A 457368-nucleotide genomic window follows, 5' to 3' on the forward strand; every position below is an offset into this window, starting at 1 on the left:
AGACCAGGGCGCGCATCAGGCGCTGGCCCTGGGCGTCTTCGCCGAAGTAACCCACGGACCACGGTTCGAAGCAGACCAGCCCAAGATCGGTCAGGCCGCGGGCGGCGAGGGCCTTGATGACGTCCGGGTCTTGCCGGCAGGCTTCCTCGCACTCGGCGAACTCATCGAGCATGAACGGCGGCTGAACGCCGGTCGCCAGCTGCGTCCAGCCCGTGACGATCCCGGCATCAAGGTTAACGATGGCTTCGTAGGCGTTTCCCGTGCCGCGGTCGATCAGGACCGAGTCGGCTTCGCGTTCGGTTTCGCTGCCTTCACGCAGGGCCACCTTGGACGGCTCACGCAACTCAACACTGATGAAGCGGAACGTCTCCGCCGCGGCCTGGCCCTCCTTCAAAATCCCGACCGCACGGGAAATCTCGGCCCGGGACAGCGGATCCAGAGGATGCGCCCCTACAACGGTTTCGATATCAGTTTCGATAGACATGGTTGCTCCTTAGTTGATGCTTTGTTCAAAATGAGGATCCCTGCGCCCTGGCAACCGACGTGCTACGAGAGATGAGTCGGGGCCAGGAGCGGGTGGAACGAGGGCTGCGCTGATTAGCCGGCCAGCAACCAATCAGATGCAGTTTTGCGGTAGCGGCTGATGCCTTTGTACTCAGCCATGTCCTCCGGGAGTTCGGCCAGCACACGGCCCATGCGTTCACGCCAGACGGGTACCCGGGCGATGTCCGAGAGCGGCAGAAGATAGGTCCGGACCAGGAACAGAATTGCCCCCGAATGGGGAAGGCGGATCAAATGCTGAACTTCCACCCGCAGGTGGACCCTGTCCGGCAAGGCCGGGTCTTCTGCTATGGTGCCGCGGTCCTGGGCCCAGTTAGGGTAGGTTTCGGTCGAGGTGTCCAGTCGCCTGTCGATGGTCATCGTCCAGTTGGTCCTGCGGTATTTTTCCCCGGGCTGGAGGCGCATGAGGAATTGCTCGGCCCGGGACACGATCTGTTCTTCCTTCACCCGTGGGACGGGGCCATGGATTTCGTGGAATTTCATGCCGACGTCGAATTTGAGGGACCAGTCTGCAGCAAATGTGACCAGGGCCTGCATCGAGCCAGAGCGCGTCTTCGCGCTGGTCAAGAAAAACCATGTCGTCTTGGATCTGGCTGCCCAGGAACCGCAACGGACCCATGGGCAGCGAACTGTCGTCCCCGATGGTGAACTCCACGTCCAGGTTCTGCAAAGTGTTCTGCCAGCGGCAGTTGTTTCCTTCCCGGCGGAAGGACATCGTGCCCGGGTTTTCCTCCGCCATGGCGGGCAGCAGAGTGGCGATGGCGTCCCATACGGCAGGGCGCATGTGGGGGAGGACCTGCAGGCGTGAGGGATCCCTGTCCAGCACCCCCTCGCGTTCCTTCACGTCCGGAAGGTAGTACTCGTCGATGTCCAGCAACCGGTCGCCCCACGCGCCGGCTTCTGTCGTCACAGTTTTGCCAGCCGGTTCGACGTTGGCGCTGTAGCGGTAGCTGTCACCGGAATAGGGAAAGGGAAACCCTCTGATCCGTTCCGGGAGGACGGCGGTGTCAGGATCTTTGTGGATGGTAGTAATACTCAAAGGTCCAACTCCAATTCTTGGTCTTGGCTGCGTGAAACGCAGCACATCATGGTGGTGTTCGCGGCCTTTTCCTGGTCGGACAGGTACAGATCCCGGTGCAGAGGCGCCCCTCGCAGTACTGACAGGGAGCATTCTCCGCAGATGCCTTTGCGGCACATGTTGGGGATGCTTTTTCCTGCTTTTTCGAGGGTCTCCAGCAACGAAACGCCAGCCGGAACTTCCAATTTGATGCCGCTGCGAGCCAGGTTCACCGAGAATGGTTGGCCCTCGTCCAGGTCAGCTGCGCCAAAGGCTTCTGAATGCAGCAGGCCCTTTGGCCAGCCAAGATCCCGGGGCCTGCTCGAGGACTGAGTCCATGAAGGCAGTCGGACCGCAGACGTAGAGGTGAGTTCCCAGTTTCTGGGTTGTGAGCTTTTCGGTCAGAACCTTCTGGAAACCGACCCGATCAGAACATTCCGTCAGCCCCGGTCCCAGCAGTTCCCTCGCTTCGGCCACGTGTGCCCCTGCCCCGGGCCGGTGGACGTAGATCAGGGAGGCTTCCGCTCCCCATTCGGCAGCGTACCTGGCGTGCGAAAGCACCGGCGTGATCCCGATTCCTGCGGCAACAAGCAGATGATGCGTAGCTGTTGCCGCAGGAGCGAAGGCACTGCGGGGACGCGAAACATGAACACGGTCACCGACAGCGAGTCGATGCATGGCCTGCGAGCCGCCAGCGCCGTCTTCGATCTGGAGGACCGAGATAGTGTATTCGGATGGGGCGCTCCCTGAACCAGTGAGCGAATAGGCGTTGGCCCCGTCCCCGTACTGGACCACGAGGTGGCTCCCCGGGACATAAGAAGGCAGCGGTTCCCCGGACGGATCACCAAACGTGATGCTGACAATTGAGTCCGTCTGAGCACTGACGTTTGTCACCTCCAGCCGGAGGCCACCTTCCACCGCCGGGTGGACATTGGTCTGGAGCGCCATTGCGGTCATGCTGCCTCCTCGGCATGGGCTGAGAATCCCAGGTACCCGCCAAGACGGCGGGAAAAGTGGTCAGTGATGGCCAGGGTGGTGGCGCATCCCTGACAGTCCACCTCTGCGCCGGGCGCCTGTACGGTTGTGGTCGCGGTGCGGCAGTGTCCGCAGAAAACAACACGGGGTCCGACGTCGTCACACAGGAGGGTTATCTCCTCTTCCAGCAGCCCACATTCCGCGGCGGCGGCTGCGGCTGCATGGATGTCCGCCGGGGGACCGGCGAGTACGAGACGGACCCCGACGCATGAACGTCCGAGCTCAGATCTCAGGTCCGAGAGGGTTCCCGGGTTTGCAGATGCGAAACAGAGATCATGCCTGGGCCGGCCACCCGTGTTGTGATTCGCGAGGGCATCTGTTGCGCCAATTGACACACAGATGACGCCTCGGAAACCGGGTTCGCAGCCGGCGCCTGTTGCCGGCAGCATGGGTGCGGGACGCATGGGTCTTAGGGTGCGAAGGAGCGGTGGCCGGTGAAGAACCCCAGGGCGTAGTCCGGGGTCTCAAACTTCACGGTTGTTCCCTTGGGGAAGAACAGCACGTCGCGCTCCTTCGCGCGCGTCACCTCTCCTGTTGTCTGGTCTGTGAGGATGAATTCACCCTGGACGACGACCTTCATTTCGTCGTAGGTGTACGTGTACACCAGGGGTTCGGAGGCCTTGAGTTCGAAGAAGCCGGCGCTCATGACCGACCCGTCAGGGTTGGAGAGGGAGTCGCCGATGGCGGCATCACAGCCGGGTTCGTTCATCGACGGCAGCCCGATGTAGCCGTTCTCGACCTTGTAGATGGATCCGGCCCTTGCTGATTGTTCCTGTGAGAGTTTCCATGATTTCTCCTGTGAATAGAGTCGCGACAAATTTGTCGGAATCGTTCGTCTCTGGTGGATTTGGGACTTCGCTGGTCATCTCAGGAACCTGGTTGGGGCTCCGGGAGGGATGGTCTGCACACCCGACATCCTCTAATTTGGTGAGGATCAACCGAGTCCTGCGGGTGTGATGCTAGTCACTTGTTTTCGTCCCATACGTAAAGCTACGCCATCTAATTCATCTAGTCCAGTCTTTTTTACGATCATTCTGGAGGAAGTTGAAAGTTAATTTTTACTACTGCAGCAAGACGGCCCATCGGAGGGAAAGCAGCTGACGGGAGCCGGCCCGCGCTGCGGGAGCCGGCCCGCGCTGCGGCGGCCGGCTGCCGATTCTGTTTGTCGGTTGTTCCGCCCGGCCATGTGCGCCATGTGCGCCTTGGGCGCCGGGACCGGGACGGGGACGGTGAATTGCATGCCCAAGGAGGCCAGGGAGGCCGGGGAGGCCGGGGGGTACAGGAAAGCCCACAGGCGGCCACCATCATGAGAGCCGCGGGCTAGCTCAAGGTCACGCACGCAACCGGGTAGCGCCGAGAGCCAGGCACACAAGGCCAACGAAATGCGTACGGTGGAACAAGCACGGGCCCATAGATGCCCGGGCGCAGAGACAGGAAGGCAGACCGATCCTTGACCGGTCTGCCTTCCTGTTTTTGAGAGATTGCATCATTACGGGTACAAGCTGAACGTCCGCTTCAGCGTCAGCAGTACCCGAATCGACTGCGGCGTGTTCTTCCAGCGCACCTGTGCAGTGCCGGTACGCAGGTGCCGGTTCCGTCCCCGATCACGCAGAAGCATCTACCAGATCTGCATCGTCGTGATCTGCAGGACGGGCAGCGGCTGCTTTGGAGTTGAAACGACGCGTTTCATGCTGGGAATACAACCAGATGGGTATGTAAAGCGACAATACGAAGAATCCCACCCAGGTTGAGGTCCAGCCGATTTCCAGGCTGTTCAGGTAGACCACGCCGACCAGACACAGGGGCACATTGAACAGGCCAAAGGTCATGGCGACATTCTTCCAACCCTTGGGCGCCTTGAAGGGTCGCTCCAGATCAGCAAAGGCCGGGTGTTTTTTAGCTCTCACATAGGCGAACAGGCTGATGCCGTTGGCGCAGGTGTAGCCAATCGCCGAGGCCGCAAGAATTGCCGCGGCGTTTCCCATGGAAATCAGCACCAGGTTGAAGAGTCCGATGACCACCATGGCAACAAACGGAGTTCCCTGGCGATTCGTTTTGCCGAAGATTCTGGGAAGATTGCCTTCCGTTGCCATGGAGTGCATGGCGCGGGATGAACCCAGATATGCCGTTTGGATGATCAATATCATGGCGAAGATCAACATGATGATCGTGATCATGGAACCGGCTTCGCCAAAGACAGCCTGGGCGACCGGGATCAGGGGCGACACAGGCTCGGCCATTACACCGTCGACGCCAAGAACACCGATGACGGCAGATTGCACCAGTATGTACAGGACGAAGCAGATGATGCCGCAGGCAAACAGTGCTTTGGGGACATCTTTGGACGGGTTTTTGTATTCAGGGCCGTAGATGGCCGCCGTTTCCCAGGCACAGGCACTCCACTGTGCGATTGCAAAGACACCAAAGAGAATCAGAATATGGTGCATATCCCAGGCCCAGTCGGTCGGCCACCAGCTGTCGGTGATGTTGGCCAGCTGGACGTGTCCGGTAGCAAAAGGCGCCACGGCCAGGATGACCAGCGGTATCAGAGAAACGGCCGCCAGGATGTAACCCAGGATGGCGCCGTCCTTGAGGCCGAACCAGTTCACCACGAACAATCCGGTGAAAATTACCAGACCTGAGATCAATGAGAGCTGATACTCGGTAAAGGTCTCGCCCAGCGCCGGAAAGAGCCCGTGCAGGTAACCGCCGACCATGATGGCGAAGATCGCCAGAATTGGGCTCCAGCCAAACCAGTAGCTCCAGGCGGTGAAGCCGCCGATCAGCTTGCCCTTGTCGTACTTGCCCTTGTAGTTTTCGGTGCGGAATACATGCTGCGCGAAACCCGGCAGACCAGAGGCCTTCGGAAAGGTGGTGGCCATTTCAGCATACGCGGTGCTCTGCATGAAACCCTGAATAACCGAGAATCCCCAGATAAGAATTGCTGCGGCAGATACATACATCGGTAGATAGCCCAAAGAGGGCAGAATCAGCAAGGGCACACCCAGCGCAATGGCCATGCCCTGCTTCCAGTTGATCGACCTTTTCAGGTTATCGTCTCCGGTCGAACGGTCTTCACTCATAACAATCTCCCTTGAAAATTTAGAGTCGTCTGATTCTTTTAGTTGTGAAGCTAGCTTCTTGAATCTCTAAAGTTGCGATGCAGACCACCACAACACTCCTGCCGGCAGTGATAGCGGTGTGACTTGCCCGCTCAAGAGCGATTGCCTGAAGCCAAGGTCGCTGAGGCCGCTCGAATCCTCTTTGTTTGAGGTGAGACATGCCGGGAGTTGGCGGTGTAATCCGGATGGCTTGTTAGCCGCCGATTGCGCCGTCGGGGTCGATCTGGCGGTGGACCAGGTCGAAGGTGTGTCGTATGCGGGGGAAGTGCTTCTTCATCCGGTCCGCCATCCAATGTAGGATCCGGGACCGATCCCGAGGCTCATCCTGTGAAACAGATCACTTTAGAGATTACAACCTTAAAGCTCTAGTGCGATAGCTTTTACCCTTGACAGTTTTGCTACGTTGTTGACTTCTTGCCACAAGTGCAGTCATCCGCCAGCCTTGCGAGGGGGCGAAGGTAGTGGGCTCGCTCATTCAGCCAGCGTACGGGACGAGCCGCGTCAGAAGCCTACCCTAAAGGGTAGTTAAAACCATCCCTAATGAGCGTTTCCCCTACCCGCGAATGACAGGACCATGGCTGATAGGCCCATCTCTGGAGAGGGAGAAGTGGATTCCACCGCCATGAACGCATCCTTTCCAGTGACGATTGAAGGTTCAATCGCTGCTTAATCGAGCCGCGGCCATCACCACAGCCCGCCGGAAACGATGCCGGCGAGTAGCAGCAGAAGGGAAAACCAAATGAGCATAACTTTTCGGCCCAGCGAGCTCTTCGAAGAGGACCTAGAAAAATCCGTACTCGGCCCCCCCTACGCCGAGGTGCTAAGCGACGAGATTGCAGTGAGAATGTCCGTTCCCTTCTCCAGCGACGACTCCCGCATCGTCTCTGGCGTCTGGGAAGCCGAACCAGGCCTCTCGCGGTGGGAATTTTTGGAGCGCGGTGAGGTGATTCACGTCCTTGCAGGCCGCATGGTGGTCACTGAGGATGACGGTAAAGCAGTCACTCTGGAGGCCGGAAGTGCCGCCGTCTTCCCAATTGGGTGGCGGGGTACTTGGGAGATTCAAGAACGGATTAGGAAGTTCTTTGTGATCTTCGCGTCCTGACCGCAGGATCTGTGCCAAGTCAGGCCCGGGGGGAACCCCGGGCCCTGACTTGTGCTGGTTGTGAGTGGTGTGCCAGGCAGGAATGAGCCGGCTAAAACGATCACACTGGCCGAAGGTTACCGCCGGGCGAAAGTTTGTGGCTAGTCGGTGTAAATCAAGGCGAGCCCCAGATGGGGAATATCCAGAGCCATTCGTTGCTGGTCTGCAGATCCGGATTTGATTCGCTCGCCAACCAGGTACATTCCGGAGTTGCCGAGAATTACGCGGTTGCTGGCGTTGATGAGGGCGGCATTGCCTGGGATGAGGCGCAGGCTGGGCATGATGAGAGGTTCCAGATCCTTGATACGAATGTCGCATCCCGCCACGCCAGTAAAGTTTCCATGGACGGAAAACGGTGCCGCGAACGTAAGGATGTACTCCTCGAAGCCGAGAAAGTCTACATACGGGCCCCAAAGGGTCTGCTCACCTGTGGCAGCGGCGGTCGAGAAGAACGGCAACTTCTCATAGTCGTAATATCGATGGCTACCGGGTGTCACGTCAAAATCGAGCCGGCCGATGGCGCCGGATTCTTTGCGGGTCCACCACTCCAAAGCCCGGCTGCCCTCAACGGCTTCCGCGGCGAAGAAGGTCCCGGCACCTACAGCAAAAGTGTTCCTCGTCAGGAACTCCCGTGGGAATTCGTCCAAGCCGGCCAGCGCAGCCCTATCGACCTTGGACTTGCCGACGAGATTTCGTTCAAGCCGCGAGGCAACGTCTCGGGAGAGCTTCTCGATCTCGGTGGAAACGCCGCTAATCCACGAAGTAAGGGCATTGGCAGCATGTACGACTTCAGTTGTGGGGTTCATTGGCCATCCTGAACTGATTCGGCGTAACCGAGGGTGAGTTTCGTGTCAATCAGGTGGAAAATATTACGCCTGATGTGCTCAAGTACTAGTTTCTGGGCCCGCTCGGGTTGGTCCTGGGCCACGGCCCGGACCAATTCCAAGTGTTCAGCGGTTGCCGATTCGGGGTCAAATGCAACGCCGAGGGGGGCCCATAACTGTTGGACTGTTTCTTCCTGAAGCCGGATTTCGGCATCGGTAAGCCTCGGTGATTGCGCGGATACTGCCAACTCGATGTGGAAGCGGCTGTCAGCAGGTGCACGCACTTCGGGGCTCGTGGCCAGGACCAGGGCTCGCGCAAGTTCCTGAAGGCGGTCGATGTCGTGTGCTTCCGCGCGCTCACATGCCAGACGGACGGTCGCGGCGGATATCGCGGAATGCTCATCACCGATGTCGCGTATCTCCGAAATAGACGTCGAGAGAAACCAACTCCGGATGGCGTCAGTTCTGGTTGGAGGCTGATTGACGACAAAGGTTCCCCCGCTCCGGCCTCTGCGAGTCTCGACGACCCCCTGCTCGCGCAGTTCCGCCAAAGCGTCGCGAAGGGTCGCGCCGCCGACCCCGAACATATCCGAGAGTGCCGCTTCAGGGGGAAGTCGTTCACCTACTTTGAGCAGCCCGAGGGCGATGGCCTTGGAAATTCTGTCGACAATCGCATCGGCTCTCTCGATTTCTGGCAGGGACCGATATATCTGCGACTGGAATGAGGGCGGCGAGGCCAAAAGTCTGCGCTCCGAAAATGGGCTACGGGTCGGGTCAATACTAACTAGTCCGGGCAGTGCTTGAAGGAAGCTGGCCGGTATCTAGAGTCTATGCAAATAAATCCGTCAATACTCCGGCTCCCGGCCGGACTGGCCTCCGCCCTCCAGACAGAATCCACGGCGGGCTTCTCGGCTTCGTCGGTCTCCTGCCCGCCGGCAACCAGCCCGTCGCCATGGATGCTGCTTGCTGCGCCAATGCTGGCTGCAGCGACATCTGCTGCATCCAAACGGCAGTTCTGCCGACGATTTCCAATAACCACCAATCCTAAAGTGTAGTCAGAACCGTCAGAAAACAGTGTTACCCCCACCCGGTTGCTTCGGGATCATGGATATCAACCAGAAAGCATCCATTCGCCCCAACCGGCGGATGACCGAACCGAAGGGGACAAATCATGAGTTTGACAGCAAATGAGGTGCGTACCGTGTACAGCACCACAGATGACATCGTCCGCAACCTGTCCCTCGTCAGGGATGAGATCGCGGATACCGCGGCCAAAATCGACGAGCAGGAGATGGCAGGCCTGGCCGGTCACCTCAGCCAGACAGGCCGGGTGTTCGTCGCCGGAGCAGGCCGCAGCGGTCTGGTGCTGAGAATGGCTGCCATGCGGCTGATGCACCTGGGCATGACCGTCCACGTCGCCGGTGATACCACCACTCCCGCAATCAGTTCCGGCGACCTGCTCCTGGTGGCCTCCGGATCGGGAACGACGTCGGGAGTGGTCAAGTCAGCGGAAACCGCAGCGAAGGCCGGAGCGCGCATTGCCGCGTTCACCACGAACCCGGATTCACCGCTCGCTGGACTCGCCGACGCGCTGGTGATCATTCCCGCCGCCCAGAAGACCGATCACGGCTCCAGCGTTTCCCGCCAGTACTCAGGGTCGTTGTTCGAGCAGGTACTTTTCCTCGCCACCGAGACCATCTTCCAGTCGCTGTGGGACATCACCGACGCACCGGCCGAAGACCTTTGGCTGCGGCACGCCAACCTCGAATAGCCGAGGCCTCCACTTTTCACACCAACTGCAATTCCCTATAGAAAGAGACAAAAATCATGAAACTTCAGGTTGCTATGGATGTCCTCACGGTCGAAGACGCTCTCGAACTGGCCGCCAAGGTCGCCGAGTACGTTGACATCATTGAGCTCGGCACCCCCCTGATCAAGGCTGCCGGTCTCTCGGCCGTCACCGCTGTCAAGAACGCGCACCCGGACAAGATTGTCTTCGCTGATATGAAGACCATGGATGCCGGCGAGCTTGAAGCCGACATCGCTTTCAAGGCCGGCGCTGACCTGGTCACCGTGCTCGGCACCGCTGACGATTCCACTATCGCCGGTGCGGTCAAGGCAGCCCAGGCGCACAACAAGGGCATCGTCGTTGACCTTATCGGTGTGGCGGACAAGGTCTCCCGCGCCAAGGAAGCCCGCGCCCTGGGTGCGAAGTTCGTTGAGATGCACGCTGGCCTGGACGAGCAGGCCCAGCCCGGTTTTGACCTGAACGGGCTGCTCCGCGCCGGTGAAGAGGCCCGCGTTCCGTTCTCCGTCGCCGGCGGCGTGAAGCTCGCCACCATCAAAGCCGTCCAGCAGGCCGGCGCCGATGTCGCCGTCGCCGGCGGCGCCATCTACGGCGCAGCCGACCCGGCTCTGGCAGCCAAGGAACTCCGCGCAGCCATCAGCTAACCCTCCGATTGACGGTGGCGTCCCGTGCTCTTGCAAGAGCGCGGGACGCCACCTCCGTCGCAGCCCCCTGCAACATCAGGGGCCCGAAGTCGTGGAAATTCATGACTGGGACCCGTCGGAGGGATGCCGCCGCCGGCAGTGGTTGGGCGGAAACAATAAGGCTTGATTCAAGAAACCCCGGGGAAGTCGCAGATTCCCGGACCAGCAGTTCTAAGACACACACGACACCCCACCGATGAGGTGTTGACACATTGGGGATCCACATCTCTGGGAAGGAAGCTGTTCATCATGCATAGTCAGGCCACCAAGCAGTTGGAAGTTGTCGTTACCGACCCCGGTCGGCTTTACGGGTTGCTCGACGATGCAGAAGCAGCGCTCAGGCAGATAGCGATGCCCCAACGGTCCGCCGGCATCCTGGTCACCCGCCATGATCCCGGCCGATACACGCTCGCGCTAAGCGGCACGGTTCCCTTTGGGGAGACCCGCGAGCAGATACTCTCCTGACCGCCAATCGACGACCGCACTGCCTGCCGAAAGTTAGAAGGCAAGAATGTCTGTTATTCACGCTGAACCGAAAGTCAGATCCGGGCGTAATCCGTTGCGGGATCCGCGGGATCGTCGTCTGAATCGTATTGCCGGGCCGTCCTCGCTTGTCCTTTTTGGGGTGACGGGTGATCTTGCCCGGAAGAAGCTGATGCCGGCGGTTTATGACCTTTCGAACCGGGGGTTGTTGCCGCCGAGTTTTGCGCTGGTCGGGTTTGCCCGGCGGGAGTGGGATAACGAGGATTTCGCCGCTGAGGTGAAGGAATCGGTGAAGGCCTACGCCCGGACCCCGTTTGATGAGGCGGTCTGGGAGCAGCTCTCGGAGGGTATCCGTTTTGTGCAGGGCGAGTTCGACGATGACGACGCGTTTAAGCGGCTTTCGGAGACGATCGATGAGCTCGATGAGCAGCGCGGGACGCGCGGGAACCACGCGTTTTATTTGTCCGTCCCGCCCAAGGCCTTTGAACTGGTCTGCCGTCAGCTTTCCAGGCACGGCCTGGCCCAGGCCGAGGGTGATAAGTGGCGGCGGGTGGTGATTGAGAAGCCGTTCGGGCATGACCTGGCCTCGGCCCGGCAGCTGAATGGGATTGTTGAGTCGGTGTTCCCGCCGGATGCGGTGTTCCGGATCGACCATTATCTGGGTAAGGAGACGGTCCAGAATATTTTGGCGCTGCGCTTCGCGAACCAGCTTTTCGAACCGCTGTGGAACGCGAATTACGTCGACCATGTTCAGATCACGATGGCCGAGGACATTGGTACCGGCGGCCGGGCGGGCTATTACGACGGGGTGGGCGCGGCCCGGGATGTCATCCAGAACCACCTGCTCCAGCTCCTGGCGCTGACCGCGATGGAGGAGCCCATCTCCTTTAACGCCGATGATCTGCGGGCGGAGAAGGAAAAGGTCCTGGCCGCGGTCCGGCTTCCGGAGGACCTCTCGACCCACTCCGCGCGGGGGCAGTTCACCGGCGGCTGGCAGGGTGGGGAAAAGGTGGTCGGGTACCTGGATGAGGACGGGATCCCGGCTGATTCCCGGACCGAGACGTTCGCCGCGATCCGGGTCGATATCAATACCCGGCGCTGGTCCGGGGTGCCGTTTTACCTGCGGGCCGGCAAACGGCTGGGCCGGCGCGTGACGGAGATCGCCGTGGTGTTCAAACGCGCCCCGAACCTGCTCTTCACCGACCACGGCGAGGATGACTTCGGCCAGAACGCCGTCGTGATCCGGGTCCAGCCCGATGAGGGCGCGACGATCCGGTTCGGGTCCAAGGTCCCTGGCACGCAGATGGAAGTCCGTGATGTGACGATGGACTTCGGCTACGGGCATTCCTTTACCGAATCCAGCCCCGAAGCGTATGAGCGGCTGATCCTCGATGTGCTCCTGGGCGAGCCGCCGCTGTTTCCCCGGCACGCCGAAGTCGAGCTGTCCTGGAAGATCCTGGACCCGTTCGAGGACTACTGGGCGTCCTTGAACGAACAGCCCGAACCCTACGCGCCCGGCAGCTGGGGTCCTGCCTCCGCCGATGAACTCCTTGCCCGTGACGGACGAACCTGGAGAAGGCCATGATCGTAGATCTTCCCGATACAACCACCTCGAAGATTTCCAAGAAAATCATGTCCCTGCGCGAGCAAGGCGGCGTGATTGCCCTGGGCCGGGTGCTGACCCTGGTGGTCATCACCCGGTCCGGGTTCGAAGAGGACGCCATCGAGGCCGCGAACGAAGCCAGCCGCGAACACCCGTGCCGGATCATTGTCCTGGCCGACGCCGGGGCGGAGGCCCCGACCCGGCTCGATGCCCAGATCCGGGTCGGCGGGGACGCCGGCGCCTCCGAAGTGATCGTGCTCCGCGGCTCCGGTGAACTCGCGGGGGAAAGCGAATCCCTGGTCGCGGCCCTGCTGCTGCCGGACGCCCCGATTGTCGCCTGGTGGCCGCACGATGCCCCGAACAACGCCTACCAGTCCTCCATCGGCCGGATCGCGCACCGACGGATCACCGACTCCGGCAGCGAGGCGGAACCGCTGGCCGCGCTGGAGAACATCCGCCGCACCTACAAAGCCGGCGACACGGACCTCGCCTGGACCCGGCTGACGAACTGGCGGATCCAGCTCGCCGCCGTCCTGGACCAGGCCGACGACTCCCCCGTGACCGCCGTCGAAGTCGAAGGCGCCTCCGACTCTCCCAGCACCGCGCTCCTCGCGGCCTGGCTCACCCTGGCCCTGGACGTCCCCGTCACGATCGTCGCGGACCCCGCCGGGACCGGGATCCGCCGGGTCCGCCTGCGCCGGCGCAGCGGCGACATCCAACTGCTCCGCCCGGGCCAGACCGTCGCGGAACTCACCCAGCCCGGACAACCCGCCCAGCGGATCTCCCTGCCACGCCGCAGCCTCAAAGCCTGCCTCGCCGAAGAACTCCGCCGCCTCGACCCCGACGAAGTATTCGGCGAAACGGTTCGTAGTCTTGATATTTCCAAGATGCACCAGGAAGGCCGCATGATGTTGACAGGCAGTGCGGAGCCAGAACGCAACCGGGACCGGCTGTCACTGATCGCTGTCTGATGTGACCGCAACGCACTAACGGTTCCGTTCCGAGCGATACCTCGAGGGGCTCCACCCGACTACGGCAACCTGTCCGCGATTCGTCCGCCGTCCCCAGGTGCCGTCGCGCCTGGACGGAGCACAGATCGTCCCGGTGCTGCCGGGTCCTTAAACTGTCACCGGAGTCCGTGACTGTGGGCCAGGGCGATGGCCTCTGTGCGGGATCCGACGTCGAGCTTCCTGAACAGGTTCCGCACGTGGAACTTGACCGTATTCTCGCTGATGCCCAGCGTTACGGCGATAGTGCGGTTGCGTTCTCCAGCGGCCAGGCGCTGAAGCACTTCGAGTTCCCGGGCTGCAAGGTTCCATCCGGCGACATCCCCGGCCGGGCGCGACGGCGGATCCAAGGGGAGTGTGACGAAGACGTCTGCGCCCCAGCCTGGCATGACGTCGACCCGCAGGCGTCCGGTGAGCGCCTGGACCCGGCGGTCCAGGCGGCCGATGCTCGGCGCGTCGGCGGAGAGTTCACCGCCGCCGTCGTCGCGTACGTTGATCAGCAGGTTTTCGCCGTCGCAGTCCCACTGCGTCCGGATTCTGCTGACTTTGGGCTGTTCCATCATGGCCAGCACAAGTCCGCGGACAATAGCCCGTGCTGCGTGGGCAACTTCGCCGGGGAGGGCCCTGCCATTGAGCGGCGGTTCGATGAACTCGACATCAATGCCGCTGAAGCGCGTGAGCGGTCGCAGGTCCTCCCGCAGGCGTTCGAAAGACGTGGCGACGGGCTCTTCCACCAAGTCGGTAGTGCGGTCGCTGAGGGTGCGGAGCCCCACCAGGGCCTTGGCGGTGAGGTCAGTGACGGCTGAGCGGGCCGCTGCATCGTCCAAGGAGGATGAGCGCAGGGCTGCCAGGAGGGTCTCGAGGGTCGTGGAGTGCAGATCGGTCAGTTCCGCCGTCACGCGGATCCGTTCAGCTGACGCTGCCCGCGATTCCAGCAGGTACGACGGCGGCGCGTCGGCGACTTTCTCCTGGATGCGCCGGGCAACAATGCTCCACAGATACGTCACCCAGTCCAGCCCGGTGTTGTTCTCTGCATCGGCCGGGCGAGGATCCGTGAGGACGAGGAGGGCCCGGCTGGAGGCGTGTTTCAGTGCGAGTACGGAGCGGGTCCGGCCGGCGAGCTCGGCTTCCCCGTACCAGGGTGAATCATCCGAAAGGGTGGCGCGAAGCGTGTCCAGCTCGGCGATGGAAACCCGCGAAATAATTTCCTCAGCGCCCGCCTTCTTCTGCGGCCGCCCGGTGCAGTCTTCGGTGAAGATGACCAGCGCGCTGCTTGCCTGATAGGGGAGCGTTGCCTGACGTAACCGCTCTGCTATCTGGGTCAGGGGAGCATCTGCCAATGCTGCCACGCTCTGCAACAGCGGCCACGGCAGGTCTGGAAGTGGCACGGTGGATTCTTTCAGTGGCTGGTTGGTAGCTGTGCTCATCCGGATAGTCTACCGAGTACTGAAACGCCTGACCAGTCATAAAGGGTAGTAAGAACCGTCAGAAAACAGTGTTACCCCTACCCATTTGTTTCGAGACGATGGATATCAACCACAAATCATCCATTCGGCCGCTACCGGCCGATGACCGAATCGAAGGGGACAAATCGTGAATCCGACAGCAACTGCGATGTCTACCGCACACAGCACCACAGGTACTGAAGCAGCAACTCTCACCTGGACGGCCGTTGACCAGCGCGCCGTGGACACGAGCCGCGTTTTGGCCGCTGACGCCGTCGAGAAGGTCGGCAACGGCCACCCCGGCACGGCCATGAGTCTTGCACCGGCCGCCTACCTTCTCTTCCAGAAGCTCATGCGTCACGACCCGAAGAACCCGGACTGGCTGGGACGTGACCGTTTCATCCTGTCACCCGGTCACTCCTCGCTGACCCTTTACATCCAGTTGTTCCTCTCCGGCTATGGCCTGGAACTGAAGGACCTGCAGGCCCTGCGCACCTGGGATTCCCTGACCCCGGGCCACCCGGAATACAAGCACACCGCCGGTGTGGAAATCACCACTGGCCCGCTGGGTCAGGGTCTGGCCTCCTCGGTGGGCTTCGCCTACTCGCAGCGCCGGATGCGCGGCCTGTTCGACGCCGATGCTCCGGCCGGCGAGAGCCCGTTCGACCACACCATCTGGGTCATTGCCTCCGACGGCGACATCCAGGAAGGCGTGACCTCCGAGGCTTCATCCCTGGCCGGGCACCAGGAACTGGGTAACCTCGTTGTTATCTACGATGAGAACCACATCTCCATCGAAGACGACACGGACATCGCCTTCACCGAAGACGTTCTCAAGCGCTACGAGTCTTACGGCTGGCACACCCAGCGCGTGGATTGGACCGAAACGGGCGAATACGTCGAAGACGTCCAGGAGCTCTATTCCGCGCTCCTGGCTGCGAAGGCCGAGACCTCCAAGCCCTCCATCATCTCGCTGCGCACCATCATCGGTTACCCGGCGCCCAAGAAGCAGAACACCGGCAAGATCCACGGTTCGGCCCTGGGTGCTGAGGAAGTTGCCGGCCTCAAGCAGGTCCTGGGCTTCGATCCGGCCAAGTCCTTTGAAGTTGACCAGGACGTCCTGGCCCACGCCCGCTCCGTCGTGGACCGCGGTGCCGCTGCCCACCAGGAATGGGAAGAGTCCTTCAACGCCTGGCAGGCAGCCAACCCCGAAAATGCGGCCTTGTTGGAGCGCATCGAGTCCAAGAAGCTTCCGGTCGAACTTGACGCCGTCCTGCCGGTCTTCGAAGCCGGCAAGGACGTCTCCACCCGCGCCGCGTCCGGCAAGGTTTTGAGCGCCATCGGCCCGGTAATGCCCGAACTCTGGGGCGGTTCGGCCGACCTCGCCGAGTCCAACAACACCACCATCGAAGGCTCGCCGTCGTTCATCCCGGCCTCCCGCTCCACGGAATCGTGGAAGGGAAACCCGTACGGCCGGGTGCTGCACTTCGGCATCCGAGAGCACGCCGCCGCGTCGATCGTGAACGGCATCGTCCTGCACGGACCCACCCGCGCGTTCTCCGGCACGTTCCTGATCTTCAGTGACTACCAGCGCCCGGCCATCCGGCTCGGCGCCCTCATGGGAGTCCCGTCCATCTATGTGTGGTCCCACGACTCCATCGGCCTGGGCGAAGACGGACCCACCCACCAGCCGGTCGAACAGCTCTCCACCCTGCGTGCAGTTCCGGGCCTGGACGTCGTTCGTCCAGGCGACGCCAACGAAGTGGGGGTCGCCTGGAAGACCGTGCTGGAGAACCACGAGAACCCGGCAGGCCTGATCCTGACCCGTCAGAACATCCCGACCTATGCCCGCGGCACCGGCGCAGCCGCGGGTGACACCTTCGGTTCCTCCGCCGGGGTGGCCAAGGGCGGCTACGTGCTGGCCGAGGCATCCAAGGACGGCGCAACCGTCCCGGCTCAGGTGCTGCTGATCGCCACCGGCTCCGAGGTCCAGCTGGCCGTCCAGGCCCGCGAAGCCCTCCAGGCCGAAGGCATCGCAACCCGCGTCATCTCCATGCCGTGCGTCGAGTGGTTCAACAAACAGGACGCCGCCTACCGCGAGTCCGTTCTTCCCGTCGCCGTCAAGGCCCGCGTCTCCGTCGAGGCCGGCCTGGCCCTGGGCTGGAAGGAATTCGTCGGCGACGCCGGCCGTTCCATCAGCCTTGAGCACTTTGGCGCCTCAGCAGACTACAAGCGTCTGTTCCAGGAGTTCGGCATCACGGCAGAAGCGGTCGCTGCCGCCGCCAAGGACTCCTTCGCCGCCGCAGGAAACTAACCCGCGCAACAGCTTGCGGCCGGCGCCGCGGCACCGCCCCACCCGGGGCTCCCGAGGCGCCGCCGCAAGCTGTCAGCCGTCCATCATTTTCGAAGGAAGAAGCAGAAACCATGACCAACGCAACACCCACCGCCCAGCTTTCCGCCGCCGGTGTGTCCATCTGGTTGGACGACCTCTCCCGCGAACGGCTCTCCAGCGGCAGCCTCCAGAAGCTCATCGACGAAAAGAACGTCGTTGGCGTGACCACCAATCCGTCCATCTTCCAGGCCGCGATTACCTCCGGCACGGACTATGACGCAAAGATCGCAGCGCAGGCCGCGGCCGGTGCCAGCGTCGAAGAGACGATTTTCGAGATCACCACCGCCGACGTCGCTGACGCCTGCGACCTCTTCGCTCCGGTCGCCGCCGCCACCAAGGGCGTCGACGGCCGTGTCTCCATCGAGGTCGACCCCCGCCTGGCGTGGGACACCGAAGGCACAATTGCTGAGGCCAAACACCTCTACAAGAAGGTCGACAAGGACAACGTCCTTATTAAGATCCCGGCCACGCTCGAAGGCCTCCCGGCCATCACTGCAACCCTGGGCGAAGGCATCAGCGTCAACGTCACCCTGATCTTCTCCTTGAAGCGCTACCGGGCAGTCATCAACGCATTCCAGTCCGGCCTGGAACTGGCCAAGGAAAACGGCCACGATCTCTCCACGATCCACTCGGTGGCATCGTTCTTCGTCTCCCGGGTGGACTCCGAGATCGACAAGCGCCTCGATGCCCTCGGTACCGAGGAAGCCAAGGCACTCAAGGGCAAGGCAGGCGTTGCCAATGCCCGCCTCGCCTACCAGGTCTACGAAGATCTTTTCTCCACCGGGCGCTGGGCAGTCCTGGCGGAAGCCGGCGCACTCCCGCAGCGTCCCCTGTGGGCCTCCACCGGCGTCAAGGATCCGGCTTACCCCGACACCCTGTACGTCACCGGACTGGTTGCTGCCGACGTCGTGAACACCATGCCCGAAAAGACCCTCGACGCCACCTTCGACCACGGAGTAGTCACCGGTGACAGCATCACCGGCACCTACAAGGAAGCAAAGAGCGTACTCACCGCCCTCGAAGGCCTCGGCGTCTCCTACAACGAGGTAGTCGCCCTGCTGGAATCCGAAGGCCTGGACAAGTTCGTGGCCAGCTGGAAGGAACTCCTGGCCGACGTCGAAGGCGCCCTCGCCACCGCACGGACGGCCTCCTAACCCACCAAGCACTCTCGGTTGCGTGGAGACCCACCGGGTCTCCACGCCCCGGTGCTGATCCGAAAGCTCTGACCGCCACCGAAAGGCAGACATCATGTCCGTTTCACCCCTGCAGTGCTGCATCAACCCCAGCATCCTCTCGGCCGACTTCGTCAATCTCGAGGCAGAGCTGGCCCGCATCAGCAACGCCGATGCCGTGCACGTGGATGTCATGGACAACCACTTCGTGCCGAACCTGACCATCGGCCTGCCCGTCGTGGAACGGCTGCAAAAGGTCAGCCCCGTGCCATTGGACGCCCACCTGATGATTTCCAACGTGGACCGCTGGGCGCCGCAGTTCGCCGACGCCGGCCTGTCCTCGGTGACATTCCACGTCGAGGCCTCCGACGCCCCGATCAAACTCGCCCGCGAACTTCGCGCGCGCGGGGCCAAAGCGGGCATGGCACTGCGCCCGGCCACCCCGGTCGAACCGTACCTGGACATGCTCCCCGAACTGGACATGCTGTTGATCATGACGGTGGAGCCAGGCTTTGGCGGCCAGGCCTTCCTGGACGTCATGTTGCCCAAGATCCGCCGTGCCCGCGCGGCAATCGACGGTTCGGGCGTGAACGTGGCCATCCAGGTCGACGGCGGCATCACGGAGGAAACCATCACCCGGGCCGCGGAGGCCGGCGCCAACGTCTTCGTGGCCGGTTCAGCCGTGTACGGCAGGCCCTCGCCTGCGGACGCCATCGAGTCACTGCGCGCGAACGGCCAGCTCGCCTTCGGCTAAGCCGTGATCCACCGATGCAGTGTGGAGTTCACTCCCGTGAATGCGGCAACTTTTCACCTGACCAGCGTTTTTTAACTGACCGGCGACGGCAACTTTGATCGACCGTCGCATCCCACCAAGCCTGAAGGATCACTCATGCGCGTTCACATCGCAACCGACCACGCCGGCATGGAGCTCAGCTCCCACCTCATCACCGCGCTGTCAGCCAACGGCTACGAGATGGTGGACCACGGGCCTGCGGCCTACGACGCCGAGGACGACTACCCCGCGTTCTGCATCAAAGCCGCGACCGCCGTCGCGGCCGACCGCGCCGCGGGCGTGGACGCACTCGGGATAGTGCTGGGCGGCTCCGGAAATGGCGAGCAGATCGCCGCGAACAAGGTCAAGGGCGTGCGCGCTGCCCTGGCGTGGAACCTCGACACGGCCAAGCTGGCCCGCGAACACAACGACGCCAACGTCGTGGCAGTGGGCGGGCGCCAGCACACCGTTGAGGAGGCCACCGAACTGATCGAGGCATTCCTGGCGGAACCATTTAGCAATGCCGAGCGCCACGTGCGCCGCATCGGAAAGATCGGCACCTACGAGACCACCGGCGAGGTCTCCGAGTAGCTCGGCGCTTCACCACGAGGTTCGGCCCGGGTTTCGCCAAAAGGGGAGTGGGTTTCGGAGAGCCTGGCAGAATCGCATTGCGGCAAGGCCGGGAAAGCTCGCCGCCAAGATGATGCCACGGGCCGCGGAAACAAGGCCGCAGCGCACTGGAGAACTCGGCAGCGGCCTGGCAGAGCATGAACGAAACCGTGACAGAAATTCGCGCACCTGGACCGCGACAATCATGGGCTACGCACGAGACCTGGCTCTCAACCTGTGCTTCCGCGGGCTCCCGGAGGATGAGATCGCGGGATCCTGGACGAGATCCGGGCCCACGAGAGCGCCACCGGGACGCCAGCGGTAGATGAGTTCGGAACTGCCCAGGACTACGCCAAGCAGTCTGCCAGGCAAAAAATACGCTCACCGGGCTCCGTCGTGGTGATGATCGCAGTGGTGCTGGCAATCAACTTCGTGGCCGTGTCCATGCTGCTGCTGCCGTTCCGAGGGGTCGTTGTCCGTGACATCGTTGGCCCCATAAGGCTGTGGCACGCGCTGGGGCTGAGTCTTGCCGGTACGTTCGCCGGCTGCCTGACCGGTTACTTTCGCCCGCTCCCGCACTCTAGGGTCGCCCGCTGAGGAACCTTACTGGGGCTGACCGGCCCGGAAGTCCCGGAGTATGTCTTCTCTGATCCATTTTCTGGTCAGGGCGGTGCCCAGAACGCGGGACCCAGCGAAGGTCGCCCAGAAAATCCATAGAGGTGCGAGGCCCGCGAAAACCGCTGCCATGACTGCAAGGATCACGGCAGCAGAGACAACGTTATAGATACGTCGCCCAGGAGTAGCGTTTAGCGCTTCCTGCCTTTCGCTAAAATAATTCAGCATTGCGCCCCCCAAGAATCCAGCAGCAACAGGTCAGTCAGCTTAGCCTGAACCGGCCCTTGTTCAAGGCTGCCGGGCTAGTAGAGTGACGAAGTTGGGCAAGGAACGGGGGTGTCGCCAGTGAACATCAACGACCCGGCAGTTGCGCATTCGTCTGCATCGAAAGCTCCCCCGCTGCCGCCGGCCCGTCCGCAGCATCATACGCAGTAGGGCTGGAATCAAGTCTGCAGGCTGGTGGCGGCGAACATCAGCGACATCGTCAGTGCAGCCCCGGCCTCGTAGGTTCGCTCGAGGATGGCGTGGCGATGCCGGGAGGGCCGGCTCATGCTGGGCGCTTTTCTGAACCGCAGCTTTGCTGCGACACGGTCCATCGGCAAGAGCCATGCCAGGACGGCGGCGGCAAAAAGAACGGCCAGGACTTGAGCGGCTGGCTGAATCCACAGCGCGCTGACTTCAGACGCTGCGGGAGGAGCGACTGTCAGTGCCTGGCCGGTATGGGACGCATGCCCGTTGTGTTGAACAGGCGCGGCCGCACGTCCCTGGAGGACCGCCGAATGAGGCAGGGCAAGCATAAAGACCATCGCGGCCAGCATGGCGGCGTGGTAGAGGCAAGTGAGTCGTTCGGAACGGACGTGGCATACGAGATTAAATTCATGCCGCGATACGGCCTGCAAGAGGAACCAAAAGGACGCTGTGCTAAACAACAGCAACTGCGGCAGAAGTGGCAGATCGATGTTGTGCCAGACCATCCCCAGCATCCCTAAAGCCATGAGCGCATGAACGCCGTAGTTCAACCGGGGTACCCATGAGCTGCCCTGGAGTGCCTTGGTGAGACAAAAAACTGTGCCGGCCGCGAGGATCAGGCTGACTGGAAAGCTGAGCAAAGGTGCCAGCATGGGAGTCTCCTTCGAGTGGCGCGGCCGATGAGGCACCTGGACGGATGTTGCGGGTCGACAAAACGGGACGGACAGAGGCGTGGCCGGCAGCCAAAATATCTGCCGGCCGGCCACGCCCGCCGGTCAGGCTCTGGAGTCGACGGAGTCCAGGGAGCTGACGGACTCGAGTTCGTCCTCGGCATCCTCGATAGCGGCGAATTCTTCCTCCGGCGCCTGTGCAACCAGCCGGTGGCGGCTATAGAAGGCAAAGTAGGCGATCATGACCGCGTAGGCTGCTGCGGCGTACAGAATCACCGAGGGATCCACGACGAAACCTGCGGTCAGGGCAGCCACGGCGAGGACGAGCGCTGTGGCAGAGGTGAAGATTCCTCCGGGCGTGCGGTAAGGACGCTCCAGCTTTGGCTCCCGAACCCTGAGGATGATGTGCGAGAGCATCATCAGAATGTAGGAGAGCGTGGCTCCGAAGACGGAGACGAGGATCAGCAGGTCGCCGGACCCGACGAGTGTGAGCAGGAAGCCAATGATCCCTGGAACGATCAGAGCCAGGAAGGGCACCTTTCGGCCGTTTGTCAGGGACAATACCCGCGGGAGGTAGCCTGCCCGGGACAGTGCGAACGTTTGCCTGGAGTAGGCGTAGATCATACAGAAGAAGCTGGACACCAGCCCTACGAGTCCGATGACGTTGACGAACCAGCTCAAAGCCGGGGCCGCGTCGCCGAGGGCGTCGATGAGCGGGTTGCCGGATTCCTGAAGGGCAGCTGAACCGATGGCGCCTGGTCCCAGCACCAGGATCGCTGCGGACAGGACGGTCAGAATAAGCACCGCCCCGATGAGTCCCCTGGGAATATCGCGCACCGGGTTACGGGCTTCCTCTGCAGCGAGCGGAACTCCTTCAACTGCAAGGAAGAACCACATCGCGTATGGCAGGGCTGCCCAGACTCCCACGATGCCGAACGGCAGGAAGGCACTGGCGCCCACCGCATCTGTGGGCTCGATGTCGAGGAGGAGGCTGGCATCAAAATACGGGATGATCCCGACGTACCAGGCGGCCAAACCAAATACGGCAACCACCGCGATGCCGAAAACCAGCTTGAGGACATGCTTGACCCCATAGAGGTGGAGCGTGATGAAGGCCGCGTAGAAGACCAAGTAGACGAGCGGACCGCTAATGCCCACCAGGGTCTCAAGATAGGCTCCGATAAACGTGACGACTGCTGCCGGGGCGAGGACAAATTCCAGCAAGACAGCGGTGCCCGTAAGGAATCCTCCCCAGGGACCCATGGCGCGGCGGGCGAAGCCGTAGCCGCCGCCGGCTGTCGGAATAATGGACGACATTTCCGCGAGGGACAGACACATGGCTGTGTACATGGTTCCCATCAATACCAGGGCGATCAGGAGGCCCCCCCAGCCGGCCTGGGCCAGGCCGAAGTTCCAGCCGGCATATTGACCGGCAATGACGTAGCCGACGCCGAGTCCGACCAGCAGTACTGGACCGGCGCTGCCGCGACGTAGCTGCCGGTTTTTCATATAGTCGTCGCTGACGTTCTGATACTCGACCCCGCCCTTTACATGCCTGGTCGCATGCTGTGTTGGGGGTGGCAGCTGTTGTTCTTTTGACATCGTTGTCTCCTGGGTCAATGGCCCCAACATGGCTTGATTATTCGGATCACGTGGTCACGTCGTCGTGAGCTAAACGGGACGGAGTTTGTTGCTTGGGCCTGAGGGTGGTGCGAAGTGGGTCCGGCGGGCTGGACATAGTCGGGCCCGCCCGGAGAGTGGGCCGCCCTCTCTCGATGAGTCAAAGGCGGAAAGCTCGCGGGGATGAGATCCCGGCGAGTGGAGTTAAAGGATGATTCTTGGGATGAGGTGACGGGAGCGCCGTGGGCGGATAACCGCTCAGGCGCTCCCGTGACCCTAACTAAGGACTGTCAGTTTCCGGTGCAGCACTGTGTGGTGTTGGTGGTGGGTGTGGTGTCGTTGCTGGGGAGGTTGAGGGTGGGGTTTTGGTTGAAGAAGCCGTGGGGTTCGAGCATGAAGCCGATGTTCTGGCGGGGCATGACGGGCCAGTCTTCGAGGCGGACGACGTGGTGCATGCCGAAGGTGTACCAGACGACGAGGTCTTCATCGACGATGTTCCGGTCTGCTTGGGTCCAGATGTGCAGGCCGTCATCGGCGCCGGTGGACTGGTTCGGGAATTCCCCGGCTGCGAAGCGTTCGGTGCGGTCGTAGGCGGTGACCCAGAGGTTTTTCCGGGCGAATGGTGCGCGCTGGCTGACGAAGGATTCGTCGCCGGCGGCGAGGGTGATGGCGTTGGTGGGGATGAGGCGGTAGGCGACGGGTTCGTCCACGATGTTCTTGCTGTCGTGGTTGACGACTTTCCAGAAGCGGTGTTTGGAGCTGTCTGCCTTGCGGATGGCTGCTTGTTCGGTTTCGAGGAGCCGGTCCACTGCCTTGAAGGCGGTGTGGGTGGGGTTGTCTTCGGGGATTTCCATGTCGACTTCGTAGACGGAGTTCTTCGGGCCGTCGAGTTCGAAGTCCATCCGGACGTTGAACATGTGCTGGTGGATGGGTCCGTAGAGTCCGTCGTTGTTCAGTGCCTGGCCGTACGGGGTTTTCTCGCCGGGGTGCTGGGCTGCGGTGGAGAGGATGCCGGTGGCCTTGACGAGGAACTCGATGCTGCCGTCCAGGAACAGGTGCCAGTAGAAGGCGTATTCGTAGTTCGCGACGGTGGCGATGAAGGAGATCACGAGTTTGCGGCTGCGTCGGGTTTCGGCGGTGCCTTCGCGGAAATCGAAGTGCTTCCAGAGGATGGAATCGTCTTCTTCGTGCATGCAGATCGCGTTTTCGATCGTCCACGGGTTGCCGTGGCTGTCCACGCTGTGGCCGTCGAAGTACTTGATCTCGCCGAGGCAGTCGCAGCCGAGTGTGAGGGAGTTGGCCATGTTGCCGATGTTGTATTCGCCGGAGTCGAAGGCGTTCTTTTTGGCCTGGACGGGGGCCGGGTCACCGTAGGGGACGACCATTTCGGACAGGGAGGCGCGGTTGATGACCGGACGCTCCACGCCCTGGTCGCGGAACTTCAGCTGGTGCAGGACCAGGCCTTCGCGGGGGGTGAAACCGACCCGGAAGGACCAGTCGGCCCACTGGACGTGGTTTCCGGTGACCTGGAAGGAAGCACCTTCGGGCTGGGTGATGGAGATGGGTTTGAGGTCGGTGCGGGCCGGGCCGACGTACTCGGGCAGGTAGTTACCGGAGGCGCTGGGGACCGGGATGGACTCGTTGTCCTCGACCTTGACGACCTTGCCGGAGCTGAGGTCGTAGAAGACGACGAAGTTCTCGATCGGGTGGGCATAGGGGCTGTCGGTAGGGTTCTCGCGGACGAAGACCAGGGCGCGCATCAGGCGCTGGCCCTGGGCGTCTTCGCCGAAGTAACCCACGGACCACGGTTCGAAGCAGACCAGCCCAAGATCGGTCAGGCCGCGGGCGGCGAGGGCCTTGATGACGTCCGGGTCTTGCCGGCAGGCTTCCTCGCACTCGGCGAACTCATCGAGCATGAACGGCGGCTGAACGCCGGTCGCCAGCTGCGTCCAGCCCGTGACGATCCCGGCATCAAGGTTAACGATGGCTTCGTAGGCGTTTCCCGTGCCGCGGTCGATCAGGACCGAGTCGGCTTCGCGTTCGGTTTCGCTGCCTTCACGCAGGGCCACCTTGGACGGCTCACGCAACTCAACACTGATGAAGCGGAACGTCTCCGCCGCGGCCTGGCCCTCCTTCAAAATCCCGACCGCACGGGAAATCTCGGCCCGGGACAGCGGATCCAGAGGATGCGCCCCTACAACGGTTTCGATATCAGTTTCGATAGACATGTTTTTCTCCTTGGATTTCAGAACTGTTCGTCTTTGTCAGAACTATTCATCTTTGGGTGCATATGAGACTGCGCTTTAGGTCACGCCAGAACGCCGGTTGAGGCTTTGGGAGGATATCGAATGCAAATTCGACATCTTCTATTTATCGAGGGCTAACCGAGCTCTGCTGGCGTGATGCCGGTCACGCACGTTCCCTGCACATAGCCAAACTACGTCGGGTAAATCATCTAGTCGAGACTTTTTAGGAAATTTACGTGAGAAATTCCAGGCTGTATTTTCTCATTGCAGTTAACATGTTGGAAACATTCGAAACATGCTCGCGACTGTCGTTGCCTCGCCCGGGAATGCTAGTGTTTTGCACCTCGGGTCGATGGCTTACGTCCCTCATGAGCAAGGCGGGGCCGGCCCGTCGGAGGGAAAGTTGGTCCCAGTGTCTGCCCGCGGCAATCGCTTCATCACCCCCCGCTCTCCCGTGGAGGGCCTGAACCGCCGGAAACTTTCGTTCCTGCCGGTTTTCGCGCAAGCAGTGGCCGCCGTGGCGCCGGCGGGTGCCATGGCCGTCATTCCGGCGCTCGTCTTCCCCGCTCTTGTCTTTGGAACCACTGGACCGAACCTTGTGCTGACTTTTGGCGCAGCTATGGCGGTCATGGTCCTGGTCGCCCTCTGTCTGCGACCGATGGCAAAGCGCATGGCTGCTGTCAGCGGCCTCTATAGCTATACGGCGAAGGGACTGGGCCAGCGGACGGCCGTTACCGTCGGCTGGTCGGCCATGTTCGGATACGGACTCGTGGCCATGGCCAGTCTTCTGGTTGTCGGAACATATGTCGTTCAGCTGTTTATTCATCTTGGGATTCCCGTAGCGGATCCCAAGTTTTCCGCGGTGCTGGTCGTTCTTGCTGCAGCGGGTGCCGCCTGTTTTCTTATGGTCAAAGGGATTCAGATATCCGCATGGTCCACGGTATTGATGGAATCCATTTCAATTGGCGTCCTCGCCGTTCTCCTGATTGTCTACTTCGCCTTCAACGCGCCGAAAGTGAGTGTCGAGAATGTCATTGTTTGGAACGGAAATTTTGATTCATTATCGATCGGAATTGTCGTAGCAATAAGTGCCTTTGTCGGCTTCGAAAGCCCGACCACTCTGGGAGGCGAGGCGCGCAAACCCTTCATCAGCGTCCCGCGGGCCATCACGTGGACCCCCATTGTGACGGGCGTGCTTTATCTTCTTGCCGTGACCGCCCAGGACGTAGCCCTCAACGCGGCACCGGCAAACATTACAGCCAGCTCCACTCCGTTGTCTGACCTGTTTTTCCAGACTTCCCCTGTGTTCGCCGCAGTCCTTGACTTGGGAATCGCAGCATCGTGGTTTGCGTGCGCGATCGCATCCGTGAACGCCCTTGCCCGGATATTTTTCTGTATGGGCAGAGAAGGTGTTGCGCCACGAATAGTCGGCCGGGCCCATCCCGTCTTTCGTACCCCCTCGATGGCAATCATGGTCGTAATGCCGGTAGTTGCCATCGTCCCCATCGCGATCATCATCTCCGGCGCCAGTCCTGAGCGGGGCCTCGTGAACCTCTTCACGCTGGGCGCCTTCGGATACCTCGGGACTTACATCCTTGCCAGCGCGTCCCTGCCCTTCTTCCTGCGCCGGATAGGGGAGAACACTTACGCCAGCTGGATACTGGCGGCAGCAACTTGCCTGGCGCTCGGGTGGGTGCTCTGGACGGCTGCGGCGGTATCGATTCGCACAGGCAACCTGCAGATCTTCATCTACGGCGGTGTCCTCCTCGCCAGCGTCATTTACGCCTTGTTCCTTCATCTCCGGTTTCCGGAGCGTCTGGCGTCCGTGGGCATCTACGACGAGACCCGGGAATCAGACCTGTTTCATGGAAGTCCCATCCCATGAGCTACAGGCCCGGAAACCGGGGGCCCAGCACGGCGTCAAACTCGCTCAGGATCTTGGAAATCGTGGCACGGTTCGGCACCGGGACAACGGCGAAAGAGATCACCGACACTTTGCAGATGCCGCCGGCGACCGCCTACCGGACGCTCAATGCGCTCGTCGGGGACGAATATCTGGCCCGCACATCGGACCTCCGCGGATTCGCACTCGGACACGCGCTTTCAGGACTGATTACGGCTGCGACCCCGCCAACCGTTCCTACCGCAGCCCACACTGCATTGGAAGAGTTCCGGAGTGGATACCGTTTCGCCGTGCACCTCATCATGTTCCGGAACGCATCCCTCCGAATTGCCGATGAAGATCCGGATCATCCGCTCCAATCATCATTCGAAATGCTCCGGTATCCACACGCGTCTGCCGCAGGGAAACTGATGCTTGCGGAACTTAGTGATTCGGCCTCCGCTCTCCCGAGGGGGCCGTTGATGAAGCTGACACAGCACACCATCACGGACAGGGGACAACTGGAAGAGCAATTCGCGGAAATTCGGTCAAAAGGCGAGGCCTCGGAAATCAACGAATTAGAACAAGGATCCGCCAGACTGGCACTTCCAATACGACTGCCAAATGGGCCTGTCGGCGCTGCCCTGTGCCTCTCCGGTCCCTCAGAACGGTTCGCCGCTATTTGTGAGCACGCGGAAGCGGCCCATCGTTTGACGTCACGACTAGCACCTCTCCTGTTCTGACTGAAAAATCGAAGCTGATCGACAGTGGCACTCCGGTCACGCCGGCTCAAGACCATTCCCGGCGGCCGAAGGCGCCGTGCGGTGTGACCAGCCTGGGGCATGGACATTTTCGTCATATTTCCGGCAGACGACGACGTCGGGGCACCCGCGCAGCAGGCGACGACGGCTGGAACCCGGTTGGGTATCCGCCGGCGTCGCCTGCTGTGTTGTTCGCGGCTGAGGCAGCCGTGTGAGCCGCAGCCGTGGCTGTCGGCTCAGATGGTGCGCGGCGCCTCGGCCAGCTTTTCGGTGAGCCCGGCCGCCGTCAGCCGCGGTCCGTAGCCGGGCCGGTCGCGCTCGATCCGCCAGCTTTCGGACAGGGCACCGATGTTCACGGTGTCGAAGCCGAACTCGTTATAGAGCCGGGTGACCAGGTTGCTGGCCTCGGTGTGGTCGCTCGCGGTGGCGAGGGCACGGCGGTTTTCCGTGCCGGCCGGGGTGCCGTGCGTGGTGATCTCGGCGGAGTAGATGTGGTTGAAAGCCTTCGCTACCTTTGACTCGGGCAGCCGCTCCTGCAGCATCTCCGACGTCGTCGTTTCACCGTTGTCCAGGGCGGGGATGTGGCCGTCGCGTTCCCAGTAGTAGTTGTTGGTGTCGACCACGATCTTGCCGGCCAGCGGCGCCGCGGGGAGATCGCAGATGTTCTTCAGCGGGACGGTCACGACGGCGAAATCGCCGGCGGCCGCCGCTTCCGCCGCCGTGGCGGCCCGGGCGCGGGGGCCGAGCTCCGCGACCAGGTCCGTGAGCGTTTCCGGCCCGCGCGAGTTGCTGATCACGACGTCGTAGCCGAGTTCCACAGACTTACGGGCGATCTGGCTGCCGATGTTTCCTGCACCAATGATTCCAATAGTTGTCATGATGACGGCAACGCCGGGCGGGTCAGTAAAATTTCGCCGCACGCTGCTGCGGGCCCGACACTGGCTACTTGGCAGCAAATGGCGGAGGAAAAAATATTATTTGCTGGCAGTCATCCAAAGCGTGGCTGGCTCCGAATGCTGGACGTGACGGGCTTGGCTCGTCCGCCACCTGACGGGGCATTCCGCGGGAGGAGTCAGAGAGTTGAGCAGGATTGGGAGGGATCGGTCATGACGATGTCAGACTATTCGCGTTTCATTTCGGACTGTATCGCTGCGGACGCCGGGGAGGACCACGGGCTGACCGACGATGAGCTGTACGGGGTGTATATCAGCTGGTGCGCGCTGCGCCGGCAAATACCCGAGCCCTGTAAAGCGTTCTGGGCTGCGATGGCGAAGCTGGGCTTTGACGAGCGGCGCCGAATCAACCGCCGCTACGTGCGGCCCGGACTTCGGATGACGGGCCCCGCGGCGGTTGATTACATTCTTGCCAGCCGCGCCAGTCTGGCGTAGCCGGAAGGCCCGGCGGCGGGAGGCTGGCGCATCCCGTAGCCGGGCCTGGGCGCTGCTAGCGGGAAAGCAGGTCCCCGCCGGAAATCTGGGGTGTGCGGCGGTTCAGGCTGAGGGTAAAGGTGTTGGGTCCGCTGCAGTTCACCGAGATGCTGCTCTTGGAGGTGTTGTGCCGGACCGAGAGATCGTGCACAAGGGTGTCAAGGGTGTGGTGCATCGTTGCCCGGTCCCAAATCTTCAGGGTTACAGAGTCGGCAGTGTCAAACGTCATTGTTTAGTGCTTCCATTTCATAAATCCGGAGGTCCGGCTGCCGCACCATCGCGGAGCCGCGGTAACAACCAATCCGCAAACGCCCTGAGACCTGGGCGGCTCGACGAGCTCACCGGCTTGGCCTCGTTGCGTCCACCAGATTGGGTAAATCTCTGCCGCCGATCCACGCCGCACGCCTGGTGCGGGCCGATGGTCGGGGCTGCGCGGGCGGAAGTTTCGGTCCCGCTCACGTATTCCCATACTGCACAGCCCTGCCGCCACGTCTCAAGCGGAATGCGTATTATTGCACGTGAGTCTCATCACATCGGTCCGGCGGAGTCGCCGGCAGGGAGTCAGGATGCCAGGCCCAGTCGGGTCCTAAAGATTTGCCACGACATCCTAGACATTGGACGTCCCATGTCCGGTATACTTAATAGTAGCCGATGACAACAGTCTGCGGCCCCGGAGGAGAATGACGTGAGCCCAGAATCCCGAGTAGTGCCGCCGCCCCGCTTGAGCGCGCAAATCAGATCCCAGGCGCTGCAGACGCAGATTATGGACCTGATTCTCGATGAGGGGCTGGACGTCGGCGATGCACTACCCACCGAAAGCGAGTTGTCCGCAGTGCTGGGCGTGGGGCGCAACACCGTGAGGGAATCCCTTAAGGTCCTCCAGGCACTGGGCGTCATCGAGATCCGGCACGGATTTGGGATGTTCGTGGCCCCGAACAACTTCACCGCCTTGACCGACGGGCTGGCCTTCCGCGGAAGACTGTCTTTGCGCCACCGCGGCGGCGAGGCCATGGAACTCATTGACGTCCGGCAGGCGCTGGAATCGGGTTTGATCGGCTCGGCCATCGACCTTATGACGCGGGAGCGGCTGAAGGACCTCCGCAACACGATGGAGGCAATGGAAGCCGCCGCGTCCGCCGGTTCGCCCCTGGCAGAGCTCGACGCCGAGTTTCACCGCCGCCTGTACGCGCCGCTGGACAACGACCTGCTGATCAACCTCATGGATGTCTTCTGGAAGGTCTACCGCCAGATCCATGACGCATTGGGATCCGGCCCGGTGGACCTCGGCGAGCAGGTCAGTGACCACTGGGCCATCTTCGAGGCTGTAGCGGCCGGAGATAAGGCGTTGGCCTCCGAACGGTTGCAGCGGCACTTCGACGGTATCCGCCAGAAACTTACGGACGTCCTGTCCCGCTAGCGTCACCGCTGCCGGCTCAACAGCACCCAAAGCTGCGCACTGCCGCGGCACCATCTTCAGAAAGTTCCGATTGATATGGAAATCTTCGTTTCTCCCGATGCCGCAGGCGCAGGCGCCGTGGCGGCGGGAATCCTCGCCGCCGTGATCCGCAGCAAGCCCGACGCCGTCCTGGGCGTCGCCACCGGCGGATCTCCGCTGCCGGTCTACCGGGCGCTCGCCGGACACGAAATGGACATGTCCGGCGTGCGCGCTTTTGCGCTGGACGAGTACGTCGGCCTTCCTGCGGGGCACCCGCAAAGCTATGCGGCAGTGGTGGCACACGAAATTACCGAACGCCTGGGCCTGGATCCCGCTAAAGTGGCTGTTCCGGACGGTGCCGCAGCTGACCCGGAGCAGGCGGCCCGCGAGTACGATGCCGCCATCGGCGTGGCCGGCGGCATCGACGTCCAGATCCTTGGCATCGGCCACAACGGTCATCTGGCTTTCAACGAACCGGGATCGGACCTGGATTCCCGCACCCGCGTGGAGGTTCTTGCGGCCCGTACCCGCCAAGCCAACGCCCGCTATTTCAGTTCTCCGGATGATGTCCCCGAAAGGTGCATCACGCAAGGACTCGGCACCATTATGGAAGCCCGGCAGCTGCTTCTTGTCGTGGCCGGTGCGGACAAAGCGGCCGTGCTGCACGAGGCCCTGAACGGTCCGGTAACTTCGCAGTGCCCCGCCTCGGTGCTTCAGCTGCACCCGCACGTGACGGTGGTGGCCGACGCAGCCGCAGCATCACTGCTGTCGGCACCGATCCCGGTTACGTCAGTGGTGGCCTAGCCGGTCAGGGCGGCCAGGATCCGCCCGGACCGGAGCACGGCGGTCTGCCGGAAATCCCGGTCCACAACCACGATGTCCGCCCGCAGCCCGGATTTCAGGCTGCCGATTTCTGATTCCAGGCCCAGCACCTGGGCCGGTACTGCCGTCGCTGCCAGCACGGCATCCGCTGGGGAAACCCCGGCCGCGATGGTCCGCCGCACCACCTCCAGTAACGTGGCAGTCCCGCCGGCCAACGCTCCATTGGACGCCAGCGTTGCTGTGCCACCACGGACCGTCACCGCGCACGGCCCGAGTTCATAGTCGCCGTCCGGCAGGCCTGTAGCGGCCATGGAATCGGTGACGAGGACGACGTTTGCCGCCCCGGCCAGCTCAAAAACCATCCGCACCGTTTCCGGATCCAGGTGGACGCCGTCGCCGATGAGTTCAACGGCCGCAATGCCCGCCGCGGCCAGACGCAGGCACGCCGCCACCGGCCCCGGGCCCCGATGATGCATCTGCGGCATCCCGTTGAACAGGTGGGTGACCGTGGGCCGCGCAGCGGCCCCGAAAGCCCCGGAATCCGCCGCGGACAGCAGCCCGGCAGCAAGTTCCAGCGACGCGGCAGCGGTTGCGGAATCCGCGTCGCTGTGTCCCAGGGATGGTGTCACGCCATGGGCGGCGAGTGCGCTGACGAGATCGCCGGCGCCCGGCAACTCCGGCGCGTAGGTCATGGTCCGAAGCGTTCCGCCGGCTGCTGTCAGCACCCGCCGGAGCAGTTCCGGATCGGGGTCCCGGAGCCACTCCGGGTCCTGGGCGCCGCAGCGGTGGTGGGACAGGAAGGGGCCCTCGGAATGGATGCCCGCGATGGTTCCGTCGGCCACGAGTGGTCTAAGGACTTCGATTTGCTGCTCCAGGTCCTCGATCGAGGCCGTGACCAGGCTGGCCAGCAGGGTCGTTGTGCCGTTGCGGTGCAGGAAGTCCGCTGCGGCGCGGCACGCTTCCGCGCCGTCGTTAGGGAATCCTCCGCCGGCCGCGCCATGGCAGTGCATGTCGACGAGGCCCGGCAGGATCGTGCCGCCCTCGGGGACGTCGAGGATCCGGGCCGCGGGGAAGGCTCCGGAATCAAAACCTGCCCTCGGCCCGGCAAAGGCAATGACGCCGCCCGCCACGGCCACGGCGCCGTCGCTCAGGACGACGCCGTCGGTCATGATGGTCCCAAACAGGACAAAGGCGGAAGACAGCGGTTCCGGACCGCTCACGGCCTGCACCTTCAGCTTGTCAGAGCGGTGGAAAACCACCCGGTGATGGTGGCGGGATGCGTGATGGCGGTGCCAACAACGACGGCGAACGCTCCGGCGTCGAGCGCCATCCGGGCCTGGACCGGAGTATGGATGCGGCCTTCGGCGATCAGCGGACGGCCAAGATCTGCTGCCGCGATTTGCTCCAGCAATTCCAGGTCCGGGCCCGTGGTCTTCTCCCGCTCGCCGGTATAGCCGGCGAGCGTGGTCCCGATCAGGTCGGCTCCGGCATCCACCGCGGCGACGGCATCCTCGTAGGAACCGCAGTCAGCCATCACGAGAGCATGGGATCCGGCATGGATTCCTGCTACGGTCGCGGCCAGGTCCAACCCGTCAGGCCGGGCGCGGCGGGTGCCGTCGATGGCCACGATGTGTGCGCCGGCGTTGGCCACCGCCAGGGCGTGGCGGAGCGTGGGCGTGATAAAAACGCCGTCGTGGCCGTCCTTCCAGAGACCGATAACGGGTACCTCGACGGCGCCGCGCGTGTGCTGGATATCTGCCAGGCCCTGGACCCTTACCGCTGCGGCTCCGCCGGTCACGGATGAGGCCGCCAGCTGGGCGATGGTCCGCGGATCGCGCATGGGTTCGCCGGGGTAGGCCTGGCAGGACACTATAAGCCGGGACCGGAGGCCTTGGAGGTCGTCGGGGCGCAGAATCATGGCTGTCTCCTCAGAGGATCGGGGGCTGCTTCAGGACAAGGTGCGCCGCGCCCACGATGGCGGCCGTATTCCCCAGCTTGGCGCGGTGCACCGGGATGCCGGCCAGGGGAGCCAGCAGCTCACGGCGTGCGGCCGCCACCATCGGATCCCACCAGGCGGCTCCGGCGTCCGCGAGGCCGCCGGAAACCACAATCACTTCCGGGTCAAGGATATTGGCCAGCCCGCCCACAGCCTGGCCGGCGGCGGCTGCGCCGGCGGCAATGGCCTGGTGCGCGGCCGAGTCGCCAACCCGGGCCAGGTCAAAGACGGCGCGGGTATCCGGGACGGACGAAGGACCGCCAAAGCGACGGAAGCTGGCGTGGATTGCGGGGCCCGAAGCGATGGCTTCGACGTGCCCGGCGTGGCCGCAGGAACACGCCAGCGCGGCACCGTCGTGGTACGCATAGGGTGAGGCGATGTGGCCGACGTGGCCGCCCACGAAACGGTGCCCCAGGACGGGGTGGCCGTCGAGGATAAAGCTTCCGCCGACGCCGGTACCGAACGCCACCATCAGCGAAGACTTGCTACCGGCGGCGGCCCCCAGCCACGCCTCGCCGATGGCGTGGGCGTGGACATCGTTGACCACGGACACGGCCAGCCCGGTGAGGTCACCCAGCCGGTGGCGGATATCCGTACCGGTCCAGCCAAGGATGGCGTCGGTGGCTGAGACGACGGTCCCGGTCCCGGCATTGATCACCCCGGCGGCCCCGATGCCCACGGCCGTTACGTCGATCCCGTCGGCGGCCGCCTGCGCCCGCAGGGAGCGGATTAATCCGGCGGTGGCGGCAAGGATGGCCTCGCCGCCGTCGCGGTTGCGCGTGGGTGTCTGGGCCGGGTACAGGACGGTGCCGTCCGCGGCGACGACTGCGGCCGCCGTCTTGGTTCCGCCAAGGTCAATGCCTATTACGTGCTGCATGCCATTCCTCAAATTCATTCACCGGCTAAGGGCCCATTCCCGTTTGGGCGCCAAGGGACGCCCAAACGGGAAAAGACCCTTAGATCAGGCCGTTGCGCGCCAGAATGACCTTGACCGCAGCGGTCTCGTCCTCGTCCAGGGACAGCATCGGGGCGCTCATGACATTGGTCTTGATGATGCCCATCAGCTGGAGCGCGGTCTTGAAGGCGCCCAGGCCGGCGGCGTTGCCGGACATGCGGCCCGCCTTCGGCGTGTAGACGATTTCGAAGACATCGGCCATCCGGTCCTGTTCGGCGGCGGCCTTGGCCCAGTCGCCGGCGACCGCGGCGTCGTAGATGCGGCGGTAGCCGGCCGGATCAACGTTGCCCAGACCCGGGACGACACCCTGGGCGCCGCCCAGCAGCGCGCCGTCGACCACTACTTCGTGGCCGGTGAAGATATCGAAGTTGGGGATGTTCCGGGCGGCCAGCAGCAGCTGGCGGAAGGAGACGTCGTCGCCGGAGGAGTCCTTGACGCCAGCGATAATGCCGTCCCGGCCGAGCTCGACCAGGAGGTCCGTGGGCAGCTTGAAGTGGGTACGGACCGGGACGTCGTAGGCGAACATGGGGACGTCCACGGCCGCGTGGATGCTGCGGAAGTGCGTGTTGTTCTCCTGGGCGTTTGAGATCGCGTAGTACAGGCTCGTGGCCACGATCGCGTCGGCACCGAGGGAGATCACGCGACGGGCCTCCTCGATGACGCGGTTGGTGGTCTGTTCGACGGCGCCCACGATCACAGGTACCTGGCCGGCGTTCACGCCGGCGACAGTCGTCACCACGGTGTCGCGCTCAGCGTTGGTCATGTGGGTGACCTCCCCGGAGGATCCGAGCACGAACAGGCCGGACACGCCGCCGTCGAGCAGGTGCCGCGTTACGTTCTCCAGCGACGGGACGTCGATGGCTCCATCTGCAGTGCGGGGGGTGACAACGGGAGGGATGATTCCCTGGTAACGGGTAGCGACGGTAGTCACAGTGTTCTCCAAAAGTGTGATCAGGTGGTGGCGGAAAAATCTAAGGGTGAAGCAGCGACGGGGCGGCGCCCAGCAGCTTCTTCGTGTAGTCGTTGGCAGGGTTGTCGAAGACCTGCGCGGCAGGGCCTTCTTCGACGATCCGGCCGAAATACATCACGCAAATGCGGTCGGAAACATAGCGGACGGTCTGGATGTCGTGCGAGATGAACACCATGCCGAGGTTCAATTGCGTCTTCAGATCAGAGAGCAGGTTCAGCACTTGCGCCCGGACGGAAACGTCCAGAGCCGATGTCGGTTCGTCCGCCACGATGATGTCCGGATCCAGGGCCAGGGGCCCGGGCAATCGCCACGCGCTGGCGCTGACCGCCGGACACCTGTGACGGCGTCACCTCGGACGCCGACTGCGGCAGGCCGACCAGGGCCAGGAGCTCCTTGACCGTGGCCGTGCGCGACGCCGCAGTGCCGATGCCGTGAACCTGGAGCGGATCCGTGAGAATATCCTGGATCCGCATCCTCGGATTCAGCGCGGTGGCCGGGTCCTGGAACACGACCGACACGGCACGACCAAAATCCTTGCGCATGGCGGCATTGCGCTTGATGGCCGGCTGGCCGTGGAACAGGACCTGGCCCGACGTCGGCGCCTGGAGCCCCACGAGGACGGAGGCGAGGGTGGATTTGCCGCAGCCGGACTCGCCGACGATGCCCACGGTTTCCCCGCGGCTGATGGTGAAGTCAATGCCATCAACGGCTTTGACGATATTGGGCCGGAACAGGCTCCCGGTGCGTGCCCGGTGATAGACCTTGACGTCCTTGAGCTCAATGACCGGTTTTCCGGTTGAAACACTCACTTCGAGTCCTCCTTCAAATGGCTCGCCCAATAGTGGTCGGTATCGCCGCCGACAGCGGTGAGGACCAACGGCTGATCAGGATTGGCGTCGGCCCGCAGGGAGCGGGATGCGAAGCGGTCGCCCGTGGCGAAGTCGGCGGGCGACGGCACAGTGCCGGGGATCTGGTGCAGGCGCTCGGCGTCGGCCTCGATGGAAAGGACGGCGCCCAGGAGGCCCCGGGTGTACTCGTGCCTGGGGTTCTGCAGGAGCTCCGAAGCCTGTGCCGATTCGACGACCTGGCCGGCGTACATCACGGTCACACGGTGTGCCAGGGACGCCACGAGTGCGAGGTCATGGCTGACGAAGACCATGGCGAAGCCGAGCTGTTCACGTAGTTCGTTGAGCAGGTCAACCACCTGCTTCTGGACGGTGACGTCCAGGGCTGTGGTCGGCTCATCGGCCACTACGATCTTGGGCGACCGGGACAGTGCCATCGCTATCAGGACGCGCTGGCGCTGTCCGCCGGAGAGCTCATGCGGGTAGCTGGCCAGCGTCCGGACGGGATCGAGTTTGACCATCTCCAGCAGCTCGGCCGGTGTCTTGCGGCCGCCGCGCCGGGTGAGCTGGAGCATCTGCTCCTTGATCTTCATGGACGGGTTCAGGGAGCTCAGCGCGTCCTGGTAGACCATCGCGATCTGTTCCCCGCGGAGGCCTTCGTACGCCTTCGCACTGCTGTGGCCCGTCGCGGAATCCAACAGTTCCTTGCCGTCGAACAGGATGGAGCCGGAAATGCGGGCGGTTTTGGGCAGCAGCCCCATGATGGCCAGCGAGCTGATGGATTTGCCGCAGCCGGACTCTCCCACAAGGCCCATGGTCTCGCCTTCCCGGACGGTGAAGGAGACGTTGTCCACGATGGCGGTTTCGCCGAAGCGGGTGGGGAAGTGAATGGAGAGGTTCTTGACTTCCAGGACCGTGCGGGCGCCGGCCGGGACCTGGGGCAGGCGGTCCGTGCGCCCGGCCTCGACGGCAGCGAGAAGCCGGAGCTCCTGGTCCAGCAGGGCATGCGGGTCGGTCGAGTTCTGCGGATCACCGGAGGCCGCGGATTCGTAGTCCCCACCGGTTCCGTTCCCGGAACCGGTCCGCGAACGGCGGCCGGCGGCCCGGACGCCGTCGAGTTCGTGCACCTCGACGAAGGAAGGCTGGGCGACCGATGTGCCGATTTCGGCGTCGACGGCGGTAACGGCGACAGCGGCGGACGAGCCGTCGTCGTCCTTGACCGACGGCGCCCTGCGCAGTTTGGGGTTCACCATGGCGTCGGTGAGGCCCTCGGCGAGGATGTTCAGTGCGAGGACGGTCAGCAGGATGGTCAGGCCAGCGAAGGTGGTGGCCCACCAGCCGCCGGAGAGGACCAGGTTGCGGCCGTAGGAGATGACGTTGCCCCACGACGGGGCGGGGTCCTGCACACCGGCGCCCAGGAACGACAGCGACGCTTCGAGGATGATGGCGTCGGCCACCATCACGGTGGCGAAGACGAGGACCGGCGCGGCCGTGTTGCGGACAATGTGCTTGCCCAGGATGTAGAAACGGCCGGCTCCCATCACGCGTTCGGCGCGGACGTAGTCCTCGCCGTACTGGGCGAGGACGTTGGCGCGGACCACGCGGGCCAGTTGCGGGGTGTAGATGATGGCGATGGCCACGATGATGGTGGGCACCGAGTTGCCGAAAGCGGCCAGCAGGACAGCGGCCAGCGCGATCCCGGGAAACGCCATCAGGATGTCCATGAGACGCATGATGAGCTCATTGACGGCCTTGCTGGAGGTCGCCGCGAAGGCACCGAGCAGGGCGCCCGCCAGGATCGCGAGGGCGACGGCGCCCAAGCCAATCATGAGCGATGACTGCGCCCCAAAGAGGATGCGGGAGAGAATGTCGCGGCCGAGCCGGTCCGTGCCGAACAGGTGTTCGGCGCCCGGTGCCTGCGCCGGAATAAAGGTCTCCAGGGGATCGTGCGGTGCGATGACCGGGGCGAAGACGGCCGCAAGAACAATGGCGATGAGGAACAGCAGGGCGAACCGGGAAGCCCAGGGCAGTGATTTGAAGCGGAGGCCCGGGGCACTCAGCCGCTCGGCGAGCTTGCTACGCATGGGCTATACCGTCCTGATTCGGGGGTTGATGAGCAGGTAGAGAAGGTCCACCACGATGTTGACCAGGACGAAGGTGACGGAGATGGTCAATACGACGCCCTGGACGAGGTTGACGTCGAGGCTGGTGATGCCGTTGAGGATCAGCTGGCCCATGCCGGGCAGAGCGAAGATCATTTCGATGACGACGGCGCCGCCCAACAGGTAGCCCACGCGCAGGCCGAGGACGGTCACGGGCGTGACAAGGGCGTTGCGCAGTACATTCCTGGCGACAACTTCGCGGTAGGGCACGCCGTTGCCGATGGCGGTGCGGACGTAGTCGCGGTCCAGTTCTTCCACCATCGAGGTCCGCACGACGCGGATCAGCGACGCGGACACCGGGATGGCCAGCGCGAGGGCGGGGAGGGCCATCGAGTTTAGCCACCCGCCGAAGCCGGCTTCCGGCGCTGCAAGGCCACCGGAGGGGAACATCGGATTGGCGCCAAGCGCGAACCACTGGATGAGCAGAATACCGAGCCAGAACGACGGCGTAGCGATCGCGGCGATGGAGAAGACCCGGATCGCCTGGTCCTGCCACTTGTCCCGGTACAGGGCGCCCAGGACTCCGAAGACCAGGGAGAGCACGACGGCGATCATAACGCCCAGGAAGGTGAGCTGGAGGGTCAGTGGGAAGGCGGAGCCGATCATCGACGCCACGGACTTCGCCGGCGGCGTCGTGACCCCGAGGTCGAACTGCAGCAGCTTCCCGAGGAACCTGACGTACTGCACGAACAGGGGGTCGTTGAGGCCGTTTTCCTGTCGGTACTGCTCTTTGGCTTCGTTACTGGCGCCCTCGCCGAGGGCCGAGTCTGCCTGATCGCCGGGAGCGGCCTGCAGGACGAAAAAGACGAGCAGGGTAATGCCCAGGATCATCAATGGCAGTGCCGCGAGCCTGCGTCCGAGCAAACGCAATATCATAACCAATTTGTTCTCCGGTTGTGTCGGGTGTGCCGCAGGATTACTGCGTCACGGTGTGGTGCCACAATGCAGGGGGTTGTGGCGGGCTGGCCGCAACCCCCTGCAGCGTCGGGTCGGCGTACCGTCCCTCATTCTTGGGCGAGGTGTCCCTAGGACGTGCGGCCGACTCCGATGAACGACATCCCCGTGGTGGGCAGCGGCTGGAATCCTGTCAGGTTCTTCTCTTTCCAGGCTGTGGGGAGCCTGCGGTGGAAGATCGGGTACAGCGGCAGTTCCTCGGAGACCAGGTCCACGATCTCACCGACGATCTTCTTCGATTCGTCCTTGGTGGCCTGCGTTCCCTCCACCATCAGGCCCTGGAGTGTGGCGCGTTCCGGGGTGGTCCAGTAGGCGCGCTTGCCCATCCAGGTCTCGCTTGCGTAGAACCAGCTCAGGAGCAGGTCAGCGTCGTTGCCGAAGACCGAGGGGTCGCCCGGGGCCGCGGCAACGGTGTAGTTGCCGGTGCCGATGCGGTCGCTGTACATCGCGCCGGACTGCAGGCTCGCGACCGTGACCTTCACTCCTGGGAGCTTGTTCCAGGATTCCAGGATCAGCGGTGCCACGTCCTTGACCCAGGCCGTATCGGTGGTTACCAGCTCGAATTCAAGGCTGGTCACACCGGCCTCCTTGAGCAGGTCTGCAGCCTTCTGCGCGTCGTAGCCGTAGACGTTCTTGGCCTTGACGTAATCCGGGTGGCCTTCCTGGAAATAGGAGCTGGCCGCAGTGGCGTTGCCGAACAGCGCCTTCTTGATGATGGAGTCCTTGTCCAGGCCGTAGTGCAGGGCCTGTCGGACCAGCTTGTTGTCGAACGGCGCCTTGGCGCAGTTAAACATCATAAACAGCATGCCGAAGGACTGAACGGATTCGACCTGGACCTTGGACTTGAGTCCGTCCACGTCCAGGTACGGGACGTCCTCGATGGCCTGGACACGGCCGGACTGAACGGCGGTGACGCGGGCCGCTGCGTCCGAAAGCAGGAGCCAGTTCATGCCCTTCGCGAGCGGGGGCTTGGGGCCGTTGTAGTCCGCGAACGCCTCGAAGACGATCTTGTCGTCCTTGACGGCAGAGACCAGCTTGTACGGTCCTGAACCGACGGGCGCGGCGTCGAAGGCCTTCTGATCCGCGGAGGCCAGGGCCTGGGGAACGATCTTGACCACAGAGATCCGCGGACCGAAGCCCGGGAACGGGTACTTCAGGGAGAACTCGACCGTCGTGGCGTCAAGAGCCTTGACATCGGCGATGAAGGGGATGAACTGGGAAAACAACGAGTTGTTGGCCGGGTCCATTACGCGGGTGAAGGAGTACACAACGTCGTCCGTGGTGACGGGGGAACCATTGTGGAACTTGGCCCCTTCGCGGATGGTCACCTGGTAGGTGGTGTCGTTGACCTTCTTGGGGTCAGCTGCGGCCAGGGCGTTGTAGGGCTCGCGGGTGGCCGGGTGCAGCTCGACGAGGCCTTCGAAGATATGCAGGTTCGCTGCCAGCGGTGTGGCACCGGAGGCGGTCATCGGATCGAATCCGGTGGACAAAGCGTAGGAGATGCCAGCCTCAATGATGAGGTCCTTGTTGGCAGCCGCGGTGTTTGCTGCAGTGCTTCCCGACGTTGTGGCAGCGCCGCCACAAGCCGAGAGGGTAGCGGTGAAGGCAGCGGCGGCACCGGCAGCGCCGGCCAGTTTAAGGAAGCTCCGGCGGCTGGCGTCATTGACCAGCGGCAGGTTCTTGAGGGTTTTGCTCATGTGAGACCTCATCATTCAAGTAGTTAATCGGATGTAGGACGTCCGATGCTTGTACGATTGACTGTAAGGGCCGTCACAGGTTCCCGTCAAGCTCTGTTTTTCGCGTCAGGCCATGTCGCCACGGCCTGTTTACGGCTGCGGTCCACCAACCCCACCAGTACCAAGGAGATCCAGATGTCGCTGATCGTCGGCGCCTATCCCGCCCAGCCCACGGGTGCCGCACAACGGTTGTTCTTTGACGAGCTGGCCCGGGTGCGGTCCATCCGCGGATTGGAGCTTCCGTACCGGGCAGCCGGCGGCGAGGCCTGGCCTTCCGGGGCGGCAGAGGCCTGGACGGCTGTGGTGACCGCAATTCCCGGCACTATGCAGCGTCTGGGGGAGGATGGCCGGTTCGGACTGGCCTCGAACGACCCGGACGGGAGGCGGTCCGCGCTGCACTTCGTGGCCGGGATCCGGAGTTACGTGGCCTCACTCGTCGACGCGGGCCACCCGGTGGAGGCAGTGGAACTCCATTCGGCGCCAGCCCTTAACGCCTCAGCAACAGCCCTGGCGGAGTCGCTCAAAGAGGTGCTGGACTGGGACTGGTGCGGCAGCGCGATCGTCATTGAACACTGCGACAAGCCGCGGCGCGGGCAAGACCCGGAGAAGGGATTCCTGCCCTTTAGCGCGGAAGTCGAGGTTGTGGAGTCTTTGCGGGCACAGGGTCTGGGCAATCTGGGAATGCTTGTGAACTGGGGCCGGTCGGTTATTGAAACGGGAGAGAGCCGCACGGCGGCGGACCACGTCCGCCAGGCCAGGGAAGCCGGCGTGCTCATGGGCCTGATGTTCTCTGGCTGCTCACCGGCGCAGACCGAGTTCGGGTATCCGTGGATTGACGCGCACCTGCCCGCCGTGGAGGTCGACGGCGCCCCGGCCAGCTCACTGCTGAACGCTCACGAAATCGCCCGCTGCCTGGCCGCGGCCGGACAGATTCCCATCACCGGCTTCAAGATCGGCGTGCCGCTCGACGCCGTATCCGCCGTCGAGCGGGCGGGGCGCCTCCAGCAGATGTGCGATCTGATAACCGGGATCATGCGCCCTTAGGATCCTGGTTGGGTCCCCTTGCGCGCCACCGGGCACCGGGTTACCGGTGGGTCACCGGCGCGCCAGGCCGGTGCCTGCCGGGGAATGCCGGTGTGCCGGTCACTTGTCAGGATCCGGTCCCGTCCTGACCTGCCCCGTCGCCGTGTCAAAGTGGAACGTCCGGGTGCGGCACACGGTGGCTGCCCCGTACTGGCCCTGCACCGAATAGGTGACTTCCGCCGCACCCCGGGCCACGTCCGCAGCCGTCACGGTGTACGTCGGTGTGAAGTACAGGGCCTCGTCTCCGGGAAGCAGGTCCGCCGGCGGAAACGCCCCGGTGCCTGGTCCGTCCAGCCGGACCGCCGAGGCCGGGAGGCTCCCCTCATTGCGGGCCCGGCCGGTGAATGCCAGCATGTCACCTGCTTTGTAGCCCGGGGACACCGGACCGTAGTTCAGGTCCTGGGCCTCCCGGGTTCCGATGATCTGGGCCGTTTCCGGGGAGTAGCCCTGGCCGATTTCTTTCCATGTCTGGACATCCCAGTCGCCGGCATCCGGGGCCATAACGTGGAATTCCCCGACGTTCTGCCACACCGTGGGGCGGCCTGGCGTGATGGAGCGTAGTTCCATGTGGAACACCAGCCCGGTGCCGGAGTTGGATGAACCCGGCGCCTGGGACGTTAGTTGATTCGTCAGTTGATCCGTCAGTTGGCTTGTCAGCTGCCCGGCGGGGATGGAGGCGAACACTATTTCCCGATAGCCCTGGCGCTCGTAGAGGACCCCGATGTTGCCGTCCGGCAGCCGCGCCGCGGTGGAATATGCGGAACTGCCCGGGCAGAGGACCAGTTTGGCAGGCCACGTCAGCCCGTTGTCAGGGGAGAGGCTGAGGACGGTGTTGCGCCGGAGCCGGGTGTCATTGTTGTTTGTGGCCAGGAGCCAGTCGTCGCTGGATCGGGAGGCATAAGAAACGACCGTCGGCATGCCGTCAAACCGCACCAGGGATCCGTTGTCGCTGGGATCCGGCAAGTCCTCGACCGGGCGCAGCGGGCCCCAACTATGCCCGCCGTCCGTCGAGACCGCCGCGAGACGGCGGGGTGTGGCCCTGCTGTGCAGGAGCAGCCGGCCGTCAGCCAAAACGGCAACTTTGTTTTCGTTCGGCCCCTGGCCGTCCGGGCCTGGACCGATGAGTTCGCCGAGAGTCCAGGTATCGCCGTGATCATCGCTGTAGGCAGAGGCGGCCATAATCCCGCCCCTGACCAGGACCACGAACTGCTGCACCAGCCTGCCCCGGAACGGCCCGGCGTGGACTTGGACGCCTTGACCCGACGCGGCGAAAATCCCTGTAATCCCGGCGGCCGCGTGCTCCTTGAGCTGTCCGGTGATGCGCCTGTGTTGCCAAGTCAACCCGTCATCGTCGGAAATGCTGATGTCACAATGCTGCACGGCGTCGTCCGGGCTCAGTCCCGCCACGGCTTCAAAGAAGCCGGCCTGCGTCCCGGCCGCGTGGAACATAAAGATCCGTCCGGTTTCGGCATCAACGAGGAGGCTCGGGTCGCCGTATCCGTTAAGGCCGGAGCCGGTGCGGACAACCTGTTGGCTGCCCCAGGTCCGGCCGCTGTCGGTGCTGCGGCGCAGTAAAAGGTCTATCGGGTTGGGGAGGTCGTCCAGGTTGGGACGGCCGTCGTAGGCAGCCAGCACTGTGCCCTGGACCGAGACGGCCAGGGCGGGAATGCGATACTGCCGGTAACCGTCAAGGCCGCGGACAGCGAGGACATGTTCTAAGCAGGGTTCGGCGGCAGGTACCGGGGCGGTGTCACTATTCGGGACATGGGATGTCATACCTACACTCTAGAACGGCGAAGTGCCCGGGGTCACGTCGCCGGCCGCAGTGACGTAATCATCTTCTTGATATTCCGGTATTCGGCGGTTTCCGCATAAGCCTGGGGCGTGTCCACGTGCATTTCCAAGCCTGGCCGCGCCGCGAGGGGGTTGTAGGCGCCGCTGAACTGGGCGCCGCTGGGCGGCCAGGTGAAGAAGTGGAAAATCGGGCACGCCGTAGGCCCGTCAGGAGCCGGGGCCGAGGTGATTCCGTATGCCGCGACATTCACCTTCGCCGGGTCCGGGTGGTTGACATCGGTCCTGGTCTCGAAGACGAACCGCGGCACACTGCCCTTCTGCTCCAGCGCGGGCAGCGGCACTGAATCGAGCGCGGAATACGGGAGCTTGTCCAGACACTCGGATCCAGCGGCTATGTTCGTCCGCAGGCTCGCCAGCAGGGTTTCGTTCTCATCAACGACCTTCACGAAGACGCCTTGGCCTGTTTGTTCAGTCTCGGAAATGACGTTCCACGACTGTGGGTGATCGAACAGAAACTTGCCGTCCGCCGTCTTATAGCTGGTCCAACTCGACTCCGGTGCAGAAGCGGTGGCCGTTGGGGCGTCTGATGTCGCCGCCGGGACGCTCACCGGGGCGCTGCTGGCGGTGCCAGGTGCTGATCCGGGACCGCCTCCCGAGCCGCAGGCGCCCAGCAGGAAAGCCAGACCCAGGATCCCGGCGGCGGACGGTGCTCCTCGACGCATGGCAACCTCCGATGAAGGAAACTATCCACCAATTGTGCCCCCGCGTGGCGTGGCTTGGAAGAGCCGCGGGCGCAGCCGACCGGCAGCCGACCGGCCGCCGGCTGCGACGCTACCTGGAAGCGTCCTCGGCATCATGCGGGTCCACAAACTCGCAGGAGCCGTCGTGGCGTTCCGTCAGTGTGCAGGTGCGGCCGGAGGGGAGATGGATATTGCCGCAGCGGCCGGACATCGCGACGGCTTCAGAGACGTGAGAGCTGGGCAGATCCGGGCGTTCCTCGCGCCGCTCGTGCCGGTGCGGGCTGATCGGGATGATGGGGTCGGAATTGGTCACGGCTGCTCCTCAAAGGCTGCAGTGCAGGGATGGGTGGGCAGGGTGCTTGACGTCCGCGCGGCCACGCTGACATGGCTGCGTCAACACCAGACTAGTCGGGTTTTGCCCCCATCGGACCACTGGTCCGCATACTAAAATTCAGCACAGTGGAGCCGGTGCGCAAGGACGGGGAGGATCCATGGCAGAAGAGACAGGCAACGGCGGGACCAGCGCCTTCCGGCGGCGGGTGGAACGCGCCGCCCGATTCCGCGCTGCCCGGACCCCCGGTGCGACGGCTGAGGAAGACGCGGAACTGGCCGCAGCCGACGATGAAGTCCGGCAGCGGCGGGCGAAGGTCGATGACGAAGCCAGGGCCGAGTACCTGGTCCGCGACGCCATGGCACAGGGGAAGTTCGACAACCTCAAGTACGCTGGGAAACCGATCCCCGGACTGGGGGAGGGCTACGATCCCGACTGGTGGGTCAGGGGCCTGATCCAGCGCGAGAATCTCACGGGGATGGGCCCGAAAGCCATCCTGCTCCGAACGGAGGACGCCGGTCTCGACGTGCGGCTGGACGGGCAGCACAGCGAGAAGCAGGTGCGGGACATCCTGGCGGACTTCAACACCCGGGTGATCGACGCCCGCCGGCAGCTGCAGGGTGGCCCGCCGGTGGTGACGAAAATTCGCGACCTCGACGCCGAAGTGGAGCACTGGCGCGCGCGAAAGGCGGCCGCGGCCGCCGCGGCCGCGTCAGCTGTCCCAGTGCCGGAGCAGGCGCAACCGAAGATGCGGCGTCGCTGGTGGCGGCGGTTGAGGGACGGTGCGGGCTAGGGCCGGGCGGCGCGCCGCAGCCGCAGCGCAGCCGCAGGAAGCGCGAAGCCCCCGGGAGATCAGCCGGAGGGCCAGAACTGGCCGGGATTCCCGCCTCAGCCCAGCAGCTCATCCTCGTAGCACCAGCGCCAGTCCTCGACCGGTTCGATGCTGCGCATGACCGGGTGGCCGGTGGCAAGGTGATGCCGTGACGCATGCATCCCGGGCGAGGAATCGCAACAGCCTACGTAGCCGCAGTCAAGGCACATGCGCAGGTGAACGCTCAGTGTTCCCTCCCGGACGCAGTCCGCGCAGACCGCGTCGTCCGGGACGTCACGGTCCGTCGACGATGCAAGATGGGTGCAGGCGCCGGCCGGCCGGTCGGTGCCCGCACCGCCGGACAGGTCCGGTGCACTCTCAAAGGCGTCCAGCATCGATTCTTCAACATCGAGCCCGTCCAGTACATCGCTCAGAACCTCGTGGGCGTAGCCGCCGCCGCGCCGGAGTTCAAGCACTTTTGCGCGCTCCGCCTCCAGCATGGCCAGCCGGAGCCGGGCGTAGCGCCGGCTGGGCGTAACGGCATCCGAGCCCGGCCGGCCCAGCCGCTCCCACGCCGCGAGCCCGCGTTCCTGCGTCCGACGCTTGAGCATGGATACAACCTCCGGCGGGTCATCATCACTCCGCAACTCCTCCAGCCGTATCACCCCGGCCGCTGTGGCCAGTTGCACGAGGGCGGCCTGATTCAGGGCGTCCTCGTGCCGGTCCGGTCCCTCGACATTCAGCAGCCGGACGAGCACCGGCAGGGTGAACCCCTGCAGTGCGAGGGTGCCGCCCACCACCACCATGGCGGCCAGGATCAGCACATTCCGGTGTTCCAGGTCGGGCGGGAGTACCAGCACGGCGGCCAGCGTGACGACGCCGCGCATACCGGCCCAGGAGACGATCGCGGGGTACTGCCACGGCGGAGAGGGATCGTTGCGGCGGACGGCCGGGATCAGCCGGGGAAGATACGTAGCCGGGAAGACCCACACGGGCCTCAGCGACAGGACCGCGAGAAGAATCACCGCGCAGCCCGCCCAGATCCTGCCCGCCCCGAGGGAGTCGCCCTGGACGCCCTCGATGATGGTCCGGACCTGCAGGCCGATGAGCAGGAACACCGAGTTCTCCAGCAGGAACTGAACCGTGGCCCAATTGCTGCGCTGGCTTAGGCGCGCGGCGCCGTTGGGCATTGACGGGGCCTTGGTGCCCATGACCAGGCCGGCGACAACGACGGCGAGAACCCCCGAGGCGTGGATGTGCTCCGCCGGAAGGTAGGCCACAAACGGTGCCATCAGCGACGTCGTGGTATTGATGGCGACGTTGTGGATTCGCTTCCGCAGCTCTGTCAGTACATAGGCGGCGGCAAGTCCCACTGCTATGCCGCCGCCTGCGGCGAGCAGGAAACCGGCCCCGATCTCCGCGGCGGACACGGTCCCGGCGATGGCGGCGATGGCGGCGCGGAGGCAGACCAGGGCGGTGGCGTCGTTGACCAGTGATTCGCCTTCAAGGATGCTGACGATCCGGCGCGGCATGCCCACTTTCCGGGCGATGGCGGTCGCGGCGACGGCATCCGGCGGGGCAACGACGGCGCCCAGGGCGATCGCTGCGGCCAGCGGAATTTCGGGAAAGAGCCACCAGACGACAGCACCCACAGCAAGGGTCCCGAAAATGACGTATCCGACGGAGAGGAGGCCGATTGAACGGCGGTTGGCCCTGAAATCGAAGACCGAAGTCCGGAGAGCCGCCGCGTACAGCAGCGGCGGGAGCAGTCCCACCAGGACCAGTTCGGGGTTAAGTTCAACCGTCGGGACGAATGGCAGGAACGATCCTGCGACGCCGGCCAGCACCAGCAGCAAAGGAACCGAGACGTTGATCTTCCGGCCGAGTGCGCTGCCGGCACACACCACGGCAACGAGCACAAGCAATCCTAAGGCGACGTCCATCCTGCCATTCTGTCAGCCGGGCGGCCCGGCAGGAGCGTACGCCGTCGTCTTGTCAGTGCCGGATACTACTCGTCGTCGTCGAAGTCGTCGAAGTCGTCGCCTTCAGCGGCCGTCTGCGAATGCGCGCGGGAATCCAGCGGCTCCGCGCCCTCATCGCCCTCGGCGGCCTCGCTGTGATGGCGTTCGGCCGGCTGTTGTTTTACATTCATGTCCGCTCCTTTGCCGCAGACGCCCGGCGGAAAGACCCGAGGGCGTCTTCTTCACATCTAGCTCCTGCCCGCACCGGGCTGTCAAGGAACAGGGTTGGCTATATGGAGCCCGGGCCTGCTTCTGCACCGCCAAACCGGCACAATCTCTGCCGCGTGTGACGACGCCGGTGCCTATGGCAGGTCAGAACGGCGTCCGGCCGCCGGGCCTGGATGAATCCCGTTTGGGTTCTTTGTGTGCGCGCAGGGCATAGGTGCGGGCCCGGTCGCTCGAGAGCGCCAGAACAAGCAGGATGTCGATGGTCAGCCCGGGCAGGTTTGAGCGCAGGGTGATCCCCGGGCCGCCGTTGAGCACCGCCGCGGCCTGCAGGCCGATCGCGACGGTGCTTAGGACCATCGTGAGAGTCCTGGCCCGGCCCCGGCCAAGGAAAACCAGCCACGCGAGCATCAATTCCGTCCCGGCGAAAAGCACAACCGCCACAACCGTCGCGGTGAAGATCAGCCCGGCCTGCCCGGACGTGAGGCCGCCATTGGACTCCCTGGCGCCACCGGAGAGAAGTAACGCATCTATATGCTCCTGCGGGAATATAACCAGTGACAGTGCGAGGAGACCGGCCGCTGCCGCTCGTGCTGCTGCCAGCGCAGCGCCGACGACAATCGCGGCGGGGCGCTTGTCCCGGCTGTCGCTCGGCGGCCCAGACGGCGTGGGCGGCGCCGCAGTCCGTCGGAGGTCAACGATGGGAAGGTCACCATCTGTGGCGATGCTGTCTCCGCCGCCGTTGCGGGTGTGATAACCGGCGGAAAAGTCGCGGATGATCCTGACTTCGGCGGCGGTGTCGGCTTGGGCAATGCTGCCGATGATGTGATCGCGTTCCCCGTCAGTGTGTCCGTCAATCTTGTGGGTGATCTGCAGTGTGAACAGGGACAATCCCACTCTGCGGTCGTACGTCCCGGCAGCCAGCCAGTCTGCTGCCAGTCCGCCCGGAAGCAGCCACCCCGGCGGGCAGCGCCAGAAGCGGACGTGATGACGTTTCCCCGGGGTCCCGTCAATCTCCTGCTGGTAGGCGAAATCCTGTTGGCGTCCGAACAGGAACATCGGGCTGACCGGCGCTTGCAGATAGCTGCGGCGCAGGATGGTGGAGACGACGATCCGGCGGCTGCTGGTCAGCGTCACGTCGTCGGCCAGTGTCCATCCACCGGCCTGCATCACGGCGTGGAGCTGGGGTTCGGATCCCAACAGGGCGACGTTGACGGGATCGCCCAGTAGCCCGTCGCTTGTGCGTGCCCGGCCGATGAAGTAGTCCGGGACGTAGACGTGGGTCAGGATCCGGTGCAGCCGGGGGAGGACCAGATACGCGAGCAGCGCCCAAAAGACTACCAGGAACCAGAGCTGCGCCCAGCCCCATTGGAAGCTCTCCTGCAGCAGCAGGGAGGACAACCACACGGCAGAGACACCGCCCACCACGAAAAACACGCGGTCCAGCACAGGATACGGAACCGTACTGCCGGGCGCCGCAACACGGGTTTCAGGCCTTGTCATGAGTGCCGTCCTGCCGCGGTGCCGGACGTCCGCGCTGCCGGAGCACCCGGATCGTTCGTCCCCGGACCCCTGGAGCGCCAGCCGTCAGAACTTGGCTATCTGGGTCAGGTAGCCAAAGTACCGGCCGCTGCCCACCGGATGCTGCGGGTCGCCGTCGAAGCCGAAGTCGTGGTTTTCCTTGTTGTAGTCCCGGGTCAGCTTCAAAAAATCTTCCATCGCGTCATCGCCTGAGCCGCGGCAGGCCTTGTGGCTGATGCACAAAGCGACCGAGCCTGCGACGGCCGGGCTCGCGAAGCTGGTCCCGTTGGTGACGGTGTAACCGCCGGGGGCGGTGGACAACATGCAGACTCCGGGGCCGGCGACGGTGTGGGCTTTGTCCCTGGAGGTTGTGGCGAAGTTCGAAAAGACGGCCGGGCCGTCATCCTGTTGTCCGATCTTCGCCCAGTCATCCGCTCCGCACGTTGTGGCCCCGAATCCGCCGGGCCGGCCGTCGAAGTCCGCCATGGCGGTCACCGTCAGCACTTCGTCGTAGGTCGCCGGGACCGTGTCGGCGAAATCGGAGCCGGCATTACCGGCGGCGACGACGTAGGTCACGCCCTTGCGCACCGAACGGCAGATCGCGTAGTGCATCGGGTCGGTGCCCTTGCCGCAGTTGGCCGTGTCGGTGCCTTGCCCTCCGATGCTGATGTTGGCCACCTCGATGTCGTTGCTCTTGTCCTCGTCCTTATGGGTAGACGTCACCCAGTCGATGGCGCAGATCAGGCTGTCCTCCGTGATCAGGCCGGCGTCGTCCATCACCCGGACGGACCACAGCGGGGTCCCCGGCGCCGTCCCGACGATCCCGAGCCCGTTGTTCCTTGCGCCAATCACTCCCGCGACGGACGTGCCATGACCGTGCTGGTCCACCGGGGTTACGGGAACAGGGGAGCCGGAGGTGCAGTCGACGCCGCCGCGGACATTGAGGTCCGGGTGGGCGGCATCGACTCCAGTGTCGATCACAGCCACGTTGACGCCAACGGCGGCTCGCCGGTCGTCGTCGTCACTGCTGCCGCCGCTGCTGGTGCTGACACCGCCGCCATCGCTGGTCCGAAGGTCGGCGGGGGCTCCACCTACCCGCAGCCACCAGAAAGGCGCCACCTGGGTGGTGGGGCTGACGGGGTCTTGCGGTTCGTGGAAGGTCCGGCTCGCGGTGACGAAGTCGACGCCGGGATCGGCCGCGACCTGCGCCGCCTGGGCGGGCGTCATTTCCGCCGCGTACCCGTTCACCGCATCGCGGTAGACGCGGGCTGCGGCGAAACCGAAGGTGCTTTGATGCGCGGCAGCCGTGGCGCCCGCATCCGCCACGGAGTCCTGCAGCACCACGATGTAGCTTTGTGCAGGCCCAGCGGTCCCGGGAATGGCAGCCGGGGCGGATCCGGCGCCTGCGCTCAGCGCACCGGCGGTCAGCAGGAGCGCGGCGGCCGAGGCGAGCGCGGCTCTGAAGCGCGAAGGAACCCTCCCGCGTGCATGACGCTGCGGCGGCCGCGGAAAACCGGCCGCCGCAGATGCGCGCTGATGATCTGATCCGGCACGAATGATCATCGCGGCCTCCCACTAAGCGTCGTCGCTATCGAGTGCCCCCCGCTCATTATTAAGCCCGTGTAACGGCCAAAAGGGAAGAAGCAATGCGGGATCACCGGCAGGAATCTGTAGCCGGCGGCTCCTGCGGGGCCGGCTACGCCCGGTTCTCCTGGCCATCGTGCGCGGCCGGCTGGCCGCGGTCAGCGAGTTGGGCGCTGAGCTGGTCGATCTGGCGCGAGAGCCGGGCCACCTCACGCGTCAAGGCAGGGTCATTCCCGGCTGCGTCAGTGTCTCGATCGGCCACGTTTTCCACCAGCCACGATGCCACGGATGCGGTGACGACGCCGATGACGGCCACACCGCCGACCATCAGACCCGCGGCGACCAGCCGGCCGAGACCGGTCACCGGGTAATGGTCGCCGTAGCCCACCGTGGTGATGGTCGTCATGGCCCACCACAGTGCGTCTCCGAAGGTAGTGAGGTTGGACCCCTCCGCGTTCTGTTCGACGTCGAGGACCGCCAGCGCGCCGGCGTAGATCAGCAGGGCAGCCGAGGCCATGACGTAGGCGACGATGCGGCCGCGGAGCGCGTTGCCGCCGGCCCGGTGAAAGAACTGCATCAGGGTGATGAGCCGCAGCAGTTGTAAGGGCCGCAGGACCGGGAGGATTAGGAGCGCCAGTTCGTGCAGGTTCTTCAGGAACCACCGCTTGCGGCGGGGAGCCAGCCACAGGTGTATCGCGTAGTCGAAGGCGAAGACCGCCCAAGTCACCCAGAACACCGCTTCCAAGGCCGAGTGCTGCGCCGGACGCAGACTCGCTATCACTTGCGCCGAGTAGGCCGCCAGGAACAGCACGGCCACACCAAGCATGGGCCACTCCGAATATTTGCTCCAAGTCGCTAAAGTCATGGATTCAAGGCTATGCCAGGCCGGTAGCCGCACACCCCGTCCTCTGCCTGTCCTTTCCTGTCCCCGCCGGGACCTGAATCGGGGCCGGGCCGCAGCAGGATTCCGTTTTCGCGGTCGGTTCCGCCTGGCGGGTAGCCCGGCGGAACCGACCGCGGAGGCAAGGAATGATGCCGTTCGGCGCGGCGTTGGTCCGGATATGAAGCGTATTGGTTTCCTTTCTTTCGGCCATTGGTCCCCCGCCCCGGGCTCCCGGACCCGGACAGCGCAGGACATGCTCCTGCAGAGCATCGAACTCGCCGCCGCTGCTGAAGAACTCGGCATCGACGGCGCGTTCTTCCGCGTCCATCACTTCGCGCGCCAGCAGGCCTCGCCGTTCCCGCTGCTCGCCGCGGTCGCCGCACGCACCCGCCGGATTGAGATCGGCACCGGCGTGATCGACATGCGCTACGAAAATCCCCTCTACATGGCCGAAGAGGCCGCTGCCACCGACCTCATCAGCGGCAGTCGGCTGCAGCTGGGAATCAGCCGCGGCTCACCTGAGCCGGCCCGCAACGGTGCTGCGGCGTTCGGCTATGTCCCGGCCGAGGGGGAGACCGACGCTGACATGGCGCGCCGGCACACCGGGGATTTCCGCCGGTCCATCAGCGGCGCCGAAATGGTGGAGGCGGATCCGCGCTACGCCGGCGGCGCCACCGGCCGGCTGCCGGTGCAGCCGCAATCCCCGGGACTCTCCGAACGGGTCTGGTGGGGTGCCGGGACGCGGAAGACCGCGGTGTGGGCTGCCGAAATGGGCATGAACCTGATGAGCTCCACCTTGTTGACCGAGGACACGGGGGTGCCCTTCGACGAACTCCAGGCCGAGCAGATCGGGCTCTTCCGCCAGGCCTGGGCGGATGCCGGCCATGAGCGCCCGCCGCGGATTTCGGTCAGCCGCAGCGTCCTGCCCATCACCGACGAGGAAGACCAGAGCTACTTCGGTCTTTCCGCCCTCCGCGGAGGCCGTGACCAGGTGGGCCGGCTGGACGGCACCCTGGCGCGCTTCGGCAAGAGCTACGTCGGCGCGCCGGACGTCCTGGCCGGGCAACTGGCGGCAGACGCAGCGGTCCAGGCCGCCGATACCCTCTTGCTGACCATCCCGAACCAATTGGGCGTCGAGTACAACGCCAAGCTCCTCGACAACGTTCTCCAACATGTCGCGCCGGCGATCGGCTGGTCGCCGGCGGACTCCGGGCTGCGGAACTGACGCCGGCGCCCGGACCGGGTGAGGAGAGTGTGCCTGGCGGGAGAAGGCTGCGCTAAACGAGGACGTCCTGCTCCTGCCGCTCTTGTGCGTGGGACGCTGGGGTGGGAAGTCGCTCTGGCGTCCCACCGTGACCGGCGGGCTGTCCGTGACCGGTGTGCTGGGTCTCGCGGACACCGGTGTGGGCATGGTGGCCGAAGGGGGTGAAGCGGCTCAGCGCGAGTTCGGCAAAGGCGTAGGCGGTCTCGGCGTGCTCGGAGCGGTCGACGCCGGCGACCTCGTCTTCGTGGCTAACGCGGAATCCCACGGTCTTGTGGATCGCCAGGCCGATTACTGCGGTGCCGAAAGCGGACACTGCCATGGTGATGAGGACGGCCACCGTCTGGGCGATGAGCTGCTGGGGGCCGCCGCCGTAGAGGAGGCCGCCGCCTTCGCCGTTGACGGGGAGAGCGATGAAACCGAGCGCCAGGGTGCCGATGAGGCCGCCGCCGAGGTGGACACCGACGACGTCGAGCGAATCATCGAAGCCGAACTTGAACTTCAGGTCCACAAATACGGCGCAGGCGGCGCCGGCGAGCAGGCCTAGTCCCAGGGCAGCGAGCGGGCTGATGTTCGCGCAGGACGGGGTGATTGCGACCAGGCCGGCGACGGCGCCTGAGGCTGCGCCGAGCGACGTCGGGTGGCCGTGGCGGATCTTTTCCGTCGCGAGCCAACTGATTACGGCTGCTGCCGGGGCTGCCAGCGTGTTGATCCAGATGAGGCCGGCCTGTTCCACGGTGGTGGCGGCGCCGGCGTTGAAGCCGAACCAGCCGAACCACAGGATACCGGCGCCGAGCATGATGAAGGGGATGTTGTGCGGGCGGTGGGCCGGGTCCTTGCCGAAGCCGTGGCGGTTGCCCAGGATCAGGACCAGGACCAGCGCCGCGGTGCCCGAGGCGATTTCGACGACCGTGCCGCCGGCGAAGTCGATGACCTGGCCGAAGACATTACTGACGGCTCCTCCGGCGCTCATCAGGCCGCCTCCCCACACCATGTAGGCGATGGGGCAGTAGACCGCGGTGATCCAGACGGGGACAAAAACGATCCAGGCAGTGAATTTGGTCCGGTCGGCGATGGCGCCACTGATCAGGGCCACGGTGATGATCGCGAAGGTTGCGCTGTAGCCGGCCTTGATCAGGTCCGGCGAGCCGATGATGTTGCTCAGCCCGAAGCTGGTCAACGGGCTGCCGACGATGCCGAGGACGCCGTCGCCGGTGCTCATCGAGTATCCCCACAGGACCCAGACGACCCCGACGATGCCGACGGAGACGAAGCTCATCATCATCATGTTCAGGGCCGCCTTGGCCCGGGTCATGCCGCCGTAAAAGAGGCCCAGTGCCGGGGTCATCAGCAGCACCATGGCCGCCGACACCATCATCCAGACGCTTCCCGCAGTGAGTTCCACCTGCGTGTCCCTTCGTATCAATCCGCCGCACCGGGGGCGGACCGCCGCCGGCTCCCCCGATCCAGGTTCAATCCTCGCCGGGCTGTGTTTCCGGTGATGAGGCGGCAAGTTGCGGGCACGTTACAGGAATGGCACCGCGCGTGAAGATCGCGTGACCGTGGTGTTTCGGGAATGTTAGCGGGGACTCTTCCCGGCCGTATCCGGTGCGCCCCGTTGGCGCTCCGCCGGAGAACTGCTGCCGAACGGGCAGTATCCTGCCGTGACTTCAGCCCTTGTAGTTCCGGACCTGATTCACCGGGCGGACCTCCGCCTCGTCCGGGTTTTCGCCATATTGTTTCTTCGCACGCCGTTGCCTCAGCAGGTCCCAGGCCTGGTCGAGGTCCTCTTCAATGCGCTTCACCCGCTGGCGCTCCGGGGTCTCCTCCTCTCCGGCCGCCGCGGTCCGCTCGCGAAGGTCGCGCTCCTCCTCCACCAGCGACTGGATGCGCCGGAGGATGTCCTGTTCGTCCACGGTGTCCTGCTTCCTGGAGTGGCGTCTACCGTCAGGGTAGTAATCGGCGCCACCTTTGGCCAGACCGCTCTACGGCACGCCGGGGCGCAGGGATCTCAGCCGTTTCGACGATCGGGTGCCCCGCTCGACGTTCCCGCGCATCGGGCGGGCACCGGACCGTCGATTCGTTGCGACTCCTGGCTGTCAGAAACGCCGGTCCGCGGTATCCTGAATCCTGGCCGGCATATTGCATAAATCGATCCTTCCTGCCCGGCCAGGAGAGGAAACGTCATGCCAGGGAAGCTGCACCTCACTCCGGACGATGAATTCCCGGAGGACCTCAGCGCGGTCGACACCACGGCACTGCAGATCCTGGACAGCCAGGTCCAGCGCCAGCTCGACTACGAGTACGTCGCGGAGGGTGAACCCCATCCGGAAACTGAGTTCCGGCACTACGACCTGGACGAGGAATTCAGCGAAAGGGACACGCGGAGCGCCTAGCCAGCCGCGGCCCGGACAGTAGACTCCCACATCATGGCTGACGAAAAGAAACTCTCCCTGGCAGGATCTGTCTCTCTCGGCACCGGCGTGATGATCGGGGCGGGGATCTTTGCGCTGGTGGGCCAGGTCGCGGGCTTGGCCGGAGGCCTCGTGCCCGCAGCATTCCTGGCCGGGGCCGTCGTCGTGGCGTTCAGCGCGTATTCGTACGTGAAGTACTCCGGCTCCAACCCATCCTCCGGCGGCATCGCGATGCTGCTCAAGGATGCCTACGGCCCCGGAGTTATCGCAGGGTCCTTCTCCTTGTTTATGTACGTGTCCATGGTGATCGCGGAAAGCCTCCTCGCCAGGACGTTCGGTACCTACCTCCTGCGCCCCTTTGGGCTTCAGGGATCGCCGGTCCTGGTGCCGGTGCTGGGCGTCGCCGCCATAGCGCTCGCCGCCGTCGTCAATCTCGTGGGCAACCGGCTCGTGGAGAAGTCTGCGACCGTGACCGCGGCAGTGAAAATCCTCGGCATCGCCGCCCTGGCCATCGCGGGCCTTGTGGCTGCCGGCCCGTCCTCCTTGGGAAAAGTGCTCAGCGGGGGAGCCGGGCAGGCTCCCGACCAGGGCATTCTGGGCTTCCTGGCTGGTACCACGCTGTGCATCCTGGCTTACAAGGGGTTCACGACGATCACCAACCAGGGCGGCGACATCCAGGAGCCCAAAAAGAACATCGGCCGCTCCATCATCATTGCCCTTGCGCTCTGCACCGTCATCTACCTATTGCTCACGGTCTCCGTGACGGGCAGCCTCACTGTCCCGGAGATCGTCGAGGCCAGGGACTACGCGCTCGCCGAAGCTGCCGAACCCCTGTTCGGTGCTTGGGGCGTCGGGCTGACGATCGCGCTGGCCGTAGTGGCCACGCTGTCCGGGCTCCTGGCGAGCATCTATTCGGTGTCCAGGCTCTACGCCATGCTCCAGGACATGAAACAGGCGCCAGGGCTACCCGGCGACATCAAACACGAGCCGCTGCTGATCACGGCCGGCCTGGCCATCATCGTGACCGTATTCTTCGACCTGAGCCAGATTGCGTCGCTCGGTGCGCTGCTCTACATCGCCATGGATATTGCCATTCATGTGGGAGTCATCCGGCATCTCAGCGGCGACATCGGGGCCAAGCGCTGGATCCCCGCCGTGGCGATTCTTCTGGACGTCGCCGTCGTGGTGCCGTTTGTCCTCATCAAGGCGGGGCAGGATCCGTTGACAGTCGGTATTGCGGCCGCTGTCGCCCTGGTGATCTTCGTGGCCCAATGGTGGGCCGTAAGCCGCCGGGACCACACGTTCGAAACAACTGGTCAGGAGGCCGGATCGTGAGAGGCAGATTCCGTGTGATCCGGGAGGCGTTCCGTTCCTTACTGTGGCCGATCCCCGCAGTGGCGGTCGCCCTGGCAGTGGTGCTGGGCTTTTGGCTCCCCAGCCTCGACAGCGTCTACGACGAAAACGTCCCGACGGTGTTCAGGGCCTATCTCTTCGGCGGTGGTCCTGACGCGGCACGGGCAGTCCTGCAAGCGGTGTCCGGCTCCCTCATTACGGTGACGTCCCTGACCTTCTCGCTGACAGTAGTCACCCTGCAGTTGGCCAGCAGCCAGTTTTCGCCGCGGCTGCTGCGAACATTCACGAGCGACAGCTTCGTGCACTGGACGCTCGCGCTCTTTCTCGGCACCTTTGCCTATTCCCTGACAGTGCTCCGGACAGTCCGCACCGCCGCCGACCAGCAGAGCGAGTTTGTCCCGGACATTGCGGTGACCATGGCGTTCGTCTTCGCCATCGCCAGCGTGGTTGGACTCGTCCTGTTCCTGGCGCACCTCACCCGGGAGATCCGGGTGGAAACCATGATGCGGAAGGTCCAGGGAGAAACTCTCGAAACCATCAATGTCGTTTATCCCGAAGACCCGGCCGGCCGGCTGCCCGAGCCCCGGGCGCCCAGCAACGCCGTCAGCATCGAGGCTGCCTCCTCCGGGTTCCTGACTTCCGTCGACCCTAAGATACTGGTCGGGGCCGCCAAGCAGTCACGGGCTGTTATCCGCATCGATGTAGACCCCGGAAGCTCACTGATTGCCGGGGTCCCGTTCGCCACGGTCTGGCCCGACGATGCGCGGGATCACCTGAACGAGGAAGAAACCGAGACTCTGACGGCCGCCGTCCATAGCGCCGCCGGAACCGGTTTTGAACGGACAGCGGCCCAGGACCCGGCATTCGGATTCCGGCAGCTCGCCGACGTCGCCGCGCGGGCGTTGTCGCCCGGGATCAATGACCCGACGACGGCAGTCCACGTCCTGGCGCATCTCTCCAGTCTGTTGTGCTTCCTGGTCGAGCGGGACATGCGCGACCGCGTCGTGGCCGATGACGACGGAAAGGCAAGGGTGGTCCTGGCACTCCCCGGGTTCGCGTCCCTGCTGGAGCTGTCCTTGGCGCAGGCCCGCCGCTACGGGCTACAGGATCCCGAGGTAGGCGAACGCATCATCACACTGCTGCAGGAGGTGGCCTGGCGCGACAACGGCGGCCGCCATCGGGAGGCCCTTGCCATGCAACTCAGCGAGCTGAGGGCCACCATCGACGCCCAAGAGTACACCGACGCCGAGCGGGACCGTCTCCTGACCCGGTGCCAAGACGTCGAAGCAGCCTTGGCCAGCAGCATTCCGCCGCACCGCAGGGCCCGCCGCTAGCCACCGCGGGACGCGCCGGTCCCGGTACGCAAAACAGGCACAAAGGCCCTCAACAGTGCCCGGTGAGTGACGGATAGTGGGAGGACCGGACGCGGGCTCAGGACCCCGGCGGCGTCCGTGGGCCATCCTGAACGCAGGGCCCAACGAGGCTGGCATCCGGGGTTCAACTGGAAAGCCGTACTGATGAGCATCTTTGAGGACAGGGTCGACGCCGGTCGGCGGCTGGGCCGGCGGGTGGCGGAACTGCGCGGCCAGGACGTCGTAGTCCTGGGCCTTCCGCGGGGCGGTGTTCCTGTCGCCTACGAGGTCGCGGCGGCCTTGGACGCACCCCTGGACGTGATCGTGGTGCGAAAGCTGGGACTCCCTTACCAGCCGGAGCTTGCCATGGGGGCTATCGGCGAAGGCGGGGGCCCGGGTCCTGGAGGATCAGGTGCTCGCCCACTCGAGGGTGGACGGCGCCGAGCTTCGGGCCGTCGAGGACCATGAGCGCGCCATACTGGAATCCCGGGTGATCCGCTTCCGAAAAGGCCGGAGCCGCCTGGATCTCACCGGCCGCATTGCGTTGATTGTCGACGACGGGATCGCCACCGGCTCCACCGCCCGGGTGGCCTGCCGGATCGCCCGGCAACAGGGTGCAGCACGGGTGATTCTCGCCGTTCCCGTCGCCCCGGCGGAGACCCTGGCGGCCCTGACGGAGCCGGACGAGGTCGTCTGCTTGGCCACACCCCCGCAGTTCACCGCCGTCGGCTACCATTACCGGGATTTCTCTCCGACAGAGGATGACGAAGTCGTGAAGCTGCTGGACCTCGCAGCCCAACGGCTCAAGGATCCCCCACCCGCCGCCCGGAACGCCGTGGCGGGGCGCGCCGACACCGATGAGGAAGTCCGGATCGAGGCCGGTGGCGTGCTGCTCGAAGGGCACCTGCACCTGCCCGTTCCCGCCCACGGCGTCGTGCTGTTCGCGCACGGCAGCGGCAGCAGCCGGCACAGCCCGCGCAACCGGTACGTGGCCGGCGTCCTCCAGCAGGCGGGGCTCGGCACGCTGCTGCTGGATTTGCTGACCCCGGCGGAGGAGCGCAACCGCGCCAACGTCTTCGACATTCCACTCCTGGCCCGCAGGCTGGCCTCGGCCACGGCCTGGCTGGCAGGCCGGGCGGACACCGCCACCAGCTCCATCGGCTATTTTGGTGCGAGCACCGGTGCGGCAGCGGCGCTGTGGGCGGCGTCCGGGCCCTCCGCCCGGGTGGCTGCCATCGTGTCCCGCGGCGGGCGGCCGGAACTGGCCGGTCCGCGGCTGTCCGACGTGAGCGCGCCGACGCTGCTGATTGTGGGCAGCTTCGACTATGAGGTCGTGGAGCTCAACCGCCGGGCCAAAGCGATGCTGCATTGCCCCAACCAGCTTGCCGTGGTTCAGGGAGCCACCCACCTGTTTGAGGAAACCGGTACGCTGGCCGCGGCGGCCATTCTCGCGAGGGACTGGTTCGTCCGGTACCTGATGCCAACAGCCACGACCTACCCCGAGGAGTAACTAATGAGCTACACCTACACCACCGTCGTCCCGCTGAGCTGGGAGGACGCCGTGGAAAAGACCCGCGAAGCGCTGGCGGCCCAGGGCTTCGGAATTCTTTCGGAGATCAACGTGCGGTCCACGTTCGCTGCCAAGCTCGGCGATGATGCCGCCGAAGAAGTAGGGGACTACCTCATTCTCGGGGCATGCAATCCGACCCTCGCACGCCAGGCACTGGCCAGCGAACCGGACCTCGGGGCGCTCCTGCCCTGCAATGTGGTGGTACGGCGCGCCACCGGTGCTACGGAAACAACCGTGCAGGCCATTGACCCGCAGACCATGGTCAAACTCAGTGACAACCCGGCAGTACGTGAAGTCGCTGATGACGCCGGAACCCGGCTGCGCGCCGCCCTGGCGGATGTTGCCGGCGAAAAGGCCGGCGCGAACTGACCCGGAGGGCCTGGACGAACAGCCGGTTACACCGGCTGCCCGTTGGGGTCCTGGCCCACCACGAGGACCGGGCAGTGGGCATGTGCCGCGCAGGCGCCGCTGACCGAACCGATCACCTGTGACACGAAACCGCCTCGGCCGCGTCGGCCGACCACCAGCATCTGCGCATCCTGGCTCTCCTCGATCAGTACCTTGGCGGGAGCCCCGAACTTCACGTCACGGGTCAGCCGCTCGGGGCGTGCATCGCCGAACGCCCGATCCAGGGCCTGCTCGACCTGTACTTTGGCAGTCTCTTCCAACTCTGTGGCGCTGGCGGAGCTGTCCTCCGGAAGATGGGAGGCCAGGAAGAAGTCCGAGGAGCCCAGGCAGGTGACGAGGTGCAGCGGGGCGTCCAGGCTAGTGGCCATGCGGCCGGCGAGCCGAAGCGCCGCCGTCGAATACTCGGAGCCGTCCACGCCCACGACAATCCGTTGATCGTTCATGTCATCCAGCGTGCTCTCCGCATTCGGCAGCCGCCTAGGGCCGAAAGTCACCGGCAGCCCTGCTGATGCACGCCCCCCGCCACCGGATGCGGGATGTACCTGGGACTCAAAGGGCCAGCCATGGGGGCTGCGCCGCAGCCCTTGCCGCCCCTAGGGTGGGAAGACGAACACCAAAGGAGATCCTTGATGAGAATTGCAGTTACCGGCGGAAGCGGAAAGCTGGGCAGGAGCGTCGTCCGCAGGCTGGGCGAGGACGGCCACACGGTCACCAACCTGGACCGCACCGGCACGCGCGAACGAGGCTTCACCGAGGTGGACCTGCGCAACTACGGCCAGGTCGCGGACGTTTTCCAGGGACTGGAAGACCGGCACTCCGGCTTCGACGCCGTGGTGCATCTGGCCGCCATCCCGGCCCCGGGGCCTGGCTCCCGACGCCGCCACGTTCGAGAACAACATGCTGTCCACCTACAACGTCTTCCAGGCCGCACGCCGGGCCGGGATCAAAAAGATCGTTTACGCCTCCAGCGAGACGGTGCTGGGGCTGCCGTTCGACACCGACCCGCCCTACATCCCTGTCGACGAGGAATATCCCGCCCGCCCCGAGAGCACGTATTCCCTCGTTAAGCACCTTGAGGAACAGATGGCCATCGAGCTGACCCGCTGGGACCCGGAGCTGAGCATCACAGGGCTCCGGTTCTCCAACGTGATGGATCCGGAGGACTATGAGGAGTTCCCCGCCTTCGACGCCGATCCGAGGCTGCGCAAGTGGAACCTCTGGGGCTACATCGATGGCCGCGACGGCGCGCAGGCGGTGGCCCGGGCGTTGGAGAACGGCAAGCCGGGCTTCGAGGCCTTCATCATCGCCAATGCGGACTCCGTGATGAGCCGCTCCAGCGCGAGCCTGGCCGCGGAGGTATTTCCCGACGTCAAGGTGGTCAAGGATCTCGGCGAGCACGAGACCCTGCTGTCAATCGATAAGGCCAAGCGCCTTCTGGGTTTCGCACCGGAGCACAGCTGGCGCAACTACCACTCGAACCGCACCACCCCCACGGAAGACTGATCCACCGAAGACTTACCAACCGACAGAGGAGTTCTATGCAATACCGCACCCTGGGCACCAGCGGCGCCGTCGTCTCCAACTACGCGCTGGGCACCATGACGTTCGGCGCCGAGGCCACCGAGGATCAGTCCCGCGCGATCCTGGACGACTATTTCGCGGCAGGCGGCAATTTCATCGATACCGCCGATGTTTACAGCACCGGCGTCTCGGAGGAAATCATCGGCCGGTGGCTGGCAGACCGGCCGGATGTCAGGGACCGGGCCGTCGTCGCCACGAAGGGTCGCTTCCCGATGGGGGAGGCCCCGAACGACGTCGGCACGTCCCGTCGGCACCTCACCCGTGCACTGGACGACTCGCTGCGCCGGCTGGGCGTGGAACAAATCGATCTCTACCAGCTGCATGCCTGGGACCCGATCACACCGCTGGAGGAAACCCTGCGCTTCCTGCACGACGCCGTGAGCCGCGGAAAAATCGCCTACTACGGGTTCTCCAACTTCCTTGGCTGGCAGCTGACCAAGGCCGTCCATCTGGCGAAGGCCCACGGCTGGAGCGCCCCCGTGACGCTGCAGCCGCAGTACAGCCTGCTGGTCCGTGAAATAGAGTCAGAGATCGTCCCCGCCTCGCTCGATGCCGGCATCGGGCTGTTGCCGTGGTCGCCGCTGGGAGGCGGCTGGCTTTCCGGCAAGTACAAGCGCGACCAGGCGCCGACGGGCGCCACCCGCCTGGGCGAAAATCCCGAACGGGGGATGGAAGCCTGGAAGGCACGGAACGCCGACTCCCGGACCTGGGACGTGATCGACGAAGTCGAGGAGATTGCCGGGCGGCACAGCGTGAGCCCATCCCAGGTGGCGCTTGCGTGGCTGGCGAACCGCCCGGCTGTCACCTCGGTGATCCTCGGCGCACGCACCACCAAGCAGCTCGCGGACAACCTCGCCGCAACTGACCTGCGGCTCACGGCGGAGGAGACAGAGCGACTGACCGGGGTGAGCCGGCCGCGCGTCGGCGTCTATCCGTACGGGCCGATGGCGCAGGAACAGCGGAGCCGGAAAGTTCAGGGCGGCCGCTAGCAAAAATCAACGCGGGGCCACTTCCCGCCCGTCCGGGCGGGCCGCTGATCGGCGACGCGGCCTCGGGCGGGGATCTCGCCGCGCTCCGGGAGCGGGCTCGCGCCTTCGTGGCCCTCGCGGCGGAACATGTTGGCGACCGCGCGGAAGCAAACCTCGCAAACGTGGGGCTGTTGTGAGCGCGGCTCTGGACCTGTTGACTTTCGGCGAGTCCATGGTCTCCCTGCGGTCCGCCGGGCCGTTATCCGCTGGCGGGAGCCTGGGCATGCACGTCGCCGGGGCAGAATCCAACGTCGCCGTCGGCGTCGCAAGGCTGGGTCACCGCGTGGCGTGGGCAGGAGTCGAGGGTGCCGACCCGCTCGGCCAGTTTATCCTCCGGCAACTGCGCTCCGAGAGTATCCGGCTGCACCCCGGCGACAAGCCCGGCATCGGCGTTGACTTCAATGAAGAAGCCGCCGCGGCCTTCCCCTACCAGCAGGCCTACCTGCCCTACAACCGCCTCGTCGACGGCACCGTCCACGACTGGTGGCGGTGGCGGAAACCGAAGAGGTCCCGGACGGAGGCTCCGCGCCTTGCCGTCCGGGACCGCCCGGGTTTTCCTGAGGATCGTCTCAGCGTCTCCGGGTCAGTGGACTCCGGTTACTGAACGAGTTCGCGGGTCATGCCGAAGGGCACCTGCTCAGAAAGGGCCGCGGTGTAGTGACCGGGCTTGTGCCGCGTGAGCAGGATTCCGTGGGTTCCCCCGGCCATGGCGACTTCCTGGAGCCCCAGGACAGCTTCGGTGAGGCGCTCGTCGAGCGCCCCGCGGTTGTCTACGTGAATTTCGATGCAGTCGGAACTTGTTGACATGGCAGTATCTTCCTTGGAGTTATTAACTTCGGCCCCAATACCTGCTGGACACTAGTGGTCTGTCTTCAATCCCGTCAAATTGCAGGGGGAGCGCCCGGCACGCCCGGTGGACGGTCATATGACCGGCCGCAAGGATGACCTGCGGAAATGTCATACAAATGATTTGATCATGTGATATATCTCAATTTGCCGGGCGACGACGCGGGTGGCCGCGGCTCCCCTAGTGGCGGAGTGCCCCGCAGGGACGGAAATGGACGCAGTGGATGGCCCCTCCCAGGGTCCGGCCGGTCGACAGGAGTGCCGTGAATCCGGGCGCCACGATATTCTTCAGCAGGGATTCCCAGTACGGTCACGGTCACAGTCACAAAGGCGGATGCGGAAAATGGCACAAGGTCAAGCTCGGAAGTCAGAAGGATGGTGGCGGGCGTTCCACGAGAAGTTCATTGTGGAGGAGCGCTACATGGCCGGTACCGCGCGGCGGAACCTCTACCGGATAGCCGTGGGTCTGATGATCGTCGGCGCCGCCCTCTTCGTCGTCATCCTTGCGGGGGTACTGCAGCGGGGCGGTGTCTCGGATATCGATGCGCCGGTCCGTTCCTGGCTTTTGAATCTGCGGGGTGAGCCCATGACGACCCTCATGATTTTTCTGGCGATCGTGTTCGGGCCGGTAGCACTGCCAATCATCATCCTGGTGGTCACCGTGGTCTGGGGCTTTATGGCCAGGCACGCCTGGCGGCCCATTCTGCTCGCCAGCGCCATGCTGACCGGCGTTATCCTGGCCCAAATCATCGGGCGCAGCGTCGGCCGGGAGCGTCCCCCGGTGGATTTGATGCTCTTCGGCGAGGACTTCACTTTCTCCTTCCCCTCCGGGCATGTCCTGGGCGCCAGTGACTTCCTGCTCGTCTCGACGTTCCTCATCTTCTCGCGACGGCGCAATACCGGGTCCGCGGTGCTGGTCTTCGTCGCGGCCGGCATCGGTGTGGTCTTCGCCGCGCTCAGCCGTCTCTATCTGGGCTATCACTGGATGACCGATGCCATGGCGTCGGTCTCGATATCGCTGGTCGTGCTGGGGGCGGTCATTGCGCTGGACACGTGGCGCACGGCGCGGATACCTGGTGAGCAGATCACGGGAACGCTCTCCACCGAAGACTCCAGCCAGGGCTGAGGCCGCACGCAGTTCGGCGACGCCCCGGTCTCATCGCGCCCGGGACCGTTGCAGCTCGGCGCGCAGCCGATCATTGTCTGCTTCGAGATCCAATACCCTGGCAACCCCCGCCAGGTTCAGGCCTTCCTCCAGCAGTTCGGCGATCCGGCGAAGGACCACCAGATCCGCCTCGCTGTACTGCCGCGTGCCGCCTGAAGTCCGGACCGGCGTAAGCAGGCCCCGCCTTTCGTAGAGCCGGATGTTCTGTTGCCCGGTGCCCACGATTTGTGCCGCGACGGAGATCGCGTAGACGCCCACGGCCGCTCTTCGCCCTGCCAATCTGGCCTCCTGTCTCCGAAGTCGGATCTTGCATCAGATTCTGACCGGTGCTATAAAAAATCTGTATCCAATGCCATAGATAATCACACTGGCGGGATATAGAAAACAATACTAGCCACGGTGAAGGAGTGGACAATGATGTTGATGCGTACGGACCCGTTCCGCGAATTCGATCGGCTGGCCCAGCAGGTCTTTGGAACAACGGCACGGCCCGCGGCCATGCCGATGGACGCGTGGCAGGAAGACGGCGAATTCGTCGTCGCATTTGATCTGCCGGGAGTAAATGTGGATTCGGTCAACCTCGATGTTGAGCGGAATGTGCTGACCGTCAGGGCCGAGCGTAGGGACCCGACTCAACCCAACGTTGAGCTGATCGCGTCAGAGCGCCCACGCGGCGTCTTCAGCCGTCAGTTGATCCTCGGCGATACCCTGGACACGGAGAACGTCAAGGCACACTACGCAGACGGCGTGCTGACCCTTCGCATTCCTGTGGCCGAGAAAGCCAAGCCGCGGAAGATAGAAATTTCCCTCTCGCAGGACAGGATGCAGGAGATCAACCAGTAGAAGCAGGCTGCGGGCGCCCTGAATGACGGGGCGCCCGCAGCCTGCACTGCCCGGCTGATCCATGGTCCGCTGGATTCGCGGGCCAATTGTCGTGAATAGGCTTCAGCACCAAGGAGAACGACGATGAGCACATGGCGCCGGTACGAATCGCATTTGATTCCGGCATTCCACGAGCGGTTCGAACAACGCTGGGGCCGAGGTTCTGCGCCCTTCCTCGACCCGGAGGCACACGAGTCCCCGCTGCCCAGGGCCCAATGGATCAACGTCGATACGGGCGCCGCGCTGGCCGTTGTTCCCATCTGGACCGAGGAAGACAGCCAACTACGGTCGTTCGGGGTGTTCTATCTGCCTCCGGCAGGCGACATCTGGATGCTGCGGCCAGGGTTCACCGAGTACCTGGAGCCCGCTGCTGCGGACACGGAGCAACTCGTGGCGCTGCGGAACGATGCCTTCAGGAAGGCTGTGGCGCATGCCAAGGACTTCCTTTTCGGCCCCGAGACATCGATGTTCTGAGCGGCCGGCGCTAAGCCGCGGTCGGTCCAGAGCAGACGCACGTCAGTTGTACGCCGCGGCGTACAGGTTCAGGCTGGACGAGAATACAAGCCAGGATACGTAGGGCAGCATCAGCAATCCGGCCGTGCGGCTGATGACGCCGAACCGGACCACCGTGGCGGCAGCCGCTACGACGTGGACAACGATCAGCCCCAGAGCCAGCCAGAGCGCAGCGGCACCAATCGCCGGATACATGCCAAAAAACAGCGGGGCCCAGGACAGGTTGACCAGCAACAAAACGCCGTAGATCGTCATCGCACTGCGGCGCGGTTCGGACCGCTGCCGCCACACCAGCCATGCGGCGACGGCCATGGCGGTGTAGAGCATCCCCCAGGCTGTCGCAAACGCCCAGCCGGCCGGGGTCCACGGTGCCTTGCTTGCGGTGGCGTACCAACCGACGGAATGGCTGGTGATCACCCGTGAGGACAGGAAGGAAATGGTATAGGCGACGGCCAGGAATCCGGCCAGCGCCGCGGCTTGACGGCCGGCCCCGGGCACGTCGAGGGCAGGATTGATTGTATCTTCACGTTTTGCGGGCACGACTCAACCATGCGCAGTCGAGCGGCGTCCGTCAAACTGTGTGGCGTGGCGTGCCGGGCTGCAAGGTTCTAAAATCAGTGGACTGCCTGCGAACTACTTAAGGGGACCCCAAAATGTCTGCTTCCGCCCGAGACCTGGCCGCACTGCTCCCGGCCGGCTTCACCCTTGGCGTGGCGACGTCAGCTTTCCAGATCGAGGGCGCCCTGACCGCGGACGGCCGCGGGCCCACCGGGTGGGACATCTTTGCCGCCAGGCCCGGTGCGATCGTTGACGACCACAGCCCGGCCGTTTCGTGCGACCACTATTATCGGATGCCCGAAGACGTTGAACTGATGAAGAAGCTGGGAATCGATTCCTACCGGTTCTCGCTGTCCTGGGCCCGCATCCAACCCGGCGGCAGCGGCCCCGTCAATCCAGCAGGGCTGGACTTCTACGACCGGCTGATCGACCTGTTACTGGCCAACGGGATCTCCCCGATGGCGACTCTTTACCACTGGGACACTCCGTTGCCCCTGGACGAGGCCGGTGGCTGGATGAACCGGGACACGGCCTACCGGCTCGGGGAATTCGCCACCATTGCAGCTGCCGCCTTCGGCGACAGGGTGGCCCGGTGGGTGACGGTGAACGAGCCAGCCACGGTCACCACGAACGGCTACGCCCTCGGCCTGCATGCGCCCGGCGAATCCCTCATGCTGAGGGCGCTTCCGACGGTTCATCACCAGTTGCTCGGCCACGGCCTTGCGGTCCAGGCGCTCCGTGCTGCCAAGGTGCCCGGCGAAATCGGCATCACCAACGTCTACTCACCCATGGTCCCGGCCTCGGCCAACCCGCTCGACGCCGTCAGTGCCGGGTTGATGGACGTGGCCCAGAACCGGCTTTTCGCCGACCCGGTCCTCCTGGGAAAGTACCCGGACGTGATTCGCGCGGCCACCTTCTTTTCGTCCTCGTTCAACCCCTCTAGCGAGGACATGGAGCTGATCTCCCAGCCTCTGGACTTCTATGGACTGAACTACTACATGCCAACCCGGGTGGCGTCCGGTCCGGGGGACGGTGCGGTGCCCCCGGGGATGGCTGAGGCGATGGGGGATGACCTCAGCGGGACGGCGCCTGGGGCTCCGTTCCATATTGCCCCGTTCCCGGACACGGAGATCACCGGCTACGGCTGGCCGATCAAGCCGGAATACCTGTCGGTCGCCCTGGCCGAGATGGCTGAACGGTACCCGGATCTGCCGCCTATTTATATCACCGAAGGCGGGGCGAGCTTCGAGGACGTGGCGGTCAAGGATCCGGATATGGGCCGGCTGATCATTCCAGATGAGCGGCGCCTGCGCTATCTGTCGGACCATATCGCGACTGCCATTAAAGCCACGGCTCCCGGCGGCGCAGCCGAGTCGGTGGACCTCCGCGGTTACTTCGTATGGTCGCTGATGGATAACTTCGAATGGTCCGGCGGCTACAAACAGCCGTTCGGACTGTTGCATGTCGATTTCGACACCCAGATCCGGACACCAAAAGCGTCCTACTACTGGCTCCAGGAACTACTCTCGGCCCGCACCAAAGCGGCCGCGAGTGCAGCCGGCGCGGACAAAGCCGCGGAACCTGACGACGTCGAGCCAGCGGCAGAACCTGTTGGTGCCAAACGCTCCAGCCCGATGGGCTGACACCAGCCTCTCGGCCCGGGCGCACCCTAGAGGATTTTCAGGTCCCGCAGGCTTTTAGCCATTCCGGCGCCGTCGGGCGAGTAAATCCACGGCACCGTGGATTCAGTGTGGTCCCCGTCGTTGGAATGGCCGCCGGCGAGGACGGCTTCGCCGGCCGAGAGCTGACGGATCGCGATGGCGGCCACGTTGTCCGGGTGGTGGTGGGCGAACTCAGAGTAGATGGCTTCGTCGTGCTGGCCGTTGTCTCCAAAGAGGACCCAGCGCATGGTGGGGAACTCCTGGGCCAGCAGTTCCAGGTTCCGGAGCTTGTGGTTCTGGCCGCTCCGGAACCAGCGGTCGTGGGTCAGGCCCCAGTCCGTGAGCAGCAACGCACCGGAGGGGTACAGGTTGCGGGTGATGAACCGGGCCAGTGTGGGGGCCGCGTTCCACGGCCCCGTCGACAGATAGAGCACCGGGATATTTGGGTGTTCCACTGTCAACCGGTCCATCAGGACGGCCATGCCGGGCGTCGCCATCCGGGCGCGCTCGTTCAGGACGAAGGTGTTCCAGATCGCCAGGAAGGGGCGGGGGAGCGCTGTCACCATGATCGTGTCATCAATGTCAGAGACAATCCCGAGAGGGGTGTCGGGGGAGATCACAAAGATCGGGCCCGTAACGGGTTCGGTTCCCTCGGCCCGCAACACGGCAGTGTGCCAACCGGGCGCCAGCGTGACGGGAATGACGGTGTCCACGAGGCCGCCTCGGTCTGCGTGCACCCGTGTGGTGAACCCGCCAATCCGGATTTCGACCTCCGTGGACGGGATCGGAACGGCCGTAAAGGCGCGCCAGCCGCGGAGGTTCTGGTTGCCGTTCACCGCCACCTGCTCCGCTTTGCTCCCTGGAGCGGGTTTCGACGTCAGGACCACCCGGCCGAGCACCCGGACCCATGCGGTGGAGCCGTAGCCCTGGTAGGCGATCGTCTGCGGGATGAAGTGCCAGCGCCTGGCAATTTTCAGCCGCAGCCGGTTGACAGCGTCCGATACCCAGTGGGCCAGATGGAAGACCTTGCTTCCGGACACGGCTTGCTGTTGGGGTTGCTGCGGCGCCAATTCCATGGCTCCACTCTCCCACAGCGGCAGCGGCCCTGCGCAGCGTGACGGCCCCGGCGTCTTGTTACCGTCCAGGGCCCCCGGGTGCAGAGCTTCCTCCCGCGGGCGGCAGGCCGCCCCGCGGCATCCCGGGCGCTCGTCTGCCGCGGCCCTGTGTGGCAGTGTATGGACATGGCACGCATCGAGGATTATGCAATGGTCGGGGATTTGCACACGGCAGCGCTGATCAGCACCGAGGGCTCCATCGACTGGCTCTGTCTGCCGCGGTTCGATTCTCCCGCCTGCTTCAACGCGCTGGTCGACACTCCCAAGGCCGGGCGCTGGCTCCTGGCGCCGGAGAGCGGCGGGGAATGCACGCGGCGGCGGTACCGGCCGGGGACGCTGATACTCGAAACCGAATGGGCGACCCCTGACGGGACCGTCCGGATTATCGACTTTATGCCGCCACGCGACGGCGTGGCGGACATCGTGCGGATCGTCGTCGGGGTCAGCGGCACTGTACGGATGCGCGGCGAGTTGGTGCTGCGTTTTGACTACGGGCACATTGTCCCCTGGGTCCGGCATGACGAGTATGGGATCCATGCGGTGGCCGGTCCGGACGCCGCGTATCTGGTGACGGACGCCCCGTTGCAGGGCCAGCGGATGCGCACGATCAGCGACTTCACCGTCACGGCCGGGGAGCGTGTCCCATTTGTCCTGACCTGGAGCCCGAGCCATCTGAGCCGCCCGCGTATTGCCGATCCGGAGGCGGCCCTGGAATCCACCGACGCCTTCTGGCAGCACTGGTCCGGGAAGTGCACGATCACCGGCCCGCACCGCGACGCGGTCATGCGGTCCCTCATCACCCTCAAAGCCCTCACTTTCGCCCCCACCGGCGGCATCGTGGCGGCGGTGACGACCTCCCTGCCCGAGGAGATCGGCGGGACGCGCAATTGGGACTACCGTTTTTGCTGGCTCCGCGATGCAACCCTCACACTGCAGGCCCTGCTCGCTGCCGGATACACCGACGAGGCGGGCGCCTGGCGCGACTGGCTGCTGCGCGCCGTCGCCGGGGATCCCGCGGACCTGCAAATCATGTACGGAATCCACGGTGAACGCCGGCTGCCGGAAATAGAGCTTCCCTGGCTGCAGGGCTATGAAGAATCTGCGCCGGTGCGGATCGGCAACGGTGCGGCAGGGCAGCTGCAACTGGATGTCTGGGGTGAGGTGCTGGACTGCCTGGCTCTGACACGGAATGCGCTCCTGAAACAGCCGGACGACGCCTGGGATGTGCAGGTGGCCCTCATGGAACATCTGGAGACGGTATGGCATCGGCCGGACAACGGGCTATGGGAAATGCGGGGGCCTCGGCGGCATTTCACCCACTCCAAGGTGATGGCGTGGGTGGCGGCGGACCGCATGGTCAAGGGCATCCGGAACTTCGGGCTGCCGGGTCCTGCAGACCGCTGGGAGGCCCTGCGGGACACCATCCACGCCGACGTGATGGCCAAAGGCTTCGACGTAGGACGCAACACCTTCGTCCAGGCCTACGGGCGTCCTGCACTCGACGCCAGCCTCTTGCTTATCCCGCGGGTGGGGTTCCTGCCGCCGGATGACCCGCGCGTGATCGGAACCATTGAGGCCATTGAGCGTGAGCTGATGCACGACGGATTCCTCCTCCGCTACCGGCCCGAGGAAAGCGACGACGGCCTGCCGGGCGGCGAGGGCGTGTTTCTGGCCTGCTCGTTTTGGCTCGTGGAGGCGCTCCTGGGTGCAGGGCGGCGGCGTGAGGCCCGGGAACTCTTCGAGCGGCTGCTGGCCTTGCGGAACGACGTCGGGCTGCTGAGTGAGGAATGGAGCGTCGAGGCGGGCCGGCAACTGGGCAACACGCCCCAGGCGTTCAGCCATTTCGCGCTCGTGTTGAGCGCTTTGGAACTGCACGAAGACGCGGTCCACAGCAGCGACACGCCGCCGCACACGGCCCCGGAGGACGCCCCGGAGGACGCCGCGGCGGAGGCCGCGGCGGATTCGGCAGTAGGGAACTGACCGGTTGCCGGCGCCGGGCCTGCGCGTTGCGGAATCCGCGAGTGGCAGACCGCTCGTTCAATAAGTACACTTACTAATACCCGCACGCGGGGTACCCAGGGTAAGGAGTGTGCAATGGCTGGATACTTTGAGCTCGTGGACGCGTCCGACGGCGGCTACCGTATTCGGATGGTCGACGCCGCCGGGACTTTAATGGCCGTATCAGTAAGGTTTCCCACCAAGAAGGCGGCCGTGGCCGGAGTGGCCGAAGCCCGCGAGATCGCAGGGACGGGCCTGATCCGGGACCGCAGCACGGCGCAGAATATCCGCGCCGGCTCCGACTTTGGCTGACAGGAGCCGTCCGGCCGCCGACGGAAGTTCATCGGATGGCAGGGAACTTCTTCCAGGCCTGGATGAATGTCGCCTCCGTCCGGGCTGCGAGTTGATCTTCGAGGGCATGCAGCCGGCCGAGCGTGAAGCCGTCTGTTCCGTCCCTGCCCGGGGCGACGGCGAGATCGCGCAACAGCGAGCGTGCCACCACGCTGTCCTGATACTGGCCCAGGATTGTCTGGATCCCACGCGCAGCCGCGGCGGTGCGCTTGGCCCGTGCGATTCTTTTGCCCCAATTCTGGCCGCCGCTGGGGCCGTATTCGACCACAAACTCCGCTGCGTACCGCAGGCGTTTTGCTGCCTTGCGGACCTCGTGGAGGCCCTCGCCCCGGGCCGCGGAACTGGCTGTGGATCCGGTTGGCGATTCCGTGTACGGCCCGGCGGCAGCGCCCTGACCCGGGAGCGACCGTACGGCACGCCGGAGCCGCGCCTCATCCCGGGCGATCAATTTCCGGAGCGTCTTGTGTGGTTTTCGGACTGCCTTCGCCGTGAATGGCGGAGCGGCGCAAAGCCGGGTCATCCGGGCGAGGAGCTCTGTGTAGCGCTCGCTGTCCAGCGCCGTGCGGGCCGTGGCGAGACCTGCTGCGGTCAGCGTCTCCAGCTCCGTGCCGATCAGGCCGGCGGACGGCCGGGGGGTCAGGTTTCGGGGTTCAGCCGCTATCAGTTCTGCGAGCCGGGCCGTCGCGACCCACGGGTCGCGGGCGGCACCCAGTTCCATCGAGAGCCAGCGCAGTTCACGGCGGAGGTCCTGGATAGCGCCGTCGTCGAACAGTGACCGCGTAGTGGCCAACAGGGATCGAAAGCGCCGGACAGCCGCCCTGGCCTGGTGGATCGATTCCGGGTTGCCGTCCCGGACACCCGGAGCATGACGGAGCAGTTCGTGGTGTTGTTCGCGGAGATACGCCAGCAGCGCATCGCCGGCCGTGGTTGCCATGTCAGAGCGGCAGCAGGCCGGACAGGTCCGCACGGAGCCCGGAAGCGGCAACCTTGCCAGCGTCGACGGCGTCGGCCCAGCTCAGGTGCCCGCTGACTATTGCCAGCCAGGTGGCGGCGTCGCACTCAATGACGTTCGGAGGTGTGCCGCGCGTGTGCCGGGGTCCCTCGACGCACTGGGTCACGCCGAACGGCGGAACACGGACCTCCACGGAGTTGCCGGGCGCCCGTGCAGTGACTTCCTCCAGCGCGTACCGCACCGCCGTCGCCAGCGTCGCGCGGGGCACCGCGTCTGATCCGGCGCCGGGTGCGGGGGAATTCGCGGCCAGCCAGGCGGCCAGCGCGGCGCGGCCCTCCTCGACGTCGATCCGGCGCCGGGCGACGGCCACGGTCAGACCAGCAGCGCCGAGATGGCGCGTCCGAGTCGAATCTTGCCTACCGGCCTGCCGCCGCCCAGCACGGGTTCAACAACCTTCTCCAGCACGGAAGAGACTTCCGGGATGTCAACGGCGCCGGAGGCTGCGAGGAGTGTCAGCCCAACCAGCGACGCCGCCCGGGTGTTGCCGTCGAGGATCTTAAGGGCGAGGGAGACGCCCTGCCGGGTGGCCATCACCAGCACGCCTTCGGCGCCGATTTTGGCGAGGATCCCCAGCTCTTCCATCACGATGGTATTGGCCTGTCCGTGCCCTTGGACGGCCCACGGGTAGTCCAGCATGGAGGTGGCGATGGTGGCGGCGCGGGCGTTGGAGTTTTTGTCCCCCGGTGCCTTCGCGAGTTTCGAGTACGCCCGGGCGAGCCCCGAGAGGGAGACCGCCGCGACGGGGGCGCCGCATCCGTCGATGGCGATATGCGCAATTCCTTCGCCGGTGTACTCCTCGATCGTGGCACGGATGCGCTGCTGCAACGGATGGTTCGGCTCGAGGTAGCTGCGGGTGTCCCAGCCGTTCTCGGTGCAGGCCCAGAGGAAGGCCGCGTGCTTGCCGGAGCAGTTGAAAGCCAGTTTGGACTGCGGCCGGCCTGCCCGGACGAGCCAGTTCCGCGCCGTCTCATCTTCGGGCCATGCCGTCGGGCAGTGGAGATGTTCCTCTTTGACACCGGCCGCCTTCAGCATCCCCTCCACGACATCCATGTGATCGAGCGAACCGACATGGCTGCCGCACGCGATGGCCACCTGGGCCCCGCGCAGCGGCACGCCCGCCTGCATGGATGCGAGCGCCTGCAAAGGCTTGAGGGTGGAGCGGGCAAACACCGGGGCAGTGATGTCGCCCAATTCCGTGACGACCGTGCCGTCCGCGGCCATAACGACGGCGGAGCCGATATGGCGGGATTCAACGAATCCATTGCGTTCCACGACTGCCAGCTCGACGGCGGAATCGACGGTGAAGGTCGCATGTGAATTCAGGGGCATGCTGCCAGTGTATGGTGCCCGGGGGCGATAGCCCGGTTATTCCACGGTCACCGCTACAGACTGCCAGCCCGAGGCGCCGTCGGGGACGGGGTCCGCGCGCTTGTCGGTCTGTACTTCGCCGGTGCCATCGGTGGCGCGGACCTTGATGTAATGCGGGCCCGGAGTGGCGTCCCATTCATAGGACCACTGCCGCCAGGTGATGACCGAGGCCTCCGCGGCAAGGACCGCCTCGGTCCACGGGCCATTGTCGATCTGCACCTCGACCTTGTCGATGCCGCGCGTCTGGGCCCACGCGGTGCCGCCGATCGCGACCGTGCCGGCAGCCACCTTGGCGAAGGATTTAGGCACTTCGACCCGTGCCATGGTCTTAATTGGGCCGCGTTCGGACCAGCTGCGCTGGGTCCAGTAGGCCTGCTTGTCCTCGAAACGGGTGACTTCCAGGTCCACGACCCATTTGGTGGCCGACACGAAGCCGTAGAGCCCGGGCACCACCATCCGCACCGGGTAGCCGTGTTCCAGCGGCAGTGGTTCCCCGTTCATGCCGATGGCCAGCATGGCGTCGCGGTCGTCCTGCAACACTTCCAGCGGGGTAGAGGCACTGAACCCGTCAATGGAGGTGGACAAGACCATGTCCGCACCCTCCTTGGGTCGGGCCATCTTCAGCACATCGCGGATGGGCATGCCCAGCCATTTGGCGTTGCCGGCCAGATTGCCGCCCACCGGGTTGGACACGCAGGTCAGAGTCACGTGGGACTCAATCAGCTGGGCGTCGAGGAGATCCTGGAAAGTGATCGTGACTTCTTGCTCCACCATGCCGTGGATACGCAGTTCCCAGTCCTGGGCGTTAATTTCCGGGACGCTGAGGGCTGTGTCAATCCGGTAGAAGTCCTTGTTCGGCGTGATCCACGGGGCGACCCCGGGGGTCGGCGATTGGACACCGGCGGGCACGGCCGCGGCGGTCTTCACCGGCGAGGGCAGTTTGAGGGTGTCTCGGGCCTGGGTAACGCCGCTGCGGGCGGCGCTTAGCATCCGTCCGCCGGTGGCGGCGACAACCGAGGCGAGGGCCGTCACCCCGCTCACGGCGAAGAAGGCCCGGCGGCTGCTGGCGGGGCGTTCCGGCTCCTTCGCGGCGACGTCGGCGGCCGAATCCGGCCACACCGCCATCCGCCACAGCCGGGAGATGAGCAGCCGCAGAACGATCAGACCCGCCAGGGTGCCGACCAGGGACGGGATGGCGTCGATCGGTTTCACGCTGGCCCGAGTGACGACACTTGTGACGATAATGGCGCCCATCAGCAGCACGCCGGCAGCGCCGAGTGCCCACTTGCGGTAGGCGACAATGCCCAGCACGCAGGCGAGCAGCAGGATGGTCACGCCCATGCCCACGAACAACGCCAGCTTGTCGTTGGTGCCGAAAGTGGCGATCGCGAAGTCTTTCATCCACGGCGGCGTGAAGTCGATGAAAGTTGAACCAAGGGCGATTACCGGCGTCGCCCGCGCCGTGAAGAAAGCGCCGATCAGTTCGGCTACGGACAAAACGACGGAGGCGGCCACTACGCCGGCCACCGCCGCCAGCGCGGTGGTAGCTGCGGGCCGCTTGGCGTTCTTTGTGCTGGGCTTCTTCATATCAAGTGTTCGGAGACCGGGGCCCCGCGGATTGCTCCCTCCCACGGGACATGCGCTCCGCTCAGGCCGTGGAATGGGCATGATGGCATTAAGTCCAGTGTGCGTGGCGGGGGCGGGGCATGTCCCTTGATGTGTGTGGCGGGACGGTCACAGCTTAGGAGCCTGCGGGGTGCACCCCGTACCCTTGGAAACTGTGAAGGTACTTGTCATCGGCCCCGGCGGCCGCGAACACGCCATTGTCCGATCCCTGCTTGCAGACCCCAACGTTTCCGCGGTGCACGCAGCCCCCGGCAACGCCGGTATCAGCCAACTGGTTCCCGTCCACGCCATTGACGCGAGCGACCCAGACGCCGTCGCAGCCCTGGCCGCCCGGCTCGCCGTTGACCTGGTTGTCGTTGGCCCCGAGGCGCCCCTCGCCGCGGGCGTCTCCGACGCCGTGCGTGCCGCCGGCATCCCGGTCTTTGGGCCCAGCAAGGCCGCGGCCCAGCTGGAAGCCTCCAAGGCCTTCGCCAAGGAAGTCATGGCAGAAGCCGGCGTGCCCACCGCGATGGCCCGCGTGGCGTCCAACGCCGACGAAGCGGCCGACGCCCTCGACACGTTCGGTGCCCCCTACGTCGTCAAAGACGACGGCCTCGCCGCCGGTAAGGGCGTTGTGGTCACAAAGGACCGCGACGAGGCGCTCGCACACGCGCAGACCTGCTTCGACGCCGGCGGGACTGTCGTGATCGAGGAATTCCTGGACGGCCCCGAGGTTTCCGTCTTTGTTCTTTGCGACGGCGTCAACACGGTGGCGCTGTCCCCGGCGCAGGACTTCAAGCGCATCTTTGACAATGATGAAGGTCCGAACACCGGCGGCATGGGCGCCTACACTCCGCTGGAATGGGTACCTGAAGGCCTGGTCCAGGAGGTCATTGACCGGGTTGCCCAGCCCACGATCGCCCAGATGGCGCACCGTGGAACACCGTTTGTTGGCGTGCTGTTCGTTGGCCTGGCGCTGACCTCCCGCGGTACCCGTGTCATCGAATTCAACGTCCGCTTCGGCGACCCGGAAACGCAGGCCGTACTGGCCCGGCTCAAGACGCCCCTGGGCGGGCTGCTCCTGGCCGCCGCCAAGGGTGAACTGGACACGGCAGAGCCGCTGCGCTGGTCCCCGGACACGGCGGTCGCCGTCGTCGTCGCCGCAGAAAACTACCCCGGGACCCCCCGTACGGGTGACCGTATCCGCGGCCTCAAGAAGGCTGAAGCCCTGCAGGATGTGCATGTGATCCACGCCGGCACGGGACTCGATGACGACGGCAAGGTGATCTCCGCCGGCGGACGCGTCCTCGCCGTGGTGGCGCTGGGAAGTGATCTGGTCGAAGCCCGGGAACGGGCATACGACGGCGTCGAACTGGTGCAGCTGGACGGCGGCCAGTTCCGCACCGACATCGGACGCAAAGCGGCCCGCGGTGAAATTAAGGTAACGGCCCCCGGTACCGCGCACGCGACGAAAGCAAAGGCATGAGCATGACCGATCACGTTCCCGCGATGCCGGCCGGCGGCCTGGACATCCCCGCCCTCGATCTGCCGGGCTGGACGCACGTCTACTCCGGCAAGGTCCGCGATCTCTACGTCCCCGTCGATGAATCCATTACGGAGCGCTATGGCCGGGACTGCGTCCTGGTCGTGGCGAGCGACCGCATCAGCGCCTATGACCATGTGCTGGAAAGCGAGATCCCGGACAAGGGCCGGATCCTCACCCAACTGAGCCTCTGGTGGTTCGAGCAACTCGGGGTGGAGCACCATGTGCTCGCGGCCACGGTAGACGGCGGTGTTCCCGCCGCGGTCGCCGGCCGGGCCATGATCTGCAAAAAGCTGGACATGTTCCCGGTGGAGTGCATTGCCCGCGGTTACCTGACGGGCTCCGGCCTCGTCGAATACGGGCAGTCGCGGACCGTCTGCAGCATCCCGCTGCCCGAGGGCCTCGTGGACGGTTCCCGCCTCGCCGGGGCCATCTTCACCCCGTCGGCCAAGGCTGAGGTGGGCGAGCACGACGAGAACATCAGCTATGACGCCGTCGTCGGCGTCGTCGGTGAAGACATTGCGGCCAGGCTGCGCGAGTTGACCCTGGAGATCTACACCAAGGCCGAAGAAATCGCCCGCGCCCGGGGCATCATCCTGGCCGACACCAAGGTGGAATTCGGCATCGACGCCGCCACCGGCGTCATCACCCTGGGCGACGAAGTGCTCACCCCCGACTCCTCACGGTTCTGGGATGCCGCAACCTACGAACCCGGGAAGGCCCAGCCCTCCTACGACAAGCAGTACGTCCGGGACTGGCTGACGTCCGCCGAATCCGGCTGGGACAAGTCCTCGGACACCCCGCCGCCGGCCCTCCCCGCCGACGTTGTCACCCGCACCCGCAGCCGTTACGTCGAGGCCTACGAGAAGCTCACCGGCCGGACGTTCGCCTAACCGGGGGTTCCGGCCGGGACGGGTTCGGCACGAGCCTGGACCTGGCCGGGCGCGCGGCTAAGCGCCTGCGGCCGCATCGGCGGCCGCAGCCCGGCGCTGGGCCAGCCGGATCTCCAGCACGGCGTCCATGGCCTGCTGGACCCGGTCGGAGGCGCCGGCCGAGCTGAATTCCTGCTGCGCTTCCTCGAGGTAGACAAGGGCTTCGAGGGATTCCCCGGCGGCTTTCAGGGCTTTTCCGAGCAGCAACGAGACCTCGCCGGCGGTATGCCGGGCCAGCACCTCGCGCTCGGCGTGGATCTCATGCAGCTTCTGGACGGCGGCCATGACGTCGCCGGTGAGGTAAAGCCAGCGGGCCCGGATGAACGCCACCTCGAGCTCGTCGGCCCTGTTGCCGCCCACGATGGAGAGCGCCAGTTCGGCACGTTCGATCGAGGACAGGGTTTCGGGTTCAACGATGCCTGAGGACAACCGGACAGCGGCCGAGGCCTTGTTGAACCGGGCCCACAGGTCGATGTCGTTGGCCGGGGAGAGCAGTCTGGCGGCGCGCTCGTGGTGTGTGACGCCTTCAGGGTAGTCATGGCGCATAAAGGCGACGTTGCCGATCACCCAGGCCACCTCGCCGGCGAGCTGGGGCATGGAATGGTCATCCATCTGCTCGTTCATGGCCTGGCAGTATTCCCAGGCCTCATCCAGCCGTCCGCTCTCCGCCAGGGCGCCGATCAGGGCGCGGAGTGCGCCGATGATCATGGTGGAGCCCCGGGGCAGCGCCGCGCCGAGACGCACCGCTTCCTGCGCATACTCGACGGCGGCCGTCAGCTGGCCCTGTCCCTGCGACGCGGCGGCAAGCATCTGCCGGGCACGCACGCCCAGACCCGCCGACTCGGCGGCCATGGGGTGCGCGAGGAGGTGCTGGATGACGTCCTTGCACTCCTGCCAGAGCGCCAGTTTGATCAGGCACTCGGCCTGCATGTATGTCATGTTCCACCACGCGCTGGTATTTCTGGCCTCCAGCGCGATTTTGGCTGCGGTGGCGGCATGCGCGGCCGCCACCGCATAGTCGCGGAGGTCCCAGGCCTGGCGGGCGTACAGGCCCGCCAGGACGTATTCAGCGTCGCTGGCTGAGACTGGCTGGCTCCAGGCCTCGAGCGCCTTCGGGGCGAGCTCCAGCCGGTGGGCGAGCTCCTCGATGACATCTGCGGTGGGTTCGCGGCGGCCGGTTTCCAACAGCGAGATGTAGCTGGGCGAGTACAAATCGCGGCCGAGTTCCGCCTGGGTCAGTCCCCGTTCAAGCCGTTCCGCGCGGAGCTTCTCCCCAAAACCGTTCCCCACGGGCCCTCCTAATTCCGGACAATCTTTGTACTAAATGCTTGACAGCCTCTGTGGAAACCATTTTACAATGTATGTCAACAAGGGTAGTGCTAACTTGGTAAGGATCTACGCATATTGAGGACTTATATGTTGAAGAAGATTGCAGCCGGCACCGTTCTTGCGGCACTACTGGCGTTCGGGGCTGCGGCACCGGCTGTTCTTTCCGCGGTAGCGGCCAACGACGGGACCGGCATGACCGCGGTCGGAAATTGGCCGGACCCGATGCTGGCCCCCCAAGCGGTCGGCAACTGGCCGGATCCCATGATGATGGCACTGCGGGTCGGCAACTGGCCGGATCCCATGTAGCCACCACCAATCAGGATTGGTGGCCCCGAGGCGTTAGGCCCCGGGGCCTTTTCCGGTGGCCACGCAGGCTGATGCACAAAAAGAGGGCCTTCCAGCTGGAAGGCCCTCTTTTTCTTTGGTCGGGATGACAGGATTTGAACCTGCGACCTCGTCGTCCCGAACGACGCGCGCTACCAAGCTGCGCCACATCCCGATCCGTTGCCGTAAAAGCAACTTCACAAGAGTATCTGAGAAAGGTCTGGAAGTGAAATCGGTGCCCGGCGAACTCAGACGAGGGAGTCTTTCCACGCGCCGTGCAGCCGGGCGAAACGCCCGCCGTCGCCGATCAGCTGCGCTGGGGTGCCGTCCTCGACGATGCGCCCGTCGTGCACCACGATAACCCGGTCGGCCGTTTCCACGGTGGAAAGGCGGTGCGCAATAATCAACGCCGTCCGGCCGGTGCTTCCGCGCCGGTCCTGGCCGGGGGGTTCCTCCGGTGCGCCCCGCAGGAGAGCGGCCAGGCCGTTCTGGACCAGCCGTTCCGAGGGGATGTCCAGCGACGAAGTTGCCTCGTCCAGGATCAGCACCGACGGCCGGGCCAGGAAGGCGCGGGCGAAGCTGATGAGCTGGCGCTGGCCCGCGGAGACCCGGCCGCCGCGTTTGTTGACGTCGGTGTCGTAGCCTTCGGGCAGGTCCGTAATGAAAGCGTGCGCGCCCACGGCCCGGCCGGCGTCTTCAATCTCGGGCCGGGATGCCCCGGGCCGGCCGAGTGCGATGTTATCCGCGACCGAACCGCTGAACAGAAACGCCTCCTGGGTGACCATCACGACGTTGCGGCGCAGGTCGTCCGTGCTGAGGCGGCGCAGGTCCACGCCGTCGAGGGAGACCGAACCGGAGCTGACATCGTAAAAGCGGGCGATCAGCTTCGCCAGCGTTGACTTGCCGGCACCGGTCTGGCCCACAAGGGCCACGGTCTGCCCCGCGGGGATATGCAGGTCCAGGGCGGGAATGATGACCGGGCCGTCGCCGTAGCGGAACTCGACGGCGTTGAAGTCGATGGTCCCCGCGGCGTCCGCGAGGGCCACCGGAGTGGCGGGCGGCCGGACCGTGGGCACCTCCTCCAACAGCCCGGACACCTTCTCCAGGGCCGCCTGCGCGCTTTGGAAGGAGTTGTAGAACATGGCCATCTGGTCCACCGGCTGGAAGAAGCGCTTGGTGAACAGCATCAGGGCGAGCAGGACGCCCACTTCGAGTCCGCCGCTGAGCACCCGGAAGCCGCCGGCGAGCAGGACGACGGCGACGCAGACGTTGCCGATCAGGACCAGGCCGGGCTGAAAAATGCCGCTGAGGTTGATCGACCGGACCGTGACGGTGCGGTACTCCTCGGCGAGTTCGGTATAACGGGCGGCGTTCTCAGGCTCCTTGCGGAACGCTTTGACCGCCCGGATTCCGGTCATGGTCTCGATGAAGTGCACGATCAGCCGGGCCGAGACCACCCGGGACTCGCGAAAGACGATCTGGGAGTGCTTTTGGTACCAGCGGGCCAGAAAATACATGGGCACAGCCGCGGCGAGTACCAGCAGCCCGCTGCGCCAGTCGAGGATAAAGACCGCCGTAGCCGTGAACACCATAAACAGCAGTCCCGACGCGAGCGAGCTCACGCCGGAGTCGAGGAGTTCGCGCAGGGCCTCAAGATCCGAGGTCTGCCGGGCGATGATCCGGCCGGAAGTGTACTTCTCGTGGAATTCCAGGCTCAGCCGCTGGGTATGCCGGAAAACCCGGACCCTGAGGTCCAACAGCATGGCCTGGGACAAGTTCGCAGTGGACGTCACGTACAGGGCGGTCAGGCCGGCTGTGGCGAGCGCCGCGGCGAGGTACGCGGCGCCCGTCAGGGCGAGCGGGAGGCTGTCGCCGGCGCGCTGGGCCGGCAGGGCGCCGTCGATCCCGAACGCGATCAGCACCGGACCCGACACGCGCGCGGCCTGGGACAGCACAACGGCGGCGATGGTCAGCCAGAAGCGGCGCCGGACGGGCCGGATCAGGGAGCCCAGCAAGGCGAGCGAGCGCCTCCGGACGGTTTTGCTCTCGGCCCTGCTCAGGTGCGCGTTGTCCTCGTCGGCGGTTCCGAAGGTGGTGCTCATTGGGAAATCCCTTCGGTCCGTTCCTCAAGTGCCGAGAGCTCGGAATCAAGGTCCCGCGGCTCCTGGTCGAGGCTGGCAATCACGTGGCGGTAGTGGCTGTTTTCCGCCAGCAGGCGGGTGTGTGTTCCGACGGCAGTGATCCGGCCGTCCTCGAGCAGGGCCACCCGGTCCGCCAGCCCCACCGTGGAGGGCCGGTGGGCAACAATCAAAGTCGTGGTGTCTGCCAGGACTTCGCGCAGCCGCGCCTCGACCCGTTCCTCCGTGTGGACGTCCAGGGCGGACAGCGGGTCATCCAGGACCAATATTTTGGGCCGGGCCGCGATGGCGCGGGCGAGGGCAATTCGCTGCCGCTGGCCGCCGGAGAGACTGAGCCCTTCCTCGCCGATCAGGGTGTCCAGGCCCGCCGGCAGGGAGTACGCGAACTGGGCCTGGGCGACGTCGAGGGCCTCGGCCAGCGCTTCTTCGCTGCGTTCCGGGGCGCCCAGCAGGACGTTGTCCCGCACCGAGCTGGAAAACAGGGTGGTGTCTTCGAAAGCAACGGCGACGATTCCGCGGAGCTCTTCGAGGGCGAACTGGCGCAGGTCCACGCCGTCGATGGTGATGGAACCGTCCGTGACGTCGTACAGTCGGGGAATTAATTGCAGCAGGGTGCTTTTGCCGCTGCCGGTGATGCCGACCAGGGCCATGGTTTCGCCGGCCCTGATGTCCAGTGAGATGTCTTTCAGGACGGGCCGGTCCGGGGCGTCCTCAAAGGCAAAGGCGGCGTTGCGGAAGCTCAGCGCTCCGGTGAGCCGCCCGGGCCGCTGCGGTTCCGCCGGGCCGGCGACGGTATTGACCGCGGCCATCACCTCGAAGTGCCGGTCTACGGCGGCCTTGGCCGTGAGCGCCATGGCCAGCAGCATGCCGGAGAACTCGACGGGTGCCGCGATGACGGCCGCCGTAGCGAAGAACGCGACGAGGGATCCGACGTCGAGGTCGCCGCTGGCGGCCAGGAGAACGCCGACGACGAGCCCGCCCCCGAGAGCCAGTTCCGGGAGCAGGGTGACGACGAGGCTGAAGGCCGCGAGGTGCCGGGCCTTAGCGATCTCGGTCTGGCGGAGTTCCTTGGCCTGTTCATTAAAGTTTTCAAGCGCCTCGCGGCTGCGGCCGAAGGCCTTCAGGACGCGGATGCCGTGAACAGATTCCTCCACCGTGGTGGCGAGGTCGCCGGCCTGATCCTGGCTGCGGCGGGCGACTTTGCTGAATCGGGTGCGGAAGCGGAAACCGTAGATCATGATCGGGACGGCGGCGGCGAGGAAAATCAGGGCCAGCTGCCAGCTCATGGCGAACATCACCGTGACGCCGATCAGCACGGTGAGGGTGGTTACCACGAGCATGATGGCGCCGAAGGCCATCCAGCGGCGCAGGAAATTCAGGTCCGTCATGGCCCGGGAGAGCAGTTGCCCGGAGCCCCAGCGATCGTGGAAGGACACCGTGAGATCCTGCAGGTGGCCGTAGAGGGACACCCGCATCCGGGTTTCCACCGTGGTGGCGGGATTGATGACGAACTGTCGCCGCAACGCCACGAGTCCGGCCTCGGTGACCCCGAGTCCCAGGACCACAAGCGAGGCGGTCCAAACCGCCCGTACGTTGGCTCCGGGCCGGAGGGATTCGTTGATGAGCACGCGCAGCACCTGGGGGATTGCCAGTGCCACCAGGCTCGCCAGCAGGGCAGAAAGCAGTCCCAGGAAGAGCCGGGGGAGGATCGGCCTGACGTGGGGGTAGAGCCGGCTGATCGATGTGAAGAACGGAGTCTGCTTGGCCATGCCTGCTTCTTGGACGCACCTGCGGGAGCGGGAACCGCCAAAGGTGGTGTCCCATAGCAACTACCCTAGGCCATCGGGTGATCCGTTTCACAGGGCCGGGGGGACATGCTCATTCTTGGCTGCTCTTCCCCGCGGGACATGCTCATTCTTGGTGCCACGGGGTGGGCATGTGGCCACTATGTCCACTGGCGCAAGATAGGGGAGGGCATGTCCAGTGGTGGGAGCCAGGGGAGGGCATGTCCACCGGGAGAGCGGGGCAGGATTAGCCGCGGGGCGTCAGGGTGAGCAGGACGGCCTCGGGCTTGCACGCGATCCGGATCGGGGCGAAACGGGACGTGCCGATGCCGCCGGAGACGTTGACCGGCGTCGTCAGGCCCTTGCTGCTCCAGTCATGGAGTCCCTTCGCGCGCCACGTGGGCAGATCGCAATTGGTGACCAGTGCGCCGTAGCCCGGGACGCAGATCTGGCCGCCATGGGTGTGGCCGGCGAGCAGGAGGTCGGCGCCGTCTTCGGTGAAATGGTCCAGCACCCGCTGGTAGGGGGCGTGGGCGACGGCAATCCGCAGATGCGGATCCGCGTCCCTGCCCTTCGTGCCGCGGGGCCAGCCGGCGTACCGTTCCAGGCCCAGATGCGGATCGTCGACGCCGGAGAAGTCCAGGCGCAGGCCGTTGAGCACGATTGACTGGCACCGGTTGGTCAGGTCCACCCAGCCGGACATGCCGAAGCCCGACCGCAGCCGCGGCCAGTCCAGCTTTACTGCATCCCGGCGTTTTCCGGAGGGCCCGAGAAGATAGGACGCGGGGTTCTTCGGGCGCGGGCCGAAGTAGTCGTTGGAGCCTGGCACGAACACGCCCGGCAACTCCATCAGCGGGCGCAGCGCCGCCAGCAAGGGGTCTATGGCCTTGGCGTGGCTGAGGTTGTCACCGGTGTTCACCACCAGATCCGGCTCCAGCCCGGCCAGTGAGGCCAGCCATTCGGCCTTGCGGCGCTGGCCCGGGACGAAGTGGATGTCGGACAGGTGCAGGATCCGGAACGGTGCCGACCGGGCCGGCAGGATGGCGAGGGATTCCCGTCGCAGAACGAACTGGTTCTTCTCCCACAATCCGTATCCCGTGGCGGCAGCCCCCGCTGCGGTTCCGAGAGCCGCAGTCACGGCTGCGCCGCGTCCAAAGCTCCGGAGCCGGTCTGCCACGGTACCTGCCGTGTCCATTGGCTACTTCTTCTTCTCGTCCGGGGCCACCGTCGGCTGCGGTGCCGGCTCATTGCCGGACCCGTTTCCGGTGTCCTTCGCCGGTGCTTGCGCCGGTGCCGAGCTTTCCGCCGTCGGGGTTGTCTTGCGCGGCGGCGTGTACGGGGCGTTGACCATGCTCGACGGCGGCGCCGGGAACGGATTGGTGCCGTAGGACGGCGCGATCGCGGACATGAAGTTCGAGAACTGCGGCCCGGCGATCATGTAGCCGTCGACGCCGCGGTAAAAATTCCCGTTGATGGTGACGTTCTGGCCGAGCCTGCCCTGATTGCCGAGAGGATCGCCGAACCAGGACGCGGTGGCCAGGCCGCTGGTGTAGCCCACAACCCACGTGGAGCCGTTGGTGTCATTTGTGCCGGTCTTGGCGGCAATCGGGAACGTGGTCCGGGTCGAGATCCGCGGCTGGATCAGTGCGCCGGAACCGCGGTTGAGCACTTCCTGCATAGCGTAGGCGACGCCCCGGGCGACCTCGGGCTTGATGGCGTCCTTGCAGGTGACGGTCTGGGCCGGGAGTTGGTTGCCGGTATGGTCCGTGACCGACTCGATGGCGATCGGCTCGCAGTAGCGGCCGTCGTTGGCGAAGGTGGCGAATGCGCTGGCCATCGTCAGCGGCGACGTCTGGTATGAGCCGATGAGGTTGCCCAGCGTGGTCATCGGCACCTGCGGATTGGGGGACTCGGCTGTCGGCAGGCCGCCATGGATGCCGACGGCATCGACAATCTTCTGGATCCCGCAGAGGTCCACCTGTGCCGCGGTGGCGAAGGTGATCGTGTTGATGGAGTTCGCCAGACCATCCAGCACGGTCATGTACTTGTAGTAGCCTTCTTCGGCGTTCTGCAGGTCCTTGGTGCCGGCGCTGGCGTCGTACGCGCCGATCGTCGGCGCCTGGCAGGTGTTCCGCCACGGGAAGTTCTGCGGGTACCGGCGCACGGCACCATTCAGCAGGGTGTTCATTGATTTGCCCTCGTTGAGCCACTGCGCGAACGTAAAGGGCTTCATCGTGGACCCTGGCTGGAACCCGCCGAGCCCGTTGAGGTCGTTACCCCGGGCGTCCTGGCTGTCGACATTGAAGTTCTGGGTCTGGTTGAACTTGCCTTCTTCAGGAAGCCAGACGGTGTTCTGCGCCATGGCGACGATCTTGCCGCTCCCCGGCTGCACTGATACGAGCGCTGCACCCCACTTGTCCGGGTTTTCTCCCGCCGAGCCGTTGACCTGTTCCCGGGCGACCGTCTGGGCGTTGGGGTCCAGGGTGGTCTTGATGGTCAAGCCGCCGCGGAAGATCTTACGCTCACGCTCCGCGGCGTCCTCGCCGTAGGCGGGATCATTGAGGAGCAGGTGGAGGACGTAGTCGCAGAAGTACGGCGCCGTCGGCGAATACGCGCAACCCTGGCGGGCCGGGGTGACGTTGGTTTCCACCGGGGTCGCCACGGCCGCGTCGTACTCGGCTTGCGTAATCTTGCCCTGGCCGACCATCGCTCCAAGCACCAGGTCACGCCGGTTCTTGGCATTCTCCGGATTCGTGATCGGGTCATAGAACGAGGGGCTGTTCACGACGCCGGCCAGCAAAGCGGCCTGCGGCAGGGTCAGGTCTTTCGCGGTGGTGCTGAAGAAGAATTTGGACGCTGCCTCGATGCCGTAGGCGTCCCGGTTGAAGAACACGATGTTCAGGTAGCCCTCAAGGATTTGCTCCTTGCTGAACTTTTTCTCCAGGGCGATGGCCAACTTCATTTCGCGGAGTTTGTCTCCGACGCCCTTGTTGACTCCGTTGAGCAGGACCTGGTCGCTCTTGCCTTCGGCTTCGAGGGAGGAGTTGATGACGTTATTCACATACTGCTGCGTGATCGTCGACGCGCCCTGCTTATTGCCCCGTGCGGTGCTGATCAGGGCACGCAGGATGCCGGTGGTGTCCACCCCGCCGTGCTCGTAGAAACGGGTGTCCTCGATCGCGATGACCGCGTCCTTGATGTATGGCGACATCTGATCGAGCGAAACCCGCGTGCGGTTCTCGGCATACAAGTTGGCGATGACACTGCCGTCAGAAGCCAGGATCGTTGTCGACTGGCTGGGCGGCTCGACCTTCAGCTCCGCCGGCAGGGTGTCAAAAAATTGGATTGATCCGCTCGCGGCGCTGCCGGAAACAGCAGCCGCCGGGACCAGGAGTCCCGCTACGAGGACACCACAAATACTGCTCACGCCAAGGAAAAGTATGAGCTTTCCGAGAGTGGTGGCAGTGTCGAATAAAGGGTTCTTGCCAGTCGCCATGTTTTCCACTTTACCGGCAAGGACTAGTCTTTAGCTCATGACCAAATGGGAGTACGCCACGATTCCGCTCATCATCCACGCCACCAAGCAGATCCTGGATCAGTGGGGCGAAGACGGTTGGGAGCTTGTACAAGTAATTACGGGACCGGATGGAAACGGTCTGGTCGCCTACCTGAAGCGGGAGAAGCAGTAGCCATGAGCACCCCAGCAGAAGCGCCGGCAGGCCCCGAAAACTCCTCCGGCGCCGATGGCGCCGCGAACACCGGTACGGCGGTGGGACCGTCCGCCGTCGAACAGCGACTGGCCGAACTCGGCCTGGCCCTGCCCGACGTCGCGGCCCCGGTGGCTGCCTATGTTCCCGCAATGATCTCCGGAAACCACGTCTACACCTCCGGGCAGCTGCCGTTCATCGGCGGCAAGCTCGAGGCTACGGGGAAAGTCTCCGCCGGCACGGAGGGCGCTTCCGACGAGCCCACAGTGTCGCCGGAAGCGGCCAAGGAATACGCCGCGGTGTGCGCCGTGAACGCCCTGGCTGCGGTCAAGAGTGTCATCGGCGACCTGGACCGCATCACCCGGATCGTCAAGGTCGTCGGCTTCGTCGCCTCCGATCCGTCCTTCACCGGCCAGCCCGGCGTCATCAACGGTGCCTCTGAACTCCTCGGAAAAGTCCTTGGCGACGCCGGCCAGCATGCCCGCTCGGCCGTCGGCGTCGCAGTCCTTCCGCTCGACTCTCCCGTAGAAGTCGAACTGATCGCCGAATTCACGTAAGGTCCGGTTAGTTCTTTGCCTCAGTTAGCACGCCGATTGTTCGCCCTACCCGAAGACCTCGAGGGGGCGGCGCGCAGTTGGCTCGAACATGGGGAACGCACACCGCGCGCCCCCCGGTTTGCCTCGTCCGTAGTCCTGCTGCGGGATTCACCGACAGGTCTGGAGACCTGGCTCGGCTACCGGCCGGGGTCATCGCCGCTGGGCGTGCTCGCCTTCCCGGGCGGGTCGCTGGAGGCCTCGGATGACGACGCCGTCGGCTGGCTTGGCCCGTCGCCCCAGCACTGGGCCGAGCAGATGGGGACGGACGACATCGGGCTGGTCCGGCGCCACGTGATCGGCGCCATCCGCGAACTGTTTGAGGAGACCGGCATCCTGCTGGCAGGCCCGGACGTGTCCACCACGGTGGAAGGGACGTCCGGCGCCGAATGGATGCGGGCCAGGGTGGCCGTTGCGGAGCAGGAAAAGACCTTCACCGAGATCCTGGCCAAGCGCGGGCTCTCGGTACGCACCGACCTGCTCAGGCCGCTGGTGAATTGGCTGAGCCCGGACTTCGCGCACCGCCGGTTTAATACCCGCTATTTCGCGGCCACGCAGCCGGTAAACCAGCAGCCGACGCTGCTCGCGAGCAAGGGGGTGTGGGGCCGGTGGGTGTGTGCCGGCAACGTCATCAATGAACGCGACACCACGGCCCTCGGCGATGAGGTCGGCCAGGAGAACACGGCCGGACGGACGCTCGGCGAGCTGCTCGTCCCGGGATCGGAAATCATGCTCGAGAAGATGGCATCGGCAAACGGCTGTATCGCCTACCTCAGCTACAAGCGCAAGGCCCATGTCTATAAGCCCCTGCTGGTCGAGGAAGACGGCCGGCTTATGCTCGAAGTCGAGGCGGCCACGAGGGTAGTGGGCGAACCCCAGCGCGAACGCTGAGCCCTGGGCGCCTCGTCAGCCCACTTCTCCCGTTCGCTTCGCCAGCAACCGGACATGCTCCGTCCTGCGACCGGCGGACGGACATGACAGCAATATGCTCATTCCCCGGCCGCAAGACTGGGCATGTCCGCCGGGGCGACGGCGACAAAATACCGAAGGCCGGCTCCCAGAATGAACGGGGCCGGCCTTCGGTAGGTGAGGCTGCTGCCTTGGTCTAGCGGGAGCGCTGACGCAATCGCTGCATGTCGAGAATGACGACGGCGCGGGCCTCGAGCCGCAGCCAGCCGCGCTGGACGAACTCGGCGAGGGCCTTGTTGACGGTTTCGCGCGAAGCGCCGACCAGCTGGGCCAGTTCTTCCTGCGTGAGCTCGTGGGCGACCAGGACGCCGTCTGTCGCGGGACGGCCGAACCGGTCGGCCAGATCCAGAAGCGCCTTGGCCACACGGCCGGGGACGTCCGAGAAGACAAGATCCGAGAGGGAGTCGTTGGTACGGCGCAGGCGGCGGGCCAGGGCCTGAAGCAACTGGGCCGAGACCTCCGGACGCGTGCGCAGCAGACCGTTCAGGCTCTCGTTCTTCAAACCTGCCAGGCGGGTCTCCGAGACGGCGGTTGCGGTGGCCGTGCGCGGGCTCGGGTCAAACAGCGCCATCTCGCCGAAAAGCTCACCCGGGCCGAGGATGGCCAGCAGCGACTCGCGGCCGTCCGGTGATGTGCGGCCGAGCTTTACCTTGCCGGAGACAATGAAGTAGAGCTGGTCGCCCTGGTCGCCTTCCCGGAATACCGAGGCTCCGCGTGAGAGGTCCACCTCGGTGAGTTCGTCCGTCAGCAGACGGAATGCCTCGTCGTCGAGCGTGGCGAACAACGGTGCGCGGCGCAATACCTCGATATCCATGAAATCTCCTGACTAACTGTTTCGGCTGGGGCGCTTCCGTCATTGTTTCAGAATTTTGGCGCTTCTGTGACGCGATTGGCATACAAGCGCCCCCTCGGCGGCCGAACCATGGGACCGGGCCGGGGAAACTGTCAGCCTGCACCGGTAGAATCGGGGACTAATACTCTATAAGGAGCACGGTGTTCGGCTTGACCATTTTGGACCTGGTGTTGATCGCGATGCTCGTGTCCTACCTGATCCACGGATTGCGCAACGGCTTCCTGGTGACGGTGGGCGGCGTTGCCGGATTCGCCGCGGGCGCGGTGGCGGCCTTCGTCTCCGTCCCCATCGTCAGTGGACTCGTCAGCGACAGCGGCTGGCGGCTGACGGCGATCCTGGGTACCGCCGTCGTGCTGATGATGCTCGGGCACGGTCTGGGCACCATGATCGGACGTTCAATCCGGGGTGCCGTGCGGATCCGGCACCTGCGCCGGGCAGACCGTTTGGCCGGTGGCGGCGTCAACGTGGTGGTGTCAGCCCTCGTCATGTCGATGCTGGCGTTCAGTATCGGTAGCCTCGGCGTTCCGGTTGTGTCCCGGCAACTCGCCGAATCGAAGGTCATCCGGCTCATCGACGGGATGACCCCGACGCCGGTCAAGACGTCCATGGCCCAGTTGCGGTCGGCAGTAATCGGTGAAGGCATCCCGACACTCCTGGATGGGTTCGGCCAGGACTTGCCGGTTGCCATCCCAAATACCAGCACGAATACGCCGGCGCTCAATGCCGCGGCCGCATCGGTGCTGAAGATTGCCGGGACGGCCTACCAGTGCGGTCAGAACCAGACCGGCACCGGTTTCGTCGTCTCACCGGGGCGCGTTGTGACGAATGCCCATGTGGTCGCCGGAGTCACGGAACCTGTGGTGGAAATGCCCGGCGGCGGAGCGCTCCCGGGCCAGGTGGTGTACTTCGATACCCGCCACGACCTTGCCGTCCTCGCGGTGAACGGTCTCCCGACAGCGCCGCTGGCGCTCAGTGCCGACCTGCCCTCCGGCAGCCCGGCCGCGTTCGCCGGATATCCGCACGGCGGTCCCTTCCAGTCCAAGCCAGCCACGGTGCAGGACATCGCGTCGGTTCTGGTGCCTGATATCTACGGTGAGAACCCCTCACCGGCGGACGTTTACCGGCTGGCCGGTGACGTCCAGCCCGGTAACTCCGGCGGGCCGCTGCTGACAATGGACGGGCAGGTGGCCGGCGTGATCTTCGCGAAGGCTACGACCGGATCCGCCCAGGGCTTTGCGATCACTATGCAGGACCTTGGGCCGGTGGTTGCCCAGGCCCCGGGATTGGGGAACGCCGTCTCCTCCGGGCAGTGCATTAGCAAATAGTGCCGCTAGAGCCATTCCAGGCTCTGGCCGTGCGGGCCGGTGATGGCCGTGGGGCGGCTGTTGTGCAGCAGCAGGAACCGGCCGCGGAGACGGTCGGCGTCCATTTCCTCGACCACGGCGGAGCCGTCCGCCTGCATCATCACCCCGTGGCCTTCGTTGGACAGCCAGTGACAGCCGCGGCCGGAGGCGAGCCGCGCGACGGTGCTGCGGAACAGCGAACGGCCTCCGGCATCCAGATAGGGCATGACCGCGCTGTGGAACACCACCAGGGCCGCGTCCGCCGGCGCCTGTGCGGCGAGCGCCTCAAGCTGGACATTGAGGTCGCCGGCCACGAGCAGTGGCGGATGTTCCCTCGCGATGCTGATCGCCTGGCGCAGCCGCTCGCGCCGGAAGTCCTGCTCCGGCCAGATCAGAGCCTCCAGCCAGGCGACGTCGTCGGCGTCGCGGACGTCCAATGGATGCAGGTCTATGCCGGCCCGCCACACGACCCGGGGCAGCCCGGCCGGGACCGGGACCGGACCGGTCACCGCGCAGCGCAGGACGGGGAAGCCTCCCGGCGGGGCGCCGTCAGGGTCGATCCTTGTCATCTGGCTCCCGCCGGCGTCGAACGCATAGCCGTAGTGGTCCGGGAACAGGTTCAGCCCTGCGGAGGCGCCCACCTCGAGGAGGGCCAGCGGTCTGCCTTCGGCTGCGGCAATCTGGGCGAGGGACGGCAGCAGGGTGGCGCAGCGCCCGGCCTCGTTGGTCTGGGTGGCCCGCGAGAGCACGATCCGTGACACATCGTCCCAATGAGCGTCCAGGAAAGCCCGGAACTCGGGGTATGGGCTGATCTCCGCGCCGAGGAACCGGGCCGCCGCGAGCATCAGCAGCGGCTGCCGCTTGTGGTGCGGCCACTGCTCGATCCGCAGGATCAGCTCCGGGTCCCCGGCGACGCCCACAGACCATTCCGCGTAGCAGGCCGAGGATCCGGGGGCATCCACGGTGCCGAAGTGCCGGTACCAGTCCGCGGTTCCCGCGCCGGTCCCGTGACCGGCGGCGGTCTCTGTGGGGGACATGCTCAGCCCTGGTGCGTGTGCAGCCCGGCGAGGTACTCCACCGCGAAGCGGTAGCCCATAATTCCGGCCCCGGCGATTACGGCCTTGCTGACGCCGGCAAGATAGGAATGGTGGCGGAACTCCTCCCGGGCATGGACGTTGGTGATGTGAACCTCGACGGCGGGAAGCTGGACGGCGGAAATGGCGTCCCGGAGGGCTATCGACGTGTGCGTGTAGGCCCCCGCGTTGAGCACGATCCCGATGGCCTTATCCCGCGCAGCGTGGATGGCGTCCACGAGGGCTCCTTCATGGTTGGACTGGAAGCACTCCACCTCCAGGCCATGCGCGGCGCCGGTGTCTTTGGCGAGCTGTTCGACGTCGGCCAGCGTCGCGGTGCCATACTTCTCGGGTTCGCGCGTGCCGAGCAGGTTCAGGTTGGGTCCGTTGAGAACCAGGATGGTGCCGCGGCCGGAGCCGGCAGGTGTGGCTTCACTCATGCCAGCCAATGTATCGCGTTTGGCTGCCTGGCTGGCCGTTCACCGTCCGCGGCCGCTGTTTCAACGACGCAGGCCGGAACTTCTGCCTGGCCGTGCTACGCCGCGAGCAATCTGGCAAGGCGCCGCAGCGCCAGGCAGCAAACAGCCAGGTAGGCAGGCGCCCACCACGGCACGGTAAACGTCACGCGGCAGCCACCGGCCTCCGGCGTGACGCGGTGGCCGGTGGCCGCCACCCCGGCAACGGACCACGCCCAATAGCGGCCCGGCTCGAACGACGTCACCCGGAACGGCAGCCGGAGGCCCAAAGCGGTGCCCACCGTGCCGGAACTGTCGGGCCCGAGCGGGGCTGCAGACAGCACCGCGGACCGGACGGAGGGCCCCCAGACCGGCCAGTACCCGACGTCGGCCAGCACTGCCCACGCCTGTTCGGCCGGAACGCCGAAGTGCCGCGAGACGGAGAATGTCACGTGCGCGGACCAAGGATCTCGCGTGCGGCCCGGTGGCCGCTTTCGAGCGCACCCTGGATGGAGGCCGTGTCCCGGTGGTCGCCGCAAACAACGAGCCCGGCGGAGAGCCGGAGCGGCTTCCGCGCGGCCAACGGCGGCGGCTGAGCGGGCAGGGCATCACGGATCTCGTGCCGGGCCAGCAAATCCCATTCCGCTGCGGAGGAACCAAAGATTTCTGCGGCGTGCCGTCGGATATCCTCCTCACCCGGTACCGCACGGCCGGGGCCAACCACCGCCGATGCCTGGATGAGGTGCCGTCCCGCCGGCGCGTAGCTGGGGGCAGCGTTGGAGATGACGGCGGCGTTGACCAGCGGGCCGTGCCGTGACGGCCGTCCGTCGACGCACAGCATGGTGAGCCGGCTGGGCGGGGTGTCCGCGGCATACCAATGCGTCACCACGCCTTTCATCATCGGCGCGGCGATACCGGTCAGACCGGCTGCTCCGGCGGGGTCGGTTGCCACCACCACGTGCTCGGCACTGAGGGTCTGGTCCCCGGACCGGACCACGCTGGTATTGCCAGTCCGGGTCACGGAGTCCGCCCGGGTCCTGGTCTGCACCGGGACGTTCAGGGCATCCGCCAGTTGCTGCGGCAGTGCCCGCATGCCGTCGTGCGGCAGCCCGGGGACCCCGAGGGCAAAGGTCCGCAGCAGGGCCAGGGCGAAGTCATTGGATGTGCTGCCGTCTTCTTCCAACAGCACGCCGGCGAGGAACTGGTCCAGCACGCGGCGCAAATCGCCAGTCAGCCCGGCGCCGTCCATCGCCGCCGCGAGCGTCCTGTCCCGGCGGTGGCTGCGCCGGAGCGGGCAGAGGGCGGCCGGGGCCGCCCAGCGGATGGCCGCCAGGACAGTGGCCGGGGTGAGGACGCCGCTGCGCAGGGTGGCGGCGATCAGGGCCGGTTCACGCAGCGGGTGGGCAAGCACTGCCAGCCCGGTGTCGCGGCGTACCCCGACGCCGGCCCCGAGCGGCTGCATTCGCAGTGCTGCGGTGTCAACATAACTGCGGACGGCCGGGTACGCCGGATTGAGCACCTGAAAGCCGCGGTCCACCAGGAACCCGTCGACTTCCTCCGTGCGGATGCGGCCCCCGACGTCGTCGGAGGACTCCCAGACGCGCACATCCCGGCCGGCGGCTTCCAGCTCGCGGGCGCACTGCAGCCCGGCGAGCCCCGCCCCTATTACCACTACGTCACATGACTCGGCCATGGCTCATCCTTTCACGCCCGCCGGACCTGTTTCCGGATGAACGCGGTCCACCGCCAGCAGGTCGTGCCGGTGAAACGCGCCCGGTTCGCGGCCCCGGAAACACAAAGGCGGGACGGTCCATCCAGGATGGGCCGCCCCGCCGGTCTTCTTACCGTCCGGCAGCTATTTCTTCAACGACTGCGCGATCTGGGTCATCACCGTGTTGTCGGCCAGCGTGGAGGCGTCACCGACCTCGCGGCCTTCGGCGACGTCTTTGAGCAGGCGGCGCATGATCTTGCCGGAACGGGTTTTGGGGAGTTCCGGCACGACCAGGATGGTCTTGGGTTTGGCGATCGGGCCGATTTCCTTACCCACGTGATTGCGTAGTTCCTGGACGGTCGCGTCGCCGGAATCGACGGCATCGCCGCGCAGGATCACGAACGCGACGATGGCCTGGCCGGTGGTCTCGTCCGCGGCGCCCACAACGGCGGCTTCGGCCACGGCAGGGTGGGACACAAGGGCGGATTCAATTTCGGCGGTGGAGAGCCGGTGCCCGGAAATGTTCATCACGTCATCGACCCGGCCGAGGAGCCAGATGTCGCCGTCGTCGTCTTTCTTGGCGCCGTCGCCGGCGAAGTACATGGTTTCGAACCGGGACCAGTAGGTCTCCTTGAACCGCTCCGGATCGTTCCAGATGCCGCGCAGCATGGCCGGCCACGGCTCGCGGATCACGAGGAAACCGCCGTGGCCGTTGGGCACGGATTCGCCGAGTTCGTCAACGACGTCCACGGCGATACCGGGCAGCGGGACCTGCGCCGAGCCGGGCTTGGCCGCCGTGACACCGGGCAGCGGCGCGATCATCTGCGCCCCGGTTTCGGTCTGCCACCAGGTGTCCACGATCGGCGCCGGGGTCTCCTTTTTCTCCCCGTTCTTACCTGCGTTGCCGCCGATCACCTCGCGGTACCACATCCAGGCTTCGGGGTTGATGGGTTCCCCGACGGAGCCCAGGACCCTAATTGAGGACAGGTCGTAGCCGGCCGGGATCTCCTTGCCCCACTTCATGAAGGTCCGGATGGCCGTCGGGGCGGTGTAGAGGATGGAAACCTTGTACTTCTGAACGATTTCCCACCAGCGGCCCTGATGCGGGGAATCCGGCGTGCCCTCGTAGATGACCTGGGTGGCGCCGTTAATAAGCGGGGCATAGGCGACGTAGGAGTGGCCGGTGATCCACCCGACGTCGGCGGTGCACCAGTACACATCGGTTTCCGGGTGCAGGTCAAAGACCGCTTTGTGCGTGTAGGCGGTCTGGGTCAGGTAGCCGCCGGTGGTGTGCAGGATGCCCTTGGGCCTGCCGGTAGTCCCGGAGGTGTAGAGGATGAACAGCGGGTGTTCGGCGTCGTGGCCGACGGCGGTGTGCTCGGTAGAGGCGGCGTCCACGGTGTCCGCCCACCAGCGGTCGCGGCCCTCGGTCCAGGCCACGTCCTGGCCGTTGCGCTTGACCACGATGACGTTCTGCACGGTGTGGCCGGGCTGGACCAGGGCCTCGTCAACGGCGGGCTTGAGGGCGCTGGGTTTGCCGCGGCGGAACGTGCCGTCGGCCGTGACGACGAGCTTGGCTTCGGCGTCGTCGATCCGGGACCGGAGCGCGTCCGCGGAGAAGCCGCCAAAGACCACGGAGTGGATGGCACCGATCCGCGCGCAGGCGAGCAGCGTGATCACGGCCTCGGGGATCATGGGCAGATAGACCGCCACACGGTCACCCTTGGCGACGCCGAGGGCCTCGAACGCGTTCGCGGCCTTCTTGACCTCTTCGGTGAGTTGCGCGTAGGTGTAGGTGCGGGTGTCGCCGGGTTCGCCTTCGAAATAAATGGCGACCCGGTCACCACGGCCGGCCTCGACGTGGCGGTCCAGCGCGTTGTATGCGGCGTTGACCTCCCCGCCGACGAACCACTTCGCGAACGGCGGCTCGGACCAGTCAAGGGTCTGCGTGAAGTCCTTGGACCAGCTCAGCAGCCCGCGGGGCCTGCGTGGCCCAGAACGCGGGGCGGTCGGCGTCGGCCTCGGTGTATTCCTCGGCCGTGACCACGGCGTTGGCGGAGAATTCTTCGGAGGGGGCGAACCTGCGGTTTTCGTGCGACAGGTTTTCGAATGCGTCGCCCTGGCCGGATGGTGTGGCGGACAACGCGGTAGCGGGCTCGTGGGCGGTGGCGGTGCCGGGCGTCTGCTGGGACATGGTTAACCTCATCTTCATTGATTCGTGCTCGGGGCTTCCGTGCTCCTCAGTGCCCCTCCGGCCGCGCGGCGTTGGCAACGGCAGGGGGCAGCGGATGGTCACGGCAGGGCCACGAAAGCTGTTCCGCGATAACCCTATACCCGGGCTGCGGGTGATGTGCGGCGCATCACAAGCGCCTCCGCCGGCGGTGCCTTATATGCGCCGAGCGGCGCCGCAGTACTGTTCCGGGAGCCAGTTGCCGACCTGCAGGTCAGGCCGTAAATCCCGCTCCGCCCCGCACGGCTTGTCACCTAGTGATCGGTCCGGCACATGACTAGGCTGAGAGTAAGTTGCCAGATCCGATGGAGGCGACAGGACCGCTCGCGGTCCTGCGTGTTCCTGCCATCAGGCGGCACCGTCCGCGGTGCGGCCACGCTAAGGAGAACAGAATGAACGAGCAGACAGACCGGCAGCTACACACCGATGACCGGCCGACTAAAGATCCGGCCGGCAACCGGCCGGACGGCTTCGGTGACGCGCCCCGTTTCACGGTGGATAAAGAGGCCGGCAAGAAAAACGAAGCCGTTCTGGGCCCTTTTACGGTCCGCGATCTCACAGTCTTCGGCTCGACATTCCTGCTCTTTGTCGCCTCGCTCATTCCCATGTTTGCCGGTGGCTACAACCTCTGGAATCTGGGGAGCCTGTTTTTCCTGGGGCTGGGGATTGTCCTGCCGCTGGTCGTGTCCACGTTGTTCACGGCACGCAGGGTTACACCCGAAACGAGGATCCGCTTCGGCTCGCTGTCGATGGACCAGTTCGCCTCCGTGGTGGCTTCTTTCTCGCTGGCCTTCTTCTTCCTGTCCGTCGCCGGGGCATTCGTGCCGAGCATGCTGGTGGGTCTCGTGGGCGCGCTTGGCCTTTTCGCCGCCACCGTTCTGGGGCGGTGGATCCCGTTCTTCGCGGGTGATTTTATGGGCCGCGCGGAGATTCCCGCCCACGTTGTTGCGCGGGAAACGGCGGTCCCGGTCCGCAAGCCCCGGGCCCCCAAACCGCCCAAGGAAGCCAAAGAATCCGGAACCGGCACAGTGGCGGGTTGGGCCCACCGCATTATGCCCGGCAGCCGCGGCGCTACGCCGCAGAAAGAAACGCCGGGTGCCCCCGGGAAGGACGCGGCGGCCCCTGCCACCAGGAATAATCCCGAAAAGCCGGCTGCCTCGTCGGCTCCGGCTCCGGCTGCCTCTGCTGCCGCCTCTGCTGCCGCGGCAGGAGCAGGCCAAACATCATCATCCGGCAGTCCCGAAACCCGGGTCTCCGGCGTTGTGCCGCCGGCATCGTCCGGTTCGTCGCGCCCGACGACGCAGTCTGCCGAAGCTTCCGGTACCGGGCCCAAGGAACCGTCCAAGTCACCCGAGCCGTCGGCCGCCGAGAAGACCCAGGTCGCCGGTGCCCCTGCCGCCGGCGGCAGCGCCCCCACCACCGTCAATCCACAGGTCCGCGCCGCCGGGCCGATCGGGGCCACCGTGGACCCCGCCAGCCGTCCCAGCGGGGATACGGACGGGCCGGCTCACGAGGCCTTCTGGTTCGCCGTCGCGCAGCCCCGCACCGCCGTCGACGAGCAGACCGGGGCTCCGGCGTTCGACATCGAACCCGGCGGCTGGGTGCTCGCGCTCGAAGACCGCGGCCAAGAATTCCTGGTCCAGAATACCGACGGCCGGCTCGGTGTATTGCGCGACCTCAGCAACATCGAACGCGGTTAGCCCTGCCGGTGGCAACCGAATCAGGCAGCGTCGGCAGCCGCCCCCCGGGAATATCAGGGGAGTCCGTACTGGCACTCAAACGACGCGCACGGCGGATCAACAGGGCTCTTGCGGAGCAGTACCCGTACGCTCACGCGGAGCTTGATTTCCGCAGTCCGTTTGAACTCGTGGTCGCCACGGTGCTTTCGGCCCAGACAACGGACGTGCTGGTCAACCAGATCACTCCGCTATTGTTTTCCCGCTACCCGGACGCCCGGAGCATGGCGGAGGCAGAGGCTGCCGAGCTGGAAGCGATCATCAAACCGACGGGGTTCTTTCGCGCAAAAACCAGAAATCTGTTGGCGTTGTGCAACCGGCTCGTGGATGAGTTCGACGGCGTGGTGCCCGGACGGCTGGAAGACCTTGTGACGCTGCCCGGCGTCGGACGGAAGACCGCGAACGTGGTGCTCGGGAACGCTTTCGGGATTCCGGGGATCACCGTTGACACCCACTTCGGCCGCCTCGCCCGGCGTTTCGGGTGGACGGTGTCGGAGGATCCGGTGCGGATCGAATCCGAGGTAGCGGAGCTGTTCGAGCCCAAGGACTGGACGATGCTCTCACACCGCGTCGTGTTCCACGGGCGGCGGGTCTGCCATGCCCGCAAGCCCGCCTGCGGTGCCTGCCCGGTAGCCAACTGGTGTCCAAGCTACGGCGCCGGGGAAACCGATCCGGCGAGGGCGGCGAAGCTGCTGAAGTACGAGCTCGCCCCGGGGCAGGAAGCGCTGCTCGCGCGGTTGCTGGCCGAAACGCACCGTGCGGCCGAAATTCGGATGGAATCGCAGAGGAAGCAGGAATGACAGCACGCCAGGAGCTGATTGATCTTGTCGGCAGGATTCAGGCGGGCACTGCGTCCGCCCCGGATCCGCGCTGGCGTGAACTCGTTGTTGAGCCCGGCGTACGCGTCCGCAAAGCCGCGGTGCTGATGCTTTTCGGTGCTCTGGACACCGTCCCGGCGTCTTCGGACAAGCTGCTGGCCCCGGCTGATCTTGACGTTCTGCTGCTGCAGCGCGCCGATACCCTTGACGATCACCCGGGCCAGGTGGCGTTCCCCGGTGGAGGAATTGACCCGGGCGAAGCCGTGGTTGACGCCGCCCTTCGCGAGGCGGAAGAGGAAACCGGGCTGGACCCTTCGGGCGTGGAGATCCTCGGAGTTATGCCCGAGCTGAACCTGCCACGCGGAAATTTCCTCGTCACGCCGGTCCTGGCCTGGTGGGCCGCCCAATCACCCGTCCGCGTGGTGGACTATGGCGAGTCGGCCCAAGTGTTCCGGGTCCCGGTCCGGGACCTGCTGGATCCGGATAACCGGGTCATGGCCACGGTGAGCCGCGCCGGCCAGTCCTTTGACAGTCCTGCCTTCACCGTGAACGGCGTGGTGGTCTGGGGTTTCACCGGGATGATCCTCAACCAGCTCTTTGAACAGCTGGGCTGGGCCGTTCCGTGGGACCGGACCCGGCGGTTTGGTATTAATATCTGAGATTGTTAGCTGAGCCCGTGCGGTTGCGGGCCCGTTAGGGGGCTTTCTGCAGTTCGACGGGACCAGCCGTTGCGGGTCTGGCACCGTCGGCGGCCGGCTCGGGTGCGACGTCGGATTGATCCACAATAAGACCCGCCGCAGCGTTCTCACGCACTGCTGTGATTCCCGCCGCCGCGCCTCTGATGGTGCTAAACAGCGGCGACACAGCCACCACCGCTCCATCCGCGGCCTTGAGCGTGAAGAAGTAGGACTCTTGTCCCGTTTCGTTGATTTCGAAAACGCCGGCCATATCCTGCGATCCCCCAATTACCTGCTTCAATGCACTCGCCGGCGGATCGAATCCGGCCGGGCCTGATGACAGGCTAGCCCGTCAGATCAGCGGCGGACAACCCTACTGCCGGGTAGGTTACTGCGCGTGAACGTGCCTGCCTATTTGGCGTGGTCGTACGAGTCCACGACCGCGACGCTGACAGGGAATTCCACCGGGATGCGGCCGAAAAGCAGCACCTTAGCTGCGTTCGCCGCTTCTTCGATGGCGCGGACGCAGTCCTCCACCGCATTCTCCGGGCAGTGGACCATCACCTCGTCGTGGAGGAAGAAGACAAGTTCGCCCGTAGGGGCACCCTCGGCGCGCCTGGCACGCAGCCGGCGCCGCAATTCGGCGAGCCAGCATGCCGCCCAATCGGCGGCTGAGCCCTGCACCACGAAGTTGCGGGTGAATCTGCCCCGCGATCGCGCGATCGCATCGGCGCGGCGCTGTTCGTCGGCTGTGGCAGATTGTTGGCTCCGGAGCCACCCGTCCGGCGTCGGCGGGCTGCTGCGGCCGAGCCGAGTGGTGACGGTCTTCCCGGTTTCCCCGTCACGGGCCGCCTGCTCCACGAACCCCACCGCACGGGGATAGGTACGTGTCAGCTGCGGCATCAGCCGCCCGGACTCGCCCGTCGTGGCACCGTAGATCGCACCGAGCAGCGCGATTTTCGCCTGGGCACGGTCGCCGCCGAAGCCCTGCGCTGCGATGCCGGCGTAGAGGTCCTGGTCCCGGGCGGCCTCCGCCATTTTCGAATCCCGGGCCAGCGCAACCAGCACCCGCGGCTCCAGCTGCGACGCATCCGCCACGATCAGCTTGTATCCCGGATCGGCATGAACGGCGCCCCGGATCTGGCGTGGAATCTGCAATGCCCCGCCGCCCCGGGATGCCCATCGGCCGGAGACAACGCCGCCCACCACATACTCCGGTTGGAACCGGCCGTCATTGACCCAGGCGTCCAGCCAGGCCCAGCCGTTGGCGGCATGCAGACGGGCAAGCTTTTTGTAGGCGAGCAGCGGTTCGATCGCCGGGTGGGAGGATTCCTGCAACTCCCACTGCCGGGTGGACTTCACCTCAATGCCGTTCCGGTGCAGCGCACGCATCAGCTCCTGTGGGGAATCCGGATTCAGGGCCGGGGATTTCAGCAGTTGCCGAAGGGTTGAAGTGAGCTCTTCGAGTCTCGCCGGCCGGTGGCCGAAGGCCGGACGCGGGCCCAGGTAACCGGCGAGGATTTGTTCGTGGAGGTCCTCCCGCCACGGGACGCCGGTATGCTGCATTTCGGCGGCGATCATGGCTCCGGCGGATTCCGCGGCCAGCAGCAGTTGAAGCCGCTGCCTCCGGTCCGGGTCGTTCTCTCGGGCGGCAGTTCCGCTTTCGGGGGGCCCTGCAAGCACCCCGCCCGTGCTCCCGGCCGGGGTGCTGGCAGGGCCCCCGGCTTCGCGGAGTGCTTCCTGCTGGGCCGCGTATTCGGCCCGGAGAGCTTCTTGGGTGGCGCCGTCCGCCGGGCCCGCGGCCGGGGTTTCAAAGAGCGCGTCCTGATCGGCCGGTGGGGGCGCCGGCTGGAGCGACCGCGGCGGCGGCAACGCCTCGGCCTGGCCCCGACGCTCCGCGTTCCGGGCGTACTCGGTGTGCACGGTGAACTCCGAGTGGGCCAGGATGGCCCCGCACAACGTCAGGTCGTAGCAGCGCTCCAGCTCCACCCCTGCCCGCAGCAGCGCCGGGTACCAGTCCTGGGTCCGGTGCCAGATCCACCGCGGGCGCCGTCCTTCCAGCTGGCGGACGACGCCGGGAAGATCCGCCCTGCTGACCAGCCACGGTTCCGAAGCGCCCGGACTGGGTGCGCCCTCCGCCGTGAGTTCCTGGAGGGCTGCGCCGTCGGCGTGGGCGGAGAGCAGCAGGTACATAGCCTCAATTCTGCCCTGCGCCGGGCAGGGACGGCGCCGTCGGCGCAGGGGGCCGGGCCGCACCTGCGCCGTGGCCGTGCGTCCGGGACTGGTTGCCCGTCCCGGACGCGCACGCGGCCGGTGGTTGTCCACATAGTGCGGTGCCTTGGTTACCGTGTCGTGCCTGGCCGGGCAAAGTTGCCGTATGAGCAGGCACCCGTCCCGCAGTTCCAAGCCACGTCACCCCGGTGGCACCGCACCGTGGGTTCCGGCCGAGGCGCGGGAGACGCTGCTGGTGACCGGGCTTGACGTACTTCGCGGCGAGGTCGAGCGTATCGTCGCCGCGGCCGGTGGCACGTTGCGGACTGTACCGGATGTCCGGGAGGCGGCCCGGTTCTGGGATATGGCGTCGACAGTCCTGGTTGGCAGTGACATCCGGGAACTGCCGCCCCGGAGGCGGGCGCCGGCGGTCCTCGTCGGCATGGACAGTGATGGAGACGCACTGTGGCATCTTGCGGCCACCATCGGGGCCGAACGGGTCGCCGTGCTGCCCGAGGCATCGGCCTGGCTGGCCGAGTACTTGAGCCGGTCCGGCGCGCCCGAAGCCGGTGGTCTCATCCTCGGTATTGCGGGCGGCTGCGGCGGGGCCGGGGCGACCACTGCGGCCATCTGGGTTGCCCAGGCCGCCGCGCGGCTTGGCGCCAGGACCCTCCTGGTCGACGGAGACCCCTGGGGCGGTGGTCTCGAGCTGGCGATTGCCGCCGAAGACGCCCCCGGGCTTCGCTGGCCCGACCTCGCAGGCGTGAGTGGAAGCCTCGATCCTGATCAGCTCTCCCAGGCACTGCCGACGGCGGATGGGTTCTCGTTCCTGTCCTGGCCGGGCGGCCGGGACGTGTCAACCGAAGTGGACGCAGCCACGGTGGCCGGAGTTCTTGACGCCGCCCGGCGTGGCTATGAACTCGTCGTGGTGGATATCGGCAGGGGACGCGACGCACTTCGGGCCTTCGCCTGGGAGTGCGACCGGATCATGGTGGTGGCGCCCGCGCAGTTGCGGGCGGCCGTAGCAGCTGCCCGGATGCTCCGGGAACTCCCGCCGGTTGAAACAGCACTCGTGGTCCGCGGAACGCCCAGCGCCGCGCTTGATGCGCCCCTGATTGCGGATGCCATCGGCCTTCCGCTCTGCGGACTCCTGCCTCATATCAAAGGCATTGCGGTGGCCATGGAAAACGGGCGGCTCCTGGCGGCAGGCCGCCAGCGCCGCGTCCAGCGGTTCGCCGCAAGAGTTCTGAACCTTGCCGCCGGCGAGGCGTCATGAGCGCGCATGCAGCCCCGGGCCCGCACGTCCCTGACCGGAGCTCTCTGCCTTACCAGCGTGGCCGGCCGGTCGCTTTCCTCGATCAGGGGCTGCTGGAGTCAGTGCGTGAGTCGGTGATGGCCGAGGCCGGTCCGGTAACGCCTGCCCGGGTCGCAGCAGCCGTGCAGGCGAGCGGGCGTCTGCTGGGAACGGCGGGTGCCCTGGCCGCCGTCGAAAGTATCAGCGCCGAACTGAACGGTCTCGGCCCGCTGCAGAAGCTCGCCCGCGATCCGGCCGTCACGGACATCTTCGTTAACGGCCCGGACTCGGTCTGGTTGGACCGGGGCGACGGACTGGAACGGGCGCCGGTCGTCTTCTCCGGTGAGCAACAGGTCCGGTCCCTCGCCGCCCGGCTGGTGGCGGCCGGCGGCCGGAGGCTGGATGACGGATGCCCCTGCGTTGATGTCAAGCTCGACGGCGGTTACCGGGTGCACGCTGTCCTGCCGCCGATCTCCACGGCAGGGACACTCCTCAGCGTGAGAATCCGGCGGTCAACCGTGTTCTCCATGGACGAGCTGCGGCGGGACGGGATGTTCGACGCGTTCCTCCAAACGGTGCTGGAACGCATGGTGCAGCGGTGGCTGAGCTTCCTGATCAGCGGTTCCACCGGATCCGGCAAGACGACGCTCCTTGCGACGATGCTGGGACTGTGCGACCCGGGCGAGCGGCTGGTCCTGATCGAGGATGCGGCGGAGCTGAACCCGGTCCACCCCCATGTCGTTTCGCTGCAATCCCGGCACGGAAATTTGGAGGGCGGCGGCGTCGTAGACCTCGGCGAACTGGTCCGCCAGGCCATGAGGATGCGGCCGGACCGGCTTGTTGTCGGCGAGTGCCGGGGCGCGGAGGTCCGGGAATTGCTGACGGCCATGAACACGGGCCATACAGGAGCCGGAGGAACGATCCATGCCAACTCCGCGGCGGCAATTCCGGCGCGCCTGATGGCGCTTGGAGCTTTGGCGGGGATGGGCGAGGATGCTGTTCGACTCCAAGCAGCCAGCGCCCTCGACGTCGTTGTCCACGTCGCCCGCACCGCAGCAGGGCGGCGGGTTGCCGGCATCGGAGTTGTGGAGGCCAACGAAACCGGTCTGGCGGTCGTCGCAGCTGTGGACGCAGCCGCCGGCCACGTCCGCTTTGGCCCTGCGTGGCCCCGTCTGTCGGCCGCCGTCGGCCTCGATCCCGCCCCGGGATACGCCGCGCCCGTCGATACGGGAACTTCCCAGCCCGCCGCGTCGATGCCGCCGCTCGCTGAATCACCCTCAACGCCGGAGCCAGCCCCGCCGAGGAGCCCGCAGTGGCAGCCGTAGTGATCTGCGTGCTGGCACTTGCGGCCTGGCTGTTCGTGTGGACGGCCGGGGCATCGAACCGCCGCCTCTGCAGGGCGCTGGCAGACCAGGACCGCCGAAGCTATCCGAATCCGGGGAGCCGGCCGGTGGGCAGGGGAGGCCTGACGGCCATAAGACGTGACCGTTCACGCCGTGAGGTCATCCCGATGTCCGTGCTCGTCCAGCAATTGGCTGCATTGTTGAAGGGAGGCCGCGCCCCTGCCCGGTTGTGGGACGAACTCTGGGTGCTCTATGCGGACGGCGCCGGGCAGGTACCTCCGCCAGCCGGAGCCAAGCCGTCGTCCGGGTTGCTCGGCGCTGACTCACTTGCGTTTCTGACCGCGGCCCGCGCCGCAGCCCTTCGCGGATCATCGGTGGCCGAAGCGATCCGCACGTGTGTCCCGGCCGGGACAGGCATGACCGGGCAGGCGGGTCGTGCCGACCCATCGCGCCGCAATGGCAGGGCATGGGGTGAGCTCGCGGCGTGCTTCGACGTCGCCGAAGTCAGCGGCTGCCCGCTCGCGGACGTCTTGACGCGGTTCGCCGCTCAACTCGAAGCTGAGAACGACGCGGAAGCGGCGCGTCAGACCGCCTTGGCCGGGCCGAAGGCGACGGTCCGCCTCCTGACGTGGTTGCCGGTGATCGGGCTTGGGCTCGGAACTCTGCTGGGCGTTGATCCGGTTAAGTCCATGTTGGGGACGCCCCCCGGTGTGGCCGCGCTCGCGGCGGGTCTCGCACTCGCCACGGCGGGGCGAATCTGGTCCTCGCGGCTGGTCAGGGCAGCGGCCGCGGCGCCGCCGTGAGCGCGGAAATGGCTGGAGCGACCGTGGCAGCGGTTCTGGCCCTCGCCGCTTTTCTGGTCTTCGCGGATCAAGCCGGTATCCGCTCGACGCTGAAGCGTCGTGTGCTGCCCTGGCCGGACGGGGCGCGCCGTCGAGATGAGACGGGTCGGAGGCCTCCCACCGTGCCAGCCGGCCCCGGCGGTCTGGGGGATATCGCCATGATCCTTGAACTCATCGGGGCCATGCTGGACGCCGGAGCCGGGCTCGGGCGGGCCCTGGAACTGATCGTCACACTGGCCGCCCCCGAGCTGGGGCGCCCGCTTCGACCCGTGGTCTCCGCGCTCGCAATCGGCGCGGACTGGGACACAGCGTGGCGCAGTTCCGGGGTCAGGTCGACTCAACTCCTTGCCCTCCGGGATGCCCTGAGCTTCGCCGCACGTACGGGCGCGCCGTCCTCAGCCCTCCTGTACGCGCAGGCAGCCCGTCTCCGACGCGAACAATTCCGGGCTGCCGAGAAGCGGGCGGCGGCGCTGGGCGTGAAGCTGGTGATCCCCCTGGGTCTGTGTTCCCTGCCGGCCTTCGTATGTCTGGGTGTCGTGCCGGTACTACTGGCGATGCTGCCGGCTTAATCTGCCGGGGATCGGGGCGGTGACGACGCCGGCAGGACGGCTTTCCAAGGTTTACTCAAGTTACCCGGAGGTACTTTGGAACCGGCACCATCGGAGTTCGAACGGTCTCAGGGTCGGGCCTCACAGAGCGCTCTTCAGCGTGCCGGGGATCCGGGAACTTCCGGGTCTTACAACCAAGTGAGTTGATCCCAGGCAGGGGGGCAGATGAATGATTCGACTGCAACGGGCGGCTGCATTCGCGGCGCTGAACATCTTAGTGGTGGCGGGGCTGACCGTCGGCGCCGGACCGGCTGCGGCCGCCGTGAGCTGTCAGGCATCGACGCCGGCACCATCGAACAACTATCCGGGGACGACGGTGGTCGCAACAAGCTTTGAAACAGGCAGCATCACCGAAGCCGGCTTCAACGCCCCCACGACAAAGGGAACCGGCAAGGCGGGGATTTCTGACGTAAAGGCACATTCCGGAAAATGCGCGGCGAGAATCCAAGTGACAACGGCCGCGGGGTCGGTGGCAAATTTCCAGGCCCCGCTACCCTCCGGCACCAACGACGTCTACGCGGACGGCTGGTTCAACGTCGCAAAGAAGGGAGCGACCGACAACAACGTTCCGATGTTCCGGTTCTTCAACGGCAACACGCGTGTGCTCGATGTTTTTCGTTCCAACAGCAACGGCGAACTGTGGCTGCGCATAACAGCGCCGGACGGCACGTATTCCTACGAGCGCCTGAACCCCCCGGTTGAACTCGGCACCTGGCATCACCTTGTTGTTCACGTCGTTCCCAATGGCAGCAAGACCACCGTCGAGATCTGGTTTGACGACAAGTCGGTGTTTTCGAGCAAGAACGTGAACGTAAAGTACAGCGACTTGACGGCGGTTCAGTTGGGTGCAGAACATCCCCGGCAGGCCGGCGAGAGCTACATCGATGACGTCATCATCAAGGCCGGCGCGCCCCGGGAGTCCGGCACCTTTACGCCCATCGACCCCGTCCGTATCCTCGATACCCGCGGCTCATCTGCTGTCGGGGCCAAATCCGCCGTGACCTTCACAGCCGAAGGCGTCAGCGGAATCCCGTCCAAGGTCTCGGCCGTTGTGTTCAACCTGACCGTCACTCAGCCAACGAAGCCCGGATTCGTCACCGCTTACCCCAACGGCACCACACGGCCCAACGCGTCAAACCTGAACTTTGGGCCAGGACAGACCGTTCCGAACCTGGTCACAGTACCCGTTGGCTCCGACGGAAAGGTCGCACTGTACAACGAGTCCACGGGAACATCGCACCTTATTGCCGATGTCACCGGCTATTACACCGATGGCAAAGCCAGCGTGCCCGGTTCCTTCCAGACGGTGGACCCATCGCGGATCCTCGATACCAGGCCCTCGGCTGTCGCAAAGGACTCCTCGGTGAGCTTCCAGGTGGGCGGCGTCAAAGGCATCCCGTCCAAGGTCGCCGCGGTCGTCTTCAACCTGACCGTGACTGAGGCAACGTCGAACGGCTTTGCCACGGCCTACGCCTCGGGAGGCAACAAGCCCAACGCCTCCAACTTGAACTTCGCCGCCGGGCAGACGGTGCCGAACCTGGTCACGGTTCCCGTTGGTTCCGACGGAAAAGTCACCATCTTCAACAGTTCGGGCGGATCGGCCCAGTTTGTTGCCGATATCGCTGGCTACTACCTCCCCGGCACACCGAAAGCCTCGGGGACCTTCAAGGCCGTTGGGCCGGACCGGATCCTCGATACCCGGAAGTCCAGCGCAGTGGGAGCTGGTTCGACGGTTTCGTTCTCGGTTCCGGGCGGCAATGGCACACCGCTGGCCGCTGTTTTCAACCTGACAGTGACCGAGGCCACGTCCAACGGGTTCGCGACCGCCTACGCTTCAGGTGCATCGAAGCCCGAATCGTCCAACCTGAACTTCGCGAAAGGTCAGACCATACCGAACCTGGTCGCAGTGCGGGTCGGTAGCGATGGAAAAGTCACGGTGCTCAACGCGTCCTCTGGCAAGTCGCAGTTCATCGCCGACCTCGCGGGGTACTTCCTCCGCTAGGCAAGGGCACGCCAGCAGAACGACAAAGTCCCCGGGCCGGCAATCACCAACGTGGTTGACGGCCCGGGGACTTTTCTGTGGACGCCGTGCGAACCCTGCATCCGTGACGTCGGTGGGACAGGGCCTGTCCCGGGCATCTTGCAGATGTGTTTGCCTCCTGAGCTGTCCTCCACAGCCCCGGTACAGGGGTGTTATCCACTTGGGCCGCCGCCGGTCTTTTGCGGTCGGGTCGGAGCAGGAAGAGTCGAAGGAGCCGGTGATTCCGCCGGAGACCAGTGGAAGGAAAAGCCATGTCGACCCATCAAGACATTCCCGTCGTGAAGTGCCCAGGCCGGGAGGAAGGCACTGCGGAGGTGCACGACCTCTGTGCGGGCGCCGGTCCGACCGGCCGGTGGGCGCACGTCGGCAGCAGACGCACGGGGGCATCGGAAGCGGGCATGGCGACTGCCGAGTACGCGATCGCCACCCTGGCTGCTGTTGGTTTTGCCGGTGTCCTGGTGTTCATCATGCGAAGTGACGAAGTCCGGGGCTTCCTGCTCAACCTCATCCGTGCGGCCCTCGCACTGCCATGAGCGCGGTCCGGCCGCTACGGCAACGGGGCCTCCAACCGGTATCGGCCCCGCCGGACACGGACGGCCAATCGGGCCGGAGGTGTGCACACGGCTGCTCGTCCCGGGGCACCGTAACGGCCGAGTTCGCGGTGACGCTGCCGGCAGTCGTCCTGTTGCTCACTTTCCTGTTGGCCGGCTCCGCCGCGGGAGTGACACAGCTCCGTTTGGAGGAAGCCGCAAGGGGCGGCGCCCGGGTTCTGGCCCGGGGCGGAAGCGCCGTGGAGGTCACCGGGGCCGTTCGGCGGCTTGCTGGCGGGTCTGCGGTGACAGCCGTGGCCGCCGACGGCGGATGGCTCAGTGTGACGGTTTCGGACCGGGTCCCCGGCGCCGTCGGCAAACTGATTCCGTGGACCCTCAGCGCCCGTTCATGGACCCGAAACGAGGCCTCGGGCGAGGCCGGCGCGCCGGTCCGGGACGGGATCGTGGGGCTGTCTCCGTGGTTTGGCGCATGATCTGGCCGCAGCGTGCCGGGGCGCAGTATGGGCCCGGGCCCAGGGCCCGGCCCGGGATTGGTTCGGACCCTGGGCGCGTGCTGGACATCGCGCACAGCTGCCAGAGACGGCATCGGGAGTGCGGTGCCGGGACAGTCCTGGGGCTGGGGATTGGGATCGTCGTGATCATGGCCACGATGTCGCTCCTGCTGCTGTCACAGGCGGCGGTTGCCGCGTCCCGGGCCGCTGCGGCCGCCGACCTAGCGGCGCTCGCAGCGGCGGATGCTGCCCGGGGAATCACTGCCGGCGAGCCGTGCGCCGTCGCGAGGGACGTGGCGGCCAGGAACAACGCAAGGCTCACCAGCTGTCTCAAGGGTGCGGGGGAGACGGTCCAAGTCGGGACTGAGGTGACGACTGTTCCCCTGCTTGGTCCGGCCCGCGGTCTTGCCCGGGCCGGACCGCCGCCGGCACTGGACGGGGGTCCGGCGCCGGCACGGGACGGGGGTCCGGCGCCGTGAGCGGGGTCCCGCCAGGACAGCCGGCCTAACCGGTTACGGCTGGGCCTCCGGTGGCCGACAGCTCGGCCGGCTGGCCGGTCTCCATCCAATCGGTGGCGTCCTTGAGCAGGACATCGATCAGCGTGACGGCGGCGTCCTTGTCCAGGGGGTTGTTCTTGTTTCCGCATTTGGGCGACTGTACGCAGGATGGGCAGCCTGACTCGCATTCGCAGGCCTTGATGGCATCCCGGGTGGCGGAGAGCCAGACCCTGGCCTTGTCGTAGCCGCGTTCGGCGAAGCCGGCCCCGCCAGGATGGCCGTCATAGACGAAGATCGTCGGGACTCCGGTGTCGGCATGGATAGCCGTTGACACCCCGCCGATATCCCACCGGTCGCTGGACGCCACGAGGGGCAGCAACCCGATGGCGGCGTGCTCGGCGGCGTGCAGGGCGCCGGGAAACTGCGCTTCAATCAGCCCGGCACCGGTCAGCGAACGGTTCTCGACGACAAACCAGACGGCCTTGGTAAACAGGTCCCGGGCGCCGAGCTGCAGCGGTTCTTCGCCCAGGATCTCGTTGGAAATAAGCGCCTTCCGCTGGAAGGAGACCACCTGCGTTGTCACTTTTACGTCGCCAAAGTGCACGGCGATATCACCCCACCGCGTAGTGCGCTGTGTTTCAAGGACCTCGATCTGGGTGACGTCCCGGGCCGTGGTGTAGTAGTCCGGATTCGCCCGGCGGACCACAACACAGTGATCGTCCTCATTCAAATCCTCGACCACATAGCTCTCACCCTGATGGACGTAGATCGCGCCGGTGTGCGCCTGGTAATGCGTCTGCGGCGAATCCATCGTCCCAAGCAGCGAACCGGTGTCGGCATCCACGATGCTGACCGGGGCCGCCGCCGTCGGCTCTCAGATTGACCATCCCCGCGGCGCTTTGCGGGTGGGTCCAGAACCATCCGGCGGGCCGCTTGCGGAGGTAGCCCTGTACTACCAGCCGGTCCAGGAGCTTCTCCGCCGTGCCGCCGAAGAGGTCCAGTTCGGCATACCCGAGCGGCAGCTCGGCCGCTGCGGCACACAGATGCGGGCCGAGGACATAGGGGTTGGCCGGATCGAAGACCGTAGCCTCCACCGACACATCGAAAATCGCCTCGGGGTGGTTCACGAGGTAGGTGTCGAGCGGGTCATCGCTCGCGACGAACGCGGCAATGGCGTCCTGGCCGGCCCGGCCGGCCCGCCCGATCTGCTGGAATAACGACGCGCGTGTACCCGGCCAGCCCGCGACCAGCACGGCGTCGAGTCCGGAAATATCGATGCCGAGCTCCAGGGCCGACGTGCTGGACACCCCGAGCAGTTCGCCGGACCGCAGCGCCTTCTCCAGGGCCCGGCGCTCCTCCGGGAGATAACCCGAGCGGTAGGCAGCAACGCGCTGCGGCAGGCTCGGGTCCACCTCGTCGAGTAGGCGTTTGGTGATCGACGCGATGGTTTCCGCCCCCCGCCGCGATTTGATGAAGGCGATGGTCCGCACCCTGGAGGACACCAGGTTGGCGAGCAGATCCGAGGTTTCGGCCACGGCCGTCCGGCGTTCCTTGGCGCCGTTTTCGCCCCGGATGTCGGTCAGAGCCGGCTCCCAGAAAGCCACCGTGGTGGAACCGTGCGGCGAGGAGTCCTCACTCACGGCGCGCACGGGCGCCCCAATGAGCCGGCCGAACGAGGTTCCAGGCTCGGAAGCGGTGGCGGACGCGGCGATGAACACCGGGCCCGGGTGTGAGCTGCCCGGGCTGTAGTGGGCACAGATGCGACGTAACCGGCGCATGAGATTGGCGACGTGGGATCCGAACACTCCACGGTAGCTGTGCGCCTCGTCCACAATCACGTACCTCAGCCGACGGAAGAACCGGGCCCACCACGCGTGGTTAGGGAGGATCCCGAAGTGCAACATGTCCGGGTTGGCCAGAATGAAGTTGGCGTGGTCGCGGATCCAGCGCCGGGAGGCGGGATCCGTATCGCCGTCGTAAGTTTCTGCCCTGACGGTCGGAAGCTTGAGCGCACGGATTGCTGACAGCTGGTCAGCGGCCAGGGCCTTGGTGGGGGACAGGTACAGAGTCACTGCGCCGTCGTCGTGGATCTTGCCGGGGTTGGCCAGGACCGCGAGCTCGGACCGGTGGATCGCGTCCAGGGCCGGGAGTTGGTAGGCCAGTGATTTTCCCGAGGCCGTGCCGGTGGCGATTACCACATGTTCACCGGCGTGGGCCAGCTCGGCCGCCTGGATCTGGTGGCGGTAGGGCTCGTGGATCCCGAGAGACCCGTACGCCGACACCAGATCGGCGTGGGCCCAGTCCGGCCACGGCGCGTGGATGGCCTGGCGGGCGGGAATGGTGCGCACATGACGCAGCTGTTCCGGGTCCGGGCCGCGGCCCAGCAACGGAATCAGGGATTCATGTGGGTTCACCTGTCCATTGTTTCATCCGGCCTCAAATCAGAGCCGCGGCGGCAGGCTGAACAGGCACGGCAGATATCCAGGCGCTATCCCACGGACAGGTCGGACCCTTCCTCCGAAGCGGAGAGCATCAGCACCTGGCACACAGTGCGCCAGCCGAGATGCGAATACAGCTGCTGGCCGTCCAGCGAGGCCAGCAGCAGGCCGGAGTCGACGTCGTGTTCGAAGGCCTGGGCAGCCAGGGCCTTCATGATGAAGCTTCCCAAACCCCGTCGCTGAAAATTCGGTTCCGTGACGATCTTGTCGAAAATGGCCGTGGGGCCCACCACGAACACCCGTCCGCTGGCGGCGACCTCGTCGCCTGCGTACACGATGGCGTGGTGCACCCCATACACCGTGGACGTCTCCAGCGTCAGGTCGTCGTCCGAAAGCCACGGGTCTTCGGCATCCTGGGTTTCCATGTCCACGATCATCATCGTCTGGGTGGCGGACGTGACGTTGAGTCCGTGTTTCTGGGCGAGATCCGTGTAACGGTAGACATCGTTGGAGAGGATCGTCAGGATTCTGGCGGGCACCTCCGCCGTTTTTCCGGCCAGTTCCGCGAATTCGGAGTCGGAGGGGTCGTGGGCGAAATATTCCCACTCGTGGGTGGTGTCCGCCCTCAGTGCCGCCGGGAAACGTCCCTCGCGGCGTGTCTCGTAACCCCGGCAGCCGGCCCAACCGGCAACCCAGATTTCCAGCAGATGAGTGGTGTCTTCAACCATCGCCTCAAGACTCATGTGACGAGCGTATTCCAGCCCTGCCACAAGCGACAGGGGTTGAGCTGCGGGAACGGCGGTTACTTACCCAATTGTGACAGAGCCCGGCGGCCACCCGCCGGCGCCCGGCGTTAACTGCCACCAAGGACGCTCAAGTACGCTTAAAAGCGTGGCTTTAAACAGGATCGTTCTCTTTTATGGTTTTACCCCGCTCCCCGACCCGGACGCCGTCCGACTCTGGCAGCGCGCCCTCTGCGAAAAGCTCGGGCTGACCGGCCGCATCATCATTTCCAAGGACGGCATCAATGCGACCGTCGGTGGGGAGCTCCAGGCCATTAAGCAGTATGTAAAGACCACGCGCCAGTACAAGGGCTTCCACGGCATCGACGTGAAATTCTCTGATGGCGGCGCGGCGGACTTTCCCCGGCTGAGCGTGAAGGTCCGGGATGAGATTGTGTCCTTCGGCGCTCCCGGCGAGCTGAGGGTCGACGACGGCGGTGTCGTTGGCGGCGGCACGCACCTCACCCCCGAAGAACTCCATCGGCTGGTGGAGGCCAAAAAGCAGGCCGGGGACGACGTGGTTTTTTTCGACGGACGTAACGGATTCGAGGCCCAGATCGGCAAGTTCAAGGACGCCGTCGTCCCTGATGTCGCCACGACACACGATTTCATCAAGGAACTTGACTCCGGCAAGTACGACTCGCTTAAGGACAAGCCGGTTGTCACCTACTGCACCGGCGGGATCCGTTGCGAGGTGCTCTCAAGCCTGATGGTGAACCGCGGTTTCAAAGAGGTCTACCAGCTCGACGGCGGCATCGTCCGCTACGGCGAGGCCTTCAAGGATCAGGGCCTCTGGGAGGGATCCCTCTACGTCTTCGACAAGCGGATGCACCTTGAATTCAGCGACGACGCCAAGACCATCGGCACCTGTACCCGGTGTGCGGCGCCGACGAGCAAGTTCGAGAATTGTTCCAACCCGAGCTGCCGGGTCCTAACGCTGTATTGCGCGGAATGTGCCGCCAGCCCGGAGACCCTGCGCTGCCCCGAGGGCTGCGCCGCCTGAAGCGCCCGCCCGCCAGCCCGGAGGCTATGCGCTTCCGGGGACGCCGAGAGCCGGCTAGCCCGGAGGGCGTGCCCTGGTCAGGCTCGGTCCACCATGTACGCGTAGTTCGCCGGGGCCTGTCCGGCGATCTGAATCGTGAGGACTTCCTCCGTGGGCAGAAAGACAATGTTGACCGCGGACGTCCCGCACCGCAGGCTCAGATCGAGGAGCACCATATCCGCGCCGCGGACGGTAAAAAACACCCGGTCAGCACTCCTGCACGCGAGCGTCACGGAGTAGCTTCCACCAGGCAGCGCGGTGGTGGTTTCGCTCCGGGGATCGCTCGCATCCACTGAACCGGAACTGGTGTGGAGGACGTCGTGGTCGGTATCGGGGAGGACATCGTCCACCCAGTCGTCAAGTTCGTCGCCGGAGAGGGGCTGGTTCAGCCCGGCCTGCTGCGGTAGGACCGGCGGGATCGCCGCGCCCGTGGCAGCCGGAGCGGCCGCCGCGGGAAAGTCGTCGTCCCAGGGGCCGTCGTCGTATTCATACTCGCAACCGGACAGGACCGTTCCCAGCAGCACGGAGGCGGAGAGCGCGGCAGCGCCAGCCATGGCCCGCAAACGCGGGACCCTCGGTGCCGGAACAGTGGGCATATCCAGACTCTAGGCCCGGCCCCGGGCCCCTGACCAGAGTATTGGCCGCTCCTGCAACCCCGGCAGGAGCCAAGTAGTCCGGGCCGGACTACTTGGTTTGAACGAGCTGGTAGGCGTAGAGAAGCGGGGCATCGACGCTCGAGATGCTGAGCCGCGCCTTCCCGGTCGCAGAAATCGTGGTCTTCACCGTTTCGCGGCTCCCGTTACAGGCCGCTCCTGCCTCGGCTACCTGTGCGCCGTCGACGGTGACGGCCACGAAGGCCTTCCCGCCGCCATCGCAGCTCAACGTCAGCAGATAGTTACCGGCCGGCACGGCCGACGCATCTTTCACGAGCGGTTCGCGATTGAGGATCTTGCCCGCGTCCTCCAGCACGACGCCGACGGCCGTGGGCAGCACCGTGGCCTTCCACTCCATAACATCGGCAGATTCGACCGATGCGGTGGGGGTGCACGCGGCCGCCGTGAGGACGACAACGGCAGTTGCCGCACCCGCGGCCAGCCGCCGGATTACCCGGGAGCCCGGCGGGCGGAGGAAAGAGAAGACCATGGCTCCAATTTACCGTCTAGCCAGACTGTCGAAACCGACCCGTCGGGCCGGTGACGGCGAGGGATACCTGACGGGCCTCGGCGCGATGTATGTGGCCGATCCCCGGTGCGCCCGGAACCACAACAGCACGGTCGGGGCAGGTTTTGCCTGGATGCCCTCCGGATCCATGCGGAGGCACACGTGAAGGCCCGGGACTAAACTTGACCGGTGACTTCCCCCGCGCAGACCCCCACCCCGCAATTCACCGCCGGCAACACCCCGGATGCCCCCCGGAGCGACCTCGCCGGGCTGCTCACGGAACTGGCGGCCGGATTGCTCGGCATCGGCTACACCGTGGACGGCGTCGCGGAATTGCTCGGCGAGGCCGCGCACTCGGCGCTCAGCCGGGACCAGCTCATCCCGGCCCTGATCGCGACGGGGCCAGCCATCCAGGCCGACCCGGCAACTGCCGCGCTCGCCGCCGTCGTTCGCCTGTGGCTGCTCGCTGAGCCGCAACCGGCGGCCGCACTCGACGCAGCCCTGCCCGGCGTCGGCGCCGGGGGTCTGCAGGAACTGGGCCTCGTTGAGGATTCCACCGATGGATTGCTGCAGGCAAAGGTGGACCTGCGTCCTTACGGCTGGGACCCCATCTACAGCGAAGACGGAGACAGCAGTGGCGGGGCGGATCTGTGGGTCGCAAGCGATCTCGCGGCCCACCAGCGTCCGGGCGTCCTCCGGCACGACCATGTGCTGGGTATCGGACAGGCGTCCACCACGCTGGTGCAGGTCACGGCCCGCCGGCATGCAGCCCGCGCCCTGGACCTCGGAACCGGTTGCGGCATCCAGACCTTTCACCTCCTGCACCATTGCGACCATGTGACGGCGACCGATATTTCGGCACGGGCACTGGCCTTCACCCGCTTCAACCTGTTGCTCAATGCCGCAGCGCTGCACCTGGACCCGGCCGATCTGGAGAGCCGGGTCAGCCTCCGGCTCGGATCCCTGCTGGAACCCGTCGCGGGGGAGGAATTCGACCTCGTCGTCTCGAATCCGCCGTTTGTGATCACGCCCCGTAACCCGGGCGAAGCGGCCGCGCAGCAGTTCACCTACCGCGACGGCGGGTTGCCGGGGGACGAAATCGTCGCGTCCCTCGTCCAGGCCCTGCCCTCGGTCCTCGCCCCTGCCGGAACCGCCCAGCTGCTGGGCAACTGGGAGATTACGGCGGGAACATCCTGGACCACACGGCCGCAAAGCTGGGCCGGTCCGGACGCCGATGTCTGGTTCATCCAGCGTGAACAGGTGGGCCCGGAACAATACGCCGAAACCTGGCTGCAGGATGCCTCCGAGTCCCGCGACCGCCAGCTCTACCAGGACTCCTATGCGGCGTATCTGAACGATTTTGCCTCCCGGAACGTAACGGGAATCGGTTTTGGAATGATCTGGCTGCGCCGGCCGGCTGGCGGCACCGTACCCGTGATGTCCCGTTTTGAGGAGATCACCTACCCGATCGAGCAGCCCGTCGGTCCGCACCTGGGGGCCTCCGTCGAACGGACCGACTGGGTTGCCTCCCACGATCTGGCTGCATCCCACCTGGTCGTTGCAGACGACGTGACCGAGGAACGGCACCAGCGTCCCGGTGCCGAACACCCGGGGGTCATCCTGCTTCGTCAGGGCGCCGGTCTGCGCCGCACCAATCTGCTCAGCACCGAACTGGCCGGGCTGGTCTCGGCGTGCGACGGCGACCTCGCCGTCGGGCAGATCATCGGCGCCCTTGAGGCGCTGCTGGGCGGCTATGACGGCTTCGACGCCGGGTCGTTCCGCGAGGGTCTGCTCGCTGACGTGGCCAACCTGGTCCGCGACGGCTTCCTGATCCCTGCCTAGGGTCCGGGGCGGGTCCGCCGGGCGGCTGCCAAGTGTCAAACATTTATTTCACAGCCCGGCGCGGCTGGCTAGAATGGTGGAGTGAATGCAGAACGACCGGGCCCCGCCGGAGCCGGAGTCCCCGGACCCGCTGGTGACCGCGGACGCCAAACGCCGGCCGCGCCCGGAGCACAAAGTTGAAATCACCGACCCGTTGGCCATCCGGGCGCTGGCCCACGCCGCACGGCTCGAAGTCATTTCCGAGCTGTATTCAACACAAGTGAGCCGGACAGCCACCGAACTCGCCGCCCAGACGGGCCTAACGCCCAGCGCCATGAGCTACCATCTCCGGGCCCTCAAAAAATGGGGCATCGTCCTGCCGGCCGATACCACCGGTGATGCCCGGGAACGCCGCTGGAAAGCCGCCGGCACGGAAGTCAGCATTAATTCGGGCGGGGGAGTGGCCGGTCCAGAATTCGCCGTCCTCGACCTGGAACTGGATGCATTCCGCCGCCGCGTCAACGCCTACGCCTCAGCTCGTGACGGGCGGCGCCGCCGGGGCGAGCCGGCCGACACCTCCGCAGTCGTCCTGGCCAGCAACGTGCTCTACTTAACGCAGTCCCAGCGGACCGAGCTCTCCGGGCGGCTCTTTGACCTGCTGAAAGACTATGAGCCGAAGGACCCGGATCGCGTCCCCGAGGACGCGCAGCGGACCGCGACCCTGTGGTCGATGATTCCGGATGACCGGGGACCGGCCGCCAGCGAATCCGCCGTCGGCCGTTCCTGAGGACCGACTCCGTCCAACACCTGCCAGGGCCCTGCCCGGGCGGCCGTTGTGAGACCTGAATACCCACGCCGGGCGGCCGTCATTTCCATCCGAATGCGCAGGATTCTGCAAAATATGGTGAACTAGGCGGGTATGGGCGCATCTGCCCGAGCCACCTTTTTCTGTAGGAGCACCGTGCCAAGTAAGGCCAAAACCGGCAAGAAACTCGTGATTGTGGAGTCTCCCGCCAAGAGCAAGACCATCGCCAAGTACCTGGGCGAGGGCTTTATCGTTGAGGCCTCGATCGGGCACATCCGCGATCTTCCACAGCCTTCCGAGCTCCCCGCGGAACTGAAGAAGACCCCGCTGGGCAAGTTTGCCGTCGACATCGAGAACGACTTCAAGCCCTATTACGTGGTGTCCCCGGACAAGAAGAAAAAGGTCGCCGAGCTCAAGGCACAGCTCAAGGACGCCGACGCCCTCTATCTCGCAACCGATGGGGACCGCGAGGGCGAGGCCATCGCGTGGCACCTGCTGGAAGTGCTCAAGCCCAAAGTGCCCGTCTACCGGATGACGTTCGGCGAAATTACCAAGGAAGCCATCCACCGCGCCATGGACCAGCTCCGCGACGTGGACCAGGACCTCGTCGACGCGCAGGAAACCCGCCGCGTGCTGGACCGTCTCTACGGCTACGAAATCTCCCCGGTGCTCTGGCGCAAGGTGGCCCGAGGCCTGTCTGCCGGACGCGTGCAGTCGGTCGTCACCCGAATGGTGGTGGACCGGGAACGCGAGCGCATGGCCTTCAAATCCGCCTCCTACTGGGACCTCACCGGCCAGTTCGGCGCCGGAACGGCGTCGTTCAAGGCAAAGCTGGCGGCCGTCGACGGCGCCAAGGTCGCCAGCGGCCGTGACTTCAACGACGACGGCGTCCTGACCAGCCGTAACGCCGTCCACCTCAACGAGGACCTCGCCACCTCCCTGGCGGCAGGGCTGCAGGCCGCTGACTTCCGTGTCCGTTCCGTGGATACCAAGCCCTATACCCGCCGCCCGGCGGCTCCGTTCACCACCTCCACGCTGCAGCAGGAGGCAGGCCGCAAGCTGCGCTTCTCCTCCAAAAGCACGATGCAGGTGGCCCAGCGGCTTTACGAAAACGGCTACATCACCTATATGCGTACGGATTCCTCCGCGCTGAGCGACGAGGCTGTTACGGCAGCCCGGCGACAGGCCTCGGAACTGTACGGCCCGGAATACATTCCGCAGTCCCCGCGGGTTTACACCAGCAAGGCCGCCAACGCGCAGGAAGCCCACGAGGCCGTCCGCCCCGCCGGCGACTCGTTCCGCACGCCGGCCCAGGTTGCCAAGCTGCTCTCCGGCGACGAATTTCGGCTCTACGAACTCATCTGGAAGCGGACCGTCGCTTCGCAGATGGGTGACGCCAAGGGCTCCACCGCCACCATCCGGCTCGGTGCCGTAACTGTTGGTGCCCCGGGCGAGAGCCGCGACGCCGAATTCTCCGCGTCCGGAACCGTCATCACCTTCCCCGGCTTCCTGGCGGCGTACGAAGAGGGCAAGGACGAAAGCCGCGGTGACGACGATTCGGACGAGGCACGCCGGCTCCCGAATGTTGCCAAGGACGACGCCCTGACGGCGTCGGAGATCGTTGCGATCGGTCACGACACGTCCCCGCCGCCGCGCTTCACCGAAGCGTCGCTCACGGCTGAACTGGAAAAGAAGGGCATCGGCCGTCCGTCGACCTATGCCTCGACCATTTCGACGATCCAGGACCGCGGCTACGTCCGCAAGCAGGGCTCCGCCCTGGTGCCCAGCTGGATCGCGTTCTCCGTTATCAGGCTCCTGGAACAGCACTTCAAGGACTATGTGGACTACGAGTTCACGGCCGACATGGAAGCGGACCTGGACAAGATTGCAAATGGCCAGGCGGCCGGCCCGGCCTGGCTGAAGCACTTCTACTTCGGTGAGGACAGCGACCCCGGTCTGCTGAGCATCGTCAACAACCTTGGCGAGATCGACGCCCGCGAGATCAACTCCGTGCCCATCACGGAGGGGATCACCCTGCGTGTGGGCAAGTTCGGCCCGTACCTGGAAAGCTCCATCCCCACGGTGGATCCCAAGACCGGCGAGGTCGTCGAAGCCGCCCGCGCCAACGTCCCCGAGGATCTGGCGCCGGATGAGCTCACGGCCGCCAAAGCGATCGAGTTGATGGAGACCGCGGCCCCCGAAGAGCGTGCCCTCGGCGCGGATCCGCACACCGGACACGCCGTGGTGGCAAAGAACGGCCGCTACGGCGCCTACGTCACCGAGGTCATCCCGGAACCTACGGCCGAGCAGTTGGCCAACGCCCCGGTGGAGTATTACAAAAACGGCAAGCCCAAACCGCCGAAGAAGCCCGTGAAGGCCAAACCGCGCACCGGATCGCTCTTTGCCTCCATGAGCGTGGACACGGTCACGCTGGACGAGGCCCTGCAGCTCATGAGCCTGCCCCGGGTCCTCGGCCAGGACGTCGAAGGCAACCCGATCACGGTCCAGAACGGCCGGTTTGGCCCATACCTGAAAAAGGGTACTGACTCAAGGTCGATCGGCTCCGAGGAGGAAATCTTCACCATCACGCTTGAGCAGGCGCTGGAGATCTACTCGCAGCCCAAGCAGCGGGGCGCCCGCGCAGCCGTGCCGCCGCTGGCGGAGTTCGGCCCGGACCCGGTGTCGGAGAAGAACATCGTGGTGAAGGAAGGCCGCTTCGGCCCGTACATCACCGACGGCGTCACGAACATCACCGTGCCGCGCAGCACCTCGCTGGAGGAGCTCACCAGGGAACAAGCGATCGAACTGCTCGCCGAGAAGCGCGCCAAGGGCCCGGTCAAGCGCACGACCACGGCCCGCAAGGCCCCCACGAAGAAAAAGGCAGTAGCCAAGAAGTAGCCCTGCCGAAGTCGCCGGAAACGTTCCGGTTCGCCGGAAGAACCGGCGAAACGGAACGTTCCGGCGATTTCGCGTTTGCGGACCCGGCCGGGACATGATCGAGTAGGAACATGACTGAACAGCCCACGCCCCTGGATCTCCAGCCGTTGAACGACCTCGAAGAGAAGCTTGCCCGCGGTGAGCAGCCTGATGCAAACCCCGTCGATGTCATACTGGCGTTCCTCAATAACGAGGTTTACGTGGTCAGCACCGACGTCCTGGAAGGCCCCGACTCCCGGGTCGAGCCTCTCGTGCTCGCGAACGCATCCGGTCAGCCGGTCCTCGCCGTTTTCTCCCACCCGAGCCGGGTCGCCGAGCAGTTCCTGACTGCCGCTCCGAACGTGCTGGGTACCCAAGGGTCGGCAATTATCGGAAACCTGGGGGATGAACTGGGTATGGTCATCAACCCCGGTGCGGCTTTCGGCTTCGAAATCGATCCGGAAGGTGTTGCCAACATCCGCCGGGACTTCAAACCGGCAGACGACGCTGCGGATACGGTCGACGACTCCCGCGACGACACCACCGACGGCGCCGGCCCCCGCCTGACGTGCGGCCGCCCGCTTCGGGACAGGCCTCCCTGCGGCCGCCCGTTAAACGGCGTGAGGAGAGAGCGGGGCCGCCACCGTTAGGTCACGCGGTGCGTGGCGCGGAATAATGAGGGCATGCGACTAGGCGTCCTCGACATTGGCTCGAACACTGTTCACCTGCTCCTCGTGGATGCCCATCCCGGCGCCCGTCCGGTGCCATTTGCTTCGCACAAGCGGCCGCTGTCGCTCGTGCAGTTCCTGGACAAGGCCGGCAACATCAATGACGCCGGCCAGCATGAGCTGACCGAGTTCGTCCTGGAGGCGTGGGAGTTTGCTGCCCGGCACAAGGCTGACGACCTCCTGGCCTTTTGCACGTCGGCCATCCGTGAGGCCACAAACGGCCCGGACGTGCTGGCACGGGTCGAGCATGAGACCACCGTCGCCCTCCGCGAGCTCACGGGCCGGGAAGAAGCGTCAATGACGTTCTTTGCGGTCCGGCGCTGGTACGGCTGGGGTGCGGGGCCGATCCTTGACCTGGACATTGGCGGCGGATCGTTCGAGATGGCGTTGGGGCAAGACGAACTCCCCGAGCTGGCGCTCTCCGTTCCGCTGGGCGCGAGCCGGCTGACCCGCGACTGGCTGCCGGAAGACCCGCCGTCGGCCAGGAGTGTGAAGGAACTGCGACGCTACATCCGCGCCACGCTCAAGCCCGCTGTCCGCAGCTTCGGCGAGCTTGGCCGGGCCAACCTCGTGGCAGGAACCTCTAAAACGTTCCGATCCCTGGCCCGGATCGCGGGGGCAGCACCCAGCGGCGCCGGCCCGTACGTCAAGCGCGAGCTGTTCACTTCGGACCTGGGGCTGTGGGCGCAGCGCATCTCGGCGATGAGCAATGAAGACCGTCTGCATCTGCCGGGGGTATCGGAGGCCCGCGCCCCGCAACTGCTGGCCGGTGCCCTGGTGGCGGAAGCCGCCCTGGAAATGTTCGAGTTTCCGAGCATGGAAATCTGCCCGTGGGCGTTGCGCGAAGGGCTCATCCTGCGCCGTCTCGACCAACTTGTTTTTGAGGGGCCCGCCGATCCTGCCGGCCATATCGGTCCGGCCGCGCCACGGGAGCTCGAGCGGCCGGGCGACGCAGACTCTTTAACGGAGTAGGCACCGGCGTCCAGAAGCGGGAAAATGGGGGGAAACCCGCTGCAGTCCACCGGTGCCAGGCCAACATCCGCATGTTCGCCGTATCACTCGCACCCTCAATGAGGTGATATCCACGATAGGGGGCGAGCTTGGGAGTAACCTGCACTGAAGTTGTGAGCTGGCTGTGAATCGGGACGGCCTGCCATGATGGTGTTATGAGCAACCGAATCGCATTTCTGGGCTGTGGATCCATGAACGAGGCAATCCTTGGCGGGCTGATCGACGGCGGCACCAATCCCGCCGACATCGTCGCCACTGTGCGCCGCGCTGAGCGGGCAACAGAGTTGGCTGAACGGCACCACGGAATAACTGCCATCGCCGGCGAGGAAGAGCCGGATAACAACAGGCAGGCGGTCGTGGGCTCGGGCGTTGTGATCCTGGGGGTCAAGCCTGTGGGCATCGCAGCCCTGGCCAGGGAGATCAGCGGGTCGCTCGCGCCGGCGACGATTGTCATCAGCGTCGCGGCGGCGGTCTCGATCGAGCAGCTTGAAGCGGCGCTGCCGGCCGGACAGCCGGTAATCCGGACCATGCCAAATACCCCGGCGAAGTTGGGCCGGGGCGTTGTCTCGGTGTCGCCGGGAACGAACTGCTCTGCCGCGCAACTGCAGCAAGCCAAGGCCGTCCTGTCCGCCGTCGGAACTGTTGTGGAGATCCAGGAGGGGCAGGTGGATGCCCTGTCCGCGATCAGCGGCTCCGGCCCGGCGTACGCGTTCTACCTGGCTGAGTCGATGGCCGCGGCCGGTGTCGAGCTGGGCCTGGACCCGGAGCTGGCGCTGCTGCTGGCCCGTGAAACGGTGGCGGGGGCCGGCTACATGCTGGCTGAGCCGGGCGCCGATCCGGCCGGGCTGCGCCGGGCCGTGACAAGCCCCAGCGGGACCACTGAACGCGCGATCGCCACGTTTGACGAGCGGGGGCTGCCGGCCATCATCGCAGCCGGAGCCCGGGCAGCCGCCGTCCGGGCAGCGGAAATCACCCGCCAGCTGGCCTGAGCCGGCGCGCCGGGCTGCTAGGGACGCGCGGCGAACCGTTCCAGCAGATCCACGTGTCCCGAAACAATGAGCATGTCCCGTGAGGAGACTTTGGTTTCGGGCCGGGCATAGGTGAAGTCTTCGCCGGGGGACTTCACCCCCACAATCGTGACACCGTACTTGGAGCGCACCTTGGACTCGTCCAAGGTGAAGCCCACGGTTTCGCGCGGCGGATACATTTTGACGATGGCGAAGTCGTCGTCGAATTCGATGAAGTCCAGCATCCGGCCGGACACGAGGTGCGCGGCCCGGACACCGGCGTCTGCTTCCGGATAGATCACGTGGTTGGCGCCGATCCGGGTCAGGATCTTGCCGTGCGACGGCGTGATGGCCTTGACCCAGAGGTGCTCTATCCCGAGGTCCACGAGGTTTACCGTGATCAGTACCGAGGATTCAATGGAGGTACCGACGCCGACGACGGCGGAGCTGAACTCCTGGGCGCCGAGCTGGCGGAGGGCGTCCATGTTGGTGGCGTCGGCCTCGACGACGTGGGTCAGGACCCCCGACCACTTCTGCACGAGGTTCCTGTCACGCTCAATCGCGAGCACTTCACGGCCCTGCTTGACCAGCTGTTCAGCGGTGGAGGCACCGAAACGGCCCAGCCCGATCACCAGGACGGGTGCGTTGTGTGCGGGGCGGTGGGAGGCGCCTGATGAACTAGCCAATGATGGGTCTCTCTTCCGGGTAGTGGTACAGCTGGCGGCGCTGGCGCAGGGCCAGTGCCGCCGCGAGGGTGACAGTTCCAACGCGGCCGGCAAACATCAGGGCGGTGAGGATATAGACCCCCGCCGGCGGGAGTTCGGCGCTGAGATTGGTACTCAGCCCGCACGTGGCAAACGCGGAAATCGCCTCGAACAGCACCCGGTCCAGCGTAGCCCCGCTGATTTGTAACAACAGCAGGGAAGAGACGGAGACCAGGGTGGCGCCGGCGACGATGACCGAGATGGCCACCCGCATGGTGCCCTCGGGGATCGTCCGGCCATAGATCTTCACGTCGGCGTCGCCGCGGGCTTCGGCTACGATCGCCAGGAACATCACGGCGATGGTGGTGACCTTGATGCCGCCTGCCGTTGATGCGGAGCCGCCGCCAGCGAACATCAGGGCGTCGGTCAGCAGCATGGTCGCGGTGTCCATCTGGTTTTGGTCCACCAGGTTGAAACCGCCGGACCGGGTCATTACGGAGGCGAACAGCGAATGCGTGACCTTGTCGCCAAGGCTCATCGTGCCGATGGTCCGCACATTGTTCCACTCCAGCAGCCCCCACAGCACCGTCCCTGCGGCGAGCAGGATGAGGGAGACCTGGATGGTGAGTTTGGTGTGCAGGCTCCAGGTTTTCCACCGCAGCCCGCTCTGGTGCAGCCCCATCACGACCGGGAACCCCAGGCTCCCTAAGAAGACGCCGACCATCAGCGGGATGAGGATCCACAGATCGGTCTCATACGGGACGATGCCATCCGAATGCGGCGTGAAGCCGGCATTGTTAAAGGCTGAGATCGCGTAGAAGACGCCATGCCAGGCCGCCAGCCCGAAGCCCTCATTAAGGGCAAGGAAGCGCGGCACCAGGAAGACCGCGAGGACCCCCTCGATAGTGATGGAGGTCAGGATCACGATCCGCAGCAGGGTGCCGACTTCGCCGAGCCGGCCCGCGTTGTTCATCGCCTCCTGGGCGATGAGCTTGCCGCGCACGCCGAGTTTCTTGCTGACCATCAACGCCAGCAACGACGCGAGCGTCAGGGTGCCCAGGCCGCCAACGAAAATAGCGATCAGGATGATGAGTTGCCCGAAAAAAGACCAGTGAACTGCGGTGGAGACGACGGTCAGGCCCGTCACGCACACCGCCGACACCGCAGTGAAGAGTGCCTGGTGGATGGGCGTGACGTCGCCGGTGGCGGAGGAAGCCGGGAGCGAGAGCAGAGCCGTGAAGATCAAGATGACCACGCCGAAGGTCGTCAGCGCCAAACGGGCCGGTGAACTGTTGGCAATGCCGTCCACAACGTCGCGGATCCGGGTGAAAATCCAGAGGCCTTCACGCTCCGTTGCACCGGGGTGCCAGCTTGCCGGGTTCGATGACCTCGACGGACTCTGCGTCATGTGTGGCTTTTCCTCGCTTGAAACTGCTTCCTTCAGTAGTAAACCACTAAAACCCCGGACATGACGGGGGCAGGGCCCTGGCCCCGGCGCCCTCGGGTAGCCTGTCCTTGATGACATTCCTGCCCGGGCTCGCTGAGACCCCGCTGCCAACGACGGTAGTGTGGGATCCCGCCATGACCGCTTACAACTTCGGTCACGGCCACCCGATGGCTCCGGAGCGGATGGAACTCACGGCGCGGTTAGCCGGCAGCCTGGGGTTGCTGGACCTGGCCGGCGTATCAGTGGCGGCCCCGGACGTCGCAACGGACGAGGACCTGTGCGCGGTCCACACCCCCGAGTATGTGGCGGCTGTCCGGCGCGTCAGCGACGACCCCGGCATCCCGGACCTGGTCCGGGGGCTGGGCACCGAGGACGACCCTGCCTTTGCGGGCATGCACGAGGCAAGCGCCCGGCTGGCGGGCGGCTCGCTACTGGCTGCCGCGGCGATTCTTGACGGCAGCGCGGTGCGGGCCGTCAATTTCGGTGGCGGGATGCATCATGCCGCCGCCGACCACGCCAGCGGCTTCTGCATCTATAACGACTCCGCCCTCGCGATTCAGCGGCTGCTCGACGGCGGCGTGGCACGGGTGGCGTATATCGACATCGACGCCCACCACGGCGACGGGACACAGAACATCTTCTGGGACGATCCGCGGGTGCTGACCATTTCCCTGCACGAGTCGGGGATGACATTATTCCCCGGGACCGGGTTCGCCAATGAGATCGGCGGTCCGAATGCGCTCGGCAGCGCGGTGAACGTCGCGCTTCCGGCCGGTACCGGGGATGCGGGCTGGCTGCGGGCGTTCCATGCCGTCGTCCCGCAACTCGTGGGCGCCTTTCTGCCGGAGGTTATAGTCAGCCAGCACGGCTGCGACTCGCACCGGCTTGATCCGCTCACCCATCTGAACATCAGTGTCGACGGTCAGCGCGAGGCTGCCACCGTGATCGGCAATCTCGCCGCCCGTTATTGCGACAACCGTTGGCTTTCCACCGGCGGCGGAGGGTACAACGTCATCAGCGTGGTTCCGCGGTCCTGGTGCCACCTGATCGCTATTGCCGCTGGCCGCCCGGTCCCGCTCCGCACCCCGGTGCCGGAAGAATGGCGTGCGTACGTGCACGAGAAATACAGCGTCACCCACGGTGCGGAGGCCCCCCGTCTGATGGGAGACGACGTCGATCTTTGGTGGCGCTCCTGGGAAGTGGGGTTTGATCCCAACGACGGGGTGGACCGTACTGTGATGGCAACCCGCAAGGAAATCTTCCCGCTCTACGGTCTGGATCCCTGGTTCGACTAGTCCGGTTCGGCTAGTCCGGTTCGGTCGCGGCGGCCTGTGGCCGGTCGGCCCTGTTGCGCGGGGCGCCGGACCTCTCCGTCTGGAACACAACTCCGGCGGCGCCGATGATCCAGCCAAGAATGGAGAGCGAAAAGGCGTTGACCAGATCGGTGGACGCCGTGCCCTTGGCCAGCCAGACGGCGAGGACCAGGAGCCCGATGACGAGATAGACCATGACTGCCGCGACGATGCGCCCGGACAGCCGGGCGGTAATCTCTCCGGTATTCAGGGCCGTGGGCTTGTCCTTGTTCTTGTCGGAGGATCCGCCGGTGCCGCTGCTGCCCTGTTGTTCCCGGCGCACCTCAGCGACGGTGAAACCCAGGGCCGACGCGGTGAGCGAACTCAGCGACGTGGACAGCACTCCGGCCGCGCACACGACGGCGTTGTTGAGCTTTGGAGCAGCGCTCGTGCCGTCGGGTACCCAGAACCCCACCTGCAGCAGCACTGCAGCCCAGACGATGACAAAAAGCGCGAGAAAAACCATGGCAATGATGTTGAACAGTTGCTCCCGGAAGAAATCCCCCACGCCGATGCACCCCTCGGAATCTGTGGGCTGCAGCCGGACTATTATCACGGCTGTGAGTCCGTTTTAGCACCCCGCCACGCGCAGGGCAATGTCCTGCGGGCAGGTAGGCCGGCGCGGAAATAATTGATGCCCTCCGGCGTATATGTCGCTACTGTGGAGGGCATGATGACAGACGACGTATTTGCCGTCATTGCTGAGGCGACCCGGCGTGACATTCTGGTATCCCTCCGCGAGGGGGACAAAGCAGTGGGGGAGCTGGTCCGGGAACTTGAGGCCAGCCAGCCCACCATTTCCAAACATCTCAAGGTCCTGCGGGAGGCCGATCTGGTGAGTATGCGCGCCCAGGGCCAGAAGCGTTACTACGCACTGAACCCGAAACCCCTTAAGGGGATCGCCGCGTGGCTGGAGACGTTCGACGTTGGTCCCGCGGAGCCTCTTTCAGCGGCCAGGACCCTTTCCGGAGGTGCCGGTCCAGACCCTATCCCCGGCCATACCGGGGCGCCTGCGCCGGCAGGGCAGTTCCCGGCCCCCGCAGGCCCCACCCCTGACATCCGCCGCGCCGGAGTCCGCCGCCACCCGGGCCGCACGTCCGGCGGGAAGCCGGATGAGTCCTGCCGTCCTTGGCCCGGCGGGTACGGCAGGCGAGGACAAGATGCCGCAGCAGATTGGCCGGACGGTAGGCCGTGCCGCGACCAAAGCCGCGGACCTGCTGGCCAACTTGCCGAAGTTCGGCCGAAAGAAATAACGCAGCGGGGCAGCGAAGCACGGGTGAGACGGGTGAGGCGGGCCGGCGCCCTGCTCCGCTCCGGCATCTCGCCCCCGGGGCCGCTGGCCCGCGCCGTCCGCGGACCGGGACGATTACCGCCCGGTTTGCCCCGGGTCCGGCTTCGGGGCTATGGTCCTTTCATGACAAACCGTTGGTATGCGTATTTTTCGTTGGCTCTGGAGGGGCCCGCGTCTAACTGACACGCATCCAACCTTCCTTCAGAGCCAACAGGGCAGAGATCATTCTCTGCCCTTCGCCATTTCTCCGGCGGGTTCTGATCAGGGCCCGCTCCGCACCCGGAACAGGACCCGAACATGAGCATTGAAGCAGCCCCCGAAACCCAGCAGTCCACCTCGAACCTGCGTGTCAGCGAGTTCACTCCGCTGCCCACACCGCAGGACATGATCGCGGAACTGCCGCTGGATACCCGGGCTGTTGACGTCGTCGGCCGGGGCAGGGGCGAGGTGCGTGCCATCATGGACGGCGTCGATGACCGGCTTCTTGTCATCGTGGGGCCCGTGCTCCATTCATGACCCCAAAGCCGGCCTCGAGTACGCCAGGCGGCTGGTCAGCCAGGCTGAAAAGCACCGTGCTGACCTCCTGATCGTGATGCGGACCTACTTCGAGAAGCCCCGCACCACGGTGGGCTGGAAGGGCCTCATTAACGATCCCCGCCTCGACGGTAGCCATGACATCCCCGCCGGGCTCCGTGCCGCCCGCCAGTTCCTGCGTCAGGTCACCGCGCTCGGGTTGCCCACCGCCACCGAGTTCCTCGAACCGATCAGCCCGCAGTACATGGCAGATCTGGTCTCCTGGGGCGCCATCGGCGCCCGCACCACAGAAAGCCAGATCCACCGCCAGCTGGCGTCCGGCTTGTCCATGCCGATCGGGTTCAAAAACGGCACGGACGGCGATTTGCAGGTGGCGCTGGACGCCTGCAGCGCCGCCGCGGCGGCCCAGGCATTCCTCGGCATCGACGACGACGGCAGGGCAGCGCTCGTGGCCACCGCGGGCAACCCGGACACCCACATCATCCTCCGCGGTGGACGCACGGGACCCAACTACTCCGCGGCCAATGTCGAGGCGGCCTCAGCAAAGCTCTCCGCCGGTCGGCTGAACCCGCGGCTGATTGTGGACGCGAGCCATGCCAACAGCGGAAAAAACCACCACCGTCAGGCCGAAGTGGCCCTCGAAATCGGCGCCCAGCTAGAGGACGGGGGAGCCGCTTCAGCTGCCATCGCAGGCGTTATGCTGGAAAGCTTCCTGGCCGGCGGGGCGCAGAATCTCGACGTTGCTGCCCACGCCGTGGGAGCTGATGATCTGGTGTACGGCCAGAGCGTCACGGATGCCTGCATGGATTGGGATATGACGGCCTCCGTGCTGGGCCAGCTGGCGTCCTCGGTGCGTGCACGCCGCACCCGCGACTAGCGTGCACCTGCCCGGCCTGCACGCCAGTAGGGGCCGGGAACTCTAGTTTTTGGGGATTCCTGCGGGAAGTATGTGGGCATTCCTGCGGAAGCCATTCACATTGGTATCAGGAGCCACTAGTGTTACTGCCACGTGGTTGTCTGATGGCTCAGCATTGGCACGCCGCCCAGATTTCAGGTGGTTGCTGTTCGCTCGAGCAAAGGAATAAGAAAATGTCTGTGGAGGAAAACTTCTCCAGGGCCCGCTTCCTGACCGTGGCCGAAGTCGCTGAGGTCATGCGGGTGTCCAAGATGACCGTGTACCGACTCGTGCACTCCGGAGAGATGCCTGCCGTGCGTTTTGGCCGCTCCTATCGGGTCCCCGAAAACGCCGTCGAACAGTATCTCAAGAGTGCGGTTGTCGAAGGAGAGCACGGCCACTCGGAAACCGGCTGAGCCATCATCCGTGACGCGGATCCGCCCCCGCAGGCATAGTTTGGGGTCGCGGTCGTAGGGCGGCCCTGATAAGCGGTACCCTGTTAAGGAACGTTTTACGTCATTGTTAGAACCTGTCAGTTGTACAGTCCGTTGCACAGTTCACGGGCGGCTTCCAGCAGACAGGTACTGCATCTAGTTTGTGAGGAACTTTCGTGGGTTCAGTTATTAAGAAGCGTCGCAAGCGTATGGCCAAGAAGAAGCACCGCAAGCTGCTTCGCAAGACGCGCCACCAGCGCCGCAATAAGAAGTAGCAATACTTCTCACTGCGTGAAATGCCCGTTGCCTTTCGGCGACGGGCATTTTCTTTGCGTCGTGGGGTGTTGCCTGCTGCTGCGCCGGGCAGGATCCCTAGCGGGGCCGGTCCGCGGAAGCGGGAAAAGCCACGCCAGAGGCCATAAACGGCCCCTCCCACAGTGGCGGCCTTCAGCCCCAAAGTGGCGGCACGACGACCGGAACGGAAGTCGTAGATCGGCCAATTGTTGTCCCGGGCGTGCCGGCGCAATTTGCTGTCAGGGTTGATCGCCACCGGATGGCCCACCGTGCTCAGCAGCGGGATGTCGTTGTGTGAGTCGCTGTAGGCCCAGCAGCGGTCCAGATCGAGACCTTCCGCCTCGGCAACCCGGCGGACGGCCACGGCTTTGGCCGGGCCGTGGAGAATTTCGCCCACCAGCCGCCCGGTGTAGGAACCGTCCAGGCTTTCGCCGACGGTGCCGAGGGCGCCGGTCAGTCCGAGCCGGGTGGCGATCACGGTAGCTACCTCGATCGGGGTCGCCGTCACCAGCCAGACTTTGCGCCCCACCCGCAGATGCTGCTCGGCCAGTGCCTTGGCGCCCGGCCAGATGCGGGATTCGATCATTTCGTCATAGACCTCCTCGCCCAGAACCTCCACGTCCTTGACCAGGATCCCGGCGGCGAGGGCCAGAGCTGCATCGCGCACGGCGTGGACATCCTTGATGTTCTCGCCGCGCAGCAAAAACATAAACTGTTTCCAGGCGATGCCGCTGGCCTGCGGCACGGTGAAGGCGCCGCGCTGGTACATCTTCCGTGCCACATGGAAGAGACTGGCCCCACGCATGAGGGTGTTGTCGACGTCGAAGAAGGCCGCCTCGCCCCGCTGCGGTGATGCGGCAGGTTCGGTGACCACAGCGACGTACTTGTCCTCGGGCATGCCACGAGTCTAGTCAATGCCCGGCAGCGAACCCGCCGCGCCGCGCGTCGACGCCTGCCCCGCCGTCGGGCTACCGTTGGACCATGGCAACGCCAGAGATCATCCTCATCACCAAAGCTGACTGCCACCTCTGCGCGGACGCGCGCTCCTCCGTGCACCGGGTTGCCCAGACCTTGGGCCTGGACTGGAAAGAGCGGTCGATAGACGACGACGCTGCGCTGCGCGAACGTTACGCGGAGGAGATCCCGGTGGTGCTGGTGGATGGCATCCAGCGTGACTTCTGGAAAATTGACGAAGCCCGGCTGGAGCGGACGCTGAGACGGGCCCTCGAACAGCCGTCCTGAGCCGCTGCGGCCCTCGCGGCCTGCAGCGGCTGGCGGCACGCCGCGTCATGGTGCCGCCGGCGACTGCTTTGTTGGGGGCAGCCCGGGGGACCTAGAGTGGAAGGCACAACGCGACTCAATGGAGCAGATAGTGACCTCGCTGGAATCATCCCCGCACGCAGTGCCCGGGGGAGCAGGACCTGCCAAGCAGATTCCGCCCGCGGCCGTAGCCCGGCTGACCATCTATTTGCGCGCCCTGACCGCGCTGCTGGCGGAAGGCGTGGACAGGGTCTCCTCTGAGTCGCTCGCCGAGGCTTCCGGAGTCAGCCCGTCCACCCTTCGGAAAGACCTGTCCCACGTGGGTTCTTACGGGACCCGAGGGGTGGGCTATGACGTCCAGTACCTCAACCGTCACATCGCCGCGGCCCTGGGGCTGACCCACGACTGGAAGGTCGCCATCGTCGGCGCAGGCAACCTCGGCCGTGCCCTGGCGCGGTACGGAGGCTTCGAATCCCGGGGGTTTGAAGTCGTGGCCATTTTTGACGCCGACCAGATGGTGGTGGGCAGTGAAGTGGGCTGGCTGCGGGTCAGCGACGCCGCAAACCTTGAGCCTGTGCTGCAGCGGACCGGCGCGAACATGGCCGTTCTGGCGCTGCCCGCCGCTGTGGCGCAGGATGTCTGCGACCGGGTGATTGCGGCCGGGGTCCGGAGTATCCTCAGCTTTGCGCCGGTTGTTCTTCAAGTGCCGCCGGGCGTGAACCTCCGCAAGGTGGACATGGCGACGGAACTCCAGATCCTCGCCTACCACGCCCAAAGGGCGCAGGACCCGGCTGGCACGGACTGAAGGGTGTCAGCAGCCGGGGTTCCCACGCCCTGCGCGGCGTTGAATCAGTTGCCGTAGGGGTTTCCCGGCCGGAAGGGATTCGCGAAGGGCTGCTTCTGGAAATACGGTGACGTCGCCGGCAGGTAGAGCATGGCAATGCCGGCGATACCAGCCACAACCGCGATGCTTCCAATGCCAAGCGGCGCAATATTGAGTAGGGACAAGGCGGCAAATACCGTACCGAGGATTCGTGCCCAGTTCTTCCCCTTACGGACGTTGAACGCAACGAGCGCGTAAAGGGCCGGCACTGATCACGGCGAATGCCACGATTGTCCACACTATGAAGTCCTTGACCGTATCGAAATCGATGGCGGCGCCGCCTGCTGCCATCTGCTGCTCGAAGACGCTCCGGAACTCGGCGTTGTCGAGTGAGCCGAGGGACAGCAGGAGGGAGATCACCCAGACTGCACCCGCCCCGATGATCAGCCAGAACGCAGTGTTGACCATCTTGGGCATCCCGCCTGGACCCTGCGGCTGGCCCGGCGGGACGTTGGCATAGGGGGACTGCCCGTAGCCCGGTGCCTGCTGGCCGTACTGCGGGGGCTGGCCGTACTGTGGGGGCTGGCCGTAGCCCGGTGCCTGCTGGCCGTACTGTGGGGGCTGGGGTGCCTGCTGGCCGTACTGCGGGGGCTGGCCGTAGCCAGGTGTCTTCTGATCGCGGGGCTCAGGGCTGTCAGGAGCCGGGGGCTGGACTGGGGGGTTGCTCATTCTGTGGCCCTTCGTATGTCGGTCGGCGGTTCGGTTGCCGGGATCAGTGAGCCTGCCCTGCTCCCGGCATGGCTTACTTCCACCGTATCGCGGGCAGGCCGCGGCGAGGATCATTCCCGCGCGGGAATCCCGCCCCGCCGACAGTGCTGCCCTGCCCGAGCCGCGAGCCGTCCGCGCCCATCAACCGGCCATGCCGCAGGGCTGGCAGTCAGTCCTAAACCCTGCCGCGGTGGGCGGCGAACCACGCCTGCGCGTTCGGGAGCCACATCAGCACGGTCGCCGCGAGGCTGATGAAGAAGCTCAGCCAGTTGCCGCCACCGCGGCCACCGACGGCCCCGGAGTTGACGATGACCAGGACGAGCGAGATGCCGGCCACAATAGTCAGCGCAAAGCGCGCCCACTCCCGGCCCTCCTTCATCTTCATGGCCAGCACGATCTGGGCTGCCGCGATGGCCAGAGCCGCGAGGACCAGGAGGAGCACGACGAAACCCACGGCCGGGGCGAAGGCAAAAAGAACGAAGGAACCGAAAATACCGACGACGCCGGCGAGGAGCCCCAGGAGCCCGCCGATCAGCCAGATCCAGTAGGACACCTTCAACTCGGTTGGCATGTCGGTCACGCTGAACATGCTTGAGAAGCCGCCCGTGGGCATGACATCGTTGAAGCTCCGTGGCCGGTCCGTGGGCATTTCGAAGCGGATCCCGCCCGCCGGGGCCGGCTGACCGGGCTGATACGGGGGCTGCTGACCGGGCAAGGGATAGCTCGGCGGCTGCTGGTAGCCCGGGGGCTGCTGGCCGGCCGCCGGTTGGCTCGGCGGCTGCTGGTAGCTCGGCGGTTGCTGGTAGCCTGGCGGCGGAGCGTCGTAGCCCTCGGGAACCGGCGGAACCTTGGGGGGTTCGGAACTGGCGGACGGACCGGTGCTGCCGGACTCATCGTGGGCATCCGGCTGCTGCCGCGGCGGTACATCCTTAGGGTCGCTCATGGCACTCACTGTAGACCGGCCGCTGCGCGTTATCTAGGGAATTTGGACCCGGGCGCTCCCGAGTCGGCAATGCCGGATGCAGCATCCGGCCGCCGCCACAGGCTCGCGAAAGAAAGCAGAAACCCCGCGTCACGGCGTCGAAGTAGACGCGCGTGAAGCGGGGTTCTGGGCTGCGTAGCGGGTAGCCGGGTCAGCTCTGCCTAGGCAGCGGGAGCGATGAACGCAAGCTCCAGGTTGACAGCGACCTTGTCGCTGATCAGGACGCCGCCGGCCTCGAGCATGGCGTTCCACGTCAGGCCAAATTCCTTGCGGCTGATGGTGGTCACGGCGCTGACGCCCGCGCGGGTCTGGCCGAAGGGATCCACGGCCACGCCATTGAACTCGGTGTCGAGGGCGATGGGGAGGCTTACTCCCTTGATCGTGAGTTCGCCCTGGAGCTCGTATGCGTCGCCCTTCGGAACGAGGCTGCTGGAGACGAAGGAGATCTCCGGGAAGTTCTCGACGTCGAAGAAGTCCTCGCCGCGGACGTGACCGTCACGATTCGCGTCGCCGGAGTCGAAGCTGGCGGTCTGGATCCTGGCGCTGACCGTGGAGCCGGCGACATCGTCGGTCAGGTCCAGGGTGGCTGCGGCGTCCTTAAACTGGCCGCGGACTTTGCTGATGCCGGCATGGCGGACGGTGAAGGCGATCTCGCTGTGTGAGTTGTCGAGGGTCCAGGTGCCGGTTGTGACGTTGGCGGGAAGTGCCATGGTGGTTCTCCTTGTGTCGGGTGAAGTGGTGCGTGTTTTGGTGTGGTCGTTGGTTGAAACTTCATTAGTTGAAATCTCAACCAACTGCTGCATCCAGTATAAACATGCGTTTGCATCTTTTATTCCGCCCCTGGGGAACATTTCGTCAAACTTCCCAGTTCTACTTCCTGTAGAAGATTTCGTCATTGACCCTGCCCTTTGAGAAACTGGTACACATGCCCCAAGCAACCGTTCATCTGCTCCGCCACGGCGAGGTCCATAATCCCGATCGCGTCCTGTATGGCAGGCTGCCGGATTTTCACCTCTCCGAACTCGGTCAGGAGATGGCCGGAGTCCTGGCAGGCCACTTCAGCGACCGTGCCGCTCAGGGAGCGAAACTCGTGCACCTTGTGGCATCCCCGCTGACCCGGGCCCAGGAGACCGCACAGCCGATCGCCGACGCGCTCAACCTTGAGATCGTGACCGAGGCCCGGATCATTGAGGCGGCCAACTACTTCGAAGGGCTCAAGGTTTCCAAAGCTGAGCTCCTGAAGCCCAAGCATTGGGTCCATCTCCGGAACCCCCTCCGCCCGTCCTGGGGCGAGCCGTACAAGGAGCAGTCCGCCCGAGTCCTGGCAGCCGTGCAGGATGCGCGCCTCAAAGCCATCGAGCTCGGCGGCGACGGGGCCGAAGCCATTCTCGTCAGCCACCAGCTCCCCATCTGGGCTACCCGCCTGAGCGCCGAAAATAAGCCCCTGTGGCACGACCCGCGCAAGCGCGAGTGCACACTGACGTCCCTCACCTCCCTCGTGTTCGACGACGCCGGAACGATCGTCCGTGTTGACTACAGCGAGCCCGCTGCCGCACTTCTCCCCGGTGCCGCCAGCACGCCAGGAGCCTGAGCATGCCACGCAGCTACGCCGCTCAAGCCCCGTCACGCCGCTCCGTCCTGACCGCCGGTGGATCGGCCCTGGCTGTGGTGCTGGGCCTGTCCGGCTGCGCCCAGGAAGACGCCCTCGCCAAACAGGCCAAAGCCGGAGACAACAAAAACTACGTTGCCGGCGACGGATCGGTGACGGAATTCGCTGTTGCCGACCGAAAAAATCCGGTTGTTATCGAGGGAACACTGTTCGATGGAACGGCTGTGACGCCGGACGCTTTTCAGGGCAAGGTCACCGTCCTGAACTTCTGGTTCGCGGCCTGCGCCCCCTGCCGGGTGGAAGCGCCCGCGCTGGAGGCCCTGCATCAGGAATTCAAAAGCCAGGGTGTTCAGTTTTTCGGCGTGAACCTTCGCGATGAGAAAGCCACCGCCGAAGCGTTCGACAAAACGTTTAACCTCACGTACCCGAGCTTCAACGACAAAGACGGCGCGGTGCTCCTGGCCGTTTCCGGTCTGGTACCGCCGGGCGCCGTGCCCACCACTCTCGTACTGGACAAGCAGGGCAGAGTCGCCTCCCGCGTCCTCGGTGAAATCCAGCCGGGCACGCTCAAGTCCCTCATCGCCGCCGCCGTGGCAGAGTAGGGATCCCCGACGTGAACAGCCCCTTCGCCGAGGCCATTCTTAGCGGCTCGCTATTGCTGGCTGTCCCGGTAGCCCTGCTCGCCGGCCTGGTCTCGTTCCTTTCGCCGTGCGTGCTGCCGCTCGTGCCCGGTTACCTGGGCTACGTGACGGGGCTGACCGGCGTTGACCTCCAACAGCAAAAACGCGGCCGTATGCTGGCCGGTATCGGGCTCTTTGTTTTGGGTTTTTCGGTGATTTTTGTGCTGCTCGGCGGGGCCTTTGGGCAGTTGGGGACGCTGATCACCGGATCGCAAAACCAGTGGATTATCCAGCTCCTCGGCGTCCTGGTGATCATCATGGGGGTCGTTTTTATGGGCGGATTCGGTTGGTTCCAGCGCGACGCCAAAATCCAGGCCAAGCCCCCTGCCGGACTATGGGGCGCGCCGTTGCTGGGCATCACCTTCGGGCTCGGCTGGGCGCCGTGCATCGGGCCGACTTATTCGGCTGTGCAATTGCTCAGCCTGTCCGGCGGATCGTCGGCGGCGAAGGGGGCGTTCCTGGCGTTCGTGTATAGCCTTGGGCTGGGCATTCCCTTCCTGCTGATCGCGCTGGCCGTCCGCCGCGGGATCGGTGTGATGTCCTTCTTCCGCAAGCACCGGCTCGCCATCCAGCGCACCGGCGGCGGCATCCTGATCGTGCTGGGCCTGCTGATGGCCAGCGGCGTGTGGGGGACTTGGGTCTCCGAGTTGCAGTACTGGTTCCAAACCGATGTGAAATTGCCGATCTGATGAGCGAGCGAGTGAACGAAAACAACAAGTCCTGGACCGCCGGCGCAGCGTCCGACGCGGACACGGTGGCCGCCGGCCCCGCCTCACCGGCCAGCACAGACGGTCAGCCAGGCGTGGACGCCCTGGCTGCGGCCAAGACCGACGCCGTCCTGCCGGCTCTGGGACCAATGGGCATGCTCCGCTGGGCCTGGACCCAGCTGACGAGTATGCGGACCGCACTGTTCCTGCTGCTGCTGCTGGCTGTCGCGGCCGTTCCGGGTTCCCTGTTCCCGCAGCGGCCGGCCAATCCTTCGATCGTCACGCAGTACATCAAAGACCGGCCGGAGTACGGGAAGCTCCTGGATTCGCTGCAGCTCTACGATGTGTACTCCTCGGCCTGGTTCTCCGCCATCTATATCCTGCTGTTCATCTCACTGATCGGCTGCGTCGTGCCGCGGGCCATCGTGCACTACAAGGCGATGCGCTCCCAGCCTCCGCGCACTCCCGCGCGGCTCTCCCGGCTGCCTGAAAACGGGACTCTGGTGATCCCCGCCGACGCCGGGATCCCGGCGTCGGACGCCATCAAGGACGCGGCAGCAATTCTGAAGAAGCGCGGCTACCGCGTGGACATCCGGGACAGCGACGGCGCGCGGCCATCCGTGGGAGCCGAGCGCGGCCTGCTGAAGGAAGCCGGCAACCTGGTCTTCCACACATCATTGATCGGCGTCCTGATCTCCGTCGCGGCCGGTGGCCTGTTCGGCTACAGCGGCCAGCGGATCCTGGTCGAGGGAGACACCTTCGTGAATACGCTGGTGGGCTATGACCAGTTCACGCCCGGCACCAACTTCCAGAGCAGCCAACTCCAGCCCTACTCCGTCCAGCTGGAAAAGTTCAACATCACCTTCGACCGCGAATCCCAGGGCAAGTTCGGACAGCCCATTGATTTCACGGCCGAGGTGACCACCAAGGACGATCCGGACGCGCCCGCCAAGCAGGAAGTGCTTAAGGTCAACGATCCGCTGACCCTCGGAGACACGAGCGTTTACCTGACCGGCAACGGCTACGCCCCGGTCGTCACCGTCCGCGACGGCGACGGCAACATCGCCCTGCAGGGACCGGTGATCGCCAAGCTGCAGGGTGATAACTACTATTCCTCCGTCGTGATCAAAGTTCCCGATGCTAAGCCGGACCAGCTCGCCTTCGCCGGCTTCTTCCTGCCCACCGCGTTCATCACCGACGAGGGCGTCTCCTTCAGCGGCGATCCCGAGCTGATCAACCCGCAACTGACGCTGAACTCGTACTACGGCAACCTCGGCCTCGACGAGGGTGCCCCACAGAACGTCTTCGAGCTGGATGTCAAGGACCTGACGCGGCTCAACGCGCGGGACCTGGATACCAAGGGCATTATATTGGTGCCCGGCAGCACGCAGGTCCTCCCGGACGGCAAGGGCACCATCACCTTCGACGGCATCAAGCGCTACATCGGCGTCGATATCCACCACAACCCCGGCCAGCTCTACGCGCTCATCTTTGCCCTCCTGGCCGTGGCCGGCCTCGTCACGTCGCTGTACGTGAACCGCCGCCGGGTCTGGGTCTGCACTGCTGCCCACGCGGGCGGCGGCACGATGGTGGAATACGGCCTCCTGGCCCGCGGCGAGGACCACCGGCTCGCCGGTGAAGCCTCCGCCATCCGCAAGCTCCTGGCTGCTCAATGGGATCTGGCGCCTGATACTTCCGCCGCTGAAGGAGCTGCTGCTGAAACATCCTCACAGTCTGCTCCCAGCCCCGCAGCGGATAATGACCGGGCTGCAGCCGGCCGGATTGCCACCGACCCGTCCGGCGCCGGTAACCAGAACGAATCCCCGGAGCCAGCAGCCGGCCTGACCCCGTCAACAACCGGCTCACCCGAGCCAAAGAAGGATCAGTAATGCCCGCCATTAACGAAACCATGGGCCAGTACAGCGAGCTCTTTATGCTGCTGGCGGCCGGCACCTACACCGTGGCCTTCATCGCGTTCGCGTGGGACCTGGCCAAGAGCAGCAAGATGCTGCGGGCCGTGGACCTCAAGGCCGCGGAGCTTTCCGGCGCGGCCTCCGCCGTGGCCGCGCGCGTTCCGGCCAGCGTGGGAGCCGGCAGCAGTGACCGGGTCGACTCGCACCTCAGCGGTCCCGTGGGCCGCGCCGAGCGCCCGACGTCGGCTACTGCCGGAAGCGCCAGGGGCGGTTCCGGCGTCGGCCGGACCGCCGACGGCGACATGCGCTACGCCGGCGATCGCCGCGTTCCGGCCCGGGTCGCCGTCGCGCTGACAATCCTGGGCGTGGCGATCCACGCCGCAGGTGTGCTGACGCGTGCGCTCGGCTCGGGCCGGGTGCCGTGGGGCAACATGTACGAATTCCTCACCACTGGAGCCTTCGTGGCGGTGGCCGTGTTCCTGCTGGCCCTGATCCGCCGCGACCTGCGCTTCCTCGGGACGTTCGTGACTGGCCTCGCCATCATCATGCTGGTCGCGGCATCCGTGGCCTACTGGACGCCCGTGGGCCACCTCGTGCCTGCGCTGCAGAGCTACTGGCTGATCATCCACGTCTCCATCGCCGTGCTGTCCTCCGCGCTGTTCACCCTGACCTTCGCCATGTCCGCGCTGCAGCTCGTCCAGGCGCACCGGCAAAAGACCATCGCGGCCGGCGGGGCGGACAAGCTGGGCTTTATGCGCCTCGTGCCGACCGCGCTGAGCCTGGAAAACCTCTCCTACCGGATCAACGCGATTGCCTTCGTCGGCTGGACCTTCACATTGATGTTCGGTGCCATCTGGGCAGAGAAGGCCTGGGGCCGCTTCTGGGGCTGGGACACCAAGGAAGTCTGGACGTTCGTGATCTGGGTGGTCTACGCCGGCTACCTGCACGCCCGGGCCACCCGCGGCTGGACCGGGACCCGCGCGGGCCTGGCTCTCGATCGTCGGCTACCTGTGCGTGGTCTTCAACTTCACGATCGTGAACCAGTTCTTCAACGGCCTGCACTCCTACTCGGGGCTGTAGCCACGTAACGGCAGCCGCTACGGGGGCAGCAGCTGCGGGCTGCCGCTGGACCGCCTGACGTCGGGCTGCCCGCCGGTTTGCCACGAATGGCCGCTAAGCGACGGGCTTAGCCATTTGCGTCCATTGGGGTGAGGGCAGGGCGGGGCTGGCCCATCCGGGAGGGTGGCTCCGGGCTCCAACCGCGCTCGATCGAGGCCGCCCGAACCCGGGTCACGGCGCGTGGCTCCCTTCCCGCGCCAAAGGGCGTGAGATCCCACCGTGTCAGAACCACCACCCGCCATCCTGCGTCCCTGGCATTCTCATCCCGAGAGATGTCGCTGCGTCGCTGAGCCGGGTCGGCGTGATGTCTCCGGATCCTGGATCCAGCGGCCGGTCCCGTCGAACAATGGCACGTTGATGCCGGGTTCGGGCAGGCCATACCGGATCAGGAGCAGCCGGAGTTCAGTCTCCTTCGGCGAATCCGTGCCAGCCCGGATCAGTGTCCGCGCCTGAAGTGCGCGACGATAGCCGCTCCTGCCCCGCATTCCTGCGAGAAAAGCATCCATCGCCGCGGTCGTGGACGCCGGGTTCTTCCGCCTGAGCAAGAAGTCCCCGGCTATCACCAACTCGTCGAGACTGAGGATTCCCGCGAGGTCGAACCAGGTGCGGAGCGCAGACGTGCACTGCACCAGGCGACCGGCAGTGACTTCGTCAGGTTGCAGGACTTTTTGGTGGCCGATGGTGCCCATGCGCCGTACCGCGTGCCGGCCCGGCGGGTACGTGAGGTGGACGAGGGTGCAGCGGTTAAGGGACAGCGGCAGCGGGAAACCCCACAACTCCGCGGCCGAGGTATGGCTGACGACGGCGCCGGTTGCGGCCGTCAATGCACGCGCGCGTTCCAGCAGGCTCTCCGTGGCGCCAGGGGCGGCCCGGACTCAGTAGCAGGGACTTGCCAGATCAGCTGCCCGCGTCCGGCGCCGGCTCACCCCGGCGACGCGCGCCGCAGGCCCGGTGTGGGGGAGAAGTTGGGTCCGGATCAGACTCCGGATCAGGGGTCGACTAGCCGGAGTGTCGCTGCGATTTGTCGCATAAGGCCGCCAAGGCCGGCGCATACCGGCCATTTGTGACAAATGGGCGGCGGGATGAGGGCGTCCGGAGGAGACCTACTTGACCTCGTCGGTACCGGCGTCGCCGGAACTGTTGCCTCCGCGCGCGTCGCCGGTGCCGTCGTCGAGCTTGTGTTCCTTGGCGTCGAGTTCGTCCTTGAGCTTTTTGAGCCGATCTGCTTCCGCCTGATTGCGGCGACGGAGTTCCAGATTGCGCAGGAACTCGGGGTCGTCATCCGGCGCGACGGGTTGGCGGTACTTGCTGGGCGCGGGGGCCCGTGCCTTTAGGGCGGCCGATCAGGAACCAGAGGACGGCGCCGATGACGGGGAGGACGACCTGCACGACTATCCAGGCAGGCTTGGAGATTCCCTTCGTCTGGCGCGCGTCAGTCCGGATCACATCGATGAGTCCATAGACAAATACGACGAGAACGGCGACCACAACTACAACACGGAGCATATCTCCAGTCTAAGCCTCCGGGGCAGGTCCCGGCGTCGATCCTGATCCAGCGCTGCCGGCCGTGGGCGCGGCGGTGGTCGCGGGGTGTCCGGCCCTCCTCACGTCCGGCGGGACAGTGCGTCCCGCCGGACGGCTAAACTGGGACGGTGGCTTTCCTCAAATACACCCTGATCCGTCTGGCGCTTTTTGTGCCGTTGTTCGCCGTCTTCGTATACCTGCAGCTTGGCTGGCTGCTCGCCGTCGTATGCGCCGGTACGATGGCTTTCGCCATCAGCTACCTGTTCTTCAAAAAGCAGCGGGACGCCGCGACGGCGAACCTGCACGAGCGCTTCTCGGGCAAGGCCAAACCGCTCCGCAGTGCCGGGGAAGTTGCCGACGCCGACGCCGAAGACCGCCTGGTCGATGCCCATCCGGACGTTACCGTCCGCCGGGACAAGCGCCCCGAGGACTCCTAGGGCCCTGGATCCCCGAAGAACGGGCGCTTAGAAGCCGTGGCTTAGGACCAGGCCTGCGGAGAAGAGCGCCGCGTAGCCGAGGTTGATTAGCCCGGTCTGCTTGAGCACGGGAATGAGGCTCTTGCGGCGTCGTCCGGAAATCATCAGCCAGGACGGCATGAGGCTGGCCGGGATGAGGAGCAGCACAATGAGCATCCATGGCCGCGCGGGAGCCAGGACTATCACCAGCAGGATGGCGAGGGCCAGCATCAGCACGTAGCTTTCGCGGGCGTGCTTGTCCCCGAGCCGCACGGCCAGGGTCTTCTTCCCGGCCTTCCGGTCAGTGGGGATGTCACGGACATTGTTTGCCATCAGCAGTGCGTCGGCGATCAGCCCCGTGCCGATGGCCCCGATGACGGCCGGGAGGCTGAGTTGTCCGGCCTGCGTATACGTGGTTCCCAGCGTGGCCACGAGCCCGAAGAAGACAAACACAAACACGTCACCCAACCCGAGGTAGCCGTACGGGTTTTTGCCGCCTGTGTACCCCCAGGCCGCCAGAACGCAGCCCAGCCCCACCAGGATCAGCCACCACGCCTGGGTGATGATCACCAGGGCCAGGCCGAACAGCATGGCGATCCCGAACGCCCCAAAGGCCGCCCACTTGACGTGTTCCGGCTTAGCCGCGCCGGAGCCGACAAGCCGCAGCGGGCCCACCCGGTCCTCATCGGTGCCGCGGATGCCGTCGGAGTAGTCATTGGCGTAGTTCACCCCGATCTGCAGCAGCAGGGCAACGAGCGCGGCCAGCACGGCGTTGACGGGACGGAACGAACCCAGCTCGTAAGCGGCCGCGGTGCCGATCAGGACCGGGGCAATCGCGGCGGGAAGGGTGCGCAGACGGGCGCCTTGGGTCCATTGTGCGGCTGTGGCCACGGTCAATACCTCGTGTTGTTCGGGTGCGGGTAACGGTTCGGACGGGCCGGGTGCGGCCTGTCTATCTTCCCTGATGCAGCGAGTCCAGCAGAATGGCCATGCCGAGCCGGTCCGGCTTCCCGTTCGGGAGCATCATCAATTCTGCCGCGGCCTGCACGGTTTTCGGAGCCTTGCGACCCAGCGCCGCCCCCCAGGAACCGTGCTGACCGGCCTTAAAAGCCTCGATACCCTCCGGTGAGCTGTCGGCCAGCGCAACGTATGCGGCCACGGCCTGGCCCCATTCCGTAGACGGGACGCCGGTCACGAAGGCGGCCAGCACGCCGTCGAGCTTCTCCAACTCCGACTCCACCCGGGCAGCGGAGACTTTGACGCCGCCGGTGATGATGACGTCATCCACCCGGCCCGCGACGGTGAGTTTCCCGTCCGCATCGATGGCACCCAGGTCGCCCGTGCGGTACCAGCGGACGCCATCTTCCTCGACGAAGGTCCCGGCAGTCAGGTCCGGGGCGCCCAGGTATCCCGCGGCGAGGGTGGCGCCGCCGAGCAGGATGCGGCCCTCGGCATCCACCCGGACCAGGACGTTCTCCAGCGGGAAGCCGTCATAGATGCAGCCGCCGCATGATTCCGCGGCGCCGTACGTTGTCACAACCCGGACCCCGGCGTCGCGGGCCGCCGCGAGCAGTTCGGGCGCGGCGGGCGCGCCGCCGATCAGGACTGCGTTGAAGCGCCGGAGTGCGGCAATGGTTTCCGGGGACGGCGAATCCAGGAGCCGTTTAAGCTGGGTTGGCACCAGCGACGTGAAGCGGAACTTGTCGGTGAGTTCCAGCGCCGCGGCGGTGAACGCCTCGGGCGTGAAGCCGTCGCTGAGGTCCATGACCCAGGGCCGCGTTCCGGCGAACAACGACCGGACCAACACCTGGATGCCTGCCACATACTGCAGCGGTAACGCCAACAGCCATTGCCCTTCCCCCTTGAGTGCGAACGCGGTCGCCATCGAGGACGCGGCGAGCGCCTCGACGGTGAGGACCGTGGCTTTCGGCGTGCCGGTGGATCCTGAAGTCCGCACCACGATGGCGGCATCGTCGATGCCGGGCGTCTCCACCAGCCGTACCACGGTGTTGCCGTCCTGATCGGCTGAGAGTTCGACGGCGGGCCCCTCGCCGTGGAGGGCGGCGGCCAGAGCCTTCAACGCGGGGTCGATGTCCAGGGGTCCGGAAATCACGGATCCAGAAGTCATGGCGTGTGTCCTAGAAGTAGTACGGGAAGTTGGACCAGTCCGGATCACGTTTCTCCAGGAAGGCCTCCTTGCCTTCCACCGCCTCGTCCGTCATGTAGGCCAAACGCGTGGCCTCACCGGCGAAGACCTGCTGGCCGGCCAGCCCATCATCGGCCAGATTGAAGGCGAACTTGAGCATCCGGATCGCCTGCGGGGACTGCCGGGCGATATCCGCGGCGTATTCCAGGGCCACGTCCTCGAGCCGGTCGTGGTCCACGGCCTCGTTGACGGCGCCCATTCGCACCATGTCCTCGGCAGAATATTCACGGGCAAGGAAGAAAATCTCGCGGGCGGCCTTCTGGCCGATCTGCCGGGCGAGCAGCGCGGAGCCGTAGCCGGCGTCGAAACTGCCGACCGTGGCGTCGGTCTGCTTGAACTTTCCATGCTGCCGGGACGCGATCGTGAGGTCCGCGACCACATGGAGGGAGTGGCCGCCGCCCGCCGCCCAGCCGTTCACGACGGCGATAACCACTTTGGGCATGGTGCGCATGAGCCGCTGGACTTCCAGGATGTGGAGCCGGCCGGCACGGGCAGGGTCGACGGTCTCCTGTGTTTCGCCGTCTGCGTACCGGTATCCGTCGCGGCCGCGGATCCGCTGGTCCCCGCCGGAGCAGAAGGACTGCCCGCCGTCTTTGGCGGACGGCCCGTTCCCGGTGAGCAGCACGGTGGCGACGTTCGGGGTCATCCGGGCGTGGTCCATGGCGCGGTAAAGCTCATCCACGGTGCCGGGCCGGAACGCGTTGCGGACCTCGGGCCGGTTGAACGCGATCCGGACGGTGGGCAGGTCCCGGAGTATCGATCCGTCCGCGGATCGTTCCACCTGCCGGTGGTAGGTCATGTCCTGGAAGTCGTCGAAGCCGGACACAGTGCGCCACCGGGACGGGTCGAAGACGTCGGATACCTTGGCGGGGATTTCGTTGCTCACAGTCAGAGTCTAGTAATTGCCTCAGCTGATACAGAACTCATTGACCCCGCGCTTTTTCGGGAACGGGTTCTACGGCTGGATTTGCTGCAGTTGCTCAAGGACGTCGGGCGGGACCGCGTAAATGAAAATGACCGCCAGGAGGTTCTTCGCGGCGTGGACGAGGTAGGCGAACATGACGTTCTTTCCCGTCCAGACATAGACGAACACCAGGACGGCGCCCATCGCGAGATAAGGCATCAGGGCCTGGAGCGTCACGGCTTCCTGTCCGACGATGTGCAGGGCCGCGAACAGCACCACGGACAACGCGCAGCAGGCCCAGAGGTTGATTCGACGGCTCAGTTTTCCGATCAGGAGGTGCCGGAAGATGTATTCCTCGACAAACGGGCCCACGATCACCAGCAAGGGCACCATCAGCCACGCCGGCACCTGCTGCATCAGCGCCTGTAGACCGGCCTGGTTCGCGGATGTCTGGACCGGGCCGCTGAGCGCTACCAGAACCGCCGTCAGGATCAGCATCGCCACCAGCGACACCGGAACCATGAGCAGGGTGAACCACGGCCGGGTGGCGAGAATCCTCACATCACGTGCCGCGATGGTCCGGACCGCCGCCAAAGCGAGCACGCCGATGGTCCCGTAGAAGATCAGGTTCACGCCGTAGGACGCCACGGCCAGGTTGGGCGAGAGCTGGACCAGCAGCGGAGCCAGCAGATCACCGCCCAGCGTGAAGAAGCCCGCCACGGCCACATAGAGCGAGGCGGTGGTCAAATCGAGACGGGAGAACCGGTATAGCTCCGGGTTCGGCGCCGGTGGTCTGCGGAGAGCTGTGCCCATGCCACTAGCCTATCGTTCCTCCGGATACGCGTTGCGGGCGGAAGCCGGCGCCCCGTAGAATATTCGGTATGCCTAAAAAACTGTTTCGGTGCGCCAAAAGTATTCGTCAGGCTGTTGTGGCCGCCGTCACGGCGACTCTCGTCCTGACGGTGGCGGCCTGCAGCGGCGCGGCCGGCGAGACGCCCGACGACGGGCGGCCGGTGGTGCTGACCACCTTCACGGTGCTCGCCGACGTGGCCCAAAACGTGGCCGGGGACAAGCTGCGGGTCGAATCGATCACCAAGCCCGGCGCCGAAATCCACGGGTATGAGCCCACTCCGGGCGATATCCGGAAAGCCTCCGCAGCGGACCTGATTCTGGACAACGGGCTGAACCTCGAGGCGTGGTTCAGCCAATTCGTGGAAGGGCTGGACGTTCCGCACGCCGTTGTAAGTGATGGCGTGGAAATCATGCAGATCGGCGAAGACTCCTACCAGGGCAAACCGAACCCGCACGCGTGGATGTCCCCGGTAAACGTTCAGCTCTACGTGGACAACATGGTCACGGCGTTCTCGAAACTTGATCCGGAGAATGCCGCCGTGTTCGAGGCCAACGCCGCAGCCTACAAAGCCGAGCTTCAGACGGTGAAGGACGAGATGATCCAGAAGCTCGCCGGCGTCCCGGAGAGCCAGCGGGCACTGGTCACGTGCGAAGGCGCTTTCTCCTATCTGGCGCGTGATGCCGGACTCCGGGAGGTCTATATCTGGGCCGTCAACGCGGAACAGCAGGCGACCCCGCAGCAAATTACCCGGGCCATTGAATATGTGAAAGCCAACCAGGTCCCCGCAGTGTTCTGCGAATCCACCGTCTCGGACGCGCCGATGCAGCAGGTAGTCGGCGCAACAAACGCCAAATTCGGCGGCGTGCTGTACGTGGATTCGCTCTCCGAATCCGGTGGCCCCGTGCCCACGTATCTGGATCTCATCCGGCACGACTCCAATCTCATCACAGCAGCCCTGACGGGAGCCTCATCATGAGCAGTCCGGCAATTCTGGTGGACGGCGTCACCGTCCACTACGGCGAGGTCCTGGCGCTCGACGCCGCGTCGCTGACGCTTGGCGCGGCCCGGATCTGCGGGCTGATCGGCATGAACGGCTCCGGAAAGTCCACGCTTTTCAAAGTGATCATGGGAATGGTCAAGCCCGACGCCGGCCGGGTCCTCATCCACGGGGAATCACCGGCCATAGCCCGCAAGGCCGGCGGCATCGGGTATGTCCCGCAGAGCGAGGATGTGGACTGGCAGTTCCCGCTGTCCGTCCATGACGTGGTGATGATGGGCCGCTACGGCCATCAGGGATTCACGCGGCGACCCTCCAAAGCCGACCGTGCCGCCGTCGACCATGCACTCGACCGCGTGGAACTCTCGGAGTTCGCAGGCCGGCAAATCGGGCAGCTCTCCGGCGGCCAAAAGAAACGCGCGTTCGTGGCCCGGGGGATAGCCCAGGGTGCCACCACGATGCTCCTGGACGAGCCGTTTGCCGGGGTGGACAAGCGCTCGGAAGCCACCATCAGCAGGCTCCTGCGGGAGCTTTCCGCGGACGGCTGCACGATCCTCCTTTCCACGCACGACCTGCACGCACTGCCGCAACTGTGCGACGAAGCGGTGCTGCTCATGCGCAAGGTCCTGATGCACGGACCGCCCGAGGAGGCCTTGAAGCCCGAGAACCTGGCGATGGCCTTTGGACTTGACGTCCTCAACCGGGATCTTCCGGACAGCGGCATACCGAGCCGGCAGGCCGGAAGCTGACCATGGATCTCATTAGTCTTGTTATGGAGCCTCTCGGCTACGGCTTTATGGTCCGGGCAATCATCACAACGGCGCTGGCGGCGATTGTGTGCGCCGTGCTGAGCTGCTGGCTGGTGCTGATCGGCTGGTCGCTGATGGGGGACGCCGTCTCCCACGCCGTGCTGCCGGGCGTTGTGCTCGCCTACATCGCGGGGGTGCCCTTTACCCTCGGCGCGCTGGTGTTTGCGCTGATCGCGGTGACCCTGATCGGCGTTGTCCGCAACACCAGCCGGGTGAAGGAGGACGCGGCCATCGGCATCGTGTTCTCCTCGCTCTTTGCGCTGGGCCTGGTGCTGATCTCTGTCACGCCGAGCCAAACGGACCTCAACCACATCATCTTCGGCAACCTGCTGGGCGTCAGCGTCCCGGACCTGATTCAGGTGCTCGTCCTGGGGGTCGTGGCTTTCGCCATCCTGATCCTCAAGCGCCGGGACCTTACGCTGTACGCCTTCGATCCCACCCACGCCCACGCGATCGGCCTGTCCCCGAAGCGCCTCGGGGCGCTGCTGCTGGGTCTCCTCGCGCTGACGTCCGTTGTGGCGCTGCAGACGGTGGGGGTGGTGCTGGTTGTGGCCATGCTGATCATTCCGGGCGCCACGGCCTACCTCCTGACGGACAGTTTCTCCCGCATGCTGCTGATCGCCCCGGTCATCTCCGCGGTTTGCTCCGTCACGGGCATCTACCTCAGCTACTACCTGGACACCGCCTCCGGCGGAATGGTTGTGCTGGCGCAAAGCGCGGTGTTCGCCGCCGTCTACCTGTTCAGCCCGCGGCAGGGCCTGATCGGCACCCGGCTGGCGATGGCCCGCCGCAGGAAAGCGGCCCTGCTGGCCGCATGATTCGGCACCGCCTTCGCGGGGCAGCCGTGCACGGACAAGGCCAGCGCGCGGAGCGCAGTGTTGTGCCGGTCACGCCCGGGTGACGGAAGCGCGTAGGATAGTCAGGCCGTCCGAAACTTCGACCTCGCATGAGGTCCGGCGCAGATTATTGCCCTACCAGCAAATTGCTGCGAATTTCGTACGCGACAGCCACGGCCCGATCCCGGCCATAACTTGAGTTGCAAGGAACAGTTGTGCCCCAAAGTACCCCTACAAAACTTCACAGCGCGCAGGCTACAGCCGCCGTCGTCGACCCAACCCTCACCGCCGAGGGTTACAAGAGGACGCTGAGCCGCCGTCACGTCACCATGATCGCGATGGGCGGTGCCATCGGTGTCGGACTCTTTATGGGAGCCGGAGGCCGTCTCGCCTCCACCGGCCCCGCGCTCGTCTTCTCCTACGCCATTGCCGGGGTCATCGCCTACCTGCTCATGCGGGCCCTGGGCGAACTGATCATGTACCGCCAGACCTCCGGGTCCTTCGTCAGCTACGCCGGCGAAATGTTCGGCAAAAAGGGCGCCTACCTTTCCGGCTGGATGTATTTCATCAACTGGGCCATGACCGGCATCGCCGAACTCATCGCGATTGGCCTGTACTTCCAGTTCTTCTTCCCCAATGTCCCAGTCGAACTCTCCGCCATTGCCGCACTCGTGCTGCTCGTGGGCGTGAATCTGCTCAGCGTCAAGGCTTTTGGCGAGTTTGAATTCTGGGCATCATGCCTCAAGGTCGCCGCCATTGTGATCTTCCTGGCTGTGGGCACCTTTATGGTGGTCACCAATGCGAAGGTCGGCGACGGCAACGCCTCGGTCAGTAACCTCTTCCACGATGACGGCGGCATGTTCCCCAAGGGCGGGCTGGTGATGATTCTGGTCCTGAACGCCGTGATTTTCGCCTACAACGCGATCGAGCTCGTGGGCATTACGGCGGGCGAGATGAAAAACCCGGAGCGCGAAGTGCCCCGGGCGATCCGCGCCGTCGTGTTCCGCATCGTTGTGTTCTACGTCGGCTCCGTGACCCTGCTGGCAATGCTGTTGCCCTCGGACCAGTACAAGGCCGGCGAGTCGCCGTTCGTCACCGTGTTCGGCCAGATGGGCCCTGCCCTGGATGGGCGATGTGATGAACATGATCGTTATCACCGCGGCGCTGTCCTCGTGTAATTCGGGTCTGTATTCGATCGGCCGGATTTTCCGCACCATGGCCAACAATGGGCATGCCCCGCAGTGGCTCACCAAAATGTCCAGCCGCCATGTGCCGTTCGCGGCTATCTTTGCAATCGCGGGCGTCTACTTCGTCGGCATCCTGTTGAACGTCTGGCTGGGCGGATCGCACGCGTTCGACCTGGCGCTGAACTCCGCGTCAATCGGCGTGATTTTCACCTGGGGCTCGATTTTCGCGAGCCAGATCGCCCTGCGCCGCAAGAAGGGCCTGGTCTCCTCCCTGCCGATGCCTGGTGCCCCGTGGACCAGCTGGGCGGGACTGGTGGCACTGCTGGCCATTACGGTGCTGATTGGCTTTGACTCCATGACCGACAAAGCCACCGGCGAAGTCTTCCCGCTGGGCCTGTGGACCCTGGCCACGATCCCGTTCTTCGCCCTCGTGCTGTGGCTGGGCTGGCAGAAGGTTAAGGACAACGAGCCCAAGAGCGAGCTCTTCAGCTAGCCTGCCCCTCAGCGGAACCCGCTTCGGCAACAAGCGACAGCGGCAAACGACGGCGGCACCCTGTTCGGGGTGCCGCCGTCGCCGCAGGGTCGCCGGTGCTTGCCGGTGCGTAGTCCTTCACCTGCCGGCCGAGGGCGGATCCTTCAGGTGACGGGCGAAATGGTCGTCGATCCGCTGCCAGGCTTCCGGTGCCGATTGCGGATCCGGCCCGATGCCCATGACCCGATACAGCGGACGCAGCAGTCTTGGGCCCACCGGCACCTCGTTGAGGAACGCATGCCCGGCGGCAGCGAATTCCTGGATGTCGTGTTCCACGCCCAGTCCATCGAGCGCCGCAGCGAGCTTATCCGCCGCCTCCGGCAGCGTCCGGTCCCTCCCGCCGAAGTTCGCCACGATCGGGCACGACCCGGCCAGAACCCCGGGATCTTTGGGTATTTTGCCGTAGTTCACGGCGGCGGCATCGAAGCCGTCATGGGCAATGAGCAGGGCGAAGCCGCCGCCCATGCAGAATCCGATGACGCCGATTTTCCCGGTGGTCTGTCCGGATTCCAGCAGCCAGGCCCGTGCCGCGGCCAAATCCGTGAAGGCGCGGCCCGCGCCGGCGGCGAGCGAGCGCATTGTCGCGACGAGGCAGCGGCGGGCACCGCCGTCGCTGTACAGGTCCACGGCCAACGTCACATAACCGGAGGCGGCCAACCTGTCTGCGTGCCGTACCGTGTTCTCGTCCAGGCCGAAGGCTTCGTGGATCATCAGGACGGCGGGGAACGGCCCGTCGCCCGCCGGGCGGACGAGATAGCCGCGGAGCGCGGGGGAGCCGCCGGCGGCGGTGCTGGCCGCGCCGAGATCGATGTTGCTGAACCCGGCCCCGGCTCGGCCCGGGTTCGCTCTGGCCATCATGGAGTCCTCACGGTTGGCGTCTTCCGTCATGCTTATCGGACCTGTCCTGCGCCGCGCCAGAACCCGGCAGTACCCGGGACGGAAAATTTGGGCACAAAAAACGGTGCCGGGCTTCCCCCAAAGGAAAGTCCGGCACCGCGGGTATCTCCAAGACTAGTCTCTCTTGAAGGCGTCCTTGACGTTTTCGCCGACCTTCTTCGCGTCAGCTGCGACTTGGTCCTTCTGTCCCTCGGCCCGCAGTTCTTCGTTATTCGTGGCGTCTCCGGTAGCTTCCTTGGCTTTTCCGCCAAGGTGCTGTGCCTCGTTCTGGATCTTGTCTCCAATGCCCATGGTACGAACCGTCTTCCCTTAGAAGTTGAATCCAACAATTCCACGGTAACACAAAGCATGCTTAGTAGTTCAAGGGGTGTACGGATACGAGTGATGGCGTGAGGATGTGGTCCCGCGCGGCTAGGCTCGACGTCATGGAGCACACTATGATCCTCACGCAACGCATTCACGCCCCGGCCGGCGCCGTCTGGTCCGTCATTTCGGATATTCCGGGATCGGCAGCCACGCTGTCCGGCATCGAGTCCGTCCAGATGCTGTCTGATGGGCCCTACGCTGTGGGGACCCGCTGGAAAGAGACCCGCAGCATGATGGGCCGCTGCGAAACGGTGGAAATGTGGGTTTCCGCGAGCGAGCCGCCGGCCCCGGGCCGCGGCGGCAGCACCACGGTCAAGGCGTTCCAGGGCGGCGCCGACTACACCTCGCGGTTCATCCTGGCGGAGCGCGACGGCGGGACGGACCTCACGCTCACGTTTGGCGCCGAGCTGGTCGAACCCACCCGGTTCAACAAGATCATGATGGCGGTCTTCGGCGGGATCGGCATGCGGATCACCGGCAAGGCGCTCTCCCGGGATCTCAAGGAAATTGCCGCCAGGGCCGAGTCGCTCTGATGGGCCGCAGTTCCGGTGCAGGCAGGCCGCAGCCGGCTGCGCCGAGGCTGGCGCCCGTCCGGCTGGCGGAGTTGCGCGATGACGCGTCCCCGGATTTCCGGCGCGGTGAGCGGTACGACGGCGTCCGGTACACCAGGGCGTCAGCGGACGGGCTGGAACTGAGCGGCATGGATTTTCTGGAGTGTGAGTTCGCCGGAATTTCGTTCAATGAAACCCAGTTGCGCGGCGCCACCTTCCGCGACTGCGTGCTGGCTGAGGTCTATGCGCCGGTCTTTACGGCGGCACGTACGGTTCTGCGCGATGTGGAGGTCAGTAACCCGCGCTGGGGATCAGCGGAACTCTATGAGAGCGGCTGGCAGTCGGTACGGATCGACGGCGGCAAGCTGGACTACCTGAACCTGCGTGGTTCCACGCTGACGGATGTGCAAATCAGCGACTGCATTATCAACGAGCTGGATCTGGGCTCCTGCACCGCGACGCGGGTGGCGCTCAAGAACTGCACCATCGGTACCCTCGATGTCAGCGGCGCCAAACTTAAGGACGTTGACGTCCGGACAACTGAGTTCCGGGTGGTCAGCGGGCTGGGCAGTCTCGCCGGACTCGTCATCGACGACAACCAGCTCACCCTGCTCGCCCCGCTGCTAGCTGCCCACCTCGGCGTCGTGGTCGCGTAGGCGGTGGCCGCGTCATCCGCCCGGTGTGATTGACCCCGAGCGACCGCCGTGTAATCTTTATAGAACGAACGGTCGGTAAATGATGCGCCCGCCGGCGCTCACTGATACTGCCGTCGGCAGCAGTGCAATCGAAGACAAAGCCGTCTATCGCGTGAAGGATGTACCCATGGCTTCAGCAGTTGCAGGACCGCAGGCATTTCTCGTGGGCGGTGTCCGCACCCCCGTCGGCCGTTACGGCGGGGCGCTGTCCGCAGTCCGTCCCGACGACCTTGCCGCCCTGGTGGTCCGCGAAGCCGTCCAGCGCGCAGGCCTCGATCCGGAGTCCATCGACGAAGTGATCCTCGGGAACGCCAACGGGGCCGGCGAGGAGAACCGCAACGTCGCCCGGATGGCCACCATCCTCGCCGGACTGCCGCTGCACATTCCCGGCATCACCGTAAACCGGCTTTGCTCGTCGGGCCTGAGCGCCATCATCATGGCCAGTCAGATGATCAAGTCCGGCGCCGCAGACATCGTGATCGCCGGCGGCGTCGAATCCATGAGCCGCGCCCCCTGGGTCCAGGAGAAGCCGCAGGCAGCCTTCGCCAAGCCCGGCCAGATCTTCGACACCTCGATCGGCTGGCGGTTCGTCAACCCGCTCTTCCAGCGGGGCGAACTCTCCCGCGACGGCAAAATGACGTACTCCATGCCGGAAACGGCGGAGGAAGTCGCCCGTGTCGACGGCATCTCGCGGGAGGACGCCGACGCTTTCGCGGTCCGTTCCCACGACCGTGCCATCGCAGCCATTAAAGCAGGCCGGTTCGCGGCTGAGATCGTCCCGGTTACCGTCACGACCCGCAAGGGAGAGACGATTGTGGACACGGACGAGGGCCCCCGCGCCGGCACCACCATGGACGTGCTCGCCGGGCTCCGGCCGGTCGTCGCGGGCGGATCGGTAGTAACCGCCGGCAACTCGTCCACGCTGAACGACGGCGCCTCCGCCATCATCGTCGCCTCCGAAGCCGCGATCAAAAAGCTCGGTCTGACGCCGCGGGCCCCGCATTATTGACGGTGCCTCCGCCGGCTGCGAACCCGAAATCATGGGCATCGGGCCCGTCCCGGCAACCCGGAAGGTGCTGGCCCGGAGCGGGCTCAGCGTCGGCGACCTCGGCGCCGTCGAACTGAACGAAGCGTTCGCCACCCAGTCGCTGGCCACCATGCGCCGGCTCGGTCTCGATCCGGACATCGTGAACCGCGACGGCGGCGCGATCTCCCTCGGCCATCCGCTGGGTTCGTCCGGCTCACGGCTCGCCATCACCCTGCTCGGCCGGATGGAACGAGAAGACGCGAAAACCGGCCTTGCCACCATGTGCATCGGCGTCGGCCAGGGCACGGCCATGCTGCTGGAGCGTGTCTGATGGCAGCCCTGAACCCCGGCGACTTCCGCACGCTCAAGATCCAGGAGGGCGCTGACCGGCTGGTGGTGCTGCTGAACCGGCCAGAGGTCCGCAATGCCATTGACCAGGACATGGTCGATGAACTCCACCGGGTCTGCGCGGCGCTGGAGCATGAGCCCAAGGTGCTCATTCTCGCCGGAACCGACGGAGTATTCGCCTCCGGGGCGGATATTTCACAGCTGCGCGAACGCCGCCGTGATGACGCCCTCCAGGGAATCAACTCCACCATTTTCGTCCGGATTGCCAAACTGCCCCTTCCGGTCATCGCCGCGCTGGACGGATTCTGCCTGGGCGGCGGAGCCGAACTGGCGTACGCCGCAGACTTCCGGATCGGCACCCCCGGCGTGCGGATCGGGAACCCGGAGACCGGACTCGGAATCCTCGCTGCCGCCGGCGCGAGCTGGCGGCTCAAAGAACTGGTAGGGGAGCCCGTCGCGAAGGAAATCCTGCTGGCCGGCGTCGTGCTCGGGGCCGAACGGGCCCTCGCAGTGAACCTCATTACCGAGATCCATGAGGCCCCGGAGCTGATGGCCGCGGCCCACCGGCTGGCGGACCGGATCGCACGGCAGGACCCGTTGGCCGTGCGGATCACCAAGTCCGTCTTCCACGCCCCGGAAGGGGCGCATCCGCTCATCGACCAGTTGGCGCAGGGCATCCTCTTCGAATCGCAGGCCAAGTTCGACCGCATGCAGGATTTCCTGGACCGGAAAGCCACGAAGAAAACAGCAGGAGACCCGCCCGCAGCACCGGCCCCCGACGCAGAAAAGAACCAGCCATGAGCAACTCCGTCCTTCCCGCAAACCTTCCCAACAGCGTCCTTCCCCACTCCGTGGGAGTTCTCGGCGGCGGCCGGATGGGCGCCGGCATCGCCCACGCGTTTCTGATCAAGGGAGCCCACGTCGTCGTGGTCGAGCGCGACGAAGCCTCGGCCGAGGCCGCCCGCGAACGGGTCGAGTCAGCGGCGGCCAAGAGCATCGAACGCGGAGCCGCCGACGGCAACCTGGACGAGATCGTGTCCCGGTTCAGTGTGGGCGTGGACTACAACGACTTCCGGGACCGGGGCCTGGTCATTGAGGCCGTCCCGGAGGACTGGGACGTGAAAGTCACCGCGCTGCGCGGCATCGAAGAGCGGCTCGCCGCCGACGCCTTCCTCGCCTCCAACACCTCGTCACTGTCCGTCAACGGCCTGGCCCGCGAGCTGAGTCGCCCGCAAAACTTCCTGGGGCTGCACTTCTTCAACCCGGTCCCCGCCTCCACCCTCATCGAAGTGGTGCTCGGCGAGCAGACCGCCGGACACCTGGCCGAGGCGGCCCGGGGCTGGGTCGAAGCGCTGGGCAAGACCGCCGTCGTCGTCAATGATGCGCCGGGCTTCGCTTCCTCACGACTTGGCGTGGCAATCGCGCTGGAAGCGATGCGCATGGTGGAGGAAGGCGTGGCTTCGGCAGCGGACATCGACAACGCCATGGTGCTCGGCTACAAGCACCCCACCGGCCCGCTGCGGACTACGGATATCGTGGGCCTGGATGTCCGGCTGGGCATCGCCGAATACCTTCAGTCGACCCTGGGGGAGCGCTTCGCGCCGCCGCAGATCCTGCGGGACAAGGTGGCGCGCGGCGAACTGGGCCGCAAGTCCGGCAAGGGCTTCTTCGACTGGACGGACTGACGCCTGCCGCCGGGGCCGGCTCATGACCCAGCACAGCTAGGACAGGATCCCGACGATGTAGCCGATGAAGTACAGCAGGACGAACGCCACCACGACGGCGATGATGACGATCGGCAGGTACTGGCCGAAGCCGCGTCCCTCGCGGATCTTCGGCCCCTGCGGGCCGACCGATGATCCCTCGCCCGGAGGCGTCTCGCCGGGCGGCACGCCGCCGCCCGGCTCCAGCCCGGTAATCCTGTTTTCCAGCGGATCCGGATCCGGACTCTGTGATGTCATCGTGTCCTCCTGTTCCGGGGATGCCCGGTGTCGATTCGTCCCTGGGTGTCAGGCCCTCGCGTCGAGGGCCTGCTTCATTCCGTCCATGGCGGGACCAGCCAGCGACTGGAAGGCCGGCCTCATCAGCGGCTCGGCGATCTTGAGCCATCCCTTGAGCTGGAACTCTGCCGTGTACTGGACCTCGGAGCCCGTTCCCGACGGTGCCACATCAATCGTGTCCACAGAGACAACGGTCTTGTTTTCGCCGCGCAGCCTGACGCGGCTTTGCGTCAGTTCAACCACCTCGTAAATCAGCGTCTGGCGTTTGCCCCGGAACTCGGCTTCGGCGTGATACCTGTGGCCCACCGCGACTGGTCCCTCCGAGAGTGTTCTAACAACAGGTGTCCCGGGGTCCCACTCCGGCGTGTGTTCAAATGCGGCAAGGTAGTCGAGGGCTTCGGGGGCCGCGAGGGCGGAACGGACAGTACCGGTGACGGTGATCATGGCCCCAGCCTAACCAGAACTGACGCTCTTGGCACTGGCGCTACTTTTTGGCCAGCTGGGCCGGTTTGACCGATCCCATGATGGCGCTCTTGTACCCCTCGTCGTAACCGGTCGAGGTCGGATGGAAATTGTAGTCAGCCGTCGGATTGGACTGGTCCAGAACCAGCCATGGATCCCGAGAGTTGGCCGCGTGGCCGGCGAACCTGTCTGTGACGTCGACGAACTGCGCGTCGACTCCGGCTGCCCTGGAGGCACCTACCGCCGCGGCAATCGAGGCATTGAGCTGATCTGTCGCCTGGTTCAGGATGATCTGGTTGGTTGGCGGAATCACCGGGAAGCCGTTGGCCGGGTCGAAGAGCCGGGGATACCCAAGCACGGCAATCCGGGCATTGGGAGCGACCTGCTTCAGTCCCAGATAGGTGGCGGTGAGCCCGGCGCGCAGGCCCGGGAGGGCAGCGCCGGAGAGCGCGACGGCCGCGCTGCACTGAGCGGAGGAGGACGTGGCGCACACGGACAACACCTGGTAGACACCCACATCGTTCGCGCCGGCCGTGATGCTGACCAGCCCCGTGGCGGAATTCAACGCCGGCGTGGGGGACCCGGCAGTGGGTGTGGCCAGAGCGGCTATCTGGTTCCCGACGCTGGTGGCGGACCCGCCGGACAGCAGGGCCCCGTGGCACGCCGCATTGGCCACGAGCGACACCCTGCCTGTCCGTCCCACGTCATCGACGTAGCCGGGGCTGCTTTGCCAGCAGGCGCTGCCTGGGTTGTTGGCGACCCCGGCCCCCGTGCCGGCCGAATAGGAGTCGCCCACCGAGACGTAGGCGAGTTTGGCCGGCGGCGCGGCCCCGGCAGGGACCGCCGCCAGTCCGAGAACCATAGCGAGGGCGGCGAGGCCGCCCGTCAATGCCGGGCGCGGGCGTCGGGTGTTCGAATTTTCCAAGGTGTTCCCCTTGATCTCTGCGGCAAGCAGCTGGTCAGTGACACGCACGGGACGCGGCTGCAGACGCACCGGCAACCATTGAAAAAGCGCCTGGTGGATGCCGGGCACGGTGACACCCTATGCACAAACCGCGCCCGGGCCAATGGCCTGGACGCTCCGGCCTTAGCCGATTCCAGGCGCGAGCCGACGGACCGCCAGCCGGGTGCGAACGTTCCGGCTTTGTGCTTAGCTGGCTGGATGGAAGCCTCTGGCAAACCCGCCGGCTGGGACGGGGCCGTTAACGCCTGGCATATCGCGGGTGAGGTATACCGGATGGGACGCCGGGAATGGCTCACGGAGACCGGCTGGCGCCAGGCCCATCGCGCCGGCATCCGGACGGTCATCGATCTCCGGAACGACGATGAGATCCGGCGGCGGGAAAGCGACCCGCCCGTAAACGAGGCTGCGATGGCGGCCTTCGACGTCGTGTACGCACCGACGGAAGATCCCGCCAACAGCGAGTTCCGCGACATCTGCGGGCCGTACATGAATAACCCGGCTGACTATGCTGACTACGCACGGCTGTTTCCGGAACACCTCGCCGGGGTCTTCAAGGCAGTCGCCGCGGCCCGCGGCGGTGTGGTGATCCACTGCTCGGCCGGCCGCGACCGCAGCGGCGTGATCGCGGCCATGCTGCAGGACCTGGCAGGCGACAGCGACGATGCCATCGTGTTGGGGTACCAGCAATCCGCGCGGGGCATCAATGAACATCACCGGCGGGCCGGCGTCCCGCATCCGCGCGAACGGTATTTGCCCGAGGACTTGCTCAAGCCGCTGCTGGATTTCCGCCGGGAGAGCCTGCTGCAGTTCGTCCGGTCCTTGAGGACCGAGGATTTCCTGCGCCGGAACGGTGTATCGGACGCGGAACTCGCCGCGGTGATGACCAAGCTGGGCAGCGCCAACTGAACCGGTAGGGTGGCGGGGTGAAGACTCCGAAGTTCCAGCTGATGGCGCGCGCTGCCGTGGCTGTCAGCATCGTGCTCGCCGGCACATTTTCTGCCTTTCCCGCGACGGCCCAGGCCACGGTTGCCCCGCCACTGACTGATCCGTCGCCAGCTTCCCCCTTGCCAGCGCCTGCCGCCGCGCCAGGCATCAGCGACGCGGGTCTCGCAGCAGCCGTCCGCCGGGACCTCAACATGTCACTGGCGGAATTCAACGCGGCCGGTGCACAGGCCAAGCGCGCCGCCGACGCCGTGCCCTCCCTGCGCGAGACTCCCGGCTATGTCGGGACCAGCCTCGCGGGCGGGAAAATCGTCGTCGAGGGCACCGGATCCGGGCTACAGGCGCGGGTGGCCGAGCTCAATCAGGCGGGACCGGCCGACTTCGTGCTCGCAGCCCCGGCGGCAGCGACCGCCGTCACGGCGGATGCAGCGACCGCCGTCACGGCGGATGCTGCTGCCGGTGCCCACCAGTCTGCCGGTGCCCACCAGTCTGCCGGGGTGCTGGCCGCGAGCACCCAGCAACTCTTCGAAGCGTATGTCCGTGACGTCGGCAGCACCGGACTCCAGGCCGTCGTCTACGCCGACGGCCGTTTCATCATCCGCACCGGCGCAGCCAACGTCGCCGAGGCCGGCCCGCCGGCGCCGGGGCGGCAGCCCGCGGCCGGTGCATCGTCCGCTCTATCCAGTCAGGCCGCGACGACAAAAATCTCGCCGGTGGATTTCGTGGCCCGCTACGCGAATGTGGCACTCGAACAGGGCTCACCCATTTCCACGGAAGAGGACTTCTTCGGCGGCCAAGGTTTCATCGTGGACGGGAGCACTCTGTGTTCTGCGGGGTTCAGCGCTTTCAGCAATGCCGGAGATCCGATCGTCCTGACCGCTGGGCACTGTGCCGCCGACGGTGCCGCGAAGCAGGCCGAGATAGAACAGTCCACCGATGCGGCAGCCGCAGCAGGGACCGGTTCGGGCGCAGCAGCCGGCGGCCTGGGGAACTTTGGCTTCAGCCAGTTCGGCGGTCCGGGCAACTCACGGGTCGACGACAGCGGCACGAACACCGGCACGGACATCGCTGTCCTCGAAACCATCCGCAAGGGCCTGCGCCTGCAACCCGCCGTCACCCGGTGGGACAACCCCGGCGATCCCGGGCCGACGGCCGTGCAGATCGTCGGAACCGTCGCGCCGTTCCCCGGCCAGCCGGTGTGCCGCTCCGGGCGAAGCCTCGGCTGGTCCTGCGGAACCGTGGACACGGTAGGGATCTGGACTGTGGGCGGGCCCAACAACGTCCCGGACGGCGCCGATCTCAGGGCGCTGAACGGTTTCGACTCCACCTCCGTGAAGTCACGATCCGGCGATTCCGGCGGTCCCTGGATCAGTGGCAACTTCGCGGTCGGCACGCACACCGGGTCCGAAGGCTCGGGCGCCGCGCAGGTCCGGGCGATCGCCACCACTCTCGAGGATGCCCTGGCCAGGATCCCCGGCGGGGTGCAGCTGGAGCTCTTCCTGAACAAACCCGTCCCGGCCATCCCCGCCGGCGGGACCGTGACAGCAGGTGAACCCATCACCGGGCACGTCCCGGCTGCCCCGGCATCGGCGGTTGCGCCGCACTCGAGTGTCCGGATCACGGTCCCCGGCGAGTCCCCGTTTGAAATCCCGCTGGATGCCGACGGGAAGTGGTCGTTCCCCGCGCCGACGGCCACCGGCCCGTTTACTTTTAAAGCTGAAACCGTCAACGGCTTCAGCTATTCCGGTGCCGCTACCGGCGACGTGCGGGTCTCCGACCTGACGGCTCCGGTGATCACAGCGCCGGCCGAGGGGTGGCAACTGGCCCGCGTGGACGCCGTCGACGGCACCGGGGAGCCCGGACATACGGTGACGTTGTCCGGCTCGGTCCAAGGGACCGTGATGGTCGGCGACGACGGCCGCTGGAGCATTCCCGTCGGCGACCAGCCGGCCTACGGAAAGCTCTCGGTCACGGCGGTCCTCAGCGCGTCGGGCCACCCCGACAGCCCCACCGTGAGCCGTGCGTTCACGGTCCTCCCGCCGGCTCCCGCGGTGGCCTCTATGCCAGACGGGCTGCATGTGCACCCGGACGAACTGCCGGCGAGTATTTCTGGAACAGGCCTCGACGGGGCCGAGGTTACTGTGTTGGTCGACGGGATCCCCGTGGGCGCGGCCCCGGCCCGGAACGGCCCCAGCGCTGCCGGGGCGAAGGGTGCCGCCGCTTTAGCCGTGGCACGAGCAGCTCCGGACAGTGTCTCCCTGCCGCAGGCCGCGTCGGGCGCAGGGTCCGCCGGCGCACCCTGGAGTGTGCCGTTCCCTGCCGGGCTCGCTGCAGGCCCGCACACTCTCTCCGTCACACAAACCTTCGACGGCGTCGCGTCACCCCCGGCGGTCTCCGCGTTCATTCTGGAAGCCACCTCAGCCGTGGTGCCCCCAGGCGCAGCGCCTCCGGGTGCGGTGCCCCCTGTCGCCGTGCCTCCAGCCGCGGTGCCCCCAGCCGCGGTGCCCCCAGCCGCAGCGCCTCCGGGTGCGGTGCCCCCTGTCGCCGTGCCTCCAGCCGCAGCGGAACCGGGCGCAGTGTCCTCTGCCGCTGCGGAACCGGGCTCAACGCCCCCAGCCCCAACGCCTGCCATTGCGGTGCGTCCGGACGCGGATCAGCCGGAGGCCGGGGCAGCGGCGTCCCCGACGGCCGTTCCGGCTGCTGCCCCGCCGGGCTCCCCGGACGGGACGGGCCAAGAGCCCGATACCGGGCTTGTCCCGGCTGCCATCTCCGGCGCCGGCGCACTGTTGCTCGGCGCGCTTCTGATCGTTTTCGGCCGGCGCAGGATCAGCCGCTAAGACCGGCAGTGGGCAGCCGCCGTCGCGGGCGCCCCGGCGCCGGACGCACTCAGCCCTTACGGTCCATCAGCAGGTTGGTAATCCGCAGCGTGCAGAGCCGCTGGCCGGCGTCGTTGGTAATCAGCACCTCGTGAGTGGTTACTGTCCCGCCGAGATGGATGGGGGTCGCCGTGATCGTGACGGTGCCCTCCCGCGCCGACTTGTGGTGTGTGGCGGAAACGTCGACGCCGACGGCTGTTTTTCCCAGGGTGGAGGCGTGGATGACGGCCGCCCACGATCCTACGGCCTCGCCGACGGCCAGTGAAGCGCCGCCGTGCAGGAGTCCGAAGGACTGCCGGTTGCCCTCCACCGGCATGGTGGCCACGACACGATCCACGGATTCCTCGACGATTCTCACGCCCATTTTCTCGTCCAGTTCGCCGAGGGTGATCTTCCACAGGTCGGTGCTGCCGGATTCGGGTGTCATAGCGTCTCCTGGGGTCGGTGGCTGGTGGGCCGGTGGCGGTCTATGGCCGGTCCTGCCCGGAGCTAGTGTGCGCCAGGCCTCATTCATGTACTGTGGACATATTACCGAACGGACGGTCAGTAATGTAGTGACCGTCCCGATTTTGCCCCGCGTTGGAAGGAATCGTCAACGATGACCGCGACTGCCGCACCCACAGTAGACACCGTAGAGAGTGTCGAGATCGTTCCCAGCTTTGTCCGCGACGCCTGGTGGACCCCTGACCTCGGCTCCGAGGCCGGCGCGGCCCCTGTCCTTGACGCCAGCACCGGCGAGCTCCTGGCGCTGGTCAGTTCCGCGGGCCTGGATCTGGCCGCCGTCGTCGATTACGGCCGCACCACAGGTCAAGCGGAACTGGGTAAGCTGACTTTCCACCAGCGGGCCCTTAAGCTCAAAGAACTCGCGCAGTACCTCAACGGCCGCCGTGAGGAGTTCTATGCCCTCTCGGCGCAGACCGGCGCCACCAGGATCGACTCCATGATCGACATTGATGGCGGCATTGGGGTGCTCTTCACCTTCGGGTCCAAGGGCCGGCGCGAGCTGCCCAACTCCCAGGTGGTGGTGGACGGGCCGATGGAGGTCCTGTCCCGGGACGGCTCCTTCGCCGGTGAGCACATCTACACCCGCATCCCCGGGATTGCCGCCCAGATCAACGCCTTCAACTTCCCGGTCTGGGGGATGCTTGAGAAACTTGCCCCGGCCTTCCTCGCCGGGGTCCCCACTATTGTTAAGCCCGCCACCCCAACCGGGTACGTTGCCGCGGGTGTGGTGAAGGCGATCGTGGAGTCCGGAATCCTGCCCAACGGCTCTCTGCAACTGGTCTCCGGCTCCGTGCGGACCCTGCTGGACCATCTCGACTACCGCGACCTCGTGGCCTTCACCGGCTCCGCCGCCACCGCCAACACCCTGAAATCGCACCCGAACGTCGTCACGGGCGGGGTCCGCTTCACCTCCGAAACTGACTCCCTCAACGCCGCCATCCTCGGCCCCGATGCTGTCCGCGGAACACCGGAATTTGATGCTTTCATCAAGTCCCTTGTCACCGAGATGACCGCCAAAGCCGGCCAGAAGTGCACCTCCATCCGCCGCGCCATCGTGCCGCAGGAGCTAGTGCCCGACGTCGTCGCCGCCGTCGGTGAGCGGATCACCGAACGCGTGGTGCTCGGGGACCCCCGCGCCGAAGGCGTGACCATGGGTGCGCTTGCGTCCAGGGAGCAGCTCGCCGATGTGCGGGCCGCAGTCCAGTCCATGCTCGACGCCGGCGGCGAGCTCGCCTACGGCACGCTGGATTCGCCGGCGGTGACCCGCGCGGACGGAAGCACCGGCGTCGTCGACGATGGTGCTTTCATGTCGCCGGTGCTGCTCAGCTGGGCCGACCCGGAAGCCGACGAGGTCCACTCGCTGGAGGCCTTCGGCCCCGTCTCCTCCGTCCTCGGCTACACGGACCTCGCCGACGCCGTCCGCCTCGCCGCCCGCGGCGGAGGTTCCCTGGTGGCCTCGGTCTGCACCAACGATCCGGACGTGGCCCGCGAGCTGGTCACCGGCATAGCGGCTCACCACGGCCGGGTGCTGATGCTCAATCGCGAGGACGCGCGCAGCTCCACGGGCCACGGCTCCCCGGTGCCGCACCTGGTCCATGGCGGTCCGGGCCGCGCCGGCGGCGGCGAGGAACTCGGCGGCATCCGCTCGGTCATGCACCACATGCAGCGCACCGCGATCCAGGGCTCACCGAACATGCTGACCGCTGTCACCGGCATCTGGCACGCGGGCGCGGACCGCAACTTCACGCTGGAAACCGAAGACCGGCACCCCTTCCGGAAGTCGCTGAGCACCCTGCACATCGGCGACGCCGTCCGTTCCGGACTGCGCGAAGTCTCACTGGCGGAGATCACGGCGTTCGCGAACTCCACCGGGGACACGTTCTACGCGCACACGAACCAGGAAGCGGCGGCGGCCAACCCGTTCTTCCCGGGAATCGTGGCGCACGGCTACCTGCTGCTGTCCTGGGCTGCCGGGCTGTTTGTGGAGCCCGCACCGGGTCCGGTGCTGGCAAACTATGGCCTGGAGAATCTCCGGTTCGTCACCCCGGTGGCCGCCGGCGATTCGATCCGGGTCACGTTGACGGCCAAGAAAATTACGCCGCGTGAAACCGACGAGTACGGAGAGGTTGCGTGGGACGCCGTCCTGACCAACCAGAACGACGAGATCGTGGCTACCTACGATGTCCTGACCCTCGTCGAAAAGTAGCCCTCCCGCAGGTCCTTCACGTTTCAGGCAGACCCTTCCCCACGATGTGGGGGAGAGTCTGCCCTGTTCCGGCGGATCCGGGGGAGGGTCCGTTGTGGATCGAAGGCTCTTTCCCCCCCGCCCCGGCGTAAAATTCTCAACGTAGGAGGTGACAACACATGACTCTTGTATTGAATAAAGCCACCACCGTTCTGCCCGTTGATGACAGGGAACGTGCCAGGCGTTTCTACGCGGAAACCCTTGGCCTCCCGCATCGCGGCGTGGCGGATGACGGCAGCGAATTGTTCGGCACCGACGGCGGCCCCATGCTGCAGCTGATGCCCGTTAAGGATGGCAAACACTCCGACCACACCACCCTGAGTTTCGAAGTCAGCGAGATCGAACGCACCGTCAGGGAGATGGAATCCAATGGCGTGACGTTCCAGGACTACGACATGCCGGACCTCAAGACGGAGAATCATATCTGTACAACGGATTCGGAGAAGTGCGCCTGGTTCATGGACACGGAGCACAACATCCTCTGCATCCACGAGAACATCAGGCAGGCAGTCGACTACCAGCTCTGAAGCTTCAGCGCACCAGCCACGGCCGGTTGAACCGCCACGCACCGGAGGACGTTCCGCTCCCGCGGAGCGCCCTCCGGGGTGTCAGGACCAAGGTGTCGCTGCCCGTTCCAACGGGACGCCGTCCACAGTGACGTCGAGTTTTTCGTCGAAGAAGGCGACGAGCCCGTGCAGCTGTGTCGAATCCGGGAACCTGTTGTCGTACATCCAGGCGATGTTCCGTCCGGCGTCCGAGCCAAGGAAGCTCCAGTAGCTGGCCTTGCCTTTGTACGGGCAAAAAGTGGTGTGCGGGCTTGGCTCAAAATGCTCAAGGCGGACGTCGGCCGGGAGAATGTAATACCGCACCGGGAGCATGGTTTCGTAAACGAGCTGCGGACGGACCGTGTCCGCGAGCAGCACGCCGTCGAGGGCGACGGTGATGTGGCGGGACGCCGCACGGATGTCCACCCGGTGGAAGGGGTCCCGGGGGTGACCGACGATGCCTTCGTCATCCTCGAGCCAGTCAAAGGCCGCGAAATCCAGCAGAACATAGCCGGCCAGATCCGGATCGGAGGGGCGGAAGGCCGCGCCGGGCAGTCCGCCGCCGGCCAGCACGTCGAACTCCTCACCGGCGGTGGTGTGCCGGCGGAACCCGGTCCGCGGATCGAGGCCGGCAGACCCGTGCTGACCCCAGGCAAAGGAGCGCTCGGGGACGGCTGGTCCGCCCGCTGCTGGCGCCAGCGCCAGCGCCACGAGCAGATCTGCTTCCGGCACCGCGAATACGGGTGTGATGCGCCGTGGTTCCCAGACCAGCAGGGCAGCGACGGTATCGACGACGGGTGTTCCCGCGCGGCTGGCCCGAACCCGTTTCGCCGTCGCCTCGTACCGGAGCTCAGGAAAGGCGTCCATCAGTGGTGCGGAGTATTTGGTGGCCATGCGCCATCGTAACGTGCATGCGCACGGATGCTCGAGACAGTGATGCGTCCCGACCTGCCGGGAGTCCCGCCCTATTTAGTCCATCGATTAGATAACATGGGGCAGGCTACGGGTTCTCGCGGCCAAAATGCATAACCAAAAATGCTGGTTTTGACCAATGGGGGTTCTGGTGTTCGCACATTCAAGAGTTTCGGGAGGCATGTCCGTGGTGGGCGTCATGCTGGCGCTGATGCTTCCGGGAGTATCGGCAGCACACGCGTCGGGCACCGTTACCGGGGCGGGTACGCCCTCCGGCCTGATGGCGGCAGCCAAGCAAGATGCCCCGGTGCCGGGCATGGCAGTGACGATTCCGCCAACGAGGCTCCTTGATACCAGGACGTCCTCGGGGGATGTTGGACCGGGACGATCGGTGACCTTCCAGGTGGCGGGAGTGAACGGCGTGCCCGCGGATGCGACGGCGGTCGTTCTGAACCTCACCGTGACTGGCCCGGCGTCGGAGTCCGCGGACATTTCCTTCGGTTTTGTGACCGCGCACGCGGCCGGCTCAGCCAAGCCGAATGCCTCGAACCTGAATTACGCGGCGGGACAGACAATCTCAAACCTCGCCGTGGTTCCCGTCGGCACCGGCGGGAAGGTCACGTTGTCGAACACCTCGGGACAGGGCTCAGTGAGCCTGATTGCCGATATCCAGGGCTACTATCAGGGTGGCGAACCGGCGTCGCCCGGGGCCTTCAAGTCCATGGCGCCAGCGCGATTCCTCGACACGCGCACGTCGGCCAAAGTAGGCCCGGGACAATCGGTCTCCTTCCAGGCCGGTGGCGCGGGCGGCGTCCCGGCGGACGCCAAGGCCGTCGTGATGAACCTGACAGTGACCGAGCCGTCCAAGTTTGGATTCGTGACAGCGTATCCGGCCGGCTCCGATAAGCCCAACGCCTCGAACCTGAACTACGCCCAGGACGAAACCGTACCCAACCTTGCCGTGGTGCCCGTGGGTGCGGACGGAAAAGTGACGCTCACGAACTCCTCAACCGGATCGGTCCAGCTGATCGCGGACATCTCGGGATACTTCCTCGCCGGCACTGCGGAGGACAACGGCGCGTTTGAGGCGCTGGCCCCGACCCGGTTCCTCGATACCCGGTTGTCTTCCGGGCCGGTGGCCGGCAACGGAACAGTGTCCTTCCAGGTGGCCGGAGTCCACGGGGTCCCCGCGAATGTGGCAGGCATCTGGGTTAACCTGACGGCCACAGAAACCGGCGCGGACGGGTTCCTGACCGGGTTCGCATCGGGCGCGACGAAGCCGGCCACCCCCAACGTCAGCTACGGGTGGACGCGCACCACCGCGCCCAACCTGGCGTACCTGCCGGTGGGCGACGACGGGAAAGTCACTGTGGAAAATACGTCCAGCGGCTCGGCCCAGGTCATCGCTGACGTCTCGGGCTATGTCCTGAAATAACCAGCCCGCCAGCGCCAAACACCACATGACGGCAGTCCCGAACGCCGGGATTGCCGTCATTTTTTATGCGATGGAACCCTGCAGGAGGTGCGGAAGCGCCGGCAGAAAAACCGCAACACGTGGGGAAGGGCCGGTGGGAAGCCTGCAGGATGTGCGGAAGCGTCGTCAGGGGGAGACGCGGAGGCCGTGGAAGGCCATGGCAACGACGTCGTCGGCGAGCTTCCCGGGGGACAGTGAGCCGCCGGGCTTGTACCACTCGACAATCGAGTTGATGGTGCCGAAGAGCAGCCGCGTGACAGTGCGCGGGTCGATGTCCTGCCGCAGCGACCCTTCGTCGCGGGCAGCGGAGATCAGGGCTGCCACCTTGTGGTCGAAGGTGCGGCGGCGTTCCAGCGCGTCCCGTTCGATCTCCGTGTTGCCGCGCAGCCGCAGGAGCAGGGTAACGAACGGCAGGCGCTCCACGAGCACCGCGATGGTCTGTCGGACCACGAACTCCAGCCGGGCCTCGGCCGAGCCGCTTGTGGCCTCCGGCTGGTCCAGGATGGCTTCAAGTCCGCCCAGGGCATGGTCCAGGGCCAGCTTGAGCAGATCGCCCTTTGACGGGACGTGATGGTAGATCGCTGACTTGGAGATGCCCAGATTCTCGGCGAGGATGCCCATGGAGGTGGCGTCGTAGCCGTGCTTATTGAAGACGTCGACGGCGATCAGCAGGACTGACTGCTGGTCATAGCCGGGCCTGCCGCGCTTGGTGGTTGGTGCTGGGGTGGGCATACTCGCTAGTTTCTCACGAAAGGGCTCAGGCCTTGGGCCGCAGGTCGTAGATCCGGCGCAGTTTGCCGTTGGACCGCGCCAGCGTGCCGGGTTCCACAACATCGATGGCGCACGAGGAGCCGACATGGATCTTGATCTGTTCGCTGAGGAGGCGGGCCGCCGCCGCGCCGCCCTCAAGCGTGACGGCCTCGCGGCGTTCGATCCTGATCGTGAGTTGGTCCATCCGCTGGCCCTCGGGCCGGGTGAGCTCGAGCTGGAAGTGCGGGCTCAGTTCCGGGATGCGCAGGGCGATTTCCTCGATTTGGGAGGGAAACAGGTTCACGCCGCGCAGGATGATCATGTCATCGCTGCGGCCGGTGATCCGGCCCATCCGGCGGTGGGCCGGCCTGGCGGTGCCGGGCAGCAGCCGGGTCAGGTCCTTGGTGCGGTACCGGATGATCGGCAGGGCCTCCTTGGTGAGGGAGGTGAAGACCAATTCGCCGTGTTCGCCGTCGCCCAGGACGATGGACGGGTCAAAGGCGTCGATGATCTCCGGGCGGAAATGGTCCTCCCAGATGTGGCTGCCGTCCTGCGTTTCCACGGCCTCGCCCGCGACACCGGGCCCCATGACCTCGGACAGCCCGTAGATGTCGCAGGCCTTGATGTTCATGACCGTTTCGAGTTCGTGCCGCATTTCCTCGGTCCAGGGTTCCGCGCCGAGGACGGCATATCGCAGGGACGTGGAGGCCGGGTCGATGCCCTGCTTGACCATGGCGTCCGCGATGGTCAAAAGGTATGTCGGCGTGGCCAGGATGGCGTCCGGCTTGAAGTCCTGGATGAGCGTGATCTGGCGTTCGGTCTGGCCGCCGGAGATGGGGATGACCGTGCAGCCGAGGGTTTCGGCACCGGAATGGGCACCCAGGCCGCCGGTGAACAGGCCATAGCCGTAGGCGTTGTGGACCTTCATGCCGGGGCGCACGCCGGAGGCCCGCAGCGAACGGGCCACGAGGGTGGCCCAGTTGGCGAGGTCATTCTTTGTGTACCCGACGACAGTTGCCCGTCCCGTGGTGCCCGAACTTGCGTGGATACGGGCCACCTCGTGCTGCGGGACAGCGAACATGCCGAAGGGGTACTCCAGGCGGAGGTCCTCCTTTGTCGTGAACGGGAACTTGGCCAGATCGGAGAGCTCGCGGAGGTCCGTCGGGTGCACCCCGGCCTCGTCGAACTTGCGCTTGTACAGCGGGACGCGGTCGTAGGCGTAGGCGAGCGTGTGCTGGAGCCGGCTGAGCTGAAGCGCCTCGAGCTCGTCGCGGGACATGGTCTCCTCGCGGTCCAGGACGGCGTCGTCGGCGGCGGCGATGGTTTTGTGGGTCATTACAGGTTCCCTGTTTCTATTTCTTGGCGATGGTTCGGCTGCGGCCGCGGAACTCGGCGATGAGTTCCCCTGGAGGGATGTCCGCAGCGGTGGCTGCGGAAGAGATGCCGGCAAGGGATGCGGCCGGCGCGGTGTCGGCGCCGGGGGCAGCGGCGTAGATCTGGATGTCGTACAGGCCGCTGCGGCCGGCACTGGCACGGCGGTTCGCGACGGCGGTCAGGACCTGGCCGCGGTAGGCCGGTTTGAGGAAGTTGATGTCGACGCCGGCGGCCACCGTGATGGTGCCGGCGGCGTCAGGGCCGGGGGCAGAACCTGGGATTGCCGGGTTGCAGGCGAGGGCGAAGGCCGTATCCCCGAAGGCGAACACCATGCCGCCGTGGGCCATGCCGAAGCCGTTCAGCATTTCCTGCCGGAGCGTCATCCGGATGGTGGCCCGGCCGTCGCCCAGTGAGAGCACCTGGATGCCCATCCATTCGGAGGCATGGTCATCCTTCAGGATCGGGTGCGTGTCCCCGGAAATCGTCAGTTCAGCCATGCGTCATTGCCTCCAGCTTTATATACCGAATGTTCATTAGGTAATCCCATCGGGGCGCTTGCTGTCAAGAGGGGTCAGTATGCTGGGACAGACAGCGAGCAGAGGGCGGATCATGGCCAAAGGTATTTACGTCAGTGCGACCACACCGGGTTCCGGCAAGTCGCTCATAGCATTGGGCCTGGCGGACACGCTGCACCGGCATGCGGACCGGATCGGCTTCTTCAAGCCGGTGGTGAACGGCCCCGACGCGGACGCGGATCCCATGGTTGCCCTGATGAAGGCCCGTTTCGACCTCGACGGCGACCGCTGCCGCGGCGGGCTGACCTTCGCGGAGGTCCGCGGGCTCCTGGCCGAAGGAAAACGCGAGGAAATCGACTCACGCTGCGTCGAGATCTTCGCCGAAATGGCACGGCACTGCGACGTCGTGATCGTCGAGGGCACGGACCTGACCGGCCAGGACGCCGCCGTCGAGTTCGACCTCAACGCCCGCCTCGCCAACAACCTCGCAGCACCGGTGGTCGCCGTCGTCGGTGCCCGCGGCCGCACCGCACTCGAAACCGCGGATGCCGTCGAGGTGGCCCGCAAAGAACTCGTGGCCGCCCGGTGCACCCTCCTGGCCATGATGGTCAACCGCGCCGACCCGGCGGACCTGGAGGCGATCGCCGCGGCCGTCCGCCCGGGCGCCTCCGGCCGGCCCGTTTACGTCTTTCCGGAGCTGGATGAGATTGCGCGGCCCACGACGGGCGAGGTCGCGGCGGCCCTCGGCGTCGGGCAGGTCGCCGGCCGGTCCGACCTGGAACGCGATGTGCGCTCCATCAAGGTCGCGGCCATGTCCGTTGCCAACTTCCTGCATGTGCTCGACGACGGTGCCCTCGTGATCGCTCCCGGCGACCGGGGCCGACGTGCTGGTCGCCTGCCTCGCCTCCTCCTTCTCACCCGAGTCGCCGGTTCCCGCGGCCCTCATCCTCACCGGAGGCCTGGCGCCCGAGCCAAACATCTACTCGCTGCTGGCCCAGGCCCCGTTCCCGGTCTTCGCCACCGCCGACGACACCTACGTCACGGCCCGGCGGGTCTCCGAAGTCCGCAGTGAGATCTGGTCCGGGCACCGCCGCAAGGTGGCTTCGGCCCTGGGCCTGTGGTCCCGGCGGGTGGACGAGGCCGAGCTCGTCGAGCGGCTGCACCTGCCGCGGCTGGAACGGACCACGCCGCTGCGCTTCCTGCATGAGCTGATCGAACGGGCGCGCTCGCAGCGCCGGCACATTGTCCTGCCCGAGGGTACCGACATCCGGATCCTGCGCGCCGCGGAGATCCTGCACCGCCGCGATGTCTGCGAGCTCACCGTCCTGGGCCGCGAAGCCGAGGTCCGGGAACTCGCGGCCACGCAGGGCATCGACCTCGCCGGCATCAACATCGTGGATCCGGCAACGTCGCCCCTGCGCCGGGAATTCGCGCAGAAGTACGCCGAACTGCGGGCCCACAAGGGCGTGGACCTGGCCAAGGCCCTCGAAGTGATGCAGGACGAGAGCTATTTCGGCACCATGATGGTCCAGCTGGGAGTGCTGGACGGCATGGTCTCCGGGGCCGCCCACACGACGGCCCACACCATCCGGCCCGCGCTGGAATTCGTCAAGACCCGGGAAGGGGTCAAGATCGTCTCGTCCGTGTTCCTGATGCTCATGCCGGACCGGGTGCTGGTTTACGGTGACTGCGCCGTCAACCCCGAGCCCAACGTGGAGCAGCTCGCGGACATCGCGGTCGCGTCGGCGGAAACGGCAGCCCAGTTCGGGGTGCAGCCACGCATTGCGATGCTCTCCTACTCCACCGGCGGCTCCGGCTCCGGCGGAGCCGTGGACGCGGTCCGGCAGGCGACCGAACTCGTGCGGGAACGCCGCCCGGAGCTCGCCGTCGAAGGTCCCATCCAGTACGACGCCGCCGTGGACGCATCGATCGCAGCATCCAAGATGCCCGGCTCCTCCGTCGCAGGGCAGGCGACCGTGTTCATTTTCCCGGACCTGAACACCGGCAACAACACCTACAAGGCGGTGCAGCAGTCCTCCGGTGCGGTCGCCGTCGGGCCCGTCCTGCAGGGCCTGCGCAAGCCGGTCAATGACCTGTCCCGCGGCTGTACCGTGGAGGACATCGTTAACACGGTGGCCATCACCGCCATCCAGGCTCAGTCCGCGGAGCCCGCCGCCGAGCCGGCCCCCGCGGCGGGCCATGCCTCGTCAGCGGGATCCTAGTCAGTGTTTTCCGGATATGCCGTGCTGTCGGGATCTTTCTGGCTGGCGGGCTCATTGGCCAGGCCCGACGGCGTGAGGTCCAGGTCCTCGAGGTTCTCGGGAGGCTCGGGGGCTTCTCCGGTCTCGGCGGCCTTGAGGGCCCCGGTGTCGTCCAGCGCCGGGTTCGCGCCCTCGACGCCGGTGGGATCCTGCTTGCCGGAACCGCTGTCCGTGCTGGCCGGCTCGGTGCTGGCCGGTCCGTTGCCCTCGGGGTGCGTGCTGTCTGGCTGTGTCGCGTCGTCAGTCATGGAAGTCCCTTCGTGAGTGGTCCAGTTGCTCCGCCGACTCTAAGCGCCTGCCGCGGCTTACGCAACGGAGTGGCGCCCTCGCCCGTCCGGCAATTTATAGTGGGTCCCACGGGGCGCTCCGCCAGGCGCCGCCGTGTTGACTGTCCCGGCGCGCCCCCAGGGGTCAGCGCAGAAGCCAAGGCCTAGGAGGCCCCGTTGCTCGTCCTCGTTATCAACTCCGGCTCGTCCTCGCTCAAGTACCAGGTCCGTGATGTCGAGGCGGGCAGCGTACTCGCCGAAGGCCTGATCGAGAAGATCGGGATGGGCAACGGAGGCGGTGGTGACGGCGAAATCGAGGGCCCCCGCGATCACGCCGAGGCGCTCGAACTGGTGGATGCGGCCATTCACGAGGCCCTCGGCGGGCAGGTGTTTCATGCTGTGGGTCACCGCGTGGTGCACGGCGGGGAACGCTTCGCTGAGCCGGTGCTGGTGGACAGCGAGATCACCCGCGCCATCGAACGCCTCAACCCGCTCGCGCCGCTGCATAACCCCGCCGCCGTCCTGGGCCTGCGCGCCATTGCGCAAAAATGGCCCGAGCTGCCGCAGGTGGCGGTCTTCGATACCGCATTCCACCGCACCTTGCCCGAGCACGCCTGGCGCTACGCCGTCCCGGACGAGCTCTACACCAACCACGGCATCCGCCGCTACGGCTTCCACGGCACCTCGCACGACTACGTCTCCCGTCAGGCAGCGGCGCTGCTGGACGTCCCGGTGGAAGAGTTCGACGCCGTGATCGCCCACCTCGGCAACGGCGCCTCCGTCACCGCCATCCGCGCCGGACAGTCCATCGACACCTCCATGGGCTTCACCCCGCTCGAAGGTCTTGTTATGGGCACACGCTCCGGCGACCTGGACCCGTCCATCCTTGTCTTCCTGGCCCGGGCCGGCTGGTCCCCTGAAGACCTCGACACAATGCTCAACCGCCAGTCCGGGCTCAAAGGCCTCGCCGGGAACAACGACATGCGGTCGGTGGTGGAAGCGGCGGAAGCCGGTGACGCCAAGGCCGCGATGGCCCTCGCGGTCGCCTCCTACCGCCTGGCCAAGTACATCGGCGGCTACCACGTGGCGGTCGGCGGCGCGAAGGCCCTCGTCTTCACGGCCGGTATCGGCGAGAATTCGCACCAGTTCCGGGCGCTCGTGGCGGACCGGCTCGGGGCCCTCGGTGTGGAGCTCGACTCCGTCCTGAACCTTGAGCGGTCCAGGGATCCCCGGGTGATTTCCACACCCCGTTCGGCTATCCCCGTGCTCGTAGTGCCGACGGACGAGGAGCGGGCGATCGCGGAGGCGACGGCCGCCGTCGTAAACTCCGGACGCTAGCGCTCAGCCGCCGAGCCTGACCGTTCCGGCGGCGCCGTCCACCGTGATGACGTCGCCGGTCCTGATGCGCGTGGTGGCATTCGGGACGCCGACGACGGCGGGGATGCCATATTCGCGCGCCACCACGGCGCCGTGTGAGATGGGGCCGCCCATTTCCATCACCATGGCGCCCGCGGTGAGGAACAGCGGGGTCCAGCCGGGGTCGGTGGACGGAGCCACCAGGATTTCGCCCGGTTCCAGATGCGCGCCCTGAGGGTCAAGGATGACCCGCGCCTTTCCCGTGACGGTCCCGGCCGAGGCGGGGGCGCCCCTGAGCGTTCCGGGCGGCAGGGTATCGTCCGCCGGTGTCCGGGCTGCCAGCGCCGCCTCAACGTCGGTGCCGTCCGAGAGCAGCATCCGGGGGATGTGACGGCGGCGCATTTCGAGGGCGTAGGTGTGCCGGCGCTCGGCCACGGCCTCGCGCAGGTCCGCGCCGCGCAGCGCCACCCGGGCCTCGGCCAGGTCGAGGAAAAACACGTCATCGGGTTCGCTGATCCGGCCCGCGGCGGCGAGGTCCTTGCCGACCATTGCGAGTTGGCGCCGGACTTCGGCAAAGCACATGATCAGCGCGAACTTCGGTGATTCACGCAGGCCGGCGGTCTGCCGGGCCTGGCGCAGTCCGTGGGCAACCAGCCGGCCGCGGAGCGTGCCCTTGGTGCGGGCCCGGGCGGAGAGCTCCTTGACCCGCTCCTCGGCGGTGGCTTCTGCGCGGGCAAACTGCCGGTCCGGAGTCTTTTTGGGATCCGTCACGCGCAGGTAGTTGGCCAGGACGTTGAGGATGTGGCTCGGGTCCTCAGCCCAGCGCGGTACGCCGAGGTCGATTTCCGCCACGGCGCGGTGGCCGTAACGGCCCAGAAACGCCGCGATTCCCTGCTGCGCGGCGGCCGGCAGCGAACCGTCGAGGTAGCGGCGGGTCAGTTCCGGCGGCGTGCCGGTCCCGAATTCCTGTGCCGAGTCGGGGTCATCCCGGATCAGGGTGGCGGTCCGCCAGAGCTCCAGGTCCATCTCGGTGGTGACGTTGCCGGGCAAACCCCGCAGCACGGCTTCCAGGTCACCCGGTTTGGCCAGCCCGTCCAGGAGCCAGCGCGCAATCCCGAGCCATGCGTAGCCGGCAGCCGGCGGTGGAAGCTGCATCATGAGGCCGGGAAGGATGTCCTTGCCGAGGACTCGTTCCACGAAGTCCAGGCGCTTGGTGGCGCTGGCGGGTTCTTCCAGCACCAGCGCCCGCCGGAACTTTTCCTCCGCCCGCCTGAGCCGTTCCAGGGCAGCGTCCGGCCGGATCATGGCCGCCGGCAGATACGGGAGGACCGCGAGTTGCGGCAGGGACTTGAAGACCACCCGCGCGGACAGCCGGTTTCCACCGCTCCTGCCGCGGGCCACGGCGAACCGCGGATCGGCCATGAGGTATTCCAGAACGTCTACGGAACGGGCATCTGCGAGCTTCATGAGCCGGGGGATGATCCGGCGGCTGCGCTTGGCGCGCAGGAGTTCGGTGACGTCCACAAAAAGCCGCATGCCGACCACGAGGTAACGGAACGGGACGGGATCACCCGGGCGGTCGACGCCGGCCCGGTAGCTGACAGTCAGGAACTCCATGACGGAGCACCCCATCGGCGTCAGGGGGCGGGTCAAGCCCTGCATCAGGCTGCCGTTCATGTAGGAGCGGGTGCCGCCGCTGAGGTTTTCCCCCAGAGCCGCGTCCGGGACGGGGTAGAGGGTGGTGATGGGGCGGGACTGGAGGGCCAGGACCTGTCCGTCCGCATCGATGGACCATTCCAGGTCCTGGGGCCGGCCGAGGGCCTGTTCGGCCCGCTCGCCCAGCGCTGCCAGTTCACGGAGCTGGCCGTCCGTCAGGCACAGGCTGCGGCCCGGCGCGGGGTCTGTTGCGGTGCCCGCGGTGCCCGCGGTGCCCGCGGTGCCCGCGGTGCGCTCAAGGATGGTGCCGCTGGCGGTGTCGAGCACAAAATGGTCCGGGTTGATGGCACCGCTGACAACAGCGTCGCCCAGGCCCGGGGCGGCGTCGATCACGGCTTCCCTGCGCCGGCCGGTGAGCGGGTTGGCGGTAAAGAGCACACCGGAAATATCCGCCTCCACCATCCGTTGGACAATGACGGCGATGCCCGCAGTTTGCTGCTCGACGCCGTGCTCGTGCCGGTAGGCCACGGCCCGGCGTGTCCACAACGAGGCCCAGCAGCGCCTGACCGCATCGAGGACGGCGTCCGCGCCGGTCACGTTGAGGTACGTGTCCTGCTGGCCGGCGAAGCTCGCCTCGGGCAGGTCTTCGGCCGTCGCGGAGGACCGCACGGCCACCGGGACGTCCCGTCCGTCGCCGCCGCCCAACCGGGCGTAGGCGAAGCGGATGGCAGTGGCGAGATCCTCCGGGACGGGGACGGCGGCAATACTCTCACGGGTCCGGTCCGCGAAGGCGCCGGGATCCCCGCCGGAGGTGCCCGCCAGCTGTGCGGCTTCGGCCGCCGCCGCGATCCGATGATAAGCCGCCGTTGTGATGCAAAAACCGGGCGGCACGGGCAGGCCTGCGGCGATCAGACCGCCCAGCCCCGCGGCCTTGCCGCCAATCAGGGGGATCAGGTCCGGCCCGGCATCGGCCAGATCGATCACACTGCTGTCTTCGCGCTTGCTCCGCCTGGTTGAACCGTGCACGTTTCGCCCCGATGTCTTGGTGAAGACCAGTCATCCGAATCTATCGCCGGGGGAGGGGGAACTCAACGCCCGGCGCTTACGCCCGGACCGGCGCAGACGGATCCGAAGGCAACGATTTGCCGAAAATGGCCGGAATGACGTCCTCATTCCGGCCATTTGAGGCAAATGGAGCCAGTCCAGGTACCCGAGACACCTCTATGGCGCGGGCGGGGCGGTGCCCGTTGCCGAACCCGTGGCCGGGGCGGTGCCCGTGGGGGTTGGTGTCGGCCCGGCCGGTTGCGTGGTGGGAGCGGGCTGGCTCGGGGCCGGGGTCGCCGTTGTGGCTGGGGCAGGACTGTTCGACGCCGTTCCTCCACTTGTGGGGGCGGGCTGGGTAGCCCCGGGCGATGCCGTGCCGCCCGGAGTCGGGCTCCCGCTGGTGGCGGGCTGCGTCGCCGGCTTGGTTGCCGTGCCGGTGCCGCTGACGGGAGTGGCGCTGGGATCGGTCTTGATGATCTCCTTGATCTGGTCCTGGAACGCGGCCAGGCGTCCCTGGATCTCGGAGAGCGGCACGTTTTGCAGGTTCCGGCCGTAGTCCGCGATTTCCTGCCACAGCGCGCTGAGCTTGCCCATGCTGTCCGCGCCGAGCGGACCGTCCAGGGTGAGGACCAGTTGGCTCGCCAGGGCGTAGGTCAGGCAGCGGACGCAGTCGTAGTTCGCCGCAGTCGAGAGGTTCTGCGGCACGATCACGTTCGTCTGGCCCACGATCAGCACCACCTGGAAACCGACGGCCACCGCGGCGCAGTCGGTGCAGTTCGCGTAGGCGTAAGCCTCGTTCTTGGTGTCCACGGGCTGCCCGTCATCGGCCCAGACAAGGGCGAACGCGACGTCGTAGATGGTGGTGCCATCGGTGGTGTTGACGGCCAGGGCCTGGCTGTCGCCCTCTTCGGCGGCGGCGGGTTTATCGAAGGGGAATACCCACGACGGCGCCGCGGTGCCTGCGGTGCCGGATCCGGCGTCGCGCGGGACCAGGACCATGCTCAGCTGAGGATCGTCGCGGGTGGGTTTCGTGGCGCCGGCCGGCCACAGGGCGACCGTCCGTCCGGGCCGGCCCTCCTGGATCCGGCCCGCGGAGGAGTACGGGAAGAACGCGGTGGTGGCGTCGGAAAGTGTCCCGCGTTCGTAGGACTGGACCGGGCGGTAGGTTTCGGCCGCCGGCCACCAGGCCCAGGCGAGACCGGCCACAACGGCTGCCACCGCGGCGAGGGCGGTGCCGCGCTGGACGGCCTTCCCCTGGGTTTTCTGCCAGAGCGCGGTGAGCAGTTGCCGGCCGAGCCGGATCAGGATGTAGAAGATGCCCAGGACGGGAAGCGCGATCGCGATGATAGCCAGGACCCGGACGGCGGCGTCGAGGACGTCGCCGTTGGCGAGGCTGCCGTTGAACTGGGCGTACTGCTTTTGCGTGCCCGACCAGGCGGTGCCCAGAAGCCGCGGCAGGGAGAGCACCATCATGACCAGGCTGAAAATGAGCAGCGGCACGGTCACCAGCACCCAGGCGGTCACCGCGGTCCGGGCCCAAGGCTTCAGGACCTGCGCCGCAGGGTCGGCCGGGCGCCACGGCAGCAGGGACAGCAGGGTCGGTTTGATGCGCTGGAAGAGGTCCGGGACACCGGTCGCGTCGGCGAGGATGTGGTAGCCGTCAAAGCGCACCAGGGGCAGCAGCTGACGGACCATCTGAATGAGCTGGGTGACCACTACCAGGAGCAGGGCGTCGAAACCGGTGGCCCACCAGATGCCCATGATCGCCACAGCCACTATGGCGTTGAAGTACAGTCCGCCGAGATCGGTCCGGATCCGGCCGCCCCGGCCCAGACGGTAGGAATCGGTGACGTCGGTGTAGAACGCGGGCCAGATCAGGTAGAGGCCCGCGCCCATGGCCCCGGGCGTGGCACCGCCGCGGCGGGCCGCTGCCGCGTGGCCGAATTCGTGGAACCCTGCGGACAGGACGGTGACTGCCACCACCAGCAGGACGAGCGCCGGGTTGGCGAACGCCTCGTGCGTGGCGGAGGCCAGGCCCTTGACCATCAGCACCCACCAGCAGATGGCAAGGAACGCCGCGGTGACAGCGACGACGATCAACGGGTTGAAGAGGACGGCGAAGGGTGCCGTGAGCTTGCGGGTGCGTTCCGGGTCCGTCACCGAATACCGGAAGCGCATGCCCAGCAGCGGGTTGGCTTTCTTGACCTCGGGCTGGGACCCGTCCGCCAGTTGCAACAGGCCCAGCGGCAGCAGTTGGGAGTCGATCAGGGTCCGCACGTTGTCCGCGCTGACGAGCCGTCCCGAGCCGGTGCTTGCCCGCTCGGCGATGTCCTCCAGGCTGCGCTGGCCATCAATGGCGTCGAGGATCAGGTACAGCAGCGTGGTGAGCTGCAGGGTCTGTCCGTCGGCGCGCCGCACGAGCGATGGCGCCTCGCGGTAGCCCGAGCCCTTGGCTTCGCCGAGCAGCTGGACGCCGTCCGCGCGGACGGGGACGTCCGGCGGCTGAATGGTACCGGCGACGGCGAAGCCGGAGGGGGCCGGCGCGCTTCCGGATGCGGCGGCGGGGGCAGCGGCCAGCGGGCCGTCCGTGGAGGACGGCCCGCCGTGGGGGGTGCTCATCGGTTGGCTACTGCTTCAGATCGGACTGCTGGTCGGCCGTGGCCGTAGCTTCGCCCTCGATGTTCTGGTTAATGATGGCGTCCTGCTGGGAGACGGCGAACGCGTTGCTGTCGATCGAGCCGATGTTGGCGGCGACGGCGGCGTCGATCGGGGCGGCGACGTTGGCGTTGGCGGCCACGGCTCCGTTGATCGGGGCGGCGATGTCGGCCTGCGCGGCGAGATCGACGTTGACGTTGAGCAGGTTGCCGTTGACCGCGCCGGCAGCGTCGGTGAGTCCGCCGTCGGTGGGCAGGGCGCCGAGGTCCGGGGCGGTGCCGTCGGGCAGGAGTCCGCCGGTGCCGGCGCCGGCTGTGGTGCCCGCGGCACCGTCAACCGAGCCTGCATCCGCTGTGCCGGTACCGGCAGTGTCAGCGGTTCCGGCCGGGGCGCTGGCGGCCTGGTCGAGGGTGCTGTCCTGCGTGGATTCCGCGGTGGCGTCGGCCGTGATGCCCTGGTTGATGATGACGCCCTGGTCCGAGAGTGCCTGGGCCTCGGAACCGAAGGAAAGGATGTTGGCCGAGGCGGCGGCGTCGATCGGTGCGGCAACGTTCGCGTTGGCCGCGACGGCGAGATCAATCGGGGCAGCGGCGTTGATGCCGAGGTCCAGGTCGGCGTTCAGGTCCAGGACCGAGGCGACTTCCTTGTCCGGGAGGGCCGTGCCTTCCTGTGCCAGCAGTTCCTCATCGCTCAATGGGGTCATTCCGGGCTCAACGCTCATAGCAAACTCCATTTCCGGCACCTACGTGCCTGTTGCTGTTCCTCGACGCCCGGGCCCCAGCGGACCGGTTCCACGTCGCAGTGCCAATCATGCCAGTAAATAGTAAGCATGATGACCATTAATTCGCGAGGAGAGGGTGTTCGGCTACTTCAGCCCGGCTCCCGGCAGCAGTTCCGTGGCGCCGAGTGAGTCCGCCACGAACGCGTAATCCCAGGCGCGTTCACGCCATTGCACGTACCGGCCCGATGCCCCGCCGTGGCCGCCGTCCATCTCGATCTTCATCACAATCGGTTCGTTGCCGGTGGTCAGTTCGCGGAGCCGCTGCACCCACTTGGCGGGCTCCACGTAGAGCACCCGGGTGTCGTTGAACGAGGTCACGGCAGCGATCTTCGGGTAGGCGACGGCGCGGACGTTTTCGTAGGGGGTGTATGACTTCATGTACGCGTAGACGTCCGCGTCCGTGATCGGGTTGCCCCATTCCTCCCATTCCAGGGCGGAAAGCGGAAGTTCGGGGTCGAGGATGGTGGTCAGTGCATCCACGAACGGGACCGCCGCCACGATGGCCGCGTACTTCTCCGGCGCGAGATTGGCGATGGCGCCCATCAGCAGTCCCCCCGCGGAGCCGCCCATCGCGGCGATCCGGGCCGGGTCGACCCAGCCGGAACCTGCCAGCCAGTCGGTGGCAGCGAGGAAGTCCGTGAAGGTGTTCTTCTTCTGCAGCTTCTTGCCGTCGTCGTACCAGTGCCGGCCGAGCTCACCGCCACCGCGGATATGGGCGATCACAAAAACCACTCCGCGGTCCAGCAGCGACAGCCGGGGGATGCCGAAGCCCGGGTCCATGCTCAGTTCGTAGGAACCGTAGCCATAGACCAGACCTGCCGCCGTCGAGTCCTGTGCGACGGAGGCGTGCCGCAGCACCGAGAGCGGGATCCGGGTTCCGTCGACGGCCACAGCCCATTCCCGGGTGGCAACGTAGTCGGACGGTTCATAGCCGCCCAGCACAGGGCTCTCCTTGCGCAGCAGCAGCACCCCGGCAGGCTGGTCCGCCGTTGGCAGCACGAAATCGTAGACCCGGGACGGTGTGAAGTAGGAGGTATAGCCCATCCGGATCACGGGAGCCTCGTAGTCAGAACCCGCAACGCCTGCCGTGTAGAGCTCTTCTTCGAATACCGGCTCGACGATCGGGCCCTGTGCGGGTGTCCCGAGCCCGGCCAGGGGCATGACCTGGACCCGTTCGATGGTGTCCTGGCGGACGGAGAGGATGAGGTGCGTGGAGGTGACGCCGGCGCCGTTGACCCGGATGTCATCGGAATGCGCGACGACGGTGGCCCAGTGCTGCTCCGCCAGCGGCTTCGCGAGTTCCGCCGGATCCAGGAGCGAGACCATCGAGTTGATGGCATCCTTGTTGTGGGTCAGCAGGATCCGTTCCTGCGGTGTCCCGACGCCTGTGTCCAGCAGGAACGGCTCGGCCTCGTACAGGATCTCTTCGTCCCGGGAGATCACGGTCTGGAGCCCGGCGCCGGGGGCATCGAAGCGCAGCAGCCGGGTTTCGCTGAATTCGGAGCAGCCGATGCCCAGCACGAGGTGGCGCCGGTCCGCCGAGAGGTCGAAGCCGAGCCACATGGCGACGTCGTCCTCCTGGTAAATCACCTCATCGTCAGAGACCGGCGTGCCCAGCACGTGGGCCTTGACCTGGTAGGGCCGCCACGCGTCGTCCACAACGGTATAGAAGACGCGGGTGCCGTCGGGGGAAAAAGCGATCCCGTAGAAGACATTCTCGATCACGTCCGGAAGCAGCTCTCCGGTCCTCAGGTCCCTGATGCGCAGGGTGAAGCGCTCGTCTCCGGCGTTATCCACGGCGAAGGCGAACAGGTTCCCGTCGATGGTGGTGGCGGCCCCGCCGACGGCGAAGAACGGCTGGCCCTCGGCCTCGACGTTGCCGTCGAGCAGGATCTCTTCGCCGGCAATCTCGACGCCGGCTTCCACTGCCGGGGGAGTCCAGTCCGCGACACGGTCCCCGCTGTCCTGCGCGCGGACCCGGCAGTGAATGCCGTATTCCTTGCCCTCGACAGAACGGGAGTAGTACCACCACCCGTCCTTGCGGTTGGGCACGGAGAGGTCGGTCTCCAGGGTGCGGCCTTTGATTTCCTGGAAAAGCGCCTCGCGCAGCGGCTCCTGATGCGCGGTAACGGCTTCCTGGTAGTCGTTTTCGGCCTTCAGGTGCTCCACCACGTCCGCGGATTCCTTCGCGCGCAGCCACTCATAGTTGTCCTCGAAGGAGTCTCCGTGGTGGGTGCGGACGGTACGGACTTTCTTGGCGACAGGGGGCTGTGGCAGCGGCTGTCCGGAATTCTGGGTCATGGCCCCAATCTATCGAGCCGCGGCACCGCTGACCGCGCGCGTTCGCTACCGGGGTAGCGGCGGCGCCGGAGTCAACTCAGTTGCCCTTGGTGAGACCGTTTGCCGCCACATAATCTCCGAGCTTGCCGGCCGCCAGGGCGTCGGAGATGCCCTGGATGGCCTCGGGGTCAGTCAGGACAATTGACTGCCCGTCACTGGAGGTGCCAATGCCGTTGGTGGGCAGCGTGAACATTACGGTGTTGGCCGGGCGCACGTCCTTCAACTCCACTGCCAGGCCGGCCACGGTGGCAGCGTCCAAGGACTCGTCCACACTGATAAACGGCGAAAGGGAGCTCACCATATTGTTGATCGTGACGGGGTTGGTAAGCGTCTGTCGATTGACCGACTTCTGCATGATGGCTTTGAGGAACTCCTGCTGGTTCCGGACCCGCTGGTAGTCGCCATCGGTAAAGGCGTACCGCTCCCGGACGAAGACCAGGGCTTCCTCCCCGTTGAGGGTGTTTTTCCCTGCCGTGAACTGCCGGTCCAGACTGCTGGACGTGAAAGGCACCTTGACGTCCACAGTCACGCCGCCCAGGGCATCGGTGAGGCCCTTGAAACCTTCAAAGTCGATCATGGCCACGTGGTCGATGCGCTGGTTGAAAATCGACTCGACCGTCTGGACCATCAGCGGCGTCCCTCCCAGGGCGAGTGCGGCATTGATCTTCGCCTCGCCGTGGCCCGGAATGGTGACCCACAGATCCCGCATCAGGGACATGGTGTAAATGTTCTTGCGGTCCGCCGGAATATGCATCAGCATCAGCGTGTCGGCGCGCTGGTTGGTGGCCTGGCCGTCGGCTGCGTCCTCTCCGGTGGCGCCCCGGCTGTCGCTGCCCATCACGAGGATGTTCATTGCGCCATCCGTCTTCTTGGGCCGCGTGGATTCATCCGGGAAGGCCTGCTCGATCTTCGTTGTCCCGGAATCGAACGTGCGGCCAAGGTTGAACAGGTAGCCTGCGGCGACCACCGTAACCAGTGCAACAAGGGCGGCGACGACAATCAGTACCATCCGGCCTTTGCGTTTCTTGGCGTTACGCCGGCGCCTCGTAGCGGGCGCGGGCGGGAGGCCGTCGGTATCGTGCGGGTACGTCATCTGTTCCTCAAGTCCGGGGGGTTTGCCGCAATTCTACCAATCGGCGCTTCCATGCCCGGTGCTGTTCTTTCCCGGCAGTTCCGACGTCGACGGCGGGTCACAATGTTGCCTGCGTCACATTCATTCCCTATGTTGGTTAATGGCCGCAGCGTCGCGGCCACGCGCGATAGGGGTAGCACGTGCACGAAAAGCTCAAGGTTCTTGTCCGGCTCGACCTTGACGGCGGCGAGGCGGAAGTGGCCGCGCACGGTCATGTGACTGAGCAAAGTGTTCAGGCCCTGTATGTGGTGATGAAGCGGGCCAATCACTTGCGCGAAGGGCTGCGGCTGGTCGTGGATGTCAGCCACGCACGTGTGGAGCGGGCTGCACTGGAACAGTTGCAGGCCTGTTCAGAATCCCGCCATCTGCCTGCCTCCATTGATCCCCTGCAGTCCGACTGCCAGCTCCGGGTCCTGGCTCCCGCCGCCGCTCCGCAGACAAGGGCCCTGCGGCTCGCGGCCTGAGAGGCCGCGGCACGGGAGCTTTCCTTTCCGGGCCCCAGCCTTCCTCGTCAGGTTCCAGGCGGCGCCCTGTCGGATTCCCTGTCGGGTTTCCTGCTGCGTTTCCGGCACGCCTGTTGCTGCTCTCCGCTTGGTCCCCGGGTTCCCTCGGATGGGTCCGGCCAGGGCGGCGGAGGCGTCGCCGGTCGGGCTGGGAGCCCTACCGCCGCGCCTCCTGCGTCTGCGCAGGCTCCTGCGCCGGCGCCCTCCGCTTCGACCTGCACCCGGTGTCGTCCTTGACGCGCGTCCCACCCGCCGCATATCCTGAACGAACGGTCGGTAATTATTTATCGGAATTGCATAGGAGCAACCATGGCATCGCAGAACCTGCAGTCGGTTCCCGCCGGCGTGACGGCGGAACATCCCGACGATGCGGCCCGGCGTGACGCTGAAGGCCAGGCCTACTTCGACAAGGTCATCGCTGAAGATTCCCGGATCGAGCCGCGGGACTGGATGCCCCCGGCCTACCGCAGGACCCTGCTGCGCCAGATCTCGCAGCACGCGCACTCGGAGATCATCGGGATGCAGCCGGAAGCCAACTGGATCTCCCGCGCGCCGAGTCTCAAGCGCAAGGCCGTCCTGATGGCCAAGGTCCAGGACGAGGCCGGCCACGGGCTGTACCTCTACTCCGCCGCCGAAACCCTCGGACAGCCGCGCGATCAGATGATGCAGGACCTGATGGACGGCAAAGCCCGGTACTCCTCCATTTTCAACTACCCCGCCCGGACCTGGGCTGACATGGGCGCCATCGGCTGGATGGTTGACGGCGCCGCGATCGCCAATCAGGTCCCGCTCTGCCGCGCCTCCTTCGGACCCTACGGCCGGGCCATGGTCCGGGTGTGCAAGGAAGAGTCCTTCCACCAGCGCCAGGGCTTCGAAATCCTGCTGGAGCTCTCCCACGGCACGCCCGAGCAGAAGCAGATGGCCCAGGACGCCGTGAACCGCTGGTACGCCCCGGCCCTGATGATGTTCGGCCCGCCGGATGATGATTCACCCAACTCCAAACAATCCATGGCCTGGAACATCAAGCGCTTCAGCAACGACGAACTGCGCAACCGGTTCGTCGGGATGATGGTGGAACAGGTCAGGGTTCTGGGCCTGACGCTGCCGGACCCGGACATCCGCTTCAACGAGGACACGAAAAAGTGGGAGCACGGACCCTTGGACTGGGATGAATTCCACGAAGTCCTCGCCGGCCGCGGTCCCTGCAATGCCCAGCGCCTGGAACGCCGCCGCGAAGCCCACGAAGACGGTGCCTGGGTCCGCGAAGCCGCAGCCGCCTACGCCGCGAAGCAGTCCGCCAAGCAGAAGGAAACCGCAGCATGACAAGCACTACTGAAGGCAACGTCTGGCCGATCTGGGAAGTGTTCGTCCGCTCCAGCCGCGGACTGTCCCACGTCCACGCGGGGTCCCTGCACGCGCCCGACGCGGCCATGGCCCTGCGCAACGCCCGCGATTTGTACACCCGGCGCAACGAGGGTGTGTCCATCTGGGTGGTTCCGGCGGACGCCATCGCCGCGAGCGATCCGGATGCCAAGGGCTCGTTCTTCGAGTCCCCGCAGGGCAAGGACTACCGGCACGCGACGTACTACACCAAGAGCGAGGGCGTGAAGCACCTGTGAGCACCCCCCAAGCAACGGACGAAGCAGCAAACGAAGCAACCCACACGGACGCCGCGGAAGACTCCCACGGCGACATTTCCGTCGGCGTGAGCGGCGCCGGGGCCAGCGGGGACGGCTCCGCCAGCGCCACCCGGATCACACCCGGTAATGCGCTCCGCCCGGAGGATATCGCGCTGGCGGTCAGCCGCGGTGCTGTCCCGGACCAGGACGCTGCGGAGCTGGCCCTGCGCCTGGGCGATGACGCACTGATCCTGGCCCAGCGCCTGGGCCACTGGATCTCCCGCGCCCCCGAACTCGAAGAGGACGTGGCCCTCGGCAACATCGCGCTGGACCAGCTGGGCCACGCGCGGTCCTTCCTCAGCTATGCCGGCGGGGCCTACGCCGCAGAGGGGAAGCCCGGCAAGACCGAAGACGATCTCGCCTACTTCCGCAGCGAGCACGAGTTCCGTTCCGTGGAGCTCTTCGAACAGCCCAACGGGGACTTCGCCGCCACCATCGCCCGGCAGTTCGTGGTCAGCTACTACCAGTTCGAGCTCTACCGGCGGCTCGCGCAGTCCACGGACTCCACCCTGGCCGGCATCGCAGCCAAGGCCGTCAAGGAAGTGGACTACCACCGCGACCACAGCGCCCAGTGGGTGCTGCGCCTGGCCCTCGGAACGGACGAGTCCCGGGCCCGGATGATCCAAGGCTTCAAGACCATCTGGCCCTATGTGGACGAACTGTTCCGCGACGATGAGCTCACCGCCCGCCTCAGCGCGTCCGGCGCCGCCGTCGAGCCGTCCAGCCTGCGCGCTGACTTTGACCGGCTCATCGGGGAGGTCCTGGCCGAGGCCGAGCTGGACCTCCCGCAGGTACCGGCTGCCCGGGGCGGCGGACGCCAGGGCCAGCACTCCGAGCACCTCGGCTACCTCCTGGCCGAAATGCAGGTGCTCGCCCGCCAGCATCCCGGAGCGAGCTGGTAGCCGTGCCGGAGATGTACGTCAGCCATCCCTCCGCGGCCACCAGCCGCCCGGACAACAGGACGCCCGAGCAAAAAGCCTGGGACCTCGCGGCCACCGTGGTGGACCCGGAGATCCCGGTGCTCAGCATCGCGGATCTCGGGATCCTGCGCGGGGTCACGCTGTTCGACGACGGCGGCATCGTCCCCGCTGTCCGCGTCACCATCACGCCGACCTACTCCGGGTGCCCGGCGATGGACGCGATCCGTGACGACCTCAAGGCGGCCTTCGCCCGCGAAGGGTATGGCGGCGTCGACGTCGACCTGGTCCTCTCCCCGGCCTGGACCACGGACTGGATGAGCGAGGACGGCAAGGCCAAGCTGGAGCAGTACGGCATCGCCCCGCCGTCGGGACACTCCAATGCCGCCCGGCACGCCGGGCCGGTCCGGCTGTCCCTCGCCGTCAAATGCCCGCAGTGCTCATCGCTGAACACCAAGGAACTCACCCGCTTCGGCTCCACCTCCTGCAAGGCGCTCTACGCCTGCCAGGACTGCAAGGAGCCGTTCGATTACTTCAAAGTCCTCTAAGGAAACACTATGACTGTTGTCCGCCAGACCGCCGCCGAGCAGGCCGCAGCCACCGGCCGCCGTCGCGCCTCCTTCCACACCCTGGCCGTGGATGAGGTCCGCCGGCTCACGGACGACGCGATCGAAGTGACCTTCGCCGTCCCCGCGGAGCTGGCCGGCCAGTACGACTACCTCCCCGGCCAGTACGTGGCCCTGCGCACCACCATGCCGGATGCGAACGGCGACCCGCATGAGGTGCGCCGCAGTTATTCCATCTGCGCCGAGCCGCGGAGCTTCGCGGACGGCACCAGCGAGATCCGCGTGGCCATCAAGAAAGACCTTGGCGGGCTGTTCTCCACGTGGGCCAACGCCGAGCTCAAGTCCGGCGACGTACTGGACGTGATGAGCCCCATGGGTGCGTTCGTCTCCAAGCACGGCCGGGACGGCAAGCCGGTGGAACAGAACGTGATGAATTCGATGAACCATCCCGAGGAGCTGGCGGGGGAGCCCGGGAGCTTCGTGGCGATCGCCGCAGGCTCCGGTATTACACCGGTCATCGCCATTGCCCGGACCCTGCTGGCGGCACACCAGGAGACCCGCTTCGACCTGATCTACGCCAACAAGGCCGCCATGGACGTGATGTTCCTGGAGGAACTCGCGGACCTGAAAGACAAGTACCCGTCGCGGCTGGCCCTGCACCACGTGCTCTCCCGTGAGCAGCGGATCGCGCCGCTGCTGAGCGGACGGATCGACGCCGAAAAGCTCCAGGCGCTGCTGGGTACCGCCATCCACGCGGACGACGTCGACGAGTGGTTCCTGTGCGGGCCCTTCGAGCTCGTCCAGCTCTGCCGGGACACCCTGGCCGACCGTGGCGTGAAGCCCGAACACATCCGCTTCGAGCTGTTCACCTCGGGCAAACCGGACCGCCCCGAAGGCAACATCGGCCGGCCCGTGACCGCGGACGAATCCCAGGACACTTACAAGATCACCTTCACGCTGGACGGTCTGCAGGGCGAGGTTTCGAGCCCCACCCACGCCCGCGAATCCATCCTCAACGCCGCGCTCCGGGTCCGCCCCGATGTTCCGTTCGCCTGCGCCGGAGGCGTCTGCGGCACATGCCGCGCCAAGGTCATCACCGGCAAAGTCACAATGGACGAGAACTACGCCCTGGAACAGGACGAACTGGACAAGGGATACGTCCTGACCTGCCAGTCCCACCCGACCACCCCGGACGTCACGGTCGACTTCGACGTCTAGTTCTTTCCCTGCCCTCTGCCTTCCCCCTTGCAAGGAGCCCCATGATTTCCCTCTCCATCGCCGGCGGCATCGCCGACGTCGTGCTCGACGCCCCGCACAAGCTCAACGCGCTGGACGAGCAGGCGCTTGCAGAACTGTCCCAGGCGTACGACGACGCCGCTGCTGCCGCCGCACGCGGAGAGGTCCGGGCGCTCCTGCTCCGCGGGGAGGGGCGCGCCTTCTGCGCGGGACGTGACATTGCGGGCGTCACGCCGGAGAGCGACGACGCCCAGGCGTACCTCGGCGGGCTGGTGCAGCCGCTGCTGCAGAAGATGAGTGCCTTCCCGGCCCCGACCTTCGCCGCGGCCCAGGGTGCCTGTCTCGGTGTGGGACTCGGCCTGCTGCTGGCCACGGACGTGGTGTACGTGGCGGAGAACGCGAAGTTCGGCTCGCCGTTCGCCAAGCTCGGCGCCACGCTGGACTCCGGCGGGCACTGGTACTTCACCGAGCGCCTCGGCATGCACCGCACGCTGGACCTGATATATACCGCCGAGCTGATGAGCGGCGCCGAGGCCGTAGCGCAGGGAATGTTCAGCCGCGCCATGCCCGCGGGGGAACTGCTCGAGTCCACCCGCGCCATTGTGGGCCGGGTGGCCGCCGGAGCCACCGGAGCCTTCACCGCCAGCAAGGAGCTCGTGGCGCACATCCGCGATCAGCGGCTGGGCCTGTGGGAATCAATGGCGGGAGAAAACGCCGAGCAGGCCCGGCTGTGCAAGAGCGAGGACTACGCCGAGGGCTTCCGCGCCTTCCAGGAGAAGCGCACCCCGGTTTTCAAAGGCTAGCGTCCGAATTCACCCCGACGGCGGCACTGGCCTGGTAGCCGGAGAGGCAGAATCCCCAAGTGCTTTCGGAAATTCATTGCATGGTTCCTACAACAATTTGTATGGTGCAGCTATGACTTTGGGGAAACCAGTGAGAAAAGCCGTCATTCCTGCCGCCGGATTGGGAACCAGATTCCTGCCGGCTACCAAAGCCATGCCGAAGGAAATGCTGCCGGTCGTTGACCAGCCCGCCATCCAGTATGTGGTGGAAGAGGCCGTTAAAGCCGGCCTGACGGACCTTCTGATGATCACCGGACGGCAGAAGCGTGCCCTCGAAGACCATTTCGACCGGGCTCCCCAACTGGAGCGCACCCTTGAACTCAAGGGCGATTCGGCACGATTGGAGGCCGTGCAGTACGCCTCCAGCCTGGGCCCCATCCACTACGTCCGGCAGGGCGAACCGCTTGGACTCGGGCACGCCGTGCTGTGTGCCCGGCAGCATGTGGGGGACGAACCGTTTGCTGTCCTGCTGGGCGATGACCTCATCGACGAGCGGGACGAACTGCTAAGCACCATGATCGACGTCCAGGCCACGACAGGCGGTTCTGTGATTGCTCTGATCGAAGTGGACCCGGCCCAGATCAGCGCCTACGGGTGCGCGGACATTACTGCGGTGGACGGAACGGATTACTTCCGGGTGAACCGGCTGGTGGAAAAGCCGGCGGTGGAAGAGGCCCCGTCCAACCTGGCGGTGATCGGCCGCTACGTCCTGCACCCGGCAGTGTTTGATGTCCTGGAGCACACCAAGCCGGGACGCGGCGGCGAAATCCAGCTGACTGACGCGCTAGAGGTCCTGGCCACGTCCGGCGGCGAGGGCGGCGGGGTCTACGGCGTAGTCTTCCGCGGACGGCGCTACGACACCGGCGACAAGCTCAGCTACCTGAAGGCCGTCATCTCCATCGCCTCCGAGCGCGTGGACTTCGGCGAAGAGCTCAAGAGCTGGATGAAGGACTTCATAAAGTAGCCGTTTCGTCTGGGACCAGCCGTCGTGCGATGAGCGCGCCGATGGCGGCCCCAGCCGTGTTGAGGGCAAGATCGGCGAGGCTCGGATAACGCTGGCTCAGAAACATCCACTGACCCAGCTCCATGCAGCCCGACACCAGAGCGCCGAGCGTGGCTATCTGCCACCATTTCTGCCATGGGAAGGCCAGCACCGCGACCGCCCCCAACGGTACGAAGAGCGCCACGTTGGCTATGCGTTCAACGAACGCGTAATCGACCCAGCCGGGGACGCCGTGGGCATGGAGCTTCCGGAGCGCACGCGCGATGAGGCCTCTAAGGGGCTTGTCCACCGGGCTTGGCCAGAAACCAATCAGCGCCAGCAGCGACACCATGGCGGACAGCAGGGCCCGCCATCCCCACCTGGCCCGGGATATCACGGCGCGCCCCGAGGGCCGGCGGGCGTGCTGCTCACCGCGTGTCCAAATCCTCGAAGACGAGGAACGTCTGGGTGTCCAGTACCCCGGGCATGGACTGCAACTGGTCGAAGATCACGCGGCGCAGATCCACGTTGTCCACGGCCCGCACCAGCAGGATCACGTCGAAATCCCCGCCCACGAGGGCAATGTGGTGTACCTCGGGGATGGCGCGCAGCTTCTCCCGCAGCTCGCGCCAGGAGTGCTGGCGCACCTTGAGCGTGACATAGGCGGAGGACTTGAGCCCGGCCCGGATCGGGTCAACGAGCGCTGTGAACTTGGTGAGCACGCCCTCGCCCGTCAACCGGGCGATCCGGGTGTAGGCGTGCGCCCGCGAAATATGGACGTTTTCCGCTACCTGCGTTACTGACATCCGGCCATCCCGGGTCAGCTCCGCAATGATGCGACGGTCCACCTCGTCCAGCGGCACGGCCTCCTGCTCCGCTTCCACCTCTGCCATTTGTCTACGACTCCCGCCCGTAACCCAGCTCACACTTACAGATCGTCTTCTAGACTAAGCCAAAAGCTGTGACTTCTCCATGATTTCGGCTAGGACTGGATACGAAACATCCCCAAGGACGATACTGGGAAAGATTAGTGGCAACAGAAGGACGGACCAATGACGATCTCCGCAGACCACGCTTCCCAGCATTCTCCGGCGGACAGCGCGACGCCAGGGAATGTACCGGGCACTGAGCGGGACACCGAGCAAGAAGACGCCGCGCAGGAAAACGCAGCCTCGGCGGCCGTGCGCAAGTTTGGCATCACGGTGGAAGACTACATGCTCCCCGCCCGTCACCAGATCCAGATGGTGGACCAGGACGGCACTCTGAACCCGCACGCCGCGCAAGGCACCCAGCCGGGCCACGAGTACAGCATCCCCGGCGACGCCGAACTGCTGGCCGCCTATGAGCAGCTCGTCGTCGGACGCCGTGTCAATGACCAGAACTCCGCCCTGGTCCGGCAGGGCCGGATGGCCGTCTATCCCTCGAGCCACGGCCAGGAGGCGTGCCAGGTCGCAGCCGCCTTGTGCCTGTCCGAGGGCGACTGGATCTTCCCCACCTACCGCGACTCTGTGGCCGTGATGGCCCGGGGCGTGGACCCCGTGCAGACCATGACGCTGTTCCGCGGTGACTGGCACGGCGGTTATAACCCCGCCAAGCACAAGGTGGGCATCCAGTGCACACCGCTGACCACCCAGTTGCTCCACGCCGTCGGGGTAGCCCACGCCGCCAAACTCCGCGGCGAAGACACCGTGGTCCTGGCCATGTGCGGCGACGGCGCCACAAGCGAAGGCGATTTCCACGAGGCGCTGAACTTCGCCGCCGTCTTCCACCTGCCGGTGGTGTTCTTCGTGCAGAACAACCAGTACGCCATCTCCGTCCCGCTGGCGCACCAGTCCGTGGCGCCCTCGCTCGCGCACAAAGCCGTCGGCTACGGCATGGCTGGCGAACGCGTGGACGGCAATGACCTCGTCGCGCTCCTCGCCGTCCTGGACCGTGCGGTCAAGCTCGCCCGCGACGGCTCCGGACCGCTGCTCGTCGAAGCCCACACCTACCGGATGCAGGCCCACACCAACGCCGACGACGCCACCCGCTACCGTCAGGACAGCGAAGTCGCCGAATGGGTCGCCAAGGATCCGCTGACCCGGATGACGACCTATCTCACCGACCGCGGACTGCTCGACGACGGCGCCGCGGCCCGGATCGCGGAGAAGGCCGAAGCCGTGGCCACACAGCTTCGCGAGGGCCTGGGCGAAGAGGTCCCGGTCGACCCGCAGGACCTGTTTAAGTACGTCTTCGAAAGCCCCACGCCGCAACTGCGGGAGCAGTCCGCCCTGCTCGCCGACGAACTCGCCCGCGAAGCAACCAGCGCTGAGGAGACCAGCAAATGAGCCCCACCATCACCACCTCCTCCGAGGCCAACGGCAACGTCAGCTCCGCCACCGCCCGCGCCGCCGCGAAAGCCGCAACTGCCTCCGAGCAAAAGGCAGCCCAGACCGGCCCGCAGCCTGTCACCCTGGCGAAGGCGCTGAACGCGGCGATGGCCGATGCCATGCATGCCGATGACTCCGTGCTGGTCTTCGGCGAGGACGTCGGCATGCTCGGCGGCGTCTTCCGGATCACCGACGGACTGACCAAAACTTTTGGGCAGACCCGCTGCTTCGACACCCCCTTGGCCGAGTCCGGAATTGTCGGCATGGCCGTGGGCATGGCCATGAACGGCATGCGCCCGGTGATCGAAATGCAGTTCGATGCCTTCGCCTACCCGGCGTTCGAACAAATCGTCAGCCACGTCGCCAAGATGCACAACCGCACCAAGGGCGCCGTGAAGCTGCCGATGGTCATCCGCGTCCCGTACGCCGGCGGCATCGGGGGAGTCGAACACCACTGCGACTCCTCCGAGGCCTACTACGCCCACACGGCCGGCCTCAAAGTGTTCACCCCGGCCACCGTGGCTGACGGCTATCGGATGCTTCGGGAAGCCATCGACTCCGATGACCCGGTGATGTTTATGGAGCCGAAGAAGCTCTACTGGTCCAAGGACCAGGTGGACTTGGGCGCATTGCGCGCCGAGCATGCCGCCAACGTCGAGCGCGGCACGTCCTCCGAAGGCCGCGCCGCCGTCGCCCGTCCCGGCACCGATGCGACGCTCATCGCCTACGGCCCATCCGTGCCCACCGCGCTCGCGGCTGCTGCAGCGGCCGCGGAGGAAGGCCGCTCCCTCGAAGTCATCGACGTCCGCTCGATTGTCCCGTTCGACGACGAGACCGTCTGCGCCTCCGTCCGCAAGACCGGCCGCGCCGTGGTCATCGCCGAGGCCCCACGGCTTCGCGTCGGTGTCCTCGGAAATCGTCGCCCGGGTCCAGGAACGCTGCTTCCACCATCTCGCCGCGCCGATCCGCCGCGTCACCGGCTTCGATGTGCCGTACCCGGCGCCCAAGCTCGAGCACTACTATCTGCCCGGCGTGGACCGCATCCTCGACGCCGTTGACGATCTCCAGTGGGAAGACTGACCATGAGCGAACCGAAAGTATTCCTCCTCCCGGACCTCGGCGAAGGCCTGACCGAAGCCGAACTCGTGAACTGGCTCGTGGCCGTCGGCGACGAGATCCGCGTGGACCAGCCGATCGCCGAGGTCGAAACTGCCAAGTCCATGGTGGAGGTGCCTTCCCCGTACGCCGGGACCGTTGCCGTGCTGCACGGCGAGCCCGGCCAGACGCTCGACGTCGGCAAGCCGCTGATTTCTGTTACTCCCGTCGGTTCCCCGGCTAGCGCCGTCGCAGATGATGCCGCCCCCGCCCCTTCGCCGGACGGCATTCGTCCTGCGGACGATGCTGCCGGCTCCGGAAGGCCCGATGCCACTCCCGGGGCGGCATTGCCTGCGGCGGCTGAGGTTTCTGCTGAAACGTACCGCGAGGAAGAGAAAGCCGGATCCGGCAATGTCCTGATCGGATACGGAACGCCTGGCGGGCACGGGGTTGCGCGGCGGAGCCGGGCTCCGAAGCGGGCGGTTGCGTCCGCTGCCGCTTCGGCTCCGGCCCGGATCTCGGCGGAGGAAAAGGCCGCCGATGATTTGCTGTTGATGCGCACCCGGGTGCCCGGGAAGCTGGGCGCCGTGATTTCTCCGCTCGTTCGGCGGATGGCCCGGGACCATGGAGTCGATTTGGGGGGACTCCAAGGATCGGGCGCCAGCGGGTTGATCATGCGCAAGGACGTCGAAGCGGCGATCGCGCCGGCCAAGACAGAACCTGCGGGCACCGCCGCGGTTGAAACCACGGCGTCTCAGCCGGAGCCTTCCGGCGACACGGACTCCCGCACCGGCCTGGGGATCACCGGGCGCACCGCTGTCCGGGGCGTGCGCAAGGCTGTTGCCGCAAACATGACGCGCAGCCGGTCGGAGATCCCGGAAGCCACGGTGTGGGTGGACGTTGACGCTACCGCGCTCGTGGAGATGCGGGCCGCGCTGAAGAAGGCAGACCCGCACCATACGCCCGGGCTGCTGGCCTTCATCGCCCGCTTCGTCACCGCCGGGCTGAAGAAGTACCCGGCGCTGAACACCAGGATCGTCACCACGGAGGACGCCGCCGGCGGGGCGATGCAGGAGATTGTGGCGTTCGACGGCGTCAACCTCGGCTTCGCGGCCCAGACCGACCGTGGGCTGATGGTCCCCTCCGTGCGCAACGCGGACAAGCTCAGCGCCCGTGAACTGGACGCGGAGATCCGCCGGCTCACCGCCGTCGTCCGTGAGGGCAAGGCTACCCCGGCGGAACTGGGCAGCGGCACCTTCACGCTGAACAACTACGGCGTTTTTGGGGTGGACGGCTCGGCCGCCATCATCAACCACCCGGAGGTGGGGATCCTCGGCGTCGGGCGGATCATCGACAAGCCCTGGGTGGTGGACGGGGAGCTCGCGGTCCGCAAGGTCACCGAGCTGACCCTCACCTTTGATCACCGGGTCTGCGACGGCGGCACCGCGGGCGGGTTCCTGCGCTACGTCGCCGACGCGATCGAGAACCCGGGGACCGCGCTGGCGGATATGTAGGCCGCACCAGCTTCAAACCGCGTTCCCAGCGACCAGCATGTAACCCCGGGCCTACCTCTGGCCCGGGGTCACACGCTTTGGTACGCGATGCTCCAGGAAAGCTCCCACTCTTCCCCGGGCCGCAGCCAGCGGAGCCCTTCGCCGCTGTTGAGCGCGTCGGCCGGGGCCGTCATGGGCTCGAGGGCTACCGCGGTCACCATCCCGCCGTCCGTGACGAAATTATCGGTGGTGAAGGCCTGGACGTACCCGAAGGAGCCGTCCATGTGCAGCCGCACCCGGCTGCCGTCCGGGGCTTCGAGGTAATGCGTTGAGCCGCCGTCGCCGTTCCGCCGGACGCCCGCCCAGGCGTCGTCAAGGTCCACGTCCCGGACGAGCCGCCCGGTGCGGAAGTCGTGCCGGGTGCCGGTGACGTCCGTGACGGTGCCGGTGGGGATCAGCCGTTCGTTGATCTCGATGTGGGTGTCCGCGTCAATGACCAGTTTCAGGTCCCGGGTCGGAACCTCACCGATGCGCAGGAACGGGTGCGCCCCGAGCCCCACCGGAGCAGGCTGGGAGCCCGTGTTCCGGACCATATGGCTGACATGGATGCCGTCAGCCGCCAGCTCATAACGGACGGACGTCTCGAGCTCGAACGGGTAGCCGGCCTGCGGGCGGACCTGCGCGGCGAGCGTGATGGCGCCCGGGGTCCGTTCCGTGACGCGGTAGGGCGTTTCGGTGAGCAGGCCGTGCAGGGCGTTGGCGCCGCCGGGCTCGGTGCATTCGAGCTGCTGCGGCACGCCGTCGTACGTCCACAAACCGTCCGCCACCCGGTTGGGCCAGGGCACCAGGACCCAGCCGGCGCAATACGGCGGCCTGGCATCAACGGGATATTCCTGAATCAGGGCCACACCGTCCACGGCGAGGCTGCGCAGGCTCGCGGCGACTTCCGTCACGACGGCGTGCTGGCGGCGGCCGTCAATGGTGGCCGTCAGGTCAAAGAATTCGCCCATGGGCGAGGAGCTGGTGCCGGGCATGTCAGCCTTCCAGGAGTGCGGGCGCCGGGAGGGTGCCCAGGCTTGCGGGATCGGCCAGGAACCGGGTGAAGGCGAGCTCGGCGGCGCCGATCATCATCAGGTCCGGGCCGAGCGCTGAGTGGTGGATGTTGAATTCGTCGGCGGGACCGTCCAGGGCCTGGGCCCGGATGAGCCGTTCCAGGGTGCCGGGGGCGAGTCCGTGCAGGACGCCCAGGAACCCGTCCAGAACCAGCGCCTCCGGGTTGAACATGTTGACGGTGTTCCGCAGGGCGATGGCCAGGTACTCCAGCTGCCGGTCCACTTCCTCGGACACCCCGGAGCCGGGGGTGTTCCGGAGGGCGTGTTCCAGCTCCACGGCGTCGCCGCCGGCGAGCCCGGCAAGGTCGAAGAGCCGGGACTGGGAAACCTCCGTCTCCAGACACCCGGTGGCTCCGCAGTGGCAGGTGTGCCCGGCGGTCCGTACGAAAGTGTGGCCGAGTTCGCCGGCGTAGCCGGAGGCCCCGCGCAGCAGAACACCGTCGCAGATGACCCCGCCGCCGATGCCGGAGGCGCCGCCGTTGACGTAGACCAGGTTTTCCCGGCCGGCGCCGGCGCCGAAGATGAGTTCGGCCTCCGCGGCCAGGGAGGCGTCGTTGGCGGCGCTGCACTCATAACCGGTGGCGTCGGCGAGCATTTGGGCCACGGGTTCGTTGCGCCAGCCCAGGTGGGGGGCGTGCCGGACGACGCCGTCCGCCCGGTTGACCAGCCCGGGCACGGCAATGCCGATGCCCGTGATCCGGTAGGAGGCCTCAAGTTCGGAGCGCATCCCCTCGATAACTGCCGCGGCGCTGTTGACGGCCTCCCGGGCGGTGGGGATCCGCTCCGTGGCGAAGCGGATCTTCCGCTGGACTTTCCCGCCGAGGCTCACCAGCCCGATCGTCACCGCATCGATCTCCGGGTTGACCGCAATGGCCGCCGTCGACCGGCACGGGTGCACCTCGGGGCTGGGCCTGCCCACCTGGGCCTCTCCGGTGGGGGCAGTCTCATAGACCAGCCCCCAGGCCACGAGCTGACCGATCAGGGTTCCCACCGTGGACCGGTTCAGGCCGGTCCGCTTGGTCAGCTGGGCCCGGCTGAGGACGCCGTGGTGGTGGATAAGGGAGGTGATCAGCGCCAGGTTGTTCCGCCGTGACGGATCCGGCTCGGCGGACGGCGGTGCGGGGCGCGGGATTGAGGTGGGCATCATCGCGAGATTATCAGTTGCCGAAGACGGTGCGGTCCAGGAAGCTGTTCCGGAACTTCCCGGCCGGATCCAGGCGGTCCGCCAGGGCGGTGAAGTCGCCGAAGCGCGGGTACAGCGGCGCGAGGGTGCCGGCGCCGGCGTCGAACAGCTTGCCCCAGTGCGGGCGGGCCCCGAACGGGGCCAGTTCCGCTTCGATCAGCGGCAGGATGGCCTGGACGGCGGGCTGGTCCGGGCGCCAGGTGAAGTGCAGTGCGATGCCGTCGCGGCCGTAGTTCGGGCTCATCCACAGCCTGTCCGCGGCGACGGTGCGGATTTCGCCGACCAGCAGCAGCGGGGTGACCACGTCCGATAGCCGGCGCATGGTGCGGAGCGCGTCCGCGGCGTGCTCGCGGGGGAGGAGGTACTCGCTCTGGAGCTCATCGCCGTTGCTGGGGGTGAATTCCATCCGGAAATGGGCCAGCCGGTCCGACCACGGCCCCGGCACGCCGAGCTGTTGGGTGCAGTTGCTGCCGGAGACCCCGGGCAGCGGGTGCAGGGCCGCGGTGGCCGGGGTGCCGCCGAAGAACCCTGCCTGGTCCGGGGCAGGGCCGCCGATGCGGCTTTTGAGCCAGGGCCTGCCCCACCGTTGATCCGCTCCAGTCGGTGAACAGGCTCACGCTGTAGGCGGCGGACGTGACGGCGTCGAAGTTCTCCAGAACCTGGTCCCAGTCGAGATTTTCAAACACCTGCTGACTGACCTCGAAGCTGGGTTCGATGTCCAAGGTCAGGCGGGTGACGATGCCGAGGGCTCCAAGTCCCACCACCATGCCGTCGAAGTAGGGGTCGCCCCGGCGGGCGGAAAGGAGTGCGCCGTCGGCGGTGACCAGTTCCAGGGCCCTGACGGCGGTGGCGAGGTTGCCGTTGGTATCCCCGGAGCCGTGCGTGGCCGTGGCGACGGCGCCGGCCACGGAAATGTGGGGCAGGGACGCCAGGTTGTGCAGGGCGAAGCCGCGGCGCTGCAGCTCCGCGGCGAGGGTTCCGTAACGGACGCCCGCACCGACCGTCACCGTCATGCCGGCCGGGTCCACGCTGATCCCGGCGTCCGTCCGGTCGGCATCCAGCCGGTCCAGGACAGCCAGGGTGCCGGAGGTGTCCGCAATGTCATTGAACGAATGCCGGGAGCCCAGCGCCCTGACGTGGTCTGCGCCGGCCAGCAGTTCCTGCAGCTCCGCCACACTGGCCGGGTGGGCGATCCGGGGTGCGCGGTAGGTGTGGTTCCGGGCCCAGTTACGTTCGGTCACGAGCTGCTCCATTACAGGCCATCCTTAGCTTTGAGCCTCCAGGCCCGGGTTTGGTGTTTTCTAGAACATAACCCTACCGGCAGGACGGGTTCGCTGGGAAGCGTTTTTCCTGCGGATGCTGCCGCCAAGGAAAGTTTTGCGGAAGTGGTTGACATCACCACAATTTCGAATATGTTTGTTTGCAGAACAATTTATGCGGGCCGCCTCAAAGCGGACCGGACCGGCACCATCCACCACCACACTCCTTGGAGCTTTCAATGGCGATTCAGCCCACCCGTGAAGACAAGTTCTCGTTCGGCCTCTGGACCGTGGGCTGGCAGGCCCAGGACCAGTTCGGGTCCGCCACCCGCCCGCCGCTGGACACCGTGGAGGCCGTCAACCGGCTCAGCGACCTCGGCGCCTACGGCATCACCTTCCACGACGACGACCTCTTCCCCTTCGGCTGCACCGCGGCTGACCGCCAGCGCGAAATCGACCGCCTCACCGGTGCGCTCAAATCCACCGGGATGGTCGTCCCGATGGTCACCACCAACCTGTTCAGCCACCCCGTGTTCAAAGACGGCGGCTTCACCAGCAACGACCGCGGCGTGCGCCGCTTCGCCCTGCGCAAGGTCCTCGACAACATCGACCTCGCCGCCGAACTGGGCGCCGAGACGTTCGTGATGTGGGGTGGACGCGAAGGCAGCGAATACGACGCCGCCAAGGACATCCGCGGCGCCCTGGAACGCTACCGCGAGGCCGTGAACCTGCTGGGCGACTACGTGACGGACAAGGGCTACAACATCCGGTTCGCGATCGAACCCAAGCCCAACGAACCCCGCGGCGACATCCTCCTCCCCACCCTCGGCCATGCGCTCGCGTTTATCGAGACCCTGGAACGCCCCGAACTGGTAGGCGTGAACCCCGAAACCGGGCACGAGCAGATGGCCGGGCTGAACTTCACCCACGGCATCGCCCAGGCCCCTGTACCAGGGCAAGCTCTTCCACATCGACCTCAACGGCCAGCGAAGCATCAAGTTCGACCAGGACCTGGTGTTCGGCCACGGCGACCTCCAGAACGCCTTCTCCCTCGTGGACCTGCTGGAAAACGGCGGACCCGACGGCGGCCCGGCGTACACCGGTCCGCGCCACTTCGACTACAAGCCCAGCCGCACCGAGGACATCGACGGCGTCTGGGACTCCGCGGCCGCCAACATCCAGACCTACCTGCTGCTCAAGGAACGCGCCAAGGCCTTCCGCGCCGACCCCGAGGTCCAGGCAGCCCTGCTGGCCTCCCGCGTGGCCGAAATCAACGAGCCCACCCTCAATCCGGGCGAAGGCTACGAGCAGCTCCGGGCCGACCGGGCTTCCTACGAGGACTTCGACTCCGGCGCGTACTTCGGCGGCAAGGGCTTCGGGTTCGTGAAGCTGCAGCAGCTCTTCATCGAGCACCTGCTCGGCGCGCGCTGATCCGGTGACGGCTGTTCCCATGACACTGGTTGCCGGGGTGGACTCGTCCACGCAAAGCTGCAAGATCGTCGTCCTGGATGCCGGCAGCGGGGCCCTGGTCCGCGAGGGCCGTGCCGGGCACCCGGACGGCACCGAGGTCCACCCCGACCACTGGTGGCAGGCCCTGTCCGAGGCCATCAACGACGCCGGCGGGCTGGGCGGCGTCAGCGCGCTCTCCGTCGGAGGACAGCAGCACGGTATGGTGCTGCTCGACGCCGAGGGCAACGTGGTGCGGCCCGCACTGCTCTGGAACGACACCCGCTCGGCCGGATCCGCCGCGAACCTCACCGCCGAAGTCGGCGCCGAGGACTTCTCCCGGCGGACCGGACTGGTCCCGGTGGCGTCCTTCACCGTCACTAAGGTCCGGTGGGTGCGCGACCACGAACCGGAAGCCGCCGCCCGGGTTGCCGCCGTGGCGTTGCCGCACGACTGGCTCACCTGGCGCCTACGCGGCTACGGCCCCGCCGGGTCCAGCCCACTGGGCCCGGACCTGGAACAGCTGACCACGGACCGCTCCGATGCCAGCGGCACCGGCTACTGGAGCCCTTTCTCCGGCAGCTACGACCTGGACCTGTTCAAGCTGGCGTTCGGGCGCGATGCCCGGGAGGCCGGGGCAGCGGGGGAGCGTGGCGATGCGGTCATCCTGCCGCGGGTTGTGGCCCCGGGGGATTCCGCCGGACGGGTCCACCCGGATTGCTTCGGTGCCGACAGCGGCACCCTGGTGCACGGAGCCGGAGACAACGGCATCCTGCTTGGCCCCGGCGCCGGTGACAACGCCGGTGCCGCGCTCGGGCTCGGCGCCGGGCCAGGTGACGTGGTGGTCTCGGTCGGGACCAGCGGGACGGTTTTCGCCGTCGCCGCTGAACTGCATTCGGACACCACCGGCACTGTGGCGGGATTCGCCGACGCCGGCGGAGCGTACCTGCCGATCGCGGTGACCCTGAACGCCGCCCGGGTCCTGAGCTCCATTGCCGGGATGCTGGACGTGGACTTCACGGAACTGGCACGTCTGGCCCTCGATGCCGAACCAGGCGCCGGCGGTGTAGTCCTGATCCCGTATTTCGAGGGCGAACGGACCCCCAACCTGCCGCACGCCAAGGCAAGCTTCCACGGCCTGAGCATCGAGTCCACCACCCGGCCAAACCTGGCGCGCGCCGCGATCGAAGGCATGCTGTGCGGGCTGTCCGGAGGCCTGGACGCGCTGCAGGAGCTGGGCTACCCGGCCCGGCGGCTGCTGCTGATCGGCGGCGCCGTGCAGAACCCGGCGGTGCAGCGGATCGCCGCGCAGGTCTTCGACCTGCCGGTGGTCATCCCCACCCCGGGGGAGTACGTTGCCCGGGGAGCGGCCGTGCAAGCGGCCTGGGCGCTCACCGGCACCCGTCCCGGCTGGGACGTGGCGCTGGACGCGACGCCCGAGCCGGACTTCCAGGCACTCATCAGCACGAACTACAAAAGGGCGGCCAGCCACAGTGATGCCGGTAACTGAACCGCAGCTTGTCCGGACACCGTTGCTGGCAGCAGGTCTCGATGACCCGCTGCCGGCCACGGGCCGTGCGTTGCGCTGGGGCGTCATCGCCACCGGACGGATCGCGTCCATTGTGGTCAGCGACCTGGCCCTGCTCTCCGACGCGGTTCTGCAGGCCGTGAGCTCGCGGACGCAGGCCGGCGCCGACGCCTTCGCCGCGGAGCACGGCTTCGCTAGTGCTTACGGCGACAAGGCCGACGGCGGCCTGTCCGGCTACCAGCGACTGCTGGCGGACCCCGCCGTCGACGTCGTGTACATTGCGACGCCGCATGCCAACCACTACCAGGTGGGGCTGGAGGCCCTGGGCGCCGGCAAACACGTCCTGTGCGAGAAACCGCTGACCCTGAACGCGCGGCAAGCGGAGCACCTCGTCAGCGTGGCCCGGGAGCAGAACGTGTTCTTCATGGAAGCGGTCTGGTCCCGGTTCCTGCCCAGCATCCAGCGGGTAGCCGGGATCATCGCGTCGGGCGAACTGGGGGAGGTGCGCTGGATCCAGGCCGACCTTGGCTTCCCGGCGCCCTTTGACCCGGAAGCCCGGCTGTGGAAGCTGGAGGACGGCGGAGGTGCCCTCCTGGACCTCGGTGTCTACCTGCTGACCTGGGCACAGATTGCGCTGGGCCAGCCCCGGTCGCTGACGGCCACGTCCCACCTGAACAGCTCCGGGGTGGACACTGAGACCGCCATGTCCCTCGTCTACGACTCCGGGGCGCAGGTGCAGCTGATGACGTCCCTGACCACGGTATCCACACAGACAGCCACGCTGTCAGGGACCAAGGGGACGCTCAAATGCAACGCGCCGCTGTTCAATCCGACGGAACTGACCATCACGACGGGTCCGGGCGAGACCCGCGTGGAGAAGTTCCTTCTTGCCGGCCGCGGCTACACGTACCAATTGCGCGAAGTGACCCGGTGCATCCAGCAGGGCATGACCGAGAGCCCGACGATGCCGCTGGCGGACACGCTGACCATCATGTCCCTCCTGGACGAGGTGCGCAGCCAAGCCGGCATCCGGTACCCGGCGGACTAAGACCGTTCGGGGCCGGGGCTAGTGCCCTGGTGCTGACGGTCACGGACAAGCACTGCCACTCTGGCGCCCGCCGTCACGGCCCCTGAATCTCACACAAGAAAGACAGCCAATGACCACACTCCCTGACCGCATCGAAATCCGTGTCACCACCCGCCAGACTCTCGACGATGAACTCGAGCAAGCCGTGCGGGACCTGCAGGAAGCCGCCTTGCAGACACGGACACGCGGAATACTCATCACTTGTCACGAGGCCGGCCGCTACATGGCCGAGCTATCCGATCAGGTTCCCTTCGGGATCACGCGCGAACTCGTCCACTGACCCCACCACACTCCGCGCCTCCGGCGAGGCGTTGCCAGGCGGCTGGCTGCCGCATGAGGTGTTCAGTTGGTTCGCGAAGCCTCTGACTGGATGACCTGGGCGAGATCGCGGGGACTGCTCCACATAGGCCAATGGCCCGTCGGCAGGTCAATGACGTCGAGGTGTTCAAGGTTCGCGACTTCGGTGAACATTGGATGACCGGTTTGGGCCAGCTCCAGCACCTGCGCACTAGGGATTGAGCAGCAGACCAGGGTGGTCCGGACCTTGCGGCGGGCTTCGTTGGTGAGCTCGACGGGCTGGCGAAGTACGGGGCCGGGCTCCGGGACGGCCCTGGCCCGAAACTGCTCGAGGACCTCTGCGCTCAGGCCCTTCGAGGCTCGCCTGCTGTCCGAGGACCTCGAAAGGCGGCAGCGGAAGCTCCTCCAACTCCGCCGGGAGGTCTGGGGCGAAGACACTTCCCGTCGCCACAGGGCCGGAATCGACCCACACCACCCGGTGGACAAGCTCAGGGTGCCGGTCTATCACGAGGCTGACGGGAGCGTTAGCCCCACTATGGGCGACGAGAACTGCAGGCTGATTACCGTGTTCAGCAATGACGCCCAGGATTGCTTCAGCCTGGGCGTCGAGGGTTTTAGTCGCACGCTCAGGGTCCTGCGCGTCGAGACCGGGCAGCGTCATCGCAATGGCACGAGGTTGGTCGGTTTTCAGGTGTTCAAGAACTTCATCCCACGCCCAGGCACCCAGCCAGTGGCCGGCGATGAGAATGATGGTGGGGCTGGTCATAGCGGTTGTAATGGCACAACTCTCGCAGGCCCTCCGGACAACGGTATGTCACTATTTATGTCATGAATTCCCCTCGGTCTAAGTAATGAAGCGGTCTGAGCAGTGAAGCGGGCAGAACGGCTCCATGCTCTATCAGAGACGTTGCGCCGCAGCGGCACGCGGGGGGTCTCCGCCGAACGGTTGGCGGAAGAGTTCGAGGTGTCCGTGCGCACCATCAAGAGGGACCTCGATGCTCTGGAGAACAGCGGCGCACCGCTCTGGTCGCGTCCAGGTCCGGGCGGTGGCTACGGATTTGCTGTCGGCGCGTCCCTGCCACCGGTCAGTCTGTCTCCGGCACAGGCTGTGGCGCTCATGGCCGCTGTGTCCGCCGCGGCTGATGCCCCCTACGCTGATCTGGCAGCAGCCGGTATCCGGAAGATCCTGGACGTCCTCGACCCCGGAACCCGGGCAAGAGCTGACGAGCTGGCCCGCCGTGTGTGGGTCAACGCGCTTCCCTCGTCTTCACGCGCGACTAAGTCGGCACTGGAAGAGGCGATGGCCGAGCAGCGGGTGATCCGTATCCGCTACACATCGGGGGACGAGTCTACGACCACCCGTGACGTTGAGCCCGTGCTGTTCGCGTCCGCCAACGGCCAGTGGTACCTCATCGGATGGTGCCGGATGCGCGACGCAATGCGGTGGTTCACTGTGTCGCGCATCGAGCAGGCCACCATAACCAAGGCGGTCTGCAGCGGCCATACCATCCACGAGGTCGGAGAACCACCGGCGAACGCCAGACCGGTACACGGTCGTGGCGAATGAGCCACTGACTCGACCCTCCGGTCAGGCCCTTGCTAGGCGACGATCTCCTGCACCTGCCCGTCCGCGGGGGTCTCCTCCGCGGAGCCTGCCAAAACGGTCAGTTCTACCAGGGCCGGCCGGGCCGCGGTGCTTTGGATCTGCACGGCCGCTCCGCTGCGGGCTGATTCCAGCACGGATTCCATGACCTCGAGCGCGTGGTAGGCCAGCTGCCCGCCGGCCCGCGGTTCTGATCCGGCAGGGGTCGCGGCCAGGTCCGCGATGCCGAAGCCGCGGCCCGAGTCCACATACCCGGCCGAGACCGGCAGGGTCTCCCACGCGTCGGCGCCCAGGGTGAAGAGTTCCACGGCGCCTTCGAAGTAGTTGGGGTCCGGAACCACCAGGGAGCCGAGCTCGCCGTGGATCTCGATGTTCGAGGATTTGGTGTTCACTGCGTCGAAGCTCATGACCAGGGTGGAGAGTGCCCCGGAGGCGTGGACCAGGATCCCGGTCACGTGCGAGTCGGTGGCGACCGGAATCACCTCGCCTTCGCGCGGGCCCGTGCCGATGGTGCGCTCGGTCCGGGTGTGGCTGGCGGCGCCGATGACCGATACCACCGGACCCAGCATGTTGACGAGGGCGCTGACGTAGTAGGGGCCCATATCCAGCAGCGGGCCGCCGCCGGGCTGGTAGTAGAAGTCCGGGTTGGGGTGCCAGCGTTCGTGGCCGGGGGTGACCATGGTGGCCGTGGCCGAGATCGGGGCCCCGATCAGGCCATCGTCGATGGCTTTGCGGGCCGTCTGCACCCCGGTCCCCAGGACGGTGTCCGGGGCGCAGCCGACGGCGACCCCGGCCTCGCGTGCCGCGTCCAGGACCTGGCGTGCTTCGGCCGTCGTGGCCGCCAGCGGCTTTTCGCCGTACACGCTCTTGCCGGCGGCAATCGCTTTGAGGGCGACGTCGGCGTGCGCGGCCGGAATGGTCAGGTTCAGGACCAGGTCCACGTCCTCGGCGGCCAGCAGGTCCTCGACGGAGACGGCCCGGACGCCGTCGTAGCCGTCGGCCACGGCCTGGGCGCGGGCCGGATCAAGGTCCGCGACGGCCACCAGTTTGAGTGCCTCGAGGCGGGGGATGTTGGCCAGGTACTGGGCGATGATTGCGCCGCAGCCGATGATTCCTACATTTAACGGCTTGCCCACAGCAGGCCCCTTTCGATGATGGTGCGGACGTTGCTGTCCTGGAGGATTTCGATGTTGTGGCCGGGAGTGGCGACAAAAATGCGGCCCTGGCCCCACTGCCGGGTCCAAATGGCGGGCGAGGTCACTTCACGGTTCCAGGGGTCCCATTCGCGGACCTTCTGCGTGGTGGTGGCCAGGACGTCGATGTAGTCGTCGGTCAGGACCCAGTACTGTTCGGTGACCAGGTCGAAGTCGCCGATGCCCTGGGTGATCGGGTGGTCTGCCGCGGCCGGGAGCATGTTGACCGTGTAGGGAACGTAATTGTCCGGCTGCTCTCCCGTGAGTTCGTCGGGGTGCTTGCCGGGGTGGCAGGCGAACTGGCCGCCGATCAAGTGGAGGTAGTCCGAGGTGTTCCGGTAGGAATCGGCGATCCCGCCGTGCCAGCCGGCCATGCCGGTGCCGTTCTCAACGGCCGTGCGCAGGCCTTCGAATTCGTCTTTTTCGATGGTGGTCATGGTCATGCACTGCATGATGAGGTCCACGCCGGCCATGTACTCGGCGTCGGCATAGATTTTGGTGGATTCCTCGACCCGGACGTCGTAGCCGTTGTCCTTGAGGAACGGGATGAACAGTTCCGTGGCCTCCAGGGGCTGGTGGCCGTCCCACCCGCCCCGGACCACGAGTGCGGTCTTGTTCTCTGTCATGGCATTTCCTTTGTTTGGATTGCGGTCCGGAGACCGGAAGTGGTGGTCAGCGGCTCGCGAAGGCAGAGTCGAAGGCGGCGACGGGAGGGGCGATGCGGGCGAGTTCCTGGACCATGGCCAGGGCCTGGGGCGCTCCGATCATCCGGTCCATGCCCGCGTCTTCCCATTCGATGCTGGTGGGTCCGCGGTAGCCGATCGCGTTCAGGGTCCGGAAGATGGGTTCCCACTTCACGTCGCCGTGACCGGCCGTGACGAAGTCCCAGCCCCGGCGCGGATCCGCCCACGGCAGGTGCGATCCCAGCCGGCCGTTGCGGCCATCGAGCTGCCGGATGGATTCCTTGACATGTACGTGGAAGATCTTCTCGGCGAAGTCCTGCAGGAACATGACCGGGTCCAGGTCCTGCCAGATGAAGTGTGAGGGATCGAAGTTCAGGCCGAAGTTTTCCCGGGGGCCGATTGCCTCCAGGGTGCGCTTGGCGGTCCAGTAGTCGTAGGCGATTTCGGAGGGGTGGACCTCCAGGGCGAAGCGGACTCCGGCGTCGTCGAAGACGTCCATGATGGGGTTCCAGCGGTCCGCGAAATCCTGGTAGCCGCGTTCGATCATGGCTGCGGAGGCCGGCGGGAACATGGCCACTGTCTTCCAGATGGAGGATCCAGTGAACCCGGTGACCGTCTTGGCACCCAGCCGGGCCGCGGCCCGGGCCGTGTCCTTCATGGCCTCGGCGGCCCGTGTGCGGACGCCCTCCGGATCGCCGTCGCCCCAGACGCTGTCCGGGAGGATGTCCCGGTGGCGCTCGTCGATGGGGTCGTCACAGACGGCCTGGCCGGCGAGGTGGTTGGCGATGGCGAAGACCTTGAGGTTGTTCTTTTCCAGGATGTCCAGCCGGCCCTGGAGGTAAAGGTCGTCTTCGACGGCGCGCCGGGGGTCAAGGTGGTCGCCCCAGCAGGCGATTTCCAGGCCTTCGAAGCCCCACTCGCCGGCGAGCCGCGCCACCTCCTCGAAGGGCAGGTCAGCCCACTGGCCGGTGAACAGGGTGATGGGTCGTGTCATGGGGCGTCCCTCGTTTTCGGGTTCAAGTCTGTGGTCGGTTCCGGCATGGTGCTCAGACGGATTGCCAATGGCTGGAGTTCGCGGCGCTGGTTTCCACGGCGGCCAGCACGCGCTGGACCTGGAGGGCATCGGCGAACGACGGTTCCGGCTGGCGCTGTTCAGCGACAGCGTTCACCAGGTCCACAACCTGGTGGGTGAAACCGTGCTCGTAGCCGAGACCGTGGCCGGTGGGCCACCAGTTGCCGGCGTAGGGGTGCTCGGGTTCGGTGACGAAGATCCGGCGGAAGCCGGCATCGGGGGATTCGGCGGCGTCGTAAAAGGACAGGACGTTCATTTCCTCGAAGTCGAAGGCCAGCGATCCCTTGGTGCCGTTGATCTCGATCCGCATGGCATTCTTGCGGCCCAGCGCGTAGCGCGTGGCCTCAAAAACGCCGATCGGACCGCCGTCGAACCGTGCCGTGAAAATCGCGGCGTCGTCCACGGTGACTGCCCCGCGCGGAGTGTCGGCGCCGGCGTCGCCGTGTCCGCCCAGGGCCCACCATGTCACCGGCGAGCGGGCGCTGGTCGACGAACGTTTCCAGGAGGGCCGAGACGCCGGTGATTTTTTGGCCGGTGATCCATTGGGTGGCATCGATGATGTGCGCCCCGAGGTCCCCCAGGGACCCGGACCCGGACTTGGCCTTGTCCAGCCGCCAGGTCATGGGCGCGTTCTCGTCGCTCAGCCAGTCCTGCAGGTACTGGGCCCGGACGTGCCGGACTGTTCCCAGCCGTCCCTGTTCCACGAAGCGCCGGGCCAGTGCCAGCGCCGGAGTGCGGCGGTAGCTGAAGCCGCACATGGCGAACACGCCGCGCGTGGCGGCAGCGTCGGCGGCTGTTGCCATGCGCTCAGCCTCGGCGACCGAATTGGCGAGCGGCTTTTCGCACAGGACGTGCTTGCCGGCCTCAAGGGCCGCAATCGCGATCTCCGCGTGGGTATCACCCGGGGTGCAGATGTCGATCAGGTCGATGTCCTCGCGTTCGATCAGCCGCCGCCAGTCCGTCTCCGTGGAGTCCCAGCCGAGCTTGGCCGCTGCCGCCCGGACGCCGTCCTCATTGCGGCCGGCGACGGCGGTGAGCTGGGGTTCCAGCGGCAGGTCAAAGAACCGGGGCGCGGTCCGCCAGGCGTGGGAGTGGGCGGCGCCCATGAAGGCGTAGCCGACCATCCCGACCCGTAGGGGCTGGGCGGTGGTCATGATGGTTCCTTTCGGGGCGTGGGCCGGTTACTTGCTGAACCCGGCGGTGAGTCCGCTGATCAGTTGGCGGCGGGCCACCACGTAGAGCACCAGCAGGGGCAGGGTGGCGAGCACCACGGAGGCCAGGACGGCCGGGATGTTGACGCTGAATTCGCCCTGGAAGGTCCATAGGGACAGCGGCAGCACCCGGGTGGAGGGGCTTTGGGTCAGGATGAGCGGGAACAGGAAGCCGTTCCAGACACCCAAGGCGTTGTAGATCCCGACGGTCACCACGGCCGGACGGGTCATCGGCAGCGCCAGGCGCCACATCATGGCCCAGTCGGAGCACCCGTCCAGGCGCATGGACTCGAACAGCTCGTTGGGCACGTCACGCATGAAGTTGGAGAGGATAAGGACCGAAATCGGGATGGCGAAGGCGATCGAGGGCAGGATGAGCGCCAGCAGGGTGTCATACAGGCGGGCCTGAGTGATCATCCAGTAGATCGGGATGATCGTTGCGTGCAGCGGAACCGCCAGGCCGAGGAGGAAGAGGCTGTTGGTCCAGCTCAGGAACCGGGACTTGCCGCGCACGATGGCGTAGGCGGCCATAAAGGACACCAGGAGGGCCGGGATTACGCTGCCGATCGTGACGATCAGGGAGTTCGTGAAGTACTTGACGAAGTCGTTTTCCAGGACGAGCTTGTAGTTGTCCAGGGTCGGCTCGGTGGGCGGCAGCATCGGGTTCGAGGTGAAAAAGCCCGCCTGGTTCTTCAGGCTCGTCACCACGACGTAGTAGATCGGCACGATGATGACGGCGAGCCAGGCCCATCCGGCCGCCCCGCCCAGAAGGTTCGGCCGGCTGCGTCCCGGGCCCTTCGCCCGCCGGCGGGGCGTTCCGCCGTCGTGCGTGGGGGTTGTAGGCGGGGCGGGAAGCTGGGTTGTGGAAGCCATCAGGCACCTTCCAATTGGCTGTCGTTGCGGTTCTTGCCGCCGATGCGCTGCAGGATCAGGGCCAGGGCAAGGCCGATCACCACGAGGATGACGCCAAGGGCGCTGGCTGCGCCCATGTCATTGGCCTTGAAACCGGTCAGGTACATGTGCAGGGGCAGCAGGCGCGTGGCGTACCCCGGCCCTCCGCCGGTCAGGACGAAGATGAGGTCGAAGTAGGCGAGCGAGCCGACCACCATGAGGGTGGAGGAGGTGATGATCGTGTACTTCAGCTGCGGCAGGGTGATGCTGAAGAACTGCTGCATGCGCCCGGCGCCGTCGATCTGTGCCGCCTCATACAGTGACGTGGGAATCTGGCGGACGCCGCCCTGGTAGATGAGGGTGTGGAACGGGACGAACTGCCACGCGATCACAAAAACCACCACGAAGAGCACGAGGTCCGAGTTGCCGAGCCAGTCCTGAGTGAGGAAGGGCAGGCCCAGCCCCGCGCCCAGGCCGAAGTTCGGGTCCAGCAGGGCCTTGAAGGCGATCGCGACCGCCGCGGAGGACAGCAGCAGCGGCACGAAGTACAGGACCGCCAGGGCCGCCCGGTATTTGTGGCCGGTGGAGGTGAAGACGCCCAGCAGCAGGCTGATTGGCGCCTGGACGATGAAGGAGAAGAACATGATCTTCGCCGTCACCACGAGGGCGTTGGCGGTGATCGGGTCCGTCAGCGCCGAGATCCAGCTGGAGAACCCTTCAAGCTGGATCTCGCCCAGCCCGTTCCATTTCGTGAAGCTGAGGAAGAGGACGCCGAACAAGGGAATGATCGCGAAGGCGAGGAAGAAGACGAGGGCTGGTACGGCCAGCCACCCCGACGGGGCCCGTTTCAAGGACCCGTCGGGACGTTCCGGTTGAGGCAGACACTGGCTATTTTCCGATCGTGGCGTTCATGGTGTCGATGAACTGCTCGGGGCTGATCTTCTGCAGGAAGATCTGGTCCAGGTTGGAGAGCATTGCGTCGCCCTGGGCGGGGCTCAGCGCCTGGTCCCAGGACATCGTGAAGTCCGGAGCGTCCTTGGCCATGCTGTAGACGAAGGTCAGGAAGTCCTTGTCCGGGGAGGCAGCCAGTTTGCTTTCGATGCCGGTGGTCACGGGGACGGCTCCGGAGTCGATCAGGGCCTGGGTGTCGGCCTCGGTGAACATCCCGTCCTTGATGTACTCGAGGGCGGCTTTCTTCTGGCTGTCGGAGGCCTTGGACGAGATGGACCAGAAGTTGGAGGGGTTGCCCACCACGTTCGCGGGGTCGCCCTTGCCGCCGGCGACGGTCGGGAACGTGGTGAAGCCGAGCTTGCCGCTGGAGACGAACTCCGCAGCGTCCTTCTTCATGCCCTGGTAGATCCATCCGCCCTGCAGGACCATAGCGGCCTTCCCGGTGTACAGCAGGGCCTGGTCGGCGTTGCTGTCGGCGGCGATGGAGGAGAATCCGCTGATGAATCCGCCCGCGTCCACCAGTTCCTGGATTTTGGTGAGAGCCTCCTTCACGGCCGGGTCAGACCAGGCGCCCGGCTTGTCCGCGGCGATGTTGGCAAAGACCTCCGGGCCGCCGATCCGGTCAACGAGGTACTCCAGCCACATCAGGTCCGGCCACTTGGACTGCCCGCCGAGGGAGAACGGTGCCACGCCGGCTTCTTTGAACTTGGGCACCAGAGCCATCAGCTCGTCCCACGTCTTGGGGGGCTGAGCGCCGATCTTTTCGAAGACCTCCTTGTTGAAGTACAGGACGACGGGCTGGACGTTGTTGTTGGGCACCGCGTACATCTTGCCGTCGATCTTGCCGTTTTCCAGGATGGACGGCAGGTAGCGGTCCGCGACGTCGGGGTTTTCCTTGAGGAAGTCCGTCAGGTCGGTTACCTGGCCGGCGTCCACGTAGGACTTCAGGACCCCGCCGCCCCACCCGTAGATGAACGTGGGGCCCTGGCCGGCGCCGACGGCGGTGCGGACCTTGGTCTTGTAGGCATCGTTCGCGAAGAAGTCGAGTTTTATTGTCTGGTCGGAGTGCGCCGTGTTCCAGGCCTCCACCGACTGCTGCAGTACGGGCTGGTTGCCGCCGGTGAGGCCCCACATGGTGGCCGAGTCCGCGCTGGCCGCCGTTCCTGCGGGGCCGCTGGAGCCGCAGGCGGCGAGGGAGAGCGACAGCGCCGCGGCGGAGAGGGCCATCGCGGCTGAGCGCAGTTTACGATTAGTCATTTGCATTCCATTCATCCTTAGGGCTCGACGCTGGTGGCCCGTTGTGTGTTCGGAAGTCCGGCCTTTGGAACAGGCAGCACTGCCGGGGAAGTGGTCGGTCAAACTAGTCGAACCGAAGTTTTCGAAATATTTCGCTAAAACTTGCGATCCGTTTAGACAAAGTTAGCCGCGCAGCGGACGAGCGTCAAGCCTTTTTAGTGAGAGGGCTCACAATTACGCGGTCCGAGGGTTGACGTTGGGCCAAAAGCAACGCAAGCTGATTTCAGCGAAATATTTCGAAAACTTGAGGAGACGAGTATCGCCGTGGAACATCAGGAAAAGCTGACGCTGGCCGCCGTAGCCCGCGAGGCCGGCGTTTCTGCGCCGACAGTTTCAAAGGTCATCAACGGGCGCGACGACGTCTCCGCTGACACCAGGGCGAAGGTGCTGACCGTGCTTGCGCGGACCGGATACAAGTCGCCGCTGCAGCAACGCAGGAACGTCTCCGGCCGGCAGGCCGTGGAAATCGTCTTCGACTCGCTGAACTCGGCCTATGCAGTTGAGGTGCTCAATGGCGTCCTGGAGTATGCGGCTGAATCCGACATTGAGGTGCTGCTCAACGTCACGGGCAAGCAGGGCGCCTCGACCCTGACGGCGGAGCAGCGCGCGCAGCGGATTATCGACGAAGGACGCTGCGGGATGATCGTGGTGACGTCGGCGTTCGGCGCGGCCCATCTGGATGCCTTCCATCGCCGGGGGATTCCCGTGGTGGTCATCGACCCGCTCAATCCGCCGCCGGGGGATGTGGTCAGCGTCGGCACCACCAACTGGGCCGGTGGCAAAGACGCCACCTCACACCTGCTGGAGCTGGGCCACCGGAGGATCGCCTACATTGGCGGGCCAGATGCCGCCGAATGCAATGAGGCCCGGCTGCACGGATATATGGCCGCACTGAGGGCGGAAGGAGTACCGGTCGAAGACCGGTACATCATCTCCGGCCAGTTCCGGTCCGAGCACGGTGCCAACGGCATGAAGGCCCTGCTCCAGCTCGAGCAGCGGCCGACAGCCATCTTTGCGGCAAGCGACAGCATCGCCCTGGGCGTACTCGCCGAGGCGCGCCGGCAGAAAATCCGGGTTCCTGAGGACATGAGTTTGGTGGGATTCGACGGCACGTACCAGGCCGAGGAGTCAGTACCCGCCCTCACTTCCGTGACCCAGCCGCTGCAGGAGATGGGCCGGGCCGCGCTTCGATTCATCCTGCGCCAGATGCGCGGGGAGGTGCTGGATTCCCGGAGGGTGGAGCTCGTCACGCGCCTGGTCGTCCGGGAATCCACCGCTCCGCCCCGGGATTACCAGCGCGGGTGAACGGCCTCGCGGAAGTACCGGTCATAGATGTCCCGGACGCCGTTGCTGAAGTCCCGGCCGACTGACGGCACCACCGCGGCTGCGGCGGCGTTGGACCGGGCCTGTTCCTGGTTCCTGGCCCCGGGGATGACAGAGCTGACCCCGTCCTGCGCAGCGATCCAGGCGATGGCGGCCTGGGCTGTGGTGGCCCCGGCCGGGACGAGGTTCCCGAACTCCGCGACGGCCTGCAGTCCCTGTTCGAAGTCGACGCCGGAGAAGGTCTCGCCGACGTCGAAGGCGGCACCGTTGCGGTTGTAATTGCGGTGGTCGTCCGCGGCAAAGGAGGTCTCCCGGGAGTATTTTCCGGACAGCAGCCCGGAAGCCAGCGGGACCCGGGCGATGATCCCGACGCCGGCGGCCTGCGCGGCCGGGAGAACCTCCTCCAGCGGCTTGAGGCGGAAGGCGTTCAGGATGATCTGCACGGTGGCCGTGCCCTCATGGCTGATGGCCTTCAGCGCCTCATCCGTCCGTTCAACACTGACGCCGTAGTTCCTGATGGCGCCTTCGCTGACCAGAGTGTCCAGCGCATCGTAGACTTCCGGGCGGCTGTAGACGGGGGTCGGCGGGCAGTGCAGCTGCACCAGGTCCAGGCAATCGGTCTGCAGATTCCGCCGCGAACGGTCCACCCACTGGCGGAAATTGGCCAGTGTGTAGTTCTCCGGCTGCTGTTCCACGCGCCGGCCCATCTTGGTGGCCACTGTGATGTCCAGGCCGGGGTTGGCGGCGAGGTAGGGCCCCGATGGTCTGCTCGCTGCGGCCGTCGCCGTAGACGTCCGCGGTATCAAAAAACGTCACGCCTGCGTCCACCGCGGCTGCCAGGATCCGGCTGGCCTCGGCCTGGTCCACACTGCCCCAGTCGGCCCCCAGCTGCCACGTACCGAGACCCACCACAGAGACCGAACGCCCTGTCTTGCCTAATATTCGTTGCTCCATCCTCCGACTATAAGTGCAGTCCGGAGGGGCCCGGCGCCCGGAAGGGGGGTCGGTAAGTCCTACGAACGACGGCGGCGGGACGGACCGGCGGCCCGCACCGGGGGAGTGGTCCTATAGGATTCTGTTCATGCAACCAGCTTCCCCGGGCGGCCGCCCCGCAGGCCGTACCGTCAGCCGCCAGGTCCTCGCGGACCACGTGTATGAAGAGCTTCTGGCGTCGCTGATGGACGGCCGGCTGGAGCCGGGGGCCGTGGTGAGTATTGACGGAACCGCGCGGGAACTCGACGTTTCCCCCACCCCGGTGCGGGAGGCGCTGGCCCGGCTTGAACACACCGGCATGGTGCGCCGCGTGGCGCTCAAGGGCTACCGGGTGGCACCGGTGTTCACCCGGGAAGACTTCGCCGAACTCATGGAGGCGCGGCTCGCAATCGAGCCAGTTAATGCCCGCCTGGCCTGCGACCGACAGACACCGGAGGACCTTTCCGAGCTGGAGCGGGCCGTCGCCGACCTCAGGACGGCGCCGCGGGGTCCCTCGTTTGCCGAATACCGCGACTACCTGGAAGCCGATGAAAGGTTCCACCGGCTCATCGCGGAACAAACCGGCAACCAGTTCATGGCAGCCGCCTACGAGGCCCTCGGCGGGCAAGTCCAGCGCTTCCGCCTCTTCGGGGGAGTGGGGATCACCGACGCCGAGCACGCCATCGCCGAGCACCAGGCCGTCCTGGACGCCTTCGCCACAGGCGATCCGGAGCAGGCGGCGCAGGCCATGGCCGAGCACGTCCAGCAGGTGCGCGGCCGGGCAATCGCGGACGCTCCCGCCGGCTAAATCAGCTCCGCAGACCGGGCCCCGAGGCCCTCTGCCACCCTCCCTATAGGATCTTCGATTGCCTCCGCCAAGCCGGATGTGATCTTGACAACGTTCTTTCGATAGTAAATCCTATAGGAAACAGGATTCCACGAAGGAGTGACCCATGGCTTACACAGCCGAGAACTGGCCCATCACCGCAGCGCTGCTGCAGTTCCCGGGCGTCAACGCCGCCGGGCTGCACATCAACGATGCCCCCGCCGCGGCCTGGGCCGAGGTCCTACAGGAGGTCAAGGACGCCGGCTTCGCCCACGCCGACCTCACCGACAGCTGGGTCCGCCCCGGCGACCTGAGCCCTGCCCGCATTGCAGAGTTCCAGCAGACCGCCAAGACCGTCGGCATCGGCATCCCCGTCATCTCCGCCATCCGCCGCAGCGTCATCGAGGCCGGCAACTGGGAAGCCAACCTGGCCTACAGCCACCGCACCATCGACGCTGCCGCGGAACTCGGCTGCGAGCTGGTCTCCTTCGGCCTGCACCAGGCGCTCACCGCCGAGCAGCAGAAACAACTCTGGTTCTGGACCGTCGAAGGACACCAGGACCCCGTGGGGGATAAGGAAACCTGGGCCAACGCCGTGACCCGGCTCCGCGAACTCGGCCGGCACGCCGCCGACGTCGGCGTCCTGCTTTCCCTGGAAATGTACGAGGACACCTACCTCGGCACCGCGGATTCATCCGTCCAGCTGGTCCAGGACATCGGCCTGGACAACGTCGGCCTGAACCCGGACCTCGGAAACCTGATCCGGATGCACCGGCCGATCGAGGACTGGCGCGAGATGGTCGCCAAAACCCTGCCGTACTCGAATTACTGGCACATGAAGAACTACATCCGCGACGAGGACGTGGCACGGGACATGTACGTCGCAATGCCCGCGCCAATGGACAGCGGCCTCATCAACTACCGCGAGGCCTTCAAGCTGGCGATCTCCGTCGGGTTCCAGGGCATCCTCTGCACCGAGCACTACGGCGGAGACGGCCTCACAGTAACGGCCGCCAACCAGGACTACCTGCGCCGCCACATCCTGCCCAAGACCGACGGGTACGCCCTCGGCCGGAGCCAGGTGGCCCAGGGCCGGCAGCAGCCGGTGGCCACGGAACTCGCCACCGTCTGAGCCTTTTCTTCAGGACAGATCCACTTCCACCACGGATTCAAAGAGGAACCATGACCCAGATCTTCGACAACCCCGCCGACTTCGCGGATGAGGCACTGGACGGCTTTGTCGCCGCCAACCGCGGCTACGTCGCGCGGGTGGACGGCGGCGTCGTCCGCTCCACCGAGGTCCCCGCCGGGCAGGTGGCCCTGGTAGTGGGCGGCGGCTCCGGCCACTACCCGGCCTTCGCCGGCCTCGTCGGGCCCGGCCTGGCTACCGCCTCAGCGTGCGGAAACATGTTCGCATCCCCCGCCGCAGGACAGGTCTACCGGGTGGCCAAGGCCGCCAACGCCGGCGGCGGCGTCCTGCTCAGCTACGGCAACTACGCCGGCGACGTCCTCCACTTCGGCCAGGCGCAGCTCCGGCTCAACGCCGAAGGCATCGAGACCCGCACCGTCCTCGTCACCGACGACATCGCCAGCGCACCTCTCGGGGAGATCGACAAGCGCCGCGGCATCGCCGGGGACCTGACGGTCTTCAAGATCGCCGGCGCCGCCGCCGAGGCCGGATTGATCCTGGACGACGTCGAACGGCTGGCCATCAGGGCCAACTACCGCACCCGTTCCCTCGGTGTCGCTTTCGACGGCTGCACCCTCCCCGGCGCCAGCGAACCACTCTTCCACGTCCCCGCCGGTCAGATGTCCCTGGGCCTGGGCATCCACGGCGAACCGGGCATCTCCGAACACCCGATGCCGACCGCCTCTGAGCTCGCCGAAATCCTGGTCTCCAGGCTGCTCGCGGACAAACCCGACGACGCCGGCCGGCGCGTTGTGGCGATCCTCAACGGACTCGGTACGGTCAAGTACGACGAACTGTTCCTGCTCTTCGGCAAGATCGAAAAGCTCCTCGTCGCGGCCGGACTCACCGTTGTGGAACCGGAATGCGGGGAGCTGGTCACCAGCCTGGACATGTCCGGACTCTCCCTGACCCTGCTCTGGCTCGATGACGAACTCGAACAGTACTGGGCGGCCCCGGCCGACACCCCGGCGTTCCGCAAGGGCAACCTGGCACCCGGCGCCCGGCGCGAGCTGGCCGGGCCGGCCGCCGACGTTGCGGCCGACGTCGAACACCCCACCGCGGCCGCGGCCGACCTCGGACGGCAGGCTGTCAGCGTGCTCGGACAGGTGCGGGACGTCGTCGTTGAGCATGAGGAGGAACTCGGACGCCTGGACGCCATTGCCGGCGACGGGGACCACGGCATCGGGATGCGGCGCGGTGTGGACGCGGCGGTCGCGGCAGGGCAGGCGGCGGCCGGCGACGGCGGCGCCTCGGCGGCACGGGTCCTGACCGCTGCGGGGGAGGCCTGGAGCGAACGCGCAGGGGGCACCTCCGGGGCGCTCTGGGGCTCCGCAGTGATCGCCGCCGGACTCGCCCTGGGAAACCGGGACAGTTATTCGGGCGAGGACGCGGCCGCCGCAGTCACCGCCTTCGTAAACGCCATCACCGAACTCGGCAAGGCCGAACCGGGGGACAAGACCATGGTGGATGCGCTGCTGCCGTTCCGGGACACCTTCCTCACCGCGTTCGACGGCGGCGCCCCGGTGGGCGCTGCACTCGCCGCAGCCGCGGATGCCGCCATGGCAGCGGCCGAGCAGACGGCCGGACTCCGGCCGCTGAAGGGCCGCGCCCGGCCGCTCGCCGAGAAGAGCCTGGGGCACCCGGACCCCGGAGCGGTCTCCTTCGCGCTCATCGCGGCGCGGGTTTCAGCCCACCTCGATTCCGACGCAGGCACCACACACATCGACCTCCCGTCCGCCCACCCCGGACTGGCACAGCAAGGAGCAAAGGCATGAGCACAGCAACAGGCTGGCGCGTCGTCATCGGCAACGACGAGGCCGGCGTCGAATACAAGAACGCGCTGAAGACGCTGCTGGAGGCGGATCCCCGCGTGGCCTCCGTCCAGGACGTGGGGGTCGGCGCCGACGACTCCACCGACTACCCGCACGTGGCCGTCGACGCCGCCCGGAAAGTCGCCGGCGGCGAAGCCGACCGGGCGCTGCTGATCTGCGGCACGGGACTCGGCGTGGCCATCGCTGCCAACAAGGTCCCCGGGATCCGTGCCGTCACCGCCCACGACACCTACTCCGTGGAACGATCGGTCCTCAGCAACAACGCCCAGGTGCTCACCCTCGGGCAGCGCGTGATCGGCCTCGAGCTCGCCAAGAAGCTCGTGGGCGAATGGCTGGCCCACCGCTTCGATGAAAACTCCTCCTCCGCCGCCAAGGTGGACGCCATCTGCTCCTACGAGCCCGAATACACAAAGGCAGTCTGACCATGACCGAAAACGCAAGCAGCGCGGCTGCACCCTCAATCGACGCCGCAGGCGCCGTCAACGCCGCCCGGAAGATCGCCGTCGTCGGCTCCGGCTACATGGGCGGCGGGATCGCCCAGGTCCTGGCGCTCGGCGGGGCACGGGTTGCCCTGGCCGATGTCTCCGCCGAGGTGGCACAGAAGAACTACGACCGCTTGCTGGCCGAATCGGACGAATTCGTCGCGGCCGGGCTCTTCCCCGAAGGCTCCACCGAAATCCTGAAGAAGAACCTCTGGGCCGCCAAGGACATTGAGGAAGCCGTGGCGGACGCCGACTTCATTGAGGAAGCAGTCCCCGAGCTCATCGCGATCAAGCACCAGACACTGGCCCGCATCAGCGCCGCGGCCAGTCCGGACGCCATCATCGGGTCCAACACCTCCACGATCTCCATCGCGGACCTGTCCGAGCCCGTCGCCCACCCGGAGCGTTTCCTCGGTGTGCACTTCTCCAACCCGTCCCCGTTCATCCCCGGCGTGGAAATCATCCCTCACGCCGGCACCTCGGTGGCCACCGTCGGCGCTGTCCGCGAACTGGTCCACGCCGCCGGCAAGCAGACCGCGGTTGTTAAGGACGTCACCGGATTCGTGCTCAACCGCCTCCAGTACGCGCTGTTCCACGAGGCCGCCCAGCTGGTGGAGCAGGAGATCGCGACCGCGGAGGACATCGACACGCTGGTCCGCACCACCTTCGGCTTCCGGCTGCCGTTCTTTGGCCCGTTCGCCATCGCCGACATGGCCGGGCTGGACGTCTACAACTTCTGCTACAAGTCGCTGCAGACCGAATTCCCGGAGCGCTTCGCGACCCCGAAAATCCTCAGCGACCTCGTCGACGCCGGGAAGCTGGGCACCAAGACCGGCGCCGGCTTCCTCAACGTCCCTGCAGAGCGGACGCCCGAGCTCATCGCCTACCGGAACAAGGCATACGTGGCCATGCAGAAGCTCATCGACGAGCTTGGCCCCGCCCCGATCAGCTGATTCCTTCACCTTTTAGACTTTCAGGAGCTTCGCCATGAGCATTTTCCCCGCAGAACGCACCGCGATCATCACCGGCGCCGTGTCCGAGCGCGGCATCGGCCGCGCCACCGCCAACTACCTGGCCGCGCAGGGCTGGAACATCGGCATCATTGATCTTGACGACGCCCTCTGCAAGGCGGCGGCCAAGGAACTCGCCGCCGAGCACGGCGTCAAAGCGTCCGGCGCCGGCGCCAACGTCGCCGACGAAGCATCCGTCCGCGCCGCAATCGACGCGATCGAAGCCGAACTGCCGCAGATCCTCGCCCTGGCCAACGTCGCCGGCGTCAGCTCCCCGGTCCCGTACCTGGAACTCGACGCGGCGGAATGGGACCGGGTCCTGAACATCAACCTCAACGGCGTCCACTACGCCACCCGCCGGGTCGCCGAGTCCATGGTCAAGAACCGGATCGGCCGGATCGTCAACATCTCCTCAGTCTCCGCCCAGCGCGGCGGCGGCACCTACTCCAAGACGCCGTACTCCGTGGCCAAGGCCGGGGTGATCGGGCTGACCCGATCCACCGCCCGCGAACTCGGCGAATACGACATCACCGTCAATGCCATCTCCCCGGGCCCCATCGACACCGACATCATGGGCGGCACCCTCAGCCAGGAACGCAAGGATGACCTCACCAAGGACCTCGTCGTGAACCGGGTGGGCTCCACCCGGGACATCGCGGCCGCCATCGCCTTCCTCATCAGCGAGGACGCCGGCTACATCTCCGGCCAGACGCTGAATGTGGATGGCGGACTCTACATGCACTAGGGAAGCACCATGAACCGGAAGATCACTGTCAGCCTGCCGGATGCGTCGCTGCGCGAGTTCCTCCAGCCGCACCCGGACGTCACCGTTCTCGAATGGGACTTCGCCGGTGAGCCGCCGCAGTCCCGGATCGACATTGCGGTGCCTCCCTACATGGGCGGTCCGCAGCCCCTGCGGAGTCTGGAGGCTGTGGAAACGGCGCTGGTGCAGAGCCAGTCGATTGGTTACGACGGGGCCGTGGACTTCCTCCCGGCCGGCCGGGTCCTCGCCAACGCCGCCGGGGTCCATGAAACCTCGACGGCGGAACTGGCTCTTGCCTTGATCCTCGCCAGCCAGCGCGAATTCCCCCGCGTGCTGCAGAACCAGCAGGAGGGCCGGTGGGATGCCCGGCCCACCGCCAGCCTGGCCGACCGCCGCGTCCTGATCGTCGGCTACGGCGGCGTGGGCAAGGCGATCGAGGACCGGCTGCTGCCCTTCGAAGCCAGTGTGACCCGGGTGGCGAGCCGGGAACGGACGGACGGGCGGGGCCACATCCACGGCATTGCCGGGCTGCACGCGCTGCTGCCGGAGCACGACATCGTGGTGGTGGGGGTTCCGCTGAGCGATGCCACCCGGCACCTGATTGATGACGCCTTCCTCGCGGCCATGCCGGACGGTGCCCTGATCGTGAACGTTTCCCGGGGGCCGGTGGCGGACACGGATGCCCTGGTCCGGCACACCGCCTCCGGACGGATCCGTGCCGCCCTTGACGTCACCGATCCCGAGCCCCTGCCGGAGGATCACCCGCTGTGGCGGACCCCCGGCGTGATCATCAGCCCGCACGTGGGCGGGGCCAGTTCGGCGATGCGGCCGCGGATGGGACGGCTGCTCCAGCGGCAGATTGAGCTCATGCTGGCGGGGGAGCCGCCGGTGAATGTGGTGCTGAACGGCTGAGGCGCCGAAGTCAGAGCCCGAACAATGCCCCGGTGATTTCCTGGGTGAGCTGGTGGATGAGGTCGATGCGGGCGTCGCTGTCGGCGTCGTCGGGACCCCAGGTGTAGATCACGACGGCGTAGCTGCGGCCGCCGGATTCCAGCAGCACGAGCGCCATGTCCTGAGGGGTCAGGAGGTTCTCTTCCGGGTCGTAGCCGATGCCCAGGGAGGAGACGTTGTCGCCGTAGGTCTGCAGCATTCCGCCGGCGGTGTCCATGATAGCGACGCCGATCCGGTGCCCGGGGTTCTCTGCAATGATTTTCCGGAGGGCGGCGGCAGGGCCGACGGCCGTGTGGGGGTGCGGCCTCCGGACTGTTGGCAGGTTCGAGGCTGCTGCTCGGTGCCCAGAACTGCGGCTGGGCGGATGGCCCCTGGACAGGGGAAACCGCCCCGTCCATGCTTTCGGAACTCGGTGTCGGCCTCGTCGAAATCGGCCATGCAGAACGCCGGAACCACCTCGGCGAAGACGACGCCATGATTGCCCGCAAGGTCAGGGCTGCCGATGCTGCCGGGCTCCCGCTGCTGCTCTGCGTGGGAGAGCTTGGCGCCGGCACGACCGCTGACGCCGCGGACTTTGTGTTCGGCCAGATTGAGACAGCAGTTTCCGGTGACTGGACCCTGGCCGCCCGACTCATGGTCGCCTACGAACCCGTCTGGGCCATCGGCGCTGCGGAACCCGCCGCTGCCTGGTATGTGTCCGACGTCGTCCGCCGGCTTCGGGGACGGCTTGGCGCAACCGGGGTGCGGGCGTTGCCTGTTATCTACGGCGGCTCGGCCAAGCCCAGGCTGCTGCCAACGCTCGACGGTGTCTCCGGCCTCTTCCTGGGCCGCTTTGCGCACGATCCCGCGAATTTCGGCAAAGTCCTGGACGAGGCACTCGCCCTGAGCCTGCGCGCCGGGCCAGTCCCTGCGCGTTGACGGGGCGGAACGAACAACTCGGGATGTGCGCGGCCGACGCTCTCCGTTATGCTTTCGTTATGCAATTTGGGGAGCGCTCTGTTGTTGGCGCGCAGGCAGAAAAACTTCATTCGCTGACAAGTCTGCGGTTCTTCGCCGCACTGCTGGTCGTTATGCACCACACCTTCCGGGACCTCGTGAAGGTTCCGGGACTCTCAGACGTAGTCTGGCTCGGGACCGTGGGGGTGAGCTTCTTCTTCGCGTTGTCCGGCTTCGTCCTGACCTGGTCGCTTCGCGAGGACGATACGAAGCGTGCCTTCTACCGCCGAAGGTTCGCCCGCGTCTATCCCCTGCACTTGATTGCCCTGGTGCTGGGGGTCGGAGTTTTCCTGTTCGTGGGGAAGGGCTTTGACGCCCGGCAGTTCCTTGCCGGCGCCGCCCTGCTGCAGGCCTGGATTCCGGACAGCAAGGTCTACTTCGCCCTGAACGCCCCCAGCTGGTCGCTCTCCTGCGAAGCGCTGTTCTACGCGGCATTTCCCTTCTTCGCGGCGCGCCTGGTCCGGATGGGCCGGCCGGGGCTGTGGAAGATGCTGGCCGCCACTGTCGGCTTGTCGCTGGTCATCGCGGGCACAGTGACAATGGCGCTGACGCCCGGAGACGGCGCCCAATTCTGGCTGTACATCTTCCCGCCGTTCCGCATCCTGGAGTTCGTTGCCGGGTGCCTCCTGGCGCTCCTGATCAAGTCCGGGTGGCGCAGCCCGTTCACGTTGCCCGCTGCGGCGGTCTCGGCCGGCGTCATCTATACCGTCCTGATGGGCAGCAACCGCCAGGGGTTTGCGCTGGGCAATGGACTGGAAGATGCCATCATGCTGCCGTTCATTCTGGCGGTGATCGCGTCGGCAGCCACGGCGTCCCTCACCGGCAGGGAGGGGTTCCTCGCGCACCCGTGGGCGGTCCGGCTGGGCGAATGGTCGTTCGCCCTCTACATCACGCACTGGCTGCTCCTGTTGCTGGTAGAGCATCTGGACCCCGGCTCCAAGGCCAGGCCGGTAGCTTTTCAGCTGTTGGAGGGGTGCTTGTTTGTGCTGCTGGCTGTTGCCATTTCAGCGGCGGCCTACACCTGGATTGAAAAGCCGCTCGAGAAGCGGCTCCGGGGGCCGCCGTCCGCGGCCTGTGGGCCCGATGCGGCAGCTCCACTTGACGCACGCCCCGTCGCAGCTGATCTCCTCCGAGGGAAAAGCAGACAGGCCGGCGGTGCGCTAGGCCGGTGCCAACCGGCCCGGATAGCGGCCGTCGCGTAGGATGACGCAGACATCCGGTCGCAGGGGGGAACATGCGGGAACTCGCGGCGGCGCGGCGGCCCTGCAATACAACGCTCCCGGCGCTGACCGGGTTGCGGTTTCTGGCGGCCCTGGCTGTCCTGGTTTCGCACTTCGATTACAGCGGGCTGATTTCAGTCCCAGCAGAGGCCGTCGAGTTCCTCGACCGGGGCCGCACGGCGGTTGCCCTTTTCTTCGTCCTGTCAGGGTTCATCCTGACGTACAACTACATGGGCCTCTCCGGTTCCGAAGACCGGACAAAGTTCTATGCCAGCAGGCTCGCCCGGGTTTACCCCGTCACCCTGCTCGCGCTCGGACTCGGTGCAGTCGGCGTTGTGTATGCGCTCACGCACCCTGGGAGCGGCCGGCTGGTGGAATGGTATTCGCTGGAGGGCGCCAGCCCATTCGCCCTTCCCAGCAGTTTCCTGGCTCAAGTGACCATGACAACCGCGTGGTTTCCTGTGGGCTCGTTGAATCAGCCGTGGAACGGCCCGGCGTGGGGCATCGCTTGCGAGATATTCTTCTATGCCCTGTTCCCGCTCCTGATTGTGAAGCTGCGCAACCTGCGGTTCGTCCGGATCGCATACGTCCTGATCGGAGGTTGGGCCTTTCAGATGCTGGCGATCCTGACGGCGCGGTCCTTCGCGCCGGCTGAACAGGTCGGCTTTCTGGCGTACCAGTTCCCGCTGATGCACCTCTTCGAATTCGTCCTCGGTATAGCGACGGCTGTGGTCTTCCTCCGCGGTGGCCGGGAATGGGCCTCCCCCGGATCCCGGCGCAGCCTGCTGCTCGCGGGGGCCCTCATTCCTCTTGTCCTGCTGGCATTCTTCCGGCCGGCGCAGCCTGCCTACCTTCTGATGAGTCCGCTCTTTGCCCTGCTTATCTTCAGCCTGGCCGTTCCGCCGAGGGGCCGCCGCAGCTTTCTCGCATCGGCGCCTCTCGTTCTCCTCGGCGAGGCGAGCTTCGCGCTCTACATGATCCACACCCCGCTGATGAACCTCTACAGCATCGCGTACCCCCCGGAAGCCGTGGGATGGTTGCTGATGGCCGGCACCGCCGGCGTGAGCATCGCGGTGTTCCGCTGGTTCGAAACGCCGGCCCGGATCTGGACGCGCGCAACCGTCCTGAGAATCGTGCCGCAGCCTGCCCGGAAAGCAGCCTAGCCACGTTCGTGCGGCTGGCCGGGATGCCGGCCCGGGGCCACACCCCCGGGCGCGTCCAGCTTCGATGGGTACAATCGAGGACTGAACACCGTAACGCCAATGCCGGAACACGGAGATCTAATGTCACGATGGCTCGAGGTCGGACCGGACAACTACGTCCTGACAACACAAGGTTCACTGCTGAACACCGGTCTGGTGGTGGGCTCTGAACGCGCGATGGTGATCGACACCGGCGGCGGCCCCCGGCAGGGACGCGAGATCCTGGCCGCAGTGAGGGAGAAGACCCAACTGCCGCTCGTCGTCGTTAACACGCATGCGCACTATGACCACTTTTTCGGCAATGCCGTGTTCGCCGACGACGGCGTCACAGAGTTTTGGGCGCACGCCAACTGCGCAGCGGGTATCGAAGAAAACGGTGACCGGCAGCGCCGTGCCGTCGCCGGAGACGAACCCGAAATGGCCGCTGGCGAAGGCCCGGAGGCGGAGCTCGTGGTCCCGAACGCGATCGTGAAGGACCAGCCGGTCCTCGTGGATCTGGGGGGCCAGCGGGTCACACTGTTCTACCTTGGACACGGGCACACCGACGGCGACCTGCTGGTCGGCTCTGCCACCACGCTCTTCGCCGGCGATCTCGTGGAACAAGGAGCGCACCCGTCGTTTGAGGACTCCTACCCGGAAGATTGGGCGGACGCCCTCCGGCACCTGTCGGCCCTGCGGCACCGGTACGAATTCCTGATTCCCGGGCACGGCGAGCCGGTGGGAGACAAGTTTGTCCGGACGATGGCCGACACCATGGGCACCGCGGTCCGGCAGGCCACCCAATCGATCCGTGACACGCCTGGCGATGCCACCAAGGCAATCCCGATCCTGCCCTACGGCCCGGAACAGTCGCGCTGGTTCATCAAGCGTCTGCAGGACACCCGGCCTCACCACTAGTCCGTGGCCGTGTTCCGCGGCCGCGGGCGCCTTCGGATACGGAGCGGGTCTGCGATGCTGTTCTGCGCGACGGCGCACCGCCTGTCGATCAGGCGTGGTGTAAGCGCCTAGACTTGCAGTTTGGACCAAATCAAACGAGAAGCGCAGCGGAATCGCTGCGAGTTCTAGGGGAGCAACTATGCCTGAGTCGGTGGACACTTCAGCCAACGCCGCGGCGGAGACAGAGCAGCCGGAACTCCAGCGCCGGCGCGACCGCCGCCGCGACGGCACGGACCCTGCGACCGGGACCCTTCCGGTGATCGTCCCGGGAGTTAAGGGAGCCGGCAAGAGCGCAGGGAAAGGCTCCGGCAAGAGTGCCGGCAAGTCCAGCCCTTCGCCCCGCACCGTCCGCAGCAGCTCCTGGGCCGAAGCCGCAGCCGCCGCGGATGCTCCCAGCGCCCCGCAAGCTGCCGGCGTCGATACGGAGCCCGTGACCCGGGCCGACGCGGCGTCGGTCGCTGCCGCAGCTTCGGAGCTCACCGTGCCCGAGGCGCCGGAAGCAGCTCCCGCCGTGCCTGCCCGCCCCGCGCGCTCAACCCGATCCGCCGGCCGCTCAGCAGCCCTGTCCGACGGTCCTGTGCCCGACTTCATCAGTTCCCCGGGCCTGTTCGTCCGCGAGCAGAAGCCCCGGCCCGTCGGGGGCCTCCGCGGCGCCCTGTACAACATGACCGGTGGCGGACTGAACCTGGGCCCGAGCGCCAAGCAACGCGAGGAAGACGAGCTGGCCCGGCGGATCTCGCGCCAGCTGCAGGGCAGCTACAACACCGCCATCCTGAGCCTCAAGGGCGGCATCGGCAAAACCTCAACCACCGTCGGCGTCGGGCTGACGCTGGCCGAATTCCGCGGCGACCCGCCGTGTGCGATCGACGCAAATCCGGACTCCGGTGACCTGGTGGAGCGTGCCCTCGGCGAGGGCATCTACCAGCAGGCGAGCCCTCGCACTATCACGGATCTGCTGAAGAACATCGATTCGGTCGATTCGCTGACGAACCTGGGCCCGTTACATGCACCATGCCGGCCGGCTGCACCTGATCGCCGGCGAGCAGGACCCCGAGGTCTCGGATTCGCTGACAGCTGCCGAATACCTGCGGATCCGCAAGCTGATTTCGTCCTACTATTCCGTGGCACTGATCGACTGCGGCACCGGCGTCACACACAACGCCATGAGCGGCATCCTGCAGTCGGCGGACAACCTCATCATCGCGGCCGGTTACGCCGTCAGCGGCGCCAAGCGCGCGCGCAGTACCCTCCACTGGCTCGCCAGCCACGGCTATTCGGAGCTCGCCCGGAACGCGATCGTCGTCATTACCGATAAAGACGAGGTCTCATCCCGGGTGGACAAAGACGCAATCGAGGACCACCTGTCCGGGATCTGCCGCCAGCTCATCGCCGTGCCGCACGACCGCGGCGTGGCCGACGGTGACCTTGTGACCCTGGATTCGCTCCGCCCGGAAACCCGCCGCGCGTACAGGGAAATCGCGGCCGCGATCGTCGACGGATACGTGTAGCGGTCGGAGCGGGCCTGTCGTGGCTTAGAAGCGGTTCATGACCGCAGCCATGGCGCCGCGGTTGACCGCTTCCACGGGGTGGAAAGACCGGCTGCGGTCGGCCGCAGTCCAGCTGGTGCTGAAGGCCGCCGGCGAAGACGCTTCCGCGGTGACCTGTGCGGGTGCGTTGTCCGCGGCCGGGCCGGTGCCGGGATGCCCGTTACCGGTGTGCTCCCAGCAAGGCCTCTTTCAACCCGGCGCTTAGCCCGGAAGGAACATCGACCTCCACAACCAGGGCGAGCATGACCCGGCTGAAGTAGGTGCATGCACCAGCTGCCAGCGTAATGTCGAGGATCTCGCGGTCGTTAAAGCCCTGGTCGCGGAGGATGAGCGAATCGACGTCGGACATGGACGCCGGATCGGTGCTGGCTTTCGCCGCGAAGTCCATCATGGCCACCTCGTCCGGGGACAGCCCGGCGCTGCGGAAGTCCTTGGCGATGTGGCGCAACTGGTCCTCATCGAAGACCTCGAGAGCTCTCAGGCCATGTTCCAGCAGGTAGTGCTCCGAGCCGGCGGCCTTTGCCGCGGCCAGCACCACGAGCTCGTACCGGCGCGGGCCCAGGGAAGTGCTGATGGCGTGGACCAGGGACTCCCAAGCACGGTAGGCCTCGGGGTTGAGGGCGGCTGCCTTGGTTTGGCTGGGCACATGGCCCAGCGAGCGGAGGTTCTCCTGGTAGATCTCGGCAGTGAGGCCGGTGGCGCCTGCATCTGACGGTGTGTGCAGAATGCTCATAGGGTAGTAGGGTCCTCTCCGGGCTGCGTGCCAGGACGGCCGTCGAGTCACGGAGCCCGCCAAATGACGCAGCCCGCCGAGGTCCGGGGTCGTTCCAGTGCTGTGGTGGAACCATTCTCGCCCCGCGGCGGCTCCGCGTAAACCACCGGGCAGGCCGCCGCGCATCGGCGGGGAAACCCGCTGTCGGGCGCTTAGCGTGCGTCCTCGTGTCGTGCGGCATGGCCGAACAGCCACACGCCGGCGACGGCGGTGAGATAGCCGGTGATAACAATCAGTGAGGTTCCGGCCCAGAAATAGCTGGTGGTGCTCTCCTGCTGCCAGGGGCTCGGGGCGATGATCAGCAGCGCAATGGCGGCGACAGCCGCCGCGGCCAGTCCCAGCAGCACCGGCAGCGCCACCCAGAGCCGCGCGGACGCCCAGTGCCTGTTGTAGCCATCCCAAACGTTCCACTGAGGTCCCATCCGGATGACCAGCCAGCCGGCCGGGAGCATAAACGCGCCCACGAGGAGGAAAGCGGCAACAACGTCGGCGGGACGGTGCCACTGGTTGACCAGCGTGGACACGCCTGTGGCGACGGCAAACGTCCCGCCCAGAAAGCCGGCGAGCGGCCGCCACCGGGGTGAAACCAGGAGGAACACGGCGGCCGCGGCCGATGCCGCCAGCGTCGTGTGCCCGGACGGGAGGGAATTGAAATCGAGCGTCTCGATACCGCGGTCCGGCCGGACCGGAACCAGGTCCTTCAGGATCTGCGTGGCTACGTTGGCGCCCACGCATGCGGTCAGGGCAATACCGGCCGCGACCCAGCGGCGCCGCAGCACGGTGACAAAGAGGACCACAACGCTGGCGATCAGCACGGACAGGGCCGGCAGCCAATCAAGGAGCTGGGTGGCGGCCTTGCCGGCGGTTCCGCTGAGGGCGACGGCTTCCACGAGGGCTGACTCGTCGATGAACTGCCCCATGGAAGTCCGGACGAAGAAATAATAGGTAGCGGCGAGGGCGGCCAGTGAACCGAGAGTGGCGATCACAAACAGGAAGGTTGTCCATTTCCCGGGCCGGGGGGCCGCGACTCGGGGCGCGCGCGAAGGCATCCGCGGGTATTCCGCCGATGGGGTCATGCTGGTACTCTCCTGCCGAAAACTCATCGCTAAAAGGTTCCCACAGAAGCCTGCAAGCGGCCTGATGGGGGCGCTGCGGGCCGTCCAACGTGTCGCGTGCTCTCTGGTGGTGGCCAACAGCCGCGGGTCGCCGATGTTTGCCTGCCCCCGGGCATACCTGCACCCGGGCTTAACGGAGCAGAAGGCCCACCATTGGGGGGCTGGCGGGCCTTCTACGCCCCAAACGTTACCGCACTGTGACATTTGCGTCGAATTGGCGCGCGGGCGACGGCGGGCGCCGGCGACGCGCAAAATATCCCGCGACGCGCATCCTGCCCGTAGACGCGGGAATTCCGGTCGCGCATAGTTTTTTGCGTGTCGAGGGATATTTTCCGGCGCGTGGGCGGGCCGAGGCCACACGCGCGTAACCTGTGGATATGGACAGTGCCACGGAGCATCCTGATCCGGCCTTCCCACGATTTCATCCGCGGCCCCCGCAAGGCTGGGTCGGTAATCCGTGCGGGCTCAGCCACCTGCACGGCAGCTACCACGTCTACTTCCAGTACAGTCCGGAAACGGAGCCCCGCCAGCGGATCTGCTGGGGACACCTGAGCTCCCCGGACCTGGTCAGCTGGCATCAGGAACCCTTAGCGCTCCGGCCGCAGTCCGGCGGCCCGGACGCCTTCGGCTGCGGGACGGGCGTCGTGACCGACGACGACGGTGTTGCCGTTGCCGCGTACACGGGTATCCAGGACGACGCCGGGCAGTCCCGGGTGGTCCTGGCCCGCAGCTCCAGTGATCCCGCCGTCTGGGCGCAGGAGGGCCGGGTGGCTGCGGACGTGACGACGGACCCGGAGGTCGCCGTGGCGGGGGACCCTTACATCTTCCAGTTCCAGGGCCGTCGCTTCGCCCTCCAGGGGGCAGGGCTGGCCGGCGGGCACGCCGCGGCGCTCCTGTACAGCCTCGAGGACCTGCGGTCCTGGCGGTACGAAGGCATCTGGCTGACTTCCGCCGGCGGACCCGCCGCGGAGCATCTTGCGGCGGCAGCCTGGGAATGCCCCCAGCTGGTGCCGCTGCCGGATTCTTCCGGCGCGGAAAACTGGTTGCTGATGGCCTCGCTCCGGAACGCCGACGACGCCGCCCGGCGCCGGGCCGGCGTCGGCTACCTGCTCGGGTCCCTCTCCGCGGACGCCCGAACGGGCCTGCCGGTATTCCTGCCGGCCACTGGCGGCAAGGCCGATCTCGGTCCGGATTTCTATGCCCCGCAGATCCTCTCCCTGCCGGACCGCGCCTTGCTCTGGGGGCGGTCTCCAGAGGTGGTGGAAGGTGCCGTGACCCGGCCAACCGATCCGGCCGGCGGGGACCGGCCCGGACGCAGCGAGCGCGGGATCGACGACGCCGGCTGGTCCGGTGTGCTGACGTTGCCCCGACGGCTCTCGGTGCACGGCGGAGCGCTCGCCGTAGAGCCCGCCGTGGAACTCGCGGCGTACCGCGGACGGAAGCTGCTCAGCAACGCCGCGGGAACCGTGCAACTGCCGCGGCAGGCCGAAGCCCACGTCGCCGGCGGCGAGGGCGGGCTCCGCCTGGACCTGGCCACTGCCTCGTCGCGCCGCACGGTTTTCGCCGAAACAGTCGCGGGCGGGGATGAGCTTCGGATCTTCGTCGATTCGTCCATCGTGGAGGTCTTCCGGCACGGAACTGTTGCCGCCACCGTTCGGGCCTACCCCGGGGCAGGTGAGAACTGGCAGTTGGTGTTGCCGCACGGTGCCGCCGCCATCGTCTGGGAGCTCCGCGACCCGGCCGGAGAGTCGGCGGGGGAACCGGCCGGTGAGCCTGCGGGAGGGCCTTCCGCCGGACGGGCTGCACGCCGTTAGAGTGGATCATGCCCACCGATGCTGCCCCCGTTCCGCCCGCCGTGCACACCGCAGAGGGTTCTCTTTCGCCCGGACGGCTGCCGGCGCTTGAGGAGCTCCTGGCCGGCGCCCGTGTGGTGAGCCTGCCGATGCGGGTGAAGTTCCGCGGAATCATGCAGCGCGAGGCCCTGCTGCTCGAGGGCCCGCTGGGCTGGGGTGAGTTTTGCCCCTTCCCCGAGTATCCGGATGCGGAAGCCTCCCGCTGGCTGGCCGCCGCCATCGAGGCTGGCTGGCAGGGCTTTCCGGCCCCGCAGCGGGACAGCATCCCGGTTAACGCCACCGTGCCCGCCGTCCCGGCCGGCCGCGTCCCGGAGATCCTCGCCCGTTTCGGCCGCGTGGACGCCGTCAAGGTCAAGGTAGCCGAACGCGGCCAGAGCCTCGAGGATGACCTCGCCAGGGTCAATGCCGTCCGCGAAGCCCTGCCCCACGCGGCGATCCGGGTTGACGCGAACGGCGGCTGGTCCGTCACGGAGGCCGTTGACGCGCTCACCCGGCTTGCCGCCGTCGGGCTGGAGTACGCCGAACAGCCGGTGCCGGACGTCGACGGCCTGGCTGAGGTGAGGCGCCGGCTCCGATCGGCGGGAAACCCGGTGCTGATCGCCGCGGACGAGAGTGTGCGCCGGGAGGATGACCCTCTCAAAGTCGCCCGCGCCGGCGCCGCGGACTTGATCGTGGTCAAAGTGGCCCCGCTGGGCGGGGTGCGCCGCGCCCTGGACATTGTGGCGCAGGCCGGGCTTCCCGCCGTCGTCAGCTCCGCACTGGACACCTCCGTGGGAATCCGGGCCGGGCTGGCGCTGGCCGCGGCGCTGCCGGACCTGCCCTACGCCTGCGGGCTCGGAACCGTCTCGCTGCTCGCCGCAGATATCACGAAGGACTCGTTGGTGCCGGCCGATGGGGCCATCCGGCTCCGGGACGTTCATGCCGATCCTGAGCTGCTCAGCGAGTTTGCCGCGTCCCCGCAACGCTGTGATTGGTGGCTGGACCGGCTGCGCCGGACGTATGCGCTGCTCGCTGCTGGACCGCAGGGCGCCACTCGACAGTAACGTTTACCCGCACTTCATCTGGGAGACGCCTCTCGGTAGTCCGGGACTGGAACGGTGACCGGGAACGTTCGTCCCCCAGAGAAGGTCTCCTCCCGATGTCTGACACCGCCCGCAAGTTCGGCCTCCTGCCCATGCTCGGCCACACCAAAGGCAAACGCAGCGCCGTCACCTGCGCCCTGAAATGCGATAACGCCTGCGCCAGTGCCGTCTGCAACACCAGCTCCAACAGCTACTTCCGCGACATTGCCTCCGCCAGCGTCTCCCGGCGCGCGGCCCTGGGCTTCGGGGCAGCCGGCGCGCTCGCAATCGCCTTCGGCGGTTCCGTCGCTTCGGCCGAACCGGCGCTGGCCGACGGCGGACCCGGCCTGGCCGCCGCCGCGAAGGACGGCTTCGGCAAGTCCAAACTGACGTTCACCGCGATCGCCCCGGTCGATGCCGCCGTCGATGCTTTCACCGTCCCGGAAGGCTTCGGCTGGCAACCGATTATCCGCTGGGGTGACCCGCTGTTCAACGATGCCCCGGACTTCGACCTGTTCGGCCAGAGCGCCGCCGCCCAGGCACGCCAGTTCGGCTACAACAATGACTACACGGATATCCTGCCGCTGGAGGGCGCGAAGGACCGCCGTGCGGTGCTGTTCACCAACCACGAGTACACGAACGAGTCGATCATGTTCCCGGCCGCACTGCCCGCTTCCGAAGCGAGGGCCATCAGCCGTGCCGCCCACGGCCTGACCGTCGTCGAACTCGAACGCAAGAACAAAAACGCGCCATGGAGCTACGTCAAGGGCGCCAGGCTCAACCGCCGGTACCTCTCCGACACGGCCTACGAACTCACCGGACCCGTCGCCGGTTCCCCGCTGGTCCGCACCGTGGCCGACCCGGTCGGCCGGACCATCCGCGGAACCCTCGGCAACTGCTCCGGCGGCACCACGCCGTGGGGCACCATCCTCTCCGGCGAGGAAAACTTCAACGGCTACTTCGTCTCCGCCGGCACCTCGGACCAGGACAAGCGCTACGGCCTGACCAGCAAGCCCACCGCCCGCCAGTGGGAACTCGACGACCCGCGCTTCGACACCCGCAATTCCGGCTATGAGAACGAGGCCAACCGCTTCGGCTGGATCGTGGAAGTGGACCCCTTGGACCCGGTCTCGACGCCGAAGAAGCGCTCCGCGATGGGCCGCTTCAAGCACGAGGGTGCCAACGTCATCATCGCCAAATCCGGCCACGTGGTGGCCTACATGGGCGACGACGAGCGGTTCGACTATCTCTACAAGTTCGTCTCGAAGAACACCTACCGGGACGGCAAGGCTGCGGCCGACCGTCGTCACAACATGGACCTACTCGCCGAAGGCGACCTCTACGTCGCAAAATTTAGCGGGGATTCCCCGGCCGGTGAGATTGACGGCTCCGGCACGCTTCCGGCCGACGGTGCCTTCGACGGCGCCGGGGAATGGCGTCCGCTGGTGGTTGGCGGCAAATCCGCTGTGGCCGGCATGGGTGTCGAAGACGTCCTGGTCTATACCCGCCTGGCGGCGGACAAGGTCGGGCCCACCAAGATGGACCGTTGCGAGGACGTCCAGCCGAGCCTGCACACCGGCAAGGTCTACGTCGCCTGTACCAACAACACCGACCGCGGCAGGATCGGCAAGGAAGGCGCTACCGAAGTAAACCCGCGCAATGACAACCGCGACGGGCACGTTGTGGAAATCACCGAACGCGGCGGCCAGACTTCCACGAGCTTCGACTGGAACCTCCTGCTGGTCTGCGGTGACCCGGCCGTGAACAAGACCGTGTACTTCAGCGGCTTCCCGGCGGACCGGGTCTCGCCCATCTCCTGCCCGGACAACCTGGCCTTCGACTCCGTCGGCAACCTGTGGATCTCCACCGACGGTGCGCCGTCCAAGACCGGCCTCGCAGACGGCCTGTTCAAGGTCACCCTCGACGGTGCCGAGCGCGGCCGGGTGGAACAGTTCCTGGCCGTTCCCCGCGACGCCGAGACCTGCGGCCCGATCATCCACGACAACGAACGGACTGTTTTCGTCGCCGTGCAGCACCCGGGCGAGGACGGTTCGTTCGACGCCCAGACCTCCTTCTTCCCCGACTACGTTCCGGCCGGGACGACGCCGGCCGCCGGCCAGGTGCGCGCCCCGCGGCCGGCCGTTGTGCAGGTGTTCCGGACGAAGGGCTGACCCGGCCGATCCGACGCTTCCGCAGGTTTCGCAGGTTTAGAGTCGACGCCCCCTCACATTCAGCGCCTTTACGGCCGACGCTTCCCCATGTTCTGCGGGTGTGGGGCGGGCGCTTCGCGACGGTCTGCGTCGAACTGCGAAAGGTGGGGCAGCGTCGGCTGGGTTTCTGCGAAAGGTGGGGAAGGGTTCGTTGGTTTCTCGCGAAGGTGGGGCTTGCGGTGTTGCTCTATCAGCGCCGAGTGGCATGCTCACTCATCACCAAAAAGGCGCAGGCGAATTTGTTGCCTCCTGCCGTTAGCAATCGCACCCCTCTTCATTTTCATTGGAATAGCTCACTTGCCTTTCAACGAACGGCCCGTAGACTCGGCCCATGTCAGGTCGTGGGGGATCGAAACATGTCCGCTGTTATGCGGCGGGGGTGCTGAGCTTTTTGATAGCAGGCTGCCTGGCAGGCTGTGCCTTCGGCGGCGCGGGCGATGCTCCGTCAACGGCAAGTACTGAGCCCAGCGGGGAGCCTGCGCCAATCGTGCCGACTAAAGGTCTGGAGATACGGGACATCGAAGCGGGCAACTACACCGAACTGGAAAAGCGCCTTGCGGTAGCCCGCGGGCTTGTCATCCTGGACGATTCCGGCCCCGTGGACGGTCCCGAGGTGGGTTTCCGCGCGACAGCAACAGTGAGCGCCGCCGGGGCGTATACCGTTACGGCGGCCTGCGTGGGACTGCCGGACGCACAGATCTTCGTCGCCCGCCCAGGGTCGAGCGCAGAGCGGTTGGCGTTCGACCTTGATTGTTCCGGGGTCTTGTCGCAGGTCATCGAACTGCAGGAGGGATACGTCGTAGCCGGGGTAACGCGACGGGACCCGACTGGTCCTTGGACCGGGGCCGTCGCTGGGGTTCGAATAACCGTCGAATGACGCCGGAGATTTGACTCGGCGGCAAGCCGGTATCGAGACCGGACATGGCCAATAAGCCCGGGCAGGATTCAGCAAACGGGACGGGCTTTGAATCTGGCTTAGTGGCCGATAGATCCCTTTTCGGAGGTCGCTCACAGGGCGGTAGTCAGAGGGCGGTAGCAGGACTGAGTCCTGCCCCTTTTAGAGTGTCACTTCCCGAGACTGGTACCTAGTACAGGCTGGACACTGCGAACTACCGCCGCGATTCACAAATTTCCGCGAAACGTGGGGAAGGGTCGGGTGGGGTGCCGCGAAACGTGGGGGAGCGTCCGATGGTTTTCTGCAAAAGGTGGGGGAGGGCCCGGTTTAGGGGCGAACTGATAATTTGGGACTGTGAATAATCCGGCCGCATTGGTTGTCCCCAGAGTCCAGACTGCAATTGCCAGTGCGTTCGGCAACGAGTTCCGCGAGACGGATCCGGTGATCAGGCCCTCGCAGTTCGCCGACATCCAGATCAACGCCGCCATGGCGCTCGCGAAGAAGGTCGGGGTGCCGCCGCGGGAGGCCGCCGCGCGCATCGTCGCCGGCCTTGACCTCGACGGGCTCTGCACCTCGATCGAAATTTCCGGTCCGGGCTTCATCAACCTCACCTTCGACGGTACCTGGATCGAGGAACTGCTCAACGCCGAGGTTGCGGCCACAGCTGCGGGCGCGGAGACAGGCCGGACCGCCAAGCCGCAGCGCGTCGTCGTCGACTATTCCTCCCCGAACGTTGCGAAGGAAATGCACGTCGGGCACCTGCGCACCACCGTTGTCGGGGACAGCCTCGTCAGGGTCCTGGAAGCGCTGGGCCACACCGTGATCCGGCAGAACCACATCGGCGACTGGGGCACCCCGTTCGGGATGCTGATCGAGCACTGGCTGGAGATTGGCGAGGATTCCCCGGAGGCTGCCCTGCTGGTGGAGGACCCGAGCGCGTTTTACCAGGCCGCGCGGGCCAAGTTCGATAACTCCGCCGACGGCGAGGACGGCTTCGCCACCCGGGCCAGGCTCCGCGTGGTGGCGCTGCAGGGCGGGGACGCGGAAACTTTCGCGGTCTGGGAACGCCTGGTGGCGCAGTCAAAACGCTACTTCAACGCGATCTACCGCATCCTCGGCATCAGCCTCACCGACGACCACATCGCCGGCGAAAGCTCCTACGACGCCCACTTGGCACAGCTGTGCCAGGAACTTGAGAACCGCGGAATCGCCCGCGTCAGCGACGGCGCCCTCTGCACCTTCCCCGCAGGCTTCATCGGCCGCGACGACCAGCCGCTGCCGCTGATCATCCGCAAGTCCGACGGCGGCTACGGTTACGGCACCACCGACCTCGCAACCATCCGCTACCGGGTCCGTGAGCTCCAGGCCAACCGCGTCCTCTACGTCGTCGGCGCCCCGCAGAACGTCCACCTGAGGATGGTCATCGCCACGGCCACCGACGCCGGCTGGCTGCCGGACACCGTCGAAGCCACGCATGTGCAGATCGGCAATGTGCTGGGCGAGGACGGCAAAATCCTCAAGTCCCGCTCCGGGGCGCCGGTCAAGCTGATGGCCCTGCTCGAGGAGGCGGTGGATCGTGCCCGCGCCGTCATCGACGCCAGCCGCCCCGAACTCAGCGACGCCGAACGCGCCGTCACAGCCCGCCAGGTGGGGATCGGGGCCGTGAAGTACGCCGACCTCGCCACCGGCCACGACACCGAGTATGTCTTTGACTTCGACCGCATGCTCGCCCTGACCGGCAACACCGGACCGTATGTGCAGTACGCGGCGGCGCGGATCCGCTCCATCCTTCGCAAAGCCTGGGTACTGGCGGCGGCGAACTTCGACGGCGGTACGGCCGGTTCCGGCCCGGGCAGCGCAGGTCCCGGCGGCGAGGGTTCCGGCAGCGTGGGTTCCGGCAGCGCAGCGCCGGCGGCGATCGCCGTCGTCGAACCCGCCGAACGTGCCCTCGCCCTGCACCTGCTCGAATACGACGCCATGCTGGAGAAGGTCGGCAAGTTCCTGGAACCGCACCGGCTCTGCGGCTACCTGTTCGAGCTCGCGCAGCTCTTCACCGCGTTCTACGACCAGTGCCCGGTACTCAAGGCCGAGGCGGGGGTCCGGGAATCACGACTCGCCCTGTGCGGCCACGTGCTCCGGCGGCTCTCCGGCGGCCTGGAGCTGCTGGGCATCGAGACACCGGAGAACATGTGAGCCCGTCAGATTCCGGCGGCCAGGACACTGCGGGGCCGCTGGGTTCCCTGGAGGCCGCGCGGCTCGCCGTGACGGCACTGCTGGACGCCGGGGTGCGCCACGTGGTGGTGGCGCCGGGCTCCCGTTCGGCGCCGATGGCCTACGCCCTGGCGGAGGCTGATGCAGCAGGCCGCGTGGAACTCCTGGTCCGGATCGACGAGCGCTCGGCCGGGTTCACGGCCCTGGGTCTGGCGCTGGCATCCAGGGCCCCGGCCGCCGTCCTCACCACCTCAGGGACCGCCGTCGGGAACCTGCTGCCGGCCGTGATGGAGGCCAACCACGCTGCAGTCCCGCTCGTAGTCCTCTCCGCGGACCGGCCCGAGGAACTGCGCGGCACGGGGGCCAACCAGACCACCTTCCAACTGGACCTGTTTGGCGAGCACGTCCGCTTCGCCGCCGACATCCCGGCCGGCAGTGATCCGCGGCGGGCGGTGGAGACGGCCCTGAGCGCCGCCACCGGGGCATTCCAGGACAGCCCGCCCGGCCCCGTCCAGCTGAACCTGGCCTTCCGCGATCCGTTGGTCCCGGCCCCTGGCGAGCGGCTCCCGCCGGAGTCCGGCCGCCGCATCTACCGTCTCCCGCCGGTACCGGAAACGCTGGATCTCCCGGTCGCCGGCGCCGGCCTGCCGGAGCGGCGCACCGTGGTTCTCGCCGGGCACGACGCCGGACCGGTCGCCGAGGCCTTCGCGCGCGCCCACGGGCTGCCGCTGCTCGCCGAACCGTCCTCCAACGCCCGGTTTGGGCCGAACGCCGTGGGCCCGTATCGGGTGCTGCTGGAACACTTCGGTCCGGACTCCGCGCAGCCGATCGAACGTGTGGTCCTGTTCGGCAGGCCCACGCTCTCCCGACCGGTCAGCGCACTCCTGGCCCGCGCCGGCGTCCCCTCCGCCCTGTACCAGCCGGTCCCCGTGGCCTGGTACGAACCTGGCCGCCGTACCGAACTGCCGCTCGAGTCTCCGGCGGATCTTGCCGACTTCGCCGGCAGGGGATCGGCGGCCTGGCTGGATGCTTGGCTGCTGGCCGGTGCCGCCGCCCAACACGCCGTGGACCAGGTGCTCGGCGGCTCTGCGGCAGCCACCGGGCCCTCCGTGGGTGCGCTCGTCTGGAAACATGCACGCGGCCAGCTTGTGCTGGGTTCCTCCAACGGTATCCGCGACGCTGACCTCGCCGGCGCACCCGCGCCCGAGCCCCGCGCCACCGTCTTCGCCAACCGCGGCCTTGCCGGGATCGACGGCACCACGTCCACTGCCATCGGCATCGCCCGCGGCGGGCAGCAGGAGACCACCGTCCTGATGGGTGACGTCACCTTTCTGCACGACGCCGGTGGGCTGCTCCTGGGCTCCGGCGAGACCGAGCCGCCGCTGCGCATTGTGGTGCTGAACGACGCAGGAGGGGCGATCTTCGGACTGCTCGAACACGGTGCCGTGCAGGAATCCGGGGCGTACGGGGACGCTGTCGAACGGCTTTTTGGAACCCCGCACAACGTCGACATCGCAGCCCTCGCCGCCGCGTACGGCGTCGGGCACCATGCGGTGAGCACGACGGCGGGACTCGCCGAAGCGCTGTCCGCGCCAATCGAGGGGCGCAGCATCGTGGAGGTCCGCACGGACCGGGCCGGGCTCCGGGTCCTGCATGGCCGGATCCGGGCCGCCGTCGCCGCAGCCGTGGCCGGGGTGCCCGCCGCGGACTGAGTCCTCCTGCGCTGGTGAACCCGGGCCTCAGACCTGGCGACGCGCATACTGCCTTCCGACGCGTTCCTTCTCTGGCGACGCGCAAACTGCCTGGCGACTCCCGTATTACCGCATCGCCAGGTAATTTGCGCGTCGCGGGTCGAGGGGCGCGTCGCGGGGCAGGATGCGGATCGGGTTGTCCACATGGCGGGACCAGCCGCAGGTTGGGATCTTGGTTCGATGAACGGATTGCCGACATTGATCCTCGCGCGGGAGCACGTCCAGCAGGCGATTACTCTGGGGCATTCCGACCATTGGGCGGCACGAATTCGTCCATGCGCTGACGCTTCAGAACGACGGCGGACGCTCGCGGGCCGGCGTGCGGCGGCACTTTGCCTCGCCGGCCGGCCTTCGGGTGGTCGAACGCGATGGACTTCTGGTCACCGGACGAATCCGCACGGTGCTGGACCTCGCCGCGTTCACGTCCTTTGCCGAAGCTGTTGTGCCACTGGATCACGTGCTCAGGCCAGACTCTGCGCATGGGCTGTCCGCACTCTCCAAGGACGTCCTGCTGGCGGGGGTCGCGGGCCACTACACCGCCGCAGCTGCGCGGCGGATCCTGACCGCCGTGGAGTTCGCGGACCCGGCGTCGGGGTCGCCCGGGGAGTCCTACGGCCGGGCGCTGATGTGGGTTGCCGGGTTCGAGCCGCCTGCGCTGCAGTACGAAATCCGGGACGCCTCAGGTCTGGTGGGGTTCACGGACTATTTTTGGGACAGTGCGCGGCTGGCGGGAGAGTTTGACGGTATGGAAAAATACGCGAAGCCCGAGTATCTGAGGGGTCGGACGGCGTCGCAGGCCGTCGTGGATGAGAAGTTCCGTGAGGACCGGATCCGGGCGACGGGAGCCACGGTCGTCCGCTGGGTTTGGGCCGACCTCATGGCGCCAGGGCGGCTCGAACGGAAGCTGTCGGCGGCCGGTGCGCCCCGCCGTCGTGCCCGTTCCGCCAGGCGGCCATGATGCGAGTCCTGTCCCACGACGCGCAAATGCCCTGGCGCTACTGGAGATCCAGTAGCGCCAGGGCATTTGCGCGTCGCCAGGCGGGCAGCGCGTCGGAACGTCGCGCGGGCGCCTATTCGATATCGATGTGCGTGGGATCGAGCACGCGCTTCAGGAATTCCTGCGTGCGCGGCTGGGTGGGGGCGCCAATAACCTGTTCCGCCACGCCTTCCTCCACCACAACACCGCCGTCCATAAACACGACGCGGTCGGCGACTTCGCGGGCAAAGCCCATCTCGTGGGTCACCACCAGCATGGTCATGCCTTCCTTGGCCAGGTTCCGCATAACGGAAAGCACATCGCCCACCGTCTCCGGATCCAGCGCCGAGGTCGGCTCGTCGAAGAGCATGAGCTCGGGGTCCATGCTCAGCGCCCGGGCAATCGCCACGCGTTGCTGCTGCCCGCCGGAGAGCTGGTCCGGGAAACGGTCCGCGAAGTCGCCCAGCCCTACGCGCGTCAGGTTCTTATGGCCTGTGGCGTCGGCATCGGCCTGGCTGCGCTTGAGGACCTTGGTCTGCGCGACGGTGCAGTTCTGCAGGACAGTCAGGTGCGGGAACAGGTTGAAGTGTTGGAAGACCATGCCTACCGTGCGGCGCATCTTGTCGACTTCGACGTCGGGATGGGTGGATTCGAAGCCGCCGACGTGGATGGTTCCCTCGTTGGGCTGCTCCAGCAGGTTGACGCAGCGCAGCAGGGTGGACTTGCCGGAGCCGGAGGGCCCGATCAGGCACACCACATCACCGGGGGCGACTTCCAGGCTGATGCCCTTGAGTACCTCGTGGTTGCCATACGATTTGCGGAGGCCTCTGATGGACACGCCGGCGGCGTGGATGCCGCTGCTGAAGGCCGGGGTGTTGGTTTCGACGTCGTTCATGACTGTCCTGCCTATCGCTTCGTCCGCGCGGAGCGGCTTTCAAACTTCCGGGCCAGAAGGCTCAGCGGGATGGTGATCACGAGGTAGATGGCACCGGCCACCAGGAGAGGGGTGAGGCCTGCTCCGAGGCTGGAAATACCATCGCGCCCGAACTTTGTGAGCTCGTACTGCGCGGTCGTCAGGCCAAGGACGAACACCAGCGAGGAGTCCTTCGTCAGCAGGATGACCTCGTTGGTGAGCGGCGGCAGGACGATCCGGAATGCCTGCGGTATCACGATGGTCACCATGGCCCGAGGAAGGGGCATGCCCAGCGACCGTGCCGCCTCCAACTGCCCCGGCGGGACGGCCTGCAGCCCGGCACGGAGGGTTTCGGCGATGTAGGCGGAGGCCACGATTCCGAGTGAGACCATCACCACAACGTGAACGTCCCACAGCACGCCGAACGCCAAAGGCACGCCGTAGCCGAAGGCAATGAACACCAGCAGCGCCGGAACGCCGCGGAAGAATTCGATGTATCCGGTGGCCAGCCAGCGGTAGACCGGGAACGTCGAGAGTTTCATCAGGGCCAGGATCAGGCCGCCGGAGAGACCGACCACGAATGCCAGGGCGGTGTAGATAAGGGTGTTCTTCAGCCCTACAAGAATGATGTCCGGGAACATCGGGGCGATCTTGCCGAAATTGAAAACGCTGGTGCCGACGGTTTGCCAGTTTGTGGCCAGAACAACGGCCACGATGACCGCCACGAAGAGGCCGGCTTGCACATAAAGGCTGACTTTGGCGCGTTGCCGTGCGGTCATTGCCATGGATTACTCACATTCATTTTGCGCGGAGAAGGCCCCGTTGTGGGCTGCTGTGCAGACCGCAACGGGGCCTCGTCCGGGGTTGGTCTCAGTCCAGGATCAGCTATTTAGCGGCCTCGCCGAACCAGGTCGTCTCGAACTTGGTCAGGGAGCCGTCGTCGGTCAGCCGCTTGAGGGTGGCATTGACCTTCTCCAGCATTTCGGCGTTCCCCTTCTTGACGGAGATTCCCAGTTGTTCTCCGGTGGCGAAGTCGGCCACGCGCTTGAGGTTGGAGTCGTCCTTGATGGCGTAGGCCAGGACGGACTGGTTGCCCAGGGCGGCGTCAATGGTGCCGGCCTTGAGCGCCTGCACCAGCAGGCCCGAGTCTTCAAACTGCTGGGCGTTGAGAACCTGGGCATCGGCATACGTTGCGCCGGTGGTGGCCTGCTGCACGCCCACCTTCTTGCCCCGGGCGTCCCCGATGTTCGTGATCCCGGAGGCTTCGCTGGCCACGAGGGTCAGGTCATCGTCGAGGTACGGGGTGGAGAAGTCCATTGCCGACTTACGGGCGTCCGTGATGGAGATCGAGGAGATGGAGACATCGCACTGGTTAAGGGCGACGCCGGTCTCGATGGCTTCGAAGGAGCTGTCCACAACGCTCAGGTCAGCGTTGAAGTCCTTGGCGAGCTCCGCGGCGATATCCATGTCGAAGCCGACAATCTTGCCGTCTTTCTGGAATTCAAAGGGCTCATAGGGGATATCCGAGCAGACGGTGAGCTTGCCGGCGTTGATGAGCTGGATGCCGCCCGCGGATGGTGCGGGCGTGGAGCCGCCGCCGCAGGCCGTCAGAGTGAGGGCGCCTGCGGCGAGAAGGGCGGCAGCCTTGAAGGCCAGTTTGGCCGGTGCGAGTGACTTGCTCTGCATGATTTTTACCTTTTGTTGCAGGGGCGTACTGATTGAACCGACTTTTAGTGTATCGCCGGCTGCGAGATGTACATCACAGAAAACTTAGTTTCACTATTGGATAACTAATGTGGGGTAAAGCGCAACCCGCGCCCTGGGACAGGGGTCTTGTATCCCGGACTCTAGCTGCTGATGCCCAGCGCTTCCAGCATTGGACGGAACTTCGCCCAGGTCTCGGCGAGCTCAGCTTCCGGGGCCGAGCCCTCCACCACACCGCAGCCCGCATACAACCGGACCCTGCCCGGGGCCTCGATGACGGCGCCGCGGAGCGCTATGCCCCACTCGCCATTGCCGGCAGCGTCGAGCCAGCCCACCGGTCCGGCGTACGGCCCGCGGTCCAAATGCTCCAGCTTGCGGATTAATGCCCCGGCCACCATCGTCGGCGTGCCGCATACGGCAGCGGTAGGGTGCAGCGCGTTGATCAGGGCCAGGCACGTGGGCACGTGCCCCTCCACCTCTGTCAGCTCGGCCTTGACGTCCGAGGCGAGGTGCCACACGTTGGGAAGCTCCAGGATGAAAGGTTCGCTGTGCGCGGTCATCGCCTCGGAGAACGGCGCCAGCTGGGTCGTGAGGGACTGGATGGCGATATCGTGCTCATGCCGTTGTTTTTCAGATCCGGCAAGCACCCGCTCGGCAAAGTCCAGTGGCGAGCCGGCCATCCCCTCTGCGTCGCGGCGGTCCAGGGTGCCGGCGAGGACCCGGGCCTGGGCGGTGCGCCCTTCCACCTGGATCAGCATTTCGGGTGTGGAGCCGACGAGGCCATCCACCCCGTACGTCCAGCATTCCCGGTAGCGGACGGCGAGCTGGCGCAGGATCTCGGCCGCATTCACGCCGTCCGGCACCGTCGCGACGATGTCGCGGGCCAGCACCAGTTTCTCCAGTGCTCCCGTGCGGATCTCCGCGACGCCGGCCGTCACTGCCGCCATCCAGCCTGCCTCGTCCAGCGCGCCGGTGGTCAGCGACGCTTCGCGCGCGGCAGAAGCGGTATGGGGAAGTCCGGCGGAGCGGCCGGCGGACGGTTCGACGGCGGGGCTGCTTCCGGCGGTGTCCAGCCAGCGATGCAGGGCCGCGAGGGCGCCGGCCTCGGTGAGGTCGCCGTCGTCGAAGGTCATGTGGGTCAGCCAGGCCCTGCCGTCGAGGAGGCCGACCACAATTTCGGGCACGATCAGGCGGGACGCGTGCCTGGAGACTTTGGAGAACGCGAAGGAGCCAAAGGCAACCGGGCCGGTGCCGGGGCATTCCACCGAATCCTCGATCTCGGCCTCCAGCACCAGGTGCCGCCACCAGATGTCCGCTTCGAGGAAACGGTCAGGGCCGGTGACGGTAAAGCGTGCGATTTCGCCGAAGCCCACGAGGCCCGCTTCGCGGCGTGTCCAGCACAGCACATCGTCCCGCACCAGAAACGACGGCAGCCCCCCGCGGAATGATTCTGCATCGAGGGGGACTGTCAAGGTACGGAACGCGCTCGTCATGATGGGATAACACTACTCCCGCCCGTGCGGGGGCCCTGTCCGCAGGCCCTGTTCAGCGCGTGGTTCGTGGGTGCGCCGATCATTTGAGACAATGTCAGGGTGAACCGAGCATCCTTGGATAAGCGTCCGGACGAAGTTGCCACCATGTTTGATGACGTGGCCCCGAAATACGACGTCGTGAACGACGTCCTGTCCATGGGACAGACGCGTCGCTGGCGCAAAATCGTGGTTGAGGCCATGGATGTGAAGGCCGGCCAGCGCGTGCTCGATCTCGCCGCCGGAACGGGCACCTCCAGCGAGCCATACGCCGATGCGGGCATAGGCGTCATCGCGTGCGATTTTTCGCTCGGCATGCTCAAAGTCGGGAAACGGCGGCGCCCGGACATCGACTTCATCGCCGGGGATGCCACCCGCCTGCCCTTTGCGGATAACTCCTTTGACGCCAGCACGATCTCCTTCGGGCTGCGCAACGTCAACGAGCCCAAGAAGGCGCTCGCCGAGATGCTCCGGGTCACCAAACCCGGCGGGAGGCTCGTGATCGCGGAATTCTCCCAGCCCGTCGTGCCCATGTGGCGCACGATGTATACCGAGTACCTTATGCGGGCGCTGCCGGCCATCGCCGTCAAGGTTTCGTCCAACCCGGATGCCTACGTCTACCTCGCCGAATCCATCCGCGCCTGGCCGGACCAGGACCACCTGGCCGCGTGGCTGAAGGAATCGGGCTGGGAGTCCGTGACCTACCGAAACCTCAGCGGCGGCATCGTAGCTATCCACCGTGCCCAAAAGCCCGCGGCGCCGGTCACCGCTGCCGATGCGCTTGCCGCCCACACCGGGCCCGTGGCGAAGCTGCGCCGCAACATCGTCCGGCCCGGACGTTAGCCGATACCCGTCGTGAAAGTACTGATTGTTGGAGCGGGCCCGGCCGGGTCCACAGCTGCCTACTATCTTGCCCAGGCCGGTATCAGCGTCACGGTGCTGGAGAAGACCTCCTTCCCGCGCGAAAAAGTCTGCGGCGACGGCCTGACCCCGCGCGCGGTCCGCGAAATCCAGAAACTCGGCCTCCCGCATCCCGAAGCCGACGGCTGGCGACGGAACAAGGGCCTGCGCCTGATCGCGGGCGGCCGCACGGTCGAACTTCCCTGGCCCGAGGTTTCCGACTTCCCGCAGTACGGTCTGATCCGGACCCGCATTGGCTTCGACGAGGAACTGGCCCGGCACGCCCAGTCCGCGGGGGCCGTCGTGCTCGAACGCCACAGCGTTACCGAAGCGCTGCGCTCCGAGGACGGCCGTGTTACCGGGGTCCGGGCCGCGCTGCTGGACGAAGCCGGCCGCAAGACGGGGCAGACGCGTGACTTCAGCGCCGACATCGTCCTCGCCGCGGACGGCAATTCCACCCGCACCGCCGTCTCGCTCGGCCTGCACAAACGGGACGACCGTCCGCTGGGCGTGGCCGTCCGCACCTACTTCACGAGCCCCCGCCACGACGACGACTGGATGGAAGGCTGGCTGGAGCTCCCCGGCCGCGACGGCAAGCTGCTGCCCGGCTATGGCTGGGTGTTCGGCGTTGGCGACGGCACCTCCAACGTGGGCCTAGGCATCCTGAACTCCTCCAAGGAATTCGGCAAGCTGGACTACAAACAGGTGCTCCGTGAATGGACCGCCGGGATGCCTTCCGAGTGGGGATTCACGCCGGACAACCAGGTGGGAGAGATCCGCGGCGCCGCGCTGCCGATGGGCTTCAATCGGACTCCGCACTATTCGCCCGGGCTGATGCTGCTCGGTGACGCCGGCGGCATGGTCTCCCCGTTTAATGGCGAGGGCATCTCCTACGCGATGGAGTCCGCCCGGTTCGCGGCCGAGTTCGTCATCGACGGAGACGCCCGGCAGCGCGCTGGCGCCTGGGCGGCCTCCCCGGGCGCGGCCGACGCGCACTTCGCCCGCTACGCGGACCATGTGCGCGGTCAGTGGGGATCACACTTCACCCTGGGCCGGGCGTTCGCGGCGCTGATCGGCAAACCCGCCGTGATGAAGCTCGCCCTCCGGACGGGCATGCCCATCCCCGTGCTCATGCGGTTCGTGGTGCGGCTGCTGGCCAATCTCACCGATCCGGCGGCCAAGGGCTTCGAGGACCGTGTCATCCGTGTCCTCGAAATGCTGGTTCCGGCCACATCCAACCAGGCCCTGTCCAAGGCGGACAGTTCGTCGCCCTCGAGCACCAACCCCGCGGTTTCCGCGACAAGAGTTAGGGTAAAACCGTGACCAACCCCGCAGACCAAAGCTGGACGCACGCCGGACACGGCCTGCCGGGCGCTGAGCCCAGCCTCAATACCAGCGCCATCGCCACGGGCCTGCAGTTGCCCGCAGGCTTCGCCGCGATCGCCGGCGACGCCGATCTTGGCCCGGCAATCACCACCAACCTGGCCCGCGTTGAGAAGAAGCTGCGCGAGGCCATCGCGAACTCTGACCCGCTGGCTGATGCCACGTCACGCCACCTTGTCGAAGCCGGCGGAAAACGCATCCGGCCCCTCCTGACGCTGCTCTGCGCCCACCTCGGCGACGCTTCACTGCCCGCCGTGGTGCAGGCCGCCGTTGTGGTGGAACTGACCCACCTCGCCACGCTGTACCACGACGACGTGATGGACTCCGCGCCGTTCCGCCGCGGCGCGCCCACGGCGCACGAGGTCTGGGGCAACTCTGTGGCTGTCCTCACCGGCGACCTGATCTTCGCCCGTGCCTCCATCCTCGTCTCGGAACTTGGCGGGCGCGCGCTTGGCATCCAGGCCCGCACCTTCGAGCGGCTGTGCCTGGGCCAGCTGCACGAAACTGTGGGACCCCGCCCCGACGAGGACCCTGTGGAGCATTACCTCTCCGTCATCGCCGATAAGACCGGCTCACTTGTGGCGGCGTCCGGTCAGCTCGGCGCGATCTTCTCCGGCGCCGATGACTCCTACGAGGCCCTCCTCGTCGAGTATGGCGAGAAGGTAGGGGTGGCCTTCCAGCTCGCCGACGACGTCATCGACGTCACCGGCATCAAGGTCAAGTCCGGCAAATCACCGGGCACAGACCTGCGCGAAGGAGTACCGACCCTGCCGGTGCTGCTGCTGCGCAACGCGGCCCGTGATGGTGACCAGTCCGCCGTCGACCTCCTGGAGCTGATCGACGGCGATCTCAGCTCGGACGACGCACTCACAGCCGCCGTCGCCGGCCTGCGGGCGCACCCCGTGACCGCAGCGTCGTGGGTGGTTGCCCGCGCCTGGGCCGATGAAGCGATCGCCGCGCTGGCGCCGCTGCCCGAAGGGGTTGTGAAAGACTCGCTGACCAGCTTCGCGCGGGCCGTGGTGGACCGCAGCAGCTAGGAGTCCCCGAATCCAACTGGGACGGCCCCGGTTCGGCGGTCAGGAGGGATAAACCTGAGTGCCGAAACGGGGCCGTTTCTCCGTTGGACCATGCTTGCGCATGACCTGCCTGGCGGAGATAGTCAGTGGACTTAGTGATGAGTGTATGGCGGGGATGCCTGCTTGTCCAACGTGTCCACGACGTCCTCGGCGCAGGCTCGGTAGGGCTTGTCCGGGACTCGGGCAGGGACCGTGCTCAGTCCTCGTCGTCGTCGTTGAAAGCCCACTCGAACATGTCGAAGACAAACTCCGAGAAGGTTCCTTCTTCGCTCTTCCACTGGCCGCGGACGTTGTTGCGGCGGTACACGATGGGATCGGGGACGCCAAGGTCGCCAACGCGGAAACCCCAGGTGAATTGTTCTTCCTCGTCCTCGAGGAACATCAGGAAGCCTTCGTCATCGACTTCAAGCTCTTCGGGGTCCCAGAAGTAGTGGTAGGCCTCCATCAGGTCCTCGCAGCCGCCGACGGCCAGGTAGAACTCTTTCAGGACCAGCGGCACCTGGAACTGGTGGTCAGCAAGCGCGGACTCCAGCTCGTCCGTCTGGAGTCCGTCTTCATCCTGCCATTCGTCTTCGAGATACTTCGGAACAAGCGCACGGAATTTCTCGAGGAACATGTCAGTCATGCTCTTATCCTAACTAATCCCGGCTGCCGCTATCCGCACCATCCAGACCGAGACGGTGCCAGCCGCGGACGGCCAGCGGAATACGCCATTGACGCCGCCAGGCCGTGACCCGGAAGACGAAAACCAGCACCGCGACGGCGCCGGCGGAGACCACGTTGAAACTGTGAACGAGGGACAGGACGACGGTCAGTGCAGACCCCAGGAACGCGGGGAGGGCGTAGAGATCATTGCTGTTGAATAACTGGGGCACCTCGTTCGCCGTGATGTCCCGCAGCAGCCCGCCACCGACGGCCGTCGTGACCCCCAACAGGACAGCAGCGAAGGGGTGCATCCCGGCGGCAAGTGCCGTCAGGGTTCCGCTGATGCAGAACAGGGCCAGACCGCCGGCGTCGAACAAGGTCAGGAGCGACGTGAACCGCTGGACGCCGTTGAACAGGAAGTACACGAGCACCGTGGCCAGGAGCGGCGGCGCGAGATAGGCCGGGTTGGTGAAGGCCGCGGGCGGGCCGGCGTTGATGATGATGTCCCGGATGACACCGCCGCCCAGGCTGACCAGAGAGGCCAGCAAAAGGGAGCCGATCATGTCGAATTGTTTCCGTGCCGCAAGCAGCGATCCTGAGACGGCGAAGAAGAAGACACCGGCCAGCTCCAGCCAGACCAGGACAACGTTAAAGGAGAAGGTCAAGGGGGGTCCCGGTCAGAATCAAAGGGGCGGATAGGGCGGCTCCAACGTTACGCTAGGCCGTATGAATAGCCCCATCCTGATCGCCTGTGCCCACGGCACGTCCAGTCGCCTTGGCGCCGCGGAGGTCAACGCGCTCCGTGACGGCATCGCCGCCCTGCGGCCCGGACTCGACGTCCGCGAGGCCTACGTCGACGTGCAGGAGCCGGAGCTGCCGGCCGTGGTGGCCGGGCTGCCGGCGGGGGAGACCGCCGTCGTTGTGCCGTTGCTGCTGAGCGTCGGCTACCACGTCAAAGTGGACATCGCCCGGGCGGTCAAGAGCCGGCCGGACACGGTGGCGGCCGCGCCGCTGGGACCGGACCCGCGCCTGGCTGCCCTGCTGGACCAGCGCCTGCGGGAAGCCGGTGTCATCGATAGCGACACCGTGATCCTCGCCGCGGCCGGCTCCTCCGACCCCACCGCCGCGCAAAACGTGGAGGAGCTTGCAAACCAGCTGCGGGCACTGCGGCCCAACCGGATCATCGCCGCGTACGGCGCTTCGGCCAAGCCTTCGGTGCCGGACGCCGTGCACGCTGTGCGCGAAGAGGGCGCTTTGGTGGCCGCAGGGCCACAAGGGCGGGTTGTGATCGCTTCCTATCTCCTCGCGCCCGGCTTCTTCCACGACCAGCTGGCCGAAGCCGGCGCGGACCTCGTCACGGCGCCGTTGCTGCCTTCCCCGGTGCTCGCCGAGATCGCGCTGGAGCGCTTCGACGCAGCCCTGGCGGCGGGCATCTGAACGCTGTCGGGCTGCCAGCCTGAACGGCCGGAACCATGCACAGCAGCCACACCGATTCAAGGGTTTCCGGCGGTTCGTGACGAAGTATTTCCCTAGGTGACCTCCCGTTTCCAAGCCTTTGTCACGGAATTCCGGCCCGCCCTACAGTCGATGCATGACTGATACAGCTCTAGCCGGAGCGTCCGTGGACCAGGCCGCCGCAGGCCGCCCCAAGCGCCCCTCTTCCCGACCCGCCGCGAAGCCGCACGGGCAGTGGAAAGTGGACGGCACCACCCCGCTGAATGCCAACGAGACCTGGAAACAGGAAGACAATGGGCTGAATGTCCGTGGGCGTATCGAATCGGTCTACGCCAAGCACGGTTTCGACTCGATCGACGGAACGGATCTGCATGGCCGCTTCCGCTGGTGGGGCCTGTACACCCAGCGCAAGCCCGGGATCGACGGCGGCAAGACCGCCACGCTCGAGCCGCACGAGCTTGAGGACAAGTACTTTATGCTGCGCGTCCGGATCGACGGCGGCGCCCTCAGCACCGAACAGCTGCGCGTTATCGGCCAGATCTCCGTGGACTTCGCCCGCGACTCGGCCGACCTCACTGACCGGCAGAACATTCAGCTGCACTGGATCCGGGTCGAGGACGTCCCGGAGATCTGGCGCCGCCTCGAGTCGGTGGGGCCTGTCCACTACGGAGGCCTGCGGCGACGTTCCCCGCGTCATCCTCGGCTCCCCGGTGGCCGGCATCGCCAAGGACGAGATCATTGATCCGACGCCGCTGATCCATGAACTCGCCGCGCGGTTCATCGGCGATCCGGAGCTGGCCAACCTGCCGCGTAAGTTCAAGACCGCCATCACGGGCCACCCCAGCCAGGACGTGGTCCACGAGATCAACGACGTCGCCCTCGTCGGCCTGGTCCATCCCGAACTCGGCATCGGCTATGACCTGTGGGTAGGCGGAGCGCTCTCCACCAATCCCATGCTGGGCAAGCGCCTCGGCGCCTTCGTCCGGCCGGACCAGGCCGCCGACGTCTGGCTCGGGGTCACCAGCATCTTCCGCGACTACGGCTACCGGCGCATGCGGACCAAAGCCCGCCTGAAGTTCCTGCTGGCCGACTGGGGTCCGGTGAAATTCCGCCAGATCCTTGAGGACGAATACCTCGGCTACAAACTCGACGACGGCCCGGCCGCACCCAAGCCCTCCACTCCGGGCGACCACATCGGCGTGCACGAACAGAAGGACGGCAAGTTCTTCATCGGTGCCACCCCGCTGGCCGGCAGGCTCTCCGGCAGTCAGCTCGTGAAGCTCGCCAGCACTCTGGAGGCCCGCGGCTCACAGCGGCTGCGGACCACCCCGCATCAGAAGCTCGTGGTCCTGGACGTGCCCAAAGACGAGGTGGAAGCGCTGGTCGCCGAGCTTGACGCCCTGGGCCTGTCGGCCCGGCCGTCCGTGTTCCGCCGCGGCACCATTGCGTGCACCGGCATCGAGTACTGCAAGCTCGCCATCGTCGAAACGAAGGTCACGGCGGCCACCGCGGTCGCCGAGCTGGAACGCCGCCTCGCCGACCTTGTCGAGTCCAAGCAGCTCCCGCAGGCGCTGTCCCTGCACATCAACGGCTGCCCCAACTCCTGCGCCCGGATCCAGACCGCGGACATCGGACTGAAAGGCATGATGCTTCCCACGCCCGACGGCGACCCCACCCCGGGTTTCCAGGTCCACCTCGGCGGCGGGCTGGCGTCCTCCAGCCGCGAAGAGGCCGGCCTCGGACGTACCGTCCGCGGCCTCAAGGTCTACGTCGCGGACCTGCCCGACTATGTCGAGCGCGTGGTCCGGAAGTTCGTTGCCGACCACACCGAAGGCCAGACCTTCGCCGAGTGGGCCTTCGCGGCCGACGAGGGTGATCTGCAATGAGCGTGCCCGTAGCTGCCACTAACGCCCCGGCCCTGCGGTCCGACGACGAGCTCAAGGCCCTCGCCGGTGCCGGGGCCGCCGAGCTTGGCTGGGACGCCCCGGCCCGGGAGGTCATCGCCTGGGTGGTCCGCCACTTCGAGCTCCCGGCCGTCGCCGTCGCGTGCTCCATGGCCGACGCCGTCCTCCCGGCGCTGGTCGCGGACCAGCTGCCCGGCGTCGACGTCCTGTTCCTGGAAACCGGCTACCACTTCCCGGAAACCTATACGACCCGGGATGAGGTCGCCGCGAATCTCCGCGTCAACGTCGTCGACGTGCTGCCGGAGAACACCGTGGAGCAGCAGGACCGGCTCCTGGGCAAGGATCTCTTCGCCCGCGATGCCGCCCAGTGCTGCGCGCTCCGCAAGGTCGCCCCGCTGCGCCGGACCCTCGCCGGCTACGAACTCTGGTTCACCGGCGTCCGCCGCGACGAGGCCCCGACCCGCACCAACACCCCGCTGATCACCTGGGACGAGACCAACGGCCTGGTCAAGGTCAACCCGGTGGCGGCCTGGAGCTACGACCAGCTGGTCCAGTACTCCGACGACAACCTCCTTCCCGTCAACCCGCTGCTTTCACAGGGCTACCCGTCCATTGGCTGCCAGCCCTGCACCCGCAAGGTGGCGCCCGGCGATGACCCCCGCGCCGGACGCTGGGCAGGAACCGACAAGACAGAATGCGGACTACACGTATGAGCACCCAAATCACCAACGAGGACCTGGAGCTGGCCGTGCTGGATCTTGACGCTGATTCTCCGAAAGCGGCGCATCGCGCGAGCGAGGAACGAGCGAGTGTGTCTAAGCCGCGTGGAGAATCAGCGTCAAGACTCTCCTCGCTGGACACTCTTGAGTCCGAGGCCATTCACATCATCCGCGAGGTCGTCGCCGAGTTCGAGAAGCCTGCGCTGCTGTTCTCCGGCGGCAAGGATTCCGTGGTGATGCTGCACCTGGCCACGAAGGCGTTCTGGCCCGGCAAGGTGCCCTTTCCGGTGCTGCATGTTGACACCGGCCACAACTTCCCCGAGGTCATCGACTTCCGCGACCGCACGGTCGAGCGGCTGGGCCTCAAGCTCGTCGTCGGCTCTGTGCAGGAGTTCATTGACCGCGGCGAACTGGCCGAACGCGCCGACGGCACCCGCAACCCGCTGCAGACCATCCCGCTGCTGGACGCGATCCAGTCCAACAAGTTCGACGCCGTGTTCGGCGGCGGCCGCCGCGACGAGGACAAGGCCCGCGCCAAGGAACGCATCCTGAGCCTGCGCGACGAATTTGGCCAGTGGGACCCGCGCAACCAGCGCCCCGAACTGTGGAACCTCTACAACGGCCGCCACACCGTGGGCCAGCACGTGAGGGCCTTCCCGATCAGCAACTGGACCGAATTGGATATCTGGCGCTACATCGAGCGCGAAGGCATCGAGCTCCCCGGCCTGTACTACGCGCATGACCGCGAGGTTTTCGCCCGAGACGGCATGTGGCGGGCAGTGGGCGAAGTCTCCCAGCCGCGTGCGGATGAGCAAGTCATCACCAAGACCGTCCGCTACCGGACTGTGGGGGACATGTCCTGCACCGGCGCCGTGGAATCGGCCGCCGCCACCGTGCGCGACGTTGTGATCGAAGTTGCCGCGTCCACCATCACCGAACGTGGCGCCACCCGGGCCGATGACCGGATCTCCGAGGCCGCCATGGAAGACCGCAAGAAGGACGGCTATTTCTAATGAGCACCGACACTGACCTTGCCCGCGCCGCCGTCCTCCTTGACGAGGCCCCGCTGGCATCACCGGTTTTGTCTCCAATTTTGTCCACGACACTGTTCCGCTTCGCGACCGCCGGTTCGGTCGACGACGGCAAGTCCACCCTGGTGGGGCGCCTGCTGCACGATTCCAAGGCGATCCTCGCTGACCAGCTCGACGCCGTCGCCCGCACCTCGGCGGACCGCGGCTTCGGCGGGGCGGGTGCCACCGGCACACAGGCGATCGACCTGGCGCTGCTCACCGACGGCCTGCGTGCCGAGCGGGAACAGGGCATCACGATCGACGTCGCGTACCGCTACTTCGCCACGGACCGCCGCAGCTTCATCCTCGCGGACTGCCCCGGCCACGTGCAGTACACCAAGAACACGGTGACCGGCGCGTCCACCGCGGACGCCGTCGTCGTGCTCATCGACGCCCGCAAGGGTGTCCTGGAGCAGACCCGCCGGCACCTGTCCGTGCTGCAGCTGCTGCGCGTGGCGCACGTGATCGTGGCCGTGAACAAAATCGACCTCGTCGACTTCAGCGAAGCCGCGTTCCGGGAAATCGAAGCCGACGTCCAGAAGGTCGGCCGCGAACTCGGCCTCGGAACTGATGATTCACAGGCGGGCGGCAGTACTGACCTGCTGGTCATCCCGGTGTCCGCGCTCGACGGCGATAACGTGGTCGACCGCTCGGACCGCACCCCCTGGTACGGGGGCCCGGCGCTGCTCGAGGTCCTCGAAACCCTGCCCGCCGCGGACGAACTCGAAAGCCACCTCGAAAGCTTCCGGTTCCCCGTCCAGCTCGTTGTCCGGCCGCAGGGCGCACTGGCCCCCGACGCCGTCGCGGGCGGTCTCGACCCGGAAGCGTACCGGGACTACCGGGCCTACGCCGGGCAGATCACGGAAGGCTCAGTAAAGCTCGGCGACGCTGTCACAGTGCTCACACCCGGACAGGACCCGCGCACCACCACGGTGACCGGCATCGATTTCGCCGGCCGCGAGCTCACCGAAGCGGTGGCCCCGCAATCCGTGGCGCTGCGCCTCGGGGACGAGTTCGACGTCGCCCGGGGCGACACAATCGCCGCGGCCGGGACCATTACCGAGGCCTCGGCCGACCTCTACGCTGCACTGTGCTGGCTTTCGCCCAAGCCGTTGCGCGAGGGCGCCAAAGTGCTCGTCAAGCACGGCACCCGCACGGTCCAGGCCCTGGTCCGCACCGTGTCGGGAAAGCTCGATCTCGCCAGCTTCCAGCTCGAAGCCACCACAACGCTGGGCCTGAACGACATCGGCCATGCCCAGTTGCGGCTTGCGGCTCCGCTGCCGCTGGAGAACTACCTGCACCACCGCCGCACCGGTGCTTTCCTGGTCATCGACCCGCTGGATGGCAACACCCTCGCCGCGGGCCTGGTCAGGGACCACCCCGGCGACCACGAGGACGAGCGCTACTCGATCTGAGCCGCCGCCCGGAATGGGCCCGCGGGCACGGCCCGCATCCGCTTTTCACACGGTGGGTGCGGGCCTAAGCCGCGTCCGGACCTGTTGACCCGTGGTGAATGTGACGCTCCATGAACCCGCGTGACCCCGGGTTTCCGGGCCATTGAACCGCGTTTATGACACTCCCTATGGTGAATAAATGACTAATCCCCAGCCCGGCATGACCCGGATTGTCGCCGGCGAAAGCGGCAAGCCGAAACGCAGGCGCGGTATTGAGATTGCCCTGACCGCGGGTCTCGTGTTGCTGATCAGCGCCGGAGCCACCGTGGCGGCCGGCGTATCCCGCGACTCCGGAAACACTGCCGCGGCGGCAGAACCGGATCAGGCCCCCGCAGCGGAGCTTCGGCTCGGCTACTTCGGCAATATCACGCACGGCCCGGCGCTGGTCGGCGTCAGCCAGGGCATCATCGCGAAGGACCTCAACGGAACGAAGCTCAGCACCCAGGTCTTCACCGCCGGCCCCGCTGCCATCGAGGCCCTCAACGCCGGAGCGCTCGACGCCGCCTACATCGGCCCCAACCCGGCCATCAACTCCTTTGTGCAAAGCAAGGGCGAATCGATCCGCATCATCGCCGGCGCCGCGGCCGGAGGTGCGCAGTTGGTCGTCAAACCCGGCATCACATCCGCCGCCGACCTGCGCGGCAAGACCCTCTCCACGCCCCAGCTGGGCGGCACCCAGGACGTTGCGCTGCGGGCCTGGCTGCAGAAAGAGGGCCACCGGGCGTCCCCGGACGGCAGCGGCGACGTCGCCATCAACCCCACGGACAACGCCCAAACCCTGAAGCTGTTCCAGGACGGAAAACTCGACGGCGCCTGGCTGCCGGAACCGTGGGCGTCCCGGCTCGTGCTCCAGGCCGGCGCCACCGTCCTCGTCGATGAGAGAGACCTGTGGGACGGATCCCTCACAGGTAAACCGGGAGAATTCCCCACCACCGTCCTGATCGTCAACAAGACCTTCGCGGCCGAACACCCCGCCACGGTGAAGGCGCTGCTGAGAGCCCATACGGAATCCGTCGACTGGCTCAACAACGCGCCTGCGGCGGAGAAGGCGGCCGTCCTCAACGCCGCGCTCAAGGAAACTGCCGGGGCCGAACTAAAGCCGGACGTCATCGACCGGGCCCTGCGGAACATTGTGTTCACCGTCGACCCACTCGCCGGAACCTACCGGAAACTGCTGCAGGACGGCGTCGACGCCGGCACCACCAAACCCGCAGACCTCACCGGCATCCTCGACCTGACAGTCCTGAACTCGATCACCGGCCGGCACGCCTCCGCGGCCGGGCTCGGCCTCGACTGACCCGGCGCCGCGCGCGCTCCCGGCCTGACATGCACCACGGTGTACTTCCACCACCCGACGCGCCACCAACGTAAGGACAAGACCATGCCAGTCGTACTGGAAAACCTGGGCAAACGCTTCGGAAACGACGCCCCGGTGCTGGACGACGTCAACGCCAACATTGCGCCGGGCGAATTCGTTGCCCTGCTCGGTGCCTCCGGCTGCGGCAAGTCCACCCTGCTGAACATCATCGCGGGACTGGAACTCCCGACGTCGGGCGCCCTGGAAGTGCCCAGTGACGGCGCCGCGTTTATGTTCCAGGACGCCGCCCTGTTCCCCTGGCTGACCGCCATGGAAAACATCGAGCTGGCACTGAAGCTGCGCGGCGTCGGCAAATCCGACCGCCGGACCAAAGCCCGTGAACTCCTGGAGCTGGTGCATCTGGCCGGGGCCGGGGACAAGCGCCCGCATGAGCTCTCCGGCGGTATGCGCCAGCGGGTGTCCCTGGCCCGCGCGCTCGCGCAGGACCGGCAGCTGCTGCTGATGGATGAGCCGTTCGCCGCACTCGATGCCATCACCCGCGACCTGTTGCACGACGAGCTGGAACGCATCTGGAAAGAAACCGGGCGCACCATCGTGTTCGTGACCCACAACGTCCGCGAAGCCGTCCGCCTGGGACAGCGCGTTCTCCTGCTGTCCTCCCGCCCCGGCCGTGTGGTGCAGGAGTGGAGCGTGTCCGAAGAACACCGAACTGACGCCGGACTTGCCGGAGCGCTGACCGGGGTCATCACCGCCCGGCTGCGAGAGGAGATTCGCCGCCATGCCAAGTAACCCGACCTCCCTTGAAAAGGCCACCGGACCGGACACCGGCGGCCCCGCTGCCTCCCGGCACGTTACTGCCGCCCTAACCAGGTCCTCCACGGGCACAGAAGACCTGCGCGAGCTCGAATCGGGGCTGGACTCGCTGCAGTCCGACGCCCCCCGCGCCGCCCGGATCGACTGGAGCCGGATCCTGCTCCCAGTCGCCGCACTGGTGGTCCTGATCCTGGCGTGGCAGTTTTACGTGTCGCTCGGACTCAAACGCCGCGACCAGGTGCCGGGCCCGCTCGACGTTCTGGGACAGGTCGGTACCCTGTGGGCTGAGGGGTCCTTGCAGGGAGCCGTGTGGACCTCGCTGCAGCGCGGCATTGTCGGGTTCCTGATCAGCGTTGCCATCGCGACGCCGGTAGGACTCCTGCTCGCCCAGGTGGCCCCGTTGCGGCGTGCGTTCGGTCCGCTGATTTCCGGGCTGCAGGTGCTTCCGTCCGTGGCCTGGGTGCCTGCCGCCATCATATGGTTTGGGCTCACGGACGCCACGGTGTACTTCGTGGTGCTGATGGGCGCCATCCCGTCGATCATCAACGGGCTCATTTCGGGGGTCGACCAGATCCCGCCGCAGTATCGCCGGGTGGGCACCGTGCTGGGCGCGTCACGGCTGCAACTGGCCCTGCAGATCATTCTGCCGGCGGCCCTGCCCGGGTATCTGGGCGGGCTCAAGCAGGGCTGGGCGTTCTCCTGGCGGTCGTTGATGGCCGCCGAAATCATTGCCGCCGGCGGCACGATCGGCTTCGGGCTGGGGTCCATGCTCGACCAGGGCCGGGACCTCGCGGACATGACCGTGGTGATGTCCGCGATTCTACTCATCCTGGCTGTTGGGATCCTGATCGAACTGCTCGTCTTCGCGCCGGTGGAGAAGCGCCTGCTGCAGCGCCGCGGCCTGCTCGCCGGCAGCACCCGCTAACCAACCCAACCCCACAGCAACGCGGGGATTGGATCCACGCCCCTGGTCGAACTGTTCACCCTCGTGCCGACAGGGTCGGCACGAGGGTGTGCGAACCCGCACCTTCAGGCCATCGCCGTTGAACCGGCCGAGGCCGCCGTCCTCTCCGGCGGTCCCAGCGGATCCCAGCGGATCCCACCGGGTCGAGGGTATCGGGATCGGGTTCATTCCTCCGCTGTGGGAACCGGACCAGATCGATGCGATTGAACAGGTCACCAGCGCGGACGCCATGATCATGGGCCGCAGGCTCGCCCGGGAAACCGGGATCTTCGCCGGCACCTCCACCGGGGCCGACGTCGCGGCCGCGCTGCGGGTGGCGGAACGGCTCGGACCAGGTTCGTCCGTGGTCGCCGTCATCGTTGACTCCGGGCTGCGGTACCTCAGCACCGATCTGTACCGGTAGTCGATTGCATCTTGTCCCGGCGCTGCGGGCGCTCCTAAACTCTGGCTACCCCCGGGCAGCGTCCGTGCCGCCCGCATCCGCAAGAACCCGCATCAGCAAGGAACCGAGGAGGCAGTTGTGGCACCAAAATTTGGCGTTTTGGCGATTGTCGAGGCCCAAGCCGGGAAAGAACAGGACGTCTGGGATTTCCTCAACAACGGCCGCGCGATCGTCGCGGATGAACCAGGAACGCAGACCTGGTATGCCTTTCGTGCCAGCGCCACCACGTTCGGCATCTTCGACACGTTTGCGAGCGAGGAGGCGCGCCAGGCGCACCTGCAGGGTGCTATTCCCGCCGCGCTCGCCGAGCACGGCCCGGCATTGCTGGCCGGGCAGCCCGATATCAAGCTGATCGAGCTCATTGCCGTGAAGTAGCAGGCTCCGGACCGGGCCCAGTGTGACGCGGCGTTACCTTGCGTGAACGGGTGTTTCCGCGCCATTGTCCCGCCCCGTGGCCCGGCCCTATCGTCGGTTTATGGCAATTCAGGACATTTACCCCACGGCGCTGCGCCTGCTCGGCCGGCCCGTGCTGGTCGTTGGCGGCGGCCCGGTCGCCGCACGCCGCGCCAAAGGGCTGCTCGACGCCGGCGCCCGCGTTACCGTCGTCGCGCCCGACGCCTCTCCGCAGCTGAGTGACCTTGCGACTGCCGGGCTCCTGGACTGGGAGCCGCGGCCGTACCGCAGTTCCGACGTCGACGGCGTCTGGTTCGTCCAGACGGCCACCGGCGATTCAACCGTGGACGCCCGAGTCGCCGCCGACGCCGAAGCGGAGCGCATCTGGTGCGTCAACGCCTCGGACCACGAATCCTCCGCCGCCTGGACCCCGGCCGTGGCAGTGGTCGACGACGTCAAGATCGCCGTGAACGCCGGGGGAGACCCCCGCCGTGCCATGGCGTTGCGTGACGCCGTCGCGACCGCCCTGGAGACTGGTGATCTGCCGCTGCGCCGGCACCGTCCCGCAAGCGGCAACACCCCAGGGCCGGTGGCCCTCATCGGCGGTGGCCCGGGCGACTCCGGACTGATCACGGTCCGCGGCCGGCGGCTCTTGGGCCAGGCAGACGTCGTCGTCGCGGACCGGCTCGGCCCGCGCGACTTGCTCAACGAACTCGCCCCCGACGTCCGCGTGATCGAAGTCGGCAAGACCCCCGGCCACCACCCGGTGCCGCAGGCCGAGATCAACCGGATCCTGGTCGCGGAAGCGCAGTCCGGCCACCGCGTGGTCCGGCTCAAGGGCGGAGACCCGTACGTCCTGGGACGCGGCGGCGAGGAGGCCGAATATTGCCGGCAACACGGCGTCGAGGTCGAAGTCGTTCCCGGCGTGACCTCAGCAATCTCCGTCCCCGCCGCAGCGGGTATCCCGGTCACGCACCGGGGGCTGGCGAAGGGCTTCAGCGTCGTCACCGGCCACGAGGAGCTCTCCGAGGTCCCCGCCCGGGCCGACCACACTGTGATTCTGCTCATGGGTGTGGGCCAACTCCGGGAGTCTGCCGCCTCGCTGGCCCGCGCCGGTTTGCCAGCCGGGACGCCTGTTGGCATCGTAGAGAATGGGTATCTGCCGAATCAGCGGGTAACCATCGGAACCCTTGGGACCATCGCGGACCAGGCGGAGGATGCCGGCGTCGCAAACCCCGCCGTGATTGTGATCGGTGACGTGGTCCGTGTCAGCCCGTTCGCGCCGTCGCACTTCAAGACCGCGGACTACAGCACGACGTCGCCGAACGCTCCACGCCGGGCCCAGAGGCCCGCTTTGGCGCCGTAGTTTCACCAGCCAGACCCGTAGTCCAACCGAACAGCCCGAAGAACCAAAGGAACACAGCCGTGTCAACAAACACCCCTGTAGGAACCGCCGCCCGCCCGTTGCGCGTCGCCGTCGTCGGCTCCGGCCCCGCCGGCGTCTACGCAGCGGACATCCTGACCAAAAGCGAGGCCGTGAAAAGCGGCGAGCTCACGGTCAGCATCGATCTCTTCGACCGCTACCCGGCGCCCTACGGCCTGATCCGCTACGGCGTGGCACCGGACCACCCCCGCATCAAGGGCATCGTCAACGCGCTGCACAAGGTCCTGGACCGCGGCGACATCCGGTTCTTTGGCAACGTCGACTACGGCACGGACCTCTCCATTGAGGACCTGAAGACCCACTACGACGCCGTGATCTTCGCTACCGGCGCGATCAAGGACGCGGACCTGAACATTCCGGGCATCGAACTCGACGGGTCCTTCGGCGGCGCGGACTTCGTCTCCTGGTATGACGGGCACCCGGATGTGTCCCGCGACTGGCCGCTGGAGGCCAAGGAGATCGCCGTGATCGGCAACGGGAACGTGGCCCTGGACGTGGCCCGGATGCTCTCCAAGCACGCCGATGACCTCCTCGTCTCGGAAATCCCGGACAACGTCTACCGTGCGCTGAAGGACTCGCCCGTGACGGATGTGCACGTCTTCGGACGCCGCGGCCCGGCCCAGGTGAAGTTCACCCCGCTCGAGCTGCGCGAACTCTCCCACTCCAAGGACGTGGACATCATCCTCTACGCCGAGGACTTCGAGTTCGACGCCGAGTCGGACCGCCAGATCCAGAGCAACAACCAGATCAAGACCATGGTCGGCACCCTCACCAACTGGATTGCCGAGCAGCCCGAGGACCTCACCGAACTCACGGCCTCCCGCCGCCTGCACCTGCACTTCCTGCACAGCCCCGTCGAGGTCTACGACGACGCCGAGGCCCCCGGCCGCGTCGCCGGCATCAAGTTTGAGCGGACCGAGCTGGATGGCACCGGCAATGCCCGCGGCACCGGCGAGATCGTGGACTACCCCGTCCAGGCCGTCTACCGTTCCATCGGCTACTTCGGCTCCGCCCTGCCCGAAGTAGAATTCGATCACCGGAAGGGTGTTGTCCCGAACGACGGCGGCCGCGTCCTGGACGCCGCCGGCACCCACGTGCCCGGCGTCTACGCGACCGGCTGGATCAAGCGCGGCCCGGTCGGCCTGATCGGCCACACCAAGGGCGACGCCCTCGAAACCGTGACGTACCTGCTCGAAGACCGCGAAAACCTTCCGGCCGCCGCGGTACCCGAGGCCGGCGCCGTCGTCGAACTGCTGGAAAGCCGCGGCGTGCAGTACACGAGCTGGGAAGGCTGGCTGGCACTGGACGCCCACGAACTGGCGCTCGGCGCCGAGGCCACGGCCGCCGGGAATTCGCATGGCGTCGAGGTTGTCCGCGAACGCATCAAGGTGGTTCCGCGCGAGGACATGGTCACCATTTCCCGCGGCGGTGTGGCCGCGCAGGTCTAATTCCACCGTCGCACACCAACGCGGGGTCAGGTCTCGCCCATTCCGGAGGGAATCATGGGCGAGAAATGACCCCGCATTGCGTGGTTGATCAGTATGCTTAGCGTTATGAGTGCGCGAGGATTGCCGCCAGCCAGCCAGGTTCCTGCCCGACGGGCGGGGGCCCGGCCGTGAGGCTGCGGCGCAGCAACGCCTCGGGGCGGGGCTACCGCCGGCTTCCGGCCGGCACGGGGTTCAGCTACAAAGACCTGGACGGATCCACCCTGCCCGCAGGCACCGTGCGGGACCGGCTGGAAAGCCTCGGGATCCCGCCGGCCTGGACGGACGTCTGGATCGCCCCCTTCGACAACGGGCACATCCAGGCGACCGGGGTCGACGCCGTCGGCCGGCGCCAGTACATCTACCACCCCGCCTGGCGCGAGCGGAAGGACCGGCTCAAGTTTGACCGGTCAATGCAGCTCGCCGAGACGCTGCCCACGGCGCGGCGCCTCGTCACGCTCGACCTCCGCTCCGACGGATTGTCCCGGGAACGCATCCTCGCCGCGGCGTTCCGGATGCTGGACAGCGGATCCCTGCGGGTCGGATCCGAACGGTACACCAACGAAAACGGCAGCCATGGCCTCTCCACCCTGCTCTGCGCGCACGTTGCCGTGCGTAAAGATGACCTGCTGCTCAGCTTCCCCGCCAAGAGCGGCAAAACCTGGGACTCGCGGATCTCCGACGCCGACCTCGCCGCCGTCGTTCGCCAACTCAAGCGCCGCGGCGGAAACGCCCGGCTCCTCGCCTACAAGGAAGGCCGGAACTGGCGCCCGGTGGTCAGTTCCGACATCAACGACTACGTCAAAGAGCGCACGGGCGCGGACTTCACGGCCAAGGATTTCCGGACACTCCGGGGCACGGTGGCGGCGGCGGTCCGCCTGGCGCAGGACGGTCCGCAGCCGAAAGTCTCGGCGCGGAAGTCGGCCATCAGCCGGGCCATGCAGGATGCTGCGGCCGTGCTGGGCAATACGCCGTCGATCGCCCGCAAGAGCTATGTGGACCCCCGGCTCCTGGACCACTTCGCCGCGGGCGAAACGATTGATCCGAAGCGTCTGGGCTCCGCCGAAGCCGAGGTCCGGGCGCTGCTGTACCGCGACGGGGACGTCGTCCCGTTTCAGTGAATCGCCCCGGAAGGCCGGTTACATCCGCCCGAACCGGGCACGGACGAGGGCGAAGAGACCGTAAGCGATGAACCCCGCGCCGATGGCCAGCAGCAGGATTACTCCGTAGGGCTGCTGGAGGAGGGCCTTGAGGCTTCCGTCCAGGCCCGTTGACGAGCCGGGATCGTTGGTCACAGCAGCCACGACGAACAGGAGGCCCGTCAGGATCAGCGCTACGCCCTTGGCCGCATGGCCGGCGACGCCCAGCGCGCTGACGAGCTTGCCCCGGTGGGTGCCCTCAAAACGGTGCAGCTCCTCTTTGAACTTCTTCCCCAGCCCCTTGACGATGAAATACACGCCGATTCCGATGATGGTTCCGCCGAGGCCAAAAAGGACCGGCAGGCCGAGCGGGCTCTGCACCAGGGCCCGGCTGAAGTCGCGGGTGGAATCACCCGAATCCCCGCCCTGCCCCAGCGCGAATGCGGCGAAACTCAGCCCGACGCTGCCGTAGGCAATACTCAGGAAGCCGGACGAGACAAGCTTGCCCAGCCGTTCGCCGCGGGGCAGGTGACGGGCCCGCAGGGTTGCTTCGCTCAGTTGCCACAGGGCCAATCCTGCGCAGCCGATAAACCCGGCCCACATCAGCACCGGACCCCACGCATTGGCCGCAAGCTGCGCGATTGCACCACTTGGCTCCGCTTCGCCGGGGGAGCCAAAGGCCACGGCGATCGCAATGGCGCCGATGACGATGTGGAGCACCGCCATCACCGCAAACCCTGAACGCGCGACGACGGCGAGCACTGTGCTGTTCGACGCCGCCTCGGCAGCGTCGACTGCCTCGTCGATGGTCGCGTCGTCCCCCGGCATCGTGGCCGTGCTCCGCCCGCTCAGCCGTTCATGGGGCCTTCGGCGTTGATCGCCCCGGCGCCGTCACCCACCAGTGTCACAGTGCAGCGCACGATCAGACCGCCGGGGGCGGCGGAGTCGTTGATCAGGGCCTCACCCTGGTCCAGGACGGCGTACGTTTCGGTTCCGGCTTCCACGCCGAAGCCCCGCGACGCGGCGTCCTGCCTGGCGTTTTCCAGGGCCGAGGCCCGCAATTTATCCAGGTAGCCGGGCTCATCCGAGCTTGCGGGATCGCCAAAGGCCCAGCCGAAGAGTTCTCCAGTTTCTTCCATGCCGACGATCCTACGCGGACGTCCCTCGGGTCAGCCACGGTGCGGCCCGACTATCAACCTTTTGCTAAGTGTGCTTACCATAGCCCTGTAACGGTCCGTGTGTGGATCCGTCCACCGTGGCGGGAACTCCACCTTGGGCCGTCCCGGTTCAGGCTTCGACTACAGACGATAGGACACTCACGATGTCAGGAAATCTTATTGCCCGATCGATTCACGACTTGACGGCTGGCGCCTGGTTCGGCGGTTCGCTGATGGGCGCCATTGGGCTAAACGGTGCGACCGCGGAGGCCAAGGCCCCGGCCGAGCGCACCCGGCTGTCCAGCCTGGGCTGGAAGAAATGGGCCCCTGTCCAGACGGCAGCGTTTGGACTGCACTTCCTCTCCGGGCTGGCCGTCATTGCCGAAAACAAGGGCCGGATGGCCAAGCAGGACGGCGTGACCCGGCTGACGGTCGCAAAATCGATCGTGACCCTTGCCGGCGCCGCCGTCTCCCTGTACGCGGGACTGCAGGGCGCCAAGGTGGAGAAGCTCTCAGATGAGGGCGCAGAAGGCGCCACCGAGCCCAGGGCCGGCGCCTCAGAGGAGCTGAAGTCCGCGCAGCAGCAGTTGAAGCTGCTGCAGTGGGCCATCCCGGCGCTCTCCGGCGTAGTGATCGTCCTCGGTGCCAAGCACGGTGAAATGCAGCGGCCCAAGAATGTTCTGACGGGCCTGGCGCGCTAGTTCGCCTAACGAGTCTGCGTAGCTTCACAGGAAGGCCTCCGGCCGGGAACGAGAGTTCCGGGTCGGGGGCCTTCGGTGTTCGCTAGCCCCTAAGCCACTCGGCGCAGGAGTTCAGGTTCCGGTTGACGCTCTCGACGGCGGCGGCCTCGTCGTGTGCCTCGATGGCGTCCGCGAGCTCGCCGTGACCGGCCTGCTGCAGCCCGTCGAAGCGGCCGCGGCGCCGCTGGCGGAGAAGATCCTGGATGAAAACGCCGCCGAAACTTTCGTACAGTTCATGCAGCAGCGGATTGCACGAAGCCTCCGCCACCCGTGCATGGAAGTCCCAGTCGGCTTGGGCCCACGCGGTGTAGTCCCCGGCCAGCCAGGCGTCGCGGCGGGCGGCGATGAATCCATGGAGCGCGGCAACGTCCGCGGCCGTGGCGTGGCGGGCCGCCAGCCGGGCCGCCTGGGTGTCCAACCCAACGCGCACCTCGAGAATATGCTCTTCGGTGTGGTCCCGGTACAGGCGGCGGGCAACGCCAGAGATTTCACTGATGGCCCGGACGTAGGTGCCGTCCCCGCGGCGGACCTCCAGCATGCCGCTGTGCGCGAGCGCCTTCACCGCCTCGCGGAGGGTTCCGCGTGAAACGCCCAGAGCGGTCATCAGTTCCGGTTCGGCGGGGATCCGTTGCTGCAGCGGCCATTCGCCGGAGTGGATCAGTTCCCGCAGTTTGGCGGTCACCTCCACGGCCAGGGGCGGGCGGTGGGAGCTGCTGAGCGTCATCGTTCGATCCGTTCGGCGGGAGCCGTTGCCGGCGTGGCCGGGGGGCGGGCGGTGAGCAGATGGCCGACGGCAACCTGCGCCACGGCGACGGCGAGCAGCAGGGCCAGCGGCAGCGTCCATGACCCTGTGGCGCTGTGCAGCAGCCCCATCCCGAACGGGCCCGCCGTCGCCAGCAGGTAGCCCGCCGACTGGGCCACGGTGGACAGTGCGGTGGTTTCCGCCGTCGTGCGGCCGCTGCGGCTGATCATCACCATGACGAGCGGGAAGATGCCGAGGCCGAAGCCGAGCAGCACTGCGGTCAGCGGTGTCCAGTCCAGCGGGAGGACCAGCAGCGAGAGGACTCCGAGCGCCATGGTCACTGTGGCCAGGTAGAACGCCGGGCGCAGCATCCGCGGGCGTGACCCGATGGCGATCAGCACCATACCGGCCGGGACCGAGACGAGCTGCATGAGGCCAAACATCAGGCCGCCCTCAGTGGCGGAGAGGCCCCTGGTGGTCAGCATAAAGGGATACCAGCTGAGGATCGAGTAGGCCAGCAGGGCCTGCACCGTGAAGCCGAGCGTGATGAGCGCCCCGGCGCGGGTCCGCAGCAGGGGCCAGGCGGGGATCCGGCCGGCCTTGACCGCGGGCGCGTTGCGGTGGGCGTGTACGGCGATCGGCAGGAAGCCAAGGCAGGCGGACAGGGCGAGCAGACCGATCGCACCCACCCCGGCGGACGGCGAGCCCAATTCCCGGGCCACGGGCACGATCAGCACGGCGGTCATCGTGGCCCCCGTGGTCATGGTCACCGTATAAAGGGACGTCATCAGGGAAGTCTTGTCGGCGAAATGCACGCGGATGAAGGACGGCATGGCCACATTGCAGACCGCCAGCCCGGACATGCCCAGTACAGTACCCGCGAGCAGCATTCCGGTCGAAGGGATGCCCCGGAGCAGGAGTCCGGCCGCGAGCAGCATCAGCGAGAGCAGAATGGCTTTTTCCAGTCCGAGGCGCCGCGTGAGCCAGGACGTGGCCGCGCCGGCCACTGCAAAGCACAGCGTGGGAATGGATGGAATGATGGCGGCGACCAGCGGACCGTACCCCAGGACCTGCTGGAGGTCGTGGAGGAGGGCCGCGGCCCCGGTGATCCCGGCGCGCAGGTTAAGTCCGATCAGCACAATCGCCACCACCCCGGCCACGGCGACGCCGCGGGGTCGCGGCCGTCCGGAAACGGACGCCGGTGCGGGAGGGGCAGATGATGCCGTGCTGGTAGCCATCCCTAAAGGTTAGACGTTTGATGTTTACCCGCAAGGGTTTGGTGACGTATCTCGCATCCCAACCACAACCAGCCAAACCACGACGCTTGGTCACTTCCCGACCGTTCCAGGCAGGATGATGGGCCGGAAGTGACTGTGAGGATGGTGGTGGCTGGTCTGGGGTGGTGCTTTGCGGTGGGGCGTTTGGGTAGTGCTTTGCGGAGGGGATCTCAGCGGGAGCCGCGGGCCCCGAGGCGCTGCACGGCCAGCGCGAGCCAGAGCTGGACCCGGTCCTGCGTCTGGGCCGGGTCGTAGCCGGTGAGCTCGGTGATCTGCGCCAGCCGGTAGCGGACAGTGTTCCGGTGCAGCGTAAGTTCCTCCGCGACCGCGGCCACCGAACCGTTGTTGTTCAGGTAGCTCGCCAGCGTCGCCAGGAGCTCGGAACCGTGGGCGTCGTCGAAGGCGCGGAGCGGGTTAAGGGACTCGTTCGCCATATCCACCAGCGGAACATCTTCGCTCGCCAGCAGCAGCGACGTCAGGCTCAACCTTTCGGGCTCATTGACCGGCAGGCCGTGGCGTGCCGCGTCGCGCGCTTCGAAGTAACTCCAGCGCAGGCCGTTCGGTTTTGTGTAGGCCCCCGCCAATGCCGATCGTGGCATGGATCCCGGATTCCGCGAAGTGGTCGCTGAGGCCGCGCGCGAGGGCCGCGGCGCGGCTGCCGTCGTCGGGAATTACGGCGATCAGGTCCTTGCCGACGACGGCACTCACCGCCTTGTCCAAGGCCGGCGGCAGCGAGGCGCTGCACACTTGCTTGAAGTGGGCCGCGGACTCGGCCAGCAGGACCACGTTCTTGCGTGTGCTGTTGATGCCGACACCCGCAAGCCGCCGGGTCGCTTCACTGGCTTCCAGCGTCCCGTGGATCACGTCTTCGAAGACCTGCCCGGCCAAGGCGCGTTCGGCCTGGCGTTGTTTGACCATGTTGTTCAGTTCGACGCTGATGAGGTTCTGGGCGTAGCCCACGATTCCGGTGTCCTCGAACGGCTGCTTCACCCACAGCGTGCACGCGTCGCGGCGGCCGGTCGGAACGGGATAGGACGTCCACGCGTCGGCGGTCGGCGCCGGGCTGCCGGGCCGGCTGCTATAGAGTTCCGCCGTGAACTGGGTCAGGCTGATCTCGGTGCGCAGCATGGCGCCCAGATGCTTCAGGAGCTCAGCCAGTCCGCCGCCGGTCAACAAGGCACGGGCCAGGACCTGGTGCCCGGCAATGAGGCGTTCGAGCTTTGCGACGTGGTCGGCGGCCTGGGCTTCGGCCACGAGCTTGCCGATGGCGATGAACGGGGTCTCGTAGGGAACCTCCACTACGGGTAATCCCCAGCGGTTGGCTTCGGCGATAAGGGCCGGCGGTACGGCGTCGTGGGACAACGCGATCCCGAAGCCGATCCCGACGGCTCCTGTCCGTTGGACCTGCCGGACGAAGCGGCGCTGTTCCGCAGCGGATTTGAGCCGGACCCCGGTGGTCAGCACGAGCTCGCCGCCGCTGAGGAAGCGCTGCGGGTCCTCCTGCTCGGTCACGGCAACCCACATGATGTCCTGGTGCCAGGTGGTCTCGGCCAGTCCAGCTTTGGTGAGTTTGAGGGACGGGACACCCAGTAATGCGGCAAGCGAAATGGCCATGGACCAAGGATAGCCGGGTGCTGGACATCCGCACTAAAGAGACCGGCGTGCGGTGTGCAGCTGCCTATTCCCTGGCATGCCCTGCTGGCATAGGCTCGTGACCAGTGACACGTCCCGTCCGCCTGCGCCCTTAGTATCCCGCGGCCCCAGGCACGAAACCAGTATGAAAGAGGTTGCACATCGTGGTTCAGACCTTGCAGAACTTCATCAACGGCGAATTCGTCACCCCGGCCGGCACCGGAACGCTGGATATCGTTAATCCCTCCACCGGCGACGTGGTGGCAACGTCGCCGATCTCGGGGCAGGCCGACGTCGACGCCGCCATGACTGCCGCGCAGGACGCGTTCAAGACCTGGAAGCACGCGACGCCGGGGCAGCGCCAGCTGATGCTGCTTAAGCTCGCCGACGCTGTCGAGGCCAACAGCGACGAGATCGTGGAAGCCCAGCACCGCAACACCGGCCAGGTCCGGTCCCTGATTGCCGCCGAGGAAGTCGCCGCAGGCGCCGACCAGTTGCGCTTCTTTGCCGGTGCCGCCCGCATCCTGGAAGGGAAGTCCGCCGGGGAATACTTCGAAGGCCACACCTCCTTCGTCCGGCGTGAACCGATCGGTGTAGTCGCCCAGGTCGCGCCGTGGAACTACCCGTTCCTGATGGCCATCTGGAAGATCGGCCCCGCACTCGCCGCAGGCAACACCGTTGTCCTCAAACCTTCGGACACCACCCCGGAATCGACCCTGGTCCTGGCCCGCCTCGCCGGGGAAATCTTCCCGGCCGGCGTGCTGAACGTGCTGCTGGGCACCGGCGAAACAGGCGCCATGATGGTGGAGCACCCCGTCCCCGGCATCGTCTCCATCACCGGCTCGGTCCGGGCCGGCATCGCCGTGGCCTCAGGCGCGGCCAAGGGCCTCAAGCGCGCGCACCTCGAACTCGGCGGCAAGGCTCCTGCCATTGTCTTCGCCGACGCCGACCTCAAAAAGAGCGCCGCCGCCATCGCCGAATTCGCCTTCTTCAACGCCGGCCAGGACTGCACCGCCATCACCCGGGTGCTGGTCCAGGACTCGGTGCACGACGACGTCGTGGCGGCCATGGTGGAGCACACCAAGACCCTGCACACCGGCTCGCAGAACGATGAAGACAACTACTTCGGCCCGTTGAACAACGTCAACCACTTCAACGCCGTCAGCGCCGTGGTCGAATCCCTGCCGGCCAACTGCCGGATTGAAACAGGCGGACACCGTGTTGGGGACAAGGGTTTCTTCTTCGAACCGACCATCATCACCGGCGCCAGGCAGAGCGATGACATCGTCCAGAAGGAAACCTTTGGCCCGGTTATCACGGTGCAGAAGTTCAGCACGGAGGAAGAGGCCGTGGAACTGGCCAACGACGTCGACTACGCCCTCGCCTCAAGCGTCTGGACCACCAACCACGGCGTCGCGATGCGGCTCAGCCGCGACCTGGATTTCGGTGCTGTCTGGATCAATACTCACATCCTGCTCACCGCTGAAATGCCGCACGGTGGCTTCAAGCAGTCCGGCTACGGCAAGGACCTGTCCATGTACGGCGTCGAAGACTACACCCGCATCAAGCACGTCATGAGTGCGCTGGACGCGTAACGCACCCCGCACAGCGCTGACGCAGAACACGTACGTACTAGAAAGGCCCCTCATGACCACTACCGCAAATGACCTCACCTTCAGGCTCGAGCAGAAGCGCCGCGTCCTGGCGGACTTCCCCGGCCCGAAGTCCCTCGCCCTGACCGAACGACGCAAGGCGGTCGTCGCCGCCGGCGTCGCCTCCAGTGTTCCGGTTTACGTCGCCGACGCCGACGGCGGCATCATCCACGACGTCGACGGCAACTCCTTCATCGACCTCGGAGCCGGCATCGCCGTGACGTCCGTCGGCGCCTCGGACCCCGCCGTCGTCGGCGCCGTCAAAGAAGCGGTCGAGCACTTCACCCACACCTGCTTTATGGTCACGCCCTACGAAGGCTACGTCGCCGTCGCCGAGCAGCTCAACCGCCTCACGCCGGGCGACCACGAGAAGCGCACCGTCCTGTTCAACTCCGGTGCCGAGGCTGTCGAGAACGCCATCAAGGTGGCCCGCCTCGCCACCGGGCGTGACGCCGTCGTCGCCTTCGACCACGCCTATCACGGACGCACCAACCTCACCATGGCGCTGACGGCCAAGGCCATGCCGTACAAGACCAACTTCGGCCCGTTCGCGCCCGAGGTCTACCGCATGCCGATGAGCTACCCGTTCCGCGAGGAAAACCCGGAGATCACCGGTGCCGAGGCGGCCAAACGGGCCATCACCATGATCGAGAAGCAGATCGGCGGGGACCAGGTCGCCGCGATCATCATCGAACCGATCCAGGGCGAGGGCGGCTTCATCGTCCCGGCCGAAGGCTTCCTGCCGGCCCTGGCCGCATGGGCCAAGGACAAGGGCATCGTCTTCATCGCGGACGAGGTCCAGTCCGGCTTCTGCCGCACCGGCGAATGGTTCGCCGTCAACCACGAAGGCGTCGTTCCGGACATCATCACCATGGCCAAGGGCATTGCCGGCGGCATGCCGCTGTCCGCGATCACCGGCCGCGCCGAACTGCTCGACGCCGTCCACCCGGGCGGCCTGGGCGGCACCTACGGCGGCAACCCGGTGGCGTGCGCTGCGGCACTGGCATCGATCGGCTCGATGGAGCAGTACGACCTCAACGCCCGCGCCCGCCACATCGAGGACCTTGCCGTCGGCCGCCTGCGCGAGCTCGCCGCTGCGCTTCCCGGCGGCGCCGAGGGTTCCGTGATCGGCGACATCCGCGGCCGCGGCGCCATGCTGGCAATCGAACTGGTTCAGGCCGGCTCCAAGGAACCGAACATGGATCTGACCAAGGCCGTCGCGGCTGCCTGCCTCAAGGAAGGCGTCATTATCCTGACTTGCGGCACCTACGGCAACGTCATCCGGCTGCTCCCGCCGCTGGTGATCAGCGATGAGCTGCTGGTGGACGGCCTCGAGGTCCTGGCCACCGCAATCAAGGCCCTCGCCTGATACCACCCAGCCTCCGGGGAAGGTGATCCCTCACCCCGGTCCCCGGACTTTCCGGGACAACGGACGAGCCGCGGACCAGGGCGGGTTCTAGCGGTCGTTGCAACACCCAGAATTTTGGGAGTTGCAACGACCGTGTCGTCTTTAACGAAGGAAGCTGCCAGCCGGAGGAAATATACGCCGGAGCAGAGGGCTCAGTTCTTTTCGGTGTTGGACCGGTGTGGGAGTGTCAGCGCAGCCGCAGCGGAGCTCGGCTTCAATCAGATGACGTGCTACCAATGGGTCCATAAATCTCGGTTCCCTGAGCGGGTCCCACGGAATCGGGAAGCTGGGCAGAGGAAATACACGCCCGTGCAGAAGGCTGAGTTCTTCGTCGTGTTCGACCGTGTCAAGAGCACGACGCAGGCCGCACGGGAGTTGGGACTGAATCCCGCAACGTGTGCCGGTTGGGTCCGTAAAGCCGGGCTGAAAAGCCATGGCAAAACGGGGACGGGTCCTCACCCCGGGCGGGATGAATACTTCCGGCTGCGCAAGACCGGCGTGAGCCGGCGCAAAGCTGCCGCAGCGGTCGGGATACATCTGCGGACCGCCGAAGAGTGGGACCAGGGAATCCGTAAGTCCGGCGGCCGACGCATTTACCCGGATGGCCGGATCGTCGGCTACAAACGTGGTGTGACCACCATGGACCCTCCCGCCGGCACGACCGGAACGACCCTGGTCCCCGTACCGGTATCAGCGTTGGAGAAACCTATCGATCCGCGGTTCCTGACCGTGCAGGAACGGGAGCTGATCCGGGACCTGCACGCCGCCGGCACTTCGATCAGGGCGATCGCCCACACTCTGGGACGATCGCCCTCAACGATCAGCCGCGAGCTGGGCCGAAATGCCGATCCCCTGATGGGATACCTGCCCCACGGAGCTCATCGGAAGGCTGCTGCCCGGCGGGCCCGGCCCAAGACGGCCAAACTCGCAGGCGACTCGGACCTGCGTGACTACGTGAAGGACAAGCTGCTCATACGCTGGTCTCCGGAGCAGATCAGCCACACGTTGGTCGAAGAGTTCCCCGACAACCCGGAGATGCGTGTGAGCCCAGAGACGATTTATCAAGCCCTCTATGTCCAGGCCAGAGGCGGGCTCAAACGCGAGATACAGGCAGCGCTGCGCACCGGCCGGACCCGCCGCAAACCCCACCGCACCGGCGAGCAGCGCACCCCCCGGTTCGTGGACCCGATGGTCATGATCTCGGAGCGCCCGCCCGAGATCGAGGACCGCGCCGTGCCAGGCCATTGGGAGGGGGACCTTATCACCGGCGCCTACAACCAGTCAGCGATCGCGACCCTGGTCGAACGCACCACCCGCTACGTGATGCTCGTCCACCTGCCAAATGACCACACGGCCGAAACAGTCCGCGACGGACTCGTCACGACCATGGCCACCCTGCCGGCACACCTGCGAGGCTCACTGACCTGGGACCAGGGCGCCGAAATGGCCACCCACCGATCATTCACCCTTGCCACCGACATGCCCGTCTATTTCTGCGACCCCGCCAGCCCCTGGCAACGCGGCTCCAACGAGAACACCAACGGACTGCTGCGCCAGTACTTCCCCAAGGGCACCGACCTGTCCGCCTACGGGCCCGAAGACCTCGAACACGTCGCGCAGGAACTCAACGGACGCCCACGCAAAACGCTCGGCTGGAATACTCCAGCCGAGCGTCTACGTGATTTACTACTAACCACCTAACCAACAGGTGTTGCAACGACCCCTAGAATCCAAGCAGACGTCCGCGGCTCTTTCGTTGGTGCTGCCGGGTCGGTGTTACCAGGAGGTGCGGTCGAACTGGATTGCCACCACGTACAGGTGTTTGCCCTGTTCGATCTTCTCGACTTCCACAACGCGGACCTTCGTCTCCGGGAGCACGTCCAGCGGCCGGCCGATGCCGATTCCGTAGCTGACCACGCCCTCGAAGTCGCCGGCAGAGGCGTATTTGGTCAAGGCCACGTACCCGATCGCGGCCGGTGGTGCGCTCGTGACCGAGCTGGCGGAGCCATCGGCGGTGTGTGCCTGGGCGCCGCGGAACGCCACCTCCAGGATGCTCCCTGTATTGGGCATCGGAATCGGCTCTCCGCTGCCGTCCGCGATCAGCTGCGGAACGACTTCGATGTCGTAACCGGGGAAGCCCCCTTCGAACCGGAAGCTTAACTGGTCATACGGCGGGGTGTTCGCGGGATGCTGACCCGAACCGATGCTGTAAAGCGTGGGCAGCGGAGCCGCGGGCGGCGGGGCGATCGGTACGGGGTTTTCGTGGGTTGTCTGGAATGCTCCGGCCCCGGGCCAGGCCCATTCGTGGGTGACCTTGGACGCGATCACCATGTCCCCCGCAAGCGGAGGAACCCTCTCATCCCATTCTCCGGGGCCGGTGGACGTGGCCGACGGGACCGGAGAAGCGGTCGCGGGAGTTGTCGACGCAGTGGCTGTTTCACTCGCCGCCGCGGTCCCGCTGGAGGCGGTACCCGCCCCGGGTTCGGGCGGTGACGCGGTGCAGGCCGTCAGTACCAGCAGGAACGCCAGCGTTCCCAGGCCGGCGTTCCTCACTGCAACCGTGCTGGCGATCGCGCGGACGTTGATTTTAGGCATCATCGGCTCCCATCGACGGGATTAGCCTAGGGCCCGGCGGCGGGACAGGTCAGGGCCAAAAGTCCCCCTGCCCGGGCAGCACTGGGCTAGAGTCGTGGCTATCACTGCAGGAACGCAGACCGGCCTACGTCGGACGGAAACCCGGGCGTGGCTGAGTTCTGCCCCAGACCCGTAAGGGGTTCACATATGCGATACGTAGTTGGCTACACCCCCAATGACCGCGGCGCGGATGCCGTCGCCCTCGCCTCAGCCATGGCCCGCGCGCAGGGGGCCCATCTCGACCTGGTCTACGTCGTGCACGGGCGTACGACTGCCTCGCAGATGCGCCCGGAGGCGATGCACGCCAGTGCCGTGGCGCAGGATATCCGCATGGCCGAACGTCACGGCATGGAACTCGTTCCGAAGGGCATTGAAGCCCGCTTTCATGTCCGGAAAGCGGAGTCGTTCGCGGCCGGCCTCATCGAGGCAGCGGTGGAGTACCGGGCCGGGCTGATCGTCGTCGGCGCCGCCAGCAACGGCTTGTTCAAACGGCATACGGTCGGCAGTGTGGCAAACGCGCTGCTCCACGCCGCACCGGTCCCGGTGGCACTCGCGCCGCGCGGCTACCACCAGCCGGACCCCATCAGGCGGCTGACCCTGGCCGTGGGCCAACGGACCGGCGCGGAGGCCGCGATCGACGTCGCGATTGAAGCCTCCGGGCGCCGCGGCGTGCCGCTCCGGCTGGTGTCCCTCGTGGAGCTCGACGCCGAAAGAGACGGCGGGGATAATGTCAACGCCGCCCACATCCATGCCAACACGGTCCTGGCCGCAGCCGCCCGGCGGCTGCCGGAAGGACACCCGGTCGCCGTGGAGGTTGCGCACGGCCGCAGCATCGAGGAGGCCATTGATGACCTGGATTGGGACGACGCCGAGATCCTCGTTGTCGGTTCCTCCCGCCTTGCGGAAAAGAACAAACTCTTCATTGGCAGCACAGCCAACAAGGTCCTCCGGGCGCTGCCCGTTCCGATGGTCGTGGTCCCGCGCGACTATGAGCGCGTGGACACGATCCCTGCGGACTAAAGCGGGCCCGGGGGATTGACGTGGCCCGCGGCGGGCCGCCCGGGCCGCCCGCGGGCCTTGGCTGCCGGGTGTCTAAACCGTGGCGCGGGCGAGCTTGCGCATCAGTGAGTTCTTCCGCGTTGCCCGGAGCATGTCCACGGTGAGCACCACAAGGGCCAGCCAGACGATGCCGAAACCGATCCAGCGGTCCGGCGTCATGGCCTCCCTGAGGACCGTCAGTGCCACGATGAACTGCAATACGGGGGCGAGGTATTGCAGCAGGCCGATAGTCGTCATCGGCAAACGGCGGGCGGAAGCGCCGAACAGCAGCAAAGGCACTGCGGTGATGATGCCCGCGGCCGCCAGCAGCCAGAAGTGCCCCGCACCCTGGGTAGTCAGGGTGGCGGTTCCGTTGAGTGCCAGGACGATCATGGCGGCGGCGGCTGTCGGTGCCAGCACGATGGTCTCGACAGTGAGGCTCGTGACGGCGTCAACCCGTGGTCCGACGCGTTTTTTCATGAAGCCGTAGAGGCCGAAGCTGAACGCCAGCGTGAGCGCAATCCAAGGCAGCTTCCCGTAGGAGACCGTCAGCGCACCGACGGCGACAAAGCCGATGCCGACGGCGGCCCACTGTAACGGCCGCAGCTTTTCCTTCAGCACGATCACGCCCAGCAGCACGGAGACGAGCGGATTAATAAAGTAGCCCAGAGAGGCTTCGACCGCCTGGCCGGTGGTCACGCCGTAGACGTAGACCAGCCAGTTTATGGCGATCAGCACGGCTGCGATGGTGAGCGGTCCGAGCACGGTGCGGTTCCGGAAGGCTGAGCCCAGAACCCGCCAGGTACGGGTCACGGTGATCAGCCCGAGGCAGAAAATTACTGACCAGACGACCCGGTTGGCGACGATTTCGATGGCGCCGGCCGGCTGCAGGAGGAAGAAATACAGGGGCATCAGGCCCCACAGGCCGTAGGCCGCAATCCCGAACAGGGCTCCCGATTTGGTTTCCGTGTCGACCGGCTTGAGCGCGGCCCGGGGCACGGCGGGGCTGCCTGCCGGCGGAGCGGCGCGCCCGGCTGTCAACGGGTTGGAGGGCACGGAATTGTCGGGGGTCGGCACATGGTCAATAACACCACACCGCGGGGCGCTATTCCTGCCACGCGGCAGTCCTGGCCGCCGGGACCCCGGCGGGCGGCGTCCCGGCGGACCCCCATCCGGCGCCGGCGACATTTAGAATAGGGGAATTCTGTGCTGCATGAACCGGCGCAGCCGCCACGACTCAGAAGGGCTCCCGTGTCCAACTCGGCCGAATCCACGTCCAAGCGTCCTCTCCGCGTTGCGATTGTTGGTGCCGGACCGGCGGGTGTGTACGCCGCGGACATCCTGACAAAGTCCAACGAGGTCAAGGGCGGCGATTTCGAGGTCAGCATTGATCTCTTCGAGGCCTATCCGGCGCCCTACGGACTGATCCGCTACGGCGTGGCGCCGGACCACCCGCGGATCAAGGGAATCGTGAACGCCCTGCACAAAGTCCTGGACCGCGGGGACATCCGGTTCCTCGGCAACATCACCTACGGCCGGGACCTGACCCTGCATGACTTCCGGGCTTTCTACGATGCCGTGATCTTCTCCACGGGCGCCATCAAGGACGCGGACCTGGATATCCCGGGCATCGAACTCGACGGATCGTTCGGCGGGGCGGACTTCGTCTCCTGGTACGACGGCCACCCCGACGTTCCGCGCGAGTGGCCGCTGGAGGCCAAGGAAATCGCGGTGATCGGCAACGGCAATGTGGCCCTCGACGTCGCCCGCATGCTGGCCAAACACGCCGACGAACTGCTCGCCACGGAAATCCCGGACAACGTCTATCAGGCGCTGAAAAACTCCCCGGTCACAGACGTGCACGTCTTCGGCCGGCGGGGCCCGGCCCAGGTGAAGTTCACGCCGTTGGAATTGCGTGAACTCAGCCATGCCAACGACGTGGACATCGTCCTCTACCCGGAGGACTTTGAGTTCGATCAGGCCTCGGATGAGGCTATCCGCAGCAACAACCAGACCCGGACCATGGTTAACACCCTCACCAACTGGCTCGTGGAGGACCACACCGAGGCCGAGGCCCCGTCCTCCCGCCGGCTGCATCTACACTTCCTGCACAGCCCCGTCCAGATCCACGACGCCGGGGGGAACACCTCCGGCCCCGGCAAGGTTGCCGGGATCAAGTTCGAGCGCATGCAGCTGGACGGTACAGGCAACGTTAAGGGAACGGGGGAGTTCGTCGACTACCCGGTCCAGGCTGTCTACCGCGCCATCGGCTATCACGGCTCGCCGTTGGATGAACTGGAATATGATGCCCGCCGCGGCATCGTCCCCAATGAAGGCGGCCGTGTGCTCGACGCCGCAGGGAACCCCGTCCCGGGAATCTACACCACGGGCTGGATCAAACGTGGACCGGTCGGACTGATCGGCCACACGAAGGGCGATGCCCTGGAGACCATCGGGTTCCTGCTCGAAGACCGTTTGTCCCTGCCGCCGGCGGAAAACCCGGACCCGGAGGCCATCATCGAGCTGTTGGAAGCCCGTGGGGTTAAATACACCACCTGGGAAGGCTGGATGAAGCTGGACGCCCACGAGCTCGCCCTCGGCGCGGAGTGGTCGGCCGACGGCGGCGCCGTCGTGCGGGAACGCATCAAGGTGGTTCCGCGCGAGGACATGATCGCGATCTCCCGCAAATAGCAGCCCGGCCCGGCCAGGCGCCGACAGCAGGCGCTCCCAGCCGGCGCCGTTTCGACCGGTCCGTGCACAGAAGACGTTGCGGCACATCGAGTGTGTACGGAACCGTCGAAACGGCCGCGGCCAGTATCGAAACACTCTCCCCCGAACTAGACTCGGAAGGACGCGGCGGGTTCCTGTCTACCGCCGCGGCCATCGGTTGGGAGTTCAATGACGAAGCTCGTCCATGCTGCAGCGCCCGGCGCGTATTCCCCGGAGCTGCGGCAGAAGCACGCCAGCGCAGGCCACGAACAGTTAGGCTCCGGGCTTCCGGGCTTCGCCGCCGCTGAGCCGCTCCACGGCCTGAGCCCCGTGATCCAGGCCTCGTGGCAGCGTTCCGCACTGCTCCATGCCAACCCGGACCAGCCGGCGGCTCCGCTGGCACTGGGCGACGACGAACTCGAGGAGTACCGGCGGCAGCACCCGCTGGCCGCCATCATGCCGGTGATCCACAAGCTTCTGGTCCTGCCCAGCCACGACAGCGGGATGTTGGTGGCGGTCGGTGATGAGCTCGGCCGGCTGCTCTGGGTCGAAGGTGACGCGGCACTGCAACGCCGCGCTGAGGGCATGATGTTTGTTCCCGGGGCCGACTGGTCAGAGGCCACGGTGGGCACCAGCGCACCCGGCACCGCCCTGGCGCTTGGCCGCGGAATCCAGATCGCAGGTGCCGAACACTACAAACGCTCTGTCCACCCGTGGAGTTGTACCGCTGTGCCGTTCCACGATCCGGACTCCGGTGCACTGCTGGGCGTTGTGGACATCACCGGGACGGAGTCCGCGGTGGCGCCGCATACCTTGTCCCTCGTGGAGGCAACAGTGGCCGCGGCCCAGGCCCAGCTGCGGGTGGAACGGCTCCAACTCGCCGCAGCCCGGCAGTCGTCACCGGTACGGCGCCGGAGCACGGCGTCCCCGGCCAGAATCGGGCGGCCGTCCACGGCGCTGGACGATGAGACTCAGCGCAGCAGCCTGTACCGGAACAGCCTCCAGCTGCTGGGTCGTGACCAGGCACTGCTCAGCATCGACGGCCGCACCGTGGCCCTGTCAGCGCGGCACAGCGAGATCCTGGCCCTGCTCAGCATCCATCCCGAAGGACTGAACGCGGAGGAGCTCTGCACCCTGCTCTACCCGGGGGAGGCGTCCACCATGACGCTTCGGGCCGAGATGGTCCGGCTTCGCAAAGTCGTCCAGCAGCTCAGCCCCGACGCGCTCCCGGAGTCGCGCCCTTACCGGCTGCCGGTGGACCTGGTCCCGGATTCGGGCCAGGTTCTCAAGTGCCTGCAGCGCGGCGCCCACCGGATTGCGCTTGAAATTTACCGTGGCGCTGTGTTGCCACGTTCGGAGGCCCCCGGCATCGTTGAGCTCCGGCACAGGGTCTCCTCGCTGCTGCGCGAAGCCCTGCTGACGGACGGCAGCGCGGAGTCACTGCTGAAGTACGCTGAACTGCCCGAGGCCAGGGACGACGCCGGCGTCCGGACAGCGGCGCTGAAGCTGCTGGCGCCCCGCTCGCCGAAGAGGGCCGCCGTCGTCGCCGATCTGGAACGGCTGGAAGCGGAATTCGGCTCCTGAGCGGGGGCAGCCTGCCGCCGGGTGACCCCGGTCACAGCCCTGCAACCTGACTGCAACCTTCCCGCTCCTACGCTGGGTGCAACGGCGGCGCCGTGATCATCGCGCCTCCAATCTTGCACAGCAAAGGAGCTAGCAATATGACTGTTTACGCCCAGCCCGGAACCGAAGGTTCGAAGGTCACGTTCAAGGACCGTTACGAGAACTGGATCGGCGGCGAGTGGGTGGCCCCGATCAAGGGCCAGTATTTCGAGAACATCACCCCGGTCACGGGCAAGGCCTTCTGCGAGGTCGCTCGCGGCACCGCGGAAGACATCGAACTGGCACTGGATGCTGCCCACAAGATCGCTCCGTCCTGGGGCAAAACCTCCGTCGCCGAGCGCGCCGCCATCCTGAACAAGATCGCGGACCGGATCGACGAAAACCTTGAGATGCTCGCCGTCGCGGAGTCCTGGGACAACGGAAAACCGATCCGCGAGACCCTCAACGCGGACCTCCCGCTCGCCGCCGACCACTTCCGCTACTTCGCCTCCGCCGTCCGCGCCCAGGAAGGCCGGCTGTCCCAGCTCGACGACGACACGACCGCCTACCACTACCACGAGCCGCTCGGCGTTGTGGGCCAGATCATTCCCTGGAACTTCCCCATCCTCATGGCCGTCTGGAAGCTCGCCCCCGCGCTCGCGGCCGGCAACGCCGTCGTCCTCAAGCCGGCCGAGCAGACCCCCACCTCGATTCTGGTCCTCATGGAGCTGATTGGTGACCTGCTGCCCGCCGGTGTCCTCAACGTGGTCAACGGCTTCGGCGTCGAGGCCGGCAAGCCGCTCGCCTCCAGCCCGCGGATCCGCAAGATCGCCTTTACCGGAGAGACCACCACGGGCCGGCTGATCAGCCAGTACGCCAGCCAGAACCTGATCCCGGTCACCCTGGAGCTCGGAGGCAAGAGCCCGAACATCTTCTTCAACGACGTCGCCGATTCCAACGACGCCTTCTACGACAAGGCACTCGAGGGCTTCGCACTCTTCGCCTTCAACCAGGGCGAGGTCTGCACGTGCCCGTCCCGCGCCCTGGTCCAGGGCGGCATCTACGATTCCTTTATGGCTGACGCCTTGGCCCGCACGGAAAAGATCATCCAGGGAAACCCGCTGGACACGGACACCCAGCTTGGTGCCCAGGCCTCCAACGACCAGCTCGAGAAGATCCTTTCCTACATGGACATCGGCAAGCAGGAGGGCGCCAAAATCCTCACCGGCGGCGCCCGCGCCGAAATGACCGGCGACCTGGCCGGCGGCTACTACGTCCAGCCGACCATCTTCGAGGGCCACAACAAGATGCGGATCTTCCAGGAAGAGATCTTCGGCCCTGTGGTCTCCGTCGCCCGTTTCAGCGACTACGACGACGCCATGGGCATCGCCAACGACACCCTCTACGGCCTCGGCGCCGGCGTGTGGTCCCGCAACGGCAACGTCGCCTACCGTGCCGGCCGCGAAATCCAGGCCGGCCGCGTGTGGGTCAACAACTACCACGCCTACCCGGCGGGGGCGGCGTTCGGCGGCTACAAGTCCTCCGGCATCGGCCGTGAAAACCACTCCATGATGCTGGACCACTACCAGCAGACCAAGAACCTGCTGGTGTCCTACAACGAGAACAAGCTCGGCTTCTTCTAAAAAGTGGTGAAACCGGGCGGGGCGGATCACGACTGATCCGCCCCGCCCGCCACACCTGTGCGCCTCTGCGGAAGGACCCGGATTTAGCACACGCTTTTCAACCGCACCCCACGCTTGATGACGCAAGGATTTCGCTATGACAACGGCACCGACGACGACAATGCAAGCCGCAGTAGTCACCAAATTTGGCTCTGACTTGGAGATCCAGACCCTCCCCGTGCCTTCTCCCGGCCGGGGTGAGGCGCTCGTGAAAGTACTGACCACCGGCGTCTGCCACACAGACCTCCACGCCGCGGAAGGCGATTGGCCGGTGAAGCCAACACCGCCGTTCATCCCCGGCCACGAAGGCGTCGGCGAGGTTGTTGCCCTCGGTGAGGGCGTTACGGACCTGGCCATCGGAGACCTCGTCGGCAATGCGTGGCTCTGGTCCGCATGCGGCGACTGCCAGTACTGCCGCACCGGTTGGGAAACACTGTGCGAAGCCCAGCAGAATGCCGGCTACAGCGTTGATGGCTCCTTCGGCGAATACATGCTGGTGGACAGCCGGTTCGCGGCCCGGATCCCTGCTGGCTCGGACCCCGTGGACGTGGCCCCGCTGCTTTGCGCAGGGGTGACCGTCTACAAAGGACTCAAAATGACCGAGGCCCGGCCCGGCCAGTGGGTCACGATCTCGGGCATCGGCGGACTCGGCCACATCGCCGTCCAGTACGCGGTTGCCATGGGCCTCCGGGTCGCCGCAGTGGACATTGCCGACGACAAGCTCGCCCTCGCCAAAAAGCACGGTGCGGAACTGACCGTCAATGCCCTGCACGAAGATCCCGTCGAAGTCATTCAGCGCGAAACCGGAGGATGCCATGGAGTCCTGGTCACGGCGGTGCACCCGTCAGCATTCGGCCAGGCGATCGGGATGGCCCGCCGCGGCGGAACGATTGTGTTCAACGGCCTGCCGCCGGGTGACTTCCCGGCCCCGATTTTTGAGATTGTGCTCAAAGGACTGACTGTCCGTGGCTCCATCGTCGGAACTCGACAGGACCTGGAGGAGGCCCTGGAGTTCTATGCCCAGGGCAGGATCCACCCCACTGTCTCCACCCGGGAGCTCTCCGAAGTGAACGCAGTTCTCGACGAAATGAAGCACGCCAAAATTGACGGCCGCGTTGTGCTGCGGTTCTGACCAAGAAAGGCCTCTGATGCCAGCGACGAAGCTCGACGCCGCCGTGACCCGTCCCGGTGAGGACTTCTCCCGGGTGGCGCTTACCCCAGAAGCCGTTGAACTGCTGCGGAAACTGTGGCTCCAGCACGGCCCGCTGATGTTCCACCAGTCCGGCGGCTGCTGCGACGGCTCCTCACCCATGTGCTACCCGGCCGGGGAGTTTCTCACCGGCGACTCGGACGTGCTGCTGGGATTGTTTGACGTCTCGGACGGACTGCAGCCCCAGCCTCTCGAGTTCTGGATGTCCAAGGAACAGTTCAACTACTGGAGCCACACCCACCTGACGGTCGACGTCGTCCCCGGCCGGGGGAGCGGCTTCTCGGTGGAAGCGCCGGAGGGCAAACGGTTCCTGATCCGTTCCACGCTGATGAACTGGCCCGTCTGACTTACAGACGGCTGGAAATTACGAATGACACCACGGGAGGCCCGCGCCGGGAACACCGGCACGGGCCTCCTGGCGTCTCACGATGTGGGATAACTGCGACCGTCCACAGGGTGGATATTACGATAAATAGGTCTATTTCCCTCCAGCTATTGAAATCGTGGATTTTTTATGAATGTATTCCGGACCAAATCCATCGAGCAGTCCATCGCGGACGCTGATGAACCCGGACGCAAGCTGAAGCGCACGCTCAGCTCCTGGGACCTGATGATTATGGGCGTCGCCGTTGCGGTGGGCGCAGGCATCTTCTCGGTCGGGGCCAAGGCCGCAGCGAACTTCGCCGGCCCGGCAGTCACCATCTCCTTCGCGATCGCCGCCGTCACCTGCGCGCTCGCCATCATGTGCTACGCCGAATTCGCCACGGCCATCCCGGTCGCCGGATCGGCCTACGTATTCACCTACGCCACAATGGGCGAACTGCTCGCCTGGATCATTGGCTGGAACCTCATCCTGGAACTCTTCACGGCGGCCGCCGTCATCGCCAAGTACTGGGGCATCTACCTCAGTAAGGTCTTCGCGCTGATGGGAGCGGACGTCCCGGCGTCCATCTCACTGGGCGGCGTTGACCTCTACTGGGGCGCCTTCCTGATTGTTGCTGCGTTCACGGTCCTTTTGGTGCTCGGCACGAAGCTCTCCGCCCGCGTCGGAAACGGCTTCACCCTGATCAAGATCGCCGTTGTGCTTTTTGTGATCGTGGTGGGCTTCTCCTACGTGAAGCTTGAGAACTACGCCCCGTTCGTTCCCGCGTCCGAGCCCACGGCGGCCACCGGGGCCGCCGACGTCCTCAAACAGTCCTTCTTCGGGTTCCTCACCGGCGCCGCTCCGGCCCAGTACGGAACACTCGGCATCTTCGCCGGTGCCGCGCTGGTGTTCTTCGCCTTCATCGGATTCGACGTCGTGGCAACCTCCGCCGAGGAAGTCAAAAACCCGCAGAAAACGCTGCCCCGCGGTATTTTTGGCGGACTGGCCGTCGTCACTGTGCTTTACATCCTGGTCTCCCTGGCCCTGACCGGGATGGTGTCCTACACCACGCTCGCTGAGGCCAAGAACCCGACGCTCACCACCGCCTTTGAGGCCGTGGGCAACACCGACGCCGCCAAGGTCATCGCGTTCGGCTCGCTCGTGGGCCTCACCACCGTGATTATGGTCCTCCTGATGGGCCTGTCCCGTGTGGTGCTGGCCATGAGCCGCGACGGCCTGCTGCCCCGCTCGTTGTCCAAGACCAGCACCATTCGTGCGACGCCGGTCCGGCTGCAGATCATCTGCGGCGCGGCCGTGGCCGTCGTGGCCGGGCTGACCAATGTGGACCTGCTGGAGGAAATGATCAACATCGGCACGCTGTCCGCGTTCGTTGTGGTCAGCCTTGGCATTCTGGTGCTGCGGAAGAAACGCCCGGACCTGAAGCCGGCCTTCCGTGTCCCGTTCGGCAAGGTCCTGCCGGTGGTATCCGCCCTGCTCTGCCTCTATCTCATGACGAACCTCGCCGTGGAGACCTGGATCTTCTTCGCCGGCTGGCTCGTGATCGGCATCGCCATCTACTTTTCCTACGGTCAGCGGCATTCCCGGCTGAACGGGAAGTTCGCTGAAGCGAGGGCCTCTGTCAACGGTCCGGCGGCTGAGGAGAGCAGCGGGAAGGCATCCGGGAACGAGGACGCGCTCACCCGCGTCTAGGCAGCCACACGCTGCACCCACACCCTGCAACGCGGGGTCGCTTGGCGCCCATGTTTTGACGGTACATGGACCGTAAGTGACCCCGCGTTGCTTTCTTAGGCGGTTGTGTGGAGGCCGAACCACTCCATCAGAGGCCGCAGCTGCTGCCAGCTCTTGGCCACTTCCCTGGCCGCGTCGGGGGTGGATACCCACTCGGGCCGGCCCACGCTGCTGCCTGTATAAAGCGACTTGAAGGTGAGCAGCTCCGCCCGCGGATGGTCTTTCGGAAAGCCCCGCGGCGCCGTCTTGAGCTGCTCCCCGTCGATGCTGAGGCCGGCGTCGGTAATCCACTGGACAATGGCCCGAAGCGCTTCACCGCTGGCCGGGGCGTCGACGGCGGCGCGGTAGCGGGCCAGTTGCTCCGGCCCGGAAGTGTGCCAGCCGCCGCCGATCATGAATCCGTCAGCACTGACCTGGACGTAGTAGCCCACCCCCTCGACCACGGCGGCGACGGCGCCCTGCGCGGTTTTGTAGGGGGACTTGTCCGGGGAGAACCGGATGTCGCGGTTGGGCCGGAAGAGTTTGAAGGCGCCGAACTCGGGCTCCAGTTCGGCCAGCAGCAGGCTCAGCGGTTCCCTGACCGCGGAGTCATAGACCGGCTTGTGCTCCAGCCACCAGTCCCGGTTGTTGTTCTCTTCAAGGTCGGTGTAGAAGCGGAAGGCTTCGTCGGGAATGCCTGCGAAGGGTGTCATGCCTGCATCCTAGGCACACGGTGGACCCGGCGGCGACGTGCTATGGGGCCGTTGTGGAAAACGCGAAACACCCCGCCACGGTTACCCGTGACGGGGTGTTCAGTACGCAGGCGTCAGCCAGCCGGGGCGGCCGGCCGCAGCAAAAAGGCGCTTAGTACTTGGTAGCTGCCTCGGCGTCGGACTCAGTCTGGCCTGTACCCAGGTTGGCGCGGAGCTTGGCGCCGAGTTCGGCGTCGACGTTCGTCCAGTACTGGATGGCGCGTTCCTTGATCTCGGCGTTCGTCACGCCGCCCACGGCACCGGTGATGGTCTCCAGCAGGCGTGCCTTCTCGCCGTCGTTGAACACCTCGCGGTACAGCGTGCCGGCCTGGCCGAAGTCGCTGTCCTCAACGTGCAGGGAGTGGGCGGAGTGCGTGAGCTCTCCATCGTTCTCCCAGCCGCCGGCGGGGTTCTGGACCTCCACGGCAGCGGGACCGCCGAAGGAGTTCGGTGCGTAGACCGGAGTCGACGGGGCGTTGAAGTGGAACCGGCCCTGGCCGTCCTGGCTGTAGTTGTTCAGCTGGCTCTTGGGCATGTTCACCGGGAGCTGGGCGTGGTTGGTGCCCACGCGGTAACGGTGTGCGTCCGCGTAGGAGAAGATGCGGGCCTGCAGCATCTTGTCCGGCGAGGCAGCGATGCCCGGGACGAAGTTCGACGGCGCAAAAGTGGCCTGCTCGATCTGGGAGAAGTAGTTCTCCGGGTTCTTGTTCAGCTCCATGGAGCCGACCTTGATCAGCGGGTAGTCCGAGTGCGGCCACACCTTGGTCAGGTCGAACGGGTTGAAGCGGTAGCTCTTGGCGTCCTCGTACGGCATGACCTGCACGTGCAGGTCCCAGGACGGGAAGTTGCCGGCAGCAATGTTTTCCTGCAGGTCGCGGATGTAGAAGTCCGCGTCCGAGCCTGCCAGCGCCTCGGCGTCGTCGCCCGACATGGACTTGACGCCCTGGTTGGACTTGAAGTGGTACTTGACCCAGAAACGCTCGCCTTCGGCGTTGATCCACTGGTAGGTGTGCGAGCCGTAGCCCTGCATTTCGCGCCATGAAGCCGGCAGGCCGCGGTCGCCCATGAGCCAGGTGACCTGGTGTGCGGACTCGGGGGAGAGGGTCCAGAAGTCCCACTGCATGTCCGCGTCGCGCAGGTGCGTGCCCGGCAGGCGCTTCTGCGAGTGGATGAAGTCCGGGAACTTGATCCCGTCGCGGATGAAGAAGACGGGGGTGTTGTTGCCAACGAGGTCGTAGTTGCCCTCGGTGGTGTAGAACTTCACGGCAAAGCCGCGGGGATCGCGCCAGGTGTCGGGCGAGCCTGCTTCGCCGGCGACGGAGGAGAAACGGATGAGCATGTCCGTTTCGGTGCCGGGCTGGAACAGCGCGGCCTTGGTGTACTTCGAGACGTCGGCCGTGGTGGTGAAGGTGCCGAACGCGCCGCCGCCCTTGGCGTGCACGACGCGCTCCGGCACCCGCTCGCGGTTGAACTGGGCGAGCTTCTCGATCAGGTAGTGATCGGTGAGGATGATCGCACCGTCGGCGCCGACGGACTTCGAGTGGGCGTCGGACGTGACGGGGGCGCCGGACTGTGTCGTGGACACGGCGGGCGCAGAGATGTTCTCAGTCATCGTTCTCCTTCTGGTTGGGTTAGTTGGTGTCGGTGGAGGAAAGTTTTTGGGTGCGCTGGCAGTCCTGGCAGATGCCCTGGTACATCACGTCAGCGATCTGGATAGTCATCGGCCGGGCCGTCTCGTCCCAGTGCGGGGTGAGGCAGGGGGCATGGCCGACGGCGCAGTCCACGTCCTCCACGCGGCCGCAACCGATGCAGATGGCGTGGTGGTGGTTGTCTCCCACGCGCGTCTCGTAAAGGGCGGGGGAGTGCGGAGGCTCGAAGCGGCGCAGCATCTCCAGGTCGGTCAGGTCGCCGAGGACCACATAGACGGACTGCGCGGTGAGCTCGGGCAGTTCCTGCCGTGCGGAGGCCAGGATGGTCTCCGCGGGGGAATGCGGGTGATGTTCGACGGCGGTCAGCACCGCCAGGCGCTGTTTCGTCACGCGGCGGCCGTGGGCGCGCAGGGCTGCGGCCCATGCCTCGTGGGTGCCCGGGGAATCCGTCATGTTCCCATTCAATCACTTATTGTGATTTCCTCACAATAAGGGAAGGCTAACTGTGTCAGTTCCTGTCACGGGGCGATGACCTCGGCGCGACTAAACTGGAGGCTGAGGGATGGGCCTGGAGACCATGGCATCGGGAGGATCAGTGCACCAGCACCATAACGGACTAAAAACGGTGGCCCTTTTCGGCGTGCTGTGGGCGGTGCTGCTGGGCCTGGGCGCGGTAATCGGCGTTGGGACGCGCAGCTCCGCACCCATCTGGATCATGGCGCTGATCGGCGTCGGGACCACCGCTTACGGGTACTGGAACAGCGACAAGATCGCGATCCGGGCCATGCAGGCCTATCCCGTGACCGAGGCTGAGGCGCCGGAGCTGTACCGGATCGTCCGCGAACTGTCGGTCCGGGCCGGCCAGCCGATGCCGGCAATCTATCTCTCGCCCGCCATGACCCCCAACGCCTTCGCCACCGGCCGGAATCCGAAGAATGCAGCCGTCTGCTGCACAGCGGGCATGCTTCAGCTGCTGGACGGCCGAGAGATCCGGGGCGTGCTGGGGCACGAACTTATGCACGTGTACAACCGCGACATCCTGACCGCTTCCGTCGCAGCCGCCGTCGCCGGTGTGATCACCTCGGCAGGACAGTTTATGTTGTTCTTCGGCGGCGGTCGGCGCAACTCGAACCCGCTGGCGATGATCGCCATGGCGCTGCTGGCACCGTTTGCGGCATCGCTGATCCAGATGGCCATCTCACGGACCAGGGAGTACGACGCCGACGAGGACGGTTCCACGCTCACCGGCGACCCGCTGGGGCTCGCCTCCGCCCTGCGCAAGATCGAGCAGGGAGTGCAGCTCGCACCGCTGCCACAGGAGCAGAAACTGGTCAACGCCTCACACCTGATGATCGCCAACCCGTTCCGCGGCGGGGCCATGGTGAAAATGTTTTCCACGCACCCGCCCATGAAAGAACGGATCGGCCGCCTCGAACGGATGGCCGGACGCCCGCTGGGCTGAAACCGCACCAGCCGGGCGGCCATCCCGGCCACTAGTCGTCTGGCTGGTCCAGAGTACGGGCGTAGCAGACCGAGAGCGCCTCGCCGCGGTACGGCCCGTAGTTCGGGATCAGCCGGTAGCCTTCGCGCTCGTAGAATCGGATGGCGTCCGGTTGCGCCTCGCCGGTTTCAAGCCGGAGCTCGCTTAGCCCTCTGCTCAGGGCCTCCGCCTCGAGTGCGCGCAGCACGGCCGCCGCAGCTCCACTGCCGCGGCTGGCCGGCAGCACGTACATCCGCTTGATCTCAGCGGACGCGTCATCCAGGAGTCGCAAGGCACCGCAGCCCACGGCGGCCCCGGAGCCGTCCCGGGCGACCACAAATACGGCGATGTCTGCCGCCGTCGGGGGCAAACCCGGCTCGTGGTCGCCACTGCCGTAGCGGGCGTCGAGTTCCGCACGCTGCGCACGGCGCAACTCCTCGCCGTCAGGCGTGTCCCACGGCACGGAGCCCACGGTAAATACCCCAGCCACGCTGCACGTTGGCCGCACGGTGCCCACGGCTAGCTGCGGAAGTTCACGAACTGCAGGTCGGCTTCGTCGAAGCCCTTCAGCAGCGTCATCGTTTCCTGCAGGTCATCACGGGACTTGGACGTCACCCGCAGTTCGTCGCCCTGAATCTGGGATTTGACGGACTTGGGGGCCTCGTCCCGGATGAGCTTGTTGATTTTCTTGGCGAGGTCCTGGGCGATGCCCTCTTTGATGGTGGCCTCCAGCCGGAATTCCTTGCCGGAAGCGTACGGCTCGCCCGTATCGAGTGACTTCAACGAGATGCCACGGCGGATCAGCTTGGACTGCAGGACGTCCAGAACGGCGAGAACACGCTCCTCGGAATTGGCCTTCATCAGGATCTTCTCGCCGCTGAAGTCAACCTCGGCGCCGACGCCCTTGAAGTCATAACGCTGGACCAGTTCCTTCTGCGCCTGGTTCAGTGCGTTCGCGACCTCCTGCTTGTCTACCTTGCTGACGACGTCGAACGTGGATTCGCCTGCCATGACTGTCCTCCTGATGATTAGTGGGGGCCTTCTAAACGGCCGTGATGTCTGCCATCCAGCCTAGTACGGATGCTCCGGAAGTGAAGGCCGCACGGGAGTCCCGATTCACAGGTCGCGCAAAGGCAGGCCAAGGTGGAAACGAAGCTTGGCCGGTCAGGATTGCAGAAGTCGGAAGAGTCGCCCGAAAGGTACAGCACATGAGTAAAAAAGCCATCCGTTACGTCACCCGTTCCACTGCCGCAGCCGCCGGCGGCATCGCCGCGGTGGCGACCTCCATGGCCGCGGCCGCGCTGGCTGCCTCCATCATTCTGAGCCCGGCAGCTGACGCCTCGGTCCGCATGGTCGGTGTCCACGCGGATCTGGCCCGCGCAGTGCAACTGAACGAGGTCACGGAAGAGCAGGCTGCCCGGTTTGAAGCGAGGATTGCCGGCAGCATCATCGGAGAAGCCTGAAATTCCGGGGTTTCTGAGCCCCTGAAGCGCCGATTCGATTCTTCGGCCGAAGTTCTGTAAAGTTGTCTTGCCCGCGGTTACTGGAAGCGGAACAGGCCGAAAATGTCCGTTCCGAACACAGAGGCCGCGAGTGATCTTCTTTTGAAGTTCGGCAGATTACCCGAGCGGCCAAAGGGGGCTGACTGTAAATCAGCTGGCAACGCCTACGGGGGTTCGAATCCCTCATCTGCCACCACGGGAAAACCCCGGAACCATTGGTTCCGGGGTTTTTCTTTGACATTTTCGACCGGTCATAGAGACCGGGACCGGGGCCGCGGACGGGCGCTTCGCCTTCGGAGTCGGCTGCCGTGGCCGGGTGCGCGTGGCGTCCGGGCGCCGTGGAGCCTGGGGAGTATGGTTGGGCCGTTCACGTTGAACGTCGGCTGTGGGGAGCTGGTAACAGGTAGAAGGAGCGCTCTTGAAATCGTTCGCATGCGGAGATGTCGTACCCGGTTGTGAAGCCCGCTGGGTCTGCAGCACCGAAGATGAACTGCTGGCCAGTGTCGGGACGCATGCCGCCTCCGCCCATGGCCTCACCGAGGTGTCACCGGAACTGGTGGACTCGGTCCGCCGCGCCATCGTTACGGTTTGATACCCACGGCAGGCGGTCCGCATCCCGAACCCGGGGCATCAGCCGCTCCGGATTGGGAGGCCCAGCTGGCGGCCGCCTGCCGCGGCGAAGGCCTTGCCGCGGCTTACCAGCCGATCGTTGACACGGCCCGCGGTACGGTGGTCGGCTTCGAGGCGCTCGCCCGTTTCCCAGGTTATGCCGAGAAGAATCCGGAAACCTGGTTCGCCACGGCCAGGACTTATGGCAAGTCCGAGCAGCTGGAGGCTGCCGCGCTGCGGACTGCGCTCGCGGAGCGGCCCAACCTGCCGGTCAACAGCTTCATGACGCTCAACGTGTCCCCGGACCTGCTGGCCACGGAGAGCATTCGCGAGGTGTGGCGCAACGCCGGGAACCTCGGCGGGCTCGTCATTGAGCTGACTGAGCAGGCGCCCATCGAGTCCTACGTGGAGCTGGAACCGGACCTCAACCAACTTCGCGCCGCAGGGGCGATGATCGCCGTCGACGACGCCGGAGCCGGCTACGCCGGGCTGCGGCATCTTCTCACTCTGCGGCCGGCCCTGATCAAGATCGACCGCGCGCTGGTCCAGGACGTGGACCGGGACGAAGCCAAACGCGCGTTGATCAGCATGATGGGCACGTTCGCCAGCCGGGTCGACGCCTGGATCCTCGCCGAGGGTGTCGAACGCGTCGAAGAGCTGGATGCCCTCGTGTCCCTGGGAGTGCCACTGGTGCAGGGGTATTGCCTGGCCCGGCCCGGACCGCCGTGGGCCACCCTGGACTTCGACCTTGCCCATCGCCTTGCCTCGAAGCAGCCTGTCACCCATAAAACCGTCCTCCGGGACGTCGTGGAAGCCGCCACCACAGTCACCAGCCTGGACCTGGCCGTGCAGGCGTTCCAGAATCCGGGGCTGGAGTACGCGGTGCTGATTGGCGACCATCTGCGCCCGGTTTCGCTGCTCAGCCACGATGCGGCGGCCTTGGGCATCGTGGATCCGGGAATGCGGGCGAACCTCGATACGCCGCTGGCGGAAGCGCTGGCCCGCGCCATGACGCGGGAGAAGGCCAGCCGCTTCGAACCCTTGCTGGTTACCGACAACGCGGGCCGGTTCTCCGGCGTCGCCCGTCTGGAACGGATCATCACCGCGATCACGGCGGACGGATAGCTCCGGCCTCAGCCGTCCAGGAGCCGTACGGTGGCGGAATCGGGCCGGCCGTCGAAGAAGCCCGCCAGGACGTCGCTGAACGCCGGCTCGTCCGGGTCCGCCCGATGGAAGAGTGTCATGGACGAATGCAACTTGAGCGCGTCGATGCCGCCGAAGATTTGCTCCGGCGCGTACCCGGTGTGCCCGGCCACGATGCCGGCGCATTCAACCAGCCGCGGGCCCAGCACCGGGTGCCGCAGGTAGGCCCGTGCCTCGGCCAGGGAAGCGATGGCAAAACGCCGTGACGTGGCGCTGTGCCCCAGCCCGGCGACCTGCGGGAAGATGAACCACATCCAGTGGCCGCGTTTCGATCCGGCACGGAGTTCTTCGATGGCCCGCAGGTAGGTACCGCCGGAATCCTGGGCGGTCTCGAACCGGTCAAGCCCGTAGCCTGTGCCGTTCATCATCCGTCAATGCTATTGCGGCGGGCCGGGCGAGTGAAGTGATATCTCCGGCTGGACGTCCCGGCGCCTCCGGCAGTGCCGGGTCCCGTTTCAGGCCTCTTCACGGGCCTGAAACGTCCCTGCGTTGACCTTTCGCAGCGGCGGTCCTCAGCTATGGTGTCCGGGTGATCATCAGCGAAGGACCGTGGACATCGCCGGCGGCACACGCCGTCGGATTCGAACTCGTGCGACTGCCTTTGCCGGTACTGGCGGCGCTCGCCGACGGCAACCTGGACGCGGCACGTGCGGCAACCCCACTCGGGCTCACGCCGTACCTTGTCAGTGCCGAGTGCGTCGGCGTCTGGCGCATCCGAAGGGACCAGATTGCCAGCAGCCCGGACGACGCGGCGTGGGTGACTCGGCTGGTTCTCGAGCGGGCATCCGGCCGGGTGGTGGGCCGTGCCGGGTACCACGGACCGCCGGACGGGAACGGGATGGTCGAAGTCGGCTATTCGATCGACCCCGCCCAGCGCCGCCGGGGATACGCCCGCGGTTCCCTCGTGATCCTGCTGGACGTGGCGAAGGCCCACCCGGATGTCAGGATCGTTCGAGCGACAGTGAGCCCGGGCAACCTGCCCTCCCGAGCGCTCCTGGACCAGTACGGATTCCAGCCCGTGGGCGAACAGTGGGATGACGAGGACGGTCTGGAAATCATCCTCGAATTGCCGTGCCCGTGATCCTCGCCCGCAGACCCCGCGTTGCTCTTGGCCGCGGCGGCCCCGGGGGCTGTCGTCGGCTACCGCACTAGCCGCACGGTCCGGACCGGCACGCTGGCGAGCTCTGCAGTCGACCGGGTCCCGTCCGCAGTGAAACCGTGCTTCCGGTAGAAGGCGGACGCCCGGGGGTTGTTCTCCGCGATCCACAGGTAAGCCCCACTGCCGCCGACCGCGGCCTCCAGGAGCAGCTGGCCGGCGCCGGTTCCATAGTGGCTGGCGAGTACATAGATTCCCATAAGCTCCAGCGGCCGGGGACCGTCAGGGTCCCGCCCGGCACCTGAGGAGGCCCATCCGACCACCACCTCCGCATCGCACGCGACCCATACGCTGGTCGCCGCCGCGGCGAGGATGCCCCGCCATCTGCGCTGCCGTGCATCCAGTTCCAGCCCGGCCAGGGTTTCAGCAGGCAGCAGGTGGGCGTAGCTCTCCCGCCATGCCTGCAGATGGACCCGGGCAATAGCGGCGGCATCCCCAATGCCGGCCGGGCGGACGATGAGTTCATGCGTCATCCCATCAGGCTATTCCAGTGGAATTCTTGGCGTCGTTGTTACTGGCGGGTAACATGATTTTCATGCATCTGCTGCTGCGCACCCTTGTCCTGCTGTTCACGGCCTCCCGACGGCCACCGCTGAGTATCTGGGATACCTCCTCGCTGCCGCTGCGGGTCCTGCCGACGGACATCGATATCGCGATGCATGTTAACAACGGCATGTACTTCTCGCTCATGGATCTTGGCCGTTTCGATCTCATGGCGCGCAGCGGCACCTGGAAGGCCATGCGCCGCCGCGATTGGAGCCCTGTGGCCGCAGGGGAGACCATCGCCTTCCGCCGCTCCCTGCAGCTATGGCAGCGGTACACCATCGAAACGAAGATCATCGGCCTCGATGAGAAGGCCATCTATTTCGAGCAGCGCATGGTGGTCGACGGCGAGATTTACGCCCGTGCCCACATCGCTACCCGGCTGGTCAGCAAGGGAAAGCCGGTCAGCCAGGAGGACATCCTGCGCGAATTCGGCCAGCCCCCGGCGGATCTGGAACTGCCCGAATGGATTCACGAATGGCGCGAGACCAACGCTCTGCCCGGTGCCCGCCGTCCCGCCCCGCACATCTGGGCCTGACCGGCACGCCAAAGTACGACGCCGGCGGCCGCCTCAGGTCCCGACGTCGCGCCCGTTCAGCGCCAGGGCGCTGAGCGCTGCGAGCGCTGCTGCGAGAACCCACAGCCAGCCGGCCGCGGCCCAGTCGGGACCGTCCGTCAGGGGATTGGTGCCGTACGCCCAGTGATACGGCGAGAGATTCAGCAGCCATTCGACGTCGGGGCTCTGACGGCCCACCGCGTTGAAAACATAGGCCACGACGCCGACGCCGGCACCGCATGCCAGCCCCACCGTCCTCCGCCCGGAGACGGCCCCGCCCAGCAGTGCCGCCGTGCCGGTGAGCAGGGCGAGTCCGGCGAAGATCACCGAGGCCCCAAAGAGGTTTCCGACCATGATTCCCAGCCCGGCGGAATCATTCAGCAGCATGATCAGGACAAAGACGAGGGCCGTCAGCAGGACCACCCGCCCGGCGAGGGCCAGAGTCCGCTCCAGGACCACCTGAATCCTCGTCACGCCGTGCGCCAGGGTCAGTTCGAGCTGCCCGGATTCTTCGTCGCCTCCGACGGCGGCCGCTCCCCAGGCCACAGATGCGGCGGTCATTAGCGCGAAGCCGATCAACCCAAAGATCGTGGCCTGGGTGTACCCCGGGCCGGACGTGATCTCCTCGTAGTTGAGGGCCTTGATCATCCCGGACGGCAGGGCTTTGAGCATTTCCCCCATCTGGGCGCTGCCACCGATCGACGGGTACAGCGGAAGGTAGAGCATGATGGCGGCCGCGAGCCCCGCCGCCCACCCCAGGGTGGCGCGCCATGAGTCCATGAACGCGCGGGTGAACAGCGGCAGTTTCGTCATTGTCCGCCTCCGTTGCCGCGGATGGTGCCGTACAACTCCAGGACGGATTCCTCGAGGTCGGGCTCGGCAAGGACCAGTTCCTTGAGCTCCAGCGTGGCCAGTACCTGGAGCAGCGGCTGGATCGGGCCGGCCAGGGTCGCCGAGAGTTCGACGTCGTCGCCGGCCGGCAGCACCTCAATGCTGCCGATGCCCCGCACCCGGCCCAGCAGCGCGCCGGCGTCGGAGGCTGAGATCCTGGCCGCGGTGAACCGCACGTGCCGCACCGCACCCTCGCGCAGACTGTCCACCGATGCGACGGTGATGATCCGGCCGTCGCGGAGGATCGCAACCTGGTCGGCGGCCTGCTGGATCTCGCTGAGCACATGTGAACTGAGGAAAATGGTCTGCCCATTCGCCTGCCCCTCCCGGACCATGGCGAGGAACTCCTGCTGGACCAGGGGATCCAGACCGCTCGTCGGCTCGTCCAGGACAAGGAGTTCGGGATCGTGCATAAAGGCCTGGACGAGGCCGAGCTTCTGCCGATTGCCCTTGGACAACTTGCGCGTGGTGCGGTCCAGGTCAAGACCGAGTCGTTCGGCCAGACCCTCGATCCGGCCGGGCTTGACCGGGCCACTGATGTATTCATAGTGCGCCAGCAGCTTGCGGCCCGTGATGCGCCCCTCCAGGAACAACTCGCCCGGCAGGTAGCCGATCCGCCGTCGCAGCGCCGGCCCGGCGGTCCGCGGGTCCTCGCCCAGCAGTTTCGCCGAGCCGGACGTGGGCCGGATGATGTCCAACAGGCACCGCATCAGGGTTGTCTTCCCCGCGCCGTTGGGCCCGATGACGCCGAATACCGCCCCCTCCGCAATGCCGAAGCTGACATCGTGCAGGGCTTCGACCCGGCCAAATTTTTTGGTCAGGGATTCGACGGTGACCGCTTGGCTCATTCCGGACCCTGGGCTGGATTCATGGTTATGATCCTAGGATGGCCCTACCCGCACGCCTAGGGGCGCAAGGCCCGGCGGGTGTGCCCAGAGCGAAAAGCGCGGGACATCGGCAAGCCCCTCACGTACCGTTAACGGATGGCTACCGTAGACATCACAGGTGAACAGTTCGCATCCACCATTGAGAACAACGACATCGTGCTCGTTGACTTCTGGGCCGAATGGTGCGGCCCGTGCAAGCAGTTCGGACCAACGTATTCCGCCGTCTCCGAGAAGTACCAGGACGTCGTCTTCACCAAGGTCGACACCGAGGTCGAGCAACAGCTCGCCGCTGAAGCCGGTATCACCTCGATTCCGACCCTGATGGCCTTCCGCGAAAAGGTGCTGGTGTTTTCCCAGCCCGGTGCACTGAACGCCCAGCAGCTTGAAGAGGTCGTCGGCGCCGTCAAGGCCCTGGACATGGACGAGGTGCACGCCCACGTGGCGCGCTCGCAGGCCGAGGCGGCCGCAGCCGCGAACCAGCCGTCGGCCAACCGTACCCCCGCTGACCAGCAGGACGGGTCCCAGATCCCGGACTTCTAATCCTCACTTAAACTCCAACGCGGGGTCACTTCCCGCCCATGATTCTTCGGATGACGGGCGGGAAGTGGCCCCGCGTTGAGCGTTTAAGGCCGCTCTTGCGGACTCTTAGCGGCTCAGAGCTTTTCGAGCTTTACCGGCTCGGCCAGCAGGGCGCTCAGGGACTCGTTGAGGTCCTGGACCGCGGTCCCCTTGGAGTGCTTGTCCAGGTCTTCCTGGGAAGCCCACTGCTCGGTCAGGACGAGGCGGTCCTCGGTGGCTTCGGTCAGTTCATAACGGATGCAACCGGGCTCGTTCACCACTTCGTCGATGGCAATTTCGAGGGCGAGCTTCACGCGGAAGAATTCGCCCTCATTCGGGATGAAGGTGGCCTGGAGATCAATGGGAGTGCTCATGGTTTTTACCCTACCGGCCCGGTGCGTTGTCCCCGGGATTCCCGCCGCAGATGTCATAGGACATCCAAGCGTTACCCTTCTCTTGCCGCCCGAGTGTTGGTAGCGTCACAGGATGCTTGCGTATACAGCCGGGGACACTGACGTTCCACTGCTTGAGGAAACCATCGGGGATAACTTCGAGGCGGTGGTGGCACGGTTCCCGTACCACGATGCCTTGATCGAGGCCGCGGCGGTCCCCGGCGAAGAGGCCCGCCGGTGGAGCTACACCAAGCTGAACGACGACGTCGACCGTCTCGCCCGCGCGCTGCTCGCGCTCGGGATAGAGGCCGGGGAACGGGTCGGCATCTGGAGCCCAAACTGCGCGGAATGGACCATTCTGCAGTACGCGACGGCGAAGATCGGCGCCATCCTGGTCAACGTCAACCCCGCCTACCGCAGCCACGAGCTGGAATTCGTAGTCAACCAAAGCGGCATGCGGATGCTGGTCTCGGCGCCCTCGGACAAAAACAGCGACTACACCTCGATGGCCCGCCAGGCGCTCGCCGTGTGCCCGGAGCTGCGCGAACTGGTTTTCCTTCCGGATGCCGGACTGTCTGAACTGACCGCCGGAGACCCCGAAACGGACGCGGAGCGAAGCTACGCGGAGCTGCTCAAGCGGGCCGACGACGTCGGGCATGCGGCGTTGAAGGCGCGGATGGCCGGACTGGACCGGCACGATGCGATCAACCTGCAGTACACCTCCGGCACCACCGGCTTTCCCAAGGGCGCCACCCTGACCCACCACAACATCCTCAACAACGGCTACTCGATCGGCGGGCAGCTCGGCTACACGGAACACGACCGGGTGGTCATCCCGGTGCCGTTCTACCACTGCTTCGGCATGGTGATCGGCAACCTGGCCGCCTTAAGCCGCGGCGCCGCCACCATCATCCCCGGCCGCGGCTTCACCCCCGCGGCGGCGCTGGAAGCGGTCCAGGACTTCGGCGGCACCTCCCTCTACGGCGTGCCGACCATGTTCATTGCCGAACTGTCGCATCCCGAGTTCGCCTCCTACGACCTCTCCACCCTGCGCACCGGGGTGATGGCCGGCTCGCTGTGCCCCATCGAGGTGATGAGCCGGGTGGTGACGGAAATGCACATGACCGATGTTGCCATCTGCTACGGCATGACCGAAACCTCGCCGGTGTCCACGATGACCCGCAGCACCGACACCCTGGCCCAGCGCACCGAGACGGTGGGCCGGACCATGCCGCAGCTCGAAAGCCGGATTGTGGACCCGGCGACAGGCGCGGTGCTGGACTGCGGTGCGATCGGTGAGCTGTGCACCCGGGGGTATGCGGTGATGAAGGGCTACTGGAATCAGCCGGACAAAACAGCAGAGGCGGTCGACGCCGAGGGCTGGATGCACACCGGGGACCTGGCCCGGATGGACGCGGACGGCTATGTGGTGGTGGAGGGCCGGATCAAGGACATCGTGATCCGCGGCGGCGAGAACGTCTATCCCCGCGAAATTGAGGAGTTCCTCTACACCCATCCCGATATACAGGATGTGCAGGTGATCGGTGTTCCGGACGAACGCTACGGGGAGGAGCTTATGGCCTGCGTGATCCTCAAGCCCGGTTCCGCGGCACTGGACGCCGAGGGACTGGCCGAGTTCTGCCGCGGTAAGCTGGCGCACTATAAAATCCCGCGCTACGTGGACGTTCGGGAGAGCTTCCCCATGACCGTCTCCGGCAAGATCCGCAAGGTGCAGATGCGCCAGGAAGCGGCGGCCCGGCTGGGTCTCTAGCAGGGTTCCCTACAGCAACGCGGGGTCACTTTTCGCCCATGATTGGGCCCGGGATGGGCGAAAAGCGACCCCGCGTTACCTTGGTGGGGCGGGTCAGTGGCGGCGGTGGTCCTGGATCGTGATGCGCGGGCCGAAGACGGGTTTGCGGAAACCGCTGAGCCCGAGCATCCGCACCACCCGCTGCCGGTGACCGGCCCACGGCGCCAGCAACCGGAGCATGCCGGCATCGTCTGTCCGGCGTCCCGTCAGAGCCGCGCCGACGTACGCCGCAAGATGGTAGTCGCCCACGGAGATCGAGTCCGGGCAGCCATGCGTGCGCTGCACAACCTCCGCCGCGGTCCAGACACCGATCCCCGGGATGGTCTGCATTTTCGTGGCGGCCTCTGTGGCCGGCAGCACGGCGAGCCGTTCGAGTGCGACGGCGGAACGCAGCGCCCGCATGATCGTCGCCGAGCGCTGGGGGCCCACACCGGCCTTGTGCCACTCCCAGGACGGGATCCGCAGCCACTGCTCCGGCGTGGGCTGGACCATCAGGTTCGCAGGAGCAAACGTGCCCGCGCCCGGAGCGGGCGTTCCGTATCTGTAAGTCAGGTAGCGGTAGCCGCGGCGGGCCTCGATCACGGTGACCTTCTGCTCGAGGACTGCCGGGACCAACGCGTCGATCATGCGCCCGCTGGCGGGAAGCCGCAGGTTGCGGTGCCGGCGCCGGGCGTCCGTGACGAGGCGGGGGAGCGTGGTGTGAAATGCGGTTTCATCGAAGGCGGACCAGTCGTCATCCCGGCCGAGCAGCCGCGGGACCGAGGCTGCGGCGTCGGCGGCCCCCGGTCCCCACGCCTGGACATCGACGACCTGCGCACCAACGGCCGGCTCATCGACGGCCGTACCCGGACGGGGACCCAACCCGGTGCCCGCACCGGCCGCCGTAAGCCGCAGTGAGGCCGGACCTTCCGGCGTCGTGAATGCCATCCACATGCCGCCAGGGGCTGGCTGGAACGTGGGATCGCCTTGACCGCGAGGGAGCGTCCCGATGGTCTGCAGCAGGTCGAACGGAGCGCCGGGCCGCCACTGCAATGAGGCGTCCGCGGCGGCGGCAAGGCCGGCGGGGACGTCTGCAATGCTCATCCGTCCATGGTCCCACGTCCTCCGGAGCGGTGCCCGATCCGTCTGCCGATACCATGGGCCGAAGGGCACTAAATTCCGGATCGGCCCGCGACTACACTCTGGTTGTGGCGCGGACCGCCCGTGCCGCGGATTCCCGCCATACATTATGGATTGTCAGGTGAGCGCGATGGCTCCAGCAGTAGTGCACTTCGAAATTCCCGCCGACGACGAAGACCGCGCGGCAAAGTTCTACAGTTCAGCTTTTGACTGGGGGGTGCAGCCCATGCCGGAACTGAGCTACACCATGATCACGACTACGCCGAAGGATGACTCCGGTATGCCTACCGTGCCCGGCGCCATCAACGGGGGCATGTTCCGCCGTCAGGGCCCGGTTGTGTCGCCGGTGGTCACGGTGGCTGTCGACGATATTGATGAGGCGCTCGGCCGGATCGAGTCCCTTGGCGGCAGCACCGTAAGTCCCCGGCAAAAGGTCGGCAGCATGGGCTGGTCCGCGTATTTCAAGGACACCGAAGGGAACATCGTCGGCCTGTGGCAGAACGCCGAGCCCGAGACTGGAGCGGACACGGCGAACCGGAACGATATTGGGGCCTGACCCCAGCAGCGGCGAGTGTCGGCGACCCGCAGCGGGCGTCGGCACACCCGCTGCGGCACCGTCTCTTCGCCCAAGACGGTAACTTTGTATCTATGAAGTACGCCCAGTCCATTCTGGACCTCATCGGCCACACGCCGCTCGTCAAACTCAACCACGTCACCGAAGGCATCGAGGCCACCATCCTGGTGAAACTCGAATACCTGAACCCCGGCGGTTCCATCAAGGACCGCATCGCGGCGAAGATGATCGACGAGGCCGAACGGACCGGCAAACTCCTGCCCGGCGGAACCATCGTGGAACCCACCTCCGGCAATACCGGCGTCGGCCTGGCCCTCGTCGCCCAGCAAAAGGGCTACCGCTGCGTCTTCGTTGTGCCGGACAAGGTCGGCGAGGACAAACGCGCCGTCCTGCGCGCCTACGGTGCCGAAGTCGTTGTCACCGCAACGTCCGTCCCGCCGGACAGCCCGCAAAGCTACTACGGCGTCTCCGACCGGCTGGTCACCGAGATCCCCGGCGCGTACAAGCCGGACCAGTTCTCCAACCCGGCCGCGCCGGCCAGCCACTATGAATCCACCGGTCCGGAGATCTGGCAGGACACCGACGGCAGGATCACCCACTGCGTGATCGGTGCCGGCACCGGCGGCACCATCACCGGCACCGGCCGGTACCTGAAGGAAGTCTCGGCCGGGCGCCCGGAAGCCGACGGCGGCGTGGTCAGGATCATCGGTGCGGATCCCGCAGGCTCCGTCTATTCCGGCGGCACGGGGCGGCCCTACTTCGTCGAAGGCGTCGGCGAGGACATGTGGCCGGCCAACTACGACAAAGCCGTCCCGGATGCCGTCATCGCCGTCAGTGACGCCGACTCCTTCGCGATGACGCGCCGGCTGGCCCGCGAAGAGGGCCTGCTCGTCGGCGGCTCCTCCGGAATGGCCGTCGTCGCGGCCCTCGAGACCGCACGGGACCTTCCCGCCGACGCCGTCGTAGTGGTCATCCTGCCCGATTCCGGCCGCGGCTATCTTGGCAAGATCTTCAACGATCAGTGGATGCGTTCCTACGGCTTCCTGGCAGGCGACGACGAAGCGACCGTCGGGGAGATCATCAAGGCCAAGAACGGCGAACTCCCCGAACTTGTCCATGTTCACCCGAACGAGACCATCCGCGACGTCATCGACATCATGAACGAGTTCGGTGTCTCGCACATCCCGGTGCTCTCCCAGGAGCCGCCGGTCGTGATGGGCGAAGTCCTTGGATCCGTCGACGAGCGCACCCTGACCGCGAAGCTCTTCCGCGGCGAGGCAAAACTTGCCGACAAAGTCGCCGAGCACATGGGCGCCCGGCTGCCGGTGATCGGTTCGCTCGAATCCATCTCCGCGGCCCGTGAGCTGCTCTCCGAAGACGACACCCTGATGGTGACGTTCGTCGGTGCCCCGGTGGGGATCCTGACCCGCCACGATCTGCTCAACTACCTCAGCAACTGACCACAGCAACCGACCCGGAGCCCGGGCCTGCCCGTCGCGGCAGGCCCGGTCACCGGCCGAAAGGACCGCACATGTCTTTGCCAGAAAACCAGTCCGCGCAGAACACCGGCTTTAACACCCGCGCCGTGCATGCCGGCCAGGCGTTCGAGCCGCGCACCGGCGCCGTGGTCCCGCCCGTGCACTTCTCCACCACATACGCCCAGGAAGCGATCGGGGTTCTGCGCGCCGGCTACGAATACGGCCGGGGCACCAACCCCACCCGCGACTCACTGCAGGAGCAGTTGGCGGCCCTTGAAGGCGGCTCGGCCGCGTTCTCCTTCAGCTCCGGGCTGGCCGCCGAGGATTCGATGATCCGGGCCCTGACCCGGCCGGGGGACCACATTGTGCTCGGCAACGACGCTTATGGCGGAACATACCGGCTGATCAGCCGGGTGCTGGGCGACTGGGGCATCAGCAACACCCCGGTGGACATGTCCGATCTTGACGCTGTGGCCGCCGCCGTCGCCACTGGAGGCCCCGACGGCGGCGCCACCCGCCTCGTCTGGGTGGAGACGCCGTCGAACCCGATGATGAAGATCACCGACATCGCTGCGCTGGCCACGGTGGCGCACGACGCCGGCGCGCTCCTCGTGGTGGACAACACCTTTGCCTCGCCGTACCTGCAGACCCCGCTCGCCCTCGGCGCCGACATCGTTGTGCACTCCACGACAAAATACATCGGCGGGCACTCCGACGTCGTGGGCGGCGCGATCATCGTCAACGACCCGGACCTGGCCGAGAAGATCGGCTTCGTGCAGTTCGCGGTCGGCGCCATCTCCGGCCCGATGGACGCCTTCCTGACCACCCGCGGCCTGAAGACCCTCGGGGTCCGGATGGACCGCCACAGCGACAACGCCCAGGCCGTGGCCGAATGGCTGCTGACCCGCCCCGAAGTGGAAGCCGTGCTGTACCCGGGGCCTGCCCTCGCACCCCGGCCACGAGCTGGCAAAAAAGCAGATGAAGAAGTTCGGCGGCATGATCTCCGTGCAGTTCAAGGGCGGCGAGGCGGCGGCACGCCAGGTGGCCGAGTCAACCTCCGTCTTCACCCTGGCCGAGTCCCTGGGCGGCATTGAATCGCTGATGAACTACCCCTCGGAGATGACCCACGCCTCCGTCAAAGGCACCGAACTGGCTGTGCCGGTCAATCTGATCCGGCTCTCCTGCGGGATCGAGGACGTCGAGGACCTCATCGCCGACCTCGAGCACGCCCTCTCCACCCTCAAGACAGGCAACTAGCGTCCCGTGACCATCACCAGCACCAGAGCCAGGCCCGATACCATCCGCGGCTGGCTCGCGACGGCGGCCGGCGCTCTCGCCGTCGTCGCCGCGCTTGTGGTGCTGTACTCCTCGTACATTCCGCTCCTGAACGATTTTGAGGTCTACTTCTACGGTGGGAACCGGGTGCTGGAGACGGGGGCGGCCGGCGTCAGCGAGCTCTACGCGCCGCGGGACGGGCTGCCGTTTACCTACCCGCCCTTTGCCGCGCTGCTGTTCGCGGGGCTCGCGGCGCTCGGACGGGATGCCGGGCACCTGATGTTCATCTCGACGGCACTGCTGGGCGCGGCGGTTGTCTCCGCCTGGCTGGCACGGCACTATTTCCGGCTGGGTGCCTGGCGGAACGCCATCGCTGACTGGCGCTTCCGGTCCGTCGCATTGGCCGGCACAGCGGCGATTTTGCTGTTGGGCCCGTGGCGCGACACGTTCGACTTCGGTCAAATCAACATCATCCTGATGGGCCTGATCCTCGCGGACTTCGCGCTGCACGGGAAATCCCGGGCGGGCGAGATCCGTTGGCCGGCGGGGCTGCTGATCGGCATGGCGGCAGGCATCAAGCTGACCCCGCTGGCGTTCGGCCTGTACTTCCTGGTCCGCCGCGATTTCAAGGCCCTCGGCTGGATGGCGGCAGGCTTCTTCGGATCGATCGCCCTGGCCTGGGCCGTGCTGCCCGCTGCATCCCTGACCTTTTGGACCCAGATCCTGCCGGACACCGGGCGGATCGGCGGCCCGGCGTACGTGGACAACCTCTCAATCAAGGGCCTCCTGCTGCATTTGGGCCTGCCGGATTCGTCGCTGACCAGCATTGTGTGGCTGGTGCTGTCGCTGGCACTCGCGGCCGTGGCAGCGCTGGTCATTTCCTGGGCCGTGGCAGCGGACGAGAACTTTGTGGCTGTGTCCGCGACCGCCGTGCTGATGCTGCTGATCAGCCCGGTGTCCTGGTCCCACCATTGGGTGTGGATGGCCGTGGCGCTGCCGTGCATGGGTTTCGCAATCCACCGGGTGCCGTCCAGGGACGGAAAAATGCGGCTCGCAGGCTGGATCATTGTGGCCGCCTCGGCCGTGGCGTTTTACCTGACCCCCAAATTCCTCGCCGTCGCGGCTGGAGCGCAGGAGTGGGGCAAAGACCCGCAGACGCAGTGGCAGCTTATTGTCGCCAGCCTCGGCGTCCTGTGCGGGATGGCCATGCTGGTGTACTGGGCGCTGGCGTACCGGCCGTCCCGGTCCGTGCTGCGCCTGCGGGCTTAGCGGCGCCCGAAGGCCGCTGGGTGTCCGGGCAACTCATCAAGGCCGACGGCGGCTTCTCCTCCTGACGGAGGAACACGCTCCGGCGGACGGGGAACACCCTCCGGCCGTGCGCCGCGGGCCTACACTGGTGCCATGGACACCGCATCAGTGCTCGCCGTCTGCCGCGTACACCAGCTCCTCAGCGTCGAGGGGAGCGTCGGTGTGACCGCGATCGACAAACGTCCCGTGGAAGGCCCCGTCAAGGTCCACAAGCTCGGACTCCACGGCGATATCCAGGCCAGCCGGATTGACCACGGCGGCGAGGACCAGGCGCTCTACGCTTACTCCCAGCACGATGCCGACTACTGGGAAAGTGAGCTTGGCCGCGACCTCCCGCCCGGAATCTTCGGGGAAAACCTGCGGATCGCCGGGATCGACGCCTCGAATGCGATCATCGGTGAACGCTGGAAAATCGGGCTGCAGGTCGAGGTCGAGGTGACCTCGCCGCGCGTTCCGTGTGCCACTTTCCAACGGCATCTCGGCGAGCCGGGCTGGGTCAAGCGCTTTACGGACGCCGGGCGGGTGGGCACTTACCTTCGGGTGGTCCGGACCGGCACTATCCAGGCCGGGGACCACATGCACCGGATCTTCGTCCCCACCCATGGAGTGAGCATCGCCAAGTTCTTCAGCGATCCCACCCTGGCGGACATCGAAGCACTCAAGGACGCCGACGCCGACGGCGAGATCCGCCTCCAGCCCGAGTACCGCGACGAATTCGAGAAGCTGGAGCGCCGGCTCAGCGTATAGCGGGTATCGGGCTCCACCCTGCCGGCCGGAGAGACCTGTGGTCGGGCTCCGGACTTCCCCGCACCGGAATGGTTCCGGAGTCCGTGTGCGCAAGAGTCCGTGTGCGCAAGCTCACCGCCCCCGGCGGCGTCCCGGTTGGCCAGGTCTTGCCCGGATGCCTTACACTTGAAATATCCCCCACTCCGGAAATCCCTTTTTTCTGCCCAATTCTTGAGGCAGGACTGGTAAGTGTTGGGGCCCGCACATGCGATGCGGGCATTTTCATAGGGAGAGCCGGCTAAAGAAAACGCTGTACAGACTGCTGGGATAGCAGCCAAGAGTTGCAGCGGGAAGTCCTGCCACGGGATTGCGAAAGCGCCGGGCTTCTGTGACCGGCCGGTCAACGTACGACCGGCATTATCGGTCACGCGTACTGCGGCTCCGCTCACCTCGGGTTGTGCCGCTTGGCCCCTATGGATGAGGAATATTCACCTATGCCCGAAAATCAGAACAACTCCGTCGACACCGAGACCATCGAAAGCGACGTCGAGACTTCTGAAACGGCTGCAACCGCAGCCGACTCCAGCACCGACACCCCGGTCACCACCGAGGTTGAGGCGCCGTCCGCTGCTGAGGCAGCCCCCGCCGCCGAGGCTCCGGCCAAGTCCGAGGACACCACCAAGTCCGAGGAAACCGAAGATGAGGGCGTCAAGTTCGTTGACCTCGGCATCGACGGCCGCGTCCTGGCCGCACTGCAGGACGTCGGCTACGAGAAGCCGTCCCCGATCCAGGCAGCAACCATTCCGCTGCTGCTCGAAGGCCGCGACGTCGTGGGCCTGGCCCAGACAGGTACCGGTAAGACTGCAGCATTCGCAGTACCGGCGCTGTCCCGGCTCGCCGAGCTCCACGACCTCAACGGTCCTTCCCGCAAGACCCAGGCCCTCGTCCTGGCTCCCACCCGCGAGCTGGCCCTCCAGGTTGCCGAGGCCTTCACCTCCTACGCCAAGCACATCGATGATTTCACCGTCCTGCCGGTCTACGGCGGCTCCGCCTACGGCCCGCAGCTCGCTGGCCTGCGCCGCGGTGCCCAGGTCGTCGTCGGCACCCCCGGCCGCGTGATCGACCACATCTCCAAGGGGTCCCTGGACCTGTCCGAACTCCAGTACCTGGTGCTGGATGAGGCTGACGAGATGCTGCGTATGGGCTTCGCGGAAGACGTCGAGCAGATCTTCCAGCAGACCCCGGCAGGCCGCCAGGTGGCGCTGTTCTCGGCCACGATGCCGAGCCAGATCCGCCGTCTGTCCAAGCAGTACCTGAACAACCCGGCCGAGGTGCAGGTCAAGTCCAAGACCACCACGGGCGCCAACACCCGCCAGCGTTACCTCCAGGTCATGGGCCCGCACAAGCTCGACGCGCTGACCCGTATCCTCGAGGTTGAAGAGTTCGAGGGCGTCATCGCGTTCGTGCGGACCAAAATGGCCACCGAGGACCTCGCCGACAAGCTGCGCTCCCGCGGATTCCAGGCTGCCGCCATCAATGGCGACATCCCGCAGCAGCAGCGCGAGCGGACCGTTGAGGCCCTGCGCGACGGCAAGATCGACATCCTGGTCGCCACCGACGTCGCCGCCCGCGGCCTGGACGTCGAGCGCGTCAGCCACGTGGTCAACTACGACATCCCGCACGACACCGAGTCCTACGTGCACCGCATCGGCCGCACGGGCCGCGCCGGCCGTTCCGGCGACGCGATCCTGTTCATGACGCCTCGGGAGAAGTACCTGCTGCGTTCAATCGAGAAGGCCACCCGCCAGCCCGTCGAGCAGATGCACCTGCCCACGGCCGAGACCGTCAATACGCTGCGCCTGGGCAAGTTTGCCCAGCGCATCACGGAGACGCTCGAGTCCGAGGACGTAGCAGCGTTCCGCGACCTCATCTCCTCCTACGAGGAAGAGCACAACGTGCCGGCCTCGGAGATTGCCGCGGCCCTGGCCGTTATGGCCCAGGGCGGACAGTCGCTCCTGGTCAAGGAACTGCCGGCAGCTCCGGAATTCCAGAAGCGCGAGCGCGCCAAGGACGGCTTCGGCTCCCGCGGCCCGACCCGCACCCTGACTGAGGGCAACGCCACCTACCGGATCGCCGTCGGACGCCGCCAGCGCGTTATGCCGGGGTCCATCGTGGGCGCCATCGCCAACGAGGGCGGCATTTCCTCGGCCCAAATCGGCGGCATTGACATCCGTTCGGACCACTCCCTCGTGGAGCTCCCGGCGGACCTGAGTGCCGACCAGCTCAAGGCGCTGTCCCGCACCCGGATCGGCGGCGAGCTGATCCACCTCGAACTGGACAACGGCCGCAAGCCTTCCGGCGACCGCGGCAGCTACCAGGGCAACCGCGGCGGCGACCGCGGTGGGTTCTCCGGCGGCGGCGACCGTGGCGGCAACTCCGGAGCCGGCAACTTCAAGGGCAATGGCGGGTTCAAGCGCGAATTCCGCAAGACCGACGGCGAGCGGTCCTCCGCAGACCGTGGCGGCCGCTCCTTCAGTGACCGCAACGAGCGTGGCGTGTCCTCGGACCCCCGCAAGCCGCGCACCGAAGGCGGCTTCAAGCCCCGCAACAAGTGGTAACCACTGAGGCCTTCTAGGCCTGCAGCAGGGGACCGGCTTCCGAGCCGGTCCCCTGCTTTTTGCCCTGTCCCGGGCCGGCGTCTGGTTCGGCTTGTTCTGCCGGCGGCCAAAGCGTGCTGCCGAACGTCAACGCTTGGATCTGTCCAGGGCATGCCAGGCCCACTCGGAGCCGTTGCGGTTCATGAACGTTGGGCGCCGGCCGGCGACAAGCTGTGCCAGCTCCGGGCTGTCGGCGGGGAGGTTATTTCAGCGCCGATTTCCCGGAACGTGCAGGCCACGCCTAGTAGCCGATGAGCCGGAGCCACGGAGAGGGGATCCTCCAGTCCGGGGTGGAGCATGCCTGGCAATGGCTCAGGATACGGGGTGGCCCGGCGCATTCCTGCGGGTGGGTATCTTCTGCAGCGAAGGGCGCAGTGTCCGGGGCCGGCAGCCGATGGGCCACCAGCGACATGAGCCCGGACAGGTGTGATTCAAAGATGTATTGCCACGGTTCTGGCGCCAGCCGCGCCAAGGTCCGCAGGTCGGCGTCGCCGGCGACGTTCCATTTATCCGCCAAGGCACTGACCGCGATGTTCAGGTTCAATCCGGAGAGCCGCAAGTGATCACGGATCTCGGTCCAGTTCCTGTCCGGCCGCTGAACGGTACCCGTACCGTCGGCGTTATGGAGCACCAGGAGTTCCCCCAGCAGTTCCCGGCCCTGCCACAGAATTGCCGTCAGTGTATTGGCCTCTCGGATAGCCGGAGAAGGCGTGCCGGTCGTGAGGGGGCGATGCGTGGGCAGTGTGCGCTTCGAACCGTGACCGGGATGTGAATAGTGGGGCGGCGTGATGCCGGCGACGTGTTCCTGAGGATGCGATGCCACGGCGCTGAGGCCACTGGGAACTAGAAACATGATGCGGCCTTCACTGTCGGCAACCCGGCTGACCGCTTGGGTCCCGTGGCTTTGCGTCACCGGCTCGCGCCGGTTTTGCCTTTATCGATGAGCAGATGCCCGATTACCTGGATAGTTTATCCAATCGATGCAGTAAGACGATGCGTTAAATCTGTGTTTCTTGCCTCATTCCGTTGTATGGGATGAATCCGGTTGCGCGACTGGCCGCGGGCCGGGACCCGGCTGGTCGAAGCCGGCTGACTGCTCCGGTTGCCCGATTTATGCCTCTCTGCGCATCCTTGGGATGCCAGGCTGCGCGTCGGGTGTGGTGCCCATGACCTGCGACGGCAACCGATTTGTTGATGCGGAAATCTTCCGGTAAAGTATTTACTCGTTGCCCCCCTAGCTCAGTGGTAGAGCGCGTTCTTGGTAAGAACGAGGTCACCGGATCGATTCCGGTGGGGGGCTCTGAATGAGGGCCTGTGTCAAGGCGGTTTTTGACCGGCTGAGCGCAGGCTTTCCTCATTCGTGGCGGTGTAGCTCAGTTGGTTAGAGCGCACGACTCATAATCGTGAGGTCGGGAGATCGAGCCTCCCCACCGCTACAGGCAAGACCCCCGGAATCCGCTTGATTCCGGGGGTCTTTCTGTCTCGCTGGCCCACATCACCTGGGCGCGGTCTGTTCGACCTCGATCAATTGTCCGTCCGGGTCGCCCGGGACATTGAGCAGGAAGTCGGGTTTGTCCGGAGCGGTACCTCCACCGGTGTTGATAAGGATCCAGGTGTTGGCCGGCCGGACCATCAACGGCGGTCCGCCGAAGACGGCGGCAAAGCCCAGGATCGGCTCATGGAAGTCAGGCGACGCGTCAGGGACGGCGCCCCCGAGCGTCGAGCTATGCCGGGTTTCTGCGGTCCGGCCGGCGACGGCGGGCAGTTTTCCGGAGCGCTTAAAAGGTCCGCAAACCCCCGCTTCGGGGACAGACTGGACTAATGACACGAATCGCAATCATTGGCGGCCACGGCAAAGTGGCTATGGAACTGTCCCGGCTCCTCACGGCGGACGGGCACGAAGTCACGTCTGTCATCCGTAAAGCGGAGCAGCAGGACGATGTGGCCGGCACCGGCGCCACGCCGGCGCTGCTGGATATCGAGCATGCGACGACGGCGGAAATGACCGGGGCGCTCCGCGGCCACGACGTGGTTGTCTTCTCAGCCGGCGCTGGCGGCGGGTCCCCGGAGCGGACTTATGCGGTGGACCGGGATGCCGCCATCCGCTCCATGGACGCGGCGGTCGACGCCGGTGTGAAGCGCTATCTCATGGTTTCCTACATGGGCGCCGGGGAGGATCACGGCGTCCCCGAGGACAACAGTTTCTTCGCCTACGCCGAATCCAAGGCAGCTGCGGATTCCTACCTGCGCGGCACCAAACTTGGCTGGACCATCCTGGGCCCGGGGTCCCTGACCGACGGGCCGGGCAACGGACGCATCGAGGTCAACCCTGCTGACACCTCGGACGGGAACTCCACCGCACGGAACAACGTCGCGCTCGTCGCCGTCGCCGTCCTTGCCCGGCCCTCCACCGTCGGGCGCACCATCGAGTTCCGCGATGGCGACATGCCCCTCGGCGAGGCCCTCGGTGGGGCTCTCGGCGGGTAGCCGGCGTCCCCTGCGGGGCCGGCCGGACGGTGCGGTTTTAGCGCTGGCCGGTCCGGCCCGGCAGGGCAAGTTCGAGGGCGTTGGCCTCGACATAGTCCAGCGCATGCCGGATGGCGCCTACGGTGACGATCGCGTCGCCCAGCGGGGACACGGTGACCCGCGGGGGAGTAGCGGTGAACCGGGGGAGCAGGGCAGTGATGCCCGGGAGCAGGGCGCCCGCGGAATTCGCGACGGCGCCGCCAATGACCACCTGCTCGGGATTGGCGAAGCCGGACACCGTGGCGATGACCCGGGCCATCCGCTCCGCAATCCGGTCAAGGATTCCCAGCGCCGCGGGATCGCCGGCGGCGGCGTCTTCAAAGACCCGCCGCGCACTGGCCGGGTGACCGCCAGCGCCGGACCGGCCGGCGGCAGCTCCCTCCGCGGACCACTGCCTGGCCAGGCTGGCAATGCCGTCGCTGGACCCGACGCCTTCCACCAGATCCAGATAACCCATTTCGCCCGCGGCGCCGGCGCGCCCGTGGAGCAGCCGGCCGCACTCGATGACCCCGGCACCGAGGCGTTCGCCGGCCAGGAGCACAACAAGGTCATCCACGCCGGCGCCGGAACCGCGCCAGCGTTCGCCGAGCGCGGCGAGGTTGGCGTCGTTCTCCAGCAGTACCGTCCAGCCGTGCAGCTCCTTCAGCGCGGTGCGGAGTCCGACGTCGAACAGGCTCCAGAAGTGCTGGGTCACCAGGACGTTGCCGTCGCGATCCACCGGTGCCGCGATCCCGGCTCCCGCGGCTAGTACCTGGCCGGGGTCTGTCCCGGCGGCCTCCAGTGCTTGCCGGCAGGCCGCGTCCACCACGCGGATCCTTTCCTTGGCCGGGATATCGGTGGTACGGAAGCGCCCGCTGGCACGCCCGATGACGTTCCCACGCAGGTCGGCGACCGCCGCCGTGGTGGTCGCGGCGCCAATGTCGAGGCCGAGAACCACGCCGGCCGCGGGATTCAGTTCGAACCGGCGGGCCGGTCGGCCCTTCCTCGGACTTTCCGGGCTGACGGTTGCGGGCAACTCCATGCGGGCGCCGTCCAGCTCGCGGATCCAGCCGCGCCGGATCAGGTCTTCGCAGACTGCGATTACCGAGGCGCGGGTCAGGCCGGTAAGGGCCATCAGTTCGGTGCCGGTGGCCACGTCGGTGCTGCGGACATGGCCCAGCACGGCCTGGGCGTTGACCCGGCGCAGCAGTTGCGGGGTGGCGGCGACAACAGTCTGGGGCAGCACGATATTGACCTCCTCTACCGTGGGACTCATAATTGAACCAGCAATATATTTAGTTTGTATCTAAAATACCAGCTCCGAACCCCGAAGGATTCTTCCTTGTCCAACATCGCCACACTGGCAACCCTGTCCGGTTCCGACAACGCCGCCGATCCGAACTGGTGGCGCCAGGCGGCTGTGTACCAGATCTACCCGCGGAGCTTCTCCGATTCCAACGGCGACGGCCTGGGTGATATCAAGGGCATCACCGCCAAGGTTCCGTACCTGAAGGAACTCGGCATCGACGCGGTCTGGCTGAGCCCGTTCTACCCCTCGGCGCTGGCCGATGGCGGCTACGACGTCGATGACTACCGCGACGTGGACCCGAAGCTTGGCACCCTGGACGACTTCGATGAAATGTCCGCCGCGCTGCATGCCGCGGGCATCAAGCTGATCGCGGACATCGTGCCCAACCACTCCTCCAACCGCCATGTCTGGTTCCAGGAAGCGCTCGCGTCGCCCAAGGGGTCCGCGGCACGGGACCGTTATATTTTCCGCGACGGTTTGGGCGAGAATGGCGAGCTGCCGCCCTCGGACTGGGATTCGGTCTTCGGCGGCCCGGCCTGGGAGCGCATCACGGAACCCGACGGCACCCCCGGCCAGTGGTACATGCATATCTTCGCCACGGAACAGCCGGACCTGAACTGGTCCAACCGCGAAATCCGCGACGATTTCCTCAAGACCCTGCGGTTCTGGTCCGACCGGGGCGTGGACGGGTTCCGCGTCGACGTGGCGCACGCCCTGACCAAGGACCTGACCGAGCCGCTGCTGTCCAAGGTCGAGCTCAGCGAGGCCAACAGCGGCACCGACGGATTCGACGACGGCTCGCACCCGTTCTGGGACCGCGACGCGGTCCACGACATCTACGTCGAATGGCGCGAGGTCTTCAACGAGTACAACCCGCCCCGCACGGCCGTCGCCGAAGCGTGGGTGCACGCCAGCCGCCGGGCCCGCTACGCGAGCCCACAGGGCCTGGGCCAGGCCTTCAACTTCGACCTCCTGCAGGCCGACTTCAACGCCGACGAGTTCCGCGAGATCATCACCCGCAACCTTGCCGAGGCCACCGAGACCGGCGCCTCTTCCACCTGGGTCTTCTCCAACCACGACGTCGTCCGGCACGCCACCCGCTACGGCCTCCCGCAGGGCGACGGCAAGCACGCCAAGGGCCAGGACGGCAAGGGCTGGCTGCTGGCCGGCGCCCCGGCCGAGGAACTGGACATCGAGCTCGGCCTGCGCCGCGCCCGTGCCGCCACGCTGCTGATGCTGGCCGTTCCCGGCTCCGCCTACCTGTACCAGGGCGAAGAGCTCGGACTGCAGGAAGTCACCGAGATCCGCGACGACGAGCGCCAGGACCCGAGCTTTTTCCGCGACCGGGGTGTCCAGATCGGCCGCGACGGTTGCCGTGTGCCGCTGCCGTGGGCCGCGGAAGGCAGCTCCTTCGGCTTCGGCGACGGCGGCGCGCACCTGCCGCAGCCGGAATGGTTCAGCCGCTACGCCGTGGCGGCCCAGGAGGGCATCAAGGGATCCACCCTCGAGTTCTACCGCGAGGCCCTCAAGCTGCGCCGCGAACTCCAGGGCGCCGAGGAGCTGCAGTGGCATGAGACTGCCAGCGAGAACGTGCTGCACTTCAGCCGTCCGGGCGGCTGGCAGTCCGTGACCAACTTCGGTTCGGAGCCAGTGGAGCTGCCGGCCGGTGACGTGCTGGTTAGCAGCGGCCCCCTCGACGGGGCCAAGCTGCCGGCCGACACGACCGTCTGGATCCGGTGATCCGGCTGGCTCCGGTGAGTGCGGCCGCCCGCCAGCGGACGGACGGAGCGCGGCCGGTCCAGGAGCTGAACTACGGTTGCATGGGCCTCGGGGGCAGCTGGTCAGAGGACTCGTACTCGTCTGCGGATGTCGACCAGGCCGCCGCCGCAGTGGAAGCCGCACATGCGGCGGGAATCACCCTGTTTGATCACGCGGATATCTACCGCCGGGGAAAGGCCGAGGCGGTGTTCGGCGAGGTGCTGGCCCAGACCCCCGGGCTCCGGGACCGGATCCGGGTGCAGACCAAATGCGGCATCCGGCTCAACGAACAGGGGCTGGACGCATACTACGACCTGAGCCGGGAAGGAATCCTGGAGCGGGTTCATGAAAGCCTGGCCCGGCTCCGCACCGACTACGTCGACGTCCTTATGCTGCACCGGCCGGATCCGCTGATGGACCCGGCGGAGGTGGCGTCCGCCGTCGGGCAGCTCATGGCCGAAGGCAAGGTGCGGGCACTGGGCGTGTCCAACATGTCCGGGCCCCAAATCGAGGCAGTGCAGGACCGGCTGGAAACCCCGGTGCTGGCCAACCAGCTGGAAATGAGCCTGCTGAAGCGTGCATGGCTGGAAAGCGCCGTGCTGGTCAACCATGCGGAGGGCGCGGACTACAGTTTCCCGCACGGCACCGTGGAACACTGCGTCCGGCACGGAGTCGCGGTGCAGGGGTACAGCGCGCTCGCCCAAGGGCTGTATACAGGTGCCCTGGCGTCTGCGCCGACCCCGGCAGAGGCGGCCACATCCGCCCTCGTGGCGGCCATGGCGGCAGAACGGAACACCACGGGGGAAGCGATTGTGCTGGGCTGGCTGATGAAGCACCCGGCCGGGATCTCGCCCGTGATCGGCACCGCCAACCCGGACCGCATCCGGGCCTGTGCCGGAGCCCCAGAGGTGGCGGCAGCCATGACCCGGGCGCAGTGGTACCGGCTCTGGGTCACGGCCAGGGGCAGCAATATCCCCTGACCGCACTCAGCCTTTCGACGCGCAGGCTGCTTTTCGCTACGCGAAAGGCCCTGCGACACCGGAATTCCGGTGTCGCAGGGCCTTTTGCGTAGCGCTGGCGGGTTTCCGCGTCGAGGCAGGACTAATGCGGCTGTGATTTTCCTCGTATCTGGCCCATATACGACTGGACTGCTTCGCTGAAGTCGCCCGTCTGCCGCTAGCGTAGGTGTATGACCTCTACGACCATCGCCGGATCCGTCCGGCCCCAGCGCAACATCCCCGCCGACATTGCCCGCTCGTGGCTGCTGGTCAATGCAATGAAGACGGAACTTTTCGATCAGTCCGCAGAGTCACGGGCAGACGCGATCATCCTTGATATCGAAGACGCTGTGGACCCTTCCCAGAAGGACGCCGCCCGCGATAACGTCGTGAACTGGCTGGCCGCCGGCGGTAACGCCTGGGTGCGGATCAACGACGCGACCAGCCGCTTCTGGGCCGACGACCTCGCCGGTCTCCGCGGAACCCCCGGCCTGCTCGGCGTGATGCTGGCCAAGACCGAGTCCGCGGACCAGGTCACCGAAAGCTTCCACCGCATGGACGGCAAGACGCCGGTCATCCCGCTCGTGGAGTCGGCCGTGGGCATCGAGGAAGCCAATAACATCGCCAAGGCCCAGGGTGCGTTCCGGCTGGCCTTCGGCTCCGGCGACTTCCGCCGAGATACCGGCATGGCCGCCACCCCCGAGGCCATGGCCTACCCCCGCGCCAAGCTTGTCGTCGCCAGCCGCGTCGGCAACCTGCCGGGTCCCATCGACGGCCCTACCGTCGGGACCAACCATCCCATCCTGCGCGAACAGACCGGCATCACGGTCACGATGGGCATGACCGGCAAGCTCTGCCTCGCGATTGACCAGACCAGCGTCATCAACGAGGTCATCAGCCCCACCCCCTCGGACGTCGCCTGGGCCACCGAGTTTATGGCGGACTTCGAAGCCGGCGGCCGCGTGATCCGCGACGGTTCGGACCTGCCGCGACTGGGCCGTGCCGAAAAGATCATGAAGCTCGCCGTGGCCTTCGACGTCCGGCCGGCGCTCTGATCCGGAACCTGCAGTAAACAAGGAGACCCCGTGGCCGATACCCGATATCTGGTCCACGGGGTCTTTTGGGATGGTGCCCGGGATGTGGTGCCACCTCGCGCCGGTAAACTGGAACTATGCTGACCGAATTCTGGGCCACCGCCTCCACCGCTTACAAGACGCTCGTTTTCAGCGCCATGGGCCTGATCGCCGTCGGCATGATCCTCACCATCGTGGGCAACACTTCAGGCAACCAGGGACTCGCCCTCGCGTCGCTGCCGGTCATCGGGCTCGGACTTATCCTGCACATTGCCGGACTTGTGGTTCGCGGCCAGGCCATCCGCAAGAGCCTCAAGCGCTAGCTGGCGGCCGCACCAGCGTCTGCGTTCGGCCGGACATGGCTTCGCGCGTGTTCCACGGCCGCAGCCAGGGCCGTGAACAGGTGTTTGTGGTGCCGCAGCGAGCGGATCACCCCGACATTGGTGACCAGATCGAGATGCTGCGGCTGGACGCCCTTGAGCAGGACCGTCACCCCGCGCAACTCCAATGCGGAGATGACTTCCACCAGGGTATGTGCTCCGGTGGCATCCAACATCCGCAGCTGCGAGAGCCGGATGATGGCCACCTGAATATCCTGGACCTTGTTGATTTCCTGCAGGACGCGCTCCGCGGCCCCAAAGAACATGGCGCCGTCCAGCCGGAAGATGGCGATGTGCTTATCCCCGGGAACACGTTCACCGGGGATCTCCTCGCGCTGGACCCCGCTGAGCGAGGCGAACTTCCGCAAGGTGAACACTGCCGCGGCTGCGAGCCCGATCTCTATGGCCACAATGAGATCGAAAGCCACCGTGATGAGCGCTGTCAGGACGAAGACGGCGGCGTCGGCGCGGGTGGAGCGCAAGACGGCGTTCACCGTCCGTCTGGAGACCATACGGGTCGCCGTGACCATCAGAATGCCGCTCAGGACCGCCAGCGGGATCCGACCGACCAGCCCGGCGGCCAGATAGATAATAGCCAGCAGCACGAGGGCGTGCACGATCGCTGAGAGCCGGGTCTTGGCGCCGGAGCGTACGTTCACCGCCGTTCGGGCAATGGCACCGGTGGCGGGCATGCCGCCGAAAAACGCGGCCGCCATGGAGGCCAGGCCCTGGCCGGTGAGTTCGCGGTCCGGGACGTAAGCGCCGGTGGGACGCCCGTCCGGGCCGACCATCCCGGACGCCACCCGGGCCGAGAGAAGGGATTCGATGGCCGCCAGGGCCGCTATGGACACGGCCGGCATAAGCAGGCCACCGACGGGGGATGCGTCAAAGGCCGGCATGGCGGGCGTGGGCAGGGAATGCGGCAGCGCGCCGATCCGCGGGATGTCCAGCCGAAGCAGATCGGCAGCCACTGTGGCCAACAGCACCGCGATCAGGCTGGCCGGCAGCGCCTTGTGCAGCCTCGGGAGCAGCAACATCACCGCAGCTACGCCCGCGACCACCGCCAGGGTCTGCAGGGCCGTGGGGAAGCTGGACCGGGAGGCGCTGCCGATGGCGCTGAGAAGAGTGTTCTCGCCCGGGACGCCCGCGGTGCCGGTGGCCATCGGGACCTGCTGGAGGAAGACGATCGCGGCGATGCCGAGCGTGAAACCCTCCACCACCGGCCAGGGGATGAAGGCCACGGCCCTGCCCAGCCCGCTGAGCCCCAGCGCACAGACCAGCAGGCCAGCCAGGAGGGAGACCACCGCGATGCTTCCGGCGCCGTGGCTGGCGACCACCGGGGCGAGGACCACAACCATGGCGCCGGTAGGGCCGGAGACCTGGACGTTCGAACCGCCCATGATGGCTGCGACCAGACCGGCCACCACGGCGGTGATGAGCCCGGCCTCGGCACCCACGCCCGAGCTGACGCCAAAGGCGAGTGCCAGCGGCAGGGCCACGATGCCTACGGTAATTCCTGAGAGCAGGTCCGTCTTCCAGGCCGAGTGCAGGCTTTGGTAATCGTGGCGGGACGGCAGGAACCTGCCGAGGTACGTGCGGGCGGCCCTCACAATCCGAGGCCGCCCAGATGTTCACCCGGAAGCTCCTGGGCGAGCTGCAGTTGCTCTCCGGATTCCGCCAGGCTGTCCAGGAGGAAGGTGCGGGCAATGGCCAGCAGCTCAGAAATCTTCGGGTGCGCCAGTTGGTAGGTCACGGTGTTTGCTGACCGGACCGAGGTCACCACCCCGTGCCTGCGCAGGGTAGCCAGGTGCTGGGAGAGGTGCGAGGCCTCAAGTCCGGTCTCGGCCAGCAGGTAGCTGACCGGCGCCTGGCCGTCCGGGGATGCCGCCAGCAGTTCCAGCACCCGGATCCGGGCAGGGTGGGCCAGGGCCTTAAAAAGGTTCGCCTTAATCTCGTACAAGGGGATCTGTGCCGAGGAAATCATGTGTGGCCGGTTCCTCCCGCGCCGCTGTCCATTCAGGACCTGCGATCAGTTGATGGAATGATGTTTTCATCATACGCATGATCTGAAACGGGCGTCGCCGGACAGGGACCACGCCGGCCTGGCGGCGTCACGGAGCAGGCCCGCAAAGGGCGTGGCGCTAGTCTTGATTCCATGACTATCAATCCGGATCTGCAGGGACGCAGCTACCCTGCCGCAGAGGTGTACGACGTCGGCCGCGAAAAGATCAGCGAGTTCGCCCGGTCAGTGAAGGCGACCCACCCGGCCCACTACGACGTCGACGCGGCCAGGGCGCTCGGCCACCGTGACCTCGTGGCGCCCCCGACGTTCGCGATCATCGTTGCACAGCGGGCCGATGCGCAGCTCATCGAAGATCCGGAGTCCGGCATCGACTTCTCCCGCGTGGTCCACGCAGACCAACGCTTCACCCACCACCGTCCCATCGTCGCCGGCGACCGGCTGGTTGCCGAACTGTCCGTCGACGGTGTCCGTGCGATGGGCGGCGGCGCCATGATCACCACCCGCGCCGAAATTTTCGCGCTGGATGCCGACGGCGGCCGTGCAGCCGTCGCCACAACGACCTCGTCCCTGCTGGTCCGCGGAGAGGGACAGTAACCATGAGCCAGACATTCTCAGACCTCAGCGTCGGCCAGAGCATCGGCAGCCGCAGCATCACCGTCACCCGCACGGACCTCGTCAAGTACGCCGGCGCCTCTGGAGACTTCAACCCCATCCACTGGAACGAAGCCTTCGCCACCGGCGTTGGCCTCCCCGGCGTGATCGCACACGGGATGTTCACGATGGGCTCCGCCGTCCAGCTCGTGACCGACTGGGCCGGGGACCCTGCCGCCGTCGTCGATTTCCAGACCCGCTTCACCAAGCCTGTCCCGGTGGCCGATACCACAGGAACGCCGGATGCCGGCGCGGTTATTGAAGTCAGCGGTGCGATCGGGGCGCTCGACGCCGATGCCCGCACCGCCCGCGTGGACCTCACCGTGGTGTCGGGCGGCCAGAAAGTCCTGGTCAAAGCCCAGGCCGTCGTTTTGCTGTCCTAGCCGATGAAACCGGTGAGAAGCGCCCGTCCCGCCACAGCCCGTGACATCACGCGGTGGCGCAATGCCGTCGCTGCGGCCTACGGCTTCAGCGGCATCGCTTTCGCCAGTTGGATTTCCCGGCTGCCCGCCATCCGCGACGGCCTTGACCTCACACCGGGCTCCGTGGGGCTGCTATTGCTCTGCATGACGGTGGGATCGTTTGTCTCGGTATCCGCCTCAGGCCTGATCGTCCTGCACTTTGGCTCCAGGCAGACCATCCGGATCGGCAGCATTCTGGTCGGCTGCGGATTGGTCCTGACAGGCTTCGGCACCTCGGTTATGGCGAATCCGCTGGCCGTTGCTGCAGGGCTGGCGGTCATCGGCCTGGGCACCGCCAGTTGGAACACCGCCTCAAACGTGGAGGGCGCCGCCGTCGAACGTGCGGTGGGCCGGCACATCATGCCCCAACTGCACGGGATGTTCAGCCTCGGCGCCGTGGCGGGAGCCGGACTGGGTGCCTGGTCCGCAGGCACCGGGGTACCCGTCTTCTGGCACCTCGCCGCCGCCGGACTGCTGGTGGCCGGCTCGGTCAGCACCGCGGCGCAATGGTTCCGCGCCGACAGCACACCGCTGGCGGCCCAAAAAAGTCTCACTCCCGCCAAAGTCGACATGTTCGAGGACCCGATCACGGGCCCGATCCCCATCGTCCGGATCCGCCAGGAGGGGGCCCACGAGGAACGTGGGACGGCCGTGGAGCTCCCGCTGGACAACAAACGCCAGATCGCCCAGGCCTGGCGCGACCCACGGACGCTGTTGTTGGGCTTTATGGTGCTGGGACTGGCCCTCGCGGAGGGCGCGGCGGGGGACTGGGTGGCGCTCGCGCTGGCGGACGGCCACGGCCAGTCCAACGCGGCAGGAGCCGCGGGCTACGGCCTCTTTGTCACCTTCATGACGATCGGCCGCTTCGGCGGAACCATCGTGCTGGACCGTTTCGGCCGAGTCCCCGTGATGCGCTGGTGCGCCGCGATGGCCGTGCTGGGGCTTGGCCTCTTCGTTTTCGCCCCGGTACCGTGGCTGGCCTTCGTGGCCCTGGCCATCTGGGGACTCGGCGCCTCGCTCGGCTTCCCGGTGGGCATGTCCGCCGCCGCCGATGACCCCCGCACCGCCGCCGCGCGGGTTTCGGTGGTCTCCACGATCGGCTACGGCGCGTTCCTGTGCGGGCCTCCGCTGCTCGGCCTGCTCGCTGAACACGTGGGCATCCTCCACTCCCTGCTGGCCGTAATGGTCATGCTCGTCGCCAGCTTCCTGCTCGCCCCGGTGGCGAAGCCGCTGGACCGGCTAAAGGCGGAAAGCTAGACTCCGGGAAACGCTCCGTTTTCCAGTTCCCGGTTTCGATTTCGCGAGGGTGCGATGACCGCAGCCAGGCCCGGCAAACCGGTTGAACGATTCCAGTTAGGCTGGTCAGGTGACCCAGACACTGCTTTCCACCCTGACAACGGCCGCCGTCGGCGGCCCCGCCGGCACATACCTCGAAGCCGGCACCGAAGCGGAAATCATCGACGCCGTCCGCACCGCCGACGCTGCGGGGGAGAAGCTGCTGATTATCGGCGGCGGGTCCAACCTGCTGGTGTCCGACGACGGCTTCCCCGGAACCGTCCTGAAGATCGCCTCGACCGGATTGACGGTGAACTCGGAAGACTCCTGCGGCGGCGTGTCCGTCGTCGTTCAGGCAGGCCACAGCTGGGACGGCCTCGTGGAACACGCTGTCCGGCATGCCTGGTCCGGGATCGAGGCGCTGTCCGGCATCCCGGGGGCCACGGGCGCCACCCCGGTGCAAAACGTGGGAGCCTACGGGGCCGACGTCTCTCAGACCATTGCCGCGGTGCGGACCTGGGACCGGGAGCGGAACGCCGTGAAGACATTCACCAATTCCGAGCTGAAGTTCGGCTACCGCGATTCCATCCTCAAGCAGACCACCGTCAGCGGCTCGCCGCGATACGTGGTTCTCACGGTGGAATTCCAGCTGCTGCTGGGCCGGATGAGCGAGCCAATCCGCTACGCCGAGCTGGCGCGCGCTCTCGGGGTTGAGCCCGGCCACCGGGCCTACTCAACCGATGTCCGCCGTGAGGTGTTGCGGCTCCGCGCGTCCAAGGGCATGGTGCTTGATCCAGCCGACCGGGATACCTATTCCACAGGCTCCTTTTTCACCAACCCGCTAGTTCCGGCCGAGACCGCGGCCGGCCTGCCGGAGGACGCCCCCCGGTACCCTGCGGGCTCAAACGGCCTGGTCAAGCTCTCGGCGGCCTGGCTGATCGAGAAGGCAGGCTACGGCAAGGGGTTCGGGCTGGAGGCGGACAGCGTTTCTGGCGGCCGGGGCCGCACTGTCCACCAAACACACTCTGGCCATCACCAACAGGGGCGGCGCCAGCGCAGCTGATTTGCTGGCAATCGCCCGCGACGTGCAGGGCGGCGTCGCCGGACGCTTCGGCATCGAACTGCACCCGGAACCGTTGCTGATCGGCTGCGAACTCTAGGACGCGTCCCCTTCAGGAAACGAGGCGACTACGGTTTCGCTGGCCGGGAGACCGGCGGAACCGGGTCCCGGCCGTCAGCCCCGTGCGGCGGTGTGGTTTTGCTGAAAATCATATATGTGAAGCCGGACGCTGCCGCCCCGAGCAGGAAGACCTGGCAGAACGCCACGGACTGGGCACTGGGCCCGTTGCGAAGGATAAGGCCGGCACAGGCGAACGCGATGGCTCCCGCCAGCAGCGCCACTGATCCGAAGAGTAAGTTCCGCATCGTGGCCGTGAGGTCGCCGGCGTCGGGGTCCGCGACGGCATCCCGGAGCGGGGCGCTGTCCAGACGCCGGGTCAGGGCGGCGGCCGCAATGAAGCTCACCACGGTAATGGCCAGGCAGGCCACGGCACCGAGCTGCAGGGCGCTCATCAGCGGGGACAGGCTCGTGCCGCCGGCGATCGCGACGGCGAGACCGGCGCTCATCCCGGCAACGCTGGAGATCCAGCCCAGCAGGGCCAGTCTTCGGCACAGGGGCCGTATCTGCGGCCACAGCTCACTCATGGTCATGCATCAATGGTAGGGATATCCGCTGGGCGGCGGCTGGGAACAACCGGGACGCCGGCCGGTGAGCCGCACAGGGCGTCCCTCCCGGTCCAGGACCTTGCCGGCCGCCTCGTGCACCGTGGGACAGCAGGTCCCCGGTGCACGCCCGGTGCGGGCACCCGGGCAGCCATGCAGCAGGCCGAGGGGCACCGCCGTCGTGCCCGGACCGTTCGACGCCGTTAACGGGCTGCGGCCTGCAGCCCAAAAGTCCTTTGGGCTGCAGGCCGCCAAATACCGGCGGTTCCTGGGGGAATAGCCTTCCCTAGAGGGTCCCGGTGGCGACGTTGAGCATGCGGCGCAACGGCTCGGCGGCGCCCCAGAGCAGCTGGTCACCGACCGTGAAAGCGCTGATGTACTGCGGACCCATCTCCATTTTGCGGATCCGGCCTACCGGGATATCCAGGGTGCCCGAGGCGGACACCGGGGTGAGGTCCGCCATGGAGTCTTCCTTGGTGTTTGGCACCACCTTGGCCCATTCGTTGTCCTCGGCCAGGAGTTTTTCGATCTCGGTGACGGACAGGTCCTCGCGGAGCTTCAGCGTCAGCGCCTGGGAGTGCGAGCGCATGGCGCCGATACGGACGCACAGGCCGTCCATGATGACGTGGTTTTCACCGGAGGTGCCCAGGATCTTGTTGGTCTCCACCCCGGCTTTCCACTCCTCCTTGGACTGGCCGTTACCCAGGTCCGCGTCGATCCAGGGGATCAGCGAACCGGCCAGCGGGACGCCGAACTGGGTGGCGTCGATGTCGGTGCGCTGGTGGGCCAGGACCTTGCGGTCGATCTCCAGGATCGCCGACGCCGGGTCGTCCAGTTCCGTGCTGACCTCGGCGTTGAGCGTGCCGAACTGGCTCAGCAGCTCGCGCATGTGCCGGGCGCCGCCGCCGGAGGCCGCCTGGTAGGTCATGGAGGTGCCCCACTCGACGAGGCCGTTCTTGAACAGCCCGCCGAGGCCCATCAGCATGCAGGACACGGTGCAGTTGCCGCCGATGTAGTCCTTGACCCCGCCGGAGAGGCCGGCGTCGATCACGTCGCGGTTGATCGGGTCCAGCACGATGATTGAGTCATCGTTCATGCGCAGGGTGGAGGCGGCGTCGATCCACAGGCCGTCCCAGCCCCGGCTGCGGAGTTCGCCGTGCACCTGTTTGGTGTAGTCGCCGCCCTGGGCGGTGACGATAATCGGCAGCTTCGCCAGGGTCTCGACGTCGAACGCGTCCTCGAGCTTGCCGGCCCCGTCGGCGAAGGACGGGGCGGCACCTCCGGCGTTGGAGGTGGAGAAAAAGACGGGGTTGATGGTGGCGAAGTCGCCCGCGTCCTGCATGCGCTGCATCAGGACGGAACCGACCATGCCACGCCAACCCACCAGTCCAACGGACGGAGTAGCTGCTGTAGTCATTGGGCAAGTCTAGACAGTCGAGCCCCGGTGCGCGCAGTCGGTTACGTCACCCCGGCCCGGCAGCGGGCGCCTGGCGGGACCGGCGCTGTGCCGGCGCCGCAGGGTCTAGCTGCGGTCAGTCTCGGCGAGGAGGGCGTGCTTCCGCCTGCGGAGGGCAAAAATCGCGCCGAAGGCGAAGACCTGGGTCACCACAACCAGCACAATGGCGCCGAGGATTTTGTTGCCGCCCAGGATCATGGTCAGGCCCACGATCGCCGAGAGCAGCGCCAGCAACGGGAGCAGCATGTAGCCCAGGACAAAGAGGGTTTCGGGTTTCTTCAGCATCACTGGCCTTCCGTCCGGCGCCACAGGGTGATGCGGTACCTGGTTCCGTTTTCTGCGGTCAACCAGCCCTCGGCGGGCAGGCTGGCGCCGGCGGTCCAGTCGTAGCCGAGTTCCGGGGCAAAGGTGTCGCCCTCGACCGCCGAGTCGATGGTGGTGATCACGGCGACGTCGGCGACGTCCAGGGCCTGCGCGTAAATGCTTCCGCCGCCGATGATCCAGACCATCTCGTTGCCCGGCGCGAACTGCGACTCGAGCAGAGCCTCGTCCAGGGACATGGCCGCAATGGCGCCCTCCGCTGTGGCGGTGTCGCCCCAGCCGGCCTGCCGGCTGATGACGATGTTCGTCCGGCCCGGCAACGGGCGGAACTTATCCGGGAAGGACTCCCATGTTTTTCGGCCCATAATGACGGGGTGGCCGGTGGTGAGACGGGCGAAGTGCGCCATGTCTTCGGGCAGCTTCCACGGCATGCTGCCGTCCTTGCCGATGACTCCAGTGCTGGTCTGCGCCCAGACCAGGCCCAGGCCGGTAACGGAAGCGGCGAGTTCCTCGGTGAAGTTTTCCGGACGGGTGCCCTGCTGCGGGCTGTTTTCGGTGCTCATACGGCGATGGGGGCCTTAATCGTCGGGTGGTGCTGGTAGCCGACCACCTCGAAGTCCTCGAGGGTGTAGTCGAAAATGGAATCCGGTGTGCGGGTGATCCGGAGCTGCGGGTAGTCGTACGGCTCCCGGGCCAGCTGTTTGAGGACCTGGTCCATGTGGTTGTCGTAAATGTGGACGTCGCCGCCGGTCCAGACGAATTCGCCGGGCTCCAGGCCGGTCTGCTGGGCCACCATGAGGGTCAGCAAGGCGTAGGAGGCGATGTTGAACGGGACGCCCAAAAAGGTGTCGGCCGAACGCTGGTAGAGCTGGCAGGAGAGCTTGCCGTCGGCGACGTAGAACTGGAAGAAGGCGTGGCACGGCGGCAGGGCCATGTCCTTGAGTTCGGAGACGTTCCACGCCGAGACGATGTGGCGGCGTGAATCCGGGTTGGCCTTGAGGTTTTCCACCAGCTCGGCAATCTGGTCGATGTGGCCGCCGTCGGGCGTGGGCCAGCTGCGCCACTGTACGCCGTAGACCGGACCCAGTTCGCCGTCGGCATCGGCCCATTCGTTCCAGATGGTCACGCCCTGGTCCTGCATCCACTTCACATTGCTGTCCCCGCGCAGGAACCACAGCAGCTCCACCGCTACCGACTTGAAATGCACGCGTTTGGTGGTGATCAGGGGGAAACTTTTGCTGAGGTCAAAGCGGAGCTGGCGTCCGAACACGCTGATGGTGCCGGTCCCGGTGCGGTCCGATTTGTGGGTCCCGTGCGCCAGGACATCGCGCAACAGGTCTTCATAGGGCGTTGGAATGCTCACCGTCCCAGTCTACTGAGTCCGGCGGCCTAGTCGTCGAAGGGCCGGAACCGCTCCACCGCAACGACCGTATCCTTGCTGCCGTGCGCCACATGGCACACCACCAGCTCACCGGGCGCCAGGAAAGGGTCAGTTGCCGGCAGCAGGGCCCGCAGACCGGGGCCCATGTGCTTGGCAAGCTGGGCGAACACGGTCGACAAAGCCGGCCGGTGTGTGCACAGGACCACCGGGCGCTGCTTGTCGAAGAGGGATTCGACGACGGCGGCCGTCTTGTGCGGGCTGCGCGCGTGCCGGTGTTCGGTGAGGGACTCGTGCATTTTTATTTTGGCGTCACTGGCCTTCGCATACGGGGCAATGGTGGCTACACACCGCACCCACGGGCTTGTGACCACGCGCCCGGGTTTCCAGGTCCGCAGCAGTCTGCCGACCGCCTGCGCCTGCCGCGTCCCGGTCGCTGCCAGCGGACGGTCGCCTTCGGCCTTCGTCCAGGAGGACCGCGGCTTGGCCTTGGCGTGGCGCACGATCAGTAGCGGCCAGGTCTCCAGTTCCCCGCGTTCATAGGCGGCCACCAGGTACTTGAGTGGGTCAACGTCGCTGGGGTTGGTCAGCAGACGGGCGGCCTTTTCCGGTACACACCACATCACGCTGTCCACTTCCTTGCCGTCCGGCACCAGCGCGGCGCCGTCGACGTCAACCGCCCAGTAGTGGACGACTTTCAGCCCGGCGGGCACGTGGTAGTGGATGGGAGGAAGCGGGATGCCCAACGGGGCGATGAGCCCTATTTCCTCCTCCACCTCGCGGATGGCGCACTCCGGGACGGTCTCGCCCGGATCAATCTTTCCCTTGGGCCAGGACCAGTCGTCGTACCGGGGCCTGTGGATCAGCAGGACCTCAAGCCGGTCCTTGTTGATCCGCCAGGGCAGTGCTCCCGCCGCCGTGACGGCGATGGCTTCGCCCGGGTGGTCTCTCTGGTCCGCAACCAGTGAATCGCTGGACAACGTCACAGCCTCTACCGCAGGCTCACGGAACGCTGCCGTGAGCGGGACGCCAGGAGCCAGGACTGGATGTCGTCGAGGCTCGTATCGTCTTCGCCGAGGTGGTGGCGGATCCAGTCCCCGGAGTTATCCAGATACCAGCTGGCAGTGGCCGGATCCATGTACCGGTTCAGCAGGTCCAGGACATATGTTGTGTCGTCCCCGCTGGCGAGCTGCACAAGGGCCTCCACCCGGCGGTCCAGGTTGCGGTGCATCATGTCGGCCGAGCCGATGTACACCACCGGATCGCCGCCATTGGCGAACGCGAATACGCGCGAGTGCTCGAGGAACCGGCCCAGAACGGAACGGACCGTGATGTTCTCGCTGAGGCCGGGGACTCCCGGGCGCAGGGAGCAGATGCCGCGGACGATGACATCGACCTGCACACCCGCCTGCGATGCGCGGTAGAGAGAATCGATGATGGCCTCGTCCACGATTGAGTTGACCTTCATCTGGACCCGGGCCGCCAGGCCGGCTTTGGCGTTGCGGATCTCCTTTTCGATCCGGTCGATCAGTCCCGAGCGGACGGAGCGAGGGGCGACGAGCAGCCGCTTGAAGGTGGACTTTGGCGCGTAGCCGGAGAGCTGGTTGAAGAGCTTGGAGAGGTCTTCGCCCACCTGCTCGTTGGCCGTGAGCAGGCCCAGGTCCTCGTAGTAGCGGGCCGTCCGGGGATGGTAGTTGCCGGTGCCGATGTGGCAGTAGCGGCGCAGCCCGTCCACTTCCTGGCGGACGACAAGGGAGAGCTTGCAGTGGGTCTTGAGCCCGACGATGCCGTAAACAACGTGGACCCCGGCCTGCTCCAGCTTCCGTGCCCAGGAGATGTTGGCCTGCTCATCGAAGCGGGCCTTGATTTCCACGAGTGCCAGGACCTGCTTGCCGGCTTCGGCGGCGTCGATCAGGGCATCGACGATCGGGGAGTCCCCGGAGGTGCGGTACAGGGTTTGTTTGATGGCCTGGACCTTCGGGTCCGCGGCGGCCTGTTCCAGGAATGCCTGGACGGAGGTGGAGAAGGAATCGTACGGGTGGTGCAGGAGGATGTCGCGGCGCCGCATCGCCGCGAAAACGTTGGCCGCCTTGGAGGTCTCGGATTCGTTCAGGTGGCGTGAAGTGTGCGGGACGTGCTTGGGGTAGTGCAGGTCGGACCGGTCGATGCCGGCAATGACCGAAAGCCCGCGCAGGTCCAGCGGACCCGGGACCGAATAGACCTCGGATTCTTCGACGCCGAGTTCGCGGATCAGGAGAGCCCGGATGTTCGGGTTGATGTCGTTCGTGACTTCCAGGCGGACCGGCGGCCCGAAGCGGCGCCGCAGCAGTTCTTTCTCCAGCGCCTGCAGCAGGTTCTCGGCGTCGTCCTCTTCCACTTCGACGTCTTCGTTGCGGGTAACCCGGAAGGTGTGGTGTTCCAGGACCTCCATCCCGGCGAACAGCTGGTCCAGATGGACGGCGATGACTTCTTCCAGGGTGATGAACCGCGCCACCCGGCCCGGGACGGAGCCGGCGCGCGGCCCGTCGATGGAGATCATTCGCGGCAGCTGGTCCGGAACCTTGACCCGGGCAAAGAGCTCTTTGTCGCTGACCGGGTTCCGGACCACGACGGCGAGGTTCAGGGAGAGCCCGGAGATGTACGGAAACGGGTGGGCCGGATCCACGGCGAGCGGCGTCAGGATCGGGAAGACCTTCTCGGCGAACATGGCGCTGAGCTGTTCCTTGGCCTGGGAATCGAGTTCTTCCCAATGCATGAGGTGGATGTGCTCGTACGCGAGGGCGGGGCGGATCTGCTCGGCGTACACCCGGGCGTGGCGCTGCTGCAGCCGGTGGGCGGCGTCGCCGATCTGGTCCAGGACCTGCATGGGGCTCAGCCCGGCGGGCGAGGGCACGGCGAGCCCGGTGGCGATCCGGCGCTTCAACCCGGCGACCCGGACCATAAAGAATTCGTCCAGATTCGAGGCGAAGATGGACAGGAAGCTGACCCGCTCCAGCAGGTACAGGGTGGGGTCCTCCGCCAGTTCCAGGACCCGGGAATTGAAGGCCAGCCAGCTCAGTTCCCGGTCCAGGAACCGGTCCGGGCTGATATCACCCTCCGGCCTAAGGTTCGGCGCGAACTCGGGAATGTCGATCCGGTCCTGCGTGGCGCGGGAGGCCGGTACCTCAGAGGACCCGAACCGGGCGCGAACGGGACGCGCCTTGTTCTCAGACGTTACTGTCCCGGTAGATTCCCGTGGCATGGTCTCTCCTCAATGCTGGCGCGATTTAGCTTCAACCATACAAGGAATGCCTGCGTGGCGGGCCAGGTTTCGGCGGTGCCGCCCGGACGGTTTCCAGGGCGGTACTACTGCCCTTCCAGGGGTGCGTACATCACGTCCACGTCCCAGCGGGTGAATCCCAGCCGGCGGTAGAGTGCGACGGCGGGGACGTTGTCCGCATCCACGTAAAGCATGACCGCGTGGAGCCCCTGGTCCTGCAGGTGCCGGATGCCCGCGATCGTGAGGGCCTTGCCGAGACCGGTGCCCTGCGCCGCGGGGATGACGCCGACGACGTACACCTCGCCGATGGCGGGGTGTTCGCCGTGCCGGGGATGCACCTTGGTCCAGTGGAACCCAAGGATGCTGTCGGAGGAGTCGGTGGCCAGCAGGAGCCCCGCAGGATCGAACCACTGCTCGGCCATGCGGGCTTCGAGATCGGCGCGCGTCATGCCGCCCTGTTCCGGGTGCTGGGCGAAAGCCGCCTTGTTGGCCGCCAGCCACGTGTCCTCGTCCTGTCCCGGGCGGAAAGCACGCACCGTCACGCCCTCCGGCAGGGTCGACGCCGGTAGTTCCGCCGCCGTGGTCAGGCGCATCTTCCACAGTTCGCGGACGGCGCCGTAGCCGTAGCGTGCGGCGAGGTCGGCGGCCGCTTCGTGATTGCCGTGTGACCAGGCCTTGAGGCCTGCGAAACCACGGGTGTTCCGCAGTTCCTCCACGAGTCGGTCAGCGACGCCTTGGTTCCGGTAGCTGGGGTGGACCGCGATTTCGAGGATCCCGGATCCATCGGGTTCCCCGACGACGACGGCGAAGCCGGCCAGGTCCTGGGCGGTCGCCGGATCGGATTCTTCCTCGGGGGAGTAGAGCGCGAGGGTCAGCAACGAGTGCCCGCCGGAACCGGCCCCGCGGAGCGTGACCAATGTCTGCTCGGACAGGGGCGGGTTGCCGTCGGACTCCGTCGCGGCGCCGGCGAGGGCGCGGAGATCCCGCAGCAATTGATCATCCACCGCTCCCTTGACGGTGAGGACAGGCCAGTTTTCCGGATGCGCAGGGCTCATGGTGCAAGGCTATCAGCGCACGATTTGGCCGGATCCGGACCCGCACCGTATAGTCGTAACTCGTCCGGCGTTGTGCCGGGCGTGAGGGGGATCCACCACTGGGGTGGCCTCGATACGTTCGACCCGTATGTCCTCCACTGACAGTACTGAACGCAGAAGGCCCCGGACTCGTTGAAGTCCGGGGCCTTCTGCGTGGGTGCGGGGGGTCAGGCTTCGGTCAGTTCTTCTTCGGGCTGTCGGACAAGCGTCAGGCGGTACCCGACGTTCCGCACGGTGCTGATCAGGTTTTCGTGGTCCGCGCCGAGTTTCGCCCGCAGACGGCGGACATGGACGTCGACCGTCCTGGTGCCGCCGTAATAGTCATAGCCCCAGACCTCGGTCAACAACTGCTGCCGCGTGAAAACCCGGCCGGGGTGCTGGGCCAGGTACTTCAGGAGTTCAAATTCCTTGAAGGTCAGGTTGAGTGCCGCGCCGTTGACGCGGGCCGTATAGCTTGCCTCGTCGATGACGACGCCGGCGGCCCGGATCTCCGATGGCACCGCGTCCTTCTCGGGGGTCGCGCGCGCAACGCCGAGCCGGATGCGGGCTTCAACCTCTGCGGGGCCGGCGGACTCAAGCACAATGTCGTCCACTGCCCAGGCGGAGGACACCGCGGCCATGCCGCCTTCGGTGAGGATCAGCATCAAGGGGGCACTCAGGGCCCGTGGCCTTGAGTAACTGGGTGAGGGATCGGGCGCCGACGAGGTCTTTGCGGGCGTCCAGCAGGACGATGTCGCACGGATCGGTCTCAAGCAGGGCGGTCGGCTCTGCCGGGAGAATGTGCACGCGATGGTTAAGTAGTTCCAGAGCAGGCAGGACATCCACCGAGGATCCGGTGCTGTTCGTCAGTAGCAGGATGTGCGACATTGTTCCTCCAGGGGCTGTCCGCGCATCGTTGGGCGTCTCGGAACCGGGCTTTCACCGGCCGTTACTTGCCTCCTCCCGAGGCCCGTTGCGCAGGGTCCGCCCGCCGACGGTCAGTCGGCCTGGATCCCCCGGCGCGGAGCCGAAGCAGGAAGTGTAGCTGCCTACGAGTATACCCAAGCGCCGCTTTTCGAACATGAACCCGCCGCCCTCCGTAGGTCTCCTTGCGACATAAACCGTTCACATAGGGCAGGATTGAGCCGTCAGCGCCTGCAGCCCTGACCGGGTTGCGCCGGGTCCAATCGGTGTCCGCAGCGAGCGAAGGTACGTAATTAATGGCGGGAATTCAGTGAAGTCGTGGATCATCGGGATCATCGGTCTGGCGGGCCTTGCCGCCATCGTCGCCGGCGCCTACGCCTCTCCCGAGGTCCTGCTCGGCGTCGCTGTGCTGACAGCTGCCGGCATCGGCATCGGCTGGCCCCATTTCCTTGGGGTTCCGGCCAGAAAAACGCTCGCGGCCGTGATTGCGCTGCCTGGTATTGGCTCCGCCGTGGCGGCGGCCTATCTTCCGGCGCCCGGTTTCCTGGAATGGACTCCGGCCTTTATGGCGCTTGGTGTTATGGCCGTCTTCATAGTCCAGTTGCTGCGCGGCACTGGCCAGGCGCAGCGGCTTGAATCGACGCTGGGCTCCTGTGCCGGCGTGGTGTTGTCCTGTCTCGGGGCCGGCTGGATCGCGGCTTACCGCTTTAACGGCGTCAGGGAGATGTTCGTTGTAACTGCGATCAGTGCCGCGGTCGCCCTGCTGGCCGGGCTGATCCGCTGGCCGGACCGGGTCGTGGCGCCGCTGGGAATTGTGGGAGCCGGTCTGGCCGCGCCGCTGGCCGGGCTCGTGTTCTCCAATATCGCCGTCCTCCCGGCGGCTATCGTCGGGGTGGTGGTGGGGGCCGTGCTGGTGAGCTTCCGGCGGGTGGCGATCCTCCGCAGCGCACGTCTAAGCTTTCCGGCGCTGCTGGGCGCCGGGTTGGGCCCGGTTTCCGCGGTCGGCTCCCTGGCTTACTTCATCGACAAACTACTCCTCTACTAAGCGTTAGGATGGCATCATGTCCGTACTTGCATTTGAGATCTTCTTCCTTGTTCTGCTCGGCGTAGCCAGCCTTTCCATGGCGTGGTTTGCGGGCTTTGTGGTGTACCGCCTCTTCAAGGGCCAGAAGTAAAAAGCCAGATACACACCCGTCCAGTACCCGTCGTTTCCAGAGGTAGTTGCTGTGCCGATTGAAATACCTACTGACCTGACCCCCGAAATCGTTCCGCTTTCCTGGCTCATCGGAGAGTGGGAGGGCCGTGGCCGCCTGGGTGCCGGGGAAGAAGACTCCGATCACTTCCTGCAGCACGTGTCGTTCACTCATAACGGCCTCCCGTACCTGCAGTACCGCGCCGAAAGCTGGCTGACCGATGATGAGGGCACAAAGCTGCGACCGCTGACGGTAGAGACAGGTTTCTGGGCGCTCGAACGCAAGCAGCGCGACGAAGACGGCGGACCCGGCCTGATCCCGGCGGACATCGTCCCCGTGCTCAAGAGTGCCGATGAGGTCGAGGCCCTGCGCAATGACGACGGAGGCTTTGACATCTCAGTCTCGATTTCCCACCCGGGCGGGATCTCCGAGCTCTATTACGGCCAAATTAAGGGTCCCCAGATCCAGCTCACGACCGACATGGTGATGCGCGGCAGCCACTCCAAGGAGTACACTGCCGCAACCCGGATCTTCGGGCTCGTGGACGGAAACCTGCTGTGGCGCTGGGACGTTGGAACCGGCAAGAGCGCGACGGCGGGCGGTGGCCTGGAGGCTCATGCCTCCGCCATTCTCAGTAAAGTCGGCTGAACAACCCGCTCGGCCGAGCAGCCCGCCGGGATGAAACCCGGCAGCCGGGCAGCCGGGGCTCACCGGTGTATCCCGCCGCCCGCAGCGAGAGCAGGGAGAAACACCGTGGACGACGCAGCGACGAGTGCGGGGAAACCCGCGGACTATGGCGACCTCAAAGCCGTCTTTTTCAACGCAACGCTCAAAAAGTCACCGGAGCTGTCCCACACCGGAGGTCTGATCGAGGTCAGCCGCCGGATTATGGAGAAGCAGGGCGTCGGCACCGAGGTAATCCGGGTGGTGGACCATGACATTGCCAGCGGCGTGTACCCGGACATGCGCGAGCACGGCTGGGACAGCGACGAGTGGCCGGAGATCTACCCGAAGGTCCAGGACGCCGACATCGTGGTCCTTGCCGGTCCCATCTGGCTCGGCGATAACTCCTCGGAAATGAAGAAGCTGATTGAACGCCTTTATGCCCATTCGGGGCAGCTGAACGCCAAGGGCCAGTGGGTTTTCTACCCGAAAGTCGGCGGCTGCCTGATCACCGGCAACGAGGACGGCATCAAACACTGCGCCATGAACGTGCTCTACAGCCTCCAGCATGTCGGGTTCACCATCCCGCCGCAGGCCGACGCCGGCTGGATAGGCGCTGTTGGGCCCGGGCCGAGCTATCTCGATGACGGCTCCGGCGGCCCGGACAGCGACTTCACCAACCGCAACACCACGTTCATGACGTGGAACCTGCTGCACTATGCCCGGATGCTCAAGGACGCCGGTGGCATCCCGGCCTATGGAAACCTGCCTGCCGCCTGGAAAGACGGCACCCGCTTCGATTTCGAGAATCCCGAGTACCGCTGATTCCACAGTCCGCCGCGGGACCCGCCTGACGCCGGAATATATACCCAGAAAAGGATGTTCCCATCACTATGACTATCAAGAGCCCGATGCTGTCGCGCCCGGGCGCCGTCGAAGCCGGCGGAGCGGATACCGGCGTCGCGTCGCACTACGGCGAGCCGCTGCGCGAACAGCGGGCGCTGGCCGCCGGCAGCGCCGTCGTCGACCTCTCCTGTCGAGGCGTTGTCACCGTGACCGGACCGGACCGGCTGAGCTGGCTCAACACCTTGTCCTCCCAGCAGATGACGGACCTAGTCCCGGGACAGTCCACGGAATTGCTGCTTCTCAGTGTCCAGGGCCGGATCGAATTCGACGCCAGGGTAGTGGACGACGGCGGGACCACCTGGCTGATCGTGGAGGCCGCCGAGGCGGCACCGCTGGCCGGGTGGCTCACCCGGATGAAATTCATGCTCAGGGTTGAGGTCGCTGACGCCTCGGCGACCTGGGCCGTGCTCGGCTCCACGCAGCGCGTGCCGGAGTGGGCTGATCTGCTGGTCTGGGAGGATCCGTGGCCGCACATCGGCGCGGGCGGATACTCCTACTCCGTGGTGGGGGAGGAGTCGCACCCGGGCCTCGAACGGCCCTGGTTCGAATACCTGGTGCCGGCCGCGGAGCTCGAAGCCACGGTAGGTGACCGGCCGCTGGCCGGCGTGTGGGCGGCTGAAGCGCTGCGGATCGCCGCATGGCGGCCGCGCTGGGGCGCCGAAACGGACGACAAAACCATTCCGCACGAGCTGGATCTGCTGCGTACCGCCGTGCACTTGAGCAAGGGCTGCTACAAAGGCCAGGAAACCGTAGCCCGGGTCCACAACCTGGGCCACCCGCCCCGCCGCCTGGTTTTTCTGCAGCTCGACGGCTCCCAGCACACCATGCCAGCGGCCGGCAGCGAGGTCCTTGCCGGCTCGCGCAAGGTCGGCACCGTCACGTCGGTCGCCCAACACTATGAAATGGGGCCCGTGGCCCTGGCTGTCATCAAGCGCTCCGTCGACCCGGAGGAGGCTCTCACGGTCGTCGACGGCGATGAACCCTACACGGCGGCGCAGGAAATCATCGTGGCTCCGGATGCCGGACAGGTCGTCGGACGCCAGACCGGATTCCTGCGGGGTCCCCGATGAAGCGTGACGACACTGCGGACGGATTGACACCGGACGGTGCAGCCGCACCCGATGACGAGACCCTGGCCCTGGCCCACGAACTCTTCCAGGCCGCGCGCGACGGAAATGCCGGCCTGATCGGCACCTATCTTTCGGCAGGCGCCCCGGCCGGGCTGACGACCGCCTCCGGTGATTCCCTCGTGATGCTCGCGGCCTACCACGGCCACGCGGAGACCGTCCGGCTGATCCTGGCGCACGGCGGCGACGCCAACGCGGCCAACGACCGGGGCCAGACCCCGCTGGCCGGTGCGGTCTTCAAGGGGTACACGGAGGTCGCCCGGGAGTTGCTGGCTGCCGGTGCCGATCCGGACGCCGGAACGCCGTCCGCTCGGGCGGCCGCGCAGATGTTCGCCCGGGTGGACGTCCTGGCGCTGTTGGACTAAGGCCCCTGGAACCCTGAGGCCAACACGCGGTCAGCAACCGAGGGCAGAACAGATATCAGCACGCGAAGGATTCGGATGGAAAACGTAGCCAGGCCGTGGCCGGCGCTCTGGTCGCTGGTGATTGGCTTCTTTATGATCCTGCTCGACACCACCATCGTCTCGGTGGCCAACCCGCGCATCATGGAGGGCCTCAATGCCGACATCAACTCAGTGATCTGGGTGACCAGCGCCTACCTGCTGGCATATGCCGTCCCGCTGTTGATCACCGGCAGGCTGGGCGACCGCTTCGGCCCGAAGAAGCTTTACCTCACCGGTCTTGTAGTCTTCACCGCGGCCTCCCTGTGGTGCGGGCTGTCCGGCGACATCCAGACCCTGATCGAAGCACGCGTGCTCCAGGGCCTCGGCGCGGCCCTGATGACACCGCAGACCATGGCCGTCATCACGAGGATCTTCCCGCCGGACCGGCGCGGCGCTGCGATGGGCATTTGGGGCGCCACCGCGGGCGTCGCCACGCTCGTGGGCCCGATTCTGGGCGGTGTCCTGGTGGACGGGATCGGCTGGGAATGGATCTTTTTCATCAATGTTCCGGTCGGCGTCGTCGGCTTCATCCTCGCCCTCCGCTTCGTGCCCTCGCTCAGCACCCATCAGCACAAGTTCGACATCCCCGGTGTGCTGCTCAGCGCAGCCGGGCTGTTCCTGCTCGTCTTCGGCATCCAGGAAGGCGAGACCTACAACTGGGGAACCATCACCGGGCCGATCACGGTTTGGGGCCTCATTGTCGCCGGACTCGTTGTCCTCACGGTGTTCGTGCTGTGGCAGCGGATCAACAAGGGCGAACCGCTGCTGCCGCTGTCCCTCTTCAGGGACCGCAACTTCTCGCTGGCCAACATCGGCATCACCACCGTCGGCTTCACCGTGACAGCCTTCACCCTGCCGCTGATCTTCTACTACCAGATCGTCCGTGGACTTACCCCCACCCAGTCGGCCCTCATGATGGTGCCGATGGCCCTGATCTCGGGCGGTCTCGCACCAGTGGTCGGTAAGATCATCGATCGGGTCAACCCGAAGTACATGACTGCCGCGGGACTGGTGCTGATGTCGGCGGCGCTGTTTTGGAACTCCGCACTCATGCACCCGGACACCCCGATCCTGCTGTTCCTGTTGCCGAGCGCGGTGCTGGGCTTTGCGAACGCCGGCATCTGGGCGCCTCTGAGCTCGACGGCCACCCGGAACCTCCCGCCGCGGCAGGCAGGTGCCGGGTCCGGGGTCTACAACACCACCAGGCAAATCGGGGCCGTCCTTGGCAGTGCGGCCATCGCCGTGCTGATTCAGGCGCGGCTGACGGCCGAACTGCCGGCCATGCCCGGCAGCACCGGGGAAGCACAGCCCATAGGCTTCGGCGGTGCGTTGCCGGAAGCTCTCCAAGCCGGATTCTCGACGGCGATGGGCCAGTCCATCATGCTGCCCGCGGCCGTCATCCTGATCGGCGCAGCCGCCGCCGTGTTCTTCGCCAAGCCCCAGCCCGTGCTGGGGTGGGGCGGTCCGGGGAACGCGCCCGCCCCGGAGGCTGCTGGCAGCCCGCGGTACGGGACGTCTCCGAGCTGACGCACGCACCGACGGACGGCGTCCGGATCAGCCCAGCAGGACGCTGGTCTGGATGCCGCCGGCGGTGAAGCCCAGGCTCCGGGAGAGCGCCAGGGCACCCTTGTTGCTGACATCGGCGCGCCATTGCAACGTCAGCCCGGATGCGAGGGCTTCCTGTGCGGCTATCGAGGCGACCAATGATCCCAGCCCGCGGCGACGCCACTCCGGATCCACGAGGACCCTGATATCCGCCAGGATCCCTTGCTGTTCCGAATAGGCGCCGCAGGCGACGGGGACGGACAGGCCGTCGTCGTCGCGCATGATCGTAAAGACGTGCGGCAGCGTGGACAACCTGACTTCGTTCACGTCGTCCGGCGGGCATCGGCTTTCCAGCTCAAGCGCCTCGGGGTGTCCGTGCGAGACGGTCAATTCCTCGGCCGGCTGGGCCAGGGGCAGGTCATCGGCGAAAAACAAGGCGGCCGCGCCCAGCCCGTGGCCGCCGGTCCGACGGGTCAGCGTCAGCAGCGTGACATGCTGCGCCATGTCCTCGTCGGGAATCCCGGCGGCGGCATCCAGCACCCCTTGCGGCCCCACGAGGACCGAGGTCCCGAACAGCCTGACAAAGTCGACCGACTCGCGGGCGTCGTCCGCCCGGGTGAGCCGGTCTCCGGCAGCGGAGCCAAACGCGGCGTCGTCGAATCCCAGTTGCCGGGACCAGGCGAGCCGGATGATGTCAACGGAACCGGGCTCAAGAGTCATGCCTCAACCCTACCCACCCGCGAAAGCCGTCCTAGCCGAAGAGGACCGCAGCCTCGTCGTAGCGTTCCTGCGGAACGCTCTTCAGGTTCCCCAGGGCGGTGTCGAAGCCGACGTGCACGATGTCGGTGCCGTTGAGCGAGACCATGGTGCCCCAGCGCTGTTCCACGACCGAGTCGATCGCGGCCATGCCAAGGCGGGTGGCGAGGACGCGGTCAAACCCGGTCGGAACGCCGCCGCGCTGGATGTGGCCAAGGACCGTGGCGCGGGTTTCGATGCCCGTGCGGGCCTCCAGTTCGGGGGCCAGCCGTTCGGCGATACCGCCCAGCCGGGGCCGGCCGAACGTGTCGAGGCCGCGCTCCGAGTGCGCCAGTTCCTGGCCGTCAGGGACGAAGCCCTCGGCGACCACCACGAGCGGTGCCCGGCCGCGGTCGTGGGCGGAGAGGATCCATCCGGCGATCTGTTCCATTGACGCCTGCTGCTCCGGAATCAGGATGGCGTGCGCGCCCGTGGCCATACCGGCGTGCAGCGCAATCCAGCCGACGTGCCGCCCCATGACTTCAGCGATCATGGTCCGGTGGTGGGACTCGCCCGTGGTGCGGAGCCGGTCGATCGCCTCGGTGGCGATTTCGACGGCGGTATCAAATCCGAAGGTGTAGTCCGTGGCGTCAAGGTCGTTATCGACGGTCTTGGGGACGCCGACAATCCGGAGGCCGGCGTCGGTCAGGCGCTTTGCGGCGGCGAGGGTGCCTTCACCGCCGATGGCAATCAGGGCGTCGATGCCCAGCCGGGCCATGTTGGCCTTGATGACTTCGGGGCCGCCGCCGTTTTCGAAGGGGTTGGTGCGGGACGTGCCCAGGATGGTGCCACCCTGCTTCGAGAGGCCGCGGACCATGGACCGGGGGATATCAATGACGTCCGCCTCCACCACTCCGCGCCAGCCGTCCAGGAATCCCACGAATTCGTGGCCATGGACGGCGATGCCCTTGAGGACTGCGCCGCGGATGACGGCGTTGAGTCCGGGGCAGTCTCCGCCGCTGGTGAGGATTCCGATTTTCATGTCTCAGCTCAAATCATGGGTCGAAGGTGTAGGGGCAGAGCGCCACGCTGAGCTCACCTAAGAGTGTAATGGCGCATGTGGGCCACGACACAACCGGTTACGGCGGGAAGTGTCCCTTGCCGCGTTGGCAGGGGACACCCGGTCCATGGACGTCCGGTTCAGTCCGGGCGGAAGGTTTTCAGGGCTTCCCGGAACGGTTCGCGAGAAAACTTTCCAGGGCTATCGCGTTCCGCTGGTCGGGCAGGATCAGCCACGCCAGGAGGTAGAACACAAAGGCCGGGCCGGGAAGCAGGCTAAGGAGCAGGAACGCAATCCGGACATACGCGACATCAACATTGAGTTTGGCCGCGATGCCTCCGCACACTCCGCCCAGCCAGCGTTGCGGGCCGCGCTTCAGGCCAAGGCCCCTGACGGTGCTATAGAACTTATCCATGGGTCAAGACTCCCTTGTCGCAGTTTTTTTGTCACGTCCGCGGGCGGACAGGATCCCGCCGATTACGAGTGCTGCTCCGGCGCCGATCATGAGGCCGAGAAGGACGTAGGTCCCGTTCAGCGCCACTACACCGAGTCCGGCGATGATGACCAGGGCGGCGAGCGCCATTACGATCAGACCCCAGACGATGGTCCCGACGCGCCGGGGCGTCTCCACCCCGGCCGGATTCTCTGGCCCAAGGTCGTCGCCGGGCCCGCTGCCGTTCGCCGGGACTGCCGGTCCGTCATAGCTGCCCATGTCAGTTTCCTTCCTGGATGGAGATGCTGCTCATAGTGCCGGAGATCCTGAGGACCAGGCTGGCGCCAGAGAGGTTGGTGTTGTACCCGCGGTGAACAGAGCTGGTACCACTGCGGAGTTGGCTGCCGTCATTCAGCTCGCCCATGGTCATGTCGGCGTCGATCCGGACCGGCACGGTGCCAGGGATAATGATCGTCAGTTCGCTGGCTGTCGCGTGGAACGGAACGACGACGTCGCTTTCCAACGGCGCGCGGAGGGCCAGCCCGGTCAGGTCCGCGGTTGCGCTGCTGGCTGCAAGGTCCAGGCCTGCCCGGGCCTGCTCGATGCTGGCGGGGGACCAGTCCGTGCTCGTGAACCGGAATCTGTCGCCGGCTGGCGTGGCATTAAACGCGACGTTAAAGACGGCACCAACGACCAGGGCGACGACGGCGAAGAAGCCAAGGACGCCCGACGCGCGGCCACGGAGCCCGGCGATCAGGATGCCAAGGCCCAGCACCGCGGCGGCACCGGCCCAGGCAACGGCAATCCCGGCCGCTCCGAGCTCGATCACGTTGGCGGCGTCCAGGGCCCGGAGGCCGCCGCCTACGACGAGCGCGGCGCCTGCGGTGATGGCCACGGCGGGGGCGCCGGGGCCGGTGTTGCGTTTCGCGGCGGCGGGGGAGCCACCGGCGCCGGGGTCCGGCGCGTAGCCTGGCTTGCTGTAGTCGGGCTGGTTATAGCCGGGGTAGGCATAGCCGGGCTGGCTGAAGTTCCTGGCCGGGGTGCTGGCCGCGCTTCCCGCAGGGACAGCGCCGCTCGGCTGCGGATACGCGGCAGGAACGCCGTTCCGGGTCTTGCTGCGGCTGCTCAGGTAGTAGATGAAGTAGATTACCCCGCCCACCCAGAAGACCGTCCAGGCGAAACCGAAGCCCGACCGGTCCCAGCCCCAAGCGCCGCTTCCCAGGCTGGGGAATCCAATCAATGTTGTGATCAGGGCCCCGGTCATACCCGTAGTCCACCGTCCGGACGCGGCCTCCCGGGCATGGATCCGGCCATCAGGTTCGGGCAGGAGGGACCACGCGATGCCGTAGAGGAGGATGCCGACGCCGGCGAAAATGGTCAGGACGATCAGGACACCGCGGACGATCAGCGGATCGACACCAAGGCGCTGGGCGACGCCGCTTGCGACGCCGCCGATCCAGCGATCGCGTCCGCGGGAGACGCCCAAGCTGCGGATCCAGTCGAAGAACCCCTGCGGCCGGTCTCCGGCACCCGCCGGCATCGGGCCGTAAGGGTAGGGCGGCGGAGGCGGAACGCTGCCTTGTCCGGAGTCCTGGGGAGTGTAAAGCGGTGGCGGCTCCGGCGCGGGGCCGCCGGGAGGGGGTTCGGGAGGCTGCGGGGTGTTCCCGGACTCGTCTGCAGAGCCGGAACCTAGAGGGCTGCCGGAAGAACCATCCGGGACTTCGGAAGTACCGTCATTGTCATCGGGTTGCGGAGGGTGTGGAGTGTGCGGATTCATACTTTAATCCTCCCGCGCGGCGATGCCACCCATCTACGGGGGAAGACCCTGAACGGACCCTGAAATCAACCGGGATGACCGCAGAAAACCCTCCGGGGACCCCGGTTCGTGCTTGGATTGATCCATGACCACCGCAGGTATCCGCCCGCCGCTGACCCGCAGCAGCGACCGCGTCCTCTCCGGTGTCTGCGCCGGTCTCGCGCGCCATTTGGGTTGGCCGGTCCGGCTGGTCAGGGCAGGCACGGTGCTGGCTGCATTCGCGGGCGGCGCCGGCCTGGTCTTGTACGCCTGGCTCTGGATCATGGTGCCCACCACCGACGAATACGCCAAGCGGAGTGCCCGGCGGCCGGCCTCCCCGATCGCCCCGGCGGTGAGCTTCCCGGCCACAGTCGCGGACGGCGGCATGCCCGCCGGCCCGGCGCCATCGCTACCGGGTTCGGCACCTGCCGCTCCGGGTCCGCACACCACAGGTCAGGCGCCCGCCGGCGCGGCGGCGCCTTCGACGTCGGAGCAGCCGCGGACGGTGTTCCGGGGGATGGCCTACGGCAAGGAAATCCTGCTTGGGGCCGGGCTGTTGCTGGCCGCGTCGATCCTGGTTCTTCAATTGCTGGGCGTCGATGTGCCGCTGGGCACCCTCTTGCCCGTCGCCGCGATTCTGGGCGGAGCGGCAATTGCCTGGATGCAGCTCGATGAAACCCGCAGGGCCGGCCTCGTGAGCAAGACGAAAGCCAATCAGGCGGGCGGCTGGGCCCGGTTCGGAGCCGGTTTGGCACTTGTCGTCGCCGGGGTGCTGCTGATGGTGTCCGGGTCAGGGTCCTGGGAGCAGACCTGGCTGGCCTTGCTGGCGTCCGTGGCCGTGCTGGGCGGCGTCGCTTTGGTCCTGTTGCCGTGGGGCCTGAAATTCTGGCGGGATCTGGAAGCTGAACGCACCGGTCGCGTCCGGGCCACGGAGCGGGCCGAGATTGCCGCCCACCTCCACGATTCCGTGCTCCAGACACTCGCCGTGATTCAGCGGCGCGCAGGCAACGAGCAGGACGTCATCCGCCTGGCCCGCGCCCAGGAACGTGAGTTGCGCGGCTGGCTGTACCGGGACCGCGATAAAGATGCCGGTCAGTTGTCAGACGCGATTGGTACTGCGGCCGCCGAGGTGGAGGATGCTGTGGGAGAGGCCGTTGAAGTAGTCAGCGTTGGCAACTGCGCCATGACCGAACGCCATGAAGCCTTGGTCCAGGCGTCCCGCGAGGCAATGTTGAACGCCGCCCGCCACGGCGGCGGGAACGTGTCCGTCTATCTCGAAGTCACAGAGGGGGCAGCGGAGGTCTTCGTGAAGGACCGCGGCCAGGGATTCGAGCCCGAGGCCGTCCCCGAGGACCGGCTCGGGATCCGGGAATCCATCGTCGGACGGATGATCCGCCACGGGGGAACCGCCGGCATTACGAGCGGCCCGGATGGCACAGAGGTCCGGCTCAGGCTGCCCGCAGCCGACGCTGCGGGCAGCAAGTCCGGCGGGGACAACGGAAAGGAAGATGTGTGAACGACGCGGAAGCAGGAAATACCAGGCATGCCACGAGGGTCGTGATCGTCGATGACCACGCGATTTTCCGGTCCGGACTGAAAGCGGACCTGGACGCCGGCATCGAAGTTGTGGGCGAGGCCGGCACTGTGGAAGAAGCGCTCGCCGTCATTGCGGCAGCCCGCCCCGACGTCGTGCTGCTGGATGTGCATTTGCCCGGCGGCCGCGGCGGCGGCGGGCGCGAGGTCCTGGCCGGGTCGGCAGCTCTGCTGGGCAGCACCCGCTTTCTGGCGCTCAGTGTCTCGGACGCGGCCGAGGACGTGGTCTCCGTCATCCGGGCCGGTGCGCGGGGCTATGTCACCAAGACGATTTCCGGGGCACAGATCAGCGACGCGGTGCGTCGGGTCGCCGGAGGCGACGCCGTCTTCTCACCCCGGCTCGCCGGGTTTGTCCTGGACGCCTTCGGTACCGCCCCGGCCAGTATTGCCGACGACGGACTTGACCGCCTGTCCGCCCGCGAATTGGAAGTGATGCGGCTGATCGCCCGGGGCTACAGTTACAAGGAAGTCGCCAAAGAGCTCTTCATCTCGATCAAAACGGTGGAGTCGCACGTCTCGGCGGTGCTGCGCAAGCTGCAGCTCTCGAACCGGTATGAACTGAGCCGTTGGGCGGCAGAGCGCCGGCTCTTCTGACCCTTCCCCACGTTTCGCGATCTACCGGCCCACCCTTCCCCAAATCCTGCCGCTTAGCGCCGAACGCTTCCTCACGTCTTGCCGCCCAACGTCGAACGCTCCCTCACCGCGATGAGGGAGCGTTCGGGATTTTAGTGCGAGACCTGGGGAAGCGTCGTGGGGTTCGCCGCTGGAACTGCAGGGCGCTCCTACGCGGCTTTGCCCAGGAAATCCTGCAGGCGGGCAACACCGGTGGCCAGGTCCTCGTCGCCGAGGGCGTAGGAGAGACGGAGGTAGCCGGACGGACCGAACGCCTCACCCGGAACAACGGCAACCTCCACTTCGTCCAGGATCAGGGTGGCCAGCTCCGCTGACGTCGCGGGCCGGACCGGGCCGTTCGAGGACGGGAATTCCTTGCCCAACAGGGCGCGGACGTCCGCATACACGTAGAACGCCCCCTTCGGCGTCGGGCATTCCACGCCTTCAATTGCGTTCAGGCCCGCGACGATAGCCTTACGCCGCCGGTCAAAGGCGACCTTCATGTCGTCGACGGCGGTCAGCGGACCGGACACGGCGGCGAGGGCCGCGACCTGCGGAATGTTGGAGACGTTTGACGTTGCGTGCGACTGCAGGTTGGTGGCTGCCTTGATGACGTCGGCGGGACCGATCATCCAGCCCACCCGCCAGCCGGTCATAGCATAGGTCTTCGCGACGCCGTTGAGGATGACGACCTTGTCGCCGATTTCGGGCGCGGCCGTCGCGATCGAGGTGAAGGGCACACCGTCGTAGGTCAGGTGCTCGTAGATCTCGTCAGTGACCACCCACAGACCCTTGGAGGCGGCCCACAGGCCGATCTCCCGGACCTGTTCCGGCGGGTAAACCGCGCCGGTGGGGTTGGACGGTGAGACAAACAGCAGAATCTTTGTGTTCTCCGTCAGTGCCGCTTCCAACTGGTCGACCGTCACGAGGTAACCCTGGTCAGGGCCGGCGAAAACCTCAACCGGCACGCCGCCCGCCAGACGGATCGCTTCCGGGTACGTGGTCCAGAACGGCGTGGGAACGATGACTTCGTCGCCTGGATCCAGCAGCGTGGCGAATGTGTTGTACACGGCCTGCTTTCCGCCGTTGGTCACGAGCACCTGGGATGCCTCCGCCTTGTAGCCGGAGTCCCGGAAAGTCTTCTCGGCGATGGCCTGCTTCAGCTCGGGAAGTCCGGCGGCCGGAGAGTAGCGGTGGTACTTCGGCTGCCCGGCGGCCTCGATAGCGGCCTGCACGATGTAGTCAGGGGTCGGAAAATCCGGTTCGCCGGCCCCGAAGCCGATAACCGGCCGGCCGGCGGCCTTCAAAGCCTTAGCCTTGGCATCAACAGCCAGTGTGGCGGATTCGGCTATGGCGGAAATGCGCTGGGAAATACGGGCGGCAGGCATCGCGGGTCCATTCTTCGCTGGGCGGCTGGATGTGGGATTCAACGGAATCTACTCTATGCTGTTCACCGGATCGACCGGGGAGCCGGCGGCAAGCGTGTTCGCTTTTCGCGGTCTCACCAGATCCGAATGAGTCCAGTTCGACGTAGGCGCAGTTGTTGCGTAGACTGGTTCTCCGGTGTTGAAAACACGATGATGGTCTGTGCCTTAGGGAAACTTGAGGGAGTGGTCCGTCGGGTTCGATTTCACTCCATAGGGTAGTGGCGCAATTGGTAGCGCAGCGGTCTCCAAAACCGCAGGTTGCAGGTTCGAGTCCTGTCTGCCCTGCGCATGCGGTTCCGGGTCATCCGGAACCAGCGCAGCAACCATGGTTCATTTCAGAGCCGGGTATCCGACTTTGCGAGGATGAGTGAGGACCAGGTGACCGAAACGGCTGCAAGCAGCTCCAAAGGCCGCCCCGCCAAGAATGCCGCCAAGGCTGGCTTCTTCGCTCGCATCGCGCTCTTCGTCCGCCAGGTCATCGGCGAACTGAAGAAGGTCGTCGCGCCGACCCGTAAAGAACTGATCAACTACACGCTCGTGGTGCTGGTCTTCGTGATCATCATGATGCTCATCGTCACCCTGCTGGATCTGGCCTTCGGGACCGGAGTGGGCTGGGTCTTCGGCGGTCAGGGCGCCACGGACCGCTAAGGCGACCGGTCCGCAGACTCCGTGGATGTCCCGGGAAACCGGAGGTTCCGCGGGGTGTGCGGAATTGAGTCATTTAAATAGGCATGTTAGGCAATGAGGAAGCAGGAGACCAAGTGTCTGAGCAGGAGCTCGAGGTAACTGAGACTGAGCTGGTTAGGAGCCAGGACGCCGCGGCGGAAGCCACGGAAGAGTCCGAGGCTGCGGCTGCTGCGCCCGAATCCGACGCCGCCGACGAGGCAGTAACCGCCGAAGCCGGGTCTGACGACGAAGCAGGGTCTGACGCCGAAGCCGGGTCTGACGACGAAGCAGGGTCTGACGACGATGCAGTCGCCGAAGCCGGTGAAGACGACGACGAAACAGCCGATGCGCTGGCAGCTGCTGCTGCAGCAGCCGCCGTCGATCCGGCCGATGAGTTCAAGGCCAAGCTCCGCCGCCAGGAGGGTGACTGGTACGTCATTCACTCCTACGCCGGCTACGAAAACCGCGTCAAGGCCAACCTTGAGACCCGCATACAGACCCTGGACATGGAAGAGTACATCTTCGAAATCCAGGTTCCGATGGAGGAAGTCGTTGAGATCAAGAACGCTCAGCGCAAGGTCATTAACCGCGTCCGTATTCCCGGCTACGTACTGGTCCGCATGGACCTGACGGATGCCTCGTGGGGCGCCGTCCGCCATACTCCCGGTGTGACCGGTTTCGTGGGCAACGCCCATAACCCCGTTCCGCTGCGCCTCGACGAGGTCTTCTCCATGCTCGCCCCGGTCTTCGAAGAAGAGCAGGCCGAGAAGGGCAAGCCGGTCAAGCACGCTGCAGCGCAGATCGACATCGACTTCGAGGTCGGAGAATCGGTCATCGTTAAGGAAGGCCCCTTCGAGACCCTCCCCGCCACGATCTCCGAGATCAAGATCGATTCCCAGACCCTCGTGGTGCTGGTGTCGATCTTCGAGCGCGAGACGCCGGTGACGCTGGCCTTCAATCAGGTCAGCAAGATTTAGTTTCCCCACAGAATTCGCTCCGGGTCGCCTGCTTAGCAGCCGCGGAGCGGCCGGCCGCCTTGCCATGGCGGCCACCAACCTGAGGCACGCTCCTGTGTCCCAGGACGTATTTGAGAGAAGGACCTACATTGGCTCCCAAGAAGAAGGTCACCGGCCTCATCAAGCTGCAGATCCAGGCAGGTGCCGCCAACCCGGCCCCGCCGATCGGTCCCGCACTTGGCCAGCACGGTGTCAACATCATGGAATTCTGCAAGGCGTACAACGCTGCGACGGAAGCCCAGCGCGGCAACGTTATTCCGGTTGAAATCACGGTCTACGAGGACCGTTCATTCACGTTCATCACCAAGACCCCGCCGGCCGCGGAACTGATCAAGAAGGCTGCTGGCGTTGCCAAGGGTTCACCGACCCCGCACACCGTCAAGGTCGCCAAGCTGACCATGGCCCAGGTCAATGAGATCGCCACCACGAAGATGGAAGACCTCAACGCCACGAGCCTCGAAGGCGCAGCGAAGATCATCGCCGGCACCGCACGCTCCATGGGTATCACCGTCGAGGGTTAAAATCCCCTTTCGCTGATGCGGCGCCGGGACCGGGAAACCGGGTCACGACGCCGGACAGCACCGCCGGGCGACCGGCACCACCAAAACATTGAAATATCGGACGTCCATGCCGGACTTCCGATTGTGGCAGGGCCCAGCGCGGTCCGCAGACCACAACTGCACAAGGAGAAAAAGCAGCATGGCAAAGCGCAGCAAAGCATATGAGGCAGCCGCCGCCAAGATCGACGCGGAGAAGTTCTACGCGCCGGTCGAGGCAGTGACGCTCGCCAAGGACACCAACCCGTCCAAGTTCGATGCAACCATCGAGGTCGCCTTCCGCCTCGGCGTTGACCCCCGTAAGGCCGACCAGATGGTCCGCGGCACGGTTAACCTGCCGCATGGCACCGGTAAGGTCGCCCGCGTCCTCGTCTTCGCAACGGGCGACAAGGCCGAAGCGGCAATCGCTGCCGGCGCCGACTTCGTCGGTTCCGATGACCTGATCGAGAAGATCGCAGCAGGCTGGACCGACTTCGACGCCGCCGTCGCCACCCCGGACCTCATGGGCAAGGTTGGCCGCCTGGGTAAGGTCCTGGGCCCGCGTAACCTGATGCCGAACCCGAAGACCGGCACCGTGACCGCAGACGTCGCCAAGGCTGTCAATGACATCAAGGGCGGCAAGATCGACTTCCGCGTCGACAAGCACTCGAACCTGCACTTCATCATCGGCAAGGTTTCCTTCGACGCCATCAAGCTGGCCGAGAACTACGCCGCAGCACTGGAAGAGGTCCTGCGCCTCAAGCCGTCCGCTTCCAAGGGACGCTACATCCAGAAGGCCACCGTCGCTACGACGTTTGGCCCCGGCATCTCGGTTGACCCCAACGTCACCAAGGTCCTGACCGAGGTCTAAGCCTCACCGGTCCGCACGGACCGCCCGAAAGGCCGTTTCGCTCACGCGGGGCGGCCTTTCGGCATTTTCGGGATGCGCCCGGTCCTTCCGGGAGCGTGGGGAGGATCCGGTGATGGTCCGCTGCATGGGGGGACGTCACTGATGGAACGGCGGCGGGATCCGGCATATGCTGACGGGTGACAAGCCCGGACCGGGCCGGGCCTCCGGCACCGGCAACGGTGGCACAACGGCTGGGATGATGCCCTCTATGGGAAACGATGTACGGATTGAGCAACTCTGGATCCCCGATTCACTTGAGGGGCCGGACGCTGCAGACTTCATTGCCGCCGTCGAAGTGGAACGCAAGGTGCGGATGCATACGTGGGGCAGCGACGACCTCGCCTACGCGCCGCAGGAAAAGCTGCTGGAGATGGCAGACCCCTATGAACGCCAGGTGATCCTGGTTGCCCGGGTCGACGGCGAGATCGTCGGGACGGCGGATATCGCCCTGCCGCTCGTGGACAACCTCGACCTCGCCGAGTTCACCCTGGACATCCTCCCCGAGTTTCAGGGCCAGGGCGTGGGACGGCAATTGCTGGAGGCCGCGGAACACTTTGCCCGGGACGAGGGACGGCACACGATTCTGATCGACACGAACCATCCCGGTTCCTCCCTGCCGGACACCGACGCTGAACAACTCGTGCCGGGCACCGGCCTTGGCTTCGTGCCGCTGGGGAGCCGGGAAGTGGAATTCGCGCAGCACACGGGTTATACGCTCCAGCACATCGAGCAGTTCAGTTCCTGCGCCCTGCCGCTGGACAGTAAGCTCGTCGCCGAGCTGCAGGCCGAGGCCGAGGACGCCAACGCCGGCCGTTACCGGCTCCACCATTGGACGGACCGGTGCCCGGACCAGTGGCTGGAGGAGGTCGCAGCCATGGAAAACCGTGCCGGCGAGGACGGTGTGCCCGGCGTCGACGACTCCTCCATGGTGTTTGACGGCAGTATCCTCCGGGAGGCCGAGCAGGTGACCGTCGCGCAGGGACGCCGGACGGTGGTCACCGCCGTCGAGCACATCAACAGCGGCACGCTCGTAGGCCTGACGACCATCAGCGTCCTTGCACTGCGCCCGGATGTGGTCTTCCAGGATGACACCGTGGTCCTGCAGGACCATCGCGGCAACAAGCTGGGATTGCTGATCAAGCTTGCCAACATGGAGCGGCTCAGCGAACAATTTTCCGACGCCCGGGTGCTCTACACCTGGAACGCGCCGGAAAACCGTTACCTGCTGACGGTCAACCAGCAGCTCGGGTTCACCACCGCGGGCGTGACAGGTATCTGGCAGAAGGAACTGCCGGACTTTAGCGACTCGGTCAGCTGATGTGCGCCGATTTGGTCGAGCGGCGGACTCTCGCGTAGGCTGGAGAAACCAAAGACCGTCGGTTGTTGGAAATCCACTCTCCCAGACAAAGCTCACTTCTGCAGCAGCGCCGGGGAGAGCCAGTGGATTTCCGGACGAAGGACCCTGAACATAGGGCGGCCGGCGCAGGTGAACGAAGCAAAGCTCCGCGGTGATCAACCGCGTTGAGACAAGCCCCGTGCATCTGCGCGGGGCGTTTTTAGTTTTAGCTCACTTGAGCGGGGACCGGGACCTACCGGCACTATCCCCGGAAGGAGGGTTATGGCAACGCCTAGCAAGGTTTCAGCAGTAGCTGAGATCACTAACGATTTCAAGGAATCGAACGCCGCTGTCCTGACCGAATACCGCGGGCTCACCGTTGCACAGCTGAAGCAGCTGCGTGTTTCTCTCGGCCAGGAAACGAAGTTCTCGGTCGTCAAGAACACCCTGACCGCAATTGCAGCCAAGGAAGCCGGTGTCGAAGCATTCGACGGCCAGCTTGCCGGCCCCACTGCAATCGCGTTCATCAAGGGTGACGCAATTGCGGCTGCCAAGAGCCTGACGGATTTTGCCAAGACCAACAAGCAGCTGGTTATCAAGACCGGTTTCTTCGAGGGCAAGGCAATGAACGCCAGCGAAGTTGCTGCCCTGGCAGCACTCGAGTCCCGCGAGCTGCAGCTCGCCAAGGTCGCAGGTATCCTCAAGGCTCCTGCTGCCGCCGCTGCACGCACCATCGAAGCATTGCGCCTCAAGCTTGAAGAAGAGAACGGCGGCCCGGCAGCAGCCGAGACGCCCGCCGCTGAAGAAGCTCCGGCCGAAGCCCCCGCAGATGCAGCAGTAGAGGCTCCGGCTGAAGCCGCAGCCCCCGAAGAGAACTAATTCTCTTTTCCACAAGACTCCGGTGTGAAGGCGCGGCCCCGGCCCGCCAATCACCACTATAGGAAGGACGCCACACCATGGCGAAGCTCACCAACGAAGAGCTCATTGAAGCTTTCAAGGAACTGACCATCATCGAGCTCTCCGAGTTCGTCAAGCTCTTCGAAGAGACCTTCGAAGTTACCGCTGCTGCTGTTGCTGTTGCCGGCCCCGCCGGTGGCGCTGCAGAAGAAGCCGAAGAGCAGACTGAATTTGATGTCATCCTCGAAGCTGCTGGCGACAAGAAGATCGCAGTGATCAAGGAAGTTCGCGCCATCACTTCCCTGGGCCTCAAGGAAGCCAAGGACCTGGTTGACAGCGCTCCCAAGGCTGTTCTCGAAGGTGTCACCAAGGAAGCTGCCGAGAAGGCAGTTGCCCAGCTCGAAGAAGCCGGCGCCCGCGTTACCCTCAAGTAATACGATCTGTCCTGATATCCCGCATCCGTGCGGGGTACCAGCCTCTTCGGGGAAACCCCGTCCACTCCGGTGGGCGGGGTTTCCTGCGTCCTGGGGCCTGCCGGCAGGGGCACAGCGTTGGTCTAGGCCGGGTCGCTGATGTCTGCGACGACGGCGCCGAGGGCGGTTGCCAGCGCGTCGGCGTCGACGAATGCGCTGTACCCGTGCTCTCCGGCGCCCAGCGAAATCCGGCGCCCGGCGATCGTGCGGTCCGCGTAGACCGGCCAGGGCCGGGTGCTGCCGAGCGGGGTGATGGTGCCGCGCTCGTAGCCGGTGGCTTCCAGTGCCGTCTCCGCGTCGGGCAGGGAGAGCTTGTTGACCCCGACCAGCCCGCGGAGTTTGGGCCAGGAAATCTGCCGGTCGCCGGGGATCAGCGCGAACAGGAAGCTGCCGTCCTTATGTTTGACGACGAGGGACTTCACGATGTCCCCGTCCTGGATCCCCAGCATCCGGGCCGCTTCCTGGAGGCTGCCGGCAGCCGGGCGCTCGATGAGTTCGACGTCGAGACCCCGCGCCGCTGCGGCGGCCAGGAAGCGCTCCCGGCCGCCGCAGGGCATGGAGGCCGCCACCGGGAGGCTCATTCGCGGAAGAGCAGGAGGGCTTCGCCCTGCCCGCCGCCGCCACAGAGAGCCACGGCGGCCTTGCCGGTCCCGCGGCGGGCGAGTTCGTGGGCCGCGTGCAGGGCCAGTCGGGCACCCGAGGCCCCGATCGGGTGGCCGATGGCGATCGCGCCGCCGTGCAGGTTGCACTTCGCCAGCGGGTAGTCGAGGTCTTTGAGGGACTGCACCGCCACGGAGCCGAAGGCTTCGTTGATTTCGATGAAGTCCAAATCCCCGGCGGTCCAGTCCGTCTTGGCCAGGGCATTCCTGATGGCGTTCGAGGGCTGGGAATGCAGCGAGTTGTCCGGACCGGCCACCTGCCCGGACTTGCCGACCACGGCGAGGTATTCCAGCCCATTGGCTTCGGCAAACGTCCGGGAGGACAGCACGAGAGCGCTGGCGCCGTCGGACAGCGGGGAGGAATTCCCGGCCGTGATGGTGCCGTCCGTAGCGAACGCCGCACGGAGCCCGGCCAGCGTCTCCACCGTCGTCTCCGGACGGATTCCCTCATCCGCCGCCACCACAATCGGGTCGCCCTTGCGCTGCTTGACGCTGATCGGGGCAATCTCGCGGTCGAAGACACCGGCGGCAACGGCTGCCGCTGCCCGCTGGTGCGAAAGCGCCGCCACCTCGTCCTGCGAGGTCCGGTCAATTCCGAGCGTGAGATTCCGGCTTTCGGTGGACAGGCCCATGGAGTGCCCGTCGAAGGCATCCGTCAGTCCGTCGTGGGCTGCAACGTCGAGTGCCTGGACGGTGCCGTAGTTCCAGCCCTGTCGGGATCCCGGCAGGATGTGCGGGGGCCCGCGTCATGGACTCCTGTCCGCCGGCAACGACCACTGTGGCATCGCCGCTGCGGATCAGCCGTGCGGCGTCGATCACTGCTGTCAGCCCGGACAGGCAGACCTTGTTGATCGTGACGGTGGGCACATTCCAGCCGACCCCGGCGCCAATGGCGCTCTGTCGCGCCGGGTTCTGCCCTGCCCCCGCCTGCAGGACCTGGCCCATAATGACCGAATCAACCTGCTCGGGCTTTACCCCGCTTGCCGCGAGGGCGGCGCGGATGGCGTGGGTGCCTAGTTCGACGGCGGTGAAGCCCGCCAGTTGCCCGTTCAGGCGCCCCTGGGGCGTGCGGGCTGCGGCGAGGATGACGACGTCGTTGTTGTCTGCGGAATTAGCCATGGTGTTACGGATCCGATCTCTAGCGGGTAGTCCTAGGTTATCGCGGGGCCGGTTATGGGACGGTTTGGCTGCCGTCCCATAACCGGAGGCCAACCCGGCAGTGACCGGGTGCCATGGAGGCGGTGATCGTGCTTGCAATCAGAACGGAAGTGGGGTAGACAAGTAGGTTGCTTTGCCGTATCGTGGATATTTGCGTCTTCCCTGTTTACCTTCAGCCTTCATATTGCGGTGGGCTTAGCCTGGCAGCTGCGCCATCAACGTGCCGTCAACAACGTGCACCGGGATGGGCAGTGCAGGTCCCGGGTCATATAGCGGAACCGGACTGGTAGCACTGCGGAGTCACTTTCGCAGGGTACATAACGGGGGAGATCTGACAACGCCTGAAGGTCTGTGGAAGGATCCCTCTTGGTCGCCTCGAGCACCTCTAATGTAAACAACGCTACCGCTATCAATGCCGACAGCACCGATGGTGCAACCCGCCGGCTCTCATTCGCTAAGATTCACGAACCCCTGGACGTGCCGAACCTGCTCGCCCTGCAGACGGACAGCTTTGACTGGCTCGTCGGCAACGAACGCTGGCAGTCCCGCGTAGCCAAGGCCGTCGAAGAAGGCGACCTGAGCGTCGCCACCTCCTCCGGCCTGTCCGACATCTTCGAAGAGATCTCCCCGATCGAGGATTTCCAGGGCACCATGTCCCTGAGCTTCTCCGAGCCGGAGTTCGCTGATCCGAAGTACACCATGGCCGAATGCAAGGACCGGGACGCAACGTACTCGGCTCCGCTGTACGTCAAGGCCGAGTTCATGAACAACAACACGGGCGAAATCAAGCAGCAGACCGTGTTCATGGGCGACTTCCCGCTGATGACCGAAAAGGGCACCTTCGTCGTCAACGGCACCGAGCGTGTCGTTGTGTCCCAGCTGGTCCGTTCCCCGGGCGCGTATTTCGAGCGCACCGCGGACAAGACCAGCGACAAGGACATCTTCACGGCGAAGATCATCCCGTCCCGCGGTGCCTGGTTCGAACTTGAAATCGACAAGCGCGACCAGGTCGGCGTCCGTCTCGACCGCAAGCGCAAGCAGTCCGTCACGGTGCTGCTGAAGGCCCTCGGCTGGACCGAAGGCCAGATCCTCGAAGAGTTCGGCCAGTACGACTCCATGCGTGCAACGCTGGAGAAGGACGCGACCGAAACCCGCGAAGACGCCTTGCTGGACATCTACCGGAAGCTGCGACCGGGCGAGCCGCCCACGGTCGAGGCTGCCCAGTCACTGCTGGACAACCTGTACTTCAACTCCAAGCGCTACGATCTGGCCAAAGTCGGCCGCTACAAGATCAACCGCAAGCTTGGCATCGACCGCTCCCTCGGCGACAAGGAAGCCTCTGTCCTGCACGTCGAGGACATCGTCGCGATGATCAAGTTCCTGGTGGCACTGCACGCCGGTGAGAAGACCCTCACCGGCAAGCGGGATGGCCAGGATCACGAGCTCCGCGTGGAGATCGATGACATCGACCACTTCGGCAACCGCCGTATCCGCGCCGTCGGCGAGCTCATCGAGAACCAGGTCCGCACCGGCCTGTCCCGCATGGAGCGCGTTGTCCGCGAACGGATGACCACCCAGGACGTCGAGGCCATCACGCCGCAGACCCTGATCAACATCCGTCCCGTCGTTGCGGCCATCAAGGAGTTCTTCGGAACGTCCCAGCTGTCGCAGTTCATGGATCAGAACAACCCGCTGTCGGGTCTGACCCACAAGCGCCGCCTGTCCGCGCTGGGCCCCGGCGGTCTGTCCCGTGACCGCGCCGGCATGGAAGTCCGAGACGTCCACCCGTCGCACTACGGACGTATGTGCCCCATCGAAACCCCTGAAGGCCCGAACATTGGTCTGATCGGTTCGCTGGCCTCCTACGGACGCATCAACCCCTTCGGCTTCATCGAGACCCCGTATCGTCTCGTGTCCGAAGGCGTTGTGTCCGATGACGTCAAGTACCTCACGGCCGACGACGAGGCCGAGGTTCTGATCGCACAGGCCAACGCCCCGCTCGACGCGAACAAGAAGTTCGCCGAAGAGACCGTTCTGGTCCGTGCCCGCGGTGGTGGAGGCGAGCCCGTACTGGTGCCCGCCGCCGAGGTCGAGTTCATGGACGTCTCCCCGCGCCAGATGGTGTCCGTGGCAACCGCCCTGATCCCGTTCCTCGAACACGACGATGCCAACCGCGCACTCATGGGTGCCAACATGCAGCGTCAGGCCGTCCCGCTGGTCCGCTCCGAGGCACCGTTCGTCGGTACCGGCATGGAGCGCGCCGCCGCCGTCGACGCCGGTGACGTAGTCATCGCGAAGAAGGCCGGTGTGGTCTCCGAGGTCTCCGCTGAGCTGGTCGTCGTCCTTAACGACGACGGCACGGAAACCAACTACCGCATCAACAAGTTCGCCCGTTCCAACCAGGGCAACTGCTACAACCACCGTGTGCTCGTGAACGACGGCCAGCGCCTGGAAGTCGGCGGCATCATCGCCGACGGCCCGGCAACGGACCAGGGCGAGCTCGCCCTCGGAAAGAACCTGCTCGTGGCATTCATGTCATGGGAAGGCCACAACTTCGAGGACGCCATCATCCTGTCCCAGCGGATCGTGGCCGAGGACGTCCTGTCCTCCATCCACATCGAGGAGCACGAGATCGATGCCCGCGACACCAAGCTTGGTGCCGAGGAAATCACCCGTGACATCCCCAACGTGTCCGAGGAAGTCCTGGCAGGCCTGGACGAGCGCGGCATCATCCACATCGGTGCCGAGGTTGAAGCCGGCGACATCCTGGTCGGAAAGGTCACGCCCAAGGGCGAGACCGAGCTGACCCCGGAAGAGCGCCTGCTGCGCGCCATCTTCGGTGAGAAGTCCCGCGAAGTGCGCGACACCTCCTTGAAGGTTCCGCACGGCGAGTCCGGCACCGTTATCGGTGTCCGGGTCTTCGACCGCGACAACGACGACGAGCTGCCCCCGGGCGTCAACCAGCTGGTCCGCGTCTACGTGGCAGCCAAGCGCAAGATCACCGACGGCGACAAGCTCGCCGGCCGTCACGGCAACAAGGGCGTTATCTCCAAGATCCTGCCGATCGAGGACATGCCCTTCCTTGCCGACGGTACCCCCGTTGATATCGTCCTGAACCCGCTGGGTGTTCCGGGCCGTATGAACGTCGGCCAGGTGCTGGAAACGCACCTCGGCTGGGTTGCCAAGACGGGCTGGAAGATCGAAGGCGAGCCCGAGTGGGTCAAGCAGCTGCCGAACCTGCCGCGCGAAAGTGGCCAGACCACTGTTGCAACGCCGGTCTTCGACGGTGCCCGTGAAGAAGAAATTACGGGGCTGCTGGATTCCACCAACGTCACCCGCGACGGCGACCGCCTGATCAACTCCTCAGGCAAGACCCGTCTGTTCGACGGCCGCTCCGGCGAGCCGTTCCCGGATCCGATCTCGGTCGGCTACATGTACATCCTGAAGCTCCACCACCTGGTGGACGACAAGATCCACGCCCGCTCCACCGGACCGTACTCCATGATCACCCAGCAGCCGCTGGGTGGTAAGGCCCAGTTCGGTGGCCAGCGCTTCGGCGAAATGGAAGTGTGGGCGCTCGAAGCCTATGGCGCCGCCTACACGCTCCAGGAACTCCTCACGATCAAGTCCGATGATATCCACGGTCGTGTGAAGGTCTACGAAGCCATCGTCAAGGGCGAGAACATCCCGGAACCGGGCGTTCCTGAGTCCTTCAAGGTCTTGATCAAGGAAATGCAGTCGCTGTGCCTGAACGTGGAAGTTCTTTCCACGGACGGAATCACAATTGAAATGCGTGACTCTGATGACGCAGTCTTCACGGCTGCGGAAGAACTGGGCATCGATCTGTCTCGTGCAGAGCCCAGTTCCGTAGAAGAGGTTTAGCAGGGTCCCGGGAGGGGCAGCCGGTGCATCCGCGTTGTCCCTTCCCGGGGTTCCTCCCTCTTCCCGTAACCCAAGACTTCAGAATTTAGAGAACAAGAGAGAACAGGGACCATATGTCCAGCGAATCCTCCTTCGGCCTCATGCAGATCGGCCTCGCCACCGCGGAAGACATCCGTGGCTGGTCTTACGGCGAGGTTAAGAAGCCGGAAACCATCAACTACCGCACGCTCAAGCCCGAGAAGGACGGCCTCTTCTGCGAGAAGATCTTCGGCCCGTCCCGCGACTGGGAATGCTACTGCGGCAAGTACAAGCGTGTGCGCTTCAAGGGCATCATCTGCGAGCGGTGTGGCGTTGAGGTCACCCGCGCAAAGGTGCGCCGTGAGCGCATGGGCCACATCGAACTGGCTGCGCCTGTTACCCACATCTGGTACTTCAAGGGTGTGCCCTCCCGTCTGGGCTACCTCCTTGACCTGGCCCCGAAGGACCTTGAGAAGGTCATCTACTTCGCCGCCTACATGATCACGAGCGTCGACGCCGACAGCCGCCACGAAGAACTGCCCAACCTCCAGGTTGAGCACGATATCGAGAAGAAGCAGCTGATCGACAACCGCGACTCGGACATCGCCACGATCGCCCGCGACCTTGAGAATGAGCTTGCCCGCCTCGAGGGTGAAGGCGCCAAGGCTGCCGACAAGAAGAAAGCCCGCGACTCTGCTGACCGTCAGATGGCCAACGTCCGCAAGCGCGCGGACGCTGAAATCGAGCGCCTCGAGCAGGTCTGGGACCGCTTCAAGAACCTCAAGGTCGCTGACCTTGAAGGAGACGAAGGCCTGTACCGCGAACTCCGCGACCGCTACGGCATGTACTTCGAGGGCTCCATGGGCGCCGAAGCGATCAAGAAGCGTCTCGAGAACTTCGACATGCAGGCCGAATCTGACCTGCTGCGCGACATCATCGCCAACGGCAAGGGCCAGCGAAAGACCCGTGCCCTGAAGCGGCTCAAGGTGGTCAACGCGTTCCTGACGACCAACAACAGCCCGCTCGGCATGGTGCTGGACGCCGTCCCGGTGATCCCGCCGGAACTGCGCCCGATGGTCCAGCTGGACGGCGGCCGCTTCGCGACCTCCGACCTCAACGACCTCTACCGCCGCGTGATCAACCGCAACAACCGCCTCAAGCGCCTGCTTGATCTGGGTGCGCCGGAGATCATCGTCAACAATGAGAAGCGCATGCTTCAGGAAGCTGTTGACAGCCTCTTCGACAACGGCCGCCGCGGCCGTCCGGTCACCGGGCCGGGCAACCGTCCGCTGAAGTCCCTGTCCGACATGCTCAAGGGCAAGCAGGGCCGGTTCCGCCAGAACCTGCTCGGCAAGCGCGTCGACTACTCGGGCCGTTCGGTCATCGTCGTCGGCCCGCAGCTGAAGCTGCACCAGTGCGGTCTGCCGAAGCAGATGGCCCTGGAGCTCTTCAAGCCGTTCGTGATGAAGCGCCTGGTTGACCTCAACCACGCACAGAACATCAAGTCGGCCAAGCGCATGGTCGAGCGTTACCGCCCGCAGGTCTGGGACGTTCTCGAAGAGATCATCACCGAGCACCCGGTGCTGCTGAACCGTGCACCTACCCTGCACCGTCTCGGCATCCAGGCGTTCGAACCGCAGCTGGTTGAAGGCAAGGCTATCCAGCTTCACCCGCTGGTCTGTGGCGCATTCAACGCTGACTTTGACGGCGACCAGATGGCAGTGCACCTGCCGCTGAGCCCCGAAGCCCAGGCTGAGGCGCGCATCCTGATGCTGTCCTCGAACAACATCCTGAAGCCCTCGGACGGCCGCCCGGTAACGCTGCCTTCGCAGGATATGATCATCGGTCTCTACCACCTGACCACCAAGCGTGTCGGTTCAGCTGGCGAAGGCCGGATCTTCTCCTCGGTCTCGGAAGCCATCATGGCCTTCGACCTGCACGAACTGCACCTGAACTCCAAGGTCAAGATCCGGCTTGAGGACTTCGTTCCTTACGCCGGCTGGGAAGCTCCGGAAGACTGGGAGCCGGGCAAGACCGCGCTGGTCGAAACCTCCCTGGGCCAGGTCCTGTTCAACGCCACCCTGCCCGAGGATTACCCGTGGGTTGAGGATGTTGCCGACAAGGGCGAATTGTCCCGGATCGTCAACGATCTCGCTGAGCGCTACCCGAAGGTCGTCACTGCGGCAACGCTGGACAACCTGAAGGATGCCGGTTTCTACTGGGCCACCCGTTCGGGCGTCACGGTTGCTATCTCGGACATCGAGGTGCCTGCGGACAAGCCGCGGATTCTCGCCGGCTACGAGACCATGGCCGCCAAGATCCAGGGCCAGTACGACAAGGGGCCTGATCGACGACGACGAGCGTCGACAGGAACTGATCGAGATCTGGAACAAGGCCACCAACGAAATCGCCCAGGCGATGCGTGACAACCTGTCCCCGATGAACACCATCAACCGCATGGTGTCCTCCGGAGCCCGTGGTAACTGGATGCAGGTCCGTCAGATTGCGGGTATCCGTGGCCTGGTGGCCAACCCGAAGGGCGAGATCATCCCGCGTCCGATTAAGTCCTCCTACCGCGAGGGCCTGTCGGTGCTGGAATACTTCATCGCCACGCACGGTGCCCGTAAGGGTCTGGCTGACACCGCACTGCGTACCGCCAACTCGGGTTACCTGACCCGTCGTCTGGTGGATGTCTCGCAGGACGTTATTGTCCGTGAAGAGGACTGCGGCACCGAGCGCGGCCTGATGACCGCTATCGCAGTGGTCGATGCCAACGGCGAGCTCGTCCTGGACGAGAACGTCGAGAACAGCGCCTACGCCCGCACCCTGGCTGTCGACGTAGTCGACGCCCAGGGCAAGGTCCTGGCTGCGGCCGGAACTGACTGCGGCGACGTGGTTATTGCCGAGCTGTTCGCAGCCGGCGTCACCGAGGTCAAGGTCCGCTCTGTACTCACGTGTGAGTCCAGCGTCGGAACTTGCGCCCTGTGCTACGGCCGTTCGCTGGCCACGGGTAAGACCGTGGACATTGGCGAGGCCGTCGGCATCATCGCCGCACAGTCCATCGGTGAGCCGGGTACCCAGCTGACCATGCGTACCTTCCACACCGGTGGTGCTGTTTCCGCCGGCGGCGGCGACGACATCACCCAGGGTCTGCCCCGTATCCAGGAGCTCTTTGAAGCCCGCACTCCGAAGGGTGTTGCACCGATTGCTGAAGCAGCCGGCCGCATCACCATTGAAGAGTCCGAGCGTCAGATGCGCCTGGTCATCACCCCCGATGACGGGTCCGAAGAGATCGCCTACCCGGTGCTGCGCCGTTCACGTCTTCTCATCGAAGACGGGGACCACGTCAGTGTTGGGCAGAAGCTCATCAACGGCCCGGTTGACCCGAAGCAGGTCCTGCGCATCATGGGTCCGCGTGCCGCCCAGAAGTTCCTGGTGGACGAGGTTCAGGGCGTGTACCTGAGCCAGGGTATTGGTATCCACGACAAGCACGTCGAGGTTATCGTTCGCCAGATGCTGCGCCGCGTCACGGTTATCGAATCCGGCGAATCGGATCTGCTGCCCGGCGAGCTCGCCGAGCGCAGCCGCTTCGAGGATGCCAACCGCCGTGTGGTTTCCGAGGGCAAGACGCCGGCCTCCGGCCGTCCCGAGCTCATGGGTATCACCAAGGCGTCCCTGGCGACCGAGTCCTGGCTGTCCGCAGCTTCCTTCCAGGAGACCACCCGCGTCCTGACGCAGGCGGCCATGGAAGGCAAGAGCGATCCGCTGCTCGGCCTCAAGGAAAACGTCATCATCGGTAAGCTGATCCCGGCCGGCACGGGTCTCCCGCGCTACACCGAGGTCACAGTGGAGCCGACTGAAGAAGCAAAGGCCAATCTGTTCACTGGACCGAGCGCATTCAGCGACTTCTCCTACGATTCGCTGGGCGGCGACGGAGCTCCCGAGTTCCACGCCATCCCGCTGGATGACTACGATCTGGGCAGCGATTTCCGCTAACCGCAGCTAAAGCAACGCGGGGTCACTTACGGCCCATTCCACCCGCTGGAATGGGCGAAAAGTAACCCCGCGTTGCTGTTTAAGCCCGGGATGACACCCGGGATGACACCGGGGGCGAACCGGACGGTTTCCCCGCCGATTAAGGGGTGGGGGCCGTCCGTGTTAGAGTAGAGACTAATTGTTATTGTGGCAGTGGATGAGTGCGCCGGTTGAAGCCGAAAGGCTGGACTTGGACGACGTTTCCGGTTTGCAGGGTTCTTGTGCAACGTATGCCACATCTTCGCATGCCTAGGGAAGTTTTGGGATGATTATCCCCGCCCTTGCGTGCGGTCCGACTATTAAGGCTTCGCCTCAGCTGCTCTGGAGAAATCTTCAAGGCTCGAGCGGCGGGGCGCAGCGACAAGAGAGCGGCTGCCAACGGCCGCTCCGGATAAAACGGAGAACACGAGAGTGCCTACGATTAACCAGCTGGTCCGCAAGGGCCGCACGCCTAAGGTCAAGAAGACCAAGGCTCCCGCGCTTAACGGCAGCCCGATGCGCCGCGGTGTTTGCACCCGCGTCTACACGACTACCCCGAAGAAGCCGAACTCGGCTCTGCGTAAGGTTGCACGTGTGCGCCTCAACGGTGGCGTTGAAGTCACCGCGTACATCCCCGGTGTTGGCCACAACCTGCAGGAGCACTCCATTGTGCTCGTTCGCGGCGGCCGCGTGAAGGACCTTCCGGGTGTCCGCTACAAGATCGTCCGTGGCGCCCTCGATACCCAGGGTGTGAAGAACCGTAAGCAGGCCCGCAGCCGCTACGGCGCAAAGATGGAGAAGAAGTAATATGCCTCGCAAGGGTCCGGCCCCGAAGCGGCCGCTAGTACTAGATCCCGTTTACGGCTCCCCGCTGGTTACCCAGCTCATCAACAAGGTGCTCGTTGACGGCAAGAAGTCCACCGCAGAGCGCATCGTTTACGGCGCCCTCGAAGGTGCTCGCGCCAAGTCCGGCGGCGACCCCGTTGCAGCCCTCAAGAAGGCCATGGAGAACGTCAAGCCTGCCCTTGAGGTCCGCTCCCGCCGCGTCGGTGGCGCCACCTACCAGGTTCCGGTTGAGGTCAAGCCGGGCCGCTCCACCGCCCTCGCCCTGCGCTGGCTGGTCGGCTACTCCAAGGCCCGCCGCGAGAAGACGATGACCGAGCGCCTCCAGAACGAAATCCTGGATGCATCGAACGGTCTCGGTGCCGCTGTGAAGCGTCGCGAAGACACCCACAAGATGGCCGAGTCCAACAAGGCCTTCGCACACTACCGCTGGTAATACTTCCCGGACGCCGCCGGCCCGCAAGGGCTGGCGGCGAACGTGCAGTCCATCCGAAAGGGAGACACCGTGGCACAGGACGTGCTTACCGACCTTAGCAAGGTCCGCAACATCGGCATCATGGCTCACATCGATGCCGGCAAGACCACTACTACGGAGCGCATCCTGTTCTACACAGGTGTGAACCACAAGATCGGCGAAACGCACGACGGCGCTTCGACGACTGACTGGATGGAACAGGAAAAGGAACGCGGCATCACCATCACGTCTGCCGCCGTGACCTGCTTCTGGGAAAACAACCAGATCAACATCATCGACACCCCCGGCCACGTGGACTTCACCGTTGAGGTTGAGCGCTCGCTGCGCGTCCTCGATGGCGCAGTTGCCGTGTTCGACGGCAAGGAAGGCGTGGAGCCGCAGTCCGAGACTGTCTGGCGCCAGGCTGACAAGTACAACGTCCCGCGCATCTGCTTCGTCAACAAGATGGACAAGCTCGGCGCTGACTTCTACTTCACCGTCGACACCATCATCAGCCGCCTCGGTGCCAAGCCGCTCGTGATGCAGCTGCCGATCGGTGCCGAGAACGATTTCATCGGCGTCGTTGACCTGCTGTACATGCGTGCACTGGTCTGGCCCGGCGATGCCAAGGGTGACGTCACCATGGGCGCCAAGTACGAAGTCCGCGAGATCCCGGAAGACCTCCAGGCCAAGGCCGAGGAATACCGTGCGACCCTCGTCGAGACCGTTGCCGAGGCGTCCGAGGAACTCATGGAGAAGTACCTCGAAGGCGAAGAGATCAGCATCGATGAGCTCAAGGCCGGCATCCGCAAGATGACGATCAACTCCGAGCTCTACCCGGTCTTCTGTGGCTCCGCGTTCAAGAACCGCGGCGTCCAGCCGATGCTTGACGCCGTCGTGGATTACCTGCCGAACCCGCTCGACGTCCCGCCGATGATCGGTCACGATCCGCGCGACGAAGAGAAGGAACTGACCCGCGCGCCGTCCTCCGAAGATCCGTTCTCGGCCCTGGCGTTCAAGATTGCCACGCACCCGTTCTTCGGCCAGCTGACCTTCATCCGCGTGTACTCCGGTCACGTGGAAGCAGGCACCCAGGTGGTTAACTCCACCAAGGGCAAGAAGGAGCGCATCGGCAAGCTCTTCCAGATGCACGCCAACAAGGAAATGCCCGTTGACGGCGCTACCGCAGGCCACATCTACGCAGCGATCGGTCTGAAGGACACCACTACAGGTGACACCCTGTGTGATTCCAGCAACCAGATCGTCCTCGAGTCCATGAGCTTCCCGGAGCCCGTGATCTCGGTTGCGATCGAGCCGAACACCAAGGGTGACCAGGAGAAGCTCTCCACGGCCATCCAGAAGCTCTCCGCTGAGGACCCGACCTTCCAGGTCTCCCTCAACGAAGACACCGGCCAGACCATCATCGCCGGCATGGGCGAGCTCCACCTGGACATCCTGGTGGACCGCATGCGCCGCGAATTCAAGGTCGAAGCCAACGTTGGCAAGCCGCAGGTTGCCTACCGCGAAACCATCAAGCGTGCTGTAGAGCGTCACGACTACACGCACAAGAAGCAGACCGGTGGTTCGGGACAGTTCGCAAAGATCCAGATTGCGATCGCGCCACTGGACACCGCCGATGGCGAAATGTACGAGTTCGAGAACAAGGTCACCGGTGGCCGTATCCCGCGCGAATACATCCCGTCGGTCGACGCCGGTATCCAGGATGCACTGAACGACGGCGTCCTGGCCGGTTACCCGGTAGTCGGCATCAAGGCCACGCTGATTGACGGCGCGTACCACGATGTTGACTCCTCGGAAATGGCGTTCAAGATCGCCGGGCGAATGGCTTTCAAGGAAGCTGCCCGCAAGGCGAACCCCGTTCTGCTCGAACCGCTGATGGATGTCGAGGTCCGCACCCCTGAGGAATACATGGGTGAAGTTATCGGTGACCTCAACTCCCGCCGTGGCCAGATGCAGTCCATGGAAGATGCCCAGGGCGTCAAGGTTATTCGCGCGCACGTTCCGCTGTCCGGCATGTTCGGCTACATCGGTGACCTGCGCTCGAAGACCCAGGGCCGCGCTGTGTACTCCATGACGTTCAACAGCTACGCCGAGGTCCCGAAGGCAGTTGCCGACGAGATCATCCAGAAGAACCGCGGCGAGTAGTCTTCGGACTTCGCTGCGACAAACTCGGGTGCGTCTCCGGTAACGGAGATTCGCCTGGTGCCGACGGCCGGTTACCGGTCGCGATTGGTTTCCGGCCGTCGGCACGAACAGGCTCGTGGAACTAGTATCAGTTCCGGAATCTGCAATTTCACCAATCCAAAGCCCCCCAAGTAGACTTACTGGAGTTTCGGCCGCGACAAGCGCAGTCGAAGGGTAAGTCATTTGAAAACGTTCTAGGAGGAACCTGTGGCAAAGGCAAAGTTCGAGCGGACTAAGCCGCACGTTAACATCGGCACCATTGGTCACGTTGACCACGGTAAGACGACGTTGACGGCCGCCATTTCCAAGGTGCTGTACGACAAGTACCCGACTCTCAACGAGCAGCGCGACTTCGCGTCGATTGACTCTGCTCCCGAAGAGCGTCAGCGCGGCATTACCATCAACATCTCCCACGTTGAGTACCAGACCGAGAAGCGCCACTACGCACACGTAGACGCCCCCGGTCACGCTGACTACATCAAGAACATGATCACCGGCGCTGCTCAGATGGACGGTGCAATCCTCGTGGTTGCCGCCACTGACGGCCCGATGGCTCAGACCCGCGAGCACGTTCTGCTCGCCCGCCAGGTTGGCGTTCCCTACCTGCTGGTTGCGCTGAACAAGTCGGACATGGTTGATGACGAAGAGCTCCTCGACCTCGTCGAAATGGAAGTTCGCGAGCTGCTTTCTGCTCAGGGCTTCGATGGCGATGAGGCACCGGTTGTTCGCGTTTCCGGTCTGAAGGCCCTCGAAGGCGACCCGGTTTGGGTCAAGTCCGTCGAGGACCTCATGGAAGCCGTCGACGAGTCCGTTCCGGACCCCGTACGTGACCGTGACAAGCCGTTCCTGATGCCGATCGAAGATGTTTTCACGATCACCGGCCGTGGCACCGTTGTAACGGGCCGCGCCGAGCGTGGAACTCTTGCCATCAACTCCGAGGTTGAGATCGTCGGCATCCGCCCGGTCCAGAAGACCACGGTGACCGGTATCGAAATGTTCCACAAGCAGCTCGACGAAGCATGGGCCGGCGAGAACTGTGGCCTCCTGCTCCGCGGTCTGAAGCGTGACGATGTTGAGCGTGGCCAGGTTGTCGTCAAGCCGGGTTCCATCACCCCGCACACCGACTTCGAGGCTAACGTCTACATCCTCTCCAAGGACGAAGGCGGACGTCACAACCCGTTCTACTCCAACTACCGCCCGCAGTTCTACTTCCGCACCACGGACGTAACCGGCGTTATCACCCTGCCGGAAGGCACGGAAATGGTTATGCCCGGCGACAACACTGAGATGACCGTTGCGCTCATCCAGCCGATCGCTATGGAAGATGGCCTCGGCTTCGCTATCCGCGAAGGCGGCCGCACCGTTGGTTCGGGACGCGTCACCAAGATCGTCAAGTAGTTCTTGCCGATCCCTGTTTTGAGCGCTTAGCGGCCGGCCGTCTGACGGCTGCTGCGACGTGTGGAACAGCCCCGCTGCATGTGCAGCGGGGCTGTTCTGTTTAACCGCCTGTTCGGGCAACGGCCCCGCCGGACGCGCCGCCTGCCCTGCTACCGTTGCAGGAACAGAAGGGATCCGATCATGGAGTTGTTCATTTTCCTGCTCGTTGTCGTTGCCGTCGTGGCCGGGGGGCTCTGGGCCAAAAGACACTTCCGCCAGGAGATCGAGCGGGCCAAACGCATCAGACGGGCCAACAAAAACCAGTAGTACGGCGGGTGGGGCGCCGCCGGAGCCGTCCTGGCGCCGGCTGTCAGGCCCGGCGGGCGCGGACCAGGGCCTGCAGCCAGTAGTAGGAGTCCTTGGGAGTTCGTTCGAGCGTCGTGAAGTCCACGTGCACCAGGCCGAATCGCTGTGAGTACCCCGCTGCCCACTCGAAGTTGTCCATCAGGGTCCAGACGTAGTAGCCGAGCAGCACCACGTCCTCTGCGATCCCACCCGGTGCAGTGGCCGCCAGCGCGCTGCCAAGATGGGACGCGAGATACGCGATCCGGGCGGCATCCGGGACCGGACCCGTCACGTGGTCCGGCTCGGGGAAGCTGGCGCCGCTTTCCGTGATGTAGAGCGGCGGCAGCGAGTCCGCGTAGCGGTCTTTCAGTTCCCGGAGCAGGACGCCGAGGTGTTCAGGGGCCACCGGCCAGCCGAACCCGGTGAGGTCATATTCCGGGAAGCCGGCCAAATAGAACGGGACTTTCAGCATGGCCTCCGGCCGTCCGGCCGGATAGCCGGCAGGCCCCCTCCCCGCACCGACTTTCGTGGGGTAGTAGTAGTTCAGGCCATAAAAATCCAAAGGCTGATGGATCGTCGCCAGGTCGGCATCGGAAATCCGCCCCAGTGAGCGGAACCAGGGCCTCGCGACCAGCGGCGGCTTCGGATAATGACCGAGGAGAATCGGATCGGCGTAGATGCGGTTGAGCATCAGATCAAACACCCTGGCGAGCAGCCGGTCGGGGACGGACCCCGAAGCGGGCCGGACCGGGGAGTGCAGGTTGGTGACCCCCACTGCGCCAGTGACGGCCTCCGCACGCAGCGCCTGTACCGCCATCCCGTGTCCGAGCAACTGGTGGTGGACGGCCGGCAGGGCATTGAAGAGCAGATTGTGGCCGGGGGCGTGGACCCCCAGTGCGTAGCCGTTCAGGGTGACGGACACGGGCTCGTTCAGGGTCACCCAGTGAGCCACCCGGTCACCGAACCGCCGGGCCGCCGCCGCGGTGTACGCGGCGAAGCGCTCCGCCGTTGAACGGTTCAGCCAGCCGCCCCGGTCCTCAAGTGGCAAGGGGGTGTCCCAGTGGTACAAGGTCGCCATCGGCGAGATTCCGGCCTCCAGCAGCCGGTCGATCAGCCGGTCATAGAAGTCCAGGCCCGCGGCGTTGAACGGACCGGTCCCGTCGGGCTGGATCCGGGGCCAGGAGAGAGAGAACCGGTACGAGTCAACACCCAGGGCCCGCATGAGTTCGACGTCTTCGGGTGCCCGGTGGTAATGGTCGCAGGCGACCGCGGGGGAGTGGCCGCCGCGAATGCTGCCGGGTTTGGCCGCGAAAGCATCCCAACCGGACGGGCCACGGCCGCCCGCGGAGAGTGCTCCCTCGATTTGAAAGGCCGCCGAGGCGACCCCCAGGGTGAAATGCGGGCCCAGGCGCGCAGCAAGAGCCTGGACTGCCGCGGAATCCAGCGCAGCCATGTCCTCATCATCCATTCGACGGCTGCGCAGGGCAATGGCCCGCCGTCGGCCGCGGCCCGGCGGTGGGCCCCGATTCGCTTCTGGCCATATATTCCGGCATACTAGATGAGTTGTTCAAGCGCTCTTTCGCGTCCCGATCCGGATAATGCCGGGTGTCAGGGTCCAGGGAAGAGACCAAACATAACCCACTCCCAATGGAACTGCGGACGAGTACGCGTGAAAAGCGCGACACGCCCGACCGCGGGGGTCGGTTACGCCGGCAGGTTGAGGAACCCGGATCCATCCGGATTCAGCTTGTGCGGCGGGTGGTAGTTCAGACTTCAAATGCTTCGGCAGCCATACAACGAGTAAGTGAACAGAGCAGCCCTAATCAGGGGAAGCACAGACTGAAAGAGAGTCAGGCGACATGGCGGGACAAAAAATCCGCATCCGGCTGAAGTCATATGACCACGAGGTCATTGACGTTTCAGCACGGAAGATCGTTGAGACGGTCACGCGCGCAGGCGCCACGGTAGTCGGCCCCGTGCCGCTTCCGACGGAGAAGAACGTTTACTGCGTAATCCGCTCTCCGCACAAGTACAAGGACAGCCGCGAGCACTTTGAAATGCGCACGCACAAGCGTCTGATCGACATCATCGACCCCACGCCCAAGGCTGTTGACTCGCTTATGCGTCTCGACCTGCCGGCCGACGTGAACATCGAAATCAAGCTGTAGGGAGGTGCTGAGAGACTATGACCGCAACCCGTAACGTAAAGGGCCTGCTGGGCACGAAGCTCGGCATGACCCAGGTCTGGGACGAGAACAACAAGCTCATCCCCGTCACTGTGGTCCAGGCTGACTCGAACGTCATCACGCAGCTGCGCAACGCAGCAACTGATGGCTATGTCGCCATTCAGATCGGCTACGGCCAGATCGATTCCCGCAAGGTCACCAAGCCGCTGGCTGGTCACTTTGAAAAGGCAGGCGTCACGCCTCGCCGCCACGTCGTCGAACTGCGCACTGCAGATGCTGATTCTTACGAGCTGGGCCAGGAGCTCTCTGTTGAGCTCTTCGAAGCCGGCCAGAAGATCGACGTCATGGGCACCACCAAGGGTAAGGGCTTCGCCGGTGTGATGAAGCGTCACGGCTTCCACGGCGTTGGAGCTTCCCACGGTGCCCACAAGAACCACCGTAAGCCCGGTTCCATCGGTGGCGCATCCACCCCGAGCCGCGTCTTCAAGGGCATGAAAATGGCCGGCCGCATGGGCGCCGTGCGTCACACCACGCTGAACCTCACGGTTCACGCGGTTGACGTCGAGAAGTCGCTGCTCCTGATCAAGGGCGCCGTTCCCGGTGCCCGCGGCCAGGTCGTACTCGTACGCACCGCCGTGAAGGGAGCCTAGTTCAATGACTAGCACTGTCAAGGTTGACCTGCCTGCAGAGATCTTCGACGTACAGACCAACGTGCCGCTGCTGCACCAGGTCGTCGTTGCCCAGCTCGCTGCTGCTCGCCAGGGTACCCACAAGACCAAGACCCGCGCCGAAGTTTCCGGTGCAGGCCGCAAGCCGTTCAAGCAGAAGGGTACCGGCCGCGCCCGTCAGGGTTCCATCCGTGCTCCTCACATGACCGGTGGCGGCGTCGTCCACGGCCCCACGCCGCGTGACTACAGCCAGCGGACCCCCAAGAAGATGATTGCTGCCGCTCTCCGCGGTGCTCTCTCGGACCGCGCCCGCAACGGACGCATCCACGTCATTGCTGACCTGGTAGCCGGCACCAAGCCGTCCTCCAAAGAAGCACTGGCAACCCTGCGCGGAGTTTCCGAGCGCAAGAACCTGCTCGTTGTCATTGAGCGCGCCAACGACGTTGCTGCACTGTCCGTGCGCAACCTCGAGGCAGTTCACGTTCTGTACTCAGATCAGTTGAACACCTACGACGTTCTCGTTTCTGACGACGTAGTCTTCACCAAGGCTGCCTACGAAGCATTCGTTGCTGACAAGGCTGCAAAGACCGAGGAGGATGCCAAGTGAGCGCAGCCACCATCAAAGACCCGCGCGACGTTGTGCTTGCACCCGTCGTCTCGGAAAAGAGCTACGGCCTGATCGATGAGGGCAAGTACACCTTCCTGGTGGACCCCCGCTCGAACAAGACCGAGATCAAGCTGGCCGTGGAGAAGATTTTCTCCGTCAAGGTCGAATCGATCAACACCATCAACCGTGCCGGTAAGCGCAAGCGCACCAAATTCGGATGGGGTACCCGCAAGAACACCAAGCGTGCAATTGTGAGCCTCAAAGAAGGCACAATCGACATCTTCGGCGGTCCGCTCTCGTAGCGGAGACCACTTTAACGAGGAAATAAATTATGGGAATCCGTAAATATAAGCCGACTACCCCGGGGCCGTCGCGGCTCGAGCGTAGCGGACTTCACTGAAATCACGCGGTCGACGCCGGAAAAGTCGTTGGTACGTCCGCTGCCCAAAAAGGGCGGCCGTAACAACACCGGTAAGATCACGACCCGTCACAAGGGTGGTGGCCACAAGCGCCAGTACCGTCTGATCGACTTCCGTCGCCACGACAAAGACGGCGTCAACGCCCGCGTTGCCGAAATCGAGTACGATCCGAACCGTACGGCTCGCATCGCGCTCCTGCACTACATTGATGGCACCAAGCGTTACATCATTGCCCCGAACAAGTTGTCCCAGGGTGACACGGTGGAGGCAGGTGCCGAGGCTGACATCAAGCCCGGCAACAACCTGCCGCTGCGCAACATCCCGGTCGGTACCGTTATCCACGCAGTCGAACTGCGTCCGGGTGGCGGCGCCAAGATGGGCCGTTCCGCCGGCGCATCGATCCAGCTCGTTGCCAAGGAAGGCCGTTTCGCCCAGTTGCGTCTGCCCTCGGGTGAAATCCGCAACGTCGACGTGCGCTGCCGCGCCACCGTCGGCGAGGTCGGCAACGCCGAGCAGTCGAACATCAACTGGGGTAAGGCCGGCCGTATGCGCTGGAAGGGCGTTCGCCCGACCGTCCGTGGCGTCGCGATGAACCCGGTCGACCACCCGCATGGTGGTGGCGAGGGTAAGACGTCCGGTGGACGTCACCCCGTCAACCCGAACGGTAAGCGCGAAGGCCGCACCCGCCGTCCCAACAAAGAGAGCGACAAGCTTATTGTTCGTCGCCGTCGTACTGGCAAGAACAAGCGATAGGAGCCTGGACACATGCCACGCAGCCTGAAAAAAGGTCCTTTCGTTGACCAGCACCTCTTTGTGAAGGTAGCCAGGGAAAACGAAAAGGGCACCAAGAACGTCATCAAGACCTGGTCCCGCCGTTCGATGATCGTCCCCGACATGCTCGGACACACGATTGCCGTACACGACGGACGCAAGCACATCCCCGTGTTTGTCACTGAGTCGATGGTCGGGCACAAGCTCGGCGAATTCGCTCCCACGCGGACATTCCGCGGCCATGTCAAGGACGACCGTAAGGGCAAGCGCCGCTAGGCGCCTGCACTTACGTCAAAGACGAGAGAAGGAAAGCAATGGAAGCCAAGGCAATTGCGCGTCACATCCGCGTAACGCCTATGAAGGCCCGGCGCGTCGTCAACCTTGTTCGTGGTAAGCAAGCGAATGAGGCTCTGGCAATTCTGAAGTTTGCCCCGCAGGCAGCTTCGGAGCCGGTTTTCAAGGTAGTTCAGTCGGCAATCTCCAACGCCCGGGTCCTCGCGGACCGCGACGGCGTGGCGTTTGACGAAGGTGACCTCATCATCAGCGAAGCGTTTGTTGATGAAGGCCCGACCATGAAGCGGTTCCAGCCGCGAGCCCAGGGTCGTGCATTTCAGATCAAGAAGCGCACGAGCCACATCACCGTGGTAGTCGCTACCCCGGAGAAAGAGGAGGCTCGCTAAGTGGGACAGAAAGTTAACCCGCACGGGTTCCGACTCGGCATCACCACCGATCACGTATCGCACTGGTTTGCTGACAGCACCAAGGCCGGACAGCGGTACAAGGACTTCGTTCGCGAAGACATCCGCATCCGCCAGCTCATGTCCACGGGCATGGAACGCGCCGGTATCGCCAAGGTCGAAATCGAGCGCACCCGCGACCGTGTCCGTGTGGATATCCACACGGCACGTCCGGGCATCGTCATCGGCCGCCGCGGTGCAGAAGCAGACCGCATCCGCGGCGAGCTCGAAAAGCTCACCGGCAAGCAGGTTCAGCTGAACATCCTCGAGGTCAAGAACCCCGAGATGGAAGCCCAGCTTGTTGCCCAGGGCGTTGCTGAGCAGCTGACTTCCCGCGTGGCATTCCGCCGTGCAATGAAGAAGGCCATGCAGTCCGCACAGCGTGCCGGTGCCAAGGGCATCCGGATCGCTTGCTCGGGTCGATTGGGCGGGGCCGAAATGTCCCGCTCGGAGTTCTACCGCGAAGGCCGTGTGCCCCTGCACACCCTCCGCGCGAACATCGACTACGGCTTCTACGAGGCCAAGACCACCTTCGGCCGCATCGGCGTGAAGGTCTGGATCTACAAGGGTGACGTCACCGCCAAGGAACTGGCCCAGCAGGCAGCTGCTGCTCCGTCCCGCGGCCGTGGTGCCAGCGACCGCCCGGGCCGCCCGGGTGGCGCTGACCGTGGTGACCGCCGTCGTCGTAACGACCGCCCGGCTGAGGCAGCGCCCGTCGCTGCCGAAGCACCGGCTGTTGAAGCCGGTGCCGCAGGCTCGGCTCAGTCAGTAGAAGGAGGACAGGCTTAAATGCTTATCCCACGTCGAGTCAAGCACCGTAAGCAGCACCACCCGGGTCGTTCCGGCGCTGCTACGGGCGGCACCAAGGTCTCCTTCGGTGAATGGGGTATCCAGGCGCTGAGCCCGGCCTACGTCACGAACCGTCAGATCGAATCTGCCCGTATCGCGATGACCCGCCACATCAAGCGTGGCGGAAAGGTCTGGATCAACATCTACCCGGACCGTCCGTTGACGAAGAAGCCGGCCGAAACCCGCATGGGTTCCGGTAAGGGTTCTCCGGAATGGTGGGTCTCAAACGTCAAGCCGGGCCGGGTTCTCTTCGAGATCTCCGGTGTCGAGGAATCGGTTGCCCGCGAGGCACTGCGCCTGGCGATCCACAAGCTCCCGTTGAAGGCACGCATTTTGCGTCGCGAAGGTGGTGAATAGAAATGTCAGTAGGATCCAAGGAACTTGCATCCGCACAGCTGGACGGTTTCGACAACGAGCGACTCGTTGAAGAACTCCGTAAGGCCAAGGAAGAGCTGTTCAACCTGCGTTTCCAGTCCGCCACCGGTCAGCTGGAGAACCACGGTCGTCTGCGCGCGGTAAAGAAGGACATCGCACGCATCTACACCGTTCTCCGTGAGCGCGAGCTGGGCATTCGTGCCGAGGTTGCCGCACCGGTTGTGGAAGCCAAGGAAGAAAAGAAGTCCAAGAAGGCTGCAACCAAGAAGGCCGAAAAGGCTGAGACGGTTGAAACCGAGGAGGACGCCAAGTGAGTGAAAAGGACGAGAACGTGACGGAAACTGTTTCCGACGCAGCCACGGCTGCCGAGCGCGGTGACCGTAAGACGAAGCGCGGCTACGTCGTCTCGGACAAGATGGAAAAGACCATCGTTGTCCAGGTCGAAGACCGCGTCAAGCACGCCCTGTACGGCAAGGTCCTGCGCCGCAACACGAAGATCAAGGCTCACGACGAAGAGAACAGCGCCGGCATCGGCGACCTGGTACTCCTCGCCGAGACCCGCCCGCTGTCCGCTACCAAGCGGTGGCGCCTGGTGGAGATCATCGAAAAGGCCAAGTAAGGCCTGATCTGCGGAAGCCCTCGTTCCCCTCTCGGGAACGGGGGCTTCTGTTATGCCGGGGGAGCGCCGGTGCCGGCGGCCGTGCTCACGGCCGTTTCTGCCAGGGCCCCCAGGCGTGCTAGGATATTGAGTTTGTATGGCGCTCTCGTGCGCCGTCATCAACCTCGTAAACAATCGTGCCACGGCATAGTGCCCCCTTGTGCTCCATTCGGAGTCCGCTTGGGGTGCAAATGCTGCTGGAACGGGCGTTTAGGCCTGGTCTGGCAAAATCCAGGCAGGTCAAGAGACACCCCGATCTACCGTTCCGCAAGGCTCATCCCGTAGCAAGATCTCGGTCTGAGAACCCGCGCGACGCAAGGAGTAAATAGTGATTCAGCAGGAGTCGCGACTCAAGATTGCCGACAACACGGGTGCTAAGGAAATCCTTACCATTCGCGTTCTCGGTGGGTCTGGCCGTCGCTACGCAGGCATTGGCGACGTTATCGTCGCTACCGTCAAGGACGCAATTCCGGGCGGCAACGTAAAGAAGGGCGACGTCGTCAAGGCTGTCATCGTCCGTACCAAGAAGGAACGCCGCCGTGCGGATGGTTCCTATATCAAGTTTGACGAGAACGCAGCTGTGATCCTGAAGGCTGACGGTGACCCCCGCGGTACCCGCATCTTCGGACCGGTTGGTCGTGAACTTCGCGATAAGAAGTTCATGAAGATCGTTTCTCTGGCTCCGGAGGTGCTTTAGTCCATGGCTAAGATCAAAAAGGGTGACCTCGTTCAGGTCATCACTGGCGCCAAGGCTGAGCGCGGCGGCGACAAGGGCAAGCAGGGCAAGGTTCTGCGCGTCTTCCCCGAGACCAACCGCGTGTTGGTCGAAGGCATCAACCGCGTAACCAAGCACACTAAGGTCGGTCAGTCGCAGCGCGGCACCAAGACCGGTGGCATCGAGGTCGTTGAGGCTTCGATCCACATCTCCAACGTGGCTCTGGTTGACCCCTCCACCAAGAAGCCCACCCGCGTCGGTTTCCGCACCGAGACCGTTGAGCGCGATGGCGTGAAGCGTGAAGTGCGTGTCCGCGTGGCCAAGAGCTCAGGGAAGGACATCTAATGACTGAGACTCTCGAGACTCCGGCAAGCAAGATCGTTCCTCGTCTGAAGACCAAGTACGCCGATTCCATCAAGGGCTCGCTCGTTGAGGAATTCCAGTACCAGAACGTCAACCAGGTTCCCCGTCTGGTCAAGGTCGTTGTGAACATGGGTGTTGGAGATGCCGCCAAGGACTCCAAGCTGATCGACGGCGCTGTCCGCGATCTGACCCTGATCACCGGCCAGAAGCCGCAGGTAACCAAGGCCCGCAAGTCGATCGCACAGTTCAAGCTGCGCGAAGGCATGCCGATCGGTGCACACGCAACTCTGCGTGGGGACCGCATGTGGGAATTCCTGGACCGTCTGGTCACGCTGGCTCTGCCGCGTATCCGCGACTTCCGGGGCCTCAGCGGCAAGCAGTTCGACGGCAACGGCAACTACACCTTCGGTCTTACCGAGCAGGTTATGTTCCACGAGATCGACCAGGATTCCATCGACCGCGTACGCGGCATGGACATCACCGTCGTGACCACTGCCAAGACCGACGACGAAGGCCGCGCGCTGCTTAAGGCGCTTGGCTTCCCGTTCAAGACCGAAGATTAATCTAGCTACGTAAAAGGTCCGCCGCGCAGGTCCCGACTTCGTTCGGAACAATCAGCACGGCGGAAACCGTTATGAGGAAGGGCAAGAGCCCACCATGACAATGACAGATCCCGTCGCAGACATGCTTACGCGTCTGCGCAACGCAAACTCGGCATACCACGATTCCGTGTCTATGCCGTACAGCAAGCTCAAGGCACGCGTTGCCGACATCCTGAAGGCCGAAGGTTACATCGCCTCCTGGAAAGAAGAAGACGCTGAGGTTGGCAAGAAGCTGACCCTCGAGCTCAAGTTCGGTCCGAACCGCGAGCGTTCAATCGCTGGCGTTCGTCGTATTTCCAAGCCGGGACTGCGCGTTTACGCAAAGTCCACCAACCTGCCGCACGTGCTCGGTGGCCTGGGTGTCGCAATCCTGTCCACCTCTTCCGGCCTCTTGACTGACAAGCAGGCCGGCAAGAAGGGCGTGGGCGGCGAAGTCCTCGCTTACGTCTGGTAACGGGAAAGGAAGAGAATAATGTCACGTATTGGACGTCTCCCCATCACCGTTCCTGCCGGCGTTGAGGTCAAGGTTGACGGCTCTGTCGTCAATGTCAAGGGTTCCAAAGGCGAGCTGAGCCACACTGTGGCCAGCCCGATCGAGGTTTCCCTGGAAGATGGCACCCTGACTGTCGCCCGCCCGAACGACGAGCGCGCCTCACGTTCGCTGCACGGCCTGACCCGCACCCTGATCGCCAACATGATCCAGGGTGTCACCGCAGGCTACGAGAAGAAGCTTGAAATCGTCGGTACCGGTTACCGCGTTCAGGCCAAGGGTTCTGACCTGGAGTTCGCTCTGGGCTACAGCCACCCGGTCAACGTCTCGGCACCGAACGGCATCACCTTTGCAGTTGAGACCCCGACCAAGCTCTCTGTTTCAGGTATTTCCAAGCAGCAGGTCGGCGAGGTTGCTGCCAACATTCGCAAGCTGCGGAAGCCGGACCCCTATAAGGGCAAGGGCATCCGCTACGCCGGCGAAGTCATCCGCCGCAAGGTCGGAAAGGCTGGTAAGTAACCATGGCCATCGCAATTAATAAGAAGCGTACGAACAAGAGCAAGTCTGCCAAGCGCAGCCGCCGCCAGCTTCGTATCCGCAAGCGCATCTCCGGAACGGCTGTACGTCCTCGTCTGGTCGTCAACCGCTCCGCCCGCCACGTATTCGTCCAGGTTGTCGATGACAGCAAGGGGCCTGACCGTAGCGAGCGCCTCCACCCTGGAAGCCGACCTTCGTGCATTCGATGGTGACAAGACTGCCAAGGCCAAGCGCGTTGGCGAACTCGTCGCCGAGCGTGCCAAGGCTGCCGGTGTCGAAGCAGTCGTCTTCGACCGCGGTGGTAACAAGTACCACGGCCGGATCGCTGCTGTTGCTGACGGCGCCCGTGAAGGTGGGCTGTCACTGTGACCGAAAATAACGAAAAGGACATTCAGGTGACTGAAGCTGTAGCTGCTCCGGCAACTGAGACCGCTGCGCCTGCTGCTGCCGCTGACGGCGCCCGTGGTGGCGCTCGTCGTGGCGAGCGTGGCGACCGCGGCCAGGGCCAGGGTCGTGGTGACCGTGGTGGCCGTGGTGGCCGCGACGGCGGCCGCGAAGCCGAAAAGAGCCAGTTCGTAGAGCGCGTTGTAACCATCAACCGTGTTTCCAAGGTCGTCAAGGGTGGTCGTCGCTTCAGCTTCACCGCACTCGTCGTCGTTGGTGACGGTAACGGTATGGTCGGCGTCGGCTACGGCAAGGCCAAGGAAGTTCCCGCCGCTATCGCGAAGGGCGTTGAAGAGGCCAAGAAGTCCTTCTTCCGCGTTCCCCGCATCGGCAGCACCATCCCGCACCGCGTCCAGGGTGAGGCCGCCGCAGGCGTCGTTATGCTGCGCCCGGCTTCCGCGGGTACCGGTGTTATCGCCGGCGGTCCGGTCCGTGCAGTATTGGAGTGCGTGGGCATCCACGACATCCTCTCCAAGTCGCTCGGTTCCTCGAACGCCATCAACATCGTGCACGCGACCGTTGATGCGCTCAAGCGCCTCGAAGAGCCGGCAGCAGTGGCAGCACGCCGCGGCCTGCCCCTCGACGAGATCGCTCCTCCGGCAATGGTCAAGGCGCTTCTGAACCAGAAGGCAGGTGTCTGAGCAATGGCAAAGAACGTGCTTGTCTCCGATGCACAGTTGGAGATCACTCAGATTAAGTCCGCCATTGGCGGCAAGCAGAACCAGCGCGACACCCTTCGGTCCCTCGGCCTGAAGCGGATCGGACACACCGTTGTCCGCACCGCCGACGCCGTGACCGTCGGAATGGTCAACACGGTTCCGCACCTGATTAAGGTAGAGGAGGCGAAGTAAATGGCCGAGAACAAAACTGCCGAGAAGGCACAGGGCGCCGCTGAGAAGCAGAACGCACTGAAGGTTCACCACCTGCGTCCCGCCCCCGGTGCCAAAACCGCCAAGACCCGTGTTGGTCGTGGCGAAGGCTCCAAGGGTAAGACCGCCGGTCGCGGTACCAAGGGTACGAAGGCCCGTTACCAGATCAAGGCTGGCTTTGCCGGCGGCCAGCTGCCGCTGCACATGCGCCTGCCGAAGCTGCGCGGCTTCAAGAACCCGTTCCGGGTTGAGTTCCAGGTCGTAAACCTGGACAAGCTCAACGAGCTGTTCCCGGAAGGTGGCTCAGTCACCGTGGAGAACCTGGTCGAAAAGGGTGCCGTTCGCAAGAACCAGCCCGTCAAGGTGCTTGGCACCGGCGACATCACCGTCAAGGTTGACGTCACCGTCCACGCATTCTCGGCCAGCGCCGCAGAAAAGATTGCTGCAGCAGGCGGAACCACCACCGCCCTCTAAGGGCGGCGGTGTATCAGCCCGTTGTTGAACTCCCGGTACCGCAGGCTACAGGCCTGTGGTGCCGGGAGTTTTTCGATTTTTTGGGGACCGCCGATTGTTCGCAGGGCGCATCCACCCGTTAGACTCGAACGTTGGGTTCTATTGACCTGTCTCACAAGACTTTACTTATTACTCAGGAGGACGCTTGCTTAGCGCATTTGGCCGGGCCTTTCGCACGCCTGATCTGCGACGCAAGTTGTTGTTCACGCTGGGAATCATCACAATCTTCCGCTTGGGTGCCTTCATCCCCTCGCCTGGTGTGAACTACCAGAATGTCCAGCAATGCTTGCAGAACGGTCAGACCACGGGCGGGATCTACCAGCTCGTCAACCTGTTCAGCGGCGGTGCATTGCTGCAGGTATCAATCTTCGCCCTCGGCATCATGCCGTACATTACGGCGAGCATCATTGTGCAGCTACTCCGGGTGGTCATTCCCCGGTTCCAGCAGCTGCATGAAGAAGGCGCGTCGGGCCAGTCGCAACTGACCCAGTACACCCGCTACCTCACCATCGCCCTGGGGCCTGCTGAATGCCACGACACTGGTGTCGCTCGCGCGGTCCGGTCAGCTGCTGCCGAACTGCCAGCTGCCGATCATCCCGGATTCCTCGATCATCACCACGGTCCTGCTCATCATCACGCTGACGGCCGGTACCGGCCTGATCATGTGGATGGGTGAACTCGTCACCGAAAAGGGTGTCGGCAACGGCATGTCGCTGCTGATCTTCACCTCTATCGCCGCCGGCTTCCCCGGTGCACTCGGAGCGATCTGGACCGCACAGGGTCCCGGAACGTTCTTTATGGTTCTTGTCATCGGCCTGCTGACGGTCGCGCTCGTGGTCTTCGTGGAGCAGTCGCAGCGCAGGATCCCGGTGCAGTACGCCAAGCGCATGATCGGGCGGCGCACCGTGGGTGGCACCAGCACCTACATCCCCATTAAGGTCAACATGGCCGGCGTCATCCCGGTCATCTTTGCCTCGTCGATGCTGTACCTGCCGGGCCTGATCTCACAGTTCAACCAGCCCCAGGCCGGCGAGCCGATTGCCTTCTGGGTGGAGTGGATCAACAACAACCTGGTCCGCGGCGACCAGCCGATCTACATGGTGCTGTATTTCGCCATGATTGTGTTTTTCACCTACTTCTATGTTGGGATTACTTTCAACCCTGAAGAGGTCTCGGACAACATGAAGAAGTACGGCGGCTTCATTCCGGGCATCCGTGCCGGCAAGCCGACAGCGGATTATCTTCAGTACGTACTTTCCCGGATCACCCTGCCCGGCGCCCTCTACCTGGGCTTCGTGGCTCTGATCCCGCTGATTGCGCTGGTTCTGATCAACGCCAACCAGAACTTCCCGTTCGGCGGCACCTCGATCCTGATCATGGTGGGCGTCGGTCTGGAGACCGTGAAGCAGATCGATGCGCAGCTGCAGCAACGTCACTACGAAGGGCTTTTGCGATGACGAGAATGTTGATTATTGGACCCCCCGGTTCCGGCAAGGGAACGCAGGCGGAACGCATTTCAGAGCGCCTCGGCGTCGTTGCGATCTCCACCGGCGACATCTTCCGTGCCAACGTCAAAGGCGAAACGCCGCTGGGCGTAGAAGCGAAGAAGTACATGGACGCCGGTGATTTTGTACCGGACAGCGTGACCAACAAGATGGTCCGTGACCGGCTCGGTGAGGACGACGTCGACGGCGGCTTCCTCCTGGACGGCTACCCGCGCACCACCGCGCAGGTCGACTACCTCGACGGGATCCTTGCCACGGGCGAGCAGAAGCTCGACGTCGTCCTGCAGCTGACGGCCGACGACGAGGAACTCGTCACCCGGCTGCTGGGCCGCGCGAAGGAAACCGGCCGCAGCGATGACAATGAAGCCGTCATCCGGCACCGGCTTGACCTCTATCACGGCCAGACCGAGGCCGTCGTGGCGAAGTACGCCGAGCGCGGCATCCTGACCCAGGTCGACGGAATCGGCGGCATCGACGAGGTCACAGACCGCGTGATGCAGGCCATCAAAGCGGCCCAGTCGGCCTGACCCGCCACCTGACATCGAGAGGCTCCTCCCGGACCACCGGGAGGAGCCTCCGGCATTTTTGCTCCACTCCGCCCCAGGCGGACACCGGCACCACTGAAAGGAACGCTGCAGATGGCATTCGGCCAGCCCCGCATCGAATACAAGTCCAACTCCCAGATGCGCACCATGGTCCAGGCTGGCCTCGTCCTCAGCCGCGCCCTGGATGCTGCGGTGGCCGCAGCCATTCCCGGCAAAACCACGCGGGACCTTGATGGTGTCTTCGCCGCAGTCCTCAAGGAGGCCGGCGCCACCTCCAATTTCCTGGGCTACCACGGCTTCCCCGCTACCATCTGCACATCGGTCAATGAGGAAGTCGTCCACGGCATCCCCGGCGACCGTGTCCTCCAGGACGGTGACATTCTCTCCATCGACGGCGGGGCGATTGTGGAAGGGTGGCACTCCGACTCGGCCCGGACCGTAATCGTGGGGACGGCCGATCCGGAAGACCAGCGGCTGTCCGACGTCACCGAAGCCGCCATGTGGCGCGGCATCGCGGCCCTGGCCACCGGAAAGTTCGTTGGGGACATCGGAAACGCCATTGACGACTACGTCTCCGCCGTACCGGGGAAGCCGCTCGGCATCCTGGAAGACTACGTCGGCCACGGCATCGGCTCCGAAATGCACATGGCCCCGGATGTCCTGAACTTCCGCACAACCCACCGAGGGCCCAAGATCCGGCCGGGACTGTGCCTCGCGATCGAGCCCATGCTGGTGCGCGGGAGCATCGACACAGCCGTCCTCGCGGACGACTGGACCGTTGTCACCACCGACGGCAAGCGTTCGTGCCAGTGGGAACACTCCGTGGCCGTGCATGAGAAGGGTATCTGGGTTCTCTCGGCGCCCGACGGGGGAGCCTCGAAACTCGCGCCGCTTGGCGTCGTGCCCGTCCCGGTTCCCTAGCGACACACGCAACCGCCTGCGACACCCAATATCCCTGGCGCTACCGGAATACCGGCAGCGCCAGGGATTTTGCGTAGCGCCAGAAAACCTGCGCGTCGGGCAGGACGGCGGGGCAGAATGGGAGCCATGGGAATGATCACCGATGTAGCCGGAATCCGGGTGGGGCACGTCCACAGGAGCGGTGCCGGCTGGCTCAGCGGGGTCACGGTGGTGCTGCCGCCGCCAGGCACCGTCGGATCCGTCGACGTCCGCGGCGGCGGCCCGGGCACGCACGAAACGGATGCGCTGGAGCCCACAACCCTCACCTCCGCGGTGGACGCAGTCGTGCTCACGGGGGGATCCGCGTTCGGCCTCGTCGCGGCACACGGCGCCCAGCGGTGGTGTGAGGAGAATGGCCGGGGCTTTGCCGTTCCCGGAGGAGTGGTCCCGATCGTCCCGGCGGCGGCCATCTTTGACCTTGGACGCGGAGGAAACTTCTCCGCCCGTCCGGATGAGTCCATGGGCTATGCGGCTGCCGCTGCGGCTGCCGCCCGGGCCGAGGGGCACGACGTCGAACGCGGCAACGTCGGCGCCGGCACCGGAGCGGCGATTGGCGGGGGCCAGTTCAAAGGGGGAGTAGGTACAGCCTCCGTCACCCTCGGGAACGGCGTGACCGTCGGCGCCATAGCCATCGTCAACGCGCTGGGACTGCCCTTCGAATGCGGTTCGGGTAACCCCGAACCCTCCGCTCGCCCGCTCGTTCCTCGCTCAGGCGCGCGCTTCCGGGTTCCCGATTCCCCGAACACGATCACGCCGCCGCTGAACACCACGCTCGTTGTGGTTGCCACCAATGCCGTGCTGGACAAAGCCGAATGCAAACGCACAGCGGCCGCAGCGCACGCCGGGCTGGCCAGGGCGTTGGACCCGAGCCACACACTCGCCGACGGGGACACCGTGTTTGCCCTTTCCACCGGCGCCGTCGCGCTGGACCGCAGCACAGAATCCGTGCGCCAACTGAGCCTGATCACGCTGCAAAGCGCCGCGGCCGACGTCGTCCGGCTGGCGATTCTCGACGGAATCGCCAGGGGCCGAGGCGGTGTCCACCTCCGCGGCGAACCTCGCGGCCTACCGGTGGTGAGTGCGCGGGACGCCCACGTACGTTACGATTGCTGGTTTCGACCACGGATTTAACAATCCCGCCGTCATGGCGTAGTGTGGTCTGTTGGTTGTCTGCCCTGTTGTGCCCTTTTGTGGCCGGGAGGCATCAGCCAATCAATCAAAAACGTCCGCAGTCATGACCGGTGCAAACCGGGAGGCGGCGGCAACAACAGTTAGCGGAGGGTATGGCCAAGAAGGACGGGGTCATTGAGATCGAGGGCGTTGTGACCGAGGCGCTGCCTAACGCGATGTTTCGCGTTGAGCTCACCAACAAGCACATCGTTCTGGCACACATCTCTGGAAAGATGCGCCAGCACTACATCAGGATTCTCCCTGAGGACCGGGTAGTGGTGGAGCTGAGCCCGTACGACCTGACACGTGGTCGTATCGTCTACCGCTACAAGTAAACACTGGGCGGGCCCGGGCAACAGTCCGCGGCCGGTCCAGGTGACCAACTGCCACACGCAAAGGAACGCCATGAAGGTCAAGCCGAGCGTCAAGCAGATCTGCGAAAAGTGCAAAGTGATCCGCCGTAATGGCCGGGTCATGGTGATCTGCGAGAACCCGCGCCACAAGCAGCGCCAGGGCTAATTTTCCCTCTGGGGAAAATCCTGGGTTGCTAACCCACGCAAGTAAATACAAGGCAGCACAAGCTGATCTGGGACATTGAGCACTAAAGAGTCCGGACAGCTGACCCCCGGTCGGAGGCTGGGGCCGCAGAGAACATGCGGGTGTACTGCCTACGACCTCCGGTTTATTCAAGGAGCACTGCCTCTATGGCTCGTCTCGCTGGCGTAGACATTCCCCGCGAAAAGCGGTTGGAAATTGCGCTTACTTACATCTACGGCGTGGGCAAGACCCGTGCACACGAAACCCTGACTGCCACCGGCATCAGCGCCGATGTCCGGGTCAAGGACCTGACAGACGCGCAGCTGGTTGAGCTTCGTGACTACATTGAAGGCAACTACAAGGTTGAGGGTGACCTTCGCCGCGAGGTAGCCGCTGATATCCGCCGCAAGGTTGAAATCGGCAGCTACGAAGGCCTGCGCCACCGCAAGGGCCTGCCCGTACGCGGACAGCGTACGAAGACCAACGCCCGTACCCGCAAGGGCCCGAAGCGTACCGTCGCCGGCAAGAAGAAGGCCCGTTAGGCCCTGAGGGTCTAGCTCGGTTTTCACCCGATAACTTTCTGTAGGAGAAAAAATGCCCCCGAAGACTCGTGGCGCGGTTCGCAAGCCGCGTAAGAAGGACAAGAAGAATATCGCGCTGGGCCAGGCGCACATCAAGAGCACTTTTAACAACACCATCGTTTCCATCACGGATCCGAACGGTGCCGTTATTTCCTGGGCTTCCTCCGGTGAGGTTGGCTTCAAGGGCTCACGTAAGTCCACCCCGTTCGCTGCCCAGATGGCTGCCGAAGCCGCCGCAAAGCGTGCACAGGAGCACGGTATGCGCAAGGTTGACGTATTCGTCAAGGGCCCGGGTTCCGGTCGCGAAACCGCCATCCGTTCGCTGCAGGCTGCTGGCCTCGAAGTTGGATCCATCCAGGATGTAACCCCCAGCGCCCACAACGGCTGCCGTCCGCCCAAGCGCCGCCGCGTCTAAGGCTTCCCAGCGCACTGGAGCTTGCCCGGGCCTTCCATGGTCCGGGCAGGCCCGGCCGCGTTAAGTCTTCAGACCGATTTTTCCACCACCTGTGTTGCGTCATATAGCGGATGCTCGCCGAAAGGAAACCTAAGTGCTCATTGCACAGCGCCCCACCCTCTCCGAAGAGGTCGTCTCCGAAAACCGCTCACGGTTCATCATTGAACCGCTGGAGCCGGGCTTCGGTTACACCCTCGGAAACTCCCTCCGCCGTACCCTGCTCTCCTCCATCCCCGGTGCCTCTGTCACGAGCATCCGGATCGATGGCGTGCTGCATGAGTTCACCACGGTTCCGGGTGTCAAGGAAGATGTCACTGAGATCATCCTGAACATCAAGAACCTCTCGGTTTCCTCTGAGCACGACGAGCCGGTTGTTGCCTACCTGCGCAAGCAGGGACCGGGAGTCGTCACCGCCGCGGATATCGCTCCGCCGGCCGGCGTCGAATTCCACAACCCGGATCTGCACATTGCCACGCTGAACTCGAAGGGCAAGTTCGAACTCGAACTGACCATCGAGCGCGGCCGCGGCTACGTTTCGGCAGCTCAGAACAAGTCCGGCGATTCCGAGATTGGCCGCATCCCGGTCGACTCGATTTACTCGCCGGTGCTGAAGGTTACTTTCCGCGTGGAAGCTACCCGTGTTGAGCAGCGCACCGACTTCGACAAGCTCATCGTCGACGTCGAGACCAAGCAGGCCATCGCCCCGCGCGATGCAGTTGCTTCGGCAGGTACCACCCTGGTGGAACTGTTCGGTCTGGCCCGCGAGCTGAACACCGCAGCTGAAGGTATCGAGATTGGCCCGTCGCCGACGGACGCTGCCCTGGCAGCAGACATGGCCCTGCCGATCGAGGATCTGGACCTCACCGTCCGTTCCTACAACTGCCTCAAGCGTGAGGGCATCCACACCGTGGGTGAACTCGTGGCCCGCTCCGAGGCCGACCTCATGGACATCCGTAACTTCGGTGCGAAGTCCATCGATGAGGTCAAGGCAAAGCTGGTTGAACTGGGCCTGTCCCTCAAGGACTCGCCTCCCGGTTTTGACCTCGCAGCACGCGCCGCAGCAATTGAAGAGGACGACGCCGCGTTCAGCGACGACGAACTCTAACAAACAGATCTTGGCTGGCGGACTGGATGCACCATGGTGTGCGCAGTCCACCGGCTTCCATATGAGGAGAAACTATAATGCCTACCCCCGCTAAGGGTCCGCGCCTCGGCGGCGGAGCGGCTCACGAGCGTCTTATGCTCGCGAACCTGTCCGCAGCACTGTTCGAGCACAAGCGGATCACCACCACGGTGACCAAGGCCAAGCGACTGAAGCCTTACGCTGAGCGCCTGGTGACCTTCGCCAAGCGTGGCGATCTGTCTTCCCGCCGCCGCGTGCTCGGCCTGATCAGCAACAAGGGCATCGTCCACGAGCTGTTCACCGACATCGCCCAGGCAGTGGAGAACCGCGACGGCGGATACACCCGCATCACCAAGATCGGCAACCGCAAGGGCGACAACGCTCCCATGGCTGTCATCGAACTGGTCCTCGAGCCGGTTTCGCCGAAGCAGGCTGTGGTTGCTGAAGCAACTAACGCTGCCAAGAAGGACGCTGAGAAGGCTGCCGCTCCGGCCGCCGAGGAAGAGGTCGTAGAGACCGAAACCGCCGAAGCTGCTGAGACCGAAGCTGCTCCGGCCGCTGAAACCGAAGCTGCCGCAACCGAAGAGGCTCCGGCCGCTGAGGAAACGAAGTAATTCACTGAATTCTTCGCAGTAGACTTAAGTCTATGAACGAGCTCAAACCCGCTGCCCCCGTCCTGGGGGGCGGCGGGTTTTTGCGTATCCGGCTGGATTTGGCGTACGACGGCGGCCCGTTCGCCGGGTGGGCGGTCCAGCCGGGCCTGCGCACCGTTCAGGGCATCCTGGAAGAGGCGATTGCCCTGCTGGTCCGGCGGCCGGTTCGGGTCACCGTGGCCGGCCGGACTGACGCTGGTGTCCACGCGCGCGGCCAGGTGGTCCACGCAGACCTTACAGAAGCTGAATGGCTGGCGCTGCCGCGAGGTCATGAACTCGACCCCGCAGTCGCGCTGCTCCGCCGTCTGCGCGGGGCGCTGAGCCGTGGCCTGGGCGATCTCACCGGGGCCGTTGAAGTCCACCGGGTGTCGGTGGCGCCGGAGGGCTTCGATGCCCGTTTCTCGGCCCTGTGGCGCCGGTACAGTTACCGCATTGCGGACGGCCCCGCGCTCTGGGACCCGCTGGGCCGCACCTCGACTCTTTGGCACAAGGAGCGGCTCGACGTCGGACTCCTGAATGAAGGCGCCTCGGCCCTGTTGGGACTCCAGGACTTCCGGTCCTACTGCAAGCCCCGGGAAGGCGCCACGACCATTCGGGAACTTCAGCGCTTCGAGTTCAGCCGCGGGTCCGACGGAGTTATCGTAGCCAGTGTGCAGGCCGACGCGTTTTGCCACAACATGGTGCGTTCCCTTGTGGGATCGGCACTTTTCGTCGGCGAAGGTATCGAGGCTCCCGGCTGGCTGCTGGAGCGGCTGCTGGCCCGCCAGCGGGACGCCAAGTCGGTCCTGGCAGCCCCACACCCGCTCGTGCTCGAGGAAGTGGCCTACCCCTCAGCGAGCCAGTTGCTCTCGAGGGCAGAATTGACCCGGGCCCCGGCGGGGCTAGGTGGTCTGCGGCACGAACGCCGGGAGTTTCACGGTGAACGTGCTTCCGCGGCCGGGGACGGACCGGCAGGAAATGGATCCGCCGTGGCGTTCGACGATGGTTTTGGTGATCGCCAGGCCCAGACCTGCTCCTGGGATGGTGGTCTCCCGGACGGTCGGACTCCGGTAGAAACGGGTGAAGACCCGGGTGGCATCGGCATAGCTCATGCCCATGCCGGTGTCCTTGACGTGTATCCGCACCCAGCCGTTGGCGATGCTGGCGGAGACCGTGACTGACCCGCCGTCGGGCGAGTACTTGATCGCGTTGGAAACGAGGTTGTCGAGGGCCTGGCTGAAACGAAGCGGGTCCACCTGCGCCCACAGTGGGGCGGCCAGATCGGTGGACAGCGTGACTTGTCCCTTCAGCGCATGGGCCTGCGCGGAGCTCAGACTCGTCGCCACGATGGCGGCGAGGTCTGTGCGGCGGGGGAGCACGTGGAGGGCCGAGTTTGATGACAGCAGCAGGTCCGCGACCAGGGCGAGCAGGCGCTCGGCATTGCGTTCGGCGACTTCGAGGCGGCGGACGGTTCTCGCGGGCAGGTCCTCGGCCTCAGCAAGGACCAGATCCAGGTTGCCGATGATAGAGGTCAAGGGCGTGCGGAGCTCATGCGCGACGGTGGGCAACAGATCCTCTGTAGTCTCCGCAGCATCTTCGTGCCCGGCCGGCCGGATGCCGTCACGGTCCTGGGCGAGATCCGCGGACGTGATCCGCACGCACCGAATGACGAAGGCGACGGCCAGCATCATAAGCGGGACAAGGACAGCCTCGGCCACGCGGTCGGGAACCGTTCCCGCGCCTCCTTCGAGAATCCACGGCAGGCGCGGCAGGAACGCTCCGAGGAAGCTGATCGACAGGCTGGCAGCTGTGTTGAGCCGCGATGCTGCTATCCAGATGACGGGCAGGACCAGGAGCAGGGCGGAGTCCTGCAAACCCCCGCTGTGATCCGCGGTCAGCCCGATCGCAATAAGGTCAAGAACCGGCAGGACGAGAGGCGCGGACGGCGCGAGGCGATGCCAGGGGACAAGGAACGAGGCCAGGAGCAGGGTGGCCTGCAGTCCCAGCGACCACTGACCGCGGCCGCTCTCCAGCAGGCCGGACCAGCCGTCGGGAGAGACAACGGCGTACGCCGCGACCATCAGGGTCACTGGCAGTTGGCAGAGGAAAATGAGCGCACGGAGGTCCAGCGCCGTGAGGTAGAAGTCCGAGACCCGGACCACCCGCTGTTTATTCACCGACGACTCTCCCCTTTCGCGTTGCTCTAGTCTTACATTTGATCGGATGTGCGAATGACACGGCGGCAAGGATTCCGGTTCGTGTTACTGAGCCGTACACAGTTCTGCCACCGGCAAAGGTATCCTGACAGTGCCGGTAACGCGCCGGTCCATCCAGCGCCGCCACAAGTGCGCTGGCAGGGTGCTTGCCAGATATGAGGGGGGACTATGACTGAGCTGGGAATAGCCGTCGTAGTTGAAGACGATGAAGATGTCCGTCACCTTATTGAAGACGTGTTGAGCCAGGCCGGATTCGAGGTCCATTGCGCCGCGGGCGGACGCGAAGGGGTCGAGGCTGTCCGCAGCCGGGCGGCAAGCCTGGTGACCCTCGACGTGGGTCTTCCGGACATTGATGGATTTGAAGTCCTTCGCCGGATCCGGCAGTTCAGCGACTCCTACGTGGTGATGCTGACGGCACAGGCGGACGAGCTGGATACGCTGACCGCGCTGCATACGGGGGCCGACGACTTCCTGACCAAACCGTTCCGGCCCCGGGAGCTCCGCGCCCGCGTGGCCGCGATGATGCGGCGGCCCAGGCAGTCGATCCCACACGGAGGAACGCCCGGCCCGGATTCCGACGGCCCGGCAGCGGCCGCTGACCCTGTACTGCGCCACAATGGCCTGGCGTTGAACCCGCAGACCCGTGCCTTGACCGTTGACGGCGAGCCCATCAGCCTGACCCGCAGCGAGTTTGATCTTCTGCACGACCTGCTCAAAGGGGCCGGCGTCGTCCGGTCCAAGTCCGATCTCGTTCGGGTGGTGCGCGCCGAATACTACCGTGACGACGCCTACATCAGCGAATCCGACGAGCGGGCGGTGGAAGTACACGTCGGGAATCTGCGGCGGAAGCTGCAGGAGGACCCGGTGCAGCCGCGCTGGCTCCAGACCGTGCGCGGCGTGGGCTATCGGCTGGCGCCTGAGCTCACATAGCTCCCGTAGCCGTAGCCGTATTCGCCCTGGCCCGGCGCCGATCATCCCGGCGCCGGTCGGGCCGCCTGCCCCGGAGCTACTTTGTGCAGAGTCCACCGGTCCAGGACTTCAGGCCGGCTGTAACCAACGCGGTGCCTTCCATCCGCATCAGGGCCTTGGTTTGGAAATGTCCGTTCAGGGTCCAGTTAAAGAATCCTGTCAGGGAGGTCCGCGGGTAGCGCAGGCACACCACCATGACTCCAGGGGCTCCCGCGGTGACATCGACGGCGAACCTGACCTCGAGCTTGCTGCTGTCCAGGACACCCTTGGCGGTGTTGGCGGATGCCACCACGTCGCCCAGGACGATCCCCTGGCGTGCTGCCTCCCGGGCTGCGCCCTGCAGGCTGACGTACTGCCCGAAAGCCATTCCGAAGTCGATCACTCCTAGGAGCAACGACAGCAGGAGCGGGACGATGAGGGCGAATTCCACTGCTGCCGCGCCCCGCTGCCGATCAGACCGTTGCCGTGGGCTTCCTGGCGGGTACCTAAACATCGGATGCTCCTTTAGTGCGGTCGGTTGCTGCGCGCCGGCTCCGGCCGGGACTTCGGATGAATTGCGGGCCGGGTTCCGTGCACACCGTCAGCCTGAGAACGTATGGAGGATGTTGATGGCCGCGGGGCCCAGGATGACGATGAACAGCGGCGGGAAGATGAAGAGGAGCAATGGAAACACCACTGCCACCGGCAGCTTCATCGCTTTTTCTTCCGCCCGAAGCCGGCGTTTGATGCGCATCTGGTCGGCCTGGGGTTTCAGGACCCTCGCTATCGACAGTCCCTGGACATCGGCTTGGATGATGGCGCCGACGAAGCTTCGCAGATCCGGCACTTTGGAACGGGCCGCCATGGCCTTATACGCCTCGCGCCGGGTCCGGCCGGCCTGGATGTCCTGCAACGTACGGACCATTTCTTCCGCCAGTGGGCCCTTGCCCTTGGATCCAACGCGGGCCATGGCCACCTCGAAGCCAAGCCCGGCTTCGACCGAGATCAGCAGCTGGTCCATAACGTTGGGGAGGTCCAGTGCGATTCGGGCCTGGCGTTTGGTACCGGTGTTGTAGATCAGCAGGTCAGGCAGGAAATAGCAGGCCGCCGTGATGCACAGGGCCAGAAGGGTTCCCTGCGGGGACGCTGCACCGCCAAGGATTAGCCCGATGATGGCGCCGCCCAGTGCCGCCAGCGGTTTGATCGTCAGGAGGCGTTCCAGCGGCATAGAGGCGGGCCGTCCGGCATTTCCCAGGAGCCGGTCAAGATGCGCAACGTAGGCCCGCGGGGTCAACTGACGGGTCAGTTGGACCAGGCGGCTCTTGCGGCCGGAGGCAACTTCCGGAGGGCGGTAGGCGACGGCGACGAGTCTGGACTGGATCGCACGTTCGGTGGTCCGGTCGATGGCGATGACGGACCAGGCGAAGTAGGACATCGGAAGGATGACGGCGGCAATTAACAGCCACACTGTTGCGGACATGGACTCAACTCCCTAGAACTCGATCTTCACCATTTTGCTGATCCAGAATGAGCCGATGGCCATCATGACCACGCCGGCTCCGATGAGGATCCAGCCGAGTCCGGGCTGCAGCAGGACCGCCATGTATCCCGGATTCGAGAGGTTAATAAATGCAGCGACGAAAAACGGCAATGCGATCAGGATGTAGGCGGAGAATTTGCCCTCAGCCGCCAACGCCCGGACCTGACCCTTAATCTGCGCACGTTCCCGGACGGTTTCGGCGACGTGGTCCAGGACCCCTGCCAGATCGCCGCCGACTTCGCGGTTAATTTCGATGGCCTGGCTGAGCCATTCGAAGTCCTCGCACTGCAGTCGACGGCCAACTTCGGCCATCGATTCGGAAGTGTCCCGTCCGACCCGGTCCTCGTTGACGATTCGTGCGAGTTCTTCCGACATGGGCGGAGGCATCTCCACGCTGGCGCTGTGCATGCTCTGGGTGATGCTGTGTCCGGCCCGGAGGCTTCCGGAGAGGGACATCAGCATGTCGCTGAGCTGTTCCTCAAAGGCGGCACGGCGGCGTCCGGTCTTAATCTTGATGAACGCCAACGCGCCCACCGGGGACAGCACGGCGAACAGCAACGCCACCGCGAGTCCCTGGACCACGAGTCCCGCCAGCCCCAGGAAGAAACTGGCCGCCAGCACCAGGAGGACGAAATCGGCGGGCGGGGTCTTAATGCCCGCCCCGCTGAGCGCGTCGCGGCCGAACGGACCGGTGGTCCGGTGGCTCACATGGCGCTCCACCGCGGCAACCGTGGCGCCGCTCAGCCGGGAGATGACCGAAGTTCTCGCTTTACCCGGGAACAGCCTCCTCCGGCTGAGGGGAATGTCCGCGTAGCGGGGCCGCAGGACGACGAAAAGGGCGACCATTACTGCCACCACGATGAGGGCGACCCCGGCGACCCCGGCGAGCATGGCTGGATCGGCGACCATGCTGCTCACCGGCCCATCGTGTAGGGCGCAGTGGCAAAGATCTCCGGCGGCAGGACGATCCCCATATCGGCAAACTTCTCCACGAACCGCGGGCGGACACCCGTGGCGATGGGTTTGCCGATATAGCGGCCCTGACGATCGACGCCGGCGGCGTAGTCGAAGACAAATGCGTCCTGGAGCGTTACGACGTCCCCTTCCATCCCGAGGACTTCCGTGATGTGGGTGACCCGGCGGGTACCGTCCTTCAACCGGCTCAGCTGCACGATCAAGTGGACGGCGCTGGCGATTTGTTCCCGGATGGCCCGTAGCGGCAGATCCATCCCGGCCATCAGCACCAGCGTCTCCAGGCGGGCGATGGCGTCCCGTGGCGAGTTCGAGTGCACCGTCGAGATGGAACCGTCGTGGCCGGTGTTCATGGCCTGGAGCATGTCCAGCGCTTCGCCGCCGCGGACTTCACCGATGACGATCCGGTCCGGCCTCATTCGAAGCGAGTTCCGGACGAGCTCACGGATGCCCACTGCGCCGCGGCCTTCGACGTTGGCCGGCCGGCTTTCGAGGCGCACCACATGCTCCTGCTGCAGTTGGAGTTCCACCGCGTCCTCGATGGTGACGATGCGTTCGTCGGCGGGGATAAAGGAGGAAAGAACATTCAGCAGGGTCGTCTTTCCGGTACCGGTACCTCCGGAGACAATGACGTTCAGCCGGGCCTGAACACACGCGTCCAGGACCTGGGCCATGGCGGGGGAGATGGAATCAAAACCGATCAGGTCATCCACTGTCAGGGGCACGGCCGAGAATTTGCGGATGGTCAGTGAGGGGCCGTCGACAGCCAGCGGCGGGATGATGGCGTTGACGCGGGAACCGTCCTGGAGCCGGGCGTCAACCAGCGGGGAGGACTCGTCGATCCGCCGCCCGATGCGTGAAACGATGCGTTCGATGACCCTGCGCAGGTGGGCGTCGGAACTGAACGTGGTGCCGGTCAGATGCAGCCGGCCGGACCGTTCGACGTAGATCCGGTCAGCGCCGTTGACCATGATTTCCGTGACCAGCGGATCGTCCAGAAGCCGCTGGAGGGGTCCCAGTCCCAGAACCTCGTCGACGATCTCACGGACCAGGCGACGCCGTTCCTCAGGCGTCAACGGGACCTGCTCTTCGTCGATGAAGGAAGCGAGTGCCTCCCGGACCATTCGCCGGACGTCGCCCTCGTCGAGGCTGTTGTCCGTGATACGGCCGCCCAGACGGGCTGCCAGTTCGGCGGCCGCGCGTTTCTTGATGCCGGCGAGGGCATCGGGGGACGCGATTTGCGGGGCCTTAACTGTCCGGTCCTCAGGGCGTGCTCCGGCCGCTTCCAGCGTGCCGGCGGACGGCGCGGGGGCTGCGGATCCATCGGGCAGTGTCTGGCCCTCAGCGGAAAGTCGGACGGCTTCGAGTCGGTCGATGAGACTCATGAGATGGCGGCCCTTCGTTGGGAGAACTTGCGGGAAGGCGGAGGCCCGGCCGGGGAGAATTTAGCCACGAGGTCCCGCAGGCTCTTGAGTGCAGGATCCCTCCGGCCGTCGTGTACCAGAGGTATACCCGCGTTGGTCGAAAACGGAAGTGTCTTCGAACGCGGTAGCTGGATGTCAACGGGCCTGCCGACGGTGGCTTCAACATCCGCGACAGTCAATCCGCTGTGCCGGTCGGTGAAATTGAGCACCACGGTGTTGGACGGTGGCATCAGGTCCAGCTGGCGCAGGACTTCGAAGCCGTTGTTGAGTCCGCGGATGCTGGGGATATCCATGCCCACTACCCAGATTCCCTCGGTTGCAAGTTCCAGGATTGCCAGGACCTCTTCGCTGAGTCCCGGGGCGGTGTCCAAAACGACGTACGCAAACTCCAGGGAGAGCTGATTGATCAGCGTTGTCACCTGCGCCGCCTTGATGAGGTCGGCTTCGGCAGGCATCCGGGGCGCGCACATTGCGTAGAGCCCCGACGAGTGCGGAGTGAGGAATGCCTTGAGCACCATAGAGTCGATTGAGGCCGCGCCAAGGACGGCGTCACTGATGGTGTACTGAGGATCAAGGCTGAGCCCCGAGGCGACGTCTCCGAACTGGAGATCGAGGTCAACAATCACGACGTCCTTCGGTGCCACCTTGGCCAGTCCGACTGCCAGGTTCGTGGAAACGGTGGTTTTGCCCACGCCGCCCTTGGGTGACATCACGGCCAGCACCCGGCCCCGCTTCTGGCCTGTTTCCTCGGCGGCAGCCTGCTTGCGGCTCAGCGACGTAGCGGCCGCGCGCTCAAGGGCGTGGCGCAGCAGCTCTGCCGGCGCATCCGGTGCAATGACATCGCGGACGCCGGAGCGCATGGCGGCCAGCGTCAGTTCGGCCGAAGTGACGGCCGCCAGTACCACAACAATGTCCGGTGCCAGCCGGTCCAGGCCTGTGGCCAGGGCAAAGACCTGTTCGGCTTCAATGTCAGGGCCACAGACAACCACGTCGACGGAGCCGCCGGTATTCAGGGCCAGAATGTCGGCGGCTGTCGCGCCGGAGGCCACCGCCTGTACCACATGGGCGGGTCCGAGCGACGCGGTGAGATGACGCTCGAATTCCGGGGACGCTGTGAGCGCCAGGAAGCGGCTCATTGGAAGATACCGCGGGTATTGACGGGGGTGCGGTCGCTGGCGGGCGTGTTCGGCGTCTGTCTCGTCAGCCAGATGTTGCCAGTCCGGGAACTGAGGATGATCTTGGCGGCGTCTGTGGAATTGCGGGCCAAGGTGACGAAGGAGGATCCTGTCGGGACTGCCGACGTGCCCTCGGGGGTGGTGATGGTGCTGGGCGGGGCCCTGCTGGATAGCGGTCACGAGGACCTTGTCAAAGACCACCTGTGTGCTGGTCACTTCCGGCGTTGCCGGGTCAGCCTGGGTGACGAAGAGGCCCACCAGGTCACCGGCGCGGACGGTGCCGCCCACCACGCTTTCCGGCGGCAGGAGGATGGTGACTTCCTGCATACCTTCCGGGACTTGCACGGATCCCGGAGCGATCCGCTGCGACGGGTCAACGAGCCGGCTTTCGAGCAACTGCTCACCCGGTTTCAGATCCACAGCCGTCACGAGCCCGCTGGTGACGTTCAACGATGTCATCGCCCCCGGGGTCATTGCGGCGCCGGGGATGGAGCGGACCTTGAGGAAGGCGCTCAGGTCCTCCGACCTGGTCCCTGCCGGAACTTCCGAATCCACAACGATGACGTCCACGGGCTCCAGCGACGCCTGTGCCCGGCGGTCAGCATTGGACACGTAGTTGACCAGCATCATGGTGCCAATGATGGCCAGCACAAGTGCCGTGAGGCCTCCGAGCAAACGTGATTTCATGGTTGGTTCCTAACCTCTTGTTACACCTCGGTACTGCGTGAACGCACGGTGTGGCGTCGGACCGCGTGAAGGGGAGGCCCCGGGTGGGACTGGCTGCCCCCGGCACACGGCTGCCGGCTGCCCCGGTTGACGGACAGCCGGCAGAGTGGCGGGCGGGAAAACTGACTAGGGAGTGGTGGGGATCTTGCCCGCGACGTTGGTGAACATGGAGGAGAGGTTGCCGCCGAAGGTGGTGACAGCGCCGATGATGACCACGGCGATCAGCGCGACCATGATGCCGTATTCAACGGCGGTGGCACCCTTTTCTTCATCCGTGAGGCGGGTTTTGATACCGGAGACGAAAACCATCATTGAGACCAGTGCAGCGTTCATTGTTATATCCCTTTTTTGTGAGTGCTGATGAAATTCAAAGTCCCGGCGCCCCCCAGATGGATTGCCGGGTCCTCGATGTCTCAAGGTTTACACGGGTAATGGTTACGGGGACAACCAACTGAAGTACCCGTGTTTTTCACACCCGTAACACCGAATTACTTACTTACCGCGAGGCGCAACCTGAGTACACTACTTGGTCGGCTGGTGGGGGTACTCAAGTAGTTCCGCTACGTGAATAGTGACGGAAGGAGTGCCGGACCCAATTCGGCGCCAAAAACCACGGCGGCAATGCAGCCGGCAAACATGGAGGGCCCGAACGGTACCGGGCTCTTTCGCCCCGCCAATCCGGCGAGGAGCAGAATTCCCCCCACGAGGGCGCCGATCAAAAAACCGAGGGAAACCCCGAGCACTAACTGACCGACGGAGAGATATCCGAGGGGGAGGGCAAGTACTGCGGAAAATTTCACATCGCCCATTCCCATGCCCCGTGGAGAAATAAGCGCCAGTACGAGATAAATCACGAATGTTGCGGCCGATCCGATGAATGCAACAACAAGGTTGGCCCATCTTTCATTTACTGCAGCGTCCAGCAGCAGCAGCGCCGACCCCGTCCCGAGGGCTGGAATGACAAGCCGGTTGGGCAGCAGCCTGAAGTGCAGATCGATCCGGGAAAGGACGACGCCGGCGGCACTGAGAAAAAGAAGGGCAGGCAGAAGCCATGACGCGCCAAACCGCCACGCCATCACCATAAACAGTGCGCCCGTAAAGACGGCGGCGGGCACGTGGCTCCGGCGTCCAGCCGCCAGGTCGAGAGCCGGCAGAAGACGCTGCGCGCCGAACGTGGCGGCCGGACCGGCGGCGAGGCCCAGCAGCCCGGCTGCCACGATGAAGGCTAAGGAGAAGGGGATGGCTGACGCACGCTGCCTTCTGGTTGGTGGGATCCGCATCGCAGGCCGGCCTCACGGTGTCGAAGCGCCGGACCCGGATCGCCGGGACGTCGCTGGAGTGCAAGTCAGATTGTATTTTGACCTGCACCCTTAACGCAGGCTATTCTTGGTAGTCGTTGTGCGTGTCCTTTCTCGATGATGCGTGCCCGCTTGAGAATCCGGTTGCAGGATAACTACTCAACGTGCACATTCGGGACTTCAGGATGACTGGTTACATGGAGCCCTCACCTCTGTTCCGGTAGCGCATAGATAGTAGGCGCACTTTTCCGCGTGACGCCTAAAACAAGAACGCCAGAACAAGAACGAGGCAAACACCGTGCGTACGTACACCCCGAAGCCCGGCGATATCAACCGCCAGTGGCACGTCATTGACGCCACAGACGTTGTCCTTGGTCGTCTCGCCAGCCAGACCGCAATCCTGCTGCGCGGCAAGCACAAGGCCACCTTTGCGTCCCACATGGACATGGGCGATTTCGTCATCATCATCAACGCTGAAAAGGTAGCCCTCACCGGCGCCAAGCTGGAGCAGAAGCGGGCCTACCGCCACTCCGGTTACCCGGGCGGCCTGACCTCCGTCAACTACGCGGAGCTGCTTGAGTCCAACCCGGTCCGCGCCGTGGAGAAGGCCATCAAGGGCATGCTCCCGAAGAACTCCCTCGCTGCACAGCAGCTGGGCAAGCTGAAGGTTTACCGCGGTGCCGAGCACCCGCACGCCGCCCAGCAGCCCAAGACTTTCGAAATCACCCAGGTCGCCCAGTAGTCCTGGCCACCAACCAACTTTTATCAAGGAGAATCGTGGCTCAGAACGAAGAACTGACCACCGAGGCCGTTGAGGCTGAGGAAAACCTGACCAGCTACACCTCGGAAAGCGGTGCTGCGGAAGCAGCAGCGCCGAAGACGGAACGCCCGGCCCTGACCGTTGCCGGCGCAGCTGTTGGCCGCCGCAAGGAAGCCGTTGCACGCGTCCGCGTTGTGCCCGGCTCCGGCAAGTGGATCATCAACGGCCGCGAGCTGGCGAACTACTTCCCGAACAAGCTGCACCAGCAGGATGTCAACGAACCCTTCAAGATCCTCGATCTTGACGGCGCCTATGACGTCATCGCCCGTATCCACGGTGGCGGTATTTCCGGCCAGGCCGGCGCCTTGCGCCTTGGTATCGCCCGTTCGCTGAACGAGATCGACACCGAGAACAACCGCGCGACCCTGAAGAAGGCCGGCTACCTGCGTCGTGACGCACGCGTCATCGAGCGCAAGAAGGCTGGCCTCAAGAAGGCCCGTAAGGCTCAGCAGTACTCCAAGCGCTAAATCGCGTTTGCGCAAAAGCCCGTTCCGCCCTCGTGGCGGGGCGGGTTTTTGCCGTTTAGCCGGAGGTCTGACCTGCCGGCGCTGCGAATAGTTGCGACGGGCGGCACCGGCGATGGTTGCGGATCGACTAAACTTGATCCGATGTCTAGATTATTTGGAACAGATGGTGTCCGAGGCCTGGCGAACGGCCTGCTCACGGCCGAGCTTGCGCTGCAACTGGCGCAGGCCGCCGCCGTCGTGTTGGGTCACGACCGTGTCACCGGCGGGGCCCGGCCACGCGCGGTGGTCGCCCGTGACCCGCGGGCCAGCGGAGAATTTATTGCCGCTGCTGTGGAAGCGGGGCTGTCCAGCTCCGGCATCGATGTCTACGACGCCGGCGTGCTGCCCACCCCGGCGGCGGCCTATCTGGTCGCTGACCTTGACGCCGACTTTGGCGTGATGATCTCCGCGTCCCACAACCCCGCGCCGGATAACGGGATCAAGTTCTTCGCCAGAGGCGGCCAGAAGCTTCCCGACGATGTTGAGGCCGCCATTGAGGCCCAGCTCGGCAACGAACCGTTCAGGCCCGTGGGAGGCGATATCGGGCGCATCCAGCGGTTCTCGGATGCCGAGGACCGTTACATCGTGCATTTGCTCGGAAGCCTGCCGCACCGTCTCGATGGCCTCAAGGTGGTCCTCGACTGTGCCCACGGCGCGGCCAGCGGCTGCTCCCCGCAGGTTTTCAAGGATGCGGGTGCGGACGTCTTTGTGATCGGCGCCGAGCCCGACGGCCACAACATCAATGAAGGCGTCGGCTCCACGCACATGGGCCCGCTTAAACGGGCAGTCCTTGAACGCGGCGCGGATCTTGGTATTGCCCATGACGGAGACGCCGACCGTTGCCTCGCCGTGGACCATGAAGGCAACGAAATCGACGGCGACCAGATCATGGCCATCCTCGCCGTGGCACTGAAGAATTCCGGAAAACTCAAGGACGATGTCCTCGTTGCCACCGTCATGAGCAATCTGGGGCTGAAAATCGCCCTGCGCGAGGCCGGGATCAGCCTCCGCGAAACCGGGGTGGGGGACCGTTACGTCCTGGAGGAAATGCGAAACGGCGGGTTCAGCCTCGGCGGCGAACAGTCCGGGCACGTGATCTTCGCGGACCATGCGACCACGGGCGACGGCGTCCTTACCGGCCTCCAGCTTGCTGCCCAGGTGGCGCTCACCGGCCGCCCGCTGAAGGAGCTGGCCACGGTGATGACCAAGCTCCCGCAGGTTCTGATCAATGTCACCGGCGTTGACCGCACCCGGGTGAAGGGCGACGCCGCTGTCACTGCGGCGGTAGCCCTCGCGGAAGCCGAACTCGGCGGCACTGGGAGGGTTCTGCTCCGCCCGTCCGGGACCGAGCCGGTGGTACGCGTGATGGTGGAAGCCGCCGACGAAGGCACCGCCCAGCACGTGGCTGAAGGCCTCGCCCAGGTGGTCCGGAAAGAACTCGCCCTGGCGCTCGTCTCCGACTGACGGCCGAAGCGCTATTTGCGGAGCGCGTCGCGGATCTCCGTCAGCAGGGCGATCTGCGCGTCCTCCGCGGACTCGACTTTGACGTCCTCGTTGATCCCAAGGCTGCGATTGCGCCGCTCGATCAGATGGTTCATGGGCAGCACCACGAGGAAATAGACGGCGGCGGCAATCATCACGAATGAGATGACCGACGAGATCACCGCACCGTACCTGTAGCCCTCCCATGCCATATCCTCCACGCCCTTGGCGTTGAACAGCCGGCCGATCAGGGGCGTCAATAAACCGTCAACAATGGATGTGACGACTGCGCCGAATGCCGCGCCGATGACGACGGCAACCGCAAGATCAACCACGTTGCCCTTCATGATGAAATTCCTGAATCCAGTCAGCATGACACCACGGTAGCCGGTTCCACCCGCAGCAGCTGACGCCCGCGCTGACTCCGGGGCTATTACGTCACGGATACGCGGGCGCAGCGTCCAGCCCGAAGTACTCCTCCAGGGTGTCTACGCCGCGGTTCTTCATGTCCGTGGCGGCCTCGACGCCGATAAAGCGCAGATGCCAGGGCTCGTAGTAATAGCCCGTGGTCCCATGGAACATCCACGGGTAGCGGACCACGAAGCCGAACCGGTGCCCGCTAGCCGCTGCCCACGCAGCCGACGGCTGTTTCGCAAAACAAGGCATAAAGCCGCAGGCGCCGCTGCCGTCGCCGATGTCGAAGGACCAGCCCGTCTGATGTTCGGAATAGCCGGGCCGGGCCGATGCGGTGTCCGCTTCGACCTGCCCGCGGGTGTTCACGTAGTTCGCGTAGGTGGCGGTCTGCGTTGCATAGGACCGGTAGCCGCTGGCCAGTGTCATCGTGATGCCGTCCGCCGCCGCGGCCGCAAACATCTCTTCTGCCGCAGCCGCGGTCGTGCTGTTCAGCAGGGCTGCCGCACCGGCAGAGGCAAGCCGGATGCGTGGCTGGACGAGGTCGGCCGGTTCGAAGGCGGCAGGTATCAGCGGCCGGCGCTTGTTAACGATCACCCAGGGGCTGGCGGGGTCGACGAGGGAATGCTGCTTCCCGGGCGGGGCCGACGCCGGAACCCCCGTGGCCGGCGCCGGCGTTGCGGCTTCGTCCGTGGCGGCAGGCCCGGGCGGCGGCGTCGTGGCCGCTTCGGTCGCTGTCGGTGCCGCCGCTGCTGCCGCCGTCGACGCCACCGGCGCCGGTGTGGCGGCGGCAGGCAGTGGCGGGGCGCCGGGGCTGCAGGCGGTCGCCGCCGCCAGGCCGGACCCGGCCGCGAGGAAGCGGGCAAACGCCCTGCGGCTCGGCCCGGCAGCGCGGTTGTGGCACACGCGTGCTAGACCTTCCTCAGCAGCATGCGCCGGATCGAGTGATCCGCGTCCTTGGTCAGCACCAACTGGGCGCGTCCCCGGGTTGGCAGGACATTTTCCTCCAGGTTCGGCTCGTTGATGCGCTTCCAGATCCCGCGGGCTGTCTCCTCGGCCTCGTCATCGGACAGCGTGGCGTAACGGTGGAAATATGACTCGGGCTGGGCGAATGCCGTACTGCGCAAGGAGCGGAAACGCTCCACGTACCATTCCTCGATAAAGGAGGTCTTGGCGTCGACGTAGATGGAGAAATCGAAGAAATCACTTAGTGCCAGGCCCTGCCGGCCGTCATGGCGTGGGCGGGCCGGGGCCAGCACATTCAGCCCCTCCACAATCAGCACGTCCGGGCGGCGGACCACGACTTCCCTGCCGGGGACAATGTCATACGTGACGTGGGAATACCAGGGCGCCCTGACTTCTTCGGCGCCGCTCTTGATTTCGCTCACGAAGCGCAGCAGCGCGCGGCGGTCGTACGACTCCGGAAATCCCTTGCGCTCAAGAAGCTGGCGGCGCTTGAGCTCCGCGAGCGGGTAGAGGAATCCGTCCGTCGTGATGAGCTCGACGTTGGGGGTGCCGGGCCAGCGGCGCAGCATTTCACGGAGTACACGGGCAATCGTGGACTTCCCCACGGCCACCGAGCCGGCCACGCCGATCACGAACGGTGTGCGCTGGGTGGTCTCGCCGAGAAACGTTGTGGTTGCGGCGTGCAGTTGGCCGGCGGCCTCGACATACAGGTGCAGGAGCCGGGACAGGGGGAGGTAGACCTCGCGGACTTCCCGCATGTCGAGGGGATCGTCCAGGCCGCGGAGCCGGACGACGTCCTCTTCGTTGAGGGGCTGCTCCATCTGGGCAGCAAGCCGGGACCAGGTCTGCCTGTCCAGCTCCACGAACGGCGAGACGCCGTCGCCGTTCGTTTCATTGCGTTGCAGAGTCACCCTCCTGATTCTGCCGTTTGCGCGGCCAACTGCGAAATGGACTGGCCGGGACGGCCCGGGCAAGACCGCGCGGTGACCGGCCCGCCGGACCGCAGGGGCGCCTGCGGCGGTAACGTTCCTTCGTCCCCGAACCCGGAAACCGTTAGGCTTAGGCCCATGTGTGGAATCGTTGGATATGTGGGTCATGCAAATGGCCGGGTAAATGCTGGACACAATGCCTTGGATGTTGTCCTTGAAGGACTACGGCGCCTCGAGTACCGCGGCTACGACTCCGCGGGGATCGCTGTTGTCGCTGACGGCTCCATCTCGTCCCGGAAGAAGTCCGGGAAACTGGCCAACCTGACCGCTGCGCTGGAGGCGGATCCGTTGCCGGCGTCGCTGACCGGGATCGGTCATACGCGCTGGGCCACGCACGGTGGACCGACGGACCAGAACGCGCACCCGCACCTCGCCGACGGCGGGAAGCTGGCAGTGATCCACAACGGCATCATCGAAAACTTTGCCGAACTCAAGCTGGAACTTCTCCGCAAGGGCGTAACGTTCGCGTCTGAAACGGACACCGAAGTCGCGGCGGCGCTGCTCGGGGACATCTACCGCGAACAGCTCGGCGGCGATCCGTCCAGGGGCGGACTGACGAAGGCCATGCAGTTGGCCTGCCAGCGCCTGGAGGGCGCCTTCACGCTGCTGGCCGTGCACGCCGACCAGCCCGACGTGGTGGTCGCCGCGCGCCGGAATTCCCCGCTCGTCGTCGGTCTCGGCGAGGGCGAGAACTTCCTCGGATCCGACGTCTCCGGTTTCATCGACTACACCCGGCGTGCCGTGGAGCTGGGCCAGGACCAGATCGTCACCATCAGCGCCGACGCCGTGGAGATCACGGACTTCTACGGCGCCCCCGCCGAAGGCAAGGAATACCACGTGAACTGGGATCCGGCCTCCGCGGAAAAGGGCGGGTTCCCGTCCTTTATGGAAAAGGAAATCCACGACCAGCCCGACGCCGTCCTGCAGACCCTCCTGGGCCGCTCCGACATCGACGGGAAACTGACCCTTGATGAGCTCCGGATCGATCCGGCACTGCTCAAGAGCGTTAACAAGATCATTGTTCTCGCGTGCGGGACCTCTGCCTACGCCGGGCAGGTCGCCAAATACGCGATCGAGCACTGGTGCCGGATCCCCACCGAGGTGGAGCTCTCCCACGAATTCCGCTACCGGGACCCGATCGTGGACGCCAACACGCTCATTGTCTCGATCTCGCAGTCCGGAGAGACCATGGATACCCTGATGGCCGTCCGCTACGCCAAGGAACAGGGCGCCAAGACGGTCTCGATCTGCAACACCAACGGGTCCACCATCCCGCGCGAGTCCGACGCCGTGCTCTACACGCACGCCGGACCGGAGATCGCGGTGGCCTCCACCAAGGCGTTCCTCGCGCAGATCACCGCCGCGTACCTGCTGGGGCTTTATTTGGCACAGCTGCGCGGCAACAAGTTCCAGGGCGAAATAAAGGACATCCTGGCCGACCTGGGCAAAATCCCGGCAAAAATCCAGCAGATCCTGGACAACGAGGAAGAGATCAAGGAACTCGGCCGGTCCATGGCCGATGCCAAGTCCGTCCTGTTCCTGGGCCGCCACGTCGGCTACCCGGTGGCGATGGAAGGTGCCCTCAAGCTCAAGGAGCTGGCCTACATCCACGCGGAAGGCTTCGCCGCCGGAGAACTCAAGCACGGTCCGATCGCGCTGATCGAGGAAGGCCAGCCCGTCTTTGTGGTGGTCCCCTCACCGCGCGGCCGGGATTCGCTGCATGCGAAGGTCGTCTCCAACATCCAGGAAGTCCGCGCACGCGGCGCCAGAACCATCGTGATTGCGGAAGAAGGCGACGAAGCGGTCACAGCGTACGCCGAGCACGTCTTCTACATCCCGGAGTCCCCGACACTCCTGGCCCCGCTGCTCGCCACGGTGCCGTTGCAGATCTTCGCGCTCGCACTCGCCTCGGCCAAGGGCTATGACGTGGACCAGCCACGTAACCTTGCCAAGAGCGTGACCGTAGAATAACGCCATGATCGTTGGAATTGGTGTAGACGTCGTAGACATTGAGCGGTTCGGCCGGCAGCTGGAGCGGACGCCGGGGCTGCGGGACCGGTTGTTCGTCCCCGCTGAGCGGGAGCTAAACACCCGCTCCCTGGCCGCGCGCTTCGCGGCCAAGGAAGCCGTGGCCAAGGTGCTCGGGGCGCCGGCCGGCATGAACTGGCAGGACTGCTGGATCGGGCTGGACCAGAACGGGCCCACCGTCCAGGTCAAAGGCACGGTGCTGGCGGTGGCGGACTCCAAGGGCGTCAAACGCTGGCACCTGTCCATGAGCCACGACGGCGGAATCGCCACCGCGACGGTCATCGCCGAAGGCTGACGGCCGGCCGGGCGTTCCCGGCATCAACAGCACCGCACGATCCCCAGCGAATGTACCGCGAATGGACACAGCCATGATCAGCGCCTACACAGGAACCCAGATACGTGAGGCTGAAAAGCCTTTCCTGGCAGACGGTGTGGGCGCTGTTCTGATGCAGCGTGCCGCGTACGGCCTCGCGAACACGGTGGTCCACGAGCTTCGCGGCCGCGGCCGCCGGCTCTACGGCTCCAGTGTTGCCGTGCTGGCCGGCAAGGGCAATAACGGCGGCGATGGGCTCTTCACCGCTGCGCTGCTGGCCCGGCGGGGCCTGCGGGCGACGGCGATACTTACCGCCGGCGCCGCCCACGAGGCCGGCCTGGCGGAATTTCGCCGCGCCGGCGGGCACGTCCTGGCCCTGACAGCGGATAACATCTCGGAGCTTGCCGCTGCGGCGGCGGGCGCCGACGTCGTCATTGACGCAGTACTCGGAACCGGGGCCCAAGGCGGACTCCGGGGACTGGCCGGGACCCTGCTGGAACGGCTGACGGGGTCGGTCCCGGGGCTCGTGGTTGCCTGCGACATCCCCAGCGGCCTGGACGCGGACACCGGCGAGGTGAACGAGCCGGTCCTGCCGGCGGACGTGACAGTGACATTCGGTGCTGCCAAGGCGGGCCTGCTCGCCGATCCCGGCGCTGATTTCGCCGGGCGTGTCCACGTCGTCCCGATCGGGATGGAGGCGGCGTTGCCGGAACCTGCGCTGCGCAGGCTGGAAGCCCAGGACCTCCACCGGCTCCGGCCTCAGCCTGTCCGGCGGTCACACAAGTACACCCGGGGGGTTCTAGGCGTCGTGGCCGGCTCGGAGCGGTATCCGGGTGCTGCGGTTCTGGCGTGCAGGGGCGCGCTCGCCGCGGGCGCCGGCATGGTTCGCTACCTTGGCCCGCCCGACGTCGCGGACCTGGTCCGCGAGTCGTGCCCGGAGGTGGTCTGCGGGCAGGGAAGTTCGGCTGAAGCCCACGTTCAAGCGTGGGTCCTGGGCCCCGGAGTTGACGAATCGGCCGGTGACCAACTCCAGCGCATCCGCGATGCCGCCGCCACGGGCCTGCCCGTAGTGGCCGACGCCGGGGCGCTGCCCGCCTTGCCGCGCATCCTCGCCCCCCACCAGATCCTGACCCCGCACATTGGCGAACTGGCGGCCCTGCTGGCCGGCTACGGTGTTGAGTCTGACCGGGCCCGACTCGAAGGCGCCACCCTTGCCGCAGCCCGCCGCGGAGCGGCCCTGACCGGCGCGACCGTGTTGCTCAAGGGCGCCACGACCCTCGTGGCCGCTCCCGGAGGCACCGTGTTCAGCCAGTCCGAAGCCACGCCATGGATGGCGACCGCCGGCAGCGGCGATGTCCTCGCCGGCGTGCTCGGCGCACTCCTGGCGCAACTGTCCGGGAGCGCCACCATGGACCACGTTCCGTGCGGGGACCGCTGGGCGGCGATAGCGGCGATGGCCGCCAGCCTCCACGGCCGGGCAGGAGCCATGGCCTCCGCCGGGGGTCCAGTGACGGCGACCGCCGTCGCCCGTGCCATCCCTGAGGTCATACGGCACATGTAGCAGAGGGCGTCCGCAACGCACCCAGCCAAATACTAAGGCGACTTACCAGTAGTCTGTCTAGAGATAAACCGCACGAACGAGGAGTAAATATGGAAGTCTGGCCCGGATCGGCTTACCCTTTGGGAGCCACTTTTGACGGCACCGGCACGAACTTTGCCCTGTTCAGCGAACGCGCCGAAAAAGTCGAGTTGTGTCTCCTGTCCGATGATCTCACCGAGACCCGGATCGAACTGACCGAAATCGACGGCTACGTTTGGCACTGTTACCTGCCGCACGTCCAGCCCGGGCAAAAATACGGCTACCGGGTACACGGCGAATACGAACCGGACCACGGCAACCGGTTCAACCCGAACAAACTGCTGATGGACCCCTATGCCAAGGCGATCCAGGGCAAGATTGACTGGGACCAGGCGCTCTTCTCCTACAACTTCGGCGACCCCTTGTCCCGCAATGACGCCGACTCGGCGCCCCACACCATGCACGGCGTGGTCATCAACCCCTTCTTCAACTGGGACGGCGACCGGCAGCTGCGGATCCCGTACCACGAGTCGGTCATTTATGAAGCCCACGTCAAGGGCCTGACGGAGTTGCACCCGGACATCCCGGAGGACCAGCGCGGCACCTACGCGGGCGTGTCCCACCCCGCCGTGATCGACCACCTTAAGAAGCTTGGGATTACCGCGATCGAGCTGATGCCGGTGCACCAGTTCGTCAACGACGGCACCCTCGAGGAAAAAGACCTCAACAACTACTGGGGCTACAACACCATCGGGTTCTTCGCGCCCCAGAACACCTACAGCTCCACTGGCGACGTCGGGCACCAGGTCCAGGAATTCAAAGCCATGGTTCGCGACCTGCACCGGGCCGGAATCGAGGTCATCCTCGATGTGGTCTACAACCACACCGCGGAAGGCAACCACCTCGGCCCCACCCTGTCCTTCAAGGGCATCGACAACGCCGCCTACTACCGGCTGGTGGACGACGACCAGAAGCACTACATGGACTACACCGGCACGGGTAACTCCCTCAATGTCCGCCACCCGCACTCCCTGCAGCTGCTCATGGACTCCCTGCGGTACTGGGTGACCGAAATGCACGTGGATGGGTTCCGCTTCGACCTCGCCTCCACCCTGGCCCGCGAGTTCTACGACGTGGACAAGCTCTCCACCTTCTTCGAACTGATCCAGCAGGACCCGATCGTCTCCCAGGTGAAACTGATCGCCGAACCATGGGACGTTGGCCCCGGCGGCTACCAGGTGGGCAACTTCCCGCCGCAGTGGACCGAGTGGAACGGAAAATACCGCGACACGGTCCGGGACTTCTGGCGCGGTGAACCGTCCACCCTGGGTGAATTCGCTTCCCGGCTGACCGGCTCGGCGGACCTTTACGAAAGCTCGGCCCGGCGCCCGGTGGCCTCCATTAACTTCGTCACAGCCCATGACGGCTTCACGATGCGGGACCTCGTGTCCTACAACGAGAAACGCAATGACGCCAACGGCGAGGGCAACAACGACGGCGAATCGCACAACCGGTCCTGGAACTGTGGTGCCGAAGGCGAAACGGACGACGACACGGTTTTGACGCTCCGCGCCCGCCAGCAGCGGAACTTCATCGCCACCCTGCTGCTCTCCCAGGGCGTCCCGATGCTGCTGCACGGCGACGAACTGGGCCGCACCCAGCAGGGCAACAACAACACCTACTGCCAGGACTCCGAGCTCAGCTGGGTGCACTGGGATGCCATGGATCAGCCGCTCGTGGAGTTCACGGCGTTCGTCAACAAGATCCGCCACGACCACCCGATTTTCCGGCGGAGCCGTTTCTTCGACGGCCGCCCCGTACGCCGCGGCGAAGGCGAAAAACTTCCCGACATCGTCTGGCTCAACACGGACGGCCAGGAAATGCTGCCGGAGGACTGGGACAGCGGTTTCGGCCGGACCATCGGCGTGTTCTACAACGGCCACGGGATCCAGGAACAGGACTCCCGGGGCCGCCGGATCACCGACGACAGCTTCCTGCTGGCCTTCAACGCCCACGACGACAACGTGGACTTTGTCATCCCGGCAGACGAGTACTCGCCGCTCTGGGAGATCCTGGTGGATACGGCCGACCAGACCTACGCCCATGAACAGCTCAAGGCCGGTTCGGTCCTGAAGCTGGCCGCGAAGTCCCTCGTGGTACTTCGCGCCTACTCCGGCCCCGAGGTGGAGGTCGACTACTCCGCCGCCGCATCCCTGGCGGCCCGGACGGACACTTCCGGAGATGAGGCTCCCGAGGAGGAAGCTTCCGCTCCCGAGGAGGCTCCGGAGGCGGAAGCTCCCGCTCCCGAGGAAGCACCCGCCGCGGAGGAGGAAACCCCCGCTTCTGAGGAGGCACCCGCCGCGGCACCTTCCGCAAAGACCGCACTCGGGAAGGGCGCCAAGGGCCGCAACGGGCGGAAGGCCCGGGGCAGGAAGGGATCGGCTTCATGAGAACGCCAATCTCCACTTACCGGTTGCAGATCCGCAGCGGCTTTACGCTGCAGGATGCCGCCACGACCGTGCCGTACCTCAAATCACTGGGCGTCGACTGGGTCTACCTCTCTCCCATCCTGACCGCGGAGCAGGGCTCGGACCACGGCTACGACGTGACTGATCCCGCCGCCATCGACCCGGAGCGCGGCGGCCCCGAGGGGCTGCTCGCACTCTCGACGGCCGCCCGGGAAGCCGGCCTCGGTGTCCTCGTGGACATCGTGCCCAACCATGTCGGCGTTGCCACTCCCGTCCAGAACCCCTGGTGGTGGTCGCTCCTGCAGGAAGGCAGGCAGTCCCGCTATGCCCCGGCGTTCGACGTCGACTGGGACTTCGGCGGCGGCCGTATCCGGATCCCGGTACTGGGTTCCGATGACGACCTTGGGGCGTTGGAAGTCGTTGACGGGGAACTGCGGTACTACGATCACCGGTTCCCGCTCGCCGAGGGCAGCTACACCGACGGCGACGATCCGCGGCAGGTCCACGACCGGCAGCACTACGAACTGGTCTTCTGGCGCCGCGCGGATGACGAATTGAACTACCGGCGGTTCTTTGCAGTCAACACGCTCGCCGGCATCCGGGTGGAAGACCCAGAGGTCTTCGACGAAGCCCATGCCGAGGTGGTCCGCTGGTTCCGGGAAGGGCTCGTGCACGGGCTCCGGATCGACCACCCGGACGGCCTGGCCGATCCGGAGGGCTACCTGCACCGGCTGCGGGAGGTCACCGGCGGCAGCTACCTGCTGATCGAGAAAATTCTGGAACCGGGGGAGGTGCTGCCGGGCGGCTTCGACTGTGAAGGCACCACCGGTTATGACGCCCTCGCCGACGTGGACCGCGTGTTCATCGACGCCGGAGGACAGGCGGCGCTCGACGCGCTCGACGCCGAACTCCGGGACGGCCGGTCCGCCGACTACGAGGAGATGATCCACGGCACGAAGCGGCGCATCACCGACGGAATTCTGCACTCCGAAATGCGCCGGCTGGCCCGCCTGCTGCCCGCCGGGACGGACATCACGGCAGACACCGCGGCCGACGCGCTGTCGGAGATCATTGCCGCCTTCCCGGTGTACCGCAGCTACCTCCCGGAGGGTGGGGGCATCCTGAAGGACGCCTGCGACCTCGCCGCCCGGCGTCGGCCGGACCTGTCGGACGCCCTCGAGCGCCTGCTGCCGCTGCTGCGCGACGCCTCGGCGGAGCTGGGCCGCCGCTTCCAGCAAACCTCCGGGATGGTCATGGCCAAGGGGGTCGAGGACACGGCGTTCTTCCGCTACACGCGGCTGGGGACGCTGACCGAAGTCGGCGCCGACCCGACGGAATTCGCTGTCACACCGGAGGAATTCCACACCAGGATGACCCGCCGCCAGGCTGAACTGCCGCTGTCCATGACCACGCTCAGTACCCACGACACCAAGCGCAGCGAGGACACCCGGGCCCGGATCTCGGTCCTCGCCGAACTCGGCCCGCAGTGGGCCGCGTCCCTGCGACGGCTGCAGGAACTGGCCCCGTTGCCGGACGGACCGCTGGCCAACCTGCTCTGGCAGGCTATTGCCGGCGCCTGGCCGGCCAGCCGGGAACGGCTGCAGTCCTACGCGCAGAAGGCCGCCCGCGAAGCGGGAAATTCGACCGACTGGCTGGACCCTGACCCGGAGTTCGAAGCAAAACTCAGTGACGCTGTGGACGCCGCATTCGACAACGACGAGGTCCGTTCGGAACTGGAGTCTCTCGTGGCGCGGCTGACCCCTTACGGGGCCGTCAACGCCCTGGGCGCGAAACTCGTCCAGCTGACCATGCCCGGTGTCCCCGACGTGTACCAGGGCACCGAGTTCTGGGACCGGTCCCTGACCGACCCGGACAACCGCCGTGCGTTCGACTTCGGCGCCCGCCGCGACGCCCTCGCCGCCCTCGACGCCGGCGAGCGGCCGGCGTCGTACCTCGACGAGACCACCAAGCTGTTGGTGACCTCCCGGGCCCTGCGGCTTCGGCGGGACCGGCCCGAGCTGTTCACCGGCTACCGTCCGGTGGCCGCCCGGGGTGCCGCGGCCGCGCATCTGCTCGGATTCGACCGCGGAGCGGACGGACCCGGCGCTATGGCGCTGGCCACCCGGTTGCCGCGCGGGCTCGAGGAGTCGGGCGGCTGGCGTGAGACGAGCATCGAACTCGCCGTCGGCATGCGCGATGAACTGACGGGGAACGCTTTTCCCGCCGGGACCGTGAACGTGGCCGACATCCTTGCCGGTTATCCCGTGGCGCTGCTGGTCCCTGCCGCATAGGGCGCCGGCCGACGCAACGCCAAACTGACTGACGAACCGACCCGGGGAACGGAAGCAAGCCATGACTTTGTCTGCACAAGGAACTGAACGATTCAACCTTTGGGCGCCGGAGGCCCAGTCCGTCACGCTGCTCGCGGACGGGCGGCACCACCCGATGGCCCGGGTCGTGGCGGCCGGACCGGACGCCGGTGCGGCGGCCGGCGCCGGCGCGGACGGCTGGTGGGCGGCCCCGGACGCGCCCGCGACCGGGGAGGTCGACTACGGCTATCTCCTCGACGGGGACGGCACCCCGCTGCCGGACCCGCGCTCGCGGCGCCAGCCCGAGGGTGTGCATTCCCTGTCCCGGACTTTTGATCCTTCGGCGCATACCTGGTCCGAGGGGCAGTGGGCCGGACGGGAGCTCAAGGGTGCGGTCATTTACGAACTGCACCTCGGGACCTTCACCCCGGAGGGGACACTGGACGCCGCAGCCGGGAAACTGGACTATCTCGTGGATCTCGGCGTCGACATCATCGAGCTGCTGCCCGTCAACGGCTTCAACGGCACCCACAACTGGGGCTATGACGGAGTCCTCTGGTACGCCGTGCACGAGGGCTACGGCGGGCCGGCAGCGTACCAGCGGTTCGTGGACGCCGCCCACGCGGCCGGATTGGGCGTCATCCAGGACGTGGTCTACAACCACCTCGGCCCCAGCGGGAACTACCTGCAGCGGTTCGGGCCGTACCTCAAGTCCGGCGAAGGCAACACGTGGGGTGACTCGGTCAACCTCGACGGCCCGGGCTCCGACGTCGTCCGCGACTACATCCTGGATAACGCCGCCATGTGGCTGCGGGACTACCGGGTGGACGGCCTGCGGCTCGATGCCGTGCACGCCTTCAAGGATGAGCGCGCCGTGCATCTTCTGGAGGACTTCGGTGCCCTCGCCGACGCCGTGACCGCGGAGACCGGACGCCCGGCGACCATGATTGCCGAATCCGACCTGAACGACCCGCGGCTGCTCTACCCGCGGGCGGACAACGGCTACGGCCTGGCCGGACAGTGGAGTGATGACTTCCACCACGCCGTCCACGTCAACGTCAGCGGCGAAACCACCGGCTACTACGAGGACTTTGGCTCGCTGGAGGCGCTCGCGAAGGTCCTGAAACGCGGATTCTTCCATGACGGCAGCTATTCGAGCTTCCGCGGCCGGCACCACGGCCGGCCCGTCGACGCCGCCCGCGTCCATCCGTCCGCCCTGGTGGTCTGCAGCCAAAACCACGACCAGATCGGCAACCGCGCCACCGGGGACCGGCTCTCCCAGTCGCTGGGCTACGGACAACTGGCGCTCGCCGCCGTCGCCACCCTGACCTCACCGTTTACGCCCATGCTGTTTATGGGCGAGGAGTACGGCGCCGGCACGCCGTGGCAGTTCTTCACCTCACACCCGGAACCGGAGCTGGGCAAAGCCACCGCCGAGGGCCGGATCAAGGAGTTTGAACGGATGGGATGGGACCCCGCCGTCGTTCCTGACCCGCAGGACCCGGAGACCTTTATCCGGTCGAAGCTGGACTGGTCCGAGACCGGCGAGGGCGACCACGCCCGCCTGCTGGACCTCTACCGCGCCCTCATCGCCCTGCGCCGCGCGACCCCAAACCTTACCGGACTCGGCTTCGCCGAGACTGCCGTCGACTTCAGCGAGGCGGACGGCTGGCTCCTGCTCCGCCGCGGAAGCACCGAGGTGGCCATGAACTTCTCGGCCGAACCGCAGCAGGTCACCGTCGCCGGCGCCTCGATCACCCTCGCCACCGACGACGGCGTGCGGCTGGCCGCGGGCAGGCTCGACCTTCCCGGCCACAGCGCCGCCATCATTAGCGAATAAGACAGGACATTCCCATGACTTATGTTGCAGCGGAGACCCGCTACGATTCGATGCCGTACCGCCGCGTGGGACGCAGCGGGCTGAAACTTCCTGCCATCTCCCTCGGGCTTTGGCACAACTTTGGCGACGACAAGCCGTTTGAAATCCAGCGCGCCATCCTGCGCCGCGCCTTCGACCTGGGCGTCAACCATTTCGACCTCGCCAACAACTACGGACCGCTCGCCGGAAGCGCCGAGACCAACTTCGGCCGCCACCTGAAGGATGACTTCGCTCCGTACCGCGACGAGCTCATCATTTCCACCAAGGCGGGCTACAACATGTGGCCGGGTCCGTTCGGAGAGTGGGGCTCCCGTAAGTACTTGCTGGCCAGCCTGGACCAGTCGCTGAACCGGATGGGCCCTGGACTACGTGGACATCTTCTACAGCCACCGCCCGGACCCGGAAACGCCCATGGAGGAGACAATGGGCGCCCTGGACCAGGCCGTCCGTTCCGGCAAGGCACTCTACGCCGGCATCTCCTCCTACACCCCGGAGCAGACCCTGGAAGCAGCCCGGATCCTGAAGGACCTTGGCACGCCTCTGCTGATCCACCAGCCCAGCTACTCCATGCTGAACCGCTGGACGGAGGACGGCAGCCCCAACCTGTATGAGGCCCTCGAGACAGTCGGTGCCGGGTCCATCGCCTTCTCCCCGCTGGCGCAGGGCATGCTGACGGACCGTTACCTCAGCGGCATCCCGTCCGGCTCCCGGGCCGCGCAGGACAAGTCACTGGACGAAAAGATGATCACCGAGGACAAACTCAACCGGGTCCGAGGGCTCCAGCGGATTGCCCAGGGCCGCGGCCAGTCGCTGGCGCAGATGGCCATCGCCTGGATCCTCCGCGAACAGTCCAAGGGATCCTCCGTCACCTCCGCCCTCGTCGGCGCCTCGAGCGTCGCCCAACTCGAGGACACACTCTCCGCCATCAACAACATGAACTTTTCGGACGCTGAGCTCACGGCGATCGATGAGTTCGCCGTCGAGTCCGACATCAACCTGTGGGCGCAGAAGTAGCGGATTGATCGCTCTCTAATACGACAGTAGGGGTGGTCAGGCTGCGGCGCCGGGGCCGTTCGGGAACAACGACGGCCCCGGCGCCGTTGACGTAAGATGCAAAGGGTGCCGCAGGGCGCCGCGCCTGGCGGTCGTCGCCGCGCAGCAGCGCGCGTCCGGCCCGGGCACCCAGATTTTTTTCCCCTCAAAGGAGTTCCGTGTCTTCACATCCGATTCGTGTTGCAATCGTCGGCGTAGGTAACTGCGCCACTTCGCTGGTCCAGGGCGTCCAGTACTACCGGGATGCAGACCCCCAGGCCACGATCCCGGGTCTGATGCACGTGGAGTTCGGCCAGTATCACGTCAATGACGTCCATTTCGTGGCGGCCTTCGACGTTGACGGCAAGAAGGTCGGCCTCGACCTCGCCGATGCCATCCTCGCCAGCGAAAACAACACCATCAAGATCGCCGACGTCCCGCCGACCGGTGTCACCGTCCAGCGCGGACCGACCCTCGACGGCCTTGGCAAGTACTACCTCGAAACCATCGAGCAGTCCACCGACGAGCCCGTCGACGTCGTCCAGGCGCTCAAGGACGCCCAGGTCGATGTGATGGTGTGCTACCTGCCGGTCGGATCCCAGGAAGCCGCCGAGTTCTACGCGCAGGCCGCGATCGATGCCGGCGTCGGCTTCGTCAACGCCCTCCCGGTCTTCATCGCCGGCACCAAGGCGTGGGCGGACAAGTTCACTGCCGCAGGCGTGCCGATCGTCGGTGACGACATCAAGAGCCAGATCGGTGCCACCATCACGCACCGCGTGATGGCCAAGCTGTTCGAGGACCGCGGCGTCACGCTGGACCGCACCTACCAGCTCAACGTCGGCGGCAACATGGACTTCAAGAACATGCTTGAGCGCGACCGCCTCGAGTCCAAGAAGATCTCCAAGACCCAGGCCGTCACCTCCAACGTGGAGGCCGTACTCGCCGCCAAGGATGTCCACATCGGCCCGTCCGACTACGTCCAGTGGCTTGACGACCGTAAATGGGCCTTCGTCCGCCTCGAGGGCCGCAACTTCGGCGACGCCCCGGTCTCGCTGGAGTACAAGCTGGAGGTCTGGGACTCGCCCAACTCCGCCGGCGTCATCATCGATGCCATCCGTGCCGCGAAGATCGGCCTGGACCGCGGCGTCGGCGGTCCGCTGCTGTCCGCCTCAAGCTACTTCATGAAGTCGCCGCCGGAGCAGTTCAACGACGACCTCGCCCGCGAAAAGGTCGAGGCCTTCATCCGCGGCGACCTCGAGCGCTAACCGCTTCTCCTCCTGACGCTCCCTCACGTTTTGCGGGGTGGGGCCGGACGCTCCCTCACGTTTCGTGGGGGAGCGTTGTCGTTGGGCCCTGAATCCGTTTCCGTCTCGTAGCGGCGGATGCCGTGGCTGGCCTGGGCGAAGGCGAGGAGTCTGCGCACCAGTTCGCTGTGCAGATGCATGCCGACGGCCGCGGTCAAAATGAGTTCGTCCACATCGCGCGGGGCCACAGTGGCCGAGATGTCCATATTCGCGACGGCGTCGAGCGCGCTGCTGTAGGCATCGAGAAGTTCAAGCGGCAGGGGAACACCGAGGTCCGCCATGTGCGCCACATGTGCGTTCAGGGCAGTTCTTGCGTCGCTCGGAGCGTCGGGCCAGTTTCGAAGGCGTACGACGGCGTCGCCAGGCTCCGTGCCGGAGGTCCCGTCGTCGTCCGCCCCGTCCAGCCCCAGGACGGTGCGCTGGACGGCTGCCAGAAGCTCCAGGCGGGGTGCGCCGCCGTCGGCCAGCCCGACGATTCCGCGGATCTGCCCGATATTCAGCCCCACAACCTGGCGGAGGGCCTGAATCAATTTGAGACGACCCACATGCTGGTCCGAGTACTGCGACCGTGTGGGATGGACGCTTTCCCCTGCGGGAAGCAGGCCCCTCCCGCAGGTAGTACTTGATGCTGGCAGGGGTGACCGCTGTCCGCTCGCTCAGTTCCTTGAGTTGCACTGTCTGCTCCTGAGAATCCACCGGATAGCAATACCGCGGCCAGCTATCTTGATATACATCTATTGGATAGTGGATCTATCCTAAAGCCTTGGAGCCTTGGAACGCACTGGTCGTCAGCCACGTGATTGCAGCCCTGTTTGTCCTGGCCATCGGACCCCTCCGAATATTCAGGCGCCGACGCGACCGTGTTCACCGCAGCATTTGGTACATCTGGGTGGCCGCCATGTATTTCGTCTGCGTCAGCAGCTTCTGGATTGTCTCCGAAGGGCAGTTCACCTGGCTGCACGGTCTCTCCGCGTTCACCGTCGTGACCGTCACCCTAGGCCTGATTGGCGCTATCCGGCGCAACCTGCCTTCGCATCGGGGAAACATGATTGGCGCGATTCAAGCCAGCGACGCTTCCCCATGTCCTGCGGGTTTGGCGGTGACGCTTCCGCACGTCATGTGGGTTATGACGTGACGCTTGCTCATCCGGCGTCGGCGAAACCTGATGCCGCTGGATGGTCGCGCCACGCGGTGCGCAACAATTGCTTGAGCTTCGCCACCGCCTGCTTGAAGTTATCCGACAGATCGTCCTTTCCGAGGATGAGGACCGTCCACCCTGCCGCTTCGAATGCCTTATCGCGGCGGCGGTCGCCGAACATCTGTTCGCTGAGAAGGTGGTGGCCGCCGTCGTACTGGATTGCCAGCCGGCGACGGCGGTAGCCCAGATCCGCCGATGGCGAGACCCGCGCCCCGGGCCAGAGGAGAAGCTGGAGTTCGGGTTCCGGCAGGCCGGCGTCAGCGATGGCCAGGCGAAGTTGGGTTTCCGGTGCGGAGTCCGCACCGATCCGCATCAGGTCCAAGGCCTGGCGGGCCCGGATAACACCTTGGAGATTGGGATGCCTACCAACCATGGCGCGCAATGAATCAACGGTGGCGTAGGGCTTGTTCCGGCCCTCGAACTCGGCGCGGGGCTGCCGGATGAGTTCGTCTCCCATGCAGACGAGTTCTGCAAGGTTTAGCCGTCTCGCCAGATCCAGCCAGGTCCGGGAACGTGTGCTGATGCGGATTCCGTTGACGGTTTCCACCTCGCCTTCGAGCGCCAGGACGGCGTGCCCGACGATCCCGCGCCGGCGCACTTCCGTCCGGGTGCCCGGTTTGCTGAGGTGCAATTCCTCACTGTCCGACAACCACGGCGGCAACAACTGACTATGCAGCCTTGCAGCCGTGACATGCGATATCCACCCACCGGGTGTTGCCTCCGAAAGCACACGAGCCGCCGCCTCACGTTCGAAATCCCAGTCAGTCGGGCGGTAGAGCCCACGGCTGACATGATCGACGTCGGCCTGTCTGAGCCGGTTGGTTGTAACGCCGGAATTTCGAGCGTCGGTGAGAGTGAATGGGGCTGCGCCAAGCGAACCCGGAAGTGCTGTCTTCTTATGCATAGTGGAATTGTGAACGACTCCAGCCGCTCCTGCAGGAGTTATCCACAGCCTTCGGGATCCCGGCGGTGGGAAGGTGGGGAAGAGTTGGGCTGAAAGGTGCAGGAGGTGGGGAAGGGTTGGGCTGAAAGATGCAGGAGGTGGGGAAGGGTTGGGCTGAAAGGTGCAGGAGGTGGGGAAGGGGCTAGGAGAGTCCGACGGGGTTGCCGGCGCCGTCGACGTCCATCCGCAGCGCTGCCGGGACCTTGGGAAGGCCCGGCATGGTCATCACCGCACCGGTCAGGGCCACGATGAATCCGGCCCCGGTCTTGGGGATGAGGTCCCGCACATGGACAGTGAAGCCCGTGGGTGCGCCGAGCCGGGTGGCGTCGTCGGTGAAGGAGTATTGCGTCTTGGCCATGCAGACGGGCAGGCCGGACCAGCCGTTCTTCTCGATCTCGGCCAGCCGTCGGAGCGCGGGGACGGAGAAATCCACGCCGTCGGCACCATAGATCTCCTGCACGATGGTGCGGATCTTGTCTGCCACCGGCATTTCCAGCGGGTAGAGGGGCTTGAAACCGTGCGGCGCGTCGATGGCTTCGGCGACCTTGGCGGCGAGTTCGTCGCCGCCGTCACCGCCCCCGCCGCGGCCCCAGACATCCGCCACAGCTGACGGGACACCCTCGGCGGTGCACCAGTCACTCAGCCAGTCCAGCTCCCCCGGAGTGTCGGTGCCGAACTTATTGATTGCCACCACGGGTTCGATGCCGAACTTCCGGACGTTGAGGATGTGCCGTTGGAGATTAACGACGCCGGCGGCCAGCGCCTCCACGTTGGGCGCCGTGAGATTGTCCTTGGCGACGCCGCCGTGCATCTTGAGCGCGCGCACGGTTGCCACCAGTACAACGGCGGACGGGGCGACGTCGGCCACCCGGGATTTGATGTCCATGAACTTCTCCGCGCCCAGATCGGCGCCGAAGCCCGCCTCTGTCACCACGATATCCGCCAGGCGCCGCGCCGTCTGGGTGGCGATCAGGGAGTTGCAGCCGTGCGCGATGTTCGCGAACGGGCCGCCGTGGACCAGTGCCGGTGTGCCCGCGATGGTCTGCACGAGGTTGGGCTTGAGTGCCTCCTTCAGCAGCAGGGTCAGGGCTCCCTGGACGCCGAGATCCGCCACCGTGACCGGGCTGCGGTCGTAGGTGTAGCCGAAAGTGATGCGCCCCAGCCGCTCCCGCAGGTCTGCAAGATCGGCGGCGAGGCAGAAGACCGCCATGATCTCCGAGGCCACGGTGATGTCGAAGCCGTCCTGGCGCGGAACGCCCTGGGCGGGTCCGCCAAGGCCGATCACCACTTCGCGGAGGGAACGGTCGTTCATGTCCAGCACCCGTTTGAAGGTCAGGCGGCGGGGGTCGATGCCCAGTTCGTTGCCCTGGAAGATGTGGTTGTCGACCAGCGCCATGAGGGCATTGTTCGCGGAGGTAATGGCATGGAAATCGCCGGTGAAATGCAGGTTGATCTCATCCATGGGCAACACCTGGGAGTAGCCGCCGCCCGTGGCGCCGCCTTTCATGCCCAGGACGGGGCCGAGCGAGGGCTCGCGCAGCGCAATCATGACCTTGTGCCCGGCCCGGGACAGGGAGTCGGCGAGGCCCACGGTGAGGGTGGACTTTCCTTCACCGGCTGGAGTGGGCGACATGGCGGAGACGAGGACCACCTTGCCGGGGGACCGCGCCGGTGTCATCAGTTTCGCCGGGTCGATCTTTGCCTTGTAGCGGCCGTAGAATTCCACCGCCTCGTCGTTGACGCCGGCCGCAGCGGCGATGTCCGAGATGGGCTTCATCACGGCCTGGCGGGCGATTTCAAGGTCGCCGGGGACGGTCTTCCCGGGAGGGGGTGTAGCGGGCATCGTTGTCCTTTTGCTCGTGACGTCTGCGGGTTCTCGGGCGGTTGGGTTCAGGGAACGGTGGCCGCCGGGGTGGCGGGTCTGCCAAGTTGTTGCGTCACCGCGGCCTGGTAGCTTTCCAGCGTAATGCCGGCAGTGCGCTGCCAGCCGAAACCCTGCGCCTGCACCGCGGCCGCACGCCCCATGTCCGCCCGGGTCGCCGGGTCATCATAAAGGGCTTCGAAAGCGTCGGCCCAGTCGCCGGCCTTGTGACCCTCGATCAGCATCCCGGTGCGACCGTCGGAGACGGCCCGGGACAACCCGCCCACCTTGGTGGCGACAACAGGAGTCCCGCAGGCCTGCGCCTCGAGAGCCACCAGACCGAAGGACTCGCTGTACGAGGGCATCACCACGAGATCCGCCGCACGGAACCAGCTGGCCAGTTCCGGGGCGTTGACCGGCGGGTGATGGGCGGCGGCGTCGTCCATCCCGGCGTCTTTGATCAGGGCATGGAGGTTGAAGTCCTTGGCACCGCTCAGGGCGCCCAGAATCGTCAGTTTCAGGTTGATGTCCGGGCGGTGGGCGCGGAGCAGGGCAGCCGCCTCGATCAGGATCTGCGGTCCCTTGAGCCGCTGGATCCGCCCGGCGAACAGCAGATGGAACGCCTCCGGCGGGACGCCGTGTTCAGCCCGGGACCGGCCCCTGAAAGCCGGAGTGAAGACGGCCAGATCCACGCCCGGTGCGGCGACGTCGATGCGGTCGAGGTCAGCACCATAGTGTGAGACCAGCTCGGCGGCTTCGGTAGGCGTGTTAGCGATCAGCCGCGCGGCGCCCTCGACGATCCGGTGCTCGCCGTCCTCGCGCCGGCGCGGCTCCGGCGCCTCGCCGGATTCCAGCAGCAGGTTCTTGACCTTGGCCATGGTGTGCATCGTGTGAACCAGCGGCAGTCCCCACAGCTGAGAGAGCTCCAGCCCGGCGACGCCGGATACCCAATAGTGCGAATGGATGACGTCGTACCGGCCGTGTGGCTGAAGCTGACGGATCCGGTCGATCTCGGCCACCATGGAGTGCAGCAGTTCCGGGAGCTCCTCCTTCGGCAGCTTGCGCCGCGGGCCTGCCAAAACGTTGTGCACGCAGACCCCCGGGAACGGATGCTCGACGGCTGGCTGCCCTGCGGCGGTGGACCGCGTGAAAATCTCCACCTCGACGCCGGTCTCGGCAAGGGCCGCCGCCAGCGCCCGGACGTAGACGTTCATGCCCCCCGCATCGCCTGACCCCGGTTGTTCCAGCGGCGAGGTGTGCAGCGAAAGAAAGGCCACGCGGCGGATCAGCGGCACCGTTCTCCCTTCCTGCGCAAACTCTCTGTCGACAAAACATTACTCCTGAAGTGCGGCCAGGCTCCCGCACCCTTTCGCGGCGTCTTTTCCGCCCGGTTCCCGCACGGGTTTCCGCACCGGTTCCCGCGCCGGTTCGCGGCGCAGCCGGTGGCCCGGTGCGGGCTGCTAACGTGGCCGCTGTGAGTGCAACCACGGGACACGGGCCCCGCCGCCGCCGATTGGGAAATCCGGGAGGCGGCCGCACAGGACTGGCCCGGCATCTGGACGATTCTCGAACCCGTGATTCGGGCGGGAGAGACCTTCACCTGGGACCGGGATACCAGCGAGGACGAGGCCCGTGGACGATGGTTCAAGCAGGCGCCCGGCCAGACCTTCGTCGCCGTCGGCCTCGGGGCTGACGCCGGCGCGATCCTCGGCACCGGCGAACTGCACCCCAACCAGGGCGGCGGCGGCAGCCACGTCGCCAACGCCGGGTTCATGGTGCACTCCGGCCATACCGGCAGGGGACTGGCCCGCGCCCTCTGCGCCTATGCGCTCGACGAAGCCCGCACCGCCGGCTTCCGAGCCATGCAGTTCAACGCCGTGGTGGAGAGCAACGTCCGTGCGGTCGCGGCGTGGAAGTCCATGGGCTTCGATGTGCTCGCGACCATTCCGGAAGCCTTTCAGCACCCCGGGCTGGGGTACGTGGGCCTGCACGTGATGTACCGCAGGCTCTAGTCCAGGGCAGTCCCGGCCGGACCCGTGCGTCAGGTACGGCCGTGCCAGAGCCGGCCCAGCTCGGGGAACGCGGTCTCATAGCCGGCGATCAGCTGCCCGGCCAGGACGGCCGACCCCACCAGAGGGTGGTCGGCGAAGGCGGCGAGCGCAGCCTCCCGGCGGCCGGTGGTGGCCGCCTCCACGACGAGCCGCTCAACGCCCTTGATCCGCGCCATCAGCGCCAGCTGCTCCGGCCCCGGGGCTTCCTGCGGGAGCGGCGCCACGCCGTCGGGCGTTACCCGGCAGGGAACCTCGACGACGGCGTCCGCCGGCAGTCCGGGCACCGCTGGCCTGCCGCCAGCACGCGGGGCCGTGCCGGCCCCGGAGTCCGGGGCCGGCACGGTGTTGACGGTGTTCAGGATCAGCTCCGCTGCACCACCGCCGGACAAAGCCCGCATGGCCGCCAGCGCGACCCGTTCGTAGCCGCCGCCGAGGAGGTCGGTCTCGTCGCGGCGCTCGCCGTCCTGCCGGGCTTCGGCCAGATACCCCTCTTCCCGGGACCGGCGCGCGGCCTCCCAGAGCGGAAAGGCATCCGGCCCGGCCGCAGCCAGCCGGGGATAGAGTTCGGCCTGCTGCCGGTCAATGGATTCCCCACGGGTCTGGTCCGCAGCGCGCACGCCGGCCACGGCGCGGGCCGTCTCGTAGTAGTAGTACAGGTATTCGTTCGGCAGGGCGCCCAGCCGTGCCAGGAACTCCGGCGGGAAGAGCCGGCCTTCCTCGAAGCCGGCCAGCGCACCCGCGTCGCCGAGCAGTTCCGGCAACACGTCGCGGCCGCCGGATTCCAACCGGTTCAGCCAGCCCAAATGGTTCAGGCCGGAGTAGCCCACGCCGTCGAGCCGTCCTTCCGGGAGCGTGACGCCGGCAGCCAGGGCAGCACGGTACACCAGGCCGCTCGCGGAATCACAGATGCCGACTACCTTGCTGCCGAGAACAGGAACCAGCGCCTCGGTCACCATCCCGGCCGGATTCGTGAAGTTCAGCAGCCAGGCCCCGGGGCAGCTGCGCCGCATCTCGGCGGCCAGCTCCAGCATCCGGGGGATGGTGCGCAACGCATAGGAAATGCCGCCCGCCCCGGTGGTCTCCTGGCCGAGGATCCCCAGATCCAGGGCGATGCGCTCATCGGCGGTCCGGCCAGCCGTGCCCCCGGGCCGGATCGCGGCAAAGACCATGTCAGCGCCGTCGAGGGCCTCGGGCAGGGCGGCCGCAGAGCGGACCAGCGGGGCAGCGGATGCGGGGCCGGAGTGCCGGGCCAGGGACGCCAGGACCGCTTCGATGGCGGCCAGCCGGCCGGCGTCCACGTCGTACAGTACGAGCTCCCGGACCAGCCCGGCGAACGGACCGGAGGACAGCGCCCGGTAGATCAACGGAACCCGGAAACCGCCCCCGCCTGCAATTGTGAGCCGCATGCTGAGAGTCTATGCGGTGCCCCGGGACCAGGGCCCGGTGACGGCATGCGGACAGGTCACAGGCCCACAACGCTTACTATCGCCGGGTACGGTGACGGCGTAATGTGCGATACATGAACGCGACCCCCACCCGGCGTTTTGACCCGCTCGCCGCTGTCCGCAGTCCCGCGGCGGAGGGACTCGACCTGCTCCTGACCGGCACGGTTTTCCAGGACATCATCTTCACCGGACTGCCGCATGCGCCGCGCCCCGGGACCGAAATCTGGAGCGAAGGAATGGGCAGTTGCCCCGGCGGGGTGGCCAACCACGCCATCGCGGCATCCCGGCTGGGGCTGCGGACAGGACTCGCGGCTGCGTTCGGGGACGACGGCTACGGCGACTACAACTGGAAAATCCTGGCGCAACAGGAACACGTTGACCTGTCCCTGTCCCGCCGTGTGCCGGGCTGGCACTCGCCCGTGACGGTCTCACTGAGCGTGGATAAGGACCGCTCGATGATCACGCACGGGCACCCGGCACCGGTGACCGCGACCGAACTGATCGGCACCCCGCCACCGGCGCTCGCGGCCGTGGCAGGGCTGGACGAGGAAATTGAACCGTGGGCCGTGGACGCCCAGAAAGCGGGGGTCCGGCTCTTCGGCGACGTCGGCTGGGACCCCACGGGCGCGTGGGCGCCGGCCCCGCCTGGAAAACCTGAAGTATTTCCACGCGTTTATGCCCAACCAGCGTGAGGCCATGGCGTTTACAGGCCGCGACGATCCGTGGTCGGCACTGTATGCGCTCGCGGACAAGGTTCCCGTGGCCGTTGTGACCCTCGGAGCCCAAGGCGCCATGGCCGTGGATTCCGTCACCGGCGAAGAGGAGTGGGTCCCGTCGCTTCCCGTCGCCGCCTACGATCCCACTGGAGCCGGGGACTGCTTCGGCGCCGCATTCATCCTGGGCTGCCTGGCCGGCTGGCCACTCGGGGACAGGCTCCGGTTCGCGAACCTGTGCGCCTCTTTGGCCGTCAAGGAGGTCGGCGGCTCGCTCGCCGCGCCGGGATGGGGCGACATCGCAGACTGGTGGAAACGGGTCAACGAACGCAAGGAACGTCAAAGCAGCCAGTGGCTGCGCCGGTTCCGCTTCCTGGAGGAGATCCTCGGAGATGTTCCGCCGGAGGCACAACGGCGTGCATCGGCGACTATCGCGCACCTTTCCGATGCTTAGGAGGAGGCCCGGGAACCGGAATCCCGGCTCCGGCGGTCCTGTCAGCAGGCCGCCGCCGGCCCCCGAATTATTCGCCCCGCGACACCACCCCTAGAATCGTTAAGTGACTTACCCAGCAGCAGCGGGCGATCTCCGGCCCGAGACGCCGACAGCGCCCGCCCGCGCCGAAGAACGCTCGGCCGTCATCGACCTTGAAGCCATCAGGCACAACGTACGGCGCCTCGCCGCCGTCGCCTCTCCCGCGAAGGTCATGGCCGTTGTCAAGGCCGACGGCTACGGCCACGGCGCCGTTCCCGTAGCGCGGGCGGCGCTCAGCGCCGGGGCCACCTGGCTGGGCGTGGCCCACATCTCCGAGGCCCTCGCGCTGCGCGCGGCCGGCATCGAGGCACCGCTGCTCGCCTGGCTGCACACCCCGGACAGCAACTTCGCCGCGGCCGTGGCTGCCGGAATCGACATCGGCTGCTCCGGCTGGGAACTGGGACGGATCGTGGCGGCCGCCCGCGAGCAGGAACGTCCGGCCCGCATCCACCTGAAGGTGGACACCGGCCTGGGCCGCAACGGTGCGAGCATTGACACCTGGGACAGCCTGCTGGGCGAAGCCATGGAGTATCAGGACCAGGGGCTGCTCCGGGTGGTCGGCATCTTTTCCCACCTCGCCGTCGCCGACGAACCCGAGCGGCCGGAAACCGACGAGCAGCTCGCTCTTTTCCGTGACGTTCTCGCCGTGGCCCGGGACGCCGGCGTGGACCCCGAAGTCCGCCACCTGGCCAATACCCCGGCCACGCTCTCGCGCCCGGACACCCATTTTGATCTGGTCCGTGTGGGACTGGGCCTGTACGGGCTGTCCCCGTTTGCGGGGCAGAGCTCTGCAGAGCTGGGGCTGCGCCCGGCCATGACGGTCCGCACCGTGGTTTCGAACTGCAAGGACGTTCCCGCCGGCCAGGGTGTCTCGTACGGACTGAACTACCGCACCGGCGGTGTTACCACCCTGGGCCTCATCCCCCTCGGCTACGCCGACGGCGTCCCGCGCATCGGCACCGGGGGTCCCGTCCGGGTCGAGGGAACGAACTATCCGGTCGTGGGCCGGATCGCGATGGACCAGATGGTGATCGACCTTGGTCAGCGGAACGTCGCCGCCGGGGGGCCGAGCATCCTCGGGGCCGAAGCAGTGCTGTTCGGCGACGGCACCGACGGCGGCCCCACGGCCGAGGACTGGGCAGCGGCCGCCGGAACCATCAACTACGAGATCGTCACGAGGATCAGCCCCCGTGTGCCGCGCCGTTACGTCAACGAACAGCCGTCCGTGAGCGAAAATCCGTCCGCCGGCGAGGGCCGGCGGTGAGCGCGCCCGCGTGGGAACGCATCTTCAGGGTCGGGACGGCGGACGAAACACACGCCCTGGCGGCCGTGCTGGGTGCCGGGCTCCGGGCCGGAGACCTGCTGATCCTCACCGGCGAACTGGGGGCGGGCAAGACCACGTTCACCCAGGGTCTCGGGGAAGGCCTCGGCGTCAGGGCCGGCATCATCTCGCCGACCTTTGTGCTGGTCCGGATCCACCCGAACCGGCCCGACGGCCCGCGGCCCGGCGGCCCGGATCTGGTGCACGTTGATGCCTACCGGCTGGCGTCCGCGGCCGAAATCGACGACATTGACCTCGAAAACACCCTGGACACCGCTGTCACGGTGGTGGAGTGGGGACGCGACAGGGTGGAGCACCTGAGTGAGAGCCGGCTGGAGCTGGAGCTGCACCGGCCCGCGGGCGGCGCCGGCATGGCCACCGGAAACGAAGGACCCGGCGGCGTGCTGGACTTCGATACCGGCGATGCCGACGAACCCCGCACCATTATCATCCGCGGGTTCGGCCCCCGGTGGGCTGAGCCTCCCGCCCTGCCCCTGATCCCTCCCGCGACTCCGGAACGGAACCCCTGATGCTGATCCTCGCCATCGACACCTCGGCCGTGGCCAGTGCCGCGCTCGTCGCCGACGACGCACCGGAATCCGTGATCGCGAGTTTCTCCACCGAGGACACCCGCACCCACGCGGAAGTCCTCGTGCCGGGAATCGAGAAGCTCCTCGCCGGTGCCGGCCTCACCGGCAACGACCTCGACGCGATCGTTACCGGGGTGGGTCCCGGGCCCTTCACTGGCCTGCGCTCGGGAATCGTCACAGCCCGCACCCTTGCCTTCGCCTGGGGCAAACCGCTCTATGGCGTTATGAGCCTCGACGCGATCGCCCTCGAGGTGGCCGAGTCCACCGATGCGGCGCCCGCGTTCATCATCGCCACGGATGCGCGGCGCAAAGAAGTCTATTGGGCCCGCTACTCGCTTGCCGACGGACAGCTGCCGAAGCTGCTCGACGGCCCGCATGTGGGGTTCGCCGGCGACCTCCCCGACCTGCCGGTCTATGGCGCCGGGGCGGGCCTCTACGCCGACGACGTCGACGCCGTCGCCGAATTCAGCACCCGGCAGCCCGAGGCGCTCTCGCTGGGCCAGTTCGCGCTCGCGCGGCTGGAATCGGGGGAGCAGCTGCTGGACTCCACGCCGCTGTACCTGCGCGAATCCGACGCCCAGGTGCCCGGTCCCCGGAAGCGTGCGCTGTGAGTGCGGCAAAAGCGGCACCGGCCCCACGTCCCGATGGGGTCGCCCTGCGTGGCATGGAGGCGGGGGACATCTCGGTAGTCCACGCGCTGGAGCTCCGGCTCTTCCCCGTTGACGCCTGGCCGCTTCAGATGTTCCACGACGAGCTCGCACAGACGGAAACGCGCCGCTACCTCGTGGCGGAACTCCACGGACAAATCGTCGGCTACGCCGGACTGATGTGCATCGAGCCGGTCTCGGATGTCCAGACCATGGCCGTGGTGCCCGAGCAGGAGGGCCGGGGGATCGGCTCGGCGCTCCTGACGGAGCTCATCGCGGAGAGCCGACGGCGCCGGGCGGAGGATGTGCTGCTCGAAGTCCGGGCCGACAACCCGCGGGCGCAGCAGCTCTACCGCCGTTTCGGCTTCGAACAAATCCACATCCGGCCCCGTTACTACCGCGACGGCGTGGACGCCCTGATCATGCGTCTGCCCCTGTACCACGAATCACCCAGCCACCAGCCCCGGGAAGCAGACCGCCCATGAACCGCACCGCACCGCTCGTGCTCGGCATCGAGTCCTCCTGCGACGAGACGGGCGTCGGAATCGTCCGCGGCACGGCCCTGCTGACCAACACCGTGGCCTCCTCCATGGAGGAACATGTCCGGTTTGGCGGCGTAATTCCCGAGATCGCCTCCCGCGCCCACCTCGACGCCTTCGTGCCAACCCTCCGCAAGGCCCTGGACGAGGCAGGTGTCACGCTGGCCGACATCGACGCGATCGCCGTGACCTCGGGGCCGGGCCTTGCCGGGGCGCTGATGGTGGGCGTGTGCGCGGCCAAGGCGCTCGCCCTCGCGACGGACAAGCCCCTGTACGCCATCAACCACCTCGTGGCGCACGTCGGAGTCGGCCTGCTGCAGTCCGCCGGCGGCGCTGAATCCGGCGGCACGGCGGCCTTTACCGGAGCGCTGCCCGGGAACCTCGGGGCACTCCTGGTTTCCGGCGGCCATACCGAAATCCTGCGGATCCGCAGCATCACAAACGACGTCGAACTGCTCGGATCCACCATCGATGACGCCGCCGGCGAAGCCTACGACAAGGTCGCCCGGCTGCTCGGCCTTGGCTACCCCGGAGGCCCGGCCATCGACAAGCTCGCGCGCACCGGCAACGCCAGGGCGATCCGCTTCCCGCGCGGGCTCACCCAGCCCAAATACATGGGAACCGCCGAAAAACCCGGTCCACACCGCTACGACTGGTCCTTCAGCGGACTCAAGACCGCCGTCGCCCGGTGTGTGGAACAATTCGAAGCCCGCGGCGAGGACGTGCCGGTGGCGGACGTCGCCGCGGCCTTCCAGGAAGCCGTGGTGGACGTCATCACATCCAAAGCGGTGTTAGCCTGCCGCGACCACGGCATCACCGAACTGCTGCTGGGCGGCGGGGTCGCCGCCAATTCGCGGCTGCGGCAGCTCACGGAACAGCGGTGCCGCGCATCCGGGATCCGGCTCACCGTGCCGCCGCTGCCCCTGTGTACGGATAACGGGGCCATGGTCGCGGCCCTCGGTGCGCAGCTCGTGATGGCCGGGGTGGAACCGAGCGGAACAGGGTTCGCGCCGGATTCATCGATGCCGGTCACAACGGTCTCAGCCTGAGCCCGTTCCGCCGCGTCTGTACGTGGTGGCCCGCTCAGCCTTCGCACTCGGTGCAGTAGGCGTGGCCGTCCTTCTCCCGGGCGATCTGGGAGCGGTGCCGGACGAGGAAACAGGAGTAACAGGTGAACTCGTCACTGGCCTGGGGGACGACCTGAATGATGAGTTCTTCGCCGGAAAGGTCGGCGCCGGGCAGGTCGACACCGTCGACGGTGTCGGCTTCGTCCATTTCCCGGACGACGCTGCCCGCGTCGGGGGTGTTGGCGGATTTAAGGGCCTCCAGAGAGGCGTTACGGGATTCCGCGACGTCGGGCCTTACTTCGTCATAGTCGGTTGCCACGGGGAAACGCTCATTTCTTCTGGAAGTGATGGTGGGAATGCACCCTACCGGATCAGCCGTCAAGTGGAAAACGGTTTCGGCGTCGATCCGCCCAATGATTCCCGGCAGGGACGCACCGGCGGGAAGAAGCGGCCGTTGTGACGCGTTTATAGAACCATGGAGTCCGATGAGATCGGGAGGAGCGACTCGATGTTAAGGATAGCGATCGTGCTTGGGAGCACCCGCCCGGGTCGCCGCGGAAAAGCCGTCGCCGACTGGGCTTACGACCAGGCGGCGCAGCGCGCCGATGCCCGGTTCGAACTCATTGACGTGGCCGATTATGGCCTCCCGCTGCTCGACGAGCCCCGGCCAGCGGCACTGGAGCAATACCGCCACGATCACACAAAGGCCTGGTCCGAAGCCATAAGTTCCTTCGACGGGTACGTCTTTGTTACCGCAGAATACAACCACTCCGTGCCCGGGGCACTGAAAAACGCGATGGATTACCTCTACCGGGAATGGAACAATAAGGCGGCCGGCTTCGTCAGCTACGGCGTGAACGGTGGCACCCGAGCAGTCGAACACCTGCGCCTGATCGCTGCCGAGCTCCAGATGGCCGATGTCCGCGCGCAGCTCGCACTGCCGCTGGCGACGGAATTTGAGAACTACACGACGTTCACGCCGTCGGCCCGGGCTGTGAGAAGCCTCGGCACGGTCTTCGATCAGGTCATCGCCTGGGCCGGGGCGCTGCAGGCCTTGCGCCTCCCGGGGGGCCGGGATCCGGGACACTGACGGGTTCGCTGCACCGGGAGCACTCGTCGATCCGGCGGCGCCCCGCCGGAAGCGGACGGCGGGTTAGGCCTCCGGGCCCTTGCGCATCTGCTGGACCAAATCCAGGACGACGGCGCGAAGGTCACCACCGTGTTCTGCCGCCACCCGGCGCTGCCGCTGGTAGCCGGCACCGCGCTGGATGATCTTTTCGACGTCGGCAAGCTCGGCACTGCAACCGAGTTTGGCTGCGACGGGCTCCAGCCGGCGGAGCGTCTCGCGGAGGTGGTCGGTGACGAGCTGCTCGTTCCCCTCAGCATCCAGGATGATGATCGCGTCCAGGCCATACCGGGCCGCGCGCCATTTGTTTTCCTGAACGTGCCACGGCGGCATAGTCGGAATAGTGCCGCCGGCATCAAGGGTGGTGGAGAACTCGTCAACGAGGCACTGGGTCAGGGCAGCAATGGCGCCGACTTCCTCCAGGGACGCCAGGCCGTCACAGATTCGCATCTCGATAGTGCCCAGATTCGGCACCGGCCGGATGTCCCAGCGGATCTCAGACAGGGTATCGATAACCCCGGTGGTGAACATGTCCTGGACGTAGGACTCGTAATCATCCCAGCTGGCGAACTGGAAGGGCAGCCCCGCGGTGGGCAGCTGCTGGAACATCAGGGCGCGGTGGGAGGCATAACCGGTATCTTCGCCGCCCCAGAACGGGCTCGAGGCGGACAGCGCCTGGAAATGCGGGAAGTAGTTCACAAGACCGTCCAGGACCGGGAGGACCTTATCGCGGCTGTCCAGCCCGACGTGGACGTGGACGCCGTAAATGACCATCTGCCGGCCCCACCACTGGGTCCGGTCAATCAGCTTGGCGTAGCGTTCCTTGTCAGTCACGGGCTGCAGCTGGGGCGGGCTGAACGGGTGGCTCCCGGCGCAGAAGACCTCGACGCCCATGGGGTCGGTGACTTCGCGGACCGCCGCGAGCGAACCGGCCAGGTCCTGCTTGGCCTGAGCCACGGTGGTGCAGATTCCGGTTACGAGCTCGACCGTGTTCAGCAGCAGTTCCTGCTTGATGTGCGGGTGCTCGTCGTCCTCGTTCAGCTCCGGGTGCCGGGCGGCCACGCCGCGCAGCACCTCGTTGGCCACGGATGCCAGCTCGCCGGTCTCCGCATCGACGAGCGCAAGCTCCCATTCCACACCAAGAGTTGATTGCTTGGATGAAGCGAAATCAATCTTCTTCATGTGGTCCTTTCGAGTTCTGGTGTCCGCAGCCGCCATCCGGTCTGGACATGTCACTGGCAAGGCCGCCGGTAGGACGGGCGGCAGGGCAACGGCGGTCCAAGTCTAGTCGAGGGGTAGCATGGAATCGGTGTCGAAGTCACAGCCCTTATGTCGCGTCCTTTCCGGGACTGCCAGGTTCGCGGCCGTCGCCGCAACGGTCTCGGCGCTCGTCGTCGGCGCCGGTGCCTGCAGCAGCCCGCCGGAACCGTCCCCGGCAACCCCGCCAGCTTCGCCGACATCGCCGCCATCACCGTCCGTCAGCCGGACACCGCCGCCCACCGTCGCTGCCCGGCCGCTGGGCTGGGGACCGGATCAGCAGGACGCAGACCGGGCTGCCGATGCAGTCGCGACGATGAGCACGGAGGAACTGGCAGGTCAGGTGCTGCTGCCGTTCTACTCGGGGCTCGATGCCGAAGCCCAGGCAGCCACCGTGCAGCGCCTGCATCTGGCCGGGTCCATCATCATGGGTGACAACGTGCCCGGGATGTCCGATGGCCAGGTCGACACCGCTGCCATGCTCGGGGTTACCCGCCGGCTTCAGGCCGCGACCCAGGCTGGCGGCCGCAGCTGGCCGGGGATGATCGCCGTCGACCAGGAAGGCGGGATGGTATCCCGGCTGCGGGCGCCGCTGACCGAATGGCCCGCCCCCATGAGCTACGGCGCCGCAGGCAACGCCCCGCTCGCCGGAGACGCCGGAACGGCCATGGCCGCGGAACTGGCCGCCCTGGGCTTTAATACCGACTTCGCCCCGACGGTAGACGTCACGATGGGCCCCGCGGACCGCGCCGTCGGTGCCAGATCGCTCTCCGGTGACGCCGGTACAGCTGCGGGCCTGGGCGTCGGCTTCGCACAAGGGCTGCTCGCCGGCGGCTTGCTGCCGGCGGTCAAACATTTTCCCGGCCACGGCTCCGTCACGGCCGATTCCCACGAGTCCCTGCCGGTGCAGAACGGAACCCCGGAGCAGCTCAGGACACGGGACCTTGTGCCCTTCCAGGCCGCCATCGACGCGGGCCTGCCCATGGTGATGACCGGGCACCTCGCGGTGTCGGCGTGGCAGCCCGGCGTCCCCGCCACCGTGTCGGCGGCCAGCTATGCCGAACTGCGGGCAATGGGGTTTCAGGGTGTCGCGGTGACGGATGCGCTCAACATGGGCGCCGTCACCGGAGCATACCCGGACGATTCCGCCGCTCCGCTGGCCCTGGCGGCAGGCGCGGATCTGCTCGTGATGCCCGCCAGGGTGGACGTGGCCCACGCTGCGATTGTTGGCGCTGTGAAGACCGGCAGCCTGCCGGCCGGGCGGCTGACGGAGGCCGCGCAGCGGGTGGTCACCATGATGATGTGGCGCGGCCGCACCGGGGCTGCCCCCGGCCTCCCGCCCGGGAGCGGCGCGGAGCTCTCACGTCAAATTTCGGCGGCAGCCATTACGGTGCTTGCGGGCCCCTGCCAGGGTCCGCTGGTGCCCGGCAGCATGCGGATCGCGGGCGGCTCGGCGCTGGACCGCGCACGGTTCGCCGCCGCGGCGGGGGCGGCCGGCATCAGCGTCGGCTCCGGCCCGCTCGTGACGCTGATCGGGTTTGGCGGATCGGCGGCCGCGCCGGAGGCGGCGGAGGCCGCCGTCGCCGTGGCGCTCGACGCGCCGTGGCCGCTGGCAGATTCGGCAGCGCCGACGCGGATCGCGTTGTATGGGCGCACGCCCGGGGCCTTCGCCGCCCTCGCGGACGTGCTCGCAGGGCGGGGCCGCCGCCCCGGGACGGCTCCCGGCCGCCGTCGGACCGCACCCGCCGGGCTCGGGCTGCGGCTGATCCGGGGGTCGCGAGGCTTCATGAAGTTTAATGGTGCTGTGCCGATACTGAATAAAGACATGACCCTGTGCATCTCGCTCTCGGCCCGGCCGAGCAACAACGGGACGCGTTTCCACAACCACCTCTATGACCAGCTGGGCCTGAACTGGATCTACAAGGCCTTTGCCCCGACTGACCTGGGCCAGGCGATCGCCGGCGTGCGCGGCCTCGGGATCCGCGGTTGCGCCGTGTCCATGCCCTTTAAGGAAGACGTCATCGCCCTCGTGGATGTTATGGACCCTTCCGCGCAAGCCATTGACTCGGTCAACACGATCGTCAACGACGACGGCACGCTCACCGCGTACAACACCGACTACACGGCAATCGAGCAGCTGCTGCAGCGCAACGCCGTCGACGCCGCCCTGTCCGTCTGGGTCAAGGGCTCCGGCGGCATGGCGAAAGCGACGGTGGCGGCGCTGCGTGACGCCGGCTTCAAGGACGTGACCGTGATCGCCCGCAGCGAGGCATCCGGCCGGCCCCTCGCGGAGCTCTACGGGTTCGCATGGCGGGCAGAACTTCCTGCCGCCGGGGCCACGGCGGACATGCTCATCAACGTCACCCCGGTGGGGATGGCAGGCGGCCCCGATGCCGGGGCCCTGTCCTTCCCGCAGGAGGCCGTGGAGGCTGCGGCGGTCGTGTTCGACGTGGTTGCCCTCCCCGCGGAGACGCCGCTGGTCAAGGCTGGCCGGGCCGCGGGCAAAACCGTCATCACGGGAGCTGAGGTGGCCACCATCCAGGCGCTGGAGCAGTTCGTGCTGTACACCGGCATCAGGCCCGGTGACGACCAGATCCAGGCCGCTGAGGAGTTCATGCGGGCGCAGTAGCCCGGCACGGAACGTGCCGCCGCGATCGGCGGCTAGTGGACAGGTTCCACCGAAATGGCCACCCGGTCCTCGCCGATCCTGGTCAGGACCAGGGTGGCTGTTTTTCTGGCGGCATTCCGGCCCCCGGATTTGCCGCCGGGGAGCAGTTGCCTGCGCAACTCTTCCGGGGTGACTGCCGTCCCGCGTTTCTTGATATCCAGAACGCCGATGCCCTCGTCCTTGACCCAGGCCTTGAGCGCCTTGACGTTAAACGGCATCACGTCCAGAACCCTGTAGGCCCGGGCGAATGGGGTGTCGCGCAGTTCGGGAGCACAGATGTAGGCGATGTGTTCATCGACCAGATGTCCGCCCAGTTCGAGTGCGACGTCGGCCACGAGCCCGGCCCGGATAACGGCGCCGTCCGGCTCATAGAGGTACCCCTCAATGGGGCCAACGGGGGGCACCGGACCGCTGCCAAAGTCTTCGCCGCTGGTGAGCTCCGCGGCGCCCTGCGGGCCGAGCACGAGCGCTGCCCGCCTGATGCCGGGGCGGCGCACTGCATTGAACCACAACGCTACCTCCGTGACGTCGCCGGCCACCGAGACCCACTGGGCCTCGCAGTCGGCCGGCACCGAGTCGTGCGGCATGCCGGGGCCCATCTTGACGCCCACAGCCCTCCCGGAACGGGCCAAAGATTCCACGAATGACAGCGGCGGGGAGAAGTCCTCGGCATCCCAGAGCCGCTTGGTGCCCGCGCTGGATGTGGTGCGCCGGGCCGGATCCAGCCAGACGCCGTCGATCCCGTCGAGGGAAACCGAGGTGGCATCGGCGTGTACCACGGTGGCGTTCCGGAACGGGATGAGGTTCATGGTGGCGCAGGCTGCCGTGGTTTCATCCATTTCCACCGCCGTGACTGTGATGTCCATGGAGGCAAGCGCCATCGCGTCGGCCCCCAGCCCGCAGCCCAGGTCCGCGACGTGGCCGATGCCCGCCTCGACGAAGCGCTGCGCGTGCCGGGCGGCGACGGTCAGCCGGGTGGCTTGCTCCAGGCCTGCCTGGGTGAAGATCATCTGCCGGGCGAATTCGCCGAACTTGGTCTCAGCCTTGGTCCGGAGCCGCGACTGGGTGAGCGCCGCGGAGACGAGTTCGGGGGAGTGGCCGGCTTTCCGCAACGAGGCATTGAGCCGGAGCGCATCGTCCTCGTTGTAAGGACCGAGCGACGCCAACAACTCCCAGCCCTCGGGGTTGAGGAGCGGGGCGATCTGTTCCTGCGGTGCGTCAGCCATGCCAACCAGCCTAGTTCAGCGCGGGTCGGCCCTCCGTCCGGCCCGCCCGCAGGAGGCCGCCGCGGTGTTCACCCGGAATGAAATTCTGGCACTCGCCTTGACCGAGTGCTAACTCCTTACATAGAGTCGTCATTAGCACTCTCCCTAGGAGGGTGCTAACACATGAAGCACACCGCCAGGCGTGCTGCCGGCACCGCGACGACGGTACGTACGCCATGGCACCACCGCTTCATAGTCCACAAATTTGCTGACGAAGAAGGAGAGGTCCGAGTGTCGGTCTCTATTAAGCCTCTTGAGGATCGTATTGTTGTCCGCCCGCTCGAAGCCGAGCAGACCACGGCTTCCGGCCTGGTTATCCCGGACTCCGCACAGGAGAAGCCGCAGGAAGGCGAAGTTGTTGCAGTAGGCCCCGGCCGCTTTGACGACAACGGCAACCGCGTTCCGATCGACGTCGCCACCGGCGACGTTGTCATCTACTCCAAGTACGGTGGAACCGAAGTCAAGACCGGCGGCACCGAGTACCTCGTACTCTCCGCCCGCGACGTTCTGGCGATCGTCGTAAAGTAACTCTCTTGAACCCCGCGCCGCTGTTCCGTCTGATTCATCTCTGACAGGTCAGCTGCGCGGGGTTCTGTCTTGAAAGGACAAAATCATGGCAAAGCAGCTTGCGTTTAATGACGCTGCACGCCGGTCGCTTGAAGCCGGCATCGATAAGCTCGCCAACACCGTCAAGGTCACGCTCGGCCCGCGCGGACGCAACGTCGTGCTGGACAAGAAGTGGGGTGCCCCCACGATCACCAACGACGGTGTGACGATCGCCCGTGAAGTTGAACTCGACGACCCGTACGAGAACCTTGGCGCCCAGCTGGCAAAGGAGGTCGCTACCAAGACCAACGACGTCGCCGGCGACGGCACCACCACGGCCACCGTCCTGGCCCAGGCCCTCGTCAAGGAAGGCCTGCGCAACGTTGCGGCTGGCGCCGCCCCGGGCGAGATCAAGCGCGGCATCGAGGTCTCGGTCGAGGCCGTCGCCGCCCGCCTGCTCGAAAACGCCCGCCCGGTCGAAGGCAGCCAGGTCGCCAACGTCGCCTCCATCTCCGCCCAGAGCGATGAGGTCGGCGAGCTCCTGGCCGAGGCCTTCGGCAAGGTCGGCAAGGATGGTGTGATCACCATCGAGGAATCCTCCACCACGCAGACCGAGCTGGTCCTCACCGAGGGCATGCAGTTCGACAAGGGCTACCTGTCCCCGTACTTCGTCACCGACGCGGAACGCCAGGAAGCAGTACTTGAGGACGCCCTCATCCTGATCAACCAGGGCAAGATTTCCTCGGTGCAGGACTTCCTGCCGCTGCTGGAAAAGGCGCTGCAGAGCTCCAAGCCGCTCTTCATCATCGCTGAGGACATCGACGGCGAGGCATTGTCCACGCTGATCGTTAACCGCATCCGCGGCACCCTGAACGTCGTTGCCGTCAAGGCTCCGGGCTTCGGTGACCGCCGCAAGGCCATGCTGCAGGACATCGCGACCCTGACCGGCGCGCAGGTTGTCTCCGCGGAGCTGGGCCTGAGCCTGGATACCGTGGGCCTGGAAGTGCTCGGCACCGCCCGGCGCATCACCGTCACGAAGGACAACACCACGATCGTCGACGGCGCCGGTTCGGCCGAAGACGTCGCGGCCCGCGTCGCCCAGCTGCGCGCCGAGCTGACCCGGACCGATTCGGACTGGGACAAGGAAAAGCTGCAGGAACGCCTGGCCAAGCTGGCCGGCGGCATCGGCGTGATCAAGGTCGGCGCTGCCACCGAGGTCGAGCTGAAGGAAAAGAAGCACCGCATCGAAGACGCCGTGTCCTCGACCCGCGCCGCCCTCGAAGAAGGCATCGTGGCCGGCGGCGGCTCCGCCCTCATCCACGCGCTGAAGGCACTCGACGAGGACGCCAACGTTCAGGCCCTCGAAGGTGACGCGGCTGCAGCCGTCGGCATCGTCCGCCGGGCGCTGACCCAGCCGCTGCGCTGGATCGCACAGAACGCCGGCTTCGACGGTTACGTCGTCGTCGCCAAGGTCGCCGAATCGGAGCTCAACCAGGGCTTCAACGCCAAGACCGGCGACTACGAGGACCTCATCGCCGCCGGCGTCATCGACCCCGTGAAGGTAACGCGCGCGGCACTGCGCAACGCGGCATCCATCGCGGCACTGGTGCTCACCACGGAAACCCTCGTGGTCGAAAAGCCTGCCGACGAGGACCAGCACGCGGGCCACCAGCACTAGGAAATTCCGGTTGCGGCGGCCTTGAGCGCGCCGCAGCCCTTCCTGGCTCCACGGCAGGAGGCCGGACCAGTTCACCTTGACTGGGCCGGCCTCCTGCTGTTTCTCCGGCTGCGGCGGAGGGCTCCCCGATTTTGCAATGAAAATCACGGTTCGGTAACATTGATTCTTTGAATACTTGCCGAAAGGGCCATTTTTGCCGAACGCGCGCACCGCAGACACTCCGCCCGTAGTAGCAGCAGCGGCATTGCCGACCCGAAAAAGCGGCTACCGCCCGGAGGTTCAGGGCTTGCGGGCGCTCGCCGTCCTGATGGTGGTGACGTACCACGTGTGGCTTGGCAAGGTCTCCGGGGGCGTGGATATCTTCCTGCTCCTTTCGGCCTTCCTGATGACGCTGGGCTTCACCCGCAAAGTCGAAAGCGGCCAGCCGCTCCGGCTGCTGAGCCACTGGACCCATCTGCTTAAGCGGCTGCTGCCCGCCGTCGTGGTGGTGGTCCTGGCCGTCCTCGTCGGAACAGCGGTGGTGCTGCCGCAACGCCGCTGGCCCGATGTCCTGGACCAGGCCTGGGCGTCCCTTCTGTACGGGCAAAACTGGCTGTTGGCGAACAGCGCAGTCGACTACTACGCGCAGGACCACGCCGGTGCCAGCCCGCTCCAGCACTTCTGGTCGCTGTCCATCCAGGGGCAGGTCTTTTTGCTGTGGCCGCTCGTGTTCGCCGGTATCGCGCTGCTGCGCCGCCTGCTCCGGCCCCGGATCGAACTGAACTCCCGGATCCTGCTGGCCGTCGCCTTCGGCGCCATTTTCGTCGCGTCCCTGATCTACTCCATCGACCAGACCGCCTCCAACCAGACCTACGCGTACTTCGATACCCGCGCCAGGCTGTGGGAATTCGCCCTCGGCTCGCTGCTGGCCCTCGCCCTGCCCTACCTGAAGCCGGGCAGGCTCCTGCGGGTGGCCCTGGGCTGGACCGGCCTCGCCGCCATGCTCTCCTGCGGCCTGCTGGTCACGGTGGAAGGATCCTTCCCCGGATACATCGCGTTATGGCCCACCCTCGCCGCGGCCGCGATCATCGTCGCCGGGCAGAGCGGCAGCCGCGTCGGCGTCGACCGCATCCTCAGCTGGAAGCCCCTCGTCGCCCTTGGCGATAACTCGTATGCGCTCTACCTCTGGCACTGGCCGCTGCTGGTCCTGGGCCTCGCCGGGAAGGGCCTCAGTTCGCCCAACCTGTGGCAGGGTCTGGTCATTGTGGTGGCCTCCATTGTTATGGCCGTGCTCACCACGCGCCTGGTGGAAAAGCCGCTGCGCGACTGGCATTGGCCCAAAATCCGGGCGTGGCGCGGGGCAGTGGTCATCGCCGCCTGCGGTGCCCTCCTGGCCGGACCCGTCTCCCTCTGGCAGAGCTGGATCGTGACCGACGCCGCCGCCGCGGCCTCCCAGTCCAGCGAGCTGATCCCCGGCGCCGCCGCGCTGGCTCCTGAGAACGCCGGTAAGCCCACCCCCGACGCAAAAATCGTCCCGGTTCCCGCCGCCATGAAAGACGAATGGGCGGAAATCGACGGGCTGTGCACCGGCGACAACGTCCCGAGCAACCCCCTGCTGGGAGGCTGCCTGCAAAACAGCCCACCCGAAACGGTGACCAAGCGCATTGTGGTGCTCGGCGACTCGCACGCGCAGCAGTACATGGCGGCCCTCGGTCCCATTGCAAAGAGCCACGGCTGGGACGTCGTCACCCTTCTGAAGGGCAACTGCCGCTTCGGCGGGGTGTCCCCGGAACGCGACGAGGAATGCAATGCCTTCAACGAGGCCGGCGCGCAGTACGTCCTGGACCACCGCCCGGACGCCGTGTTCACCGTCGCCTCGCTGACGCTGAAGGAGGCCCCGTACGAAATCGAGGTCCCGCAGTACCTTGAGGGCATCAAGCCGATCACCGACGCCGGCATCGAAGTGATTGGTATCCGCGACAACCCGCGATTCACCATCAACATGCCCGATTGCGTTGAGGACAAGGGGCACGACGCGCCTGAGTGCAACGTTCCCCTCCAGGAATCCCTGGCCGGGGCATCGCCGCTGGACGCGTACCGGGGCCAGGTGGCCGGGCTGCACCTGATGGACCTGAGCGACTTCATCTGCGCCGACGGGACCTGCCCGGCGGTGGTGGGAAACGTCTACGTCTACAAGGATGACAACCACCTGACGAAGACGTATGTCCAGACCATGATCCCCATGTTCGAGGAGCGGCTGCTGACGGCGACCGGCTGGAAATAATCCGACCGTGACGCCGCCCCGGATGCCGTTGCTCACATTGGTCCCTCCGAGTATGGGGATCGGCGCCGAGGTTCTAGTATTTATTCAACACTTCCGCACGAGGATCCCGCACCGGGAGCGTGCAGCCGAAGTGGCGGTAACCGAACATCCTGCACGGACCAGACCCGTAATGACTGGCTGGTCATCTGCTGCAACCCCTACCCGTGAAACCCCGTAACCCAAGGTAAGAGGCGCACTCATGACCGAGCCAGAACACAATCCCTTCGGCTTCATCGGCCTGACCTACGACGACGTCCTGCTGCTGCCCGGACACACTAACGTCATTCCCTCGGAGGCGGACACCTCCTCCCGGATCTCCAAGCGCATCACCGTCAACACGCCGCTGCTCTCCGCCGCCATGGACACCGTGACCGAATCCCGGATGGCGATCGCCATGGCCCGCCAGGGCGGCCTCGGCGTCGTGCACCGCAACCTCTCCATCGCCGATCAGGCCGATCAGGTGGACCGGGTCAAGCGCAGCGAGTCGGGCATGATCACCAACCCGCTGACCATCGGCCCCGAGGCGACACTCGCCGAGCTGGACGAGATCTGCTCGCACTACCGCGTCTCTGGCCTGCCCGTTGTGGACGAGGGCATGCGGCTGCTGGGCATCGTCACCAACCGCGACACCCGCTTCGTGCCGGAGGCGGACTTCCCCTTGCGCCTGGTCAGCGACGTCATGACCAAAATGCCGCTCGTCACCGGGCATGTCGGCATCAGCCGTGATGAAGCCTCGCACAAGCTCGCGACAAACAAGATCGAAAAGCTCCCGCTCGTCGATGAGCAGGGCCGGCTCAGGGGCCTCATCACCACCAAAGACTTCACCAAGGCCGAGCAGTACCCGCTCTCCACCAAGGACGACGAAGGCCGGCTCCGGGTCGGCGCGGCCATCGGCTTCTTCGGCGACGGCTGGGAGCGCGCCATGGCGCTCATCGACGCCGGCGTGGATGCGCTCTTCGTCGATACCGCCAATGGCCATTCCCAGGGTGTGCTGGACATGATCCGCCGGCTGAAGTCTGATCCGGTCGCCGCGCACGTGGACATCATCGGGGGCCAGGCCGCCACCCGTGAAGGCGCCCAGGCGCTCATCGATGCGGGCGCGGACGGCATCAAGGTCGGCGTCGGACCGGGCTCGATCTGCACCACCCGCGTTGTCGCCGGCGTCGGCGTCCCGCAGATTACGGCCATCTACGAGTCCGCCAAGGCGGCCATCCCTGCCGGCGTTCCGCTGATCGCCGACGGCGGCCTGCAGTACTCGGGCGACATCGGCAAGGCGCTCGTCGCCGGCGCCGACACCGTGATGCTCGGGTCGCTGCTGGCGGGCTGCGACGAATCCCCGGGGGACCTGATCTTCGTCAACGGCAAACAATTCAAGAGCTACCGCGGCATGGGATCCCTCGGCGCGATGCAGACCCGGGGAAAGAACACCTCCTATTCCAAGGACCGGTACTTCCAGGCCGACGTTTCCGGCGATGACAAGCTCATCCCGGAAGGCATCGAAGGCCGCGTGGCGTACCGCGGACCGCTGGCCTCGGTCGCCTACCAGCTGGTCGGTGGCCTCCGCCAGACCATGTTTTACACCGGCGCCCCGACCGTCCCCGAGCTCAAGGCCCGCGGCAGGTTCGTCCGCATCACCCCTGCCGGCCTGAAGGAATCCCACCCGCATGACATCCAGATGACGGTGGAAGCCCCGAACTACGGTTCGCGCTAAGCCGCACCGCGCCTTCGGCGCAGACGGGCCCCGGGATGTTTCCCGGGGCCCGTCTGCGTTCTGCCGACCACTTGAGGTGCTGGTCCTGCCGGAAGGCTACTGCGTGGTGACCGCCGTGTCGTCGAGGTAGAAGAACGTCTTCAACGAGCTGTCCTCAACCCCCAGGAACCGCAGTGTCACGGTCTTACCCTTGTGCGCGGACAAATCCAACGTCTTTAGCCCGTAGGTCGAGGATTTGTTCAGGTTCGAATACGTGCTCAGGGTGGTCGTCACACCGCCGCTGATGACCTGCACCTTCAAGGTGTCGTAGGCCTTGGTCAGGGTGGTCTCGTCACTGAGGATCTTGAGGTAGAACGAGAGCGAGGCGCTGCCGGCCGCGGACGGGATGGTGATGGTCTGGTCAAGCGTGTAGGAAGTGGCCCGGCCGTAACCGTTCAGCCCGGCGAAACGGGTTCCGGTGCGGGCATCGGGGCCGGTTTCGAAGGTGTCGGCATGGTCAGAGGTCCAGGAGACGGCGCCTTCTTCAAAGCCAGGGTTCAGGAGCAGGTTCCCGGCGGGCGGCGGTGCTGCCCCGCCCAGAAGCGCCATGGTCGCGCTCGCATCGGAAAGTCCGGCGCCGCAGCCGGCCGTGCAGCCGCCGGGCATGGGACGCGTCCCCTGCTTGAGCGTCGTTTCGACCTGCGCGGGAGTCAGTGCCGGGGACTTTGCCTTCATGAGGGCTACCAGCCCGGCGATGTGCGGGGCGGCCATGGAGGTGCCCTGGTAGCTGGCGAAACCTTCGGACCCCGGGACAGTGGCCCCGGTGTTGATCGTGGACAGAATGCCCCCGCCGCTGACCCGGGTGTCGCCGCCAGGTGCCGTCAGGTCCACCGAGGCGCCGAAGTTCGAGTAATAGGACAGGGTGCCGCTGGAGTTGCTCGCAGCTACGGAGACCACGGAGTTGCAGTTTGCCGGGCGGAACCCCGACGCGTCCTGGTTGCTGTTGCCGGCCGCGACGACGACGCTCGTGCCGCGTGCGACCGCGGAGTCAATGGCGGCCTGATAGGTGACGCCGCAGGCGCCCGAACCGCCCAGGCTCATGTTGATGATCTTGGCCGGGTTGGCGTTGGCGGGGACCCCCGCAACGGTTCCGCCCGAGGCCCAGATGATGGCATCGGCGATGTCCGAGAGGGCTCCGCCGCATTTGGCGAGGACCCGGACGGGCACGATTCTGGCGTCCGGCGCGACACCGGCCACGCCTGCGGAGTTGGAAGTCACGGCGGCCACTGTTCCGGCGACGTGGGTGCCGTGCCAGCTGGAATTGGCGGCCGTGGCCTGCCCGCATTCGCCGGCTGCATACCAGTCGCCCTGATCCTGCGGGTTGGCGTCGCGGCCATTGCCGTCCCGGGCTGCGGCGGCGTCCGAGACGAAGTCGTACCCGGGCAGGACATTGGTGTCCAGATCGCTGTGCGCGGTGATACCGGTGTCAATGACGGCGACAACGGAGCCTGCGCCGGTGGAAACATCCCAGGCGCCCGGAATACGCATGCCGTTCGTGCCGGTGAAGTCCCACTGCTCCCCGTAGCGAACATCATTGGGGGTCAGCACCGCGGTCATGCGGGCGTCCGGCTCGACGGCGTCGACGGCGCCGGAGGCGACGATTTCGGCCATGAAGTCTTTGGCGGCCTTACCGGACAGAGCCTTGTCCGAGGCGATCAGGGTTCCGCCGGTGGCGAGGGTCCGAACCTCCCGGACGCTCACGCCCAGCTGCTTGGCCGCCCTGCCCCACGCGTTGGCCCGGCCGCCGGGGCTGGAATTGCCGGGGGTTTTCTTGAAGCTAACGATGAATTGGGTGTACTCCTCGCCGGCGTTGACGTCCTGGACTGTTGCGGGGGCCCGATTGCCGGCTGTTCCCGGGTCTGCCGCGGCGGGGATGACGGCCAGCGCCATGGTGCCGACCACTGTGGCGAGCGATAGGGCCAGGACACGGGTTGTCCTGTGTGTTGCAGTTCCCATACATTCTGCTTTCTCGTGCCGGGCATAAGGGTGTGCCCGGGATTGTCAGGAGACTCGCCGGGATCAATCCGCGGGTTGCCGAAAGCAAACGTATGGGCATATTCACATTTTGTAAATATCTATTGACAAAATAGTCAACCGAGGGTGGGATGGTGTCCGGCACCTGAGCCGCCGCGTGCCCTAACGACGGCGGATCCAGGGCAGGCGCGGGGGATCGCACGCCGGCAGGCGCGGTCAAGTAAAGTGGGCACGTGACTTATGAGATTGAGATTGGCCGTGGCAAGCGTGGGCGTCGTGCCTACTCCCTAGACGACATTGCGATCGTCCCGAACCGACGTACGCGTGACCCCAGGGACGTCTCCGTCTCCTGGCAGATTGACGCCTACAAGTTCGATATGCCCGTCATCGCGGCGCCCATGGATTCAGCCATGTCGCCGGAAACGGTCATCACTCTCGGGCGACTCGGCGGACTCGGCGTGCTCGATCTGGAAGGCCTGTGGACCCGCTACGAGGACCCGCAGTCCGTACTGGACGAGATCGCGGCCCTCGCGGACGAGACCAACAGCCCCGCTGTCACGCGGCGGATGCAGGAGCTTTACCGGGCCCCGATCCAACCCGAACTGATCACCTCGCGGCTTGCCGAAATCCGCGCCGCCGGTGTTACGGTGGCCGGATCACTCACCCCCCAGCGCACGCAGGAGCACTACAAGACTGTCGTCGCCGCCGGCGTCGACATCTTCGTGATCCGCGGGACCACGGTCTCGGCCGAGCACGTCTCCAAAGACCACGAGCCGCTGAACCTTAAGCAGTTCATCTACGAACTGGACGTTCCGGTGATCGTCGGCGGCGCTGCCGGCTACACCCCGGCGCTGCACCTGATGCGCACCGGTGCGGCCGGCGTTCTGGTCGGTTTCGGCGGCGGCGCGACCACCACCACCCGCCGTGCCCTGGGCATCCACTCGCCGATGGCCTCCGCCATCTCCGACGTCGCCGCCGCACGACGCGACTACATGGACGAATCCGGCGGACGCTACGTGCACGTGATCGCCGACGGCGGCATGGGGGCTTCCGGGGACATCGTCAAGGCCATCGCCATGGGCGCCGACGCCGTGATGCTGGGCAGCGCCCTGGCCCGCGCCGACGAAGCTCCGGGCAAGGGCTGGCACTGGGGCCAGGAAGCTCACCACCTCGAACTGCCCCGCGGCGACAGGGTCAATGTGGGCACGGTCGGACCGCTCGAGGAGGTCCTTTTCGGCCCGGGCCACCACACCAATGGCACGTCGAACCTGATCGGTGCGCTGCGCCGCTCCATGGCGACCACCGGCTACTCGGACCTGAAGGAGTTCCAGCGCGTCGACGTCGTCGTCTCGCCCTACCTCGGCTGAATCGCCTCTGCCCATCCGGGGGACTAAGACGTAGTGTGGTGCACTACGAGGTTTGATCCGGATGGAGGCGTGACATGGACAGTTTTCCCGGCGGTTCCCCCGTGGCCGGAGGTGCACTTGGCCCGGCGGAACGCGATGCATCCCTGGCGGTGCTCAAGGCCACCACGGAACCCGGCAAGGAACTTGACATCCTGATTGTCGGCGGCGGCATCGTCGGCGCAGGGGCGGCCCTCGACGCCGTCACGCGGGGCCTGAGCGTCGGTATTGTCGAGGCCAACGACTGGGCGGCCGGGACTTCGTCCCGGTCGTCCAAGCTCATCCACGGCGGCCTCCGCTACTTGGAGATGCTTGACTTCGCGCTTGTCAAGGAAGCCCTGCATGAGCGCGGACTGATCCTCTCGGTGTTGGCACCGCATCTGGCCCGGCCGGTGCCGTTCCTGTACCCGCTGACCAAACCGTTCCTGGAACGGCCCTATATCGGGGCCGGCATCGCCCTTTACGACGCCATGTCCATCACGGGAGCACATGGCCGTGGCGTGCCGTTCCACAAGCACCTGTCCCGACGGGGCACGCTGCGCGCCGCGCCGAGCCTGAAGGACGACGCGTTCGTGGGATCCATCCGGTACTACGACGGCCAGGTGGATGACGCCAAGTACGTGGCGAACCTGGTCCGGACCGCGGCGTCCTACGGCGCCCACGCGGTGAACCAGATGGCCGTGGTGGATTTCGTGCGGGAAGGCGAACGCGTGGTCGGCGCCAAGGTGATTAACCACGAGGACGGCGCCACATTCAGCATCCGGGCCAAACAGGTGGTCAACGCCACGGGGGTCTGGACCGACGAGACCCAGGCCATGGTGACGGAGCGGGGCCAGCTCAAGGTGCGCGCCTCCAAGGGCATCCACCTCGTGGTGCCGCGCGACCGCTTCCAGTCCACCGTGGGGCTGATCCTGAAGACCGAGAAATCCGTGCTCTTCGTCATTCCCTGGGGTAGGCACTGGATTATCGGGACGACCGACACCGACTGGCACCACGACAAGGCGCACCCGGCGGCATCCAGCCAGGACATCGACTACCTCCTGAAGCATGTCAACCGCGTCCTGAAGCGTCCGCTCACGCGGGAAGACGTGGAAGGAGTCTATGCGGGACTGCGTCCGCTCCTGGCCGGCGAAAATGATTCCACCGCCAAGCTGTCGCGTGAACATATTGTGGCCCACCCCGTGCCGGGGCTCGTGGTGGTGGCCGGCGGCAAGTGGACCACCTACCGGGTGATGGCGAAAGATGCCGTGGATGAGGCGACCCGGAGCATGGACGAGCGGGTCCCTCCCAGTTGCACGGAGACCATTCCGCTGCTCGGTGCCAGCGGCTTCAAGGCGGCCTGGAACCGCCGGAACCGGATGGCGGAGGACAGCGGCGTCCACGTGGCCCGGATTGAGCATCTGCTGAGCCGGTACGGTGCCATGGTCCCGGAGGTACTGGCGCTCATCACCGACAATCCGGAACTGGCCGAGCCGCTGCCGGGGGCCGACGACTACCTGGCCGCCGAGGCCGTCTATGCCGCCACTCACGAGGGCGCCCGCCATATCCAGGACGTCCTGACCCGCCGCACCCGGATTTCGATCGAGGCATGGGACCGCGGTGTGTCCGCGGCTCCGGTAGTCGCTAAACTGATGGGGAACGTTCTTGGCTGGAGTGATGCGCAGCGTGAGAGCGAAATCAAGCACTACCTGGCCCGGGTTGACGCGGAACGGCTGAGCCAGCAGCAGCCGGACGACGAATCCGCCGACGCCGCACGGTTGGGCGTGGAGGACATCGTCCCCTTGCGCTGACCTGCACGCCGGCCAGCCCTGTTGCCTGTCAACCAGCTGGCCGGCGTGCTTTGACGCCACTTCGAAGGGACACCACTTGGCCGAACCACTCGACCGGTATGACGCCGAGCTCACCACACCGGACATGGTGATCCTTGAACTGGACGCCGCCGACAAGCTGGACGCCGCGGGCCAGCTCGCGGCCCGGATGTTCGACGCCGGACGGATCTCCGACTTGGACGGATTCCTCAAGCAGGTCAATGCGCGTGAACATCAACTGGCCACCGGCCTCCCCGGCGGGGTGGGCCTGCCCCATGCCCGCAGCGAGCTGGTCTCCCAGACCACCATTGCCGTCGGGATCACGAAGTACGGGAAGGCATTGGACTTCGGCGCGGCAGACGGGCCCGCCACAGTCATCCTGCTGATCGCGACGCCGGCAAGTTCATTCTCGGACCACCTTGAAGTCCTGGCCACCCTGGCGCGGTCGCTGTCGAAAGAATCCTTCCGGGAATCGCTGCGCCGGGCCTACGACCCTGAAGTCATCGCCGAACTCATCAATTCCAGTCTGGTCTTCTTCGACCACTAGAGACCCGGCTGCCCCACTCCGGGAGCCCGTTCGTTGTTCTACACGGTTACGAAGTACGGTTAACAAGTGCTGAAAACTGCTCTCAAACCCCGCTGGATCGCTGGCCTCGCGTTCGCGATCCTGCTGTCCGGGGCATTCGTGCTCCTGAGCCAGTGGCAGTTCGGCAGGTCCACGCAGGCCGAGATCCCGGTCAGCAGCACAACCGAGGACCCCAAACCGCTCGCAGACACCCTGCAGCCGGGGGACTTCTTCCCAGGAACGGTTGCAGACCAGATGGTCACCGCCACCGGCAGCTATGACCCGCAGAAACAGGTCCTGGTCCCGGACCGCTTCACCGGCGGAGAGGGCGGGGAGAAGGGTTACTGGATCGTGTCTGCTTTCGCCGTTGACGGGGCGCCGGTCCTGGCAGGGACAGCTGCGTCCCCGCAGACCTGGATTCCGGTGGCACGAGGTTGGGTGGCGGATACGGAAGCCGCCCCGGCGCCGCCGTCGGGCACTATTGAACTCACCGGCCGTCTGCTGCCATCCGAGTCCCCGCTGCCGAACACTGACGCCGGCCCCGGCCGGGCCTCGGCCGTTTCAGTCGCTGAACTCATCAATGACTGGGACGTCAGCAGCTACCCCGGGTTCGTTGCGGCAGCGACAGAGCTGCAGGCCGGCACGGACGTCGGCGCGGACGCGGCGGGCAGCACGATCACGCCGCTCAGGATCGGCCCGCAGCCGCCGGCGCAGCAGATCAACTGGCTGAACCTTTTTTACTCCGTGGAATGGGTCGTCTTCGCAGGCTTTGCGCTGTTCATCTGGTGGCGCCTGGTCAGGGACGACTACCGGCGGGATCTCGAAGACGCCTTCGACGACGAGCATGCCGCCCAGACCCCCGGCACTGACGCTGTTCCGCAATCCACCGACCCGAGAGTGCAACCATGATCGAACCCCAGCCTGCCATCCAGCCACAGACCCCCGCCGTGCAGGGAACGGCCCGGGGCAGGAAGCGCCGCTTCGGCGGCACCGAGGCCCAGATCCGTTCCGCGCTGAAGTTCTACAAGGTGCTCGCCTACCTCACCGGGTCGATGCTGCTCCTGCTCTGCGCCGAATTGATCGCCCGCTACGGGTTCGGCCAGTACCTCTTCGCGGGCGGCAGCAACGCGGTCACCGGCCAGCCGTTCGGCTTGGGATTCGCCGACGCCGAACCGGCGGGAGTCATCGGCGGCATGAACCTCTCCGTCACGGTCCTGATCGTGCACGGCTGGATGTATGTCGTCTACCTCATCTCCAACTTCCGCCTGTGGTCGCTTATGCGCTGGCCCTTTGGCAGGCTCATCATCCTGGCGCTCGGCGGCGTTGTGCCCTTGCTGTCCTTCTTCGTCGAGAAGAAGTTTCACGCAGAAGTGGAAGCCGAGCTGGCCGCCAACCCGCAGGCCCCCGCAGCGCTACTGAGCCGGGAGCCGGCGTCGAACGTGTGAAGTCGGTTACCTGTGCCGCCCATCCGGGCGGTATGGGACGTCTCAAGGTGCGGGCCGGTGACGGCGCAAAGTAGTCTTAGACGGTGACTATTCCCTCTGTATCCCAGACGTCCCACAGGCCTGTGCTGGTTGTTGATTACGGTGCCCAGTACGCGCAGTTGATTGCCCGCCGCGTCCGGGAAGCAAATGTGTATTCGGAAGTCGTTCCGCATACCTACAGCACCGAGCAACTGCTGGCCAGGAACCCTGCCGCCATCATCCTCTCCGGCGGCCCCTCGAGCGTTTACGCGGAAGGCGCCCCGAGCGTCGGCGCGGACCTTTTCGAAGCCGGCGTTCCAGTTTTTGGAATCTGCTACGGCTTCCAGGCCATGGCCAACGCCCTCGGCGGCAAGGTCGACAAGACCGGGCTGCGCGAGTATGGCTCCACGGAGACCACCATCCTCGGCGAAAGTCGTTCCGTGCTGGCCGGCATGCCCCAGCACCAGACCACGTGGATGAGCCACGGGGACTCCGTGCACGCGGCGCCGGAAGGCTTTGAAGTCCTCGCGACGACGGCGGGCGCCGAGGTCGCCGCCTTCGCGAACGAGGAAAAGGGCCTCTACGGTGTGCAGTGGCACCCCGAGGTCAAGCACTCGGCCTACGGCCAGCAGGTCCTGGAAAACTTCCTGTTCAAGGGCGCCAAGCTGGAGCCGAACTGGAACGCCGGCAGCATCCTCGAGGAGCAGGTCGAACGGATCCGCGCGCAGATCGGCGACGCCCGGGTGATCTGCGGCCTTTCCGGCGGCGTTGACTCCGCTGTGGCCGCCGCCCTGGTGCAGCGCGCTGTCGGCGACCAGCTGACCTGTGTCTTTGTGGACCACGGACTGCTGCGCGAAGGCGAAGCAGAGCAGGTCGAACGTGACTTCGTCGCAGCGACGGGCGTGAAGCTCTACGTCGCCAACGAGCAGGAACGCTTCCAGAGCGCATTGGCCGGGGTCAGCGATCCGGAGACCAAGCGCAAGATCATTGGCCGCGAATTCATCCGCGCCTTCGAGGAAGCGGAACTGGCCATCATCGCCGAGGCAGCCGCGCACGGCGAAAAGATTAAATTCCTCGTCCAGGGCACCCTCTACCCGGATGTCGTCGAATCCGGCGGCGGCGAAGGTGCAGCCAACATTAAGAGTCACCACAACGTCGGCGGACTGCCGGAAGACCTGCAGTTCGAGCTTGTCGAACCGCTGCGGGCACTCTTTAAGGACGAGGTCCGCGCCGTGGGTGCGGAGCTCGGACTGCCGCAGGAAATCGTGGGACGCCAGCCGTTCCCGGGACCCGGCCTCGGCATCCGGATCGTCGGGGAGGTCACCAAGGAGCGTCTGGACCTGTTGCGAAAGGCCGATGCGATTGCCCGTGCCGAACTCACGGCGGCGGGCCTGGACAACGAGGTGTGGCAGATGCCGGTAGTGCTGCTGGCCGATGTCCGCAGCGTCGGTGTCCAGGGCGATGGGCGCACCTACGGGCATCCGATTGTGCTGCGTCCGGTCTCATCCGAGGACGCCATGACGGCCGACTGGTCGCGGCTGCCCTACGATCTGCTGGCCCGGATTTCCAACCGGATCACCAACGAGGTCGACGGCGTCAACCGTGTCGTGCTCGACGTGACCAGCAAGCCGCCGGGAACCATCGAGTGGGAATAGCACTGTAAACGGCCGGTCTCTGCAGAGACCGGCCGTTTCAAATCCGGCCCTATTCCGGCCCAATTTAGTGGTATCCAGTGTTGCGCCCCGGCACTGCCGGAGGATTCGGGCTACTCTCGAAAGCATGCCGGTATGGTCCAGGGCGTCCCGCGATAGAACAGAATCCGCGGGCCAAGAAACAGCGAGCACAGAAAAGAAGGCAGCAGTGTCAGTTGGTCAAGGCCACCCCGACGGCCCGGAGGAGCTGGGGAAATGGCTGTCGGAGCTCAAACCCGTCACCGGGGCGGATACCATGCTGCGCTTCACCAAGACGCCGGAAGGCTCCATCGATCTGACCCACGCGCACCCGTCAGGGCTTGCCCAGATGCTGGCAGGCCGTCGGACGCGGCTTTCGACCCTGATTCGTGACCGCCAGCAGTTCGTGGTTGCCGCCCGGGCCTCCCGCAACCTGCGTTCCAAAATTTTCGAGCTCGCGAACGACCGCGGCATCGACGCCGGATACATTTCGGCCGGCACTGTGGCCTGGACTTCCGCCGTCGGCGGCAAGCCACAGCGTGTATCGGCCCCGGTCATGCTCGCCGGCGTTTCCCTCACACTGCGTCCTGGGGAGGACGACTACGAACTCCAATTGACCGAGCAGGCACAGATCAACCCGGCACTGGTCCGGCATTTGAAGTCCGTCCACGGGATTGCCTTCGACGTCAGCGCCGTGACGCGGCTGGCCTACAGCACCGCCCGCTACGACCCGCAGCCAGTGCTGGACCGGATGGCCGCGCTTATCCAGCCGATCCACGGCGCGGAAGTGGAACACAACATCCTGGTGTCCACCTTCGCGGACCTGTCAGCCAACCTGGATGATCCATGGATCCACGCGGACCACGCGGTCGTGGCCGCGCTGGCCCGCGCCGCCACCGGGCACCCCGGCGACGTACCGGAACTGGAAGCGGGACGCTTTCCCAGCACGGACGAGCGGGATCCCGCGGATGAGCTGCTGCTGCTCGACGCCGATGCAGACCAGCAGTACGTCGTGGATGCTGTGCGGGCCGGCGACTCCCTGGTGGTCAGCAGCCCGCCAGGTACCGGACAGACCCAGACCGCTGTCAACGTCCTCGGGACGCTCGTTGCTGAAGGCAAAACAGTACTGGTGGTGGGGGACAGGCGCGAAAGCCTCGGGGAGGTCTCGGCCCAGCTGGAGCTTTTGGGACTGGACTCCATGCTCCTCCAGCTCACCGGCAACGCCAGCCCGCTGCAGCTCAAAGGCCAGCTGGTCCGGGCCATCGTCCGGAACGAAAAGTCGCTCGAGCCGCAGCTGGCGAATCTTCACACTACCCTCACGGGACACCGCCATGCGCTGATCGACCACGTCGATTCGCTCCACAATATCCGCCAGCGTTGGGGCTGCTCGCCCTACGAAGCCATGCAGTCGCTCGCCGCGCTGACGTCCATCCAGCCGGCTCCCGCCACGACGGTGCGGCTCAAGCGCAGCGTGCTGGATAACATCCGGGACCGTGCCGAACTCGCGGAGCGGCTGCGCCGCGCCGCGGAGCTGGGCAGTTTCAGCCGGTCCGCCAGCACCAGCCCCTGGCACGGGGCCAGGCTGCTGACCCGTAAGGAAACCCAGGAAGCGCAGCAGGTGGCCGCGTCGGTGGTCGAGAAACTGCCGCGGTTGCGCGAACGTATGGTCAGCGTCGCTGAACACGCAGAAATCCGCCTGGGCCCGACCTTCTCCGCGTGGGGCGAACAGATTGACCTCCTCATGGCGGTGCGCGGAAGCCTGGATAAGTTCACTCCAGACATCTTCGACCGCCCGGTCCACGACCTCATCTCGGCCACTGCGGCCTCTGCCTGGCGCCGCGAGCGGAACATTGAGATGCCCTCGATGCAGCGCTCCCGGCTGCGCCGCGTCGCCAAGGAGTACGTCCGCCCCGGCGTGCATATTGCCGATCTTCACAGCTCCCTGATCCTGGTCCAGGAGCAGCGGGCGGCCTGGTCCGGCTACGCGACGACCCAGCGCCACCCGGCGGTCCCGTCGGGTCTCGGAGAAATCACCATGCTGTACCGGGAGCTGCATTCCGAGCTCGCCGCCCTCGGCTTGGCCGTCAAGTACACAGCAGCCGGCGGTGACCTGCACGGCACGCCATACAACGAGCTGATGGAACGCCTGCAGCGTCTGGTCGCCGATACCGCCACGCTGGAGACCCTGCCGGAGCGGACGCTGTTGGTGGAGAACATGCGCGAACACGGGCTGGGCGAGCTCCTGGCGGACCTCGCGGCGCGCGAGGTTCCCGCCGGGTCCGTTGCCGCCGAGCTGGAGCTGGCCTGGTGGCAGTCCGCCCTGGAAGCGATGATCAGCGGCGACGACTACCTTGCGATGTCTGACGGAGACGCGCTCCGTCAGCTCGAGGCGGAGTACCGGCTGGCAGACAACGCCCACATCGCGAGCGGCGCCGCCCGGCTGCGCTGGAAACTTGCCGAACGCTGGCGCACGGCCGTCGGGTCGCAATCGCGTCAAGCGGATTTGCTGCGCAGCCTGCTCAAGGACGGCCGCGTGACGCTCGCCGCGCTGGCCGGTCAAGCGCCGGAACTGCTGCCTGTGCTGGTACCGGTATTCTCCGCCAGCCCCTACCTCCTGACGGGCTTGCTGCCGGTCGAACAGAAGTTCGACGCCGTCGTCATCCTCGATGCCGAGGCGACCTCATTGCAGGCCGTCCTCCCGGCCATCGCGAGGGCGGGCCAGGTGATCGCCTTCGGTGATGACCGGATTGCCGCCCCCCGGACCTTCACTGTCGGTGTGGAGCGGCTTGCCGCCGGGGAGAGTTCCTACCAGAGCGTGGACAGCGCCTACCAGGCTCTCACAGCGGTACTTCCGGTCCGGAACCTCCGGACCGTCTACCGGGCTGTTGACGAGGACCTTGTGCGTCAGCTCAGCAAGGGTTTCTACGGTGGCTCGCTCCGGCGCCTGCCCGAAGGGCAGTCGGCGACCGGCCTTGACCGTGCCCTGTCGGTCGAGTACCTGCCCGACGGCACCGGGCTGCCGAGCGCCGAGGACGACGGCGTCGAATCAGTTGTGGCCGAGGTCAACCGCGCCGTGGAACTCGTCTTTGAGCACGCCAGGCTCCGGCCGCGGACCTCGTTGGCCGTCGTCACTGGCAGCCTCCGCCACGCGGCACGGATCGGTGAATCCATTAGGCTGCAACTGCCCAACCACCCGCTGCTGGCCAGCTTCTTCACCGCCGGTGACGAATCCTTCCGGGTCGTCGACCTTGAACGCGCCCAGGGCCTGGTCCGCGACCACGTTATTTTTTCGCCGGGCTATGGCCGCACACCGCACGGGCGCACACTGCACAGCCTCGGGCCGTTGTCGGCCGAGGGTGGACGGGCCAAGTTCGCCCTCGCGATGACGCGCGCACGGCGGTCTCTGCACGTGCTCAGCTGCTTTCATCCGGAAGACCTGGACGTCACCCGGCTGAGCCACGGCGCGGTGGACTTCCATGAGTTGCTGGACCGCGAGATTGCCGGCAATTCAGATCTGGGCAGCCCCGCGTCACGCGCTGCCGCGAGTGAGCAGGAACTCGGTGCCGACCCGCTCGTTGCCGATCTCGGGGACCGGCTGCGGGCCCGCGGGGCCCGGGTCTGGCACCAGTACGACGGCGCCCTGAACATGGTCGCGGCCGCGGACCCGCTAAGCACCATCGGGCATGAAGACGCTGAAATCCCGAGGCCGGTGGCCATCGAGTCCGATGGCACCCAGCAGTACCGGAAGCTGACAGTCCGTGAACGGAGCAGGCTTCGGCCGCAACTTCTGGAACGCCTCGGGTGGCGGTACATGCCACTATGGACCATAGAGGTATTCACCGATCCCTCGGCGTGCGCCGACCGGATCGGCGGATACCTGGGGCTGCAGAAGCCCGCCGTATCCAGCCGGACACGGACCTCGCCGGGGTTCTTCGAAGACGAACTGGAGCACCTGGCGGTATCCGATGCCAGACCCGCGGAGGTCCGGGACTCTGCACCGATGCAGGCGGCGTCGTCCAACGGTTGGCCTGCGGCCGGGCGCGGGCAGGTGGAAACGGCAGTGAGCAGGAAGGAGATCCGCGGTATGAGTGCAAACGGCGAGATTCAGGACGAACCAGCGCAAGAGACGCCGCAGGCGGAGGAACCCACTCGCCCGGTATCCGGTGCAGCGGTGCCGGTCGGGGTGCTGCCCAACAAGGCGGCCGAGGACGATCCCCGGCGCTGGGGCGACCAGCCCAACAGCTATGACCACGATGCGTGGCTGCAGGAACAGAAACCGCCGCACTGGGGCTAGCCGCCGGCGATGCGCGGCCGGACGGCGGACCGCCTAGCCAGGCGCCGCGGCCCCGACCAGAACGAAGAACAGCTTGCCGCGGGTCGAGGCGCCGGCAAGCTGCCGGGCCTGGTCTGCCGCGGCGGCCACGACCATCAGGCCATCCGTTTCCCCGGACGCGCTCCACAGTCCTGGTGTACCCCCTTGCGCCGACGTCCAGAGCACCGGCACCCCGGCCGCGAGGACCTGGGACTCTGCGGGCTGTTCGAAACCGTTGCCGATGGTCAGAATGACGCTCACCAGTTGACCGGGAGAAACCAGTTGAATGGACCCCGGGTCAGCCATCCTGAGCGGCACAGCAGCCGAACCCGGCGGGCTGCCGGCCAGCAGGCCGGGACCCAGAAACTGTGAGTCCGTGAGTAACTGGCCCTGCCTCAGCGCGACAGCCAATTGGCTGCCGGGGATCCCTTCTGCCCCGGCGAAACTGCCGTTGGGAATAAGGCCCGCCGGCACGGCGACTGTTCTGACATCACCGGAGTCCAGGACGCTGCCGGCCGGGAGATCCCTCGCAGCGGCGAGGGCAGCGACGGTGGCAGCCGGGGAAGGCGTCAACTGTTGCACAACCAGTCCGGCGGCCACGCACAGCAGCAGGGCGACGGCCAGCCGGCGGTTGCGGCTCAGCCACCTGGCCGCGCGCCGGTGCGGCGGGCGGCCGGACGTGCGGCCGGAACCTGGGAGGGACGGTCTGGGGGTGCTGAAGGAGGCCATGCCCCGACGCTATGCCGGACCAGGGTCCCGGGGCAGGGCGGAAGACCGTTATGTGGATAGCGCCAGTGGCGGGCAGGCAGATCCGTCTGCTACGGAACCAGGCGGCGGATCACCCGCAGCCGTGGGGTTAAAACGGGAAGTCGCCTAGCTGGCTGCTGCGGCGGCGGGGGCGGGTGTCGCAGGCGCCGCCGGAGCGGGAGCCACGGTGCTGCCCTTGGAATCCCGGGAGTCCGTCCGGTAAAATCCGGAACCCTTGAAGACAACGCCGACGCTGTTGAACTTCTTGCGCAGGGTTCCCTGGCATTCGGGGCAGGACGTCAGGGAGTTGTCGGAGAACGACTGCACGATTTCAAAATCGTGGCTGCAGTCCTTGCAGGCGTAAGCATACGTGGGCACGGGAAATCCTCCTCTGGGACAAACGAACAGGTCCCGTGCTTGCTGGGGTGGATGTCCGGTTGCCGGAATCCGTCCTTTAGCAGTCGCAGGGCCTGAGTGCCAATTCTATCACCCGGTCCCGCGGGCCTTTCCCAGGCGGAGGAGACCACCCGGAGTCAGGGCGGCTGCCACGCTCCGGTCGAAGGGTTCGGCGGGAATGCTGCCGGCGGGAAGCACCTCATCGTCGTAGACCACGGCCGCGGTTGGCAGCGGCCCGGTGGTGTGCCGGGTGCCGGCCTCCGAAAGGACGCCGGCCAGGGAAGCCAGGAACCTGTCGTAATAGCCGCCACCCTGACCGATCCGGTTTCCTGTGAGGTCCAGGGCGGTGGCGGGCAGGACGATGCCGTCGACGCCCCGCATGACCGCGACCCCGTGGCGTGTCCCGGCCGGTTCCTGGACCGGCGCGTAGCGGCCGCGGACAAACTCGGACTCCGGAGCCCAATACACCCAGCTCAGCTTCAGTCCTGGTTCGCAGACCGGAAGCAGCACCCGGTGCCCGGCCTCGTGCAGGGTCCTCAGCAGGGGCATTGTGGGCGGTTCGGATCCCACGCCAAGGTAGAGGGCAAACGTGCCGTCACGGGGCCCCTGCCAGGGACGATGCCCACCGCAGTCCGTGGCGGGCAATGCCGGCCCCGGCTGTCTCGAGCGAAGCCTGCGTCAGGGCGGCGCGCCTGGACCGGTGACTGGATCGGATTTCTTCCTTTGAAGCCATGCGGGGCCATCCTTCCACGGGGTGCGGCCGGGCGGGTCCGGCCAGGCAAACGGGAAATGATTACCGAATGATTAGTCCCTCCGTTAGATTAGTCCAGTGACTACACCCAATGCTTCCGTCCGCAAGGCTGTTATTCCCGCTGCCGGTCTCGGCACCAGGTTCCTTCCCGCCACCAAAGCAATGCCGAAGGAAATGCTGCCGGTGGTCGACAAGCCGGCCATCCAGTACGTCGTCGAGGAGGCTGTAAACGTCGGCCTCAACGACATCCTGATGATCACCGGACGGAACAAGCGTGCGCTCGAAGACCACTTCGACCGGGTCCCGACACTGGAGGCCACGCTTGAGGCCAAGGGTGACACCGCCAAGCTGGAATCCATCCAGGCCGCCAGTAACCTCGGGGACATCCACTACGTCCGCCAGGGCGACCCCAAGGGACTCGGACACGCCGTCCTCCGGTCCAAGCAGCACGTGGGGTATGAACCGTTCGCGGTCCTGCTCGGTGATGACCTGATCGACGCCCGCGATGAACTGCTCAGCACCATGATCGAGGTCCAGGCGAAGACGGGCGGCTCGGTAGTCGCCCTGATTGAAGTGGACCCCGCCCAGATCAGCGCCTACGGTTGTGCCGATGTTGACGCAACCGACAGCGACGGGTACGTCCGCATCAACCACCTGGTGGAAAAGCCGGACGTCGAGGATGCCCCCTCCAACCTTGCGGTTATCGGGCGCTACGTGTTGCACCCGGCTGTTTTTGAGGTTCTGGAACGCACCGAACCCGGCCGCGGCGGCGAAATCCAGTTGACCGATGCGCTCCAGGAACTTGCCGCCGGCACTGGGGAAGGCTACGGCGTCTACGGCGTGGTTTTCCGCGGCCGCCGCTATGACACGGGTGACAAACTTAGCTACCTCAAGGCCTGTGTGCAACTGGCCTGCGACAGCGACGACCTCGGGCCGGGCTTGCGGGAATGGCTCCCGGCTTATGCCGCGTCCCTGACGCCCGGCCTGACCGACACCGTCTCGCAGTAGCGTCCATGGGCGGAAGCTTCAACTGGCCGGTGACGCTGGAGAGCGGCGGTATTGTCCTTCGGCCCATCCGCTACCGGGACCGCAGGGAGTGGACCGAACTCCGCTCGCGGAACAGCGACTGGCTGGCCCCTTGGGAAGCATCCAATCCCGCTCCGGGCGGCGGCTTGCCGGACTACAGGCAGATGGTGCGCTCGCTCAAGTCCCAGGCGGCACAGGCTTCGGCCTTGCCGTTCGTCATTACGGCCTGGACTCCCGGCCGCCAGTCACCCGCGATGGTCGGACAGCTCACCGTTTCGTCGATTGTCTGGGGTTCCGCGATGATGGCGAGTCTGGGGTACTGGGTGGACCAGGGCCGGGCCGGCCAGGGCATCGCACCGACCGCGGTGGCCATGGCCACGGACTACTGCTTCAACAACCTCGGGCTGCACCGGATGGAAATCAACATCCGGCCGGAGAACGGGCCGAGCCTTCGTGTGGTCGAAAAACTCGGCTTCCGGGACGAAGGCTACCGGCCGCGGTTCCTCCACATCAACGGCGAATGGGCGGACCACCGCACATTCGCCCTGACCACCGAGGAAGTGCCGGGAGGCCTTCTTGCGAAGTGGCTTCGGGAGCCGCACGGCTGACGCCGGATCGTCCAACAGGGCAGCATCCTGGTCTTAATCCAGACATTTGCCGTTTTAGGCGCGACACACCTGCGCCAATGCGGCTCCGCGCCCTGTGTTGCTCATACCGTTTTGATTGTGGACTTCCCTCTTAGCAGCTCTGTGATCCTCTTCATTGCGGTTGCGCTCTGGATCGTTTGGGTGGCTCCCTATGTTCTCCGGAACGGGGGCCACCAGTTGCAGCCTGCCGCCGATTTCCTGGCGGACGTGATGGACATCGAACCAGCAGATCCACAAGCCGGCAAGATTCTGAAAATGACCGCCTGGCAGGAGACACCCATGACCAACCGGAACAGCTCTCCCACCGCTGCGGGCAGCACGGCCGCTGGCGGAACGGATGCGGTCAGGGCCGCCGTTCCTGCCCTGAAAATTCGGTATGGGCGGCTCGTGCTCGCGTTGGCCGGTGTGCTGTCCTTGCTGACCGGCGTCGTGTCGGCTGTACTGGGCGTCGTAGGTGTCGGGTCAGGGTGGCTGCCCGTCGGCGCACTGCTGGGCTCCGCCGCCGCCGTGTTCCTGCTCCGCCGCATTGCCATCCGGGACCGCCGCCGCAGGATGAATGCAGCTTTCCGGGACGCCATGAGCGCTCCGGCCCGCACCGCACCGACGGGGCCCGCCCGACGCCAGAGCACAGATGCCCCGCGGGCAGCCGCTGGTACCGGACGGCGCGAGACCACGCTCTTCGATGCCCAGGCTGCTCCGGCCGTACCGCAGCCCGGCGTGAACCCCGGACCCAAGCCGCTGACTGCCCAGGATCTCCGCGCGGCAGCTCTCGCTGAAGCGGCTGCCTCTGGTGATACTGTCGCCGCCGGCGACGCCACCGGACCGGCGCAGCCTGGCACGGAAGGCTCCAGTTGGGAGCCGGTCGAAGTCCCCAAACCGACGTATGTCCAAGCGCCCAAAGCCGAACGCGCCGCGCCCGGTCCGCTCGACCTGCCGGAAGCCCCGAAGGCAGTTGGCAAACCGTCACTGAAGCAGGCCGCTGCCCGGCCCGCCGCAGTGGAATTGCGGACGGAGGACATCAGCGACCAGCCGGCCGGCAAGGCGCAGAGCGCCCTGAGCAACCTGGACGACGTCCTGCAGCGCCGCCGCGCCTGATCCGGACCCTGAAAAAGCCCCGGGCAGCCATACTTGGATTCTAGGGGCTTTTTTGTGCCTTCCGCCCGGAGCGGCCGGGGACGCCGCAGCCGGACGGTGGCGTGCTCGAGGCGTGCACCCCGGGCCGGAGGCGCGACACGGCAGGAGCAGCACGCGGCGTAATTGGCAATGACCGGCGATAGTTTGTAGCCTTAGGGACACCGGCAACGCCGTTCCGTCAGGACCGGCGTTGCTCCGGGGCTATAGCTCAGTTGGTAGAGCGCTTCGTTCGCATCGAAGAGGTCAGGAGTTCGAATCTCCTTAGCTCCACAGATGGCGGGGGTTTTTGGACCCTTGAGTTCTCGGAATAAACACTTTGGTAACACTTTGGGCCGGAAATCGTCTGCAAAGCTCTCGTCTTGATATATGTCTTGTAGTTCATGAGTGTCATCCTAGCGATGCAGTGGAGCCCCGCGCTGGGACGGAGCTTCCGGTGCTGGGGGTTGCTTGACGTTCTTTCCGCTGGGGCCTCAGCTCCTGGGGCCCAGCCCCATGCGATAAGCCGCGAGGGCCTGAAAGACTGCGACGTCGACTCACACTTCGGCGGTTTCAGCGTCAGTGTCCCCGCCACGCCATGTCGCGAGGAACTCTCAACCGGACCAAGTATCTGGTTCGGCGGTCGTGGAGGTCGTCCGTGCCAGAACAACGAGGCATCGACCAAGTCGATACCGTCGCGCCTCAACTCGTCCGACACATCTGACTCATCGCCGTAGACCGCGTGTCAGCCGTGGAAGCCGCGGAAGCCTGCACCTAGCTACAGCCCGTCGCCGCATTCGAGTCACAAGACCGGCAGCTCTGATGCGACCTCGGAGCCCCGTCGGCCGAGTGTCATATGGCTCAGTTTTCGACCGTCACCGCCGTGCGTACCAAACGCTCGATTAGCCACGCCACACCGTCACGGTCGTTGGAGGCCAGGATGGCCGTTGCCTTGGACTTCAACTTCCAGTGGGCGTTACCGACGGCATAGGCCTCATGAGCGGCGTCAAACATGGATATGTCGTTCACGTCGTCGCCAACAACTACTATTCGCGTGATTCCATGGAGAGCAGCTAAGTCTCGAACTGCGGTCCCTTTGCAGACGCCAGCTGCGAGAACCTCCATCCACATCGCCCCGTCACGCTTCTCGTTAGATCGCAGAGAAACGTCGACGTTCAAAGAAAGGCGCTGGATTCCTGCGGCAAGTTGACGAATGCGGCGTGCGTCACCAAGCGCTGAAACGCAAATGACCGCCTCAGAGGGCAATTCT

407 protein-coding genes, 6 tRNA genes, 37 pseudogenes and 1 riboswitch (2 of these 451 cut by a window edge) are annotated in these 457368 nt (G+C 65.9%); of the genes and pseudogenes, 271 read left to right on the top strand and 179 right to left on the bottom strand.

Annotated elements, in window-relative coordinates; genetic code table 11:
- The 8 genes and pseudogenes from KY499_RS13780 to KY499_RS13810 all read right to left on the bottom strand — a co-directional run.
- On the bottom strand, positions 1 to 484 hold the 5' portion of the coding sequence (locus tag KY499_RS13780; RefSeq protein WP_219885618.1) for a primary-amine oxidase. It extends 1460 nt beyond the left edge of the window; the window shows 484 of its 1944 coding nt (coding positions 1-484); its start codon is at positions 482 to 484; its stop codon lies off the left edge, out of view.
- Positions 485 to 597: 113 nt separating this feature from the next.
- Positions 598 to 1128, bottom strand: a complete 531-nt coding sequence (locus tag KY499_RS18335) for a DUF3445 domain-containing protein (RefSeq protein WP_258190788.1) — start codon at positions 1126 to 1128, stop codon at positions 598 to 600.
- 22 nt (positions 1129 to 1150) lie between these two features.
- A pseudogene (locus tag KY499_RS18820) lies at positions 1151 to 1645 on the bottom strand (heme-dependent oxidative N-demethylase subunit alpha family protein); the annotation flags it as partial.
- Complete coding sequence (locus KY499_RS18825; protein WP_219885619.1) at positions 1597 to 1851, bottom strand: 2Fe-2S iron-sulfur cluster binding domain-containing protein; 255 nt, start codon at positions 1849 to 1851, stop codon at positions 1597 to 1599. The pseudogene KY499_RS18820 and the gene KY499_RS18825, both read right to left, overlap by 49 nt.
- Positions 1852 to 1876: 25 nt before the next feature.
- A complete protein-coding gene (locus KY499_RS13795; protein ID WP_219885620.1) occupies positions 1877 to 2575 on the bottom strand; it encodes a ferredoxin reductase in 699 nt (232 codons plus the stop codon).
- Positions 2572 to 3057 (bottom strand): dimethylamine monooxygenase subunit DmmA family protein, encoded by a 486-nt coding sequence (locus KY499_RS18615; protein ID WP_123253683.1) that lies wholly within the window; start codon positions 3055 to 3057, stop codon positions 2572 to 2574. The genes KY499_RS13795 and KY499_RS18615 overlap by 4 nt, the downstream gene beginning before the upstream one ends.
- A gap of 5 nt (positions 3058 to 3062) precedes the next feature.
- A complete protein-coding gene (locus tag KY499_RS13805) occupies positions 3063 to 3470 on the bottom strand; it encodes a cupin domain-containing protein (RefSeq protein WP_258190789.1) in 408 nt (135 codons plus the stop codon).
- A 787-nt stretch (positions 3471 to 4257) separates the two neighbouring features.
- Positions 4258 to 5736, bottom strand: a complete 1479-nt coding sequence (locus KY499_RS13810; RefSeq protein WP_123253681.1) for an APC family permease — start codon at positions 5734 to 5736, stop codon at positions 4258 to 4260.
- Between the two features lie 778 nt (positions 5737 to 6514).
- Here KY499_RS13810 and KY499_RS13815 point away from each other — a divergent pair.
- Entirely contained in the window at positions 6515 to 6877 is a 363-nt protein-coding gene (locus KY499_RS13815) for a cupin domain-containing protein (RefSeq protein ID WP_123253680.1), read from the top strand.
- Between the two features lie 140 nt (positions 6878 to 7017).
- Here KY499_RS13815 and KY499_RS13820 read toward each other — a convergent pair whose 3' ends face one another.
- Positions 7018 to 7722, bottom strand: a complete 705-nt coding sequence (locus KY499_RS13820; protein WP_123253679.1) for a cache domain-containing protein — start codon at positions 7720 to 7722, stop codon at positions 7018 to 7020.
- Positions 7719 to 8480 (bottom strand): FadR/GntR family transcriptional regulator, encoded by a 762-nt coding sequence (locus KY499_RS13825; protein ID WP_123253678.1) that lies wholly within the window; start codon positions 8478 to 8480, stop codon positions 7719 to 7721. The genes KY499_RS13820 and KY499_RS13825 overlap by 4 nt, the downstream gene beginning before the upstream one ends.
- 431 nt (positions 8481 to 8911) lie before the next feature.
- On the opposite strand from KY499_RS13825, the gene hxlB reads away from it, so the two are divergent.
- The 5 genes from hxlB to KY499_RS13850 all read left to right on the top strand — a co-directional run bounded on the left by hxlB (position 8912) and on the right by KY499_RS13850 (position 13287).
- Positions 8912 to 9511 carry a 6-phospho-3-hexuloisomerase gene (gene hxlB, locus KY499_RS13830; protein ID WP_123253677.1) on the top strand — a complete coding sequence of 200 codons (600 nt, stop codon included), beginning with the start codon at positions 8912 to 8914 and terminating at the stop codon, positions 9509 to 9511.
- 56 nt (positions 9512 to 9567) lie between these two features.
- On the top strand, positions 9568 to 10191 hold the full coding sequence (gene hxlA, locus KY499_RS13835; protein WP_219885622.1) for a 3-hexulose-6-phosphate synthase: 624 nt from the start codon (positions 9568 to 9570) through the stop codon (positions 10189 to 10191).
- Between the two features lie 288 nt (positions 10192 to 10479).
- Positions 10480 to 10695: a hypothetical protein gene (locus tag KY499_RS13840; RefSeq protein WP_123253655.1), complete on the top strand. Its 216-nt coding sequence runs from the start codon at positions 10480 to 10482 to the stop codon at positions 10693 to 10695.
- Between the two features lie 46 nt (positions 10696 to 10741).
- Positions 10742 to 12298 carry a glucose-6-phosphate dehydrogenase gene (gene zwf, locus KY499_RS13845; protein WP_219885623.1) on the top strand — a complete coding sequence of 519 codons (1557 nt, stop codon included), beginning with the start codon at positions 10742 to 10744 and terminating at the stop codon, positions 12296 to 12298.
- Positions 12295 to 13287, top strand: coding sequence for a glucose-6-phosphate dehydrogenase assembly protein OpcA (locus tag KY499_RS13850; RefSeq protein ID WP_219885624.1), 993 nt, complete (start codon positions 12295 to 12297; stop codon positions 13285 to 13287). The genes zwf and KY499_RS13850 overlap by 4 nt, the downstream gene beginning before the upstream one ends.
- Positions 13288 to 13442: 155 nt before the next feature.
- Here the strand turns inward: KY499_RS13850 and KY499_RS13855 are convergent, their stop codons facing one another.
- A complete protein-coding gene (locus KY499_RS13855; protein WP_219885625.1) occupies positions 13443 to 14750 on the bottom strand; it encodes a response regulator transcription factor family protein in 1308 nt (435 codons plus the stop codon).
- Positions 14751 to 14937: 187 nt separating this feature from the next.
- Between KY499_RS13855 and tkt the strand changes: the two genes are divergently transcribed.
- The 5 genes from tkt to KY499_RS13880 all read left to right on the top strand — a co-directional run bounded on the left by tkt (position 14938) and on the right by KY499_RS13880 (position 20310).
- Entirely contained in the window at positions 14938 to 17082 is a 2145-nt protein-coding gene (gene tkt, locus KY499_RS13860) for a transketolase (protein WP_219885626.1), read from the top strand.
- 110 nt (positions 17083 to 17192) lie between these two features.
- A complete protein-coding gene (tal, locus tag KY499_RS13865; protein ID WP_219885627.1) occupies positions 17193 to 18314 on the top strand; it encodes a transaldolase in 1122 nt (373 codons plus the stop codon).
- A gap of 94 nt (positions 18315 to 18408) precedes the next feature.
- Positions 18409 to 19086 (top strand): ribulose-phosphate 3-epimerase, encoded by a 678-nt coding sequence (gene rpe / locus KY499_RS13870; protein WP_123253920.1) that lies wholly within the window; start codon positions 18409 to 18411, stop codon positions 19084 to 19086.
- Between the two features lie 135 nt (positions 19087 to 19221).
- Complete coding sequence (locus KY499_RS13875) at positions 19222 to 19695, top strand: ribose-5-phosphate isomerase (protein WP_123254032.1); 474 nt, start codon at positions 19222 to 19224, stop codon at positions 19693 to 19695.
- A gap of 414 nt (positions 19696 to 20109) precedes the next feature.
- Complete coding sequence (locus KY499_RS13880; RefSeq protein ID WP_219885628.1) at positions 20110 to 20310, top strand: hypothetical protein; 201 nt, start codon at positions 20110 to 20112, stop codon at positions 20308 to 20310.
- Positions 20311 to 20771: 461 nt separating this feature from the next.
- On the opposite strand, the gene KY499_RS13885 is transcribed toward KY499_RS13880, so the two are convergent.
- The 3 genes from KY499_RS13885 to KY499_RS13895 form a co-directional block, all read right to left on the bottom strand.
- Positions 20772 to 21449 (bottom strand): DUF5134 domain-containing protein, encoded by a 678-nt coding sequence (locus KY499_RS13885; protein WP_219885629.1) that lies wholly within the window; start codon positions 21447 to 21449, stop codon positions 20772 to 20774.
- Positions 21450 to 21572: 123 nt separating this feature from the next.
- The gene (gene eat, locus KY499_RS13890; protein ID WP_123254891.1) at positions 21573 to 23069 is read right to left on the bottom strand and encodes an ethanolamine permease; all 1497 of its coding nucleotides are present in this window, start codon (positions 23067 to 23069) and stop codon (positions 21573 to 21575) included.
- 308 nt (positions 23070 to 23377) lie between these two features.
- The gene (locus KY499_RS13895; protein WP_219885630.1) at positions 23378 to 25315 is read right to left on the bottom strand and encodes a primary-amine oxidase; all 1938 of its coding nucleotides are present in this window, start codon (positions 25313 to 25315) and stop codon (positions 23378 to 23380) included.
- 430 nt (positions 25316 to 25745) lie between these two features.
- On the opposite strand from KY499_RS13895, the gene KY499_RS13900 reads away from it, so the two are divergent.
- Both KY499_RS13900 and KY499_RS13905 read left to right on the top strand, forming a co-directional pair.
- Positions 25746 to 27218, top strand: a complete 1473-nt coding sequence (locus KY499_RS13900) for an APC family permease (protein WP_258190790.1) — start codon at positions 25746 to 25748, stop codon at positions 27216 to 27218.
- 62 nt (positions 27219 to 27280) lie between these two features.
- Positions 27281 to 27958 carry an IclR family transcriptional regulator gene (locus KY499_RS13905; RefSeq protein WP_258191106.1) on the top strand — a complete coding sequence of 226 codons (678 nt, stop codon included), beginning with the start codon at positions 27281 to 27283 and terminating at the stop codon, positions 27956 to 27958.
- Positions 27959 to 28212: 254 nt separating this feature from the next.
- Here the strand turns inward: KY499_RS13905 and KY499_RS13910 are convergent, their stop codons facing one another.
- The gene (locus KY499_RS13910) at positions 28213 to 28854 is read right to left on the bottom strand and encodes an NADPH-dependent F420 reductase (RefSeq protein ID WP_219885632.1); all 642 of its coding nucleotides are present in this window, start codon (positions 28852 to 28854) and stop codon (positions 28213 to 28215) included.
- A gap of 228 nt (positions 28855 to 29082) precedes the next feature.
- Here KY499_RS13910 and KY499_RS13915 point away from each other — a divergent pair, with 228 nt between their 5' ends.
- A complete protein-coding gene (locus KY499_RS13915; protein WP_123255465.1) occupies positions 29083 to 29364 on the top strand; it encodes a hypothetical protein in 282 nt (93 codons plus the stop codon).
- Between the two features lie 55 nt (positions 29365 to 29419).
- Here KY499_RS13915 and KY499_RS13920 read toward each other — a convergent pair whose 3' ends face one another.
- The gene (locus KY499_RS13920) at positions 29420 to 29632 is read right to left on the bottom strand and encodes a hypothetical protein (protein ID WP_123255466.1); all 213 of its coding nucleotides are present in this window, start codon (positions 29630 to 29632) and stop codon (positions 29420 to 29422) included.
- A 456-nt stretch (positions 29633 to 30088) separates the two neighbouring features.
- Here KY499_RS13920 and KY499_RS13925 point away from each other — a divergent pair, with 456 nt between their 5' ends.
- Positions 30089 to 30820, top strand: a complete 732-nt coding sequence (locus KY499_RS13925) for a FadR/GntR family transcriptional regulator (RefSeq protein WP_123255467.1) — start codon at positions 30089 to 30091, stop codon at positions 30818 to 30820.
- A gap of 75 nt (positions 30821 to 30895) precedes the next feature.
- The gene (locus KY499_RS13930; RefSeq protein ID WP_219885633.1) at positions 30896 to 31642 is read left to right on the top strand and encodes a glucosamine-6-phosphate deaminase; all 747 of its coding nucleotides are present in this window, start codon (positions 30896 to 30898) and stop codon (positions 31640 to 31642) included.
- Here KY499_RS13930 and nagA read toward each other — a convergent pair.
- The 8 genes and pseudogenes from nagA to KY499_RS13970 all read right to left on the bottom strand — a co-directional run bounded on the left by nagA (position 31639) and on the right by KY499_RS13970 (position 41239).
- Entirely contained in the window at positions 31639 to 32829 is a 1191-nt protein-coding gene (nagA, locus tag KY499_RS13935; RefSeq protein ID WP_219887025.1) for an N-acetylglucosamine-6-phosphate deacetylase, read from the bottom strand. The two genes, KY499_RS13930 and nagA, sit on opposite strands and share 4 nt — an antisense overlap.
- 62 nt (positions 32830 to 32891) lie before the next feature.
- Positions 32892 to 33578, bottom strand: coding sequence for an N-acetylmannosamine-6-phosphate 2-epimerase (locus KY499_RS13940; RefSeq protein WP_123255469.1), 687 nt, complete (start codon positions 33576 to 33578; stop codon positions 32892 to 32894).
- Positions 33579 to 33588: 10 nt separating this feature from the next.
- A complete protein-coding gene (locus KY499_RS13945; RefSeq protein ID WP_219885634.1) occupies positions 33589 to 34533 on the bottom strand; it encodes an ROK family protein in 945 nt (314 codons plus the stop codon).
- 79 nt (positions 34534 to 34612) lie between these two features.
- Positions 34613 to 35542 (bottom strand): dihydrodipicolinate synthase family protein, encoded by a 930-nt coding sequence (locus KY499_RS13950; RefSeq protein WP_123255471.1) that lies wholly within the window; start codon positions 35540 to 35542, stop codon positions 34613 to 34615.
- A 40-nt stretch (positions 35543 to 35582) separates the two neighbouring features.
- Positions 35583 to 36390 (bottom strand): annotated as a pseudogene (locus KY499_RS13955) (ATP-binding cassette domain-containing protein).
- On the bottom strand, positions 36387 to 38510 hold the full coding sequence (locus KY499_RS13960) for a dipeptide/oligopeptide/nickel ABC transporter permease/ATP-binding protein (RefSeq protein WP_123255473.1): 2124 nt from the start codon (positions 38508 to 38510) through the stop codon (positions 36387 to 36389). The pseudogene KY499_RS13955 and the gene KY499_RS13960 overlap by 4 nt, the downstream one beginning before the upstream one ends.
- A 3-nt stretch (positions 38511 to 38513) precedes the next feature.
- Complete coding sequence (locus KY499_RS13965; RefSeq protein ID WP_258191107.1) at positions 38514 to 39419, bottom strand: ABC transporter permease; 906 nt, start codon at positions 39417 to 39419, stop codon at positions 38514 to 38516.
- A 194-nt stretch (positions 39420 to 39613) separates the two neighbouring features.
- Complete coding sequence (locus KY499_RS13970) at positions 39614 to 41239, bottom strand: ABC transporter substrate-binding protein (protein WP_258190791.1); 1626 nt, start codon at positions 41237 to 41239, stop codon at positions 39614 to 39616.
- A 174-nt stretch (positions 41240 to 41413) separates the two neighbouring features.
- Between KY499_RS13970 and KY499_RS13975 the strand changes: the two genes are divergently transcribed.
- Positions 41414 to 42322, top strand: a complete 909-nt coding sequence (locus KY499_RS13975) for a DUF4862 family protein (protein ID WP_219885639.1) — start codon at positions 41414 to 41416, stop codon at positions 42320 to 42322.
- 99 nt (positions 42323 to 42421) lie between these two features.
- Here the strand turns inward: KY499_RS13975 and KY499_RS13980 are convergent, their stop codons facing one another.
- From KY499_RS13980 to KY499_RS13990, 3 genes are all read right to left on the bottom strand, one after another.
- Complete coding sequence (locus KY499_RS13980) at positions 42422 to 44137, bottom strand: exo-alpha-sialidase (protein ID WP_219885640.1); 1716 nt, start codon at positions 44135 to 44137, stop codon at positions 42422 to 42424.
- 32 nt (positions 44138 to 44169) lie between these two features.
- On the bottom strand, positions 44170 to 44877 hold the full coding sequence (locus tag KY499_RS13985) for a hypothetical protein (protein WP_258190792.1): 708 nt from the start codon (positions 44875 to 44877) through the stop codon (positions 44170 to 44172).
- A 109-nt stretch (positions 44878 to 44986) separates the two neighbouring features.
- Positions 44987 to 45208, bottom strand: coding sequence for a hypothetical protein (locus KY499_RS13990; protein WP_258190793.1), 222 nt, complete (start codon positions 45206 to 45208; stop codon positions 44987 to 44989).
- Between the two features lie 178 nt (positions 45209 to 45386).
- Between KY499_RS13990 and KY499_RS13995 the strand changes: the two genes are divergently transcribed.
- On the top strand, positions 45387 to 46019 hold the full coding sequence (locus tag KY499_RS13995; protein ID WP_219885642.1) for a DUF1992 domain-containing protein: 633 nt from the start codon (positions 45387 to 45389) through the stop codon (positions 46017 to 46019).
- A gap of 95 nt (positions 46020 to 46114) precedes the next feature.
- Here the strand turns inward: KY499_RS13995 and KY499_RS14000 are convergent, their stop codons facing one another.
- From KY499_RS14000 to KY499_RS14020, 5 genes are all read right to left on the bottom strand, one after another.
- Entirely contained in the window at positions 46115 to 47980 is a 1866-nt protein-coding gene (locus KY499_RS14000; protein WP_219885644.1) for a Na+/H+ antiporter, read from the bottom strand.
- Between the two features lie 65 nt (positions 47981 to 48045).
- Positions 48046 to 48189 (bottom strand): hypothetical protein, encoded by a 144-nt coding sequence (locus tag KY499_RS14005; protein ID WP_219885645.1) that lies wholly within the window; start codon positions 48187 to 48189, stop codon positions 48046 to 48048.
- Positions 48190 to 48370: 181 nt separating this feature from the next.
- Positions 48371 to 49726 (bottom strand): LssY C-terminal domain-containing protein, encoded by a 1356-nt coding sequence (locus KY499_RS14010; protein WP_219885646.1) that lies wholly within the window; start codon positions 49724 to 49726, stop codon positions 48371 to 48373.
- A gap of 84 nt (positions 49727 to 49810) precedes the next feature.
- Positions 49811 to 51307 carry a S8 family serine peptidase gene (locus KY499_RS14015; protein ID WP_219885648.1) on the bottom strand — a complete coding sequence of 499 codons (1497 nt, stop codon included), beginning with the start codon at positions 51305 to 51307 and terminating at the stop codon, positions 49811 to 49813.
- 133 nt (positions 51308 to 51440) lie between these two features.
- Complete coding sequence (locus tag KY499_RS14020; protein WP_219885649.1) at positions 51441 to 52193, bottom strand: potassium channel family protein; 753 nt, start codon at positions 52191 to 52193, stop codon at positions 51441 to 51443.
- A 196-nt stretch (positions 52194 to 52389) separates the two neighbouring features.
- On the opposite strand from KY499_RS14020, the gene KY499_RS14025 reads away from it, so the two are divergent.
- On the top strand, positions 52390 to 53436 hold the full coding sequence (locus KY499_RS14025) for an LLM class flavin-dependent oxidoreductase (protein ID WP_219885650.1): 1047 nt from the start codon (positions 52390 to 52392) through the stop codon (positions 53434 to 53436).
- Positions 53437 to 53488: 52 nt separating this feature from the next.
- On the opposite strand, the gene KY499_RS14030 is transcribed toward KY499_RS14025, so the two are convergent.
- Positions 53489 to 54877 (bottom strand): ammonium transporter, encoded by a 1389-nt coding sequence (locus KY499_RS14030; RefSeq protein ID WP_219885652.1) that lies wholly within the window; start codon positions 54875 to 54877, stop codon positions 53489 to 53491.
- Positions 54878 to 55142: 265 nt separating this feature from the next.
- Complete coding sequence (locus tag KY499_RS14035; RefSeq protein ID WP_123255484.1) at positions 55143 to 55388, bottom strand: DUF2630 family protein; 246 nt, start codon at positions 55386 to 55388, stop codon at positions 55143 to 55145.
- 270 nt (positions 55389 to 55658) lie between these two features.
- Here KY499_RS14035 and KY499_RS14040 point away from each other — a divergent pair, with 270 nt between their 5' ends.
- The 6 genes from KY499_RS14040 (at position 55659) to KY499_RS14060 (ending at position 60530) form a co-directional block, all read left to right on the top strand.
- On the top strand, positions 55659 to 55868 hold the full coding sequence (locus KY499_RS14040) for a hypothetical protein (protein WP_123255485.1): 210 nt from the start codon (positions 55659 to 55661) through the stop codon (positions 55866 to 55868).
- A 33-nt stretch (positions 55869 to 55901) separates the two neighbouring features.
- Entirely contained in the window at positions 55902 to 57221 is a 1320-nt protein-coding gene (locus KY499_RS14045) for an APC family permease (RefSeq protein ID WP_123255486.1), read from the top strand.
- Entirely contained in the window at positions 57218 to 58573 is a 1356-nt protein-coding gene (locus tag KY499_RS14050; RefSeq protein ID WP_123255487.1) for a DUF2254 domain-containing protein, read from the top strand. The genes KY499_RS14045 and KY499_RS14050 overlap by 4 nt, the downstream gene beginning before the upstream one ends.
- Positions 58574 to 58756: 183 nt before the next feature.
- Positions 58757 to 59059, top strand: a complete 303-nt coding sequence (locus KY499_RS18340) for a phosphoribosyltransferase family protein (protein WP_258190794.1) — start codon at positions 58757 to 58759, stop codon at positions 59057 to 59059.
- Positions 59004 to 60101: a phosphoribosyltransferase family protein gene (locus KY499_RS14055; RefSeq protein ID WP_258190795.1), complete on the top strand. Its 1098-nt coding sequence runs from the start codon at positions 59004 to 59006 to the stop codon at positions 60099 to 60101. The genes KY499_RS18340 and KY499_RS14055 overlap by 56 nt, the downstream gene beginning before the upstream one ends.
- 3 nt (positions 60102 to 60104) lie before the next feature.
- Positions 60105 to 60530, top strand: coding sequence for a DUF302 domain-containing protein (locus KY499_RS14060; protein WP_219885654.1), 426 nt, complete (start codon positions 60105 to 60107; stop codon positions 60528 to 60530).
- Between the two features lie 26 nt (positions 60531 to 60556).
- On the opposite strand, the gene KY499_RS14065 is transcribed toward KY499_RS14060, so the two are convergent.
- Positions 60557 to 61012 carry a universal stress protein gene (locus KY499_RS14065; RefSeq protein ID WP_219885656.1) on the bottom strand — a complete coding sequence of 152 codons (456 nt, stop codon included), beginning with the start codon at positions 61010 to 61012 and terminating at the stop codon, positions 60557 to 60559.
- A 186-nt stretch (positions 61013 to 61198) separates the two neighbouring features.
- Here KY499_RS14065 and KY499_RS14070 point away from each other — a divergent pair.
- The 4 genes and pseudogenes from KY499_RS14070 to KY499_RS14085 all read left to right on the top strand — a co-directional run.
- A pseudogene (locus tag KY499_RS14070) lies at positions 61199 to 62072 on the top strand (NAD-dependent epimerase/dehydratase family protein).
- 35 nt (positions 62073 to 62107) lie between these two features.
- Entirely contained in the window at positions 62108 to 63139 is a 1032-nt protein-coding gene (locus KY499_RS14075; protein ID WP_219885658.1) for an aldo/keto reductase, read from the top strand.
- A gap of 262 nt (positions 63140 to 63401) precedes the next feature.
- Positions 63402 to 63482: pseudogene (locus tag KY499_RS18830) on the top strand (hypothetical protein); the annotation flags it as partial.
- A gap of 57 nt (positions 63483 to 63539) precedes the next feature.
- Positions 63540 to 63662, top strand: a pseudogene (locus tag KY499_RS14085) (bifunctional D-altronate/D-mannonate dehydratase); the annotation flags it as partial.
- A gap of 113 nt (positions 63663 to 63775) precedes the next feature.
- Here KY499_RS14085 and KY499_RS14090 read toward each other — a convergent pair.
- The gene (locus KY499_RS14090) at positions 63776 to 63985 is read right to left on the bottom strand and encodes a hypothetical protein (protein WP_123254721.1); all 210 of its coding nucleotides are present in this window, start codon (positions 63983 to 63985) and stop codon (positions 63776 to 63778) included.
- Positions 63986 to 64367: 382 nt separating this feature from the next.
- Here KY499_RS14090 and KY499_RS14095 point away from each other — a divergent pair, with 382 nt between their 5' ends.
- A complete protein-coding gene (locus KY499_RS14095) occupies positions 64368 to 65150 on the top strand; it encodes a phosphatase PAP2 family protein (RefSeq protein WP_219885659.1) in 783 nt (260 codons plus the stop codon).
- Positions 65151 to 65180: 30 nt separating this feature from the next.
- Here the strand turns inward: KY499_RS14095 and KY499_RS14100 are convergent, their stop codons facing one another.
- On the bottom strand, positions 65181 to 65468 hold the full coding sequence (locus KY499_RS14100; protein WP_123254719.1) for a MerR family transcriptional regulator: 288 nt from the start codon (positions 65466 to 65468) through the stop codon (positions 65181 to 65183).
- A 135-nt stretch (positions 65469 to 65603) separates the two neighbouring features.
- Here KY499_RS14100 and KY499_RS14105 point away from each other — a divergent pair, with 135 nt between their 5' ends.
- Together KY499_RS14105 and KY499_RS14110 are read left to right on the top strand one after the other, a co-directional pair.
- Positions 65604 to 66032, top strand: coding sequence for an Hsp20/alpha crystallin family protein (locus KY499_RS14105; RefSeq protein WP_308813050.1), 429 nt, complete (start codon positions 65604 to 65606; stop codon positions 66030 to 66032).
- 123 nt (positions 66033 to 66155) lie between these two features.
- Positions 66156 to 66545, top strand: coding sequence for a hypothetical protein (locus tag KY499_RS14110; protein ID WP_123254718.1), 390 nt, complete (start codon positions 66156 to 66158; stop codon positions 66543 to 66545).
- Positions 66546 to 66587: 42 nt separating this feature from the next.
- Here KY499_RS14110 and KY499_RS14115 read toward each other — a convergent pair whose 3' ends face one another.
- Positions 66588 to 67124 (bottom strand): TspO/MBR family protein, encoded by a 537-nt coding sequence (locus KY499_RS14115; protein ID WP_219885660.1) that lies wholly within the window; start codon positions 67122 to 67124, stop codon positions 66588 to 66590.
- A gap of 113 nt (positions 67125 to 67237) precedes the next feature.
- On the opposite strand from KY499_RS14115, the gene KY499_RS14120 reads away from it, so the two are divergent.
- Complete coding sequence (locus KY499_RS14120) at positions 67238 to 68785, top strand: glycoside hydrolase family 1 protein (protein ID WP_219885662.1); 1548 nt, start codon at positions 67238 to 67240, stop codon at positions 68783 to 68785.
- A gap of 26 nt (positions 68786 to 68811) precedes the next feature.
- Here KY499_RS14120 and KY499_RS14125 read toward each other — a convergent pair whose 3' ends face one another.
- Positions 68812 to 69879: an App1 family protein gene (locus tag KY499_RS14125; protein WP_219885663.1), complete on the bottom strand. Its 1068-nt coding sequence runs from the start codon at positions 69877 to 69879 to the stop codon at positions 68812 to 68814.
- Positions 69880 to 70044: 165 nt separating this feature from the next.
- Here KY499_RS14125 and KY499_RS14130 point away from each other — a divergent pair, with 165 nt between their 5' ends.
- Both KY499_RS14130 and KY499_RS14135 read left to right on the top strand, forming a co-directional pair.
- On the top strand, positions 70045 to 71898 hold the full coding sequence (locus tag KY499_RS14130) for a glycoside hydrolase family 15 protein (RefSeq protein WP_219885665.1): 1854 nt from the start codon (positions 70045 to 70047) through the stop codon (positions 71896 to 71898).
- A 114-nt stretch (positions 71899 to 72012) separates the two neighbouring features.
- A pseudogene (locus KY499_RS14135) lies at positions 72013 to 72189 on the top strand (DUF1508 domain-containing protein); the annotation flags it as partial.
- A 67-nt stretch (positions 72190 to 72256) separates the two neighbouring features.
- Here KY499_RS14135 and KY499_RS14140 read toward each other — a convergent pair.
- The 4 genes from KY499_RS14140 to KY499_RS14155 are packed head-to-tail and all read right to left on the bottom strand — an operon-like array spanning position 72257 to position 76234.
- Entirely contained in the window at positions 72257 to 73201 is a 945-nt protein-coding gene (locus KY499_RS14140; protein WP_219885667.1) for a CHAD domain-containing protein, read from the bottom strand.
- A 1-nt stretch (position 73202) separates the two neighbouring features.
- Positions 73203 to 73589: a sterol carrier family protein gene (locus KY499_RS14145; RefSeq protein ID WP_123254712.1), complete on the bottom strand. Its 387-nt coding sequence runs from the start codon at positions 73587 to 73589 to the stop codon at positions 73203 to 73205.
- A gap of 2 nt (positions 73590 to 73591) precedes the next feature.
- Complete coding sequence (locus KY499_RS14150; RefSeq protein ID WP_123254711.1) at positions 73592 to 74608, bottom strand: asparaginase; 1017 nt, start codon at positions 74606 to 74608, stop codon at positions 73592 to 73594.
- A 36-nt stretch (positions 74609 to 74644) separates the two neighbouring features.
- The gene (locus tag KY499_RS14155; RefSeq protein ID WP_219885669.1) at positions 74645 to 76234 is read right to left on the bottom strand and encodes a molybdopterin-dependent oxidoreductase; all 1590 of its coding nucleotides are present in this window, start codon (positions 76232 to 76234) and stop codon (positions 74645 to 74647) included.
- 193 nt (positions 76235 to 76427) lie between these two features.
- Here KY499_RS14155 and purD point away from each other — a divergent pair, with 193 nt between their 5' ends.
- Complete coding sequence (gene purD / locus KY499_RS14160; RefSeq protein ID WP_123254740.1) at positions 76428 to 77738, top strand: phosphoribosylamine--glycine ligase; 1311 nt, start codon at positions 76428 to 76430, stop codon at positions 77736 to 77738.
- Between the two features lie 2 nt (positions 77739 to 77740).
- Positions 77741 to 78688, top strand: coding sequence for a phosphoribosylaminoimidazolesuccinocarboxamide synthase (locus tag KY499_RS14165; protein WP_123254709.1), 948 nt, complete (start codon positions 77741 to 77743; stop codon positions 78686 to 78688).
- Between the two features lie 57 nt (positions 78689 to 78745).
- Here the strand turns inward: KY499_RS14165 and KY499_RS14170 are convergent, their stop codons facing one another.
- Entirely contained in the window at positions 78746 to 80017 is a 1272-nt protein-coding gene (locus tag KY499_RS14170; protein ID WP_123254708.1) for a helix-turn-helix transcriptional regulator, read from the bottom strand.
- A 126-nt stretch (positions 80018 to 80143) separates the two neighbouring features.
- On the opposite strand from KY499_RS14170, the gene KY499_RS14175 reads away from it, so the two are divergent.
- Positions 80144 to 80362, top strand: coding sequence for a hypothetical protein (locus KY499_RS14175; RefSeq protein WP_123254707.1), 219 nt, complete (start codon positions 80144 to 80146; stop codon positions 80360 to 80362).
- A gap of 116 nt (positions 80363 to 80478) precedes the next feature.
- Here KY499_RS14175 and KY499_RS14180 read toward each other — a convergent pair.
- The 5 genes from KY499_RS14180 to KY499_RS14200 all read right to left on the bottom strand — a co-directional run bounded on the left by KY499_RS14180 (position 80479) and on the right by KY499_RS14200 (position 87798).
- A tRNA-Pro gene (locus KY499_RS14180) sits at positions 80479 to 80555 on the bottom strand.
- Positions 80556 to 80628: 73 nt separating this feature from the next.
- A complete protein-coding gene (locus KY499_RS14185; protein WP_219885671.1) occupies positions 80629 to 82482 on the bottom strand; it encodes an ABC transporter ATP-binding protein in 1854 nt (617 codons plus the stop codon).
- Complete coding sequence (locus KY499_RS14190) at positions 82479 to 84287, bottom strand: ABC transporter ATP-binding protein (RefSeq protein WP_219885673.1); 1809 nt, start codon at positions 84285 to 84287, stop codon at positions 82479 to 82481. The genes KY499_RS14185 and KY499_RS14190 overlap by 4 nt, the downstream gene beginning before the upstream one ends.
- A 262-nt stretch (positions 84288 to 84549) precedes the next feature.
- Positions 84550 to 85497, bottom strand: coding sequence for a metallophosphoesterase (locus KY499_RS14195; protein ID WP_219885674.1), 948 nt, complete (start codon positions 85495 to 85497; stop codon positions 84550 to 84552).
- 3 nt (positions 85498 to 85500) lie between these two features.
- Entirely contained in the window at positions 85501 to 87798 is a 2298-nt protein-coding gene (locus tag KY499_RS14200) for a transglycosylase domain-containing protein (RefSeq protein WP_219885675.1), read from the bottom strand.
- 37 nt (positions 87799 to 87835) lie between these two features.
- On the opposite strand from KY499_RS14200, the gene KY499_RS14205 reads away from it, so the two are divergent.
- From KY499_RS14205 to KY499_RS14215, 3 genes are read left to right on the top strand one after another with little or no spacing between them, the layout of a single operon-like run.
- Positions 87836 to 87991 (top strand): DUF4177 domain-containing protein, encoded by a 156-nt coding sequence (locus tag KY499_RS14205; protein WP_099093395.1) that lies wholly within the window; start codon positions 87836 to 87838, stop codon positions 87989 to 87991.
- Between the two features lie 2 nt (positions 87992 to 87993).
- On the top strand, positions 87994 to 88566 hold the full coding sequence (locus tag KY499_RS14210; RefSeq protein ID WP_123254702.1) for a RidA family protein: 573 nt from the start codon (positions 87994 to 87996) through the stop codon (positions 88564 to 88566).
- Positions 88567 to 88581: 15 nt separating this feature from the next.
- Positions 88582 to 89493 (top strand): NUDIX hydrolase, encoded by a 912-nt coding sequence (locus KY499_RS14215; protein ID WP_123254701.1) that lies wholly within the window; start codon positions 88582 to 88584, stop codon positions 89491 to 89493.
- Positions 89494 to 89707: 214 nt separating this feature from the next.
- Here the strand turns inward: KY499_RS14215 and KY499_RS14220 are convergent, their stop codons facing one another.
- Positions 89708 to 90385, bottom strand: coding sequence for a Crp/Fnr family transcriptional regulator (locus KY499_RS14220; RefSeq protein ID WP_123254700.1), 678 nt, complete (start codon positions 90383 to 90385; stop codon positions 89708 to 89710).
- A gap of 179 nt (positions 90386 to 90564) precedes the next feature.
- On the opposite strand from KY499_RS14220, the gene KY499_RS14225 reads away from it, so the two are divergent.
- The gene (locus KY499_RS14225) at positions 90565 to 91749 is read left to right on the top strand and encodes a MarP family serine protease (RefSeq protein WP_123254699.1); all 1185 of its coding nucleotides are present in this window, start codon (positions 90565 to 90567) and stop codon (positions 91747 to 91749) included.
- 5 nt (positions 91750 to 91754) lie between these two features.
- On the opposite strand, the gene KY499_RS14230 is transcribed toward KY499_RS14225, so the two are convergent.
- The 5 genes and pseudogenes from KY499_RS14230 to acs form a co-directional block, all read right to left on the bottom strand.
- A complete protein-coding gene (locus KY499_RS14230; protein ID WP_219885676.1) occupies positions 91755 to 92804 on the bottom strand; it encodes a DUF2332 domain-containing protein in 1050 nt (349 codons plus the stop codon).
- Positions 92805 to 92806: 2 nt separating this feature from the next.
- Positions 92807 to 93280 (bottom strand): type II 3-dehydroquinate dehydratase, encoded by a 474-nt coding sequence (gene aroQ, locus KY499_RS14235; protein ID WP_219885677.1) that lies wholly within the window; start codon positions 93278 to 93280, stop codon positions 92807 to 92809.
- 95 nt (positions 93281 to 93375) lie between these two features.
- Complete coding sequence (locus KY499_RS14240; RefSeq protein WP_219885678.1) at positions 93376 to 93747, bottom strand: SRPBCC family protein; 372 nt, start codon at positions 93745 to 93747, stop codon at positions 93376 to 93378.
- On the bottom strand, positions 93744 to 94988 hold the full coding sequence (locus tag KY499_RS14245; RefSeq protein WP_123254695.1) for an NAD(P)/FAD-dependent oxidoreductase: 1245 nt from the start codon (positions 94986 to 94988) through the stop codon (positions 93744 to 93746). The genes KY499_RS14240 and KY499_RS14245 overlap by 4 nt, the downstream gene beginning before the upstream one ends.
- Before the next feature lie 162 nt (positions 94989 to 95150).
- Positions 95151 to 97200: pseudogene (gene acs, locus KY499_RS14250) on the bottom strand (acetate--CoA ligase).
- Between the two features lie 428 nt (positions 97201 to 97628).
- Between acs and KY499_RS14255 the strand changes: the two are divergent.
- Genes KY499_RS14255 through KY499_RS14265 form a run of 3 tightly spaced genes read left to right on the top strand, consistent with a single transcriptional unit; the run spans position 97629 to position 100449 of the window.
- A complete protein-coding gene (locus KY499_RS14255) occupies positions 97629 to 98936 on the top strand; it encodes a hypothetical protein (protein WP_219885679.1) in 1308 nt (435 codons plus the stop codon).
- Positions 98937 to 98944: 8 nt separating this feature from the next.
- Entirely contained in the window at positions 98945 to 99772 is an 828-nt protein-coding gene (gene nth, locus KY499_RS14260; protein ID WP_183164447.1) for an endonuclease III, read from the top strand.
- Positions 99769 to 100449, top strand: a complete 681-nt coding sequence (locus KY499_RS14265) for a CoA pyrophosphatase (RefSeq protein WP_123254692.1) — start codon at positions 99769 to 99771, stop codon at positions 100447 to 100449. Before nth ends, KY499_RS14265 begins: the two co-directional genes overlap by 4 nt.
- 34 nt (positions 100450 to 100483) lie before the next feature.
- Here the strand turns inward: KY499_RS14265 and KY499_RS14270 are convergent, their stop codons facing one another.
- Both KY499_RS14270 and KY499_RS14275 read right to left on the bottom strand, forming a co-directional pair.
- Positions 100484 to 100738, bottom strand: coding sequence for a YegP family protein (locus KY499_RS14270; RefSeq protein ID WP_123254691.1), 255 nt, complete (start codon positions 100736 to 100738; stop codon positions 100484 to 100486).
- 140 nt (positions 100739 to 100878) lie between these two features.
- Entirely contained in the window at positions 100879 to 102660 is a 1782-nt protein-coding gene (locus KY499_RS14275) for a bifunctional 3'-5' exonuclease/DNA polymerase (RefSeq protein WP_123254690.1), read from the bottom strand.
- A 184-nt stretch (positions 102661 to 102844) separates the two neighbouring features.
- On the opposite strand from KY499_RS14275, the gene ssd reads away from it, so the two are divergent.
- The 8 genes from ssd (at position 102845) to KY499_RS14315 (ending at position 110327) form a co-directional block, all read left to right on the top strand.
- Complete coding sequence (gene ssd / locus KY499_RS14280) at positions 102845 to 103954, top strand: septum site-determining protein Ssd (RefSeq protein ID WP_219885680.1); 1110 nt, start codon at positions 102845 to 102847, stop codon at positions 103952 to 103954.
- Positions 103951 to 105297, top strand: a complete 1347-nt coding sequence (locus KY499_RS14285; RefSeq protein ID WP_219885681.1) for a TadA family conjugal transfer-associated ATPase — start codon at positions 103951 to 103953, stop codon at positions 105295 to 105297. The genes ssd and KY499_RS14285 overlap by 4 nt, the downstream gene beginning before the upstream one ends.
- Entirely contained in the window at positions 105285 to 106118 is an 834-nt protein-coding gene (locus tag KY499_RS14290; protein WP_123254687.1) for a hypothetical protein, read from the top strand. The genes KY499_RS14285 and KY499_RS14290 overlap by 13 nt, the downstream gene beginning before the upstream one ends.
- A gap of 8 nt (positions 106119 to 106126) precedes the next feature.
- Positions 106127 to 106726, top strand: coding sequence for a type II secretion system F family protein (locus KY499_RS14295; protein WP_123254686.1), 600 nt, complete (start codon positions 106127 to 106129; stop codon positions 106724 to 106726).
- Positions 106727 to 106934: 208 nt separating this feature from the next.
- A complete protein-coding gene (locus tag KY499_RS14300; protein ID WP_183164446.1) occupies positions 106935 to 108767 on the top strand; it encodes a hypothetical protein in 1833 nt (610 codons plus the stop codon).
- Between the two features lie 290 nt (positions 108768 to 109057).
- A complete protein-coding gene (locus KY499_RS14305) occupies positions 109058 to 109339 on the top strand; it encodes a DUF4244 domain-containing protein (protein ID WP_123254685.1) in 282 nt (93 codons plus the stop codon).
- A gap of 128 nt (positions 109340 to 109467) precedes the next feature.
- Positions 109468 to 109830, top strand: coding sequence for a TadE family type IV pilus minor pilin (locus tag KY499_RS14310; protein WP_258190797.1), 363 nt, complete (start codon positions 109468 to 109470; stop codon positions 109828 to 109830).
- 77 nt (positions 109831 to 109907) lie between these two features.
- Complete coding sequence (locus tag KY499_RS14315) at positions 109908 to 110327, top strand: Rv3654c family TadE-like protein (RefSeq protein ID WP_258190798.1); 420 nt, start codon at positions 109908 to 109910, stop codon at positions 110325 to 110327.
- Positions 110328 to 110352: 25 nt separating this feature from the next.
- On the opposite strand, the pseudogene KY499_RS14320 reads toward KY499_RS14315, so the two are convergent.
- Positions 110353 to 112759: pseudogene (locus tag KY499_RS14320) on the bottom strand (DEAD/DEAH box helicase).
- Positions 112760 to 112833: 74 nt separating this feature from the next.
- Entirely contained in the window at positions 112834 to 113526 is a 693-nt protein-coding gene (locus tag KY499_RS14325; protein ID WP_123254682.1) for a GNAT family N-acetyltransferase, read from the bottom strand.
- Between the two features lie 148 nt (positions 113527 to 113674).
- Between KY499_RS14325 and KY499_RS14330 the strand changes: the two genes are divergently transcribed.
- Positions 113675 to 114568, top strand: coding sequence for a rhodanese-related sulfurtransferase (locus KY499_RS14330; protein WP_123254681.1), 894 nt, complete (start codon positions 113675 to 113677; stop codon positions 114566 to 114568).
- A 77-nt stretch (positions 114569 to 114645) separates the two neighbouring features.
- Here KY499_RS14330 and KY499_RS14335 read toward each other — a convergent pair whose 3' ends face one another.
- Positions 114646 to 115203 carry a hypothetical protein gene (locus tag KY499_RS14335; RefSeq protein ID WP_258190799.1) on the bottom strand — a complete coding sequence of 186 codons (558 nt, stop codon included), beginning with the start codon at positions 115201 to 115203 and terminating at the stop codon, positions 114646 to 114648.
- Between the two features lie 88 nt (positions 115204 to 115291).
- The gene (locus KY499_RS14340; protein ID WP_123254680.1) at positions 115292 to 115750 is read right to left on the bottom strand and encodes a hypothetical protein; all 459 of its coding nucleotides are present in this window, start codon (positions 115748 to 115750) and stop codon (positions 115292 to 115294) included.
- A gap of 207 nt (positions 115751 to 115957) precedes the next feature.
- Here KY499_RS14340 and KY499_RS14345 point away from each other — a divergent pair, with 207 nt between their 5' ends.
- The 6 genes and pseudogenes from KY499_RS14345 (at position 115958) to proC (ending at position 124038) form a co-directional block, all read left to right on the top strand.
- The gene (locus KY499_RS14345) at positions 115958 to 117610 is read left to right on the top strand and encodes a methyltransferase (protein WP_219885682.1); all 1653 of its coding nucleotides are present in this window, start codon (positions 115958 to 115960) and stop codon (positions 117608 to 117610) included.
- An 85-nt stretch (positions 117611 to 117695) separates the two neighbouring features.
- A complete protein-coding gene (locus KY499_RS14350; protein WP_219885683.1) occupies positions 117696 to 118376 on the top strand; it encodes a helix-turn-helix transcriptional regulator in 681 nt (226 codons plus the stop codon).
- Positions 118377 to 118550: 174 nt separating this feature from the next.
- Positions 118551 to 121292 (top strand): type I DNA topoisomerase, encoded by a 2742-nt coding sequence (gene topA, locus KY499_RS14355; RefSeq protein ID WP_123254677.1) that lies wholly within the window; start codon positions 118551 to 118553, stop codon positions 121290 to 121292.
- A 110-nt stretch (positions 121293 to 121402) separates the two neighbouring features.
- Positions 121403 to 121816 (top strand): annotated as a pseudogene (locus KY499_RS14360) (SseB family protein); the annotation flags it as partial.
- Positions 121817 to 121993: 177 nt separating this feature from the next.
- Entirely contained in the window at positions 121994 to 123010 is a 1017-nt protein-coding gene (locus tag KY499_RS14365; RefSeq protein WP_123254675.1) for a Ppx/GppA phosphatase family protein, read from the top strand.
- Positions 123011 to 123204: 194 nt separating this feature from the next.
- Positions 123205 to 124038 carry a pyrroline-5-carboxylate reductase gene (proC, locus tag KY499_RS14370; RefSeq protein ID WP_123254674.1) on the top strand — a complete coding sequence of 278 codons (834 nt, stop codon included), beginning with the start codon at positions 123205 to 123207 and terminating at the stop codon, positions 124036 to 124038.
- A 17-nt stretch (positions 124039 to 124055) separates the two neighbouring features.
- Here proC and KY499_RS14375 read toward each other — a convergent pair whose 3' ends face one another.
- Both KY499_RS14375 and KY499_RS14380 read right to left on the bottom strand, forming a co-directional pair.
- Positions 124056 to 124742, bottom strand: a complete 687-nt coding sequence (locus tag KY499_RS14375; protein WP_123254673.1) for a TrkA family potassium uptake protein — start codon at positions 124740 to 124742, stop codon at positions 124056 to 124058.
- A complete protein-coding gene (locus KY499_RS14380) occupies positions 124735 to 126168 on the bottom strand; it encodes a TrkH family potassium uptake protein (protein ID WP_123254672.1) in 1434 nt (477 codons plus the stop codon). The genes KY499_RS14375 and KY499_RS14380 overlap by 8 nt, the downstream gene beginning before the upstream one ends.
- A 110-nt stretch (positions 126169 to 126278) precedes the next feature.
- On the opposite strand from KY499_RS14380, the gene KY499_RS14385 reads away from it, so the two are divergent.
- Positions 126279 to 127502 (top strand): acetoin utilization protein AcuC, encoded by a 1224-nt coding sequence (locus KY499_RS14385; RefSeq protein ID WP_123254671.1) that lies wholly within the window; start codon positions 126279 to 126281, stop codon positions 127500 to 127502.
- 10 nt (positions 127503 to 127512) lie between these two features.
- On the opposite strand, the gene KY499_RS14390 is transcribed toward KY499_RS14385, so the two are convergent.
- Positions 127513 to 128115 carry a hypothetical protein gene (locus tag KY499_RS14390; protein ID WP_258190800.1) on the bottom strand — a complete coding sequence of 201 codons (603 nt, stop codon included), beginning with the start codon at positions 128113 to 128115 and terminating at the stop codon, positions 127513 to 127515.
- A 114-nt stretch (positions 128116 to 128229) separates the two neighbouring features.
- On the opposite strand from KY499_RS14390, the pseudogene KY499_RS18835 reads away from it, so the two are divergent.
- The 4 genes and pseudogenes from KY499_RS18835 to KY499_RS14410 all read left to right on the top strand — a co-directional run bounded on the left by KY499_RS18835 (position 128230) and on the right by KY499_RS14410 (position 130988).
- Positions 128230 to 128812, top strand: a pseudogene (locus tag KY499_RS18835) (ArsR/SmtB family transcription factor).
- A gap of 335 nt (positions 128813 to 129147) precedes the next feature.
- A pseudogene (locus KY499_RS14400) lies at positions 129148 to 130261 on the top strand (3-deoxy-7-phosphoheptulonate synthase).
- A gap of 212 nt (positions 130262 to 130473) precedes the next feature.
- The gene (locus KY499_RS14405; protein ID WP_123254669.1) at positions 130474 to 130695 is read left to right on the top strand and encodes a helix-turn-helix domain-containing protein; all 222 of its coding nucleotides are present in this window, start codon (positions 130474 to 130476) and stop codon (positions 130693 to 130695) included.
- Between the two features lie 194 nt (positions 130696 to 130889).
- Entirely contained in the window at positions 130890 to 130988 is a 99-nt protein-coding gene (locus tag KY499_RS14410) for a 30S ribosomal protein bS22 (protein WP_003792170.1), read from the top strand.
- Positions 130989 to 131095: 107 nt separating this feature from the next.
- Here KY499_RS14410 and KY499_RS14415 read toward each other — a convergent pair.
- Positions 131096 to 131905 (bottom strand): annotated as a pseudogene (locus KY499_RS14415) (HAD family hydrolase); the annotation flags it as partial.
- Positions 131906 to 131988: 83 nt separating this feature from the next.
- Between KY499_RS14415 and KY499_RS14420 the strand changes: the two are divergent.
- Positions 131989 to 132249 (top strand): glutaredoxin family protein, encoded by a 261-nt coding sequence (locus KY499_RS14420; protein ID WP_123254667.1) that lies wholly within the window; start codon positions 131989 to 131991, stop codon positions 132247 to 132249.
- Positions 132250 to 132379: 130 nt separating this feature from the next.
- Positions 132380 to 133072 carry a redox-sensing transcriptional repressor Rex gene (locus tag KY499_RS14425; RefSeq protein ID WP_123254666.1) on the top strand — a complete coding sequence of 231 codons (693 nt, stop codon included), beginning with the start codon at positions 132380 to 132382 and terminating at the stop codon, positions 133070 to 133072.
- Positions 133073 to 133318: 246 nt separating this feature from the next.
- On the opposite strand, the gene KY499_RS14430 is transcribed toward KY499_RS14425, so the two are convergent.
- The 3 genes from KY499_RS14430 to KY499_RS14440 all read right to left on the bottom strand — a co-directional run bounded on the left by KY499_RS14430 (position 133319) and on the right by KY499_RS14440 (position 135550).
- Positions 133319 to 133819 carry a hypothetical protein gene (locus tag KY499_RS14430; RefSeq protein WP_308813051.1) on the bottom strand — a complete coding sequence of 167 codons (501 nt, stop codon included), beginning with the start codon at positions 133817 to 133819 and terminating at the stop codon, positions 133319 to 133321.
- Between the two features lie 214 nt (positions 133820 to 134033).
- Positions 134034 to 134801 (bottom strand): hypothetical protein, encoded by a 768-nt coding sequence (locus tag KY499_RS18355; protein WP_258190801.1) that lies wholly within the window; start codon positions 134799 to 134801, stop codon positions 134034 to 134036.
- Between the two features lie 200 nt (positions 134802 to 135001).
- Positions 135002 to 135550: a YceI family protein gene (locus KY499_RS14440; protein WP_123254664.1), complete on the bottom strand. Its 549-nt coding sequence runs from the start codon at positions 135548 to 135550 to the stop codon at positions 135002 to 135004.
- A 215-nt stretch (positions 135551 to 135765) separates the two neighbouring features.
- Between KY499_RS14440 and KY499_RS14445 the strand changes: the two genes are divergently transcribed.
- The 5 genes and pseudogenes from KY499_RS14445 (at position 135766) to ccsB (ending at position 140829) form a co-directional block, all read left to right on the top strand.
- Entirely contained in the window at positions 135766 to 136431 is a 666-nt protein-coding gene (locus tag KY499_RS14445; protein ID WP_123254734.1) for a histidine phosphatase family protein, read from the top strand.
- 2 nt (positions 136432 to 136433) lie between these two features.
- On the top strand, positions 136434 to 137051 hold the full coding sequence (locus KY499_RS14450; RefSeq protein ID WP_123254663.1) for a TlpA disulfide reductase family protein: 618 nt from the start codon (positions 136434 to 136436) through the stop codon (positions 137049 to 137051).
- Positions 137052 to 137062: 11 nt separating this feature from the next.
- Positions 137063 to 137818 carry a cytochrome c biogenesis CcdA family protein gene (locus KY499_RS14455; RefSeq protein ID WP_123254662.1) on the top strand — a complete coding sequence of 252 codons (756 nt, stop codon included), beginning with the start codon at positions 137063 to 137065 and terminating at the stop codon, positions 137816 to 137818.
- A complete protein-coding gene (locus tag KY499_RS14460) occupies positions 137818 to 139725 on the top strand; it encodes a cytochrome c biogenesis protein ResB (protein WP_219885685.1) in 1908 nt (635 codons plus the stop codon). The genes KY499_RS14455 and KY499_RS14460 overlap by 1 nt, the downstream gene beginning before the upstream one ends.
- A pseudogene (gene ccsB, locus KY499_RS14465) lies at positions 139725 to 140829 on the top strand (c-type cytochrome biogenesis protein CcsB). Before KY499_RS14460 ends, ccsB begins: the two are co-directional and overlap by 1 nt.
- A 299-nt stretch (positions 140830 to 141128) precedes the next feature.
- Here ccsB and KY499_RS14470 read toward each other — a convergent pair.
- A complete protein-coding gene (locus tag KY499_RS14470; RefSeq protein ID WP_258190802.1) occupies positions 141129 to 141692 on the bottom strand; it encodes a hypothetical protein in 564 nt (187 codons plus the stop codon).
- A gap of 258 nt (positions 141693 to 141950) precedes the next feature.
- Between KY499_RS14470 and KY499_RS18360 the strand changes: the two genes are divergently transcribed.
- A complete protein-coding gene (locus tag KY499_RS18360) occupies positions 141951 to 142202 on the top strand; it encodes a hypothetical protein (RefSeq protein WP_258191130.1) in 252 nt (83 codons plus the stop codon).
- Here the strand turns inward: KY499_RS18360 and KY499_RS18365 are convergent.
- The gene (locus KY499_RS18365; protein WP_258190803.1) at positions 142147 to 142374 is read right to left on the bottom strand and encodes a PLD nuclease N-terminal domain-containing protein; all 228 of its coding nucleotides are present in this window, start codon (positions 142372 to 142374) and stop codon (positions 142147 to 142149) included. The genes KY499_RS18360 and KY499_RS18365 overlap by 56 nt on opposite strands.
- A 146-nt stretch (positions 142375 to 142520) precedes the next feature.
- On the opposite strand from KY499_RS18365, the gene KY499_RS14480 reads away from it, so the two are divergent.
- Positions 142521 to 142829, top strand: coding sequence for a DUF4229 domain-containing protein (locus KY499_RS14480; protein ID WP_123254659.1), 309 nt, complete (start codon positions 142521 to 142523; stop codon positions 142827 to 142829).
- A 27-nt stretch (positions 142830 to 142856) separates the two neighbouring features.
- Here KY499_RS14480 and KY499_RS14485 read toward each other — a convergent pair whose 3' ends face one another.
- The 4 genes from KY499_RS14485 to KY499_RS14500 form a co-directional block, all read right to left on the bottom strand.
- Complete coding sequence (locus tag KY499_RS14485) at positions 142857 to 143738, bottom strand: 1,4-dihydroxy-2-naphthoate polyprenyltransferase (protein ID WP_123254732.1); 882 nt, start codon at positions 143736 to 143738, stop codon at positions 142857 to 142859.
- Between the two features lie 61 nt (positions 143739 to 143799).
- Positions 143800 to 144975: an AMP-binding protein gene (locus tag KY499_RS14490; protein WP_219885686.1), complete on the bottom strand. Its 1176-nt coding sequence runs from the start codon at positions 144973 to 144975 to the stop codon at positions 143800 to 143802.
- 10 nt (positions 144976 to 144985) lie between these two features.
- Positions 144986 to 145939 (bottom strand): 1,4-dihydroxy-2-naphthoyl-CoA synthase, encoded by a 954-nt coding sequence (locus KY499_RS14495; RefSeq protein ID WP_123254658.1) that lies wholly within the window; start codon positions 145937 to 145939, stop codon positions 144986 to 144988.
- A 69-nt stretch (positions 145940 to 146008) separates the two neighbouring features.
- Positions 146009 to 146770: a CPBP family intramembrane glutamic endopeptidase gene (locus KY499_RS14500; protein ID WP_219885687.1), complete on the bottom strand. Its 762-nt coding sequence runs from the start codon at positions 146768 to 146770 to the stop codon at positions 146009 to 146011.
- Positions 146771 to 146838: 68 nt separating this feature from the next.
- On the opposite strand from KY499_RS14500, the gene KY499_RS14505 reads away from it, so the two are divergent.
- The 4 genes and pseudogenes from KY499_RS14505 to KY499_RS14520 all read left to right on the top strand — a co-directional run bounded on the left by KY499_RS14505 (position 146839) and on the right by KY499_RS14520 (position 151132).
- Complete coding sequence (locus KY499_RS14505; RefSeq protein WP_123254656.1) at positions 146839 to 147786, top strand: metal ABC transporter substrate-binding protein; 948 nt, start codon at positions 146839 to 146841, stop codon at positions 147784 to 147786.
- Positions 147783 to 148556, top strand: coding sequence for a metal ABC transporter ATP-binding protein (locus tag KY499_RS14510; protein WP_123254655.1), 774 nt, complete (start codon positions 147783 to 147785; stop codon positions 148554 to 148556). The genes KY499_RS14505 and KY499_RS14510 overlap by 4 nt, the downstream gene beginning before the upstream one ends.
- Before the next feature lie 2 nt (positions 148557 to 148558).
- A complete protein-coding gene (locus KY499_RS14515; RefSeq protein ID WP_183164443.1) occupies positions 148559 to 149434 on the top strand; it encodes a metal ABC transporter permease in 876 nt (291 codons plus the stop codon).
- 233 nt (positions 149435 to 149667) lie between these two features.
- Positions 149668 to 151132, top strand: a pseudogene (locus KY499_RS14520) (amino acid permease).
- 117 nt (positions 151133 to 151249) lie between these two features.
- Here KY499_RS14520 and KY499_RS14525 read toward each other — a convergent pair.
- Together KY499_RS14525 and KY499_RS14530 are read right to left on the bottom strand one after the other, a co-directional pair.
- A complete protein-coding gene (locus tag KY499_RS14525) occupies positions 151250 to 152026 on the bottom strand; it encodes a dienelactone hydrolase family protein (protein ID WP_219887029.1) in 777 nt (258 codons plus the stop codon).
- Positions 152027 to 152182: 156 nt separating this feature from the next.
- On the bottom strand, positions 152183 to 152359 hold the full coding sequence (locus KY499_RS14530) for a CsbD family protein (RefSeq protein WP_123254653.1): 177 nt from the start codon (positions 152357 to 152359) through the stop codon (positions 152183 to 152185).
- Between the two features lie 134 nt (positions 152360 to 152493).
- Between KY499_RS14530 and KY499_RS14535 the strand changes: the two genes are divergently transcribed.
- The 5 genes and pseudogenes from KY499_RS14535 to KY499_RS14555 all read left to right on the top strand — a co-directional run bounded on the left by KY499_RS14535 (position 152494) and on the right by KY499_RS14555 (position 156740).
- Positions 152494 to 152967 (top strand): SRPBCC family protein, encoded by a 474-nt coding sequence (locus KY499_RS14535; protein ID WP_219885688.1) that lies wholly within the window; start codon positions 152494 to 152496, stop codon positions 152965 to 152967.
- Positions 152967 to 153641 (top strand): pentapeptide repeat-containing protein, encoded by a 675-nt coding sequence (locus KY499_RS14540; RefSeq protein ID WP_219885689.1) that lies wholly within the window; start codon positions 152967 to 152969, stop codon positions 153639 to 153641. The genes KY499_RS14535 and KY499_RS14540 overlap by 1 nt, the downstream gene beginning before the upstream one ends.
- Positions 153642 to 153807: 166 nt before the next feature.
- A pseudogene (locus tag KY499_RS14545) lies at positions 153808 to 155038 on the top strand (thiolase family protein).
- A complete protein-coding gene (locus KY499_RS14550) occupies positions 155038 to 155856 on the top strand; it encodes an enoyl-CoA hydratase/isomerase family protein (protein WP_123254650.1) in 819 nt (272 codons plus the stop codon). Before KY499_RS14545 ends, KY499_RS14550 begins: the two are co-directional and overlap by 1 nt.
- On the top strand, positions 155853 to 156740 hold the full coding sequence (locus KY499_RS14555) for a 3-hydroxyacyl-CoA dehydrogenase family protein (RefSeq protein WP_219885690.1): 888 nt from the start codon (positions 155853 to 155855) through the stop codon (positions 156738 to 156740). The genes KY499_RS14550 and KY499_RS14555 overlap by 4 nt, the downstream gene beginning before the upstream one ends.
- A gap of 36 nt (positions 156741 to 156776) precedes the next feature.
- Here the strand turns inward: KY499_RS14555 and KY499_RS14560 are convergent, their stop codons facing one another.
- The 3 genes from KY499_RS14560 to KY499_RS14570 are packed head-to-tail and all read right to left on the bottom strand — an operon-like array spanning position 156777 to position 158550.
- Positions 156777 to 157016, bottom strand: a complete 240-nt coding sequence (locus KY499_RS14560; protein ID WP_123254648.1) for a DUF6480 family protein — start codon at positions 157014 to 157016, stop codon at positions 156777 to 156779.
- Between the two features lie 48 nt (positions 157017 to 157064).
- The gene (locus KY499_RS14565; protein ID WP_219885691.1) at positions 157065 to 157499 is read right to left on the bottom strand and encodes an SRPBCC family protein; all 435 of its coding nucleotides are present in this window, start codon (positions 157497 to 157499) and stop codon (positions 157065 to 157067) included.
- A gap of 40 nt (positions 157500 to 157539) precedes the next feature.
- Complete coding sequence (locus tag KY499_RS14570) at positions 157540 to 158550, bottom strand: SGNH/GDSL hydrolase family protein (RefSeq protein WP_258190804.1); 1011 nt, start codon at positions 158548 to 158550, stop codon at positions 157540 to 157542.
- A 129-nt stretch (positions 158551 to 158679) separates the two neighbouring features.
- Between KY499_RS14570 and KY499_RS14575 the strand changes: the two genes are divergently transcribed.
- Complete coding sequence (locus KY499_RS14575; RefSeq protein WP_219885692.1) at positions 158680 to 159387, top strand: tyrosine-protein phosphatase; 708 nt, start codon at positions 158680 to 158682, stop codon at positions 159385 to 159387.
- 17 nt (positions 159388 to 159404) lie between these two features.
- Positions 159405 to 162260: a S1 family peptidase gene (locus tag KY499_RS14580; protein WP_258190805.1), complete on the top strand. Its 2856-nt coding sequence runs from the start codon at positions 159405 to 159407 to the stop codon at positions 162258 to 162260.
- 49 nt (positions 162261 to 162309) lie between these two features.
- Here the strand turns inward: KY499_RS14580 and KY499_RS14585 are convergent, their stop codons facing one another.
- Positions 162310 to 162726, bottom strand: coding sequence for a PaaI family thioesterase (locus tag KY499_RS14585; RefSeq protein WP_123254645.1), 417 nt, complete (start codon positions 162724 to 162726; stop codon positions 162310 to 162312).
- Between the two features lie 171 nt (positions 162727 to 162897).
- On the opposite strand from KY499_RS14585, the gene paaZ reads away from it, so the two are divergent.
- Positions 162898 to 165009: a phenylacetic acid degradation bifunctional protein PaaZ gene (paaZ, locus tag KY499_RS14590; protein ID WP_219885693.1), complete on the top strand. Its 2112-nt coding sequence runs from the start codon at positions 162898 to 162900 to the stop codon at positions 165007 to 165009.
- A gap of 158 nt (positions 165010 to 165167) precedes the next feature.
- The gene (locus KY499_RS14595) at positions 165168 to 165575 is read left to right on the top strand and encodes a VOC family protein (protein ID WP_123254643.1); all 408 of its coding nucleotides are present in this window, start codon (positions 165168 to 165170) and stop codon (positions 165573 to 165575) included.
- Positions 165576 to 165656: 81 nt separating this feature from the next.
- Here KY499_RS14595 and KY499_RS14600 read toward each other — a convergent pair whose 3' ends face one another.
- Complete coding sequence (locus tag KY499_RS14600; RefSeq protein WP_219885694.1) at positions 165657 to 166487, bottom strand: DUF427 domain-containing protein; 831 nt, start codon at positions 166485 to 166487, stop codon at positions 165657 to 165659.
- Positions 166488 to 166686: 199 nt separating this feature from the next.
- Here KY499_RS14600 and KY499_RS14605 point away from each other — a divergent pair, with 199 nt between their 5' ends.
- A complete protein-coding gene (locus KY499_RS14605; protein WP_219885695.1) occupies positions 166687 to 167940 on the top strand; it encodes a hypothetical protein in 1254 nt (417 codons plus the stop codon).
- A gap of 165 nt (positions 167941 to 168105) precedes the next feature.
- Here the strand turns inward: KY499_RS14605 and KY499_RS14610 are convergent, their stop codons facing one another.
- Genes KY499_RS14610 through KY499_RS14620 form a run of 3 tightly spaced genes read right to left on the bottom strand, consistent with a single transcriptional unit; the run spans position 168106 to position 170600 of the window.
- Positions 168106 to 168711, bottom strand: a complete 606-nt coding sequence (locus KY499_RS14610) for a TetR/AcrR family transcriptional regulator (RefSeq protein WP_123254640.1) — start codon at positions 168709 to 168711, stop codon at positions 168106 to 168108.
- A 25-nt stretch (positions 168712 to 168736) separates the two neighbouring features.
- Positions 168737 to 170065 carry a phenylacetate--CoA ligase PaaK gene (gene paaK / locus KY499_RS14615; RefSeq protein ID WP_219885696.1) on the bottom strand — a complete coding sequence of 443 codons (1329 nt, stop codon included), beginning with the start codon at positions 170063 to 170065 and terminating at the stop codon, positions 168737 to 168739.
- A 16-nt stretch (positions 170066 to 170081) separates the two neighbouring features.
- Positions 170082 to 170600: a hotdog fold thioesterase gene (locus tag KY499_RS14620; protein WP_219885697.1), complete on the bottom strand. Its 519-nt coding sequence runs from the start codon at positions 170598 to 170600 to the stop codon at positions 170082 to 170084.
- Positions 170601 to 170712: 112 nt separating this feature from the next.
- Between KY499_RS14620 and pta the strand changes: the two are divergent.
- Positions 170713 to 172840, top strand: a pseudogene (gene pta / locus KY499_RS14625) (phosphate acetyltransferase).
- Here pta and KY499_RS14630 read toward each other — a convergent pair.
- A complete protein-coding gene (locus tag KY499_RS14630) occupies positions 172837 to 173127 on the bottom strand; it encodes a hypothetical protein (protein WP_123254636.1) in 291 nt (96 codons plus the stop codon). The pseudogene pta and the gene KY499_RS14630 overlap by 4 nt on opposite strands.
- 195 nt (positions 173128 to 173322) lie before the next feature.
- On the opposite strand from KY499_RS14630, the gene KY499_RS14635 reads away from it, so the two are divergent.
- The gene (locus tag KY499_RS14635) at positions 173323 to 174483 is read left to right on the top strand and encodes an acetate kinase (RefSeq protein ID WP_123254635.1); all 1161 of its coding nucleotides are present in this window, start codon (positions 173323 to 173325) and stop codon (positions 174481 to 174483) included.
- 3 nt (positions 174484 to 174486) lie between these two features.
- Here KY499_RS14635 and KY499_RS14640 read toward each other — a convergent pair whose 3' ends face one another.
- The 5 genes from KY499_RS14640 to KY499_RS14660 form a co-directional block, all read right to left on the bottom strand.
- Positions 174487 to 177183, bottom strand: a complete 2697-nt coding sequence (locus KY499_RS14640; RefSeq protein WP_258190806.1) for a PEP/pyruvate-binding domain-containing protein — start codon at positions 177181 to 177183, stop codon at positions 174487 to 174489.
- 195 nt (positions 177184 to 177378) lie between these two features.
- Entirely contained in the window at positions 177379 to 179820 is a 2442-nt protein-coding gene (locus tag KY499_RS14645) for a hypothetical protein (RefSeq protein WP_219885698.1), read from the bottom strand.
- A gap of 7 nt (positions 179821 to 179827) precedes the next feature.
- Complete coding sequence (locus tag KY499_RS14650) at positions 179828 to 180577, bottom strand: peptidoglycan-binding protein (protein ID WP_258190807.1); 750 nt, start codon at positions 180575 to 180577, stop codon at positions 179828 to 179830.
- Between the two features lie 144 nt (positions 180578 to 180721).
- The gene (locus KY499_RS14655; RefSeq protein ID WP_219885699.1) at positions 180722 to 182938 is read right to left on the bottom strand and encodes a S9 family peptidase; all 2217 of its coding nucleotides are present in this window, start codon (positions 182936 to 182938) and stop codon (positions 180722 to 180724) included.
- A gap of 76 nt (positions 182939 to 183014) precedes the next feature.
- Positions 183015 to 184070 carry an LCP family protein gene (locus tag KY499_RS14660; protein WP_123254632.1) on the bottom strand — a complete coding sequence of 352 codons (1056 nt, stop codon included), beginning with the start codon at positions 184068 to 184070 and terminating at the stop codon, positions 183015 to 183017.
- Between the two features lie 179 nt (positions 184071 to 184249).
- Here KY499_RS14660 and KY499_RS14665 point away from each other — a divergent pair, with 179 nt between their 5' ends.
- From KY499_RS14665 to galU (KY499_RS14700), 8 genes are all read left to right on the top strand, one after another.
- Positions 184250 to 184573, top strand: coding sequence for a hypothetical protein (locus KY499_RS14665; RefSeq protein ID WP_219885700.1), 324 nt, complete (start codon positions 184250 to 184252; stop codon positions 184571 to 184573).
- A gap of 348 nt (positions 184574 to 184921) precedes the next feature.
- Entirely contained in the window at positions 184922 to 185935 is a 1014-nt protein-coding gene (paaA, locus tag KY499_RS14670; protein ID WP_219885701.1) for a 1,2-phenylacetyl-CoA epoxidase subunit PaaA, read from the top strand.
- Complete coding sequence (gene paaB, locus KY499_RS14675) at positions 185932 to 186231, top strand: 1,2-phenylacetyl-CoA epoxidase subunit PaaB (protein ID WP_123256913.1); 300 nt, start codon at positions 185932 to 185934, stop codon at positions 186229 to 186231. The genes paaA and paaB overlap by 4 nt, the downstream gene beginning before the upstream one ends.
- Complete coding sequence (paaC, locus tag KY499_RS14680; RefSeq protein ID WP_123256914.1) at positions 186228 to 187193, top strand: 1,2-phenylacetyl-CoA epoxidase subunit PaaC; 966 nt, start codon at positions 186228 to 186230, stop codon at positions 187191 to 187193. Before paaB ends, paaC begins: the two co-directional genes overlap by 4 nt.
- A gap of 11 nt (positions 187194 to 187204) precedes the next feature.
- Complete coding sequence (gene paaD / locus KY499_RS14685; protein ID WP_219887034.1) at positions 187205 to 187756, top strand: 1,2-phenylacetyl-CoA epoxidase subunit PaaD; 552 nt, start codon at positions 187205 to 187207, stop codon at positions 187754 to 187756.
- 9 nt (positions 187757 to 187765) lie between these two features.
- The gene (paaE, locus tag KY499_RS14690) at positions 187766 to 188992 is read left to right on the top strand and encodes a 1,2-phenylacetyl-CoA epoxidase subunit PaaE (protein ID WP_219885702.1); all 1227 of its coding nucleotides are present in this window, start codon (positions 187766 to 187768) and stop codon (positions 188990 to 188992) included.
- A 41-nt stretch (positions 188993 to 189033) separates the two neighbouring features.
- Positions 189034 to 189813, top strand: a complete 780-nt coding sequence (locus KY499_RS14695; RefSeq protein WP_219885703.1) for an enoyl-CoA hydratase/isomerase family protein — start codon at positions 189034 to 189036, stop codon at positions 189811 to 189813.
- Positions 189814 to 189925: 112 nt separating this feature from the next.
- The gene (gene galU / locus KY499_RS14700) at positions 189926 to 190816 is read left to right on the top strand and encodes a UTP--glucose-1-phosphate uridylyltransferase GalU (RefSeq protein ID WP_219885704.1); all 891 of its coding nucleotides are present in this window, start codon (positions 189926 to 189928) and stop codon (positions 190814 to 190816) included.
- On the opposite strand, the gene KY499_RS14705 is transcribed toward galU (KY499_RS14700), so the two are convergent.
- Together KY499_RS14705 and KY499_RS14710 are read right to left on the bottom strand one after the other, a co-directional pair.
- Positions 190806 to 191186 carry a VanZ family protein gene (locus KY499_RS14705; protein ID WP_123256918.1) on the bottom strand — a complete coding sequence of 127 codons (381 nt, stop codon included), beginning with the start codon at positions 191184 to 191186 and terminating at the stop codon, positions 190806 to 190808. The two genes, galU (KY499_RS14700) and KY499_RS14705, sit on opposite strands and share 11 nt — an antisense overlap.
- Positions 191187 to 191262: 76 nt before the next feature.
- Positions 191263 to 191727, bottom strand: coding sequence for an Lrp/AsnC family transcriptional regulator (locus KY499_RS14710; RefSeq protein WP_123256919.1), 465 nt, complete (start codon positions 191725 to 191727; stop codon positions 191263 to 191265).
- A 159-nt stretch (positions 191728 to 191886) separates the two neighbouring features.
- On the opposite strand from KY499_RS14710, the gene pdhA reads away from it, so the two are divergent.
- From pdhA to KY499_RS14725, 3 genes and pseudogenes are all read left to right on the top strand, one after another.
- Entirely contained in the window at positions 191887 to 193161 is a 1275-nt protein-coding gene (gene pdhA / locus KY499_RS14715; RefSeq protein ID WP_123256920.1) for a pyruvate dehydrogenase (acetyl-transferring) E1 component subunit alpha, read from the top strand.
- A pseudogene (locus KY499_RS14720) lies at positions 193158 to 194283 on the top strand (alpha-ketoacid dehydrogenase subunit beta). The gene pdhA and the pseudogene KY499_RS14720 overlap by 4 nt, the downstream one beginning before the upstream one ends.
- Positions 194284 to 194285: 2 nt before the next feature.
- A complete protein-coding gene (locus KY499_RS14725) occupies positions 194286 to 195812 on the top strand; it encodes a dihydrolipoamide acetyltransferase family protein (RefSeq protein ID WP_219885705.1) in 1527 nt (508 codons plus the stop codon).
- A 68-nt stretch (positions 195813 to 195880) separates the two neighbouring features.
- Here KY499_RS14725 and KY499_RS14730 read toward each other — a convergent pair whose 3' ends face one another.
- The 3 genes and pseudogenes from KY499_RS14730 to KY499_RS14740 all read right to left on the bottom strand — a co-directional run bounded on the left by KY499_RS14730 (position 195881) and on the right by KY499_RS14740 (position 199339).
- Positions 195881 to 196825, bottom strand: a complete 945-nt coding sequence (locus tag KY499_RS14730; RefSeq protein ID WP_219885706.1) for an aldose 1-epimerase family protein — start codon at positions 196823 to 196825, stop codon at positions 195881 to 195883.
- A 1-nt stretch (position 196826) separates the two neighbouring features.
- Complete coding sequence (locus tag KY499_RS14735; RefSeq protein WP_219885707.1) at positions 196827 to 198050, bottom strand: ROK family transcriptional regulator; 1224 nt, start codon at positions 198048 to 198050, stop codon at positions 196827 to 196829.
- 10 nt (positions 198051 to 198060) lie between these two features.
- Positions 198061 to 199339 (bottom strand): annotated as a pseudogene (locus KY499_RS14740) (FAD-binding protein).
- 245 nt (positions 199340 to 199584) lie between these two features.
- On the opposite strand from KY499_RS14740, the pseudogene xylA reads away from it, so the two are divergent.
- The 4 genes and pseudogenes from xylA (at position 199585) to KY499_RS14760 (ending at position 203686) form a co-directional block, all read left to right on the top strand.
- Positions 199585 to 200776: pseudogene (gene xylA / locus KY499_RS14745) on the top strand (xylose isomerase).
- Positions 200777 to 200795: 19 nt separating this feature from the next.
- Positions 200796 to 202301: a xylulokinase gene (locus KY499_RS14750; protein WP_219885708.1), complete on the top strand. Its 1506-nt coding sequence runs from the start codon at positions 200796 to 200798 to the stop codon at positions 202299 to 202301.
- Positions 202288 to 203367 (top strand): Gfo/Idh/MocA family protein, encoded by a 1080-nt coding sequence (locus tag KY499_RS14755; RefSeq protein ID WP_219885709.1) that lies wholly within the window; start codon positions 202288 to 202290, stop codon positions 203365 to 203367. The genes KY499_RS14750 and KY499_RS14755 overlap by 14 nt, the downstream gene beginning before the upstream one ends.
- A 109-nt stretch (positions 203368 to 203476) precedes the next feature.
- Complete coding sequence (locus tag KY499_RS14760; RefSeq protein WP_219885710.1) at positions 203477 to 203686, top strand: hypothetical protein; 210 nt, start codon at positions 203477 to 203479, stop codon at positions 203684 to 203686.
- A 62-nt stretch (positions 203687 to 203748) separates the two neighbouring features.
- Here the strand turns inward: KY499_RS14760 and KY499_RS14765 are convergent.
- Positions 203749 to 204469 (bottom strand): annotated as a pseudogene (locus KY499_RS14765) (alpha/beta fold hydrolase).
- Positions 204470 to 204571: 102 nt separating this feature from the next.
- Here KY499_RS14765 and KY499_RS14770 point away from each other — a divergent pair.
- A complete protein-coding gene (locus KY499_RS14770; RefSeq protein WP_123256937.1) occupies positions 204572 to 205270 on the top strand; it encodes a YafY family protein in 699 nt (232 codons plus the stop codon).
- Between the two features lie 32 nt (positions 205271 to 205302).
- On the opposite strand, the gene KY499_RS14775 is transcribed toward KY499_RS14770, so the two are convergent.
- The 7 genes and pseudogenes from KY499_RS14775 to KY499_RS14805 all read right to left on the bottom strand — a co-directional run bounded on the left by KY499_RS14775 (position 205303) and on the right by KY499_RS14805 (position 212564).
- Entirely contained in the window at positions 205303 to 206442 is a 1140-nt protein-coding gene (locus KY499_RS14775) for a Gfo/Idh/MocA family protein (RefSeq protein ID WP_219885711.1), read from the bottom strand.
- Complete coding sequence (locus KY499_RS14780; protein ID WP_219885712.1) at positions 206427 to 207125, bottom strand: ThuA domain-containing protein; 699 nt, start codon at positions 207123 to 207125, stop codon at positions 206427 to 206429. Before KY499_RS14780 ends, KY499_RS14775 begins: the two co-directional genes overlap by 16 nt.
- Positions 207126 to 207171: 46 nt before the next feature.
- Positions 207172 to 208176, bottom strand: coding sequence for a sugar phosphate isomerase/epimerase (locus KY499_RS14785; RefSeq protein WP_219885713.1), 1005 nt, complete (start codon positions 208174 to 208176; stop codon positions 207172 to 207174).
- A gap of 52 nt (positions 208177 to 208228) precedes the next feature.
- A pseudogene (locus tag KY499_RS14790) lies at positions 208229 to 209408 on the bottom strand (Gfo/Idh/MocA family protein).
- 27 nt (positions 209409 to 209435) lie between these two features.
- Entirely contained in the window at positions 209436 to 210338 is a 903-nt protein-coding gene (locus tag KY499_RS14795) for a carbohydrate ABC transporter permease (RefSeq protein WP_219885714.1), read from the bottom strand.
- Positions 210338 to 211237, bottom strand: coding sequence for a carbohydrate ABC transporter permease (locus KY499_RS14800; protein WP_219887035.1), 900 nt, complete (start codon positions 211235 to 211237; stop codon positions 210338 to 210340). The genes KY499_RS14795 and KY499_RS14800 overlap by 1 nt, the downstream gene beginning before the upstream one ends.
- A 7-nt stretch (positions 211238 to 211244) precedes the next feature.
- Positions 211245 to 212564 (bottom strand): extracellular solute-binding protein, encoded by a 1320-nt coding sequence (locus KY499_RS14805; RefSeq protein ID WP_219885715.1) that lies wholly within the window; start codon positions 212562 to 212564, stop codon positions 211245 to 211247.
- 303 nt (positions 212565 to 212867) lie between these two features.
- Between KY499_RS14805 and KY499_RS14810 the strand changes: the two genes are divergently transcribed.
- Positions 212868 to 213908 (top strand): LacI family DNA-binding transcriptional regulator, encoded by a 1041-nt coding sequence (locus KY499_RS14810; RefSeq protein WP_219885716.1) that lies wholly within the window; start codon positions 212868 to 212870, stop codon positions 213906 to 213908.
- Here KY499_RS14810 and KY499_RS14815 read toward each other — a convergent pair.
- Positions 213893 to 214880 (bottom strand): annotated as a pseudogene (locus tag KY499_RS14815) (aldo/keto reductase). The gene KY499_RS14810 and the pseudogene KY499_RS14815 overlap by 16 nt on opposite strands.
- A gap of 127 nt (positions 214881 to 215007) precedes the next feature.
- Between KY499_RS14815 and KY499_RS14820 the strand changes: the two are divergent.
- From KY499_RS14820 to KY499_RS14850, 7 genes are all read left to right on the top strand, one after another.
- Positions 215008 to 215706: a GntR family transcriptional regulator gene (locus KY499_RS14820; protein ID WP_219885717.1), complete on the top strand. Its 699-nt coding sequence runs from the start codon at positions 215008 to 215010 to the stop codon at positions 215704 to 215706.
- A gap of 145 nt (positions 215707 to 215851) precedes the next feature.
- Positions 215852 to 216856 carry a sugar phosphate isomerase/epimerase gene (locus tag KY499_RS14825; protein WP_219885718.1) on the top strand — a complete coding sequence of 335 codons (1005 nt, stop codon included), beginning with the start codon at positions 215852 to 215854 and terminating at the stop codon, positions 216854 to 216856.
- 50 nt (positions 216857 to 216906) lie between these two features.
- The gene (locus KY499_RS14830; protein WP_258190809.1) at positions 216907 to 218688 is read left to right on the top strand and encodes a dihydroxyacetone kinase family protein; all 1782 of its coding nucleotides are present in this window, start codon (positions 216907 to 216909) and stop codon (positions 218686 to 218688) included.
- On the top strand, positions 218685 to 219167 hold the full coding sequence (locus KY499_RS14835) for a ribose-5-phosphate isomerase (protein WP_219885719.1): 483 nt from the start codon (positions 218685 to 218687) through the stop codon (positions 219165 to 219167). Before KY499_RS14830 ends, KY499_RS14835 begins: the two co-directional genes overlap by 4 nt.
- A 2-nt stretch (positions 219168 to 219169) precedes the next feature.
- Positions 219170 to 220180 carry a 3-hydroxyacyl-CoA dehydrogenase family protein gene (locus KY499_RS14840; RefSeq protein ID WP_219885720.1) on the top strand — a complete coding sequence of 337 codons (1011 nt, stop codon included), beginning with the start codon at positions 219170 to 219172 and terminating at the stop codon, positions 220178 to 220180.
- Positions 220181 to 220214: 34 nt separating this feature from the next.
- Positions 220215 to 220982, top strand: coding sequence for an SDR family NAD(P)-dependent oxidoreductase (locus KY499_RS14845; protein ID WP_219885721.1), 768 nt, complete (start codon positions 220215 to 220217; stop codon positions 220980 to 220982).
- Positions 220983 to 220991: 9 nt separating this feature from the next.
- Positions 220992 to 221912: a 2-hydroxyacid dehydrogenase gene (locus tag KY499_RS14850; protein WP_219885568.1), complete on the top strand. Its 921-nt coding sequence runs from the start codon at positions 220992 to 220994 to the stop codon at positions 221910 to 221912.
- Between the two features lie 10 nt (positions 221913 to 221922).
- Here the strand turns inward: KY499_RS14850 and KY499_RS14855 are convergent, their stop codons facing one another.
- A complete protein-coding gene (locus tag KY499_RS14855; protein WP_183164622.1) occupies positions 221923 to 222168 on the bottom strand; it encodes a hypothetical protein in 246 nt (81 codons plus the stop codon).
- Between the two features lie 83 nt (positions 222169 to 222251).
- Here KY499_RS14855 and KY499_RS14860 point away from each other — a divergent pair.
- The 5 genes and pseudogenes from KY499_RS14860 to KY499_RS18370 form a co-directional block, all read left to right on the top strand.
- Positions 222252 to 222869, top strand: a pseudogene (locus KY499_RS14860) (triose-phosphate isomerase); the annotation flags it as partial.
- A 59-nt stretch (positions 222870 to 222928) separates the two neighbouring features.
- Positions 222929 to 224149 (top strand): acyltransferase, encoded by a 1221-nt coding sequence (locus tag KY499_RS14865; protein WP_219885722.1) that lies wholly within the window; start codon positions 222929 to 222931, stop codon positions 224147 to 224149.
- Between the two features lie 32 nt (positions 224150 to 224181).
- On the top strand, positions 224182 to 225330 hold the full coding sequence (locus KY499_RS14870; RefSeq protein WP_219885723.1) for an acyltransferase: 1149 nt from the start codon (positions 224182 to 224184) through the stop codon (positions 225328 to 225330).
- A 120-nt stretch (positions 225331 to 225450) separates the two neighbouring features.
- Complete coding sequence (locus KY499_RS14875; RefSeq protein WP_219885724.1) at positions 225451 to 226266, top strand: MBL fold metallo-hydrolase; 816 nt, start codon at positions 225451 to 225453, stop codon at positions 226264 to 226266.
- A 1043-nt stretch (positions 226267 to 227309) separates the two neighbouring features.
- Positions 227310 to 227813, top strand: a complete 504-nt coding sequence (locus KY499_RS18370; RefSeq protein WP_258190810.1) for a hypothetical protein — start codon at positions 227310 to 227312, stop codon at positions 227811 to 227813.
- 199 nt (positions 227814 to 228012) lie between these two features.
- Here KY499_RS18370 and KY499_RS14885 read toward each other — a convergent pair whose 3' ends face one another.
- Together KY499_RS14885 and KY499_RS14890 are read right to left on the bottom strand one after the other, a co-directional pair.
- Positions 228013 to 228585, bottom strand: coding sequence for a carboxymuconolactone decarboxylase family protein (locus tag KY499_RS14885; RefSeq protein WP_219885725.1), 573 nt, complete (start codon positions 228583 to 228585; stop codon positions 228013 to 228015).
- 191 nt (positions 228586 to 228776) lie between these two features.
- Positions 228777 to 229700, bottom strand: a complete 924-nt coding sequence (locus tag KY499_RS14890) for a phosphatase PAP2 family protein (protein ID WP_258190811.1) — start codon at positions 229698 to 229700, stop codon at positions 228777 to 228779.
- Between the two features lie 416 nt (positions 229701 to 230116).
- On the opposite strand from KY499_RS14890, the gene KY499_RS14895 reads away from it, so the two are divergent.
- From KY499_RS14895 to KY499_RS14925, 7 genes are all read left to right on the top strand, one after another.
- On the top strand, positions 230117 to 231553 hold the full coding sequence (locus KY499_RS14895; RefSeq protein WP_219885726.1) for a glycoside hydrolase family 32 protein: 1437 nt from the start codon (positions 230117 to 230119) through the stop codon (positions 231551 to 231553).
- A gap of 128 nt (positions 231554 to 231681) precedes the next feature.
- Positions 231682 to 232635 (top strand): o-succinylbenzoate synthase, encoded by a 954-nt coding sequence (locus KY499_RS14900; protein WP_258191110.1) that lies wholly within the window; start codon positions 231682 to 231684, stop codon positions 232633 to 232635.
- 95 nt (positions 232636 to 232730) lie between these two features.
- Complete coding sequence (locus tag KY499_RS14905; RefSeq protein ID WP_219885728.1) at positions 232731 to 234824, top strand: PhoX family phosphatase; 2094 nt, start codon at positions 232731 to 232733, stop codon at positions 234822 to 234824.
- 526 nt (positions 234825 to 235350) lie between these two features.
- Positions 235351 to 235740: a hypothetical protein gene (locus tag KY499_RS14910; protein ID WP_258190812.1), complete on the top strand. Its 390-nt coding sequence runs from the start codon at positions 235351 to 235353 to the stop codon at positions 235738 to 235740.
- Between the two features lie 372 nt (positions 235741 to 236112).
- Positions 236113 to 237951 carry an arginine--tRNA ligase gene (gene argS / locus KY499_RS14915; RefSeq protein ID WP_258190813.1) on the top strand — a complete coding sequence of 613 codons (1839 nt, stop codon included), beginning with the start codon at positions 236113 to 236115 and terminating at the stop codon, positions 237949 to 237951.
- Positions 237948 to 239681, top strand: a complete 1734-nt coding sequence (gene menD, locus KY499_RS14920) for a 2-succinyl-5-enolpyruvyl-6-hydroxy-3-cyclohexene-1-carboxylic-acid synthase (protein ID WP_219885730.1) — start codon at positions 237948 to 237950, stop codon at positions 239679 to 239681. Before argS ends, menD begins: the two co-directional genes overlap by 4 nt.
- 394 nt (positions 239682 to 240075) lie before the next feature.
- Entirely contained in the window at positions 240076 to 240678 is a 603-nt protein-coding gene (locus KY499_RS14925) for a hypothetical protein (RefSeq protein ID WP_219885731.1), read from the top strand.
- Between the two features lie 112 nt (positions 240679 to 240790).
- Here KY499_RS14925 and KY499_RS14930 read toward each other — a convergent pair whose 3' ends face one another.
- The 4 genes from KY499_RS14930 to KY499_RS14945 form a co-directional block, all read right to left on the bottom strand.
- Positions 240791 to 241591, bottom strand: a complete 801-nt coding sequence (locus KY499_RS14930) for an amino acid ABC transporter ATP-binding protein (RefSeq protein WP_123256968.1) — start codon at positions 241589 to 241591, stop codon at positions 240791 to 240793.
- An 11-nt stretch (positions 241592 to 241602) separates the two neighbouring features.
- Positions 241603 to 242394, bottom strand: coding sequence for an amino acid ABC transporter permease (locus KY499_RS14935; RefSeq protein WP_219885732.1), 792 nt, complete (start codon positions 242392 to 242394; stop codon positions 241603 to 241605).
- 100 nt (positions 242395 to 242494) lie between these two features.
- A complete protein-coding gene (locus KY499_RS14940; protein ID WP_123256970.1) occupies positions 242495 to 243295 on the bottom strand; it encodes an ABC transporter substrate-binding protein in 801 nt (266 codons plus the stop codon).
- A gap of 161 nt (positions 243296 to 243456) precedes the next feature.
- Complete coding sequence (locus KY499_RS14945) at positions 243457 to 244806, bottom strand: isochorismate synthase MenF (protein ID WP_123256971.1); 1350 nt, start codon at positions 244804 to 244806, stop codon at positions 243457 to 243459.
- 99 nt (positions 244807 to 244905) lie between these two features.
- On the opposite strand from KY499_RS14945, the gene KY499_RS14950 reads away from it, so the two are divergent.
- Genes KY499_RS14950 through KY499_RS14960 form a run of 3 tightly spaced genes read left to right on the top strand, consistent with a single transcriptional unit; the run spans position 244906 to position 248162 of the window.
- A complete protein-coding gene (locus KY499_RS14950) occupies positions 244906 to 245685 on the top strand; it encodes a demethylmenaquinone methyltransferase (RefSeq protein ID WP_258190814.1) in 780 nt (259 codons plus the stop codon).
- A 12-nt stretch (positions 245686 to 245697) separates the two neighbouring features.
- Complete coding sequence (locus tag KY499_RS14955) at positions 245698 to 247065, top strand: geranylgeranyl reductase family protein (protein WP_123256973.1); 1368 nt, start codon at positions 245698 to 245700, stop codon at positions 247063 to 247065.
- Entirely contained in the window at positions 247062 to 248162 is a 1101-nt protein-coding gene (locus KY499_RS14960) for a polyprenyl synthetase family protein (protein WP_123256974.1), read from the top strand. Before KY499_RS14955 ends, KY499_RS14960 begins: the two co-directional genes overlap by 4 nt.
- Positions 248163 to 248397: 235 nt before the next feature.
- On the opposite strand, the gene KY499_RS14965 is transcribed toward KY499_RS14960, so the two are convergent.
- Together KY499_RS14965 and KY499_RS14970 are read right to left on the bottom strand one after the other, a co-directional pair.
- Positions 248398 to 248826, bottom strand: coding sequence for a hypothetical protein (locus tag KY499_RS14965; RefSeq protein WP_123256975.1), 429 nt, complete (start codon positions 248824 to 248826; stop codon positions 248398 to 248400).
- Positions 248827 to 248839: 13 nt separating this feature from the next.
- Positions 248840 to 249511 carry a trimeric intracellular cation channel family protein gene (locus KY499_RS14970; RefSeq protein ID WP_123256976.1) on the bottom strand — a complete coding sequence of 224 codons (672 nt, stop codon included), beginning with the start codon at positions 249509 to 249511 and terminating at the stop codon, positions 248840 to 248842.
- A gap of 61 nt (positions 249512 to 249572) precedes the next feature.
- On the opposite strand from KY499_RS14970, the gene KY499_RS14975 reads away from it, so the two are divergent.
- From KY499_RS14975 to KY499_RS15035, 13 genes and pseudogenes are all read left to right on the top strand, one after another.
- On the top strand, positions 249573 to 250283 hold the full coding sequence (locus KY499_RS14975) for a sirohydrochlorin chelatase (protein WP_219885733.1): 711 nt from the start codon (positions 249573 to 249575) through the stop codon (positions 250281 to 250283).
- A 154-nt stretch (positions 250284 to 250437) separates the two neighbouring features.
- Positions 250438 to 252187, top strand: a pseudogene (locus KY499_RS14980) (nitrite/sulfite reductase).
- On the top strand, positions 252184 to 252918 hold the full coding sequence (locus KY499_RS14985) for a phosphoadenylyl-sulfate reductase (protein ID WP_219885734.1): 735 nt from the start codon (positions 252184 to 252186) through the stop codon (positions 252916 to 252918). Before KY499_RS14980 ends, KY499_RS14985 begins: the two are co-directional and overlap by 4 nt.
- On the top strand, positions 252915 to 253937 hold the full coding sequence (gene cysD / locus KY499_RS14990; protein WP_258190815.1) for a sulfate adenylyltransferase subunit CysD: 1023 nt from the start codon (positions 252915 to 252917) through the stop codon (positions 253935 to 253937). Before KY499_RS14985 ends, cysD begins: the two co-directional genes overlap by 4 nt.
- Positions 253937 to 255409: a sulfate adenylyltransferase subunit 1 gene (locus KY499_RS14995; protein ID WP_258190816.1), complete on the top strand. Its 1473-nt coding sequence runs from the start codon at positions 253937 to 253939 to the stop codon at positions 255407 to 255409. Before cysD ends, KY499_RS14995 begins: the two co-directional genes overlap by 1 nt.
- A gap of 178 nt (positions 255410 to 255587) precedes the next feature.
- Entirely contained in the window at positions 255588 to 256745 is a 1158-nt protein-coding gene (locus tag KY499_RS15000; RefSeq protein ID WP_219885735.1) for an ABC transporter substrate-binding protein, read from the top strand.
- Positions 256746 to 256829: 84 nt separating this feature from the next.
- The gene (locus KY499_RS15005; RefSeq protein ID WP_219885736.1) at positions 256830 to 257555 is read left to right on the top strand and encodes an ABC transporter ATP-binding protein; all 726 of its coding nucleotides are present in this window, start codon (positions 256830 to 256832) and stop codon (positions 257553 to 257555) included.
- Complete coding sequence (locus tag KY499_RS15010) at positions 257545 to 258504, top strand: ABC transporter permease (RefSeq protein WP_219885737.1); 960 nt, start codon at positions 257545 to 257547, stop codon at positions 258502 to 258504. Before KY499_RS15005 ends, KY499_RS15010 begins: the two co-directional genes overlap by 11 nt.
- A gap of 118 nt (positions 258505 to 258622) precedes the next feature.
- The gene (locus KY499_RS15015; RefSeq protein ID WP_375141098.1) at positions 258623 to 258946 is read left to right on the top strand and encodes a pyridoxal-phosphate dependent enzyme; all 324 of its coding nucleotides are present in this window, start codon (positions 258623 to 258625) and stop codon (positions 258944 to 258946) included.
- Positions 258947 to 259063: 117 nt separating this feature from the next.
- The gene (locus KY499_RS15020) at positions 259064 to 259360 is read left to right on the top strand and encodes a putative quinol monooxygenase (RefSeq protein WP_219885739.1); all 297 of its coding nucleotides are present in this window, start codon (positions 259064 to 259066) and stop codon (positions 259358 to 259360) included.
- Positions 259361 to 259460: 100 nt separating this feature from the next.
- Entirely contained in the window at positions 259461 to 260744 is a 1284-nt protein-coding gene (cobA, locus tag KY499_RS15025) for a uroporphyrinogen-III C-methyltransferase (RefSeq protein ID WP_219885740.1), read from the top strand.
- Between the two features lie 59 nt (positions 260745 to 260803).
- Entirely contained in the window at positions 260804 to 262270 is a 1467-nt protein-coding gene (locus tag KY499_RS15030) for an FAD-dependent oxidoreductase (protein WP_123256985.1), read from the top strand.
- Between the two features lie 167 nt (positions 262271 to 262437).
- Entirely contained in the window at positions 262438 to 263427 is a 990-nt protein-coding gene (locus KY499_RS15035; protein ID WP_219885741.1) for a DNA topoisomerase IB, read from the top strand.
- A gap of 18 nt (positions 263428 to 263445) precedes the next feature.
- On the opposite strand, the gene KY499_RS15040 is transcribed toward KY499_RS15035, so the two are convergent.
- Together KY499_RS15040 and KY499_RS15045 are read right to left on the bottom strand one after the other, a co-directional pair.
- The gene (locus KY499_RS15040; RefSeq protein WP_219885742.1) at positions 263446 to 264273 is read right to left on the bottom strand and encodes a DUF1206 domain-containing protein; all 828 of its coding nucleotides are present in this window, start codon (positions 264271 to 264273) and stop codon (positions 263446 to 263448) included.
- A 20-nt stretch (positions 264274 to 264293) separates the two neighbouring features.
- Positions 264294 to 264584, bottom strand: coding sequence for a hypothetical protein (locus KY499_RS15045; RefSeq protein WP_219885743.1), 291 nt, complete (start codon positions 264582 to 264584; stop codon positions 264294 to 264296).
- A 182-nt stretch (positions 264585 to 264766) separates the two neighbouring features.
- Here KY499_RS15045 and KY499_RS15050 point away from each other — a divergent pair, with 182 nt between their 5' ends.
- Complete coding sequence (locus KY499_RS15050) at positions 264767 to 265303, top strand: hypothetical protein (RefSeq protein ID WP_123256988.1); 537 nt, start codon at positions 264767 to 264769, stop codon at positions 265301 to 265303.
- 82 nt (positions 265304 to 265385) lie between these two features.
- On the opposite strand, the gene KY499_RS15055 is transcribed toward KY499_RS15050, so the two are convergent.
- The 3 genes and pseudogenes from KY499_RS15055 to KY499_RS15065 form a co-directional block, all read right to left on the bottom strand.
- Entirely contained in the window at positions 265386 to 266066 is a 681-nt protein-coding gene (locus KY499_RS15055; RefSeq protein ID WP_123256989.1) for a FadR/GntR family transcriptional regulator, read from the bottom strand.
- Positions 266063 to 267322 (bottom strand): MFS transporter, encoded by a 1260-nt coding sequence (locus KY499_RS15060; protein ID WP_123256990.1) that lies wholly within the window; start codon positions 267320 to 267322, stop codon positions 266063 to 266065. Before KY499_RS15060 ends, KY499_RS15055 begins: the two co-directional genes overlap by 4 nt.
- A 209-nt stretch (positions 267323 to 267531) precedes the next feature.
- Positions 267532 to 268975: pseudogene (locus tag KY499_RS15065) on the bottom strand (PucR family transcriptional regulator).
- Between the two features lie 182 nt (positions 268976 to 269157).
- Here KY499_RS15065 and KY499_RS15070 point away from each other — a divergent pair.
- From KY499_RS15070 to KY499_RS15080, 3 genes are all read left to right on the top strand, one after another.
- Positions 269158 to 270588 carry a gamma-aminobutyraldehyde dehydrogenase gene (locus KY499_RS15070; RefSeq protein WP_219885744.1) on the top strand — a complete coding sequence of 477 codons (1431 nt, stop codon included), beginning with the start codon at positions 269158 to 269160 and terminating at the stop codon, positions 270586 to 270588.
- Between the two features lie 52 nt (positions 270589 to 270640).
- Entirely contained in the window at positions 270641 to 272014 is a 1374-nt protein-coding gene (gene gabT, locus KY499_RS15075) for a 4-aminobutyrate--2-oxoglutarate transaminase (RefSeq protein ID WP_219885745.1), read from the top strand.
- A 678-nt stretch (positions 272015 to 272692) separates the two neighbouring features.
- Entirely contained in the window at positions 272693 to 273754 is a 1062-nt protein-coding gene (locus tag KY499_RS15080) for an IS30 family transposase (RefSeq protein WP_375141151.1), read from the top strand.
- A 75-nt stretch (positions 273755 to 273829) separates the two neighbouring features.
- On the opposite strand, the gene KY499_RS15085 is transcribed toward KY499_RS15080, so the two are convergent.
- On the bottom strand, positions 273830 to 274648 hold the full coding sequence (locus tag KY499_RS15085) for a hypothetical protein (protein ID WP_219885746.1): 819 nt from the start codon (positions 274646 to 274648) through the stop codon (positions 273830 to 273832).
- Positions 274649 to 274834: 186 nt separating this feature from the next.
- Here KY499_RS15085 and KY499_RS15090 point away from each other — a divergent pair, with 186 nt between their 5' ends.
- Positions 274835 to 275707 carry a universal stress protein gene (locus KY499_RS15090; protein ID WP_219885747.1) on the top strand — a complete coding sequence of 291 codons (873 nt, stop codon included), beginning with the start codon at positions 274835 to 274837 and terminating at the stop codon, positions 275705 to 275707.
- 72 nt (positions 275708 to 275779) lie between these two features.
- On the opposite strand, the gene rarD is transcribed toward KY499_RS15090, so the two are convergent.
- A complete protein-coding gene (gene rarD, locus KY499_RS15095) occupies positions 275780 to 276802 on the bottom strand; it encodes an EamA family transporter RarD (RefSeq protein WP_219885748.1) in 1023 nt (340 codons plus the stop codon).
- A 174-nt stretch (positions 276803 to 276976) separates the two neighbouring features.
- Between rarD and KY499_RS15100 the strand changes: the two genes are divergently transcribed.
- From KY499_RS15100 to KY499_RS15125, 6 genes are all read left to right on the top strand, one after another.
- Positions 276977 to 278416: an FAD-dependent oxidoreductase gene (locus KY499_RS15100; RefSeq protein ID WP_219885749.1), complete on the top strand. Its 1440-nt coding sequence runs from the start codon at positions 276977 to 276979 to the stop codon at positions 278414 to 278416.
- A 207-nt stretch (positions 278417 to 278623) separates the two neighbouring features.
- Positions 278624 to 280018 (top strand): GAF domain-containing protein, encoded by a 1395-nt coding sequence (locus KY499_RS15105; RefSeq protein ID WP_219885750.1) that lies wholly within the window; start codon positions 278624 to 278626, stop codon positions 280016 to 280018.
- 137 nt (positions 280019 to 280155) lie between these two features.
- The gene (locus KY499_RS15110; protein ID WP_219885751.1) at positions 280156 to 281679 is read left to right on the top strand and encodes an aldehyde dehydrogenase family protein; all 1524 of its coding nucleotides are present in this window, start codon (positions 280156 to 280158) and stop codon (positions 281677 to 281679) included.
- Between the two features lie 160 nt (positions 281680 to 281839).
- Positions 281840 to 282850 (top strand): alcohol dehydrogenase AdhP, encoded by a 1011-nt coding sequence (gene adhP / locus KY499_RS15115; RefSeq protein ID WP_123256999.1) that lies wholly within the window; start codon positions 281840 to 281842, stop codon positions 282848 to 282850.
- Between the two features lie 16 nt (positions 282851 to 282866).
- A complete protein-coding gene (locus KY499_RS15120; RefSeq protein ID WP_123257000.1) occupies positions 282867 to 283274 on the top strand; it encodes a DUF779 domain-containing protein in 408 nt (135 codons plus the stop codon).
- Positions 283275 to 283442: 168 nt separating this feature from the next.
- A complete protein-coding gene (locus tag KY499_RS15125; protein ID WP_219885752.1) occupies positions 283443 to 285002 on the top strand; it encodes an amino acid permease in 1560 nt (519 codons plus the stop codon).
- Positions 285003 to 285097: 95 nt separating this feature from the next.
- Here KY499_RS15125 and KY499_RS15130 read toward each other — a convergent pair whose 3' ends face one another.
- The 3 genes from KY499_RS15130 to KY499_RS15140 all read right to left on the bottom strand — a co-directional run bounded on the left by KY499_RS15130 (position 285098) and on the right by KY499_RS15140 (position 287874).
- Positions 285098 to 285733, bottom strand: coding sequence for a DUF2461 domain-containing protein (locus KY499_RS15130; protein ID WP_219885753.1), 636 nt, complete (start codon positions 285731 to 285733; stop codon positions 285098 to 285100).
- A 151-nt stretch (positions 285734 to 285884) separates the two neighbouring features.
- Positions 285885 to 287384: a catalase gene (locus KY499_RS15135; RefSeq protein WP_219885754.1), complete on the bottom strand. Its 1500-nt coding sequence runs from the start codon at positions 287382 to 287384 to the stop codon at positions 285885 to 285887.
- Positions 287385 to 287403: 19 nt separating this feature from the next.
- Complete coding sequence (locus tag KY499_RS15140; RefSeq protein WP_219885755.1) at positions 287404 to 287874, bottom strand: Fur family transcriptional regulator; 471 nt, start codon at positions 287872 to 287874, stop codon at positions 287404 to 287406.
- 142 nt (positions 287875 to 288016) lie between these two features.
- On the opposite strand from KY499_RS15140, the gene htpX reads away from it, so the two are divergent.
- The gene (htpX, locus tag KY499_RS15145) at positions 288017 to 288883 is read left to right on the top strand and encodes a zinc metalloprotease HtpX (RefSeq protein WP_219885756.1); all 867 of its coding nucleotides are present in this window, start codon (positions 288017 to 288019) and stop codon (positions 288881 to 288883) included.
- A 31-nt stretch (positions 288884 to 288914) separates the two neighbouring features.
- Here htpX and KY499_RS15150 read toward each other — a convergent pair whose 3' ends face one another.
- Together KY499_RS15150 and KY499_RS15155 are read right to left on the bottom strand one after the other, a co-directional pair.
- Positions 288915 to 289391, bottom strand: a complete 477-nt coding sequence (locus KY499_RS15150) for a GNAT family N-acetyltransferase (protein WP_123257097.1) — start codon at positions 289389 to 289391, stop codon at positions 288915 to 288917.
- 29 nt (positions 289392 to 289420) lie between these two features.
- The gene (locus KY499_RS15155; protein ID WP_123257005.1) at positions 289421 to 289912 is read right to left on the bottom strand and encodes a YajQ family cyclic di-GMP-binding protein; all 492 of its coding nucleotides are present in this window, start codon (positions 289910 to 289912) and stop codon (positions 289421 to 289423) included.
- Between the two features lie 197 nt (positions 289913 to 290109).
- Here KY499_RS15155 and KY499_RS15160 point away from each other — a divergent pair, with 197 nt between their 5' ends.
- The 4 genes from KY499_RS15160 to KY499_RS15175 all read left to right on the top strand — a co-directional run bounded on the left by KY499_RS15160 (position 290110) and on the right by KY499_RS15175 (position 292137).
- Entirely contained in the window at positions 290110 to 290364 is a 255-nt protein-coding gene (locus tag KY499_RS15160) for a hypothetical protein (protein WP_219885757.1), read from the top strand.
- Between the two features lie 150 nt (positions 290365 to 290514).
- Positions 290515 to 290599: transfer RNA gene (locus KY499_RS15165), tRNA-Tyr, on the top strand.
- A gap of 222 nt (positions 290600 to 290821) precedes the next feature.
- Positions 290822 to 290995 (top strand): DUF1059 domain-containing protein, encoded by a 174-nt coding sequence (locus tag KY499_RS15170; protein WP_123257007.1) that lies wholly within the window; start codon positions 290822 to 290824, stop codon positions 290993 to 290995.
- A complete protein-coding gene (locus KY499_RS15175) occupies positions 290992 to 292137 on the top strand; it encodes an EAL domain-containing protein (RefSeq protein ID WP_219885758.1) in 1146 nt (381 codons plus the stop codon). The genes KY499_RS15170 and KY499_RS15175 overlap by 4 nt, the downstream gene beginning before the upstream one ends.
- A gap of 8 nt (positions 292138 to 292145) precedes the next feature.
- On the opposite strand, the gene KY499_RS15180 is transcribed toward KY499_RS15175, so the two are convergent.
- Positions 292146 to 292580: a DUF1810 domain-containing protein gene (locus KY499_RS15180; RefSeq protein WP_123257009.1), complete on the bottom strand. Its 435-nt coding sequence runs from the start codon at positions 292578 to 292580 to the stop codon at positions 292146 to 292148.
- Between the two features lie 164 nt (positions 292581 to 292744).
- Between KY499_RS15180 and KY499_RS15185 the strand changes: the two genes are divergently transcribed.
- Positions 292745 to 293296 carry a GNAT family N-acetyltransferase gene (locus KY499_RS15185; protein ID WP_219885759.1) on the top strand — a complete coding sequence of 184 codons (552 nt, stop codon included), beginning with the start codon at positions 292745 to 292747 and terminating at the stop codon, positions 293294 to 293296.
- 59 nt (positions 293297 to 293355) lie between these two features.
- Here the strand turns inward: KY499_RS15185 and KY499_RS15190 are convergent, their stop codons facing one another.
- On the bottom strand, positions 293356 to 293844 hold the full coding sequence (locus KY499_RS15190; protein WP_123257010.1) for a GNAT family N-acetyltransferase: 489 nt from the start codon (positions 293842 to 293844) through the stop codon (positions 293356 to 293358).
- A 62-nt stretch (positions 293845 to 293906) separates the two neighbouring features.
- Here KY499_RS15190 and KY499_RS15195 point away from each other — a divergent pair, with 62 nt between their 5' ends.
- Positions 293907 to 294452: a thioesterase family protein gene (locus tag KY499_RS15195; RefSeq protein WP_219887041.1), complete on the top strand. Its 546-nt coding sequence runs from the start codon at positions 293907 to 293909 to the stop codon at positions 294450 to 294452.
- A gap of 33 nt (positions 294453 to 294485) precedes the next feature.
- Here the strand turns inward: KY499_RS15195 and KY499_RS15200 are convergent, their stop codons facing one another.
- Positions 294486 to 295283 (bottom strand): ABC transporter permease subunit, encoded by a 798-nt coding sequence (locus KY499_RS15200; protein WP_123257011.1) that lies wholly within the window; start codon positions 295281 to 295283, stop codon positions 294486 to 294488.
- The gene (locus KY499_RS15205; protein ID WP_219885760.1) at positions 295280 to 296209 is read right to left on the bottom strand and encodes an ABC transporter ATP-binding protein; all 930 of its coding nucleotides are present in this window, start codon (positions 296207 to 296209) and stop codon (positions 295280 to 295282) included. Before KY499_RS15205 ends, KY499_RS15200 begins: the two co-directional genes overlap by 4 nt.
- A 135-nt stretch (positions 296210 to 296344) precedes the next feature.
- Here KY499_RS15205 and KY499_RS15210 point away from each other — a divergent pair, with 135 nt between their 5' ends.
- Positions 296345 to 296788 (top strand): co-chaperone YbbN, encoded by a 444-nt coding sequence (locus tag KY499_RS15210; RefSeq protein WP_123257013.1) that lies wholly within the window; start codon positions 296345 to 296347, stop codon positions 296786 to 296788.
- Between the two features lie 113 nt (positions 296789 to 296901).
- On the opposite strand, the gene KY499_RS15215 is transcribed toward KY499_RS15210, so the two are convergent.
- Positions 296902 to 297180 (bottom strand): putative quinol monooxygenase, encoded by a 279-nt coding sequence (locus KY499_RS15215; RefSeq protein ID WP_123257014.1) that lies wholly within the window; start codon positions 297178 to 297180, stop codon positions 296902 to 296904.
- 112 nt (positions 297181 to 297292) lie between these two features.
- Here KY499_RS15215 and KY499_RS15220 point away from each other — a divergent pair, with 112 nt between their 5' ends.
- A complete protein-coding gene (locus tag KY499_RS15220; protein WP_219885761.1) occupies positions 297293 to 298969 on the top strand; it encodes an AMP-binding protein in 1677 nt (558 codons plus the stop codon).
- A 93-nt stretch (positions 298970 to 299062) separates the two neighbouring features.
- Here the strand turns inward: KY499_RS15220 and KY499_RS15225 are convergent, their stop codons facing one another.
- Entirely contained in the window at positions 299063 to 300091 is a 1029-nt protein-coding gene (locus KY499_RS15225; RefSeq protein ID WP_123257016.1) for a DNA-3-methyladenine glycosylase, read from the bottom strand.
- A 166-nt stretch (positions 300092 to 300257) separates the two neighbouring features.
- Between KY499_RS15225 and KY499_RS15230 the strand changes: the two genes are divergently transcribed.
- The 6 genes and pseudogenes from KY499_RS15230 (at position 300258) to KY499_RS15255 (ending at position 308106) form a co-directional block, all read left to right on the top strand.
- Positions 300258 to 300683, top strand: coding sequence for a VOC family protein (locus KY499_RS15230; protein ID WP_123257017.1), 426 nt, complete (start codon positions 300258 to 300260; stop codon positions 300681 to 300683).
- Between the two features lie 92 nt (positions 300684 to 300775).
- Entirely contained in the window at positions 300776 to 302161 is a 1386-nt protein-coding gene (locus tag KY499_RS15235) for a cystathionine beta-synthase (RefSeq protein ID WP_123257018.1), read from the top strand.
- Positions 302162 to 302232: 71 nt separating this feature from the next.
- Positions 302233 to 303436 (top strand): annotated as a pseudogene (locus tag KY499_RS15240) (cystathionine gamma-synthase).
- A gap of 6 nt (positions 303437 to 303442) precedes the next feature.
- Complete coding sequence (locus KY499_RS15245) at positions 303443 to 304723, top strand: glycosyltransferase 87 family protein (RefSeq protein ID WP_219885762.1); 1281 nt, start codon at positions 303443 to 303445, stop codon at positions 304721 to 304723.
- 132 nt (positions 304724 to 304855) lie between these two features.
- A complete protein-coding gene (locus tag KY499_RS15250) occupies positions 304856 to 305509 on the top strand; it encodes an MOSC domain-containing protein (protein ID WP_219885763.1) in 654 nt (217 codons plus the stop codon).
- A gap of 473 nt (positions 305510 to 305982) precedes the next feature.
- Entirely contained in the window at positions 305983 to 308106 is a 2124-nt protein-coding gene (locus KY499_RS15255) for a DEAD/DEAH box helicase (protein ID WP_219885764.1), read from the top strand.
- 280 nt (positions 308107 to 308386) lie between these two features.
- Here the strand turns inward: KY499_RS15255 and KY499_RS15260 are convergent, their stop codons facing one another.
- A complete protein-coding gene (locus KY499_RS15260) occupies positions 308387 to 308998 on the bottom strand; it encodes a hypothetical protein (protein ID WP_123257023.1) in 612 nt (203 codons plus the stop codon).
- 15 nt (positions 308999 to 309013) lie between these two features.
- A riboswitch (cyclic di-GMP riboswitch) is annotated at positions 309014 to 309088 on the bottom strand.
- Positions 309089 to 309373: 285 nt separating this feature from the next.
- Between KY499_RS15260 and KY499_RS15265 the strand changes: the two genes are divergently transcribed.
- Together KY499_RS15265 and KY499_RS15270 are read left to right on the top strand one after the other, a co-directional pair.
- A tRNA-Thr gene (locus KY499_RS15265) sits at positions 309374 to 309445 on the top strand.
- Positions 309446 to 309507: 62 nt separating this feature from the next.
- A tRNA-Met gene (locus KY499_RS15270) sits at positions 309508 to 309581 on the top strand.
- 59 nt (positions 309582 to 309640) lie between these two features.
- On the opposite strand, the gene KY499_RS15275 is transcribed toward KY499_RS15270, so the two are convergent.
- Positions 309641 to 309973: a hypothetical protein gene (locus KY499_RS15275; protein ID WP_148045269.1), complete on the bottom strand. Its 333-nt coding sequence runs from the start codon at positions 309971 to 309973 to the stop codon at positions 309641 to 309643.
- Here KY499_RS15275 and KY499_RS15280 point away from each other — a divergent pair.
- Entirely contained in the window at positions 309967 to 310632 is a 666-nt protein-coding gene (locus KY499_RS15280; RefSeq protein WP_123257024.1) for an SDR family oxidoreductase, read from the top strand. The two genes, KY499_RS15275 and KY499_RS15280, sit on opposite strands and share 7 nt — an antisense overlap.
- 37 nt (positions 310633 to 310669) lie before the next feature.
- On the opposite strand, the gene KY499_RS15285 is transcribed toward KY499_RS15280, so the two are convergent.
- The gene (locus KY499_RS15285) at positions 310670 to 311926 is read right to left on the bottom strand and encodes an ROK family protein (protein ID WP_123257025.1); all 1257 of its coding nucleotides are present in this window, start codon (positions 311924 to 311926) and stop codon (positions 310670 to 310672) included.
- 66 nt (positions 311927 to 311992) lie between these two features.
- On the opposite strand from KY499_RS15285, the gene KY499_RS15290 reads away from it, so the two are divergent.
- The 4 genes from KY499_RS15290 (at position 311993) to KY499_RS15305 (ending at position 316111) form a co-directional block, all read left to right on the top strand.
- Positions 311993 to 313699: a glycoside hydrolase family 13 protein gene (locus tag KY499_RS15290; RefSeq protein ID WP_219885765.1), complete on the top strand. Its 1707-nt coding sequence runs from the start codon at positions 311993 to 311995 to the stop codon at positions 313697 to 313699.
- Between the two features lie 80 nt (positions 313700 to 313779).
- Positions 313780 to 314697: an aldo/keto reductase family oxidoreductase gene (locus KY499_RS15295; RefSeq protein ID WP_219887042.1), complete on the top strand. Its 918-nt coding sequence runs from the start codon at positions 313780 to 313782 to the stop codon at positions 314695 to 314697.
- 209 nt (positions 314698 to 314906) lie between these two features.
- Entirely contained in the window at positions 314907 to 315770 is an 864-nt protein-coding gene (locus KY499_RS15300) for a CoA ester lyase (RefSeq protein ID WP_123257027.1), read from the top strand.
- Positions 315771 to 315886: 116 nt separating this feature from the next.
- Positions 315887 to 316111: a DUF3188 domain-containing protein gene (locus KY499_RS15305; RefSeq protein ID WP_123257028.1), complete on the top strand. Its 225-nt coding sequence runs from the start codon at positions 315887 to 315889 to the stop codon at positions 316109 to 316111.
- On the opposite strand, the gene KY499_RS15310 is transcribed toward KY499_RS15305, so the two are convergent.
- Both KY499_RS15310 and KY499_RS15315 read right to left on the bottom strand, forming a co-directional pair.
- A complete protein-coding gene (locus KY499_RS15310; RefSeq protein WP_219885766.1) occupies positions 316108 to 317778 on the bottom strand; it encodes a SulP family inorganic anion transporter in 1671 nt (556 codons plus the stop codon). The two genes, KY499_RS15305 and KY499_RS15310, sit on opposite strands and share 4 nt — an antisense overlap.
- Positions 317775 to 318152 carry a helix-turn-helix transcriptional regulator gene (locus KY499_RS15315; protein WP_219885767.1) on the bottom strand — a complete coding sequence of 126 codons (378 nt, stop codon included), beginning with the start codon at positions 318150 to 318152 and terminating at the stop codon, positions 317775 to 317777. The genes KY499_RS15310 and KY499_RS15315 overlap by 4 nt, the downstream gene beginning before the upstream one ends.
- A gap of 171 nt (positions 318153 to 318323) precedes the next feature.
- On the opposite strand from KY499_RS15315, the gene KY499_RS15320 reads away from it, so the two are divergent.
- From KY499_RS15320 to KY499_RS15335, 4 genes and pseudogenes are all read left to right on the top strand, one after another.
- Positions 318324 to 318785: a MaoC family dehydratase N-terminal domain-containing protein gene (locus KY499_RS15320; RefSeq protein ID WP_123257031.1), complete on the top strand. Its 462-nt coding sequence runs from the start codon at positions 318324 to 318326 to the stop codon at positions 318783 to 318785.
- 2 nt (positions 318786 to 318787) lie between these two features.
- A complete protein-coding gene (locus KY499_RS15325) occupies positions 318788 to 319225 on the top strand; it encodes a MaoC family dehydratase (protein ID WP_219885768.1) in 438 nt (145 codons plus the stop codon).
- 3 nt (positions 319226 to 319228) lie between these two features.
- A complete protein-coding gene (locus KY499_RS15330; protein WP_123257033.1) occupies positions 319229 to 320560 on the top strand; it encodes an MFS transporter in 1332 nt (443 codons plus the stop codon).
- A gap of 109 nt (positions 320561 to 320669) precedes the next feature.
- Positions 320670 to 321738, top strand: a pseudogene (locus tag KY499_RS15335) (UDP-N-acetylmuramate dehydrogenase).
- A gap of 28 nt (positions 321739 to 321766) precedes the next feature.
- On the opposite strand, the gene KY499_RS15340 reads toward KY499_RS15335, so the two are convergent.
- From KY499_RS15340 to KY499_RS15380, 9 genes and pseudogenes are all read right to left on the bottom strand, one after another.
- The gene (locus KY499_RS15340) at positions 321767 to 322288 is read right to left on the bottom strand and encodes a hypothetical protein (protein ID WP_258190818.1); all 522 of its coding nucleotides are present in this window, start codon (positions 322286 to 322288) and stop codon (positions 321767 to 321769) included.
- A 298-nt stretch (positions 322289 to 322586) separates the two neighbouring features.
- The gene (gene asd, locus KY499_RS15345; protein ID WP_219885769.1) at positions 322587 to 323717 is read right to left on the bottom strand and encodes an aspartate-semialdehyde dehydrogenase; all 1131 of its coding nucleotides are present in this window, start codon (positions 323715 to 323717) and stop codon (positions 322587 to 322589) included.
- Between the two features lie 105 nt (positions 323718 to 323822).
- Positions 323823 to 324041, bottom strand: coding sequence for an NF038396 family protein (locus tag KY499_RS15350; protein ID WP_123257036.1), 219 nt, complete (start codon positions 324039 to 324041; stop codon positions 323823 to 323825).
- Positions 324041 to 324640 (bottom strand): dihydrofolate reductase, encoded by a 600-nt coding sequence (locus KY499_RS15355; RefSeq protein ID WP_123257037.1) that lies wholly within the window; start codon positions 324638 to 324640, stop codon positions 324041 to 324043. Before KY499_RS15355 ends, KY499_RS15350 begins: the two co-directional genes overlap by 1 nt.
- Positions 324637 to 325440, bottom strand: a complete 804-nt coding sequence (locus KY499_RS15360; RefSeq protein WP_123257038.1) for a thymidylate synthase — start codon at positions 325438 to 325440, stop codon at positions 324637 to 324639. The genes KY499_RS15355 and KY499_RS15360 overlap by 4 nt, the downstream gene beginning before the upstream one ends.
- A 26-nt stretch (positions 325441 to 325466) precedes the next feature.
- Positions 325467 to 326435, bottom strand: a complete 969-nt coding sequence (locus KY499_RS15365) for an NUDIX hydrolase (protein WP_219885770.1) — start codon at positions 326433 to 326435, stop codon at positions 325467 to 325469.
- 11 nt (positions 326436 to 326446) lie between these two features.
- Entirely contained in the window at positions 326447 to 328696 is a 2250-nt protein-coding gene (locus KY499_RS15370; protein ID WP_123257040.1) for an RNA degradosome polyphosphate kinase, read from the bottom strand.
- Positions 328697 to 328800: 104 nt separating this feature from the next.
- Positions 328801 to 329769 carry a mycothiol synthase gene (mshD, locus tag KY499_RS15375; RefSeq protein WP_123257041.1) on the bottom strand — a complete coding sequence of 323 codons (969 nt, stop codon included), beginning with the start codon at positions 329767 to 329769 and terminating at the stop codon, positions 328801 to 328803.
- Between the two features lie 206 nt (positions 329770 to 329975).
- Positions 329976 to 330675, bottom strand: a pseudogene (locus tag KY499_RS15380) (winged-helix domain-containing protein).
- Positions 330676 to 331021: 346 nt separating this feature from the next.
- On the opposite strand from KY499_RS15380, the gene KY499_RS15385 reads away from it, so the two are divergent.
- The 6 genes from KY499_RS15385 (at position 331022) to KY499_RS15410 (ending at position 336570) form a co-directional block, all read left to right on the top strand.
- Complete coding sequence (locus KY499_RS15385; RefSeq protein ID WP_123257043.1) at positions 331022 to 331756, top strand: permease; 735 nt, start codon at positions 331022 to 331024, stop codon at positions 331754 to 331756.
- 181 nt (positions 331757 to 331937) lie between these two features.
- The gene (locus KY499_RS15390; protein WP_123257044.1) at positions 331938 to 332552 is read left to right on the top strand and encodes an FABP family protein; all 615 of its coding nucleotides are present in this window, start codon (positions 331938 to 331940) and stop codon (positions 332550 to 332552) included.
- A 105-nt stretch (positions 332553 to 332657) separates the two neighbouring features.
- Positions 332658 to 333392, top strand: coding sequence for a flavodoxin family protein (locus KY499_RS15395; protein WP_258190819.1), 735 nt, complete (start codon positions 332658 to 332660; stop codon positions 333390 to 333392).
- Between the two features lie 68 nt (positions 333393 to 333460).
- Positions 333461 to 334543: a folate-binding protein YgfZ gene (locus tag KY499_RS15400; RefSeq protein ID WP_219885772.1), complete on the top strand. Its 1083-nt coding sequence runs from the start codon at positions 333461 to 333463 to the stop codon at positions 334541 to 334543.
- The gene (locus tag KY499_RS15405) at positions 334540 to 334965 is read left to right on the top strand and encodes an ankyrin repeat domain-containing protein (RefSeq protein WP_123257047.1); all 426 of its coding nucleotides are present in this window, start codon (positions 334540 to 334542) and stop codon (positions 334963 to 334965) included. The genes KY499_RS15400 and KY499_RS15405 overlap by 4 nt, the downstream gene beginning before the upstream one ends.
- 75 nt (positions 334966 to 335040) lie before the next feature.
- The gene (locus KY499_RS15410) at positions 335041 to 336570 is read left to right on the top strand and encodes a DHA2 family efflux MFS transporter permease subunit (RefSeq protein ID WP_219885773.1); all 1530 of its coding nucleotides are present in this window, start codon (positions 335041 to 335043) and stop codon (positions 336568 to 336570) included.
- Between the two features lie 27 nt (positions 336571 to 336597).
- On the opposite strand, the gene KY499_RS15415 is transcribed toward KY499_RS15410, so the two are convergent.
- From KY499_RS15415 to KY499_RS15435, 5 genes are all read right to left on the bottom strand, one after another.
- Positions 336598 to 337308 (bottom strand): GNAT family N-acetyltransferase, encoded by a 711-nt coding sequence (locus KY499_RS15415; RefSeq protein WP_219885774.1) that lies wholly within the window; start codon positions 337306 to 337308, stop codon positions 336598 to 336600.
- 31 nt (positions 337309 to 337339) lie between these two features.
- Positions 337340 to 338365 (bottom strand): 6-phosphofructokinase, encoded by a 1026-nt coding sequence (locus KY499_RS15420; RefSeq protein WP_123257050.1) that lies wholly within the window; start codon positions 338363 to 338365, stop codon positions 337340 to 337342.
- A gap of 178 nt (positions 338366 to 338543) precedes the next feature.
- Positions 338544 to 338798, bottom strand: a complete 255-nt coding sequence (locus KY499_RS15425; RefSeq protein ID WP_123257051.1) for a PspC domain-containing protein — start codon at positions 338796 to 338798, stop codon at positions 338544 to 338546.
- Between the two features lie 3 nt (positions 338799 to 338801).
- Entirely contained in the window at positions 338802 to 339095 is a 294-nt protein-coding gene (locus KY499_RS15430; protein ID WP_258190820.1) for a hypothetical protein, read from the bottom strand.
- A 1-nt stretch (position 339096) separates the two neighbouring features.
- On the bottom strand, positions 339097 to 340356 hold the full coding sequence (locus KY499_RS15435) for a PspC domain-containing protein (protein WP_258190821.1): 1260 nt from the start codon (positions 340354 to 340356) through the stop codon (positions 339097 to 339099).
- A gap of 361 nt (positions 340357 to 340717) precedes the next feature.
- Between KY499_RS15435 and KY499_RS15440 the strand changes: the two genes are divergently transcribed.
- Together KY499_RS15440 and KY499_RS15445 are read left to right on the top strand one after the other, a co-directional pair.
- Positions 340718 to 342127 carry an ATP-binding protein gene (locus tag KY499_RS15440; RefSeq protein ID WP_219885776.1) on the top strand — a complete coding sequence of 470 codons (1410 nt, stop codon included), beginning with the start codon at positions 340718 to 340720 and terminating at the stop codon, positions 342125 to 342127.
- On the top strand, positions 342124 to 342798 hold the full coding sequence (locus KY499_RS15445) for a response regulator transcription factor (RefSeq protein WP_123257054.1): 675 nt from the start codon (positions 342124 to 342126) through the stop codon (positions 342796 to 342798). The genes KY499_RS15440 and KY499_RS15445 overlap by 4 nt, the downstream gene beginning before the upstream one ends.
- A gap of 188 nt (positions 342799 to 342986) precedes the next feature.
- Here KY499_RS15445 and KY499_RS15450 read toward each other — a convergent pair whose 3' ends face one another.
- Positions 342987 to 344204, bottom strand: coding sequence for a pyridoxal phosphate-dependent aminotransferase (locus KY499_RS15450; RefSeq protein ID WP_123257055.1), 1218 nt, complete (start codon positions 344202 to 344204; stop codon positions 342987 to 342989).
- 251 nt (positions 344205 to 344455) lie between these two features.
- On the opposite strand from KY499_RS15450, the gene KY499_RS15455 reads away from it, so the two are divergent.
- The 8 genes from KY499_RS15455 to rplL all read left to right on the top strand — a co-directional run bounded on the left by KY499_RS15455 (position 344456) and on the right by rplL (position 350038).
- A tRNA-Trp gene (locus KY499_RS15455) sits at positions 344456 to 344528 on the top strand.
- Between the two features lie 78 nt (positions 344529 to 344606).
- A complete protein-coding gene (gene secE, locus KY499_RS15460; RefSeq protein WP_123257103.1) occupies positions 344607 to 344891 on the top strand; it encodes a preprotein translocase subunit SecE in 285 nt (94 codons plus the stop codon).
- A 113-nt stretch (positions 344892 to 345004) separates the two neighbouring features.
- The gene (gene nusG, locus KY499_RS15465; RefSeq protein WP_219885777.1) at positions 345005 to 345886 is read left to right on the top strand and encodes a transcription termination/antitermination protein NusG; all 882 of its coding nucleotides are present in this window, start codon (positions 345005 to 345007) and stop codon (positions 345884 to 345886) included.
- A 128-nt stretch (positions 345887 to 346014) separates the two neighbouring features.
- Entirely contained in the window at positions 346015 to 346446 is a 432-nt protein-coding gene (gene rplK / locus KY499_RS15470) for a 50S ribosomal protein L11 (RefSeq protein WP_123257057.1), read from the top strand.
- Positions 346447 to 346624: 178 nt separating this feature from the next.
- On the top strand, positions 346625 to 347332 hold the full coding sequence (gene rplA / locus KY499_RS15475) for a 50S ribosomal protein L1 (RefSeq protein WP_123257058.1): 708 nt from the start codon (positions 346625 to 346627) through the stop codon (positions 347330 to 347332).
- 247 nt (positions 347333 to 347579) lie between these two features.
- Positions 347580 to 348689, top strand: a complete 1110-nt coding sequence (locus KY499_RS15480) for a GNAT family N-acetyltransferase (RefSeq protein ID WP_123257104.1) — start codon at positions 347580 to 347582, stop codon at positions 348687 to 348689.
- 300 nt (positions 348690 to 348989) lie between these two features.
- Positions 348990 to 349586 carry a 50S ribosomal protein L10 gene (gene rplJ, locus KY499_RS15485; RefSeq protein WP_219885778.1) on the top strand — a complete coding sequence of 199 codons (597 nt, stop codon included), beginning with the start codon at positions 348990 to 348992 and terminating at the stop codon, positions 349584 to 349586.
- 77 nt (positions 349587 to 349663) lie between these two features.
- The gene (rplL, locus tag KY499_RS15490) at positions 349664 to 350038 is read left to right on the top strand and encodes a 50S ribosomal protein L7/L12 (protein WP_123257060.1); all 375 of its coding nucleotides are present in this window, start codon (positions 349664 to 349666) and stop codon (positions 350036 to 350038) included.
- 122 nt (positions 350039 to 350160) lie between these two features.
- On the opposite strand, the gene KY499_RS15495 is transcribed toward rplL, so the two are convergent.
- Together KY499_RS15495 and KY499_RS15500 are read right to left on the bottom strand one after the other, a co-directional pair.
- Entirely contained in the window at positions 350161 to 350658 is a 498-nt protein-coding gene (locus tag KY499_RS15495; RefSeq protein ID WP_219885779.1) for an aminoacyl-tRNA deacylase, read from the bottom strand.
- A pseudogene (locus KY499_RS15500) lies at positions 350655 to 351855 on the bottom strand (acetyl-CoA C-acetyltransferase). Before KY499_RS15500 ends, KY499_RS15495 begins: the two are co-directional and overlap by 4 nt.
- Positions 351856 to 352260: 405 nt before the next feature.
- Between KY499_RS15500 and rpoB the strand changes: the two are divergent.
- From rpoB to KY499_RS18375, 7 genes and pseudogenes are all read left to right on the top strand, one after another.
- The gene (rpoB, locus tag KY499_RS15505; protein ID WP_219885780.1) at positions 352261 to 355776 is read left to right on the top strand and encodes a DNA-directed RNA polymerase subunit beta; all 3516 of its coding nucleotides are present in this window, start codon (positions 352261 to 352263) and stop codon (positions 355774 to 355776) included.
- Between the two features lie 113 nt (positions 355777 to 355889).
- A pseudogene (locus KY499_RS15510) lies at positions 355890 to 359790 on the top strand (DNA-directed RNA polymerase subunit beta').
- 450 nt (positions 359791 to 360240) lie between these two features.
- Complete coding sequence (gene rpsL / locus KY499_RS15515; RefSeq protein ID WP_011692814.1) at positions 360241 to 360615, top strand: 30S ribosomal protein S12; 375 nt, start codon at positions 360241 to 360243, stop codon at positions 360613 to 360615.
- A gap of 1 nt (position 360616) precedes the next feature.
- Positions 360617 to 361087, top strand: a complete 471-nt coding sequence (rpsG, locus tag KY499_RS15520) for a 30S ribosomal protein S7 (RefSeq protein ID WP_123257065.1) — start codon at positions 360617 to 360619, stop codon at positions 361085 to 361087.
- A 69-nt stretch (positions 361088 to 361156) separates the two neighbouring features.
- A complete protein-coding gene (gene fusA, locus KY499_RS15525; protein WP_123257105.1) occupies positions 361157 to 363271 on the top strand; it encodes an elongation factor G in 2115 nt (704 codons plus the stop codon).
- A gap of 246 nt (positions 363272 to 363517) precedes the next feature.
- On the top strand, positions 363518 to 364708 hold the full coding sequence (gene tuf / locus KY499_RS15530) for an elongation factor Tu (protein ID WP_123257066.1): 1191 nt from the start codon (positions 363518 to 363520) through the stop codon (positions 364706 to 364708).
- A 180-nt stretch (positions 364709 to 364888) separates the two neighbouring features.
- Entirely contained in the window at positions 364889 to 365014 is a 126-nt protein-coding gene (locus tag KY499_RS18375; protein WP_258190822.1) for a hypothetical protein, read from the top strand.
- 43 nt (positions 365015 to 365057) lie between these two features.
- On the opposite strand, the gene KY499_RS15535 is transcribed toward KY499_RS18375, so the two are convergent.
- Positions 365058 to 366485: a GH1 family beta-glucosidase gene (locus KY499_RS15535; RefSeq protein WP_123257067.1), complete on the bottom strand. Its 1428-nt coding sequence runs from the start codon at positions 366483 to 366485 to the stop codon at positions 365058 to 365060.
- Between the two features lie 406 nt (positions 366486 to 366891).
- Here KY499_RS15535 and rpsJ point away from each other — a divergent pair, with 406 nt between their 5' ends.
- The 31 genes and pseudogenes from rpsJ to KY499_RS15690 all read left to right on the top strand — a co-directional run.
- Positions 366892 to 367200, top strand: coding sequence for a 30S ribosomal protein S10 (gene rpsJ, locus KY499_RS15540; RefSeq protein WP_003803825.1), 309 nt, complete (start codon positions 366892 to 366894; stop codon positions 367198 to 367200).
- A 17-nt stretch (positions 367201 to 367217) separates the two neighbouring features.
- Positions 367218 to 367868, top strand: coding sequence for a 50S ribosomal protein L3 (gene rplC / locus KY499_RS15545; RefSeq protein ID WP_123257068.1), 651 nt, complete (start codon positions 367218 to 367220; stop codon positions 367866 to 367868).
- A 4-nt stretch (positions 367869 to 367872) separates the two neighbouring features.
- Positions 367873 to 368493: a 50S ribosomal protein L4 gene (gene rplD / locus KY499_RS15550; protein ID WP_123257069.1), complete on the top strand. Its 621-nt coding sequence runs from the start codon at positions 367873 to 367875 to the stop codon at positions 368491 to 368493.
- Positions 368490 to 368795: a 50S ribosomal protein L23 gene (rplW, locus tag KY499_RS15555; RefSeq protein WP_018773664.1), complete on the top strand. Its 306-nt coding sequence runs from the start codon at positions 368490 to 368492 to the stop codon at positions 368793 to 368795. Before rplD ends, rplW begins: the two co-directional genes overlap by 4 nt.
- A 29-nt stretch (positions 368796 to 368824) precedes the next feature.
- Positions 368825 to 369665, top strand: a pseudogene (rplB, locus tag KY499_RS15560) (50S ribosomal protein L2).
- A gap of 12 nt (positions 369666 to 369677) precedes the next feature.
- Positions 369678 to 369959, top strand: a complete 282-nt coding sequence (gene rpsS / locus KY499_RS15565) for a 30S ribosomal protein S19 (protein ID WP_018773666.1) — start codon at positions 369678 to 369680, stop codon at positions 369957 to 369959.
- A 38-nt stretch (positions 369960 to 369997) separates the two neighbouring features.
- A complete protein-coding gene (gene rplV, locus KY499_RS15570; protein WP_003803798.1) occupies positions 369998 to 370363 on the top strand; it encodes a 50S ribosomal protein L22 in 366 nt (121 codons plus the stop codon).
- The gene (rpsC, locus tag KY499_RS15575) at positions 370364 to 371209 is read left to right on the top strand and encodes a 30S ribosomal protein S3 (protein ID WP_123257071.1); all 846 of its coding nucleotides are present in this window, start codon (positions 370364 to 370366) and stop codon (positions 371207 to 371209) included.
- Positions 371210 to 371626, top strand: a complete 417-nt coding sequence (gene rplP / locus KY499_RS15580) for a 50S ribosomal protein L16 (RefSeq protein ID WP_123257072.1) — start codon at positions 371210 to 371212, stop codon at positions 371624 to 371626.
- Positions 371627 to 371628: 2 nt separating this feature from the next.
- Positions 371629 to 371958, top strand: a complete 330-nt coding sequence (gene rpmC / locus KY499_RS18620; RefSeq protein ID WP_120951149.1) for a 50S ribosomal protein L29 — start codon at positions 371629 to 371631, stop codon at positions 371956 to 371958.
- Positions 371955 to 372263, top strand: coding sequence for a 30S ribosomal protein S17 (gene rpsQ / locus KY499_RS15590; RefSeq protein ID WP_123257073.1), 309 nt, complete (start codon positions 371955 to 371957; stop codon positions 372261 to 372263). The genes rpmC and rpsQ overlap by 4 nt, the downstream gene beginning before the upstream one ends.
- A 367-nt stretch (positions 372264 to 372630) precedes the next feature.
- Positions 372631 to 372999, top strand: a complete 369-nt coding sequence (rplN, locus tag KY499_RS15595; protein WP_123257074.1) for a 50S ribosomal protein L14 — start codon at positions 372631 to 372633, stop codon at positions 372997 to 372999.
- A 3-nt stretch (positions 373000 to 373002) separates the two neighbouring features.
- Entirely contained in the window at positions 373003 to 373362 is a 360-nt protein-coding gene (rplX, locus tag KY499_RS15600; RefSeq protein WP_024366125.1) for a 50S ribosomal protein L24, read from the top strand.
- A complete protein-coding gene (rplE, locus tag KY499_RS15605; RefSeq protein WP_123257075.1) occupies positions 373362 to 373943 on the top strand; it encodes a 50S ribosomal protein L5 in 582 nt (193 codons plus the stop codon). Before rplX ends, rplE begins: the two co-directional genes overlap by 1 nt.
- 94 nt (positions 373944 to 374037) lie before the next feature.
- The gene (gene rpsH, locus KY499_RS15610; protein WP_056425243.1) at positions 374038 to 374436 is read left to right on the top strand and encodes a 30S ribosomal protein S8; all 399 of its coding nucleotides are present in this window, start codon (positions 374038 to 374040) and stop codon (positions 374434 to 374436) included.
- A gap of 18 nt (positions 374437 to 374454) precedes the next feature.
- Entirely contained in the window at positions 374455 to 374991 is a 537-nt protein-coding gene (gene rplF / locus KY499_RS15615; RefSeq protein ID WP_123257076.1) for a 50S ribosomal protein L6, read from the top strand.
- 2 nt (positions 374992 to 374993) lie between these two features.
- Positions 374994 to 375378, top strand: a pseudogene (gene rplR, locus KY499_RS15620) (50S ribosomal protein L18).
- Between the two features lie 26 nt (positions 375379 to 375404).
- Positions 375405 to 376094, top strand: coding sequence for a 30S ribosomal protein S5 (gene rpsE / locus KY499_RS15625; RefSeq protein ID WP_183164626.1), 690 nt, complete (start codon positions 375405 to 375407; stop codon positions 376092 to 376094).
- 3 nt (positions 376095 to 376097) lie between these two features.
- Positions 376098 to 376304 (top strand): 50S ribosomal protein L30, encoded by a 207-nt coding sequence (rpmD, locus tag KY499_RS15630; protein WP_123257079.1) that lies wholly within the window; start codon positions 376098 to 376100, stop codon positions 376302 to 376304.
- Positions 376305 to 376796 (top strand): 50S ribosomal protein L15, encoded by a 492-nt coding sequence (rplO, locus tag KY499_RS15635; protein ID WP_123257080.1) that lies wholly within the window; start codon positions 376305 to 376307, stop codon positions 376794 to 376796.
- 184 nt (positions 376797 to 376980) lie between these two features.
- Positions 376981 to 378292 (top strand): annotated as a pseudogene (secY, locus tag KY499_RS15640) (preprotein translocase subunit SecY).
- Between the two features lie 5 nt (positions 378293 to 378297).
- On the top strand, positions 378298 to 378867 hold the full coding sequence (locus tag KY499_RS15645; RefSeq protein WP_183164629.1) for an adenylate kinase: 570 nt from the start codon (positions 378298 to 378300) through the stop codon (positions 378865 to 378867).
- Between the two features lie 111 nt (positions 378868 to 378978).
- On the top strand, positions 378979 to 379806 hold the full coding sequence (gene map / locus KY499_RS15650; RefSeq protein WP_219885781.1) for a type I methionyl aminopeptidase: 828 nt from the start codon (positions 378979 to 378981) through the stop codon (positions 379804 to 379806).
- Between the two features lie 126 nt (positions 379807 to 379932).
- The gene (locus KY499_RS15655; protein ID WP_219885782.1) at positions 379933 to 380976 is read left to right on the top strand and encodes a P1 family peptidase; all 1044 of its coding nucleotides are present in this window, start codon (positions 379933 to 379935) and stop codon (positions 380974 to 380976) included.
- A gap of 152 nt (positions 380977 to 381128) precedes the next feature.
- Positions 381129 to 381350 carry a translation initiation factor IF-1 gene (gene infA / locus KY499_RS15660; RefSeq protein ID WP_009358723.1) on the top strand — a complete coding sequence of 74 codons (222 nt, stop codon included), beginning with the start codon at positions 381129 to 381131 and terminating at the stop codon, positions 381348 to 381350.
- Between the two features lie 70 nt (positions 381351 to 381420).
- On the top strand, positions 381421 to 381534 hold the full coding sequence (gene rpmJ, locus KY499_RS15665; protein WP_009358722.1) for a 50S ribosomal protein L36: 114 nt from the start codon (positions 381421 to 381423) through the stop codon (positions 381532 to 381534).
- A 185-nt stretch (positions 381535 to 381719) separates the two neighbouring features.
- On the top strand, positions 381720 to 382094 hold the full coding sequence (rpsM, locus tag KY499_RS15670) for a 30S ribosomal protein S13 (RefSeq protein ID WP_018760436.1): 375 nt from the start codon (positions 381720 to 381722) through the stop codon (positions 382092 to 382094).
- Positions 382095 to 382146: 52 nt separating this feature from the next.
- Positions 382147 to 382548: a 30S ribosomal protein S11 gene (rpsK, locus tag KY499_RS15675; RefSeq protein WP_018773682.1), complete on the top strand. Its 402-nt coding sequence runs from the start codon at positions 382147 to 382149 to the stop codon at positions 382546 to 382548.
- A gap of 133 nt (positions 382549 to 382681) precedes the next feature.
- A complete protein-coding gene (locus KY499_RS15680) occupies positions 382682 to 383692 on the top strand; it encodes a DNA-directed RNA polymerase subunit alpha (RefSeq protein ID WP_018773683.1) in 1011 nt (336 codons plus the stop codon).
- A 77-nt stretch (positions 383693 to 383769) separates the two neighbouring features.
- The gene (gene rplQ, locus KY499_RS15685) at positions 383770 to 384324 is read left to right on the top strand and encodes a 50S ribosomal protein L17 (RefSeq protein ID WP_219885783.1); all 555 of its coding nucleotides are present in this window, start codon (positions 383770 to 383772) and stop codon (positions 384322 to 384324) included.
- 32 nt (positions 384325 to 384356) lie between these two features.
- Positions 384357 to 385235 (top strand): annotated as a pseudogene (locus tag KY499_RS15690) (tRNA pseudouridine synthase A); the annotation flags it as partial.
- Between the two features lie 9 nt (positions 385236 to 385244).
- On the opposite strand, the gene KY499_RS15695 reads toward KY499_RS15690, so the two are convergent.
- The gene (locus tag KY499_RS15695; RefSeq protein ID WP_258190824.1) at positions 385245 to 386519 is read right to left on the bottom strand and encodes a cell wall metabolism sensor histidine kinase WalK; all 1275 of its coding nucleotides are present in this window, start codon (positions 386517 to 386519) and stop codon (positions 385245 to 385247) included.
- 207 nt (positions 386520 to 386726) lie between these two features.
- On the opposite strand from KY499_RS15695, the gene KY499_RS15700 reads away from it, so the two are divergent.
- The gene (locus KY499_RS15700; RefSeq protein WP_219885784.1) at positions 386727 to 387488 is read left to right on the top strand and encodes a response regulator transcription factor; all 762 of its coding nucleotides are present in this window, start codon (positions 386727 to 386729) and stop codon (positions 387486 to 387488) included.
- Between the two features lie 76 nt (positions 387489 to 387564).
- Here KY499_RS15700 and KY499_RS15705 read toward each other — a convergent pair whose 3' ends face one another.
- The 7 genes from KY499_RS15705 to KY499_RS15735 form a co-directional block, all read right to left on the bottom strand.
- Positions 387565 to 387957 carry a TadE/TadG family type IV pilus assembly protein gene (locus tag KY499_RS15705; protein ID WP_258190825.1) on the bottom strand — a complete coding sequence of 131 codons (393 nt, stop codon included), beginning with the start codon at positions 387955 to 387957 and terminating at the stop codon, positions 387565 to 387567.
- A 150-nt stretch (positions 387958 to 388107) separates the two neighbouring features.
- Positions 388108 to 388986 (bottom strand): type II secretion system F family protein, encoded by an 879-nt coding sequence (locus tag KY499_RS15710; protein ID WP_123257088.1) that lies wholly within the window; start codon positions 388984 to 388986, stop codon positions 388108 to 388110.
- A gap of 12 nt (positions 388987 to 388998) precedes the next feature.
- Positions 388999 to 389955, bottom strand: coding sequence for a type II secretion system F family protein (locus KY499_RS15715; protein ID WP_258191112.1), 957 nt, complete (start codon positions 389953 to 389955; stop codon positions 388999 to 389001).
- 5 nt (positions 389956 to 389960) lie between these two features.
- Entirely contained in the window at positions 389961 to 391403 is a 1443-nt protein-coding gene (locus tag KY499_RS15720) for a CpaF family protein (RefSeq protein ID WP_123257090.1), read from the bottom strand.
- Positions 391400 to 393304 carry an RcpC/CpaB family pilus assembly protein gene (locus KY499_RS18625; RefSeq protein ID WP_219885785.1) on the bottom strand — a complete coding sequence of 635 codons (1905 nt, stop codon included), beginning with the start codon at positions 393302 to 393304 and terminating at the stop codon, positions 391400 to 391402. Before KY499_RS18625 ends, KY499_RS15720 begins: the two co-directional genes overlap by 4 nt.
- A 165-nt stretch (positions 393305 to 393469) precedes the next feature.
- Positions 393470 to 393676, bottom strand: a complete 207-nt coding sequence (locus KY499_RS15730; RefSeq protein ID WP_258190826.1) for a Flp family type IVb pilin — start codon at positions 393674 to 393676, stop codon at positions 393470 to 393472.
- A 227-nt stretch (positions 393677 to 393903) separates the two neighbouring features.
- A complete protein-coding gene (locus tag KY499_RS15735; protein ID WP_219885786.1) occupies positions 393904 to 394560 on the bottom strand; it encodes an A24 family peptidase in 657 nt (218 codons plus the stop codon).
- A gap of 379 nt (positions 394561 to 394939) precedes the next feature.
- Here KY499_RS15735 and rplM point away from each other — a divergent pair, with 379 nt between their 5' ends.
- The 3 genes from rplM to glmM all read left to right on the top strand — a co-directional run bounded on the left by rplM (position 394940) and on the right by glmM (position 397431).
- Entirely contained in the window at positions 394940 to 395383 is a 444-nt protein-coding gene (gene rplM / locus KY499_RS15740) for a 50S ribosomal protein L13 (RefSeq protein ID WP_015937805.1), read from the top strand.
- A 35-nt stretch (positions 395384 to 395418) separates the two neighbouring features.
- Positions 395419 to 395928, top strand: coding sequence for a 30S ribosomal protein S9 (gene rpsI, locus KY499_RS15745; protein ID WP_123255301.1), 510 nt, complete (start codon positions 395419 to 395421; stop codon positions 395926 to 395928).
- A gap of 141 nt (positions 395929 to 396069) precedes the next feature.
- Entirely contained in the window at positions 396070 to 397431 is a 1362-nt protein-coding gene (gene glmM / locus KY499_RS15750) for a phosphoglucosamine mutase (protein WP_123255302.1), read from the top strand.
- Between the two features lie 11 nt (positions 397432 to 397442).
- Here glmM and mscL read toward each other — a convergent pair whose 3' ends face one another.
- The 3 genes from mscL to coaA form a co-directional block, all read right to left on the bottom strand.
- Positions 397443 to 397823 carry a large conductance mechanosensitive channel protein MscL gene (gene mscL / locus KY499_RS15755; protein WP_123255303.1) on the bottom strand — a complete coding sequence of 127 codons (381 nt, stop codon included), beginning with the start codon at positions 397821 to 397823 and terminating at the stop codon, positions 397443 to 397445.
- Positions 397824 to 397887: 64 nt separating this feature from the next.
- Positions 397888 to 398766 (bottom strand): D-alanyl-D-alanine carboxypeptidase family protein, encoded by an 879-nt coding sequence (locus tag KY499_RS15760; protein WP_219885787.1) that lies wholly within the window; start codon positions 398764 to 398766, stop codon positions 397888 to 397890.
- Between the two features lie 5 nt (positions 398767 to 398771).
- On the bottom strand, positions 398772 to 399737 hold the full coding sequence (gene coaA, locus KY499_RS15765) for a type I pantothenate kinase (protein WP_123255305.1): 966 nt from the start codon (positions 399735 to 399737) through the stop codon (positions 398772 to 398774).
- 156 nt (positions 399738 to 399893) lie between these two features.
- Here coaA and glmS point away from each other — a divergent pair, with 156 nt between their 5' ends.
- The 8 genes and pseudogenes from glmS (at position 399894) to KY499_RS15805 (ending at position 412688) form a co-directional block, all read left to right on the top strand.
- The gene (glmS, locus tag KY499_RS15770; RefSeq protein ID WP_219885788.1) at positions 399894 to 401786 is read left to right on the top strand and encodes a glutamine--fructose-6-phosphate transaminase (isomerizing); all 1893 of its coding nucleotides are present in this window, start codon (positions 399894 to 399896) and stop codon (positions 401784 to 401786) included.
- 4 nt (positions 401787 to 401790) lie between these two features.
- Positions 401791 to 402138, top strand: a complete 348-nt coding sequence (locus KY499_RS15775) for a holo-ACP synthase (protein WP_219885789.1) — start codon at positions 401791 to 401793, stop codon at positions 402136 to 402138.
- A 73-nt stretch (positions 402139 to 402211) separates the two neighbouring features.
- Positions 402212 to 403717 (top strand): NAD(P)H-hydrate epimerase, encoded by a 1506-nt coding sequence (locus KY499_RS15780; RefSeq protein ID WP_219887045.1) that lies wholly within the window; start codon positions 402212 to 402214, stop codon positions 403715 to 403717.
- A gap of 89 nt (positions 403718 to 403806) precedes the next feature.
- Positions 403807 to 406185, top strand: a complete 2379-nt coding sequence (gene glgX, locus KY499_RS15785) for a glycogen debranching protein GlgX (RefSeq protein ID WP_219885790.1) — start codon at positions 403807 to 403809, stop codon at positions 406183 to 406185.
- The gene (gene treY / locus KY499_RS15790) at positions 406182 to 408494 is read left to right on the top strand and encodes a malto-oligosyltrehalose synthase (protein ID WP_123255310.1); all 2313 of its coding nucleotides are present in this window, start codon (positions 406182 to 406184) and stop codon (positions 408492 to 408494) included. Before glgX ends, treY begins: the two co-directional genes overlap by 4 nt.
- A 61-nt stretch (positions 408495 to 408555) precedes the next feature.
- Positions 408556 to 410352, top strand: a complete 1797-nt coding sequence (gene treZ, locus KY499_RS15795) for a malto-oligosyltrehalose trehalohydrolase (protein ID WP_123255311.1) — start codon at positions 408556 to 408558, stop codon at positions 410350 to 410352.
- Positions 410353 to 410366: 14 nt separating this feature from the next.
- Positions 410367 to 411405: pseudogene (mgrA, locus tag KY499_RS15800) on the top strand (L-glyceraldehyde 3-phosphate reductase).
- Between the two features lie 197 nt (positions 411406 to 411602).
- Entirely contained in the window at positions 411603 to 412688 is a 1086-nt protein-coding gene (locus tag KY499_RS15805) for an inositol-3-phosphate synthase (protein WP_219885791.1), read from the top strand.
- Positions 412689 to 412711: 23 nt separating this feature from the next.
- Here the strand turns inward: KY499_RS15805 and KY499_RS15810 are convergent, their stop codons facing one another.
- Positions 412712 to 413362 carry a MerR family transcriptional regulator gene (locus KY499_RS15810; RefSeq protein WP_308813108.1) on the bottom strand — a complete coding sequence of 217 codons (651 nt, stop codon included), beginning with the start codon at positions 413360 to 413362 and terminating at the stop codon, positions 412712 to 412714.
- Positions 413363 to 413490: 128 nt separating this feature from the next.
- Between KY499_RS15810 and KY499_RS15815 the strand changes: the two genes are divergently transcribed.
- Positions 413491 to 413862, top strand: a complete 372-nt coding sequence (locus tag KY499_RS15815; RefSeq protein ID WP_219885792.1) for a DUF2306 domain-containing protein — start codon at positions 413491 to 413493, stop codon at positions 413860 to 413862.
- Positions 413863 to 413869: 7 nt separating this feature from the next.
- Here the strand turns inward: KY499_RS15815 and KY499_RS15820 are convergent, their stop codons facing one another.
- The 3 genes from KY499_RS15820 to mshA all read right to left on the bottom strand — a co-directional run bounded on the left by KY499_RS15820 (position 413870) and on the right by mshA (position 418024).
- Positions 413870 to 414556: a DUF559 domain-containing protein gene (locus tag KY499_RS15820; RefSeq protein WP_308813052.1), complete on the bottom strand. Its 687-nt coding sequence runs from the start codon at positions 414554 to 414556 to the stop codon at positions 413870 to 413872.
- A 454-nt stretch (positions 414557 to 415010) separates the two neighbouring features.
- On the bottom strand, positions 415011 to 416711 hold the full coding sequence (locus KY499_RS15825) for a formate--tetrahydrofolate ligase (protein ID WP_219885794.1): 1701 nt from the start codon (positions 416709 to 416711) through the stop codon (positions 415011 to 415013).
- A 47-nt stretch (positions 416712 to 416758) separates the two neighbouring features.
- Positions 416759 to 418024 carry a D-inositol-3-phosphate glycosyltransferase gene (mshA, locus tag KY499_RS15830; protein WP_123255317.1) on the bottom strand — a complete coding sequence of 422 codons (1266 nt, stop codon included), beginning with the start codon at positions 418022 to 418024 and terminating at the stop codon, positions 416759 to 416761.
- Between the two features lie 183 nt (positions 418025 to 418207).
- Between mshA and KY499_RS15835 the strand changes: the two genes are divergently transcribed.
- Positions 418208 to 418741, top strand: coding sequence for a GNAT family N-acetyltransferase (locus tag KY499_RS15835; protein WP_219885795.1), 534 nt, complete (start codon positions 418208 to 418210; stop codon positions 418739 to 418741).
- 29 nt (positions 418742 to 418770) lie between these two features.
- Here the strand turns inward: KY499_RS15835 and KY499_RS15840 are convergent, their stop codons facing one another.
- The gene (locus KY499_RS15840) at positions 418771 to 420186 is read right to left on the bottom strand and encodes a 6-phospho-beta-glucosidase (protein ID WP_219885796.1); all 1416 of its coding nucleotides are present in this window, start codon (positions 420184 to 420186) and stop codon (positions 418771 to 418773) included.
- 113 nt (positions 420187 to 420299) lie between these two features.
- Here KY499_RS15840 and KY499_RS15845 point away from each other — a divergent pair.
- The 6 genes and pseudogenes from KY499_RS15845 to tsaD all read left to right on the top strand — a co-directional run bounded on the left by KY499_RS15845 (position 420300) and on the right by tsaD (position 425616).
- Positions 420300 to 421392 (top strand): annotated as a pseudogene (locus KY499_RS15845) (carbohydrate kinase family protein).
- A 103-nt stretch (positions 421393 to 421495) separates the two neighbouring features.
- Positions 421496 to 422734 carry an alanine racemase gene (gene alr / locus KY499_RS15850; protein WP_219885797.1) on the top strand — a complete coding sequence of 413 codons (1239 nt, stop codon included), beginning with the start codon at positions 421496 to 421498 and terminating at the stop codon, positions 422732 to 422734.
- Positions 422731 to 423321 (top strand): tRNA (adenosine(37)-N6)-threonylcarbamoyltransferase complex ATPase subunit type 1 TsaE, encoded by a 591-nt coding sequence (gene tsaE / locus KY499_RS15855; protein ID WP_219885798.1) that lies wholly within the window; start codon positions 422731 to 422733, stop codon positions 423319 to 423321. Before alr ends, tsaE begins: the two co-directional genes overlap by 4 nt.
- On the top strand, positions 423321 to 423992 hold the full coding sequence (tsaB, locus tag KY499_RS15860; protein ID WP_219885799.1) for a tRNA (adenosine(37)-N6)-threonylcarbamoyltransferase complex dimerization subunit type 1 TsaB: 672 nt from the start codon (positions 423321 to 423323) through the stop codon (positions 423990 to 423992). Before tsaE ends, tsaB begins: the two co-directional genes overlap by 1 nt.
- A gap of 53 nt (positions 423993 to 424045) precedes the next feature.
- Positions 424046 to 424513, top strand: coding sequence for a ribosomal protein S18-alanine N-acetyltransferase (gene rimI / locus KY499_RS15865; protein WP_219887046.1), 468 nt, complete (start codon positions 424046 to 424048; stop codon positions 424511 to 424513).
- Positions 424510 to 425616 carry a tRNA (adenosine(37)-N6)-threonylcarbamoyltransferase complex transferase subunit TsaD gene (gene tsaD / locus KY499_RS15870; protein ID WP_219885800.1) on the top strand — a complete coding sequence of 369 codons (1107 nt, stop codon included), beginning with the start codon at positions 424510 to 424512 and terminating at the stop codon, positions 425614 to 425616. The genes rimI and tsaD overlap by 4 nt, the downstream gene beginning before the upstream one ends.
- Positions 425617 to 425650: 34 nt before the next feature.
- On the opposite strand, the gene KY499_RS15875 is transcribed toward tsaD, so the two are convergent.
- Positions 425651 to 425953, bottom strand: coding sequence for a DUF4193 domain-containing protein (locus tag KY499_RS15875; RefSeq protein ID WP_123255323.1), 303 nt, complete (start codon positions 425951 to 425953; stop codon positions 425651 to 425653).
- Between the two features lie 207 nt (positions 425954 to 426160).
- Between KY499_RS15875 and KY499_RS15880 the strand changes: the two genes are divergently transcribed.
- On the top strand, positions 426161 to 426724 hold the full coding sequence (locus KY499_RS15880; RefSeq protein ID WP_308813053.1) for an NAD(P)H-dependent oxidoreductase: 564 nt from the start codon (positions 426161 to 426163) through the stop codon (positions 426722 to 426724).
- A gap of 63 nt (positions 426725 to 426787) precedes the next feature.
- Here KY499_RS15880 and KY499_RS15885 read toward each other — a convergent pair whose 3' ends face one another.
- Positions 426788 to 427942, bottom strand: a complete 1155-nt coding sequence (locus tag KY499_RS15885) for a glutamate--cysteine ligase (RefSeq protein WP_123255324.1) — start codon at positions 427940 to 427942, stop codon at positions 426788 to 426790.
- A gap of 502 nt (positions 427943 to 428444) precedes the next feature.
- Between KY499_RS15885 and KY499_RS18395 the strand changes: the two are divergent.
- Positions 428445 to 429251: pseudogene (locus KY499_RS18395) on the top strand (glycoside hydrolase family 3 N-terminal domain-containing protein); the annotation flags it as partial.
- Between the two features lie 591 nt (positions 429252 to 429842).
- Positions 429843 to 430646, top strand: a complete 804-nt coding sequence (locus KY499_RS15895) for a shikimate 5-dehydrogenase (protein WP_219887047.1) — start codon at positions 429843 to 429845, stop codon at positions 430644 to 430646.
- Positions 430647 to 430678: 32 nt separating this feature from the next.
- Here the strand turns inward: KY499_RS15895 and KY499_RS15900 are convergent, their stop codons facing one another.
- Complete coding sequence (locus tag KY499_RS15900) at positions 430679 to 431911, bottom strand: class I SAM-dependent methyltransferase (RefSeq protein ID WP_123255328.1); 1233 nt, start codon at positions 431909 to 431911, stop codon at positions 430679 to 430681.
- A 270-nt stretch (positions 431912 to 432181) separates the two neighbouring features.
- Between KY499_RS15900 and groES the strand changes: the two genes are divergently transcribed.
- The 4 genes from groES to guaB all read left to right on the top strand — a co-directional run bounded on the left by groES (position 432182) and on the right by guaB (position 438187).
- Positions 432182 to 432478, top strand: coding sequence for a co-chaperone GroES (gene groES / locus KY499_RS15905; RefSeq protein WP_123255329.1), 297 nt, complete (start codon positions 432182 to 432184; stop codon positions 432476 to 432478).
- Positions 432479 to 432563: 85 nt separating this feature from the next.
- Positions 432564 to 434174 carry a chaperonin GroEL gene (groL, locus tag KY499_RS15910; protein ID WP_219885801.1) on the top strand — a complete coding sequence of 537 codons (1611 nt, stop codon included), beginning with the start codon at positions 432564 to 432566 and terminating at the stop codon, positions 434172 to 434174.
- Between the two features lie 307 nt (positions 434175 to 434481).
- Positions 434482 to 436437: an acyltransferase family protein gene (locus tag KY499_RS15915; RefSeq protein WP_123255380.1), complete on the top strand. Its 1956-nt coding sequence runs from the start codon at positions 434482 to 434484 to the stop codon at positions 436435 to 436437.
- Between the two features lie 238 nt (positions 436438 to 436675).
- Positions 436676 to 438187 carry an IMP dehydrogenase gene (gene guaB, locus KY499_RS15920; protein ID WP_123255331.1) on the top strand — a complete coding sequence of 504 codons (1512 nt, stop codon included), beginning with the start codon at positions 436676 to 436678 and terminating at the stop codon, positions 438185 to 438187.
- A gap of 96 nt (positions 438188 to 438283) precedes the next feature.
- Here the strand turns inward: guaB and KY499_RS15925 are convergent, their stop codons facing one another.
- Entirely contained in the window at positions 438284 to 440182 is a 1899-nt protein-coding gene (locus KY499_RS15925) for a S8 family peptidase (RefSeq protein ID WP_123255332.1), read from the bottom strand.
- A gap of 251 nt (positions 440183 to 440433) precedes the next feature.
- Here KY499_RS15925 and KY499_RS15930 point away from each other — a divergent pair, with 251 nt between their 5' ends.
- The 7 genes from KY499_RS15930 (at position 440434) to KY499_RS15960 (ending at position 451403) form a co-directional block, all read left to right on the top strand.
- The gene (locus tag KY499_RS15930; RefSeq protein WP_123255333.1) at positions 440434 to 441567 is read left to right on the top strand and encodes a GuaB3 family IMP dehydrogenase-related protein; all 1134 of its coding nucleotides are present in this window, start codon (positions 440434 to 440436) and stop codon (positions 441565 to 441567) included.
- 74 nt (positions 441568 to 441641) lie between these two features.
- Positions 441642 to 443393 carry a glycerol-3-phosphate dehydrogenase/oxidase gene (locus tag KY499_RS15935; RefSeq protein WP_219885802.1) on the top strand — a complete coding sequence of 584 codons (1752 nt, stop codon included), beginning with the start codon at positions 441642 to 441644 and terminating at the stop codon, positions 443391 to 443393.
- A 76-nt stretch (positions 443394 to 443469) separates the two neighbouring features.
- On the top strand, positions 443470 to 443958 hold the full coding sequence (locus KY499_RS15940) for a PTS sugar transporter subunit IIA (protein WP_123255335.1): 489 nt from the start codon (positions 443470 to 443472) through the stop codon (positions 443956 to 443958).
- Between the two features lie 66 nt (positions 443959 to 444024).
- The gene (locus KY499_RS15945) at positions 444025 to 444885 is read left to right on the top strand and encodes an SURF1 family protein (RefSeq protein WP_123255336.1); all 861 of its coding nucleotides are present in this window, start codon (positions 444025 to 444027) and stop codon (positions 444883 to 444885) included.
- Positions 444882 to 445421 carry a DUF3817 domain-containing protein gene (locus KY499_RS15950; RefSeq protein WP_219885803.1) on the top strand — a complete coding sequence of 180 codons (540 nt, stop codon included), beginning with the start codon at positions 444882 to 444884 and terminating at the stop codon, positions 445419 to 445421. Before KY499_RS15945 ends, KY499_RS15950 begins: the two co-directional genes overlap by 4 nt.
- A gap of 83 nt (positions 445422 to 445504) precedes the next feature.
- Complete coding sequence (gene guaA / locus KY499_RS15955; RefSeq protein ID WP_219885804.1) at positions 445505 to 447094, top strand: glutamine-hydrolyzing GMP synthase; 1590 nt, start codon at positions 445505 to 445507, stop codon at positions 447092 to 447094.
- A gap of 205 nt (positions 447095 to 447299) precedes the next feature.
- Positions 447300 to 451403, top strand: a complete 4104-nt coding sequence (locus tag KY499_RS15960; protein WP_219885805.1) for an AAA family ATPase — start codon at positions 447300 to 447302, stop codon at positions 451401 to 451403.
- Positions 451404 to 451436: 33 nt separating this feature from the next.
- Here KY499_RS15960 and KY499_RS15965 read toward each other — a convergent pair whose 3' ends face one another.
- The 4 genes from KY499_RS15965 to KY499_RS18630 form a co-directional block, all read right to left on the bottom strand.
- Positions 451437 to 452150, bottom strand: coding sequence for an RcpC/CpaB family pilus assembly protein (locus tag KY499_RS15965; RefSeq protein WP_123255340.1), 714 nt, complete (start codon positions 452148 to 452150; stop codon positions 451437 to 451439).
- Between the two features lie 144 nt (positions 452151 to 452294).
- Entirely contained in the window at positions 452295 to 452546 is a 252-nt protein-coding gene (locus tag KY499_RS15970) for an FmdB family zinc ribbon protein (protein WP_123255341.1), read from the bottom strand.
- Positions 452547 to 452654: 108 nt separating this feature from the next.
- On the bottom strand, positions 452655 to 453113 hold the full coding sequence (locus tag KY499_RS15975) for a 5-formyltetrahydrofolate cyclo-ligase (RefSeq protein ID WP_308813054.1): 459 nt from the start codon (positions 453111 to 453113) through the stop codon (positions 452655 to 452657).
- A gap of 46 nt (positions 453114 to 453159) precedes the next feature.
- Entirely contained in the window at positions 453160 to 453297 is a 138-nt protein-coding gene (locus KY499_RS18630) for a hypothetical protein (RefSeq protein WP_308813055.1), read from the bottom strand.
- Positions 453298 to 453393: 96 nt separating this feature from the next.
- On the opposite strand from KY499_RS18630, the gene galU (KY499_RS15980) reads away from it, so the two are divergent.
- The 4 genes from galU (KY499_RS15980) to KY499_RS15995 all read left to right on the top strand — a co-directional run bounded on the left by galU (KY499_RS15980) (position 453394) and on the right by KY499_RS15995 (position 456392).
- Positions 453394 to 454323, top strand: coding sequence for a UTP--glucose-1-phosphate uridylyltransferase GalU (gene galU / locus KY499_RS15980; protein WP_123255343.1), 930 nt, complete (start codon positions 453394 to 453396; stop codon positions 454321 to 454323).
- A gap of 5 nt (positions 454324 to 454328) precedes the next feature.
- Positions 454329 to 454949 (top strand): GNAT family N-acetyltransferase, encoded by a 621-nt coding sequence (locus tag KY499_RS15985; RefSeq protein WP_123255344.1) that lies wholly within the window; start codon positions 454329 to 454331, stop codon positions 454947 to 454949.
- 117 nt (positions 454950 to 455066) lie between these two features.
- Positions 455067 to 456083 (top strand): hypothetical protein, encoded by a 1017-nt coding sequence (locus KY499_RS15990; protein WP_258190829.1) that lies wholly within the window; start codon positions 455067 to 455069, stop codon positions 456081 to 456083.
- A gap of 236 nt (positions 456084 to 456319) precedes the next feature.
- Positions 456320 to 456392 (top strand) — tRNA-Ala (locus KY499_RS15995).
- Positions 456393 to 456959: 567 nt separating this feature from the next.
- Here KY499_RS15995 and KY499_RS16000 read toward each other — a convergent pair.
- Positions 456960 to 457368, bottom strand: the 3' end of a protein-coding gene (locus tag KY499_RS16000; RefSeq protein WP_219885806.1) for an HAD-IIB family hydrolase. It continues 443 nt past the right edge of the window; 409 of the gene's 852 nt are visible here — the last part of the coding sequence; the start codon falls outside the window, past its right edge; its stop codon occupies positions 456960 to 456962.

It is taken from the genome of Arthrobacter sp. PAMC25284 (genome assembly GCF_019443425.1).
Classification (GTDB): domain Bacteria; phylum Actinomycetota; class Actinomycetes; order Actinomycetales; family Micrococcaceae; genus Arthrobacter; species Arthrobacter oryzae_A.

Excerpts from the sequence above, each read along its gene's own strand:
- KY499_RS13795 (WP_219885620.1), bottom strand. The coding sequence starts at position 2,575 with ATGACCGCAATGGCGCTCCAGACCAATGTCCACCCGGCGGTGGAAGGT.
- KY499_RS18615 (WP_123253683.1), bottom strand. The coding sequence starts at position 3,057 with ATGCGTCCCGCACCCATGCTGCCGGCAACAGGCGCCGGCTGCGAACCC.
- KY499_RS13810 (WP_123253681.1), bottom strand. The coding sequence starts at position 5,736 with ATGAGTGAAGACCGTTCGACCGGAGACGATAACCTGAAAAGGTCGATC.
- KY499_RS13815 (WP_123253680.1), top strand. The coding sequence starts at position 6,515 with ATGAGCATAACTTTTCGGCCCAGCGAGCTCTTCGAAGAGGACCTAGAA.
- KY499_RS13820 (WP_123253679.1), bottom strand. The coding sequence starts at position 7,722 with ATGAACCCCACAACTGAAGTCGTACATGCTGCCAATGCCCTTACTTCG.
- hxlB (WP_123253677.1), top strand. The coding sequence starts at position 8,912 with ATGAGTTTGACAGCAAATGAGGTGCGTACCGTGTACAGCACCACAGAT.
- hxlA (WP_219885622.1), top strand. The coding sequence starts at position 9,568 with ATGAAACTTCAGGTTGCTATGGATGTCCTCACGGTCGAAGACGCTCTC.
- KY499_RS13840 (WP_123253655.1), top strand. The coding sequence starts at position 10,480 with ATGCATAGTCAGGCCACCAAGCAGTTGGAAGTTGTCGTTACCGACCCC.
- zwf (WP_219885623.1), top strand. The coding sequence starts at position 10,742 with ATGTCTGTTATTCACGCTGAACCGAAAGTCAGATCCGGGCGTAATCCG.
- KY499_RS13850 (WP_219885624.1), top strand. The coding sequence starts at position 12,295 with ATGATCGTAGATCTTCCCGATACAACCACCTCGAAGATTTCCAAGAAA.
- KY499_RS13855 (WP_219885625.1), bottom strand. The coding sequence starts at position 14,750 with ATGAGCACAGCTACCAACCAGCCACTGAAAGAATCCACCGTGCCACTT.
- tkt (WP_219885626.1), top strand. The coding sequence starts at position 14,938 with ATGTCTACCGCACACAGCACCACAGGTACTGAAGCAGCAACTCTCACC.
- tal (WP_219885627.1), top strand. The coding sequence starts at position 17,193 with ATGACCAACGCAACACCCACCGCCCAGCTTTCCGCCGCCGGTGTGTCC.
- rpe (WP_123253920.1), top strand. The coding sequence starts at position 18,409 with ATGTCCGTTTCACCCCTGCAGTGCTGCATCAACCCCAGCATCCTCTCG.
- KY499_RS13875 (WP_123254032.1), top strand. The coding sequence starts at position 19,222 with ATGCGCGTTCACATCGCAACCGACCACGCCGGCATGGAGCTCAGCTCC.
- KY499_RS13885 (WP_219885629.1), bottom strand. The coding sequence starts at position 21,449 with ATGCTGGCACCTTTGCTCAGCTTTCCAGTCAGCCTGATCCTCGCGGCC.
- eat (WP_123254891.1), bottom strand. The coding sequence starts at position 23,069 with ATGTCAAAAGAACAACAGCTGCCACCCCCAACACAGCATGCGACCAGG.
- KY499_RS13895 (WP_219885630.1), bottom strand. The coding sequence starts at position 25,315 with ATGTCTATCGAAACTGATATCGAAACCGTTGTAGGGGCGCATCCTCTG.
- KY499_RS13910 (WP_219885632.1), bottom strand. The coding sequence starts at position 28,854 with ATGACAACTATTGGAATCATTGGTGCAGGAAACATCGGCAGCCAGATC.
- KY499_RS13915 (WP_123255465.1), top strand. The coding sequence starts at position 29,083 with ATGACGATGTCAGACTATTCGCGTTTCATTTCGGACTGTATCGCTGCG.
- KY499_RS13920 (WP_123255466.1), bottom strand. The coding sequence starts at position 29,632 with ATGACGTTTGACACTGCCGACTCTGTAACCCTGAAGATTTGGGACCGG.
- KY499_RS13930 (WP_219885633.1), top strand. The coding sequence starts at position 30,896 with ATGGAAATCTTCGTTTCTCCCGATGCCGCAGGCGCAGGCGCCGTGGCG.
- nagA (WP_219887025.1), bottom strand. The coding sequence starts at position 32,829 with ATGACCGACGGCGTCGTCCTGAGCGACGGCGCCGTGGCCGTGGCGGGC.
- KY499_RS13940 (WP_123255469.1), bottom strand. The coding sequence starts at position 33,578 with ATGATTCTGCGCCCCGACGACCTCCAAGGCCTCCGGTCCCGGCTTATA.
- KY499_RS13945 (WP_219885634.1), bottom strand. The coding sequence starts at position 34,533 with ATGCAGCACGTAATAGGCATTGACCTTGGCGGAACCAAGACGGCGGCC.
- KY499_RS13960 (WP_123255473.1), bottom strand. The coding sequence starts at position 38,510 with ATGCGTAGCAAGCTCGCCGAGCGGCTGAGTGCCCCGGGCCTCCGCTTC.
- KY499_RS13965 (WP_258191107.1), bottom strand. The coding sequence starts at position 39,419 with ATGATCCTGGGCATTACCCTGCTCGTCTTTTTCGTCCTGCAGGCCGCT.
- KY499_RS13970 (WP_258190791.1), bottom strand. The coding sequence starts at position 41,239 with ATGAGCAAAACCCTCAAGAACCTGCCGCTGGTCAATGACGCCAGCCGC.
- KY499_RS13975 (WP_219885639.1), top strand. The coding sequence starts at position 41,414 with ATGTCGCTGATCGTCGGCGCCTATCCCGCCCAGCCCACGGGTGCCGCA.
- KY499_RS13980 (WP_219885640.1), bottom strand. The coding sequence starts at position 44,137 with ATGACATCCCATGTCCCGAATAGTGACACCGCCCCGGTACCTGCCGCC.
- KY499_RS13985 (WP_258190792.1), bottom strand. The coding sequence starts at position 44,877 with ATGCGTCGAGGAGCACCGTCCGCCGCCGGGATCCTGGGTCTGGCTTTC.
- KY499_RS13995 (WP_219885642.1), top strand. The coding sequence starts at position 45,387 with ATGGCAGAAGAGACAGGCAACGGCGGGACCAGCGCCTTCCGGCGGCGG.
- KY499_RS14000 (WP_219885644.1), bottom strand. The coding sequence starts at position 47,980 with ATGGACGTCGCCTTAGGATTGCTTGTGCTCGTTGCCGTGGTGTGTGCC.
- KY499_RS14005 (WP_219885645.1), bottom strand. The coding sequence starts at position 48,189 with ATGAATGTAAAACAACAGCCGGCCGAACGCCATCACAGCGAGGCCGCC.
- KY499_RS14010 (WP_219885646.1), bottom strand. The coding sequence starts at position 49,726 with ATGACAAGGCCTGAAACCCGTGTTGCGGCGCCCGGCAGTACGGTTCCG.
- KY499_RS14015 (WP_219885648.1), bottom strand. The coding sequence starts at position 51,307 with ATGATCATTCGTGCCGGATCAGATCATCAGCGCGCATCTGCGGCGGCC.
- KY499_RS14020 (WP_219885649.1), bottom strand. The coding sequence starts at position 52,193 with ATGACTTTAGCGACTTGGAGCAAATATTCGGAGTGGCCCATGCTTGGT.
- KY499_RS14025 (WP_219885650.1), top strand. The coding sequence starts at position 52,390 with ATGAAGCGTATTGGTTTCCTTTCTTTCGGCCATTGGTCCCCCGCCCCG.
- KY499_RS14040 (WP_123255485.1), top strand. The coding sequence starts at position 55,659 with ATGCCAGGGAAGCTGCACCTCACTCCGGACGATGAATTCCCGGAGGAC.
- KY499_RS14045 (WP_123255486.1), top strand. The coding sequence starts at position 55,902 with ATGGCTGACGAAAAGAAACTCTCCCTGGCAGGATCTGTCTCTCTCGGC.
- KY499_RS18340 (WP_258190794.1), top strand. The coding sequence starts at position 58,757 with ATGAGCATCTTTGAGGACAGGGTCGACGCCGGTCGGCGGCTGGGCCGG.
- KY499_RS14060 (WP_219885654.1), top strand. The coding sequence starts at position 60,105 with ATGAGCTACACCTACACCACCGTCGTCCCGCTGAGCTGGGAGGACGCC.
- KY499_RS14065 (WP_219885656.1), bottom strand. The coding sequence starts at position 61,012 with ATGAACGATCAACGGATTGTCGTGGGCGTGGACGGCTCCGAGTATTCG.
- KY499_RS14075 (WP_219885658.1), top strand. The coding sequence starts at position 62,108 with ATGCAATACCGCACCCTGGGCACCAGCGGCGCCGTCGTCTCCAACTAC.
- KY499_RS14090 (WP_123254721.1), bottom strand. The coding sequence starts at position 63,985 with ATGTCAACAAGTTCCGACTGCATCGAAATTCACGTAGACAACCGCGGG.
- KY499_RS14095 (WP_219885659.1), top strand. The coding sequence starts at position 64,368 with ATGGCACAAGGTCAAGCTCGGAAGTCAGAAGGATGGTGGCGGGCGTTC.
- KY499_RS14105 (WP_308813050.1), top strand. The coding sequence starts at position 65,604 with ATGATGTTGATGCGTACGGACCCGTTCCGCGAATTCGATCGGCTGGCC.
- KY499_RS14110 (WP_123254718.1), top strand. The coding sequence starts at position 66,156 with ATGAGCACATGGCGCCGGTACGAATCGCATTTGATTCCGGCATTCCAC.
- KY499_RS14120 (WP_219885662.1), top strand. The coding sequence starts at position 67,238 with ATGTCTGCTTCCGCCCGAGACCTGGCCGCACTGCTCCCGGCCGGCTTC.
- KY499_RS14125 (WP_219885663.1), bottom strand. The coding sequence starts at position 69,879 with ATGGAATTGGCGCCGCAGCAACCCCAACAGCAAGCCGTGTCCGGAAGC.
- KY499_RS14130 (WP_219885665.1), top strand. The coding sequence starts at position 70,045 with ATGGCACGCATCGAGGATTATGCAATGGTCGGGGATTTGCACACGGCA.
- KY499_RS14140 (WP_219885667.1), bottom strand. The coding sequence starts at position 73,201 with ATGGCAACCACGGCCGGCGATGCGCTGCTGGCGTATCTCCGCGAACAA.
- KY499_RS14150 (WP_123254711.1), bottom strand. The coding sequence starts at position 74,608 with ATGCCCCTGAATTCACATGCGACCTTCACCGTCGATTCCGCCGTCGAG.
- KY499_RS14155 (WP_219885669.1), bottom strand. The coding sequence starts at position 76,234 with ATGAAGAAGCCCAGCACAAAGAACGCCAAGCGGCCCGCAGCTACCACC.
- KY499_RS14165 (WP_123254709.1), top strand. The coding sequence starts at position 77,741 with ATGACCGATCACGTTCCCGCGATGCCGGCCGGCGGCCTGGACATCCCC.
- KY499_RS14175 (WP_123254707.1), top strand. The coding sequence starts at position 80,144 with ATGTTGAAGAAGATTGCAGCCGGCACCGTTCTTGCGGCACTACTGGCG.
- KY499_RS14185 (WP_219885671.1), bottom strand. The coding sequence starts at position 82,482 with ATGAGCACCACCTTCGGAACCGCCGACGAGGACAACGCGCACCTGAGC.
- KY499_RS14190 (WP_219885673.1), bottom strand. The coding sequence starts at position 84,287 with ATGGCCAAGCAGACTCCGTTCTTCACATCGATCAGCCGGCTCTACCCC.
- KY499_RS14195 (WP_219885674.1), bottom strand. The coding sequence starts at position 85,497 with ATGGACACGGCAGGTACCGTGGCAGACCGGCTCCGGAGCTTTGGACGC.
- KY499_RS14200 (WP_219885675.1), bottom strand. The coding sequence starts at position 87,798 with ATGGCGACTGGCAAGAACCCTTTATTCGACACTGCCACCACTCTCGGA.
- KY499_RS14205 (WP_099093395.1), top strand. The coding sequence starts at position 87,836 with ATGACCAAATGGGAGTACGCCACGATTCCGCTCATCATCCACGCCACC.
- KY499_RS14210 (WP_123254702.1), top strand. The coding sequence starts at position 87,994 with ATGAGCACCCCAGCAGAAGCGCCGGCAGGCCCCGAAAACTCCTCCGGC.
- KY499_RS14220 (WP_123254700.1), bottom strand. The coding sequence starts at position 90,385 with ATGGATATCGAGGTATTGCGCCGCGCACCGTTGTTCGCCACGCTCGAC.
- KY499_RS14230 (WP_219885676.1), bottom strand. The coding sequence starts at position 92,804 with ATGTCCCCCACAGAGACCGCCGCCGGTCACGGGACCGGCGCGGGAACC.
- aroQ (WP_219885677.1), bottom strand. The coding sequence starts at position 93,280 with ATGAGTGAAGCCACACCTGCCGGCTCCGGCCGCGGCACCATCCTGGTT.
- KY499_RS14245 (WP_123254695.1), bottom strand. The coding sequence starts at position 94,988 with ATGGCCGAGTCATGTGACGTAGTGGTAATAGGGGCGGGGCTCGCCGGG.
- KY499_RS14255 (WP_219885679.1), top strand. The coding sequence starts at position 97,629 with ATGAACGAGCAGACAGACCGGCAGCTACACACCGATGACCGGCCGACT.
- KY499_RS14265 (WP_123254692.1), top strand. The coding sequence starts at position 99,769 with ATGACAGCACGCCAGGAGCTGATTGATCTTGTCGGCAGGATTCAGGCG.
- KY499_RS14270 (WP_123254691.1), bottom strand. The coding sequence starts at position 100,738 with ATGGCCGGCGTTTTCGAAATCAACGAAACGGGACAAGAGTCCTACTTC.
- KY499_RS14275 (WP_123254690.1), bottom strand. The coding sequence starts at position 102,660 with ATGTACCTGCTGCTCTCCGCCCACGCCGACGGCGCAGCCCTCCAGGAA.
- ssd (WP_219885680.1), top strand. The coding sequence starts at position 102,845 with ATGAGCAGGCACCCGTCCCGCAGTTCCAAGCCACGTCACCCCGGTGGC.
- KY499_RS14285 (WP_219885681.1), top strand. The coding sequence starts at position 103,951 with ATGAGCGCGCATGCAGCCCCGGGCCCGCACGTCCCTGACCGGAGCTCT.
- KY499_RS14295 (WP_123254686.1), top strand. The coding sequence starts at position 106,127 with ATGGCTGGAGCGACCGTGGCAGCGGTTCTGGCCCTCGCCGCTTTTCTG.
- KY499_RS14300 (WP_183164446.1), top strand. The coding sequence starts at position 106,935 with ATGATTCGACTGCAACGGGCGGCTGCATTCGCGGCGCTGAACATCTTA.
- KY499_RS14305 (WP_123254685.1), top strand. The coding sequence starts at position 109,058 with ATGTCGACCCATCAAGACATTCCCGTCGTGAAGTGCCCAGGCCGGGAG.
- KY499_RS14325 (WP_123254682.1), bottom strand. The coding sequence starts at position 113,526 with ATGAGTCTTGAGGCGATGGTTGAAGACACCACTCATCTGCTGGAAATC.
- KY499_RS14335 (WP_258190799.1), bottom strand. The coding sequence starts at position 115,203 with ATGCCCACTGTTCCGGCACCGAGGGTCCCGCGTTTGCGGGCCATGGCT.
- KY499_RS14340 (WP_123254680.1), bottom strand. The coding sequence starts at position 115,750 with ATGGTCTTCTCTTTCCTCCGCCCGCCGGGCTCCCGGGTAATCCGGCGG.
- KY499_RS14350 (WP_219885683.1), top strand. The coding sequence starts at position 117,696 with ATGCAGAACGACCGGGCCCCGCCGGAGCCGGAGTCCCCGGACCCGCTG.
- KY499_RS14365 (WP_123254675.1), top strand. The coding sequence starts at position 121,994 with ATGCGACTAGGCGTCCTCGACATTGGCTCGAACACTGTTCACCTGCTC.
- proC (WP_123254674.1), top strand. The coding sequence starts at position 123,205 with ATGAGCAACCGAATCGCATTTCTGGGCTGTGGATCCATGAACGAGGCA.
- KY499_RS14380 (WP_123254672.1), bottom strand. The coding sequence starts at position 126,168 with ATGACGCAGAGTCCGTCGAGGTCATCGAACCCGGCAAGCTGGCACCCC.
- KY499_RS14385 (WP_123254671.1), top strand. The coding sequence starts at position 126,279 with ATGACATTCCTGCCCGGGCTCGCTGAGACCCCGCTGCCAACGACGGTA.
- KY499_RS14405 (WP_123254669.1), top strand. The coding sequence starts at position 130,474 with ATGTCTGTGGAGGAAAACTTCTCCAGGGCCCGCTTCCTGACCGTGGCC.
- KY499_RS14420 (WP_123254667.1), top strand. The coding sequence starts at position 131,989 with ATGGCAACGCCAGAGATCATCCTCATCACCAAAGCTGACTGCCACCTC.
- KY499_RS14430 (WP_308813051.1), bottom strand. The coding sequence starts at position 133,819 with ATGAGCAACCCCCCAGTCCAGCCCCCGGCTCCTGACAGCCCTGAGCCC.
- KY499_RS18355 (WP_258190801.1), bottom strand. The coding sequence starts at position 134,801 with ATGAGCGACCCTAAGGATGTACCGCCGCGGCAGCAGCCGGATGCCCAC.
- KY499_RS14440 (WP_123254664.1), bottom strand. The coding sequence starts at position 135,550 with ATGGCACTTCCCGCCAACGTCACAACCGGCACCTGGACCCTCGACAAC.
- KY499_RS14445 (WP_123254734.1), top strand. The coding sequence starts at position 135,766 with ATGCCCCAAGCAACCGTTCATCTGCTCCGCCACGGCGAGGTCCATAAT.
- KY499_RS14450 (WP_123254663.1), top strand. The coding sequence starts at position 136,434 with ATGCCACGCAGCTACGCCGCTCAAGCCCCGTCACGCCGCTCCGTCCTG.
- KY499_RS14460 (WP_219885685.1), top strand. The coding sequence starts at position 137,818 with ATGAGCGAGCGAGTGAACGAAAACAACAAGTCCTGGACCGCCGGCGCA.
- KY499_RS18360 (WP_258191130.1), top strand. The coding sequence starts at position 141,951 with ATGAGGGCGTCCGGAGGAGACCTACTTGACCTCGTCGGTACCGGCGTC.
- KY499_RS18365 (WP_258190803.1), bottom strand. The coding sequence starts at position 142,374 with ATGCTCCGTGTTGTAGTTGTGGTCGCCGTTCTCGTCGTATTTGTCTAT.
- KY499_RS14490 (WP_219885686.1), bottom strand. The coding sequence starts at position 144,975 with ATGACTTCTGGATCCGTGATTTCCGGACCCCTGGACATCGACCCCGCG.
- KY499_RS14500 (WP_219885687.1), bottom strand. The coding sequence starts at position 146,770 with ATGGGCACAGCTCTCCGCAGACCACCGGCGCCGAACCCGGAGCTATAC.
- KY499_RS14505 (WP_123254656.1), top strand. The coding sequence starts at position 146,839 with ATGCCTAAAAAACTGTTTCGGTGCGCCAAAAGTATTCGTCAGGCTGTT.
- KY499_RS14510 (WP_123254655.1), top strand. The coding sequence starts at position 147,783 with ATGAGCAGTCCGGCAATTCTGGTGGACGGCGTCACCGTCCACTACGGC.
- KY499_RS14515 (WP_183164443.1), top strand. The coding sequence starts at position 148,559 with ATGGATCTCATTAGTCTTGTTATGGAGCCTCTCGGCTACGGCTTTATG.
- KY499_RS14525 (WP_219887029.1), bottom strand. The coding sequence starts at position 152,026 with ATGGCCAGAGCGAACCCGGGCCGAGCCGGGGCCGGGTTCAGCAACATC.
- KY499_RS14530 (WP_123254653.1), bottom strand. The coding sequence starts at position 152,359 with ATGGGCATTGGAGACAAGATCCAGAACGAGGCACAGCACCTTGGCGGA.
- KY499_RS14535 (WP_219885688.1), top strand. The coding sequence starts at position 152,494 with ATGGAGCACACTATGATCCTCACGCAACGCATTCACGCCCCGGCCGGC.
- KY499_RS14540 (WP_219885689.1), top strand. The coding sequence starts at position 152,967 with ATGGGCCGCAGTTCCGGTGCAGGCAGGCCGCAGCCGGCTGCGCCGAGG.
- KY499_RS14550 (WP_123254650.1), top strand. The coding sequence starts at position 155,038 with ATGGCAGCCCTGAACCCCGGCGACTTCCGCACGCTCAAGATCCAGGAG.
- KY499_RS14555 (WP_219885690.1), top strand. The coding sequence starts at position 155,853 with ATGAGCAACTCCGTCCTTCCCGCAAACCTTCCCAACAGCGTCCTTCCC.
- KY499_RS14560 (WP_123254648.1), bottom strand. The coding sequence starts at position 157,016 with ATGACATCACAGAGTCCGGATCCGGATCCGCTGGAAAACAGGATTACC.
- KY499_RS14565 (WP_219885691.1), bottom strand. The coding sequence starts at position 157,499 with ATGATCACCGTCACCGGTACTGTCCGTTCCGCCCTCGCGGCCCCCGAA.
- KY499_RS14575 (WP_219885692.1), top strand. The coding sequence starts at position 158,680 with ATGGAAGCCTCTGGCAAACCCGCCGGCTGGGACGGGGCCGTTAACGCC.
- KY499_RS14585 (WP_123254645.1), bottom strand. The coding sequence starts at position 162,726 with ATGACACCCGAATCCGGCAGCACCGACCTGTGGAAGATCACCCTCGGC.
- paaZ (WP_219885693.1), top strand. The coding sequence starts at position 162,898 with ATGACCGCGACTGCCGCACCCACAGTAGACACCGTAGAGAGTGTCGAG.
- KY499_RS14595 (WP_123254643.1), top strand. The coding sequence starts at position 165,168 with ATGACTCTTGTATTGAATAAAGCCACCACCGTTCTGCCCGTTGATGAC.
- KY499_RS14600 (WP_219885694.1), bottom strand. The coding sequence starts at position 166,487 with ATGGCCACCAAATACTCCGCACCACTGATGGACGCCTTTCCTGAGCTC.
- KY499_RS14605 (WP_219885695.1), top strand. The coding sequence starts at position 166,687 with ATGTCCGTGGTGGGCGTCATGCTGGCGCTGATGCTTCCGGGAGTATCG.
- KY499_RS14610 (WP_123254640.1), bottom strand. The coding sequence starts at position 168,711 with ATGCCCACCCCAGCACCAACCACCAAGCGCGGCAGGCCCGGCTATGAC.
- paaK (WP_219885696.1), bottom strand. The coding sequence starts at position 170,065 with ATGACCCACAAAACCATCGCCGCCGCCGACGACGCCGTCCTGGACCGC.
- KY499_RS14620 (WP_219885697.1), bottom strand. The coding sequence starts at position 170,600 with ATGGCTGAACTGACGATTTCCGGGGACACGCACCCGATCCTGAAGGAT.
- KY499_RS14630 (WP_123254636.1), bottom strand. The coding sequence starts at position 173,127 with ATGACTGACGACGCGACACAGCCAGACAGCACGCACCCCGAGGGCAAC.
- KY499_RS14645 (WP_219885698.1), bottom strand. The coding sequence starts at position 179,820 with ATGAGCACCCCCCACGGCGGGCCGTCCTCCACGGACGGCCCGCTGGCC.
- KY499_RS14650 (WP_258190807.1), bottom strand. The coding sequence starts at position 180,577 with ATGAGCGTTGAGCCCGGAATGACCCCATTGAGCGATGAGGAACTGCTG.
- KY499_RS14655 (WP_219885699.1), bottom strand. The coding sequence starts at position 182,938 with ATGACCCAGAATTCCGGACAGCCGCTGCCACAGCCCCCTGTCGCCAAG.
- KY499_RS14660 (WP_123254632.1), bottom strand. The coding sequence starts at position 184,070 with ATGACGTACCCGCACGATACCGACGGCCTCCCGCCCGCGCCCGCTACG.
- paaA (WP_219885701.1), top strand. The coding sequence starts at position 184,922 with ATGGCATCGCAGAACCTGCAGTCGGTTCCCGCCGGCGTGACGGCGGAA.
- paaB (WP_123256913.1), top strand. The coding sequence starts at position 185,932 with ATGACAAGCACTACTGAAGGCAACGTCTGGCCGATCTGGGAAGTGTTC.
- paaD (WP_219887034.1), top strand. The coding sequence starts at position 187,205 with ATGTACGTCAGCCATCCCTCCGCGGCCACCAGCCGCCCGGACAACAGG.
- paaE (WP_219885702.1), top strand. The coding sequence starts at position 187,766 with ATGACTGTTGTCCGCCAGACCGCCGCCGAGCAGGCCGCAGCCACCGGC.
- KY499_RS14695 (WP_219885703.1), top strand. The coding sequence starts at position 189,034 with ATGATTTCCCTCTCCATCGCCGGCGGCATCGCCGACGTCGTGCTCGAC.
- galU (WP_219885704.1), top strand. The coding sequence starts at position 189,926 with ATGACTTTGGGGAAACCAGTGAGAAAAGCCGTCATTCCTGCCGCCGGA.
- KY499_RS14705 (WP_123256918.1), bottom strand. The coding sequence starts at position 191,186 with ATGGTGTCGCTGCTGGCGCTGATTGGTTTCTGGCCAAGCCCGGTGGAC.
- KY499_RS14710 (WP_123256919.1), bottom strand. The coding sequence starts at position 191,727 with ATGGCAGAGGTGGAAGCGGAGCAGGAGGCCGTGCCGCTGGACGAGGTG.
- pdhA (WP_123256920.1), top strand. The coding sequence starts at position 191,887 with ATGACGATCTCCGCAGACCACGCTTCCCAGCATTCTCCGGCGGACAGC.
- KY499_RS14725 (WP_219885705.1), top strand. The coding sequence starts at position 194,286 with ATGAGCGAACCGAAAGTATTCCTCCTCCCGGACCTCGGCGAAGGCCTG.
- KY499_RS14730 (WP_219885706.1), bottom strand. The coding sequence starts at position 196,825 with ATGCCCGGCACCAGCTCCTCGCCCATGGGCGAATTCTTTGACCTGACG.
- KY499_RS14735 (WP_219885707.1), bottom strand. The coding sequence starts at position 198,050 with ATGATGCCCACCTCAATCCCGCGCCCCGCACCGCCGTCCGCCGAGCCG.
- KY499_RS14750 (WP_219885708.1), top strand. The coding sequence starts at position 200,796 with ATGACACTGGTTGCCGGGGTGGACTCGTCCACGCAAAGCTGCAAGATC.
- KY499_RS14755 (WP_219885709.1), top strand. The coding sequence starts at position 202,288 with ATGCCGGTAACTGAACCGCAGCTTGTCCGGACACCGTTGCTGGCAGCA.
- KY499_RS14760 (WP_219885710.1), top strand. The coding sequence starts at position 203,477 with ATGACCACACTCCCTGACCGCATCGAAATCCGTGTCACCACCCGCCAG.
- KY499_RS14780 (WP_219885712.1), bottom strand. The coding sequence starts at position 207,125 with ATGACAGAGAACAAGACCGCACTCGTGGTCCGGGGCGGGTGGGACGGC.
- KY499_RS14785 (WP_219885713.1), bottom strand. The coding sequence starts at position 208,176 with ATGACACGACCCATCACCCTGTTCACCGGCCAGTGGGCTGACCTGCCC.
- KY499_RS14795 (WP_219885714.1), bottom strand. The coding sequence starts at position 210,338 with ATGGCTTCCACAACCCAGCTTCCCGCCCCGCCTACAACCCCCACGCAC.
- KY499_RS14805 (WP_219885715.1), bottom strand. The coding sequence starts at position 212,564 with ATGACTAATCGTAAACTGCGCTCAGCCGCGATGGCCCTCTCCGCCGCG.
- KY499_RS14820 (WP_219885717.1), top strand. The coding sequence starts at position 215,008 with ATGCAACCAGCTTCCCCGGGCGGCCGCCCCGCAGGCCGTACCGTCAGC.
- KY499_RS14825 (WP_219885718.1), top strand. The coding sequence starts at position 215,852 with ATGGCTTACACAGCCGAGAACTGGCCCATCACCGCAGCGCTGCTGCAG.
- KY499_RS14830 (WP_258190809.1), top strand. The coding sequence starts at position 216,907 with ATGACCCAGATCTTCGACAACCCCGCCGACTTCGCGGATGAGGCACTG.
- KY499_RS14835 (WP_219885719.1), top strand. The coding sequence starts at position 218,685 with ATGAGCACAGCAACAGGCTGGCGCGTCGTCATCGGCAACGACGAGGCC.
- KY499_RS14840 (WP_219885720.1), top strand. The coding sequence starts at position 219,170 with ATGACCGAAAACGCAAGCAGCGCGGCTGCACCCTCAATCGACGCCGCA.
- KY499_RS14845 (WP_219885721.1), top strand. The coding sequence starts at position 220,215 with ATGAGCATTTTCCCCGCAGAACGCACCGCGATCATCACCGGCGCCGTG.
- KY499_RS14850 (WP_219885568.1), top strand. The coding sequence starts at position 220,992 with ATGAACCGGAAGATCACTGTCAGCCTGCCGGATGCGTCGCTGCGCGAG.
- KY499_RS14855 (WP_183164622.1), bottom strand. The coding sequence starts at position 222,168 with ATGGACACCGCCGGCGGAATGCTGCAGACCTACGGCGACAACGTCTCC.
- KY499_RS14865 (WP_219885722.1), top strand. The coding sequence starts at position 222,929 with ATGCAATTTGGGGAGCGCTCTGTTGTTGGCGCGCAGGCAGAAAAACTT.
- KY499_RS14870 (WP_219885723.1), top strand. The coding sequence starts at position 224,182 with ATGCGGGAACTCGCGGCGGCGCGGCGGCCCTGCAATACAACGCTCCCG.
- KY499_RS14875 (WP_219885724.1), top strand. The coding sequence starts at position 225,451 with ATGTCACGATGGCTCGAGGTCGGACCGGACAACTACGTCCTGACAACA.
- KY499_RS18370 (WP_258190810.1), top strand. The coding sequence starts at position 227,310 with ATGCACCATGCCGGCCGGCTGCACCTGATCGCCGGCGAGCAGGACCCC.
- KY499_RS14885 (WP_219885725.1), bottom strand. The coding sequence starts at position 228,585 with ATGAGCATTCTGCACACACCGTCAGATGCAGGCGCCACCGGCCTCACT.
- KY499_RS14890 (WP_258190811.1), bottom strand. The coding sequence starts at position 229,700 with ATGACCCCATCGGCGGAATACCCGCGGATGCCTTCGCGCGCGCCCCGA.
- KY499_RS14895 (WP_219885726.1), top strand. The coding sequence starts at position 230,117 with ATGGACAGTGCCACGGAGCATCCTGATCCGGCCTTCCCACGATTTCAT.
- KY499_RS14900 (WP_258191110.1), top strand. The coding sequence starts at position 231,682 with ATGCGGGTGAAGTTCCGCGGAATCATGCAGCGCGAGGCCCTGCTGCTC.
- KY499_RS14905 (WP_219885728.1), top strand. The coding sequence starts at position 232,731 with ATGTCTGACACCGCCCGCAAGTTCGGCCTCCTGCCCATGCTCGGCCAC.
- KY499_RS14930 (WP_123256968.1), bottom strand. The coding sequence starts at position 241,591 with ATGAACGACGTCGAAACCAACACCCCGGCCTTCAGCAGCGGCATCCAC.
- KY499_RS14935 (WP_219885732.1), bottom strand. The coding sequence starts at position 242,394 with ATGGCAATGACCGCACGGCAACGCGCCAAAGTCAGCCTTTATGTGCAA.
- KY499_RS14940 (WP_123256970.1), bottom strand. The coding sequence starts at position 243,295 with ATGCAGAGCAAGTCACTCGCACCGGCCAAACTGGCCTTCAAGGCTGCC.
- KY499_RS14945 (WP_123256971.1), bottom strand. The coding sequence starts at position 244,806 with ATGACGAGCGCGTTCCGTACCTTGACAGTCCCCCTCGATGCAGAATCA.
- KY499_RS14965 (WP_123256975.1), bottom strand. The coding sequence starts at position 248,826 with ATGACTGACATGTTCCTCGAGAAATTCCGTGCGCTTGTTCCGAAGTAT.
- KY499_RS14975 (WP_219885733.1), top strand. The coding sequence starts at position 249,573 with ATGAATAGCCCCATCCTGATCGCCTGTGCCCACGGCACGTCCAGTCGC.
- KY499_RS14985 (WP_219885734.1), top strand. The coding sequence starts at position 252,184 with ATGAGCGTGCCCGTAGCTGCCACTAACGCCCCGGCCCTGCGGTCCGAC.
- cysD (WP_258190815.1), top strand. The coding sequence starts at position 252,915 with ATGAGCACCCAAATCACCAACGAGGACCTGGAGCTGGCCGTGCTGGAT.
- KY499_RS14995 (WP_258190816.1), top strand. The coding sequence starts at position 253,937 with ATGAGCACCGACACTGACCTTGCCCGCGCCGCCGTCCTCCTTGACGAG.
- KY499_RS15000 (WP_219885735.1), top strand. The coding sequence starts at position 255,588 with ATGACTAATCCCCAGCCCGGCATGACCCGGATTGTCGCCGGCGAAAGC.
- KY499_RS15005 (WP_219885736.1), top strand. The coding sequence starts at position 256,830 with ATGCCAGTCGTACTGGAAAACCTGGGCAAACGCTTCGGAAACGACGCC.
- KY499_RS15010 (WP_219885737.1), top strand. The coding sequence starts at position 257,545 with ATGCCAAGTAACCCGACCTCCCTTGAAAAGGCCACCGGACCGGACACC.
- cobA (WP_219885740.1), top strand. The coding sequence starts at position 259,461 with ATGGCAATTCAGGACATTTACCCCACGGCGCTGCGCCTGCTCGGCCGG.
- KY499_RS15040 (WP_219885742.1), bottom strand. The coding sequence starts at position 264,273 with ATGCCGGGGGACGACGCGACCATCGACGAGGCAGTCGACGCTGCCGAG.
- KY499_RS15045 (WP_219885743.1), bottom strand. The coding sequence starts at position 264,584 with ATGGAAGAAACTGGAGAACTCTTCGGCTGGGCCTTTGGCGATCCCGCA.
- KY499_RS15050 (WP_123256988.1), top strand. The coding sequence starts at position 264,767 with ATGTCAGGAAATCTTATTGCCCGATCGATTCACGACTTGACGGCTGGC.
- KY499_RS15055 (WP_123256989.1), bottom strand. The coding sequence starts at position 266,066 with ATGACGCTCAGCAGCTCCCACCGCCCGCCCCTGGCCGTGGAGGTGACC.
- KY499_RS15060 (WP_123256990.1), bottom strand. The coding sequence starts at position 267,322 with ATGGCTACCAGCACGGCATCATCTGCCCCTCCCGCACCGGCGTCCGTT.
- gabT (WP_219885745.1), top strand. The coding sequence starts at position 270,641 with ATGACCACTACCGCAAATGACCTCACCTTCAGGCTCGAGCAGAAGCGC.
- KY499_RS15080 (WP_375141151.1), top strand. The coding sequence starts at position 272,693 with ATGGACCCTCCCGCCGGCACGACCGGAACGACCCTGGTCCCCGTACCG.
- KY499_RS15085 (WP_219885746.1), bottom strand. The coding sequence starts at position 274,648 with ATGCCTAAAATCAACGTCCGCGCGATCGCCAGCACGGTTGCAGTGAGG.
- KY499_RS15090 (WP_219885747.1), top strand. The coding sequence starts at position 274,835 with ATGCGATACGTAGTTGGCTACACCCCCAATGACCGCGGCGCGGATGCC.
- KY499_RS15105 (WP_219885750.1), top strand. The coding sequence starts at position 278,624 with ATGACGAAGCTCGTCCATGCTGCAGCGCCCGGCGCGTATTCCCCGGAG.
- KY499_RS15110 (WP_219885751.1), top strand. The coding sequence starts at position 280,156 with ATGACTGTTTACGCCCAGCCCGGAACCGAAGGTTCGAAGGTCACGTTC.
- adhP (WP_123256999.1), top strand. The coding sequence starts at position 281,840 with ATGCAAGCCGCAGTAGTCACCAAATTTGGCTCTGACTTGGAGATCCAG.
- KY499_RS15120 (WP_123257000.1), top strand. The coding sequence starts at position 282,867 with ATGCCAGCGACGAAGCTCGACGCCGCCGTGACCCGTCCCGGTGAGGAC.
- KY499_RS15125 (WP_219885752.1), top strand. The coding sequence starts at position 283,443 with ATGAATGTATTCCGGACCAAATCCATCGAGCAGTCCATCGCGGACGCT.
- KY499_RS15130 (WP_219885753.1), bottom strand. The coding sequence starts at position 285,733 with ATGACACCCTTCGCAGGCATTCCCGACGAAGCCTTCCGCTTCTACACC.
- KY499_RS15135 (WP_219885754.1), bottom strand. The coding sequence starts at position 287,384 with ATGACTGAGAACATCTCTGCGCCCGCCGTGTCCACGACACAGTCCGGC.
- KY499_RS15140 (WP_219885755.1), bottom strand. The coding sequence starts at position 287,874 with ATGACGGATTCCCCGGGCACCCACGAGGCATGGGCCGCAGCCCTGCGC.
- KY499_RS15155 (WP_123257005.1), bottom strand. The coding sequence starts at position 289,912 with ATGGCAGGCGAATCCACGTTCGACGTCGTCAGCAAGGTAGACAAGCAG.
- KY499_RS15160 (WP_219885757.1), top strand. The coding sequence starts at position 290,110 with ATGAGTAAAAAAGCCATCCGTTACGTCACCCGTTCCACTGCCGCAGCC.
- KY499_RS15180 (WP_123257009.1), bottom strand. The coding sequence starts at position 292,580 with ATGAACGGCACAGGCTACGGGCTTGACCGGTTCGAGACCGCCCAGGAT.
- KY499_RS15190 (WP_123257010.1), bottom strand. The coding sequence starts at position 293,844 with ATGACGCATGAACTCATCGTCCGCCCGGCCGGCATTGGGGATGCCGCC.
- KY499_RS15195 (WP_219887041.1), top strand. The coding sequence starts at position 293,907 with ATGCATCTGCTGCTGCGCACCCTTGTCCTGCTGTTCACGGCCTCCCGA.
- KY499_RS15200 (WP_123257011.1), bottom strand. The coding sequence starts at position 295,283 with ATGACGAAACTGCCGCTGTTCACCCGCGCGTTCATGGACTCATGGCGC.
- KY499_RS15205 (WP_219885760.1), bottom strand. The coding sequence starts at position 296,209 with ATGAGCCAAGCGGTCACCGTCGAATCCCTGACCAAAAAATTTGGCCGG.
- KY499_RS15210 (WP_123257013.1), top strand. The coding sequence starts at position 296,345 with ATGGCTACCGTAGACATCACAGGTGAACAGTTCGCATCCACCATTGAG.
- KY499_RS15215 (WP_123257014.1), bottom strand. The coding sequence starts at position 297,180 with ATGAGCACTCCCATTGATCTCCAGGCCACCTTCATCCCGAATGAGGGC.
- KY499_RS15220 (WP_219885761.1), top strand. The coding sequence starts at position 297,293 with ATGCTTGCGTATACAGCCGGGGACACTGACGTTCCACTGCTTGAGGAA.
- KY499_RS15225 (WP_123257016.1), bottom strand. The coding sequence starts at position 300,091 with ATGAGCATTGCAGACGTCCCCGCCGGCCTTGCCGCCGCCGCGGACGCC.
- KY499_RS15230 (WP_123257017.1), top strand. The coding sequence starts at position 300,258 with ATGGCTCCAGCAGTAGTGCACTTCGAAATTCCCGCCGACGACGAAGAC.
- KY499_RS15235 (WP_123257018.1), top strand. The coding sequence starts at position 300,776 with ATGAAGTACGCCCAGTCCATTCTGGACCTCATCGGCCACACGCCGCTC.
- KY499_RS15250 (WP_219885763.1), top strand. The coding sequence starts at position 304,856 with ATGGACACCGCATCAGTGCTCGCCGTCTGCCGCGTACACCAGCTCCTC.
- KY499_RS15255 (WP_219885764.1), top strand. The coding sequence starts at position 305,983 with ATGCCCGAAAATCAGAACAACTCCGTCGACACCGAGACCATCGAAAGC.
- KY499_RS15260 (WP_123257023.1), bottom strand. The coding sequence starts at position 308,998 with ATGTTTCTAGTTCCCAGTGGCCTCAGCGCCGTGGCATCGCATCCTCAG.
- KY499_RS15280 (WP_123257024.1), top strand. The coding sequence starts at position 309,967 with ATGACACGAATCGCAATCATTGGCGGCCACGGCAAAGTGGCTATGGAA.
- KY499_RS15285 (WP_123257025.1), bottom strand. The coding sequence starts at position 311,926 with ATGAGTCCCACGGTAGAGGAGGTCAATATCGTGCTGCCCCAGACTGTT.
- KY499_RS15295 (WP_219887042.1), top strand. The coding sequence starts at position 313,780 with ATGGGCCTCGGGGGCAGCTGGTCAGAGGACTCGTACTCGTCTGCGGAT.
- KY499_RS15300 (WP_123257027.1), top strand. The coding sequence starts at position 314,907 with ATGACCTCTACGACCATCGCCGGATCCGTCCGGCCCCAGCGCAACATC.
- KY499_RS15305 (WP_123257028.1), top strand. The coding sequence starts at position 315,887 with ATGCTGACCGAATTCTGGGCCACCGCCTCCACCGCTTACAAGACGCTC.
- KY499_RS15315 (WP_219885767.1), bottom strand. The coding sequence starts at position 318,152 with ATGATTTCCTCGGCACAGATCCCCTTGTACGAGATTAAGGCGAACCTT.
- KY499_RS15320 (WP_123257031.1), top strand. The coding sequence starts at position 318,324 with ATGACTATCAATCCGGATCTGCAGGGACGCAGCTACCCTGCCGCAGAG.
- KY499_RS15325 (WP_219885768.1), top strand. The coding sequence starts at position 318,788 with ATGAGCCAGACATTCTCAGACCTCAGCGTCGGCCAGAGCATCGGCAGC.
- KY499_RS15330 (WP_123257033.1), top strand. The coding sequence starts at position 319,229 with ATGAAACCGGTGAGAAGCGCCCGTCCCGCCACAGCCCGTGACATCACG.
- KY499_RS15340 (WP_258190818.1), bottom strand. The coding sequence starts at position 322,288 with ATGACCATGAGTGAGCTGTGGCCGCAGATACGGCCCCTGTGCCGAAGA.
- asd (WP_219885769.1), bottom strand. The coding sequence starts at position 323,717 with ATGACTACAGCAGCTACTCCGTCCGTTGGACTGGTGGGTTGGCGTGGC.
- KY499_RS15350 (WP_123257036.1), bottom strand. The coding sequence starts at position 324,041 with ATGCTGAAGAAACCCGAAACCCTCTTTGTCCTGGGCTACATGCTGCTC.
- KY499_RS15355 (WP_123257037.1), bottom strand. The coding sequence starts at position 324,640 with ATGAGCACCGAAAACAGCCCGCAGCAGGGCACCCGTCCGGAAAACTTC.
- KY499_RS15370 (WP_123257040.1), bottom strand. The coding sequence starts at position 328,696 with ATGCCACGGGAATCTACCGGGACAGTAACGTCTGAGAACAAGGCGCGT.
- mshD (WP_123257041.1), bottom strand. The coding sequence starts at position 329,769 with ATGAGCCCTGCGCATCCGGAAAACTGGCCTGTCCTCACCGTCAAGGGA.
- KY499_RS15400 (WP_219885772.1), top strand. The coding sequence starts at position 333,461 with ATGACTATCAAGAGCCCGATGCTGTCGCGCCCGGGCGCCGTCGAAGCC.
- KY499_RS15405 (WP_123257047.1), top strand. The coding sequence starts at position 334,540 with ATGAAGCGTGACGACACTGCGGACGGATTGACACCGGACGGTGCAGCC.
- KY499_RS15410 (WP_219885773.1), top strand. The coding sequence starts at position 335,041 with ATGGAAAACGTAGCCAGGCCGTGGCCGGCGCTCTGGTCGCTGGTGATT.
- KY499_RS15415 (WP_219885774.1), bottom strand. The coding sequence starts at position 337,308 with ATGACTCTTGAGCCCGGTTCCGTTGACATCATCCGGCTCGCCTGGTCC.
- KY499_RS15420 (WP_123257050.1), bottom strand. The coding sequence starts at position 338,365 with ATGAAAATCGGAATCCTCACCAGCGGCGGAGACTGCCCCGGACTCAAC.
- KY499_RS15425 (WP_123257051.1), bottom strand. The coding sequence starts at position 338,798 with ATGGATAAGTTCTATAGCACCGTCAGGGGCCTTGGCCTGAAGCGCGGC.
- KY499_RS15430 (WP_258190820.1), bottom strand. The coding sequence starts at position 339,095 with ATGGGCAGCTATGACGGACCGGCAGTCCCGGCGAACGGCAGCGGGCCC.
- KY499_RS15435 (WP_258190821.1), bottom strand. The coding sequence starts at position 340,356 with ATGCCGGCGGGTGCCGGAGACCGGCCGCAGGGGTTCTTCGACTGGATC.
- KY499_RS15440 (WP_219885776.1), top strand. The coding sequence starts at position 340,718 with ATGACCACCGCAGGTATCCGCCCGCCGCTGACCCGCAGCAGCGACCGC.
- KY499_RS15450 (WP_123257055.1), bottom strand. The coding sequence starts at position 344,204 with ATGCCTGCCGCCCGTATTTCCCAGCGCATTTCCGCCATAGCCGAATCC.
- secE (WP_123257103.1), top strand. The coding sequence starts at position 344,607 with ATGAGTGAGGACCAGGTGACCGAAACGGCTGCAAGCAGCTCCAAAGGC.
- rplA (WP_123257058.1), top strand. The coding sequence starts at position 346,625 with ATGGCAAAGCGCAGCAAAGCATATGAGGCAGCCGCCGCCAAGATCGAC.
- KY499_RS15480 (WP_123257104.1), top strand. The coding sequence starts at position 347,580 with ATGGGAAACGATGTACGGATTGAGCAACTCTGGATCCCCGATTCACTT.
- rplJ (WP_219885778.1), top strand. The coding sequence starts at position 348,990 with ATGGCAACGCCTAGCAAGGTTTCAGCAGTAGCTGAGATCACTAACGAT.
- rplL (WP_123257060.1), top strand. The coding sequence starts at position 349,664 with ATGGCGAAGCTCACCAACGAAGAGCTCATTGAAGCTTTCAAGGAACTG.
- KY499_RS15495 (WP_219885779.1), bottom strand. The coding sequence starts at position 350,658 with ATGAGCCTCCCGGTGGCGGCCTCCATGCCCTGCGGCGGCCGGGAGCGC.
- rpsG (WP_123257065.1), top strand. The coding sequence starts at position 360,617 with ATGCCTCGCAAGGGTCCGGCCCCGAAGCGGCCGCTAGTACTAGATCCC.
- KY499_RS18375 (WP_258190822.1), top strand. The coding sequence starts at position 364,889 with ATGGAGTTGTTCATTTTCCTGCTCGTTGTCGTTGCCGTCGTGGCCGGG.
- KY499_RS15535 (WP_123257067.1), bottom strand. The coding sequence starts at position 366,485 with ATGGCTGCGCTGGATTCCGCGGCAGTCCAGGCTCTTGCTGCGCGCCTG.
- rpsJ (WP_003803825.1), top strand. The coding sequence starts at position 366,892 with ATGGCGGGACAAAAAATCCGCATCCGGCTGAAGTCATATGACCACGAG.
- rplC (WP_123257068.1), top strand. The coding sequence starts at position 367,218 with ATGACCGCAACCCGTAACGTAAAGGGCCTGCTGGGCACGAAGCTCGGC.
- rplD (WP_123257069.1), top strand. The coding sequence starts at position 367,873 with ATGACTAGCACTGTCAAGGTTGACCTGCCTGCAGAGATCTTCGACGTA.
- rpsS (WP_018773666.1), top strand. The coding sequence starts at position 369,678 with ATGCCACGCAGCCTGAAAAAAGGTCCTTTCGTTGACCAGCACCTCTTT.
- rplV (WP_003803798.1), top strand. The coding sequence starts at position 369,998 with ATGGAAGCCAAGGCAATTGCGCGTCACATCCGCGTAACGCCTATGAAG.
- rplP (WP_123257072.1), top strand. The coding sequence starts at position 371,210 with ATGCTTATCCCACGTCGAGTCAAGCACCGTAAGCAGCACCACCCGGGT.
- rpmC (WP_120951149.1), top strand. The coding sequence starts at position 371,629 with ATGTCAGTAGGATCCAAGGAACTTGCATCCGCACAGCTGGACGGTTTC.
- rplX (WP_024366125.1), top strand. The coding sequence starts at position 373,003 with ATGGCTAAGATCAAAAAGGGTGACCTCGTTCAGGTCATCACTGGCGCC.
- rplE (WP_123257075.1), top strand. The coding sequence starts at position 373,362 with ATGACTGAGACTCTCGAGACTCCGGCAAGCAAGATCGTTCCTCGTCTG.
- rpsH (WP_056425243.1), top strand. The coding sequence starts at position 374,038 with ATGACAATGACAGATCCCGTCGCAGACATGCTTACGCGTCTGCGCAAC.
- rplF (WP_123257076.1), top strand. The coding sequence starts at position 374,455 with ATGTCACGTATTGGACGTCTCCCCATCACCGTTCCTGCCGGCGTTGAG.
- rpmD (WP_123257079.1), top strand. The coding sequence starts at position 376,098 with ATGGCAAAGAACGTGCTTGTCTCCGATGCACAGTTGGAGATCACTCAG.
- rplO (WP_123257080.1), top strand. The coding sequence starts at position 376,305 with ATGGCCGAGAACAAAACTGCCGAGAAGGCACAGGGCGCCGCTGAGAAG.
- KY499_RS15645 (WP_183164629.1), top strand. The coding sequence starts at position 378,298 with ATGTTGATTATTGGACCCCCCGGTTCCGGCAAGGGAACGCAGGCGGAA.
- map (WP_219885781.1), top strand. The coding sequence starts at position 378,979 with ATGGCATTCGGCCAGCCCCGCATCGAATACAAGTCCAACTCCCAGATG.
- KY499_RS15655 (WP_219885782.1), top strand. The coding sequence starts at position 379,933 with ATGGGAATGATCACCGATGTAGCCGGAATCCGGGTGGGGCACGTCCAC.
- infA (WP_009358723.1), top strand. The coding sequence starts at position 381,129 with ATGGCCAAGAAGGACGGGGTCATTGAGATCGAGGGCGTTGTGACCGAG.
- rpmJ (WP_009358722.1), top strand. The coding sequence starts at position 381,421 with ATGAAGGTCAAGCCGAGCGTCAAGCAGATCTGCGAAAAGTGCAAAGTG.
- rpsM (WP_018760436.1), top strand. The coding sequence starts at position 381,720 with ATGGCTCGTCTCGCTGGCGTAGACATTCCCCGCGAAAAGCGGTTGGAA.
- rpsK (WP_018773682.1), top strand. The coding sequence starts at position 382,147 with ATGCCCCCGAAGACTCGTGGCGCGGTTCGCAAGCCGCGTAAGAAGGAC.
- rplQ (WP_219885783.1), top strand. The coding sequence starts at position 383,770 with ATGCCTACCCCCGCTAAGGGTCCGCGCCTCGGCGGCGGAGCGGCTCAC.
- KY499_RS15700 (WP_219885784.1), top strand. The coding sequence starts at position 386,727 with ATGACTGAGCTGGGAATAGCCGTCGTAGTTGAAGACGATGAAGATGTC.
- KY499_RS15710 (WP_123257088.1), bottom strand. The coding sequence starts at position 388,986 with ATGTCCGCAACAGTGTGGCTGTTAATTGCCGCCGTCATCCTTCCGATG.
- KY499_RS15715 (WP_258191112.1), bottom strand. The coding sequence starts at position 389,955 with ATGGTCGCCGATCCAGCCATGCTCGCCGGGGTCGCCGGGGTCGCCCTC.
- KY499_RS15720 (WP_123257090.1), bottom strand. The coding sequence starts at position 391,403 with ATGAGTCTCATCGACCGACTCGAAGCCGTCCGACTTTCCGCTGAGGGC.
- KY499_RS18625 (WP_219885785.1), bottom strand. The coding sequence starts at position 393,304 with ATGAAATCACGTTTGCTCGGAGGCCTCACGGCACTTGTGCTGGCCATC.
- KY499_RS15730 (WP_258190826.1), bottom strand. The coding sequence starts at position 393,676 with ATGAACGCTGCACTGGTCTCAATGATGGTTTTCGTCTCCGGTATCAAA.
- glmM (WP_123255302.1), top strand. The coding sequence starts at position 396,070 with ATGTCTAGATTATTTGGAACAGATGGTGTCCGAGGCCTGGCGAACGGC.
- mscL (WP_123255303.1), bottom strand. The coding sequence starts at position 397,823 with ATGCTGACTGGATTCAGGAATTTCATCATGAAGGGCAACGTGGTTGAT.
- glmS (WP_219885788.1), top strand. The coding sequence starts at position 399,894 with ATGTGTGGAATCGTTGGATATGTGGGTCATGCAAATGGCCGGGTAAAT.
- KY499_RS15775 (WP_219885789.1), top strand. The coding sequence starts at position 401,791 with ATGATCGTTGGAATTGGTGTAGACGTCGTAGACATTGAGCGGTTCGGC.
- KY499_RS15780 (WP_219887045.1), top strand. The coding sequence starts at position 402,212 with ATGATCAGCGCCTACACAGGAACCCAGATACGTGAGGCTGAAAAGCCT.
- glgX (WP_219885790.1), top strand. The coding sequence starts at position 403,807 with ATGGAAGTCTGGCCCGGATCGGCTTACCCTTTGGGAGCCACTTTTGAC.
- treY (WP_123255310.1), top strand. The coding sequence starts at position 406,182 with ATGAGAACGCCAATCTCCACTTACCGGTTGCAGATCCGCAGCGGCTTT.
- treZ (WP_123255311.1), top strand. The coding sequence starts at position 408,556 with ATGACTTTGTCTGCACAAGGAACTGAACGATTCAACCTTTGGGCGCCG.
- KY499_RS15825 (WP_219885794.1), bottom strand. The coding sequence starts at position 416,711 with ATGCCCGCTACACCCCCTCCCGGGAAGACCGTCCCCGGCGACCTTGAA.
- KY499_RS15840 (WP_219885796.1), bottom strand. The coding sequence starts at position 420,186 with ATGCGGCTCACAATTGCAGGCGGGGGCGGTTTCCGGGTTCCGTTGATC.
- tsaB (WP_219885799.1), top strand. The coding sequence starts at position 423,321 with ATGCTGATCCTCGCCATCGACACCTCGGCCGTGGCCAGTGCCGCGCTC.
- rimI (WP_219887046.1), top strand. The coding sequence starts at position 424,046 with ATGGAGGCGGGGGACATCTCGGTAGTCCACGCGCTGGAGCTCCGGCTC.
- tsaD (WP_219885800.1), top strand. The coding sequence starts at position 424,510 with ATGAACCGCACCGCACCGCTCGTGCTCGGCATCGAGTCCTCCTGCGAC.
- KY499_RS15885 (WP_123255324.1), bottom strand. The coding sequence starts at position 427,942 with ATGAAGAAGATTGATTTCGCTTCATCCAAGCAATCAACTCTTGGTGTG.
- KY499_RS15895 (WP_219887047.1), top strand. The coding sequence starts at position 429,843 with ATGACCCTGTGCATCTCGCTCTCGGCCCGGCCGAGCAACAACGGGACG.
- KY499_RS15900 (WP_123255328.1), bottom strand. The coding sequence starts at position 431,911 with ATGGCTGACGCACCGCAGGAACAGATCGCCCCGCTCCTCAACCCCGAG.
- groL (WP_219885801.1), top strand. The coding sequence starts at position 432,564 with ATGGCAAAGCAGCTTGCGTTTAATGACGCTGCACGCCGGTCGCTTGAA.
- KY499_RS15915 (WP_123255380.1), top strand. The coding sequence starts at position 434,482 with ATGGTGGTGACGTACCACGTGTGGCTTGGCAAGGTCTCCGGGGGCGTG.
- guaB (WP_123255331.1), top strand. The coding sequence starts at position 436,676 with ATGACCGAGCCAGAACACAATCCCTTCGGCTTCATCGGCCTGACCTAC.
- KY499_RS15925 (WP_123255332.1), bottom strand. The coding sequence starts at position 440,182 with ATGGGAACTGCAACACACAGGACAACCCGTGTCCTGGCCCTATCGCTC.
- KY499_RS15935 (WP_219885802.1), top strand. The coding sequence starts at position 441,642 with ATGGACAGTTTTCCCGGCGGTTCCCCCGTGGCCGGAGGTGCACTTGGC.
- KY499_RS15950 (WP_219885803.1), top strand. The coding sequence starts at position 444,882 with ATGATCGAACCCCAGCCTGCCATCCAGCCACAGACCCCCGCCGTGCAG.
- KY499_RS15965 (WP_123255340.1), bottom strand. The coding sequence starts at position 452,150 with ATGGCCTCCTTCAGCACCCCCAGACCGTCCCTCCCAGGTTCCGGCCGC.
- KY499_RS15975 (WP_308813054.1), bottom strand. The coding sequence starts at position 453,113 with ATGCCCCTGCTGAGGACCCTGCACGAGGCCGGGCACCGGGTGCTGCTT.
- KY499_RS18630 (WP_308813055.1), bottom strand. The coding sequence starts at position 453,297 with ATGGCTTCAAAGGAAGAAATCCGATCCAGTCACCGGTCCAGGCGCGCC.
- KY499_RS15985 (WP_123255344.1), top strand. The coding sequence starts at position 454,329 with ATGGGCGGAAGCTTCAACTGGCCGGTGACGCTGGAGAGCGGCGGTATT.